Below are 453,009 nucleotides of genomic sequence, written 5' to 3'. Positions count from 1 at the left end.
ATAGCTTTTGTAGATGATTTGATAAATGTGCGTCTTTCCATAATACTTATGATAAAATATCCTTTACAACATGACCATGTACATCGGTTAAACGGAATCGTCTTCCTTGATGTTTAAAGGTTAATCTTTCATGATCTATACCTAATAAATGTAATAGTGTAGCTTGAAAATCGTGAATATGAACTGGATTCTCCACAACATTATAACTGAACTCGTCTGTTTTTCCATATACCATTCCTGCTTTTACACCAGCGCCTGCCATCCACATACTAAAACATCCTGGATGATGGTCTCTACCATAACTTTTGGCTGTTAACCTTCCTTGGGAAAAACTGGTTCTACCAAATTCACCTCCCCAAACTACAAGGGTATCTTCTAACAATCCGCGTTGCTTTAAATCTTGAATTAATCCTGCTGTGGCCTGATCTGTATCTCTAGCTTGTCTTTTTATACCTCCAGGTAAATTTCCATGCTGATCCCATCCTGTATGGTACAACTGTATAAACTTAACACCACGTTCTGCTAGCCTTCTTGCTTGTAAACAATTTGCGGCATATGTTCCTGGTTTACGAGCATCTTCTCCATATAACTTATAAATATGATCTGGTTCTTCCTTGGTATCTACAGCTTCAGGTACAGAACTTTGCATTTTATAGGCCATTTCATATTGATTGATTTTGGACTGTATTTCTGGATCGTTCCATAAACTATATTGCTGATCATTCAAAGCTTTTATATAATCTAGAGCACGCCTACGGTCGTTGTCTTGAACGCCATGAGGATTATTCAAATACAATACAGGATCTTTACCAGATCTAAATTGAACACCTTGATGGTGCGAAGGTAAAAAGCCATTACCCCATGCTGCCGAGCTTAATGGCTGCGAACCACCGCCTTTAGAAACCAGCACTACAAAGTTTGGCAAATCTTTATTATCACTACCTAAACCATAGCTTAGCCATGATCCAATTGAGGGGCGACCGCTTAATTGGGAACCTGTTTGTAAAAACATAACTGCAGGTTCATGATTTATAGCCTCAGTATACATGGAGTTAATAATGCACAAATCGTCAACTACCTGTGCCGTGTATGGAAAGAGCTCGCTCATCCAAGCGCCTGATTGCCCATACTGTTTAAAGTTAAAAATTGATTGTACCAAAGGAAAGGTAGATTGATCTGTAACCATGCCAGAGTTACGCTGAGTACCTTTTACGGATGGTGGTATTTCTTTACCATGCCATTTGGCCAATGCTGGTTTATAGTCTAGTGTTTCTATTTGCGATGGCGCACCACTTTGAAATAGATAAATAACCCGTTTTGCTTTTGGCATAAAATGAGGTGCCAATTTACCATCATTAAATAGCACATTATTGGCAAAAGCCGAAGACGGCGCCAACATTGAGCTTAATGCTATGGAACCAAAGCCCAAAGAAGCCTTTTTTAGGAATCCGCGTCTGGTTTCTGCAAATTGTAGTTGTCTTTTTATGTCGTCCATAGTTTGGTTTTATCTAAGTGTATAAGCATCCGTTGTATTTAAAATTCCATTGATTACAGTTGCCAAAGCCGCTGTTTCAGTATAATTTTTGGTATGTCTTATTGGAGACTCCCCTATATTCAAATACGCTATAGCATTGGCTTCGTTGGTTTCAAACCGTTCGTATTCATCCTTGTAAAATTTCGTTAGGACTTGCAGCTCTCCATCTAGAGGGGTTCTTCCTGTGCCCAGTTTAAATGCAGTATTGAGCTGTTTTGTTATGTTTTTTGGAAATTGCTCAATTAAGTTTTCTGCCAATACGCGTCCAGCTTCAATATATTGTGGATCGTTTAGTAATACTAATGCTTGTAAAGGAGTACTTGTTTGTCTTCTCTTAACTGCACAAACCCCGCGGTCTGCCACATCAAAAATGCTCATTGTTGGTGGTGGCGAAGTGCGTTTCCAAATGGTATATAGACTTCTTCTGTATAAACCTTCTCCTGGTTTTTGCAAATACTTATAACGCCACTTTTTATTACTTAATTCGTCCCAAAGACCTTCTGGCTGATAAGGATATACACTTGGCCCTCCTATTTTATTGGAAAGTAATCCACTAATTGAAAGCGCGTTGTCTCTAATCATTTCAGCTGGTAATCTAAAACTTGGCCCTCGTGCCAACAATACATTATCAGAATCTATTTCTAATAGCTTTTCAGTTGTTTTTGAGCTTTGCTTGTAGGTTTCAGACATTACAATTTGTTTGTGCAATGCTTTTATATCCCATCCAGATTCCATAAAACTAACGGCTAGATAATCTAAAAGTTCTGGGTTGGACGGTAGACTTCCCTGGCTTCCAAAATCATCGGCAGTTTCAACGATACCTCTACCAAAGTGCATTTGCCAAATTCGGTTAACAAAAACTCTAGCAGTTAAAGGATTGTCTTTATCAAATAACCATTGTGTTAACCCTAGTCTATTTTGAGGTAAGTCTTTATTAAATGGTAAAACAGCTGTTGGCACCCCAGGAAATACCTCATCGGTTGGTGCATCGTATTGCCCTCTATCTAAAACAAAAGTTGGTCTTGGTTCGGGGATATCTCCTAAGACCATAATTTCTGGAATACTATCTAAATGTTGCGTTAGCGCTTTTTTAAGGCTTTGCAACTTTAGCTTTTCGGTATTACTTGGTTTGTGCAAATTAGCAAAGTAAAACTCTGACAAGACCGATTTGCTTTCTTCTGATGTTTTATTCGCTAATAGCGAATAAAATCTTTTTCTGTCTTCAAGATATGTGACTTCAATGGCTGATAATGCCTTATCAAAAATCTTTAGATTATCAATGCCGCCATCTACAAAAGATTTCATACCATCTCGTCTTCCAATTCTAAACCCTCGAAAACCATAGGTATGTATATTGGGTTTAAAAAGTATGGATTTATATAAGTTATTAATATCAACCTCAACTGGAATTTCTTCTCCGTTTTTATACAAATGCACACCTTCCGCTTTCCCAGAACCATCATAGGACACCGTTACATTGGCCCATTCCTTTCCGGTTATTGGTTCTTTTGAAGTTACCTGAATTGCATTAGATGGCCACGAAAAGGCAATAATAAATTTTAAGTGATTCTCCTCTAAATGAAGAGAATACCCTTTATATCCATTTCGAATATCTTCACAATGGTTAAACACCATAGCATCTTCATATACTTTATCTGGAAAGATGGAAAGACGTACTGAAAAAGGATCTGTATGATCAAACCATCCTATTTTTTTTGGCAGTTTAAATGCTGTAAAATCATTTAAAAATAGTGCTTTCCCAGAGACACCTTCTTTTATAACAGGGTCATTAGCAGTTGCTATTCCACCATTATTTAAACCGGGTATATTATAACTGTTTTTTTCCTTTTTTAGGAATGTTTCAAAAGACCAATCTGCAACTACATGTGTTTTAATCGTTTTTGTTATGGTATTTTGAATCTCCACTTTATCAGTTTGCAGCCAGTTCTTAAAGTCGGAATTTCCTTGACCAAGTATCGTCTTTAATTTGTGGGTTGATTCTCCAATTTGCTGCTCCAAAAATTTAATAACATCTTCCTGTTCTTTATTCGTAAGGAGTAAAGATGGTCCTGGTGTTTGATCTGGTCCGTAAACAGCGGTGCCAATTTCATTGGTGCTATTAAAAAATGCCGCTAATTTGTAATGGTCTTTTTGACTAATAGGATCGTATTTATGGTCGTGACAACGGGCACATTCTACAGTAAGTCCTAAGAATGCTTTAGACATCGTTGCAGTTCTGTCTGCTACATATTCAGCCCTAAACTCTTCATAAACAATACCCGCTTCAGAGTTTTTCTTATGCAACCTATTAAAGGCTGTTGGCAATACGGTTTCAACATTGGCATTTGGTAATAAATCACCCGCCAATTGTTTGGTTACAAATTCTTCATAAGATTGGTTTTGATTAAAGGCATTAATAACCCAATCTCTATACGGACTAAAATCTCGGTGCTTATCATCAAGATAACCATCACTATCGGCATATCTTGCCACATCCATCCAATTGGCTGCCATGCGCTCCCCATATGCAGAAGACATTAATAATTCATCAACTAAGTTTTCATAAGCATCTTCCGAATTACTATTCACGAATGCTTGAATAGCGTCTACAGTTGGAGGCAATCCTGTTAAGGTAAAATATAAACGTCTTATTAGTGTTTCCTTCTTTGCGCGTGCAGATGGTTTCAGGTTATGGTCTTCTAAGTTATTCAGAACATGATAATCGATAGGATTAGTGGGCCATTCCTTAAGTTTAATTTTAGGTTGTTTCGTTTTCCTTGGTTTTATAAAAGACCAGTGTGGTTTGTATTCGGCACCTTGTTCTATCCATTTTATTAATAACGCTTTTTCTTCATCACTAAGCGCCACGTTAAAATCAGGAGGCGGCATGACTTCGGAAGCATCTTCAGTTAAAATTCTATCTACAAGGTTACTTTTTTCAGGATGTTTTGGTACAACAGCATGAAGTTCTCCTCCTTCCAAAGCAGCATAAGCGTGCTCTGGCGTATCCAATCTTAAGTCAGATTTCTGATTGTTGGCATCTGGTCCATGGCATGCAAAGCACTTATCGGACAGTATAGGTTTTATATGATAGTTAAAATCCACCACCTTTGGGGTGCTTTCAAACGATGGAATTAAATGGTCTGGAGCTTTATATCCACAACCGTAAACCACCATTAACATCACTAAGCTTAATGCGCTGTTTCTCATACCTGTAAATTACCTGATGTTTCAAATATATGTATCGTTTTTAACAGTTAATAAGTGAATAAACTGTTTTATTAACTGTTAATAAATTATTTATTACCTTTAAAATCTGTGGTAAATTTTAAGTGGAAAAAGACGTTTACATAGAGATTGTTGAGCAAATTACTTCCAGTAAGTCTTTTGGGAGATCGCGCACCTATGCTAATTTATTGGCTTATTTGGTGGATTGCACTTTAAACAAAAACGTACCCAAAGAAACCACTATAGCCTCTGATATTTTTGGAAAAACAGATTTTGACCCTGCTCAAAGTACTTTGGTACGGGTTTATGTTTACAACCTTAGAAAGAAGCTAGAAAATTATTATAGGAACGAAGGAAAAGAGGATAAAAAACTTTTAAAAATACCAAAGGGGAGCTATGAGGTATTGTTGATTGACCGAAAATCTGAAAGCCCAAAAAAAGAAAAAGTATTTCCGTTTAAAACGGTTATGGCTTCTATTCTTTTATTGCTGATAATTTCATTATTCTTCAATATAAGAGCCTTTAAGAATTCTGATGACACATCAAAAATAGCTACATCTAAATTATGGAAAGACCTCTTATCTCAAGACCAATCTTTAACCGTTGTGATTGGCGATTTATTCCTTTACGAAGAACTAGATTCTTTATCTGAAGCCTATAAAACCACGCGAAATTCTAGAGTAAATTCTTTAGAGGAGTTTGAGGAATTTAAATTGTTAAATGAAACCTCTGAGGTAAGTTTTCAGCCTGCAGATTATACCTTCTTAATTTATAATAGTGCCCTTTGGATAAAAGATTTGAGTCATATTTTTGCAAAAAGTAACAAGGATTTTGCCGTTAGGAATATGGCTCGCTTTAATCCTAAGGCGCTTCAAGATGGTGATTTTATAGTCTTAGGAATGATTAAAACTTTTGGTTTGTTTAGAGACTACACAGAAACAACTGCCTTTCCGTACGACCCAAAACGTGATGGCATTGTTTATACCGATAGTAGCCATACCCAAAAACTTTTAAAACCCTTTGGCGACCCTAATGCATACCATACAGATTATGGTATTATTATGAAAATACCGGGGTCTAACAGTAATAACATTTACCTTTTTGGCGGCATTTGGGATACAGGTGCTTCTCAAAGCCTAAAATATTTTACGGACGAAAACCTCCTTGCCAAACTAGAAGCTGACATGCTAACTAAATTTGGAAGCATTCCCGAATATTACGAGGTACTTTTTGAAGTAAAAGGCATTGACCGCATGGAACTTACGCCAACGATTTTAGACATTAATCAAAAAACACCCTCTAGCTTATTTAAAAATTAGCTTTTGGAAACTCTGTAATTCTCAAAATGGTTGTTGCTTCGGGCGACAGCTCAACCGTAACAGCTTCTCCTGTTTCAACAGCATCTGGGTAAGAGGTAGATTCTACCCAATTTTTCAGGTGCCAATTGGTAACTTTCTTCGCCATTACTTTTAATGTTATTGGCGAATTTCCAATATCCCAAGGATAGCCATCTGTTTTGGTTTTCACTACTTCAATATCCTTTTCGGTTAAACTTGCCGATAAAGCCAATGCCCAACCAGAATCTCTTATGGCTTTTGGAAAATGCTCATAGGCCGGGAATTCCACACTACTTTTTTCTCCTGAATCAAATGTACTTTTTCTAACGATACTTTCTATAGGATAGGAAAACACTAAAGGGCCGTAGTTAATTGCCAACCCACCTTGTCTATCATCAATTTTCGGCGTTGTTTTAAATGCTAGTTCTACAACATCGCCTTTTTTAAATTTGCGTTTTAGCGTTTTAAATACAGTATGTTCTAAGCCTGAAGCATAGTTTTTCCCATTTAACCTAATACTATAATAGTCCGCCCATTTTGGTATTCTTAAGCCAAATTCGATTTTACTTTTTGGTGCTTCATTGATGGTAATTTTTATTTGATGTTCAAATGGATAATTGGTCTCTTGTGTAAAGCTAAAATTGCCCTTTTCTAGGGGCGTATTGATGGTTCCTGGCATATACAAGACCAACTTTACGGCGTTTTTATCAATTGTACAAGAACGATTAATAAAGGTTGGCAACATTCTATGGATATTTCCGGCACAACATTCGGTATCATGCCCTGGACGATAACAAAGGCGCCCTTTGGCCACAGCGCCCCATTTTACATCATCATTATAAGAACTTGAGGCATTTGTACTAGTAATTAAATTAGGCTTTTGATAATATTGATAAGCCTTAAAATCTTTTGAAAGGAGGCTTAAGCTGGCATTATAAAGTACCTTTTCCATTTTATCTGCAAACATAGGATCTCCTGTAGCCAAGAGCGACCATCCTGTGCTCCATGTAAAGTCGATTAAGCTACAGGCCTCTGTGGCTTCGTTTGACCCTTTTCCAGCCAACCCTTCATGATTTGCATATCCGCCATCAGCCAATTCGTGGTCTTCTTCTAACATTTTATAGGCCTTGTAAAAAGCGGTTTTATAAGTGTCTTTGCCTGTGTATTTGTAAAGCACTGCTGGAAGTTTTAGAAACTCGTGATAAGTTACCGCATGTCCACCAGGACGCAACCCTTCATTCATTCCATTTGCAGAAATACTATACACGCCTTTATTCTTTTTTCCTTTTACACTTTCCGAAGCTTTTTGCTGAAAAGCAGCATACAGCTTCTCAGCAGCTTCAATGTACCATACATCATTAGTAAGTCCGTACATTGCACCTAGTAGCTCAACATGTAACACGGAACGCACTTCGAATCCGCTCATATCTGCCACATCAAATTTTTCTTCAGAATTATAAACTGCTTTGTAATGCCTATCGATTGCGTTTAGTAATTCTGGATTCTCGGTAGCTTTATACTTTTCAATAAACATACGCATGATAACCACCATAGGCCATTCTTCGCGTACTTCGCCTAAGTTTCCAGCATGTAACATACCGTTTTCATCAACGTTAGCTAGAATGTGGTTTAAGTTTATATCAGCTTTGTTTAACAATTTAGAGGAGCCAGACATATATCCTGCTCGTAAAATTCCATCTAAATAATAGCCCGTTTGTTCGTACGGCCACCAATCACTTCCACCTGAAAACTCACGATCTCTATAATCCATATTTTCAGTCCACATTCCGGTATTAAAAGGAAACCCGCTTTCTTCTGGGTGACTTCCCAATCCTTGAACTTGGCGGTTTAAAAACTCCTTTACCCAACCTTCAGGCACAAATTCGTTTGAAGCTAAATCTCTGGTACTTTCGGTCTGTGCGTAACTAAAAAAGACACTAAGAACCGTTACGAAACATAAAATATGTCTTAAACTCATTTTAGAACGATTTAATAATTGTTTTCTCCTCCGCTCGTTTTTTTCATAATTAGCTCGCGGGCATTTTTCATTTTATGAATGTTTGGCAGATGCGGATCTGGCCACAAATTGCCTACATTATCTTTATTCCAATTTTCGTAATCTGATTGTAATTCTGCAACTTTTTCAGGCATGGTTTTAAGCAAGTTTTTTTGTTCGTAGGGGTCGTTTTTCAAATCAAATAAAAAGCGTTCGCCTCTAACTTCCTCTTTTACCAATTTATAATTGCCTTTGCGCACACAATATCCAGCGCCATCAGAATAACGCCAGAACAATTTATTATGTGGTGTTGTAGTTTTTTCACCTTTTACAAAAGGCAATAGGTTAGCACCGTCTAACTGATCTGCTTTTTTATAATCTATGTTTGCTGCGTTTATAACCGTTGCAAAAACATCATAACCTATTATTGGTGCTTCGTAGCGCGTTCCGCCTTTAAATCCTGCTGGCCACGACATTAAAAATGGCACACGGATACCGCCTTCAAATAGCAGTCCTTTTTGTCCGCGGTACGGACTTTGACTAGACCCTTTACCATGTCCGCCGTTATCACTATAGAAGAAGATAAGTGTGTTTTCGTATTCGCCAGTTTCCTTTAGCTTTTCAATAACCCGACCGATACCAACATCCATTCCTGATACCATTGCTGCATAAGCAGCTCTTTCGCCTTGTTCAATATGGTCTACATTATTAATATATGCCTTTGTGGCTTGTATAGGCGCATGAGGTGCATTGTAGGCCAAATACATAAAAAATGGCTTCTTAGACTTGCTATACGTATCAATGTACTCTACCGCTGCTTTTGAAAAATCGTCTGTTAAATAGCTTAGGTTTTCTAGCGGTTCTGGTTGTCCATTACGCATAATTTGATGCCAAGTAGTAAAACTCTTTTCCCAAGATTTTCCCCAATAATTTCTGGAACCTCCTGAAAATCCAAACCAATCATCAAAACCTCTGTTGTTTGGCCAATATTCTGGGGTATGTCCTAAATGCCACTTACCAATAGCACAGGTTTGGTAACCATTATCTTGTAATACCTCAGACAGTATGGTTTGTTCCAATGGTAAGCCCATAACAGGGCCTTCAAAGCCCTTACCTATATTATTTTCGCACCCAAAACGCTGCTGGTATCTCCCCGCTAATAAACCAGCTCTACTTGGACCGCAGTACGAATGTGTGGCATAACCTGCTGTAAAGCTTACACCATCTCTGGCCAACATATCTAAATTTGGGGTTGGAATATCGGTACTACCATTAAATCCTACATCTGCCCAGCCTAAATCATCTGCAAGAATTACAATTACATTTGGTTGCTCATGTTTAGATGTTTTCCTTTGTGCATTTAGCTGCAATGTTACCGCCACTAAAAGGTTCAACATTAGTAATTTCCTCATGTCTTTTATTTGTTTAATTTGAGTAGAACAAATTACTATATTTACAACCAAAGCAGATAAGAGATAAATACATTATAACTACATATGGTTTTTTAATCACTGCATTTAAAGTGCATTTTACCAAAAGACCAAACCGCATTTAATGAACAAAACAACATGAAAACCAACGCTTTAAACTATTTAAGTTTTACATTATTACTTGTTTTTCAAGTTGCACTTCTTAATAATCTATATGCACAAACTATAGATACTACTGGTATTTCTATTAAAAATTTTCCTGAGGAAGGGTTTACTTTATCCATGAGAGATCAGGGAAAAGCGGTTCGATATTTCAAAGATAAAGCGGCAAGATATTTAAAAGAAAAAGACACCGCTAATTACATTCATTGCATGGTAGGTTTGGCACATATTGAGCAAAACTCTGGCAACTACAACAAGGCTTTTGACATTGCTTGGAACACCTTATCAAAATATAAAGCCGTAAAAGATAAACGTCCGCTTTTAAAACTTTATAGAAAATTAGGACTGCTTTACGGTAACTACGGAAAAGATAGTTTGGCGCTGCATTATTTAAATGAAGGGTTAAAAACTGGAAAGTCATTTCATAACTCGGCAAAAAATCCGTTAGGCAAGTTATCTGCGGCCTATTTTAGTATTGCCAACCAGTACATTAAAATGAAGGATTACAATACGGCATTAATCTACTTAGATTCTTGCTATATTGATACGTCTTCTAACCAAAGACACCATTATGCCGATGCCCTTTATGGCTATGTTTACACGCAAAAAGGGAATTATTTAAAAGCCGAATCGTATTTAAACAATATTATTTCTTTTTTTGAAGACCGCACCTTCGGCTATCAAGCTAAAGCCAACAGTTATATAGCCGATTTAAAACTGGCCACAGGCGAACAAGATAGTGCCATGTATTATTACGAGCGCTCTTTAAAGGCTATTGATTCGTTAATGGTACATCATGAAATTAAACCTGATGTTTTAGAAAAATTAGCACTGTTATATTTTACTAAAAAAGATTACTCCAAGGCATTTAAATTTATGCAGGGCGCCAAATTTATGTCCGATAGTTTATTTAATACCCAAAGCCGACACAACAAGGAGTTATTTGAAATTAAGAACCAGTACCAGGAAGATTTATCTAAGCAACAGGAGTTAATCACCGCTCAAAACAACTTGCTTGAAACTAAAGACAAGGCTAGTTTTAGACTTAAATTACTCATTGGCGCTTTATTGGTTTTAGCTGTTATTATTTTAATTACTTATAGGCTAAAATCTAGAATGAAAAAGATGGCCTATGAGCAGTCTGTTATTCACGAAAAGAACGATGCTATTTTAGAAGTGAAGAACAAAGAATTAACAGCTAATGCGCTTCAGATTATAGAGAAGGAACATTCGGTAAAAGAATTATTGGCTGCTTTAAAGGGTAGCGACCCTAAAAAACATCAGGAGCTTAGTAGTAAATACAAAAAGAGCAACAAGAAATTGTGGGACGATTTTAACCTTCGCTTTGCACAAATTAACAATAAGTTTTATGAAAGTTTATTGAAGCTTCATCCTGATTTAACGTCGACCGATTTAAAACTCTGCGCGCTTATTAAACTTAATTTTGATAGTAAAGAAATGGCGGAAATTTTAGCTATTTCAACGCATGGTGTGCATACAGCACGCTCTAGGGTAAGAAAGAAACTGAATCTTGAACGACAGGATAGCTTATCTAATTATATTGCCAAGGTAGTTCCGGAAAAAAATTAGTTTCTTTACAGGCGTTAAAGTCATTTGGTTGTGGATCGTATTAGCCCAAAGTTTATAGAAAAATCTGGTGTGTATTCTGAAGAAGAGATCGTGCTTCTAAAGGATGAAATTAGTTTTAAACAGCTTAAAAAACATGACTTTATTCTAAAACCTGGTGATGTCTGTTCTTCGCTCATTTATATTGTTGAAGGCGCCATTTACCAGTATAAAATTGATACGGATTTAGAAAAAAACGTCCTAGATTTAAATATTGCTCATGATTGGGTTATAGACAAAGACAGCTTTACGTCTCGCGGAGCTTCTAACCTGTATATTGAAGCTTTTGATGATTGCCTCATTTATGAACTTAGTATTGAATCTATTCATGCGTTGATAGCTAAATCGCAATCCTTTCTTCAATTAGGAAAAGCTTTTGGAGAAGTAAGTTCTAGACTTAATTTCTTTGACAACAACCTGTCTCCTGATGAAAAATACGTGTATTTACAGGAACATAAACCGGAATTACTTCAGAAATTCCCTTTAAAGCTCATTGCGTCGTATTTAAAGATTACACCAGAAACGCTTAGCCGTGTTAGACATCGTTTTTTTAAAAGTTAAGTCCGTTCTTGATTTCAATCAAGTGACTGAAGCTTTGATATCCAAGATCTTTGATTTTCAATTTAAAAATCAAAGATTATATGGAACATCAATTTTACAAAACCGCAGGTATTTCCCTTATTTTGGGCTCATTACTTATTATTGCCACAATGGTTATGCATCCGCATGGTGGCAGTTTAGAATACCTCATTAAAATCTCTAACCAGATTACAATTACACATGCCTTGGCTATTTTTTCTATTCCTATTATCACCTTTGGATTTTATGGCTTAACGCTTAAACTTCTAACGCCTAATAAAATAGCGGTTTTAGCTTTTATTATTCTATGTTTTGGTTTTGTGGCCGTTATGTTTGCTGCCTTAATTAACGGCCTTACCTTACCTTATTTCTTAAATGAGTTTGCCGATAGTTTAGACGCTAATAGAGCTGTTGTTGATCCTATTGTGTACTATGGTTTTGCTATTAATAAACCTCTGGATTATATTTTTATGACAGGATGCTGTTTGGCTATTCTTTTGTATTCTATCATTATTGTGCGTTCAAACCTTTTACATAAATGGATTGGCTATTTTGGCATTCTCCTCATTGCTTTTGCCGTGTTTGGGGTTCTTACTGGTTTTATTTTTACCAACCTTACTGGGTTTAGAGTGTTTACTTTTAGTCTTGCCGCTTGGATTTTAAGTAGTGCTGTATTGTTAATTAGGAGTAAGTAGTTAGGAAATTAAAAAAGCCCCGTCTTTGATGGGGTTTTTAATGTTGGTAACACCTGCCATTGCTGTTTTAGTTTGCTGTTTAGAGAAGTTCTTTCAGCTTTATAGATTGATTTGAGGCAAAGTTTATCGCCTATTTAATTATTGTTCGAAGTTACAAACTTCGAATAGCAAGGAGTTTCTATGTTAAAAAGGATTGCAAGTGCTTTTGGAATTTCGACTTCAAAACTCTTATCCTTTGACAATCAAACTAGTTAATTAGTAAAAAAAATCCTATCTTCGATTCCTAATATTCCGCCCTTAGAATAATTAATAGCTTTTAAGATATCAAACCTTATTAGCCATGTGGTTATGCAATAAAGGGAGACCTATGATTTCAATAAAATTTCTAAAAGCAGTCAATGGAGATTGCATCCTTATTTCTTTTAAGGACTCACAAAATAAAGCGAAAAACATACTTATTGATGGCGGTCGAGATGCAACCTATTTCGATAGGGTTAGAAGAAAAGGCCCACTAAAAAGCATCATTGATGATATTAAGCATCGTGAAGAAAAAGTAGATTTACTTATTTTATCCCACATCGACAACGACCATATTGAAGGACTTCTCAAATGGTTCGAGCAGGATAAAAAAGCGCCTAAGTTTATTAATGAAGTATGGTTCAATTCTGGTGAAGCAATTGCTAAGTATTTAAATAAACCAAAAAATGATGATTTAGACCTATTCATTGCAGATGGGTCTAATGTTTTTACTGGTGTAGATGAGGGGATAGAATTTCAAGAATATCTAAAAAAGCATAATCTTGATAGGGACGACATCATTAAGAAAGGACTTGAACGTGATTTTTTCAATTTAAAAGTTAATGTTCTTACACCTTCACACAAACAGTTAGAAGATTTGCTTGAACATTATCAAGAAAAAACAGGTGATGTAAAGTATACAGGAGCAAGAAACGACTGGTCTAAAAATCTTAGCGATATAATTTCTGAGGAAGAAAAGCCATCCTTCCGATTTAGGCAGGATAGGAGTGAGAAAAATGGAAGTAGTATTACTATGTTAATTACTCATGAGGGTAAAAAGTTTCTGTTACTTGCAGATTCACATCCAAAGGAAGTATGTGAAGCCTTAAAAGACCTAGGTTATAAAAAAGAAAACCCAGTAAAGGTTGAGTTTATGCAAGTGTCCCATCATGGTAGTAAGGCCAATAACAACAAGGAGCTATTCGACTTGGTGGATACTCAAAATTACATTATTAGTACCAATAGTTCAGGACACGGACATCCACATAAAAGTGTTATTGCAAGGATTACTGCAAAGAATCCGAAGGCTACTATTTACTCTAATTACGAGGTGGTCGTAGATAATCTCTTAACAGAACAGGACAAAACGGATTTCCCAGAATTGCAAGTCAAACTAATCTCAGAGTTCCATATTAAATAATGAGCGCAAATACTTTAAAAAAGCATACGGCAAAAGTAGGTTCTGGTAGTGGATGTGTGTTTCAGCCTATGGACGATAAAAGCACTTACATTTTGACTGCCAAACACCTTTTTCAAAGTAGAAATGAGGAAACTGATGAACTGGAATATATTAATGATGGCACCGAAGTTCCAATAACTTTATTGGAATTTGATGGCAATAGTTGGAATGCTAATACTCAAAACCTAACTATCATGTTTGAAGAAAATTTCTTCCCACATCCTACAGCAGATGCTGCAATTCTTAAAATCGATTATCTCGAAGGTTTTGATAATATCCATATTAGAAATAAACGTATAAAAAACGAATACTATTTATGTGGATTTCCCAGTAGACTTAGTAACCAAGATACAATTGGCAATAGAGTTGCAACGTTTGTTGTGGCAAGAATCAAACAATCCGGTGATTTCTTTGATGTTGCAGAATTAAGCAATAATATTATATCAATTGATGAGATTGAAGGTTGTTCAGGTGGCGGTATCATGGCATTTGATGATAAATCTAATGTCTTCGTAACAGGCATACAAAGTAGAATGGCTACAAATGTAGATATTGCATTAGGCGAAATAGGATTTGTTCCTGTCAAATACTTTGAAGAAATCATTGAAGTTTATAAAGATGAAGGAAAACTTGTAGAATTACTGCCTGTATTTCTCAAATCTTTTGTTTCCCTCATTGGCGATACATTTCAATTTGCATCTGCGGGAATAAGCAGGGAAGAAGCTGCACTTTCAGAACTATTAACGGCGAAGGCACAATTTATACAGCAAAGTGATTTAACTCCTTTGGCATTCAGGTCATTTTTAGGCGAACAACGCCTATTGATAAAAGACCAAGACAATGTAGAGTTAAAACGGAAAAAGGTTTGGACATTTTGGTTAGAATTGCTAGTGATTCTAAATATTGTAAAAGATAAAGTTCATAATGTTGAAGATTTAGAGGATATATTGAATAGAATCCGTTTTTTTTATTCAAACACTGACAAGGATTTTCTCACCACTCATTTACAAGATTTATGGAAGTTGGATTATAAGGATTTGGAAGACGAGGGTCTTGTCATATTTGCATCTAATCAAATCTACCAAAGGCCGGGCACTGAAGGTGTGCTGGATTTGAGTGAAATCATCTCAGATATATCTACTGCTCGGAGAGCCTTTACAAAAGTGCAAAATCAAGCTATTGCTTCGGGTACAATTGATATAGCCGAAGCGAGGGATTTTCCATTTGACTGCTTTAAATATGCAAGTTTAACAACATTCAAAGAATATGCCGCTCAGGAACTTGATAAGGGTTTTGTGGACATGAAACCAACCGATTGCTATCCTTTGTTAAAAGAATTATATGAAAAACTCTTACCGTGACATAGTTGAAATATTCAAAAGCGATTTTCCTGAGATTACAATTGAAAACATTATTGTTGAAATGGAAAAAGGCAAGGCTCATTGTATTTTCCTTAAGATCCCTGATACGAAATTCCTGTCAGATAACTGGAAGCTGGTCACAAACAGTATTGCTTTAAATTATCAAAACTATCTAGAAACAAGTTTTGAAAAATGGAATATTTATTTATTCTTTCTGATGACGGAACCAATAGAAGATATGAATCTAAAATATGCTATAGAAAACAACACCTTTTCCAGTCGTAAAATTGTAGAAAATGACTCATTATCTCTAGAAGCCCTAATTAAAAAGCACATCAATAATGAACTGAGCTTAGAAAAAGATACCTTTAGAACAGAGTCTGTTGACTTCTTTCACCACCCTATTATTTATGATGTACTTAAGGACAAAACCATAAAGAAAAAGAACATTTTGCCGGAACAGCTAAATCTGGCTTACGTTGAGTTAATAAATAAATTTAGAGATGAAGAAGAATGAAATTCAATTCAGTAGAAATATCAGGTTTTAGAATTTATGACCATCCCGAAGATGCAAACTTCAGTTTTATTACTGAAAATGGAGAGACAGCAGACTTTGTATCACTCTTTGCCCCTAATGGTTTTGGTAAGACATCCTTCTATGACGCTGTTGAGTGGGCTGTGACAGATTATGTAGGGCGATTTTGGGTAACAAAGAATACAGAGAAATCGCTCAAGACTATGCGACGTCTTACATCTGGACAAGTATCTCTTTTTAAAAACCGAAATTCCAAGAATGAAACTTGGGTGAAAATCCTTGATTCTGAAAATAAGATTTATAAAGAAAATCATCTTGAAGTAGCCAAGCAACGTGCGAACGACGCCAATTCAAAGAGTAATGACAATAATAAGGACTTTGCAAGAGTTATTCTTTCACAGGAATGGATATCAAGGTTTTTAAAAGAGGCCGACGGACAGATTCGTTACAAAAAGTTTATGGAAAGTAATTCTGGACTTGGCGAAATAGATGTCTATTACCAAAATGTAATTGCGCTTTCGGCGGCAAATGATAAAAAGATAGCCGCTCTTGAAAGTAATATTCAAGATTTTCAAGACAAGATTACAAAAACTTCAAATAATGATTTGTTGTCGACCGTAAATGACCAAATATCTGTCGTCAATAAATTTAAAATTAATAAAGCCCTGAATGAAATTGAAATTGCGACAACTCAAAAGGAAATAAAAGATTTTCAGGATGCTTTGACAGATGCCATTGCAGGTAATTCTGAAGCTATAAGATTAGAGAGGTTGATATCTCATATACAGTTAGCACTGAATGGCAGTACTGATTTTCTCTCGATAAAGCAATATTTTGAAGCCTTAGAGAACTTGATAAAAGCTATTGAGCAGCTTAAAGCAATAAAAGAAAATCTTCTCAATTTCAAAAAACTTGAAGCTACTACAAATGAAATAGCCCAAAAGGAAAAGTCAAAGTCTGAAATTTCAGTACAACTGAAAAAGCTGGAAACGATTGGAAAATTGATTTTTGCCTATAACGATACGCTTTCAAAAATCACATCAAAAAACGAAATCAAAAAGCAGTATCAACAAAAATTAGAAAAACTTCAGTCTGATATTGAAGAGAGCAGCCGCAAGCTCATAGAAGTGGAAGGTGCCAATAAGAAGTCCGAAAGGAAACGATTGGAAATCAATGAACGATTGATAAAGATTCCCGAACTTAAAAAGAATCTTGAGGCGTTATCAAAGTCTATAAAGTCTCTACAGGAAAAGCTCGAATCCCAACGCAGAAGAACATCCAAGGCACAAACCAACCATTCTAAACTTAAAGATGAAGTCGATGAACTCGTAAAGGTTATGCGGGAATTTGATTTAGGTCAATATGCAGAAACCAGTCTTGATAAAAATCAAGAGCAAATAAAAAACCTTAAGCAACTTGAAACGCTTGAAATACAAAAGTTGCAATTAAATAAAGAGTTGCAGTCCTTACAGGAGCGTATCAGCTCACAGGAATCACTCAACAAAACTCTTAGCGAATTCATCACGTCTGGTCTGGCCATCGTAAACGACCAGAAAACCGATACCTGTCCGCTCTGTGAAAAGACATACAATGATCACAAAACTTTAGCAGATAGAATACTTAATAATGATGCACTTTCAAAATCTATCAAATCGCTGTTGGAAGAACGTTCAAAAAAGCAATCGGATATTGATGATAATGCAACTGCCGCAAACAAGTTGTCTGAGGAAGTTAAGCAATTTTATGTCAATAAGTTGGATGGTTTACAAAACCAACTAAAACTTGCTGAAGATCTGAAAGAAAGCGAGCAGGATGTACTCATTCAATTAACCAAACAGTTTAATGCAGAAAACGAGAGACTTCTCGATTTAAAGTCAACTTTTCAAGAGGATTCTATCGATGCTTATGAAAAGAAACTTAGAGCAGATTTAGAGGCTGTTAAAGCGTCCAAAAAATCTGTCAAAGAGGAATTTGAGAATATGAAAGAGGCTCATCAAAAGTTAGAGTCCGATAAAAATGAACTCTCAGAAAAAATTAAACTTTTGAATAATGAAATTCGCGATTTGGTAAACAATAAAGATTATGATAGTGTTGTCCAATGGCTAGATGTCAATGACCAAGGCGAAGAAAAGGCAGCTGACTTTGTTAATGCAAAAATCCAAAACAAAAAAGATGAATCAAATGCTTTAGATAAAGCCCTAAAAAATCTCAACCGTGATTTAAAAACACTTAAAGGACAACTAAAAAAATTCAATGAAGAACAACTAAAAAAGGACTTAGAGGAAATTGAGAAAAAGATACAAGATTTGGAATCTAGTATCGCGGCATATCAATCCCATCTTGAGGATAACCTTCAAATCATTGCCAATGACCTTACTAGTGAAACGCTAAACGGTTCTCTAAGAACAAAAGAATCCGAAACTAAAGAAAAATTAAAACAACATGAAATTTACAAAATTGAGGTCAACAAACTCAAAGGCTACTCTGAGAATATTTTTCCCTACTTGCAATCTGAACAAGCCAAAATAGATTTGGCTAATACAGAAAAAGAACTGAAATTTTTGAAGGAAAAAGTAAGTTATTCTCTTAAAACAGAAATTGAAAAGACCAAAAACTATCTTGACCAAAGTATTAAAGATTTCTTTTACGAGGATTTAATCAACGAGATTTACGGAAAAATAGACCCTCATCCCCGTTTTAAGAATGTAAAGTTTATCGCGACTTTTACTAGTGAAAACCCAAGCCTTGATGTATATGTAAAAGGCGGAAGAGATGATGATGATAAGGATAGCCTTATCCCAAATTTGTATTTCAGCACTGCACAAATAAATATTTTGAGTCTGAGCATCTTTCTTGCTTCAGCACTCAATTCAAAAACGTATGATTGCATTTTTATAGATGACCCAATCCAGTCTATGGATAGTATCAATGTGCTTTCTACTATAGATTTGCTTAGAAGCATCGTGGTCAATAATAAGAAGCAAATTATCCTATCAACACATGATGAGAATTTTCACAATCTTCTAAAAATGAAAATACCCACAGAGTTATTCAAATCAAAGTTTCTAGAACTAGAAACCTTTGGTAAATTAAAGAAAAAAACTAATTATTAGTGATTTGGCAAAGGGGTTTTTGGACTCAATGAAAAATAAAATGGGAGGTAATGATGAGACATTAATGACATAAAAGATTATTATGAAAGAAAAATATAAAATATTATCGTTAGATGGTGGAGGAGGTTGGGCAATTCTTCAAGTACTAACTTTAAAGGATATATTTCAAAAAAAATATCCTAATAAAGAAATTAAGGGACATGAAGTATTAAGTCATTTTGATTTAGTTATCGCAAATTCTGGAGGCAGTATGGTTTTAGCCGCATTAGCATGTAACTGGACTTTTGATGAAATTATAAAGTTGTTTGATGATAAAGCAATAAGGGAGAGGATTTTTAAAAAATTAAATTTCAGACAGAGGTATTTTCCAGCTAACGTAATGCGATTATTTGGCGTTAAATCAGTTGGTACTCGATATTCCACAACAGCTAAGAAGAATGCTTTAGAAGATATTTTAAGAATAGATAATAAGAAAAAACTAAATGATGTTACACTTCCTAAGCTTCCAAAAATAATTGGAAAAGAATCACTTGAGATTGTTGTGACAACATTTAATATTATTAACAAAAGAGCAAAATTATTTCGATCAAATAAGCATAGTAAGGCAAGAGCTGAAGTAGTTGCAGGGGTAGATCATTTTGATGAAGTTAGTCTAGTTGAAGCTATACATGGCTCTTCGAATGCACCAGTAAATTATTTCGATTTTCCAGCTATTTTTAGCCCAGAAGGGTCAAGGCGAAGATTTTATCTATGGGATGTTGCGTTAGCAGGGTTTAACACCCCTATTATGGCTGGTCTTACTGAAGCTTATATCAATAATGTAAGTAGAGAAAATATTCCCATACTCTCTTTGGGAACAGGAGGAAAACTTATATTTGAAGAAGATTCGGATAATTTTAGAAATCAATACCATACTTCTTTATTAGGAAAAAAGGTAGTAAGAACTAAGAATAGTAAAAAAATAGACTTTAAAAAGACTACGAAAAAACTTGGCTTGTTTTTCAGAATATTCAAAGGGACAAGTTTTTATAGTTCAATATTATCTAACATGACACAATCTATTCTTTTTGAACCACAAAAAGCAACCTCGTTCACAGCGTATACTCATCTTTTTAATGGATTTACTTATAATTCTAGTAATAATAAAAGATTCATAAGGTTATATCCCCTCAGATTATGAAAGATAATAATTCAGACAAACTAATCCGCCAGTTGTATAATTTGGATATGGATATGACTTAAATTTATTTAACTCAAAGCTCGTATTAACTTGCATAATAAAATCAACGAAAATGAATAACAATTCCGAAAAAAAAAACCCAGATTGGTTGAGATTTGAAAAGGAGATCGCTGGATTATTCGAACTGTTTGGGTATGATGACGTAGTCCATAACGCAAAACTTGATGGTGGACAGTGTGATGTGGTGGCCAAATCAACTAATCGTACTAAGTCAAATATAATAGTGGAATGCAAATTTAGTTCATCCTCCACTTCTAAAGTTGGAATTGTTGATGTTCAGAACTTTATTAATAAAGCAAGTAATTATAGAAATGAAGGAAAAATAGACTTAGGTTATTTAATTACTAATACAGAATTTACGGCAGATGCAAAAGCGGCGTTAAATGATAGAATAAAAAACTACATATTTTTATTAACGTATGATGAATTCATACAAGGATTGTTGGACATAAAACAATATTTAGAGGATTACATCAAAGAATATGATGACTTAGGAGAAGGGGAAAAATTCATTGATTTAAAACTTCTTAATACCACTGGGCTTGACAGAACCATTATGGACAGTATTCCAGGTGATCTTTTAGAGCCAATAGGTTCTAAAACTAATTTTCTAGTTATACCCAACAACCAAATTGAAGGCCATATTGACAAAATGCCTTTCTTGTCCTTCAATAATAATTCGCACTCCCCAACTGTAAAGCCTATCGAATTCTTTAATCAGCTTCAAGAATATTACGAAAACAACACTAAAGAAAAGAAAAGTCATGAAAAACAACTAATAAAAATTTTAAAAGTTGTTGTTAAAAAAATTGCCGATCAACATAAGGATGAAATACTTTATAATCTTTTTGAAAAAATCCCAAAGGATAAAATAAAGATGATACGAAGGAGTCCAGAATTAACAGTTAAAACATTAATGGATATTTGGAGTGAATATGGAGGTGACTCTGGAATAAAGTTGTTTAGAAAATCAAAAATTAGGACAACCATATATAAAGAAATCATAAAGGAATACAAAACTGAAATAAAGTCGATTAAAGTAAAAAAACAAACAATTCCTCCTTTAATTAACTCTTTTGGCCCTCATATAGTTGAAGCGTTACAGATTGAACCAGGGTTAATGTTTTCTAAGCTAAATGATATAAAGAACTGGAATGATAAATATGAACTTCAAAATATTATTGCCCACTTAAATGACCAAACTGAAAGTGATAGAATTATTCTTAAATTGTTGATAGAAGAGCCTGCTCTCAACTCCCTACAAAGTTACATTGTAAATAAAACCACAGATGTTCTTGTTCTCATTGGGGACTATGGGGCTGGAAAAACTACGATAATTAGAAAGTTAATGAGAAAACTATCAGAGGAAAAGCTATTAAATCAATATGATTCCAATTATAGAATTCCACTATATATTACTTTAAAAGATTATAATAAGATTCCAGATATTAAAAACCTTATAAAATCCTTCTTAAGAAATAAAGTTGAAGTAAGTAACATGTCCATAAGGGCTTTTAAAAAACTAAATGAAGAGGGGCGATTCATCTTATTATTGGATGCTTTTGATGAAATGCTAAACCGTGTAACAAAAGCCGACAGAAGAAGGTGTTTCAAAGAAATTGCCGAGTTGGTAACTGAAAATTCAAAAATAATACTCACAGGAAGACCATCCTATTTTAATGATTATGAAGAGTTTAAGGAAAATGTAAACCTACTAAATCTTAAAAAAAAGGATTCCTTTGAAAAAAGCAACATAAACTATGAAATTAAATGTTTACAACTACTTGACGAGGAACAAGTTGAAACCTTAATAAAAAAGTCCTCTCCAAAAGACTCTGAAGGAGTGATTGATATTTTATTGAATAATCCTAGCCTAATGGATTTAGCTCGAAGACCTGTTCTTGCCTCAATGATAAGTAAAACAGGTGATGAACTAAAGAAATTGGAAAACAAGGAAGTATCCGTTCGCAACGTTTATGAACTTTATACAGATAAATGGGTGAAAAGAGAAGAAGACAAGGGCTCTTTTAGATTATTAGTACAACCAAATCAAAAATCAATTTTCCTAAGATATCTTGCTATGCAAATGTTTATTGAGGGATCACTATCTATTCATTATACGGAATTAGACAAAAGCCTTCAAAAGCACTTCGATTTAGACCGAACAATTAATTTAGATTATTTTAGTCATGATATTCGAACTTGTTCATTTCTTTCAAGAACAGATGACGGTTTTTACTTTTTTATGCACAAATCTTTCATGGAGTATTTTGTTGCATGTGAGTTTGAAGAAATGGAAAATTCCCCTTTCGCAAATTCTTTTTCAAATAATTTGACCAACGAGATTATAGATTTATTAGACTTCGACAAATTACCACCAAAAATAATTGAACTATGGAAAAGAAGGAATAGTATTCAAAACTTCAATGACGAAATTTATAATGTTAAAAATCACTTAGCAAAAAAGCAAATGTACGAATATGCGGCAGCAATAAGAGATATTGAAAAAGATTTAGAGTACATTTTAGACAATTACAATTCTGTTTTTGTCATGAATCTCAAAAAGTCTTCTGAACTTTATAAAAAATTCAAAGAGGTTTTACCTAAAATTAACACATACAAGAATTATTTATCTGATGATTTGGTAAAATTCTTTAACACAAACTTCTATTCCTTAGACAGCTAATTTAAAAAAATTAAGAGGGAGCTATCTATATTATTTTTCCATCAACAAACAAAAAAGCCTCACTCATAAGAGTAAGGCCTTTGTACTGAAGACGGGAATTGCCTGCGGCGAGTCCCGATACGTCATCTTGAAAAAAGCCTCCCTATCGGGGGCTACTTTTTTGTTTTCTTCCACTCACTCAAACACGTTTGGTTCGTTCCAAAAAACAAAAAAGCCGAAACATTTGTTTCGGCTTTTTATCTGTACTGAAGGCGGGACTTGAACCCGCACGGACTAATGTCCATTGGATTTTAAGTCCAACGTGTCTACCAATTCCACCACTTCAGCATCTTGGTATATTTTGAGTAAGTCTCAGAGCGAAAGACGGGATTTGAACCCGCGACCCTCACCTTGGCAAGGTGATGCTCTACCCCTGAGCTACTTTCGCAGTTTTTAATGAACTTACCTGCGGCAAGCAGGCTCACAACCTCTCGATTGCGGATGCAAATTTAAACTATTTCTATTAATTGCAAAGCCTTTTTTAAAAAATAAATAAAAATTTATTGAAACTAATTGTTACTCAGCCAAATCAATTGATTCGCAATTTGTACATTTTCAATTTTCACTTTAAAAACTACGGTATTCTTTTATCCGAAGTACTGTTTTTAGTATGACCTATACTACTTTCTTAAAAAGTCATCAATCTAAACATATACCAAAGAGGTATCGCTTCAAAATGAGATCTCTCGTCGCTCATCCTTCGCTCTGTCGATATGACAAAGTCCTGTTTTTTAAATATATATCAAGTACAGGTTGGACTAGGTTATTTACAGAAGCCACTAGATTACTTCGTCGCTGCTCTCCTCGTAATGACGACAAATCATTATTTTTTAGAGCAGCTCCTTTTTCAATAAAAAAGTTTAGGCCTGTTTTTTCTTTACCAGCATGCGTTTTATCTCATTTAATTTCATGAGTGCTTCTACTGGTGTAAGCGTATCAATATCAGTATGTAGAATTTCGTCTTTTATATTTTCTAACAACGGATCGTCTAAATTGAAAAAACTTAACTGCATATCATTTTCAATAGATTTTACCGTATCTGTTAGCTCTTCACTAGAATGTGATTGTTCTAATTTTTTTAGAATCTTATTAGCTCTGTGTAATACTTGTTGAGGCATACCCGCCATTTTAGCCACATGAATACCAAAACTATGAGCACTACCGCCTTGAACCAGTTTTCTTAAAAACAGCACATTATCTTTTAATTCTTTTACAGATACATTGTAGTTCTTAATACGTTCAAAGGTATCAGTCATTTCGTTTAACTCATGGTAATGTGTGGCAAAAAGTGTTTTTGCTTTTGCAGGATGTTCATGTAAATATTCGCTAATAGCCCATGCAATAGAAATACCGTCATAGGTGCTCGTACCACGCCCAATTTCGTCTAGTAAAACCAAACTTCTTTCAGACATGTTATTAAGAATAGAAGCGGTTTCATTCATTTCTACCATAAATGTAGATTCACCCATCGAAATATTATCACTTGCACCAACACGTGTAAATATTTTATCTACAACACCAATTCTAGCGGCATCCGCTGGCACAAAACTCCCTATTTGGGCTAACAATACGATTAAAGCTGTTTGACGTAATATGGCTGACTTACCAGACATATTTGGCCCTGTAATCATGATAATTTGTTGTGATGTTCGGTCTAAAAACACATCGTTAGCAATATAGGTTTCACCTAGTGGCAATTGTTTTTCAATAACAGGATGGCGTCCGTTTTTAATTTCTAAATCGAAAGATTCATCAATTGTAGGATATACATAGTTGTTTTCTTTGGCCAATTGTGCAAACCCGCATAAACAATCCAGTTGCCCTATTAAATGTGCATTTTGCTGTACCGATTTTATATACAAGCCCATCCACACCACTAATTCAGCAAACAGTTCCTGTTCTATAGCTTGTATTTTATCTTCGGCACCAAGAATTTTGGCTTCGTATTCTTTGAGTTCTTCGGTAATATAGCGTTCGGCACTTACTAAGGTTTGTTTTCTTATCCATTCCTCCGGCACCTTATCTTTATGGGTATTACGTACTTCTATATAATAGCCAAATACATTATTGGAAGCTATTTTAAGCGAAGGAATACCTGTACGTTCACTTTCACGCTGTAGCATGCCATCTAGATAGTCTTTTCCCGATTTAGACAAACCTCGTAGCTCATCTAGTTCTTTAGAAAAACCATCAGCAATGGTATTACCCTTAAGTACATTAACAGGCGCTTCTTCATTAAGGGTTTCTTTTATTTTCTCTCTTAAAATTTCACAACCTTGAAGATTTTCACCTATAATCTTAAGCGATTCGTTATCACAATTTGATGCCAATGCTTTTATTGGTACAATGGCTTCTAATGAGTTTTTAAGCTGAATGACCTCACGCGGATTCACCTTTCCTGTTGCTATTTTTGAAATGAGGCGTTCTAAATCGCCTATATGCTTTATATGATGTTGCACCTTTTGAAGCACCTCATCATTTTTGGTAAAAAAGTCTACGACCTCATGACGCTGCTTTATTTGATCCTCCTTCTTTAAGGGTAATGCCAACCAACGCTTTAGCATACGCCCGCCCATTGCAGAAATGGTTTTATCTACTACCTGAAGTAAGGTTACTGCATTGTTGTTGGTAGAATGGTATAACTCTAAATTTCTAATGGTGAATTTATCCATCCATACATAATCGTCTTCGGCTATTCTAGAAATAGAGGTAATGTGCTTTAACTTATGGTGCTGTGTTTCGCCTAAATAATGTAGAATAGATCCTGATGCAATAATGCCTTCATAAAGGTCTTCAATACCGTAACCTTTTAAGGTCTTAGTATCAAAATGCTTGGTTAAGGTTTCATATGCATAATCTGATTGATATACCCAATCTTCGAGGTAAAAAGTATGAAAATCATCACCAAAAGTTTCATTAAATAAACTGCGCTTTTGTTTAGATACAAGTACTTCACTTGGACTAAAATTTTGCAGTAGCTTATCTACATATTCGGCATTACCTTGAGAGGTTAAAAACTCGCCTGTTGAAATATCTAAAAACGATACGCCAATGTACTTTTTATCAAAATATACCGAGCATAAGAAGTTATTAGATTTAGACACTAAAACCTCATCGTTTAAAGCTACCCCTGGCGTTACTAGTTCTGTAACACCTCGCTTTACAATTTTCTTAGTCTGCTTAGGATCTTCTAACTGATCGCAAATGGCTACACGTTCTCCTGCTTTTACAAGCTTTGGTAAATAGGTGTTTAACGAATGGTGCGGAAAACCAGCTAATTCAGTTTCACTTTCGCTCCCAGCACCTCTTTTGGTTAAGATGATACCCAAAATACCAGCAGTTTTTACAGCATCTTCTCCAAATGTTTCATAAAAATCGCCCACACGAAACAGTAATAAAGCATCTGGATACTTAGCTTTAATGCTATTGTATTGCTTCATTAATGGGGTTTCTTTCTTTTCTTTCTTCGCCATGCTTTTGTAAAAATTGTAGCATGCAATGTACTACTAATTTCATGCTTTTTGAAGTCGATTTTATAGAAGTTATCTACAAATGGAAAGAGATTTTAACAAAAAAGCCTCTAACAAAATATTAGAGGCTCTATATAATTTACTTAGGGTTAAAAGGTTTCGTTTTTAACTTTATCATTGTTAATATGACCTGGGTTGTCTTCGTACCAATTATCAAAACTAGCACCGCCTGAGGTAGCCCAATTTGAAAAGAAATTATAAGCTTCAATAATTTTAACGCGTTCATTTGGCACCTTAAAATCATAGGCCACATTTATAGCCCAAGGCAAGCCTGTTTCGGTTACATAATTACCATCTTGATCTCTATTAACACCAGAAACGTTAATAATATTCTCCCCAAGGGTCGTTGGATTTTTAAATGGCAAATGCACTTCTTTAGCTCTTTCTTTGTTAACAATTATAAAAGGGTTAAATGGTGCAGGCTCTATACTATTTGGATGTACTGGTTGCGCAAATATAATAGATACTGTGGTTGTTTTATTCAACATAGACCTTGCATCGTCAAACATTACGAATACGGCATTTTCTTGACCAGCCTCAGTTCCGTTACTATTTAGATTTATAAAAGCATGTTTTAAGTCTAAACCAGTTACACTTTCTATTTGGTTTGGTACTAAAGATTCTATTTCTAGTCCAAATCCGTTTACTGAACTTGCGCCATTAGCCTTAACTCTATAGGTAAAATCTAACTGAACAATTTGGTTTTGCGCATTTAAAACTGCTTTAAATCTGTATTTAAGTGCTACATCATTAAAGTCATAATCGCCTGTATGCGGCCATAAGTCTTCAAAGGCAAAAGTGCCCCAACCAAATTCACTAGGCGTAAAGGCTTCAAAAGCTAAATCTGCGTCATTAGGATAAGCGTCATTACTATCAATTACGCCATCGCCGTCTGAATCGGGTTCGCTTTCAACTGTATTTTCAACTTTAAATGTTGCTAAGTCATTTATGGTTCTATCAAAATTTGTATTGTTATTGGCATTTACGCCATAAACATATTGCCAATCTCCTGTTTCGGTATCCATTGTTATGAGATCCGAATTATTGCCTTTATTAGCAAGCCATAGTTGACCATTACTATCAAAGGTCATAGAGGTTGGCTTAAAAGGCAAATTAGCAGCACTTATTCTAGTACTTTGGTATACGTTATTTTGATCTAACTCTAGTCTGTACAATCCTGAAAAAGAGCATAAAAACAAAGTACCGTCTTCAGCAAACACTATATCTCCTCCTCCAGTGGTATGCAAGCCATTTATAGTCCAAGTATTTAGGATACTTCCGTTGGAAGGGTTAACCGTATACAGGTTTCTACCTTTAGAAAAGTATAATAAACCATCATTAGCATTAAAATCTAATCGGGGTCCACTCATCCCAAAATTTGTAATGGTTTCCCACGTATTATGTACTATGGAATATTTCATTAATGGGTGAGGGTTACATCTACCTATGGAATATAACACTTTATGTTCTTGATCAATGGCACAGGTATAGCTACCTACAGGCATATCTGAAAGGTACGTAAATGCACCACTTAAAGGATCTATTTGAAACAATTCTCCACTGCCATTTACACAGTATAAAAAGTCTTGGGTATTTCCATTCTTTCCAAATACTTTATTGGTACTGGCATCGTAATAATTAACCTGATTACTATTAACGTCTACAACTTTAGAGGTGTACTTAAGTTTACTTTTTCTACGAATATAGAGTTGGGTAAAATGGTTTGGTAAAATTACTGAGTGGGTAAGCTTACCATTTTTTGTAACACCATTAAATAATTGGCTACCTAAAACACCTGAATTAAAGACGGAGTCTGTTAAAATTTCACCTTCTTCATTTTCATAAGTTTCAATTCTAGCAAATTGTTTTTCAGAGGAATAGGCAAACACATCGTACTTCACATTATCTTCTGAATCGTTAATAGTAACTTGAATTTCTTTTTGAGTACTAAACTTAAATCCGTTTGGGATATCAATAGCATCAATTTCATTACCAGAATCTGGGTTATCTGGATTGAGATCTTTGTAATTTTCTAGTTCTTGAGATACATCGCAAGAAACTAGTAGCAATAGCATACTTGCCATTACCAATTCGGGGCGTATTAATTTCATTCTTGAGAGTATTTATGCAAATTAACGTTGTTTTTTGCATTTCATCGGATTTTTTAATATAAAATTCTCTCAACAATCTTTTAATTTTTCGATTAACGGTAAGCTCTTATTTTGTTTTGAATGATTTTAAATACAAAAAGCCCACTCTCGTGGGCTTTTATTTACTAGTAAAAAACTATTAATTAATTCTGAATTTTATCTACGTTTCTGTAACCTGAGTTATCTTTATACCAATCTGTATATACACCTCCTCCAGAAGTAGCCCACTGTGCAAAGAAGTTATAGGCATTCTTAACACTCACTTTTTCCTTTGGCACTTTAAAATCGTGAACAACGTTAATTGCCCAAGGTAAACCGGTATTTGTTACATAATCTCCATTGGTATCTTTATTAGCAGGACCCGTAACTTCCTCAGCTATATTATCACCCAAGGTTGTCGGACTTCTAAACGGTAAATGCACTTCTTTTTCTCTATTACCATTTATTATTAAAAATGGGTTAAATGGTGCTACACCTAAAGTACCTGTATCTATTGGTTGTGTAAACTCTATAGACACTGTGGTTTCTGTTCCTAACATTGCTCTAGCATTGTCAAATAAAATAACCACTGCATTGTCTTGACCAGACTCCGTTCCGTTAGCACTTACATTTACATAACCCTCTTGTAAGGCAGTTCCTGAAACGCTCTCCACCAAAGATGGTGATACATTTTCTAATTCAATACCAAATCCGTTATTAAATCCTGCTCCATTAGCTTTAACTGTATAAATAAAATCTACTTGAACTGCTAAGTTTTGAGAATTTAAAATGGCAATACACTTGTATTTAAGCGCCACATCATTGAAGTCGTAATCTCCTGTAGATGGCCATAAATCTTCAAAAGCTAATGTACCCCATCCATATTTACTTGGTGTAAATACTTCAAATGCTTTTTCTGCATCTTCTGGATATTCATCTTCACTATCTATAATACCATCGTTATCTGTATCTGTTTGATCTATTACTTCCGAAAACACTCTAAACGTTGTTAAATCGTTAATGGTTCTACCAAAGTCTGTATTATTGTTAGCATTAATTCCAAAGCGGTATTCCCAACCACCAGTTTCAGTATCCATTACTATTAAATCGGAGCTGCTGCCGTTACTGGCTAACCATAATTCTTGATTAGAATCTATAGTCATTGATGTTGGATTAAAAGGTAAGTTATCTGCACTTAATCTTGTAGCCTCGTAAATATTACTGCTATTATTCAATACTATTCTATAAAGTCCTCCAAAAGAAGCCAAATACATAGTACCATCTTCAGCTATAGACAAATCTCCTCCACCTGTATTGTTTAGACCCTCATCTATCTGCCATGTATTAAGTGTGTTCCCATTAGCAGGATCATAAGTGTAAAGTGTTCTTCCTGAAGAGAAATATAACAATCCATCCGTATCATTATATTCTAATCTTGGACCTCCTTTTTCTACATTACCTACTATTTCCCATGTATTATTATCAATGGAATATTTCATTAAAGGAAAAGGGTTACTTCTACCTATAGAATACAGCACTCTGTTTTCTTGATCTATGGCACAAGTGTAACTTCCCATAGGCATGTCTGATAAATAAACCAAATCTCCGTTTAAAGGGTCTACTTGAAACAATTCAGCAGATCCATTAACACAATACAGGTAGTCTGTAACTCCAGCTGGCTTTTTTGCCAGAGAACGCTTGCTTGTTAGGGATTCTCCATTAAAGTTAACTTCATTACCCACAACATCTTGAATAGATGCAGAGTATTTATAACCTTCTTTTCGTCTTATGTATAACTTATCATAATAAGTAGGTAAAGTTATGGTTTGATTTAGTCTACCATTGTAGGTGGCTCCGGAAAAAATTAGATTTTCTAAAACATCCGATTTAAAAACTGAATCTGTTACTGTTACGCCTTCCTCATTTTCATAGGTTTCTATTCCTACAAATTGTTTTTTATCTGAGTAGGCATAAACATCATACTTAATGTTGTCTTTACTATCTGTAATCGTAACATTTACTTGTTTTTGAGTGCTAAAATCGAACCCATCGGGGATATTTAATTGTTCGATATCTAACGCATCTACTTCAACTTCAAAGTCTTCTATTTCTTTTGTGACATCACAAGAGAAAATAAAAACAAGTAAAGCGAAGCAAATAAGTTGCTGCAAAATTCTTGTTGGTTTCATGGGGTGTAAATATTTATTGTTAATAAAATTTCTAATACAAAGTAACAAAAAAGAACCTCTTGTCGAAATCATTTACCTACAAAACCCTTAACAAGTGTCGACGAATGGTAAAAAAGTGTAGTTCATCGGATATTTTAATGCTTTAACTAGAAAAAACTCATTAAAAAGATTAAAACTTTGATTTTCTTTGCACTTATATTTGACAATGAGAAAACTAAAAAACAGCGAGTTAGACAGATTAAGTATAGACGATTTTAAAAGTGCTCAAAAAACACCTTTAATTATTGTTTTAGATAACATTAGAAGTTTAAATAATATCGGTTCTGTATTTAGAACTAGCGATGCTTTTTTAATTGAAAAAATTTATCTCTGCGGTATCACTGCAACACCTCCGCATAAAGACATTCATAAAACAGCACTTGGCAGTACAGAAACTGTTGCGTGGGAATACACAAAAGACGCTTTTGAGCTTATACAAAAACTAAAGGCAGATGGTGTAAAAATTTGCGCCATTGAACAAGCTGAAAACGCCACAATGCTTAACAACTTTAATCCAGAAGCTAATACTACTTATGCCCTAGTATTTGGCAACGAAGTAAAAGGGGTACAACAGGATATAGTATCAGCTAGTGATACTGTTATTGAAATTCCACAATACGGCACCAAACATTCTTTAAATATTTCGGTAAGTGCAGGTGTAGTAATTTGGGATGTATTTAGCAAACTAAGTGCTTTAGAACACTAATGTCTAAAAAAATTAAGACACCATGGCCTACTAAGGCAGCCATGACTCAAATTTATGATAAACACCTTTGGGGTGGTAATGATTTTGACTTTTATTCTGGTGAAGGGTCTCATAAACCTGAAATTATAAAACCTTATTTGAAACATGTCATTTCCTTTTTAAATGCCTATGAAACACCGCTTACCGTTTGCGATTTAGGTTGTGGAGATTTCAACATTGGAAAACATATTGTAAAGCATACCAAAACCTACACTGCAATAGATATTGTAGCACCTCTTATTTCTCGAAATACAACTATTTTTAAAGCGGACAACTTAGAATTTCTGTGTTTAGACATAGCTAAAGACGTTCTCCCCAAAGCAGACTGTGTTATTATTAGACAAGTATTGCAGCATTTATCTAACAACGATATCTTAAATATCTCCAAAAAGTTAATAGGATATAAATACATTGTACTAACTGAACATATTCCTACGGGAGATTTTACTCCAAATAAAGATATACTATCTGGACAAGGCATAAGACTGAAACAAAATAGTGGGGTGGACTTACTTGCTCCTCCTTTCAATCTCAAAATCAAGAAGACAACCATTTTAACCGAATACAAATTACCAAACAATAAAGGCAGAATAGTTACACTTCTTTATGAGACCTAATCGTTAATTACATTTAAAACATCTAACTTAGCATAAAGAACTTATACATTAATGTCTCATCCTTTACGCCAGCATATTGAAGAACTAGTTAAACTTACCGATGAAGAGTTTGCGTTTATTCTAGGTCATTTTGAACAGATTAAAAAACGGAAACACCAGTATTTAGTTCAGGAAGGCGATGTTGTAAAAAAGGAATTTTGGATTATTAAAGGCTGTTTAAAAAGTTCATTTATTGATAATGATGGTAAGGAACATATTCTTCAATTCGGAATGGAAAATTGGTGGATAACAGATTATGAGTCTTTTGTAAAACAAACCAAGTCTAAAATCTCTATAGATTGTATTGAAGATAGTGAACTATTATATATTACTTTAGAAAACAGAGACAAGTTAACTTCTGAGATGCACAAAATGGAACGTTTTTGGGCCAGAAAAAGTAAATTTGGTAGAATAGCCCTTCAGAATAGAGTACTTTCTCTTCTTCAAAACTCGGCTAAAGAACGTTATGATCTATTACTTCAGCAGTACCCACAGCTTTTTCAACGGGTTCCAAAAAAAATGATTGCGTCTTATTTAGGTGTCTCAAGAGAAACTTTGAGCAGACTGAACTCCTAGCCAATTAAACATATGTGACATACATCACATTAAAACAGTGATATACCTCCTTTTACTCCCTTTAAAATGATGGCACCTTTGCAGTGTAATTATTTTAAATAAAAATATCATGCCTTATGTAAACATTAAAGTTACCGACGAACAGGTAACTAAAACGCAAAAACAAAAATTGGTTGAGGGCGTAACTCAATTATTGGTTAATGTGCTTAACAAAGATCCTAAAACCACTCATATAGTTATAGACGAAGTGCCTATAGACAACTGGGGGTTTAACAGCCAAATTTATTCATCAACTTTAAAAACAAACAAAAATGAGAACTAAAACTGCCATTATTACCGGTGCATCTTCTGGTATAGGAAAAGCCATTGCAAAACATTTTATTGAAAGAGACATTAATGTGGTAATGAATAGCGCTTCCTTAAGCAATCTTGAAGCTGCCTATAAAGCCTTAGGACAACCATCAAATGCTATTTATTTGGCTGGAGATATCGCAGAAAAAGAAACCTCCCAAAAGTTAGCTCAATTAGCATTAGACACTTTTGGCTGTATTGATATCTTAATTAATAATGCTGGTGTTTTTTCGCCAAAGCCTTTTTTAGAGGTTAATGAAAATGATTTAGACTTGTATTGGAATGTAAACCTTAAAGGTACTTTTTATGCATCTCAAGCTGTTATTCCGCAAATGCTTAAACAAGGAAAAGGTGCTATTACAAATATAGGTACTGTACTAGTAGATCATGCTATTGCTGGATTTCCTGCCACCGCGCCAATAACAAGCAAAGGTGCCATACATGCCTTTACACGACAGTTAGCTGCAGAATATGGTAAAAGCAACATTAGAGTAAATACCATCTCACCAGGAATTATTAGAAGTCCATTACAGGGGAAAATTGGTGTTGAAGATGCCGATAGTTTAGCTGGACTGCACCTTTTAGACCGAATTGGAGAAGCTAATGAGGTGGCTGAAGCTGCTTATTACTTAGCTTCTGCAGATTTTATTACAGGTGAAACCATAAACGTTGCTGGAGGACACACCGTAGGTCACGCTATTTAATTTTAAACACAAAGAACATGTATCAAGAACATATAAAAGACATAGAAACAACTATTTCTAATTACTTTGAAGGTATTTTTAATGGTGACGTACACAAACTTAATGATTGCTTTCACTCTAGCGTTGTTTTGTTTGGTGATATTAACGGAGCGACCTACTTAAAAAGTAAAACTGATTATTTAGAAGGGGTTAAAAGCAGGCAAAGTCCAAAAGACCTAAATGAAACCTTTAAAATGAAAATAATAGGCTTAGATATTATGGGCGACATAGCCATGGCTAAACTCCATGTTCCTATGCTAGGTTACAATTACTACGATTACTTATCTCTAAATAAAATAGATGATAAATGGGTAATTGTTGGAAAGATTTTTACGCATGTTGCGTAAAAGACCTCAGAGGAATTAATACCTAAAACAGATTAATTCCTCTGGTTTTATAACCTAAACATATCTATTACTCTTGGATTTTTCTCTACAGTTTTATTTTTAAAAAAATCGAAATACGCCTTTTGCGAATTAATTAAATGGCCTTCAGTTTTGCTGTAGGTATTTGTCTGTTGGGCATCAAGCAATCTAGCTTTAACATTATCTTCCCACTGCAAATCAATACACTTTTTTAAAATTGCTTTTAACCTAGGTTCTAGCACTGGAACACAAACCTCAACTCGTTTATCTAAATTTCTAGTCATGCAGTCAGCAGATGCTATATAAACTTCCTCCTGTCCACCATTTCCGAAACAATAAATTCGAGAATGTTCTAAATACCTTCCAACAATACTTACTGCAGTTATGTTTTCACTTAACCCCTTTATACCAGGTAATAATCTAAAGATTCCTCGGACTATTAATCTTATTTTTACACCAGCTTGTGATGCCTCATATAATTTATCAATAACCCCCTCATCCTCAAGGCTGTTCATTTTTAATATAATGGACGCTGGCTTATTAGCTTTTGCGAACTTTATCTCCCTATTTATTTTACTATATAAGGACGTTCTTGTTGTAAAAGGAGACATCCATACCGTATGTATTCTTGGTTTAAATCCTTCTGGCTGATGTAAAAACTGAAAAACCTGTTTTAAATCTGAGGCAATTGGCCTACTTGTAGTTAATAATACAAAATCTGTATATAGTCTTGCTGTTTTTTCGTTAAAGTTACCAGTTCCAACATAAGCCAAATCAAAATCATTTCCTTCTAATAACAATATTTTAGAATGCACCTTTAGTTTCGGCATACTGTATAGCACGGTAGCACCCTTGCTTTTTAGCTTTTCGCCCCAATAAATATTATTCTTTTCATCGAATCTAGCTTTCGCCTCAATAAATACGGTTACCTTTTTTCCCTGTTCCAAACACTTTAATAGAGCATTAGCCACAACAGAATCTTTGGATACCCTATAAAGCGTAATATTTATAGCGTGAATTTCTGAGGATTCTGCAGCTTCAATTATTAATCGTGGTATATAATCAAACTTCTGATATGGAAAACTTAAAAGTGCGTCATTTTCTTTTAGGTATTTAATCAAAGAGGATTGATATTCCAAATCTGGGTGCGCGTAAGATTCTTGTTTAGGATAACATAAGGTACTACTATTTAGAGGTTTTGGAAAACCAAAAAAGTCACTAAAATTATGATACCTCCCACCTGGCATTAAATCTGTTTTGTTAAGCGCTAATTGCTTGTGTAAACGACGCACCAGTTCTTTAGGCATTTTTTTATCATATAACATTCGTGTTGGTATACCAGTATCTCTTTGATCTAGACTTTGCTTTATAGTTTCAACCAACTCTCCTTCAAACTCATCAAAGTATAATTCGGCATCTCTAGTTATTTTAACACAGTAGGAGGCAACGTCTTCAAAAATTTTATTCAAAAATTTCAGGTTAGCTCTAACCACTTCATCTAAATACGTAACATAAAAAGAACTGTCATTTGAAGGTAAAACCAAAAACCTAGGAAGTTTATCTGCTGGTATAGTTATAAGCACATCTTTATCTATATCTAGAAACAAAAACAATCCTTTATCTTTTAGTAAAACCTGTTCAAAGTCTGTGTTTAAATCATAAATACTAATATGCGATTTAACTTCGTTTTCAAAATATTTAAAAACAAATTCCCGTTGAATTTCAGAATACTCCTCATGCTCAATTAAATAAATATCCTCTTTTTTTAAATTAGGAATTATATCTTTTTCGAATGCCGTTCCAAAACGTTCTTGAAGCCCCATTACCTTTTCCTGAACATCTCTAACCAATTGCTTAGGTTTTTCCGTAAGTTTTTTTGCGGCGTCTTTCTGCAATCTTTTAAAGTGTCTTAGTTCTGAAACTCTAACCCTATAAAACTCATCTAAATTAGAAGAAAAAATGGCTAAAAAATTGAGTCGCTCATAAAGTGGTAATGATTTATTCTCTGCTTCTTGTAAAACACGCTCATTAAATGACAACCAACTTAAATCCCTATCTATATACTTATTCTGCATAAAGCCAAGATATGGTTGATTTGTTTACTAAAAGTTAAGCGTTTATTATTTTTAATTAATTGATTCGTATTCATTTAATTTTATAAATCAAAAAACCCTAAAGCTATACTTTAGGGTTTTTAAGGCTTTAAAAAAAACAAAAACTTAATCCCAATATTCCTTTACAACTTCAGCTATTTGAGGGTATTTTGTGTCATCCTCCTTAACCTCAGCTCTAAGGTTTTCAAGTCTGTTCTTTAAGTCTTTTATCACATCGGCATACTTTGCATCACCATATTTGTTATCCATTTCTTTGGGGTCATTTCTTAAGTCATAAAACTCCCAAGCTGGCGGTGTATCAAAAAATGACATTGATGCTGGATTATGAGCCCATTCTTGAGCTTCGGTATTTCTTTCGGAATTATAATCTCTTCCGTAGAAAAATATAAGTTTATAATCTTTAGTTCTTATACCAAAATGTGCCGGATTGTTGTGTTTGTGAGCCATATGCATCCAGTAACGATAATAGGTCTCTTTTTTCCAATCTTCAGGTTCATTTCCTGTTTCTATAATATCTTTAAAACTACTACCCTGCATATAATCTGGTGTTTCACCTCCACCCATATTAATAATCGTTGGTGCAAAATCTGTGTTATTAACTATAGCGTCAACTTTACTTCCTGCTTTTATAGTTTTAGGATATCTTACCAAAAATGGCATACGCATAGACTCCTCATACATCCAACGTTTATCAATATAATCATGTTCGCCTAACATAAACCCTTGATCTCCCGTGTAAATAATAATAGTATTATCCATTAACCCCTCAGCTTCTAAATAATCGAATAGGCGCTTTACGTTATCATCTACTCCTTTAACACAACGTAAATAACGCCTTAAATATTCCTGGTAAGCCAATCTCTTATATTCTGGATCTGGTATGCTTGGGTCTATTTCCATATGCATTCCCATATTTCTAATAACATTTCTATGACCAATTGACGATCCAATAGTATCGGTAAGCGTATTATTTACTCCTCTTGTTCCAATAGACCCATTGTTTTTATTGTCCCATAAACTTTCTGGCTCTGGAATATTAGTCTCTTCTAAATAATCTTTGTACCTCGGTGCAAACTCAAAAAAGTCGTGTGGCGCCTTAAAGTGTTGCATTAAGAAAAACGGCTTATTTTTATCCCTTTTATTCTTTAACCAATCTAAAGCAATATCTGCAATAACATCTGTAGAATGTCCTTCGTATTTCGTAGCATTTACGGTTCTAACTAAATCCTCCTCAAAACGGATTTCTTTTGGCTCGCCGCCGTCTTTAGCATATAATGTTGGATTAAAATAATCGCCTTGCCCAGGTAGGACATTATAATAATCAAAAGCATCAGGTGCATGTTTTAAATGCCATTTACCAATCATAGCAGTTTCATAACCTAATTTCCCCATTTCGATTGGTAAGTATTGATTTTCTTTAGCTAATCTTCCACTTAAATCTACCACACCATTAACCTGACCGTACTGCCCTGTTAAAATACTTGCTCTAGATGGCGTACATATTGAATTTGTACAGAACACATTTTCCATTAAAACACCTTCTTGAGCTAATCTATCGATGTTAGGCGTTGGATTTAAACTGGCCAATCTACTACCATATGCCCCGATACCTTGGGTAGTATGGTCATCGGACATTATATAAATTATGTTGGGTTGTTCTGGTTGTGGTGGTGTCTTTTCTTCTTCTTTACAAGACACAAAAAACAACAGTGTAGTACTTAAAAGTAATAGTGCTTTTAGTTTCATGAATATAGTTTAGTTGTTAGTACCGTTAAATGTAAGCATTAATTGTTTTGAAAACACTTAAAATTTAACAACTATAACCTTTATATAGTTATTTAGTAGTTAATTTCATGAAGATTGTAATCCAGCTTATTCTCCGCAAATTTCGTTAAGCACCCATAAATAATCCGTTCTTTGGTTCACAAAGTCCTTATCTGAAATATCTATTATTTTAATATTGAAGTCGGGTTGGGTTTTTAAAAACTCCAGGTACCCTTCGTTTATTTTTTCTAAATACTCGTTTTCAATATTCTGCTCGTAGTCGCGTCCGCGCTTTTTAATATTTTGCTGGAGGCGCTCCGTATTTTGATATAAGTAGACGTACAATTCTGGTTTTGCAATATCTTTATACATGAGATAAAATAGCTTTCTGTAAAGCTTAAATTCATCTTCTTGTAACGTGATTTTCGAAAAAATAAGCGACTTAAACACATCATAATCACTTACAATAAAATCTTTAAACAAGTCTAATTGCGATAAGTCGTCACTAATTTGCTGGTATCTATCTGCCAAAAAGGACATTTCTAAAGGAAAAGCATATCTATTCGCATCCTCGTAGAACTTCGGTAAAAAGGCATTATCGGCAAAACGTTCTAAGATTAATTTGGCATTAAAATCTTGTGACATCATAGTTGCCAAACTTGTTTTCCCCGCTCCTATATTACCTTCAATAGCTATATAATTGTATTTTGAAAAATCATAGGATTTCCTAGGGTTTTTCAACCATATTTTAATAGGTTCTAAAACAGATTCATCTTCACACGCTTCTAATAAAGTGGCAATATTTTCATTCAATTCCGGATGTTCAATTTTAGACGCAACATCGTTAAGAGGTTGTAAAACAAAGCGTCTCTTTGCCATTTCTGGATGCGGAACTTGCAAGGTATCAGTATCAATAATTTGGTCTTCAGCTAAAATAATATCCAAATCAATTTCCCGAGCCTGATAACCTTCACCTTCAGATCGCTTACGCCCCATTTTGGTTTCAATAGACAATAATTTAGACAACACTTCCTGTGGCTCCATATAACTTTCCAAAACCAAACAAGCATTTAAGAAATCATCACTTTCAAAACCAAAGGCAGGCGACTTGTAAACTTTAGAAATTAATTTAATATTACCTATTTCAAGATGCATGGTATCCACCGCTTCCTGAAGATGTTTTAACTTATCTCCTTTATTACTTCCTAATGCAATATGAAATGTAGTTGGTTGCGTCATAGAAAAGGCAAATTAAGAAAAAGTAAATGGTTTCTTTTATATTTACAAAAGGTATTTATTCACAATGAGCATAAAAATTTCACGCCTTAAACCCAACAGCTAATAGCGCTAATAAAAATGCCTAGCAACACAAAAAATATAGTCCTGGAACACATTAAACGTATAAATAATGTTCTTGATTTTATAGAAAAAAACCTTGATTCTCATTTATCTTTAGAGATACTTGCTCAGAAGGCCCATTATTCTCCTTTCCACTTTCACCGTCTATTCTCGACTATTACCAACGAAAACTTAACCGAATATATAAACCGCAAGCGTTTAGAGCGTGTAGCAGCTATTTTACTCGTTGACTCTAAAATAACAATGAAAACCCTAAGCTACACCTATGGTTTTAATAGCGAAAACACCTTTTCTCGAGCATTTAAAAAATACTATGGCATAACACCTACAAATTTCAAATCTGAAGGAAAATCTAAACTTAGCAAGATTGGTATAGCCCCTTTTAATACCGAAAAATACATTTGTGACATTAATAATTTAAGACATTGGACTAAAATGAATGCACAAATAGCTGTTACACAAATTGAAGACTTAAAACTTGCAGCAATTACAGGAATTGGCAACTTCAATGAAATAACCTCTAAGTTTCAAAAACTATTTGAATGGGGGCATAGAAACAAAATACTGGCACACGAAGATTTTAAAACTATTACTATTTATCATGATAATCCTCATGTTACAGACCTATCAAAAGTAAGGTATAGTGCCTGTGTTACCATTCGTGAAAATTTTAAAGCAGAAGGGGATATTAGACCTCTTACAATAAGCGAAGGGGATTATGCTATTGGGCATTTTGAAATTGATAGCAAAGAATTCTCCAAAGCATGGAAAAGTATGTCTAATTGGGTAATGGAAAATGGATATCAATTTAGAGATGCGGACTATTTTGAAACCTACCTTAACGATTATAAAGACCACCCTGAGCAAAAGCACATAATTAATATCTTTATTCCTATAGAAAAAGACCATAAATCAAAACAAAAAAGCGAAAATTCGTATTGCACAAAATTAACACCTCAAAAACAGACCCAATATGATTACTTTGAACTAATAAGTTTTATGAAAGAGATTAGATACTTCTTTGAAAAAAATCATGGTTTAGACTTTAAATTGGGAAACATTTATAAAGGCAATAGGGATTTCTCATACTTTTCATTAACTACAAGTTATTTTAAAAAACAAAAATTAAAATTTGTGCTTATTTTTAATCATAAAAACTTAAACTTTAGAATTTGTTTATCGGGTCAAAACAAAGGGGTTCGTAAAAAGTATTGGAATCTTTTTAACGGAAGTGACTGGAATAAATACGCGTTGGCCTCTTCAATAGATGATAGTTTATCAATTATTGACTACACCATTGTTAAAACCCCAAACTTTAATCAAATGGACATACTTAAAAGTAAAATAGAAACTGAAACTTTCAAGTTTATTAATGAGTTTAGAGACATTCTTGAAAAATAATTTAATATATGACATTAAAAGACAAACTTGCTGCCCAACGTATTTACATGCTTTTAGCAGCGCTTTTTATAACCTCACTGGTTGTATCTAATCTTATTTTTCAAAAGTTTTTTTATTGGTACCCTGTAGATATTGAAATCTTTGGAAGTAAGCTTTTTGAAATTTCGGTTGGTATCTTGCCCTATCCCATAACCTTTTTAATCACCGATCTTATAAGCGAAATTTATGGTAAAAAGAAGGCCAACCAAGTAGTTGTTACTGGTATTTTTGCATCACTGTTTTCGCTTTTAATTGTTTACACTTCTAGCCTTGTACCAGCCACTTCTTGGTCTAAAGTTGATAATGAGTTATTCGATACTGTTTTCGGAAACTCTATTCTAGCGGTACTAGCCAGTATGATGGCGTATTTAAGTGCCCAATTTGTTGATATTCAAATTTATCATTTCTGGAAACAACTTACCAAGGGCAAACACTTGTGGTTAAGAAATAACTTCTCTACATGGTTATCGCAATTTGTCGATACGTTTTCAGTAATTCTACTTTTATGTCTGTTTTCAATTATTGAATGGGACAAATTTTGGGGCCTTGTCATCAGCGGATTTCTTTTTAAAGTTCTTGTAGCAGCTTGTGATACGCCTTTTTTATATATAGGCGTTCACCTCTTTAGAAAACGCTTTAATTTAAAGGTAAATGAAGAGATAGATTTGATGTAAACCAGATTAAATTTTAATTAAATCTTTAGTAAAACGCAACCAAAACATTCTGTCTTCCGTATATTTATTCAAAACCATCACTTATGAAAAAAGTTTTAAGGGTTACAGGAATTATAATAGTAATTCTGTTATTACTACTCGTAGTATTACCATTTGCTTTCCAAGGAAAAATTGCCGACATCGTTAAAAACTATATAAATCAAAACCTTAATGCTAAAGTAGAATTTAGCAATGTTAGTCTAAGTTTTGTTAAAGATTTCCCTCAAGCTCATGTTTCGGTTAATGATTTAGTAATCACCAATTTTGAACCATTTAAGGACGAAACGCTAGCAACGGTTAAAAGCATAGACTTCTCAATGCCATTAAAAGAGCTATTCAAAAAAGCCGAAGAGGACCCCATAGTAATAAACATGTTTAAAATAGACGAAGCACTTTTAACACTTAAAACAGATAAGTTTGGCAACACCAATTACGATATTGTAAAAGAGAGCGAAACTATTCCAGCACAAGATGAAGAAGCTAACAGCTTTTCGTTTAGTATTGAAGACTACAGCATTAATAATAGTGCCTTAACTTATTTAGATGATGCCACGAATATGGCCATTCATATATCGGAGCTAAACCATGAAGGTCATGGCGTTTTTTCTGCTCAATCTTCGGAGTTAAACACAAAGAGTGAAGCCAATATTAGTTTTGCCATGGATAGTACAAGCTATTTAGAAAACAACACATTAAAACTAGATGCCAATATTGGTCTAGATTTAAATAACAGCATTTATACATTTAAAGAAAATAAGGGCTTTATAAATAAATTACCGCTTGAGTTTCATGGTTCTGTACAACAGAAAGACAGCGGACAGCTAATTGATATTACTTTTGAAAACCCAGAGTCATCTTTTAAAAACTTCTTAGCTGTTATGCCAAAGGCTTATACAGAAAACTTGGATGATATTGTGACTACTGGCGATTTCAAAATAAATGGAAAAATTAAGGGACTTAGTTCAGACGAAACTATTCCTAATTTAGATATTAATATATCATCAAATAACGCCTCATTTAAATACCCTAATTTACCAAAGCGTGTTGAGCAAATTGCAATAAACACCTCCATTAAAAATACAACGGGAAATGCAGATGACACATATATAGATATTGAAAAGTTGAACTTTAAAATTGATGAAGATATTTTTAGGTCTTCGGCTACTTTAAAGAATCTTACTGAAAACATGTTGGTAAATGCCAATATTGATGGTAAGCTTAATCTAGGCAATATTACCAAAGTATATCCGGTTGACTTGGATAAAACGCTTAGCGGATTATTAGAGGCAAAAGTCTCTACCAATTTTGACATGAATGCTATTGAAACCAATGCTTATGAACGCATTAAAAATAGTGGTTCGGCAAGTATTTCTGACTTCGTTTTTTCATCAGAAGACATTGTAAATCCTATTCATATTTCTGAGGCCAATATGGTATTTAACCCTAATGTTGTTTTACTCAATTCTTTTAAAGCTAAAACAGGTGAAAGTGATTTAGATGCCACTGGAAAAATTGAAAACTTATTAGGCTTTTTATTAAGTGACAATACTTTAAAAGGTAACTTTAATGTAAACTCAAACCTTTTTAAAGTGAGTGATTTTATGACTGAGGATCAAGAAGTATCTGAAGACAACAAAACCACACCTGATGAGGAATCACTAAAAATTCCCGCCTTTTTAGACTGTACAATTAACGCCGATGCCAAAACCGTGGTATATGATAATCTGGATCTTAAAAACCTTAAAGGCACTCTTGTTATTCAAGATCAAAAAGCAACGTTTAAAGATGTCACATCGAACCTCTTTAATGGTTCTATTGCTGTAATTGGTAATGTTTCTACTAAAGAAAAAACACCAACATTCGATTTAAACTTAGGCATAGACAGTTTTGACATAGCGCAATCCTTTACGAATATGGAGCTACTTCAAAAATTAGCCCCAATAGCGAAATTGTTTCAAGGAAAATTAAACTCAACTCTACATTTTGCGGGAAATTTAGATGAGGAATTCACTCCCGATTTATCTAGTATCTCTGGTATGGCATTAGCAGAATTGTTCACTACAAAAATAAATGCAAATAAAGGAGAATTGTTTAACGCTCTAGAAAATCAGCTTAATTTTATTGATTTGGATAAAATTGATTTAAAAGATGTAAAGACTAAATTGGAATTTGCAAACGGAGGCGTAAGTGTTAAGCCCTTTGACCTTAAATATGAGGATATAGGAATAACAGTTTCTGGGAATCATAAATTTGACAAGACTATAGATTACAAAGCCGTATTCAATGTTCCTGCTAAGTACTTAGGCAGCGAGGTAAACCAGTTAATAGGGAAGATAAACACTAATGATGTTAAAGAATTATCCATACCCGTTACCGCCAATATTGGAGGAAGCTACACCTCTCCAGCGGTAAAAACAGATTTAAAAGCCGCAGTTTCAAACCTTACGCAACAACTTATTGAAATAGAAAAGCAAAAACTACTGAACAAAGGGAAGGACAAAGTTACCGATCTTCTGGGAGGACTACTGGGTAATAAAAACACCAAGACTACAGATAGCACGGTCACTCAAGATACAGAGCGTAAAAAAGATTCAATCACCACTCCTACCATAGAGGAAGGTGTAAAAAACATTTTAGGAGGGCTGTTAAAAAAGAAGAAAAAAGAAACAGAATAGATTCGAAACTTAAACGTTTTCTGTTTTTGCTGAAAAAAATCCTTAATATTATTAGGTTATCTTAATAAAAAGCTTAAGTTTTGCAAACGCTTTTTAGGAGAAACCTAAAAACACGAATTCACTCAAAACAAGCAAATGATAAAAATTATTATCAAAGATGGTGAAAACATTGAACGTGCCTTAAAACGTTACAAAAGAAAACACCGTAATGTACAGGTAATGCAGAATTTAAGAGAGGGACAGTTTTTCACAAAGCCATCTGTTAGAAGACGTCGTGAAATTCAAAAAGCAGCTTATATTCAAAAATTAAGAGATCAAGAAGAATTTTAATTGATCTAAATACCTAAAATAAAAAAGCCGCATTTTAATAAATGCGGCTTTTTTATTGAATTATTTCTTTCTTTTTAAGTATTTTTTCTTCTCTCTTTTTGTCATTTCAGCTTGTATAAGACCTTCATTATAAAAGCTTGTGTAAGCTTGGTTCTTTTCTAAATTCTGAAAACCCGAACCATCCGAATTAATAACAAACATTGGGTTTACATAAGCATACAGATTAGTTCTTGTTGCATAGGTTTCCTTAACTCTATTATCAAAATTATAGTCTTTCACTACTTTGTCCAGATAAAAAATAGATAGCCTTAATTGGCTATTTTCTGCTTTATCATAAGTTCCTGCAATTGCCAAAGGTGTTGATGGGTAAACCATATCTCCAACTTCTACCATAAAGCTGTTCTTTTTTAACACTCCATAACTAGCAATAGTTCCATCATCATGCTCAACTAACATAGAGTTAGATTTGTTTTTATAACCATATTCTGCCTTATTACTAGCAGCATTGCCATCAATAATATTAACAACAACTCCCTTTCTTATTGCACATACCGTATCATTTGGTTTTACCAAAAATTGGAAAGACGCCCAATTCTTGGGCTTTTTACCTCCCATTCTTTCGCCTAAAAAGCTAAGATGTCTCACCATAACTTCTTTTCCATTCTTAAAAGGCAACACATATTTAAAGTTATGATTGGGCTTAGCGTTAATGTCTCCCATTATTGGTCTATAAGAATATGAAAACGAAATATGCTCCTTGCTATTGGTAGGGTACAGCGTTGTTAATATCCCACTAAACCCATTTACATTAGTTCTTATCTCATTTGGAGCTGTTGAATTTGTAAGTTGTTTAAATTTTAAAACAACGTAGGTTGTTCCAGAGGTTTCTCCATTATAGGTAAAGGTAACCGACTTATCATCATTTCTTTCATAAGAAACGCCGTGGGCACGATTAGATTGAGAAAACGAAAAATGAAAAGTTGCTGTAAGTAGAGCAATAAAGATTAAACGCATACATTGATTTTTTGTACAATTACATTTACAATGATACTAAAATAATTTACACATTAATAAATACACTTTTAGTTTATGGTAATCTTTACAACAAGGCCTTCATTTGCCCTAACATTAAAAACGGTTTGATCTTCAAAGATGAGATACTGTCCTTTTACACCAACTAATTTACCCGAATAAGACACTTGCTTTACTATATTTAAACTTTTAGGCTTTTCAGGATATTGACTCACTGGAAAATCTAAATTGGTTTCGGTATTGTGTTCTATAAAATAATCCATGACTTCGGCAGGAATAAAATCTTTAATTCTATCTCGCCATTCAACCAAATTTTCATCTTCAATTTCATTTTTCAACATTTTACGCCAATTGGTCTTATCTGCAACATGCTCTTTTAACGCCACCTCGGTAATACCAGCTAAATAGCGGTTCGGGACCTCAACAATTTCTATCGCCTCATGAGCGCCTTGATCTATCCACCTTGTAGGCACCTGACTTTTTCTGGTTACCCCTACTTTTACATTACTAGAGTTAGCCAAATACACAATATGAGGCTGCAACTGCGCCTTCTTTTCAAATTCTAAATCGCGGTCTTCTATTCCCAGGTGTGCTTTGCTTAATTCGGGTCTCATTACCCAATCTGCAGCTTGTGGCACCTCATAGAAACATTGCTTATCAAAACCTTGCCTGTAAATTGGCTTATCTAAACCACAGTTTAAACACTGATATTTAACAAATTGCATTGTTATGTTTTTATTAAGCAACTGGTTAATGTTAATGAAATCATTTTCAAACACTAAATAATACTGAATAGGGTTTGAATACTCAGTTTCCATTTTCGTTAAAACACCTTGGTAGAACATGAAAAAAAATATTATTTTTAGAAAATAAAGATAGAATAAATATGCCAATTCCTTTAGTAAATTCTATTGCTTCTTGGTTTCTAAAAAAGCGTTTTCATCAAATTGAATTGTTTTTAAAATATCCAAACGAAGTTCAAAATGAATTACTTCTTAATCTAATAGATTTTGCTAAAAACACTGAATTTGGCAAGCAATACGACTTTGCTTCCATTAAAAACTATGAAACTTTTGCCGAACGTGTGCCTATAAAAAACTACGATGGTTGGCAAGATCTTATTGAACGTTCAAGACATGGTGAATCTAATATTTTTTGGCCAACACAAATTAAATGGTTTGCTAAATCTAGCGGTACTACCAGGGCCAAAAGTAAATTCATCCCTGTTAGCGAAGAGTCTTTAGAAGATTGTCATTATGCCGCAGGCAAAGATTTGCTTTGTATGTATTTAAATAACAATGAAGACTCCCAATTATTTAATGGCAAAAGTCTTCGCTTAGGCGGAAGTAAAGAACTTTATAAAGAAAACGGAACTATTTTTGGAGATTTATCTGCTATACTTATAGATAATATGCCTTTTTGGGCAGAATTTAGCAGCACTCCAAGTAATAAGGTTTCTCTAATGAGTGATTGGGAATACAAAATGCAAGCTATTGTTGATGAAACTATAAATGAAAACGTAACAAGCTTAGCAGGTGTTCCCTCTTGGATGCTCGTTTTACTTAATAATGTTTTAGAAACTACTGGTAAACAAGATTTATTTGATGTTTGGCCTAATCTTGAGGTTTACTTCCATGGAGGTGTATCTTTTATGCCCTATAAAGATCAGTATAAAAAAATACTAAGACAGAGGAATTTTAAATATTATGAGATTTATAATGCCTCTGAAGGTTTCTTTGCTATTCAAGATCAAAACAACTCAAACGAATTACTGTTAATGTTAGATTATGGTATTTTTTATGAGTTTATTCCAATGGATATTTATGCTTCTTCAGAAGAAAAAGCAATCCCTTTAAGTCAAGTTAAACTAGGCATTAATTACGCTGTTATAATAACCACTAATGCAGGATTATGGCGCTATAAGATTGGGGATACAGTTAGATTTACTTCTCTAAATCCGTATAGAATAAAAATAAGTGGAAGAACTAAACATCATATAAATGTGTTTGGAGAAGAACTTATTATAGAAAATGCAGAGCAAGCTTTAAAAAAGGTTTGTAAACGTACAAAAGCGGAAATCGTAGATTTTACGGCAGCACCTATCTTCATGGAGGGCAAAGAAAAAGGTGCTCATGAATGGCTTATAGAATTCAAAACACCTCCAAAAGACATTCATTACTTCAATGAATTATTTGATAATGCTTTAAAAGCTCTTAACTCCGATTATGAAGCTAAGCGCTATAACAACATTACACTTAATAAGCCTAAAATTAATGTTGCTCGCAATCAGTTATTTCATGATTGGTTAAAAGTAAATAACAAACTTGGCGGCCAACATAAAGTACCCAGACTCTCTAACACTAGAGACTATATGGACGAACTACTGAAGCTAAACTCTTAGACCTTCTTAAAAAACTACCAACCAATCACTTAACGAAATTAATAGTTTTTGGTCTAATAAATTATGCCTCCTTTTTCGATTGCTTATATATTTATGGTCCTAATTAATCTAATACTCTTAAAAAATGAAAGCTAAGTTACTGTTAATAGGACTCTTAATTTCAAGTTTTGCTATTGCTCAAACCTCAATAGCTGTAAATACATCGAAAAAATATATTTCATCTAATACGTATACTGAGACCCCTGTAGAAATTAAATCTAATGGGTTTAATTTTGAAGTAATAGATGCAGGAGCCAATACTAAATACTCTGAGTTTGCATCTGGATTTTTTAAGGGTAAACTCATTTCAGTTTCTTCAAAAAAAATTGGAGGATTAGCCAAATTAGACCCAAATACTAAAGAAGGTTACAAAAATTTATTTTGTTTAGATGTTGATGAAAAAGGCCAATTAAGTGCCCCTTTATTATTCTCAAGAATTTTAAACACAAATGGTAGTGAAGGGCAATTAACATTTTCTCCAGATCAAACTGTAGTATACTACACAAGAAGCGCTAAATCTAACTCTTTAAAATATAATCTTTATAAAGCTACTTTAAAAGAGAACTCACATGGTAGTTGGATTCAAAATGAACTTGTAAATATTAACACTCCTAATGCGTCAATAGAAACGCCTTACTTAAGTAAAGATGGTACAAAATTATATTTTGCCTCTGATATGGAAGGTTCAATTGGAGGTTTTGACATATTTGTTGCAGACATAAATGAAGATGGCACTTTAAGTAAACCAAAAAACTTAGGCCATGGTGTGAATTCTACATCAGATGAAAAATACCCTTCGCTTTCGGTTGATGGCAAAGCACTTTACTTTTCATCTAAAGGACATCAAAACCTAGGAGGATATGATGTTTTTATGAGTAAAATTAAAGATAACGACACGTATAAAGCACCAAGGAATTTAGGTAACACATTAAACACGAGTTATGATGAGGTGGCATTTTTCTTTACCACAAAAAATGAAGGTTATATATCATCAAATAAACCTCAAGGAAAAGGTGGTTATGATATTTATAGAGCCATTAATAGCGAAGTAACTCAATCTATAAAAGGCTCCATAAGAGATTTAACAACGAAAATAAAATTACCAAATACCCAAGTAGTTTTAATTGATGAAGACAATAATGAAGTTGCTAAAATGAAGACTGATGAAAACGGAATGTTTACCTTTAATAAGATAATTCCTTTTGAAGAATATACAATTAAAACCCAAAAAGATGGTTTTGAAGATGGCAATTTCGAATTTATAGCCGATAAAGGGTATGAGACAGAATACAATAAAAGTTTTGACTTAAAAACTAAGGCTGCTGTAATAGAAAAAGTTAATGATAAGCTACAAATTGTACTTGAAAACATATACTTTGACTATGCTAAATACAGTATTAAAGAAGAATCTACAATTTCATTAAATAAGGTTATTAAAGTATTAAATGAAAACCCAAATATGAAATTAGCCATTAATGCGCATACAGATATTAGAGGTAATGATTCTTATAACTTTAGACTATCGAATAAGCGTGCTGAATCTGCCTTAAAGTATATTATCAAATCAGGAATTGATAAGAATAGAATAGTATCTGAAGGATTTGGTGAAACGCAACCACTTGTTGATTGCAAATCTAAAACTTGTTCTGATAAAGATCACGAAACTAACAGACGAATAGAATTTGTTATTCTAGATTAATAGTGGTAATTCGATTAAAAACACTCTAAAAAGTTGGTTAAACGAGAGTATGTGATGTTTTATCTAAAAGCAATAAAAACCCTTTGCTACAGTTATAAATAAGTCTACTTTTACTGCAGTATTAAACAAAATATGAGAAATAAATCGTAATGTTTATTATTAATTAAGACAATCCATATAAATAAAAAACCACGCTTTAACAGCGTGGTTTTTTTTAGTCTGTAAATTTATTTTTTAAGAAACAGCTTTTAGTTTCTTCAATGTTGTTTTAGTCAACTTATCTTCTGCGTACGTTTTGGTTACATTAAGTTTCTTTTCATCAGAACTTGGTAACTCAAACATGGCATCGGTTAAAATTTCTTCACATAGCGAACGTAGTCCTCTCGCTCCAAGCTTGTACTCAATAGCTTTGTTAACTACAAATTCTAAGGCACCATCAGTAATGGTAAAATCAATATCATCCATAGCAAACAACTTCTTGTATTGCTTTATGATAGCATTTTTAGGCTCCGTTAAAATTGCTCTTAACGTATTAGCATCTAAAGGATCCATATGCGTAAGAACTGGTAAACGTCCTATAATCTCAGGAATTAATCCGAAGTCCTTCAAATCCTTTGGAATAATATACTGTAACAGGTTATCAGGGTCAATTTTATCATCAGACTTAGAAGCACTATATCCAACAGCTTGCATATTTAAACGCTTAGTAATAACACGTTCAATACCATCAAACGCACCACCTGCTATAAACAAGATATTCTCTGTATTTACTTCAATAAACTTTTGGTCTGGGTGTTTTCTACCTCCTTTTGGTGGAACGTTAACAACAGTACCTTCTAAAAGTTTTAATAACGCCTGTTGTACACCTTCACCCGAAACGTCTCTAGTTATAGAAGGATTATCACTCTTACGAGCAATTTTATCTATTTCATCAATAAAAACGATACCCTTTTCCGCTTTTTCTAAATTATAATCAGCTGCTTGTAATAAACGTGTTAAGATACTTTCAACATCTTCACCTACATACCCCGCCTCTGTTAACACTGTTGCATCAACAATAGCTAAAGGCACATTTAACATTCTTGCAATGGTTTTAGCCATTAAAGTTTTACCTGTACCTGTTTGCCCTACCATAACGATATTACTCTTCTGAATTTCAATATCGTCTTGAGACGGTGGTTGTAACAAGCGCTTGTAATGATTATAAACAGCCACGGACATTACTTTTTTAGTAAAGTCCTGTCCTATAATATATTCATCAAGGAATTCTTTTATCTGCTGTGGTTTGCGTAGTTTAAGCTCTGCGGATAAGTCACTGCTTTCGTTCTGCTTAGATTCCTCCAACACAATACCGTAAGCCTGCTCAATACACCTGTCACATATATGAGCATCTAAACCTGCTATTAACAAGTTCGTTTCAGATTTTTTTCTACCACAAAACGAACATTCTAACTCTTCTTTTGCCATTAATCAGTTTCTGTTTTGAGAAAATTAATTGTTTATCTCTGGTTAACAATTAATTAAAATTACAAATTTTTATTTAATCTCTAGATAAAATTTCGTCTATCATGCCATATTCTTTGGCTTTATCGGCTTTCATCCAGTAGTCTCTATCACTATCTTCATAGATTTTGTCGTAATCTTGCCCTGAGTGCTTACTAATGATTTTATAAAGCTCTTCTTTTAAAGTTAAAATCTCTCTAGCCGTAATTTCTATATCACTTGCTTGCCCTTGCGCACCACCCAAAGGTTGGTGAATCATAACTCTGGAATGAGGTAATCCACTACGTTTTCCTTTTTCTCCTGCACAAAGAAGAACTGCCCCCATTGAAGCTGCCATACCCGTACAAATAGTTGCCACATCTGGCTTAATGAATTGCATGGTATCATAGATACCCAAACCAGCATAAACGCTTCCTCCCGGTGAATTTATGTAAATTTGAATGTCTTTACTTGGGTCTGTACTTTCTAAAAACAATAACTGCGCTTGAATAATATTAGCTACTTGATCGTTAATAGCAGTACCCATAAAGATGATTCTATCCATCATTAAACGTGAAAACACATCAAAAATGGCAATATTCATCTGGCGCTCTTCAATAATGTTTGGTGTTAGATTAGTTGGATACATACTACTCATTATTTTATTGTAGTACGTGCTACTAATACCTTGATCTTTTATGGCGAATTTTTCAAACTCTTTTGCGTAATCCATAGTAATTTATTTTTTAAAACCCTGACTTGCATCAAGATAGTATTTATTTCTGCGATTGCAGAGTGATTCATTTTAATAAAAAACGCTTAAATCTATTTGATTTAAGCGTTTAAATATAATGAATTATTCCATTAGTTATTTGTCTCCGTACACTTCTTTAACAAAGTTTTCGTAACTTAATTCTTTTACCTTAAGGTTTGCTTTTTCTTTGTAAACCTCTAATAATTTCTGACTAACTAATTGTTCTGAAATTCTTCTTGTTTCATCTTGGTTTGATAATACACGTGCGGCAATACCATCTAACTCCTCATCTGAAGGATTCATTTGACCAAATTGAGCCATTTGTCCTTTAATCATTTCTTTAGCATGACCTTTAATATCATCTAAAGTTACCTTGATATCATTCTCCTCAATTAATTTACCTTCAATTAGTTGGTAACGTAAGCTTTTTTCGGACTTCTCATATTCTTCTTTAGCCTCTGCATCGTCTAATTGTTTTTCACCAGCTGTTTGTAACCATTTAGTTAAAAACTCCGATGGTAAATCGAACTTAGTGCTTTCAACCAAATACTCCGTTACATCATTTAAAAGCTTTTGATCTGCTTGCTGAACAAATTGTTTTTCAGCATCTTCCTTAATCTTATCCTTTAATTCTGTTACTGTTTTAACAGTTCCTTCTCCAAATAATTTATCAAACAACTCTTGATCTAAATCTGCTAGTTCACGTTTGTTAATTTCTGAAACTGTAAATGTAACTTCAATATCCAATCCATCAACTTCCTCTTTTCCTAATTTTAAGGCATGCATTAAATCATACGCTTCAGAATAAAGTCCCTTGGTTTTTAAAGTGATAACATCTCCTGCCTTAGCTCCAATAAATTTCTTTTGATTCGTTTTAGTCTTAAACTTATCTAAAGTTAGAGTTACAGTATTATCAATCTCTTTTTCTTCATTTTTAAAAGCTCCAGTAACTTCACTATCTTCTTCTACAGCTTCTTGAGAGACTAATTTTCCGTATTGTTTTTGAATACGCTCAATTTGCTCATCAATCATTTTATCATCTGCAACAATATTATATTGCGTAATAGCTTTTTTACCTTTTAATTTTACGTCAAAATCTGGAGCTAAACCTAATTCAAACTCAAAAGAGAATGTGTCAGCATCCCAATCTATGTCATCTTGAGGTTTTGGTAAAGGCTGCCCTAAAACGTCCAGCTTCTCTTCTGTTAAGTACTTGTTTAATGCATCCTGAAGTAATTTATTAACTTCATCTACTAATACAGCTTTTCCGTATTGCTTTTTAACCATTCCCATTGGCACATGACCTTTTCTAAAACCAGGAATGTTAGCTGTTTTACGGTAATCTGATAATATTTTTTCTACTTTATCGCTATAATCTTCTTTAGCAATATCAACTTTCACTACCGCATTTAATGCATCAACGTTTTCTCTTGTAATATTCATTTTTTAAATGATATGAAACCTTTAAAGGCAATTAACAATTAAATAGGCTCTAGAACCTAAAATATTTTAGCTTCCCATTTACATGGGAATGACAATTTTAATCGAAACTTCGATGATTTCCATCAACGTGTTTTTTGCGACTAAAATCGGGATGCAAAAGTATAACATTTTTTGCACCCCAACAAAGTTTTAATTGCTTGATTTTGAAGCTATTTTTTCTTTTCTTTTAATAGAGAATGCAATATAGATTGCAGGATAGAAAGCAGTATGCTAAAAAGAATTGCAGTCCATATGCCATTTACATAAAATCCATCAATCAATTTATCCGCTAACAAAATTATTATTGCGTTTATAACTAAGAGAAACAATCCAAGAGTTACAATGGTTATAGGTAAGGTTAAAACTACCAAAACAGGTTTAACCAACAAGTTCAAAACCGAAAGCACTACAGCCACAATAATAGCAGTAACATATGTTTCTACTTTAGCGCCATCCAAAAAATGAGCAATGGTAAAAACAGCTAATGCGTTTATTAAAAGTTTTAATAAAAGTTTCATTTGACTAAAGTTTGATAGTGTAATTTACAAAATATCAACTTACAAAATCCACAACTGCCTTATAAAAATCCTTAGGGTTTTCTGCATGTAACCAATGACCCGAATTAGCAATAGTGGCTATTTCCGCCTGGGTAAACTGGTTCAATATAAGTCTTTCATCCTCATAGCCAATATACTCAGACCTATCACCTTTTAGAAATAGCGCTTTCTTTTCAAAATTTAAGTGTACTGGAAGAGATTCGCCAATCTCTGACACTTCGTTTTTTAAAACTTCAAGGTTAACTCTTAATCCGAGTTGCCCCTTCTCTACCCAATATAAGTTTTTAAGCAAAAACTGACGTGTACCAAAATCGGTCACATAATTACCCAAAACTTTATCTGCTTCTCCTCTACTTTTAATTTCAGAAAAATCTAAAGCACTCAAACCTTCTAATATTGACTGGTGGTGAACTGGATAAAACCTTGGAGAAATATCTGCAACTAATAATTTTGACACAAATTCGGGATACAAACAAGAGAACAACATGGCTGTTTTACCTCCCATTGAATGTCCTAAAAGCACGATATCTTCTAAACCATGAGTTTCACAATAGACTTTTAAATCTTCAGCAAGGACTTCATAACTAAAGTCGTCGTTCCAAAAGCTACGACCATGATTACGCTGATCTACTAAATGCACTTGAAACCCTAGTTCACTAAATTGCCTTCCTAAAGTTTTCCAATTATCACTCATACCTAAAAAACCATGAAGAATTACAAATGGTTTTCCTTCGCCTAATATGTTAGAATGTAATGTCATAAACCTCCCTTAATCCCTCCAAAGGAGGGCTACTATAATTTATTTTAAAATTAAACTGTATCTACGAATACTTTTAACAGACACTATTAACTAATTGCCGAATACTGTAACTGCGTACTAACTAAGTTTTCTCAAATACATTTGAATAACATTTTCTACTCCCAAATACAAACTTTCTGCTATTAATGCATGCCCAATGGATACTTCTAAAAGCCCAGGGATATTTTCTTTAAAAAACTGAATATTATCCAATGACAAATCATGTCCGGCATTAATTCCTAAACCGAGTTTGTTTGCTAAGTCGGCACATTCGGCATACGGTTTTATTCCATCTTTATTCCCTAGGGCATAATCATGGGCAAATGCCTCGGTATATAATTCAATTCTATCTGTACCTGTCTCTTTAGCACCTTCTATTTGACTCTTAATTGGATCTACGAAAATAGACGTTCTTATATTGTTTTGTTTAAACTCTTTAATTACATCAATTAAAAAATCCTTGTGCTTTATAGTATCCCAACCAGCATTACTTGTTATAGCATCTTCGGCATCTGGAACCAAAGTAACTTGAGTAGGTTTAACTTTTAAGACAAGATCAATAAACTTAGGTATAGGATTACCTTCAATATTATACTCCGTGTAAACTTCTGGCTTTAAATCAAAAGCATCCTGGTAACGAATATGTCGCTCATCTGGTCTTGGGTGAATGGTAACGCCTTCACCACCAAATCTCTGCACATCCTTTGCAAATTGTACTACATTGGGCACATCACCACCTCTAGAATTTCTTAAAGTAGCTATTTTATTAATGTTTACACTTAACTTTGTCATAAATAAAAATTTAAGCCACAAAAGTAGATGATTTTTTCATTAAAAATTCATTACCGTAAAGGAAAAGCTTTGTAATTTAATTAGTGCTTATAGAGCTCGTCTTAAATTTGCATCATAAACCCAAAATTTAATTCAGTATAGAAGAAAAATATAAAGTAGAAAAGCTTAAGTACTATTTTTTTAATTACTTTGCATAGGCATTTACAAGCAGTATGAAGTTACGAGAATACATTATAAACGATATTAAACCTGTTGATAGTTCTAGTAAGGTTTCAGACCTTCAGTCTTTGTTTAATCAACTTACCTATTCCCACATTCCAGTAAATGATTCTAATGGGGTATTTATGGGGGTACTTTTTGAAACAGACGTGCATTGTTTTGATGCCAACAAACCTGTTAGCGAATACCTTTATGCCGCCGAAGTTTTCTATGTTAGGGACAATACCCTTTGGTTAGATGTTTTAGAGGCCTTTGCGCAAAACTCTTCTAACATTATGCCGGTTTTAGACGAAAAGAACAATTATTTAGGTTACTATGAATTAAACGATATTATTGGGCTTTTTAATGAGTCTCCATTTTTTAATTATGCTGGAGCTGTTCTAATAGTTGAAAAAGGAATTAACGATTATTCATTTAGCGAAATAAGCCAAATAGTTGAATCTAACAACGGCAAATTACTGGGAGCTTTTGTTTCTAAAATGACTAATGATTTAGCTCAGGTAACTTTAAAAATTGGTAACACTGGTCTAAATGATATTATTCAAACCTTTAGACGCTATAGCTACAATATTGTAGCTGGTCATGAAGAAGACAGCTACATTAAAAACTTAAAAGAACGTTCTGATTATTTAAACAAGTACCTAAACATTTAAGTGTTTAATTGATTAAACCATTACTCTTAAAACTATTAAACCAATGAAAGTTGCCATTTTTGGACGTTTCTATAATAAAACAACAACAGAATCTGTTGAAACCCTTTTGGAATACCTTTTAAAAAAAGATATTGATGCCTATATAGAAACAGGTTTTTATAATATCATTAAAGAGGAATCTCCAACTTTTAAAGAATACAAAACCTTTGAGACTTTAGATACGTCTTTTGATTTTTTAGTAAGTGTTGGTGGTGATGGTACTATTTTAAGGTCAATAATTTATGTAAAAGACATAGACATTCCCATTATTGGTCTAAATACGGGTAGATTGGGCTTTTTAGCGACCATACAGGTTGATGCTATTGAACAAGCCATTCAAAACATTATAGATGGTAAGTATAAAATTTCTGAAAGAAGCTTGCTTTCTGTAGAAACAAGCCCTGAAAACAGTGATATTTCTTCAATAAACTTCGCTTTAAACGAGGTTGGTATTAGCAGAAAAAACACCACTTCAATGATTACCATTGAAACACATTTAAATGACGAGTATTTAACGTCTTATTGGAGTGATGGACTTATTGTCTCTACACCCACAGGATCTACAGGATATTCGCTTAGTTGTGGTGGCCCTGTAATAACTCCAGACACCAATAGTTTTGTACTCACTCCAATTGCGCCTCATAATTTAAGCGCAAGACCTTTGGTGATTCCAGATACTACAGAAATTCAACTTAAAGTTTACGGTAGAGAAGAACAACATCTCGTTTCACTAGATTCTAGAATAGCTACATTAGATAATGGCACCCTAATTAAAATAAAGAAAGCCGACTTTAAAATAAAGATGATAGATTTATTAGATGAGAGCTTTTTAATAACCTTGCGCAAAAAGTTACTTTGGGGAGAAGATAAACGTAATTAGACCCTTATTTCACAATAATTTACAAGAATTTTTGTTTAACACTAATACAATTTAGCTCAAATTACATTTGGCTAATCTTATTTATTATATTTGCAAACTTTTGAACCTCTATGAAGTATTTAACAGTATTAATAATTAGTGTTTTAAGCCTACATTTAAGCCATTCTCAAATTAATGAAATTGGAGTTTATGTTGGCGGAAGTAATTTTATTGGAGATGTTGGTGCTACAAATTACATTTCTCCTAATCAATTAGCTATTGGAGGCATTTATAAATGGAATAGGAGCAGAAGACATTCTTATAGAGCTTCCATAATATTTAGCAAATTAGAAGGCATTGATGTTAACTCAGATGACCCAAGAAGAATTCAAAGAGGATATGAATTCTCAACTAATATATTAGAAGCTTCTTTGGGTATGGAACTTACTTTCAGAGAGTTTAATTTACACTCAGAAAGAAAAATAGGAACACCATACTTGCATTCTGGTTTAACTTTTACTAGGCATGACAACCACTTCTTTCAGAGTGGTAGACAAACACAAGAAAATACTTCAAGTTGGGCTTTAGGTATCCCAATGACATTAGGTTACAAAGCTTCTTTCATTGATAAAATTGTTGTTGGAATAGAAATAGGTGCTCGATATACCTTTTCTGATGAATTAGATGGCAGTATACCTAGCGATCCTAACAGGCAAGCACTTAGATTTGGAAATATAAATAATAACGATTGGTACGTTTTCTCTGGAATTACTTTAACCTACACCTTTGGAGAAAACCCGTGCTATTGTGTAAATTAACATGAATTTAAAAGAACACGTATTAAGTAAATCACTACCACAACATATTGCCATAATAATGGATGGTAACGGGCGTTGGGCAAAACAAAAGGGAATGATACGTGCTATAGGGCATGAAAATGGTGCTAAATCTGTGAGAACTACCGTTGAAACATGTGCCGAATTAGGTGTTAAAAATTTAACACTTTATGCCTTTTCTACAGAAAATTGGAATAGACCTAAATTAGAAGTTCAGGCCTTAATGAAACTATTAATTTCTTCATTAAAGAAAGAAATTAGTACTCTTCAGGATAACAATATAAAACTTTCTGCAATTGGCAACCTAAACCTTTTACCTTCAAAGGTTTACAACGAATTAACCGAGGTAATTGAAAAAACTAAATCTAATAACAGAATGACCTTAACCTTAGCTTTAAGCTATGGCTCTAGGGAAGAATTACTAAATACTGTTAAAGAGATTAGTATTAAAGTTAAAAATAATATAATTTCGCCGGCGTCTATTGACGAATCAATTATAAATGAGCATCTTTACACGCATAATTTACCTGATGTAGACTTACTAATTAGAACTAGTGGTGAGCAACGCATTAGTAATTTTTTGTTGTGGCAAATTGCATATGCAGAATTGTATTTTACAGATGTGCTTTGGCCAGATTTTACTAAAGAGCATTTGTATGAAGCTATTATTGAATATCAAAAAAGAGAAAGAAGATTTGGGAAAACAAGTGAACAACTTAATTAACATATTACCTAATACAACTTACGTTAAGCAATTTTTAATCGTATTACTTTTTTCAGTTAGCTGCTTAAACCTTAAAGCTCAAAGTTTAGATACCAACAAAAAATATACCGTTGGAGGTATTACTGTAAAAGGTAACACTAGTTTTGGAGAGCAAACTATTATTAACTTTTCTGGATTAAGAAAAGGGCAAGAAATTAATATTCCTGGAGAAGAAATTGGATCGGCAATTAAAAAACTTTGGGGAACTAAATTGTTCAATAACATAGAAGTATATGTTACCAACATTGAAAAAAATGTTGCGTATCTACAAATTCAGTTAGCCGATTTACCTCAACTTAATGAGTTAAAGATAAATGGTGTAAAGAAAAGTAAACAGCAAACCATTATTGATGAAAATAAATTAAAGAAAGGAACCAAAGTAACCGAAAACCTTATTACGAATACTAAAAACTTCTTAACTAGAAAATACAAGAAAGATGGATTCCTAAACACTAAGGTGCATATTAACACCATTGACGTTAAAGATTCCATTGAAACGGCTCGCGTTAATATGGTACTTAATATTGATAGAGGTGATAAGGTAAAAATTAAAAAAATCGTATTTGATGGCAATAATGCTATTTCTGATAAGAAATTAAGAAAAGCCATGAAGAGTACGAAACAAATTAATCGCTTAAGGTTTTTAAAGCGTTCTAAGTTTATTGATTCTGCTTATCAGGCAGATTTAGGTCATGTTGTTAATAAATTAAAAGAGAATGGTTATAGAGATGCTAGAATTGTTTCAGACAGCATTATCTATAATGAAGATGGTACTATTTCTCTAGATATAGATGTAACTGAAGGTACACTTTACAAATTTGGAGATATTAATTTCATTGGAAATACAGTTTACACCGATAAACAATTACATAACCTTTTAAGAATTAAAAAAGGAGACACTTATAACGGTGTTTTACTTCAAGAAAGGATAGCAGATAATTCTAAACCTGATGCCAACGACCTTACCAACCTATATCAAAACAACGGTTATTTATTCTCAAACATTCGCCAGGTAGAAGTTAGTGCAGATAGCAGTGTAATAGATATGGAGATTAGGATTACCGAAGGGAAACCTGCATATTTTAACAGTGTTTCGGTTGTGGGTAATGACAAAACTAATGACCATGTTATATACAGAGCTTTAAGAACACGTCCTGGGATGCTGTATAGTAAAGAGCGTGTTGTACGAACAGTTAGAGAGTTAGGACAATTAGGATTCTTTGATGCTCAAGAAATTGCGCCTAATTTTAATAACCCTAACCCAGTTGCTGGTACTATTGATATGGAATACTCTGTAAAGGAAACTGGTTCCAGTCAAATTGAACTACAAGGTGGTTATGGTGGCGGTGGCTTTATTGGTACTCTTGGATTATCTTTCAACAACTTCTCTATGAAAGATATCTTTAAAAAGGATGCTTATAAGCCTATACCTATGGGAGACGGACAACGTTTAGCATTACGTTTACAAGCCAGTAGATTTTATCAAACCTATAGTTTTCAATTCTCTGAACCATGGTTAGGAGGTAAAAAACCTGTTTCTTTTTCAACGTCTATTTCGCATACCAAGCAGTTTTTATTTGATTTTCAAAATAGAAGAGCTGATAAAAGTAGAAGTTTTAATATCACAGGTATTACTTTTGGTTTAGCCAAACGTTTAACAGTCCCAGACGAGTACTTTACATTTTCTAATGCGTTAAGCTACCAACGTTATGATTTAAATAACTATAACACAGGTTTATTTACGTTTGGAGATGGTTACTCTAACAACTTATCTTTTACCACAGGTTTAAGTAGAGACAATACTAGCTTTGACCCTATCTTCCCTACTGCTGGTTCTAAATTTTCTGTTACTGCTAAGTTTTCATTCCCATACTCTTTAATTAATGGGGTAGATTATGAAGCCTTAAGTGATGAGCGCAAGCTAAATGAAAATATTAGAGATAATGTGGCCAGTTCTGCCTCAGATCAAGCAGACGCAAGAGCACGAATTTCAGAAATAGATCAAGAAAGATATAAATGGTTAGAGTTTTATAAAATAAACTTTAAAGGAGAGTGGTACAATCAGATTGCTAAAAACCTTGTACTAAGACCTCTTGTAGAATTTGGATTCCTTGGTGCCTATGATAACAATAGAGGTATCATTCCTTTTGAAAGATTCTTTGTTGGTGGTGATGGTTTAGGACAATACAGTTTAGATGGTAGACAAGCTGTTCAGCTTCGTGGTTATCCAAATCAATCTTTATCATCTCAAGATGGTGGTACAATTTATAATAAATACTCGTTAGAACTTCGCTATCCAATAACTTTAAAAGCTTCTGCAAAGATTTACGGTCTGGCATTTTTAGAGGCTGGAGGTTCTTATAATAGCTTCAGAGATTTCAATCCGTTTAACGTAAAACGTTCTGCAGGTTTGGGTGTTAGAATTTTTATGCCAGCATTTGGTTTATTAGGTATAGATTTTGGTCATGGATTTGATCCTATTGGTACTACTGGACCTAAAAACGGTTGGGAAACACACTTCATTATAGGACAGCAATTTTAAGACTTAAATTATTTTGGCACGATATTTTCTAATAACAGTTTGATGTTTTGCATGAGATTTAAAATTTTTAAGATGAAAATTCGTTAATTTTGAAGATATCATTCAATTAATCTGGAAAGTGTACAAACCAAAACATATAAACAGAATGCAAAACAAAGTTCTTTTTTTACTGATAATAGTTTTACTAAGTCTGTCTTTAAATGCGCAAAGAGGTGTTAGAGTTGCATATATTGATACAGAATACATTTTAGAAAATGTACCTGAGTATCAAGAAGCCTTAACTCAATTAAACCAGAAAGCAGATAAATGGAAAAATGAGATTCAAGTTAAGCTAAGTGCTGTTGAACAAAAAAGAAAAGACCTGAGTAATGAAAAGGCACTTTTAACTAAAGAACTTATTGAAGAACGCGAAGAAGATATTTACTTTGAGGAGAAAGAAATATTAGACTATCAGCAAAAACGATTTGGTCCTAATGGCGATTTGTTTATTCAACAAAAACAATTAATGCAGCCAGTACAAGATCAAATTTTTGCAGCCGTACAAGATATTGCTACAAATAGAAAATACGACTTTATTTTTGACAAGTCTGCTAACGGAACTATGTTGTTTTCTAACAAAGCCCTAGATGTAAGTGAAACTGTAATAAGAAGTATTACAAGAACAGCTAAAAGAAAGCAAGCGCAATCTAAAGCCGAAAAAAAAGCTGCTAAAGATGAAGATTTAGTGCCTGAAGTTAATTTAGAGCAAGAAGCAAGAGCAAAGGCATTAGAAGAAAAGAAAAAAGAAAGAGAAAGTGCAATTGAAAAAGCTAGACAAGAAAGATTGGCTATAAGAGAGGCTAAGGTTAAAGCTGCTGAAGAAAAGAGACAAAAAGTACTAGAAGAGCGTGAAAAAGCTAAACAAGCAAAATTAAACGCAAGAAATAAGTCTGCTGAAGGAACAGCTAATAAAGAGGCAGATACCAAAAAAGAAACTGAAGGAAAAACTGAAACCAAGACCAGGGAACAGTTACTTGAAGAGAATAGACAAAAAAAATTAGCTGAAAGAGAGGCAAGAAAAAAAGCTTTAGAGGAAAAGAAAAAGAAAATTTTAGAAGAAAGACAAAAAGCTCTGGAAGACAAGAAAAAAGCTAGAGACAGTATAAACAACAAAAATTAAATTTATAACACACTTAATACTATTTTAAAAATGAAACATTTAAAAACTATTTTATTAGCAACGGCATTATGTATAGGATGTATTAGTTTTTCACAAGCACAAAGTAAAGTTGCCCATATAAATACTCAAGAGTTAATTGCTGCTATGCCTGCAATGAAAAATGCTCAAAAAGAATTACAAGCATTACAAAAAACCTACGAAACAGATTATCAAGCTTCGTTAACAGAGTTTCAAAACAAAATGAAACAATACGATGCAGAAGCACCAAACAAAACACAAGAAGAGAACGAGAAGAGAATGAAAGAGGTGCAACAAATGCAACAAAACTTACAACAATTCCAAGCAGATGCTGCTAAAGACATAAGACAAAAAGAGGTTGATTTATTACAACCAATAACTGAAGAAGCAAAAACTGCTATTTTAAAAGTAGCTAGAGCTCAAGGTTTTGATTATGTTCTAGATTCTGGAGTAGGTGTTACTATTTTAGCAGATGGTAAAAACTTATTAGACGATGTAAAAAAAGAATTAGGTATTTAATTTGCCTGAATTTAATAACTTACTTTAAAGCTGCTTTGCCCAAAAGCAGCTTTTTTTTGTCATTCTGAGCACAGCGAATAATCTCAATCTGCAACTTTTAGTACTACTGAATAAATTGGAACTATTATCAAAAATGTTTAAGCTATATTTGAGATATCAATTCATTAAGAACCAATTGAATTTAATAGTGTTATTTTAAGATTATCTCTAGATGAACAAGCAACCTATTGGCGTTTTTGATTCCGGTGTTGGAGGCACCTCTATTTGGAAAGAAATTCACAAGCTCCTACCAAATGAAAACTTCGTTTATCTGGCCGATAGTATGAATGCTCCTTACGGACCAAAAGGAAAAGAAGCTATCACGCAATTATCTATAAAAAACACCGAACTTCTATTAAACAAAGGTTGCAAACTTATTGTTGTGGCATGCAACACTGCCACCACAAATGCTATAGACCACCTTAGAACTTCTTATAATATTCCTTTTATAGGCATAGAACCTGCCATAAAACCTGCCGCTTTACAAACTAAAACTAATGCTGTTGGTATTTTAGCCACCCGAGGCACCCTGAGTAGTTCTTTATTCTCCCAAACTTCCGAAAAATTTGCTAATCACATTAATGTCATAGAGCAGATTGGAGAAGGCCTTGTGCCTCTTATTGAAAGTGGAAAGTTATATTCCAAGGAAATGACAGGACTTCTTAGACAATACCTGCAACCTATGGTAGATAATAATATTGACTATTTAGTATTAGGTTGTTCTCATTACCCTTATTTAATTCCGCAGTTAAAAGAATTGTTACCTGAACAAGTCACTATAATAGATTCTGGTGAAGCTGTTGCCAGACAAACTAAAGCTGTTTTAGAGCAACGAGACCTATTAAACCTAGCGAGTGAAACCCCTAGTATTCAGTTTTATACCAATGGAGATATTGAGGTCTTAAAGCTACTTTTAAAAAAAGACTTCAACGTAGATTATCTAAATTTTTAACCTTAGTAAAAACAAGTGTTTACTCCTTAAACCAACTAGAATATTTGATATAGGCATCTGCAATACGATTGATTTCTCCAGAAACTAATTCTTCACTTATATCTTTTATTTTTTTTGCGGGTACACCGGCATAAACACTTCCAGCTTCAACTCTTGTATTTTTAGAGAGCACTGCACCCGCGGCAATTATAGAATTGCTTTCTACCACACAACCATCCATAAGAATAGCACCCATACCTACTAATACATTATCTTGAATTGTACACCCATGCACTAAGGCGTTGTGTCCTATTGAAACATTATTACCTATAATAGTAGCAGCCTTTTTATATGTACCATGAATTACTACTCCGTCTTGAACATTTACCTTGTTCCCCATTTTAATATAGTTAACATCGCCTCTAACTACTGCGCTAAACCAAATACTACATTCGGTTCCCATGGTTACTTCTCCAACAATAGTTGCATTTGGAGCTACGAAACAATCTTCTGGAATCTGGGGTGATTTTCCTCTAACTGGTAATATTACAGGCATACTTTACTCTATTTTTTAATTTCCGTAAAAACGGAAATCTCATTATTTTCTATCATTTAGGTATATAATCTAGGTTACACCCTGAATTTGCTTTTAAAAGATTCTTCGCTACGCTCTGAATGACATTCCGCCTTTCTAATAAAAAACGACTGTCATTCAGAAGGAGGAATCACTGAAGAATCTATACAATGTTTAACATTATAATCTTAACTTGTATACGATTGCACTCAAAGAGTTTTTAAAACAATCTCACTTAAAGTAAGCTAACAAAGCTGCTTTTTTCGAAGCTGAAACCATAATCTCTTTTCCGTTGCTGAGCACTACGCTTCCTCCTTTTCCTTTTACATATTTCACTACCTCATTAACATTAACCAAATAGCTCTTATGTACTCGTGCAAAACTAGAACCATTTAAAGCATCTTCAAAATATTTAAGTGTTTTACTTACTATTTTCTTTTTCTCGTTATTCAAATAAATTTCAGTATAGTTATCATCTGCTTTGCAATACAGAATATCACCAGTATTTAGAACTTCAAAACCATCCAATTGCGGAATTGTTATTTTACCATTAACACCATTAGTATTGGGTACAAGTATCTGATCCTGAAGAGCATTTTCTTTAGCTTTAATTTCGGTAACATAATCTACAGCCTTAATGAGTTCATCTATTGATATTGGTTTCATTAAATAGTATGATGCATGGGCATTTAAAGCGTCTATGGCATAATGATTATACGCAGTTACAAAAACAGTCTCAAAATCAATATCTCCTACCTTATCAAGTAAATCAAATGCATTTCCATATGGCATTTCTACATCCAAAAACACCAAATCTAAATCGTTATTACGAATTAAGACCAAGCCCTCTTCTACATTAGCCGCTTCACCCAGAATAATAATATTAGGACAATACTTTTTTAAGTAGTTCTTTAGAATGTCTCTACTAGTTTGCTCATCTTCTACAATTATGGCGTTTAGTTTCATTTAGTCCTTTTTTAATGTTACAACAACTTTTGTACCTGTATCTTCCAATTCTTGAAAATCTGTAACCAAAACGTCTACTTTATCCTTATACATTTCGTTTAAAATAGATACACGTTTCTTAATATTCCCCATTCCCTTGGAGTTTTGCTTTTTCTGATGTTGCGTTTTTAAGGCTTTAGATTGCTTTCTTCCAATACCATCATCAATAATAGTAATGCATATTTCATCTAATTGATTTTGTGTTATATCAATTTCTAATTTCCCTTTGCTTTTCTTATAACGCAACCCATGCCAAACGGCATTTTCAATGTATGGTTGTAGCAACATAGGCGGAATTACAAAGTCTTTTACATTAATGTTTTCATCAACGGAAATCTTATAATCAAACTTATCTTTAAATCTAAAATGCTCTAATTTGGTGTATAACTGAAGTAATTCAATTTCCTTTTCTAAAGGAATAAAATCTTCTTCGCTATTCTCTAGAACCGCTCTCATTAATAATGAAAAATCGGAGAGGTATTTGTTTGCAGTACGTTCATCACTTAAAGCAATAAAGCTATTCACTGAATTTAGGGCATTAAAGATAAAGTGCGGATTCATTTGACTTCTTAAAGATTTTAAAGCCAATAAATTGTTAGCATAGCGTTGTTGCCTAATGTTTTTAAACATTAAAGAAGCCACAACTAATAATAAAACCAATCCGCCAATTAAGGAATAAATGAGTAATCTTTGTCGCTTAGACTGTTCCGTATTTAACTCTGATTCCGTTTCTGTTAGTGCCTTTTGACTTTCTAAACTTGTAATTCTATTTTGTTTGGTTACTAAATCTTTTCCCAATTTTGAAGCCCTAGATATCTCTTGTTCTTTCTTTATATATAGCTTATCAACTAATTCTACGTAGCTTCTGTAATTAACATAAGCTTTGTCAAACTCTCCTTCATTCTCATATATCTCCGACAGCCTCCGCGTAGCATCTTTTTGAACAATTAAATCTTCGTTATCATCTGCCTCTTCAATACTCTTTTCTAAGTATTTTATGGCGTTAGGAATGTCATTTTGAAGCGCATAAGCATTTCCTATCTTATAGTTTTGCTTTTGGGTAGTTAAAGGGCTGTCTATATCTAAAATAGTATCTTTCTGTATATCTTGAATATCTTCCAACACCTGTTTTCTCAATTCTATTTCTGTGGAATAATTACTATTGAAACTTTCAAAATCTGCTACTTTTAATTTTTCTTGTACTGCCCTTTTTTTGTTTTCACCTTCAGCCAATTCTAAGGAGTTTCTAAAATAGCCTTGAGCAACATCAAGTTCTCCCTTTTCATTATAAACTTCGGCTATTTTAGAATTAAGATCTGTTATTTTTGGAGAAATTAAGTGCTTTTTGGCCACCTTTAACCCTTCCTGATAACACTTAATAGATAAATCATATTGTTTTATGGCTTTATAAACATCGCCCAAGCCTTCATTAAGTGTTACCATTTGATAATTAGAAAGTCCTCTTCTGCTTACACCATTATAAACTTGTATACTTTCTTGATAGTTTTTATTAGCCTTATATGCCGCTGCCAGTTTTAACTTCACTTCATTACTACTAGAATTTTTTAAACTTGTACTGTAATTTGAAGCGGCAAGATCTGGTTGGTTCCAGAACATATTAATATCTCCTAAAACCTCATATGCTTCTGCATTTTCTTTTTTAGAATTACTTAATTCTAAGGCATCAGTAATAAATTGAATGCTTTTTTTGGCATCTTTTTTCAAATATGTTTCAGCGGAGTCTATGTACCAATTAAATTGAGGTCTTCGCTTCTTAAAAAGTTTACTTTTTGATAGTTCTCTTTTAGATTCTCCAGTCTCCTCAGGCTCTACTTCAACTAGAATGCGCTCATTACTTTGAATTATATAATAAACAGTTTCAAAATCTTTATGTCTAATGGTTAGTTCATCTCCTCGTTTTGCTTGTATTCTAAACTCGCCAAAAATATCAGTAGTAGTGTAAGAGCCTCCATTAATTTCAATATTCACGTTAGTAATTGGGTCTCTTGTGTCCCTTTCAACCACCTTACCTCTAACTGTAAACTTTGAAGCATTGGACTCTAAATTATTTTGTGCTAATGAACCTAATGTTATAAACATTATACATAAAACACCAATATATTTTAAGGTTTTGCGCATGAGCCACTTTATAATAGATAAACTTACGCACTTAAATTGGTTTAATAAAATGACGTTTTTAAGATTTTGGGGATTCTCTTCAACAAATGATGCGGTTTACAAATTGATATAAACTGTTTACTCATTTAAAACAAGGTTTTACTCATTCTAGGTTTTAATACAAAAAACTTGGATTTAGATTTACTTTGAAATTAAAATCAAAAAACAATATCACATGAAAATAATTAAGAGCTTTATTGTAATTGCTTTATTCTCTAACCTTATGATAGGACAGAACGGTGCAAAAAACTTTATTGATCAGCCCTATATTGAAGTAATAGGTAAAGTTGAAACAGAAATCATCCCCAATGAAATCTACCTGAAAATCAATATAAATGAAAACGATAAAAAAGGAAAATTAAGCGTTGAAGTACAAGAAAATCAACTAATAAATGCCCTGACTTCGCTTGGCATTGACATTGACAAAAACTTTTCAATACTAAATTTTGATGGCTACTACCAAAGAAAATTTTTAGCTAGTAATGAAGTTTCAAAAATTAAAAACTACCAACTTATAATTAATGACGGTAAAACTTTAGGCAAAGTCTATCAAGCCTTAGATCGTATAGATATTTCAAATGTATCCATTATTAAAACAAGCCATTCGAACATAGAAAACATAAGACGAGACACAAAATTAAAAGCACTTAAAGTCGCTAGAGATAAGGCCAACCAATATGCCGAAGTAATCAATCAAACTATTGGAAAAGCATTGTACATACAAGAAATAACTGAAAACAGAAATACTTATGGTGCCAATAGTATTAACATAAGAGGGGCAAATACAGCTTACGGCTACAGTAGTCCTTCTTTAGCAAAAATTCAAGACTTGAATGTTAAATCTATTATCATTAGCGAAAGTGTTCATGCCAAATTCTCATTAAATTAAAAAACGATAAACATCATGAAAACATCAATTAAAACACTCATTTTAGGGCTAACTCTTGTAGCCTTTACAGCCTGTAATGCCAACAATAAAAAAACGCCTCAGAAAGCATTGGCCGAGGTTGTAAAACCAGAAAAACACCCAGAAAAAAACAAGCAATACATAAAAGTGGCCTTACTACTTGATACAAGCAATAGTATGGACGGCTTAATAGACCAAGCTAAAGCGCAACTTTGGGATTTGGTTAACGAACTATCTTATGCAAAGTGTGGTGATGAGAAACCAAACTTAAAAATTGCTTTGTACGAATACGGCAATGACAGATTAAATAGTACAGAAGGCTATATAAGACAGGTATTAGCCTTTAGTGATGACTTAGACGAAATCTCAAAAGAATTATTCTCCTTAACTACTAATGGTGGAAATGAATACTGCGGACACGTTATTCAAACCTCATTAAATCAGTTAAACTGGGGTAACAATCCAGATGATCTAAAACTCATTTTTATTGCGGGTAACGAACCTTTTACACAGGGAAAAGTAAACTACAAAGACGCCACAACCAACGCGAATGAGAAAGATGTTACTGTAAACACCATTTTCTGCGGCAATTACAACCAAGGTGTTTCTACCCATTGGAAAGATGGCGCATCATTAACAAATGGTGACTATATGGCTATAGACCATAATAAGGCAACTGTGCATATTGCATCGCCTTATGATGATCAAATACTTATTTTAAACCAAAAACTTAATAAAACCTACGTTGCTTATGGTAAAATAGGTATGCAAAAAAGAGCGTTACAAGCCGAACAAGATTCTAATGCAGAAGTTTATAGTAAAGCTAATGCGGTAAAAAGAAGTGTTAGTAAAAGCTCTAGATTCTACAAAAACAAATCGTGGGATTTAGTAGATGCTGTTGAGGATAATGAAGTTGTTATTAAAGATATTAAAGAAGAGGCTTTACCAAATGAGTTAAAAGGAAAAACGGAAAAAGAAATTAAAGCTTATGTTGCTAAGAAGAAACAGGAAAGAGCAACAATTAAAAAGGAAATACAAGAATTAAATGAAAAGCGAAAGACTTATGTAGCAGAACAAACAAAAACAAAGACCAGTAATGGTTTGGAAAATGCCATGACAAAAGCTATTAAAGAACAAGCAAAAAAGAAAAAGTATACTTGGGATTAATACCTTGAGACTTTCGCAAGTTCTGACTTGGTAACCTGAACTTGTTTCAACTTCTTAAAAAGTCTAATAGACAAGAGATTCTGAAACAAGTTCAGAATGACAAAAAAGTTATTTGTTATCCAATTAGTAATTTACAGCAGGGCAATTACAATCATAACGCTCTTTTCTACAGTTAAAGTTAATTCCTAAAGTAATTTGATGGAATCCTCCATTTGTATATACCACAGAATTAGTTTGGTGCGTATAATTGTAGGCAAACATAAAGTTCTTATAATTAACCCCTATAAGCGGCGTAATTTGCTGTAACCTTTGACTGTCTATTCTATTGGCGTTAATATATTCAGCTCCGTCAAAACTATTTCTATAAGATAAACCTGCCCAAATTGTACCAAAGTCCATTTTCTTATACACCTTTGCATTCACATCAACAGAAGCTTCTTTTGTAGCTTCTCTAACCTGAAACATTATTGAAGGTTCATAGCTCCACTCACTCCCGTACTTCCCAAAAATTCCACCAACAGATACTAGATAACGTCTTAAATTATCCGTGTTACTCCCACCATTATTAGTAACAATATCTGTATTTAAGCCTTTATTATTAAGTACATTTTTTACTGTGGCATGTGCGTAATAATCTAAATATTGATAAGAAAATCCGAAATCCACATTAAAATTAGTGGCACTTTCAACAGTTCCGCTTATGGCATCATCAGGTAAAGGAGAATCTAGCAAAAAGGTAGTTTCATCCAATTTGTATTGAATAACTCCTGCACTAAGCCCAAAAGAAAGCATATTTAAATCTACTTCACTCCTTGAAAATAAAATATGGTGGGCATAGGTTGCGTATACTCCTGTTTGTGAATGGAACCCATTTCTATCTGTATATAAAATACCTCCTATACCAGAAGGGCCATCTCCTACTCTTCCATTATAACTTAAAGTTCCAAGTCTTGGTGCATCTTCATGTCCAAACCATTGCTGACGCGCCGTTAATCTTAATTTAGAACAATTAGCAGCACCAGCCATTGATGGATGGATTAAATAATAATTATCTGTTAAGTAATCCGTATATATTGGTAGTCCTTCTTGAGAAGAAGCAATATGTGTTAAAACTATTGCTATTACAAACGTAAAAATATTTTTTAATCTCATAAACTTTAAACCAAGTAGGCTAGATGTTGCAACGCTATTAAAACGTATTGATTATTAAAAAATTACACAAAAAAGAGTGAAGATAAAATCTGCTCTTTTTGGATTGCAAATTTGGAACTCAAAACTCAAATATATGGATATCTATAGTTTTCTTTTAGTATTTTTGTAAAAAATTAGCTAAAATGAATACTTTCAAGGTTTCCGTGCAAGAAACGTCAAATAATGCCATAATTAAATTTGAGGTAAATCAATTCATTACTAAACATCAAAGTTTTGAATTTAAAAATATAGATGAGGCTAAACCATCACCATTAGCTCAACAATTGTTCTATCTTCCTTTTGTAAAAAAGGTATATATCTCTGGAAATTTTGTAGCCGTAGAACGTTATGATATTGTAGACTGGAAAGATGTGCAAGATGAAGTTAAAGAACAAATAGAAGCTTATTTAAACGATGGTGGTGTTGTAATAGTAGAAGCTGAGGCTCCTAAAAAAGTACCAGTAACGGTTTATGCAGAAGCTACGCCCAATCCTTCGGTTATGAAATTCGTGGCCAATAAAAAGTTGGTAACAGCCCTTTTTGAATTCACCTCTATAGATGAAGCCAAATTATCTCCTTTAGCAACAAAATTATTCCATTTCCCATTTGTAAAGAGCGTTTTCATAGAACAGAATTATGTATCTATAACAAAATACGACATGGCTGAATGGCAAGACATTACAGTTGAGTTAAGAGAGTTTGTAAAGAATTTTGTTGAAAGTGGAAAAGAAGTTGTACTGCCCGAAGCTGCCGAAAAGTTGGAGCAAACTACGCAACAAAGAGATTCCAATTTTGACGCTCTGGATGACACTTCTAAAGAAATTGTGAATATTCTAGAAGAATATGTAAAACCTGCAGTAGCAAGTGATGGTGGAAACATCCAGTTTTTATCTTATGACGAAAACACTAAAAACGTAAGTGTATTACTTCAAGGTGCTTGCAGCGGTTGTCCTTCTTCTACTTTCACGTTAAAAAACGGTATAGAAAATATGCTCAAGCAAATGCTACCGGGAAAAGTGGATATGGTTGAGGCAATTAATGGATAAAAATTTCTCTTTGTGACTTTTTGATTTTTTATGTTTCTAAATTAAACAAGATTAGTTGTTTAGTTAATAATTTAAATCAAAGTCCTATGGCTGTATTAAAAGTAATTGAAGTATTATCCAATTCAGAAAAAAGTTGGGAAGACGCCACAAAAAAAGCTGTTAAGCAGGCTTCAAAAAGTCTTAGCAATATCCGTTCTGTTTATGTTCAAGATCAAAGCGCCAGTGTAAAAAATGGTGAAGTAACAGAATTTAGAGTAAATCTTAAGATTACTTTTGAAATAGAATAGTCTTAAAATTAGAATTATTATAGTTTAGTTAAAGCACTCTTAAGAGTGCTTTTTTTGTTTATTAATTGTTTACATTTGAAATTATGCGACAACTAAACTATTTATTCTTTATACTTCCTTTTCTATTTTTTAACTGTGGAAGTAAAACATCAAACTCCTCTGAGCACAAACACACTAATGATTTAATTAACGAAACAAGTCCCTACTTGCTGCAGCATGCTCATAACCCAGTGAATTGGAAAGCTTGGAATGATGAAACTTTAGAAGAAGCAAAATCAGAAAAAAAACTAATGCTTATTAGCGTTGGGTATTCTGCTTGCCATTGGTGCCATGTTATGGAACATGAAAGTTTTGAAGACAGCTTGGTTGCTGATGTTATGAATAAAAACTTTGTAAATATTAAGATTGATAGAGAGGAAAGACCAGATGTAGATCAAGCCTACATGAATGCCGTACAACTAATGACAGGTGGCGGAGGTTGGCCATTAAACGTGGTTGCTTTACCTGATGGCAGACCAGTTTGGGGAGGTACATATTTTCCAAAAAACCAATGGATAACTGTTCTTGAACAACTCACAAAATTGTACGCAGAAGAACCAAACAAATTATATGAGCAAGCAGATAAAGTGGCAAAAGGATTGAAAACTCTAGATATGGTTGAGTTAAATACTAATGAGCCAACATTTGAAAATGAGTTTATTGAAACTTCTGTTGATAATTGGTCAAAACTGTTTGATCATAAAATGGGCGGACTTGATAAAGCGCCAAAGTTTATGATGCCTAACAACTATCATTTTTTATTAAGGTATGCGCATCAAACTAATAATAAAGCACTTTTAGATTATGTAAATCTTACCCTAACTAAAATGGCTCATGGCGGGGTTTTTGATCAAGTTGGAGGCGGGTTTTCAAGATATTCTACAGACGCTAAATGGCATGTACCTCATTTTGAGAAAATGTTATATGACAACGGACAATTAGTGAGCCTTTATGCCGATGCGTATCTCGTTTCTAAACATGAATTATACAAACAAACTATTGAAGAGACTCTAAAATTTGTAGAAAGAGAATTAACCACATCAGAAGGTGCTTTTTATTCGTCATTAGACGCTGATAGTAATAATACCGAAGGAGAACTGGAAGAAGGTGCCTTTTATGTTTGGAATAAAGATTCATTAAAAACCACTTTACAAAACGATTTTGATTTATTTTCAGATTACTACAACATAGATAATTATGGTCTCTGGGAACATGGCAACTATGTATTGATTAGAAAGGATAATGAAAATGAAATTCTTGAAAAACACAATATCTCAAAAGAAAAGCTTAATGAAAAGGTTACAACTTGGAAAACCCTTCTTTTAGAAACTAGAAATAAACGCCCAAAACCAAGGTTAGATGATAAAACTCTGGCATCATGGAATGGCTTAATGCTAAAAGGTTATGTTGATGCTTATCGTGTTCTTAAAAAAGAAGCGTATTTAGAAACTGCCTTAAAAAATGCCAATTTTATAATGAACAAAATGGTAAAAAAAGATGGCGGTTTATATCATACTTATAAAGAAGGTGAGAGTAAAATTAATGGGTATATGGAAGACTATGTAACAGTCATTGATGCCTTTATAGCTCTATATGAAAACACATTGGACTCCAAATGGTTAAACAACGCTGAAGATTTAGCTAATTATACGTTTAAACATTTCTTTGATGAGCGTAGTAATATGTTCTTTTTTACTTCAGATGAAGACTCTTCTCTGGTTTCAAGAAGTATAGAATACAGAGATAATGTAATTCCTGGAAGTAATTCAATAATGGCTAAGAACTTATTTAAACTTGGACATTATTTTGATAATGAAAAATTTAACAAAACAGCTGTTACAATGCTTAATAATGTTAAACCAGAAATACAAGACTATGCTTCTGGATATTCCAACTGGTTAGATTTAATGCTTAACTATACCAATCCATATTACGAAGTAGCAATTGTTGGTACCGATGCTAAACAAAAAATCAATGAACTTAATACTACCTATTTACCAAATAAGCTAATTGCTGGAAGTACTGAAGAGAGTTCAATGCCCCTACTTTTAAACAGGTACAATCCAGATGCAACATTAATATACGTTTGTGTAAATAAAGCCTGTAAACTTCCTGTAAAAGAAGTAGATCGTGCCATTCAATTTTTGAAAGAATGAAAACCGTAGTTTCTATATTAATTCTTTTTGTTGCTTTAGAACATGTATACTTTCTGGTTCTTGAAATGTTTCTATGGACAAAACCTAAAGGCATTAAAACTTTTGGTTTAAAATCGAAAGAATTTGCAGAAGAAACTAAAGTATTAGCCGCCAACCAAGGACTTTATAACGGCTTTTTAGCTGCTGGTTTAATTTATTCGTTAATACAAAACAATATAGAAGTTTCTATTTTATTTCTTTTTTTCGTGACCATTGCAGGTATTTATGGGTCTTACTCTACAAAGAAAATTAAACTGTTTTATGTGCAAGCAGTTCCTGCAATAATTGCTCTAGTGTTTTGTTTTCTATAATGTTCTTAACATTTTTTTCATCTGAAAAAGATGTTAATTCTCACAAAAAAATTAACTTTATAACACTAATAAACACACGTTAAAACTATGGAAAATTTAAAAGCAGAAGACATTGAAAAATGGACTGGTATTGCTATTGATTATGGTCTAAAAATTTTAGGAGCAATTATAATCTGGATTATAGGATCATGGATTATAAAGAAAATAAACAAAGGCATAGCCAAAGTAATGGCTAAACAAGATTACGACCAAAGTCTTCAAAAGTTTTTACTTAACTTAATAGGTTGGGGACTTAAAATACTTCTAATCTTAGCCATTCTCTCTCAATTAGGGATTGAAACAACATCTTTTGCTGCAATTTTAGCCGCTGCTGGTTTAGCTGTTGGTATGGCTTTACAAGGATCACTTTCTAACTTTGCAGGTGGCGTTTTAATAATGATTTTTAAACCTTTTAAAATTGGAGATTTAATTGAAGCTCAAGGTGAATTAGGAGTTGTAAAAGAGATTGAGATTTTCACTACTAAAGTTGTATCTCCTACTAATAAAGAAATTATAATTCCGAATGCCGCTTTATCTAACGGTAATATTACTAACTATTCTACAGAAGGTAAACTGCGTGTAGACTTAACAATTGGTGTTAGTTATGATGCCGATATAAAGCAGACTAAAGAGGTTTTACTGAATGTATTAACCTCAAACCCTAAAGTATTGAAAGATCCTGCGCCAAGCGTAAATGTTTCTGAGTTAGCTGATAGTTCCGTAAACTTTGCTGTTAGACCTTACTCTACCGTAGACGATTATTGGGATGTATACTTCGGAATAACAGAAGAATGTAAAATAGCTCTAGACAATGCTGGTATTGAAATTCCTTACCCACACAGCGTTGAAATACATAAAGAAGCTTAAGATTTTGGTTTTATAGCCACAAAATCTTTCAAATAATATGGTTCAAAATAAGCGACATCTTCGATGTCGCTTATTTTATATTTATCATATGCTAATGCACCCATTTCATTTGCAGATGGCAACTTACCTTCAATAAAAATAGCATTTGAGTGATTTATAAGTTCCTTAGTTTTAGCTACCCCATCACCAATAAAGTGTACCTTTCCTTTATTTAAGAATGTCTCAAAAGAAGACGCCTCTAAAACCTGAGCTTGTGTATCTCTTATTTGAGTATGACCAGCATTATATATAGCAGAATACACTTCCATTCTGCGGGCATCTAACATAGAAACAACAACACCTTCTTTAATATCTACCTGATTAGCCAATGCATCTAAAGTAGGTACCGAAATTAAAGGCTTGTCAAGTGCAAATGAAAGGCCTTTTGCAGCAGAAACACCAATTCTTAAACCCGTATAAGACCCAGGGCCTTTGCTTACTGCTATGGCCTCTAAATCTGATTTTTCTATGTTAGCTTCGTTCAAGACTTCGTCAATAAACACATGCAATTTTTCAGCATGTGAATATCCGTTTCTACTATCCTCTTTTAAAGCTATAGTTTGTCCTTCTTTTGAAACTGCAACAGAACAGTTAGTTGTTGCTGTTTCTATACTTAAAATATACACGCTTTAACTATTGATAATTAATCGAGGTAAAAGTCTTAAATATTTACTTTATATACAAAGCTAAGTTTAATTATCAATTGGAATCCCAAAATAGAACTGAATTACCTTTAATCTAAAAATATAATCATACTTGGTTCTAATAACTTCATTCTGCGATTGCTCATACCTTGATTGTGATTGACTAAAATCAAAAGAATTAGAAACTCCTAAATTGTAACGTTCTTTTGCATAATTAAAAGCTTCCATTCTAGCTTCTTCCGTTTTTAAAGCAGCTTCATAAGCTTTTAATGCACCTTTGGCATCATTAATAGCCTGATAAACCTCGGTTTCTAAATCTAATTCTGCTTGAGCGTACTCATTCTTAATCCTTTCTAAATTAATCGTATTTCGAGCAACATTGTTTCTAGCAGAGAACCCATTAAATATTGGCACATTTAAACTTACACCAAAACTATGTCCATCATTGCGACTAAATTGATTAAATATCCCATCTGGACCTTCAATAATTCTATTTGTTGTAAAGTTTGGGCTTAAGACCGTTTCTCCCGTTCCTTCTACAAAACCAATTGGAGAATTCGTTCCATCTGGAACTGTTTCCACTCCTACCACTCTATCGTTATTAGTAGCACGGCTATCATACTGATAGAATCCGGTTAAAGATGGCTGTAAATTTCCCTTAGCCAACTTTAAATCATACTCAGCCAACTGAACATTAGCATCGGCTATTTTTAAATCATAGCGTCTTTCTTTAGCCTTATCAACTATTGTTTTAGGCGATTCCTTCAAAATAGAACTAAGCGGTACATCATATGAAATATCTTCTGTATCAAAATTTTGATAATCATCAATACGCAATGTCTGTGCTAAATTAATCTTAGATAATAAAAGCGTATTCTCTGTATTAACTATTTGTTGTTCCTGAGATGCTAATGTAGCTTTAATCTCTAGGGCATCTCCTTTTGGAAGAACCCCTGCCTCTACAAGTTCCTCTGTTCTTTTAAGGTTCTTATTAGTAACCTCATATTGCGCCTTCTGTATCTTAAGCTGTTCTTTATTAAACAAGATTTGTAAAAATGAATTCGCAACCATTAAGGAAATATCATCTTTCATATCAGATAACTGATATTGATTTGCCAACACCGCTAAATTAGCTCTATGAAGTTGGTTAATATTTCTCAAACCATTATAAATGGTAACATTTGAGGTTAAGCGAAATGAGGTAAATTGAGTCGTTAAATTTTCTAAAAGTCCTGTTGTAATATTTTGGTTTAACCCGATATTCCATGAGTGACTTCCAGAAGCATTAAACGAAGGTAAAAAGTTCCCCACGGCATCCTTTTTATTTATTTCTCCTTGTTGAACATTTAACTCACTTTGTTTTATGCTTATATTATTCTCCTGCGCATAATTAACACATTCCTGGAGTGTCCACTTTTTTTGTTGTGCAAAAGTTTGAGTTCCTGTAATAACAAGAAGGGCCACAAACAATAATGTTCTCATTTTAGTACTATTATTAATCTTCATCTTCCTCCTCCTCTTCATTATCCTTTTTCTCTTCTTCAGAAACTTTATTCCAAACTTTGATTTTATCTCCTTCTTTAATTCCTTCTGTGATTTCAATGTTTATACCATCAGAAATTCCAGTTTCAACATTTTTCTTTTTAAATTTCCCATCTTCATTCTGAATTTCAACAAAAGGTTTATCCGTAATTCTGTTGTACTGAAGTAAAGCTTCCTTAATAGCCAAAATGCTATCTTTTCCTTCTAAATCTATTTCAGCATTAGCACTATAACCAGCTCTAATATTAGTTTCAGAATCTACTTTTACGTTTGCTTTAATAGTAAACTGAACAGCTCCGTTTTCTTCCTTTCCTTTTGGAGCAACAAAGGTTAATGTAGCTGGGAACTCCTTTTCATTAATTGCACCTAAGATGACCTTTATGTCTTTTCCTTCCTCTAACTTTCCAACTTCAGACTCATCAACCTTTCCTTCAAAAATCATATGACTCATATCGGCTATTGTTGCTATAGTTGTACCAGCGTTAAAGTTGTTACTTTGAATAACTTGATCTCCTTCTCTTACTGGAATCTCTAAAATTGTACCAGAGATTTGCGCTATAATATTTGTATTAGCAGCATTTCCACCAGAAATGGAACCTCTTTTTATTATTTGATAATCATTTTGCGCTTGTCTTAAAGTCTCCTTTGCTTGATTAAAGCTTAACTCTGTATTCTCAAAAGTTTGAATAGAAATCACACCTTTTTCATATAGCTTTTTATCCCTACTATACTGTATAGCGGCATTTTCAGATGATAATTTTGCAGTAGCAATTCTACTCTTAGCATTGGCTAAACTTTGTTCATTCGGCACAACTCTAATCTTAGCAATTAAATCGCCTTTCTTTACAACATCTCCTTCTTCAACAATAATTTCATCTACAATTCCTGAAATTTGAGGTTTTAATTCAATTTCTTCTTCTGGATTTAGCTTTCCAGTGGCTACCGCTTTAGTAGCTATTGAAGTGTAGAATGGCTCCTCTACTTTAAATTCTTCTACCTCTGCAGAGTTTGCATCTTTAAAATACTTTAATACTACCACTAATAGTATTACCGCTATTAGAACTAAAATAATTTTTACTGTTTTGTTCATTTTATTGATTGTTTATTCTTCTCTTAATGCTTCTATTGGTTTTACGCTTGTTGCTTTAAATGCAGGTATTAGACCTATTAATGTTCCAAGGGCTACTAGAATTAATAATGCTATAAACACTATTAACAGAGATACCGACGCATTTACTAATGCGGCATCATCTCCTTGTCCGAAGGAAGAATCTAAAAAGATTAAAATCCAACCACCACTAATAATCCCCATAAGTCCAGCTACAAGGGTTAACGTAACTGCTTCAACAACAATTTGTCTTTTTATTTCAAAAGGTGTTGCCCCTAATGCTCTTCTTACACCTATTTCTTTGGTACGTTCTTTAACCGTAATAAGCAATATATTCCCAATGGCGAATACTCCAGCTATAAGTGTGGCAATACCAACAAACCATGTTAAAAATTGCATCCCTATTAAAAATCCTGTTACCTTTTTAAAATCGGCTCCAAGGTTATAACTACCAAGCGCTCTTTTGTCTTTAGGGTGAATTTTATTCAAATTCTTTAACAACAACTGTGCGTCTTTTTCTATTTGCTTTATACTATATTCAGGCTTACCAGTTATCATCATCCATCCTATTCGATCTCCCTGACTATAGATGTGTTGAAATGTATCAAATGGAATATGAATATCGGATTGTGGCCCACCAAAATTACTAACCTCAAAAACCCCTATAACCTGAAAATTAAGACTATTTATCTTTATCATTTTCCCTATAGGTTCAACATCTTTTTCAAAAACCTGTTTGTAAATATCTTCAGAAATCACCGCTACCTTTCGTCTTAAATCAATATCATTTTGATTGATAAAACGCCCCTTAATCAAATTCTTCTTTTGAACCACATCTAGCAATGGTAAATCTCCCGCAACATTAAATGTCCCAGATAATTCCCCATTAACCACAAATCCTTGACTTTGATTTCTGGGAACAACAAACTCTATACCTTCTACCGAAGATTGGATTTTCCTGGCATCTGATAGTTTAAGTCTCACTCGTCTTCCTTCCTGAAACCCTTTAAAAGGCTTACTTGTTCTTTGCCCCCAAATAAACACGCTATTCGTTGCAAAATCACCAAATACCCTATTGAACTTATTTTCCATACCTCTAGCCGCACCTAGCAAACCAACAAGAAGTAAAATTCCCCACCAAACACCAACCATTGTAATAATGGTACGTAACTTATTCTTGGTTATACTTTCGTAAACCTCCTGCCATGTATCTCGATCAAATAAAAACCTAAACATAATTCTAGTCGTTTCTTAAAGCTACTATTGGTTTAATCTTGGATGCTCTTTTGGCTGGTAAATATCCCGCTAGAGCACCTGCCATTATAAGTATAATAGTTGCCACAACAACTATTGAGGTTTTTACACCCGGATCTTTAATAAAATATTCTTTTAGGTAAGGACCAACCCATTCTAGAACGCCAACTCCAATTAAAAGACCTATATAACCAGCAATTGCTGTAATAACAATAGATTCTATTAAAATGATTGAAACAATAGATTTGGGTGCTGCTCCAAGAGCTTTTCGAATACCTATTTCTTTGGTACGCTCTTTCACAATAAATATCATGATATTACTAATACCAACAATTCCCGCAATTAAAGTACCTAAACCGATAATAAAAATAATGACACTTAAAACAAATGTAAACTGATTAATCCCCTTAGATTGTTGTGCCATGTTAAAGACTCTAATGGCTCTTTGATCGTTGGGTGCAACACTAAATTTTTTCTTTAAGTTTTTCTCAAGGTCTAAACCAAAATCAATAGCTTGATTTAGTTCCATATTGGGGTTATAAGTAAGACTTATTTGGTCTATGTAATCGTTATTACCATAAATCTGTTGTGCTGTAGTAATTGGCATGTATATTTTACGTTCTTCATTATCTCCTCCATCATCTGTAAAAACACCAACTACTTTATATTGAATACCACTTAAGTTAACATACTTCCCTAAAGCACTTTCTTTATTAAATAAATCTTCTTCAACCAATCTACCAATAACCGCAATTTTTGTTCTTTTCTTGAGATCGTTAACATTAATGTATCTACCATCTCTAATCTTAGTCTTTTCTAGATATTGATGATCTGGATGAACAGCTCTTAAATCATAACTGTTTTTTTCACCTTTATAAGAAGCATTTACGTTTCTGTATAATCGAGCAGTTATATATTGAACCTTGTCTTTAAACTCTTTTTTAACATGATCAATATCTTCATTTTTAAGTTGAATTCGTCTACCTGCTTGAAGCCCTTTGTGTGCTTTAGTAGTTCTTCCTGTCCATACAAACACGCCATTATTAGCATCATCTACGAAAGCTTCTGCAAACGTATTTTCAAGACCATTTGCTATACCAATAAGTATTGTAAATAACATTATAGCAAAGGCTACCGTAAAACCAGACAGCACCGATCTGGTTCGGTTTTTATTCATACTTTGAAGAATCTCTCGCCAAGTATCTAAATCAAACATACTGAGCAGCTCTTACCTGGGTTACCTCTTTATCTTCCATAATAACTCCATCACGCAATCTCACTATACGCTTACACATGTTAGCAATATCTTCTTCATGCGTTACCATTAAAATGGTCTTTCCTTCATCATTTAATTGTTGAATGAATTCCATGATTTCATAAGACGTCTTAGTATCTAATGCTCCCGTAGGCTCATCTGCCAACAATAATTTAGGATTTGCAGCTAAAGCTCTTGCTATTGCTACACGTTGTTTCTGTCCTCCAGACAACTCTTTAGGCAAGTGATGTGACCAATCTGCCAGTCCAACTTTTTCTAAATGAAACAATGCCTTTTCTTGACGCTGCTTTCGTTTCATACCTTGATAGTACAATGGTAGCGCTACATTTTCAAGAGCATTTTTGTAACTAATTAGATTAAATGACTGAAAAATGAAACCTAAAAATTTGTTTCTATAAACAGCTGCTTTTTTTTCTGTTAGATCTTTAATTTGAAGTCCATCTAGAATGTACTCACCAGAATCGGCTTCATCTAACATACCTATAATGTTTAGCAACGTAGATTTTCCTGAACCGGAAGACCCCATAATTGCCACCATTTCGCCTTCTTTTACTGAAAGGTTAATACCTTTTAAAACATGTAAACTGGAATCTCCTATTGGATAGGATTTGTGCAGATTTTTAATTTCTAGCATGTTGGGTGGTTATTTAAGTAATATTACTTTTTTAGTATGACTACTAATGCAAAGAAATGTTACAAAAACTATGCTAAAAATTTTTTATTATTTTTTTAACGTTCTGTATTTACGATAAATAAAGAAAATAATACCCCCAACTAGTATATAGGGTATGGCCATTAGATATACAATACCATCATTGATGCCTTCTGCTACGCCCTTGGTTTCCTCACTTTCAAGAACCGCTCTACACATTGCACATTGCGCATTACTTTTAAGGAAAAAGAAAAAAGTGAAAAGAAAAAGAACAAATTTATTTTTCATATTAATAGAAAGGTGATATCATAAAATATACTATTACACCAGTAACCGCAACATACAACCATAGCGGAAATGTTACTTTGGCTATTTTTTTATGTTTTTCAATATTGTTAGTTATTCCTCTAACATAGGTAATTAAGACAAAAGGAATTACACCAATTGATAAAACAATATGACTTATTAAAATAAATAAATATAGCACTCTATAATCACCTTCATAAGAGGTAGAATCACTTGTCATATGGTATAAAACATACATCACTAAAAATAAAACCGATAAAATAATTGCGAACTTTATTAGCTTTTCGTGTGCGGTTCTATTACCCTTTTTTATTTGTAATACAGCAAGAACCAAAACTATAGCTGTAATTGCGTTAATACATGCATATATTGGCGGTAAAAACACGGGTAATTCTAAATCAATTCTTACTTTAAAAAGTGCTGCTACAGCCACAGGAATAACCACAGATAGAATTACTATCCACTTATTGTATTTTTTATCGTCTATTATTTCTTGATTGCTCATGCTTTAGATTCTTAGCTGCATTATAATTGCAACATGTTACTCATTTAATAATTTTCTAATATCTTCTTTTAAAAGGCTTATTTGTTCTTTTTGCCCTTCATCATTTACCTGTTCTTCTTCCGAAGTAATACCTTCATAATAGATTAAAGGGTTACCAGATGCATCTTTTCTTGAACGTATAAATCCGTTTTTATCTACTAAAGCAAAATTTCCAGAATGCTCAAACCCACCTTCAACATCTTTATTCTCCGCTGCATAAATGTAAAACCCTTTATTTGCCAAATCATATATAGCATCTCTATCTCCCGTCATTAAATGCCAGTTTGGATTAGTAATTCCATAGTTAGTAGCGTATTGCTTTAATACCTCTGGTGTATCATTTTCAGGATTTATGGTGAATGAAGCCACACCAAAATTTTCAAACGCTTTGAATTCATCTTGAATCTTGACCAAGTTTTGGTTCATTCTAGGGCAAATTGTTGGGCATGTGGTAAAGAAAAATTCAATAACGTAGACCTTACCTAAATAGTCATTATTTGTAATTGTTTTTCCATCTTGATTTGTAAAGCTAAATTCTGGAACCTTTTTGTTACCATTAGGGCCTTGAATGAAAACTAAATCTGCGGCTTTTCTTTTGTTGCTTTCTTCTTCAGCATAATCGCTTCTACTTTCTTGTCTAGAAATATCGCCTTCCTTAACTCTATCTACAATTCTGGGAACGAAAATGATTCCGAATACTAGTATTATAAATGCAATACCTATGTACGAGTAATTATTCTTTTTGCTCATTTTATTTAGTTATTCTCGATACAATTACACCTTAGTATAATTAATCGAACCGCCCTTTATTTGTTTTGTGCTTTTAAATCGTTTGCCCTTCTTACCGTAGAGTTAAAGTCTCCTTTTCTTTTCTGTCTGTACTCCGTAAATAAAATGCGCATATCTTCACTCATCTTATTCTTTATAGTGGCAACTTCAATACAGTTATAACTATTTAAACCATAAACAGGTTTCTTTTTTTCTTTTTCATTATCCTCTCTATCATCAATTCTACCTCTTTGGTTTAGCTCTTTATCAATTATAAAAACTTCATCAGACCCCAAGTAATTATCTAGAATACCATCTGTTCTTACAGTGTTATGCAATTTTTTAATGGCTTTTGTTTCCCCGAAAACATAGTGCCAAAACTTTAAGTTTTCATACTGGCTTATTTCTTGCTCCAACTGTTTTGCCGCTTCCTCAGTTCCTTTTGGCGCAACGATAACAATTTGAAACTTCTTAAACCCCTTAAATTTATCATAGACTAACTCCTTTAGATTTGAAGCCATAGTAGTTTTACTCATGGGGTCCTTACCTAAGAAGCCAAGGACTGTGATATGATCTTTTAGAACAACATTATCGGCTTTTAAAGATGAAAAGTCCTTAAGCTCAATAACATCTTCATTAACTATATCTAAAGGGTTATAATTATGTGTTGCAGGATATAAGAACAATAAAAAAGTTACTGGAAGAAAGAATAACACCACCAAAATGGTATATCTACCCACTTTTTTTAAATCCATTTTTAACTTTCTTTTTATGATTAGAAATAAATTATGCAAAAATAAAAAAGGTGGTTCTTATAACCACCTTTTAAACTATATTTTAACATTTCGACAGGGCTCAATTTAAGCTCCCTTTCTACTTAAAAATCTCTTTTAATAAATCCGTTTTCATAAACTCTAAAAACGTACCCGCCTTCTTGTAGTAAGATGAATACTAAATAAAGAATTAAGAAAATTGTTGTCCAAACAACAGCACGTCTTAAACCTTTAGTTTCATCACGCATATGCATGAAATCCCAAGTAATATAATACGCTTTTACAATGGTAAGGATAATGAAAATCCAGTTTAAAAGCTTCATACCTAAAACCTGCCCCATTGACCAACTTGGTTTATAGATACCTAATACAACTTCTATAGCTGTAACAATACTTAAAAATATTAAAACACCCCAAATCTTTTGTGTATTGGACTTGAATTTTAATAACCCTCTAAATATTTCTAATTTATGCTCGTGTGCCATCTTTAAACTATATATCTTACTTAAATTATTAAACTAGGTAGAAGAATGTAAATACAAATACCCAAACTAAATCTACAAAGTGCCAGTAAAGACCAACTTTTTCTACCATTTCGTAGCTCTTACGTCTTTCATAAGTTCCTAACACTACATTAAAGAAAATAATGATGTTAATCACTACCCCTGAAAATACGTGGAAACCGTGGAAACCTGTGATAAAGAAAAAGAAATCTGCAAATAATGGAGACCCGTATTCATTTACATGAAGATTAGCCCCTTCTACAGCAACTTTACCATTTTCTTTTATTTGTCTTAAAGACTCTTCTCTTGATAATATTGTTTTGTGTCCTTCTTCATTGATAAATTGAGTTCTCACCAATACGTTCTCATTAGCCTCTAATCCGTGTATTACTTCTTCCATAGTATATGGAGGCAAAGATCCTTCTGAAACGAACCAAAGACCATTATCTCTACCGTGTTGTGTTCTATCTGCATGCTCATCTGCAACAACAAAATCTCTCAATGCGACTCTATGTCCTTCTGTATCTACAAACTGTAAAATATTACCTCCTTTAGTTTGTACTGCACCAAAATCACCTTTTATAAATGTACCCCATTCCCAAGCCTGAGATCCAACGAAAATTAAACCACCAATAATTGTTAAGAACATGTAAAATGTAACTTTAGCTTTATTCATGTGGTGACCCGCATCAACAGCTAATACCATTGTTACAGAAGACATGATAAGTATGAACGTCATAAACGCTACATAAATCATAGGTAACTCTTGACCATGTAAAAATGGTACGTGAGTAAACACCTCATCGGCAATTGGCCACTCCTTTATAAATTTAAATCTTGAAAATCCGTAGGCTGCTAAAAACCCAGAAAAAGTTAATGCATCTGAAACGATGAAAAACCACATCATCATTTTACCATAACTTGCTTTTAACGGCTGGTTTCCACCTGCCCAAGTTTTTCCTTCAGCTTCAGCATTTACAACTGTAGTACTCATATGTAATGGTTGTTATTTAAAAGTTGCACAAAAATAATCATTTATTTCATCTAACGAAACAGAACCCGCAAATTTTAAACTATGATAAATATCAGTTTCGCTAAAATTAAAAACCATCCTTTTTTTTGACAAAAATATATTGGGAATTTATTTCACAAAGTACAAGAATAGAAAGAGATAAACCCATAGTATATCAACGAAATGCCAAAAAGTGGCAGACAGTTCTAACCCTAATAAATTATCTGAATTATACTTTTGTTTAAAATGATTATAAATTACAACTAACAATGAAACAATACCCGCAGCAACATGCAAAATATGAACCATTGCTATTAAATAAATGTAAGACATTGTTACGTTACTACTAGCTCCAGTAAAATAGTAACCCAAATCTATAATTTCTTGAAACCCTCTTACCTGAAAAAAGATAAAAGCAACTCCTAAAAATAACGTTACCCAAAGCATCATAGTAGTTTGTTGTCTGTTATTACTTTTAATAGCCTTTTTAGCTAACAAATACGTAAAACTGCTTATAATTATAACAACTGTACTAATTACAAATGAATTTGGTAATTGAAAATCTTTTAACCAATCTGGTCTAGAGCTACTTACTATAAAAGCACTAGTCCATCCCATAAAAGACATGATTAATGAAATAATTCCAAACCAAAGCATCATTTTTTTTGCTCTAGCTTGCTTTTCTTGTTGTGTTCCTTGAGTTAAATCCATAGTTAGTTTATAAATTTATCAACTACGTATACTATTTGAATAAGTGTTATATATAATACACTGGCTAGCATTAATTGTCTTGCCGCCTTTGCTGTCATTTCCTTAAAGAGTCTAATTGCAAAATTCAACATTCCCAAACCAAGAATGAAAACAATAATAGCAGCCACTATTGATAATTGCAACTTCCCTGTAAAACCAAAGACAGGAATAATAGATACAATAATAGTCCAAATTGTATACATTATAGTTTGTACAGCGGTACCTTTATCCTTCTTTCCTGTAGGAAGCATTTTAAATCCAGCTTTTTCATAGTCATCATATAAAAACCAACCTATAGCCCAAAAGTGAGGAAATTGCCAAAAGAATTGTAAAGCAAATAAAGTTCCTGGTTCAATACCAAAATCATTAGTAGCAGCTACCCAACCCAACATAAACGGAATAGCTCCAGGTATAGCACCTACAAAAACTGCTATTGGTGTCATGGTTTTTAACGGCGTATATGCACAGGCGTATAAAAATATAGATATGGCACCAAACATTGCTGTTTGCTTATTTATGGTATACAGAATAATTATACCTAAAAGCGTAAAAATAGAAGAAATTATAAATGCAGATCTAACTGACATTCTTCCTGAAGGAACTGGTCTGTTTTGAGTTCGTTTCATAAGGGCATCTAGATCCTTTTCTATGATTTGGTTAAATCCATTTGACGCGCCTACCATAAAATAACCTCCCAAAGCTAATAATATTAGGGTTTGTATGTTGATAGTTTCAACACCTAATAAGTAACCTGCAAGTGAAGAAAACACCACGCTTAATGACAAACGCATTTTTGTAATTTCTTTAAAATCTGAAATCACTGTATGTTTTACTGTAGAAGATTTTGCCCTTGCCAATGCTTTATTCTTTTAGCGAGTGCAAAGATACTCGATTAAAGCGTTTTGGCAATGAGATTATTACAAAATAAGTAACAAGTTCTGCAAGACTCATTTTAAACCTAGATATTCATCAGGTTATTCAAAAAAAGTTTGTTAAAAAACAGATTCCCACCTTCGTGGGAATGACAAATATGTTAATTATCAAAATACCAATTAAACAAATCTGTTCTTAGTCCAAAATTAAACCATACCGTGTTATTGCTAAAAGTAGACGTGGTGGTAGCATTAGGATCAAAATTTCGTACTGTAATATCTGTAAACAATTTTAAATTCGAAGCAGGATTTACCAAGTAACCAGCCTGTAAATTACCATAGAAGATTTTAGTCTTAATGCCTTGGCCAATTTCTACACCATTATCAAAAGGTCTGTCGTTATAGTCTCTATATAAATCTGCCCCATAGCTAAAACTATCTGTACCATTATTGTAATCTAAACCTCTATTCCCAAAAATCAATTTAGCATCGGCAAACCATCTGTTTAAGCGATAACGTCCTATTAAAATTAACTCTGAAAAGTTTGCTCCCCATAAATGAGCTATTGGCTGATTGCTATGCGCATAATTTAAAACAATTGTGTTATGTGAATAGGTATACGGACGAATTCTATTGTATTCTAATTGAAGGTATAAATTGTCTACATTAAACGCATTGTAATATTTAAGTCCAATTTGGTAACCGTACTTGTTTTTCCAGCTCTTTTCTCCTGCTTTAATATCGCTCAGAGAGAATTCATCTAAAATAAACTGGCCATAAGCATTAATATTATCAGTGAATTTATACTTGGCAGTTGCTCCTAATAAAGCATTTCCAGCGCCTTGACCAGATTCAAACTCAATTGCTCTATAGAAAATAATGGGGTTAAGATAGTTTATATCAAAACCTCTATCGTTACTGTTAGTCCAAAGTACAGATTCAAACAGTCCTAAATTGAAACGTTTAGAAACATTCCAGCTCAAATAATGGTTAGCTACATATTTGGTTAAAAATGCTTTATCTTCAACCACTTCGTCCCTTACATCTTTCATCCACATAAATGTGTTGGTATATTTAATCTTCCAGAACTTTGTGTTTAGCTTTAAAAAAGTGTGTGGGCTAGACACATCACTTTGTAGTAATGAACGATAACCATCACCTATAAAGTTTTTACCATGACCAAATTGAATATTTAAAAATTCGGCAGGTGAATACGACAAATAGGCTTCAGCAACAGGATAATCATAAGAATCTGATTTAAAACGTTTAGCAATACCTCTACCTGGAACAATTGCAGGGTCTGGTCCAAAGGCTTTTAAACTTTCAGAATACCTGTTAACATAATCTGCGAAACGCCCCTGACTTTCAAAAACAGAAGAATAAAAACCAAATTTCTTACCTAAACCACCTTGAACAACAAATCCGCGGGTATTGTTATAGGTTGAATTAAATTCGGCGTCGGTGTCTTTACCAACTTGTAAATCTAAAACAGGATCTATTGTAAACCAATAATTTTCTCCTTGAAGCTGTATTAAATGTTCATTCCAAAGCTTTTTGCCTGCCTTCGTTTTTTTATCCTTTAAAAGTTTATTTTGTTCGCCCTCAAAATCATAATATTTAGAAACTTCGGAATACACAAAAGGTTTAGCAGCAGTATGACTGTTTGATCCTATAACATTAATAGCTCTATCAAATCTAGCATAATCACTGTGAATAAAATTTACATTTAACTCACTAGAAAAACGATTGTTAGAATACTGCTTTATACTTTTATTTAGCCTTTCATATTCCTTTTTTGCTGCTTGTTCGAGTTCTGAAACTTTGTTTTCCTCTGCTTCTCTTCTTAAATCTTGTATTACAGGCTCTTGCTTTACCAATGGAATTTGAATTGGAATAGCGTATTGCTTAAATGTATTTCTACCATTGTACGTCCCTGGTGTTATTTTAGGAAGTGTTTTAAACACACGTTTTGCTTCATCCTTTAGCTCTTTATATATGGCATCCGTATAAATTACTCTAAAATGTCCTGTCGTATCAACTTCGAAAAGCACTACCAGTTTCCCTTTATAATTGTCTTCTAAGACGTTTTGCGGCACTTTAAAATTAGCAAACATGTAATCTGCAATGTTTTTATCAAAACACTGTTGCAAAGAATCTAAAGAAACGGCTTTGCAATTAGGAAAAATAGGTGGTTTTTCGTTTGAAGAAATATTTTGTGAATACCCGTTTAACTGAATGAGAAATAGGAATAATACAATGTACCTTATCATGAAAATAACTTTCAATTTTTTAAAGCTGAAAGATAGGGATTTTTAAAAATACCAAATTAGAATTGGATTATTAATTCAATTAAGTTCAAAAGAAAAACCGCTATCAACTAAATTGATAACGGTTTGCATTCTTAATTATTTGAACGCTTAATCCTGAACCATAAAATTAATAGGCAGATTAAATTTTACAGAAACAGCTTTGTCTCTTTGCTTACCAGGTTTCATACTTGGAATTAAGCCTACAACGCGCTCTGCTTCTTTTTCTAACATAGGATGCGGTGCTCGTGTTCTCATTACTGAGACCTCTCCTGTTTCACTAATTTTAAATTGCACCTGAATTCTTTGCTTGCCAGACAATCCTAATCTATCGGCCAGCCCAACATCGAACTTTCGTTGAATAAGTTTATTAATTTTGTCGGACATACATTTACTTTGAGCTGCCCTGCCTTTCTTTTTTTCGCAACCAGGATATACTGGCACTTCTTCAATTAGAATAAAATCAACTATTGGTTCGTCTATTGGTTCATCTGGCAAGCCTTCTAAGTCAATTTCCGGATTTAAGTTTTCCACTGGAGTATCAGGTGTATCAATTACCGTTTCAATAACATCCTTGTCATTATCAATAATTTCAAAGTCCTTTGGTTTTGTAACTTTCTCTTGTTTCACTGGTTCATCGATTTCCGGTTTTGCTTGAGGAATATTTGGTATTTCAATGACATAACCATCATCGGGTGGAATCATTAATCCCACTTTGGGGATTTTAGACTCAAACTTCATTTCAAATAGTCCATAGCATGCCAAAAGGCATAGAATAAGTCCTACTTGGAAATAGAGGGTGGAGTTTTTTTGTAAATTTGCTTCATGCTTTTGAGATTTTTTCACAGAATGGTCATTTTGCCGAATGCCACTGTGAGATTCTTTACGATTTCTCATAATTAATTAAAGTTTAAATGTTAATATTATGATAAAATCACAATAAGCATACCAAAAAAGAAAACCCGTTACAAAATTTGTAACGGGTTTTTATATAATTGAAACTTAATGTTTACTAGTCTTGAACTTGGAAGATTATAGGTAACGAATATGGAACGTTTACTGGTTTACCTCTTTGCTTACCTGGTTTCATTTTTGGTAATAAACCAATTACTCTCTTCGCTTCTTTTTCTAATCCTGGGTGTGGAGCTCTTGCTCTAATACCAGTTACTTTACCAGTTTTATCAATTTTAAAGATAACGTTTATACGTTGTCTTCCTGATAAACCTAAGTCACTTGCTAACTCAGTATTAAACTTTTTATTTACGAATTGAGATATCTTTTTAGACATACACTCTCTTTTCTTGGTGTTGCTTCCTTTTTCGCAACCAGGGAAAACAGGTACGTTTTCAATTACTGCAAAAGGAACGTCAATATCTTCTTCTACTTCTTCTACCTCTACTTCTTCAACCTCTACAATTTCAGTTTCTTGATCAACCTCTGTAGACTCAATAACTGTTTCTTCTACTTCCTCTTCATCTTCTACAATTTCAATAACTTCTGGAGCTGCAGGTGGTGGAGGAGGAGGTGGAGGTGTTTGAATCTGTTCTGTTAATGGAATTTCTTCTTCATCCTCGGCATCCATATTTACCATACCTATATCAATATCTTCTTTGTCATAGGTTTTGTAATTAATTGCATAATTCGTTAAGAATAGCATTAATGCTAAACCAACTGCAAAATAAAGCGAACTGTTACGACCAACGTTTGCTTTAGGGTTTTTCTTTAGTTCCATAATGTATCGTTTATCAAGGTTGCTAAAATAACTATTTATTTATCAAAAAAGCAAGTGTTTATAAGTTTTTAACGTGTAAACTTTTTGTAAACCATATTGCTGCCGAAGCTAATAAGGCTCCTAATGTATTTGACAGAGCATCATAAACATCTAAAGCTCTGTAAGCTGTCATTCTATCTTGTAATACCTCAAGAATTATACCAAAGACTACAGAAAAAACAACGGCATAGAGAATTGATGTTTTAAATTCTTTTTTAAACTTTAAAAAGAATGAATAAAACCACAAAATTGTTAAACCGCCATAAACCACAAAGTGAAAAATTTTATCTCCAAATGAAATTTTTACATCTGGTAGATTATTTAGTTTTATTAAACTTACAACGGCTATAAATACGGTATAGCAAATAGTTACTGGGAAAACTATTTTTTTAAGCACCAATTAGAGCTTTATAATCCTCTGCAGACATTAAGTTATCTACTTCCGAAAGATCTGAACACTTAACTTTAATCATCCAACCATCTCCATACGGATCTGTATTTACCTTTTCTGGTTCATCTTCTAAAGACTCATTAAATTCAGTAATTTCTCCTGAAAGTGGTAAAAATAAATCGGACACTGTTTTAACGGCTTCAACGGTACCAAAAACCTCATCGGCAGCTAACGTTTCATCAACAGTTTCTACTTCAACATAAACAATATCACCTAACTCACTTTGAGCAAAATCCGTAATACCTATGGTTGCTACATCTCCTTCTAACACCACCCACTCATGGTCTTTTGTATATTTTAATTCTGATGGAATATTCATGTGCTTATTTAATTATTTTGTTTACACAAAAGTATTTAAAATAAGCATATAAAATCAAGTGCCTTAACACTAATTTCCAAAATTATATCTTAGGGTTATACCAGACCTAATTGTTGTTTGTGGAAAGGCTGTAGATATTGCATATTCTGAGAACGCATAATCAAAATAGAAGATTCCTGTTAGGTTTTTACTAAAGGCGTAGTCTGCACTATACTTAAGCCCCCAAATTGTTTGACCTGATGTAACTTGATTATTATCTAAGTCCAGATACCTTATAATGGTTTTGTTATCTCTTACAGATATATCTGCCTTCATATTAAGATCACTAACAATACGTTTTTTAGGACCTGCAAGATTTGATCTAATACGTAAGTCTTTAATTCTATATCCTAATCCTAAAGTATATTCATTACCTTGTACTTCGGTTAGTAGGTTATTGTCAAAACTTAAGGACAGTAATCTATCTTTTGCTACTTCAGCCAATATTTTAACCGAATTCTTCATTTCAAAATCTATACGCACCAACGGGCTAAAAGACTCTGTTAAGTTAACACCTCCGTAAAGCTGTTCGTTTTTATAGTTCCCCGATTGGTCTAAAGCCTCAAAAGGTTGGCTGCCATAATCTAAACCAGGAACCGGCGCTTCATTATCACTTGGGTTGGTGTTAAGATTTAAATTCGTATTAAATTGATTAATTGTGTATGAAGAACGATACCCGTGTGTTAATGAGAAACGCTTAAAGTGCTTTTTAAACCACTTAAATTTCATAAAACCAGAGTATTTTAAATCCCAATTAGGTATTGGAATATCTCTAAAAGCACTTGTCTTTACTTTACCTGCATCTTGCCCTGTATATGCTGCTAAAAACGCTGGTAATAATACTTTTTGGTTCGTCTTACCAAAACCTAATGGATATCCATCGGCATCTCTACTAAATGCCACACCTGGACCATAAAACTCTTCCGCCAGTCTATTGGCAATTTCCAATCTATTATCTCTAAACTTACTAAAGGTCTCCGAATTTAATTCATCACTTTTACTAAACGATGTTTTAATTAGTACTGTTGAGATGTTAAAATTACCAAATGTATTAGGTGTTAGTGAGGTGTAAACACCATTATTTACAATATAGTTTTCAGAATAGTTTTCATAGTACGTTCTATTTCCAATAATGTCGATTTTTAAATCTTTAACGGGTTCTAAACTTGCTGAAATGTCTAATTGCTTTGTATGCGTGGTTGTATACTGCTGATTAAATTCATCGAAAACAGTAAGCCATCCTTTTCTAGCGGCCAAATCTCTAATGTCACTTTGGCTACCAAAGGTAAATCCTAAGGTTGGCTTAAGCGTACCAATGAAACCTGGTGTCTGCGTGTAACCTGGTAAAAAAGTACCATTATTTTCTGAGTATCTAAACTGCATTCTCTTAATACTCGTTAAAAGACCAATACCTGCATTTAATACTTTGGTTAATGATTTGTTTTTAGCCCCAGATTTAGATTTCTTCTTTCCTTTTTCTCCTCCTGGAGGAACACCTCCTGGTCCTGGTGCAGCTGTTCTTGTTCTTACTCTTCTAATAGGTTTTTTAACCAAGCCAATATACCTGTACAACCTATTCATATCTAGCGAAGCATTAATGTCGTGCACATTAGAATTTTGAATGGTATGAACATCTTCACCTATGACATCTCCATATAAATCGGATCCCTTTTGCCAATTAAATGTCCCAGTGTATTGATATGTAGCATCTAAGAAACTAAAGGTTGGTATTTTCTTTAATGGTAGCTGATACGTAATCCCCAATGTTTGAGTTTGCCTGTTAGGATCTCCAACGTCAAGTAGACCATCCCAAACATCTAGAGTTTCATCTTGTTCTCCTCTAATTAAATCATTATCCTTAAAGTAATTTCTAACAATATTATTGTTGGCAGCGTTAAAGTTTAATTGTAACGCATCGGTTAGATTATAGTTTATGGTGTACTGAAAATCGAAGGTATAATTTCTTCTGAATAGTTCTTCTACATCAATATTACCTTCATCTAATATAGATCTGAACTTTTGTCTATTAAACTGCCTATTAATATCGGTATTAACTGTAAAACTAGAAGGTAAAAGATTAAGATTGAAATCTTTTAAGAACTTCCAGTACCTTCCGGTAAATAAAGAGTCGTTCTTTTTAAATGGCTCTATTTTTACAGGGTTGAAGTTAAATGCGTAGTTAGCACCTACTCTTACTGTTTTATTTACAGAGTTTTCAATTTCAAAATCTCTATGCTCTACTTTATTATAGGAATAATTAAGTGTTAGGTTTTCAACATCATAAAAGCGTGGCGTTTTATCTGTAGTTCTTGTTTTTCTAACACCAATAAAATTGATACTTTGTCGCTTTGTATAATCTTCAGATTGCTTTCTAACTTTGTCTTTATCTGCCTGGGTATCTGCGGCATCAATACGATCTTGAAGTTTTAAATCTTTATAAACCTGATCGTATTTAGGTGTAATTAGTTCTTCGCTTTGCGCATAATTAAACGGGATTTGAATACCCCATTTTTTTGGTAACAACTGTCCTACCTGTACATTGGTAACAACATCATATTGCTTAACATCCTCAAGACTACGTTCACTTGGACCTTGCTCTATACCTCCAAAACCTGATGTACTTTGTCTTCCGGTTGCACTTATGTTTGCGAAATCTGCAATATTGGTATCCATACTTACCACAGCAGCCCAACCTCCTTCGTTATCCATATCGGATAAACGGAGCTCATTAAACCAAACTTGGGCACAAACATTTTCAAATTCATTTGCATTTTTAACACCAACCATTAATGTTCTTACATCTCCAAAGTTAGGGTTACCCTTAATCCCCACTCTATGCTGCCCAATCACATAACCTCCATAAGGATCGGTTGCTAATTGTATTTCTCCATTAATTACATCATAAAACGTTGGATCTTCATTACCCAAAGTCATGTCTGATATTCCCTGTGCTTTAACCTTACCTAGAATGTCTAAAGGAATGTTTATTTCATTTTCTTCTGGCCATACCACATCTTCAACAAGAGAACCTGGGTCAGACTTCACTAAAGGAATCTCAATTTGGTAGTAGTTATCGTTAAGGTCGTTACCTATCCTAACAAAACCAATTAAATTTCCATTATCCGTAAAACCTTTTGAACCATCTTCGGCGTGTATAAACATTCTTAAGCGTTTAAACTGACGCATGTCTACACTAATATTTTTAAAAGCCCCTCTTGAATCTTCAGCTTCTAAATCACAAACATTCATTACAAGAGATTGTTCGTTTTGTGGTACTACTGTATTGTTATTAAAAAGCTGTTCTGGTTCAATACCCGGAGGTGACACATAACTACCTTCATTTTCTATGGTACCAATAACACCAACAGAAAACTCTGTGTTATCCCCATTATGTTCATCTATTGTTTCATCATCTAAAGGCAAGGTATAACGTCTCCAATCACTTCTTACTAATTCTAAAGTACCAAAACGGAATATAGTAGTATCTGTAAAATCTTTTAAAAACATTCTAACAAAACGAACTGATCTTAAATCTGGTGAGTTGTACTCTCTAAACTGTAAGTGATCGTCATTAGGGTCAAAACTACTTTCTACAGGAATTCTTACCTGATACCATCTTACATTTTCAGTACTTCCATCTGGTAATGAACGTGGTTCTACCTTTACATCTACTAAGTATTTTTTGAAATCATTAGAATCTGGAATCTCAGATACGCTAGATACAGCAGGTAAACTGCTCCTTGTTATATTAAGTTCATATTCAAAATAACTGTCAATGGTATTCATTGTGTTATCTCTGTTAATATCTTCTACATCAGGTTGTGTATTGGCGGCTCTTTGCGTATCTGTAAATGTATCTGGCGTATTACCTTCTACACCATTGAACTTTTTATAACGCTCAAAAATCCCACCATCTGTATCTAAGAAATAACTATAGTTATCATTAGAAGGATCTTCTAAAGAGGCATATGCTGCCGGAACATTGGAGTCTGTTTGAGCAAACAGTATTTCATCCGTATCACTATATCCATCATAACCAACATCCTGATTAGCTCTTTTATCTCCAGTGGTATCAAAAGCATAAATTAAAGATTGATTCTGTGGTGTTACAGTACCCCAACTCGTAGGCGTTAGCATACTAATGTCTCCGTTATCTGGCAGACCATTCTCATAAAGCTTTTTACCATCCTTAACAATATCCTCTGAAATATTACCAAGGTTAAACACCAACTTACCTCCTGAATGTGTAGGGTTTTCTTGGAATGGATCCTGTAACCAGAATTCTATATATTCTACGTTTTGTTGTTCAAAATCGGTAGAAGTTAGTTGTCTTGTAATACCAGCCCATGAATTTTCAGGACTTGTTAATTCTCCAGTAGAAATATTCACCTCACTATTTTGGAAATTATAAGGCCCTCTCTCTTGTGGGTAATATGCTAAATCTAAAGTAAATAATACAGAATTTTGTCCTTGTACCAATTGTCTCTCAGGAAATAATTCATTTATAAAAACTCTACTGGTATAAAGTGAAGATAAATCGGTATCCGTTATACCAGTCGGTCTTCTGGTACTATAAAAAATTGGATCAATGCTATACCAGTTTAACATGGCTCTATCGTAACCATTTACTATACCAACCGAAATATCACTTTCGGGATCTGTATTTCCATCGCCATCTAAATCTACAGGTCTAGATGATAAAAACCATGATTGTTGGGATCTTAGGTCAATGGCGTTTTGAGTACCCTCAAAATCATCGATGTAAGAGGTTGCTTCACCATTTAGATTTGTGCCTTTTGGAGCACCTGGAGCCAAGTAAGCAAACTCACCACGAATAGAGAAATTTGATTCTGCATCCGTATCTATATTTGGTAACTTATTGGCTAATCTTGTTAAAAATGGCACTTTAGAGGCAAAGTTCCCATTAATACCAAAAATAGTATTGTTTATAGGTTCTGTGCCATAATTGGCCTTTTGAGTTATAGGTCTTTCATTTAAATTTAAAAGGGTAGCACCTAAGACAAAATCGTCGTTAAATTTATGTTCAATATTTAAACCTGTAAAACGTCTAGTTTGTTGCCCAAATACCGCATTGTTTTCTGTAGACACTTCAATAGGTGTATTTGATGCTTTTAAAGCTTCATCTAAAATTTGAACACGTCCTAACTGGTAATTTACCGTATAATCTATGCCCTCAACCAAAACACGCCCCCCAGCTGTAACTCTAACAGATCCTCTAGGAACATTAAAGGCACCTAATGGGATACCATCATTACCAGATGATTTATAGCGCCCTTTAAGTTTAAATTTGTTTTTCTCTACTTCTTCTAAAGCAGCTGTTTTAGTTTCTTTATAAAGAATATCATAAACATATTTGTTTTGATTATCGTTATACGTTGCGTCATTATTATAATCTCCTCCTCCTAAAACATTAAATAAATATTCACCAAAGGGTTCGGCACTTGTAAAGATAATTTTACCATTTTCTGGTATTACAGTAATCCCAGGATAAAAATCGAAGAAACCATCACCACGAGTCTGCGGATCGTTATTAAAATTCAATTTATCTAAATTGAAAACACGAAGTAATGGTACATTTTCAATTAAATCATCTTCTGGTGTAGATCCTGTAACAGGAATTCCATTAATATCTAAATCAAAACTTCCTCCAACGGGTTCTATGTAGTTTAAGGGCGAAGCTTCATTATAGAAAATATTTAATTTAAAATCGTCTGCACTTAAATTATAGGCTCCTGTGTCATAAATGTTTTTCATCATTAAATCCCATACAGGTTGCTCAACGTTAGTTATACTACTTTTTAAAAGCTTAAGTACTAAACTCTGATTTGTAACTTCACCAGTATTGGAATCCACATCGGTAGCGGCAACACCATCATTAGCAAATTCACCAACTTGGTAGATTTCATTACCCACTCTGTATTGAAAAGCCACCGCCAATACTTCATCATTATTTAGGCGCTGATTTAAAGAAATATATCCTAAATCGACATTTAGTGTATATTCTTGTTCCGTTAGTTTTCTAGCATTTTCTAGTTTAGCATAATCAAACCCTTCATTAACCCCTGTTACTAGGAAACCAGATTGTGCTGTAGCAATATCTCTAACCGCATCAGTAAGTTGAGAACCTCCTCCTCCAATATTTTCTGGATTAAATGCATTATTGGCATTATCTGGAAATGCACCAGGAGCACCAAATACATTTACCAAGGATCCCAAATTTTCGGTCTCTCCTAAATCCTGAACTGCTACAATATTCCTTACGTTGTCAGTTCTATTACTTCGGTTAGTAATCCAAACTTCTATCCTTGTAATTTGCAGTCCTTTATTATCTATAAAAGGGTAATTTTTTAAAGAGGTATCATAGGTGTCTTTGAAATACTGAGATAAAAAGAAGTGCCTATTTTCATCGTAATCTCTTATGAATAATTCAAATTCCTCAACAGTACCTCCGCCTTGGGCAACAACTGTATTACCTTGTGATTTTTGTTCAGAAAACACACCAGTAACCGTTGTCCTTCCAAATTGTAATTGCGTCTTAACACCAAATAAACTTTGTGCACCAGTAATTAACGAGCTATTAAGCGGCATACTAACGTTACCAACTTCAATTTTTTGAATGATATCGTCTTCTGTCGGTGTGTAATCTAATTTAATAAGGTTTTGAAAATCGAAAGAAGCTTGCGTATCGTAATTCGCATTTACCTGTAATCTTGTACCGACTTTACCTTGCAGACTCAGGTTGATACGCTGATCAAAATCAAAGGTAAAATTACTTCTATTTCTTGGTGAAAACGATGGATTGTCTTGTCTTGAAAACAAAACACCCAAATCCATTTCTACAGAACCTTGGGGTATCACATCTATGGTATTACCTCCAAAAATAGTTTCAAATAAACTAGAGTTTACATAAAACTGAGGTAACAGGTTTTTTTGAGCATCTTCATCACCTTTTTTTCCATCAAACGCGTCAATTTTTTCTTTGTAATACGCCTTAATATTTTCTTTGGCCACTAATTCGTAATACTCCTGAGGCGTTAATATAACAGGATACTTAATGTTAAAACTTCCTACTTTTTCGGTGTAAATGTATCTATCGGTTATTGCATCATAGGTATATTTAGATTCTATACTATTGGGATTAGGCGCTTTTAAGTTGCTTTTACTATAACCTTTTTTTATAGAATCCTGCGGCGTTTGCTGAGACCAAACAACTACGGAACATAGTAGTAGTAAAACTAAAAGTGTAGATTGTTTAACCGATTTATAAGATTTGAGGTTGGTTCTGTTCAAAATACGTTATAAATTTTTTAAGGCCTGTTTTATTATGGTTTCTACGTTTGCTTCAGGCTCGGAAGCTACGATTTTATCCACCACGCGTTCTGCCTGCTTTTTAGCAAAACCAAGCACTTCTAAAGCAGATAACGCTTCTTCTTTATTGGTATTGTCTTGAGATACTGAAACTTCATCAATATCATAAATCTTTAAGATTTTATCTTTTAGATCTAAGATAACACGTTGCGCTGTTTTTGCTCCAATACCTTTTATAGACTGAATTAATGCAACATCATTACCTGCTATACCTTCTCTTATTTGTTTAGGTGTTAAAGAGGATAACATAGTGCGGGCTGTACTTGCACCTATGCCACTAACTGAAATCAACAATCTAAAAATCTCCCTTTCGGCCACCGAAGAGAAGCCATACAATGTGTGCGCATCCTCTCTAACTTGAAGATGTGTGTACAGTTTTAAATTCTCATTATCAGGTATTTGAGAAAAGGTATGCAGAGAAATATTAATCATGTAGCCAACTCCGTTACAATCAATAACTACATGTGTTGGATTTTTCTCGGTAAGTTTACCTTGTATATGCGTTATCATCTATAGTTCCTTAACCCACCAAATGTACTAAAATTATTGCCATTAAATTACTTCTAATTAGCATTTTCCTTTTGTTGCTTTTCTTTCTGCTGCGCATCAATTACGGCTATAGCAGTAATATTTACGATTTCATCTACACTCGCTCCCAATTGTAAAATATGCACTGGTTTACGCATTCCCATCATTATTGGTCCGATAGAATCGGCCTCATTCAACTCCTTAAGTAGCTTATACGTAATATTTGCAGCATCTAAACTTGGGAAAATTAATGTATTTACCTTTTTATCAACGAGTTTAGAAAATGGGAATTTCTCTTTTAACATAGCTCCGTTTAAGGCAAAATCTGTTTGTAACTCCCCATCAACAATCATATCAGGATAATGACGATGCAAATAAGAAACCGCTTCTCTAACTTTAGATGCCTTTTCATTTCCTGAGGATCCAAAGTTTGAATAACTCATCATTGCTATTACTGGTTCCAAACCAAATAACTTTACAACAGTAGAGGTCATTTGGGCAATTTTTGCTAAATCTTTTGATGAAGGATCTATGTTTATAGATGTATCACTCAAAAATAGTGGGCCTCGTTTGGTCATCATTAAGTTTGTTGTTGCTACCTTAGTAACACCTGGCGCCATACCAATGAGTTCTAACATTGGCTTAACAACAGAAGGATAGTTTCTAGAATAGCCCGAAACAAGAGCATCTGCTTCACCTTGGTCTACCATCATCGCAGCAAAGTAATTACGCTCTCTCATTAATCTTTGGGCAGAATAGTAAGTTACACCTCTACGTTTACGCTGTTCCCAGTATACTTTTGCAAATCTATTTTTTCTTGGATTTTCTTCTTCTGTTTTTGGATCTATGATAGGAATATCAGCATCAAATTCAATAGACTCCATTAATTCTTTAATCGTCTCAGTTCTTCCTAATAAAATAGGTTTGGCAATGCCTTCTTCATAAACTATTTGGGCAGCTTTCAAAACGTCTAATTGATCGGCCTCAGCAAATACAACTCGCTTTGGATTGAGTTTGGCTCTATTAAGCAGTAATCTTACTAATTTATTATCTGAACCTAAGCGTTGTAATAGTGTGTCTTTATATTTTTCCCAATCCTTTATAGTTTTTTTAGCAACACCTGTTTCTATAGCTGCTTTTGCCACTGCTGGCGGCACTTCGGCAATTAAACGAGGATCAAATGGTTTTGGTATTATATAATCTCTACCAAAGGTAAGTTTGGTTTCTCCGTAGGCAATGTTTACTTGTTCTGGCACTGGTTCCTTGGCCAATTTTGCTAAAGCTTTAACAGCTGCCATTTTCATTTCTTCATTAATGGCAGTAGCTCTAACATCTAAAGCGCCTCTAAAAATAAAAGGGAATCCTAAAACATTATTAACCTGATTAGGATGATCACTTCTTCCTGTTGCCATGATAATGTCTTTCCTTGTAGAAATAGCTAAATCATATTTAATCTCTGGATCTGGATTAGCCATGGCGAAAACAATAGGATCTTTTGCCATAGACAGCAGCATTTCTGGTGTAACTATATTAGCCATTGAAAGTCCAATAAAAACATCGGCATCTTTCATGGCTTCATCTAAAGTATCAATCTTTCTATCTGTTGCAAATTCAGATTTTTCTGGAGTTAAACTTTCTCTATCTTTTCTAATAACGCCTTTACTATCTAGCATTACCATGTTTTCCTTCCGTGCTCCACATGCTTGGTATAATCTACTACAAGAGATTGCCGCGGCTCCTGCTCCACTTATAACAATTTTTGCATCCTCAATATTTCTCTTAGTTATTTCTATTGCATTGATTAAAGCTGCCGCAGAAATAATTGCTGTTCCATGCTGATCATCATGCATTACAGGGATATCTAGCTCTTCTTTTAGACGTCTTTCTATTTCAAATGCCTCTGGTGCTTTAATATCCTCTAGATTAATACCTCCAAAAGTTGGAGAAATATTTTTAACGGTTTCTATAAATTCATCTACGTTTTCGGTATTAACTTCAATATCAAAAACATCTATGTCGGCGAAGATTTTGAATAAAAGCCCTTTTCCTTCCATTACTGGCTTAGAGGCCTCAGGTCCAATATTCCCTAATCCTAAAACTGCCGTTCCATTAGAAATTACAGCTACCAAATTACCTTTGGACGTATAGCGATAAACGTTATCTACGTCTTTTTCTATCTCTAAACAAGGTTCTGCTACTCCTGGTGAATACGCTAAGGATAAATCTCTTTGGCTTGCATATTTTTTTGTAGGTACTACTTTTATTTTTCCAGGTTGCGGTTTGGCATGATATATAAGTGCTTCTCTTCTTTTACTTTCCTCGCTCATAATGAATTGTTTTAGTTCCCACTTTTGTGAGAATGACATGTTAAATTGAAACTTTTAAGTTAAACTTAAAAGTGAAATTTCAAGGTTCAAATATAACAATCCTTAAAAACGCTACCTCTTAATCTTTTATAAAATTGGTTATTTTAATGTTAATAGGGCAAAGTTTGAATTAACAGTAAATCATTTCCTTAAGGTAAAGTTGAAGATAGCTCCCTTACCAATATTAGAATTCACAGAAATTTTGCCGCCTAATTTATCTATCAGCTTTTTTACTATTGCCAATCCTATTCCATTTCCTGATTTTCCGTACTTATCGCTTTTAGATAGTTTTCTGAAAATTAAGAAAATCTTGTCATGAAACTCTGGAGCTATTCCAGGACCATTATCCTTTATATCAAAAGTATAATGTGTATCGGTTTCACTTGCTATAATTTCGATCTGTACAATTTTCTTATCGTTATATTTTATTGCATTTGTTAGCAAGTTCTGGAGTATTTGATCTAAAGCCACTTTATTAATATAAATGGTTTCTAAACTAGTATTTAGGTTTATAATGGCATTATGTTCTTTACTATAAAGTTTAATTAAATTGTTAACTAAATCCTCTAAAACAACATCTTCTTTCCTCTTTTCTAGAATACCATCACTTTTACTATACTCTAGTAACCCATCTACCAAAACAGAAAGTTGTTCAACAGAGTCCATAAGTAGATTTAAAAGCTGTAAACCGTTGTAATCGAGTTTATCTTTATTATCTAGAACAAACATTTCAGCTAAACTAGAGATATTGTGTAAAGGTGATTTTAAATCATGGGCTGCAACATAAGCAAATCGCTCTAACTCAATATTTTTTTCTTCTAGGTTTTTATAATTCTCAATTAACAAATGGGTATTCTTTCTAAGATCAAGTAAATTCATTACGTGCTTAGAGAGAATCCTTAATGTTTCAATCTGTTGTTTGGAAAGCTTATTTGGTTTATTATCTATTACGCAAAGTGTTCCCAAAGGAAAGCCATTTTTACTTTTTAAAGGCACGCCAACATAAAAAATCACTTTTGGCTGTCCTACCACTAAAGGATTATCGTGGAATCTTTCATCTTTTCTGGCATCGTTTATTATAAATACATTATCAGCATCATTAATGGCATGGGCACAAAAGGCATGTTCTTTTGGTGTTTCAGTTGCATCTAGACCATAACGGGATTTAAACCATTGTCTTTTATCATCAACAATACTTACTAAAGAAATTGGCACATTGCATATCTGTGCAGCTAAACGGGTAATATCGTCATAATCGGTTTCAGGAATAGTATCAAGGATTTTATAAGAATATAAATTCTTTAGTCTTTCCTGTTCATTTGAAGGGGTTAGGGGCGCAATCATAAACAGTTATTTCTCTCACCTACTAAATTACAACTTTTTTTTGAAAGTTCTTTCTTAAAGAAGAATTAATCTAAATCTTCTAAAAACTTAATTATTTGAAAAACAAAGCTTTAAGTGTTTTTCAGAAATTTAATGTTGCGATTTAGCCCTGAAAACTTTGTACGCTTTACTGCTGATTTTTTAAACACTTTTCTAAATGTTTCCTCGGTAATTTCTTCCCAATCTTTTTTTGACATAGTTAGTAATTCTGGATGTGGGTTAAATAAGGGTTCTTTATGTGCTTTTGAAAATCGATTCCACGGACATACATCTTGACAAACATCACAGCCGAACATCCAATCGTCAAATTTCCCTTGAAATTCAGTTGGTATGTTGTCTTTTAACTCTATTGTAAAATAGGAAATACATTTACTCCCATCAACTACATAAGGCTCAACAATAGCCTGGGTTGGACAAGCATCAATGCAAGCAGTGCAAGTGCCACAGTGATCGGTCGTGGGACCGTCATATTCTAATTCTAAATCTATTATCAATTCAGCTATGAAATAAAACGACCCCACTTGCTGCGTTAATAAGTTACTATGCTTGCCAATCCAACCTAAACCACTTTTAGCGGCCCAGGCTTTATCTAAAACTGGGGCAGAATCAACAAATGCTCTTCCATTAACTTCACCTATTTCATCCTGTATAAAATGCAATAGTGATTTTAACTTATCTTTTATTACAAAATGGTAATCCGTACCATAGGCATATTTAGATAACTTAAACGAGTCTTCAATTTGATGCTTTTCAGGGTAATAATTCAATAAAAGAGAAACGACACTTTTAGAACCTTCAACCAATTGAGTTGGGTCTAAACGCTTATCAAAATGGTTTTCCATATAACGCATCTCTCCATGCATATTTTTATTTAACCATCTTTCAAGTCTGGGAGCTTCTTCTTCTAAAAACTCTGCTTTACTTATACCACATGATAAAAAACCAAGGCGTTTTGCTTCGGCCTTTATAAGTTGCGAGTATTTATTTCGAGCATTCAAGTTATAAGCGTTATCCTCTTTTGGTAAATTTTAATTTAATATCTACTGGTTTTAAAGTAATTAAGGGATTTACTTCTATTTCCTCATTATTAGATTCAACATTGTAGTTCTTTAGTATAGTACTAACTGTTAAGATCATTTCATATATGGCAAAGTTATTACCAATACATAATCTTGGCCCTGCTCCAAAGGGCATGTAATAAGGAGTAATATCTTTTCTATTTTCTTCTAAAAACCGCTCAGGGATAAATGAGTTCGGATTATCCCAATACTTCTCATTTCTATGCAATTCATAAATAGAGGCACCAACTATTGTTCCTTTTTTTAAAACATAGTCTTTAAACGTATCTTGTTCAATATTTACTCTATCAGTAATCCAAGCGGGAGGATACAACCTAAGACTTTCTTCTATTGCACATTTTGTGTAGTTTAGGTGTCCAATTTCTTTTAAAGGTTCTAAATCTTTTTTATGGACCACTGCTACTTCATTTTGCACTTTCTTTAAAACCTGATTGTCTTGAGCAAGTAATTTTAGAATAAAAGTTAAAGCATTAGCGGTTGTCTCGTGCCCAGCCACAAATAAGATAAGGATTTCATCTATTAATTGTTCATCTGTCATTGATGTTCCGTCTTCATACTCCGCTTTAAGAAGCATATCCAAAAGATCATCATGTTCATTTTTAGAACTTCGTCTCTGCTTAACAATGGTATGAATAATACTTCTACTTTCCTTAACCAATTGCATATGGTAGCGTATTTCACCTTTTAAGATATACCATAACTTCTTATAGGGCATTCTCAGTTCCTTAACAATAAATAACTGTAGCTTTTCAATTATAAATTGTAACCTTTTAAGCGTTTCTTTTTCAGCCGAAAAATTGAATAGTGATTTGGCCACTACCTCAAAGGCCAACTCATTCATTATTGGGTATGCCTCAATGCTTTTTCCTGTTTCAATTTTAGCTACCTGTTCATTAATAGCAGCATTGATGATTTCTACAAGATTATTTATTTTCTCCTTATGGAAAGCAGGCTGAATTAAACGTCTTTGTTGCAGCCAGTAGTCTCCGCTGGATGTTAACAAACCATACCCTACATACTTAGACAGATATCGCGTTTGGATTTTAGATTTATGGTATACTTTGTGGTTCTTCTGGAGTATGTGTTTTGTAAAGTCTACATCTCGTGTTAAGATAATGTGCCCGTAAAAAGGCGATTTCATTGAAAAGGTATCTCCTGCCTCATCAAACCACTTTTTATGATACAAAAGCGGATTTTTGGCAATTGTAGAAGATTTAAGCAAGAATTTTAGAAAAGGAATCTTATTTGGATAATTGTACTTCATTATTTATTTGATGAGATTCTGAAATACATTCAGAAAGACACAAGCGTTAAAACAAACCTCCTTGAATATTTCCTTTTATTTTCCCTAAGTGCTTATAGGCTAACTCGGTTACTTCTCTTCCTCTTGGCGTTCTAACAATGAATCCTTGTTGGATTAAAAAAGGCTCATAAACCTCTTCTATAGTTTCTGGGCTCTCACTAACGGCTGTTGCAATTGTGGTGATACCAACTGGGCCTCCTTTAAACTTATCAATTATGGTTGTTAGAATCTTATTATCCATTTCATCTAAACCATGAGCATCTACATTTAAAGCTTCTAAGGCATATTTAGCAATCTGAATATCTATTTTACCATTGCCCTTTATTTGAGCAAAATCTCGCACCCTACGGAGTAATGCGTTTGCAATTCGAGGTGTTCCTCTACTTCGTCCTGCTATTTCTATAGCGGCCTCCATTGAAATTGGCACATTTAAAATAGATGCGCTTCTTTGTAGAATAGTGGTTAGTAGATCTGTTTTATAATATTGCAATCTACTTTGAATTCCAAAACGTGCACGCATTGGTGAAGTTAATAAACCAGAACGTGTTGTTGCCCCTACCAATGTAAACGGATTTAAATTAATTTGAACGGTACGCGCATTTGGTCCCGATTCAATCATAATATCAATTTTATAATCCTCCATGGCAGAATATAAATACTCTTCAACAATGGGACTTAAACGATGAATCTCATCTATAAATAAAACATCACGATCATCCAGGTTCGTTAATAAACCTGCCAAATCTCCTGGTTTATCCAAAACAGGACCAGAGGTTACTTTAATTCCCACATTTAATTCATTGGCTAATATATGAGCTAAAGTGGTTTTTCCTAATCCCGGAGGTCCATGAAACAGCGTATGGTCTAAAGCTTCACTACGCAAGTTTGCTGCCTGAACAAAGATCTGTAAGTTCTCTAATACTTGATCCTGGCCTGTAAAATCATCAAACGCTAAAGGTCTTAATTTCTTTTCAACATCTAATTCTTCAGGAGAATAGTTTTCATTGGATGGATTTAGGTTTTCGTTCATAAAAACAAAGATAAAGAAAAAGCCTTTCCGAATTGGAAAGGCTCTTAAATGTATATTGATTTCAATATTTTAATGTTGAAGTTCCTCTTCACCATCTTTTAATGGCACATTTTGAGGTACAAAGTCTACATCATGACCTGGCTTACTATAATCATAAGACCAACGGTACACATGAGGAATTTCACCTGGCCAGTTACCGTGCATATGTTCAACAGGAGTTGTCCATTCTAAAGTTGTAGATTTCCATGGGTTTTGCGTAGCTTTCTTACCATAGAATATACTGCTAAAGAAGTTGTATAAATATACCAATTGAACAACACCTCCAATTAAAGCGAATATTGTGATAATAACATTCACATTTGATACATCATCAAATAAAGGGAAGTTACTATTTGTATAATATCTACGTGGTAATCCAGCCATTCCAATAAAGTGCATTGGGAAGAATACACCATAAGCACAAACTGCTGTTACCCAAAAGTGAATGTATCCTAAATTCTTATTAAGCATTTTTCCATACATCTTAGGATACCAGTGGTAAATACCTGCGAACATACCATATAGAGCAGAAATACCCATTACTAAGTGGAAATGCGCTACTACGAAATACGTATCGTGAACATTAATATCTAAAGCACTATCTCCTAATATAATTCCTGTTAAACCTCCTGTGATGAATGTTGAAACAAAACCAATAGAGAATAACATTGCTGGGTTCATTTGAAGATTTCCTTTCCAAATAGTGGTTATCCAGTTAAATGCTTTAACGGCAGATGGTATTGCAATTAATAATGTTGTAAATGTAAATACAGAACCTAAGAAAGGATTCATCCCAGAAACGAACATATGGTGTCCCCATACAATTGTAGAAAGGAATGCAATTGCTAAAATTGAAGCAATCATAGCACGATATCCAAAAATTGGTTTACGTGAGTTTGTTGCCATAATCTCAGATACTAATCCCATTGCAGGTAAAATTACAATGTACACTTCAGGGTGTCCTAAGAACCAAAATAAGTGTTCAAATAACACAGGTGAACCACCTTGATAATGTAACACTTCACCTTGAATGAATATATCCGATAAGAAGAATGATGTTCCAAAACTTCTATCCATTATTAATAATAATGCAGCTGATAATAATACTGGGAATGAAATCACACCAATTACAGCAGTAATAAAGAACGCCCATATTGTTAAAGGTAATCTTGTCATAGACATACCTTTAGTTCTTAAGTTTAATACTGTTACGATATAATTCAAAGAACCTAGTAAAGAGGAAGCAATGAATATTGCCATAGATACTAACCATAATGTCATACCTGCTCCAGATCCACCTTGCGCCATTGGTAAGGCAGAAAGTGGTGGATAGATTGTCCAACCAGCTGCTGCAGGTCCTGCTTCAACGAATAGTGAAATAACCATTATTACACTAGATAAGAAGAATAACCAATACGACACCATGTTAAGGAATCCTGAGGCCATATCTCTAGCCCCAATTTGTAAAGGAATTAAAAGGTTACTAAATGTACCACTTAAACCAGCAGTTAATACAAAGAATACCATTATAGTACCATGTATTGTAACCAACGCCAAATAAATATCGGCATCCATTACACCATCTGGTGCCCATTTTCCTAATAATGCCTCAAATAACACATTTGGTTCTTCTGGCCATGCAATTTGCATACGGAATAATAATGACATCATTACTCCAATAACTCCCATAATCGTACCCGTAACAAGATATTGTTTAGCGATCATTTTATGATCTTGACTAAAAATATATTTTGTTACAAATGTTTCTTTATGATGATGTCCGTGATCGTCGTGTGCGTGAGTATCTGCGTGTGCTGACATAATCTTATATCGTTTTTTCTTTTATTATTAGTTAATTAGAGAGTTTTTAAATTGCTTTTGCTCTTTAATCCAAGCATTATAATCTTCTTCAGATTCTACAATTATTTTCATTTGCATGTTGTAGTGTGATTTTCCACAAATCTTGTTACAAATCAATAAATAATCAAACTCGTAGCGTTCTAAAGCCTCTTCTCCTTTTGCTATTAGCTTCTTACTTTTTTCTACTCTAATTTCGTTAATATTTTTAACCTTCTCTTGCATTTCAAGAGTGGCACGCATTTCTTCTGTAGTTTTTGTAGGTGTAAACCCAAACTGCGTAATCATTCCAGGAACACAGTTCATTTGTGCTCTAAAATGTGGCATATATGCCGAGTGTAATACATCTTGCGAACGCATTTTAAACAACACAGGCTTACCTACTGGTAAATGTAATTCTGTTGTAATGACATCATCTTGAGCATTAGGGTCCGCTTCATCTAAACCTAATATATTGGCTCTGTCAATATCAATTAATCTTACATTAGCTTTACCTAAGGTATTATCCGCTCCTGCGTATCTAGCCTTCCAGTTAAACTGTTGTGCGTACAATTCCACAACTAAAGGGTCGTCACTTTCATCAACACCCATAATGTTAATCCAAGTGTTTAATCCATATATAATTAAACCAGCCAAAACAATTACAGGAATAATTGTCCAAATAGCCTCTAACTTGTTGTTATCTGCAAAGAACAGCGCTTGCTTTCCTTTTTCACCTTTATATTTAAAGGCAAAATAGTGTAATAAAAACTGTGTAATAGTTTGAACAAAAAAGATGATTACTAAAGAGATAATCATTAAATTATCAATTGTTGGTCCATGTTCTGAAGCAGCATTAGATAACAATGGTAAATCTCCCCATTTAACACAACTTATAATGGTAATGATGTATATAAAAGCTAAAAAGCCCATCATTAAATATCCGTTTAAGGTATTATCCTTATCTGTAGCAACACCAGGGTTATCATCTTCTCCACCGTTCTTAGCCTGAGCTAAATCGAATATCTTAACCATTTGCCAAATGGCAATTAAAATAAATACTAAAACTATAATTGTTAATAAAGCAGTCATTTGTATGTTCGTCTTTATTTATTCTTTAATTAATAATGAAAATCTTCGCTTTCCTTTCTTAGAGGATATCTCTTAACTAGTAATGGCGCTTTTGTTAACGCTGTAAACACTACAAAGATGAATAGACCCGCGAATAATAATATTGAACTTATTTCTGGTAATCCTAAAGACCATCTATCACCTACAGTAGCAGGCATAATCATATTGAATACGTCTATATAATGACCAAATAGAATTACTAAACCTGTCATAACTACAAACCATGGAACACGTTTGTAATCTGCACTCATAAGCATTAATATAGGGAACACAAAGTTTAACACTACCATACCTAAGAATGGTAATTGGTAATCGTTAAATCTAGCTATAAAGTATGTTACCTCTTCTGGAATGTTTGAATACCAAATTAACATAAACTGCGAGAACCATAAGTACGTCCAGAAAATACTAATAGCAAACATGAATTTTGCAACGTCATGTAAGTGATTTTCATTAACAAACTCTAAATGCCCTTTAGATTTTAAGTATAATGTGATTAAAGCAATTGTTGTAATACCACTTACAAACATACTTGCAAATACATACCATCCAAACAAAGTAGAGAACCAGTGAGGATCTACACTCATGATCCAGTCCCAAGACATCATTGATTCTGTATAGATAAAGAATACTAAAAATCCAGCAGCAATTCTAAAAGACTTTTTGTAGTTACTGTTGTCTTCTGCTGTATCTTGTGCAACAGAGAATTTACGAGCAAAATGACGGTATAATACCCATCCTCCAATAAAAATAACTGCTCTTAATGTGAATCCTCCAATGTTTAGCCAGCCAGATTTTCCTTGTATTAAAGCATCTTCAGCAACCACTTCAGGGTTCATCCATATAAATATACTATCGTGTCCTAAGTAGTGAGAAGCCAAAGCTATAATAACAACTATTACCGCTCCAGGTAACAAATAGGCTGTTATACCTTCCATTACTCTAAATAGTACTGGAGACCAACCCGCTTGCGAAGCAATTTGAATAGCATAAAATGCTAAAGTTCCTAAAGCAATCATCATAAAGAAGAATGCCGCAACATACAAAGCTGCCCAAGGTCTATTATGAATTTGATGCTGAACATGCTCTACATGCTTTTTGTGAGCATCACCATCATGCACTTCCGCATCATGTCCTTTTCCATGAGCATCATGTGATTCTGCATGAGTATCATGAGCAGGAGCAGCGTGTGAAGCCTCGTCCCCATGACCGCCATGGTGCGCTTCAGCTTCTAATAAATGCTCAACGTCTTCAAAAGATTTATGAGATGACATAAAACCAATTCCTACTCCAACGGCACCTAAAACCATTAGTATGATAGAAAATGTCTTTAATTTATTTGAAAATGTGTACATATCTATATAATCTTATCTTCTTACTTTTCTAAATCTGCTTTTAACTTTAAAACGTATGCTACTACTTGCCAACGTTCGTTTTCACTTAATTGGTTTGCGTAAGATCCCATACTGTTCTTTCCGTAATAAATAGTGTGGTAAATACTTCCTTCATTAATTGCTCTTCCTGCATCATCATAACTTGGAATACCTAATATTTTTTCACGTTTTACTAAGTTACCTTGACCATTACCTTTATTACCGTGGCAGATTCCACAATAAATATCGTATAACTCTTTACCTTTAGCTAAATCTACTTGAGTAGAATCTAAAGGGCTCGTAATTGTAGCTTTGGCTAATTCATAACCTTCAGTTCCAGGGTCTGTAATATCAAAAGGAATATATCCTCTTGCTACAGTTCCCTCTACAGGTAATTGCGCTTCAACCCCATTTCTAAATGGCGCTTTACTGTAAGTTTCATAACCAACAGACTCATACATGTTAGGCATGAATTGGTAGTTAGGAGCACTATCCTTTTTACAAGATACCGCTACAAAAACGATTGCTACTGCTAATATTTTAATTAAGCCTTTCATATTACTATATTAATGCGCTTCTTTATCTACTAAATTAATTTCTACTGCTCCAGTTTCTTTTAGTAAGTTTTCTAACTCACCTTCATTACCATGAACAGCAATTTCCATTAAGAAATGATCATCTGTAGTTCTTGGATCTGGATTTTCAGCTTTTTTAAATGGCCACATTCTACTGCGTAAATAAAATGTAATTACCATAAGGTGAGCCGCGAAAAACACTGTTAGCTCAAACATAATAGGAACGAAAGCAGGCATATTTTCTATGTAGCTAAAACTTGGCTTACCACCAATATTTTGAGGCCAATCTTCAATCATAATGAAATTCATCATTGTAATTGCCACAGTTAAACCTACTAGACCATATAAGAATGCACAAATTGCTATTCTTGTTCCTTCAAGTCCCATAGCTTTGTCTAGCCCATGAACTGGAAATGGTGTATATATCTCTTCTATATGATGTTTTTCTGCTCTTACTTTTTTAACAGCAGACATTAATACATCATCATCATTATAAATAGCGTGAATTACTTTTGAAGCTTCCATATGCTACTTTTAGTTTATTAAATTTTTAGCTTGACCAGACCAATCATCACGTTCAGCTCTTCCGGGGAAAGAACCTGTAATAGAATCTAGTAAGTCATATTCTTTTTTGGTCATTTTACTAACTTGTAAGAATGTATAAATACCAATGCTATTTAATACTTCTTCCATCTTAGGTCCAATACCACTAATTTTCTTTAAATCATCAGCTGTTTGTGTCTCAGCATCAAAAGAACCTATGGTACCAAGTAAGTCATTTACCCTTTCTTCTTTTTCTTCTTCCGAAACCTCTTCTACAACGACATTTTTAGTATCATCTGCTACATTAGAAACAACGTTATTAGAAGACGATGTTCTTTCATCAGCACCTGTTCCAGTTAAACTTTCACCAGCTTCTCTTAGATTTTTATACTTATCTCCCGAAGATTTTAAAATGGTCTTAACCTCTGCCTGTGCAATTACTGGGAATGTTCTTGAGTATAAAAGGAATAATACAAAGAAGAATCCAATTGTACCGATAAAGATACCTATATCAACAAAGGTTGGAGAGAACATTGTCCAAGATGATGGCAAGTAATCTCTGTGTAATGATGTTACAATAATTACGAAACGCTCAAACCACATACCAATGTTTACAACAATAGAAATGATGAAAGAGAACATGATACTTGTTCTAAGTTTCTTGAACCACATGAACTGAGGAGAGAATACGTTACACGTCATCATAGCCCAGTATGCCCACCAGTAAGGTCCTGTTGCTCTGTTTAAGAACGCGTACTGTTCGTATTCTACACCAGAATACCATGCAATGAATAACTCAGTTATATATGCCACACCAACAATAGAACCAGTAATCATGATAATGATATTCATTAATTCTATATGTTGTACTGTAATATAATCTTCTAAGTTACACACCTTACGCATGATGATAAGTAATGTGTTTACCATTGCGAAACCAGAGAATACAGCTCCAGCAACGAAATAAGGAGGAAATATTGTTGTATGCCAACCCGGTATAACCGATGTTGCGAAGTCAAACGATACAATAGTATGTACAGAAAGTACTAATGGTGTTGCCAAACCAGCAAGTACCAAAGATACTTCTTCAAAACGTTGCCAATCTTTAGCTCTACCAGACCATCCAAAACTTAATAAAGCGTATATTTTCTTTTGGAAAGGTTTTATAGCTCTATCACGCAACATAGCGAAATCCGGTAATAAACCTGTCCACCAGAATACTAATGATACTGATAAATATGTTGAGATTGCGAATACGTCCCAAAGTAATGGCGAATTAAAGTTTACCCATAATGACCCAAATTGGTTTGGAATTGGTAACACCCAGTAACCTAACCACGGACGACCCATGTGAATAATTGGGAATAGACCTGCCTGAACAACCGAGAAAATTGTCATTGCCTCAGCAGAACGGTTAATTGCCATTCTCCATTTTTGACGGAATAATAAAAGTACAGCAGAAATAAGTGTTCCTGCGTGACCAATACCTACCCACCAAACAAAGTTTGTAATATCCCAGGCCCAACCTACGGTTTTATTTAAACCCCAAGTTCCAATACCTGTTGAAATGGTATATAATATACATCCAATACCCCAAAGAAAAGCGGCAAGTGAAATTCCAAAAACAATCCACCATTGTTTATTTGCTTTTCCTTCTACAGGTTTAGCCACATCCACAGTAACATCGTGGTATGATTTATCTCCTGTAACTAAAGGTCTTCTAATAGGTGCTTCGTAATGAGACGCCATAATTATATAATTGATTCTTTAATTAGATTTATGCTTCAGTTGTATTTCTCACTTTTGTTTGATACTGTACATTAGGCTTAGTCCCAACATGCTCTAACAAGTGATACATACGGTTATCTTCTTTAAGTTTTGCAACTTTGCTTTCCTTATCATTGATGTCTCCAAAAATCATTGCACCACTACTACATGCTGCAGAACAAGCTGTTTTGAATTCACCATCTTTAATTTCACGTCCGTCACGTTTAGCGTCAAGAATAGTTTTTTGTGTCATTTGAATACACATAGAACATTTTTCCATAACACCACGAGAACGTACTACAACATCTGGGTTTAATACCATACGTCCTAAATCATCATTCATATGATAATCAAACTCATCGTTTTCTGCATATAAGAACCAGTTAAAACGACGTACTTTATAAGGACAGTTATTTGCACAATATCTTGTACCCACACAACGGTTATAAGCCATATGGTTTTGACCTTGACGACCATGAGATGTTGCCGCAACAGGACAAACAGTCTCACATGGTGCGTGGTTACAGTGCTGACACATTACAGGTTGGAAAGCCACCTGAGGATTATCAGCTGGAGATTCCATTTCACCAAATTGACTTAATGATTCACCTAATCCTGAAATATTTTCTTTCTTCTCAACATCACCTTTAAATGATGCTTCTGAAGAATAGTATCTATCAATACGTAACCAGTGCATATCACGTGATCTACGCACTTCTTCTTTACCAACAACAGGCACGTTGTTTTCAGCATGACAAGCTATAACACAAGCTCCACAACCTGTACAAGCATTTAAGTCTATAGATAAGTTAAAGTGATGTCCTATTGAACGATCAAATTCGTCCCATAAATCAACTTCTTGAGACGTTACTTCAACAGGCTCGTGGTTTAACGATACTGTTGGAATAGCATTCCAGTATTTTTTATCTTTAGTGTTAAATACCTCTAAAGTTGTTTCTTTAAGAATGTCTCCACGCCCCATTAAAGTATTGTGTAACTGAACACAAGCAAACTCGTGCATTCCACCAGCAGCTTCAACTTTTACGTTTTGAACATTATTAAAGTTAGTATATAAAGCAAAGGCATTAACACCTGTTTGCATTTCATCTTTTAAACCAGCAGTTCTACCATAACCAAATGATAAACCAACAGAACCTTTAGCTTGACCAGGTTGAATAATAACCGGGACTTTTACTGTTGTACCATTTACAGTTACATTAGCATAACTACCATCTAATGCTCCTGTAGCAACATGCTCATTTACTAAACCTAAGGTTTCTGCATCTGCTCTAGAAACAGTTAAGTAGTTATCCCAAGATGTTCTTGTAATAGGATCTGGGAACTCTTGCAACCATGGGTTATTAGCTTGTTGACCATCACCCATACCCGTTTTAGAGTACAGCGTTAACTCTAAACCTTCAGACTTAGCAGATCTTGCTAGGGCATTAGCTGCATTACTTGAAGGTGCTTCATTTTCTTCTTCAGAAACTTCAGCAGTTTCTTCTGTTTCAGTTACAATAGCTCCAACAAAAACACCATCATGTAGTGCTTTATTGAACGAACTCTCGCCTAAAATACTTGCTCCCCAAGTTTCTTTTATATAATCTAAATACGATGTATCATTTTCAGTCCATTTTAATAAAGACTCTTGAAATTGTCTAGTATCAAATAACGGACGAATAGTTGGTTGTGTTAAAGCGTAGTTTCCTTTCTTTAACTCAACATCTCCCCAAGACTCTAAATAGTGAGGCGCAGCAGCAATATAATTTGCTAGGGTAGAAGTCTCATCTGCTTTCATTGAAAAAGCAACTGAGAATGTATTCTTTAATCCTTCAGCAAAATCTGCAGCATTAGGCAATGTATACATTGGATTTACACCACTCATGATTAACACACCTACTTTACCTGCTTTTAAATCAGATACTAAAGCAGCAACTTCTTTATCACTACCTTGTCTTGTTTTTATTGGCGTTTTAGGATCAAAAGCTTTACTTCCTAAAGCTTCGTTTATTTCAAATACAACTGTTTGTGCATTTACATCTTGAATACCAGTTACAACAACACCGTTACTACCAGCTTTCTTCAATTGAGAAGCGGCTTTTTGAACAGCTTCTTCAACATTAGCAGGTAATGCTCCTGAGAATCCTCCACCTACTACTAAGCTATGTAATTTGGCTAAAGCTAATTTTTGCTCACTTGGAGTTAATGGTACACGCTTATCTGCATTTGCACCAGATAAAGACATATTAGATTCAAATTGAATATGTCTAGACATTTTACCATGATCTGGAACTCTGTTTTTAGCATACCCAGAATCAAATCCACCACCTTGCCAATCTCCTAAGAAATCAGCACCAACAGATACAATTGTCATGGCTTTAGAGAAGTCGTAATCAGCTAAACCACGCTCTCCGTATTTTGCTTGGAATGCATCTAGTGCAGCCGACTCTGAAACAGAATCATATGCCACATGACGCACATTTCCGTACTTTTCTTTAAATTCTGAAATTAACTTATTTGTTGATGGACTAGCAAAAGTTTGCGTTAACAATACAACGTCTTTACCAGCTCCAGCAGCTTTAGTTAATTGCGAAATAACTTCAGCATCTAAATCATCCCAAGAAACAGATGCTCCATCTTTCTTTGGTCCTTGAACTCTTAAACTGTCATATAATCCTAAAACCGATGCATTAACTCTGGCATTAGCGTTACCAGAAGCACCAGCTAAAGCGTTGTTTTCTATTTTTATAGGACGACCTTCACGAGTTTTCACTAAAACACTTGCAAAATCAAAACCATTAGCAATTGTAGTTGCATAATAATTTGCTACACCAGGAATAATTTCCTGAGGTTGTACAACGTATGGAATTGATTTTTTTACAGGCCCCTCACAAGCAGCTAAAGATGCAGCCGCAGTACTAAACCCTACATATTTTAAGAAATCGCGACGAGTTGTAGAACTTCCTTCTAAAGTTTCTTTATCTCCTAAAAATTCATCTACAGGAATTTCTTGAACAAACTCGTTTTGTTTTAGCGTCTCAACAACAGAGCTATTTTCGTTTAGCTCTTCAACACTTTTCCAGTATTTCTTGTTTGATGACATATGATATAATTGAATTACTTCTTACTTAATTAATAATGACACTTACCACATTCCAGTCCACCCATTTCGGCAACTGTTAACTTCTCTACACCGTACTTCTTAGATAATTCAGCATGAATTTTCTCGTAGTATTCATTGTCTTCAACTTTCACATTTGTTTCTCTGTGACAGTTAATACACCACCCCATTGTTAAAGATGAATGTTGATATAATACTTCCATTTCTTCAACTGGACCGTGACAAGTTTGACATTCTTGACCACCAACAGTAACGTGTTGTGAGTGATTGAAATAAACGAAGTCTGGAAGATTGTGAATTCTAACCCATTTTACAGGCTTAGACTCCCCAGTATATTTTTGATCTGCATCACTCCATCCAACAGCACTATAAAGTTTTTGGATTTCTCCATCATAGAACTCCTTAGAATGCTCAGGCGTAACTTCTCCGTTGTATTCTGAAATTGTTTTATGACAGTTCATACAAACGTTCAACGAAGGAATACCAGATGTTTTACTAACTCTAGCTGAAGAGTGACAATATTTACAATCTATTCCATTATCACCAGCATGAATCTTATGCGAAAAGTGAATTGGCTGTACTGGTTGGTAACCTTGATTTACGTCTATTTGCATTAAATAACCATAAACAAAATAAGCACTTGCTAATAAGAAGAATATTGCAGTAACCAACATTAAGAATTGATTCTCTACAAAAGCTTTCCATAACGGCTTTCTTTTTGTTGCCTCTGGTAAATCTATATTTTGCGCTTCCGCAAATCTGCGTAGTGTTTTATTCACTAAATAAAGACCAGCTGCTAACAACACGAATAAAATAGCTAAAGCACCTAAGATGATTTCGTTTGAAATTCCTCCAGAACTTCCTGAAGCTTGCGTTCCTCCATCAGGGGTTGGACCAGGCTTTGGTGGTTCAACTTTCTCCTGAGCGGTATATGCTAAGATATTATTTAAATCCTCATCTGTTAATTGAGGAAAAGCTGTCATTGCAGCACCACCAAACTCGTTATAAACTTTGTTTGCATAAGCATCGCCAGACTTAATAAGTCCAGAGCTATTGCGCACCCATGAATAAATCCAATCTCTATCTAGACCTTCATTGTCTGATAGACGTTGCTCTACATTTCGTAAAGCAGGACCTGTCATCTTTTTATCTAAGTGGTGACAAGCGGCACAGTTTGTATTAAATAATGATTTTCCTTTTGCTGGATCTCCGTCTTGAGCAGAGAGCGAGGTTGTAAACGCTAATAAAAAAATTAAGCTAAAACGAAGAAGGTTTTTACTTAATCTACGGTGAATCACCTGTTTCATATTATTGGTCAAATTAACTTCTAATCTTTGGTATGATTTTTTCATAAAACATGATAAATATCATACTTCTAAAATCTCTCGCAAAAGTAATACTTAAAGTCGATTTTAGAAATGTTAGAGAGTTGTTAATTATTAATTTAGAGGGATTCTAAATAATAAAATAATCTATATTTAAGTTAATATCGTATACATTTGTACAAATTATTAAAATTGAAAAAATTGAGTCACCATTTTAGAGTTATTGTAACTACCTGTTTTATAGTATTTACCGCTTCGGTTTTTGCTCAAGAAGGACAGGTTACCGTTAATCAGGATCGTAATATTGACGTTTTATTGAACATAAAAAAACAGCTCAATAAAACAGAAAATAGCGCTGATAGGTATAAGATTCAAATCTATAATGGAAGTAGATCTGGGGCTTATGCTGCTCAAAAAGAATTTCACGAATCTTTTTCTGATTGGCGCTCGCGAATTGAATATGAATCGCCTAATTTTAAAATTTGGGCTGGTAATTTTAGAACACGTTTAGAAGCAGATAGAGCTCTAAAACGCATAAAAAAGAAGTTTCCAAGTGCTTTTATTTTTAAACCGAAAAAAGAGAAAAACGGTTAAAACAAATTCATAATTTTAAGTTAGAGAATTTATAGATTCTTCACTTAGTTTTGAATGACATATAATAAAAAAAGCGAACCGATTGGTTCGCTTTTTTAGTATACAAAAATTGAACATTATTTCAATGTTTTCTTAACTGCTACTTCTTGGAAGGCTTCAATTATATCACCTTCTTTAATGTCGTTGTAATTCTTAACCTGCATACCACAATCGTATCCTTTAGACACTTCTTTAACATCGTCTTTAAATCGTTTTAACGTTGCTAATTCACCAGTAAATATTACAACACCTTCTCTAATTAATCTTACACCTGAACTTCTAAATATTTTACCGTTGGTTACCATACAACCAGCAATTGTTCCAACTTTAGAAATTTTGAATGTTTGTCTAATTTCAGCAGTACCAGTAATCTCTTCTTTAAACTCTGGAGACAACATACCTTCCATTGCATCTTTAAGATCATTAATAGCATCATAAATAATTGAATACGTTCTGATATCAATTTCTTCTTTATCAGCTATTGAACGCGCATTACCCATTGGTCTTACATTAAACCCAATAATAATGGCATCTGATGCTGATGCTAACAACACATCACTTTCGGTAATGGCTCCAACACCTTTATGTAAGATATTCACTTGAATCTCCTCAGTGGATAACTTTTGGAACGAATCTGTTAAGGCTTCAACAGATCCATCCACATCACCTTTAAGGATAATATTAAGCTCTTTAAAGTCTCCTAAAGCAATACGTCTACCAATCTCATCAAGCGTAATATGACGTTGCGTTCTTACAGATTGCTCACGTTGTAATTGTGAACGTTTTGTAGCAATTGCCTTAGCTTCACGCTCATCTTCAAATACGTTAAACTTATCACCCGCTTGTGGTGCACCATCAAGACCTAAAATAGATACAGGAGTAGATGGTCCAGCTTCTTTTATATTATTACCACGCTCATCATGCATAGCTTTTACTTTACCGCTATGCTGACCAGCCAATACATAATCTCCAACTCTTAAGGTTCCTGCTTGTACTAAGATAGTAGATACATAACCACGACCTTTATCTAAGAACGCCTCAACAACAGTTCCTAATGCAGGTTTGTTAGGATTAGCTTTTAGCTCTAATAATTCTGCCTCTAACAGTACCTTTTCTAAGAGTTCATTAACTCCTGTACCAACTTTGGCAGAAATATCATGTGATTGCACTTTACCACCCCAATCTTCAACTAATAAATTCATATTAGCTAAACCTTCTTTAATTTTATCAGGATTTGCGGCTGGTAAATCTATTTTATTAATTGCAAAAACAATAGGTACGCCTGCTGCTTGAGCATGCGAAATTGCTTCTTTTGTTTGCGGCATGATATCATCATCTGCGGCTGCAACAATAATTGCAATATCTGTAACCTGTGCTCCACGTGCACGCATTGCCGTAAAGGCCTCGTGACCTGGTGTATCTAAGAAGGCAATTTTTTGACCACCCTCTAACTCTACACCATAGGCTCCAATATGCTGGGTAATTCCTCCGGACTCACCTGCAATTACATTTTCTTTACGAATATAATCTAGTAACGATGTTTTACCGTGATCTACGTGACCCATTACCGTTACAATTGGTGCTCTTGGTTTTAAATCTTCTTCTTTGTCTTCAACAACTTCAATTGCCTCTTCAATATCTGCTGTTACAAACTCCACTTGGTAACCAAACTCTTCTGCTACGATAGTTAAGGTTTCAGCATCTAAACGCTGATTCATGGTAACCATCATACCTAAAGACATACACGCTGAGATAATTTGAGTTACACTTACATCCATCATAGTTGCAACTTCACTTGCAGTTACAAACTCCGTAACTTTAAGTATTTTACTCTCAGCCGCTTCTGCTTGTAATTCTTTTTCTGTTTGATCTCTATGTTGCTCTCTTTTCTCTCTACGATATTTAGCACCTTTTCCTTTAGAGCTCTTACCTTGAAGTTTTTCAAGTGTTTCTCTTACTTGACGTTTTACATCTTCTTCACTTGGCTCTTCTTTAACAATATTACGTCTTCCTCCACCTTGGTTTTTACCTTTAAAACGATCGTTTCTATTTTGTCCGCCTCTATTGTTATTATTTCCTCCTCCTTGTTGATTATTGCCACCAACCTTACTAATACGTCTTCTTTTCTTCTTAGCGGCATCGCCAGTTCCGGCCTTGGCATCTGGCTTTTTATCTTCTTTCTTTTTCTTAGGCTTATTGAATTGCGATAAATCTATTTTATCACCAGCAATTTTAGGGCCTGTAAGTTTTTGATATTTGGTTTCAACCTTACCTTCACTTATTAATGGCTCATCTTGAGAAGGCTTCTCCTTTTTAGGTGTTTCTTTTTTGAGTATTGGCTTTTCTTCTACCTTAGGTTTTTCTTCTACAACCTCTTTTGGTTGTTCTTCAACCTTTGGTGCTTCAACAATTTTAGGCGCTTCTTTTACAGGTTCTTCCTTAGCAACAACAGGTTCTTCTTTCTTAACCGGTTCCTGCTTTTCTTCAACCTTAGGCGCTACAGGCTCTTCTTTTTTAACTTCTGGCTTTTTAGGTGATAAATCTATTTTACCAACCGTTTTTGGCCCGGTTAAATTTCCTGATGCTTTAACAACTTCTTCTTTCTTGGCTGCCTCTTTTTGCTTTTCTTCAAGTTCACGCTCACGTTGCTCACGCAATTGATCTTTCTCCTTCTGCTTAGCCTCACTAACTTCTTTAGACGCCACTTTCTTATTAGCATCTGTTTGAAATTCATCTGAAAGAATTGCATAAACATCTTCAGATATTTTAGTAGTTGGACGCTTTTCAATCTCAATGCCTTTAGAATCCAAAAATTCTACGGCACGATCTAATGAGATATTAAGCTCGCGTAATACTTTATTTAATCTAATTGTTTCAGCCATAAATCGCCTTTAAAATACTCAAATATATGTGTTATTCTTCAAATTCCTCTCTTAGAATTCTAATAACCTCTGTAATTGTTTCTTCTTCTAAATCGGTTCTCTTAACTAAATCGCGCACATCTAACTCTAGTACACTCTTAGCCGTATCTAAACCTGCTTTGTTGAATTCTTTAATGATCCACTCATCAATTTCATCAGAGAACTCACTTAATTCTACATCTTCTTCAGCTCCTTCTCTAAACACATCAATCTCGTAACCAGTTAATTGACCAGCCAAACGAATGTTATGACCTCCTCTACCAATTGCCTTACTTACTTCTTCTGGCTTTAAGATTACTTCTGCTCTTTTACTTTCCTCATCAATTTTAATTGATGTTACTCTTGCTGGACTTAATGCTCTTGTAATGAATAGTTGTAAGTTATTTGTATAATTAATTACATCTATGTTTTCATTACCTAATTCACGTACAATTCCATGAATTCTTGAACCTTTCATACCTACACAAGCACCCACCGGATCTATTCTGTCATCATAAGAATCTACCGCTACTTTTGCCTTTTCTCCTGGGATTCTCACTACGTTTTTAATCGTAATTAATCCATCAAACACTTCCGGTATCTCTTGTTCAAATAATTTCTCTAAAAACTTAGGGGAGCTTCTAGACATTATAATTGATGGTTTAGCTCCTTTAAGCTCTACACTATCAATAACCCCTCTTACATTATCTCCTTTTCTAAAGAAATCTGAAGGTATTTGTCTATCTTTTGGCAACACAATTTCATTACCTTCATCATCTAACAAAATGACTGCTCTATGACGAATATGATGAACTTCTGCTGTATATATTTCTCCTACTAAATCCTTAAATTGTTTATAAATTATAGTATTGTCATGCTCGTGGATCTTAGAAATTAAGTTTTGGCGTAATGCTAAAATAGCTCTTCTTCCTAAGTCTACTAATTTTACCTCTTCAGACACATCTTCACCTACTTCAAAATCTGGCTCAATCTTTCTTGCATCTGTTAATGAAATCTCTTGATTTTCATCTTCAACCTCTCCATCTGCTACAACTATTCTATTTCTCCAAATTTCTAAATCTCCTTTATCTGGATTTACAATGATATCGAAATTGTCATCATCACCATATTTCTTCTTTAAGGCACTTCTAAACACCTCTTCTAAGATGGCCATTAACGTTACTCTGTCAATTAGCTTATCGTCTTTGAACTCTGAAAAAGATTCAATTAACGCGACATTTTCCATAATGAATTAAAATTTAATCATAACTTTTGCTTCTACAATATCTTTATAAGCGATATTCGCTTCTTTGGTTACAGTTACTTTACCTTTACCTATCGGTTTGGGTTCTCTAACTTTCCACTGTAAAGTAATTTCTTCATCTGAAGTATTTAAAAGTGTACCTTCAAATTTTTCTGAATCTGTTTTTACTTTTAGTGTTCTATTAAGGTGTTTTTTATACTGGCGTTGTTTAACTAAAGGCGCTGTAGCACCCGCAGACATTACATCTAAAGAGAAATCTTGTTCTTCTCTATCAAGGTTATGTTCTATTGCTCTACTGATGAAAATACAATCTTCAACTAACACACCATTATCTCCGTCTATCACAACTTTAATTTGGTTATCGCCTTGAATTGATAAGTCTATAAGAAATAAATCCTCCCTCTCTTGTAAAGCTGCCTCTAGTAAATTCTCTACTGTAGTCTTAAACATTTTTTAGTATAAAAAGAGGGGACTTTCCGTCCCCTCATTACCTTTATTTCGTCTTTCAACGCTGCAAATATATACATTTTTAATTAATTAACATCAAAAAAGCCTCTACTTAATAAAGTAAAGGCTTTTTATATCTCTTAAAAATTTGAATTAGAACTTTACAAAACGTTTTGCTCCTTCAACATTTTGTTCATCTTTTGCTTTTACAATGTATATTCCTGAAGTTAATTCCGAAACATCTAAAACTGATTTGTTTTCAAATTTCATTACTTCTTGCCCATTAATATTGTAAATAGCTCCTGATAAAACTTTACTAAATTTTAAGTTTGTGTCTACTACTGGATTAGGATACATTTTAAAACTGTTTTTAGATACATTATCTAAACTTAGAGACCCTTGACTTCTTCTAGTTGCCATAGCATATAACATTTCTGCATCTAATTGAATAACACCTAATGACCCACTAACTTCATAACCTACTAATAATAAGTTTTTAGCGTTTGGACTATCTGTAGCAGGAATAAACTTTATGATTTCAGGAGAAATATCGCCTGATGTTCTATTATCCTTGTAATATGTTACAAACTCAGCATTTTTAGGATCAGTAATATCATAAACAAGAATTGCACTTTGTCTTTCTAATCCAACAAACGCATAAGTAATTCCATCTATAGTTCCAATCGCAACTGCTTCTGGCTCTCCTCCTTTATCATCAGATCTATCGTCAAAATCTCCATCATCTTCATTGAATAATTCTGGCTCCTCAGATTTTATATTTTGACCAAAGCTATCTGCACTATCAAACACTAAGTTACCATATTCATCAAAGATTGAAAACGATCTTGCTCCATAGGAATATATTTGCTCTATTACACCATCTTTATTGTAATCTCCAGTAGCTGTTGTTGTTTTTAACCTTCCTAAATCTTCATTTTCTTGAAGTGCATCAGCATTAGGATAATACGATTCGTTTAATGTTAAATCTTTTACACGTTCTTCTTCAGAATATCCATTATAATCTCTAGCATCCCCTTCATTGGCTGTAACAATATAGTCTACACCATTTAAACTATAAGATGCAATAGCATCTGGCATAAACATTCCTAATGTTGGATGTTGTGCAATATTGATTTTATCATCTTTATTTGAAGCATCAAAACCATAATCATTAGCAAATGAAATGATTCCTAATACACTGTTATCTGTAATACCAGCCCCAGCTAAACCAAAATCATTATCATTTATTACTGCTATTTCATTATTTGGTAATAAAGCAATCCCTTCTGATTTATCAGACCCTTGATAACCAACTGATGGTAGGTTAACTACTTTCGTTTTATGAACCACATGAACTCCTGCTGATGCAATTTCATCTGCCGTCATTTCTTCTAGCTCTTTCCCTATTGGTAATCCGCAATTTGTATCTAAAATGTTTGTTGCATAATTGATATCTATCTCAAAGACATATTTTTTACCAGTCTCTACAGTTGGCCCTTCTGAGTCTCTTTCAATAACTAAGAACTTACCATCTCCTGTATAAACAGCATCTCCAATTTTGTCAACTCTAGATGATGAATATCCTGCATCTTTATTTCTCTCTAAAAGATACACATACTCTTCAACTGGAGCTCCGTTGGCACAACTAATTCCTAATATTCTAATAACATCTGAATTGTTTTTAGTTACACTTGAAGGGTTGTATAATGGTGATTGTATGAAAGCATAAATAACATCTTTGGTTTCATCATAAGCAATAGCTTCAAAACCTCTGTTAGCTCTTCTTTTAGAGTATACTGCAGGTAATGTTTCTGCTCCGTAAGTCCCTTTTGGCTGTGGTACAGTTCCCAACATAGATGTTCCTTGAGGCACATATCTTTCAATTAACTTACCATTGCTATCAAAATTATAAATTGCTGGTCTGTATTCGTCACACATCCAGAAATTACGATTCTTATCAATTAAAACACCTTCAAAATCACCTCCAAATTCATCATAAGGTAAGGCATGAAATTCTTCAGAATCTGCTCCAACATAATCTGTATTCCCGTAGGTTGTGCTTGCATCTGTATATGTTACAGGAACCTCATCAAAACCTGGGATATTTCCTTTTCCAGTAATTGGCGTAACACCATCTTTTCTTGTTAAAAGAATTTGATCGTCTAAAGTTACAGCTCCAGTAGTTCTATTTATAGTAAACTTGGCTATTCTACCTTGGTAGTTTGGTAACTTAAATGGTCTTAAGTTTTGGGAAGTACTTGGTGTAACGCTAGATTTACCCACCGGACCATCATTAGGACCTCTATCTGGAACAGCATAAAAAACAGCTGTTTCATCTGTACAACTTGGTGCGTCATAATATAAACCTGAAAAACCACCCAACATAACAGGTGCTTGTCCACCATCATAAACTGGTGTTCCTAATTCCGGCCAACTAGCAACAAGATCATTAACTATAAAACTTTCAACAGTTGGTGTACCAAGTAAATGGTTCTTGTACCCAAGAGGTAAGATATCTAAAATAGAATTGTTTGTTAAATCTAAAACAATAAAAGCATTATTCTCTTGACAATTCACATAAGCTTTTGTTCCATCTTCAACTACTGTAATAAACTCAGGTTCTAAATCTTGAGCTACACAAGAAGCTCCGTTATTTCCAAAAATACGGATACCTTTGTTTTCTAAAGAAGCTCTTTTATCATTATAGCTTCCTAAAGTTATATGACTTACTGAAGCATTCATAACACCAGAAGTTAAATCTACAACAGTAATGCTTCCTTCTGGGTCGTTTGTGTAATCATCAGAAGGTTCACCTTCATTTGCTACTAGTAGCTTTTTACCATCTGGTGTAAAAGTTATCATATCCGGCAGGGCACCAGCCGTAACTTCTTTTAAAAAATTACCATCTAAATCAAAAAACACCACTTTTCCTGGGTCTTGTTTAGAATCAGCTTCTACAGCCACAGCTGCAACATTTCCAGCAATTGCAATAGAGTTAGGACCTGCTCCATAAGCTGATAAATCAACATTTTTAACTAAAGTAGGATTAGCTGGTGTACTAATATCTACAATAGTAAAACTATTAGTAGCAGAGTTTGTGAAGAAAGCTTGCTGATTTGCCACATCATGCGCAACGGTTTCCGCAGAACCTTCTTCATTTGTGTAATACGAGGCTAAGTGTTTGAGAGGGGTTTGACTTTTAGCTGTAAAAGTTACAGCTAAGGCTAGTAAACTAGCGATTAACGTAATTTTTTTCATTTCTTATGCAAATTGGATTAATTAGGACAATAAAGGAATGAATTACAACAGTTTTAAATATTATGTAGATGTAAACTATTGGTTCCTAATTTTAAATTAATGCAACCTTAACCTTAAGAATATGAGTTAATTATTAAGAACTAAAAAACTAAACCCTAATAGAGCATAATTTATTTAAATAAGACAAATCATAACGTATCTATTAGTCACCTCCAGTTTTTTGTTAAGTTAAACTTATGTTTAAAACAAGAAAAGAAACTGGCGCTTGTATTAAATTTACGAGATTAAAAACAAAGATTTTGATTCATACTATCTTAATTTTAGATTTTGAAAACTTATCAAATAATTCAGAGGTTGATTACATAAAAAAAGCCGTACCTCTAGAGATTACACATCTATTATCTCAATTCAAAGAGATTAGGATAATTTCTAATATTACACAAAACCTTCTAAACACGGAACTAGGAAAAAACACAAAAATAGATTTTTTCCTCAAAGGAACTTTTATAAAAATAAAGAGTAGTTATAGATTTCAATTTCAACTAATAAATAACAAAAACAATGAGTGTTTATTATCAATTAAACTAGAAGAAGATGAAAAAAACATGTTTCAACTTATTGATTCTGTTTCATATAAGATAGCAAAGCATTTAGAACTAGAATTTTTATCAAAAAAGAACCGACCAAACATTAATCATACAGCTTACCAATATTATTTAAAAGGTTTACAAAATTGGAACTTATGGAATAAAGAGGATATTGAACAAGCTATTGAATATTTTAAAGAAGTTATTGAATTAGAGCCGGAATTTGCTATGACTTATGTTAGACTAGCTCAATGCTATTCTTTTTTAGCAGCTGTAATTACTAAAGACAGTATTAGAAATTATAATTACGCAAAAGAAGCCGCCAATAAAGCTATAACTTTAGACAAAGACTCCATTGATGCGTATTTGAATTTGGCTTTAATTAAACTGATTAATGATGTAGATATTTTGGGAGCTTACTATGCTTTTAAAAATGCTTTCTCTATTAACAACTCTTATATTAAGTGTCATCATTATTACGCCTATTACTTAATAACTATAGGCAAATACCAAAATGCTATAGACACACTAGACTTTTCCTTAAAATTGGACCCTTTAAATTTACAACTAAATACGACTTATGGATTTACGTTGCTACTTCATAAAAAATACAATAAAGCTGAAAAACATTTAAAAAAAACCTTAGCAACCTATCCGGAATCTGAAGTTACTTATGATGCTCTTATTTGGACTTATATATTAAGTGAACAATATTTCAAAGCTAAAATGTTGATTGAAAACAGCAAAATAAACTTACTTCTTTCACCTACAATGCAAATTATAGTTTACAAAGCTCTTGAGGACACTAAAAAATTAACATTTTGGAGAAAGAAGTTTGAAAATTTACTTAAGCAAGATAAAAATGGAAGCTATAGTAGAGAAATTTCAGCCGTATATCTTGCACTAGGGGATTTAAAAAATGGAGCTAAATATTTTGAATCATTCTACAAAAACAAAATGGGTTTTATTAGAGCTTTATCTCATCCTGCATGGAAAACATTCAGAGAAAGCGATAAATTCTATTTGTATAAAAAAAGATTAAAATTGCTAAACCCTCCCACTTTACCCCCCGATCTTACTAAGGGAACAAATGATATCATTTTAATACGTTCTTCTACATCCGATTTTTTCACTATTCCTGCAGATAGCCTGCTTTATATTGAATCTAAGGGAGTATATTGCGACATTAATTTTGTAAATAATCATAAAATTCATAAAAAAGTGCTACGTGTTTCTCTTAATAAAATAATGAAGGACACACTTTATTTACATTTTTTCAGATGCCATAACTCATTTATTATAAACAAAAAAGCACCTTTTTTTATCTCTGGTAATCGTAAACTAGCTAAATTAAAATTAAAAAGGCATAATATTAAAATTCCTGTTTCCAGATCTAAATTCATAGAAGCATTTAAACTTTTCCCGAACGTTTAAGAAGTGGCTTAGAGCCCATACACAACATTTTTTTCCATAATAGAACACAAATTTCGTAGTCTTTTGGTGCAACAATACTTTTGGTATAATAACTTGTAAAACAATAAAAATGCATCAATTAAAATCAATAACATTATCATTATTCATTTTTTTCGCTCTAAGTATGAAAGGGCAAAATGCAATGGTTAAAAGTCATCAAATGAATACTATGGAAAAAACAAAACCTACAAAACAACATCAAATTTCCCTTAAAAAAGGAGATTTATTTTTAGTTATTTCGTCAATTACAAAACCAGACGCTCAAAAAGCTATGAATGCTTATTTTCAAAAAGTATTCCCAATAGCTTCAAAATACGGGTTTAAACCTTTAGCTAATTTACCAATAGATAATATAGTTGCCGGCAGTTATAAACCAAATAACTTTTTTGGGCTTTACACTTGGCCAAATAAAGAAGCCGCAGCTTCTTTTTTAAAAGAATTACCAAACTCCGAGCTTAAACCCATGCGGCTAAAAATATGGGACGAATTGAAACAATCAGCTATTATTATTGACCAAGAAACTACTTTAACTTTTAGTAATGAAAAGGTTTATGAAATAACTATGCTGTATAACAAAAAGAAGCTTAAAGAAAAAAAAATAAACAAACATCATGGTAAGGTTTTATTTAGCAAACCGGTGAGTGGTTATGAGGATTTAACATCGGGAAGCGCTCCTGATTATCTAGCCATTATCGAATGGAATTCTGAAGAAGAAGCTAGAGCTTACAAATATCATGCACATGGGGCTTTAGATAATGAAGAAACATTTTATACTCACATTCAAATTTCTGAGGATAAATAAGCTTTTGATAATTATTTTAGAACATCAACAAACGAAACGTAAGTTATAGAAGCTTACGTTTTTTTTATTTTTGTTATGCTTCAATTAAGATGAAATCTTCAATAATACCAATTACAACTTATTAAGTTAAGCATAGATGTTTAATTACTCCACTTAAAATATAACTCTTTAAAAACAATTAAAACAAAAAAGCCTTCATTCGAAAATGAAAGCTTTAATTGAAGTTGGCCTACTAGGGCTCGAACCTAGACTCTTCTGGACCAAAACCAGACGTGTTGCCAGTTACACCATAGGCCACTGTGTAATTGAGCGTGCAAATTTAAAACAAAGTTTTGTTTGAACAAATATTTTTTTAAAAAAATAATACTTATTCCTTAACGTTTACTTAAAAAAATTTGAAGTACGGTATTTATTACTAAATTCGCCAAAGCAATCAAACATTAGATTTTATGAGCATTCAGAACTTTAAAAAATGGAATACTATTTTAGGCTGGTTCTCTTTTTTAATAGCCCTAATCACCTATAGTTTAACTGTTGAACCAACAGTAAGTTTTTGGGATGCTGGAGAGTATATTTTAACCTCTTCTAAGTTACAAGTCGGTCATCCTCCGGGAGCGCCTTTATTTCAAATGTTGGGTGCTTTTTTCTCCATATTTGCTCTAGAACCTTCACAAATTGGTTGGATGATGAATATGATGAGTGCCGTTGCGAGTGCATTTACCATCCTTTTTATGTTTTGGACAATCTCCTTATTACTTAAAAAAATTGTTGGTAACACCGAAGATAACCAAGCAAAAGGACAGACGATTTTAGGCAGTGCACTTGTTGGAAGTTTAGCTTTCACTTTTACTGATTCGTTTTGGTTTAATGCGGTTGAAACTGAAGTTTATGCCATGGCAACTTTAATTATGTCGGTTTTATTCTGGTTAGGATTGCGCTGGGAACAAGACATGGATAATCCCCGTGGTAACCGATGGTTAATTTTAATTGCTTTTGTTATCGGTCTATCTTTTGGTGTTCACTTTATGGGACTTTTAACTATTCCTGCAATCGGGCTTATCTATTACTTTAAAAACTATAAAACCGTAACAGTTAAGAACTTTATTATTGCCAATGTTGTTTCGGTTGCTATACTTCTGTTCATTTTTAAATTTTTAGCACCTAACATTTTAAAAGTGTTTAGTGTTTCTGAAATATTCTTTGTAAACACAGTAGGTTTACCATTTAACTCAGGATCAATAATCGCTGCTATTGCATTGGTAGCTATTATTTTTTACGCTTTAAAATATACCAGACAAAAAAACTATACACATATAAATACAGGGATTCTTTGTTTAACCTTCGTTATAATTGGGTTTTCTTCTTGGTTAATGCTTCCTATTAGAGCTAATGCTAATGTGGTTATTAATGAAAATAATCCTTCTAGTGCTAGAGAGTTATTAGCGTATTACAATTTGGAACAGTATCCTGAGACACATCTTTTTTATGGGCCACAGTTTACAGATATTTATGCTTCATTAGATGAGAACAATCCATACAAAGATGATAAACCTAAGTATGAAAAAGACGAGAAGAAAGGTGAATACATCATTGTAAATGATTACAAAAACGCAAAACAAAACTATAATTCTAAGCACGCTTCTTTTTTACCTAGAATGTGGAGTAGTGAACATGCCGAAAATTATATGATGTTTTCTGGTTTTTTAAACTTTAAGATAAAACCAGAACATCAAATGGATAATGATGTTAGAGGCTTAATCAATGGTTTTAGAAAAGAGGTTATGCAAGGTAACGTTGATTACGAGGACTACAATAACTTCTTAAAACGATACGGAAGGGATTACCTAGAGATAGAAAAACCGTCTTTAGGCGATAATCTTAAGTACCTATTTGAATATCAACTTGGCTATATGTATTGGCGCTACTTTATGTGGAATTTTGCCGGAAGACAAGATGATATCCAAGGGCGTTATGATAACCATGGTGATTGGATTAGCGGAATTAAGCCTTTAGACAGTGCCATTTTAGGGTATTCTCAAGACGACTTACCTAGCGACATAGAAAACAACAAAGGACGAAACACCTATTACTTACTTCCTTTAATACTTGGTATTTTCGGATTCTTCTTTTTATTTAATAAAGACAAAAAATTGTTCTGGGTAATGCTTGTGTTTTTCTTATTTACAGGAATAGCCATTCAGGTATACACAAACGTACGTCCGTTTGAACCCAGAGAAAGAGACTATTCTGTAGTTGGTTCGTTTTACGTATTTGCTATTTGGATAGGTTTTGGTGTTTATGCCATTTATGACACGATTAAGAAGTATGTGCCTCAAAAATTGGCTGCTCCAATAATTACAGTAATTTGTCTTGTTCTGGTTCCTGGAATTTTGGCTGCTAACAACTGGGATGATCATGACCGTTCAGATAAATACACAGCTCAAGCCATGGCCAGGAAGTATTTAGACTCTTGTGCTGAAAATGCCATTCTATTTACTATTGGAGATAATGATACGTTTGCGCTTTGGTATGCTCAGGAAATTGAAGGTTACAGAACAGACGTTCGTATAGTTAACACTAGCTTATTTCAAACAGATTGGTATATAGACCAAATGAAACGCAAGGCTTATGAAAGTGACCCTATACCATCTCAATTAACACACAAAGACTATAGACATGGGACTAACGACTATATTAACCTTGTGCCATTTTCTAATGATACCATCCCAATAAAAGATGCTTTAAAGTTTATAACAGATAACCCTAAGTCTAAGCTTAAATACTTCTTAGAAAACATTAGAAAGGAAGACACTAGAGGATATCCATCACAACATTTAAATCTAAGATATTTACCAACAAAGTTTCTGGAACTTCCGGTGAATAAGGAAAATGCAATAAAGTATGGTATAGTAAAGCCAAAAGATGCCGATAAAATTGTTTCTAAAATAGATTTAGAAATTACTGATGGTGCTATTTACAAAAACAGATTACTAATGCTAGATATTGTTGCTAATAACGACTGGAAACGCCCAATTTATTTTACTGGTGGAAGTTTTGGTGATGATGATTATATCTGGATGAAAGATTATCTTCAACTAGATGGTATGTGCTACAAACTAGTGCCAATTAGAACACCCGTTGACCGAGCGAATCCTTTTGATATGGGACGTGTTGATGCTGATTTAATGTATGAAAAAGTAAAAAAATGGGATTGGGGTAATAGCGGCAGCAAAGATATATATCACGATGTTGAAACTAGAAAAAACTCAATTACCTACAGAGGAAATCTAGCCAGATTAATTGAGCAACTAATTAATGAAGATAAGTTAGATAAAGCTGAAGAAATAGCCGATATAGCTATGCATAATATGCCTGTTGATTATTACGGTTATTACACGCTTCTTGAACCTTATATTGGAGCTTACTATGAAGTAGGTAATAAGGAAAAAGCGCAACAACTTTTTAAAGACGTAGCTGTAAAATATCAAGAAAATTTAAAGTATTATAGTGGTTTAAAACAGAAGAATCAGGAGCGTATGTTTGAAGAAATTTATACCGATATTCAACGCTATAAATCATTAATTGATGTTTTAATTAGACATGATATTGAGTTTGCAAACGAAGAAGGCGATGTATTCAATGATTACTTAAGGCTATTTAAGTATTTCATTGATGAAGGTGAAGAAGCTACTCAGCAACCTCTAGATGAAGATATTAAACCTAGTGTATCAACTGATACTATTGAAGCTATTAGCAATTAGTTTATGGGGCTAGTACCTGTTAAGACACCTAAATTCTTAAAACGTTTATTCCCTAATTACATTTGGGACTTACCTAATGAGGATAAGGTGTTGTATCTCACTTTTGATGATGGGCCTACTCCAGAAATAACGCATTGGGTTTTAAACATTCTAAATTCTTATAATGCAAAAGCTACGTTCTTTTGTATTGGCGCTAACATTGATAAACATCCAGATATCTTTCAAAGCATTCTTAAAGAAGGCCATAGTATCGGGAATCACACCTACAACCATTTAAAAGGTTGGAAAACCGAAAAGGAGGCCTACTTAAAAAATGTTAGTGCTTGTGACGAGGTTTTTAAATCACAAATTGCAACTACCGAATCATCAAGCATAAACCTTTTTAGACCACCTTATGGTAAGATAACCAACAAACAAGGTAAAGCTCTTATAAAACAAGGCTATAAAATAATTATGTGGGATATATTATCGTTTGATTGGGATACCAACCTAAGCGAAGCTGCTTGTTTGAAAAATGTAATAAACAAATCTAAATCTGGAAGTATAATCGTATTTCACGATAGCAAAAAATCATCAAAAAACATGATGTATGCACTACCAAAAGTTTTAGAACACTTTAGTGGGCAAGGTTATACGTTTAAAGCCATTTACTAAACGTACTCTTGAATAATACCTATTAATGCATTGGCATCTAATTCCCCGCTTTGGCGCCACTTCATTTCGCCATCTTTGTAGATAATAAGCGTTGGTAATGTTTTTACCCTTAAAGCTTCAGCTAACTCTTCGTTCTTTTCAACATCAATCTTAATTACTTTAGCTTTATCACCAAGGGCCGCAGCAACATCTCTTAGTACAAGGTGCATTGCTGTTGATTGGTCATTCCAGTCTGTATAAAATTCTAATAATACTGGAATTTCTACATCTATAAGTTCCCCAAATTTTGACATACTATTTAGTATTAATTGGTAAAATGCTGTTTATCAATAAGCCTAATTTATTAAAAAAGTGCGAGATAGCACAATTTTAGCCTTTTTTAGGCTGGTTTAGTTCCTTTTTTAAGCTCTATAACTGTTATTTCTGGCCATATACCAACACGACCAGGAAATGCTAAATACCCAAACCCTCTATTAACGTTTATAAATTGCCCAAGCTCTTCATAGATTCCAGCCCAATATTTATAACGCCATTTTACAGGACTCCATTTAAACCATCCCGGAATTTCTATACCAAACTGCATACCGTGTGTATGACCGCTAAGTGTTAAATGGTAATGGTAGTCATCTTTTACAACTTCTTTTTCCCAATGAGACGGGTCATGACTTAAAAGTATTTTAAAGTCGTTCTTATCTATTCCTGTAGCTGCCTTTTTAAGATCTCCCGCTTTTTTAAATCCACCTGCTCCCCAATTCTCTACACCTACAATTGCCAAACGTTCTCCGTTTCTTTCAATGAACTTATGCTCGTTTAGCAATAAATTAAACCCTATTTCTTTCTGTATACCTTTTAAATCTTCTAAATTTTGTTGCTTTTCTTCACTAGATTTCCAATGCACGTAATCACCATAATCATGATTGCCTAGCACCGAATACAGTCCGTCTTTTGCTTTTAGTTTACTAAACACGTTTATATAGGGCTTCATTTCTTCTGCCTTATTATTTACCATATCTCCTGTAAACAGAATGACATCACTTTTTTGTTCATTTATCAAATCAACCGCATAACTCACCTTATCCTTATTATCAAAACTCCCCGAATGAATATCGCTTATTTGTGTGATTTTGTAACCGTTAAACGCTTCTGGCAGATCTTCAAAATGCAGTGTATATTTTAGTACTTTAAAATTATACTTACCTTTAAAAATACCATATAAGATTGAAGCAAAAGGAACAGCGGCTACTCCAAGGGCTATTTGAGATATAAACTTACGCCTTCCACTTATATAGTTTGAGGTTTTTAATACCTCAGCGTTACCACTAAACAACCTTGAAAACAATCTATATACATCTTCACCAAATAAAGTAACAGCCACAAATAGTTTGGGCACATAAAAAAGAACTAGTAAGCTAAACGCTATAGAGAACCTTAAAGGAATTCCATTAGAACGATCAAACGTAAATATTTGATAGATAAAATTTCCTAAGATTAAAATAGAAACAAAAATATAGGAATATGCAATAATATTGCTTTTAAAGAGAACTTTGAATGTTTGAAAAGTATAAAAGTCTAGAACAATAAAAACAAGTAAAATGAGAATTAACCTTAGCATTCTTTTTTCATCAAAGATAACAGTTCTCTAAGGTAATACTTATTAAGGCTTTTTAATTTAACTTATCGTTAAGAGTTTAATTAAGTTTAACCACTCTGAGCTTACCATTATTCGCCATAACTAATAGCGTCTTTTCAGCTTCTGAAGCTCCGAGAGATATTAGTTCAATATCTTTAACATCTCCTCCCAGATACAAACCACTTTTGTTGGCATCTAAAGGCTGAAATTCCCCCTTACCATTACCGAGTAAAAGCAAACCTAAACTAGCATCATTTCTTGGAGTTTCTACTTCAGAGCTATATAAATTTCCCGCAAGTGTAATATCAAGATGGCCATCTTTGTTATAATCCTCTACAACCATAGCGTTCACTGAAGAAATTTGAGCAAAACTATTTAAAGGCCTCGTGAACCACGGCTCATTTTGTTTGTTTTCTATATAAATACTGGAAAAATTTGTGGCACTTAAATGGAGGGCATTCTTTAAATCTTGTTCTCCATATATATCGGATAAACTAGCATTTGCAAAAGACTTATAATCCTTATACTTTAATTTTATAATAGGAATTTGCTCAGAAGAACATTGCCGCCCTCTAAGAGGATATTGCTCTCCATCTTGATGGTAACCAAATACAATATCCAAGCTTTTATTTTTATCAAAATCTGCTGAATACAGTTCAAATGGTCTATCCTTAGAGGCTTTGTACTTATAATTTGTACCAAGATTACCTGCAACATAATCTAAATCACCATCACCATCAAAATCACCTTCTGCTAAACTGTACCACCAACCAATGTCTTCATTCAGGTTAAAATGTTTAGTTTGTTCTTCAAAGACATCTCCTAAATTCTCAAAAAATCGCACTGGCATCCACTCTCCGGTAACTACAATATCTACAAGTCCATCATTATTAAAATCAGACCACAACATATCGGTAACCATTCCTGGGTACTCTAATGCTGGAGCTACCTTGGTTGTAACATCAACGAACTTTGGTTCCCCATTTTCAACACCTTCGTTTCTTAAAATATAGCTTCTTGGTGCTAGTGGGTATTTTCCTGGAATAAGGCGTCCTCCAATGAATAAATCTTTGTCTCCATCGTTATCAAAATCATAGGCTTTTACACAACCTCCACTTGTAATCATCTCGGGTAAACTTCTTGTTGACTTCTCAAAATTCCCCTTTCCATCGTTTAGATATAATCTGTCTTGTAAAAACTCTGGCTGTCTCAAAAATTCATTGCCTCCGCTTACCACAAACAAATCTTCATCTCCATCATTATCTGCATCAAAAAATAATGACGCCATATCTTCAGAAAGGCTATCTTTTTCCCAAGGCCCTTCTTTTTCAATAAAGGTTTTTTCTTTTGTTTGAAGAAATAAAGCTCCATTCCGCTTATGTGCATTACCTACAAAAAAGTCCTGTAACCCATCATTATTGCAATCTGCCACAGTTATACCAGACCCGAGTTTAGATGTTTGATGTGGTAATAATGGTTCTATATAAAAATCGTTATAATTGTTTTCCTGATGATAGAATGAAACGCCAACTTGTTCTGTAACTTCTTTAAAAAATCTACTATGCCCTTTTTCTTTTGAGTAGTTTTTAGCCGCATTTGAATATGAGCAAGTTATTATCTGATTGGTTGGAATAGCCTTAAGAATTTCTTGTTTTCCGTCTGGCCATTTCACCATTACACTATCCACCAGTTTTGTTTTATTTAATCCAAAATGAACAGTTCCTTCTACTGAAGATTGAAAGCCCCGAGTAAGCGTGATATTTTGTTTTTGAAGTTGTTTATTATAATAAATGGTAACTTCAGTTCCAATTCCAAAAGTATTCTTCTCAGGCCCTTCTAACTTAATTCTCAAATAATGATTTTCATTAGTATTGGTGTTATTTCTATAAATAGCGGCCACATTATCTGTATTGTTAACTACCAAATCTAAGTCACCATCATTGTCTAAATCTGCGTAAGATGCACCATGAGAAAACCCATTAAGATTTAATCCCCACTCTTTACTTGCATCTTTAAAAGTTAAATCGGCATTGTTTTTAAACACCTTATTTTCAACAGGCTCCGATGGCATGCCTGCATAAATATTACCATTAATATCTTTAACAGATTTAATTTCTTTTTTCAGCTTATTGTAGAAGTCTCTATTATTTACCTCCTTTTTAATTCCGTTGGTAATAAAAATATCTTTCCACCCGTCATTATCTAAATCCATCATTAATGGCGACCAACTCCAATCTGTAGTTGCTATTCCAGCAATTCTTGACACATTACTAAATTTAATTTGATGGCTATCGTCAAAGCCCCTATTTAACTGGAGTGCATTATACATGTATTGGTAGTGAAAACCACTATTTACCGTACTCCAAAACCCTTCAGCATTCATACTTGCCATATTTTCTTTAGCTCTTCGGTTATTTTCTGGGGTCATATCTACTTGTACCAAATCAAATAAACCGTCGTTGTTATAATCTGCCACATCGCAACCCATTCCAAATAATGCTGTTTGGTATGTAGTTTCTTTTATAGACTCTTTAAAACTTCCATCGCCTTGATTTAAGAAAAATCTATCTGGGGTATTAAAGTCGTTAGACACATAAATATCTTCATAACCATTAGCATCATAATCTGCAACACTTATTCCAAGACTTAAACCATAGTTTGCAATTCCAGATGCGCTAGAAACATCAATAAACTTTCCATTGCCATCGTTTCTATACAAATGATCACTTTCTTCATCCTCTAAGTTTTTCATTTTACTCAGGTAGTAGTCGTTTCCAATAGAAAGTGGTGCCTTGGGATAATTGGCAACAAAAAGATCTAAATCTCCATCAAGGTCATAATCAAAAAAAACAGATTGTATTGAGCACCCGTTATCATCTAAACCATATTGCTTAGCACTTTCTGTAAAAGTTAAGTCTTGATTGTTTATATATAAAAGATTCCTTTTTTCTATTCCGTTTCCGGATACACTTATATAAATATCTAACCAACCATCTTCGTTTACATCATTAATTGCTACTCCCGTATGCCAGTTTACACTATTAATGCCCGAACTTTTTGTAATATCTTCAAAAACCATATCACCCTTATTGATATAGAGTCTATTAGAAACCATATTACCTGTAAAAAGAATATCTGTTAGGCCATCATTATTAAAATCTGCAGTTGCTGCACCTCCTCCCATATACATGTAAGGGTAGGTGTAGTAGTTTAAACTGTCTGTTTCTGTAATTATATTATTAAAGGTAATTTGGGTATAAGAAGAAGGCATCAAAGAGAATAATTTCTCTGGCTTCTTAGAACTATTACAAGAAACAAAAAGACTAATAAGTAAACTAAAAACTGCTATTCTTTTCATGAACACTAATTGCAAAACTTTTTAAAATAGTTAAAAAGGCTAGATAAATATCTAGCCTTTTATTAACTAAAACTAACTAACTCGAATTACTCAAAAAAATAATGAATATTTCAAAATCTTAATTTTCCATTAAGTTAGGATTAATATTCCCCTCGTTAGATGGAATTGGATAATATTCTTGACCTCCATAAGATAGACCAGCATCAGAAATTTTAGAAAGATCTCCCCAACGCTTAAGGTCTGTCCATCTGTGACCTTCAAACATAAGTTCAATACGTCTATCATCTTTTATTTGCTGACGTAAAGCAGATTGACTTAACCCACTCACGGCTGGTAATTCAGCTCTTACTCTTATTAAATTAAGAGCTGCTTCAGCTTCAGGTAGTTTATTTTGCTCTACTAATGCCTCTGCTTTATTAAGTATAACTTCAGCATATCTTACAACTGGGATATTAATGGCTACACCTTCTCTAAATCCAGCACCGCCACCCCAAAGATTATCATCATTGGAAATGAATTTTCTCATTTGGTATACCTCATCATTTACAATATTAGGTCTAAAATCGCCATGAGTTTCTACATCTGGAAAGGTTCTCATTTCTCCCAATGTTGGAGAAAATAACTGATCTACGTAAGGCACAAGGATTGAAGCTTCTCTTCTAATATCTCCATCCTCAAAAATATCGAGAATATCATAACTTCCTTTGCGTCTTGGGTGCATGTAATTACCCCATGTTAACCTTGGAAAAAGGTGCATTAACGCCGATCTTTCTGTGTTATGTGCATTCCATACATTACCAAATTCTGTTACCAGATTTACTTCAAAAATAGACTCAGAACCAAACTCTAATCTACCATCAAACATCTTTACATAATCTTCGGCAGAAACTAAGCTATAGCCTAAACCATCAACAGAATTCGCTGCACTTTCTGCACCTGCGTAATCTCCCGTAAACAAGCGTACTCTAGATAGCATACCATAGGCAGCTCCTCTGGTTGCTCTTCCTTGTTCATCTGTTCCATAGGACGAAGGTAGCAATGAAGCAGCCTCTACTAAATCAGCTTCTATTTGATTCCATACTTCAATTTCAGATGACTTGCTAACGTTATTTGATTCCGCCGGAGAAAGTATTGAGGTTACAATAGGCACATCTCCAAATGCTGTTACCAAATTATAATAATAAAGCGCTCTTAAAAATAACACTTCACCTCTGAATTGTTCTGGAGAGAATTCATCAAAATCTTCAACTTTACCAAGGTTTTCTAACACAAAGTTTGCGCGTGCAATACCTTTATAACAGCTATTCCATCTGCGTACAACAAACGTATTACTTCCTTGCCAATTGAAGTTATGTATGTTAACAATTGAAGGCCCCCAGTTTCCGTCTCCCCAATCATTCTCAATATTATCTGTTGGCGCATCTCCAAATATCATGAACCCCCAGCTGTAAAGACCATAATGAACTAATGGGTCGTAAACAGATGTTACTGCCTCTCTTGCTTGTAATTCAAACCTCATAAAGCTATCTGAATTCAAACCATTTTTATCTACCTTTTCAACAAAATCTTCTTGACAAGATGTTATTATAAAAGGAACTACTAGTAATATGAATAGAACTTTTTTCATAATTATATATTTTTTTATTTAGAATAGACTATAAGGATATGTTAACTCCAAACGTGAATATACGCGCAATTGGATATACAAAATGATCAAGTCCGGATGACAGGTTATTGTTATTTCCTGCAACACCAACTTCGGGATCTACACCAGAATAACTAGTAAAAGTAAATGGGTTCTGTACACTTGTGTAAAGTCTAAGATTACTTACTCCTACCTTTTCTGAAACATTAGATGGTAATGTATAACCTAATTGAATAAGTCTAATACGCATGTATGAACCATCTTCTACATAATAGCTTGACGATCTTCTATTTTCATTAGGATCTGTCTGAATTGCTCTAGGGTAATTTGTTGGATTTGAAGCTGTCCAAGGCACAAAATTCCCTTTGTTCTCAGGACTTGTATTATCCAACATTGTAGATTTTGTTAAGTTGTAAACGTCATTACCTTGTACACCATTAGCCTGTACTGAAAAATCAAAATCTTTGTATTCAAGATTAATGTTAAATCCATATGTGAAATCTGGAACAGGACTACCAATAGAAGTTCTATCGGCATCATCAATAACACCATCGTTGTTTAAATCTTTAAACCTAATATCTCCAGGTGCCGTTCCTGCATTCTGCGTAGCATGGGCATCAACCTCTCCTTGGTTTTGGAAAATACCATCTTCTTCCCAACCATAGAACTCTCCAAGTTCGCCTCCTTCGTAAGTTCTTACTCTTGTAAAATTGCTAAAGAAGAAGCTAAACAACTCGCCATTTGGTCCTAACTCTGTAACTTTATTATTAATTGTTGTTATGTTAGCCCCAACACTATAAGTAAGGTCTCCAATTTGATTTCTATAACTTGCGCTAAATTCCAAACCGCTATTAGTAAGCTCTCCTATATTTTGTCTTAGAACACCTTGAGCTCCATTAGACCCAGACAATCCTGTTACCGCAGATTGTGGGACATTAACTAACATATCTGTTTGTTTCTTATTGTAATACTCTGCTGTAAGTGTTAATCTGTTACTAAACAACTCTGCATCTATACCAACACCATACTGAGTTACCGTTTCCCATTTTAAATCTGGGTTAGGCACGCCATCTATAGCCGTTCCAACAAATCTAGTTCCGTTTGGACTAAAAGAATATGGGAAATTAGAAAGTGCATTTGTTGAGAATTCGTAGTTACCAATATTATCGTTACCTACTTGTCCCCATCCTCCTCTTAATTTTAATGAGTTAACAACACCTTCCTCTGGAAAGAAATCTTCTTTGTGAATATTCCATCCTGCAGAAACAGACGGGAATGTTCCCCACTTATTGTTAGCTCCGAAACGAGACGAAGCATCAAACCTCAGATTTGCTGTAATTAGGTATTTCCCTTTGTAACCATAGTTCAATCTACCGAAGTAAGACATTAGAGAATTATCATCGAACCTATTTGCTAAATCTAAGAATTGTGCATCGGTAGTTATTAATTCATTGCCTTCTAAAGAGTAACTCCCCGAAGCTCTTAAGTTTTCAAATTCTGACTCTTGGGCACTTTGCCCTACAATAGCATCAAAATTATGATCTTCGTTATTCCACTTATAGTTAAGCGTATTCTCTATTAACCAAGTAGAGCCGGTTCTTTGCTCTTTAAGTAGCGTTTGCATATCTGAAATAGCTAGACCTAATTCATAAATCCTACCCACTTCTGTACGCAATGTGTTTCCATAGGTATAAGACCCACTTGTTTTAAATGTAAGGCTAGGTAAAATATCGTATTCCAAATAAACCGTTCCCCTTAGGTTTCGAACCTCAGGTGCTTGAGGCGTAAGTTGTTCTACATCAAACAGAGGATTAACCCTTGCTTTATAAGGCGCTTCATTTGGTGTTGGCGCATAATCGCCATTACCATCATATACAGGAAGTGTTGGATAATGTTGTGCTGCATCAAAAATGGTATTCCCATTTTGTGCTCTTGGATTACCCGTTGCTATTTGCTTGGATCTTGAAACCGAAATACTAGATCCTACTCTAAATTTGTCTGATAATCTTAAATCGCCATTAGCAACTAAAGACAGCCTTTTAAAAGAACTTCCTATTACGATACCTTCTTGATCAAAATATCCAAGAGATAAGAAATAATTCCCATTATCATTACTACCAGAAAACGAAGCGTTTAAATCTGATACTGATGCTGTTTGCGTAACTACTTCCATCCATTCTGTTCCTTTTCCAAAACTTGAAGGATTTGTAAATGGTGCAGTATTACCAGCATTTACCGCTGCATCATTTATAAACTGTGCATAGGTACTAGCATCCATTAAATCATAAGAATTAGCTAAACTTTGAAATCCTTGAGATGCATTAATGTTAATGGTTGATCTTCCGCCTTTACCTCTTTTGGTGTTTATTAATACAACACCGTTTGCAGCTCTGGCTCCATAAATTGCTGCAGAGGCAGCATCTTTTAAAACACTTATAGATTCAATATCTTTTGGGTTTATTGAAGATAATGGACTACTGTTTTCGTTTGGTCCTACACTAATAGGAATACCATCAACAACATATAAAGGCTCACTGTTATTAACACCGCCAACACCTCTAATTCTTACTGACATTCCTCCACCAGGACCAGCGCTATTAGTAGACACCTGTACCCCGGCAACTTTTCCAACAAGTGCATTATCTACAGTAGCGGATGTTGCTTTTGTTAATTCTTCGGTATTTACGGATGACACAGCTCCAGTTAATTCAGACTTTAGCTGAGAACCGTAACCAACTAAAATGACCTCATCTAAGCTCGCGGCATCTTCTTGTAGGACAACAGATAACGTAGATTGCCCATTAACTACAACCTCAGAAGTGGTATATCCTAAATAAGACACAACCAGTGTTGCATTTTCATTTTCTACAGATAAGGAAAAGTTCCCATCAAAATCTGTTTGGGTTCCGTTTGAAGTTCCTTTTTCAAGGATATTGGCTCCAGGTAAAGGTTGCCCGTTAGCATCGGTAACTGTTCCTTTTACTTCAAATTTTTGAATTTCAATTATAGGTGCTTCAGAAATAATAGATGCTTTCTTTCCTTCCTTTAATATTACCTGCCTATCATTTACTTTATATGTGGTATTCGTATTATTGAATAGGCTATGTAACACATCTTCAATTGAGGTTCTTTCTGCTTTTAAGGTTGTTTTGCGTTTTAGGTCTACAAACCTTGTGTTATATACAAATCTATACTCTGTAGTGGCTTCAATTTTATCTATAATTTTTGCTACTGTTTCGTTCTTAACGTCTAGGGTTATGGATTGAGAGTACCCAGATTTGGCAAGCATGCTAAAAATAGACGCAAAAACAAAGAGGGTAGTTAGTTTCATTTTTAAATCAAATTTGACAAAAGGGGTATAACCTCTTTTGCTAAAGTGGTTTTTTTTCATATTTTTAAATGATTTATTAGTGAATGACTTGTTTAGTTAATCACTCTAACGCCGGATAATGTTGGTAGCATTTTCCGGTTTTTTTTATCCCGGAATTGAGAGTTTTAGAAAAGTGATTAGTTTAATTTTTTAGTTTAGTTTGTTTGGTTTTAATTCATATAGTTTTCTGTTTTAGTTTAGTTAATTATTTAATGTAAATGGTGTTATCTTTTATGGTATAATTTATATTATAACTATCCTTAAAATAGCTCAATATTTTAGTTATTGGTTCGTCATTAAAATTGGCACTAAACATCTCTTTTTTCAGAATATCGTTTTCTACGATTATTTTCATGTTATAGTGGCGTTCCATTCTTTTGGCAATATTCTCAAAGGGTATGTTTCTAAAAAACAACCCGCCATTTCTCCAGGATGTATAAACAGCAACATTAACTTCTTCTGTAGTGATTTCATTGTTAGCTTTACTAAGCGATCCTTTTACACCTGGCTTTATTACAGTAGCATTATTAATAGAACTTTCTTCTTCGTAAAGCCCAACACTTCCTTCCACTAAAACAACGTCTGTTACAATATCTTCTGGGTACGCAGTAACATTAAATTCTGTACCTAAAACTTCAACATTTAGGGCATCTGAATTTACAATAAAAGGATGCGTTTTATCTTCATGAACATCAAAGTATGCTTCTCCACTTAAGAAAACCTTACGTTTTTTACCATCAATAAAATCAACTGGATATTTAAGGGAGGAACCCGAATTTAAATGCACTTTAGTGCCGTCTGATAGCGTTATTTTGAAATGTTTTCCATAAGGAATGGTAAGTGTATTATACACAAGCTTTTTAGTTGTTGAACTATTTACATAAGACAACTCCGTTCCGCTTTGAGTCCCTACCACATTACCATTTTTATCTACCACACTTCTTGAACCATCTTCGCTTAAAACTTCTATGTTTCCATTTTCGAGTTGAAGCGTAATTTTATCTTTAGGAATTACCAATTCAGGTTTAGCATCAAAATAACCTTGTTGTAAAAAATACCCAAGCCCAAGTAAGACCACAATGGCTGCAGCGTATTTTACAAATCCAGTAATTTGTTGCATTTTATGAACCTTCTTTTCTTTACTAATTAGATTAAGTAACTCTTTTTTAGAAGCATCAATATTATAAGACTTTAAATTATAGTCTACAGCATAATTAACCTTTATATACTCAATAAAAGTCTCTTCATTGTCTTCTTCCTCTAACCACAACTGCAACTCATCTAACTCATCAGCGCTAGCTTGATTGGTTAAATATTTAGCAATAATCTTCTCTACTTTGGGGTTTGTCATTTTTTAAACGTAATTACATAAACCTATTACGAGGCAATTTTAAACAACCCTAACTTTTCAGAGTACTTTTTTTATATTTTAGCAAAAAAATGCTCTTTTTTATATATTTTTAGCATATGTCAGGTGCTTTTTTTAACGATTTAGATCTTATTAATTCCTTAAAGCAAGGAGAATCTAAAGCTTACGCTTATTTGGTAGATACTTACCATCATAAACTATGTACTTACGCCTACAGTCTTACTAATGACGAGGCTTTAGCCGAAGATGTAGTACAAAACGTTTTTGTAAAAGTTTGGAGAAAACGTCAGAATTTAAAATCTAATTTTTCACTTAAAAACTACCTCTATAGGTCTGTTTACAATGAATTTATTGATCAGTACAGAAAACGTAAACCCGTAATTTCTTTAGAGAAAAAACATATAGATGGGTTAAGTTATATTGTAGAAAAAGAAGACGATAAATCCTTAGAGAGAATAATTGCCGTTGTAAAACAAGAAATTGAAAAACTACCCCCAAAATGCAAACAAACATTTTTACTCAGCAAACAAGAAGGTCTTACTAATATTGAAATTGCGGAATACTTAAACATCTCCATTAAATCTGTGGAAGCCCATATAACCAAGGCTTTTTCTATTCTTAAGGAACGGGTTGGAGAAAAAATTAATCTTGTTTTAAATTTATTGTTTATAGCTAAACCTATTTAGTTTTTGTAGATTTGATTTTCTATCAAAACTAAATCCATGTCTGATCAAAAACGTCTTTTTTTAGTAGATGCTTACGCATTAATTTTTAGAGGTTATTATGCTTTTATTAAAAACCCTAGAATAAATTCTAAAGGTACAGATACATCTGCCATTTTAGGTTTTATGAATTCCCTTTTGGATGTTATTAAACGTGAAAGACCAGATCATTTAGCTGTATGTTTTGACAAAGGAGGTAGTGCAGATAGAGTTGAAATGTACGAAGCTTACAAAGCCAACAGAGACGAAACACCAGAAGCCATAAAGATTGCTGTTCCTTACATTCAGGACATATTAAAAGCAATGCACATTCCTATTATGGTTAAAGAAGGATATGAAGCAGACGATGTTATAGGAACACTTTCTAAACAAGCCGAAAAAGAAGGTTTTAAGACCTTCATGGTAACTCCTGATAAGGATTTTGCGCAGTTGGTATCTGAAAATATTTTTATGTATCGCCCAGTATTTGGCGGTGGTTACGAAACTTGGGGTATTCCAGAAGTGCAGAAAAAATTTGAAGTTGAAGACCCTTTACAAGTCATTGACTTTTTAGGTATGATGGGAGACTCTAGTGATAATATTCCCGGGTTGCCTGGTGTTGGAGAAAAAACAGCAAAGAAATTTTTAGCCGCTTATGGCAGTATGGAAAACCTTTTAGCCAACACGCATGAGTTAAAAGGCAAAATGAAAGAGAAAATTGAAGCAAATGGTGAACTAGGTTTACTGTCAAAAAAATTAGCAACCATTATGTTAGACGTTCCAGTAACATTCGATGCTAAAGATTTTGAATTGGAACAACCAGATATTGAAAAAGTAAAAGAAATTTTTCAAGAACTTGAGTTTAGACGCCTAATAGACAATTTCTTAAAAACATTTGCTGTTGAAACTCCTTCTCCTGAAAACGTTCAGAGTACTGGAGAAACTAAAACCGCATCTAAACCAACAATTAAAAGCTCTCCAGCCGGAGCAGGTCAATTTTCATTATTTGGTGGCGATGATACCGAATCTCAAACAATAGAATCGGCCTATACTCGTAAGACGTCTAATACGCAATCCCATTTTTATCAGCATATTAATTCCCCAGTTGCAAAACGTTTATTCATTCAAAAACTCATGCAGCAAACAAGTGTTTGCTTTGACACTGAAACGACTGGCATTAATCCAATAACTGCTGAATTGGTTGGTATTGCTTTCTCTTGGGAAGCTGGCAAAGGCTTTTATTTACCGTTTCCAGAAGACAAAAGCGAAGCTCAAGAGCTTATTGAGGAACTTCGACCATTTTTTGAAAGTGAAACCATTGAAAAAATTGGTCAGAATCTAAAATACGACATCAAGGTCTTAGCAAAATACAATGTTGTAGTTAAAGGTAAATTGTTTGATACCATGCTGGCACATTATCTCATAAATCCAGATATGCGTCATAATATGGATGTACTTGCAGAAACCTACCTCAACTACACACCAATTTCTATTGAAAGTCTTATTGGTAAAAAAGGGAAAAACCAATTATCAATGCGCGATGTCGCTTTAGAAAAACAAACGGAATATGCCGTAGAAGATGCAGATATTACACTTCAGCTCAAAGAACATTTTCAAAATGAATTAGGCGAGGCCAACACTCAAAAATTATTTGATGACATTGAAGTGCCGCTACTTCGTGTTTTGGCAGATATGGAACTTGAAGGGATTAATCTGGATAAAACCTTTTTGAATTCTTTATCTGAAGATCTTAATAATGATATTTCTAAGCTAGAGAAAAGCATATATGAGGCCGCTGGTGAAGAATTCAATATTGCATCACCAAAACAACTTGGTGTTATTCTATTTGAAAAAATGAAACTGGTTGATAAACCCAAAAAGACTAAAACAGGGCAATATTCAACTTCCGAAGACATTTTAAGCTATTTAGCCAAAGACCATGACATCATTCAAAATGTATTGGATTTCAGAGGGCTTTCAAAACTAAAAAGCACTTATGTTGATGCATTGCCTGCTCAGGTGGAGGAGGTTTCAGGGCGCGTTCATACAGACTACATGCAAACAGTAGCTGCTACCGGACGTTTGAGTAGCAACAATCCTAACCTTCAAAATATACCAATTAGGACGGAAAGAGGAAGACAGGTGAGAAAAGCATTTGTTCCACGCAACAATGATTATACCCTTCTTGCTGCAGATTATAGTCAAATAGAACTGCGAATTATTGCTGCTCTTAGCAAAGAAGAAACAATGATTTCGGCATTCCAAAACGGAGAAGATATTCATGCTTCTACCGCTTCAAAAGTATTTAATGTACCAATTGAAGAAGTAACTAGAGAACAACGTAGCAATGCCAAAACCGTGAATTTTGGTATCATCTATGGTGTTTCTGCCTTTGGTTTAAGTAATCAGACTAACCTAACTAGAAGTGAATCTAAAGAATTGATTGACACCTATTACGAAACCTACCCTAAACTTAGAAGCTATGTTAGTGAACAAGTAGATTTTGCAAGAGATAATGGGTATGTACAAACTGTTCTTGGACGACGCAGGTACTTAAAGGATATTAATTCAAGAAATGCTGTTGTTCGCGGTGCGGCAGAACGTAATGCGGTAAACGCACCAATACAAGGTAGTGCAGCAGACATTATTAAAATTGCCATGATAAACATTCATCAAAAATTGAATGAAGGTGATTTTAAAACAAAAATGCTATTGCAAGTGCACGATGAATTGGTATTTGATGTTTATAAACCTGAATTGGAAACCATTAAATCTTTGGTAAAAACCGAAATGGAAAATGCTTATAAACTGGAAGTCCCTCTTGATGTTGATTTGGATACTGGTGATAATTGGTTGGAGGCGCATTAGATTAGATAATTTCTTTTATGACATCTCTTATCAATACTAAGGAACACTCTGAAAAGCTATCTATAGAACGAAACATTGTAATATTATCAACTAAATACTTTACAAATCTGTAATCTAAAGAACTATTTCCTACTCGAATATTATAAAACTCATCTAACTTAAAAATTCCTGAACTATTTACTTCAGCATCCAACGGCAAAAAAGTATATATCATCCTTCTGTGCTGGTTACTTGAATCAAATACTTTTAAAGATTCGTTTATAAAATTGTAATTCCTGAATCTTTCTAAGCTTTGTCGATTACTAGTCAAACTGTTATGACCTACATTATTCTTTACAGCATCGTAAAAATTCGAATGTTTTTTATTTAAATCTTCAATAGGTGAATTATTTAGTATTTTAGACGTGTGTTTTATTTTTCATTAAAAGTAAGAAAAATCTAAATCATATTTATTTATAAACACCCCTATAATCCCCTTAAGGGGATATTGAGTTGGATTGTCCCCTTGAGGGGACCACAGGGGTGTCAAATAAAGAAATGCGAAACAAAATAATCCCATATAATCCAGAACTTAAAGAGCTTGCAAGGCAACTCAGAAAAAATAGCACTTTGCCAGAAGTTCTATTATGGCAGAATATAAAAAGAAAAGCCTTGGGTGTACAATTTCATAGACAGGTTCCTATGTTAAATTATATTGTAGATTTTTATTGCCATGAAATAGGCTTAGCGATAGAAATTGACGGTAAAAGTCATGACCACAGTTTTTTATATGACGCCAAGAGACAGGGAGAATTAGAAGCTTATGGAGTTAAGTTTCTAAGATTTTCAAACGAAGAAGTAAAAAAACATATGTTTAGCGTTTTATTAGTTATTGAAGAATCCATTAAAGAGTTAACCCAGTAAAACCATGAAGTACCTTGCTATTCTCTTATTTATTCTAATTCCTAACCTATCTACAAATGCTCAAAAAGAATTAATCCCTCTAAAAGTTAACAATAAATGGACTTATCTTCAAACTGAATGGCATAACGGTAAAATTGTAAAAAAAGACACATCTTATAGTATCATAAAAAGGTCGAAATCTATTAATGGCAAAACTTGGTATGTAAGCAATGAAGATGGTGAAAACTATATTGTAAGAGATGTAAATGGTGAGCAATTTGAGTTTGATGAAGAAGACCATAAAGAATTTCTTGTTTTCGGTTTGCCAAAAAACGAAAAACAACGGAGCTATATGGTGTACCAAGAACAGGTCACTGTGTTAAAAAAACAAGTAAAAATTAAGACTAAACTGGGCACCTTTAAATGCTATAAATATGAGTTTAGAGCACCAGATGACTCAAATCACTTTATTGATACATATATTTGCCCTGGAGTTGGGATAGTTAAAGTTGAAATGGGATCAGACAATGAAAAAACTGTACTTCTTTTAATTAATTTAAAATTATACTAGCCTTTGTCAAAACTTCCCAAACGTTAAAATTAGTAAGACTTATGACTAAATAACGACCTCATTAGCAACGTTTTTTAAAGAGTTGCTATGATTTTAAAAAAGGTATTATCTTCAATTTGTCTGCTTTATTTTGTATCAAATAATGCGCAAACCTGTTGCTCGGGAGGTATACCACTTTCCAATAATCTTGGGCTTCCAATTTCAGAAAAGGGCACACTACAAATAGGATTTAATTACGATTATAACAATCTAAATACATTAAATAATGGCACAGAAACCTTAGATGATAACTCTAGACTGCGAATCACACATTCTATATTATTAAATACTAGTTATGCCATAACAGACAATTTATCTGCTGAGTGCTTATTCACATGGGTAAACCAAAGACGTAAAATAACGCAGTTTGGAAATGAGAATTTAGATCAAACTTCTGGGGTTGGAGATGCCGTCCTGTTATTAAAATACAACTTTGCAGAACTTATAGGAAGAAATACAGACTTCACTGTTGGTCTAGGCACAAAGATTCCCTTGGGTTCATCAACCGAAACCAATAGCCAAGGCATAACTCTAAATGCCGACTTGCAGCCTGGTAGTAATGCTTGGGATCTCATTTATTGGGCATCAGTCTCTAAAAGTTTTGATTTTAGACCTTCATTTAACCTTTCATCAAGAATTGTTTACAGAAGCACGGGTACTAATGACACTTACTTTAATGATTCTACTTATAAATTTGGAAATGAGCTTCAATTATTTTTTAATGTTTCAGATCAGTTACTAATAGCTAAATCTTTAATTGATACCAGTATTTCTTTTAAATATAGAAATGCGCAACTAGATAAGATCAACGGCTTTGATTTAGATAATACAGGAGGCGATTGGATTTCCTTAATCCCTACTATATCCGTTAACCTATCTCCAAACTTGGCATTTCTTACAAGGGCTGAAATTCCAATATATAATAATGTAGACGGTACTCAATTAACACCTACATACAGAATTACTAGCGGCATCCTTTTTACCCTTAGGCCAAAACCAAAACTATTAACTACAAACTAAAATAGCTATGAAAACGTATTATTGTATTATTACCATATTCCTATTGTTCTTATCTTGTTCTACAACAAATAATACAAACGATTTTGATTTACCTCAATCAAGTTCGGAGTGGCTTATCCCATTTAACGAAATAAAAGATGGCGGGCCAGGTAAAGACGGAATTCCTTCTATTGATAACCCTCAATTTTCTAACGTTAACGACATTAACAACTTAAGTGATAACGATTTGGTAGTTGGCATTATAAACAATGGCGAAATAAAAGCTTATCCTCATATTATTTTGGATTGGCATGAAGTTGTAAACGATAACATTGGTGGAGAAGCTATTACAATAAACTACTGCCCTTTAACTGGCACTGCCTTTGGATGGAAAAGCTTAGTAAATGGCTCTTCATCAACATTTGGAGTTTCGGGATTACTATATAACGCAAATCTTATTTTATACGATAGAAAAACAGATAGTAACTGGTCTCAAATGGCCTTACAATGCGTTAATGGTGAATCTATAAACCAAATTCCTAATACTGTTCAAGTAATTGAAACAAATTGGTTAACATGGAAAACCATATACCCTAACTCTAAAGTACTAAATACCAATACTGGATTTTCTAGAAACTACGGAACCTCACCTTATGGTGATTACGCAAGTAATAATGCTCGCTTTATTTTTACCCCTGGATTAATTAATAATGATTTGCCTAACAAAGAAAGGGTTTATGCTATTATTAATAATGAAAAATCAAGAGCATATCAATTTTCAAAATTCGTTAATGGTAAGACAGTTAAAGAATCTTTTGAAGGAAAAGAGTATCTGGTTGTAGGCAATGAAAACCTGATTCATGCCTTTGAATTAAACACAAATCAAACAAATCTTGAATTTGAATTTAGTTTTAATGGCACCTCCTTTTTTACGGACAACGAAGGCAATGAATGGAGTATTTTTGGAGAAGCACTTTCTGGCCCTAGAATTGGCGAAACTCTAAAGCCAGCAACCTCAGTTGTAAGCTATTGGTTTGCTATTTCCAATTTTTATATCAATCCTTCAATCTATGCAACGCCGTAACTTTTTGTTATCAATGAAAGAACTGATATTAAAATTCCTAACAGTAACATTGCTACTTACAAGTTGCACAACAGATGAATTAGATTTATTTGACCCAGATGCTACAAGAGTTCCTCAAACACTTATTCCAGATGTAACCTTTGCAGATCCTAACATAGTTCAAGAAGCAAAAGATTTACATTTAAGACTTCAGCTAATTACTCAAAAGGGTATAGCTTTTGGGCAACAGGGAGCAATAGGTGGTGGCGTAAACTTCTTTGACTTTGAATCTCTTGAAAGTGACTTTAGCAGGGTTGCCGGAGATTGGCCAGCGATAATAGGCTTTGATCTGGAAGAACTAGAGCTCTGGGATCCTTTAATTCCAAACCCTAATGTTCAAGATTTTCGGCAGACACTCCTAACCAAAGCGCATAACAATGGTAGCATTATAACTTTAAGTTGGCACGCTTCCAACCCTTTAACAAGACGAAATTCTTTTGACAGAACAAAAGCTGTTACTCAAATGCTAGAAGGAGGCTTTTTAAGAGACACATTTCTTCTTTACCTAGAAAGAATTGCATATTTCTTAAATAATCTAAAAGATGAAAATGGCAATCCTATCCCTGTGTTGTTTAGACCTTGGCATGAAATGAATGGTGATTTCTTTTTTTGGGGCGAAGGCTTAAGATCTACTGAAGAGTTTAAACAATTATTTAGAGATACGGTTACCATTTTAACAGAAACCTACAATGTTCATAACGTACTTTACGTGTATGCCCCAAATACGGTAAAAAATGCTTCAGAATATTTAAAAAATTACCCTGGTGATGCATATGTAGACATTCTTGGAATTGATGTTTACGATCACAAAAGCAACAATTTTGTAAACGATGCTATTAGGAATCTCGAAATTGTTGAAACCATCGCTAAAGAAAAAAATATGCTATTTGCATTTACGGAAACAGGATTAGAAAATGTTACTGAGTCTAATTGGTGGACTGAACAACTTTATAAAGCCATAAGAAGCAGCAGTATTTCGTACACCATGGTTTGGAGAAATGCAACGCCCAATCATTTTTATGCGCCATATTTAGGTCACCCTGCAGAAGATGATTTTAGAACCTTCGTGTCTAAAGATTTAATTCTATTGCACAAAGACATTCAGCAAGAGTAAACGTTATTTTCGTCTCTTTTTAGGCTTAAACTTAGCTTTCTTTTTTCTTTGATTAAAGGGTACGGCATCATCAAAAGTATGCTTAGGTTTTCCAGGTTTGTTCTTTCTCCATTTATCATTTTCAGGTAATAATACTTTAAGTAAATCCTGTCTTCCAAGTTTATTTAAAGTATTTTTAATCCAAGCCTTATTTTCATTTTTATACCAAAAGAAAAAACGATGTTGTTCATCTTTCTCTTTTTGAGTTTTTGGCGTTTTAACTTTTTGAAGTGTGTATGGGTGATAGCCACTATAATAAATAACAGTAGCCACAGTCATAGGTGTTGGAGTGAATCCTTGAACTTGTTCTAATTGAAAGCCCATATCTTTAGTTTCAGCTGCTAAATTAGCCATATCTTCGGCTTCACAAGCAGGATGATTTGATATAAAATATGGAATTAATTGAAGTTTTAATTTATGCTTTGTATTAATCTTATCGAACCTATCTTTAAACTTATGAAAATATTTAAATGATGGTTTACGCATTAATTTTAAAACAGGATCACTTGTATGCTCAGGAGCCACCTTTAATCTACCCGAAACGTGCTTAGTCATTACTTCCTCTGTGTAATCATCTAATTCTTTAGCATCAGCATTTTTGTTAAATTCTGGAACTAACATATCATGACGAATTCCACTTCCTATAAATGATTTTTTTACCTTCGGATGACTATCAACAGCCTGATACAATTGGGTTAGAGGCTTATGAGATGTATCCAGGTTGCTACAAATTACTGGCGAAATACATGAAGGCGCCACACATTTATCACATATGGATTGCACCTTTCCTTGCATTTTATACATATTAGCACTTGGTCCTCCTATATCCGATAAATAGCCCTTAAAATCTGGCATGTTAGCAACCTTATCCACTTCTTTTAAAACAGATTCTTGACTTCTAGACGCAATAAATTTTCCCTGATGCGCGGAAATGGTACAGAAACTACAACCTCCAAAACAACCTCTATGCACATTAATGGAAAATTTAATCATTTCGAACGCAGGTATAGGTCCTCGTTTGTTGTATTTAGGGTGCGGTAACCTTGTATATGGCAGATCAAAGGATGCATCAATTTCATCCTCGGTCATAGTTGGATACGGCGGATTAATCATAAGTGTCTTTTGTCCTACATGCTGAAAAATACGTCTTGCATACAACTTATTAGATTCCTGCTCTATAATTTTAAAATTAGAAGCAAACGTCTTTTTATCCTTTAAACATTGTTCATGAGAAGCTATTTCAATATCCTCCCAATTGCTGTTTTTAGGAATTTTATCTTCTTTATTTACTAAAACTGCAGTTTGCTTCACCGTATTAATACTGCTAAAAGGCACTCCCTTTTGCAATAAACGTACTACCTCTCTAAGAGGTTGTTCTCCCATACCATAAACCAACATATCTGCCTTGGAACTCTCTAAAATTGTTGGTAGAAGTTTATCGCTCCAATAATCATAATGCGTAACACGTCTAAGCGATGCTTCAATACCTCCGATTAAAACAGGAACATCAGGCCATTTTTCTTTTAAAATTTTCGTGTAGACGGTAGTTGCATAATCTGGCCTAAAACCAACGTCTCCATTAGGTGTGTAAGCATCTTTTTTTCTACGCTTCTTATTAGCGTTATAATTGCTAATCATAGGATCCATACATCCTCCAGTAACACCAAAAAACAATTTTGGAGCGCCCAGTTTTACAAAATCCTGAAGATTGTCGTTTACATTAGGTTGAGGCACTATGGCTACACGCAGACCATAACTCTCTAAGATACGTCCAATAACAGCTGGACCGAAAGAAGGGTGATCTACATAGGCGTCGCCACTAAACAATATAACGTCTAGTGCCTCCCAACCACGAATCTTTACCTCTTTGTTTGTGGTAGGTAACCAGCTTGATAACCTTAACTCCTCCATAGAACTGCAAAAATAACTAAAAAAACACGGTTTTCTAATTTACAGAAACCTTCCCTGATAAATATCTGTTATTTTGAAAAAGAAGAGATTATAAAAAAACAATGTATTTTTGCACTTCTTAAATAAGGATATGAGTATTATTTCAAAAGATATTGAAAAGGCTGTTGCCATTTTAAGTGCGGATAAACTGGTTGCTATTCCAACCGAAACAGTTTATGGACTAGCAGGAAATATCTTTAGTGAAAACGCCATAAAGAGTATTTTTAAAACCAAAAAAAGGCCACTTTTTAATCCGTTGATAGTGCACATTCCTTCAATAGAAAGATTAACCACCGTTGCATCTCATATACCTACAAAAGCGCAACGTCTTGCGGAAGTTTTTTGGCCTGGTTCTATGACTTTAGTCCTCAAAAAACAAGAGATAATTCCAGATTTGGTTACAGCAGGAAAAGACACTGTGGCAGTAAGAGTGCCCAATCACCCCTTAACTATTGCACTTTTAAGAAAACTAAATTTCCCCTTAGCTGCACCAAGTGCTAATCCTTTTGGAAGTATTAGTCCAACAAGACCAGAACATGTAGCTGGTTATTTTGAAGATGATATTGAACAGATACTAGATGGCGGCCCTTGTAATAACGGTATAGAATCTACCATTATTGGTTTTGAAGACGATGAGCCCGTTATATATAGATTAGGCTCTTTGTCTTTAGAAGATATTGAAAAAGTTGTTGGACCTGTAAACGTTAAAAACAAAAAAGAGGAAAGTCCAGATGCACCAGGAATGCTAAAACGTCATTATGCTCCAAATACTAAGACTATTTTATCTGAATCGATATCTCAGGACATAAGAAAACATCACGATAAGCACATAGGCGTTTTGTCCTTCAGTTCTGATTTTAAGGAGTATGATAATGTTGTGTATCAAATTATACTTTCTGAAAAAGGAGACATGGCAGAAGCTATGTCTAATTTGTATGATGCCATGCACAGACTTGATGAACAAAATTTAGATCTCATAATCGCTGAGCGCTTTCCTGATTTTGGACTTGGCAAGTCTATAAATGACAGATTGCAACGTGCTACATTTTAATTTTTACAGATACTTAGGTTAACCTGTCTCATTTAATGGTGTCCTATAGAACAAAGCGATAGGTTGCTTTTATAAGAAATATATTTTCTGGTCTTTTATTAAAAATCCCATTTTCTAATCCGGTTAATAAATTATCTGAAGAATCAACATTCCCTGTTATACCTTGAGACCAAACTAAGAAAATTTCCGATCCTGGAATATATTCCCAACGTGCAACTAAGTTAGACCTGAACTGTACGAAAGAGAAATCGGGATTAGAAAAGGAATAATCCGTTGTTCCATTTCTAGTTTCATCTACTTGATAATCATCGCCATCAAAACTTATTTGAGCATCGTCATACTGATGAAACCTGTCATACAAATCATCGGCAGTCGGATTAGTCACATATTTAAAATCTTTATACTTTGCTTTGAAAATAAAAGGTTCCCCATAATACTGAAGTGTTAAATTCGGATTAATAGTATAATTCAATCTTATAGAAGCACTCAGTCTTTTATTATCTATCTCACCTAAAATATAGCGTTTCCCATCATTATAATCCAACTGACTCACATATTGTGTTTTATTGGGACTATCCCTAAATTCTGGATTAATAGACACTTTTAAATTATTTGTGGGCTGATAAGTTAAAGTACCTGTTAACCTAAAAAACGAGAACTGATTTTGTTTTGAATCTGAATAAACCGACCCTATTCTTCCTCGTAGTTTTTTTCTATTATCCGTTCCGAAAAAAGCGAAAACAAAGTTTTCATCAGAAAAACGCCAACGTGGACCACCTTGTAAAAAGGTATTTGTAAAAATTCTTGGTTTATGTCCTACTCCAACATCGAACCACCAGTTATTTTTAAAATTGGCATCAACATTAAACTCGTATTGAATTCTATTATAGTTCCCATCAAAATCATATGTTGAAAACTGAGATAATCTTGCAGATATTCTTCTAAACTTCCCAGTAGCTTTAGTGGTTCTCCACCTTAAATTAGCAAACTGTCTAATTAAATCTGCCTGCCTTAAAAATCCAATATCGTTTAGCTCCAATTCTGGAGATTTCCATGAAAAGCCAGCATTATATCTCCAATTACCTCCACCTTGCTTACCTCCTTCGAACTTACCTCCAGTTCCGGATAATGACGTTTTATTTGGATCTACACTTACGTGACCTGCATCTTCTCGGTGAAATAAATGCGTTAAAGAGCGTTGCGTTTGCTCAATAGATTCTTTACTTCCTTTAACATGACTCATCACCACATTACCCTCTACGTAAAAATCTCTGTTTTTCCATTGATGTTTAGCATCTACCCCAGCTGTATAGGCATTACTTCTTAAAAAATTAAGCTGTTCTGGTAACTTTTCCCTATTGGTTGCTGTAAATACGGCTCCTATGAACGTATTTCGCTCATTTAAATCTTTTTGAACGCGTCCAACAAAATAGTTGGTTAATGGCTCTACTAACTCATCTCTTTTGCTTCCGTTCGTGTCAATTTCTGCATATTCTCTTGCGGTCATACTCTCTAAAATCCCAATAGACCAGCCATTCTTTGTTTTTCCCGAAAATTTAGCAGCTCCTAAAATAGTAGTGTTTACCGGTGTATCTGCATATTCCCCATCTTGCGTATCCGCACTTCCTTGTGGACTTCGCCCAATACGTCTAGAGAAAAATAAGTTATCCTGATTGTTGGAAAACTGATAATCAAATATATTTTTATTCTCAACAAAAAACGGTCGTTGCTCTCTAAAGAAAATCTCAAAACCGTCTAGGGCTATTGCAGCAGGATCTGCTTCAACTTGACCGAAATCGGGATTAATAGTTAAATCTAAAGTCAAGTCATTGGTAATTCCAATTTTCGCATCAATACCTGCATTTATGTCACCATCTGTTCCATCTCTAAAAGGATTTCCAGATTCGGCCTCATAAGTTTCATATTTGGCTACTGTAAAAGGTTGTATCTCTAATTGTTTTTGAGGTTTAAGCCCCTTTAACCCATGTAATTCACCAAATTCACTAATCCAACCAGGAGCATCCAGAGGAATGCGTTGCCAAAGCGAACGCTGTTCTTCCCTAAAAAAGCGTCTATGCACTTGTAATCCCCAAACCTGTTCATCGGCCGCCGAAAATCTTAACTGCGTTAAAGGTATTTTCATTTCGGCTGTCCAGCCCTTGTCATCTATATTGGTTTTAGTGTACCAAATAGGATTCCAACTACCATCCCAATTGTTACCATTATTAGATATAAACTCATCTCCCTTAACACCAGCAGCACTAATAGTGAAAGAAAATCCAGTGCGCAAATCGTGATAACTATCTATATTAATTTCAACCCAATCACCTTCAAAGCCATCCCTTCTAGATAATCGTTTTACAATTTTTTCGGGTTCATCATCTATTGCTCTTATACCTACATATAAATATTTGGCATCGTAAACAATTTTAAATTTTGTTTGGTATGTTGGAGAAGCTCCTTCATCCGGGCGCCATTCCGTAAAATCTGAATCCCAAGACACTATATCCCAAACGCCATCATTTAGTAATCCATCAATATTTGGAGGTTCATAATTACCAACAGCTTTGGTGGTATAAATACGCTTTGGAATTGATGCATGTTTTTCCTGGCTATTAATTGTCTGAATAAAACAAAAGACAATAAATAGAGTGATTGATGAAATAGCTTTCAAGATAGTTTGATTGATTGATAAAAGTTGATTTAAAGATGTAAAAATATTATTGCTGTTACAGAAAATCTTGAACTTTAATAAAAGATTAACGAATAGTATTGAATTTTAACATTTTAAGGCTCTAATTAACCCTGAAAAATAATAGCTATTACGGTTTGTTAATCAAATATTTAATCGTAAATTTGCAAACTCTTTTTTAGAGAGGAATGTTTAATAAATAAAATTAATTAGTTTGGACACATTAAGCTACAAAACTATTTCAGCCAATAAAGCTACTGTAGATAAGCAGTGGGTTTTAGTAGATGCTGAAGGTCAAACGCTTGGTCGTTTAGCTTCTAAAGTTGCAAAACTTTTAAGAGGAAAACACAAGCCAAACTTCACGCCACATGTTGATTGCGGAGATAACGTAATTGTTATTAATGCAGAAAAGATCAACTTAACTGGAAACAAATGGACTGATAAATCTTATATCCGTCACACAGGTTACCCAGGTGGTCAAAGAAGTTTAACTGCTACTGAATTGTTTGGGAAAAACCCAACAAGATTAGTAGAGAAATCAGTAAAAGGAATGCTTCCTAAGAATAAATTAGGTGCAGCAATTTTCCGTAACCTAACAGTTGTTGTAGGTGCAGAGCACAAACATGAGGCTCAAAAACCTAAAGCAATTAACTTAAACGAATTTAAATAATGGACGTAATTCACAAAATCGGCCGTAGAAAGACGGCTGTTGCTCGTGTGTATGTTGCTCAAGGAAAGGGAGACATCACGGTAAACAAAAAAGACTTAGCGGATTACTTTACTACTGCAACATTACAGTACAAAGTAAAGCAACCATTAGCTTTGACTAACAATGATAGCAACTTTGATATTACAGTTAATGTATATGGAGGTGGTATCACTGGTCAAGCTGAAGCTGTTCGTTTAGCAATTTCTCGTGCTTTATGCGAGGTAGATGCTGAAAACAGAGCTATTTTAAAACCAGAAGGTTTATTAACAAGAGATCCAAGAATGGTAGAGCGTAAGAAATTCGGTCAGAAGAAAGCGCGTAAGAAATTCCAGTTCTCTAAACGTTAAGACTACCTCGGCAGGATTGAGTTTCTGTATCACAGTTTTCTCAATCTTGTTGAAATTAAAAACACAATTATTAAGACCCTGAAACGAGTTCAGGGTGTAAACAGTTTAGCATCTAAATGATTAAGGCGACTTTTAAAAATGACCACTTAATCATTGCTAATTCAACAGAACGTAAACTATTACAAAATGGCAGTAGAAGTAAAAGAATTACTTGAAGCAGGTGTACACTTTGGACACCTTACACGTAAGTGGGACCCAAACATGGCTCCTTACGTTTATATGGAGCGTAACGGTATCCATATTATTAACCTTTACAAAACAGCAGCTAAAATTGATGAAGCTGGTGCAGCATTAGCTAAAATTGCTGCTTCTGGAAGAAAAATTTTATTTGTTGCTACAAAAAAACAAGCAAAAGATATTGTTGCTGAAAAAGCTGGCTCTATTAACATGCCTTACATCACAGAAAGATGGCCAGGTGGTATGTTAACTAACTTTGTTACTATTAGAAAAGCTGTTAAAAAAATGGCTTCTATTGATAGAATGAAGAAAGACGGTACTTTTAACACACTTTCTAAGAAAGAGCGTTTACAAGTAGACCGTTTAAGAGCTAAGTTAGAAAAAAACTTAGGATCTATTAGTGACATGACACGTTTACCAGGTGCGTTATTTGTAGTTGATATTAAGCGTGAGCATATTGCTATTAAAGAAGCTCAAAAATTAAACATTCCAATCTTTGCAATGGTAGATACCAACTCAGACCCACGTCAAGTTGATTACGTAATTCCTGCAAATGATGATGCTTCTAAATCAATAGACAAGATTTTATCTTATGTAACAAATTCTATTGCTGGCGGACTAGCCGATCGTAAAGCTGAAAAAGAAGCTGCTGCTTCTGCCGATGCTAAAGCGAAAGCTGAACCTGCTAAAAAAGAAGTAGCAGCTGCTGAAGAAGAAGAATAAATAACATTTACACAACACAAATAAGTCGTTTAGTTCTTTTCTTTGCCGAAAATATATTGAACGACTTTTTTAAATTATAATTATTACTATGAGTACTACAGTAAAAATTACAGCCGCTGAAGTTAACAAACTAAGAAAGGCTACTGGTGCAGGTATGATGGACTGCAAAAAAGCTTTAGTTGAAGCAGAAGGTGATTTTGACAAAGCTATTGAAGTATTACGTAAAAAAGGACAAAAAGTTGCTGCTAAAAGAGCAGACCGTGAGTCTAGTGAAGGTGCTGCTGTAGCAAAAGTTAATGCAGATAACACTGTTGGTGTTGCTATTGTATTAGGTTGTGAAACAGACTTTGTTGGTAAAAACGAAAACTTTTTAGCTTTAGCTAGCCAATTAGGTGATATCGCATTAAATACTGCTTCTAAAGAAGAGTTTTTAGCTGCAGATTTTGATGGAATGAGTGTTGCCGATAAATTAGTTGAGCAAACTGGAGTAATTGGTGAAAAATTAGACATCAAAGCTTTTGAAAAAGTTGAAGCTGCTTACGTTGGTTCTTATGTACATATTAATAAAATTGCTGCTGTAGTTGGATTTTCTAGCGTTGTTGACAATGTAGAAACTTTAGCTAAAGATGTAGCAATGCAAATTGCTTCTATGGGAGCAACAACTTTATCTTATAAAGATTTTGATCCTGCATATGTAGCTTCTGAAACTGAAGCTAGAATTGCAGCTATTGAAAAAGATAATGAAGAATTAGAGCGTTTAGGTAAAACACTTAAAAATGTACCTAAATACATTTCTCAGTTACAATTAACTCCTGAAGCATTAGCGCAAGCTGAAGAAGATGCTAAAGCTGAATTAAAAGCTGAAGGTAAACCAGAGCAAATTTGGGACAAAATTTTACCTGGTAAAATGCAACGTTTTATCTCAGATAACACTACTCTAGACCAAGAACAATGTTTATTAAACCAAAACTTTATTAAAGATGAAAAGTCTTCGGTTGAAAAATATGTTGCTTCTTACGGAGAAATTGAAATTACAGGTTTCAAAAGAGTTACTTTAGGATAATTACTAAAGTTCAATTATAAAAAAAGCGGAATCAAATTGATTCCGCTTTTTTGTTTACTAAAATATTTTTTCAATATTTAAGTGTTAAATCAATTTGTATATTTGCACAACTTCATAAATCATTCAATGAAATACAAAAGAATACTCCTCAAATTATCAGGCGAAGCCTTAATGGGAACCCGTCAATACGGTATAGATCCAGATCGTTTAGCCGAATATGCAAAAGACATTAAAGAAATAACAGACAAAGGTGTAGAAGTAGCCATCGTAATTGGTGGGGGAAACATTTTTAGAGGTCTTGCAGGTGCAAGTAAAGGAATGGATAGAGTTCAAGGCGATCATATGGGTATGTTAGCTACTGTAATTAATGGCCTAGCTTTACAAGGTGCAATGGAAGATGCTGGTATTGAAACAAGATTACAAACAGCTATAAAGATAAATGAAGTTGCAGAGCCTTTTATTAGAAGAAGAGCTATGAGACACCTTGAAAAAGGACGTGTAGTTATTTTTGGTGGTGGTACAGGAAATCCTTATTTCACAACAGATTCTGCAGCTGTTTTAAGAGCTATTGAAATTGAAGCAGATGTAATCTTAAAAGGAACCAGAGTAGATGGTATTTATACCGCTGATCCTGAAAAAGATGCAAACGCAATAAAATTCAGTAATATTTCTTTTGACGAAGTATTAAGTAAAGGACTAAAAGTAATGGATACAACAGCCTTTACTTTAAGTCAGGAAAATGAACTACCTATTATTGTTTTTGATATGAACACAAAAGGTAATTTATTAAAAGTAGTTTCGGGCGAAGAAATTGGAACTGTAGTTAATGTATAAATTTGGCGTAATTTTTGAATAATTACTGCTGAAATAAAAGGTAAAATTATGAACGAAGACATACAATTTATATTAGATACTGCCAAAGAATCAATGGACAATGCTTTAAAGCATTTAGAGAAACAACTGGCTAACATTAGAGCGGGTAAAGCAAGTCCTGCTATGCTAGGCAGTGTAATGGTAGATTATTATGGTTCTCAAACGCCTTTAGCTCAGGTAGCTAATGTTAATACTCCAGATGGTAGAACAATAACTGTTCAACCTTGGGAAAAATCTATGTTACAAGAAATTGAAAGAGGTATCATGATTGCCAACTTAGGTTTTAACCCAATGAATAATGGTGAAAGCATAATTATAAATGTACCGCCATTAACAGAAGAAAGAAGACGAGATTTGGCTAAACAAGCAAAGTCAGAAGCTGAAGACGCAAAGATTGGTATTAGAAATGCTAGAAAAGATGCCAATAACGATATTAAAAAAACTGATGATGCGTCTGAAGACGTTCAGAAAAATGCTGAGATAGATGTACAAGAAATGACAGATTCTTACGTTAAGAAAGTAGATGATATTTACAGCAAAAAAGAAACCGAAATAATGACCGTATAAAAAGTCACAAAAAAAGCGACAAAAACGTCGCTTTTTTTTATTAATTACCTCCTCGTTCTTCCATATGTTCAAACCTATATATTTATTAGCCTTTCTAATTTGTTTTAACATATGCAATGGTCAAAATCCGAAACAAGAAGAAAAAGTAAAAGATTCTATTAAAAAGAAAACCTTTGTGAAAAGTTTGGGTAATGGATTCTTCCCAACCCAATATTTTAATTTTGATTTAAGATACCTTATTAAATTCAACCAGTATGAAGGTGTTAGAACTGGAATCGGAGTGGTTACGAATGAAACTTTTTCGAAACAATATAGAATAAACGGATATACTGTTTACGGCTTTAGAGATCATAGGTTTAAATATAGTATTGCCGCAGGCATAAGATTAGCACCTAAAACCGATACTTGGTTAAACTTCACATATACGGATGACTTACAAGAAACAGGAAGCACAAAGTTTTTAACAGACGGCAGGTCTTTTCAGTTTTTTGAACCTAGACTTTTAAATATAGACTTATTTCACAAGCATGTTACTAAATCTATTAGTCTAGAGCATCAGCTATTTAACAAAATTGCTACAAAAACAGAGTTTTCTATAAGTAAAATAGACCCCACTTACCGGTATACTTTTACTACTCTAAATACGGCTTTGAGCAATTTTAGAATCACCATGGCTAAAACATCTTTTAACTGGAGCCCTTTTAGTCAATTTAACGATTCAAAAAGTGGTTCTAAAGAAACTAAAATCGGCTATCCTAAATTCACATTGCAATACTCAAAAAGTATAAAAAACGCTTTTAAAAGTGATTTTAATTTTTCCAAAATTGACTTTAGAGCCATTCACAAAATTGTCTTTGAAAAAGACAACTATTCAGAAATCACTTTAGTTTCTGGATTAGCCAATGGAGATACTCCAATAACGCACATGTATCATGCTTACCCAAATAATATTAATAAAGAAACCATTTTACATAGGTTTTCTGTGGCAGGCTTAAATAGTTTCGAAACCATGTATTTTAATGAATTCTTTTCGGATAAATTCACCACTATACAGCTAAGACATTTCTTAAAACCATTTAATATATCTAGAAACTACAAACCGCAATTAGTTCTAACTACGCGTTATGCCATTGGAGATATGGAACAACCAGAAAAACATCAAAACATTACCTTTGGCTCATTGAAAAAAGGTTATACCGAATCTGGTTTTGAGATAAACAAATTACTTTTTGGTTTTGGTTTAAGCTTTACTTATAGATACGGTGCTTATCATTTACCTAAATTAACGGACAACGTTGCATTTAAGTTCACCTTTAATTTATCATTATAAGAGCTTTTTAGTTAAACTCCTCAAAATGATGAATAGATTTCATAACATCTTCATAAAACAAGACAGCCGATACTAACTTATTGGTATCCGAATAAGGCAAAATAGCTTTTTGAAACTTAAAAGTTTCTTCAATATACTCTTCCGTATTCTCATGCTGATTTTCTAACCTTTTTCTATTTTCGTTACTATTAGGGATCCCGTAATTATCCATTGTAACTCCGGGCTTAGTAGCAAAAGCTATGTAAGGAATAATTTTAGTTAATGCATTTATGCGTTCCATATATAATCCCAATAATTCACCTTTGGGCATCTCCTTAAGTTCATTAATATTATGATACTTTTTTATAATGGCGCTGCTTTCAATAAAGCTTTTGGCATCATTCTTTTTTTGTGCAAAGCACAGATATCCTAAAAATAAAAAGCTAATACTTAATAATGTAATTTTAGTTTTCATAGAGATTGGGGTTTAAATTTAAAGTATTCAAAGTTTTTTAATTACAATAAACATAGAATTTCAAATTACGTGCCAACTTTTAACTTGAGTAAATTGAAGGTTTCAAAAACAAATGCAACTACATCTTAAAATTAACCTAACATTATAAGTATTTCATTTAGCTTAATGCATTGTTTTTTCTACCTTTGCGCAGCTTTCATAAAAAGGTATGTTTAAACTGTTTAGTAAAGACTTTTGGGATGTTACCGCTAGGTTGATTTTACGTAATAAAATCATCATTCTAGTGGCTATTATTATATCCACATATTTACTTAGTACGCAATGGGACAACATGCGTTTTAGCAACACTGAAGCTAACCTTTTGCCAGATGATCATTTTGTTAATGTTATCTATAAAAACTTTTTAGATAAGTTTGGTGAAGAAGGCAACTTAATTGTTCTGGGCGTTAAAGACAGTAGTTTGTTTACAGTAGATAAGTTAAATGCCTGGAATAAACTCTCTGATGAATTCAAAAATTTTGATGAAGTTGAAACGGTCGTATCTATAAAAGATCTACAAAAACTTGTAAAAGATTCTAAAAATGAAAAATTCAATTTAGAGCCTTTTATTAAAGATTCAATTACTTCCGTACCGCAAATAGAAAAACTTCAAGAAGAACTATTTCATAAATATCCATTTTATGACAATTTCTTATTTAACAAGGAAACAAAGACCGTTAGAAGCGCGCTTTACTTAAAAAAAGAAATTGTTAATACGCCTGCAAGAAAGAATTTTGTACTTAATATTCTAGAAAAAAGAGTAGAAGAATTTGAACGTGAGAATAACTTAGAAGTTAGAGTTTCGGGTATGCCATACATACGCACGCTTAATTCTCAGGTTATAATTAATGAAATTAATTGGTTTGTCATTGCTGCTTTGTTAGTTACTTCAATTATTTTCTTTTTCTTCTTTAGGTCTTTTAGAGCTACTTTTATTTCTCTTGTGGTAGTTTGTATAGGTGTCATGTGGACGCTGGGAATAATTGGTTTGTTCGAATATGAAATTACAGTTTTAACGGCTTTAATTCCGCCATTAATTATTGTTATTGGCATACCAAATTGTATCTTTTTAATTAACAAATACCAACACGAAGTAAAGCTACACGGAAATAAAGTAAAGTCTTTACAACGTGTTATTACCAAAATTGGTAATGCCACATTAATGACCAATGTGACCACAGCCTCGGGTTTTGCCACATTTATATTAACAGAAAGCACACTCTTAAAGGAATTTGGAATAGTAGCCTCATTGAGCATTCTGGCAATATTTATTCTCTGCCTGTTAATTATTCCTATCATTTATACCTTTTTGCCTCATCCAAAAGATCGTCATTTAGAACACCTTAATAAACGATGGATTGGTGGTTTTGTAAACTGGATGGAATGGATGGTAAAGCAAAGACGTATTGCTATTTATGCTACTTCTGTGCTTTTACTTACAATAAGTTTTATTGGTATTTATCAAATTAGAATTTCTGGAAGTCTCATTGAAGACATGCCTAAAGAAGCAAGCTTTTTCAAAGATATTCGCTTTTTTGAAGAAGAATTTAATGGTATCATGCCTTTAGAATTTATGGTAGATACTAAGCGTAAAAAAGGGGTTATGAAACTCTCTACACTCAAACGGATGAATGAGCTAGAAGAGTTGATTAATGAAACACCTGAGCTTTCCAAACCTATTTCTGTAGTAAGTCTAGTCAAATATTCTAAACAAGCTTATTACAATGGGAACCCTAAATACTATCAATTACCAACTTCTCAAGAAAACAGTTTTATTCTGTCTTATGCCAAAAACTCGTCTTCGAATGTAGACCTTTTAAACAATTTTGTTGATAGCACAGGGCAATATGCAAGAATTACAACGTTTATGAAAGATGTTGGCACGGATAAAATGGAACGTATTGAAGAAAATCTTCAAAACAAAATAAATAAAGTATTCCCAAAAGAACGTTACGATGTTACTATGACGGGTAAAGCTTTAGTGTTTCAAAAAGGGACGAAATACTTGGTTAAAAATTTGGCAATATCCCTATCGCTTGCCATATTTTTAATTTCATTGTTCATGGCTTATATGTTTAGATCAGGTAGAATGATTATTGTTTCCTTAATTCCAAACCTGCTACCCTTGTTAGTTACAGCAGGACTCATGGGCTATTTAGGAGTACCTATTAAGCCTTCAACTATATTAGTTTTTAGTATTGCCTTTGGTATATCTGTAGATGATACTATTCACTTTTTAGCAAAATACAGACAAGAATTACAGGCTAACCAATGGAAAATTAAAGTATCTGTTTATGGTGCTTTAAGAGAGACTGGAGTAAGTATGTTCTATACTTCAATTGTTTTATTCTTTGGTTTTTCAGTATTTACGATATCAAGTTTTGGAGGTACCGTAGCATTAGGTGCATTGGTTTCGGCCACATTGCTTTTTGCTATGCTATCTAATTTATTATTACTTCCTTCGCTATTACTTTCTCTCGAACGCAGCATAGCTAATAAAGAGGTTTTAAGAAAACCCGCTATTAACATTATTCCTGAGGAGGACGAAAAGGAAGATGATTTCAAAAAATAACAATTCTTTAATATTTAGTTATAGAATTTTGTTTTTTAATTAATTTAGACTTGGAAGCCGAAAGGCTTTTTTTATATTTACATTCTAAATTTAGATATTAATGCAGCAGTTTACCGTTTTAGAATTATTATCGCAGGAGATTAATCATACAGAAGTTGAAGTAAAAGGTTGGGTAAGGACGTTTAGAGCTAATAGATTTATAGCTTTAAACGATGGTTCTACACTCAAAAATATTCAATGTGTTGTTGATTTTGAAAACTTCGATGAGGCGCTTTTAAAACGAATTACTACTGGTGCAGCTATCCATATAACTGGAGAACTAGTTGAAAGCCAAGGTAAAGGTCAAACGGTTGAAGTTCAAGTAAAAACCTTGAACATATTGGGAGATTCAGACCCCGAAACATACCCAATTCAACCTAAGAAGCATTCATTTGAATTTTTAAGAGAACATGCGCATTTAAGAACAAGGACAAATACATTTAGTGCTGTTATGCGTTTGCGCTCCGCATTATCCTTTGCAATTCATAAGTATTTTAATGAACATGGGTTCTACTACATGCACGCTCCTATTATTACAGGAAGTGACGCTGAAGGTGCGGGTGAAATGTTTAAGGTAACTAGCTTAGACCATAATAATTTACCGAAAACCGAAGAAGGAAAAACAGATTATTCAAAAGATTTCTTTGGTAAAGAAACAAATCTAACAGTTTCCGGGCAGTTAGAAGCAGAAACATATGCTATGTCTCTTGGTAAGGTTTATACATTTGGACCTACATTTAGAGCCGAAAATTCTAATACTTCCAGACATTTAGCAGAATTCTGGATGATAGAGCCTGAAGTGGCTTTTATGGATTTAGCGGGTAACATGGATTTAGCTGAGGATTTTCTAAAGTATGTTCTTAAATATGTTTTAGATAACAATGCCGAGGATTTAGAATTTTTAGATAAGCGCTTGCAGGATGAGGATAAAAGAAAACCTCAGGCAGAACGAAATGACATGACGCTTATTGAAAAACTAAAGTTCGTTACAGATAATAATTTCAAACGTGTTAGCTATACAGAAGCTATAGATATTTTACGTAATAGTAAGCCAAATAAGAAAAAGAAGTTTCAATATATAATTGATGAGTGGGGAGCAGACCTACAAAGTGAACATGAGCGGTTTTTAGTTGAAAAACACTTTAAATGCCCTGTAATTCTGTTTGATTACCCAGCAAACATTAAAGCCTTCTACATGCGCTTAAATGATGATGGAAAAACCGTGCGTGCCATGGATATTCTTTTCCCTGGTATAGGTGAAATTGTTGGAGGTGCGCAAAGAGAAGAGAGACTAGAAGTACTAAAAGAAAAAATGGCTGCTATAGATATTCCCGAAGAAGAACTTTGGTGGTATTTAGATTTAAGAAAGTTTGGTACTGCAGTTCACTCTGGTTTTGGCTTGGGCTTTGAGCGCTTGGTAATGTTTGCAACTGGCATGGGCAATATCAGAGATGTAATCCCCTATCCAAGGACACCGCAAAACGCAGAATTTTAACATTCATTTTGATTTTGGTATGAGTATTGTAGTTAAAAGAATTTTTATACATTTAACTACTCTAAATTAAGTTTTAAATTACTATTTATTAATTTAGAAGAATAACCAAATCAAAATATGCTCAAGCAACATTTACAATTTAAATTATCCCAAAAGCTCTCGCCTCAGCAGATTCAATTGATGAAATTGATACAACTGCCTACGCAAGCTTTTGAACAACGCTTAAAGCAAGAATTAGAAGAGAATCCAGCCTTAGAAGGAGGTAAAGAAAACAAAGACGAATTTGATTCTGATTTTGATAATTCCGATGATTTCAACGATAACGAAACCATAAATGCCGAAGATATAAATGTTGATGAGTATTTGAGCGATGACGAAATACCTGATTACAGAACTCAATCTAATAATTACAGTGTTGATGATGATGAAAAGAGCATGCCTTATGCAGCGGGAACGTCGTTCACTCAACATTTAATTAATCAGTTAAATACATATAGGTTAAGCGATGATGAAAGAGATATCGCTATTTTTCTTGTTGGTAGTGTTGATGAGAGTGGATATATAAGGCGCTCTCTATCTGACATTATGGATGATTTAGCTTTCACTCAAAATGTATATACCGAAGAAAATAAAATTGAAGACGTCCTTAAGATAGTTCATCAATTAGATCCGGCAGGTGTTGGCGCGAGAAACTTGCAAGAGTGTTTAAGCATACAACTAAACAGAAAAGAAAGAACTCCTGATGTTGAATTAGCCATTAGTATAATTGACAAAGCTTTTGAGCAATTCACAAAAAAGCACTACAAGAAGTTACTTCAAAAATTCGATATTTCGGAAATACAACTAAAGGATGCCATTTCGGAAATTGAAAGTTTAAACCCTAAACCAGGAGGATCTTACGCTGGGAATAATAGAATAGTAGAGCACATCGTTCCTGATTTTGCCATAAAAATTGTTGATGGCGAATTAGAACTTACCTTAAACGGACGAAATGCTCCAGAGCTTCATGTATCTAGAGAGTATAATAATATGCTTAAGGGATATAAGGATTCTAAAGACAAATCTAAGTCGCAGAAGGATGCAGTTATCTTCATTAAGCAAAAATTAGACGCAGCCAAGTGGTTTATTGAGGCTATTAAACAGCGTCAACAAACCTTATTTGTTACAATGAGTGCAATTATGCACTATCAGAAAGAATATTTTTTAACTGGTGATGAGCGCACTTTACGCCCAATGATATTAAAAGATATTGCCGATGAAATTTCAATGGATGTTTCAACAGTTTCTAGGGTTGCAAATAGTAAATATGTTGATACCCCTTATGGTACCAAATTGATTAAAGAATTCTTTTCCGAATCAATGAAGAACAATCAGGGAGAAGATGTGTCTACGAGAGAAATTAAAAAAAAATTAGAAACGGTTATAGAGGAAGAAGACAAGAAGAAACCTTTAACAGATGAAACTTTGGCTGGGATTCTTAAAGAAAAAGGCTATCCTATTGCAAGAAGAACTGTTGCGAAATATAGAGAGCAATTAGATATTCCTGTTGCTAGACTTCGTAAAAAAATATAATGAATTACATTTTAAAGAGTATATCCTATATTTTTCACCCCCTTTTAATGCCTCTATTAGGCGTTATCTTCTATTTTCAAATAACAAGAAGAGATTATCCTCAAGAAATAATATGGGCTAAGTTATTTTCATTGTTTATACTCACGGTAATTTTACCAATACTACTTTATTTCCTTTTAAAAACTTTGGGTAGGGTAGAGTCTATATATCTTAAAAGCACTAAAGAACGGATAATTCCCCTATTACTTAATGCTGCGGTCATATTGATTGTAATCCAACGTATTGTAACACCTACACAGGTTCTAGAACTATATTACTTTTTCATTGGAATTTTAATTTCAACGCTGTCCTGCTTAATATTAGCTATATTCAGATTTAAAGCTAGCATACATATGATTGCTGTTTCTGGTGTATTTATGTTTTTTGTTGCATTAAGTATTCATTTTAGCTTAAACATAAACGTTACACTTGCATTTATGTGTCTCGTAATTGGCGCTGTTGCATCCTCTAGGCTGCACCTTAATGCACATACCGTTAACGAGCTCTTAATTGGCTTTTTTATTGGACTTTTTCCTCAACTTATACTTACACCTTACTGGTTATAATAAGTAAAACATCAGCCCTATTTTAACTGTATTAAAGTCTATTGCTTCACCATTTAAGGCCGTAGCTCCATCAAATACGGGATTCAGGCCATAATACACATGCAAATTCCATGTGTTATAGCCAAAACTTAGTGTTATACCATATTGAAGTTTATTAAAATCATCAACATTGTTTAACTTGTAATCACCTAAATCTCCTCTGTACTTAATTCTATGAGCAAAAACATATCCGAACTTAATACCTGTGTAAATTCGCCAAAAGCTGTACTCTGTTGGAGTAGAAGTTCGCCATCTAAACTCAAGAGGCATTTCAATTAAATGTGTAGAAAACTTATTTTTTCTAAAAGAACTACTGGCATCTATAGAGTAATTAACAATTTCATTGGTTCTGCTTATTAATACGTTTTGATTATATGAGTTAGCTGAATACCCTAATCCCATACCCAGAGCTATATTCCTGTTCCTGTTTATTGGCATATCCTTTATAAAACCAAAGTGAAATCCTAAAGAGAAACCATTTTGCTCCACATTTTCAGGCTTTTTTGCCAGTAAGTTATAAGTCACTCCTGCGTAAATCTGATCCTCTTTATAAAGTGAATCTATTTCCTTTGATACTTGATCTTGAGCAACACAGCAATACGTACTTAACAATACATAACAAAATAGTAAAAGGCGTTCCATAATGTCTTATTAGAAATTGAAAATAAAAAAAGCGTTTTGAAAAATCAAAACGCTTTTTTTATAAAATTAAGAGTGAATACTAATCTCTTCCAAGTACACTACCCTTTTTAGTAGTATAATTTATTTTAAGCGCATTTACTTTACGTAATTCCTGCTTAATATCTCCAATTAATCCCATATTTGCCTCACTATCAACTTTTAAAGCTGTAGTTAAGAATGGTATTAATTCTTCTCTTTTTGAAGCTCTTTCAGCTGCAATAAACGCTGCAATATCCTTTACATCAGCAAAGTCATCGTTTAATTGAATTCTTGTTTCTGTACCATATTGCTTATAGTTCTGACTTGGTTTACCTGCATATATATACATTACCAAATCTTTTTTATCAAGTTTCTCAACCTGATCTGCAAAAGGTAAGTTATTCTCAATTTTTAAAGTGTTCTGTCTCATTACAGTAGCCACCATAAAAAAGAATAATAACATGAATACAATATCTGGTAAAGATGCTGTTGAAATTGCAGGTAAAGCGCCGCTTTTCTTCTTTTTAAATTTAGACATAATATTAAATTTAAATTATTGTACTTCTGAAAGCTTTTGAGGATACTCAGCTTTAATCTGATCTATCTTCTCTTTTAGCTTCTCTTTATTCCCTGGCCAATTAACATCTTTATGATTAGCTTGCATTTCAGCGAAAGACTGACCGAATTGAGCTTGCGCTCTCTCATTTCTTAACTCATTATATGCAGCTACTAATTCATTTTGCACTGCTATATACTGTTTATAAGTAGTCTCTCTTTCGTTCTTTAAAGAAATAATTGCTTTATCTGGATTATCAGATGAAGAAGGATCTTTTTTACCTTTACAGTAATTACATGATCCATCACCTCCATTATCTAAGAATTCTTTAGCTGCTGCTCTTAAATCCTTAAGCTCCATTAATTCATCTTCTACAAGTAATTGATCTTTACCATTTAATAATACAGTAAAAATATTTTTTTGTTTAATTACAACATCTTGATCAGACTCTTCCATTGGAGGTAACTTACGGTTAATTCCAGAATCTACTTCAATTGTTGTTGTAACTAAGAAGAATATTAATAATAAGAACGCGATGTCGGCCATGGAGCCCGCATTTACTTCTGGTGCTGCTCTTTTTGCCATAATTATTATTTATTAAATATTTTTTTAACTCCTGAGTACGCCATAGATGCAATTGCTAATATTGCAAGGATGTAAAATATAATTAATCCTGCACCTACATTTTTTGATGTTGACTCAGTAACATCTAGTCCTTTTTCTAAGAACGGCGTTAAACTTAAATCCGTTCCAGAAGAAGCAGCATATCCTATAATTACAACTGCTAAAAAGGCACCGACAGACATTAAAGTCTTTTTAACATTGCCAGCAAATAAACCTTTTACAACAAATACTAGAACCATTGCAATAACTAATCCTAACACTGCATATGCAACATATAGCATATTACCTGCCATTCCCACATCGCTATCGTCATCACCTGCTATTAACATCAGTGCAAAAATCGCACCAATAATAGCCAGGGCGAAAGCTACTATTTTTAATATTTTGTGTAAACCCATCTTTTTATAATTTAAATATTACTTTTTATTTCTGATTAATAGATCCATTAATGTAATAGAGGCATCCTCCATATCATTAACTATACTATCAATCTTAGCAATAATGTAATTATAAAAAATCTGAAGTATAATTGCTACTACAAGACCAAATACCGTTGTTAAAAGTGCTACTTTAATACCACCTGCAACTAATGACGGTTGCATATCTCCTGCAGCTTCAATTTTATCGAATGCTTGAATCATACCAATTACCGTTCCCATGAATCCTAACATAGGTGCTAATGCGATAAATAATGAAATCCAAGAAACATTTTTCTCCAATTGTCCCATTTGAACACCACCGTAAGCAACAACAGCTTTTTCAGCAGCCTCAATACCTTCATCTGTTCTATCTAAACCTTGATAGAAAATAGAAGCAATAGGTCCTTTAGTATTTCTACAAACTTCTTTTGCAGCTTCTACGCCTCCAGATGCTAAAGCATCTTCTACGTTTTGAGTAAGCTTCTTAGTATTAGTTGTAGAAAGATTTAAAAAGATAATTCTCTCAATAGCAATTGCTAAACCTAGAATTAAACATAACAATACAATCCCCATAAACTCAGGGCCTCCTTCAATAAATCTTTTCTTTAATTCTTGGTGAAATCCTAAGCTCTCCTCAGCAGCAGGCTCCTCTTCAGCTTGAATTGTAGTAGCAACTGTAGTTGCTGTAGTTGTAGTTGCAATTGTACTTGCATTAGCAGTTCCAAATACCATCATTCCTGTAATGGCAAGGATAGAAAATAATCTTTTCATGTCTAGATCTTAATTTTATTAGTTAAAGTGTTAAAGATATAAAAAAAAAGCAATTAACGTAACAAAAATAACAGCAGAGAGGAAGGGATTCGAACCCTCGATACCCTTTTGAGGTATACACACTTTCCAGGCGTGCGCCTTCGACCACTCGGCCACCTCTCTATAAATATTTTAATCGTATTAATTACGGGGGATGAAATAACAAAAAATTCTTTAAACCTTAAAATTTTACAACGTTAATTTTAGGTCATTTCTCCTCTTAAAGACATTTCATACGTGGTTTTAAACATTTCATTGGAAATATTCTTACCTAAAAGATACATTAATTTACTAATAGCTGCTTCTGTGGTAATATCTCTTCCAGAAATAACACCTATTTTCTTTAAGGCATTACTCGTTTCATAATGCCCCATTAAGACACTTCCTCCAGAACATTGTGTAATGTTAATAATATGAATTCCTTTAGAAATTGTTTCTTTTAACAATTCTATAAACCAAGAAGCAGTAGTACAATTTCCAGCTCCATAAGTTTCTAAAATAATTGCTTTCAAATTTGGAGTAGATAAAACACTTTTAATTACGGTTTCTGTTATTCCCGGAAAAAGTTTAATTAAAGCAATATTATTATCCAAATTTTTATGAACTTTTAAAACTTCATTCTTATCCGATCTAAACAAGTACTTTTTGTTGACCTTTAAATGGACCCCAGACACAGCCAATTCGTTATAGTTAGGTGATGCAAATGCCTCAAAGTGTTCTGCATTCATTTTGGTGGTTCTATTGCCCCTATATAACTTATATTCAAAATACAGGCAGACCTCTTGAATTACTGGCTTATTGTCTTTTTGTAATGAAGCTACCTGAATAGAGGTAATAAGATTTTCTTTAGCATCTGTTCTTAAATCTCCTATTGGTAATTGTGAACCTGTAAACACAACAGGCTTAGCTAGATTCTCTAACATAAAACTTAAAGCCGAAGCAGTGTAACTCATGGTATCACTTCCATGAAGAATTACAAAACCATCAAAGGCATTATAGTTACTTTCAATTAATTCGGCAATCTGAACCCAATACTCCGGATTCATATTACTAGAATCAATAGGTTCATTAGATACTGTCTTAATGTTGCAATCCAAAAGTTGCAGCTCTGGTATCTTTTCTAAAAGCGAATTGAAATCGAAAGCTTTTAAGGTTCCCGTCTTAAAATCTTTCATCATACCAATGGTGCCACCAGTATATATTAGTAATATGTTAGGTTTAGATAGGCTCATATTTTTAGATACCAAAAACTTCTTTAGAATTCTGCGTTGTAATATCCGCTATTATTTCCTGAGACATGCCATAGATCTCGGATAATTTTTCCAATACCTTTAATATATATAAAGATTCGTTTCTTTTTCCTCTATAAGGTACGGGTGATAAGTAAGGTGCATCTGTTTCTAAAACAATATGCTTTAAATCAATCTCATTAAGAAATTTATCAATTTTCCCATTCTTAAATGTAGACACACCTCCAATACCTAATTTCATATTATACGAAACAGCTTTATGAGCTTGCTCTAAATTCCCCGTAAAACAATGAAAAATTCCAAACAAATTATCATCCTTAACGTCTTCTAAAACTTCAAATATTTCATTAAAAGCTTCACGACAATGAATAACAATAGGCAACTTATATTGTTTTGCTAAAGCTATCTGCTGTTTAAATGCTTCTATTTGAATTTCTAGAGTAGATGTATCCCAATATAAATCAATCCCAATTTCACCAACAGCATAAAAAGGTCTTTTAGCTAACATTTCCTCTACATGTTTTAACTCTTCCTTAAAGTTCTCTTTAACATGAGTTGGGTGTAAACCCATCATTAAAAATATATGTTCAGGAAAATCTTTTTCAAGCTGCAACATTGCATCTGTGTATGTTGAATCTATTGCTGGAATGAAAAACCTAGAAATATTTTTATTAATAGCACGCTCTATCATTTCGTGCCTATCTTCATCAAATGCTTCGCTATATAAATGGGTATGCGTATCTGTTATTATCAACTATTAGTCCTTTATAATTTTTTGTAAAAATAAAAAAGTCATCACTTTAATTGATGACTTTATGAGATAATCGCGATTTAAATATGCTAACACTTAGAAAAAAGAAAAATCTATTTTAGACACAATGTCCTGTGGCATATCTAAAAGATTTTTTTTAATCTAATTTTTTAATGAGTTTTTGAGCTTTATCATAATCATCGGCATCTTCTGGAAGCAATTTTAAAACATCGATACATTCATTATAATTTTCCTGTTTCAACTTACTTAATCCTAAATACCAAATAGCTTTATTTTTATAAACAGATGGAGATTCGGCTACTACTTTCAATAAGTTATCCGCCTTAGTAAACTGATTTAATTCTACTAAAGTTATACCTTGGTATAATTTATACTCCATATTTTGGCTATCCCCATTAATCAACTCACCAAAAGTTCTATTAGCTTCTGTAAAATTTCTTTTATTAAAAGCATCCTCAGCCGTTTTTAACAACTCCTCTTGTTCTCCCCTTACTACCAAACTTATGGTTTCGTAATCGTTATAATCATTAAAACTGGGAGAAGACAGCTCATTAAAGGTAAATAACCCAAGTAAAACGGCAACACAGGCTGCAATGGCATACTTATATAACTTAAATACTTTAGATGTAGTAGTCTTTGTTGAAGCTGTATCTTCCTTATCAAAATATTGATTTGATATCTTTTTTAAATTGGATTCAAATGCTTTAGATTCCTCTTCATTTTCAAACTTGTGTTCTAAAAAAGAGGATAGTTCTTTGTAAGTATTAAGTGCCTGTTTTAATTCCGACTCATTTTTTAATCTTAATTCAAAGGCTTTAATTTCGTCTGTAGACAATTCGCCTGACAAATAAGACTCAAATAATATGTAATTTTTATCGTCCATAACTATTAACTCATAATTTGGTTAAACTTTGGCGACCCTTGAACCAACTCCGTTAATTTCCCTATACAAAGAGACTTCTTTTTTCTTGCATAAGCATAAGTTACACCTAAACTATTTGCAACCTCTTCCATAGACTTAATTTTAAACGTTGCGGTTAGCAAATCTTTACAAGCTTTTCCCAGGTTATTAAACATTTCTGCAAAAAGCGCCTGTTTTTCATCAAAAACTGAAGTTTCAAAAGCGAGTTCTTGGGCTCCATCATCTTTAGATAAAACTTCTTCGTTAATTGTTACCTCTTTATTAGAAGTTTTTTTTAATTCATTTAACCATTTACGCTTACAGAGTAAAAAGAAATAAGCATCAAAGGGACAGGTCAGTTTTAGTTTCTTTTGTTTTGCCTGATTATAAATTGTTATAAGCGTTTCCTGAATTACATCTTGAGCTTCATCAGAGCTCCCACTATTCTGCTTAATATAATTCACCACTTTTGGCACAAATTTATCATATATAGCCTGTATAATAAACGCATTATTCTGTAGCAAACCATCAATATATTTCTGGTCCTGGTGAATTTTTTTTTCGCTCATAAACCCTTGTATTTTCTACTAAAGTAAAAAAAGTTTAAAAAAAAGGGTAACAAATTTTCTATGGTTTTGATATAAGGGTGTAACAGTCACAAAAAGACAAACACAAAATTTAATTAATCTATAAAAATTTAGAAATCATGAGAAAATCAATTTTAATCATTGCAACTATAGCCTTTTCAATATTAAATGTAAACGCTATTAACGAAAACAAGACCTCAAATACTTTTAATGAAGTATTAGAAATCACAAAAAACAACATTGCTCAAGTTTTTGAGTGGAAAGTTGAAACTACAAAAAGAACTTACTCTGGCACATCTTTATCTTTAGAACAAGCAAAAAATATGATTGCACTTGTAAGTTCTGGAGAATTAATTACAAGCAAAGAAATCACTAGTTATTTTGTTCTAAGATCTGAAGTAAATAGCACAGAAAAAAGAAATTACTTCTGGGAAGTTAATACTGCAACAGGTTCTGCGAAAGGATATTCTTCAACCTTAGAATATGCCAATAAAATGATAGAATTAGTAGCTTCTGGTGACGCCATAGTTTCTAAAAAAATCATTAGTCAACCCCAACTTTAAAAAAAATCAAAAAAAACAGGGTAACAAAAACATTACCCTGTTTATATAAACATGTAATACAATTTAAAAACCCATATTATTATGAATACTTTAAAAAACATTTTAGGAACATTAGTAATCACGGCACTAACCTTTACAAGTTGTGAGACCTCAGACGACAATGATAACTTTCCATTAGATATTGCTACGGCGGAAGAATTTAGAGGCCTACAAGATGAGGCTTTAGAGGCTTTAACACAAACATTTCAATTTGACGCTGCAGATGGTTGGGTATCTCTAACTTCTGAAAACGGAGTTAGTATTGGTCTTAATACAACGTGTTTAACTCTAAATGGCAATTCTATTACTGGAGCAATAGATTTAGAATATATTGAATTGTTTGATAAAGGCAATATGCTTTTAACCAACAAACCTACAATGGGAATTTTACCAAACGGAGACAAGGCACTTTTAATCTCTGGAGGCGAATTTTTTATTGAGGCTACTCAAAACGGTGAAGCTTTAAATATTTCTTGCGACATCCAATTAGGAATACCTTCAAATTTAACCGGAGGTACAGATAACGATATGATTATGTGGAACGGAATAATTGACGAAGAAGGTAACCTTGCTTGGGATGAAGTTGACCGTGATGGAACAGGTGGCCCTCAAGACGGTGGTGGTGTATTTGCCGAAGGCAATCAATACTACGCTTTTATTCATGACTTTGGATGGAGTAACGTAGACAGGTTTTATAATGACCCAAGACCAAAAACAACACTTTTAGTTGATGCACCTGATGGTTACAACAATACCAACTGTGCACTATATTTATCATACGACGGAGAAGATACTGGTTTAGCAAACTTAGACACCTATAATACGGACACAGGACTATTCTCAGAACACTACGGTCAAATTCCTGTTGGTTTAGAATGCCATGTAATTTTTGTAACCGAAGAAAATGATAACTGGAAGTATGCTATAAAAGCTGTAACGATTGTAGAAGATGGCATTATTACAATTACAGAAGCTGACACCAATGTTGTTACAGAATCTCAATTAATGAATATCATTAACAATTTACCATAAACATAGCTTTTTTTAGACCTGCTTAAATGGGTTCCCAAATTATTAACCTATTTAGTTTTAAAAGCCAGAACTATTAAGGTTCTGGCTTTTCCTTATACCAATTTCATTTCTGCATAAAAAATAAGTCTTTGTATATTTAAAACATCTAAACCGTTTCGTTATGTTGAAAAAGTTACTTTTTCCATTTTTTCTCCTAATTACCTTTTTTGGTTTTTCGCAACAAAGTAAAGACACAGATAGTATTACAAGAACCGCTGTTATAAATCATAACACTAAAGGCAATTTTGTTGAATTTACTCCAGAAACCCCAGAGCTCATCCAAATAGCTGGTGCTCCTAAAGCCTTTTACACCTATCATTGGGAGTTTGGAGATGGCAACTATAGTAAAGAGAAAAACCCGAAGCACACTTACAAAAAGAAAGGTGAATATGACGTAAAGTTATGGGCAACCAATAACTACGATAATGGAAAACCACCTAGCACACGCCCTAAAAAAATAGCAATTAATACAATCACAGAAGACTACCAAAATATCGCTTCTATGACCGAAGATTTTACTTTAAAACGAAATAGAGAACCTGCCCCAGAACAAGAGATGGTTGCTATATTAAGTTATAAAAACACAAAGGAGTATACCACTAAAGGGAAACTCTATTTATTCTATAACGAGTTAAAATACAAAAATGATAATTTTGAGTTAATTGAAACCCGAACACATCACAACGAAAAAGACATTTCTGAAAACGGATTCGCTTACACGCACAACATTGATGATGACAGAACCTACACAGCTTCTTTAAACAATGACTTCGTAGAAAGCTCTGTTACCCTTCAAGATTCAACTGAAAAAATGAATCTTCCCTTAACTATTCAAGATTCTAAATCTATTTACAAAAACTGGAGCTTGTTAGAATTTGATGATATGCAACCTAACGAGGAACGCAATATCTTTTTCAGTTTAAAAACAACTCCAGAAATGGTAAAAGATACAAGTGCCATAATTTCCGTTCGTGGTATTTACGTTCCAGATGCTAACTATGACAATCACAAAGTGAAAGATATGGAAATGGAGATTGTAACTTCGCATGATCCCAATAAAATGTCTTCTAATGGTACCTTAATGAATTACAGATTTGTTCGTTATAAAACCTTGAAATACAAAATCAAATTTCAGAATAATGGCGAAGGACCTGCCAGAACCATTAGGTTAGAAACCGATATTCCGGAAATGCTAGATAAATCTACCCTAGAGGTCATAGACATGTATCCTAAATGCGATATTTGCCCAAAACGAGATGTACTTTATAGCTGCTTAGATACTACGTTTACAGAAAAACAAGCAATATTTACCTTTAAAAATATTTACCTACCAGGAAGTGAGCAAAAAAATGTAAAAGAATACGATTCTACCAAAGGCTTTGTAAAGTATAAAATAAAGTTTGCCATAGACTTCCATAAGAAAAAAACAAAGTCTAGAACCGCTATCATTTTTGACAAAAACGAACCAATTATCACCAATTATTCAACTACTAGATTTTTACCTGGCATTTCCATTGGTGCTAAAATTGGATATAATTCTTTTTCAAACTTAAATAATTCTGAAAGCTACTTTATTGGCGCTACGCTTTCACCCTACAAATCATATCGTTGGTACTGGCAAATAGAACTCTTGAATAACTTGCATAAGTATGATTCCAATACCAATGTTCTAGAAGAACTAATTGACGACCCAACAGGTTTTAGGTTTAGACAATTAACCACTACAAATTCATCTTTTGAAAATATTGATTGGGATGTACCCATATTACTTAAATACAATGTTAATAATTACATTGGCTTAGGCGCTGGAATTCAAAACACAATTTCTTTAAGTGAGAAACAAACACAAAATGTTTTAATTGAACAGTTTGAAGGCATTCAACCTGGAGCACCAATAACGAACACATTGTTGGAGACTAATGAACAATCTAACAGTTTTACCAATTTAAGAACAGGCTTTTTATTTGAAGCTACTGCAGGTTTTGCACGTATTGGCCCAAGTGTAGGAGCTAGATACATATTAAACTTAGAAGAGGATTTTAATTACTGGCAATTTTTCGCTATCTGGAAATTTTGAGCCTAAGACATATTTTAAAGCTCATTATCACGAAAGAAACTTTAATGAAAAAACTACTTTTCTTTTTTATTCTCATTCACGGCTTATGTTTTTCGCAAGATCTTGAAGAATCGATTTATGTTGCTGCAGAAACTTTTATTGCCAATCCCAATAGTGCTAATTTTATCCTACTATCTCAACAAGAATGGAAGTTTAAAACATTAGCTAAAACCAAAAGTGATCAACTAGCTTTGGTCTTTCTGCAAAGTCATAAAGGGCACTACTTATTAAATAATTCAAAACTTAAAGAAGCTATTTCCACTTTTGAAGACGCCATAACACGGTTTGATAAACATAAGCTCAGCAAAATTTCGGACTTTGACATTATTGAAACTTGTCTTATCCCTCTTGGTAATTTGTACACAAAGACAAACGATTACACCAATGCAGAAAACACGATAAAACGCTATTCCTATTTGGCAAAAACTCAAGGTAAAACACAACACGAAATAAGCGGTGCTATTAACCTAGCCAAATTATATTATGCCATAGACCGACATGAAACCGCTATTAAATTAGCCTCCGAGTTCATTAACCATCCAAAGCTAAGCACCAGTCAAAAGCAAAAACTTACAGGTATAAAAACCGAAAGCCAAATTGCTTTAGCAAATACCCTGCCCTCAAATAACACATTGGTTTCAGCTCCTTTAGAACAAACCTATAAGGCAGCACTAAAAATTAGAGATTTTCCTAAAGCTTTGGATTTATTTCAGCAATACAAAGATGAGCAACTAACAACCAAAGAACTTTATCAAAGAGATTTAGCTCAGCTATATATAGAAGAAGCTCAAGTATACTATTTAAATACCAATAACAACAAAGCTCTAGAAGCACTTCAAAACGCGCTTAAAATTTTAATACCAAATGGAAAATTTAAGAACTTACCTTCTGAATCGTTATTGTATCCTGAAAACAAATTCATTGACATATTTGACTTGTATAGTGAAATAGAGACTAATCCTGAAACTGCATTAAAAAGTTATGATTTAAGCTTTTACGTTTCCGATTTACTAAAGAAAAACTGGACTACCCAAGAAACCAAAATACTAAATCAATACAAGTATAGAACTAGAAGTGAAAAATGTATAGATCTACTTTCTTTAGAGTATAAAAAAACTAAAGACCAAACGTTATTGGTAAAAGCGTTGGAGTATTCAGAAAGCACAAAAGTATTTACTTTAAAAGAGATGTTTCAAAAGAAACAACGTTTAGAAAAACACCCTAAAGACAGCTTGCTTATTAAGGAGTTTAATCTTTTAAAAAAGCAAGAGCAAGTAACTAACAAACTAGTTATTGAACATTTGGAACAAAACAGAGCTTCGGAAATCACTAAACTAAGTAAAGAATTAAGCAATATAAGTCTTGAACTAAAATCACTTGAAACTTTGATCTCAGACAAATATTCAAGTTTAAATAATCTTATTTCTTTAGAAGCTATTCAACAAAAACTAAAACAAAACAATGCTACTCTCATAGAATACTTTTATGGTAAGCATACCATTTACCAGTTCATAATTTCTAATTCTCGTATTGAATTAAAGGAAATTGAAACTAAAAAAGCTGAAAATCAAATTACAGAATACATTAGTCTTTTTAATTCGCCTTCGGGTATAAACAATAATATTATTAGTTACGCTACCAAAGCTCATAAACTATACAAACTATTAAACATTGATGCCGTTTCCAGCACCCCCAATGTGATAATTATACCAGATGGTTGGCTTAACTTTGTTCCTTTTGAAACACTTTTAAGTGCTGAGACTAAAACTACTTCATTTGCTAAAATGCCTTTTGTAATTAATACTCAAAACATCTGCTATAACTCAAGCACTTATTTTTATACACTAAAAAACACTCCTAAAAACAACAATGAGGTTCTAGGTTTCTTTCCTGTTTTTAACAACTCCGATAAAACGCTCACCTACTCTGTTAATGAATCAGAATCAATTAAGGATGAAATGGATTCTGAATTGTTTTTGAACAATCATGCAACTAAAACCAACTTTTTAAAGAAGGTCTCTGATTATGGTATTCTTCATTTGTCCACACATGCCAGCAGCGGAAACTTTATTAAGCCATCTAATATCGATTTCTATGATGAAACCCTTTATTTAAATGAATTATATAGTCTTAAGCTTAACACAAACTTGGTTGTTTTAAGCGCATGCGAAACTGGCATTGGAGAACTTAAAAAAGCGGAAGGGGCAATGAGTATCTCAAGAGGGTTCCAGTATGCAGGCGTTAAGAATTTATTGTTTTCGTTATGGCAAATAAATGATTTATCCACATCTCAAATCATGCAATCTTTTTATAAGAATTACAGCAAATCAAAGTCTGCATTTTTTGCAAATCATCAATCAAAAGTAGATTATCTTGAAAATAAAAACATAAGTAATACTAAGAAATCACCTTACTATTGGGGTGCTTTTGTTTATTACGGAGACATCTCAGAACCTAGCTCCAACCTTGTTTTTTTGTATACGATAATTATAACATTTATCGTTTTTATTATATTATTTTTGCGTAATAAAGTTAACAGCCCTAAATGGATAAAACACTTCAAGAGTTTCTTCTAGAAAGAGGATACACTAAAATAAAATTACATTTAACAAAGACCAACCATTTTGAAATTAAGGCTTCAATTAATGGCAAAAAAGGGCTTTTTATATTAGATACTGGCGCTTCAAGTTCTTGTGTAGGTTTTGACTCTATAGAAACATTTAAATTGCAAGCTGAGGACTCTGACATCAAAGCAGCCGGTGCCGGGGCGGTTGATATGGACACCAAAATGTCTAAAAGAAACAAAGTAAAAATTGGTAAATGGAGTCACACTAGAGTAACCCTGGTTCTGTTCGATTTAACCCATGTAAACACTGCCTTAACAAATCACAACTCTAAACCTGTTCATGGCATAATTGGTGCAGATATATTAAAAAAAGGAAAAGCTATTATTGATTATCAAAGGAAATACTTATATTTAAAAGTATAATCCCAACGAATTTAAAGCCAAATTAGATTATTCTCTCCTAGCCAATGAACACCTCTATTGTAATTGCTGATGACCATCCTTTATTATTAAGAGGGCTTACAGACTTTCTTGCTTCAAAAGGATACAATATTGTAGGTAGTGCTGCCGATGGTAAATCTGCTTATAACCTAATTGTAAAATTGAAACCCGAAATTGCAATTCTTGATATTAGAATGCCCTACAAAACCGGACTAGAAATAGCAGAGGAATGTAAAAAGAACAATATTAACACTAAAGTTATCCTAATAACCTTTGACAAAGAGGAAGAGCTTTATGACAAGGCTAAAGCATTTGGTGTTTATGGCTATCTGCTAAAAGAGTTTGCTATTGAAGAAATTGAGACCTGCATAAAGAGTGTTATTAACAACACCCCGTATTTTAGTGAAGAAATAGCTTCTTACTTAAATTCAAGCCCAATAAATAGTCATTTGGAAGAAATAAGCTCATTAACAAAGTCGGAGCTTAGAATCGTTAAACTTATATCTCAAAACAAGACTAGCAGTGATATTGCTGATGAATTATCTATATCGGTAAGAACCGTTGATAAGCATAGAAGTAATATTGTAGCAAAATTAGGATTAGACAATAAGCCTACTTCCCTTTCCATATGGGCAAACCTTAACAAAGACCATCTTTAAAAATACGTATAACTGCGTATTTTTTAAATCGTATATATAATCTACTTTTACAGTGCTATTAATTAGTTCTTAGGGAGAATTAAGAAAGCTCTAGTATTGTAATAATCTAGAGCTTTCGCTTTTTTACACATCTAGCAAACCACTGTTTTTAAAATACGTAGAAGTGCTTATTTTTTTTAAGTAAATCTTGCTATAATTTTACAAAAGCTATTAGGCTATAATTCTTTTTTGAGAGATAGAATTATCTAAAACTCTGCATTGAATCAATGCAGAGTTTTCCTCAAATCTTTTAGTGCTTTAAAACTAGAAAATGGAAGAAAACAATAAAATCTTTGATAAGTTTTTAATGATAGGGTTAACTATTCTAATCCTCATAATACTATCCATGAATCTTTTGTTAGTTTTAGTCAGTTAGAAATAAAAAAGGACGCTAAAATAGCGTCCTTTTTTATTGCATGTATTTTATATTGTTAAAGCTCTAATGCCTTTTTAACATCGTTATTCATTAGAATCTCAATTGGATTTTCTAAAGCTTCTTTCACAGCAACTAAGAAACCAACACTTTCCTTACCATCAATAATTCTATGATCATAAGATAAAGCCACGTACATAATTGGTCTGATTTCAACTTTACCGTCTACTGCAACAGGTCGTTCTACAATATTGTGCATTCCTAAGATACCACTTTGAGGAGGGTTAATGATTGGTGTTGATAACATACTACCAAATACACCACCATTAGTAATTGTAAATGTACCTCCTGTCATTTCATCAACAGTAATTTGTCCATCTCTAGCTCTTAGTGCTAAACGTTTAACTTCAGACTCAACTCCTCTAAAGCTTAAGTTTTCTGCATTTCTAATTACAGGTACCATTAATCCTTTTGGTCCTGATACCGCAATACTAATATCACAGAAATCATATGATAACATTTCTTTACCGTCTATCATAGAATTAACCGCAGGATACATTTTTAAAGCACGAACAACAGCCAAAGTAAAGAAGCTCATAAACCCTAAACTAACACCATGTTTAGCTTTAAAGGTTTCTTTATATTCTTTTCTTAAAGCAAAGATTGGCGACATATCAACTTCATTAAATGTAGTTAACATAGCCGTTGTATTTTTAGCCTCCACTAAACGTTCTGCTACTTTACGACGTAACATAGACATTTTACTTCTTGAAGTACCTCTGTTTCCTCCTGTTGGTGTTCCCATAGATGGTACTGCTTTAATAGCATCGTCTTTTGTAACTCTACCATCTTTACCTGTACCTTTTACAGAACCAGCATCCATTCCTTTTTCAGCTAAAATCTTCTTAGCAGCAGGGCTTGCTGTTCCTGTAGCATAAGTATCTGCCTTAGCTGGCTCACTTTTTACCTCGGCAGCTTTAGGCGCTTCTTCTTTAGCTTCAGCCTTTGGCGCTTCGCCTCCTTCTAGCTTTTCAGCACTTGTATCAATTAAACAAACAACTGCTCCAACTTCAACAGCATCTCCTTCTTCAGCTTTCAGTGTTATGGTACCGCTAACTTCTGCAGGAAGTTCAAGTGTTGCTTTATCACTATCTACTTCAGCAATAGCTTGGTCTTTTTCAACATAATCTCCATCTTCTACTAACCATGTAGCTATTTCTACTTCTGTAATAGACTCTCCTGGTGATGGCACTTTCATTTCTAAAATCATCTCTGTAATAATTTTAATTGTAAATTTTTTTCTTTTTTATTTTATATACTGAAAACGTCTTCTATAACTTTACGTTGTCTTGCTTTATCTCTAGTACTAGACCCTGGTGCAGGCACAGAATTATATGGTCTTGCACAAACTTCTAGTTTAACCAAATCTAAACGTTGTGCCATATGACCCCAAGCCCCCATGTTTTTAGGCTCTTCTTGTGCCCAAACGTATTTTTCTACATTAGGGTAACGGTCTATAATACTTTGAAGTTTTTCTGTATGTAATGGGAATAATTGTTCTATTCTTACCAAGGCAACATCTTCTCTATCCAATTCTTCTCTTTCCGCCAATAACTCATAATAGAATTTACCTGTACAGAACACTAATTTCTTAACCGCATTTGGGTTAATAGTATCATCTATTATCTCTTGGAATTCACCTTTTGCTAAATCTTTTAAAGGCGATACTGCTTTAGGGTGTCTTAATAAACTCTTTGGAGTAAATACAATTAAAGGCTTTCTAAAATCGCGCTTCATTTGTCTTCTTAACAAGTGAAAGAAGTTAGCTGGCGTTGTACAATCTGCAACAATCATATTATCATTAGCGCATAATTGTAAATAACGTTCCATTCTAGCAGAAGAGTGCTCAGACCCTTGTCCTTCATAACCATGAGGCAGCAATACTACAACTCCGTTTTGAGCTTTCCATTTATCTTCGGCTGCAGACAGGTATTGGTCAAAAATAATTTGAGCTCCATTACTAAAGTCCCCAAACTGTGCCTCCCAAATGGTTAATGTATTAGGATTAGCCATGGCATAACCATAGTCAAAACCTAGAACCCCATATTCTGATAAAAATGAATTGTAAATAAACATTTCACCTTTATTATTGGGGTTTGTATTTAATAAGTTAATGCGTTCTTCTGAAATCTCATCACGTAAAATGGCGTGACGGTGACTAAACGTTCCTCGCTCAACATCTTGACCAGAAATTCTAACGTTAAACCCTTCTTCTAGCAAACTTCCGTAAGCTAAAGTTTCTGCCATTCCCCAATCTAAAGTATCGGTTTCAAAAACCATTTTTTCTCTTCCTTGTAAAATACGCTCAGCTTTACGTAAAAACTTAACTCCTTCGGGGGAAGTAGAAACAACTTTTGATATATTTTTAAGGTTATCCTCTGAATAAGACGTATCTACAGTTTTAAGCATAGCATCTAAACCTTGACGCTCAAAGTTAGTCCAACGCTCTTCCATAAACTCTCTTACTTTAGAAGAGTCCGATTCCTTAGCTTTAGTATATTCACTTTCTAATCTATCCTTAAACTCAGCAACAATACCGTTAGAATATCCAGCATCAATAGTACCTTCAGCAATTAATTTATCGGCATATATCTTAAAAGGATTCGGATGTTTTGAAATGTTCTTATAAAGTTTTGGTTGCGTAAATCTAGGTTCATCACCTTCATTATGTCCGTACTTTCTATAGCCTAGTAAGTCTATATAAACATCTTTTTTAAAGCGCATTCTATAATCTAGAGCCATTTCTATAGCATGTACTACTGCTTCTGCATCATCTGCATTAACATGTAATACTGGTGACAAAGTAACTTTAGCTACATCTGTACAATAGGTACTTGAACGTGCATCTAAATAGTTAGTTGTAAAACCTATTTGGTTATTAACTACAATATGAATTGTTCCTCCTGTTTTGTAACCATTTAACTGGCTCATTTGGGCAACTTCGTAGGCTATTCCTTGTCCCGCTATAGCCGCATCTCCATGAACTATAATTGGAAGGATTTTAGAATTATCTCCATCATAATCATCATCAATCTTAGCTCTTGTTATCCCTTCAGCAACAGGCCCTACCGTTTCAAGGTGAGAAGGATTAGGCACCAAGTTCATTTTAATGTTCTTTCCGTTCTGGTAAGTTTTATCTAATGTTAATCCTAAATGATATTTAACATCTCCATCAATATTTGCATCTTCAAAATCTTTTCCTTCAAACTCACTAAACAACTCATGCAAAGGCTTTCTAAAGATATTTACCAAAGTACTTAATCGACCACGGTGAGCCATTCCTAAAACACACTCTTTTACGCCATAGTTTTCAACAGAATAATACAACGCATTACTAATAGCAGGAATTAAAGATTCTCCTCCTTCTAAAGAGAAACGTTTTTGTCCAACATATTTAGTTTGTAAAAAGTTTTCGAAAGTTACTGCTTGATTTAACTTTGAAAGAATGTATTTCTTTGTTTCTGCAGAATATGTAGGATGGTTATCGTTAACATTTAACTTATCCTGCCACCACTTAATCACTTCTGGATTACGTAAGTACATGTATTCTACACCAATAGCATCACAATAAATTCTATCTAGATGTTTTACAATTTCACGTAAAGGCTGTGCCTTTAATCCTAAAATTTCACCAGCATTAAAAACGGTATCTAAATCGTTTTCGTTTAGACCAAAATTTTCTAATTCTAAAGTTGGTTTGTAAGTACGTCTTTCTCTAACAGGGTTTGTTCTTGTAAACAAATGCCCTCTCATTCTATAACCGTCTATTAACTTAACAACCTGAAATTCTTTTTGAAGATGTTCTGGCATTTGAGTTGAAACACCTTCAACAATTTCGCCATCTAAACCATAGTTTTCACTACCAAAATCATACCCTTGAAAAAAAGCTCTCCAACTAGGCTCTACACTATCTGGGTTTTGTAAATACTGCTCGTACAAGTCTGCAAAATAGGCTGTATGAGCGGCGTTTAAAAAAGAATATTTATCCATTATTTCTTATCCTAAACAAGTCTTAAAAATACATTTTCCAAAAATACAACTTTTATAAAGATTAGATATTAGTTTCTATAGAATTAAAACGTTTAATAACACTTTTAAGAAATACGCTTATTTAAATGTTAATTTTTTAATGATTCCTAATTTTACGTTTGGTTTTTTTAAAATCATTAAAAACGACACCAAATAACCTTATCAATATTTTTAAATTTTAACAATTTAGATTAAGGCAAGTGATTCCAAATAAAAACTTACGTTATATTGATTATTATCATGTTTTATCATTCTAAAGCAACATAATTTTGCTACGAATCAAACCTTAACTATTATGAAAGCATATTATAGAATAACACTATTATTAAGTTTTATAATCTTTTTGGGATGTGGAGGTAAGGAAGAAAAAAAGAAAAAAGGATTCACCTATGAAGAAACCAAAACTGAATCTAAAGCACCTCTAAAAGAAACTGAATCTAATAAAGCTTCAAAACAAATAGATTTAAGTAATAAAGGGATTGGACCGATTAAGACGGTGGCTCTGAACACGAAAATTGACGAAAAAATGGTAGCTCATGGTAAAGCTACATTTACCAAACTATGTGCTGCTTGCCATAGACCTGACAAGAAATTTATAGGACCTTCTCCTAAAGATATTTTGGAGCGCAGATCTCCAGAATGGGTTATGAATATAATGCTGAACCCAATAGAGATGATTGAAAAAGACCCAATTACAAAAGCTTTACAGGAAGAATTTAATGGCGCCATAATGCCAAAACAAAATATTACCGAAGCCGATGCTAGAGCACTTTTAGAGTACTTTAGAACATTATAATTAGAACTGGTTCTACGGAGGTGTTATACGAATGGATTAATAGCTCTAGCGAAACTTCTTCGCACATATCAAAAATAACGCCTCCTTTATCCAGTCTATTCTATTACTTTACAATGGCAAAAATGCTTTACCTTGTTTAACTTCTTGAGCCAATTCTCGTATCGTTCTCTTCCTAAAATTTAATAGTATATCATTTTTTGAGTCGCTTAAGATATTATGCAAAGGACATGGTTTATCTTCATTACATTTTTCAAGACTCAACATACAAGAATTAAGTTTTATCTCTCCTTCAATTGCATAAAGAATATCCATTATTGATTTCTCTAAATTTACCTCTGTTAAATAAAACCCTCCATTTACTCCCCTAACTGAGGACACTATATTTCCCTTTACTAAAAGCTGAAGTAACTTTGCTAAATACGCTTGTGGTACATTGATTGGCTTAGCTATATCTTTAACCATTATTTTATTTCTGAATGTAGAATGCAAAGCCAGAAACAAAACTGCCTTAAGAGCGTATTTTGTAGAATTTGAGAGCATTGTTATTGTATTTACTAACAAACGTAAGAAACAACAACACAACATCTTATGATTTAAATCATATTCCAGTGGTATTTCAATATATATTTTTGCTTTAGAAAAAAAGACAAAAACATCCTATTTATGAATTCAATTGAAAATAAAACAGTTGCAGAAGTAGTAGCCGAAAATATTAAAACAGCTCATATATTTAAAAAATATGGAATAGACTTCTGCTGCGGAGGCGGAATAAGTATTGAAAAAGCATGCGAAAAAAAGGAACTCGATTACGAAACGTTAAAAAACGACCTACTTAGTGTTGAAAACACTCCAAAAGCATATAATTACAACTCCTGGAGTCTTGATTTTTTAATAGATCACATTATTAACGTACACCATATTTATGTAGAAGAGTCTATCCCTCTAATCCTTCAATATTCTAACAAAGTAGCAAAAGTGCATGGTCATCATTATACAGAGGTGGTTAAAATTAATGAATTATTCACTGAAGTAGCCAACGAACTTGCAACGCACTTAAAAAAAGAGGAACTTATACTATTCCCATACATAAAGAAATTATTAAAATTAAAAGCTGAAAATGCAAAGTTAGAAACTCCGCCATTTGAAACTGTAAACAACCCTATAAGAATGATGGAGGAAGAGCATGAAACCGCTGGCGATATCTTTAAAACAATTGCACAACTAACAAATAATTACACACCTCCAGAAGGTGCTTGTAATACCTTTAGAGCACTATACGCTAAACTTGAAGAGTTTGAGCAAGACCTCCATTTACACATTCATCTTGAGAATAATATTCTGCACACTAAAGCAAAAGAATTAGAACTGAGTTTTTCATAATCAATAAAGAAAATTGATTATTTACTTAAGAAGATTAGTAGTTTCTTTACTACTAATCTTTTTCTTTAAGCAGAATAGCTATGTCTTCTTTTAGAAAATCCACCTCCTGACTATTTAATAGATCATACAATCCTCTAATATTTAAATCGGTATCTATTAAAACAGCATTGCTTGTATGGTAAAACTGATTTTGGCTTGTATCAATAGTTGCCAGATACATCTTTGCTACAGTCAACAAATCCTCTGGTTCAGTTCTTAGAAAAAACCAGTTTTCAGGTTTATTTAAAAATTGCGAGGCATGATCCCATAAGACTGGAATTGTATCTTGTTCTGGATTAATTGTTACGGATAAGAAAACAACATCTTCACTTCTATTAGTAGTAGCTATTCCTTCTATTTCATTTTCCATAGCAGGACAAATTGAAGGACAGGTGCTAAAGAAAAAATTCACAACCTGAAGTTGCCCTTTATAACTATTCAAAGCAACCTTTTCTCCCAAATGATTGTATATTTCAAAAGCCTCTAACTTTTTTACACTCTCTGGTTTATTTAAATTAGAACTTACTATAGGAATCTTTTTTTCAACCCTTTTACATCCAAATGTTACAACAGCCAGACAAAGAAACAATTTAAATGTATTCATTATAAAATACTTCTAAGTTTTTTATCTAACTTATGATCATAAAAATATAAAAACATACTTCCCATCATTTCTATTTCACCTTCTGAAGTATTGTTAACCTCCTGAACTATTTCGTATTTATGATCTGGATAAAGTTTAACACCTTTTACAGAAGAGAAAGAAGTTATTTCTCTTAGCCCTATCTTATCCTGTTTGTTAGTCACTAAAGATTTAAAAACTGTAGAATCTGCGGTAATATCTCTCAATTCAATTGATTCGGAATATGGGTGTACATGAGAATTAATTTTATGAAGTGTCATTATGGTATCTAATTTAATGTATTCTTCGAAGGCACTTCTATACGTATGCTTACCCTTTGGTACTTTCCAGAACGATGTAATAGGTTCTCCTTTTGCATTAACACCATTAAACCCAAGATTATTCCCTCTGGTAATAACGCAACGTACTTTAGAATCGGAATACATACTTTCTCTATCTTGGTGTTCAAGATCATTTTCGTCATAGGGTAGAGACAATATTACATATCTCATATACAAAGGTTTTAATCTTTTTTCTTTATCCTTTTGAAAGGATAAAACAAAATCATAGTCAATCTTAAAAAAAGCACTTTTATCATTTAAATTTAAGGCTTGAGTTCCTAAAACGATTTTTTCATTAGAAAAAATAGGATATCCAAATCCTTCGGGAAAATCAAAATCCAACCCCCCTTTGGTAAGTGTTATTAATTGTGGAATTTGCAAATTTATTCGTTCCTCCAAGTCAAACCTAGAAAAGTGCTCAATCTGACTATGATCAAAATTCACATGACAAACAAAATCATTAGCATCCTCTTGATTTTTATCTTCAACGTTTGCACTTACGTTAAGCCCCGTTATCCAATACAACTCCTCCTCTTTTTCATTTAACAAAAAAGTATTAGAAGTTGCTGGCCCCTTCATAGAACCAAAAATATCATCAACTAATAATGTCGGAGAATTAAATTTTGCCTGATAACCATCATTAGCCTTACTTATGCTTTTAGACCATTTAGAGTTTAGAATATGAGCGGAATGTAAAAGCTCTTTTTTTAAGGTATTTCTTGTTAAAGGAGTGGCCCACCTATAACCTGCAAAACATAGCCCAATTACAATACCAAAGAAAACTAAAAGCCTTTTTATCTTTACTTTTTTCATTAAACACTTTTTATCTGAATAAAGATACGTAATAATAAACTGTCCTTATTTAAACTTATGCCTATACCAAACCTTTTGCCATTCACGCTTTAATATAAGAAACGAGACTTGTTCGGCCAACTTAATAGTATCATCTCCATTTAAGGATTTCACTTCTTTTTCGGAAACATCAACTATATAAAGAAGATTTAGATATTCTGCAAACTTCTCTTGAATAAGATTATATACTGTTTCATGAAGCATTAATTTTAGACTAGAGGGAAGAATATCTTCATGAAAATCTAAATCTATATTAGCATATAAAAAGTCCTTATTAAGTTGAAGAATTAACTTTTGGTATAGGCCCAATTGATCTGCTTCCGTAACCAAATCATTAAAAGTAGAAGGAAGTTGCATTATACGTTTCTACGCATTAAACTATTACCAAAATCTCTTAATAACTGTTTTCTATTTTCAGAAACTTTTAAGGGTTCTAAAACCTCAAAGGCCCTATTAGTATATACTTCAACGGCTTGTTTTGTTGCCGTTTCTGAACCTGTTGATATAAACAATTGCTTTACTTCAGTAACTTTATCATCCGTGGCACTCGGATTAGTATTAAACAAATGAACTAATCGCTCTTGATCTGTTTTAGAAGCAAACTCCAGAGCTTTTAAATACAAATAGGTTTTCTTATTCTCAATAATATCGCCACCAACCTGTTTACCAAAGGTTTTTGGATCTCCAAAAGCATCTAAATAATCATCTTGCAGTTGAAATGCGATTCCTAAATTTCTACCAAACTCATATATATGCTCTTGATCTTCTTTATTTGCTCCTGCAATTACTGCTCCCATTTTCATTGCTGCAGCTACCAAAACTGAGGTTTTATACTCAATCATTTTCAAATACTCTGGTATAGTAACATCATTTCTGGTCTCAAAATCAACATCATACTGTTGTCCTTCACAAACCTCTAAAGCAGTCTTACTAAATAACTGGTTTAAAGTTTTAAATACCTCTGGAGTATAGCCCTCAAATAATTGATAAGCCATAATTAACATGGCATCACCAGACAAAATACCCGTATTAACATCCCATTTTTCATGAACTGTACTTTTTCCTCTTCTTAAAGGCGCATCATCCATAATATCATCATGAACCAGAGTAAAATTATGAAACACCTCAATGGCTAAAGCTGCGTTTAAAGCTTTTTTATACGCACCTCCAAAAACATCGGTAGTCATTAAAGCTAAAACTGGTCTTAACCGTTTACCTCCTAATTGGAGAATATAATTAATTGGAGCGTACAACCCCTTAGGCTCCTTTTCTACTGAGTAATTCTGTAGAAAATCTAAAAACTCCTGTTGGTATTTTTCAATAGATAACATGAGACAAAAATAAATTAATTACACATATTAAAAAGTTAGAAAATAAACTTAGTGTTAAAAAAACGTAAAACTTTGGAAACTTTTTTTGTTTATTTAGTTTCCTGAGCTAAATTTGCACCCGAATTATGAAAGAAAAAATTATAAATATAGCCACAGAATTGTTTTTAAACTTTGGATTTAAAAGCGTAACAATGGATGATATAGCCAATGAAATGGGTATTTCAAAAAAAACTATATATGTTCATTTTGCTAATAAAACCAAACTTGTAGAAGCTGTAACTTTTACAATGCTAGAAAACGTTTGTGAGGGTATTGATGGTATTTGCAATACCTCAGCAAACCCAATAGAAGAACTGTACGATATTAAAATGTTTGTACTCCATCATTTAAAAAATGAAAAAACATCTCCGCAGTATCAATTGAAAAAGTACTATCCACAGATATTTAGTCAATTAACCTTAAAACAATTTGATAAAATGCACGAATCTGTAAAAGCTAGTCTTCAGAAAGGTGTAGATACAGAAGTGTTTAGGGCTGCTATTGATGTAGACTTTATATCTAGATTGTACTTCACTGGTATGACTGGAATTAAGGATCAAACAATTTTCCCTCTTGATAAATATGATGTTGAATATTTAATTGAGAGCTATTTAGAATATCACTTAAGAGCCATTGTTACAGACAAAGGACTTGAAATATTAAACAAATTCATAAAATCAAATCAATCATAAAAAATATGAAAAACAGATTAATTTTAATACTAAGTTTTCTATGTAGTTTTATGGTCTTTTCACAAGAAAATAAACGTAAATTTTCTTTACAAGAAGCCATAGCCTATGCTCTAGAAAATAATAGAACCATTAAGAATGCAGACTTAAGTGTTCTTGCTGCTAAGCAGCAGGTTTGGGAGACAAAAGCTATTGGTTTGCCTCAAATTAGTGGTGCAGTAGATTATTCTATTAATATTAAAACGCCTTTTGATATTAATAGTCTTGCCGAAGATGACCCATTTAGATTTTTATTCCCAAAGCATAATCTTACACCAAGCGTAACTTTAAACCAGTTATTATTTGATGGTGGGTATCTTGTAGGCCTTCAGTCTAACAAAGTGTTTTTAGAAATTTCTCAAAATGCCAAAGACAAAACCATCAATACCATTGAAACTAATGTTGTTAGTGCTTATAACAATGCATTGTTAACAAAGGAAAGTATTGAAATCACTAAGAACAATATTAGGGTTTTGTCTGATAACTTGAAAGAAACTCAAAAAATATTCGAAAACGGATTAACTGAGGAAGAAGATGTTGAGCAGCTTCAATTAACCCTTTCTAACTTAGAAAATAATTTAAGAAGCTTAGAAACTTTGTTAGATATCTCTAAAGGCTATGTGAAAATTCTTTTGGGTATTGATCCTAGCGAATCTATAGAGTTAACAGATACTTTAGAATCTTTAATTGTTGAAAACATATCATTAAACTTAATTAATGACACTCATGATGTTTCCAACAACATAGACTTTAAAATTGCAGCTAACGATGCAGAGAGCAAAAGATTAGAATACAAATTAGAGAAATCTGATCAATTACCTAAACTCAATGCATTTATTACCTCTAATTACTTAGGGTATAGCAACTCTGTTTCTACCTATTTTAACAGTGAACAAGATTGGTTATTTACTACTGTTGGCGGATTCAAATTAACCGTACCAATCTTCAGTTCTTTTGGAGGTAAAGCAAAAAGAAAAAGAGCTAAAATTGAGTGGGAAAAAGCCAAAAACAGTTTAGTGGAAACTGAAAACCAGTTATCTATGGAATTTAAAAATGCCAAAAACGAATATCAATTGGCTATAGACACCTATGATAATAAACAGAAGAATTTAGCTTTAGCAGAAAAAATTGAAAAGAAAAACACCATCAAATACAAAGAAGGTATAGCTAGCAGCTTTGATTTAAGACAAGCGCAAACACAATTATATAGTAGCCAGCAAGAATATTTACAGTCTATAATAGATGTAATAAATAAAAAAGCAGCACTTAAAAACTTATTAAACATAAAACAATAACCCATCATGAAATATATTTATTTAACCGTACTAAGCGCCATAATACTAACATCATGTGGTGGAGATAAAAATAAATCTGTAGAAGATATTATTGCTTCAAAAGATTTAGAACTTATTAGACAGAAGAAAACTGAGCTTGATGCACAAGCTCAAGAAATTTCTAATCAGTTAAAACAGTTGGAAAAAGAAATTAAAGAGCTAGACCCTCAAGAAAAAGTACCTTTAATTACAACTTTTGCAGCTAAAGAAACTGTCTTTAATCACTTTGTAGAATTACAAGGAAGCGTAAGCACAAAGCAAAATGTAGTTATCTACCCAGAATATTCAGGTACTTTAACAAAAGTGTATGTAAAAGAGGGACAAAAAGTAAGTAAAGGACAAACCCTTGCTAAAATTGATGATGGCGGTTTAAGTCAACAATTAACACAATTGCAAATTCAAACCGATTTAGCTAAAACTACTTTTGAGCGCCAAGAAAGACTTTGGAATCAAAAAATAGGAAGCGAAATTCAATATTTACAAGCTAAATCTGCGTATGAAGCCCAGGAGCAAGCTGTTAAGCAATTAAAAGAACAAGTTGGTAAAACCGTTGTAAGAGCACCTTTTTCTGGAACAATTGACGATGTTATCACTGAGCAAGGTACTGTAGTAGCTCCAGGCCAATCTATGCTTTTTAGAATTGTAAACCTAAGAGATATGTACATTGAAACTGATGTGCCAGAACGTTTCATTTCTAGCATTGTACCTGGAAAAGAAGTAGAAGTAGAATTCCCAATTCTAGGAGAGAAATTAGACGCTAAAGTTCGTCAGGCAGGTAACTTTATTAATCCAGCTAACAGAACCTTTAAGGCCGAAGTTGCTATAAACAACAAAGACAATAAAATTAAGCCAAACCTTACTGCTAAGCTTAAAATAAATGATTATACAAGTGAAAAAGCCATTTTAATAAAGCAAAGTATTATTTCTGAAAATGCCGAAGGAGACCAATACATTTATATCATAGCCGATAAAAATGACACCATGGCAAAGGCAAAGCGCGTGTTTGTTAAAACAGGAAAGACGCAAGGTGATAATATAGAAATCTTATCTGGTTTAAAGAATGGCGACGAAATTATTGATGAAGGTGCCAGAACTGTAAAAGATGGACAAGATGTAAAAATCTTGAAAATTGAGGCTTAAATTAACTAACGTTTAAATACAAACGGTAATGACAAAACAAAAGAAAAAAGTAGATAAAGAATTTAAGTTATCATCTTGGGCCATTAATAACAAAACAACCATGTATGTGTTGATTGCTGTTATTTTATTCCTGGGTGCTGGGGCTTATTTCAGTATGGCCAGGGAAAACTTCCCCGAGATAAAAGAGACCAAAATTTACATAAGCTCTGTATATCCCGGAAATACAGCTGAGGATATAGAAAAGCTTATCACAGACCCTATTGAAGATAAACTTAAAACGGTTAGTAATGTTGTTGAAATAACCTCAACATCTCAAGAAGATTATTCTATTGTTGTGGTAGAGTTTGACGAAGACATAACTGTTGAAGCTGCTAAACAAAAAGTAAAAGACGAAGTAGATTCTGAAACTGCTAGTGAGGACTGGCCAACCTTTAATGGTGCCAAGGTAGAACCTAATGTGTTTGATCTTAGTATGTCTGAAGAAATGCCAATTCTTAATATCAATATCTCTGGAGACTACCCAGTAGATAAACTAAAAGAATTTGGAGAACATCTTGAAGATGAAATTGAAAGTCTTTTAGAGATTAAGCAAGTTGATATTCGTGGTGCGCAAGACCGAGAAGTTGAAGTAGCTGTAGACATCTACAAAATGATGGCTGCTAAAGTAAGCTTTGACGACATCATTAATACCATAAGTAGAGAGAATGTAACCATGTCTGCCGGTAATTTAATTTCGAGCGGTCAAAGAAGAACAATAAGAATAATTGGAGAAATTGAAGATCCAAAAGAGCTAGAAGATTTTGTAGTTAAATCTGAAAATAACAACTCCATTTATTTAAAAGACGTTGCAAAAGTTACCTTTAAAGATGAAGACAAAACCACCTATGCAAGAGAGTTTGGACACGCCGTTGTAATGCTCGATGTAAAAAAACGTGCAGGACAAAACATGGTAGATGCCGCCGAGAAAATTAAGGTCATGGTAAAAGATGCCGAAGAGAATGTTTTTCCTCCAGACTTAGAAGTTACCATTTCTAACGATCAGTCCTCTAAGACTATTGGTCAGGTTGACGACCTCGTAAACAATATCATCTTTGGTATTATTCTAGTAGTAACGGTACTTATGTTCTTTTTAGGATTTAAAAATGCATTATTTGTAGGTTTTGCTATACCAATGTCTATGTTCATGTCTTTAATGATCTTAAATCTTCTAGGCTATACAATGAACACTATGATCCTTTTCGGACTAATTATGGGGCTGGGAATGTTGGTAGATAATGGTATTGTGGTTGTAGAAAACGCCTATAGATTAATGAGTGAAGAAGGTATGAGCAGAATAGAAGCTGCAAAAAAGGGTATTGGAGAAATTGCATTTCCTATTATAATTTCTACGCTTACTACCGTAGCAGCGTTCGTTCCGCTAGGCCTTTGGCCAGGGGTTATGGGACAGTTCATGAAATACTTCCCGATAACACTATCTGTAGTATTAGGCTCGTCTCTATTTGTTGCGATATTTTTTAACTCGGTGTTAGTGTCACGCTACATGTCGATTGAAGATAAAGAAATGCCTCTAAAAAACATTATAAGAATATCTGCTATCGTTGGTGGTTTAGGCTTACTAATATTAATAGCTGGTGGAAGCGCAAGAGGCTTAGGGTCATTAATGATATTTACGGTAATTCTATTGTGGATATATCGCTTATTTCTTAGAGGTTGGGCAAACGGATTCCAAAACAAAATTTTACCAGTTTGGGAGCGCTTTTATGAAAAAACGCTTCGATATGCTTTAAGTGGAAGAATGCCCGCTATTATAGCAATTGGGACTGTTGTTCTATTATTTATTGCCTTTATGGGCTTTGGAGCTTCTGTTGGAAGTCAGCGTACCAAAGTAGAGTTCTTCCCAGACAACACACCGAATCAAATCATTGTTTATATAGAATATCCTGAAGGTACCGATATTAAGAAAACCAATACCATCACTAAAGATATTGAACAACGTGTTTATAAAATCATTAATGAAGACGCTTATATGCATGGTGATTTTAATTTCTTAACAGAAAGTGCAGTATCTCAAGTTGGTGAAGGTGCAGGAAATCCCCAGACCGATGGTGGGTCTCAAGCTGAAATGCCACATAGAGGTAAAATTACAGCCACAATGCGAGAGTATAAGTTTAGAGATGGCGCAGACAGTAATGTTCTACTAAAAAAGGTGCAAGAAGACCTAAAAGGTATTTACCCTGGAGTAGCTATTTCTGTTGAGAAAGATGCCGTTGGACCACCGGCTGGATACCCTATTAACATTGAACTTGAAGGCGATGACTATAGCGAACTTATTGCCACAGCTGAAAAAATGCGCGACTTTCTTAACCTAAAAAACATTCAAGGTATTGATGAGCTGAAAATAGATGTTAATAAATCTAAGCCTTCAATGAAAGTTACAGTTGATAGAAAAAAGGCTGGCGAACTTGGTATTAATGCTGGTCAGGTAGGTCAGCAGTTACGTAACTCTATCTTTGGTGCTAAAGCAGGTATCTACAAAAATGATGGCGAAGATTATGATATCTATGTAAGATTTAATGAAGAAAACAGATATAATACGAGCGCTCTTTTTAACCAGAAAATAACGTTTAGAGACATGGCTTCTGGTCAAATAAAAGAAATTCCCGTATCAACTGTTGCTAAGCAAACCAATAGCTCCGGATTTAGTGCTATAAAACATAAAGATGTAAGACGTGTAGTTACACTATACTCTGCTCTGGCTCCTGGTTTTACTGATGCTGGAGCAATTGTATCTAAGATTCAAAATGAGATGCAAAGTTTTACTGAAAAACCAGATGGTGTAAAAATCGATTATACTGGGCAAATCGAAGAGCAAAATAAGCAAATGGCATTTTTAATGAGTGCGTTTGGTTTCGGACTATTGTTAATTTTCTTTATTCTGATATTCCAATTTAATGCCATCTCAAAACCAGCAATTATAATGTTGGCAATATTCTTAAGTTTAATCGGGGTGTTTGGAGGTATCGTAATAACCGGAAGTCCATTTGTAATTATGATGACTATGATGGGAATCATCTCTCTCGCAGGTATTGTTGTTAATAACGGTGTGGTACTCTTAGATTATACACAGCTTTTAATTGACCGTAAAAAAGTACAGCATAATTTAGAAGATAACCAATATTTAGAAACTCCTGATTTGTTAGAAGCTATCATTAAAGGAGGTAAAGCACGTTTGCGACCAGTATTGTTAACAGCAATTACCACAATTTTAGGGTTAATTCCGTTAGCAACCGGTTTAAATATTAACTTCTTTACATTATTTAGTGAGTTTAATCCTCATATCTATATGGGTGGTGACAACGTAATTTTCTGGGGTCCACTAGCATGGACAGTAATTTACGGTCTATTTGTGGCAACATTCTTAACATTAATTGTTGTTCCAATTTTATTCTACTTAGTTACCAGATTTAAAATGTGGTTATTTAAAGATAGAGTATCCCATTATTCTCAAGTATCCGAAATAGGAGAGACTGTTTAGAATGTCATATTTTGAACTTAAAATAAATTAATTTCTAAAAGAGCCGCATTTATAGCGGCTCTTTCTATTTTTATAATTTAACTTCATTAAATTTGCACTTCAATTTTAATTAAGATATGTACAGAAGTCATAACTGCGGAGAATTAAGGTCTGCAGATATAAATAAAGAGGTTACCCTAGCAGGTTGGGTTCAAAAATCTAGAGATAAAGGTTTTATAGTTTGGGTAGATTTAAGAGATCGATACGGAATAACCCAATTGGTTTTTGATGAAGAACGTACTTCTAAAGAATTAATTGAACAGGCTCAAAATTTAGGTAGAGAGTTTGTTATTCAAGCTAAAGGTAAAGTAGTTGAGCGAGCTTCTAAAAATGGAAATATTCCAACTGGAGATATTGAAATTTTAGTTTCTGAATTAAACATTCTTAATGAGGCTGTCTTACCTCCATTTACTATTGAAGATGATACCGATGGTGGAGAAGAATTACGCATGAAGTATCGTTATTTAGATATTCGTCGTAATCCGGTTAGAGAGAGCCTAATATTTAGACATAAGGTTACTCAAGAAGTAAGAAACTATTTGTCTAACGAAGGGTTTATTGAAGTAGAAACGCCTTATTTAATTAAATCTACACCAGAAGGCGCTCGTGATTTTGTTGTGCCTTCAAGAATGAATGAGGGTGAGTTTTACGCACTCCCACAATCACCTCAAACTTTTAAGCAATTGCTTATGGTTGGTGGCATGGATAAATATTTTCAAATAGTAAAATGCTTTAGAGATGAAGACTTAAGAGCCGATAGACAACCCGAGTTTACACAGATAGACTGTGAAATGGCGTTTATTGAGCAAGAAGACATCCTTAATGCTTTTGAAGGGTTAACTCGCCATTTACTTAAAGAAATTAATGGTGTGGACATTGAAAAGTTTCCTAGAATACAATATGATGACGCCATGCGTTTATATGGAAATGACAAACCAGACATTAGATTTGGAATGGAGTTTGGTGAACTAAACGAAGTTGCACAACATAAAGACTTTAAAGTTTTTAATTCTGCTGAATTAGTAGTTGGTATTGCGGTACCAGGAGGGAACAGCTATACGCGTAAGGAAATTGACAAATTAATTGATTGGGTTAAGCGTCCGCAAATTGGCGCTTTAGGAATGGTATATTGTAGATGTAATGATGATGGTTCATTTAAATCTTCAGTAGATAAGTTTTACGACCAAGAAGATTTAGCAAAATGGGCTGAAGCAACAGGAGCTAAAGCAGGGGATTTAATTTGTGTGCTTTCTGGAGACACTAACAAAGTTAGAGCACAACTGAGTGCTTTGCGTATGGAATTAGCAGAACGCCTAGGTTTGCGTAAACCAGATGAATTTGCACCACTTTGGGTAATGGACTTTCCGCTATTAGAATGGGATGAAGAGACAGAACGCTACCATGCTATGCACCATCCATTTACATCACCTAAACCTGGACAACTAGAATTATTAAAAACAGACCCCGGAGCTGTTAAAGCTAATGCTTACGATTTAGTTCTAAATGGAAACGAAATAGGTGGTGGATCTATAAGAATTCATGATAAAGAAACCCAAGCCTTAATGTTTGATTATTTAGGGTTTACTGAAGAAGAAGCTAAAGCGCAATTTGGATTTTTAATGGACGCCTTCCAATACGGAGCACCACCACATGGTGGACTAGCGTTCGGATTAGATAGATTGGTAGCCATTTTGGGTGGACAAGAAACTATACGTGATTTTATTGCATTCCCTAAAAATAACTCAGGACGTGATGTAATGATCGATGCACCTGCGCCAATTGATGATGAACAACTAGAAGAATTAAGTTTAAAACTAAACTTGAAATCATAAAACATTAAAATCCTGCGTAACGCGGGATTTTTTATTAATTTTAAAAATGCCTATTAAAGTTAGAAGCCTTTTACGAAAATTTCTAATCTGGAAGTACAAACACATTTCTGAACGTCAGTTTGTTTATATTCTAAGTATTTTAGTAGGGTTTTTAGCGGGAATAGGTACCGTAGTTCTTAAAAACCTCACCTATTACATAGGGCACTTATTTAATCTTTATATTTTTAAAAATTACCAGAGCACGTTGTATTTCGTACTCCCGATAATTGGCCTTTTATTAGTTTACATCATTAAACAAACTTGGTTAAAAAAGCATATTGGTCATGGTATTTCAACGACGTTACATGCTATTTCTAAGCTTAATGGAATAATTCCTAGATACAATATTTATGCAGGTTTAATTACTGCTCCTTTAACTGCTGGTTTTGGTGGATCTGTAGGTTTGCAAGGACCTGCTGTTAGTATTGGTTCCGCTTTAGGTTCCAATACTGCAAGGTTATTTCATATGAATACTAAAACTAGAATGCTACTTATTGGCTGTGCTTCGGCTGGTGCCATGGCTTCTATGTTCAAAGCGCCCATTGCCGCAATTATCTTCGCTATAGAAATTTTTAGTTTAGATATTGCCTTCACATCATTAGTTCCATTATTACTGGCTTCAGTATCCGCCGTAGTAACGTCTTACTTCTTCTTGGGAACAGACGTTTTACTCCGTTTTGAATTAATTGATAAGTTTGAAATAAATGATATTCTATTTTATGTATTACTAGGGCTAGTAACTGGGCATATGTCTGTCTATTTTTCTAAGGTATTTTTCAGTATTACAAACTTTTTTAAATCTTTTGAAAGCAGAGCTAAAAGACTATTAATAGGAGGTATTGCTATTGGAACTATGCTGTTTTTAATTCCGCCATTATATGGTGAAGGTTACGGTATTATGAACAACCTCTTAAAAGGTGATCATTTAGCAGCAATTGGAAACACCCCTTTTAATCTTGACTTAGATAACATTTGGATAGTCATAGGCCTATTATTTGGCATTACTTTGTTTAAAGCCATTGCAATGACTACTACATTCGGTGCAGGTGGCGTTGGTGGTGTATTTATTCCAACACTAGTTATGGGAAGCGCATTAGGAAATGCTTTTGCCAAGGTAATTAACAACATTGGTTTTGGATTTGACGTTTCGGAATCTAATTTTACCTTAATAGGAATGACAGGGCTAATGGCAGGAGTACTACATGCTCCACTTACTGCTATTTTCTTAATAGCAGAAATTACAGGTGGTTATGAATTATTTGTACCGCTAATATTGGTATCCGCCATTTCTTTTGCTATTACGAAATACTATGTTTCTCATTCTGTATATACTTTAAAACTTGCCAAACGTGGTGAACTCATTACACACAACAAAGACCAAAATGTGTTAATGATGTTAGAAATAGATAAGGTTATAGAAACTAATTTTGTGATTCTAAAACCAGAAATGACGCTTGGTGATATCTTAAAAAATGCTGTAGCCAAATCTTCAAGAAATCATTTTCCTGTAGTTAGTAAAAAACATGAATTCTTAGGTGTAATAAGACTTGATGATATAAGGCATATGATGTTTAATACTGAACTCTATGACAAAGTAACTGCCGAAGGTTTAATGCATGCTGATGCGGGCATTATAAACTATGATGAGGACTCTATGAATGATATTATGATGAAATTTAAAACCTCTGGCGCTTGGAATTTACCCGTGATTAAAAATGGAAAGTATTATGGGTACATTTCTAAATCAAAACTATTAACTGCTTACCGAAGACAACTAATTAATGTAACACATTAGTAAAAAATGATAAAAAAGATAACTTTTATTCTATTTTTGGCCTCTGTCGGATCAATTTTAACTGGTTTCCTTACCAATTTAGAATATTCTCAAAAACTCATTGGCTTTGGTGTTGTAGGTTTGTTTTTATTAGTTTTTCCTTTGTTTTCATATTACCGTTGGAAAGACAAAGACATTAAAGACTACATGCTTACTAAAGAGAATCTGGATAAAATGAAGGAGTCTCAGGAGGAGGATAAACATTAACCTTTGTCATGCAGAGCGTAGCGAAGCGTCTGTTTCTACTTGCAGATTCTTCTGTCGTACCTCCCACAGAACAATGTCAATTCAAATTACGTTTAGTTACAAAGAAACGTTTCAGCAATTCGCCAGCTTCTTCTGCCAAAACGCCACCTTCCACCTTAGTCTTAGGGTGTAATTGTGTCTTCATTGTTATGAATCCACGCTCTAAGTCTCTTGCCCCATAAACAACTTTTGAAATCTGACTCCAATACAAAGCCCCAGCACACATCTGGCATGGTTCTAAGGTAACATACATGGTGCAATTTTTAAGATATTTACCCCCTAAAAAGTTAGCGGCAGCTGTAATAGCTTGCATTTCGGCATGAGCGGTAACATCATTCAACATCTCCGTTAAATTATGGCCTCTTGCAATTACTCGGTCATCAACAACTATAACCGCTCCAACAGGAATTTCGCCTTTTTCAAAAGCTATTTCTGCCTCCTGTAACGCTTTGCGCATAAAGTAAGTATCGTCGAAAGGTTTTATCATAATAGCAAAAATAACAATTCATTCTCGTACTTTTGCCATGTGCAAAAACCATTTTTACAACATATTAATTACCCTAAAGACTTGCGTAAGTTATCTATAGAAGACTTACCAAACCTTGCAAAAGAATTACGCGAATTCATTATTAATGTAGTGGCTACCAAAGAGGGGCATTTAGGAGCTAGTCTTGGTGTTGTAGAATTAACAATTGCATTACACTACGTTTTTAATACACCAGAAGATCTATTAATCTGGGATGTGGGTCATCAAGCATACGGACATAAAATCCTAACCGGCAGAAAAGCCATTTTTGAAACCAATAGACAGTTAGGGGGTATAAGCGGTTTTCCCAAACGTGATGAAAGTGCATATGATGCTTTTGGAGTTGGACATTCATCTACTTCAATCTCGGCAGCCTTAGGAATGGCCATTGCATCACAACTAAATGGTGAGGATAAACATCATATCGCTGTTATTGGAGATGCCTCTATTGCTAGTGGAATGGCTTTTGAAGGACTAAATCATGCAGGAGTTACAGACGCCAATTTATTAGTGATTTTAAATGATAATGCCATTGGTATTGACCCTAGCGTTGGTGCATTAAAGCAATATTTAACCAATGTTAAAAAGGGAACAAACAGACGTAATAATATCATTGAAGCATTGAATATAGATTACTCGGGACCTATTAATGGACACGATATTAGCAAAATTGTTTCAGAATTAGAGCGACTTAAAAAAATAAAAGGCCCCAAATTACTGCATGTAATCACTACCAAAGGTAAAGGACTAAAACAAGCAGAAAGAGATCAAGTAAAATACCATGCCCCAGGAAAGTTTAATGCTGAAACTGGAGACCTAATCCCTAAACCAGATGTTAAACAAGCACCTAAATATCAAGATGTATTTGGACATACTATTGTAGAACTCGCAAAGCAAAATCACAAGATTATTGGTATAACACCAGCAATGCCAACAGGAAGTTCCCTAAAGTATATGATGGAACAAATTCCAGACAGAGCCTTTGATGTTGGTATTGCAGAACAACATGCCGTTACCTTAGCTGCCGGTATGGCAACCCAAGGATTAGTTCCTTTTTGTAACATCTACTCTACCTTTTTACAACGGGCTTATGATCAAGTAATTCACGATGTTGCTTTACAAAAGTTACCCGTTATTTTTTGTTTAGATAGAGCTGGTTTGGTTGGTGAAGATGGCGCTACACATCATGGTGTTTTTGATTTAGCATATTTAAGATGCATACCTAATCTTATCATTTTTGCTCCCAGAAATGAAGTTGAATTACGCAACATAATGTACACAGCCCAATTAGGTTTAGAAATGCCTATTGCAATTAGATATCCTCGTGGCCGCGGTATTACTTTAGATTGGAAACAACCATTTTCGAAAGTAGAACTTGGAAAAGCTATTCAACTAAAAAAGGGTAAAAACTTGGCTATCTTGAGCATTGGAAGCATTGCTAAAAATGTTTCTGAAGCTATAGAGGGATTAAACGTCTCTCACTATGATCTGCGCTTTGTAAAACCTTTAGATGAAGCTCTACTGCACCGTGTTTTTAAAGAATACCGTACAATTATAACTGTTGAAGATGGCACTATTAAAGGAGGGGTTGGATCTGCTATTTTAGAATTTGCTTCAGAACACAATTACAAAAACACCATTAAAACTTTAGGCATTCCTGATGGTTTTATTGAACACGGTAATGTCAATGAATTACAGAGATTAGTTGGTTTAGATGTTGAAGGCTTAAGAAATGTCTTTACCAAACATATTTAATCTTTTAAACATTATTAAACCATTGCTTTTGATTTTAAAAAGTCACCCCCTCAATGGTTTTAAAATTTAATATAGCCTTACTATCTGACAGCAGAGATACATAATGACAAACCGCCAACAACCTTTGGTATAAATCTTCACTCGAGAAATCTATGGTTTTAGGCAATCCTTTTAAAATAAGTTTGTCGTAGTTAGAAGCATTACCATCAAAATTATTGTTCACCGCTTTAGTATAAACACCTAATAACTTATTTATAATTTGGTATCCCGCAATTTCTTTATTAATTACCTCCTCAGATTGGTAAATTTTTTCAACACTTATTTTAATGATATCATTTATTTGGGCTTCGTATTTACTTTTATCAAGCAAAGCACAATCAAATGAACCATTTAAAATAGCTTCTTCGTTAGTCATGAAAATGTGGACTGCTTCATCTATAAGAGTTCCAATAGCTAAAGCCCTTAGATAACCTATGCGTTCTTGCTTACTAGAAAGGTTATAATAATTCTCAGGAATTATGGTATTTCTTATAATTTTGGACATATATTCTAAAGCAAATTCTTCTTCAATTAACCCTAAGTTTATACCGTCTTCAAAATCTATAATAGTATAACAAATATCATCAGCCGCCTCAACCAAATATGCTAAAGGATGTCGTGAAAAACTTAAATCAGAATTACTTCGTTTTAAAAGACCTAAATCGGTAGCAACACTTTCAAACAACTGTTTTTCAGACTGAAAAAAACCATATTTCTTATCAACTATATGGCTTGTTGGCTTTTTAGGTAAAGACTCTTTAGGATATTTCATAAAAGCTCCTAATGTAGCATAGCTTAACCTAAGATTCTTCTGAGTAATAATTTTAAACCCATTAGCATTTCCTTCAAAATCGCAAAGATCTTGATATGCTTTATCTGTTAATTGCTCTTTGTATTTTAAGCCTTCTCCCGTTTTAAAAAACTCACCAATAGCTTTTTCTCCAGAATGTCCAAACGGAGGGTTTCCAATATCATGAGCCAAAGCTGCAGCCGCTACAATAGCACCAAAATCGTTTATTTGATAGCCATGCACCTCTTTTAAATGCGGGTACTTTTCAAGAAGCTTTTGCCCCACTTTACGTCCTAAAGATCGCCCAACAACACTAACTTCTAAACTATGCGTAAGTCTAGTATGCACAAAATCTGTTTGCGACAAAGGAATTACCTGAGTCTTATCCTGTAAACTTCTAAATTCTTGTGAAAAGATAATTCTATCATAATCTACTTCAAACCCAACACGGGTTTCATCTTGTTCTTTTCGTAATCTTTTATTGGTGTCGCCAAAGCGCTTTAAAGAGAGTAATTGTTCCCAGTTCATAATTTTTGGTTAAAGCAATGGCAAGATAAATAAATTCAGGTTAATTAAATTCTAAAATCTCTTAACATTAAAGTAACCTAAAGTTGAAAAACGATTAACAATTTAGTAACACAAAAAGTACATTTATGTCGGTTATTTGCAGTGCGCAATTTTAAGCACATAAAATGAAATATTTAGCAACCTTAGTATTTATTCTTATAACTTCAATTTCTTTTGCTCAAGACTCTGGTCTTATTGTTGGCAAAGTGTTAGATAAAGAGTTAGATAATACACCTTTAGCTTTTGCTAATATTTCTATCAAAGGAACTGAAATTAGTTCAACTTCGGACTTATCTGGAACGTTCTTATTTGAAAACTTAAAAGATGGTAAATACACACTTGTTTGCAATTTTCCTGGATATGAATCTAAAGAAATCGAAATTCAAGTATCTTCATTTGAACCTGCCGAAATTAAGTTAGCGCTTAACACGTTTAAATTACCAGAAATAGAGACTGCATCTAAATAAAGGCAGAACATTCCTTACTTATTATTCAGGCGTTTGCAATTAAAAGTGCAATGTCCTTTTCGCAAGGTTATTTTCAATTCTAAAATTAGAATATGAAAATTTTCATGTTTATAAAAGACTAATAAAAATTCTTAATAAGAGAGGAATTTTCAATGTTAACAAATTGTTTCTTCAACTATCAAAAAAGAGCGTTTCTCATAACATTAGGATAACTCTTTTATTACTGTTCTTTAATCCACACATAACATCACATTTACATAACAGACGTTTCTTTGCAGCGTAAATTGAAACTAAAAAATTATCTAAAATTTAAACACAATGAAAAAAATATTTTTACCAGTTTTACTTGCTTCTACTTTATTACTTAGTGGTTGTTTTAAAGATGACGACACTCCTATAATTATAGAAGAAGTTACAATAATAAATGGTGGAGATTCTACTCCTAGTGGAACTGAAATTGTTGCCGTAACTGGTATTATTTCTGCTAACACAACTTGGACAAACGACAAAATATATGAGTTAAATCAAAAAGTTGTTGTTGATAATGGAGTAACATTAACTATAAACCCTGGTACTATTATTAAAGGGAAGCCTGGTACTGGTTCTTTAGCATCTGCTTTAATCGTTGCTAGAGGTGGTAAGATAAATGCTGTTGGTACTGCAGATAGTCCAATCATTTTCACGTCTTCAAGTGATAACATCGATGCTGGTCAGACTACAGGTACTAACCTTGACGAATCTAACAGAGGTCTTTGGGGTGGTCTAATAATCTTAGGTCATGCTCCTTGTTCTTTAAAAGGTGATTTAACTGAAGTACAAATTGAAGGAATTCCTGCTGATGATACATTTGGTCTTTATGGTGGAAATGTTGCAGATGATGATTCTGGTATCTTAAGATATGTATCTATCCGTCACGGTGGTGCTTTAATTGGTGAAGGAAACGAAATTAACGGATTAACTCTAGGTGGTGTTGGTACTGGAACTACTATAGATCACGTAGAAGTTGTTGCTAACGTTGATGACGGTATTGAGTTCTTTGGTGGAACTGTTAACGCTACTAACTTATTAGTTTGGGCTCAAGGTGATGATGGTTTAGATATTGACCAAGCTTACTCTGGAACTATTTCAAATGCAGTAGTTGTATTAGGAGACGTTTCTGACCACGCTTTAGAAATTGATGGTAGAGAAGGAACTGCTACAGGTTCTTTTACATTAGAAAATGTAACTTTAATTGGTAACGAAAACACAACTAAAGGTGAGTACGCAGACTACAGAAGTAAAGCTACTGGAGCAACTAACAATGTATATGCAAAAGGATTTAAAGCTAGTTCTGACGTTGAGTTAGATAACAATGCCGTTTCTCAAAATTTCCTAGATGGTAACTTAACTTTCTCTAACTGGGAAGTTGTTGGTTTTGATAATAGCATCTTTGTTGAAAAAGTTGGTTGTGCTCAAAACTGTGATGACACAGATGAAAGTAATGACATTGATGAAGACAAAATCATCTTAAACGATGACTTTACTACAAGAGCTGCTGCTTGGACTTCTCAAGTTACAGAAGGAGCTCAAACTGTAGGAGCAGATACTTCTGTTTTAAGTTGGACTTACGCTGCTTCAAAATCAGCAATCTAAAAAATACTTTATAATAAAGATAAAACAACTACTGTTCGCTTATGGCGAGCAGTAGTTTTCAAATTATATTATGAAAAATATTTATATAGTTTTTATACTATTTCTTATAGGTTCTTTTAATACTGCATTTGCCCAGTCTGGTATTTTAGCTGGAAATGTATTAGATGGAGAATACAACAACGAACCAATGGCGTTCGCTAATATTCTTGTTAAAGGAACCACAACTGGTACTACTTCAGATTTTGATGGTAAATATCAGTTAGAGTTAGACTCTGGTACTTATACTATTATATTCTCATTTGTTGGTTACGAAACTAAAGAAATTAGTAACGTTGTTATTAAATCTGGACAGGTTACAGATTTAGATGTAACACTATCTTCTAATTCTTTAGAAACAGTTGTAATTACTCAAACTGTTAAAAGAAATACTGAAAATGCAGCTTTAGCTCTTCAGAAAAAGTCTGCGACACTTTTAGACGCAATGTCTGCACAGACTATTAAAGCAAGTGGCGCTGGTAACTTAGCAAGCGCAGTAAAAAGTGTTCCTGGTGTTTCAGTTGAAGGAGGTAAATATGTATATGTAAGAGGTTTAGGAGACCGTTATACTAAATCAACTTTAAATGGTGTAGATATTCCTGGTTTAGATCCAGATAGAAACACTATTCAAATGGATATCTTTCCAACAAACATATTAGATAATATTGTTGTTGTAAAATCGGCTGCAGCAGAATACCCTGCAGATTTTACAGGAGGTGTGGTTGATATTATTACCAAAGATTTTCCAACTAAATTTGAAGCTTCTGTTTCTATAGGTGCTGGCTTTAATCCTGATATGCACGGTAAAGACAATTTCTTAATTGGGTCTGGAAGTGACACAGATTTTTGGGGATATGACGACGGAACAAGAAATGTGCCTATAAACAGGTACCAACGTATTCCTGGGACATTCGATAACAGAAACTTATTAAACTCATTAACTGGTCGTTTTGATAGTGAACTTAGAGCACAAGAAGAAACTAGTAAACCTAACTTCGATTTTGGTTTCACATTAGGAGATCAGTTTGAAGTAGGTGAAAATAACAAACTTGGTTACATGGCGTTGTTTTCATACAAAAACAGCACAACGTTTTACGAAAACCGTGTAGACGGTGCATTCTCAATTGATGCCTTAGACAAATCAAACAACAACTTACTTGCTGATAGAATTTCTGAAGGTAGAGAAGGTATAAACAATGTTTTAGTAAACGGTTTAGCAGGATTAACTTTTAAAACGCAGAGATCTAAATACAAAGTAAACATTCTTCATATACAAAATGGAGAGTCTGCTGGTGGTATCTTCAATCAATTAGTTGCTGGTGGTGGTTCCGGTTCTGGTTCTGGTTTAGAGCCTATTAGTAAAGATGCAATTACCTATACAGAAAGGTCTATTACAAATTTATTAATAAATGGTAATCATAGGTTTGGTGCTGAAAATGATTGGACTTTTGACTGGAAATTATCTCCCACGTTTTCTAAAGTACATGATAAAGACCACAAAGTTACTCCATTACAAGAAACTGATGAAGGTGAGTTTGATATTAGCCCATCGTTCGCAACATTTCCTATAAGAATATGGCGTTTCTTACAAGAGGAAAACTGGGCTTCTAAGTTTGACTTCACAAAGAAATATGAAATAGGAGGAAGACCTGCTAAATTAAAATTTGGTGGTGGTTACACTTACAAATTCAGAGACTTTAGTATTGATGACTGGACATTCCAAAACAATGAGCCCGTTGCAGATGGTAATCCTAACAATTTCTTAGCTCCTGAAAATCTTTGGAGTAGAGATAATCCTAATGGAACTAACTTAGTATCAACAGATCAATTTAACCCTGGTGATGCTTACGAAGGAGAACAAAATATAGGTGCTACTTACATTTCAAATGAATTTAACATTACTGAAAAACTTAAAACTATCTTAGGTTTAAGAGCAGAAATTTTCACATCTTACTATACTGGAAGAAATAACAGTACTAGTGAAGACTTCCTAAGAAGAAAAGTTTTAGATGAGCATGATTTTTTCCCTTCGGCGAATTTAATTTATGCATTAACTGAAGAATCAAACTTAAGAGGATCTTATTACAGAACTACAGCAAGACCTTCATTTAAAGAAGCTTCTTTCTCTAGAATCTATGATCCTATTACAGATAGACTATTTATTGGTAACATTAATTTAGTACCTACTTATGTAAACAACTTTGATTTAAGGTATGAACGTTTTGGAGAAGGAGGAGAAATGTTTGCTATTAGTGGTTTCTTTAAAAAGTTTAAAGATCCAATAGAACAGTCTTTCTTTGCTCAAGCATCTACCCAGTTAACCTATGGAAACCTTGGTAATGCAGATGTTTATGGTGCTGAAATTGAGTTTAGAAGAAACTTAGGGTTTATTTCTGAAGAATTAAGCAATTTAAAATTTACTTTAAACGCTTCTTATACCAAATCTGAGTTAACAATGTCTGACGGTGAGTTTGACTCAAGAGTTGCTAACGCTAGAGATGGGCAAACTATTGAAAGAAAAAGGGATATGCAAGGGCAAGCACCTTTCTTAATCAATTCAAGTTTAAATTATACAAATTCAGACTTAGGCTTACAAACTGGATTATTCTTTAATATTCAAGGTAAGACTCTACAAGTAGTAGGTCTTGGAGGTATTCCTGATGTATATACTAAGCCTTTTGAAAGTTTAAACTTTACTTTTAATAAGACTTTTGGAGAAAACAAAAGATCTGCAATAGACTTTAAGATTAATAATATCTTAGGTGCAGAAAAAGAAAGTGTTTTTGAATCTTTCAAAGCTGAAGACAGAGTATACTCTTTAAGACAACCTGGAACTGAATTTTCTCTAGGTTATACACTTAAATTTTAATAGCATTTAGATTTTAGATAAAGAAAAAGCTCCCAAATTGGGAGCTTTTTCTTTTAAAAATGTACTTCTTTTCTATAGGCCATCTGATTTACTTGTATGCGTTACGCTGGCAATTTTTGAATCCACAAAGTTTACCTCTTTTACTTCGCCATTATTCCAGAAAGTCCATTTACCAACTTTCTTTCCGTTTTCATAATTACCTAAAGCAATCTTGTTTCCCTTAGCATCAAAACTAGTCCACGTTCCGTGTAACTTTCCGTCTTGATTGAACGTTCCTTTTTGTTGAACAGTTCCATCTGCATAAAAGTAAGTTGCTTCAACTAAATCTCCTTTTTGTTCATGCTTAACCTTAACATTAGTGTTTTGTGCATAAACTGATGTTCCTATAAATAAAATTGCTAATATTAATATATATTTTCTCATAACATGTGGGGGTTTTAATTAATGATTACTTTACAAATATATAAAATAATTCACTTTAAATAAACATTTACATAACATTAAATTAACATTAAACCCACAATAAGTTGATATACAACGTATTAAGTTATTAAAAAATATTGATTTTTCGATTAAAAGCTTTATTAGCTAGTTAAACTATTACTTACAAACAAATATGGAATAGAACATAACATTAGTTTAACATTAGGTTTAATAAAAAACAAGACATTTGTTCCCAATATATTTTACCCTAGTTTAGATGGATAATCTTTATACTTTTATGATCATTGCTCTTGCTATTTTGGCAATTGCAGACCTAGTAGTTGGTGTAAGTAACGATGCTGTAAACTTCTTAAACTCAGCAATTGGCTCTAAAGCTGTTTCATTTAAAACATTGATGATTGTTGCCAGTATTGGGGTAGCATTTGGTGCACTATCCTCTAGCGGTATGATGGAAATAGCCAGAAAGGGTATTTTTGTTCCGGGAGAATTCGTCTTTGACGAAATCATGATCATATTTATGGCAGTAATGATTACAGATATTCTCCTGCTGGACTTCTTTAATACCTTAGGGTTACCTACTTCAACTACGGTATCTATTGTTTTTGAGCTTTTAGGAGCATCGGTTTGTGTTGCCATTATTAAGATATCGGCCGATAATTCACAAAGTCTTCTGGATCTTGGGAATTATATAAATAACGAAAAAGCTATAGAAATTATTCTGGGAATTCTCCTGTCTGTAGTCGTCGCCTTTTCTGTTGGTGCTATAGTGCAGTATGTATCCCGTCTTCTACTTTCTTTCAATTTTAATCAGAAACCTAAATATTACGGTGCTATTTTTAGTGGATTTGCCGTTACTTCTATCATGTACTTCATTCTTATAAAAGGCATTAAGAATGCTAGTTTTATGAATGATAATTTAAAAAGTTTAATATCCAGCAATACGGAAATGACATTAATTGCTGGTTTCGTATTGTTCACCATAATTTCATTTTTACTCATACAATTCCTAAAAACTAACATTTATAGAATCATTATTATAGTTGGAACTTTTGCTTTAGCTGTAGCTTTCTCCGGTAATGATTTAGTAAACTTTATTGGCCCTACAACTGGAGCATACCAAGCTTACGTTGATTTTGGAAATCCGGCAATAAACACTGCTGGCCTATCGGCTACGGAATTCACAATGGAAAGCTTGAGTAAAAAGATACATACACCTACTATTATACTGCTAATTGCAGGTTTGGTTATGGTATTAACACTATGGTTTTCTAGTAAAGCAAAAGCTGTTGTTAAGACTTCTGTTGATTTGGCACGTCAAGACAATGTTAAAGAACGTTTTGAGCCTAATTTCTTATCTAGAAGTATAGTAAGAATGACTATAGCTACCTCTGAAGCTGTGAATAATTTGATTCCAGACTCTGCTAAACGTATTATAGACAGGCAGTTTAAAGAACCCGTTTTAACAGCTGCTGTTAAAAAAGAAGACATGCCAGCTTTTGATATGGTTAGGGCAGCAGTTAATTTAATGGTTGCCAGTGTACTTATTTCTATAGCTACTTCAATGAAACTTCCTTTATCTACAACCTATGTTACGTTTATGGTTACCATGGGAACTTCTTTAGCAGATAGAGCTTGGGGTAGTGAAAGTGCTGTATATAGGGTTGCAGGTGTACTAAATGTAATTGGAGGCTGGTTCCTAACCGCGCTAAGTGCTTTTGTAGCTGCCTCAATAATGGCAGTAATACTATACTATGGAAGAGGTTATGCGTTAGTTGCACTTTTAGCCTTTGCTGTTTTTGTACTTTTTAGAAACTATTTAAGTCACAGAAAAAAATCTAGAATTCTTAAGGAGGAAGATTCACTTAAAAAGGCAGAAAGCAGTTCTATTCAAGGTGTTATACTAGAGAGTGCCAACAATATTGCCAATGTTGTAAAAAGAGGAAATCGCATTTATACCAATGCCGTTAACGGGCTTGCTACCCATAACCTTAAAATGCTCAAGAAGAATAAAGCACAAGTAGAGAGTTTAAACGATGAAATAGATGACCTAAAAGATAACATCTTCTATTTCATTAAGAATTTAGATGAACCTAGTGTAAGTGCCAGTAATTTTTATTTAAGCATTTTAAATAACTTACAAGACATGGCGCAGTCTTTAAGGTATATTTCAAATTCAAGTTATAAACACGTAAATAACAACCATAAAAAATTAAAATTTAGCCAAATAAAGGAGCTTAAAGAAATTGATGATGTGTTTGAAAAATTACTTTTAGATACAAATGAAGCCTTTAGTTCTGGCTCTTTTGACAAAATCGGAGCGGTACTTGGTACAAAACCTGAAGTGTTCAATATGTTAACTGAAAAAATTCAAAAACAAGTTGAACGTACCAGAACAGAAGAATCAAGCCCTAAAAACACCACCTTATATTTTGGCATTTTGTTAGAAACCAAAGATTTACTAACTGCTACTATGAGTCTTTTAGAAGAATATTACAATTCTCATGATGACTCTGTAGAACCCGCCACTGTATCTACTGAAGAAGAATAACCAAATCCTCCTCAATATATATTAAAAAGCTCCTTAAACAAGGCGCTTTTTGTTTTTGTATATTTAACAAAAAAGAAATTATGCTCAAGAACGTCTTACTTATAGCCCTAATGCTTTCAACTTTGGCAACACACGCCCAGAGCCTTTCTGGTGAAGAGCTTCTTGAAAAAGCAATACAATATCATGACCCAAATAATAACTGGAGCTCCTTTATGGCTGATTTTAATATTACCATGGAAGTCCCAAACAAATCCTCACGGTTAAGTGCTATTACAATAGATTTACCCAACGAGTATTTTAAGGTTTCTGCTAAAAGAGACACTATTACTACAACATATACAGTAAATAAAGGCAACTGCTCTTTTGCCTTGAATGATTCCGAAAATGTATCTACAGAAGACAAAGAAAAGTATAAACTAAACTGTAAACGCGCTAAACTCTTCAAAAATTACTACACCTATCTTTATGGTCTACCAATGAAGTTAAAAGACCAAGGCACTAACATTGCTCCTAAAGTTGAAAAAAAGACATTTAGGGGAAAGACCTATTTAGTTCTAAAGGCCACCTACAATGCAGAAGTTGGAAGCGATATTTGGTATTTCTATTTTAATCCGGAAAACTACGCAATGGAAATCTATCAGTTCTACAAAACTGACGCAAACGGCAGCATTAAAAAAGATTCTGGAGAATATATCTTATTAACGGAAGAAAAGACCGTAAATGGTATTAAAATGCCAAAAAATAGAGCTTGGTATTACAATAAGAATGATAAACTTTTAGGTACCGACATCTTAAATTAATTAGCTTTAAGTTCGCTCTCACCCTCAGGTTTTATGAGGTCTAAAACGAAAATACTAATATTATTTCACCTCCTGTTTTTTTATAATTAATGTATTTAAACGTCTGAATACGCACTTTAATCGTACATAAGACAAACATATATTAATTATGAAAAAACTATCCATTTTACTATTACTAACCATCCTGAGCTTTTCATGTGTTTCTAAGAAAAAGTACATAGCTCTGCAACAAGAAAACGGCGAGATTAAAAGTGAACTTTTAAAAACTAAAGTTGCTAAAGAAGATTTAGAAACTAAATTCGATAAAATCCAAGAAAGAGTTGATGCTTATAACTCTAAAATAGCTTCGCTGAAACAAGAAAACAATACAAAATTAGATGCAGTTGGCAACATTGCTGTAATTTCTAATGACACCAAAATTAAAATGCGTGAGACTTTAAAACATGTTGACGCTAACAAATTAGCGCAAGCTAAAACGCTTAAAGATTCTATGAATCTTGCCGTAGCTTATAATTTAGAAAAAACAATAGGTGAAAGCAATATGAGCGAAGATGAAGATTTTGCAGTAAACATCAACGAAACTGTTGTGATGATTTCTATTGCAAATGATATGTTATTTAACACCGGAAGTTATAGATTAAGCTCTAAAGCTGATACGGTTCTTAAAAAGTTAGCTGATGTTATTAATTCTGAACAAAGCTTAGATGTAATGGTTGAAGGTCATACCGATGCTAGAACCATAAGTACAGAATTTCTAGCTGATAACTGGGATTTAAGTGTTATGAGAGCTACCTCTGTAGTACGTAAACTTCAAGAAAAGTATGGTGTAGCACCAGAAAAATTAATTGCGGCTGGAAGAAGTAGCTACCAACCTATTGCCGAAAATAATTCAAAAGAAAATAGAGCTAAGAACAGACGTACAAAAATCATTATTCTACCAAATATTGATAAGTTTTTTGCCCTAATGTCTGAGAACGATACTGCCGTTGTAGAACATATAACGCAGTAATTAATTAATCCATTTATTTTATAGCAAAAAGCCACTTTTAAAGTGGCTTTTTTTATATCACATTCACAAAAAAAGCACCTCAAATGAGATGCTCTTTTTAAATTTGGGGTTCCCCCTTTCGAGGGAACTAATCCCAGTCCTTAAGATCCGCACATTAAGCAATCATCTCCTTCTCCTGCCTTTGCCTGCGCAATAAGCGCTTTCATTTCCTCTGGAGACATTGGCTCTACGTCTACCTCTTTTGCTGGCGTACTTTGCTTAGCAAATTTAGCTGCGTTTTGTGCTGCCAATTTTTCTTTTTTAGCCTTATGTTGTTCTGTTTCTACAGAATTATCTACTTCTACCGCCGAAGCTACTGGCTCTTCTTTCTTACTCGTTTGAAGCGTAAACTTAATAGCATCTACCGCACTCTTAGTACGTAAGTAATACATTCCAGTTTTTAAGCCGCTTTTCCAAGCATAGAAATGCATTGAAGTTAATTTAGCCATTGTAGCACCTTCCATAAATAAGTTAAGCGATTGAGACTGATCTATAAAGTAGCCTCTTTGGCGAGACATATCTATAATATCTTTCATACTTAACTCCCAAACGGTTTTATAAAGATCCTTAATATCTTGAGGAATGATATCTATATTTTGAATAGACCCGTTAGCTCTCATGATATCTTGTTTAAGTGCCTCATTCCACAGTCCTAATTCTACTAAATCTTCTAATAAATGTTTGTTAACAACAATAAACTCACCAGATAATACACGACGTGTGTAAATGTTAGATGTGTAAGGTTCAAAACACTCATTATTTCCTAAAATCTGAGATGTAGATGCTGTAGGCATTGGCGCCACCAATAATGAATTACGCACACCGTTTTTCTTAACATCTTTGCGCAATTTAGCCCAATCCCAACGTCCACTTAATTCTTCGTCTTTTAACCCCCATAGATTATGTTGGAATTCGCCTTTACTAATTGGAGAACCTTCATATGTTTGGTAAGGCCCATCAGCCTTAGCTTCTTCTACACTAGCTGTAACAGCAGCAAAATAAAGCGTTTCAAAAATCTCTTGATTCAATTTTTTAGCTTCATCACTTGTAAAAGGCATACGTAACTTAATAAACGTATCGGCTAATCCCTGCACTCCTAAACCAATAGGACGGTGACGCATATTTGAGTTTTCCGCCTCTTTTACAGGATAATAATTTCTATCAATTACCTTGTTTAAGTTTTTCGTAACACGCTTTGTAATACGGAATAACTCCTTATGATCAAACTCACCATTTTTAATGAACATTGGTAATGCAATAGAAGCCAAATTACAAACCGCAACCTCATCTGGAGACGTGTATTCTAAAATCTCAGTACATAAGTTTGAAGAACGAATAGTTCCTAAATTTTGCTGATTAGATTTACGATTAGCAGAATCTTTATATAGCATGTAAGGCGTTCCCGTTTCAATTTGAGATTCTAAGATTTTCTCCCAAAGCTCACGCGCCTTAATTTTCTTTCTTCCTTTTCCTTCTGCTTCATACTTAGCATATAATGTCTCAAATTCTTCACTATGTGTGTCTGGTAATCCAGGACATTCATTAGGGCACATTAGAGTCCACTCTCCATCTTCCTCAACACGTTTCATGAATAAATCTGGAATCCACATAGCGTAGAATAAATCACGTGCACGCATTTCTTCTTTACCATGATTTTTCTTTAAATCTAAAAAGTCAAAAATATCCGCATGCCAAGGCTCCAAGTATACAGCAAAGCTTCCTTTACGTTTTCCACCTCCTTGATCCACATAACGTGCGGTATCGTTAAACACGCGTAACATTGGTACTATACCGTTACTTGTTCCGTTTGTTCCAGCTATATAACTTCCTGTAGCCCTAATGTTATGCATAGCTAAACCAATACCACCGGCAGATTGCGATATTTTAGCTGTTTGCTTTAAAGTATCATAAATACCATCAATACTATCTTCCTTCATTGTTAAAAGGAAGCAAGACGACATTTGAGGTTTTGGAGTTCCTGAGTTAAACAATGTTGGTGTAGCATGAGTAAAGTACTTCTTAGACATTAACTCATATGTTTCTATGGCTGCATCAATATCGTTTAAATGAATCCCTACTGAAACACGCATTAACATGTGTTGCGGACGCTCAGCAATTTTACCATTTAATTTTAAAAGGTAAGATCGCTCTAAAGTTTTAAATCCGAAATAATCATACCCAAAATCACGGTTGTATATAATAGTGGAATCGAGACGTTCTTTATTTTCCATTATTACATTGTACACCTCATCAGACAGCAGTGGTGCTTCTTTATTTGTTCTTGGATTTACATATACATATAAATCTTCCATTACCTCACTAAACGTTTTCTTAGTGTTTTTGTGTAAGTTAGACACCGAAATTCTTGCTGCTAAACGCGCATAATCTGGATGCGCCGTAGTCATAGTTGCTGCAATTTCTGCCGCTAAATTATCAAGTTCACTTGTGGTAACACCATCATACAAGCCTTCAATTACGCGCATGGTTACTTTTAATGGATCTACTAGCTCATTTAGTCCATAACATAATTTTCTCACCCTAGCGGTGATCTTGTCGAACATTACTTGTTCTTTTCTGCCGTCTCTTTTAATTACATACATGTTGCTTCAATACTTTTTAAGGTTCTTCTGAATCTCTCAGAAAAATGGATTAGTTAGTTATACTAAAAATTTGCTCTAGTGGTTAGTTAGAGAACGTTTAGTTGGGTATAGTTATAAAATTGTTTGCTTATTTTCCTAAGGAAAATAATAGGGTTCAAAAGAAAAAAACGGTTTAGTTTACAGATTAAAAATCTGCATCAAAACTAAACTTGTCTTTCTCTTCCTCTTTATTTAAAACACCTGCTTTTTGATATTCAGACACACGTTTTTCAAAGAAATTGGTCTTTCCTTGTAGGGAGATCATGTCCATAAAATCAAAAGGATTTGAGGTATTGTATACTTTTTCACATCCTAGTTCACTTAATAGTCTGTCTGTTACAAACTCTAAGTATTGCGTCATTAAGTTAGCATTCATTCCAATTAAACTAACTGGTAATGATTCTGTTATAAATTCACGCTCAATGTCTAGTGCATCCACTAAAATTTCAGTAATTCTAGATTTTGGCACTTTGTTTACTAAATGATTTTGGTGTAAATGAACTGCAAAATCACAGTGTACACCTTCATCTCTAGAAATTAGCTCATTAGAAAAGGTTAACCCTGGCATTAAACCACGTTTCTTTAACCAGAAAATAGAACAGAAAGCTCCAGAAAAGAATATCCCTTCAACTGCAGCAAATGCAATTAAGCGTTCCGCAAAACTTGGTGATTCAATCCATTTTAAAGCCCAATCTGCTTTCTTTTTAATAGCAGGAAAATTTTCTAAAGCTTTGAATAAAATATCTTTTTCTTTTTCATCTTTAACATAAGTATCAATTAATAATGAATACGTTTCACTATGAATGTTTTCCATCATAATTTGGAAGCCATAAAAGAATTTTGCTTCACTATATTGAACTTCGTTAACAAAGTTTTCTGCTAAATTTTCATTTACAATACCATCACTTGCAGCAAAAAATGCTAAAATGTGTTTTATAAAATAGCGCTCGTCGTCAGTTAATTTAGTTGCCCAATCTGTTAAATCTTGGTGCAAATCAATTTCTTCTGCTGTCCAAAAACTTGCCTCAGATTTTTTATACCATTCCCAAATATCGTGATGTTGAATTGGAAAAATAACAAAGCGATCTTTGTTTTCTTGAAGAATGGGTTCTACTGCCTGAGACATAATTTTTTAGTTTTTTATATAAAGTTTGACGATTTTTTTCTCGTTAGTTGAGGATAACAAAGATTGCAAAATGATTAATATGTTTTTAAAAAAACACCGAAAGCTTTTCAACAAGTTTTTAACAAAAACTAAAGCCTTAAAAACCAGAAAGTTTACAAGAAAAAACACTTAAATAACTTATAATCAGAGTTTTAAGTTTTTTTAAAAATCAAAAAGTTTACAAAAAAATAATATGTTCTTAACTTAAAAACCCCTTTAAACAAAGGGGTTTTTAAGGTTTTTTTACACGAAATATTACAGTTGTTAAAAAGTCTTAGCAACTTTATCTAACTCCATATACCAGTCTTCTCCAAATTTTCTAATTAAGGCCTCTTTTACAAATTTATAAACAGGAACTCCCAGTTCTTCACCTAACTCACAGGCATCATCACAAATTTGCCATTTGTGATAATTTACAGCTGAAAATTCGGTATAATCTGAAACTCTAATTGGATACAAATGACAAGATACTGGTTTTTTCCAATCTACCTCACCTTGATTATAAGCCTCCTCAATACCACACATAGCCGTTTCGTTGTCATCAAAAATTACATATGCACAATCGGCATTATTAATTAAAGGAGTTTCCAACTCGCCTTCTTCTGTTGTAATGTGGGTTCCTTGAGACGCTATTGCTTCAATACCTTCTTTTCTAAGAAATGGTTTCACCTTAGGATAGATCTCATCTAAAATTTTTATTTCCTCTTTATCTAAAGGCGCTCCAGCATCACCGTCTATACAACAGGCCCCTTTGCATGCAGATAAATTGCATACAAAATCTTTCTTCACCACATCTTCGGACACTATTGTTTTACCTAACTGAAACATATCTTCAAATATATTAGGCTGCAAAAATAGAGAAACTTTAGATTTTAATTAAGATTAAAATACCGACCTTTGCATTTTAATTGTAATTAACAAAGGCATGCAATTAGTTTTTAAGGAAATCTTTACTGCTTTCATGGTATTATTTGCTGTAATTGATATTATTGGCAACATCCCTATTATTATAGATTTACGTAAAAAAGTTGGTCATATACAAAGCGAAAAAGCTTCGTTAATTGCAGGTGGTATTATGATTATTTTCTTATTCTTAGGAAAAAGCATTTTAAACCTAATTGGCATTGACGTGAACTCATTTGCTATTGCAGGCGCTTTTATTTTATTTTTTATTGCTCTTGAAATGATACTTGGCATTACGCTTTACAAGGAAGAGGAAAATAATGTTATGACTGCCTCTATTTTCCCTTTAGCATTTCCTCTAATTGCTGGTCCTGGTAGTTTAACCACTTTACTTTCTCTTAGAGCGGAATTTAGAGTTGAAAACATTATTATAGCCATAATACTCAATGTACTCGTTATATTCATTGTTTTAAAAACTTCTAAAAAGATAGAGCGCTTTTTAGGATCTAATGGTATTAGTATAATTAGAAAAGTATTTGGCGTTATTCTATTAGCAATAGCTGTAAAACTATTTGCAGTAAATATTAAAATATTATTTAATTAACATATGAAAGTAGCTTCTACAATTGTTATCATATTAGCCTCTGTTATGGCTATCTTTAATCTTACTAAAATAGATTACGCTGCACCTTTTGAAAAACATAGCATTACTGCAGTTATTACTGTTTTGGCATCTTTATGCGCCATTCTCTTAATGCTTATTTTAAAAGTTTCGAGGAGAATAGACCAAAAAGTAAAAAACCGTAAATAAATATGTTCGATGTTTTAATAGTTGGTGGAGGTGCTGCAGGCTTATCTTGTGCTTTAGTGCTTGGTTCTGCAAAGGATAAGGCTTTTGCAAAAGACAAACACATAGGCATTATAGCGCATCAGAAAACTTCTCATTTACAAACGGCTTTATTTAATAATGTTTTAGGATTACCTCCTGGTACAACAGGAGCATCAATATTAGATAGTGGAAAACAACAGCTTAAAGATTTATATCCACATGTTGAGCAAATTGAAAACGAAAAGGTTTTGGACATCCTTAAAACTGACAATGGTTTCAAACTAACGACTAACAAAAACAACTACCTAGCAAAAATTATTGTGGTTGCTGTTGGATATACTAGTTTAATGAGAATAAAAGGTCTAGAACATTATGTAGAACCTCATCCTAAATCTCCAATAGAAAAAGATCGTATTTGGTTAAAAAATAGTGATCACTTAATTGAAGAGAACTTATATGTTGCAGGAACCCTCGCTGGTTGGCGAAGTCAATTTGCCATTGCTTCGGGTAGCGGTGCTCATGTTGCCACCGATATTTTAACCCTTTGGAACAATGGAAAGCACACCAAAGTTCATGATAAGATAGAGTCATAGAAAGAAAAAACAAGTCTAACACTTGTTCTTCCTTCCTTTATATAGAGTTAGATTTGGTTTACCAAAATTTCCACCAAGGCTTATCGCTAGATGCTTCTCCAGCTACTTTTAACTCAACCTCGGCAGCAGCATCTTTCATAGTTGTGGCTAAAACAGTATACACTTCAACCCAAGCGCCTTCTACCTCTGGAGTAAAGTCATCGCCCAAACCAGCTCCTAATGTATAAATTAGAGCTTCTCCCACTGTATCATAGTGACTATCTTCAACACCATAACCAACGTGATTTCTGCCTAAATTCTGTACAGCAGGAACTATAGCTTCAAGATTATTTAATCCGTTTACAGCTGTTCCAATCATTGTCATTAACTTTTTTCCCTGCTCCTTCATATCTCCTTTAAATAAAGGTTTTAATTTCGGATCTAATTCAAAAAGTTTGGCGTAAAAGATTTCTGCAGCTTTGTCTGCAATTGGAACAACCTTTTCAAATGTTCCTTGCACTAGTTCAATAGTTTTAGCTTCCATAGTTAGGCTTTCATTTTAATTTAATAAAAGCAAAACTAAAAGGTAAAGGGTAAAGTAAATATGAATTGAAACAGGTAAAAATATGTTTTTTAACAGCAAAAAAACATGACGCATGCCTCTAACTACAATTCTTTGCTTAGCTTAATAACTTCCTCAATCATAACATCTTTTTGGTTTACAACCTCTTCAAAAGCGCCATTACCAAATAATTGACCTGCTAAAGTGGCTTTTAAATAATGTTTCACCTCATCATGATAAGCAACAAAAGTAACTTTGGTTCTTGTTTGTGTATTTACGTAATCTTGAAATTTAATAACTAAACTATCATCTAATTCGAAATTCCTTATAAAGTAATCTCTTGATAAGCCATCATAAGCATGACGGTCTAAATCTAATTGGCGGAATATAAAATTATCAAAAAATTGATATTGCAAAATGTACTTTAAAGTTTCATTTTGCATACTGTTATCTATAGGAACAAAAATATCTGGAATTATACCACCACCTCCATAAACCACTTTACCGTTAGGTGTGGTAAATTTTAAAGAATCGGCTACTTCTATTTTTCTAGGATCTAACAGCTCTCCTCTTTCCAGTCTATCTGAATATTCATCATAATAATCTTTATGACCATTCTTTTTATAAGGTCTTTGAATGGAACGCCCTGTAGGCGTATAATATCTAGACACCGTTAGACGCACCGCACTACCATCTCCCAAATCCATTTCACGCTGAACCAAACCTTTCCCATAACTTCTTCTGCCAACAATAGTTCCTTTATCATTATCTTGTAGAGCGCCTGCAACAATCTCACTAGCCGATGCCGAATTCTCATCTATTAAAACATAAATCTTACCATTTTCAAAATCGCCTCTTTTGGTAGCGTAACTCTCTTCAATATGGCCATGTTTATTTTTGGTAAATAATATGAGTTTATTCTTTCCCAAAAATTCATCGACTATTTGTTCTGCCTGACTTAAAAAGCCTCCGGGATTATCTCTTAAATCTAAGGCTATTTCGGTAGCTCCTAAGTCAATTAACTTATCTAGACCTTTTTTAAACTCTTTATAGGTACTCTCAGCAAATCTGTTAACTTTTATATATCCCAATTTATCTGTTAACATATAGGCTGCATCTACACTCTTTATAGGAATGATGCCTCTTTTAACTTTAAAACTCAAGAATTCAGGTTCACCTTTTCGGTAAATCGTTAAGTTTACATCAGATCCCTCAGGACCTTTCAGCCTACTTACAATATCCCCATCTTTAATGTGTGCGCCATACAATGAATCTCCATCGGCCAATAAAATTCTATCTCCGCCTTTAATTCCAGCCTTTTCACTTGGACCTCCTTCAATAGTTCTTATTACTGTAATTGTATCTCTATAGGTATAGAAACTCACACCAATACCTACAAAATCACCTTTCATATTCTCAGTAACACTTGCAAGCTCCTCTCTTGGAATGTATACCGAATGCGGATCTAAGTTATCTAAGATACCATTAACCGTAACATCAACAATACTATCTGTGTTGATATCTTCAACATAATCGTATTCAATAAAATCTATAAGTCTGTTAAGCTTATCTTTATTACTATTTTTAGTAAACAGCTTTTCTGGAGAATCACTAAAATTTAGTTTTCCGCCTACTAAAACACCTACAGCTACCGCCGCACCAATTATTAAGGGTAAATATTTTTTTTGATAATGCATTAAACTGATAAATCTTCTATTAGCTGCAATTTCACTCCGGCTTTTTCCAAGAATTTTAACCCAGAATCATCTTTATAAGCCGTATGATAAACTACTCTTACGATTCCAGACTGATGTATCAACTTACTACATTCTCTACATGGAGATAGCGTTACATACAATGTAGCGCCTTTACATGATTGGGTAGACGCAGCCACTTTTAAAATAGCGTTAGCCTCTGCATGCAATACATACCATTTTGTATAGTTTTCTTCATCTTCACAACAATTTTCAAAACCGGTAGGTGTTCCATTGTATCCATCAGAAATTATCATTCTATCTTTTACAATTATGGCGCCTACTTGTTTACGCTTACAATAAGACAATTTTCCCCACTCCTTTGCTATTCTTAAATACGCCTTATCGTATTTTAACTGTTTATCTTCTATCATCAATTCTTTTTAAATTCCAATTTACGAAAGCGTCCTATAATCAAGACATTTAACTTGGAGCCTTTTACATGAAACATGTTTAAAAAACGTCAACATTCATCTCTTTCGCAAAAATGTAATAACGAATATAACCTGTTCGTGTTTTAATTACAACGCTAGTTCGTTAAAGTTTTTTAAAAGTTTAGTGATTTTAAACGATTTAGGAAGAAGAATACCCTAAATACAACACTTCTAAACGAACCGTTGGTTAACTATGGCATTAAAAGACAGTAAATTTACTTTGCTAACAAATCGCTTTCCAAAATCATTGGAAGCACCAATCCAACAACAATAGCAGAAACTACCATTACCCAGTCTCTTTTAGAGAATCTAAAAATTGTTTGCCCTAAGAAGCCCAAAAACAAGACTACAAATACAATAATAACTTGCGCCAGTTCAATACCTAATGCAAATTCTAGTAGAAGTAATAATTTGTTATCAGAATCCCCGAACATCATATGAAACTCCCTTGCAAACCCCAATCCATGTACTAAACCAAAAAAGAGGGTAGATAAAAACAAAACACTTACCTTCCCGTTTTTAACATTTTTACCCGCAGTAAACACGTTAAATAACGCCACAATTAAAATAGTAACTGGTATTAAAAACTCTACTAATTTTGGGTTTACTTTTACTACACCGTAAGCAGCCAAAACTAAAGATAATGTATGCCCTAAAGTAAAAGTAGACACCAAAAGGAGAACACGTTTCCAATCTTTAAATAGATAAGGAGCAGTTAGAACTATAAGAAATAAAACATGATCATACCCGTTAATATCTAAAACATGATTCATCCCATATTTTACATTATCCCAAAAGCTTTCTAACATATTAATTATAGTTTAAAGAGTGGCTCCCAAAAGTACGTGAATTTTTTCTTAAAAAATTCATAAAAGAAACTATTACTATATATTTGCGTTATACATAAAAAACATATGATTATGTACAGACTGTCTTTAACCATGCTTTGCCTGTTTCTAGTTATTTTCTCTTGTAAAAAGCAGAGTGATACTACTGATACTGTTCAGGAAAAAACGTCTCATGAGTTAACCGAAAAAGAAGTGTCTAAAATTGATTATGACGATTTTTTACTTGATGAAAAAACCATAGAATATACAGAGTATTGGGATCAATACAACGAACTTCAAACAGTTTTAGATAACTTTAAAAAAGCTGATATTAGTTTCCTAATAGAAAATAACGAAGTAGTTACAACCACATTAAAAGACCTAAAGCAAAACATACCAGAACCTTTAAACACGTCCTCAATAATTGCTAGAATCAATGCTTTTGAAACCAAATTTTTAAAACTAGAAAGTTTAGCTAATTTAAGCTCCACTTCTAAAGAAGAGTTAATCGCTTCTATTAAAGATGTTTTGGTAGCCTTTTCAAATTTTAACTTACAAATGAATAAAAAAGTTGAGTTTGATCATCTAAATATAGAAAAGCCTTAAAAAATATACAGTTGAGTTTTAAAAGCGGGTAACTTGCAAGTTATCCGCTTTTTTTGTGTTAAATTTTATTAAAAATATGTTAATAAATTTACTGTTTACATTAAAACAGAAAGTATTAGTACTAAATTGTAACACTTAAACTTTTTTAACCTAAAAAATGAAACATTTCATAGCTTAATGCGTCTCATTTTTAAATTAAAACATAATTATTTCAAACAAATGAAAACCAATTCAAAAATGTTATCCCTATGGAGCCTTATGCTTCTATTGGGTTTGAGCTCTTGTAAGCAAGAAGCAAAAAAAGAAATTGTTAAGGTAGAACCTATACCTGGAATTAATATTGAGTATATGGATACCAATGTTAGACCAAATGATGATTTCTTTAGATACGTTAACGGTAAATGGCTGGATAGTACAAAAATACCTGATGATAGAACCAGCTGGGGAAGTTTTCACGAACTCATGAAAAATACAGACAATGATGCGTTGTCCATCTTAAAATCTGCAATGGCAGATGACAAAGACATAAGTAAAATAAAAGTTATTCCCGGATCTGACCAAGATAAAGCGGTTAAGCTATTTCAAAGTATTATGGATACTATAAATAGAAACGAGCAAGGCATTAATCCAATTAAACCTTATTTATCAAAAATTGAATCTATAAGTAATATTTCAGACCTACAGAACTATTTAATTGAAATGGAACCGAACGGTGGAGGTGGTTTCTTTGGTTTTGGCGTTAGTGCCCATACTAAAAACAGTGATATTAACGCTGCATATTTGGGTGTTGGTAGACTAGGGCTACCCGATAGAGATTACTATGTTAAAGATGATGAAGATTCTAAAGAAAAAAGAGCGCAGTATGTTGCTTATATTTCTAAGATGCTTAAGTTTTTAGGAGAAGAAGAGGTTGCAGCCAAAGAGGAAGCTGACCGAATTCTTGCTTTCGAAACGCGTTTGGCAGAACCAAGAATGGATAAGGTAGATAGACGAGATGCTCGCAAACGCTACAACCCAAGATCAATTTCAGATTTGCAAGGTATGGTCCCTGCCATTAACTGGGAAAATTACTTTAAAGGTATTGGTGTAAAATCTATAGACACAGTAATTGTAAGCGAAGTAAAGTACATGGATGCGCTACAGACTATTTTAACCGAAAATAATGTTGAAGATTGGAAGTCTTACTTACGTTGGAGCTTATTCAATGGAGCTTCAAGATCTTTAAGTACGGATTTAGAAACAGCAAGATGGGAGTTCTATAGTAAAACACTTAGAGGGGCAAAAAAGCAAAGACAAAGAGACGAAAATGCTTTGCAAACACTAAACGGAACTATTGGAGAAGCTTTAGGAAAACTATATGTTGATGAAAAGTTCCCACCAGAAGCAAAGGCGAAAGCAGAGAAAATGATTGCTAATGTTATAAAAGCTTTTGAAAATAGAATTAGCAAGTTAGATTGGATGAGTGAAGACACAAAAGCCAAAGCAATTGAAAAGCTCTTAGCTCTAAAGGTGAAAATTGCTTATCCTGATAAGTGGCGCGATTATTCAGACCTTGAGATTAGTGGTGTTGAGGAAGGTGGTTCGTACTATCAAAATATGCTTAATGCTAGAAAATGGAGTCATAAAAGAAATCTAGAAGACTTAGGTAATCCTGTTGACAAAAGCAGATGGTTTATGGCACCGCAAGTAGTAAATGCTTATTTTAATCCTCGTTACAATGAAATCGTATTTCCAGCTGCGATTTTACAACCGCCTTTCTACAATTGGCAAGCAGACGACGCTGTTAACTACGGAGGAATTGGAGCTGTAATAGGACATGAAATCTCTCATTGTTTTGACGATTCTGGAGCGCGATATGACAAAAATGGAAACCTTAATAATTGGTGGACAGATGAAGACTTAGAGCAATTTGAAGGTCTAGGCAATCAATTAGCTGAGCAATATAGCGCTATAGAAATTTTACCAGATACTTTCATTAATGGTAAATTTACTTTAGGTGAAAACATTGGAGACTTAGGTGGTGTTTTAGCCGGATATGATGCTTTACAATTGAGCTTTGAAGAAAACGGAAGACCAGAAAACATTGATGGTTTTACACCAGAACAACGCTTCTTCTTATCTTGGGGAACTATTTGGAGAACTAAAGCCAGAGAAGATGCTCTTAAAAATCAAATTAAAGTAGACCCACATTCACCGGGTATTACCAGAGCGGTTCAACCCCTTTTAAATGTGGATGCTTTTTATGAAGCTTTTGACATTAAAGAAAATGACAAACTCTATATAAAACCAGAAGACCGTGTGAGAATTTGGTAATCATAGAACAATAAACGAAAAAAGGGCAGCATTAAAATGCTGCCCTTTTTTCTTAAAATCTATGTTCTAAAATTTATTTCTTTTCCTTTTCCGCTTGCGCTTGTAACACTTGCTTCTGCCTTAGTAACTCATTTTTTGTAATTTGAATCATATTAAAGTTAGGCGCCTCTTTTAAGGCTGCATCTAAAATATCAACTGCAGCGTCTATATTAGTTTTCGGATCTTTTGTAAATGTATTAATGGCATTTAAATACATAAACCCTGCTTTTAAAGGTACTTCGTAAGGTTGCTGACTTTCAAAATACGCCTTCTTCATATCTTCTTTAGAATTAGCCAAACCGTAGTTAATATGCTTTTCTGCCTCGGCTGTCTCTCTTATCTGAATGTTTAGTTCTGCTAACTCATAAGCAACTACCGCATTTGGGTTTCTTTTAAACATTTCTTCAAAAAATGTAATTGCCCTTTTAGGTTCTTTTAACGCTTTTAACGCTAAGGCTTTTACCTGTATTGCAATATCAGAATCATTAGCATTTTGCTCATAACCTATAGTGTTAATTGCCTGTGTGTTCATACCCTGATCCATATAAATGTAAGCCAAAGTATCCTTTCTAGCTTGAGATGGCGCCAATACATTTAAATGTGTCATGGCATTAATTACACCTCTAATATCTCCTTGCTTTTTCATTTGCGCGTAAAACGCTTCATAGTGTTTTACTAAATCTGCATTACTCTGAGCTGCCATTGTAAAACCACTTACAAGTAACACTACAACTAATAATCTTTTCATCTGTCTTAAAATTTATGGCGCTAAAGCTATAAAAAATAAACACTTTATATCTTAAAAGAATGCTAATTCTTTTTCATTGAACTGTTTGCACTCCTTTTTTAAGCTAATTTTTAACCACTTAGACATAAAACACATTAGGAATCCTCAAAAAAAATTTTTACATTAGGTTATACTAAACTTAGAAAATATGGGAATAAAAAGTTTTCAAGGAGCCAGAAGGCAACAAGCAAATGCTGTAGACAATACACCTTTAAAGGTTAGTGACTATATGACTAGAAATTTGATTACGTTTACCCCAGATCAAACCATTGAAAGTGTTATGCAGGCTTTAATTAAGCACCGTATTTCTGGTGGACCTGTGGTGAATGAAAAACATGAGCTTATTGGTATAATTTCTGAAGGCGATTGTATTAAACAAATAAGTGAAAGCCGTTATTATAACTTACCAATGCAAGACAAAACTATTGAAAAACACATGGCTACCAATATTGAAACTATTGATGGTAATATGAATATTTTTGACGCTGCGAATAAATTCTTAAATGCAAAACGCAGACGTTTTCCAATCGTTGAAAATGGTAAGCTTGTTGGTCAAATTAGTCAGAAAGACGTTTTAAAAGCTGCTATGACCTTAAAAGGACAAAATTGGTGGAAATAAACATCATTTAAAGATTAAAAATTAAGCCGATACATCTGTATCGGTTTTTTTTATTGAAATTTATTTGCGTAACCGAATAGTTACATATATATTTGTAACCGAAAGGTTACGTATTATGAGAAGAGATGTATTTCAAGCTATAGCAGACCCAGTAAGACGAGACATTATAGACATTCTTGCTAACAATGAATTAACCGTAAATGAAGTTGCTGAAAAATTTGACATTAGTAGACCTGCTGTTTCCAAACATCTAAAAATACTAGATGAATGTGGTATTCTTTCCTTTGAAAAAAAAGGAAGAGAACGTATCTGTAAAGTCAATACCGAAACACTAGTTCCTGCCTTTCTCTGGATAGAAAAGTATAATAAAGCATGGCAAAGTAGAATTGACTCTTTCGAAAATTATATTAATAAATTAAAATCAAAAAACGAATAAAATGGAAGATTTAACCAACAGAACTTTAACTATTGAAAAAACTTTTGAAGCGCCTCTGGAACTTGTTTGGAAAGCATGGACAACTTCAGAACATATTGCCAAATGGTGGGTACCCCAAGGTGCAGAGTTAACTGTTCTAGAACATAATTTTGAAGTAGGCGGCCAATGGAAATACGCTATGCCAATGCCTGATGGTTCTCAATTTATTTCTGAAGGTACCTACAAAGAAATAGTTGAGTTTAAAAAAATAGTTACAACTGCCGACTTTAAACCTATGACTGCAAACGTTGAACTCATTGCTGAATTTGAGGGGGACGTTGAAACCACTAAATTTAAGTTCAGTGTAATTCACGAGACACCAGAATACTGCAAACAACAAGAAGAAATGGGATTCTATAATGGTTGGGGGTCTGCTTTTGATAGACTAAACACCCACCTAGAAAGTCTTGTTTAAAAGGCCAAATAGACTTTTTTTGTCAAACTGAACTGGTTTGAGGTTCTTAAAATACTGGAACTTTTAAAACGTATTAGATTCTGAAACGAGTTCAGAATGACAACTCTAGATAAGCATGGTTAATCATGCTTATCTTCTTTCTTTTCTAGCTTCAGGTAAATCTGTAATAAATAATTTTTGCTCAGAGGTACTTTCTAAAGCAGCTATTTTGGAATAACTATAACCTTCTAAAGGCTGGTTTAAAGATTTCCATTTGGCTACACCTGCAACAATAACAGTTTCTCCAACTTCTAAAATTCTTTCAGAATAACGAAGCGTTTTATTAAGCCCAAAGAGTCCTTCTGCCTTAATATTAAAATCTTCAAGCAGTTTTCTAAATTCAGGTGTTGGACTATTAAACGTCCCAGAAGAAACACTTTTATCCTTTACCAAATAACTATGATAGTTTTTAGGTGATACAGTTGGCTTTACCATTACCACTTCGCCTCTTTCTTCAATAAAGAAATCTTGAATGTCTTCTTTTACAACCAAAGTTTTCCATTTGGAGCTTTTGCCTGTACTCACTTTTTGTTCAATTTTTATTTCATACGCCACACATTTCCTTTTACTAAAAGGCACCACAAAAGGTTCATGAGTTTGCAATACTTTACCCATGATTTTGGTTGGTTCATTTGTTCTAAACTGTGATATACTTCTAAATTGAAACTTATCTAGCCTCCTTAAAATCACTTTCTTTTTACTAAAAAAATATGCTGAAAAGGCAATTATTATAAAAGCTCCAATAAACAGAAAAGGCATAATTTGCTTAAAGCTAAGTGCTAGAATCATAGTGTGTTTATTTATATGTACAACCGTTATACTTATTGTTACACATTAACCATCTCTTTTTACCAGAGCATAGTAATCTCCTTCTAAAGGCAAATACCCTTGGTCATAAACAAAATAGTATACTGTACCCACTTTAGTGGTATAAATACTGGTAAAATAATTAAAATCAAATCCTTTTTCTATAAGCTTTGCTCGAGATACTTTTGTTTTATCTTTTGGATTTAAACCTTCTAAAATTCTATAGTTTTTTCTGAGTCGGTTATTCGTATTCCTTATAAGATTCTTACTATCCTTATTAATTCTATTGTTATACGAATTACGGCAAGCATCACTGCAGAATTTTTTATCGATTCTACCTACAATTTTTGCGCCACATTCCAAACATTCCCTTTCCATAAATTTCTAATTTTTAATGACATACCATCTCAAATTCATTTGCTCCTTTTCAAAATAAAAGTCTTCAACATAAGTCAAACCTATTTTTAATAACGCCTTATGTGAGGCTTCATTTCCCTGCTCGGTAATACCATATAATTCTGGTAATTTTAAGGTATTAAACGCATAATTAACAGCTGCTTTCCCGGATTCCGTAGCATATCCTTTTCCCCAATATCTTGGAATTAACCTGTAACCTACATCATAAAATTTATCATAACCATTCATTACAAATTCAGTATTTAGCCTTAATCCAGACCAACCAATAAAATCGCCAGTAGATTTCTCAATTGCTGCCCAACGCCCTATACCACGTTCTTCATATTGATTGATTATTGACCTTAACATTTTTTCAGATGCTTCTATTGTCTTAACAGGTTTATTACCCAAATATCGATGTACTTTAGGATTAGAATCCAGTTCAAACAAACCATCTAAATCTGTTAGTCTCAATTCTCTTAGAATTAATCGTTCTGTTTCTAAATGAAAGTTCATTTTAGGTATTTAAAATTGGAATAAAAGCTTTCCACGGACCAACTTCAGAAGTATATTGTTTTGCCATAACCCGAGATATTTGTGCAATATGACTAAGATCATGAGATACCCAACATGCCAATAGTTCTTTTAGAGTCACCTCTCCTAATTCTTTATGCATCCCTTTTAGATTCAACTCCGACTCTTTGAGGTTTAACTTTTTAAGTTTTTTAATATTCTTTTTTCTTAATTCTGAAAACTGTTTAAGCAATTGTTCAATTGTTTTTCCTTTAGAAATTTCAAATTGAGCAAATCTATCAAAAGGCGCAAAAGTTTTATTTTTTGAATCACTTAAGATAACATGAGTTCTGACCAACCAATCTGTTTGTTCTCCATGAATTAAATGGCCTACAACATCAAAAGGACTCCAGGTGTTTTCACCTTCATTATTATGAACCCATTCGTAGGACAACCCCAAAAGCAATGTATTCAAAACTTCTGGTGTTCTTTCTAAAACCTCTAAAGCTTGTTTGATGTTGTATTCCATAATGCTATTCCTAAAAACCTAAGCCCAAATACTTTCTAAGGTATAAGGACTTCCTTCATACACCCAATGTTCCCCAGTTAAGAATCTGTAATTTTTATCTAGCGCTTCTATTTTCGCCATATCATCTTCTGAAAGTTCTACAGCTTGCGCTTCAAAGTTCTGAACTATTCGCCCTGGATTGACGGACTTAGGAATTACTGAAGTTCCTCTATGCAAAGCCCAACTTATTAGCACTTGTCCTGCACCAACATTTTTAGATTTAGCAATTTCTAAAATAACTGGATCTTGTAAAAGCACTGGTTCGTCATCTTTCTTAAATTTAGCAGCTCTATCTCCAGAACCTAACGGGGCATATGCTGTAACATGTATACCATACTCGTTACACAAGGCAATCATATCATTTTGTTGGAAATAGGGGTGCGCTTCTATTTGATTCATTTCAGGCTTTATTTTGGCGCTTGCTATAAGTTGTTTTAAAGCTTTAGGTCCAAAGTTTGATACACCTATATGTTTTGTTAAACCAAGTTCAACAGCCTCCTCCATGGCCTCCCAAGTTACTTCATTTGGTAATTCATCTAATGCAATAAAATCCTCTACTTTGCTAACAAATGGTACCTCTTTCTTCTGAGCTATTGGCCAGTGTATTAAGTATAAATCTAAATACTCTAATTGTAAATCGCTTAAGGTTTTATTTAACGCTTCAATTACATCTGCTTTAGCATGCATATTGCACCACACTTTAGAGGTTATCCAAAGCTCTTCTCTTGTTACAATACCTTCATTAATAACTTCTTTAAGTGCTTTACCAACCTCGCTTTCATTACCATAAGCCGCCGCACAATCTATATGCCTATAACCTGCTTTGATCGCTGTTTTTACAGCATTATATACTTCGCCCTCGGCAGACTTCCAAGTTCCCAAGCCAAAAGCAGGCATTTCATTAGTATTTCTAAACTTTAATGTTTTCATATTTTAAGGTAATTTGTTCCGTTAGATTAACCCTTTAAATGTACTATCTTTTTTACCAATTACCAGCATAATCTATGCTTGTATCTGAATTGGCTTTAAAATAAAGATAATGATATCTATTAATTTGACGCAAGTGCAAATAATCATGAGCCAGCCAGTTATTTAAAAATTCCTTTGCTGTTATTGGCCCTAGTTGTGGATGCTGGTATACATTTTCCCAATTAGCATGTTCCAAAGTTCTTAACCATGCAATAGAGGTTGTTCTTTCTTCTAAAAAACGCTCTAAAGTAGTATTGTAATCTTTTGAAGCATAGTCATGTTTTAAAACCCAACCTTCTGGATCTATTCCAGGTGCTTGTGTGTTTGGATGTTCTAAAGTATGCTTTGTTCTGTATTTAAAATCTAGAATTTCTTCGTCTAATAAATGACAAACTATTTCCAGTAAATTCCACTTATCTGGTTGTGGCCTCCAAAGATATTGTTGCTCCGTTACTCCTTCTAAAATTGCTTTGAAAACGGATTGGTTTTGTTGCAGTTTGACTATTATTTGTTTCATTTTCATCTTTAATATAATTACTCTCCTTTATAAATCTTATCAAAATAAGGTCTACAAAATTTAACAAAGCAATAAGTTAAAATTACACTTAAAAAAAACACAAAAACATCAATAATTTCAGAATTTAGATGTTCTCTTAAACTTATTAACTCTATTAATCCGATAATTATATACCCAATAAGTGAAAATATTAATACAACAAGAAAACATCTAAAAATAATAGAGAAAGCATTATCAAAAGATTCCATCATGATTTGTTGTTATGGTTTCTGCATTAAATCTAATTAAAATCTATAATTCCAACAAGGGCATCTATATACAATAAGGGACAAACCAATTTTTTAAAAAAATAACTTTTAATTATTCTTTATCCTTTTCTATTTTTTGGAAAGTATACTGTTTTCCTGTTATCGGATTTTGATGATAAAAAAAATCGTGCTTTTTAAAGTGGTTATCGAAATACGTCTTGGATTTAATAGAACTGTCTATGGTTTTCATTTGTTCAACAAAATCCTTCAATCCAGTCGAAATAGCTATTGCCATACCGTCAGATATTGCCACATATAAACGTATTATATTGGTGTTCTTAATCTTCATTAAAAATGTCATATATATTATATATGACTAAAAAGTTGATTTTACTCCGTAAATATATACAATTATTTGCTATATTTGTAAAACAAAAAACGCCAGTACTGGAGATACTGACGTTTTTGTTTGTAATCTTTTTGGTTTGTTTAGGTTAGTCGTTGATGAAACGAATCCTAATTTAACTTTCTGCTCTACATGAAATGATAAAGCCTTTCAGATTACTTTAAAACGCTAAAGAAATACTATTATTCAATCAATTAGCGTTGCTGTAAAAGATACTACCTAGAGGTAGTTACTCGAGTTGTAACCTTCATTGGTACGTATTTGTAACCATAGTGAGTTTTAACTCGAACACTTACAGTTTTAGTGGTTGTGCGAGTGACACTCATGACTAAAATTGTATTTGATAGAGATATAATACTAAAACACGTATCTCTGTCGTGTCAATCAAGGGCACTAGTGCAAATAGCGCCCTATCTTTGATTTAATGGCGTTAGTTCGGTGTTGACCTGTAATGAGGTTTTACCTTTTTACCATTTCGTTTGTGTGGGGCTACATAGACTTTTTTCTTCCCCTTGCCTGTTTTGGCCATAATGAAATATTTTTAAGTTAATACTACACTTAACACCATGCTGTAAGAACTCAGCCGAACCCCTGTTACCGCAGGGGTTTTATTTTTAATTTTATTTTTAAGGACACTATTACTAGCGCCCTTAGTTTTTCACCTACATCCTGATAATATCGAAACAAATAGAAACTAATTGGTGTTATTAAAAGTTGCTAACAATCAATCAGTTGGCAAAGTTTACCTAATATTCTCGAACTAATTTAAGAGGGCTAGGATTTAGATAATGTTTAATTACATCTGTTGGCAAACTAAATGCTTTCCCTAATTCATCGTCGGTATATCCTAGTTGCTTCTTATGTATGTCGTAAGCTTCTTTAAAAAGATTAGGTTCATCAACATAAACATCAAAACCTTCATCCTTTCTCCTACCGCCTCTACTTAACTCTATATTAAAATACTTATACCTCTCAGGTGAAATACAACCTAAGTCTTTAGCCCTTCTTATAATCGATGCCATGGAGGTTAGCCAATAATTTTTCAACTGACTAAGATCATTTAATCTCAAACCTCTCAAAGAGTTCTTGATTTCATTTTCAGGCATTAAAAACTCGTTAGCAAATTCATCCGCTTCTTTTTCCCTTGCTTTTTCATCTCTATAACTTGGTATAGGGAAATAGCAGTGTTGAAGAATATGACCATATTCATGAGCCGCAGTTCTTCTTTTTCTATCATTACTGAAATTTTTATTCAGGATAATCACAGGGGTTCCTTTGTCAGTTATAAATGAAACCCCGTCAAATTTTTCGTGTTCATTTATTTCTATTATAACGATTCCCTTACTCTCCAATAAACCAAAAATATCAGCCACTGGCTCATCATTACCGAGACTTAATACCTTGCGTGCATTTTTCGCTATATCTTTAGGGGTAAATCCCTTTTCGATATCTAAAGGAATATGTTTAAATTCAGGCCAATCTACTGAATCCGAGAATTGGTCTACAATATACCCTAAAATACGATTGCCAAACTCTATTTTAGTTTTATCTTTTTTGGATAAAGTAGCTCTTTTTCTGTAATGAGCATTTTCTGCAATATTGGATATTCTTTTGTTTAACCAACTTACAGGAAAATCCAAATATTCCACTATTCGAATGACCAAGTCATCAGACAAAGATGAAAAGCCTTTCTCATACTTTGAAAGGTTAGGTTGGGATAGGCCCGAAACTCTTTTAGCTAGCTCAGATTGGGATAAACCTCTGTATTCACGAGCAAAAGTAATTTGTTTGTGATTGAAGTCCATTAGTATTTAGTTGTTTTTATTATTTTGTTTTTCTCTTATTTTGTTCAATGTTTTGTTTTAGTTTAGGCAATGCTTTTATGACGGGCTTTCTTGTCATAGTAATAACTTTTCTTTCCACTATCATATCCTCTGTTAATGTCCATTTTACCTGATCTTCGTCAACATAAACAAGTTTAGGGTCAAGTATATCTCCGAACTTACCTTTTTTATATCCAAAAAATACTATTGGGTCAATCGACAATGTTTGATTGTCAAATAAAGAAGTTTGTAATTGATTATAAATTGCCATTGAATGAGAAGTCCTTATATTCATTGGCATATCTTTACTATTCAATTTCTTAAACAAAACCGTATAGCCAGACAGGTTTAATATAAATCTCTTATATTTTCCGAATTTCCAATTTCTGGGAAAAGTTTCTTGAATAGACTGTATCATTTTGGAGTTTAACAAATTTGCTTCAAAAGCCCTAGCTCTAGATTGAGGGGGTGTCTGAACAATCTCCTTTTGAAACATTGTAACTGCATTCTTAAAGGCGGTAAATAGTTTTGGTAGCTCATTGGCTAAATCAATTCTACACTCTTTGTCTGTTACTATTTTTCTTTTCATTTTTATATGCTTTAATGAATTGCTCTCTGCAAATATATAATATTTAATTAATATTGTATATAATTTTTACAAAATATTGTATTTTATTCTAAAAAACATTATATTTGTCCCAACAAACACCTAATATTATGGATTTCAAATCACTACCACAGCTTTTAGATTACTTCAAGGAAGAGTCAACTTGTATAGAGTACTACGAGCAAATCCGTTGGAACGGAAAGCCCGTTTGTCCTCATTGTGGTTGTGAGAGAACATATAAAACCAATAGAGGTTATAAGTGTGCGAATAATGAATGCCATAAAAAGTTCACCGTTAAAGTAGGTACAATATTCCACAATTCGAAAATACCTTTAAGGATATGGTTCGCAGCTATCTTTTTGGCTACTACACATAAAAAAGGAATTAGTTCGGTTCAACTAGCTTTAGATTTAGGTATTACACAGAAAACCGCTTGGTTCGTTTTACACCGTATCAGAGAAATGCTAAAAGACAAAGCGCCGCAAATGTTAGGAGAAAAGAATATGGTAGAAGTAGACGAAGCTTATATTGGAGGAAAGGAAAGAAATAAACACATAAGTAAAAGACGTTCTATAAACGATAAAAACCTTACTAATGAGGGTAAACCATTTACCCCAAAGAAAACTGTTGTAGGGATTATTGAGCGTAATGGTAATGTTGTTTTAAAGCATGTTCCTAATGCAGAATTACGCTATATGGGAGCATTTATAGCTAAACACGTTCCACATGGTTCTACTATCTATTCAGATGAAGCACCTGTATATAACCACTTAAAGAGATATTATACTCATGATAGCGTTAAACATGCTCTTAATATCTATGTTGAGGGGTCAGTTCACACAAATACTATTGAGAACTTTTGGAGTGTTCTAAAGCGTGGGTTATATGGTATTTACCACCAAGTAAGTGAAAAGCATTTAGAGCGTTATTTAGATGAATATAGCGCACGTTTTAATACGCGTTCTTTGACAAGTCAACAACGTTTTGAAAAGTTTTTGGTGGATAGTGAAAGTGTGTTGAGTTATAAAAAGTTAACTTTGAATTAAAAAAGGTGATTTAATAATCACCTTTTCCAGTTTAAATCAATTCGTGAGACTGCTAATCACGTTGATGAAACAAGAAACAATTATTGAAATCCATTCCTTTACAAAATGTCTTTTACGACGTCCAATATTTGTTTCTTTTACAGCCCACACAAACAGTCTTTTTTTCTCTTTTTTTGAGAAATTTGGGCTTCCCAGCACCTTTAGTATTTCATCTAAAGGCTCGTGACTACTCTTAGCCACGATTCTTGTTTAAATTAAACATATTGCAAAATTAAAAAACTTTATCTTTACAGCATGAGTGAAGAAAAAAAGAAACCCAAAGAAAGGGCAAAACAATACGAAGAAAAGCTAAAGATAAACACGTCTTTGGATGACGTTTTGAAGGCTTCTGTTCCTGAGCCTAAAGAAAAGGAATAGCATCGTTTTTGGACGTATTCCAAGAGTAAGCCCTAAGTGGTAACTATTGGATGGTGCGACATGTTATTTGACAGGATTACCTTTGATTTGATTTATTCGGCAAGAGTTAAACTAGAATTGCTGGATTAGTGGCAATTCAACGTTTGGTCAAAGGTCTGAACACTTCTCAAAAAAAGCGAAATCAACGCTTTATTAAATTATCATTGTTTCTTGTCCCATTTTGTATATAGATGCCCCAACAAGAAAACAATAGTCATTTACAAACGACTACAAACATTTACAAACGAATTTAAACAAGTAATAACCGATTAAAATTTGATATCTGTTTCATCTTTGCAGTGTCGATATGCTGAATCTATTTCAGTATTCAAGATATCGATAGTATCAATTGTTTAACGAGATCCTGAATTTAACTCAGGATAAAAATTTAAAATTATTATGAACGCACTTAGAAACAAAGTACAGTTGATTGGAAGATTAGGTCAAGATCCAGAAATCATTAATTTCTCCGATGGTAACAAAATGGCAAAATTCACAATTGCTACAGATGATAGTTACAAAGACAAAAATGGTAACAAAGTAGAGCGTGCTTATTGGCACAACGTTGTTGTAAAAGGAGGCTTGGTAAATGTGGTTGAAAACTATGTAAGCAAGGGAAAAGAAATTGCTATTGAAGGTAAACTAACCAACAGAACTTATGAAACTAAAGAAGGAGAAAAACGCTATATCACCGAAATACTTTGTAACGAATTATTAATGTTAAGTAAATAACCCTTTTTTGCCCCAAAACATATAAAGAGGTTTCCTTAAAAAATGGTTATTGTGTCCATCTGAATTTATTCAAAAGTCTTGAAAACATTTAGAATGACTACTCTAACTTATAGGAGCCTCTTTATTTTTTCGCATTATCTTTATTAAAATAACCGCCTTTATTTTCCTTTCTTTCTAAAGACTGGCCTATGATAAGGTGAGCAACATTTATCATATTTCGAAGCTCACAAAGTGAAGCCGTAATTTTAGATTCTCTATAAAGGTCTTCAACCTCTTTATAAATTAAATCTAAATGTTGTATTGCTCGTTTTAAACGCTTATTACTGCGCACTATACCAACATAATTACGCATTAAAGCCTGTAGACTTTTCAAACTATGTCTTATAAGAATGTGCTCTTCAGGTATGGTTGTACCGTCATCATTCCATTCTGGGATGTCAACATCTAATTCCTTATAATCGTTTTCAACGTGGTATTTGTAAATGTTATGAGCATATACCAATGCTTCTAACAACGAATTTGATGCCAGTCGGTTGGCTCCATGTAAACCTGTTTTAGAACATTCGCCGCAAGCAAATAGGTTTTCTAGGGTAGTTTTTCCATGTTTATCTACCTCGATACCGCCGCATAAATAATGTGATGCTGGAACTACAGGAATCCAATCTTTTTCTACATCTATATGAAGTGATAAGCATTTATTATAAATAGTTGGGAAATGTGCTTTGAACCCATCTATATCCAAATGCGTACAATCTAAAAACACATGGCTATCTCCTGCTTTTTTCATTTCTGCATCAATACTTTGAGATACAATATCTCTAGATGCTAGTTCTGCTCTATCATCATAATCTAGCATAAAGCGTTTACCTTTTCTATTTCTAAGGTAAGCCCCAAAGCCTCTAACCGCTTCGGAAATTAAAAATGCAGATTCTCCTTTTCTTTGGTAAAGAGCGGTTGGATGGAATTGTACAAACTCCATGTCCTTAATTCTTGCTTTTGCTCTATAGGCCATTGCAATGCCATCTCCTGTAGCAATAATAGGATTAGTAGTATGACCGTAAACTACTCCAATACCTCCAGAAGCTAACAACGTAGCATTTGCCTTTATGGTAAAAATGTCTCCTGTTCTTTCGTTAAGAACATAAGCACCATAACATAGCAAATTATCTTTATTACCACTTTTAACGTGGTGATTGGTTACTAAATCTATAGCAAAATGATGCGCTAATAGGGTAATATTTGGAAGCTGATGAACACGTTTTATGAGTGTACGTTCAATTTCAGCCCCAGTTAAATCTTTATGGTGAACAATTCTGTATTCCGAATGCCCTCCTTCTTTACCCAAGTCTAGGTTTCCATCTCCATCTTCATCAAAATTAGCACCCCATTCAATGAGCTCTTGCAAACGCTGAGGCCCTTCCTTAACTACCATTTTAACAACGGCTTCGTCACAAAGTCCGTCTCCCGCAATTAAGGTATCTTCAATATGTTTTTTAAACGAGTCCTCTTCTTTGTTTAAAACTACAGCCATACCTCCTTGGGCATACTTGGTATTGGACTCGTCTTCGCTATCTTTAGTAATTATTACTACTTTACGGTCTGGAAAGGTTTCGGCTATTTTAACTGCAAAAGTTAATCCCGCAACTCCAGATCCTATAACTAAATAATTGGTTTCTAACATATGCTTATTTAGACAGTTCTAGCATACGCTCTATAGGTAATAATGCACGAGATCTTAAAGGTTCTGGAACATCTATAGCTGGAGATTCATTAAGTAAACAGTCATACAGTTTTTGCATGGTATTCATTTTCATAAAATGACACTCACTACACGCACAGGTATTATCTTCTACTGCTGGAGCAGGAATTAATTCTGTATTAGGCATCTCAAGTTGCATTTTGTGCAAAATACCTGCTTCTGTGGCAACAATAAACTTTTCTTCTTGATGTTCTTTTACATAATTAATCATCCCTGAAGTGGAGCCAATATAAGTTGCGGTATTCAAAATATGCTCTTCTGATTCTGGATGTGCAATGATTTTATATTCTGGGTGTTTCTTATGTAATTCTATAAGCTTGTCCATAGAAAATGCCTCATGAACCACACAACTACCATCCCAAAGTAGCATATCTCTACCTGTTTCCTTAATGATATATCGTCCTAAATTCTTATCTGGCGCAAAAATTATTGGTGTATCTTTAGGTATAGAATTAACAATTTTTAAAGCGTTTGAAGAGGTACAAACAATATCACTTAAAGCTTTAATTTCTGCAGAACAATTCACATAAGTAATAACAACATGATCAGGATGCCTTTCTGTGAATTCTTTAAAAGCTTCGGGCGGACAAGAATCTGCTAGTGAACAACCCGCATTCAAGTCTGGCAACACTACAGTCTTAGTTGGATTTAAGATTTTTGCGGTTTCCGCCATAAAGTGCACACCAGCAAATACAATGATATCTGCATCAGTTTCTGCAGCTTTTTGAGACAAGCCCAAACTATCACCAACATAATCTGCAATATCTTGTATAGCACCTTCCTGATAGTAATGCGCTAAAATTACCGCGTTCTTTTCCTCCCTTAATCGGTTTATCTCTTTTACTAAATCCATTTCTTTGAATAAATAGGTATTGTTAAAATCTAAATTCGCTCGAAGTTAACCTGAAATTGAGCTACAAATATCCTAATTAAAATGTTTACTGAATTATGTTTCAGTTAAAAAATAACATTCAATTAAATACGTACAATCTTTTTAAGAAATCTTTAAATATTTGTTAAGCAAACACTTAAATAATTATTAAAATCTAAACGTTAAATTATGTAAACCACCTCTTTTTTTGAGTAACCCTAGGGTTTAATTTTACTTTGTAACTGTTTAAGCAAAGATTCACTTTTCTCTAATTCACTAATTGCAGTGTGTTTTACATCTTCAAACACATGTTTTACTTTATCAAACATGTTCTTGTAATAGCTTACCCCAGACTTTAAATTATTGGTAAAGGTTAGCATATAGGCTTCCTCTTTTTTGGTCATGGTTTCTTTTACGTCTTCCAATTTCTTCATGATAAAGTCCATGTAAATATTTAATTCTTTAATGAACATGTTTGGTCTATCTGACCTTGTTACCATATTGTCACGTCCGTAAATATGGTCCGTCATATTCTTTAAACTCATTATTTTAGAATAATAAGCCATATTAGGCCCAGGACAAATAGAAACACCTTTACCTTCTACCTTTGTATCTAAGTTATTTATTAATAAAGCCGAAGTTCCCAAGCCTACACAAGTGCAGGATTTCGTAGTAATTTTATCGAACGCTTCTTGATATTCTTTTTCTGGTAGGTTTTTGGCATCAAGTGCTTTTATCTTTAAATATTGATATTCTCTTGATGCTGTGCACATACCCTTATCACTGAACTCCTTATTGAGCGCCACGAACTTTTTAGGACATGAGCTACCCGGTCTTCCTTTTAAAATATAGCGCTCTTTTTCAATATCTTTCGTGTTATCTTTTAAGTTATTGAAAGGAACGCCAAGGGGAGAGATATCACTTAAATACAAATCATTTTCCTTAGCTTCAGCAAGTTTTTGTAAAGTGTTATCGTCTACAGATGTTACCTCTGGAACCAATAAAAACGGGCTTCCCCAACCAACTGAATCTAAATTATACTCACTCATTAAAAACTCATGCTCTTCGTTAGTTCCTACGCCTCCTTGCGCAGAAATTAACGTTTTCAACTTACAGTCTGGAATTGTTTTACCCGCACTTTCTAGAGCTTTATTTAATAATTCTTGAATAGCATCTGTCAGCTCTTCTCTTTTCTCCTTGAATTCTTCTAACACGGGGCCAATTAAGTAACCATCCGTAGCAAAAGCATGCCCGCCACAATTAAGACCAGACTCAATTCTGTATTCTGAAACCCACAAACCTTTTTTAGCTAAAAATTTACCTTGAATTAATGCTGATCTATAATCACTTACTTTTAGTATAATTTTCTTTTTTATCTCACCTTTTCGGTTGGGAAAGAAATCGTCAAACTGGGAAATATAGGCATACAGCCTAGGGTTTAATCCAGCCGAAAGAATTACAGAAGAACTTAATTTACTATTTGCAAAACCTCTTAAAGCTGCATGAGCATCATTATATTCCGAAGGCAATTTTTCTTTTTTATAATAATTCTCCTTGTCTACCTTGGTCATAATGTTAACGTCAATACTTCCCTTATTGAAATTTCCGGTTATCCATTGCTTGATTTCATTAACATCAACCCCATTTTCAACTAATTTTGAAAACTCCTTTTTTAGCGTAGCTCCACTAGGCAGCATATCTAAACTAGTCTTTATGTCTTCAATTTTATCTATTGAAAAATTTTTGATAGACTCGAATTTTTCGTCAACCAAATCACTCATTAAGTTTAAGTAAGACGTTATTCGTTTGGCTCTAAAGTCTTTTACTTTATCCGTTATTTCGTCATATTGAATTTCAAACTTTTCGCAATACACTTTTCTTAACTTTTCTAATAAAATATCATCTACTAGAGATATTACAGAATCTATACCCAAATGAGCCACTTTTAACGGTGTATCTAAGGTAAACCCAATACCCATTACAGGGATATGAAAAGAATGTGATTGTCTCATACACAAGAATTTTTTACAGATTTTAATTATAAAAAAAGCGAAGATAAATTTAGTGCCTCTTAGAGAATATGACATTTATCATAACCCTTAGATCGCCGATTTTACGAACACCACCTAAAACACTTGTAAAAATTAAAAAGATATTTGGTGTTTCTTTAATTTTTCTCAATTACATTAAGGTAATGTATAGAAATCGATAAAACTTTAAAAGGCATACTAGGCTTTAGTATTCCTTTATTATTTTTACCACTAATTTATACAAGAGCGAAGAATGTCTATTGAACCGAAATTAACTAGATTTAACCAGAGCGTAATGTCCAAATATCAAATATACAATAGTATATTTATGACATTACCCTTTGATGCTGTTACCAAAACAGGAGTTTTACTACCTCTTTTTCATGAGACTTGTGAAAAAGGGTTTGCAAATGGAGATGACCCAACAACTATTGTTAATACATTCTTTGAAAAATACCAAGCAAGGAGAAACAAAGAAAGTCAAATAAATCTGCTTTTTAGATTTATTCAATATATAGAAAGACAAGTTGTATTATTTGATGCTATTGAAGATGCTGCATTCCCTATTGTTAATAACATGGATGGTGTAGGTACTTTAAGAAACCTAAAAGGTAATGCTAGATCTGAAGGAAAACTTGAAGAACTAAAGCAATTTTTAGAAGAATTTAAAGTTCGTATAGTGTTAACAGCTCATCCTACGCAGTTTTACCCTGGTTCGGTTTTAGGAATTATAACTAACCTTACAAAGGCCATTAAGAAAAATGACCTTAATGAGATTAACAATCTATTTGGCCAGTTAGGTAAAACACCTTTCTTTAAACATAAGAAACCAACGCCTTACCAAGAGGCTAAGAGTTTAATTTGGTATCTTGAAAACGTATTCTACAAAACGTTTGGAGATATCTATAATTACATCCAAACAAATATTTATGATGACGGTAAGAAGCATAACGATATTATAAATATTGGATTCTGGCCAGGTGGAGACCGTGATGGAAATCCGTTTGTAAAACCAGAAACAACCCTTAAAGTTGCTAAAAAACTTAAAAAGGCAATTCTTAAAAAGTACTATCAAGATTTAAGAGACTTAAGAAAGAAATTAACGTTTAGAGGTGTTGAAGAGCGTATTATTCGTCTTGAAACTATCATGTACGATTACAGCATTAATCTTAAATCTAAAAAAGCCATTAGTTCTAAAGAACTTAGGCAAGAGCTTTTAGACATAAGAGATGTTGTTGTTAACGAACACCAATCTTTGTATGTTACAGAGATTAATAACCTTATTAACAGAGTACATTTATTTGATTACAGGTTTGCCTCTTTAGATATAAGACAAGATAGTAGAATACACCATAGTGTGTTTACAACTGTAATAGATAGTTTAATTGCTAAAGGAAATTCATCTTTCCCAGATAATTATCATGATTTGTCTGAAGCTGAGCAAATAGACATTCTTTCTAAAGCAACAGATGATGTTGGAGATCTAGATGCTTTTGAAGATGAAATGGTTAGAAACACACTTAAAACAATTGCCATTATAAAAGATATACAAAAAGCAAACGGAGAGCGTGGTGCTAATAGATACATTATTAGTAACAACCAGACAGCGCTTAACGTAATGCAATTGTTTGGTATGTTAAAAATGGTTGCTTTTAAAGATAATTTAACGGTTGACGTTGCTCCTTTATTTGAGACTATTCCAGATTTAGAAAATGCTCCCGGAGTAATGGAACAATTATACCTAAACCCAGAGTATAGAGCACACTTAAAAGCTAGAGGTAACAAACAACATATCATGTTAGGTTTCTCAGATGGAACTAAAGATGGTGGTTACCTTATGGCAAACTGGGGTATTTACAAAGCAAAAGAATTGTTAACCGCCATGTCCAGAAAATACGATATTACAGTAATATTCTTTGACGGACGTGGAGGACCACCAGCACGTGGAGGTGGAAAAACACACAACTTCTATTCCTCATTAGGTCCTACTATTGAGGATAAAGAAGTACAAATTACTATTCAAGGACAAACCGTTAGTTCTAACTTCGGAACAAACCATTCTTCTCAATACAACCTAGAACAATTAATTAGTTCTGGTATTAAGAACAGAATTGATGGTGACAAAAACCGATTGTCTGATGAGGATAGAGCTGTAATGAATGATCTAGCTGAAACTAGCTATCAAACATATAAAGACTTTAAAAGCCACAGATCCTTCATACCTTATTTAGAACGCATGAGTACCTTAAAATACTATGCTAAAACAAATATTGGTAGTAGACCATCAAAACGTGGTAAATCTGATAAATTAGTATTCTCAGACTTAAGAGCCATTCCTTTTGTTGGTTCTTGGAGTCAGTTAAAACAAAATGTACCAGGATTTTACGGTGTAGGAACAGCTCTTAAAATGTACGAGGACAGAGGAGAATGGGATAAAGTTGTTAATCTTTATAACAACTCTAAGTTCTTTAAAACCCTGTTAGAGAACAGTATGATGTCTTTAACAAAGTCGTTCTTCGATCTTACCAAATACATGGCAAAAGATGAAGAGTTTGGCGAATTCTGGCAGATTATTTTCGACGAGTATAAAGTTACACAAAGACTACTTCTTAAATTAACAGGTTATGAAGAGTTAATGGAAAATGAGCCTGCGGGCAAAGCTTCTATTCAGGTAAGAGAATCTATTGTATTACCATTATTGACTATTCAGCAATATGCCCTTAAAAAGGTACAAGATTTTGATAAAGCTGGTGTAGCCAAAGACGACCCTGAAAGACTAATCTTTGAAAAAATTGTAACACGTTCTTTATTTGGTAATATTAACGCTAGTAGAAACTCGGCGTAAATTACTGATATAACGATTCAATTCATACAAATTAAAGCCTTCCATACGGAAGGCTTTTTTGTTTATTTTACACATCGAAATAGCTAAAATTTCCCTAAACAAATCAAATATTGTAGCCCTTTACAAAGCACCTGTAGAACATAAATAAGATAGATAGTATATGAATAAGCATAAGTTAACCAAAGTTCGATGTATCAAAATATGATCATCAAAACTTTACTTGGAATAATCAAATTAAGATTGTCATTCCAAACGCTTCTGAAATCAGAATGTATTTTGATTGAAAGTACATTACATATCAATTGAAGAGGAACCTCATTCTAATTAGATATCTCGTCGCTCATGCTTCGCTCTGTCGATATGACCAAGCATCGTTTTTCATTAGTATTGCGATGGTTTGTTAGCTAGAATTTAAATCAAGTTACTTCCATATAGTTTAAACCACTTTTATAAGTTTACAACATCGATATTTAACCAAACTTATTTCCATAACTTCTTTCTTGACAGGGAAATATATATAAAAAAAGGAGCGTCTTAATTAAAAGACGCTCCTTTTCCTTAAAAATATAGTATACTCTAAATAAAAATCTTATTTAGTGTTCATTCATTCTAAAATCTGCATAAGCACTCATTCCATGCTCATGACCATCTAAACCTTCTAACTCTTCTTTTTCAGAAACTCTAATTCCAACTGTTTTCTTCAATATAAAGAATATTAAGAAAGATGACGGGATACAAATAGCAGCATAACAACCAACACCTATTAATTGTGTTAAAAACGAGTGCTCTTCATTTGTTGAAAATATACCCACAGCTAAAGTTCCCCAAATACCACAAATTAAGTGTACCGCAATTGCCCCAACAGGATCATCAAGTTTTAGAGCATCGATAAACCCTACTGCAAAAACAATTAAGCCCCCTGCAATTGCTCCTATTATAATAGCGCTTTCTGGAGTTACAACATCTGCACTAGCAGTAATACCCACTAAACCTCCTAAAATACCATTTAAGAACATGGTTAAGTCTAAGTTCTTATAGCTTAAGAACGATACAAAAGCAGAAACAACACCACCTGCAGCAGCAGCTAAACATGTAGTTACAAGAACTAAAGATGTTAATTCAGGATCAGCTGATAAAACAGACCCACCATTGAATCCAAACCAACCTAACCATAAGATTAATACACCAGCAGTAGCTAAAGGTATATTGTGCCCTGGTATTGCTTGAGGTCTTCCATCTTTAAATTTACCAATTCTAGGTCCTAGTAACCAAACAGCAACTAAAGCAGCCCAACCACCTACAGAATGTACAAGGGTAGAACCAGCAAAATCATAAAAGCCCATTTGATCTAAGAAACCTTCTCCCCATTTCCAAGAACCTGCAATAGGATAAATAAGTCCAACGTAAATTACAGTAAAAATCATAAATGGACCAATTTTAATACGTTCAGCAACAGCTCCAGATACGATAGTAGCAGCAGTAGCAGCAAACATACCTTGGAATAAGAAATCCGTCCACCAAGTATAACCTCCATCAGCATATTCTGGCGTCATTCCATTTTCAGGCGGCGCTATACCGAAACCAGCAAAATCAAAAATTCCAGCAGAACCTTCTTCAAAACCTGGATACATTAAGTTAAACCCGGCTATGTAATACAATAATAGACCTACTGTTATTATAAAGATGTTTTTAAATAAAATATTAATAGTATTCTTTTGTCTTGTTAATCCAATTTCTAAAAATGCAAATCCTGTATGCATAAAGAAAACAAGCGCTGTACAGATCATCATCCATACATTATTTGCAGTAAAAATTCCTTCCATAATTCTTCTTTAAAAGTTTTTAATATTTATATTTTATTTTAAGGTATCACCACCTTTTTCACCTGTTCTAATTCTGTAAACCTCAGATACGTCTGATACAAAGATTTTACCATCTCCGACCTCTCCAGTAGCTGCAGAATCTAAAATGGCCTTAATTGTAACTTCTTCAAAATCGTCATTGACAACAATTGATAGGTATCTTCTTTGGATATCACTAGTACTATAGGATACTCCTCTGTAAACATGCCCTGTTTTCTCATTCCCTAATCCGGTAACATCCCAATAAGAAAAGAAATTTACACCAACAGCATGCAGCGCTTCCTTAACGGCACTGTATTTAGACTTTCTGATAATTGCTTCAATTTTTTTCATAGTCTATTAGTATTTAATATGGTTAAGCTCCAAAAATAAAAAATTCTATAAGTCACTAAGAATTACACAGGATTAATAAAATAATATTATTGATTTAACAATAAAACAAATAAAAAGAGCGCTTTTTTATTAAAAAAGCGCTCTTTTTTATTAAACTAAATAATATATAAATTCCTATTTATTCTATTATTCTTCAATTTCTCTTTGTCTCTTACCTGGGTAAGCTAAAGCACCATGCTCAGATAAATCAAGACCTTCAATCTCAACCTTTTCAGAAACTCTTAATCCAACAGTTTTCTTTAAGATAGTTAAGAAAATGAAAGATGTAACAACAGCCCAAATAGCGTAAGCTAAAGTACCTATTAATTGAGCTAAGAACTGATTAGCTCCACCACCGTTTAATAGACCAATACCAGTATCTCCATCAATACCCCAAAGACCAATAACTAAAGTACCCCAAGCACCAGCTACAGCGTGTACAGAGAAAGCACCAACAGCATCATCAATTTTAAGCTTTTGCTCTACAAATTCCATAGAGAATACTACAATTAAACCTCCTATAAATCCGGCAATAATAGCACCACCTTCACTCATGTTACCACAACCAGCAGTAATACTTACTAAACCAGCTAAAGCACCATTAAGTGTCATATCTAAGTTAGGCTTTTTGTATTTAATCCAAGAAAGGAATAATGCACCAACAGCACCTGCAGCAGCAGCTAAGTTAGTTACTAAAACTACCATAGAAGCACCTGTAGCATCATCACCACCCCAAGCTAATTGAGAACCACCGTTAAAACCAAACCATCCGAACCATAAGATGAAAACACCTAATGCAGCTAATAATTTGTTATGACCTGGAATACTTACAGCTTTTCCTTCAGCAGTATATTTCCCTAATCTAGGACCTACTAATGCAGCAGCAACAATTGCAGCCCATCCACCAACAGCGTGTACAACAGAAGAACCAGCAAAATCGATGAACTCAGCAGGCATGATACCTTCAGTATCATTTAACCATCCTCCGTTCCATTCCCATCCACCAGCAATTGGGTAGATAATAGCAGTTAAAACTACTGAAAATATGATGTAAGTAGAATATTTTGTTCTACCAGCAATAGCACCTGATACGATTGTAGCAGCAGTAGCACAGAAAACAGTTTGGAAGAATAAATCTGCTGGACCTTGGTTAAACATAAAACCACTCCATCCAATCCATCCACTAGCAGACTCTCCATACATTAAAGAATAACCAATGAACCAGAATACTAAAGATCCTACTGCAATATCTAAAACGTTTTTCATTGCTATGTTAACAACGTTCTTAGAACGTGTCATTCCAGATTCCACTAATGTGAATCCTGCTTGCATTAAGAATACTAAGATACCTGAAATAAGCATCCAAAGCATTCCCATGTCGCCTTCAACTGCGGCGGTATCTTGAACAAAAAGGGGCAAACTAAATAAAGACATAATTATAGTTTTTTATGGTTAGTAATTTGTTTTAAAAAACTTAGGCATTCTTAACTAAGAATGCCTAAGCAAATATTTTATATTAGAAAGAGTAGATTGCGGCTAAAGTGAATGCAGCTAAACTGTCAGTTGGCAGACCATCGCTATCAATTACAGTTGCACCACCAGGAGTTCCATCCCAGAACATACCTCCATCAGCATTAGATAAAGCATCTAACCTAACCTCTGGCTTAATAATTAAGTTTCCAGTAGTATAGCTTCCTGTTAATGTAGTAGCAAATACAGATGGTAAATCATCTCCATCTCCGTGTAAAGCGTAGTACTCACCTCTTAATCCGATAGAGAAGCTATCTGAAGTTGCAATTTGTGGGTATAATGCAGCTCCGTAGAAACCTGCACCATCATTATCGTTATATGCAGCATTGATACCTAAGTAAAAAGAATCAGATAAATCAAAACCACCAGTATAATCAACTTCAAAACCTAAACCACCGTTGTTTCCACTATCATAGTAAAGGTTTAAGTATTGTCCGTATACTCCTAATTGAGCACCTAAAGCATACTCACCGCTCATAGACACATCGTTAGTATCCCATGGGTTAGTAACTGCTAACATTAAGCTTACATCATCAGATAAAGCAAAATCAGCTTTTAAACCCATATGAGAGAAAGGACCACTAGAGAATAAATAAGAACAGCTATAGTTAAAGTTTCCTGCTGGAGCAATAACTTCATATCCTAAGAATGTGTTCCATCTACCAAAAGTTAATGTAGTACTTTCAGATACATTCCAGTAAACATATGCTTGATTTACGATACCATCTACTATATCTGTATTAAAAGTTGCACCAGCACCTCTTGGTCCAGTTACTAAATCTAATACAACTCCAGCTTTTTCTCCTTCGTAACTAGCTATTATGTTAGCCATACCTAAAGCAAAACCAGACTTACCAGCAAATGCAGTACCAAAAGTAGCGCCTTGATTGTCAGGTGCAGTTAAATATGTTTGGTAATAAGCATCAACACTACCAGAAATAGTAAGTGGCGATTTTTTTTCCTCTTCCTGAGCAAATAATACTGTTGCTACAAATAGAAATGTAAGAGTAAATAATTTTTTCATAATTGTTTTCTTTTAAGATTAATTTATTAGTTAATTTTCCTTAAGAATGGCTCAAAACTATGTCAAAAAGATTTAACCCCCATAAAAAAAGGGGGTAAATCATTAATTTTTACATATAATTTAATTTTACCCCTATTTTTTTAGAGGTATTAGCAAAATAAATTGATTTTTTAAAAAATTTACAACTCCAGAAATTGAATTATCATCAGTATTTAACATTAATTAGTATTGTTATTTTTAAGAATATCATCTTTTATTAGCATTAATTCACATATCCTCATTTATCCTTAAATTTTAGCAATTGAATATTTATTAAAAATCAAAAGGAATATTGATATATAATTATTTTTATCTCCACTTATCTCTTAAAATCGAAATAATGAATTACACCTTATTATATATTTAAATTGTATAACTATCTTCGCTTACTTAGTCACGTTTTAAACCATATAATTAGTTGATTATGCTGAAGAAACAAGGATTGTACTCACCTGAATTTGAGCACGAAAACTGTGGTGCCGGATTTATTTGTAATCTTAAAGGAGAGAAGACAAATCAAATCATTCACGACGCTCTAGAAATATTAGTAAAGTTAGAACACCGTGGTGGTGTAAGTGCCGATGGAAAAACTGGAGATGGTGCTGGTCTATTAATTGATATCCCTCACGATTATTTTAAACGCGTTTGCGATTTTAATTTACCGGCTCAAAGAGAATATGCTGTAGGTATGGTTTTCTTACCAAAAGTGTATAACCAATACGAATATTGTAAAAACACTCTTGAAAAAGAAATAGCAAACCAGGGTTTAAGTATATTAGGTTGGAGAAAAGTCCCAGTAGACTCTACACAGCTTGGTCAAATAGCAAAAGCTTCTGAACCAGAAATTGAGCAAATTTTTATTGGTAAAACAGATGCTATTGATGAAGCTACTTTTAAAGCTAAATTATATGCTGCCAGAAAAATAGCTGAGCATGAAATTAGATTATCTAAGATTTCTCAGAGTGACTATTTTTATATTCCTAGTTTATCAACAACTACCTTAATATATAAAGGTATTATAATGCCTGAAGATATTGGGCCTTATTATACAGATTTACAACAAGAAGATCTTGTTACAAGATTAGCTCTAGTACATCAACGTTTCTCTACAAACACAATGCCTGCTTGGGAATTAGCACAACCGTTCCGTTTTATGTGTCAGAATGGTGAAATTAATACCTTAAGAGGTAACGTTTCAAGAATGCGTGTTCGTGAAGAGATTATGAAAAGTGATGTGTTTGGACCTCAAATAGACAAACTTTTCCCAATTGTACTTCCAGGTAAATCAGATTCTGCATCTATGGATATGGTTGTAGAATTATTAACGCATACAGACCGCTCTTTACCGGAAATCATGATGATGATGATTCCTGAAGCATGGGAGAAACACAAAACCATGAGCGAAGAGAAAAAGGCCTTCTATGAATACAACTGTTGTATCATGGAGCCATGGGATGGTCCTGCTTCTATACCATTTACTGATGGTGATTATATTGGTGCGCTTTTAGATAGAAATGGTTTAAGACCTTCTAGATATACCTTAACTAAGAGTGGCAAATTAATCATGTCTTCTGAAGTTGGTGTGGTTGATGTTGATCCTGCTGATGTTGAGTTACATGGTAGGTTAGAACCAGGAAAAATGTTCTTGGTAGACATGAATGAAGGACGCATCATTGACGATGAAGAAATCAAGAATAAAATTGTTTCAGAAAGACCATACAAAGAATGGTTAGATAAAACTAGGTTACACCTTAGAGACGTAGCTTACACAAATGAAACTTGCCCAATAGAGACTATTGATATTAAGACACGCCAACGTTTATTCAATTATACTATTGAAGATATTCAAGAGGTAATTACTCCAATGGCTCAAAAAGGTAAAGAAGCTCTTGGTTCTATGGGTATTGATACGCCTTTAGCTGTACTATCAGATAGACCCCAATTAATTTCAAATTACTTTAAACAATTATTCGCACAGGTAACAAACCCACCATTAGATGGTATTCGCGAAGAAATTGTAACAGATATTAGTTTAAATCTTGGTAAAGACCGTAATATTTTCAGTATTACTGAAAGACAATGTAGAAAACTAAGAATTCAAAATCCTGTTATTTCTAATGCAGATTTAGAAAAAATAAGAACAATTTCAATAGAGAGTTTCAAGGCTGAAACCATCCAAATGCTTTATCCTAAAGCTCAAGGTTTAAATGGATTAGAAGATGCTTTAGAAGATCTTGTTAAACAAGTAGAAAAAGCTTTAGATAGAAAGACAAACATTATCATTCTTTCGGATAGAGGGGTAAATAAGGACTTTGCTCCTATACCAGCTTTATTAGCTTGTTCTTATGTAAATCACCAACTAAACAGATTACGCAAGCGTTCTTACTTCGATATTATAATTGAATCTGCTGAACCTCGTGAACCTCACCATTTTGCAACATTATTTGGTTATGGCGCATCTGCAATTAACCCGTACATGGTTAATGAAATAATTAGAATGCAGGTTAAAGAAGGTTACATAACAGATTACAACGAAGATGAAGCAGTTGAAAACTTTAACAAAGCCATAGGTAAAGGTTTATTAAAGATTATGAACAAGATTGGAATCTCAACATTACACTCGTATAGAGGTTCTCAAATCTTTGAGATTGTTGGTTTCAACTCTGCTTTTGTTGAAAAATATTTCCCTTACACAGCTTCTAGGGTTGAAGGTATTGGGTTATACGAAATTGAAAAGGAAATTACCGAGCGTTATAAATACGCTTATCCAGATACTCAGATTAAGAACCGTTTAGGTTTAAATATTGGTGGAGATTACAGATGGAGACGTAATGGAGAACGTCATATGTTTAATCCTACTACTGTTGCTAAACTACAACAGGCTGTTAGGTTAAGTGATCAAAAAAGTTACGATGTTTACTCTAAAGCCATTAATGAGCAGTCTGAACGTTTAATGACTATTCGTGGGTTATTTGAGTTTGATCAATTAGATCCAATTCCATTAGAAGAAGTAGAACCATGGACAGATATTGTTAAACGTTTTAAAACTGGTGCAATGTCTTATGGATCTATTTCTAGAGAAGCTCATGAGAATTTGGCCATCGCCATGAACCGTATTGGAGGAAAGTCTAATTCTGGTGAAGGTGGTGAAGACAGAAGACGTTTCCAAAAAGATGTAAATGGAGATAGTAGAAACTCGGCTATTAAGCAGGTTGCCTCAGGACGTTTTGGTGTTACTTCGCATTACTTAACTAATGCAAGAGAGATTCAAATTAAAATGGCTCAGGGTGCTAAACCAGGTGAAGGTGGACAGCTTCCAGGTGAAAAAGTATTACCATGGATTGCGGATGCAAGAAACTCAACACCGTTTGTAGGTTTAATTTCTCCGCCTCCTCATCATGATATTTATTCAATTGAAGATTTAGCACAATTAATATACGATCTTAAAAACGCAAATAGAGAAGCTAGAATTAATGTAAAATTAGTTTCTGAAGTTGGTGTAGGTACTATTGCTGCTGGTGTTGCTAAGGCAAAAGCAGATGTAGTTTTAATTTCTGGTTTTGATGGTGGTACAGGAGCTTCTCCTTTAACATCTTTAAAACACGCAGGTTTACCTTGGGAACTTGGTTTATCTGAAGCACAACAAACATTAGTTCTTAATGATTTAAGAAGTAGAATTGTTGTTGAGTGTGACGGACAGTTAAAAACTGGTCGTGATGTAGCTATAGCAGCATTACTAGGTGCCGAAGAATTCGGATTTGCAACCGCTCCATTAGTTGCCTCAGGATGTATTATGATGCGTAAGTGTCACTTAAATACTTGTCCTGTAGGGGTAGCAACTCAAGATAAAGAGTTACGTAAAAACTTTAAAGGTACTCCAGAACACGTTATTAACTTCTTCTATTATGTAGCTGAGGAGTTAAGAGGTATTATGGCGCAATTAGGGTTTAGAACTGTTGAAGAAATGGTTGGTCAAACTCAAAAAATTAATGCTAATAAAGCTATTAAGCATTATAAAGCAAAAGGATTAGATTTATCTAGTATTTTACATAGACCAGCTGAATATCATGAGTTAACTATTAGAAATACAGAACAACAAGATCATAACTTAGAGGAAGTTTTAGACTTTACTATTCTTAAAGATTCTCATAGAGCACTTTATAGAAAAGAAAAAATGACTCTTGAATACCCTATAACAAACGTAGATAGAACCGTAGGTGCTATTGTTAGTAACGAAATTTCTAAAATTTACGGTCATTTAGGATTGCCTGAAGACACCTTAAATATCAATTTTACAGGTTCTGCAGGGCAAAGTTTTGGTGCCTTTGGCGCGCACGGTTTAACCTTTAATCTAGAAGGAAATACAAACGACTATCTTGGAAAAGGTTTATCTGGAGCTAAGCTAATTGTTAAGAAGCCAGCTACAGCAGACTTTGTTGCCGATGAAAATATTATTGTTGGAAATGTTTGTTTATTTGGTGCTGTTCATGGCGAAGCTTACATTAACGGTATAGCCGGAGAGCGTTTTGCAGTAAGAAACTCTGGAGCCACAACAGTTGTTGAAGGTGTTGGAGATCATTGTTGTGAATATATGACAGGAGGTAAAGTTGTGGTACTTGGTAAAACGGGTAGAAACTTTGCCGCTGGTATGAGTGGTGGTTATGCCTTTGTTCTAGACGAATCAGGACAATTCACTAATGGTTTATGTAATGAAGAAACTATTGATTTTGATCCTATTTCTAGTGAAGACGAAGCAGAATTAAAACAATTAATTGCAAATCACGTAGCTTATACTAATAGTAAAAAAGGTAAAAAAGTTTTAGCTGATTGGGATACATACATTAACAAGTTTGTTAAGGTAATGCCTAAAGAATATAAAGTAGCGTTAGAAAGAATTGCTAACGAAGAGCCAATGGTTGAAGAATTAGAAATAGCATAAGGTCATGGGAAAAGTAACAGGTTTTAAAGAATTTGACAGACAAGACGAAGCTTACAAGCCAGTAGATGAGCGTGTAAAGCACTATAAAGAATTTACTGTTCCTTTATCTGAGGAAGAAATCACAAAACAGGGATCTCGTTGTATGGACTGCGGTATTCCATTTTGTCACAGTGGTTGCCCACTTGGAAATTTAATTCCAGATTTCAACCATATGGTACACCAAGGTGAATGGCAGAAAGCATCATGGATTTTACATTCTACTAATAATTTCCCAGAATTTACTGGTAGATTATGTCCTGCACCATGTGAAAAAGCATGTGTTTTAGGTATTATTGAAGATCCTATTTCTATTGAAAATATTGAAAAGAATATTGTAGAACGCGCCTTTAAAGAAGGGTGGATTAAACCTCAGCCTCCAAAAGTTCGTACAGGCAAAACTATTGCTGTTGTAGGTTCAGGACCTGCTGGTTTAGCTACAGCTCAACAATTAAATAGAGCCGGCCATACCGTTACCGTTTTTGAAAGAGATGATGAAATAGGTGGTTTATTACGTTATGGTATTCCAAACTTTAAAATGGAAAAAGGCATTATAGATCGTCGTGTTGCAATTTTAGAAGCTGAAGGTATCACCTTCAAAGTGAATGTAAACGTAGGCGTTAATTATGATGTTGAAGAATTGAAAGCTTTTGATGCTGTTGTTTTATGTGGTGGTGCTACAGAAAGACGTAGCTTACCAACACCTGGCATTGATGCCGATGGCGTTGTACAAGCAATGCACTTCTTAACGCAACAAACAAAAGTTGTTTTTGGAAAAGAAGTAAAAGACCAAGTTTTAGCTACTGATAAGGATGTAATTGTAATTGGTGGTGGAGATACTGGTTCCGATTGTATTGGTACCTCGAACCGTCAAGGAGCAAAATCGGTTACCAACTTTGAAATTATGCCAAAGCCTCCGGGACACCGTTCTCCTACTACGCCTTGGCCTTTTTGGCCATTACAGTTAAAAACGTCATCATCTCACCAAGAGGGTGTTGAGCGTAACTGGTTAATTAATACAAAAGAATTTGTAACAGATAAAAACGGAAAATTAACAGCATTAAAAACTGTTAATGTTGAGTGGGAAATGGTTCCAGGACAACGTCCTAAATTAGTAGAAATTGAAGGCACTGAAAAAACATGGCCTTGTGATTTAGCGTTATTAGCTTTAGGATTTACTGGTCCAGAAAGTACTTTAGCAGATAAGTTAGGCATTGAAAGAGATGCTCGTTCTAACTACAAAGCTGAATACGGAAAGTACCAAACCAATATCCCAAATATCTTTACAGCAGGAGATATGCGTCGTGGACAATCTCTAATTGTTTGGGCAATTTCCGAAGGTAGAGAAGCTGCAAGACAAGTAGACATATACTTAATGGGTAAATCTGACCTACCAACTAAGAATGAGGCAGGTGATTTAGTTGCTCTTTAATAAATAAAAGGCTTAGTTATATAATGAAAAGCGAACTTAAAAAGTTCGCTTTTTGTATACTTAATTATTTAAACAAGGGACCTTCAAGTATTATTGGTGCAGCAAAACAACACCCGCTTTCAAGTTGGGATTGATCTTTGGTATTTAAATTTTCTTCTTCTAAGTCAATGTCCTCAGCTGTGCAACTGGAAATAACCAATATTAAAATTATGAACGGTAATGTTTTTAAATAATTGAATGCTTTCATGAATTGATGTTCTAAATTAGAACTGAAAATAAAACTAACCTTTTACCTTAAATAAGTTATATTTTTATTAAAAAAAAGAATTTTCTTTATTTAGCTCTAGGTTTATTAAACAGATTTTTCTGGACTGCCTAATATTTTTACATATAGGTGATATGCGCCGTGGACAACCTCTAATTGTTTGGGCTATTTCTGAAGGCAGAGAGGCTGCAAAACAAGAAGATATTTATTTGATAGGTAAATCTGATATGCCGTCTAAGAATAAAACTGATGATTTGGTAGCTCTTTAGAACATAATACTTTAAAATAAAAAAAACCGAACTCGTTTGAGTTCGGTTTTTATTTACTTTGGATTTACCATATATAGATATGTGGGTTAAAGAATTAACTCGAAAAAACGCTTTTTTTCTATTCCTTTATTTAACTGCACAACAAACTTTTCCTTTATTACATCATCAACTTTTCCTTTCTTAAACTTCTTTTTGTTTTTATTAAAGGTCTTATAAAAAGCTTCTAGTACAATTTCATTTAATTCATTTTTACAATTCATTAATAGTACTTCGTCAATTTTATCTTCCTGAAGTCTATCTGCACTTCGATACAAAATGTTATTTAATTCTTCTCCTGTTATTAGATTTTTTTCTGCATATATCTCTATTTCCTTTTTATTATGATCCTTGAAAAAATCGAAAACATTACTTTTCATAGATTTACTTCCTCCATTGAGGAATATATAATACTGAGATAAAACATTTAAAGTTTTCCTACTTGGCCTATTATAATCTGTGAAAACAACCTTTTTTGCGAGTAGGTTTTCATATAATTTCAGTGCCCTTCGAATAGTCCTAACGGATACCTTATGGTAATCTTCATAAGATCCGTTGTTAGCTATTTCCATAGGTTCATTTTTAATTTTCATATTACTTAATTCTTTTTTGTACTTAATTCTATCTATTAAATACATAAATGCCGGAACTTCTTGTGGGGAAAGTGTATCCATAACCTGTAATTTAAATTTAGCCTATTCAAAATTATAAAAAATACAATTCCCTCCATTTATTATTTCAACTTATTTGAAAATGAGAGACATATGTCACTAGATAAAAACATCAAAGAGACATTTTAAAAGAAGTCACTAGTTATTTCAGCTCTTTGTGATAGTTAAATCAAAATTATCATAAAATGAAAAATTCAATTAAACCATTAGCACTAGCAGTAGCCGTAAGTTTAATAACTATGGCATGCACACCAGAAAACATTAATTCAACAACTTCTACAGATCCAGGAAAGGAGGATCCAAAACCTCCAACAAATCCTAATGGTTAAAATCCAGTAAAAATATCTAAGTATTACTATTGCCCTCCCTATTTCCATTTATATATTTCGTATAAATGGAAATTAGGTGAGCGGTATTTTTTGCTTCCATTTTTTTTGCTAAGTTCTTAATATGGGTCTCAACCGTTCTATTACTTATAAACAGCTTTACAGCAACCTCCTTTTGAGTTAGACCGCTGGAAATCAAGTCTATAATTTCTCTTTGCCTTTTCGAAACATCAAACCACATCCCAATTTCTAACATGGCATTTATATTGCTATCAATATAGGTTCCTCCCTTATAAATGGTTTCTAAAGCCTCAAGGGTTTCTTCTACTCCCAACTGCTTGTCTAAATACCCATCAACTTTTATATCTTTAAATAAGACATTATAATTCTCTATTTTGGCTTGTTGAGTTAAAATAATAACCTTTTTAGATGGATAAAAAGACTTCACTTTTCTTGCAATATCAAAACCATTATAATCCTCAGATTCAAAATTAAGATCTAAAATCACAAAATCAATATCTTCTTTTTCCAATTTATCAAGGGCTTTTTCATAGTTATGCGCTAAGCAAATTTTGGAAACATAATCTGGATATTGCTTTAGCAATGATTTTAAACCTTGAGCAAATATTTTTGAATCATCCACTATGAGAACTTTAATAGGCTTCATTTTTAAATATATTTTTTGCGGAAAAAACCAATTGCACCTCTGTTCCAGATTCCACTTTCTTTATTTGACATAAACCACTGAGTATTTCACACCTTTGTTTAATATTTAATAATCCAACCCCATCTTTAGATTTTTTATTTATGCCTATACCGTTATCTCTAAAAACAATATTTATTTGCTTTTCTTCATCAACAAAATAGTCTATTGTCAATTTATTTGCCTTAGAATGCTTTTCAATATTATTTAATATCTCCAGTAAAATACCATAAAAATTATCTTGAAATATAGCAGTCGTATCATTTAGACTTTCGGGTATTTCATTTTCTAACTCTACAAAGACTTTGCTATATAGCTGAAATTCCGACAACCTAGATTTGATTATATCCGTAAACTTTCTGTTACCAATAATATGATCTAAAGGAGACAATCTATGAGAAACTATTCTAATCTGTTGGTTAATATCCTTAAGTTCTTTTGTTATTTTATCTATCTCATCCTTAGGTCTTTCTACTTTTTTAAGCGCTAATATCCTTAGCCTAAGACCATCATAATTCGTTGTAATGATATCATGTAAATCCCTAGCTATTAACTTTTTTATCTCTTCTTGCCCAGAGTAAACAGCAGTTAATTTATCTATCTTAAGACCTTGTTTAATATTTTCTTGTCTTATTCTGTAGAAATAATAACTAACTCCAAGAATTATACATATTAAAATAATACTAATAAGAAGTAAATTTTTGCTTTTTATATTCTTGCTCTGCTCTAAAAGCACTAATTCTTTATCTCTATTGGCTAGCTTGAGCTTCAATATCTCATTATTTTTATTTGAATGGTCAAACCTAGCATGTAAACTTTGAATAGTTTCATTCTGTTGAGAATCAAAAATTATTTTATAAATTTCTTTAAATTGGATTAGGCTTGTATACGCTTCTTGGTAGTTTTTCGTTTTTTGAAAATATTCGGCTCTATTTTCTAAGTAGTTTAATGTTATAATTTTATCGGAAACCTTAACAGCATGAACACTTAAACTATCAATATACTTCTTTGCTTCATTTAGTTTATTTTCCGTTAAATATAAACTTACAATACCATTATAATCGTACAACAAAGACAATGTGTCTTTTAAACTCCTATTGATTTGAATGGATTCCTTAAAATGAATTTCAGCTGCATCTGTTTTTCCTATCCTCACATATGTGTCAGCAAGATTATATTTAGCCGAAGCTAAGTTTAAACTTTGTGGCTTTAACAACTTAATACCTTTATTATAATAAAACACAGCCGAGTCGTATTCCTTTAAGCTATGAAATGTATTCGCTATGTTAATATAAGTTCTACCTTTTCCCGTGAGACTTTTAGATTCTCCTTGGAGCTTTAAGGCTTGATTATAATAGTACCTTGCCTGATTATAGTTATGTATATGATTATGAATATTACCTAAAACTGAACAAACATCTGCTAGTTTCTTATCATTTTTTAATGAGGTATAACCGTTATAAGCTTTTATTAAATAATTAAGTGAAATCTCGTATAGCTGTAAATCTTTATACACTCTTCCTGCATATAAAAATATATTACTTTTTGCCGAATTGTCTGCTACAGTATTGTCTAATATATTAAGGCTTCCTTCTAAATAATTTAGAACACTATCTTGTTCTCCAATAGTCTCTTTGACCAAAGATATATTAAAATATAAATCGGCCGCATTATTGGTTAAACTGTCTAGTACAAGACCTTTCTTGTATAAACTTTCTGCTAACTCATACGTTCCTTTTGTATGATGGTAAACTCCTATTTTTTTGTAAAATTTCGCTGCTAAAAGATTCTCGTTATTATCTAAAGATTTTGCTAAACCTAATTCATACAACTTTAAAGCACCGTTATAGTCTTTTCGCTTATTTAAACTATCTCCTGCAATAATATATGCACTAGCATCTAAATTTTGCTCTTTAGAAATGTCTGTTTGAGCCGAAGTAAAACTCAAAAAAAAGAAAAAAAGTAGAAGTAATTTCAAGTTCATTTAAACGAAAATCACCTTACCAAGTTAAAAAAAATTGAACTTTTAAACGTTTTTTCTTTCAAATTACGGGAATTTACGGATTGAAATCTAAGGTATCTTGTAGTAATCTTGGTACTGAAAATGAATCTTATAAGAGTATTCATTCCCTAAAACCTATCATTTCTCCTGCCTCCTCATTGTTATCGCAACATTAGCTATTAATCAACAATAAATAAAACCATTATGAAAAAATTTACTTTAGGCCTTCTTTTTGTGTTTTTAACATACCTCTCAGCAAATGCACAAGAATTTGAAGCAAACACTAATATTATTAATGTTGGAATTGGTTTTGCGGGAGACTACGGTTTTTATTCTTCGGCAAATGCGAGTCCAGTATTTAGTGCAAGTTATGATAGAGGCGTTTGGGATGTTCCTGGCCCAGGAGTTGTAGGGCTTGGTGGCTATATAGGTCATAGAACATTTAAGTATTCTAGTACTTCGGAATATAAATGGTCACAAACGGTTGTTGGGGTTCGTGGTACCTACCATTATAACGGCTTCAACATAGACAAGCTAGATATATATGCCGGCTTCCTAGTAGGCTACTATTTCTACTCCAATAAAAATACAGATAGCGCATTTAGAACTTACAGTAACAGCTTAGATCATTCTGGATTCATTGGCGGACGTTGGTTTTTTACCGAGCATATTGCTGGATATGTAGAAGCTGGATATGGTATAAGTAATATCTCTCTAGGAGCTGCCTTCAAATTTTAAACTAACCATTTAAATCAAAATATAAAATGAAAAAATTTTTACTAAGCTTAAGTCTCGTTACACTATTTCTAATTTCTGGGTGCTCTCAAGCAGAAGCTCTAAAAGATACTCTAGATGCTACCGAATGTTTAGCCAAATTAACAAGACTATCAAACAATGATGATGATTACACTTGTAAAGAGCAAGTAGCCGAATTAAAAAGCCTTAGAAAATCATGTCGCTCTTTGGATGATGATGGACAAATCCAGGCATTAATTGATCTACTTGAGGCCTCAGAAGACTGTTTGAACGATAACTAAGTTAAATTAGTTGAAACACAAAAAATGCTATTAATCCATATTTAAAACTACAAAACAATGAAAACCAAATTACTCTTTTTAACAGCTTTGCTATTTGCATGTATAGTAACAGCCCAAAGTACAATAACCGTTGATAATTCTGTTGGAGCTAATGCCCAATATAATGATTTACAAAGCGCCATTTCTGCCGCCAGTAATGGAGATATCATCTACGTACACGCCTCTGAAATTAATTACGGAGATATCGATATTACTAAACCAATAACACTAATAGGTTTTTCTCATGGAGATACCGATAAAAAAACAATGATTGATGAAATAGACTTGTTGGATAATGCATCGAATGTTACCATATCTGGTTTCAATATTACAGATGACATTAATGCCTTAAATCCCAGTACTGAAATCAATAACTTAATTATTGAAAACAATGATATAGAAGGCACGTTTTGGTCAAACAACAGCAATGCTGGAGTAAACAACATGATAATTAGAGGTAATGTTCTTTATAGAATAAGCAGTAATTCAAGCACCTGGACTAATTACAGAAACACTATAATTAGTAACAACGTAATTAGAGATTGGATTTACATTAATTTTCATGAGTCGGTAACCATTAAAAACAACATTTTTATTGATGGTTCTTACCCAGTAAACGTTGGAAATTCAAGCGGCGATTTAGAAGTACAAAACTGCATTTTCTATGAATCATCAAGTGCAACGATTAATGCTAACTCCACAGGGGTTGTTTATGAAAATTGCTTGTCATATAACCTTGGTTCTGGTAGTTATAGTAGCCTAAGCGGATCCAATAACCTTAACAACCAAAACCCAAATTTTGTTAGTGCAACTGGTGGTGTTTTCGATGCTGAAAATGACGATTACAATTTGCAAGCAGGTTCTCCTGCTATAGGCTCTGGTGTTGGTGGAGTAGATATGGGAATCTATGATGGGGGCTCTTTTACTTTTAACAACCAAGGCTACACCAATGGTATACCAACAGTAAAAATTACAAATATTACCGATAGAATAGCCGTTGGAGCTAATCTTAGTGTAACAATTTCTACTAATGCCAATTAATATGAAAAGGCTTGTTTTATTTTATATTTTAACGTTTACCATTTATTCAGGATTTAGTCAAAGTATCACTAGTGCTGAGTATTTTTTTAACACAGATCCTGGTGTTGGAAATGGCACGTCTTTAAACGTAAGTGCTAATTCTGGTAATTTAACACAAACATTTAGCATTCCGACTAACACACTTTCTGATGGCTTTAATTCATTTTACATTAGAACTTTAAATAGTGATGGTAACTGGAGTTTATACGAAAGGCAGACCTTCTACACCAAAAATTTTGTTAGCAACAATATAACAGCTGCTGAGTATTTTTTTAATACAGACCCAGGGGTTGGTAACGGTAATGCTTTAAGTGTAGATAGTAATACTGGGCAATTAGCACAAACATATACAATTGCAACAACTAGTCTTTCAGAAGGGTTTCATTCTTTTTATTTACGTACCAGAGACAATGGTAACACTTGGAGTTTATATGATAGACAAATTATATATATTAAAGATTTTGATTTAACCCCAGATGAAGTATCTTCAGCAGAATACTTCATAGATACAGACCCAGGTGTAGGCAACGGAACTTCAGTTTCGTTTGGAAACTCTCAATCTTCTCAAGTTTTAAATATTGATACCACAGGTTTATCTGAAGGGGATCACTTGTTTTATATAAGAGTTCAAGATGCTAATGGCGATTGGTCTATTTACGATACTGCTTTGTTTACAATAGATAGTAGTTTGAGCACAGAAAACAGTTTATATTCTAGTATTAAGTTAACTCAAAACCCATTTGTTGATAAGCTTAAAATAGATATTCCTGATCATATGGAAATCAAAGAAGTGAAAATTTACGATGCTCTAGGACAGAAAGCTTTTTATAGTTCAGAAAACAATGCTGAACTTAACCTATCCCACTTAAAAAGTGGCCTATATATTTTAAATTTAAATACCAATGTTGGTTCTACCTCATTTAAAATACTTAAAAAATAAATTTTAAGTATTTTAATTTTTAAAACCGAACTCTTGGAGTTCGGTTTTTTGTTTTTCAACTATAAATTATTTAGTATTTAAACTTCTTATTACCTTGCGACCTTAAAACTTCAGATAGATGTTAGCTATCCTTTTAAAAAAAGACTATTTGGTGCTTTATGCACTTCTATTCTTAGTTTATTCTTTTGGTTTATGCATTCCTTTAATGGAAAACGATTCGGCGCAACATGCTACTATGGCAATGCGTATGTATTTAGAAAATGACTTTTTTAATATTTATAAAGGTGACGCAGATTATCTAGATAAACCTCATTTACACTTTTGGTTAGCAGCCCTCTCTTTTAAACTTTTCGGAATATCACATTGGGCCTATAGGATACCAGCACTTATGTTTACGTTTTTAGGCGCTTTTTCAGCATTTAAATTGGCTAAGACATTATACAACGAAAAAGCAGCTCATATAGCATCATTAGCATTTCTATCTACGCAAGCTATTTTTTTAGCAAATCATGATGTGAGGACAGATGCCGTTCTTACTGGATCGGTAATCTGTAGTTTATGGCAGTTGGTTAGCTATTCCAAAAACCTAAAACTTAAACATTTAGTCATAGGTGCTTTATTTGCTGGTTTAGCTTTTTCCTCAAAAGGGATGCTTGGTGTTTTTATAATTGGCATTTGTCTGCTCAGTTATCTTTTGTACGAAAGAAAGTTAATGCTCGTATTTCGCCTCAAATCTCTAATTGGTCTATTAGCCTTTGCTGCAAGTATAACCCCCGTTTTATATGCCTACTATAACCAATTTGATTTACATCCGGAAAAGGTTATTGAAGGACATACAAACATTTCTGGTGTTAGATTTATTCTGTGGGATCAAAGTTTTAATAGACTAACCTCACAAGGATTTAAATCAAAAAATCAAGATCATTTTTTCTTTTTCCACACCCTTTTATGGGCTTTCATTCCTTGGAGTGTTATTTTTTACAGAGCACTTTTTAGCAGAGTTTTTGAGTTCTTTAAAACTAAATTTTCGTTTAATAAAAATAGAGAAACCTTAACTTCAATTGGTTTGTTACTTGCTCTTATTATTATGAGCTTTTCAAAATCTAAATTACCTCATTACCTTAACGGTCTATTACCTGTGGCTTCTGTTTTGGTTGCGGGTTACATTGCATATCTTATTGAGAACAACAAGCATAAAGAACTTTCAATATTACTTAAAATACAGTATGCTGTATTGGGTTTAGGATCTGTATTGGTAATTTTCCTGAGTTTTTGGGCTTTTCCTTCAATAAACTACATACTAGTTTTTGGGCTTATAATACTTCTCGTCGGCTTAGTTTTATTACTTAAGAAAAAGATGGAAATCTCTAAAAAGCTGATAGTTGTTTCAGTATTCTTCATGATTGTAATTAACTATTGTTTAAACCTTCAATTTTACCCCAACCTCTTAGAGTTTCAAGGTGGAAGTAATGCAGCTAAGGTTGTTTTAGAGGAAGGTATAAACCCTAATGACATTTATAAAATTGATGGCAAATACAGCTGGTCTCTAGATTTTTATACCAAACGCTTAACACCTTCATTAGATCCTTCAGAAGTAAAAACCCTTAAAAAAGGGCAGTGGGTATTGGTACATGAAAAGCAAATGGAAACTTTGAAAAAGGACAATATAAATTGGGGCAAAACATACGAATTGGATAGCTACCGTATTACAAGATTGAAGCTCTCATTTTTGAATCCAAAAACAAGAGCTTCCAAATTATCTAAAGTCTACTTAATGCAAATTGAGTAAACTATTTAATCCTTAGAGTTTGTCATAAACTCCTCGGCTTTATCCACCATATTTTTGCTTCCACAAATAAAAGGCACACGTTGGTGTAATTCTGTTGGCACAACATCCATTATTCTTGTATACCCATCGCTAGCCTTACCATTGGCTTGTTCAGCTAAAAATGCCATTGGATTACATTCATAAAGCAAACGTAATTTACCGTTAGGATTTTTAGAACTTTGTGGATACAAATATATCCCTCCCTTTATCATATTTCTATGAAAATCGGACACCAATGATCCAATATATCTTGAGGTGTACGGCCTGTCATCTACTTCCTCTTGACAGTATTTTATATAGTTTTTAATTCCCTGAGGGAAATGCACATAATTCCCCTCATTCACCGAGTAAATATTTCCGTCTTCAGGAAATTCCATTTTTGGATGAGATAAATAGAAAGACCCAATTGCCGGATTTAAAGTAAAGCCGTTTACGCCATCTCCAGTGGTATAAACCAACATAGTAGAGGTTCCGTAAACCACATAACCGGCTGCAACCTGTTCACTTCCTTTTTGAAGAAAATCTTCTAATTGAACAGGGGTTCCAACAGGAGTTATTCTTCTGTAAATTGAAAAAATTGTACCCACTGAAACATTAACATCAATATTTGATGAGCCATCTAAAGGATCTATTAAAACCACATATTTATTTCTGTGGTTTTCATCTTGACTGTTAATTGTTATGAAGCTATCTTCTTCCTCACTTGCAATACCGCAGACTATGTTTCTTTTGGTTAGGGTTTGAATAAACTTTTCATTAGCATACACATCTAGCTTTTGCTGATCTTCGCCTTGAACATTGGTATCTCCTGCGGCTCCAATAATATCAACCAAACCAGCTTTGTTTACCTCATGGTTAACAACTTTGGCAGCTAATCTAATAGAATTAAGAAGACTTGATAATTCACCCGAAGAATACTTAAATGAAGCTTGATTTTGGATAATAAACTCACCTAAGGTTTGTTTTTGGTGGGACATAAATAATTGGTGTTTAATTCACTACAAATATCAATTAAATTTTAATTAACTACAACGTTTTCGTTCTAGAATAATGAAATGTTTATTTTTCTTTACCTTATATTTGATTTTACAAAAAATACCATGGATTTTACAATAAGAAAAGCAACAAAAGAAGATATGCCGGCTGTATTAGCTTTAATAAAGCAATTGGCAGAGTTTGAAAAAGAACCAGATGCAGTTTTAGTTACTGTTGAAGATCTTGTAAGCGACGGATTTGGAGAGCAACCTGCCTTTTTTTGCTATGTGGCAGAAGTTGCCAATAAGGTTGAAGGTATTGCCCTAGGCTACAATCGATATTCCACTTGGAAAGGAAAAATTATCCATTTAGAAGATTTAATTGTTAATACTGAATTAAGAGGGTCTGGCATTGGTTCTGCCCTTTTAGATGCCATTGTAAAGCACGGATATGAAATGGGAGTAAAACGCATTAATTGGGAAGTCTTAGATTGGAATGAACCCGCAATTAAATTTTATGAAAGTAAGGGCGCCAATGTTATGAGAGATTGGGATGTGGTTCAAATGAACGAAGAGAGTATTAAAAACTACGTAGCAAAACTTTAAAATGCAAATATTTAAGTTTGGTGGCGCTTCTGTTAAAGATGCTAAAGGTGTAAAAAATTTAGCAACAGTTTTAAAAACAGTCGGTTTTAAAAACACTTTGGTTGTTGTTTCCGCTATGGGCAAAGTTACCAATGCTTTAGAGGTTGTTGTTTCTAACTACTTTGAAAAAAAAGGTGAATTACAAAGCTCAATTCAAGATGTTATAAAATTCCATAATGATATTTTATTCGATTTATTTGAAAATGAAAGTCACCCTATATTTAAAAAAGTAAAACTGCTTTTTGATGAGTTAAACAGCTTTTTAAAGAGTAGTAAGTCACCCAATTATAGCTTCGTATATGATCAAGTTGTTGGTTATGGAGAATTAGTATCAACAACGATTATCAGTGATTATTTAAACACAATTGGAATTAAAAATAACTGGTTAGATGCTAGAGATGTCATTAAAACGGATGACTATTACAGGAGGGCCAATGTTAATTGGGAAATCACTCAAAATGCCATTTCTAAAAAGGTCGATACTTCGGTTCTAAATATTACTCAAGGTTTCTTAGGTAGTGATGCTAATAATTTTTCAACTACGTTAGGTAGAGAGGGGAGTGATTACACCGCAGCTATTTTTGCCTATTGTCTAAATGCTCAAAGTGTAACTATTTGGAAGGATGTTCCAGGGGTTTTAAATGCTGATCCTCGTCATTTTGAAAATGCCCAATTACTTCATAATATTTCTTATAGAGAAGCAATAGAATTGGCTTTTTACGGTGCTTCTGTAATTCACCCTAAAACATTACAACCTTTACAGCAAAAGGAAATTCCTTTGCTTGTAAAATCATTCTTAAATCCAGAAAACTCTGGAACCACAGTTGGCAAAGGTGTTACCTTAAACCCTAAAATCCCTTGCTTTATTGTAAAAAAAGAGCAAGTTTTAATTTCTTTATCATCTTTAGACTTTTCGTATATAGTTGAAGAAAACATTAGTGAAATTTTTAGTCTACTGCATCAACACAAAATGAAGGTTGATGTTATTCAGAATTCAGCGATTAGTTTTTCGGTTTGTGTTGATAATATTTATAACAATTTAGAAAAGCTTTTACAGCAGTTAAAAGCTAAATTTAGTGTAACTTGTCATAACAATGTATCGTTATATACTATTAGACACTACAACCAATCATCAATTAAAGAATTAGAGCAAGACAAAACCGTTTTATTAAAACAATTAACACAAGAAACCGTTCAGATTGTAACCAAATAAAACAAATTTGTACATTTACATTTATGACCAAACCTCAAGATCAAGGATTAGTATCTGCAAAGGAAGTTGCAAAAGCCATTCAATTAGACAAATATGGGTTTTTAGGAACCTTTATAGGGTGGCTTTTAATGAAGGTTTTAAAAATTTCTACGCTCAATAGAATATACAAACGCAATAAACATTTAAGTGAACTAGATTTTTTAAATGGTATTTTAGATGATTTTCAAATTAAATTTGAAATTCCAGAAGCCGATTTAAGTCGCTTACCAAAAGATGGTGCTTATATTACTATTTCAAATCATCCGTTAGGCGGAATTGATGGTATTTTATTATTGAAATTGATGTTAGAACAGCGCAAAGATTTTAAGATTATTGCAAATTTTCTGTTGCATCGCATTCTACCACTAAAGCCATATATAATGCCTGTAAATCCTTTTGAAGATAGAAAGGATGTGGCATCGAGTATTGCTGGCTTTAAAAACGCTATTCTGCATATTCGTGAAGGACATCCGCTAGGTATTTTTCCGGCTGGTGAAGTATCTACATATAGAGATGGTAAATTAGTAGTTGATAAACCTTGGGAAGAAGCCGCAATGAAGTTGGTAAAAAAGGCCGAAGTGCCGGTTGTACCTATTTATTTCCATGCTAAAAACAGTAAGCTGTTTTATAAATTATCTAAAATAAGTGATACGTTTAGAACGGCTAAATTACCTTCAGAATTGCTAACCCAAAAAAGACGAACTATAAAGGTTAGAATAGGAAAGCCAATATCTGTAAAAGATCAAAAAGAACATAAATCGCTCACGGAGTTTTCGGAATTTATTAGAAAGAAAACCTACATGCTTTCTAACTCTTTTGAAGATAAATCTAAAATATTAGATAAAATTCCAACTACTTTAAAAACTGCAAAACCACCAAAACGCATTGTTACTCCTATTGAAACTAGCGTTATGGAAGCAGAAATTAAAACACTAAAGTCAGACAAATGCCGATTACTTGAAAGTAAAAATTACGAAGTTTACTTAGCTCCCGCTGATAAAATCCCCAATATACTTAGAGAAATTGGTAGGTTAAGAGAAATTACGTTTAGGGAAGTGGGCGAAGGCACAAACGAGGCTATTGATTTAGATACGTTTGATACGTATTACCATCATATGTTTTTATGGGACAATGATAAGAAGCTTATAGCCGGTGCTTACCGAATGGGATTAGGGTCTCAAATATTTGCCCGATATGGTATAGATGGTTTTTATCTTCAAGATTTATTTAGATTTGAGCCAGAGTTATATAAAATGATGAGCGAATCTATAGAAATGGGACGCGCATTTATTATAAAAGCCTATCAGCAAAAACCAATGCCTTTATTTTTACTCTGGAAAGGTATTGTGCATACCACATTAAGATATCCGGAGCATAATTATTTAATTGGTGGTGTAAGTATTAGTAACCAGTTTTCTAAGTTCTCTAAATCTCTAATGATTGAGTTTATGAAATCGCATTACTATGACCCTTATATTGCTCAATATGTTCGCCCTAAAAAAGAGTTTAAGGTAAAACTAAAGGACGCTGATAAGGATTTTGTTTTTGACGAAACCGAAGCCGACCTTAATAAGTTCGATAAAATTATTGATGAGATAGAACCAGGAGCACTAAGACTTCCTGTTTTGCTAAAAAAATACATTAAACAGAATGCCCGTTTAGTTGCCTTTAATGTGGATCCATTATTTAATAACGCTGTTGATGGCTTAATGTACATTAAAATTGCCGATTTACCAGAAAGCACCGTTCGTCCTGTAATGGAGGAATTCCAAGCGGAATTGGAAAGTAAATACTCTTCTAAAAGCTAACCAGCTTAATTTAGCGTCAGGTTTTTATGGTTTACCAAACATGTAGAAATTATATTAAGAACCTGAAATTAGATTTACCAACATTTATATTTCTAACAACACAGGTTTTATGTTGAACTCCCGCTAATTAATGTTAATCTGTTTCTGGGTTAGCTAAATAAAATTGAAGGATAATACGTTAAAAATATAATGTAAAAACCTACATTCATATAAGCGCTTCTTTTAATCTTTGTCCCGTCATAAATTTTACATCCGTATAATTTATTTTGAATTAGTCTATAACACAGGTGCAATTTTTTTTGTGCCTGTGTTGAATTATTTAATAGCAAACAACCAGAAAAGGTTTTACATATTCCCTATTTCTGTAAACCAAAAAATTAAGAAAATTCAAAAATTTAGACTTTAAAAAATAAAAGTTGTAGTAAAAGTGTTAAAATACAATTTATGGTAATTTTCATCAAAAATTGGTACGAAAATTGCAGCTATTATTTCTCTAAAATAATTACAAGATAAGCGCGTTTTTTGTTTAAAAACTGGCTTTTCTGATAAGAAAATATTTAACTCCCAAAACTATGAAACTATTTAAAATTTATAACGCAGAAATTATCTTCTACTTCATTGTGCTTATTGTATGCGTTTCCTACTTTCTACTAAATGGTATTGAGTCCGACGGGCCAGCCGATTTCATAATCTCAATACTTATGCTCATTATTCTTTGTACTGTTATGGTTAGTAAAATAAATGATAATAAGAGGGCTTTAGAAAAATAAAGCTTAACTGTTCTACTATAAAAATGTGGAAAAACCACAAAATTAACATAAGTAGGTTTTTTTTACTTTTATTGTAGTCTTTGTATTATATTTTTAATTAAATTTGAAACGTTACAAACCCAATTTTGGTTTCAGTCTAAACAAAATAGGTTTGTAAACAACCGTTGCAACAAAATCTGCGCAGATTTATTTTTAAGGTGTTAGACTGCCTAAGTTTTTTTATAGACTGAATTTTAGACTGGTTAATATTTTGTTTAACCTGGCTAGTTCTAAATACTGGCACAAATTAAAATTAATGAAAACTTTACTTAGTGCATTTATTGCATTCTTTTTAATTTCAGGCAATATAAATGCCAATCAGAACCAAGAAGACACTTATTCCATAATTGAATCAACTACTACAGTAGACTGTCTTGAAAGAGCCTATATGACTGCTGTAATGGCGGATAATGCTGGATATTCTCGAGAAGAAGTAGAATGGTATTCCCAAGCTTCTCTTGCTCTTTGTTATGGATACAGTTTGAGTGATCTTCGTTGATAAGACGAATTTATTAATACCCGTCTTTATTGACGGGTTAATTTATTTAATTATGAAATATCTTTTTTTACTCGTTGTTGTTATTTTAACTAGTCATCCCAAACAAACTTTAGTTTGTGGGCGAATTCGGTATGGTTTCATACCAAATGACGTTAATATTGAGGAAAAACAAAACAAAAAAGAACTTTATATGTTAATTGAAAAGATGAATGAAATGTCTTCCGATTTAGAATTTATATTGGACTTTAATTCTAACGAATCTTTATTCTATTTTGATGAACAAATGAATTCTGACTTAAACCCAATGGCAACCTCATTCGTCAAAAATATAGTTAGTAAAGGAAGATACTATTATAATTTAGGAAATAACGAGCTGCTTAGGGAAGCTTCTAGATACGAAAAATATACTTTGGTAAAATCAACTTCCTCAAATGTAGACTGGACATTAACGAACGAATCAAAAAAAATTGGCAATTATACATGTTATAAGGCCATAACAAAAAAAATTAATGTGAATGACAGTGGAATCTATGAATTTTTAATTGAAGCCTGGTATACACCTCAGATTCCCGTTAAATTTGGACCAAAAGAGTTTAACCATTTACCTGGATTGATTTTAGAATTAAAAGACACACATTATACATTATATGCTAAAAACATATCATTGTCTACAAACAATTCTTGTAAAATTGAACCTCTAATCTCTAAAAATATAATAACAAAAATTCAACATCAAGAAGACTTAAAAAACAGTTATAAAAATTTAAAACAATAGTAACAATTAAATTTCTAAATTTTTTAATAACACCTGAAAGCAAGAAATACAATTTAATTATATTTCTTCTCCTTCCCCATTTTTTTTATTGTCAAAATTCTCAATTAATAAAAGGTAAGATTACGGATTCCTTAAAATCTCCTCTAGAGTTTGCCAACATTTTAGCTATACCTGAAATTGATAATCAAGATATAAAATTTGCAATAACTAATAATGAGGGAGAATACAAATTACAATTGCTGAAAAACTATACTTATAGAATTACAGTAAGTTACTTAGGCTACAAGTCGCAAACATTAACCCTAACAACTGACAGTTCTAATATTATTAAGAACTTTATACTTTTAGAAAATCCTAACCAACTACAAGAGATAACTCTTAACTACACACCCCCAGTTTCCGTTAAAAAAGATACTATTATTTATAAAGTAGATGCTTTTGCAACGGGTAAAGAACGTAAACTAAGAGAGGTTTTAAAAAAACTACCTGGGCTTGAAGTAGATAGAGAAGGTAATGTAAGAGTACAAGGCAAAAAGGTGACCAAAGTATTAGTAGAAAACAAAAGCTTTTTTACTGGCAACAGTAAATTGGCTGTAAATAATATTCCAGCAGATGCCGTAGATAAAGTAGAGATTTTAGATAATTACAATGAGGTAGCCATGTTAAAAGGTCTTCAGGATAGTGAAGACATGGCAATGAACATTAAACTTAAAGAAGACAAAAAGAAATTTATCTTTGGAGATTTAGAAGTTGGTTCTGGTTATAAAAAACGTTACCTCATACACCCTAATTTGTTTTATTATAGCCCTAAAACTAATGTAAACCTTATTGGAGACTTTAATAACCAAGGTATAAAAAGTTTCACCCTTAGAGACTATTTAGAGTTTGAAGGCGGATTTGGCAAACTCATAAATAATACTAAAAGCTATTTTGGTCTATTTAAGAGCGATTTTGCCCAGTATTTAAATAATCAAGATTTTGTTAGGAATACCAATAAATTTGGTGCTTTAAGTATTAGGCAATCTTTAAACACTTCTACAGATATTAATGGTTATATAATAAGTTCTTATGCTAAAACAGAAACTAGAGAGAATACCCTTAATACCTACCAAACTACAATAACACCATTTACAGAAGACCGCACAGTTACTAATAACCTAAACAACAACTTTACCATTGGTAAAATAACTTTAGATTACAATCCTAGTTACAAGGAAGATTTTGCCTATAACGTATTTGTAAAAGCAACAACTAATAGTAATGATGGTATTATACATACTATAAATCCAAGCCAGACCAACCGAATTAACATAGTTACAGACGCCACTTCCTTAAATATTAAACAAAATATTAGCTATAGCAGAAAATTATCAAAAAAGCATACGGCAACCTTAGAAGCTACGTATAACTTTTATAACGACAAACCTCTAACAGAATGGATAACTAACCAACAAATTTTGCAGGGTTTAATTCCATTAGAAGATGACACCATTTACGCCATTACCCAAAACAAGACCTCTAAAGCCCATAATTTTAGTGCTATTGCAAAAGACTATTGGGTGCTAAGCAACTTTAACCATATTTATACCAGTATTGGTCTAAATACAGCTTTTAGTAATTTTTACAGTAAAGATGCACAGTTACTAAGTAATGGTAATGTAAATAACTTTAACACCAACGGATTTGGCAATGATTTTAACTATAACCTAGTAAATACATTTATTGGATTAGAATATAAGTTTCAAATAGGTATTACCACGTTTAAACCAATGCTGTATTACCATTTTTATAACTGGACCACTAAAAATTTTGAAGATAAAACAAATAACAACAAAGCGCTTTTGTTACCGCAATTCACCACTAAAATAGAGTTTAGTAATAGCGGAAAAATTAATTTTAGGTATGCACTAAATACGCGATTTCCTTATATAAACCAATTAGCATCTAACTACGTTTTAAACAGTTTTAATACCGTCTTTAGAGGTGATAACACTTTAGAAAACCAGCGTTACCATACTGTATCTTTAAGCTATTATAAGTTCAGTTTATTTAAAAATATTAATATAAATGCTTCGATGAGGTATAACAAGAAAATAGAGCATTTAAAACCTGTAACAGAACTAGATGGTATTAATCAATATACAACCAACATTCTTTTTAATAGACCCGAAGAAAATTGGGCATTAACTGGACATTTTTCAAAAAAAATTAAACGTATTAAATACAGTTTTAAAAGTAGTTTTAATTACAATGACTTTTACCAAATAGTTAATAACAATAGAACTTTAAACATTGCGAAAAACATTTCGAATACGTTAAGTGCAGAGACTTTTTTTAAAAAATTCCCTAATATAGAAATTGGATATACCAAAGATTTTAGCGACTATCGCTCTCAAAGTAGGATCTCAAAATTTGAAAACGATAGTTTTTTCACATTTTTAGAATATAGCTTTTTAAACGATTTTAATTTAAAAGCAGATTATAGATTTGACACTTATAAAAATAAATCCGCCCAAACTAAAAGTGTTTTTGATATTGCCAATGTTTCGTTATTTTATCAAAAAGAGGATAGTCCCTGGGGATTTGAAGTAAATGCTACCAATATTTTCGACATAAAGTTTAAACAACAAAACACTTTCAACAACTTCATTATTTCAGATAGTAAAACATTTATTTTACCAAGAATAATAATGTTTAAAATTGCTTATAAACTTTAGATTTAACTAACTAAACTCCCAAACACAAACTTCATTTCTGTAGCAATCTCTAAACTTCTATTAAAGTAAGTTTCGGTTTGTTGTGGTGTGCCATCAGATTTCTTTGGGTCTTCATACGTAACCGCTACACGTTTATCACAACCTAAAACCATAGGACAACCTTGGTCCGCCGATGAACAGGTCATTATAGCTGCGAATTCAGATGATGGATTAAACGCATCTTCATACGTTTTAGAAAATGCAATAACAGAAGGTTCATTTTCTGAAAATTTTACGCTATAAACTGGATTGGAACCTTCAGAAAGTTGAGCAATTTTAAACCCTTGATTCGTTAAGGTTTCACCAACTTTAGGAAACATTGCAGTTGCTTCTGTGCCTCCAGAATAACAAGACACATTTTTCACATTGAAATGCGCCGCCATAGTTTGTGCCCATATTTGAGATAGATGGCTTCTTCTGGAATTATGGGTACAAATAAAATTTAATCTAATTGGTGCATTTTCTGTTAGTTTTTCTTTTAAATAAGCTACTAACGGATTCAGTATTGCTTTTCTTTCTTCACTAACAGTGTTTACATCTAAAGACGCGATGGTTTTAGAAATGTTTTCTAATAAGGTGTTGTTCATTTTTCTTTATTCCCGCTTTCAAAGGAATCTTTTTTTAGTTATTAATCAATCTTTTATGCCAATTTCTGCCTTCTCAGGAATGACAAATTTATAGTATTTAGCAACAATTTCCATCTGGTGAACAACAAGGTTCATCACTTGTTAAAACGCGTTCATTTTTAACTGGGACTCCGCAGGTTTCTTTTGCTTTACAATCTGTTTTTTGAACTGCTAACTTAAAAATTAAGTTGTTATTCTGTATTTCAAAATCGTTAACAAATAATTGAGCGGTATGAAAGGTAGCATTACTATATTCAAATTTAACTTCAGATTCAAAGTCGTAAGGTTTCATTGATCCTACTTTCTTAAGGATACTTAAAGCTTTTTCAACAGACATAAATTCAGTCTTACCTAACTCCTTTGGGCTTTCCCATAACTGAATAATGGTTTCATTCCAACTCTCTTTGTTTGATCCGCAATCTACCGAATCTATTGCCATATGTTTTACCTCTGTAATATGATAATTAGCTCCAACCAACAAGTTTGTGGCATACTCAAAAAGCAATGATTTATCGGTATACTGCTCCAATACTTTAAATAAATCTTGTGTTTTCATAATATTTATTTGTTTATTGCAATATTACGATTAAATAAAAACATAAAAAAGCCAAAAGTCTCTTTTTTGGCTTTTTTATATGTTTAAAACCAAGATTTCTTTCCTGCTTGGTACGTATTATAAAATTCTTCATCAGATTTGGTAAGGTAAATAATTCCTTCTACGAACCCTATTACACAAGGTATCCATACAAACAATAAACCTATTCCAACGCAAGACAATACCATACCCAATAAAGTTGCTCCCAATAAAATTCCTCCTTCCTTATTATAGCCAAGAATAAACTTATGAATCCCCAGACCATTAAAAACTATCCCTAGGACTCCTGCTAGTACCTTTTTGTTATCTCCACCAAAAGCTTCTTTTGCATCTTCTGCAAATTCACTTGCTGCTTCCTTAGCTTCTTCCGCAAATTCTTTTGCTTTTTCTTTAGCCTCTCCAGCTATTTCTTTGGCATCATCTGCTAACTCACTTGCCTTTTCACTTACTTTGTCTGCCGCTTTTTTTGCCCCCTCTTTAGCGTCTCCTAACATTTCATTAAGATCATCGCTTAAATTTTTTTCGTCTGACATTTTATAAAAATTAAATTATGGTTAGACATTAAATTTATAAATTAAAATTGACTTTATCCTATGAGTATCAAAAAATTAGATAACGTTACAATTTAATAACATACCATTAGCGAAAAAGCATAATGAGCCCACCAATAGCAGTTACTATAATAATAAAGCGTCTGTAATTAGAATTCGAAATTAACTTAACAAGTTTGGCTCCAACAAAAAAACCGATAGCTACGGCAGGAAATAAGACCAAATTTAGTACCAGTGTTTCTTTAGAAACTGTTTTCCAAACAAAAAAATGAAAAGGCAACTTAAACACATTAATTATAAAAAACAACCAAGCCGCAGTACCAATAAATTCATTTTTTGGTAAGCGCATTGCCAAAAAATAAATATTAGCTATAGGGCCTGCTAAATTACCTATCATTGTTGTAAAACCAGCAGAAAACCCCATAGAATAAGAGAAGGCTTTGTTTTGAGGAATAGATTTAGATTTTCTACGTTCTAAAAACAACATTATCAAAATTGAGCCAATTATAATAAGTGCCATAACACGTTTAAAAACCACCTCTGAAATAGCATCACCTACCCAAACGCCGACTAAAACACCTAATACCATTGATGGCAATAGCATCTTTATAAACTTCCATTGCGTATGTCTATTATAATAACTAACCGCTAACATATCGGCGCTAATTAACATTGGCAAAAGAACTCCTGTTGAGGCTTTTTCGCCAAAAACAAATGCTAGGATTAGTATTATAATTATACCAATACCTTTTATGCCCGATTTAGATAGGCCCAGTACAAAAGCCGCTAAACCAATAGCTACCCATTTAAAACCCGATAAATTAAAGGACTGAAGTGTATCTATTATGCCCACAGTAGATTATTTAAACGCTGCATCAATAGGTTCCCAAAGTTCAATTTTGTTACCATCGTTATCAAGAATCCATCCAAATTTTCCATATTCATATGATTCAATATCTCCTACAACAGTAACGCCTTCTTCTTTTAAGGTGGCAATTAATTCTTGTAAATTCTCTACCCTGTAATTAAACATAAAGTCTTTTTTTGAAGGCTCATAATATTTCGTATCCTCTTTAAAAGGACTCCACTGCGTAGAACATTCCTTACCTTCACTATCTTTCCACCAGAAGGTACAACCATAGTCATCTGTATTAAAACCAAGGTGTTTTTTATACCAGTCTTTAGTAGCTTGTGGGTCTTTTGTTTTAAAAAACAAACCTCCTATTCCTGTAACTCTATTTTTCATTCCTCTGCCTTGCCCTCTCTAAAGGAAAGGGTCTTTTTTCTTATTTTTTCTTTTTAACGGCAGATTCATAAATATCAATCCACTCTTCACAAGTCATTTTTTTAACTAATTCGGTAATTAAATCAAATGGAATATCATCCATATTTTTAAAACGGATACAACTTTTACCCATATCTAATTTCCGCTTACTGTGCTTAGGATACTCAGCAACAAACCAATCATACAATTCCTTTTTAGCATAAATGCCGCTATGGTATAAGTTTACAGAATTTTTCTGCGAAGCAAAACTCATAAAAGGTAATGGTTCTTTTGGATTACAATGATAGCCATCTGGGTATACCGAATGTGGCACAAAATAGCCTATCATTTTATATTGCATTCCCTCTTTAAAGCCTTTTGGCAAATTATCATTTATAACTTGTCTTAACTTTTTTAAGGTGTCCTGACGATCTTGGGGCACCTGACTTATGTAATCTTCTGGAGAATTAGCTTCGTACTGCATAACTTAATTTTAAACATGCTGATCTAGTAAAATGGCATTCCCATCTGGGTCTAAAAGTACCGCACTGGCAGGACCTGAAGTTCCTTCATCGGCTTCATTTTGCAATTGCACCCCTTTACTTTTCAAATGTTTCTGGATGTCCCTTACATCTGTAAAACCTTCAACTTTATTTGCATTTTCGTCCCATCCAGGATTAAAAGTCATAATGTTATTTTCAAACATTCCTTGAAAAAGCCCAACTAGAGCATTCCCGTTTTTCATAATGAGATATCTTTTTTCAATATCTCCTGCAAAAACAGTAAAACCTAAATGTTCATAAAATTCTTTTGATTTATGAATGTCTTTTACACTTAAACTAATAGAAAACGCGCCTAATGTCATAATTTAAAGTTTATAGAAGTAGAGAATAAAGTAGATATCGGGTCGATGTTAAAGTTAACAAACTTTTCGATATTTACGATAGGGAGTAATCTAAGTACTATTCTAATTATAAACTAAAATCAACCTATGAGCCAAACTTATCTCGTATTTTATCTACAATAGTTTGGGCTAGCTTTTCTTTACTTTCAACAGTCCAACCTGCTACATGTGGAGATAAAATGACATTTTCTGCTTTAATTAAATAGGTAAACGCTTCTGGCATCTCTGAAGAAAATAAACTTTCAAAAGAAGCTTTTTCATATTCCAAAACATCTAATCCCGCTCCTAAAATTTTACCAGATTTTAACGCGGAAACTAAATCTTGAGTAACTACACTCTTCCCTCTTGCGGTATTAATCAACCAAAATGATTTTCTGAAACCGCTTATAAAATCCTTATTAATCATATTAAGCGTTAATGGTGTTTGTGGTGTGTGTAGACTCAACACATCTACCCTTTCTTGAAGTTCTTCTAAAGTTACTTGTTTAGCATTTGCATTGCCAACCCCATCTTTAATATCATAGCACAAAACCTCAACATCAAATCCTCTTAGTTTTTTAGCAAAGGCTTTCCCCATGTTACCGTAACCAATTAATCCTACTGTTTTCCCATCTAGTTCTACACCCCTATTTTCCTCTCGTAACCACTTACCAGAACGCACTTCTAAATCAGCCTTATTCAACTTATTGAATAGAGAAAGAAGCATACCCAAAGCATGTTCTCCCACAGCATTTCTATTGCCTTCTGGAGCCGATATTAGATAAATACCTTTAGATTCGGCATAATCACAATCTATATTTTCTAGTCCTGCCCCAACTCTACCAATGAACTTTAAACTAGTGGCTGCATCCAAAAACTGTTTATCTATGCTAAATCTACTTCGAATAACAATGCCATCATATTCTGAGATTTTAGCTTCAATAGCTTCCTTGGAAGATGAATAATCTTCATGGTTATCGAAACCTAAGTCTTTTAACTGATTAATAAGTAACTCGTGATTGGTATCTAAATGAAGAACTTTCATAGGTTTAAAATAAATCTTTTTAGTGGAAAGAGCATCCGGTTTTTGACTGTTCAAAAATAGATATAATGAGATGCTGAAACAAGTTCAGCAGGACAATGTTAAATGCCAAGAATAAGTTTAGCTATCCAGAAATAAAGTAGAATTCCCAAAATGTCATTACTTGTAGTAATGAAAGGTCCTGTAGCAATAGCAGGATCAATTCCTCTTTTATCTAAAAATAAAGGCACAAAAGTACCAATTAAACCTGCTACAATAATAACGGCAACAAGAGATACAGATATAGCAAAAGCCGTATTTACCTCCCCTTTAGTTACCCAAACAAAAAGGAACAAAAAGAAGGCCAGTATTAGTCCGTTTAAGGCTGCTAAAAGCATTTCTTTAAACAATCTACTATTAATACTTCCTTTTACATCATCATTAGCTAAACCTTGGACTATTATGGCACTGGATTGTACTCCCACATTACCCGCCATAGCCGCAATTAAAGGAGTAAAGAAAAATAATACTTTATAGTGATTAAAAGATTCTTGAAAGCCTTCCATAATAATAAAAGCCCCAATACCACCAATTAATCCCAAAAACAACCAAGGTAAACGTGCTCTGGTAAGTTCTAGAATACTATCATCGGAATCTACATCTTGTGTAATACCAGCCGCTAATTGATAATCTTTTTCAGCTTCTTCTTTAAGTAAATCTACAATATCGTCAATGGTTATTCTTCCAAGCAATTTCTTGTTTTCATCTACCACGGGAATAGCTTCCAAATCATATTTAGCCATAACCTTGGCAACCTCTTCATCCTCTTCATCTACAGTTACATAATCCACATTTGAGATATAGATGTCTGCTATTTTCTGTTCGTTTTTTGCGGTAATAAGATTCTTAAGAGATAATCTACCAATCAGTTTTTCTTCTTTAGTAACTACATAAATAGAGTGCACTCTTGTTACTTCTTCGGCTTGCGCTCTAATTTTTCGAAGGCACCCAGCAACAGTCCATGTTTCATAAACTTTAACCAACTCTTTTGCCATAAGCGCACCTGCAGTTCCATCTTCATAAGTAAGAAGTTCTTTAATTTCTTCTTTATGCTCCTCATCTTCAATTTGCTCAATAACTTCCTGCTGACGCTCTTCGGGTAATTCCTGAATAATATCTACTGCATCATCGGTGTCTAACTCCTCTACCTCCTCGGCAATTTCCTTATCTGAGAGATTTTTTAAAACCTTTTCCCGAATATCTTCATCTAACTCAGTTAGAATATCTGAAGTTGTTTCAGAATCTAATAACTTAATAACATAGATAGCCTGTTCTAGATTTAATTCGTCTAGAATCTCGGCAATATCAGCATAATGAAATTCATCTAGAAGCTCTTTTAAGTCCTTGTTTTTTTGTCCCTCAACAAGCAACTTAACCTGCCCTAAAAGTTCATCTGTTAGCTCAAATTGTATGTTTTCAGTTTCTTCAGACATTAGATTTCTCGTCGCTACGCTCTGTCGAAATGACAAAACACATTTTATTCGTCGTTTTCAATAAGTTGTGTGAGTTCTATAAACTCTTGTACAGATAATTGTTCTGGCCGCTGGCCAAAGATACTATTTGCTTTTAAATTATCTGATAGGTTGAATGTTTTTAAACTGTTACGAAGTGTTTTTCTGCGTTGTTGAAACCCTTGCTTTACCACTTTAAAAAATAGTTTTTCATCGCAGGGCAATGTATAGTCTTCTTTTCTTATTAGTCTTAGTACTCCCGAATCTACTTTTGGTGGTGGATTAAACACCGAAGGCGGCACCGTAAATAAATACTCCGCATCATAAAAAGCCTGAGTTAATACTGAAAGTATACCATAAACTTTATTGCCTTCTTTTGAACAGATACGTTGCGCAACTTCTTTTTGAAACATTCCAGTAAACTCAGGAATTTGCGCTCTCATTTCTAAGGTTTTAAACACGATTTGAGATGAAATATTATACGGAAAGTTTCCCGTAATAGCATAAGGTTCATCATTAAACACTTCGGTTAAGTCGTATTTAAGAAAGTCTTTTTCTAAAATTCTTGGAGCAAGATTTAAATAGTTTGCTTGCAGATATTCAACCGATTCTGTATCTATTTCTATAACATATGTCTCAACATCTTTTTCTAAGAGATATTTAGTAAGCACACCCATTCCTGGACCAATTTCCAAGACTTTTTTATAGCCATTTAACGTAAGTGTATCACCAATTTTTTTGGCAATATTCTCATCCTTTAAAAAATGTTGTCCTAAATGTTTTTTTGCTTTTACTGACACTTAAATGGCTTTTAGTTATTAAAAATGCATTTTCATTCCTTCGTGAGAGGCCACAAAGCCTAAATCCTCGTAAAACTTAATTGCTCTTGGTCTTTGTTTATCACTTGTAAGCTGTAATATTTTAACTTGCTTTTCCTTTGCTCTTTCTATTGCCCATTCAAACATCTTCTTCCCCAAACCAAGGCCTCTTTGGTCATTTCTAACTCTTACAGATTCTACTTGAGCCCTAAGAGCGCCTTTGCGGTTTAAATACTGAATAAATGTAAGTTGTAAAGTTCCAATAATTTCAGCATCTTCATTTTCAACAACAATAAGTTCTTGGTTTTCATCTGCATCAATCTTTTTAAAGGCATTTATATATTCTGATGGTAATGGGTTTTGAAAATTTTCTCTTTGTTTACCCAATTCGTCATCTACAAGCATTTTCACAATGGCGTAAATATCTGACGCTTTAGCCTTTCTAAAAATCATTTGTTAATTAGGGTTCACATTTACAAAATACTCGTCTATCAATTCTAACTCAGTTCTAAAAGCTAGCATTTTATCTGCAAAACGTTTTTGTCCATCTTGCCTTAACCTATCGGCATCCTCACTGTAATAGGCATCCAATGCTTCCCGAGAATAAGCCCTGTATTGGATAGAATACGTAACCCCGCCCATATCTTCTTCAACCAAAACTCTGGTTAAGGTAGCCTTATCAAATTTACCTGTACCCAAAACCTGAGGTATGTGTTCTTTAATCCATATTAACCATTCTTCATGTATGGACTCGTCTATATTTGCTGTTACGTTATATATTATCATAATTATAAATTCCTGAAGTTACATTTGAAACCCCAAAAGTACTACAAATTAGAATTTGTTTTAGAATTTTGGAACTTAGTTTATAGCATCTCCACGTAATGCTCTATATCGCTTTCTAGCCTCAACAAAATAAATACTATCGGCATGATTAAAAATAATTTTCTCGTATAGTTCTTTTGCCTTTTCTGGTTGGCTTAAGTGCTTTTCAAAAATATCGGCTAAATGAAAATAACCGTCATCTACCAAAATACCTTCTCTAAAGTTTTCTATTAGTTGTTCAAAATTGGCTACAGCCTTGTTGTATTCACCTTTTTCTTTAAATAACTGTCCTTGCTTAAATAAGGTTTGTGCAATTATAGGCTCGGTTTTATGATTACTTAAAATATCATTCAGCAGGCCTATAGCCTCTTCTTGTTTATTTTGAAATACTAATAAATCTGCTTTAGCATATAATTTCAAGGCCGTTTGAAGGGAATCTTCATATTTATTATCAGTAATAAGAAGTTTAAGATCTAAAGCATCATTGGCTATTAGTTGAGATGTTGATGATTTTAAAATTTTAAGCTGAGATTCAGCCCATTTAAAATCGCCTTTAAAATAACTGGCTTTTGCTACTTTAAAGCGTGCTTCCTGCGAAATGGTACTATTTTTTAAATTACGTTGAATTTGTGTGTAATAAATTAAAGCTTGATTAAACTTTTCTTGAAGTACTAAAATATCGCCAAGCTCTAATTTAACCTGAGCTTTTTGCGTTCTGGACAGCGGTAATTCTAAAGTTTTTTGTAAAAACTTGGTAGCCTCTTTTGTTTTATCAAAGTAGAATGCTAAAAAATGTCCATAAGCAATCTGCAAATTTAGAGTTTGGGTTACATTCCCATATGTTTCAAATAAGCTTAAATATTTATCATTAATGACACTATAATCTTCTTTGGGAGTTTCTTGAGTTTCAATCTGAATTAAATAGTAATGCGCATCAAGTTTGGTATCCATATCTTGAGCCGTGGTTACTATATAATTAAATATCTCTTTAGAAACATTGTTCTTTTTTTCGTCTAGCGCTATTAACGCCAACTCCTTTATTCGGTCTAAACTTTCTGGTTTTCTATTGAATATGGCTTTTTCCTGAATAAATGCTTTTTTAAAATCTTTCTGTTGAATAAACAACCAACTTAACAATTGATTCCATAATAAATTAGGTTCTTGTTGAAGCTTTTTTAATAGAATTTTTCTAAAAAGACTATTGTTTTCATGATCTCCAGAGTCTCCTAAAAATTCGTTTATTCGTCTTTTTATATCTGGTAAGGCTTGTGGATTATATAAGGTAAAATCCAGATAGCTGCTAAACATTTTTTCAATATGTCCTTGCTCTCCATACAACTGCGCCAATTGAATACTAAAATTATAACTTGGATTTAAAGTCATAGCTGTTTCATAAGCCGTTATTGCTTCATCTAAAAGCGCATGACCTTGAAAACCTCTTGCCACTGCATATACATGACTTGGTCTAGTATTAATAAACCCTAAGGCTTCATTGTAATTGGCTTTTGCTTTTTCTAAGTTTCCTTTTAGTTGATGGTTATAACCAAGTTCAACTAAAAACGCAGGATATGGCTTTCTTGCAATTAACTTTTCTAAAAACTCCTGAGATTCATTGTACCTTTCTAATTGCTGATATGAAGCAACTATTTGATTTATGTACGTGATATTAGTGGAGTTTTTAGCATATAGCTTTTTGTACTCATGAAGTGCTTTTTCATAATCGCCCTTCTTAAAGTAGTCCATTGCCAAACTTGCATCTTGCGCAAATAGGTTAAGAGAAAAGAAAAGGCATATACTAAAAAAGGCTCTCATGTTGTAAATATAACAAATGTACAAGGTTGAATTTGCAAATATTATTATAAAAAATGCCCGAAAAACTTCGGGCACTTTAACCAACCAAAATTAAATGTTTCATTAATAACTACCGCATTTTAAAATACAATAGAATTATAACGATTCAGGAAATTTTATTTTAAATATTTTGACTAAGAATTTTGCGTGTCTACTGATTAGTAACTATTGCAGTATTATTTTCAGTTTTAACAATTTTAAAATCTGAAAACAAAACTTTTCCTGCAAAAAATACCAGTGCAATTAAAATGACAAGTCGCTTAACATTTTTCATGGTTAGTAGGTTAAAAAGATTTGGTGACACTAACTTCTAAAATAAATGACGAACTGCAAAAAAATCGGATGAAAAATCGTTAAAAAACAAAAATAAGTTGCACTTAATCGATATTAAATAACAAAACCCTACATTTCTGTAGGGTTTTACATTTATAAGTCTTCGTTTTATTAATCTATTATTTTAAACCCTGTATATGGCTGTAATACTTCTGGAATAACAATACCGTCTTTAGTCTGGTAATTTTCTAAAATTCCTGCCAATACTCTTGGTAGCGCTAAAGAGCTACCATTTAAGGTATGCGCCAATTGGTTCTTACCATCGCTGTTTTTAAAGCGTAACTTTAAGCGATTAGCCTGAAAGGTTTCAAAATTAGACACTGAAGAAATTTCTAACCATCTGTCTTGAGCTGTTGAAAACAATTCAAAATCATAGGTTAGTGCAGATGTAAATCCTAAATCGCCACCACATAATCTTAAAATTCTATAAGGTAATTTTAACTCTTGCAGTATGGTTTTAACATGAGCCACCATTCCGTCTAGAGCTTCATAAGATTTTGATGGATGTTCAACACGAATAATTTCTACTTTATCAAATTGATGCAATCTATTTAACCCTCTAACATGGGCTCCATAACTACCAGCTTCTCTCCTAAAGCAAGGCGTATAACCTGTAATGGTTACTGGTAATTCAGCTTCATTTAAAACCACATCTCTAAAAATGTTAGTTCCAGGAACCTCTGCTGTTGGTATTAAATATAGGTTGTCTCCTGTTACATGATACATTTGCCCTTCTTTATCAGGCAATTGTCCTGTTCCTAAACCTGACGCTTCATTCACTAAATGTGGTAACTGATATTCTTTATAACCAGCCTCTGTATTTTTGTCTAAAAAGTAGCTTATTAAAGCACGTTGTAACCTTGCGCCTTTACCTTTATAAACAGGAAATCCAGCGCCCGTAATTTTATTACCAAGCTCAAAATCTATAATATCATACTTTTTTGCCAGTTCCCAATGAGGTAATGCGCCATCTTCTAATACAGGAATATCTCCTTCTCTAAAAACTTCTTCGTTATCTTCATCTGTATTTCCTGTTGGCACTATTTCGTTTGGCACATTAGGAATTTTATACAGCAACTCACTTAAAGCATTGGTCTTAGCATTTAAATCTTCTGTAAGTTGTTTTGAAGTTTCTTTTAACTGACCAGTTTTTTCTTTAGTCTTGTTGGCTTTTTCAACTTCCCCGGACTTGAACAACATACCTATCTCTTTTGACAATGCATTAGACTCTGCTAAGGTATTATCTAGTTGCGCTTGAAGGGCTCTGCGCTCTTCATCTAAAACAATGACTTTACTTATATCATCAGTAGCATCAATATTTCTTTTTGCTAATCTTTCGATAATCAAGTCTTTGTTTTCTCTAATAAAAGGTACTTGTAACATGTCTTAAAAATTTGAATGGCAAATTTAGGGAATTACAAACAGAATTATTCTTGTTTTGAAGGTAAAATCCACTCACTATGTTTAAACGTTTCCCAGTCTAAACTAGCAATATCAACTTCGGAATTTATTAAAGGCTGAAATGGCTTTCCGTTAATACTAACCTTACTACTAACATAAACCGACACATCTTGTCCATTGTCTTTAAACTTCTGTTTTAAATGCTGCGCAAACTGCCAAATAAAATCTGGTTTAGAGCTGGCATTACGCTTCTGTTTTCGGGTTAGGTAATCATTTAAGTTTACTATAAAGGATTTACCTGTCTCCTTACTTTTTACCGTGTACGTTGCATGACCTCTGCGAGTTCTTAGCATCATACGCCAGGACAAACGGTGCCCTTCCTCAGTCCAAAGCACATCGCCTTTTATAATATGATGGCGTAATGGTAATAAGACTTGAACTATGAAATACACTCCAAATGCAGAAATCAAAATAGGTTTGTAATTAGGCACTATAACTTCTTCCAAATCATAAAAGGACTTCTTTTTCAAAAATATATTCTGAATAGTCTTAGGCTCAAAAAAGAACAATGAAAATGCCAGTGACATATATGGAAATATCCCTATTTGAAAAATAAAAGAATTAAACAGGTGAAAGAATATAGAAATGAAAAACGCATATTTCCGAGTAGGTTTGTATAGTAATAAAGGTATTATTAGGCCGTCAAATAATATACCGCCATAGGTTAACACTTTATGTAACCACTTATGCTGTAATAAGTCTCCAACCAAAATATAATCTGCTTTAGACTTCATTAAAATCTCAAGTACCGTAAAATCTAACCAATCTGGATACAATTTGGCCACCGAAGCATAGGTGTAAACAATAAAAAGCTGTATTACAAATACCCATTTGCACCATAAAGGCATTGAGTTTCGTTTTATATTAGGGTTTAGTTTTGCATCTATTGATGCATAGGTATTTGCAGGCATAAAAACCATAATACTACTCAATAACATTAGCAAATAGTAATGGTTGTTATAGGATGATTTTTGCATTAAATAGGTGCCAGACCACATAATTGCAAAGGCAAACATACTGAACCTATATTTATAACCTAACATTACAAACAGACCAAAAACACCCATAATAGCATAGTAAAAATACATGCCATTTCCGGGAAGTGGTTGCAACCACTCAAAACCAATAAACGTAAATGTAAACTTTGGATCTATTAATGTTGACTTTACCCAACCTGTTACAATAGCTCCAATTGATTCTAAAAAACATAACAAACCAAAGATGATTCTAAAAACCACTAAGGCAGAGTTATCAATATGTTTAAACAACCATTTGTTAAGCATTGTTATTGGCTATATATGAAAGTGCCGTTTCTTTGTCTTTTTGAAGTTGATCTTTTAAAGCTTCTATAGAATCAAACTTTTGCTCATCTCTTAAGCGCTTTAAAAGCTCTATGGTTACGTCTTCATTGTATATATCTCTCCCAAAATCGAAAAAATGAACTTCAATGGTCTCTTTTATACCTTCAACCGTAGGATTAACACCTATATTCATCATTCCGTAAACGGTTTCTTCATTTATTATTGCTTTTACAATGTAAGAACCTCGTTTAGGAATAAGTTTATAATCTTCTCCAATTTCAATATTAGCTGTTGGATAATTTAATTGTCTGCCTAACCCTCTTCCTTTGGTAACTGTACCATTAAGCATAAAATTATAACCCAAATAAGCATTTGCCTTAAGCACATCTCCTTCCTCTAAAGCCCTTCTTATTTTGGTTGAACTAACCGCAACATCATCAATATCTTGAACAGATATTTCTTCTACATCAAAATTATAAATTTTACCAAAACGTTTAAGGTCTTCTATATCGGCATTTCTGTTTCTTCCAAACCTATGATCATATCCAATAATCACTTTTTTTGCATTAAGTCTATCTACCAATAAGTCTTTAACAAAATCCTCGGCAGATAATCTTGAAAACTCTTTGGTAAACTCCTTTATCAATAAAAAATCTAAACCTACAGACTCTAGAATTTCTCGTCTCTCACTAATCGTATTAATAAGTTTAATATTGGAGTCTTTCTGAAGCACCATTCTTGGATGCGGAAAAAACGTTAGAATAACAGATTTTAAGCCCTCTAACTTCCCTGTATTTACAAGCCTATTTATAATTTTCTTATGCCCGATGTGAACGCCATCAAATGTACCAATAGTGACCACAGTTGGAGCTACAGATTTGTAAGCTTTTATATTCTTTACCCTACTCATTAAATGGGTTAAATTGTTATTTTAATTTAAAAAGGCTAAGTTTGTTATATAAAAATTGCCCCGAAATATTATGAAAGCAAAACTACGTTATGTTTTTTCAATAGCAATGTTTTTAACAGCATTTTCAGCTATTGCTCAGAATTCTTCATGGGAAAAATTAAGGTCTGTTACAAATACCGAAAGCTTATCGAAGCTAGAAATACCAGAATCTAAAGTTCATTTTTTTTCTCTAGATAAAGTAACTTTCAATAAAAATACATCAAAAGCAACATTAAGAACTTCAAAGAATGGGACTAATACTATTATAACCATTCCGGGTATTAACGGTGAATTGGAGCGTTTTAAACTTTACGAAGCTCCTGTTTTTGCTCCCGAACTAGCAGCCAAGTATCCACAGATAAAGTCTTACATTGGTTTAAGTCTTGATAATCCTGGAGCTAGGCTAAGAATGAGTTCGTCTCCTCACGGTATTCAAACCATGATTTCGTATATAGATAAACCAAACGTATTTATGCAACCCGTTGAAAGAGGGTCTAATCAGTATGTTTTATATAATAAGTCGGATAGAAAAAGAATTGCCAAGAGTTTTGGATGTAAAACCTTTGAGCATTTAAATAAAACCTCAAAACAAAGTAGTCACACTCAAAAAGTAAATGAAGGTGGTGCGAACAACCAGACTTTGCAGAAATTCCGAATTGCCATTTCTACAACAGGTGAATATACGGCTTATCATGGCGGTTCTGTTACAGATGCTTTATCCGCTATAAATGCAACACTTACGCGCGTTAATGAAGTATTTGAAACTGATATGGCCGTGACCTTTGAGCTTATTGCTAACAACAATACTATAGTTTACACAGATGCTGGAACAGATCCGTATTCTGATTCTGGAACAGGTGTAAATGGTGCCTGGAGCACCGAACTTCAAAACAACTTAACAAGTACTATTGGTGAAAGCAATTATGACATTGGACACCTTTTAGGGGCTACTGGTGGCGGAGGAAATGCCGGATGTATTGGCTGCGTGTGTACAGATAACCAGAAAGGAAGCGCGTATACCTCACCATCAAATGGAGTTCCTCAAGGAGATTTGTTTGATATTGATTTTGTGGCGCATGAAATCGGTCATCAAATGGGGGCCAATCATACTTGGGCATTTGAAAGTGAAGGAACAGGTGTAAATGCAGAACCAGGCAGTGGAACTACAATTATGGCTTATGCTGGTATAACAGGTGCTAATAATGTAGCTTCTAGTGGAAACGACTATTTTCATTATTTCAGTATAAAACAAATACTTGAAAATCTGGCTACAAAAAGCTGCCAAACTACAGAAGTTATAACAAATAATCCGCCAAGTGCAGACGCTGGAAACAACTATAACATACCTAAAGGGACTCCTTATGTCCTAAAAGGGGCTGCTACAGATCCTGATGGAGGAGACAACTTAACGTATTGTTGGGAACAAATAGATAATGGTATCACTAACTTTTTAAACTTTGGACCAGATTTAACTTCTGGCCCTATGAATAGATCTTTACCTCCTTCTACGTCTCCCGATAGGTATATCCCGAAACTAAGCAGTGTATTAGCTGGTAATGTAGAGCAGACGGACCCAACATTAGGTAGTGATTGGGAAACCGTAGCTAATGTTGGAAGGACGTTAAATTGGGCGCTTACAGTAAGAGATAGATCTCCAAGCAGTCCAACTGGAGGACAATCTAGTTACGATACCATGCAAATTATTGTAGAAGACGTTACTCCTTTTAGTGTTGTAAACCCAGTTACTTGGGCACAGGGAAGCATACAAGACATTCAATGGGTAGTAGGAGAAACAACAAATGGCACTATTAATTGTCAAAATGTAAACATCCTTTTATCTACGGATGGTGGTGCCAATTTTTCAACAGTTATTGCTTCTAATACACCAAACGATGGGTCTTTTAGTTATACCGTTCCAGCCATTGCAGATACGGACCAAGCACGAATTTTAATTGAAGCTGCAGACAATATTTTTTATGATGTATCCGATTTCAATTTCTCTATTGACACGGACCCAGATTTCTTTATTGTAAATGAAAGTCTCGCTCCAATAGAATGTAATGCCACAACCGTAACTTATACTTTTGATTATGTAGTAGCAAATGGTTTTTCTGAAACAACTACTTTTAGTGCTTTAGGACTTCCGGCCGGAGCCACGGCTAGCTTTTCTCCCGAAAACAGTAATGTTACCAGTAATGTTACACTAACCATTAGCAATTTAGGAAGTACACCTCAAGGTGATTATAACTTTACCATTAGAGGAACAGCAGCTTCTATTACAAAAAACAGCACTATTGATTTTCCTTTCTATAATGGCCTATGTTCCTCTGTTGCCAATACTACGTATAATACAAGTACAACGCGTGTTCAGCTTAACACCATTGATAGGTCTTCAGGAAAGCCTTCTGGTTATAGTGACTATACCAATCTTTCTACGGATTTGAATAGGAATGATTCGTATAATTTAACTGTAAATGTAAACACAGACGGTAACTGGACTACGGCTACAAGAGTATGGATAGACTGGAATCAAAACTGTAGTTTTGATGATCCCGGCGAGGAATATAACTTAGGAGATGCTACAAATACAGCGAATGGCTTAACAGGAAATTCCCCAATTTCTATTGTTGTTCCAGGAAATGCTGTTCTTGGCAATACCGTTATGAGAGTTTCAACCAAGTATAAAGACGATGGTATTCCATTTTCTTGTGAAAACGGATTTGATGGTGAGGTAGAAGATTATACAATTAATGTACTAGGAGCTAATACAACATTTGAAACTGAAATAAATCTGGTTGCTTTTAACACAATTAATCAATCATCTGGTAAAACTTCAGAATATACGGATTACACATCAACCCAATCTACCGATGTTAATAGAGATTCAACTTATGAATTAAATGTTAATGTTACCACCGAAAGGGATTTTACAACATCTACAAAAGCATGGATAGATTGGAATCAGAATGGTGTTTTCACGGACCTAGGTGAAGAATATGATTTAGGTGAAGCTACAAATGTTACGAATATCGCAACAGGGAACGCTCCTCTTTCTATTCAAATTCCGTTAGATGCAATTCTTGGAAATACCATAATGAGGGTAGCAACAAATTATGTTGGGAATTTAGGTAATGAAGGCCCTTCTGCTACTAATAATGGTCCGGATGGTGAAACAGAAGACTATATTATTAATGTACTACCAACTATTGAAATTGAACAATCTGGTTTTCAAAATTTAAAGGTATACCCTAACCCCAATAATGGTGAGTTTACAGTTAAGCTAAATGGTTCTCTAACTAGAAATGTAATAGTAGAGGTTTTTGATATTCGAAACAAACTAATCTATAGTAAAACATTTAATGCTACCGGAGATTTTGAAGAAACAACAAGAATTTATTATGCTCAGTCTGGAATGTATTTCGTAAATATATCAGATGGCCTGAAAAAAACAACGCATAAGATTATTATTAGATAATAAAAAAGGAAGCTAAACGCTTCCTTTTTTATTTTCCATTAAAGGTATTCATTGTATTACTAACACCGGCGAGAACAAAAGACTTTATGAGTTCTATAGATTTGTCTAATCGCTCATCAAGCTTACTCATTTCTTCGTCGTTCCATTCACCCAAAACATAGTCTACTTGTCTCCCCTTGCTAAAAGTGTCGCTAATACCAAATCTAAATCGATTATACTTTGATGTATTTAATTTAGCTTGTATATCTTTTAAGCCGTTGTGTCCTCCATCACTCCCTTTAGTTTTTAATCTAATACTTCCAAAAGGTAAGTTTAAATCATCTGTAATAATTAATACATTTTCTAAAGGAATCTTTTCTTTTGTTAACCAATACAAAACAGCTTTCCCACTTAAATTCATATAGGTATTAGGCTTTAGGAAAATAAAAGTTCTCCCTTTTAGCTTATAGGTTGCTAAATCACCTAATTTTTGAGTTTCAAAACTAAAAGCTTCCTTTTTTGCAAAATAGTCTAAGACCTTAAAACCAATATTATGCCGGGTATTTTCATATTTCTCCCCAATATTACCTAAACCAACGATTAGAAATTTCTTCATAGGATTCTCTTCTTCAACATTAAAAGAATTTGCGCTTGTATTAAATAAGTTCCATATAAACTTAAACATGGCTATCTACAATTTTAGTAAAAATAAAAAAGCATTCTAAATAAATCAGAATGCCTTTTCTATTAATTGTAAAAGTCTTTTTTACTCTTGAGCTGCTTCTGCTGCTGGAGCTTCTTCTCCTTCTTCCTCTTCATCAGCATCTGCAACTGCATTTCTAGAAGTTCTTACTTGACAAACAACAGTGTTATCTGGGTGCATGAACTTGTAGTTATCGCTTGGTAAATCTCCAACATACACTTTACCTCCAATTTTTAATGGCGTAATATCCACTTCAATAAAGTCTGGTAAGTTAGCTGGAAGTGCTTTAACACGTAACTTTCTGTTGTTTCTTCTTAAAACACCACCATTTTTAACACCAGCAGAGTTACCTACTAAGTTAACAGGGATAGTTAAAGTAATTTCTTTATCCTCAAATAACTGATAGAAGTCTACATGTAAAATTCTATCTGTTACAGGATGAAATTGAATATCTTGTAATACTGCATTAAAAGTATCACCATTATCTAAAGTAATTACAACTGTATGCGCATTTGGTGTGTACACCAATTTTGAGAATGCTAATTCAGCTGCCGAAAAATGCACTGGATTGTCTCCTCCGTATAATACGCAAGGAACCTGACCAGCATTACGTAAAGCCTTTGTTGCTTTTTTGCCCACGCTTTCTCTTTGAGATCCGTTGATTGTAATCGATTTCATTTTCTATTTAAATTTAATTATTAATTTACATTACAAATGTTGAACTAATAGAATGGTTGTTATGTACTTTCTTCATAACATCTGCGAATAATTCTGCACAACCTAAAACTCTAATTTTATCACTTTCTTGTGTTAAAGGAATAGAGTCTGTTACTATGAGCTCTTCTAATTTAGAATTTTTTAAATTCTCATAAGCCTTACCAGATAAAATTGGATGCGTACAAATTGCTCTTACACTCAATGCACCGCGTTCCATCATTAAATCTGCTGCTTTTGTTAGTGTACCAGCAGTATCTACCATATCATCTACCAATACTACATTCTTACCAGTAACATCACCAATTAATTCCATATGAGAAATCACATTGGCTTTAGCACGTTGCTTATAACAAATAACAACATCACTTTTTAAAGCTTTAGAATAAGAGTATGCCCTTTTAGAACCACCCATATCTGGAGAAGCAATAGTTAAATTATCTAAGTTTAACTTCTGTAAATACGGTAAGAAAATAGTAGATGCAAATAGGTGATCAACTGGTTTTTCAAAAAATCCTTGAATTTGATCTGCGTGCAAATCCATTGTAATAATTCTAGTTGCACCCGCAGTTTCTAACATCTTTGCTACCAATTTAGCCGCAATTGGCACTCTTGGCTTATCTTTTCTATCTTGTCTTGCCCAACCAAAATATGGCATAACCGCTGTTATGTGTCTTGCTGATGCACGTTTAGCAGCATCAATCATTAACAACATTTCCATTAAATTTTGTGGACTTGGATTTGTAGATCCAATTATAAAAATTCTAGCACCACGTATAGACTCTTCGTAAGAAGGTTGAAATTCCCCATCACTATAGGTAGAGGTAATAACGTTACCAAGCTTCTCACCAAAAGCCTTAGCTATTTTTTCACCAAGAACTTTGCTTTGAGTACAAGCAAATATTTTAGCTTCGGTATTTACAATAGGCATAGTTAATGTGTTGTTTTATAGCGCTTAAGCACTAGCTATTTTTAACGAGCTGCAAATTTATACATTTATTTTAACCTATAAAGTATATTGCCTACTATTTTTGGGCTTAATCTAGAAAAAAAAACTATTTTTGCTGTCCACTTGCCAAAGTGGTGGAATTGGTAGACACGTCGGATTCAAAATCCGATGCTTTCGGGCGTGTGGGTTCGAGTCCCACCTTTGGTACTTCATAAGGCTTTACAGGGGTTGTAAAGCCTTTTTTTATTTTAACAAATTTTTTAAAGCGAATTTTTTAACACAATAAAAGGATTAGCTTAACAACTCAATTCTTTGATGAAAATATTGAGGTAATCGATATTAATGAAGAAATTGAATAACCCACCATTAAAGACGTCTATTTCCTACGTGAATAATATTATAATTAGAAGCTCCGGATTTCGACTTGATTTTTGGAGTATTCCGAAGAGTCCTTTTATAATTTTTACCTTTATTTTTAAAATATTTCCTGATATAAAAAGACTCTATTCTGTCGACAGCATTATTATAGTCCAACATCATATCAAAATAAAGGAAATACTCTAATTGCAAAATTAAAGGTAATGTTTCGACTTCGAAATCTCTTCCTAATTCCAATAATATACTTGCAATTAAACCCACATAACATATATCATTATAAGTTAGACATGATATAGGTTGATTATTTCTTTTTACAAAAAAACTAGGAGAGTCTCCTTCAAATTTTTCAAAAGTTTCATCTGGTTCAATCTCTTCTAAAAAAGCTATTAATCCTATTTTATTTAATATTTGAATATAACTTCTACCGTTTTTTTCTAGTACAGGAGTTTTAAAACCATAATTGGCTCCAGACAAATCTAAATATCCCGAAAAAGTGTAGCTCATAATAACTTATTCTCACTTAATAACTCTTCTGTTAAACTATAAAAATTTTCTAAATTACCTATCGAATAATGACCTTGATCCGAATATAAAATTGGTTCAATATTAAGCTCATTAATAAAACTTTCAACTTTAGGATTAACTAAAAGGGTATCAGGAATAATTATGCTTAAAACATTATCAGCAGTCAAACTAACAGAAGAATTATTCTGAATTTCAATAATGGATTTCCTATCATCTACTTTTTGAATTTGCTTGGAATTTATAAGCTCCAAATAAGATTCGACTTCAAAATCTAGAGGGTCTACTTTCGTATCTTTCTTTGGATTCGACAGAAAATAATTTTTATTAGTATCAAAAAAGTAATGTACAATTTTTCTAGTATTATCCATTGAACCGTTTAGTTCAAAATCACTTAAAGTCATCTTAGGATGTAAATAATCCTTAAATAACCCAAAATGGAATGCTCCAGAGTCAAAAGGCATTATTCTTTTAACATCTTCTAAGGCATTTTCTTTTAAAATAAGGCTTATTGGATAAAATGATTTTAATCTAGTATTATATTCATCATTTACTCTGTAAGCGGGTTTTCCGTAAAAAAAATAGACTAAATTCTCTCCCTTATAAACATTACATAATTGAGTATTTATTTCTCTGTCCTTTAAAATACTCCGAAAACTGAATGCATCACAAGAATGAAAAACGGGTAATCTCTTTAGTTTAGAAGGAGTATTGATTCTATTTAAAAATTCTTCCAAAGATTACGAATTAAACTATTTTCGACTAAATATAAAGAAAAAACTTTAAAAATAGCTCTATACTAATTTACAGAAATATCTACACATAGTTTTCATATTAAGTTTACAGTAAATTAAAAAAAAGAAAAAATGGTGTTTTTTTAATTTAATGATTCAATTAATTATCAAATAACTATATATCAAACACTTAAAGGATATTAACACTATTCAAATTCCGATGCTTTCGGGCGTGTGGGTTCGAGTCCCACCTTTGGTACTAAACCCATTAAAGACTTTGTTTTTAATGGGTTTTTTCTTCTTTAAAAGCCTTTAAAAGTAATACCTCAACATCAGTAAAATAGGGAATTGCAACAAAAATATTAGGGTTTGCTTCATTACTTTCAAACCTTAGAGCTAATAATATTTATTTTTATCTTTAATGTTAATTCTAAGTAACCCTGTTCTTTTTCATGACTAAACTTCTAAGATATTGTCTTTTATTTTTTGCTGTTTCTTTAAACATTTTGGCGCAAAACACTACACAAGATTATAATTTTGTAAGTATAAAAGAGGGCATACCCAAGGTGGGAGTTTCCGATATCATTCAAGATCATAAAGGGTTCATCTGGATTGCAACTAACTCAACAGGCATCTACAAGTTTAATGGTATTGACTATACACCTTATAAACATATATTAAACGACTCTACCTCTTTAAGTAGCAATCGTGTTGAATGTGCATTTATAGATAATAGGAATAGACTTTGGGTTGGCACCGAAAATGGATTAAACCTTTACAACAATGAGTTAGACCAGTTCAAAAGAATAATTCTTGATAAAAAGACGCCACACAATGATAATGTCACTGCAATAACAGAAGACAGCTCCAACAATCTTTATATCGGAACTAATGGGTTTGGAGTTTATAGGCTAAATCTTGACTCATTATCAGTAGATAGACTTAAAAGCTCAACATTTAATGCAAACCATGAACGGATTAAGGTAAATGATATTTCACATGTTGGAGGCGACAAAATATACGTTGCCACCAATTTCGGTTTAAAAGAAATTAATCCGAAAAAAAATGAATTAATCCACGCCCAGTTTTACACTAAAAACAAAAGCTCTTTTGATACAGAAATCTCCAAACTTTTTAAGGACAGAAACAACAACCTTTGGGTAGGGCCACAAAGAAATGAGGGGATCTATAAATGCACACTAAATCAAAATCAAAACAATAGTATAATTCATGTAAAACAAATAGCACTCACTAAAAAAAAGATTCTTTCTATTGTTCAGTTATCAGATGACACGATAATGATTGGTTCAGAAAACGAAGGCCTTTTTCATATTGATACCAATGAACAGCTAATAGCACATCGCATTTACGATAAAAAGGAAAAAAACAGTCTTCTTCATAATTCTATTTGGGAATTATTTGTGGATAAAGATGATAGAATCTGGATGGGCTATTATAATAGCGGTATTGCTGTTAGCGATAAGCTTTTTGATAAGTTTAAAGACATTAATAGTGCTCCAAACAAAGAAAACTCACTAAAAATAGCCTCTGTAATGGGTATTATTAGCGATAATTCTAGCAACATTTGGGTTGCCACAGATGGCGGTGGTATTGATATTTTCAATCCTAACACTCAAAATATAACCCATATTAATGTAGAAGACAGATATCCTTATTCTGGTTTAAACTCAAACCACATTATCTCACTTCTTAAAGACTCTAAACAGAATATTTGGGCGGGTAGCTGGGATAACGGACTGTTTTATCTTAAAAAAGGTACTAAGACTTTTGTAAATTATAATGTTAAAAACATTTCTAATGGTCTAAGTTCTAACACCATTGTTAGTCTTGCAGAAGATAGTGATGGAATCATTTGGATCGGTTCTTTCTTCAAAGGTCTTCATGCTTTAAACCCAGTAACAAAAGAATTTACCTATTATAATTCCGACACATTTGTTGAAAACGGCATTACCACAACAGACATCCTAAAGATTTTAGTAGATACAAATGACAACCTTTGGCTAGCAACTGTAAATGGGTTATTTAAAATAGAAAAAGAAGGGCTTGTCATTAAAAAAATACATCCGTTATCTAACAGAATAAATGAGGCCTTCGGAAGTGCTATAAATGCAAACTATATACTTACTGTTTATGAAGATTCAAAGAAAAACATTTGGATTGGGACTCGCGGATCTGGACTTTGTAAATACAATACAAAAAAAGATGAATTTAAATGGTACAATAAGTCCAATGGTTTAATCGAAGAAAACGTAGCAGCCATTATAGAAGACGATGATAACAACATTTGGGTAAGTGGTAATTCTGGATTAACTAAAATTGACGACGAGCTTTTAGAATTTACCAATTACACCTTCAATGACGGACTGCTTTCCAACGACTTTAATTTTGGTTCTGTTTTTAAAGACGCCAACGGCATGCTTTACTTTGGAAATTTTAAAGGACTAGATTATTTCAACCCCAATGAACTTAATACGAATACCAAAGTACCAATACTTCATTTAACAGATTTTAAACTATTTAACGAGAAAGTCATTCCTAATTCTGAGGAATCTCCTTTAACAAAAGTGATTTCGGAAACCGATAGCTTAACACTTACTAACAGTCAATCCGTTTTTACCATAGAATATACAGGACTTAATTTTACAAGACCCGAGAAAAACAATTACGCCTACTACCTTGAAGGGTATGAAGATTCTTGGAACTACGTGGGTCAAAAAAGAAGTGCCACCTACACTAACTTAGACCAAGGTGATTATATCTTTAAACTAAAAGCTTCTAATAATGATGGAATTTGGAACGAAAACCCTCTAGAACTTAAAATCAAAATCTTGCCACCTTGGTGGAAAACCAATTGGGCTATAACTACATACATCCTTCTTTTCTTATTTAGTATTTACTTACTAAACTACTTAACACAAAGCAGGATTAAAGAAAAAGAACAGATTAGAAATGAGCGCTTGCAAAGACATCAAAAAGACGAACTAAATAAAAAGAAAATACAATTCTTTACGAATATTTCTCATGAGTTTAGAACACCATTAACCCTAATCATGAACCCTCTCAAGGATATAATTCATGATACTGAACTAAACCTACCTCAGCATATTAAAAACAAACACGCCATAATAAATAAAAATACAGATCGCTTGTATAGACTCATTAATGAGTTAATGGATTTTAGAAAATTAGAACTAAATAAAATAGATGTTAAAGCAAGGAAAATAAACCTCATAGACTATTCAAAAAACATACTTAGTTACTTTCAGGAAGAAGCCAATAATAAAAATATACTATTAAGTGTAGATGCAGACACCCCAGATTTAACACTTTGGGCAGACGTAAAAATGTTAGAAAAAATAATTTTCAATTTACTTTCTAATGCTATTAAGGTAACTCCAGAAGGAGGCGCTATTAATATTGATTTATTATCCACAGACCAACTTTACAACTTACCATTAGTTAATAAAAATGAACCTGTAAAAGCCATAGAAATTATTATTTCCGATACAGGTCCTGGTTTGGAAAAAGATCAGATTGATAAAATATTTGAGCGTTTCTATCAAGTTGAAAAACAGAGCAAATCCTATTTTGGAGGTACAGGCATTGGGTTAGAAGTTGTACAAAGCTTTGTAAAACTTCATAAAGGAAAAGTTGAAGTTAGTAGTGAAGTTGGTATGGGAACAACATTTAAGATTTTGTTCCCCGAAGGAAATAATCATTTTACTGAAGATCAAATCATTTTAAATGAGGAAGCCGAATTTATTAAAAAAGATAATTTATCATTTGCCCCTTCGGTGATTATAGATGAAGAACCTGCTCAAGACACCGAAATAACAAAACAACACACTGTACTTATTGTTGAAGACAATGTAGAACTTAGAGACTACCTTAAACTAGAATTGAATAACCAGTACAAAGTCTTAATTGCTAACAATGGTAATGAGGGTATTAAAATTGCAAAGGAAACGTTCCCTGATGTGGTAATCACTGATGTGGTAATGCCCGAAATGGACGGTATGGAATTCTGCAAAAAAATAAAAAGTGATATCAGCACAAGCCACATTCCTGTTTTAATGCTTACTGCAAAAGCAAAAATTGACGATAGAATTGAAGGTATAGAAACTGGAGCAGATGCCTACATGGTAAAACCTTTCAATATAAGGCTTCTTAAACTTAGGCTGGGTCAATTAATTACAAGTAGACAACTTATTTTCAATAAATACTTCAGTGTAATTAGTGAAATCCCTGAAGATATAAATACAACACCATTAGATAAAGAATTCATTGAAAATGTTTTAAATCATATTAATGAGAATATAGGAGACCCTAACCTTAATGTTGAAACGCTTGCTTTTCAATTAAATTTAAGTAGAAGTCAATTCTACCGAAAAATTAAAGCACTAACTAATCAAACAGCAAGTGAATTCTTAAGAAATATTAGACTTCAAAAAGCAAAGCAAATATTAGAAATGGGTGAAACCAATATCAGTAAAGTTTGTTACTCCATTGGGTTCTCATCTCACTCGTATTTCACTAAGTGTTTTAAAAACTATTTTGGCATTCTACCTACAGAAGTTAAGTCTACCGAAACCGAATAGTTATTGACACATAATTTACACCTGCTTCCCTAAAGCACTATATATCAATTATTAAACTTGTTGCATCATTTGTTTCATATGTAGCAAATAGCTCAAATAAACCCTATTTGCGACAAAATTTCTAACACATGCTTTGTGAGTAACAGTCAAAATTTAATTTTTTTTTAACATTTGGAAAACCATGTTTAAAACAAGTAGATATAGAAGAATTGGAGAGGTGCTATTAATCATATGCATAATAGCCCTATTGCTATTTCTTATTATTTATGTGTTTTAATAATTGGTAAATAAGACATAATATAACTCAAACTGACTAAACTTTATGAAAAACAGATTACTTAAAAAGTTGATGTTTCCAATGTTTCTATTACTAGGAAGCGTCATTTATGCGCAATCAGTATCAGGAACTGTTTCAGACAAGGAGGGCTTACCAATTCCAGGTGTTAACGTTCTGGTAAAAGGCACTACCACTGGTACAGTTACTGATTTTGATGGTAAGTTTGAAATTAACGCCAATAATGGAGACGTATTAGTCTTCTCTTTTGTTGGCTATCAAACTCAAGAAATTAGTTATACAGGGCAAGCCTCTGTAAACGTTTCTTTAGAAGACGACACTGCCGTTTTAGACGAGGTAGTGGTGGTAGGTTACGGTACTAAGAAAAAGAGCTTAGTAACTGGTGCTATTTCTAGTATTGACAGTAAACGCATTGGGACTTCTTCTAACCAAAGAATAGAGCAGGTACTGCAAGGTAGAACATCTGGTGTTACCGTATCTTCTTCTTCTGGTTCACCGGGTTCAGGAGCACAAATTAGAATTCGTGGTGCTGGTTCTAGTGGAAATTCAGAACCGCTTTACATTGTAGACGGTATGAAAACCTCTTCTATTGCAGATATTGCACCTTCAGACATTGCTAATATTGAAATCTTAAAAGATGCTGCGTCTGCCGCAATCTACGGTACCGAAGGGGCTAATGGTGTTGTAATTATTACAACTAAAAGTGGTAGATCTGGAGACTTAAGAGTGTCATTCAACACACAATTAGGTACTCAATTTGTAAACACTGGTATGGAATTAATGAATGCTTCCCAGTTCGTTCAATACATGAATGAGGCAGGTATTGGTACCGTAACAGATAATGGATACAATACAAATTGGATTGATGAGACTTTTACTTCTGCACCGCTTCAGAGATATGATGTTAACGTTTCAGGAGGAAGTGATAAATTAACGTATTACGTTTCTGCATCTCACTTAAACCAAGATGGTATAGTGGGTAAAAAGAATTCTAATTTTAAAAGAACAACGGTTCGTGCTAACCTAAAAGGAAAAATTAATGACTTTATTGAGGTTGGCGGTAATGCTACCTATTCTTTTTCAGATAGAAATGGTATTCAGGAAAATAGTGATACCAGAGGTGTAATTCAAAATGCATTAATTATTGATCCTTTAACACCTGTAACCTATCCTGATGGTCAAGTTCCTCAAGATGTAATTGATAGGGCAAACGATAATAATGTGCCGCTATTAACTGATAGCAGTGGTCGTGTTTATGGTTACCCTAGTTTCTCAACTGGTGAGGTTATTAACCCAGTAGCTTATGCCAATGACATTAATAGAACTAATTTTGATACAGATCAGTTCTTAGCTTCGGTGTATTTAAAACTAAAACTTTCTGAAGGTCTTAATTTTACGTCTAGATTCGGATTTGATAAAGGCGAAACGGATACAAGAACAACAATAAACCCATATTTTGTATCCTCTGAAGCTGCTAATACAGCATATACTGGCTCTCAAAGTGTGGTAGAAACAAGAAGATGGTTATGGGAAAATTTCATGACTTATGAAAAAACTTTTGGAGAACACAACCTAAAAGTATTAGCAGGTTATTCTTCTGAAGATCGCGATGTTTATACAAACATTTCTAGAAGTGGATCTGTAGCCATTGATGATTTTACAGGATGGGACTTTAACTTACCAGGGTTTAACGCTCAAGTAAACAACATTGATCCTTTCTTTGACAACCTTGTTTCGCTTTATGGAAGAATATCGTATGACTTTGCTGGTAAATACCTTTTTGAAGCATCATTAAGATCTGATACCTCAGACAAATTCCCATCAGCAAATAAAACTGGTGTATTTCCAGCATTCTCTGGAGGTTGGGTTATATCGAACGAAGATTTCTGGAATTCAGACTCAAAAATCAATTACTTAAAACTAAGAGGTAGTTGGGGACAAAATGGTAGTAAAGCTAACTTAGCTGGTAATTCAGATAAAACATTTATCACTACTATAATTAATGGATTAAACATTGATTATCTTGGTAATACTGGTGCTCAAATTACAGGTTACGCCAATACTAATTTAGTTTGGGAAACTTCCGAACAATTAGACTTAGCTATTGATTTAAGAGCATTTAATAATAGGCTTTCATTTACGGCAGACTACTACAAAAAAACCACTAGAGATGCCATTGTAAACAACGGATCTTTAATTACACCTGGTTCTGCCGGTTTTGTATCTAACGAGTTTAACGCAGGTACTATTGAGAATAAAGGTTTTGAATTTGAATTAGGATATGGAGATACCACAGAAGGTGGTTTACGATATAACATTAGTGCCAACCTATCTACGCTTAAAAATAAAGTAACAGAGATTTTATTCGTACCAGAAGGCGCTTCATTAATTGGTGCTGGTGCTCCACAAAATGCAGATGGTGTTACTAGATTTACAGAAGGATTACCTTCATGGTATTTCTACGGATTTAAAACTGATGGTATTGATCCTGCAACAGGTGAAATCATAAAGGTAGATACCAACGAGGATGGAACAATTACAGATGCAGATAAAACCATGATTGGCTCTCCGCATCCAGATGTTTTATTTGGTGGAAATATTAATCTTGGCTATAAAGCTTGGGATTTCAACCTACAGTTTCAAGGGTCTATTGGTAACGATATTTACTCTACGTATCATCAACCTTCAAGACCAATTACAAACAAACCAATTCAGTTTTACGAAAACAGATGGCAACAACCAGGTGATAATGCTAGTTTCCCTGGAGCAGCCAATGTAATTGACTCTTACGACACAGATTTAGTTGTAGAAGATGGTTCTTATATGAGAATTAAACAAATTCAATTTGGTTATACTTTTCCAAATGAATTGCTAGATAAGGCTAAAATTAGAAACCTTAGAGTTTACGTATCTTTAGATGACTATTTCACTTTTACTAAATACAATGGTTTAGATCCTGAAATTGGAAACTTTAATTTCAATTCACAAGGTGTTGACAGAGGTTTTTATCCAACTGCCGCCAAAGCTCTTTTTGGATTATCGTTAGACTTTTAAAACAAAAAAACAATTATGAAAAAAGTAATTTTAACATTTATAGCCGTTGCCTTTATTGGGATATTTTCGTGTGATGACGATTTTACAACCAATCCTAGGTTAAACGTAGAAGATCTAGGCACATACTTTCTTGATGAAGCCAATGTAGAAACTGCCATTATTGGTATCTATGACTTAATGCAACATAATTATAGTAGAGATTGGCATAGTGCTTATTTCGTAAAGCTATTACCTGGTGATGATGCTAATGCCGCTGGAGGAAACTCTGGTGACCAACAGCAATTACAGGATATTGACGATTATGCAGATGTATCTTCATCAAACGCTTCAATTGCTAGTATTTGGGATTTATACTATAGAACCATAGCCTTATCTAATCTAGTAATAGAAAACATTAAAGACAGTAGTTTAGGTAATAAAGACACAGCCCTTGCCGAGGCTAAATTTATGAGAGCTTGGTGCTATTTTGAGCTAACAACTATGTTCGGAGATGTGCCTTTAAGGTTAACAGTACCTCAAGGTGCAGAAGATTTTGGAATTGCAAAATCTACCAGAGCCGAAATTTATAACCAAGTAGAAAGTGATTTGGTAGACGCTATAGCGCACTTAGCAGATAAATCTGCATTAGCAGACAACTTTAGAGTTTCTAAAGGTACAGCAGAAGCTTTAATGGGTAAAGTTCTTGTTTTCCAAGAAAAATACTCAGATGCTATTCCATTTTTTCAAAGTGTAATTTCAAATGCTGCTCATGATTTAGAACCTAATCCATCAGACGTTTGGAGTATTAACAATGAGTTTGGTATAGAATCTTTATTTGAATTAGGTTTTGTTTCAACAACAGCAAGAGACTGGGGTAACATTGCTTGGGGAGGACGTAACGAAAGTAACCTTCACATTCAATTAATGGGGCCTCGTGGTGATGGTATTTTTGATCTTACAGGTACTGGTCTAATAAACGGATGGGGCTTTAACTTACCAACTGCAAAATTAGCTACAGCTTTTGATGATGCTGGAGATACCGTTAGAAAACGTGCAACATTAATGACCGAAGCCGAACTTATTGCTGCTGGAGGTGCCGTAGATCCTTCTGCTGCAACTGGTGGTTCTATTTGGGATTATGAGGGTGCTATTAGAATTAAGTATGCAACAAAAGCCGAAGACACTAGCGAAGGTGGTGTAAGAGAGCTTAACTATAGTACAAACTTTAGATTATTCCGTTATGCCGAGGTATTATTATTGGCTGCCGAAGCTTATAATAAAGCAGGGCAAGATTCTAATGCCAGAACAGAATTAAACAAGGTTAGAAATAGAGCAGGATTAGCAGATGTTAGTGCAACATTAGCTGGTAACGATTTGTTTGAAGCCATAGTAGATGAAAAATATTTGGAATTATCATTTGAAGGACAACGTTTTTGGGATTTAGTTCGTTGGGGTAAAACGTCCACAGAATTGGCAGGTACTGGATATACCACTACCAATGATGTTTTCCCAATTCCAATAACAGAAATTGATAAAAACTCAGAGTTAACAGTTGCTGACCAAAACCCTGGGTACTAATTTCGAGTAGTTTTGTTTAGTTTTTTTACTTAGAAAAAAGCGGCATGGGTTTTTTAATTCATGCTGCTTTATTTTTTATATTTAATTCAATGAATAAGGTCATTTTTATATTAAGTCTTGCACTAATAGTTAGTTGTTCTTCTAAAACAGAAGAAAGTACCAATGACACCCTTTTTAAAACGCTTTCTTCTAGTAACTCGAACATTCACTTTAGCAATAATTTAAAAGAAACGGATTCTCTAAATTACTTCCTGTATACTTCAATATACATGGGTGGAGGCGTAGCTGTTGGTGATATAAATAATGATGGTTTAGATGATATTTTCTTTACAGGGAATCAAGTTCCTAATAAACTGTACCTCAATAAAGGGAACTTACAATTCCAAGACATTTCTAATAGTGCCAACGTTGCAGGAGATAGTAGATGGTATACAGGCGTAACAATGGCAGATGTAAATCATGATGGTTACTTAGACATATATTGTTCTGTTGCTGGTAAAGATGGTATTAAAAACAATCAACTCTTCATTAATAACAGAGATCTTACGTTTTCCGAAAAAGGTAAAGCTTATAATATTGACGATACTGCCAACTCCGTACAAGCAACATTTTTTGATTATGATAACGATGGTGATTTGGATCTTTATATTGCCAATTACCCAATAGCGCACCCTTCAACATCTAACATGGTTTATAAAAATAGAATGGATAATGTATCTATTCACGAATCTGATAAGCTATTTAGAAATGATGGCGACACTTTTACCAATGTAACGGAAGAAGCAGGCGTACAAAACTATAGTTTTTCTCTTGGAATTACAGCTGCAGATATAAATAACGATGGTTGGCAAGATTTATATGTCTCTAACGATTATAGTATTCCAGATTTCTTTTACATAAACAACAAAGACGGTACTTTTAAAGAAGTCATAAAAGAAGCCACCTCCCAAACTGCCTTCTATGGTATGGGTATTGACATAGCCGATATTAATAATGATGGTTTACTAGATATTTTTCAAGTGGATATGGATTCTAATAACAACCGTCGTCAAAAAGCAAATATGGCAAGCATGAATCCGCGGTTATTTTATGAAACCGTGCTTTATGGATTTCACTACCAATACATGCAAAACAACCTTCAGTTGAACACTGGATATTCGGAAAATGGCACTCCCAAGTTTTCAAATATTTCAAGACTGTCTGGCACCTCATCAACAGATTGGAGTTGGGGACCATTATTAGCAGATTTTGATAATGACGGACTTAAAGATCTTTTTGTAACTAACGGAACCAGAAGAGAAGTAAACAATAAAGACTTCTTCAAAAAAATTGGAAAAGAAGCCTATGACAAGTATACGCTTTTAGAAAAAACAAACATGATTCCTTCAGAAAAAATAGACAACTTCATGTTTAAAAACAATGGAGATTTGGGCTTTAAACGTGTTAATAAAGCTTGGGGAATTGAACATAAAGGCTTTTCAAATGGTGCTGCATATGCCGATTTAGATAATGACGGAGATTTAGAAATTATTGTAAATAATATTGATGAGGAAGCTTCTATTTTTGAAAATACCAGCTCTAAAAATAATTATCTACAAATTACCTTTAATGGTGGCACTTCGAACAAATTTGGTTTGGGAAATCGTGTTTATGTATACACTAAAAACCAGACTCAAATACAAGAATTAACACTTTCAAGAGGTTTTCAATCTTCGGTAGCACCAAAACTGCATTTTGGTTTAGGAACTGCTAAAGCAATAGACAGCTTAAAAATTATATGGCAAAATGGAAGCGAGCAAGTTCTTAATAACATATCGGTAAATCAAGAATTAGTAATTCAGAAACAGGATGCTATTAATGCTAAAAATACCCGAATCACAGATGATAAACAGGTATTCTCAACCTCTCTTAACACTATAAATCATAAACATTTTGAAAACGATGTTAATGATTTTGACACGCAAGTATTGCTACCACATAAAATGTCAACTTTAGGACCAGCACTTGCCATTGCAGATATTAACGGTGATGGTTTAGACGATTATTTTATAGGTGGTTCATTTGGTTTATCTGCAAGTCTTTATTTGCAGAATACTTCCGGATTCGTAAAACAGGCTATTCCTGATATTGAAAAAGACAAACTATCGGAAGATATAGGAGCACTATTCTTTGATGTCGAAAATGATGGCGATGTAGACCTTTATGTTGTTAGTGGTGGTTATGAATATGCCGAAAAATCAGAAATGCTTCAGGATAGATTGTATATTAATGATGGTAAAGGTAATTTTAGTAAATCAACAAATGCCTTACCAAAATTCAACTCGAGTGGTTCAAAGGTTCTAGAACTAGATTACAATAAAGACGGAAAAAAGGATCTGCTTGTTTTAGGTAGACAAGTGCCAGGAAAATATCCGGCTCCAACTTCGAGCTATTTACTTAAAAATGTTTCAAACGATAACATTATAAAATTTGAAAATGAGACCGATGCAAATGCTCCTTTATTTAAAAATTTAGGTATGGCAACAAGTGCTGTTATTACCGATTTTAATAACGATTCTTGGCAGGATATCATTATTGTTGGGGAATGGATGCCAATTAAAGTTTTTTTGAATTCTAAAGGTGTCTTTAAAGATGTTTCTGAAGCTTATGGATTAACAAAAGATACCACAGGCTGGTGGTGGAGCATCAACCAAGGAGATTTTGATGGTGACGGTGATACAGATTATATTATTGGTAACAATGGCTTAAATTATAAGTACAAAGCCACGAAAGATGAAACTTTTGATATTTATGTAAACGACTTTGACAATAACAAGAAACAAGACATTGTTTTGAGCTATTACAATGAAGGCGAACAATACCCTCTAAGAGGTCGCCAATGTTCTTCGGAACAAATACCTGGTATTAAAAGAAAATTTAAAAATTACGATCAGTTTTCTCAGGCAACACTTGTTGATGTTTATGGTAAAGAGCATCTTGAAAATGCATTGCATTATCAAGTAAAATCATTTGCCAGTATCTATTTAGAAAACGATAATGGAACGTTTAGTATTCATGAACTACCAATAGAAAGTCAGTTTTCAAGTATTAATGGCATCCTAGTTAATGATTATGATAAAGACGGATATTTAGATGCTTTAATTGCCGGAAATTTATATAATTCTGAAGTAGAAACACCAAGAAACGATGCCAGTTATGGTTTATTTTTAAAAGGTGATGGCAAAGGGAGTTTTAAAGCTATCTCTACATCAGAAAGTGGTTTTTACGTTCCTGGAGATGTCAAAGACCTCAAAGAAATTATGATAAATCACAAAAAGTATGTTATTGCAGCCAAAAACAATGATAATTTACAATGCATTGAGATTCTAGACAATTAACGAGCATATCATAACGGTTGAAAAGCCAACTAGAGCAATAATTGTAGTTGTTACGGTCCAACTTTTAAAAGTTTGTTTTTCTGTAATTCCTAAATACTTACTAACTAACCAGAATCCGCTATCATTAACATGTGACAGTATTGAGGCACCAGAGGCAATTGCAATAACCAATAACGCTTTATCGATATCTGAGATTGTAGCAGTTAACAATGGTGCAGTTAATCCAGCAGCAGTAATCATGGCAACTGTAGCAGACCCTTGTAATATTCTAACAACTGCTGCTGCTAAAAATGCAAATACTAACACACTAATGCCTTTATCTGCAAAATAATTGGCCAACATTTCTCCGGTTCCGGTATTCACCAACATTTGCTTAAAAACACCTCCAGCTCCAGTTAGTAAGATGATAATACCAGCAGCTTCCATAGATTTCGTAGTAATCTTTAGCAACTTTTCTTTTTTAGTACCTCGTCTTAAACCCAGGAAATACCACGCTAATAAATTAGCTATTATTAAAGCGGTAAACGGATGGCCTATCATTTTAAGCCATAGTTTAACATCACTAGGAATAACATCTTCCGAAAACAACGGACTGTTTAATACTGTATTTCCAACTATTAACACAATTGGAATTCCAATAATAGACACTATTAAACCTACTGCGGGATACTTGGTATTTTCAGTCTTTTCAATATTAATTTCTGGAGCTTCTACATAAATTTTATTAGAAATGTACTTGCCAAACATAGGACCACTTATTATTGCTGCTGGTATTCCAGTAATAAACCCGAATAAAATAACCCAACCTAAATCTGCTTTTAAAATATCAGCTACGGCTACTGGTCCCGGAGTTGGCGGTATAAAAGAATGAGTTACTGCCATACCAGCCAATAAGGGTATAGCATATAGCAGAATAGACTTACTTGTTTTTCGTTGTAAAGAGTATACTAAAGGCACTAAAATAACAAATGCCACATCTAAAAAAACTGGTATAGCAATTAAGAACCCTGTAATTACCAAAGCCCAAGAAGCTTTCTTCTCTCCAAAAATTTTCAAAAGGTAATTTGATAAAGCTTCGGCTCCACCAGAATACTCAAGAATAGCACCAAACATGGCACCTAAACCAACTACCATAGCCACAAAACCTAATGTGCCTCCCATACCTTCTTGCATGGTTTTAATAATTTCATTAGGATCCATCCCAGCCAGTACTCCAACTACTATACTCGCAATAAGCAACGCAATAAATGCTTGTATTTTTAATCTTAGAATTAAAAACAAAAGAATAGCTATACCTACAAAAACGGCTAAAACAAGATTAAAATCTATCATAATTTTTGCCAATTAGTATGAAAAAATTCGGAAGTATCTGCATCTACCCTCTGATATGTATGAGCACCAAAAAAATCTCTTTGCGCTTGAATTATATTTGCAGGTAATTTTTTGGTAGTTATACTTACCCAATAACCATACGCGCTTGTAAATGTGTTTAAAACAACCCTCATAGAAAGTCCAGATTGTAGAACTTCAACTAATGCAGTTTCACTAGTTTTTAAAACGTAAAAAGTACTCGCATCATCTAGGTAATCTTTATAGTTTTTGAATAAAGCAATAGAATCTTCCATTAAACGAGATCTAATAATACATCCGTTGGTCCATATTCTAGCAATCTCAGAAAAATTTAAATTCCAATCATACTTATCTGAAGCTTCTTGCATCAAAGAAAACCCCTGATGATGATTTACAATTCTTGCAAACTGATATGCTGTTTTTAACTGTTCTATATTCAAATTAAACTCAACTTTAGAAGCTTCTACTTTTTTTGAAAGCGCTTCTCTTTTCTCTTTAAATGAAGACACATATCTATCAAAAACAGATGCTGCCATCATAGTATTTGGCAAGCCTAATTCTAAAGCGGCTATTGTAGACCAAGAGCCTGTACCTTTGTTTCCTGCTTTATCTAGAATACGATCTATTAGAAATCCATTATCTTCTTTAACAGAAAGAATTTTTGCAGTTATCTCCAGCAAATAGCTCGCTTCGGCACCTGAATTCCACTCGTAAAATAAATTTGAAATTTCTTCATTAGAATACCTAATTGCCAGCAAAGCATAAATTTCGGCAAGCAATTGCATTTCAACATACTCAATACCATTATGCACCATTTTTATAAAGTGACCTGCAGCATCATTACCAATAAATGTACAACAAGCGCCTCCTTGCTTATCTTTTGCCGCAATTTTTTCTAATATAGGTGCAATTTTTTCATAGGAAGCCGCACTTCCTCCTGGCATAATTGAAGGCCCTTTTCTAGCACCTTCCTCACCACCAGAAATTCCACAACCTACAAATTGAATACCCTTGGTTGCCAAATAGCCCGCTCTTTTTTGTGTATTCATATAATGAGAGTTACCTCCGTCTATGATAATATCTTCCTCATCCAAAAGAGGTATTAACTTCTGAATAACGATATCTACAGCAGCTCCCGATTTTATCATTATTAAAAGCTTTCTAGGCCGCTCTAAGGATTCAATAAAAAGTTCTAAATCTGTAAACCCCTGTATGTTATTGTAATCTGAATTTTTAGCAAGAAAGTTCGAAACGATATCTTCCTCTCCTTCTGTATTTCGATTAAAAACGGAGAGCATGAAACCCTTATCAGCTATATTCAAACTGATACTGGAACCCATTACCCCCAAACCTATGACACCGAACTCTGATTTACTCATGTATCTGTATTTCTTCAATTATACTATTTGATATTTCTTCAATGCTCTTTTCAATACTCACATGAAAACCATAGTTTGGTATTTCAAGCACATCAAACTGCGATTGTAACATTTCAGATTTCATATAGTGGTTAGACCTAGATAGCATTCTTTTTATAATAACATCAAAATCCCCTTGCAAAACAATCCAAAAAACGTTTCTAAGATCAGTATTTAGCACCTGTCTATAAGATTCTTTTAATGCAGAACAGGCTAAAATAGCTCCAGTAGAGTTTTGCCATTCCTTAAGGTTTTTAGACAGTTTTAATAGCCAGGGTTGTCTATCATTATCGTTAAGAGGCACGCTATTTGTCATTTTATCTAAATTTTCTTGAGGATGAAAATCGTCACCGTCAAAAAATGGTAGCCCTAATCGTTCGGACAATGCTTTTCCAATAGCTGTTTTGCCACTGCCACAAACTCCCATCACAATAATTATTTGTTTCATTATTCTTTAAGGTAAAAAGACATTTTTAATCCCTCTAAAGCATGTGACCCAATCCATAAGTTAAAATCTCCCTCTTCGGCACTATGCACTAATTTACTATTTACAAATTGCAAATCTTTAGAAGAAATGGTAAAACTCACATCTTTAGATTGTCCTGATTCCAAAACCACATGTTTAAAACGTTTTAATTCTTTAACGGGTCTGGTAATGCTTCCAACAACATCTTGAGTATACAATTGAACAATTTCTTTACTTTTTCTTTCTCCAATATTGGTAATAGTTACTTTTACCTCTAGGTCTTCATTAAATCCGATAGTGTCTTTAGCAATAGTTAGGTTATCATACCTAAATTTAGAATAGCTTAACCCATAACCAAACGGAAACTGAGGTGTAAAACCGGCATCAAGGTAATGCGAATCATTCCCTAAAGAGCTTTGCCACGCATGAATAGGAATATCATTGATACCAACAAATTCTTCTTTACTGGCAGGTCTTCCTGTGTTTTTGTGATTATAAAAATAGGGCAATTGTCCGGCAGTTTTAGGCCATGAAACGGGTAACCTACCTCCTGGTTCTTCAATACCATAAATGATATCGTACAATGCTTCACCACCCATAGTTCCAGGGTGCCATGCCATTAAAACAGCACTTGTTTTATCTAAAATATTAGACATTGAAATTGGTCTACCCGCCATTATTATTAAGACTATTGGCTTATCTAGCTTAGAAAGCGCTTCTATTAATTCTTCTTGTGCACCAGGCAAGTCTATATTTGCACGACTATGAGCTTCTCCTGAAAGAATGGCTTCCTCACCACCAAAAAATAAAATGATATCAGATTGTTTTGCAACATTGATTGCATTTGCAAATCCTTTTTTAGAAGTATCTCTACTATGCGTTAAACCGTTTGCAAATTTGAATGATGCCTTCTGAGATTCAAAAACATCAAGAGGTGTTACTGTATGTTCTTTTTCTCCATCAAAAGTCCAAGTTCCCAACTGTTCATGGGGTGCATTTGCAAGAGGACCAATTACAGCTATTTTAGTCTCCTTTTTTAAAGGTAATATATTGTCATTTTTTAATAAAACAGCACTTTTTAAAGCCGCATTTTTAGCTTCTTTCAAGTGGCTTTCAGCATAAAAATCGCCTGTATGCTCTTTACTCCTATATGGATTATTAAACAACCCTAATCTATATTTTATTCGAAGAATATTTAAAACAAAGTCGTCTAACTCCAAAATTGAAATTTTACCCTCATCAATTAATGTTTTTAAATGATGCTCATAAGATTTACTCGTCATTTCCATATCCATACCAGCTTTTGCAGATAATTCGGCAGCGTGTTTTTCATCTTTTGCAAAACCATGTGCTATCATTTCAATAGAGGCATCCCAATCGCTCACTACAAAACCATCAAACTTCAGCTCGTCTCTTAAAACTTGTTTAAGCAAAAACTCATTACCTGTTGCTGGTATGCCATTTACCTCATTAAAAGAAGTCATTACTGTGGCAGATCCAGCATTTAATGCAGCTTCAAAAGGAGGTAAATACACATTTCTAAGTAGCGGTTCGTTAATATTGGCAGTATTATAATCTCTACCTCCAATAGCTGCCCCATACCCAATAAAGTGTTTAGCGCAGGCTGCTATACGTGTTGGGTCGCTTAAATCATTTCCCTGAAAACCTTCAACGTAAGCAGCTCCTAAAAGGCTTGCTAAATACGGATCTTCTCCAGGAGATTCTGCTATTCTACCCCAGCGGCTATCTCTTGAAATATCTAGCATTGGCGCAAAAGTCCATCTAATACCTGCTCCCGATGCTTCAAAAGCAGCTATTTTAGATGATACTTTAGCTACTTCAGTATCCCATGTCGCAGCTATTCCTAGTGGAATTGGAAAAATAGTTTTGAAGCCGTGAATTACATCTCTACTAAATATTAAAGGTATGCCATTAGGGCTTTCCTCTACTGCAATTCTTTGCAATTCATCTACATAATCCAAATTCATAACATTTAGAAAAGCTCCTATTTCACCTTTTCTAACAGCTTCCTTTAATTCTTCTGGTAAAACTTTAGTTCTACTAGAAGTTCCTCTTAAATTGGTTTGACCAATTTTTTCTTCTATCGTCATTTTAGAAAGGAGTTCATTGATGAACTGTTCTTCTTCATTATTTTGAACAGCATCTTTTCTACTTTCAGAACATGCCAAAACACATATTACACTAAATAATAATGCTAACTTTTTCATAATATCTTAGTTTATTATTCCTTAAAAAAAGTACTCTTTACACCTTTAACTCCTGGATGTACTTTAAATACAGAACCCGCCAATGGATATTGTTGTTTTTCCTCTTGGGTCATATCTAAAGAGGCCGTGGTAATGTAAAGCACATCTAAATGATCACCTCCAAACGCACACGATGTAACATTATGTGCTGGTACTTCAATTTTCTTGAGTAGTTCTCCTGTTTCTGGATTGAATCTTATTACCGCGTTTCCATTCCACATACCAACCCAAAGTTTATCTTCTTCATCTATTGCCATACCGTCTGGATAACCTAACTCTAAAGGTATTTTAACTGCAACTCTTTCATTCGAAATGGCTCCTGTTTCATCATTATAATCGTACGCTTTAATTTCCGAAGTAGGTGTATCAATATAATACATGGTTTTTCTATTTGAAGTCCACACGATACCATTGGAAATTGTAATACGATCTAACTTCTTGCTTAGCTCTCCTGTAGAACTAATGGCATACAAATTTGCCTTTTCCTTTTCTTGTTGCATATGCATGGAACCAACCCAAAATCTTCCTGAAGGATCACATTTTCCATCATTTAACCTACATCCCTCTAGCTCAGTTTTCATATCGGTAAAGAGTGCTATTTCTCTAGTATTTACGTTTAGTTTATAAACACCATCTTCTAAAGCAACTAAAACATCATTTTCATTAACTGGTACAACTGTACCAACCCTTGATGGTGTATTAAAAACTTTATTTGTTTTAGTTTCTGGATTGTAAATGTTTAAGGTTTTAGATTCGATATCAATCCAGTAAAACTCATTTGTTTTATGGTTCCAAAAAGCACCTTCTCCTAATTGCGCATGTATCTCAAACTCCAATTCTGCTTTTAGACTTGATGCTTTTTTTTCTTCTTTACCAATACCTTTTTCTGTTGTTTTTTCAGATTTACAACCCATTGAAATTAACAGGCATATTAGAAAAATGAATCTGTATGTCATTTTATTGGTTTATTATTCAATCGTTATTTCTAGTTCTTTTGAAATGTTGTTTGAGGCATTACCAACATAAACAATATAATCTCCCGATTCAATTTCCCAATCGGAAATAGCCGTATTGTAAAAAGCTAATTTGGATACATCTATACTTACAGACACCTTTTTTTGCTCTCCTTTTTCAAGATAAACCTTAGTAAATCCTTTTAACTCTTTAAGGGCTCTATCTACTTTTGAGTTTGGTTTGCCTATATAAACTTGCACAACTTCGGCACCTGCAATTGTTCCAGTATTTGCAACTTCACAGCTTACCTTAATTGTATTATTCTTTACGTAACTTTTATTATCAACCGAAATGTTATCTATTTTAAAAGAGGTATACGACATACCATAACCGAAAGCGTAAAGCGGTTTAATTTTCTTTGTATCATGCCATCTGTAACCAACTAAAATATCCTCTTTATAGTGTTGGGTCATATTTACTCCTGGGTATGAAGTCTCTCCAAAAGAGTGCGCTCCATTGTCTTCTAGCTTTTTAGGAAATGAAAATGGTAATTTACCCGATGGATTTACATCTCCACTTATTACATCTGCTATAGCATGTCCTGCCATGCTGCCCAAATACCAAGATTCCAATAAACCTTTTACCTTCTTTAACCAAGGCATTTCAACGGCATTACCAGTTAATAAAATGAAACCTAGGTTTTTGTTCACTTTAGAAATTTCATCAATTAGTACTTCTTGTCCAAAAGGTAAACCATATTGCTGTCTATCATCACCTTCACAGTCTTGTAAATGACTTTTATTTAAGCCTCCTACAAATAACACTATATCTGCTTTTTTTGCCAGTTTAATTGCTTCAATCTTTAGTGAATCCTGATCAAGGGTTGGTGGGTTTACCCTTGCATATTCCGAGGCCCCTGTTTCGTACCCCATTGTGTGCAGGACAGTGGCATTTTTGTAACGTGCTTTAATGCCTTCTAATGGTGATATTTCAAACTTAGGTTTTAACTCCGAAGACCCTCCTCCAGCAGTCATAGATCTAGTTGCATTTTCCCCTATAACTGCAATGGTTAACCCTTGTTTATCCTCAATAGGAAAGAAGTTATCTTCGTTCTTTAAAAGCACAATTCCCTCTGTTGCTACTTTTCGAGCTACTTCATGATGCTCTACATTATTTGCTCTACCCCTTGGTCTGTTTTCACTTAGATTCGTTCTATATCTTAGTCTTAAAACCCGTCTTACTTTATCATCTAATACAGCTTCCGAAACTTCCCCACTTTTCAACTTTTCAAGAAACGGATTAGCCAAAAAGTAATGTTGGTAATGATTTAATGTTGTAGTTCCTAAACCATCAGTACCCGTTCCCATTTCAATATCTAGACCGTTGTTGGCAGCTTCGAGAGTGTTGTGTGCCGAACTCCAATCACTTACCACAACACCATCATAACCCCAATCGCCTTTCAAAATTTTATTAGTCAATAATTCGTGGTGCGTTGTGTATTGCCCTCTAAATTTATTATACGCTCCCATTATAGCCCAAACTTTAGCATCTTGAACAGCAGCTTTAAATGCTGGTAAGTAAATTTCATGTAACGCTCTATCGCTTACCTCTACATTTATTAAATCTCTATTACGTTCTTGATTATTTAAAGCGTAGTGCTTAACACATGCCGCAACACCATTTTTTTGAACACCCTGAACATAAGGCACCACCATAGTAGATGCCAAAAAAGGATCCTCTCCCATATATTCAAAGTTTCTACCATTAAATGGTGTTCTATAAATATTTACTCCGGGACCTAGAAGAATATCCTTTTGTCTATACCTAGCTTCTTCTCCTAAATTAAAGCCATATTCACCTGCCAGAACAGGATTAAAAGTTGCGGCCAAACATGTTAATGCTGGAAAAGCTGTAATTGAATCATTTGTCCAACCTGCATAATCCCAAGAATCCCAACTAATTTCTGCTCTAACACCATGAGGACCGTCGGCCATCCATATTTCTGGAATCCCTAACCTATCAACACCTTTAGTACTAAACTTAGATTGTGCATGACACAGATCTACTTTTTCCTCTAGAGTTAGTAATGGAATAATGCTATCAATTTTAGCTTCTATAGTTTTATCTGAGGTTTTAGACATTTTATTCTGACCTTTTAAGTTCCATGACACAAGCATTACAGCACTTGCCATTATAACACTGCATTTAGATATAATTCTCATAAAATTTTGATGCGATTAAGCATTAGTTTTAGTTTACAATTTTCCGTTTGTCTTTATGCAGGTAAAACTATTTAGTATGGAAAAACATCTTTAATACAAATACAGCGCTTAATGATACATTTGTTGCAAAACCAATTTATATGCTATTATGTCTGGTAAATACAACAAATCAATAACAAATATGTGCTGTTACAAGTGTTGCATGCCTTTTAAAATATGAGAGAAATCTTAGCACCCTACGAAAAAGTACTTAAAGGTTTAAGTAAGTATGTTTAATACAAATTTTGGTTAGAACAAACATCCATAACATATCGTATTTACAAGTATTTATAAGGGCTCAACATCATTTTTTTCTCTAGAATTAACCTTATATGTATCTGTGTGCATACGCCTTAAAATGAAATAGAAATATTAGTAATTCCACAATATTTAAATACTTTTAATGGCAAATAACCAATTTTTGAATTCTTTTTTAACAGATTCAAAACTCTCTATCTAAAATTTAAGATTTGTATTATATAGGACTGGACATTGGTAGCTCTTCGGTAAAAGTAGCCCTTGTAAATGCAGCTACTGGCGAGAACATTTTAAGCTTAAACGAGCCTCAAAACGAAATGGAAATTTTTGCAGCTCAAAGTGGTTGGGCAGAACAAAATCCTAATATGTGGTGGGAATATGTTTGTAAGGCTATAAAACGGGTAATAATAGAAACCAATGTTGATGCTTCTAAAATCTCCGGAATTGGCATTTCATACCAAATGCATGGTTTAGTAATAGTTGATAAAGATGGAAGTCCTTTGCGAAAATCCATTATTTGGTGTGATAGTCGCGCCGTAAAAATTGGAGAAAACGCTCATAAAGGGTTAGGTGAGGACTTTTGTTCTGAACATCTTTTAAACTCTCCCGGAAACTTTACGGCTTCTAAATTAAAATGGGTAAAAGATAATGAGCCCGAAATCTATAATAAGATTCATAAATATATGTTGCCCGGAGATTATATAGCTTATAAACTTACTGGTGCTATTACTACCACAAAAAATGGTCTATCGGAAGGTATTTTATGGGATTACAAAAATGATGCACTTGCCGAATCTCTGTTATTCTTTTACGGCATTGATAAAGACTTAACACCAACTATTGTTGAAAACTTCACAAACCAAGGTGTTACAACAGAAAAGGCATTCCAAGAAACAGGCATTCCTGCTGGGGTTCCTATTACCTACAGAGCAGGTGATCAACCTAATAACGCACTTTCTCTTAATATTTTTAACCATGGGGAAGTAGCTGCTACTGGAGGAACTTCTGGGGTTGTGTATGCCGTAACTAATAAACTTAAATCTAAAGAAGCATCTAGAATCAACCATTTTACGCATGTAAACTACACAAAAGACAACACAACTGTTGGAAAGCTACTTTGTATTAATGGTTGCGGTATTATGTATAGATGGTTAAAAGATAATATCGGAATAGATTCTTATGAAGCAATGAATACGAAAGCGGCCGAAGCACCTATTGGTTCAGATGGTGTAACCATTATTCCGTTTGGAAATGGCGCTGAGCGAATGCTTGATAATAAGAATGTTGGAGCGCATTTTTTAAACTTTAACTTAAACCTTCATAGCAATGCGCATTTATGCAGAGCCACTCTGGAAGGCATTGCATTTGCCTTTGTTTATGGCATGGAAATTTTAAAAAATGATAATGCTGAAATAAATGTGATTAGAGCGGGTAATGATAATTTATTTAGAGCTGAAATCTTCTCAAATACAGTGGCTACTTTAATTGGCCATGAAATTGAAATATACAACACAACAGGTGCTGTTGGTGCAGCAAGAGCTGCTGGTTTAACTGATGGCGATTTTGAAAAATTTGGAGCTAATATTACAAAAAATGATCATGTAATGACATTTATGCCTTTAGAGAATAAAACACCATATCTAGAGGCTTACGAAAACTGGAAAAAAGAATTAGAAATTATATTAAAGCATAAATAACAATGGAATATTTTAAAGGTATTGATGCCATTAAATACGAAGGAAAAGAATCTGATAATCCTTTAGCGTTTAAATATTACAACCCAGAACAAGTAGTAGCTGGAAAAACAATGCGCGAGCATTTTAAATTTGCCATTGCTTACTGGCATACATTCTGCGGACAGGGATCGGATCCATTTGGTCCTGGTACTCAGAGTTTTGCTTGGGACAAAGCTTCAGACCCTATTCAGGCTGCCAAAGATAAAGCAGATGCCGCTTTTGAATTTATTTCAAAAATGGGATTTGACTACTATTGCTTTCATGATTATGATTTAGTGCAAGAAGGAGCTACTCTTGCTGAGTCTGAACAAAGACTTGCAACAATTGTTGACTATTTAAAAGGTAAACAAGCCGAAACTGGTAAAAAATTACTTTGGGGAACGGCTAACTGTTTTTCTAACCCAAGATATATGAATGGTGCTGCTACCAACCCAGAGTTTAATGTGGTTGCCAGAGCAGGTGCACAAATAAAATTAGCTTTAGATGCTACTATTGCTTTAGGAGGTGAAAACTATGTATTCTGGGGAGGTCGTGAAGGTTATATGTCTTTATTAAATACAGATATGAAACGTGAGTTAGACCATATGGCGCAGCTTCTTACAATGGCTAGAGATTATGCTAGAGGTCAAGGGTTTAACGGTACCTTCTTTATAGAACCAAAACCAATGGAACCAATGAAACACCAGTATGATTTTGATGCTGCTACGGCTATCGGGTTCTTAAAAGAATATGGTTTAGATAAAGATTTCAAAATGAATATTGAAGTTAACCACGCTACATTGGCACAACATACCTTTCAACATGAATTAGAAGTTTCTGCAGCTGCTGGAATGTTAGGAAGTATTGATGCTAACCGAGGCGATTACCAAAACGGTTGGGATACAGACCAGTTCCCAAATAATATTCAAGAAACTACCGAGGCAATGTTAGTATTCCTAAAAGCAGGTGGCTTACAAGGTGGAGGTGTTAATTTCGATGCCAAAATTAGAAGAAACTCAACAGATTTAGAAGATGTATTTTTAGCTCATATTGGTGGTGCAGACACCTTTGCTCGTGCTTTAATTACTGCCGATAAAATCATTTCTTCTTCGCAATATGACAACTTAAGAACCGAACGCTATAGTTCTTTTGACTCTGGTAAAGGAAAAGATTTTGAAAGTGGAAAGTTAGATATGAAAGCGCTTTATGACATAGCTAATGAAAATGGAGAATTAGATCTAAAAAGTGGTAAACAAGAGTTATTCGAAAATATTATTAACCAATATATTTAATTATGAGTTCAGTATTAGAAGGTTTAGATTGGGTTGTTTTAGGAATATACTTTTTAGCCCTAGTAGCAGTAGCAGTTTGGGTTGTACTTCAAAAGAACAAAAACACCGAAGATTATTTTTTAGCGGGTAGAAACGTTGGATGGTTTGTAATTGGTGCCTCTATTTTTGCCTCTAATATTGGTTCTGAACATGTTGTTGGTCTAGCGGGTACAGGATTTGAGTCTGGAACTCCAATGGCTCACTACGAGTTACATGCATGGATAGTATTGCTTTTGGGTTGGTTATTCTTGCCATTTTATATACGAAGTGGGGCTTTTACCATGCCCGAATTTTTAGAAAAACGTTTTGATTCTCGCTCGCGTTGGTTCTTATCCGTTTTCTCTCTAGTTGCTTATGTACTTACCAAAGTATCGGTAACGATTTATGCTGGAGGTATTGTGGTCTCTGAGTTATTAGGAATTCCGTTCTGGTATGGCGCCATAGGTATTGTAGTTTTTACAGGTATTTATACCGTGATTGGCGGTATGAAAGCTGTAATTTATACTGAAACACTACAAACTGTTATTTTAATTTTGGGCTCCATAATTATTACTTATTTAGGGCTTCAAGAAGTTGGAGGATGGGGTCAGTTAAGAGAAACTGTAACGGCTGTAAGTCCAGATCATTTTAATATGTGGCGACCAATGAACGACCCACAATTCCCTTGGACTGGTTTATTAATTGGTGGTACTATTGTTGGTATTTGGTATTGGTGTACAGATCAATATATCGTACAACGTACCTTGGCAGCTAATAATATTAAAATTGGTAGACGTGGTGCTATTTTTGGTGCATATTTAAAGCTATTGCCTATTTTAATATTCTTAATACCTGGTATTATTGCATTTGCCTTATCCATTCAAAATCCGGAGTTGTTTTCTGTTGAAAAGGCAGATAGAGCTTTTCCTATGCTTGTAAAAACACTTTTACCTGTTGGATTAAAAGGTTTAGTAGCCGGTGGTTTAATGGCTGCATTAATGAGTTCTTTAGCATCGGTATTTAACTCTTGCTCTACCATATTTACCATAGATATTTATAAGAAGCTAAAACCTAATATGACCGAAGCAAAACTGGTTAAAATTGGACAAATAGCAACGGGATTCATTGTTATTTTAGGAATTATTTGGATACCTATTATGGAGAAAATTGGTGGTGGTGTTATGTACCAATACCTTCAAAATGTACAATCGTATATTGCGCCTCCGGTAACAGCTGTTTTCCTTTTAGGTATTATATGGAAACGAGTAAATGCCAAAGCTGCAATTACAACACTTTTAGCTGGCTTGCTATTACTAATTCTTAGATTAGGTTCCGAAATTTATTTCCAACCGCAAATTGCTGCTGGTGAAGAATTAAGCAACATTATGTATGGTTTTGCCACTATTAATTTTGCTCATATGGCCATATTTATGTTCATATTTTCTGTGATACTTTGTATCTCGGTAAGTTTAGCTACTAATGCTCCAGATTACAGAACTATTGTAGGTCTGTCTTTTGGAACTTTAACTGAAGAACAGAAAGAAGAAAACAAAGGTAGTTATGATACTATTGATATTGTTTTATCTATAATATTAGTTATTCTCGTAATTGGTGTTTTAAGCTACTTTACAGGATAATTATGATTAATTATGTTTTTATGAAACCCCTAATAATAACTACTTGTTTTATTGGGGGTTTTTATTTTATTACGCTATTTTAAGCGAAGTCATTGATAGAGACCCTCCTACAAACTTATCATTGAATACCTCTATTTTTTCATTTTTATCTTGCAGTGCAATAGTATAAAGCAATGGTAAAAAGTGTTCTGCAGTGGGAATGGAAAGGTTAAGTTCTCTTCCTTGGTTCTTAAAATTAATTAAAGCATCATGATTACCATCAAGTAAAAAGGTCTTCATTTTTTCGTTTGCAACTTGAGCCCAATCATAACCGTAATTTTCATCTAGTTTCGTCCAATCTGCCTTTCTAAGGTTGTGTACCATATTTCCACTACCAACTATTAAAACGCCTTTGTCTCTAAGTTTACTAAGTTCTTTTGCTATCTGGTAATGTGCTTTAGGATTTTTATAAATATCTAGACTTAATTGTATTACGGGTACATCTGCATTGGGGTACATATGTTTTAAAACAGACCACGCGCCATGGTCTAAACCCCAATGATTATCTAAATCAACCGAAGTTGAAGTAATAATCTCTTTAGTTTCAAGAGCTAATTCAGGACTTCCGGAAACTGGATATTGCACTTTAAAAAGTTCTTGTGGAAAACCACCAAAATCATGAATGGTACGGGGATTTTTCATGGCCGTTACTTTTGTGCCTCTAGTTTCCCAATGTGCAGAAACACAAAGTATAGTATTAGGTTTAAATATTTCTGATGATACCTTTCTAAATCCTTGTACAAATTCATTTTCTTCTATGGCATTCATAGGACTACCATGACCCAAAAAAAGAACAGGCATTCTTGGTGTAGTCTTAAAAGTATCTGCTATTTTACTTAATTCGTTTAATTTCATTGCCCTAGCTGTAAGAGGTAAAAGCCCTATTGTCTTTAAAAAAGATTTTCTATTCATAATTTGAAAAAGAAAATGTTAGTAAACGCCAGTAAATTTCAGAATAAATACAGAGAAAAAAGTTAATATAGTTTATTAAATACTTCTTATACGCCCTCTTCAATTATACTTATTTTATGAGTAAAAACAGCTACTTTAAGCCTTTCCCTAACTCTTCTACTTTATGTAGCCACTTTTGTCTTTGTGCATCATTAGAAGCTTTTATTGGAGCTAAAAATGTTGTCTTAACAGGGTTTACACCGCAAAATTGTAAAGTCCCTTTCTTAAATTGGTTAATTAATGGGCTTTTCATAAAAATGCTATCATACCATTTTGGGGTATCTGCAGTTATGATTAATCTTGCACTTTTACCTTTTAGCAGTTTCTTTGGAAAAGCTTTGCCTTGTACAGTTTCAAAAGTAATTCCTGGAAGAAAGGTTCTATCAATAAATCCTTTAGTAAGCGCCGGTAATCCATACCACCACATTGGAAAAACCCATACTAAATGATCTGCCCTTTTTATTTTCTCAATAGCCAATAAAAGGTCCGTCTCTAGTTCGGTTCTTTTTCTATATCCAAATTCTAAATTTGGATTAAAATCTAAGTCGGCAATATTTACTTCCTCAATATTAGCGCTAGTGGCTAAGGCTCCTTTCTTATAGGCATTAGCTAATGCATAATTATAGCTTTCCTTATCTGGGTGTCCATTAATTATCAATATGTTATTCATCTTTACTTTTTTTTATGCAAAGGAAGATGCTATCGACGTGTTGTAAAAGGACATTTGTCTAATTCGTAATAGACTTTCTAATTCTACTTAAGTGCCTTTGAGTAATTCCAAGGTAAGAAGACAAATAACCTAAGGGAATTAGCTGTAAATATTCTGGATGGTTTTTGAGTAAGTCGGTATAACGTGTTTCGGCATTTTCTAGTTGTAGCATAAAAATGCGTTTTTCCATTTTTACGTACTCTCTTTCGGCCATTAGCTTAAATAATTTCAACCAATTGGAACTTGAAGCCTCAAGATGCAACATATCGTCTCTGGAGATAGCATACATTTCTATATCCGTTAAAGCCTGAATGTTTTCTGAAGTAGATTCTTGAGTTAAAAACGAAGAATAAGCAGTTATAAAAGAATTGGAAAAGGTAAAACAATAGGTAACTTCTTCCTCTTTCGAAGAATAATAATAAGATCTAAAAAAACCAGAAGTTATAAACGCAACCTCTTTACAAACCTGACCTGCCTCAATAAAATAATCATCTTTTTTCAGCTGTTTATAGGTCAACAGATTTTCAAATGATGTAATCTCATCATCTGTTAAAAGTTGAAAGGATTGTAAATAGGCTCTAAGCATTTTATTAGTGAAGCGGTTTTGTACTCTCCCTTTCTATTAAACTCGTTTTTATCACCTTGGTCTCAAATGGTGTATCACCCTCACCTTCTAATCTATTTATAAGCATCTCAGCAGCAGTTTCTCCGATATACTTACCATGTTGGCTAACCGTTGTAATTTTGGGAGAGACATATTGTGGTAATTTGCCATTTGTAAAACAAATTATAGATAGTTCATTAGGAATTTTATACCCCATTCGCTTTACTAACTCCAAAGATTGTACAGCAGAGCTTTCCTCTAAACAAAGCAAGCCATCAATAGATTTATCTGCCAGTACAATTTTCATAGCGGTTTCAAAATCTTCATTTTTGGCAATTTTAACAATGAGTTTTGAATCTATTTCTATATTGTTTTCATTAAGTGCTTGTTCATAACCTTTTGCCCTAAGCTTACCTACACTTAGGTTATCTATAACCGAAATCAATGCAATTCGTTTGCATCCTGTATGTATTAAATGGTTGGTAGCATTACGAGCCCCTTCAAAATCATCAACAATAACTTTATCACATTCAATGGCATCTGTAACTCTATCAAACATTACCATAGGCACACCTTCATTTATAGTATTCTTTATATGCTGGTAATCTGCTTTTGCCTGTGTTTCTTCCGCTAAAGACAATATAAATCCATCCAAAGTGCCATTTTTTAAAAGTTCCATGGTCTTTAATTCCTTTTCATGAGACTCATTAGAAATACAGGAGATTAGTGTGTACCCCTTATCGGCTGCCTTTTGCTCAATACCCATAAAAACTTTAGCAAAAAAGTTATTCATAATGTTGGGTATAATTACACCTATAGTTTTTGTCTTCTTGTTTAACAAACTTAAAGCAACACTATTAGGCGTATAGTTATGCTTCTTGGCGTACTGTTGGATCTTTTCTTTAGTCTTTACACTAATTTCATAACTGTCATTCAGAGCTTTAGATACGGTAGCAATAGATACATCAAACTCGCTAGCTATATGTTTAAGTGTTATTCTCTTTTTCATCATTATAAAACTAAGAAAGTAAGCTAATTTAGCTAAATAATGCAATTCTTTAATACTAAAACCTTGTATTTTCTATACTTTTGCGTTTTATTTTAAAATAACTTCTCGGTGCTTTCATTGAGGTTTAAAATAAAAATGTAGTTCTGGTAAAAATTGGGAATCTAAATAATAGATTTCTATTATTTACCTTTGTAAACCTTAATACTCACGTATATGATTTATTCAATGACAGGTTACGGTAAATCTGTATTACAATTACCTACTAAAAAAATAACAATTGAGTTAAAATCTTTAAATAGTAAAAACCTAGATATTAATGCTAGAATGCCAACTATTTACAGGGAAAAAGAACTTATTATAAGAAAGTTATTAGCTGATAAATTAGTACGTGGCAAAGTAGATTTTTCTATTTACGTTGAGGCAACTGCAGATGACACATCTTCGCAAATTAACAAACCAGTTGTTAAGCAATACATGAGTCAGCTTAAAGATGTCGTAGATGGCAACGAAATAGAACTTCTAAAAATGGCCGTTAGGTTTCCAGATTCATTAAACACGGTAAGAGAAGAAATTAATGATGATGAGTGGACTGCTATTAATACTGAAATTAACAACGCAGTTAGCACATTAAACACCTATAGACTAGACGAAGGTAAAGTGCTTGAATCTGATTTCGTTAAACGCATTAGTACCATTGAAAGTATTCTTAAAAAGGTCATTGAAATGGATCCGGAACGCGTAGAAGCTGTGCGTGAACGCCTGTTAAAAGGAGTTGAAGAACTTAAAGAAAAATACGATGAAAATCGTTTTGAACAAGAGTTAGTCTACTACATTGAAAAATTTGACATTACTGAAGAAAAAGTACGTTTAAAGAATCATTTAAACTATTTCATAGAAACCCTAAATACCAAAGATTCTAATGGTAAAAAACTAGGTTTTATAGGTCAGGAAATAGGTAGAGAAATCAACACTATTGGTTCTAAAAGTAATTATGCACCAATGCAACAATTGGTTGTACAAATGAAAGACGAACTAGAAAAAATTAAGGAACAGTTATTGAATGTACTCTAACCAAAAACTTAATGACTAGTACTATTGATAGATTACATAAACTGCTCAATTTAGGTTCAAAACTATTCTCAGAGCTATCATTGAACGAGGTGACCTTTAAAGCTACTCCTAAAAAGTGGTCTAAAAAGGAGATTCTTGGGCATTTAATTGATTCTGCTATTAATAATCTTCAACGCTTTACTGAAATTCAATTTGAACCTAAACCCTATACTATAAAACCATATAATCAAAATGGTTTGGTCATTGCCAATGATTACCAAAACTCAGAACTTTCGGAACTGGTTAATATATGGCTAGCACTAAATCATAGAATTTCGAAACTAATGGCTTTACAAACTAAAGCTACGTTAAACTATGAAATTACCTTAGGCGATGGTACCATTTCTGATTTAAAATTTTTAATGGACGATTATGTGGACCACATGGAACACCATATTAAACAAATTCAAACTATTAATTCCTAAGCTATTGTTAGATAAAAAAACTAAACAAGGTAAATTAATTGTGTTTTCGGCACCTTCTGGTTCTGGAAAGACTACTATTGTGCGTCATTTATTAGGCAAAGAACAATTAAACCTAGAATTTTCAATATCCGCTACGTCTCGAGAAAAAAGAGGTACCGAAGAAGACGGTAAAGATTATTACTTTTTATCTGCCGAAGAATTTAAATCTAAAATTAAGAATGAGGAATTCTTAGAATGGGAAGAGGTTTATAGAGATAACTTTTATGGCACTCTAAAAACTGAAGTGGAACGTATTTGGGCATTAGGTAAACATGTTATTTTTGATATTGATGTTTCTGGCGGACTAAGAATAAAACGCAAATTCCCTGAGGAAACCTTAGCCATTTTTGTAAAACCACCAAGTATTGATGAACTTAAGATAAGGCTTAAAAAGCGTAAAACCGAAAGTGCTGAAAAAATAAGTATGCGTGTTGCAAAAGCCTCTGCAGAATTAGCAACGGCTCCATTATTTGATGAAATTGTGGTGAACGATAACTTGGAAAGTGCTTTTAAAGACGCCGAAGCTTTAGTAAGTAAATTTATAAACTCTTAGTCATGAAAGTTGGGTTATACTTTGGATCCTTTAATCCTATACATATTGGGCACCTGGTCATTGCCAACCATTTAGCTGAACATAGTGATTTAGATCAAGTTTGGTTTGTTGTAACCCCTCATAATCCGTTTAAAAAGAAAAACTCTTTATTAGATAATTACCAGCGCTTTGAGATGGTATATCGTGCTACAAAAGATTATGTTAAACTAAAACCAAGTGATATTGAGTTTAACTTACCTCAGCCAAATTATACCATTAATACATTGGTACATTTAGAAGAAAAACATCCAGACTTTGAGTTTTGTCTAATTATGGGAGAAGATAATTTGAAGCATTTTCATAAATGGAAAAATGCCGATGTTATCTTAGAAAACTACCACATTTATGTGTACCCAAGAATTTCTGAGGACGCCATTGAATCTCAATTTGAGGATCATCCTAAGGTACATAAGGTAGATGCTCCTATTATGGAGATTTCTTCAACATTTATTAGAAATGCTATTAAAGCAGGTAAAAATGTACAGCCCTTATTATCTAAACCAGTCTGGGACTATTTAGATGAAATGAATTTTTATAGGTAATGGTTATTTTCTTTTAATATAGAAACAGATACAAATGAGCACCCAATCTAAAATAATTATTGGTTGCATGTCTTGGGGAAACTGGGGCAAGCAATTCTCTACAAAAGAGCAAGCTGATATGATTAATTTTTGTGTTGCCAATGGTAATATAACTTTTGATCATGCCGATATTTATGGACACTATACTACCGAAAAAGAATTTGGAAAGGCCTTTGCTCAAACAGGAATAAAAAGAGAGAATATTCAACTAATTTCAAAATGTGGTATTCAGCTAGTTTCAGAAAACCGAAACAACAGTATAAAGCATTACAACACTTCTAAAGATTATATTATTTCTAGTGCCGAAGCTTCACTTAAGAACCTGAAAACAGAATATTTAGATACATTTTTACTGCATAGACCTAGCCCATTAATGCATCCAGATGAAATTGCCGAAGCTATAAATACCTTGAAAGAAGATGGTAAAATTAAATCCTTTGGTGTATCAAACTTTACAACTTCTCAGTTAGAACTTATTTCCAGTACCACCAACGTTGCTGTAAATCAAATCGAATTTTCATTAACACAACATAAAGCTATGCATGATGGCACATTAGATTACATGCTGCAACACCATATACAACCCATGATTTGGAGTCCTTTAGGCAATGTTTATAGGGAAGATACAGAGCAAACATTTAGAACTAAAAAACTATTATCGTCTTTAGCTAAGAAATATAATGTTTCTGATGCTACTGTGCTTTTAGCTTGGATTTTAAAACATCCTGCAAAACCATCTCCTATAATAGGCACTACCAATAAAGGTAGAATTGAAGCTTCAAACCAAGCGTTAGATATAGATTTGGAGTTAGAAGATTGGTTTGCTTTGCTAGCCGAAAGTCAAGGCCATGAAGTAGCTTAGCGTTATTCAAATAATAGTTGTTTATCCATTTCTTTACTTTGCTTAAACCTTTAATTTAACTAACTTAGTTCTAAGTTTTTAATCAGACATAAAATCTACGGTTAGATGGAAATAGCCATAATAGCACACGATGGTAAAAAAGCTGAAATGGTTCAGTTTTTAAATCAGCATAAAGCAAAACTTCAAGAAAAAAATATAGCCATAATTTCTACCGGAACTACAGGTGGTAAGGTTGAAAAAGCGGGTATAAGCGTTACTAAAATGCTTTCTGGTCCTTTGGGTGGCGATGCTCAGATTGCGGCAAGAGTTGCCGAAGGTATTTGTAAAATGGTTATCTTTTTTAGAGACCCATTGGAAAAGCATCCACACGAGCCCGATGTTAATATGCTTATGCGGTTATGCGATGTTCATGATGTACCGCTTGCCACAAATCCTGCTACAGCAGAATTATTGATTAGGGCTATTTAAAGTTTTCCTTAAAATTTCAACTAATTTCACCCAATGGAAAAAATAATTCTATTTCTATTCGCACTTATTTGTTTTAAAAGCTATTCTCAAAATTGTAAAGAGGTAAGAACTGGAAAATTTATTATTGAAAATAAAGATTATGGTGGCTCCATTATAATTAGAACCGAAAATAGCCAAGAGGAAATAGTAGAACAACTAAATATACATTCAAAATTTGATGTAACCTGGATAGATGATTGTAATTATGCCCTATCGAATAAAGTTAAAATAAAAGGCTCAGAATATGCCTTTTTAAAAGGCAAAAAGACAGATACAATATTTATTCAAATTATGAAAACAACTGCCAACAGTTATACTTTTAAAGCTACTTCTAATTTTTCAGAATTTGAAACCGTAGGCATTGCAAAAAAGAAATTATAAAAAAACCGCCTAAAGTGACACAGACTTTAAACGGTTTTTTAACTAAATAACCAACCAAAAAATTATTATACTCTTTTATTCTCTCTAGGGTTGTCTACCCTTTGTTTTTTAAACTTTCTTCTTTTTTCAACCTTAGTTTTACCTTTTTCATCAGCAGTTTTTAAGAACTGAATGTATCCTCTTCCTTTAAACTCATATACCGTTTCAGAAGATGGGTGGTACAACTCTATGGTTCCGTCATTAATAACGGTTAATTCGAAGTATTCATTGTTGAAGAAATCATAATCTAATGTTAAAGTTTTTAAGTACATATTATTTGTTACATCTCCAACACCGTAAACACCTGTATAATCCCATTGTAAATTATTAACATTTGTTCCAGCTACATCTTGAGAACTCCAGAATTCAGAATCGTTACCTCCTGGTAAAAACGCTAGGAAGTTTTCGTTATCAAATTCGTTTATAGCTCCAAACTCACTAGTGTATGTTTTCTCCCAAGCTTCATACTCTTGTAAGAAGTAATGAATGTTATCGTAGAATACAAAGTCGTAATCAAAATTGTTTCGATTATATCCATTTAAAAAGTACGATGTATCATTATCTGGGTTGTACAATTCAATTGTATTATTGTTTACTTGAAAAACATCAAATGTTGAAAACCCATCAATATCATGCTCTACATCTAATATCATATTATAAGCATCATATTCGCCTATATCAATTCCAAATCCGTTACCATTATCTCCTAATCCAACTATATTGTTATTAGCATACACCACGCCACCTCTAAACGAAATTGTAAAAGCCTTTTGTAAAAAAGGAGTTTCTCCAAAACCTTTAGTAGCATTAATGTCTACGTACCACAACTCATATGAGTTTAATAACTGGTGAATAGAAATTGTAGGCTCATCTACATAATCATCTACATGCACCTCTGTATAACAAGATGTAAACAATGTGGTTGCCAACACAAAACTCAAAAGTATTTTTATAGTTCTCATATTATCTTCATTTTAGGGTTTATACTTTTAAGGTTTTCAAAACGCGTGCCAAAAAATTATTATTAATAAATTTTGAACCTATAGCTTTAATATTTTTGTGTACTTTTGAACCACTAAAAAAGACAAACTTTTTATGGACAAGCCTTTAAAATATGCGGTTTTTGGTGGTGGAAGTTGGGCTACAGCCATTGTGAAAATGCTGTGTGAAAATATTAATGAAGTAGGTTGGTATATGCGTAGTGTGTATACCAAAGAACATATCTTAAAAGAACAACATAACCCTAATTATTTAAGTTCTGTTGAGTTTCATTTAGAACAATTAAAGCTTAGTAATGATATAAACGAAATTGCAGAATGGGCAGATGTATTGTTTTTTGTGATTCCTTCGGCTTTTATACATGCCGAATTGCAAAAGCTTCACATAGACATTTCTAATAAAATTGTGGTTTCTGCTGTAAAAGGTATTATGCCAGAATCTGGTTTACTTGTTGGTGAACATATTCATGAATATTACAACGTACCTTACGAAAATATTGCTGTAATTGCGGGACCTTGCCATGCTGAGGAAGTTGCTTTAGAGCGTTTATCTTACCTTACCATCTCTTGTTCGGATACGGCTAAAGCAACGGCTATTGCAAATAGTTTATCATCAGATTATATTAAAACAAAAATTAGTGATGATATTATTGGTGTAGAATACGCCGTAATGCTTAAAAACATCTACGCTATTGCTGCTGGTATTGCGCATGGTTTGGGCTATGGTGATAACTTTCAAAGTGTACTTATGAGTAATGCCATAAGAGAAATGCGTCGTTTTATTAAGAAGATGCATAAAATGAAACGTAACATTAACAACTCTGCGTACTTGGGTGATTTATTAGTTACAGGCTATTCAACATTTTCTAGAAACAGAATGTTTGGTAACATGATTGGTAAAGGGTATACCGTTAAATCTGCGCAAATGGAAATGAATATGGTCGCAGAGGGCTATTACGCTGCCAAAAGTGCACATTTACTAAACGAAAAAAACGTTAAGAAAACACGTTTACCAATTATAAATGCGGTTTACGAGATTCTCTACGAAAACAAAAACCCTAAAAAGGTATTTAAAAAACTAACTGAGAAGTTAGATTAGGTGGTTACTTGTTTTTCCAAACGTTAAGATTATCGACAGTTACTTTTCTTGGCACTAAGATGCGTAACAAGTCTTTAGCATGATGGTTTATACCATCTGAAGAAAAACGGCCTATTTCAATAGCATCAATATACACCCATAAAGTATCGCCTTCAATTTTTACAAAGGCGGTATGCCAATCATTAAGTTTAAGTGTATTAGGTATTCGTTTTACCTTAGTTTTAAGTAAGGCTTTTTGCGATTCGGTTAAACTTTTTTCTTTTCGGGCTCTTTTTATGTCCAAATTAAAAATGCCCGTTTTTAAGTCATAAATCTCTACAGTATTAGCCTTTATTTTTACATTAATAATATGGCCAGCATGAACAGATTTACAGGATGGATCTGCAATATTTAAAACCAAAACATCGTCTTTATGATCTAATTTAAAGTCAATACCAATAGCCCCATCTTTAAAGCCCATTTCATGTCTAACGGAAACGGCATGATTAGCTTCTTCGTGAATATAAATATGCACATGACCATTTCTAATATCTACTTGTTTATGGCCTTTTGCTGTTTTATCACTACTCGTGGTCCAATTATTCCCTAGTTCATCTTTGAGTTCTTGAGATTCGCTTCTTTCAAAAGCATCCGAAAAAATTAACGTTCCGTAACCCTTGGTCGTCTTTTTACTTCCACTTTGTGCAGAAGAACTTAGCCACCCAAAAAACAGAACAAAAACAAGCAAAAATGGCATCAACCTAGTCGTCATAATAGTCAAGATTATTTAACCAACACACCTTTAACCGCCATTAACGGAATAGGTTGTAAAGCCTTTAGGTTAATTGTGTTTTTTCTAAATAGGTAGGTCTTATCAAACATTTTGTTGCCTTCAAAAAAAGACACTTTAAAGGTATTATTAAGCTCAAACAAATCTTCTTGCATCAGCTCAATTTTAGCATAACTTTTTTTAGGTAGTCGGTCTAATTTTTTTCTAAACACCGAGGTTTTTTTCTTTTCAGAATACCCGCTGGTAACTATCATAACCATATCTAAATCTACATCCTTATCATTTATGATATAGGCATTCCAATCTTGAGTCTTGTATATATCATTATACTCATTAACTACGGCTACATAAACACCTTCTACCACAGGAATTTCTATGTCCTTTTTCATTTTACGCACTTGGTTTAGGTTTGTAAAAATAGTGGTTTTTAAGCATTTGATTTCGAAAGAAAACAGTTAAATTCGTGGTAACCAGCTATTACTTAAATTATGTCTATTAAAACCGTTTTCAGTTTCCTTTGCGTCTCTACCATTTTATTAAGCGCTTGTAATCAAAAAACAGCACAACCAGAACAACAACCCAATGTCCTTTTTATTCTGGTAGACGATTTAGGCCTAAATGATCTTGGATATACAGGTAGCACATTTTACGAAACACCTAACATTGATAAACTCGCAGAACAGAGTACCGTATTTACGCAGGGCTATGCTAATTGCCGTGTTTGTAGTCCTTCGAGAGCGAGTATTTTCACAGGAAAATTTACCGCAAGACATGGTATAACCGATTGGATTGGCGCCAAATCTGGCGAAGCTTGGAGAGAACGCAAACGTTATGACAAACTACTACCTGCGGCATACAATCGTAATTTACCACATGATGATATCTCTTTAGCTGAAGCTATGAAAAATGCTGGTTACAACACCTTTTTTGCAGGAAAATGGCATTTAGGAGATAAAGGGTCTCACCCAGAAGACCATGGTTTTAACATTAACATTGGGGGTTACGAATCTGGCGGACCAAGAGGTGGGTATTATTCCCCTTGGAACAACCCTAAACTACCAAATTTACATGATGGTGAAAACCTAAGTATGCGCTTAGCAAAAGAAACTTCTAATTTTATAAAATCTAACAGCGCAAAGCCATTCTTTGCCTTCTTATCGTTTTATGCCGTTCATGGTCCTATTGAAACCACACAAGAAAAATGGCAAAAATATAGAGATAAAGCTGCAAGCAAAGGTATTGATAGTACAGGCTATAAAATGGAACGCGTGTTACCTATAAGAACAGTACAAGACAATCCTATTTATGCTGGTTTGGTTGAAACTACCGATGATGCTGTTGGCCTTATTTTAAACACCTTAAAAGAACTGGGAATAGATGATAATACCATAGTTGTATTTACCTCGGATAATGGTGGTGTAGCCTCCGGGGATGCCTACTCTACTTCTAATTTACCATTACGAGGCGGTAAAGGTTACCAATGGGAAGGCGGTATAAGAGAACCTTATCTTATTAAAGCGCCAGGTATAGCTTCGGGAGAAGTGAATTACCCTGTTATGGGCTCCGATTTTTACCCAACACTTTTAGATTTAACCGGCATAAATTTATTGCCGGAGCAGCATGTAGATGGTGTAAGTTTAAAGCCTGTCTTAGAGGATAAGAGCTTTAAAATGGCTGACCGACCGTTATATTGGCACTATCCGCATTACGGTAACCAAGGTGGTGAACCGTCTTCCATCATTAGAGAAAATCATTGGAAACTTATTCATTATTGGGAAGATGGCAGAAACGAATTGTACAATTTAGAAACTGATCCTTCCGAACAAACCAATCTAGCCAATACAAATACAGAGTTAGTAAATACTCTAGAAACCAAACTTACAAATTGGCTGGAGAGTGTAGGTGCTAAATTCCCAGAACAAGACCCGGAGTACGATGCTGCAAAGGATAAAGCCCGTGATGAACAAATAGCGAATAAACTTTGGCCTAATAAAGAAAAGGAGCGTTTAAAGTTCTTAGCTGAAGATTTTGAACCTAACGCCAGTTGGTGGCAAAGTAAAGTAACCAAAGACTAAGGCATGCAACTTACAGAAGACATTAAAAAATACATAGACCAAAGTGTACTATGTTGGCTGGCAACAGCCTCTCCTGACAATATCCCCAATGTATCACCCAAAGAGATTTTTATGGTGTATGATGAGGAAACCATTATTATTGCCAATGTGGCCTCTCCACAAACGGCTAAAAACATTAAGCAAAACCCTAATATTTGTTTAAGTTTTGTTGATGTACTCGTGCAAAAAGGTTATCAATTAAAGGGTAAAGCCGCTGTGGTTTATAAAAGAGATGAAGAATTCTCAGCTTTAGAAACGCCAATACTGAAGATTACACAAGGTAAATTTCCTTTTACTTCTATTTTTAAAATTACCGTTGAAAGTGCAAAACCTATTCTGGCACCGAGGTATGTGTTATATCCAGATGAAACTTCTGAAGCTTCTCAAATTGAGAGTGCGAAAAAGAGTTATGGGTTTTAATTAAATTCTAATTATGCTTTATGGGCTTTTATTTACATTTACTTGATATAAATATTATTTGGGTGACCGCGATTGCGTTTAAGTAGATTGTTGGGTATAATTAAGACTAAAATTCAAGTGAAAGAAATTAAACAGATAAACCTATTCATATCTTGTCCAGGAGATATTGTTGATGAAATAAACTCTATTGAAGTAATCGTAAAAGAAATTAGCAGAAAAAGAATTTCGAACTTACTTTATCCCTCCAATGAAATTAGTACCAAGTTAATTGAACTTTTAAGAAGTAAAGTATCCTGAAACATACCATACACATAAAATGAAAGTTTATTTCGTATATTTTGTTTTATTGATATCATTGATTTCCCAAAGTCAAAACAATAGTAGCTTTGTGTATTTCGAAGAAATTGTGCCATATATTGAATCCCATAAAAAAGGAAAAGAGGAAATAGCTAAACTAGTTGTTAAATGCGAGGATTCGTTAAAACATTTAACTAATGAAATAAAACATTTATCTAAAAAAATTATGGTTAAAACTAGTGCTAACTCTAATCAAGAAGATGTTGACTTTATAAATTTAAAGATTAAAAAAGCAGAAGAATTTCACTTTAAATCTTTAAATAGAATTAAACTATTAGAAAAACGGTTAGACAGTTTAACCTTAATAGAAATCACAAAAATTCATAAAGATTTTTTAAAAGAAAATAACTTAGTTAATGTTGGTATTAGCTTAGACGAAAACAGCAATCAAGATTGTATAAATTATTCGAATCTATTTATTAAATACCTAGAATCAAAATGATCTCTATGAAAAGGGCAAGATTAGAAAACAGAATAATATACATGCTATTGACTTTCACAATTTGTTTTTCATGCAACTTAAAAACAGCAGAAGATTATTATGATATTGCCTTTGATTTAGAAGAAAAAGGAGAATACGAAAAAGCTATTCCTTTTTTAGATAAGGCAATAGAAAAAAAACCAAGATTTAGGCCTGCGCTGATAAATCGGGGAGCTGATAAATCTGAAATTGGAGATTACAAAGGAGCCATTAAAGATTATCAAAAAATTATAGCGTTTGACCCAAAAAACACTTTAGTTTTAATGAATATTGGTAATAATTATAAAAGGTTAAAACAATATAACAAATCAATTTATTTTTATACAAAAGCATTGCAAACTAAAGGTGCAATTAAATCCGACAGTACTTATTTAGTTATTAATTCGCCTAATGAATGGGACAAAGACTCAGATTATTTTGTTAGAAAGTACAAGATAGAATTTGAACGAGGCATCTCATATGTTTATTCTAAAAAATACGAATTGGCGATTAAAGATTTAGAACAGCCTATTAAATATAATTATGAAACACCTGATGCTTTAAGTTGGATTGGAGAATCTTACTATCACTTAAAGGATACTCTAAACGCTAGAAAATTTTTGACACAAGCATCTAAATATGGACTCATAGATGCTAAAGAACTATTAGAAAAAATGCTGAATGAATAAAGCATATTATGCTAAGAAAGGTTTGTTTGTTGGAATTACTTCAATTATTTGTTCCTTCTATTTCTTTGCACCTACTTTTTTCACTTTCAAAAGTTCATTAATAAAACAAAGTGGAGCAATAGAGTTTGTAAAAATATTTTATAGCAGCGTAGAAAGTTCTAGGGGTTCTAAAAGTATTAAATCTGAACTTAAATTTACGCTTAACTCAACGCGGAATATGTATGTCTTAATGAAAAACATAGGACAAAGTAGATATAATGAAAGATTTGAAAAGTTAAAAAAGCAATTAGAAAAACCCGGAAGAGTTTCAGTTTGGATAAAGAAAAATCAACAAACAGAATATAAACCAACCGTTTTTCAAATAACAAAAGGAAATAACACAGTGCTTTATGACTTCGATGAAGCTAAGTCGCAATCAAGGTTAGGTTTTTTAATCTCTTTTGGCTTTGGTATTTTTGGAGTAGGATTATTTATAAAACATAAATATTCCACTCAGATAAAGAAATTGTTTAAAGTCTAAGAGCTACCTATAAGACACCCTTAAACTGCTCCAAGAAACGCATATCGTTTTCAAAAAACAAACATCCAAAAACCCACAGACTTATCATTTTCGGAAAATGAAGAAAGTAAGGTTATTGCCCTCAAAAACGCTATTGAAAAAGAAATTAATCATGATTTTGACCCAAAAAACTAACTTTAAGGGTTAAAGTCCAAAAAAAGAAAAATGGCTAACTAATGTGTGTTCCACAGTGTTTGTCATTCAGACGAAGAATGAGGAAGAATCTTCAAATTACGAGATTTCTCGTCACTCGTGCCTCGCTCTGTCGAAATGACAACAAAATAGTTTCTAATACGATAATGCTACTTTTAGTACTTAGAGCTAAAGATAACAATCTCCTTGCTGCGCGAAGTTTGCAACTTCGCAATACAATATTCGCCTAACTACAAAGCACTCTTAAACTGCTCCAAGAAACGCACATCGTTTTCACTTAATAAACGGATATCTCCTATTTGGTGCAATAACATTGCAATACGGTCTATACCCATACCAAATGCAAAACCAGAGTATTCTTTAGAATCTATACCACAGTTTTCTAAAACATTAGGATCTACCATACCACAACCCATAATCTCTAACCAACCTGTACCTTTGGTAATACGGTAATCTGTTTCAGTTTTTAAGCCCCAGTATACATCTACCTCAGCACTTGGTTCAGTAAATGGGAAGTACGACGGACGTAACCTGATTTCAGACTTTCCGAACATCTCAGTAGTAAAGTATTGTAATGTTTGCTTTAAGTCTGCAAAACTCACATCTTTATCAATATACAAACCTTCTACTTGGTGGAAAAAACAGTGTGAACGTGCAGAAATAGCCTCGTTTCTATACACACGCCCTGGAGAAATAGTTCTTATTGGTGGCTGATTATTTTCCATGTAACGCACCTGTACAGAACTTGTATGTGTACGTAATAAAATATCTGGATCTGTTTGAATAAAAAAGGTATCCTGCATATCACGTGCAGGGTGGTATTCTGGTAAGTTTAAAGCTGTGAAGTTATGCCAGTCATCTTCAATTTCTGGTCCTTCACTTACGTTAAACCCAATACGCGAAAAAATATCAATAATTTGATTTTTAACGATTGAAATAGGATGACGTGCCCCAATTTCAATAGGCTCACCTGGTCTAGATAAATCACCGTAAATGCCTTTTACCTCTTCTTTACTTTCTAACTCGTCTCTTAAGGCTTGTACTTTTTCTTCAGCTGTTTTTTTCAACTGATTTATAGTCTGACCAAACTCACGCTTTTGCTCATTAGCAACGTTTTTAAACTCCGCAAAGTAATCGTTTAACAATCCTTTCTTACCAAGGTATTTTATACGGAATGTTTCTACTTCCTCTTTTGTTTGCGCTGAAAACGCTTCGGCTTCTGCTATGAGTTCTTTTAACTTATCAATCATGACGTTTTATGCTGAATTTACTTGTGCTGAATTTACTTGTGCTGAATTTACTTGTGCTGAATTTATTTCAGTATCTCAGTATCTCAGTACCTAAAAATAGATGGCAAATTTAATTAAAAATTCCTCATTACGAGTCGGAAACGACGAAGTAATCTTTAAAAATGGAAAACTTGGGTTTATATTTAAAGATAGGATGAAGATAACAACCAACTTCTCGATACAATTCCGATTACAATCGGAATCACCCGAAGTAACAGCCTAATTAATGTACTCTGTTTCTACAAAATAATTCACTATGGCTTCTTTCATTAAAACACTTTGCTCACCTGCTTTTAAATGAGGTAGCTGTTCTAACATTCTGTAATGTGGCCAACCATCTGCATCTACATAGTCTAATTCATAATAACCATAGGGTGTAAGAAGTTTGCAAATGGCTATATGCATAAGGTCTAACTTTTGGTCTTTTTTAAAGGTCCTCTCTAGTTGTCCCAGCTCTTGAACACCTATTAAATAAATAATTGCATCTAAATCTAGGGTATCGCCATCTGCAAATTGGGTAGACAATTTTTCTACCACCAGTTCCCATCTATCTTTTAATTGTTGATCTCTAGACATACTAATTTTTAAGTTGCAAAGTTAATAAACTAAATACTTGTTATTTATATTTGCTTAAATTGAATTATTATGGGTGTAATAGACATTGTTTTAGGGGCTTTAATACTGTTTGGTTTAATACGCGGCTTAATGAAGGGGCTTTTTGTAGAGGTGGCGTCTTTAGTTGCTTTAGTTGCCGGAGTTTATGGCGCTATACACTTTAGTAATTTTGCAGCAGAGTTCTTAACCGAAAAGGTAGAATGGAACGAAAAAACCATAAACATAGTAGCCTTTGCCATTACATTTGTGGTTATTGTTTTGGCCATTGCTCTTGCAGGTAAAGCACTCACAAAATTAGCCGATTTTGCTGCCCTTGGTATTATTAACAAGCTTTTAGGTGCTGCGTTTGGTGCACTTAAAATTGCTGCCATTCTCAGTGTTGTTCTTATAATTTTTGATCGGTTTAACAAGACCATTCCGTTTGCTGATAAGGAAGATTTAGAATCGTCTATTTTATACCAACCTGTAAAGAATTTAGTGCCAACAATTTTCCCAAGCATTTTAGGAGATACAAATGATGATGCTGAGGAAGAACAGCAATCTGCTTAGTAACAATCACTTTTTATTTGTCCGTTGTTTAGATAATACTGTGTCGACTCGGGTAATACCTTTTCTAAAGCTTTTAAAATAGCTTTATACATAGCTAAAGAACCACAAATCATAATAACGGCGTTGGCTTCCATAGACTCAGTAATAAATGCTCTATCTCGCATAATATAATCTTGCACATACCGCTTTTCACCTTCTCTTGAGGTAGCCAATTCCAACCTACTTAATTGTCCAGTTGAACGTAATTGTGCTATTTGAGATCTATACAGTTCAAAAGAGTCTTGAGTTCTTAATCCGAAGTACAAATGTGTTTCTACACTCTTATTTTGAGAGAGCATCCCTAAAAAAGGGGCGATACCTGTTCCATTGCAAATCATGATGACTTTAGATGCATTTTTAGGAAAATGAAATGCTGTGTTTTTCACTAATCTTGCTTTTAGTACTTCATCTTGTTCTAAAGCATTTATGAAACCTGAACCTAAGCCGTTGTTATGAAGTTTAACACTTAACTGCACATTGCCAGTTACTTTTCCGATGGAATACAATCGTTCGCGATAATCGCCTTTAGGATAAATGGCCAATAAATCTCCCGAAGTAAATTGCTGAAAGCTTTTTGACTGAAGTGTTATTAAAAACGTATCATCGGGATTGTCTTTTGTAACCGTTCTGTCTATTACCTTAAACTTTTTGAGCCTTTTAGGCGCCAACATTAAGTCCTTTTCTGGAATAGAGATAGAATTCCCTGTAACGTTATTCCAGGCATTAAGCCATTGGTTAAATGCTTCAATAGATTTATCATTAACGGTATGAACTGGTAAAAGCTGTTGGTGTTTTTGTTGAAGTGCCTTATCTACATCAAATGCAAATTTGCAAAAATCTGGATATGCTAAAGAACCAAAACCTACCACCGAAAATTCCAAATCCGAAGTATTACTTAGTACATTTAAACGATCTAAGAACTTATCGGCATTGGTTGGATCATCACCTTCGCCATAGGTTGCTGTAATTACCACTAATTTTTTGGCCTTTTTATAGTTTTCAAAAGCGTTCATTTCGGTAATAAACACCTTTTCTCCTTGGGCTATTAATTGTCTGTAAAAAGCATTGGCGTATGTAATGGTACTTCCGTTTTCAGACCCAACAAGCACAATTGTTGTTGCTTCATTAGCCTTGAATTTATTTTTCAGTTTAGCTTGTCTCCGCTTTAGCGTCATTGCAAAACCAGAGTATACAAAGAAGAGTATATTAGCGGTTGCGATAGCCAAAATTATAGACCATAACATACTACCTTTTCCTGTATGTAGATTTAAACTTAAGACTGAAAATTGTTCGACTTTTGCAAGCTCAATGTTACTAATTACATCACCCGTAAGCTGATTTACTAGCAATTCTTTATCATGGAGTTTTAGAGTGAAATAATCTTCGACCTCTGGTGAAAAGGGAAACTCAATTCGTTTTACCTCCGATAGTTTGATACTTTTAAATACTTCAAATTCTGAAGGCAGCACTTTTGGAGATACTTTAAGTGATTCAAAGTTTACTGTATGTGTTATTTTATGTTCTGGAAGTGCGTTAAACTTTTCTAAAGACAAGTAAACACCAGTAATGGTAATAATAAGTATTGGAATTAATGATAAACGCCCCAATACCACATGCCAATATTGGTTAAAATCCTCATTAACAATTTTTGAAAAAAATCGTCTTAAACCTCTTTGGCGTTTTATAATTAAAATACTTCCTGTTAACGCTATTAAGAAGAGTAAAAAAGAACATAAACCCACAAAAAAGCGACCAACACTTTTTAAAAATAGTGACCTGTGAAAATTTGTAATCCACTGAAAAAAAGGTGATGCTTTTAGTTCCTCCCCTAAATACTCGGCTGTTTTCGGATTAAAATAGCCGCTTAAATCACTCCCATCATTGGTAAAAACTGAAGCAATAACAAAGTCATTTTCATTAACTTTTATATCAATAATCTCTGGATATTTCTTTTGAAATACGCCCAGCATTTCAGCTAAAGATAGATGATTTATATCTTCAACATTATAGGGCTTTAACTGTTCTGAAATAGGCTGAAATGCTAGAATTATTCCTGTTACAGACGCTAATACAATAAAAACGAAAGAAGATATAGCCAGTACTAAATGGCTATATCTCCAAATTGAAATGGTCATACGTATTGTTTAATTAGGCATCATTCTTATATATCGGATAAAGCCTTTGCCCTCATGCTTAAGTTTAATATTATCTGAAGTTAATGGGAATTGTACATCACTAGTGTAATATTCTGAGTCTTCTACAGCAGTTTCAAACCTTATGCTATAACCAGTGTCAATTTTAGAATCTTCAATATGAATTACTTCTATAGAACGCTCACCACCAGCCACAGTAGCACCTGTAATAGCGTCAATATTATGGCGCTTTTTACCATAAAATTGCCACCATGATTCAACAGTGTTATACCATTCTGGGTCATCTCCCTTTACATATAGGGTTTTTTCATATTCACCCTCTGGATTTATTAATGAAATAACCACATAAGCACCTTCACCATTGTAGTTCGTCATTTGAATCATACACTTATATTTTGTGGATGTTATGACTCTACTAACGGATAAAAGCCCCAAAGTTAAACAGCCGAATAGTACTAAATATTTAAATTTCATATGGTCTATTTTAAAAATTCCAAACTCACTTTATGCTTCTTTAAAAGCTCATTTTCTTTGGCTAAATCAAATGCCGATTCCTCAAAGTCTGTTGTTATGGTTTTGTCTGCACCTTGCTTTAAAAGAAACTTTAAGATTTCATCATCTTTTGCCTTCATTGCGGCCAATAGCAATGCTGTGTTACCCTCGTTGTCTTTAGCATTAATATCTTGATTCATTTTAGACGCCAGCCTCATTAAATCAATGTTATTTTTTTCAACAGCATAATGATACCATGTTTTTCCATTTTTTTGAGGTAATTTAATATCAACTCCTGCGGTTTTTAAAAGGGTCATTTTTTGAGGAAAATCTTTTGCGTTTTTTTGGGAGTATCCTTCTAAGAGGTAATGGCTTATATTATGTCCTTTTTTATCCAATTGCTTCGCATTACCACCATTGTCTAATAAAAACTTAATCATTTCGGGTGTATTACTTTTTACAGCCAACATTAGTGCTGTTTGCCCTTTTTTATTGGTTTGATTAATATCTTTAACGTGTTTGAACAGGAGCTTTAAGATATTAAGATTATTACTCTGAGAGGCGTTCATAAAGGCGGTAACTCCAACTTTATTCTTGGCATTTACATCTACACCTTTGCTAATAAAATAATTAATGACTTCTTCATCTTTACCCCATGCAACTTGATGTAATGGTGTTGAACCATCTACCTCATTTATTACATTTGGATTTAAGCCTTTACTTTCCAGATATTGATATACCTTTAATCTGTTCTTCTTTCCTCTGGTGCCATAAGCAGCAAATAAAAAGGCGTTGTCGTTACCTGCTAATCCTTTGTTTAACAGTTGATTTAGTAATTCAATATTTCCAGATTTTGCCGCGTAGTTAAAAGCGTCATTACCATATTTATCAGTGCTAGCAATATCTAGGCCTTTTGATACAAAATACTTGGTTATTGATAAATCATCATCTTTAACAATTGCCATTAAAAGAGCATTAGCATCAAAGTATCCCAAATCCTTTTTTAAATCGGCACCGTGAGCTAAACAAAGGTCATACACTTTGGTATTCTTTACACTTGCATTTGCCGCGAAGTTTAATATGGTAAAGCCATGATCATCAATGATATCTGTCTTGGCACCATTTTTCAATAAATAGCTCATTAACTGATCATTACCTTTGTAAGCAGCCCAAAAGATATAGGTTCTACCATCATGTGTTAATTTGTTTACGTCATTACCTTCTTTAGACATTAGGTGTTTTATTGACTCGTTTGACGCATTTTCTAAAATAGCATAAACCACAGCATCAAAATTAAAAGGGTTTGCCTGTGACGGACTGTTGCCTTCTTTAATTTTTGCATCTATAATAGTTGGTGTGGGATTAGTTTTCCAGAAATCTCTTTTCCAGAAAATATTTTCAGATTGCCCATATAAACTGGTTACAACCACAAAATAGATTAGTATAACTTGAAGTATTTTCATCTGTTTCTTTTTTAAAATTTATAACGAAGTGTTGTTCCAAAAGTGGCTGGGTCTATCCTATTTATATAGGTAGTTCTATAAGCATTATACCCCAATTCATTAAACACATTATTTACAAAGACATCTAAACTTAGTTTTGAATTAAACTGGTAAGACGACTGTAAGTTTACGGTTGTATATGCTTTTAAATCAAATGGCTTAACTCCCGGTTCTACACCAGTGTGCGTATAGTTTCTAGACCATACATTATGCGGTCGTTCTCCTAAGTAATAAACTCCTGCTCCTAAAGACAGTCCTTCTAAAGTGTTTTTAAAACTATATCTAGTCCATAAATTTGCTGTATGTTTAGGCGTATTTAGTGGGCTGGAATTATAATAATAACTAACATGATCTTTGTACTTAGCATCTAAGTAAGAATAGCCAGCAATTACTTCTAAATTTGGTAGCACTCTACCAATTAATTCTACCTCAACACCATTTCGAGTGTCTTCACCACCTTTCATGTAATACCCTAAAAATGTTCCATTGGTATCTAAAACCTGAAGGTTTAGGTTTTTGCTAAAGGTGGAGAAGTAGGTAACATTAAAACGTAGCGCATTATCTAACCAAGTTGATTTTATACCTGTTTCAAACTGATCCCAACGTTCTGTGCCCAATTCATTTCCGTCTATATCGGTGTAAAATGAAGTCCAAGGATTAGAACTACTTGCATAAGATCCAAATACAATAATGTTTTTGAATGGTTTAATATTAAATCCTACCAAAGGGTTAAATGCGTCATCTCGTTTAGCCCCAGCTAAAGTTCTTCCAATAAAATCACCCTTAGTTCTTTCTAACGATGTGTAGCGTAATCCTAGAAACACATCTGCCCATGTAGTTAAGGTAATTTTATCTTGAATTGTAAATCCATAAGATTTTGTTCTTGAACCACTAGTTCTATCTGGATTCTCAGAAACGCTTACACCACTTGGCAATGTATTATCAATAGATTGTAATACATCAATAATATCCACATAAGGATTAGTAGTCGGGTATTCTGTAGTATACGCCGTATTATCAAACTGTGTATTTCTATAATCTACACCTACTTGAAAGGTATGTTTTATTTTACCTGTTTGAAGGTCTTTCCCTAGTAAATCTATTTGTAAAACACTGTTTTTATCTAATCTTCCATCACCATAATACTCACGATATCTTTGTCCGTCGGGGAGCACATCTAAACCTGTTCTTCCGCCACCTTGGTAAACATAGGCAGCCTCTGTATAAGTTTCTAAATTAGATGAAAATAACCCTGCTTTTATACTTAGCTTATCACTAATTTCTCTTTCAAACCTAATAGCATAAGTAGTATTTACAGAATTGTATCGGTCTGAATCAAAACCAAGGAAGTTGTTATCTGGTAATTTATAGATGCTGTTTGTGGCATAATCACCCAAATTAATGGTGCCTTGATCTGGAGTAACACTATCATCTGTATAGTCCATTTCTAAGTAAATGGAAGTCTTATCGTTTGGTTTCCAAGCTAAAGACGGATTAATATATAAACGCTCAGAATTTACATGACTCCTGTAGCTATCAGCTCTTTCATAAGATCCCGCAACTCTAAATGCAAGGGTTTGCTTTTCGTTTAAAGGACCATAAAAATCGAATGTTGGTCTTACTTGTCCAAAACTTCCAACCCTTAAACTTACTTCTCCGCCATCATAGAATTTAGGCGTTTTGGTGACAATGTTTATAACACCTCCGGCAGACCCCAAATCTCCACCAAGACCTTGACTTATAGCTGAAACACCCTTTAAAACTTGAATATTATCTACACCGGCCATATCGGTAACCACACCAATACCTCTAAAATCTGAATTAATTCTAACTCCGTTCTTTAAAATGGGAATTCCTCGGTAACCTCGTAGAGACATACTTTCTCTAATATTTCCGTAGGTAGCAAAGGTGTAAACTCCGGCTACGTTTTTGGTAACATCACTAAGGCTTAATGCATTTTGTTTATCAATTAATGTATGTGATAGTACCGAAATACTCTGTAGTTGCTCATTAGGAGCTAGAGGCAATCTTGTTAATGTTTCTAATTTCTCTGCCCTTTTGTTTCTTGAGCCAAAAAGCTCAATTTCCTCTAATTGCGTATTGGGCTTTAACTTAAATACAATGGTCCCTATATCTCCTGTTACATTAATAGTTTGCGAACTCTTATAATAGCCAACGGTACTTGCTGTTATGGTGTATTTGCCTAGAGGTACATCTTTAAGAATAAAAGTTCCGTCTTCATTAGAAGAGGCACCTATACTTGTTCCTTGTAGATAAACGTTCGCAAACGGAATAGCTTCATTGGCTTCGTTTTTTATTATTCCCTTTAAGGCAGCTTGTCCAAGAGCGGTATATGCACAACTCATTACTAGTAATAGTGCTAGTATTTTTCTCATTTTAAAGTGGTTTTGGAAAGTATTTAGATTGTGAATTAATTGATCACGAAAGACTCTATGACGCTATTTATAGCTTCAGTTTTGCTGTTGTCTTCCGAAAATAAGTGCTTGTAAAGCGGTTTGTTTTCAACTTTGCTTTTTAAAGCTAAATTTTTATGCCTATTGTAAACACTAGACCATTTGGAGCGCACTAAACGCCATTTTTGTTCGTGTTCTTGCCACCATTTAGCTGCTGCATTACACTTGCTATCATCTACTTTCACATAAGTATTATATCCTTTTTCTTTAGCTAAAACCACATCATCTGTTCCTGATGTTCTAATAATTTTGGCATTGTCTTGGTCATGCAACCATCCGTAATTGGTAATCTCGTGTCTGTTCCCTCTTTTGGTAATGTTATAATCACTTCGTTTGGTGTATTCTCTTCGAGGTAGTGGTGCATTAGTTGTATTTTCCCAGAAACTTTTGCCATCAACATGTACCCAAGTAGCGGAACCTTCATATCTAGGGCTATCATCTACTTGATATACCTTCTGTGTCCATTGCCCCTTAACATCAGATTTTGACAGGGATTCGTAATTCCAAGTATTATCTCCATTAAACATGTAAAAGTTGGTGTTCTCAAAAATCCAATCTTGGCGCCAGTGTTTAACTATATGAGGTTTAGAAGGATCTCCTACCTGTAGCAAATGTTGAATAGAAATTTTGTTTTTTTCATCTTCAATTAGTTGTGCCCACTCCAAACCTTTAGCAATTTTAGTTTCTGATGGTTTATATAAAGAATCTTTACTATAGTTAAAGGTTTCGGTGAAATTAAAAGTAACCTCAAAACAACCACACATTTTCTTTATGGCCTCTTGGTCTTGCTTCTTTTTGTTTTGAGCATTTGCATTTAAAACAAAAGCTAAAATCATAACGGATAAAACTGTTAGTCTTTTCATTTTACAATTAATGGTTTTAAAAAATAGATTTAAATTTGTTATTCTTATTTAGACTTATTTAAAATAAGATTATATATTTGCGGCAAATATAATATGGAATGAGTCTAAATAAAAATAATTTTCTCTTTTATTTTTTTCTTTTAAACACTGTTTTTCTTTCTGCCCAAGAGTTAAATACTGGTATAAAGGATTCTACGTCGGTACAAGATTTAGATGAAGTAATTATAAGTGCAACCAGAACAGAAAGACAATTATCGTCTCTTCCTCTGCCCGCACAAATTGTTAGCAAAAAAGATATCCAAGCTTCAAACTCTGTAAGGTTAAACGATATACTGAATGAGCAAACGGGTTTAATTACCATACCCGATTTTGGAGGAGGAGAAGGTATACAGCTTCAAGGATTAGATTCGCAATACACGCTAATGCTAATTGATGGTGTTCCTATGATAGGACGTTCGGCTGGTACTTTTGATCTTAATCGTTTAACTGTTGGTAATATTAAGCAGATAGAAATAGTTAAGGGTGCGTCATCAAGTCTTTACGGCAGTGAGGCTCTGGGAGGGGTTATAAATATCATTACTGAACGTCCTAAAAACGGTTTTAACGGTAGCTTAGATTATAGAATAGGAACCTTCAATACCGGTGATTTAAATAATTCCTTAAGCTATAAAAAGGGCAAATTTGGTATTAGTACATTTATTAACCGATATTGTAGTGATGGTTATGATCTAGACAAAAGTGATGCTTTAAAAACGGTAGACCCCTTTTATAATTACACATTTAATTCTAAGATTTCTTATTACCTTAACGCTAAAACCGACATCTATCTTTCAGGTAGGTTTTATACACAAAATCAAGATTATATTCCTTCTGAGACCTTATCGGGCGAAGCGGATGTTAACGAATGGAATGCCCATTTGAAAACTTCTCATAAGTACAATTCTAAATGGCACAGCTACTTTGAGTTTTATGCTACGCGTTACAAAGCAGACGAATTTTTAGATGAGAATAACGGCAATCGTTTTAGCGAAAGTAGTTTTAATCAGTTTTTAGTTAGACCCGAATTTAGAACAACGTTTAAACTAAATGATATCACCAGCTTTATTACCGGTTTTGGACTAACTCATGAAACCTTAAATCGTACTGATTTTATTGAAAAACCAGTATTCAATTCTCCCTATTTATATGCCCAATACGACGGAAACTTAAATGAAAATATAAATCTAATTGTAGGACTCCGTTATGATGATCATAATAAGTATGCATCTCAACTAAGTCCAAAAGCAGCTATTAGATACGAATTGACTAAAAAACTAGCCATTAAAGGATCTGTTGGGTATGGGTTTAAAGCTCCAGATTTTAGACAGCTATATTTTGATTTTACCAATTCTTCTGTGGGTTACACGGTTTTAGGATACAATGCCTTAACGACTGCAATACCTCGATTAGATACTCAGGGTGAAATTAGAACCCTAGTTATTCCCGTTTCAGAATTTGAAAATGATCTGAAACCCGAAAGTTCTGTAGCTTATAACTTTGGTATTGACTATAATGCTTCTTCAAAATTTAAACTTAGCTTAAATCTATTTCGGAATGATGTTGAAAACCTTATAGACACTCGCGTTATTGCTAACAAAACCAACGGGCAAAACGTATTTAGCTACTACAATGTTCATAAAGTTTACACACAAGGTTTAGAGTTTAACAGCTCTTGGAAACCCAATAATCAGTTAAAAATTTCTGGGGGCTACCAATTACTTTATGCTAAAGACAAAGAGGCCAATGAAGCTTTTAATAACGGGAATGTTTTTGCACGGTTAGCACCAAATACACCTTCGGTTCAACTTAGTAAAGGCGATTATTTTGGATTATATAATAGGTCTAGGCACATGGCCAACCTGAAGGTGTTTTACACTTTTGAAGAGCTTGGTTTAACCTCTAATGTAAGAGCCACGTACCGTAGTAAATATGGCCTATTTGATAGTAATAACAACAGTTATCTAGATGTTCATGACACTTTTGTTAAAGGCTACGCCATAATTGATTTAGCTTTAAATAAGACCTTCTTTACAAACTACCAAATAGGATTTGGTGTTGATAACCTTTTCCACTTTAGAGACACACAAAATATAAGCAACATTGCTGGCCGTATTATTTACGGAAAACTTAACATTCAATTTTAATATATAACTATGAAAACTTTGAAACTATTAACTTTATTAGCACTATTTATTGGGTTATCATCTTGTAGTAACGATGATGACAGTCCAACGCTATTGGAAACTGAATCCAAGACCATTACAAATTTAGCAGCAGTGCAAACATCAGATTACACTACAAACCCTCCTACCATTTCTGGAGAATTTACAAGATTTTCTTTTGCATCAGGTGCAACCACAACTGGTAACGATTGGGATATAGCATTTAGAGGAACCACCGTTTTAATTAATGGAGGCGTATCACAAGGTGCTACTAATGAGCCTAATCGTTCTGGAAACGGCGCGGCTTATATTGCAAGCGGAACTTTGGCAGGAGTTGTTAACGTAGACGCTTCTTTGCTGTTACAAGACAGTGCTTCGGGATTAGCGATACCAACAGGTAGTGATAATGGATGGTACAATTATTCGGGACATCCTACTCATTTAATCACGCCTTTAGCCGGAAAAGTCTTAGTGATTAAAACAAACGATGGAAAATATGCTAAAGTGGAAATATTAAGTTATTACAAAGATGGGGACACTTCTAGTGATTCGCAACATTATACATTTAGTTATGTTTATCAACCTAATGAAGGGGTTACTACATTTTAAATGCCTGAAGCAAACTCTAACAATTAAAACATGAGGAAACGTGCAAACTATTTCCTTATTGTAAATCTTAATCTACACATAATTTTTATTTCAATTAGCATCCCGAAACTATCATGCAAAAAGCCACCTTTTTTTGAGGTGGCTTTTCTATTCTGTTTATTACGTTGATTCTTAAATCATCTCCACTTTTCCAGAAGATAACATATACACGCCTCCAAGAATCTGAATTTCTCCATTAGCTTCCATTTCTTTTAAGATTGGGCTACGCTCTCTAATTCTTTCTATAGTTAACTTTACGTTATTTTCAACTGTTTTAGCAACAAATTCTGCATTCGAAGAATTTGCTTCTCCTTCAACCTCTTCCGAAGACTGTTTTACCGCTGGTAAAATGTTAGATAATAAATGCGTAATATTACCCAATTCTACACCATCACACGCTGCTTTTACAGCTCCGCAGTGCTCATGTCCTAATACTAACACCAATTTACTTCCTGCCACTTTGCAAGAATACTCTAAGCTGCCCAAAATATCTTCGTTTTCAAAGTTTCCTGCTACACGAGCAACAAAAATATCGCCAATAGCTTGGTCTAAAACTGTTTCTACTGGCACTCTAGAGTCTATACAAGATAATACCACAGCCTTTGGAAACTGTCCACCAACAGTCTGCTCTACTAAAGCACCGTTATCAACTGCTTGACCTTTTCCTTCAATAAATCTTTTGTTTCCGTCTAATAAATCTTGTAGAACACTTTGAGGTGTTAATGTATCTTGAACTGCTTTTGTAATGGCTACGTTTTTCATAATGTCTTATTTTAAGTTGTTAATACTTATCTTTTATATTTTCTTTAATCCATTGTAAACATTCGTCAAATGTTTTAAAAATATGCTCGTTTGGAACTAAATCTGGAATAATATCAATACGTTCCATTAAATAACGAGGCTGGGGCAATAGATCTACAATTAAAAATTGCACCCCATTTTTTCTTAAATCGAGAAGTATATCTTCTAAAACATACAGGCCCGATTGGTCCATATACTGCATTCTTCCAAATCTAAGAATAACAGTTTTTGCTGTGGAAGGAATTTGAGCTGCCAGTTGTTGAAAATCGTTTGTAGAACCAAAGAATAAAGGACCTTTTATATGTTTAATAAACACTTCTTCCTTTAGATTTTCAGGGAACCCAATCTCGTCTTCCCAGGCTTCTTCTTTTAAAGGTTTAACATCGGATAATTGCGCGGTAACATGTCCAATTTTTTTCATGAACATTAAAGACGAAATAACCAAACCAATACCAACAGCAAAAATTAAATCCCAAAACGTTGAAAGTAGTAATACAATAAACATGATTAACACTTCCGAACTCAAACGTATTGGACCAATCTTTATGTCTCTTGGCATACTTGGGATAGCTTTTAAGCCTTTATAATCCATAACGCCTATACCAACTGTTAGTAAAATACCAGCTAGTACCGCAGTAGGAATTTTAGAGGCTATACCACTAAATCCTAAAAGGATAATAAGCAATAATACCCCAGCTATCATTCCAGATAATTTTGTCTTACCTCCAGATTGAATATTTACAACCGTTCTAATGGTGGCTCCTGCACCAGGGATACCTCCAAAAATAGATCCAATTGTATTTCCAATACCTTGACCAACTAATTCTCTATTGGGTTTATGTTTGGTTTTGGTCATATTATCGGCTACAACACTTGTAAGCAATGAATCTATAGCTCCTAATAAAGCTAGCGTTAATGCTGTAAAGAAATAGGGCATAACACTACCCAAACTAAACTCCGCAAACATTTCTAATTTGGGTACGGGAAATCCGCTTGGAATTTCTTCTATTGGTCTATAATCTAGACCAAAACCTAGGGCAATCCCAGTCATAACTACCAAGGCAACTAAGGTACTAGGTACAGCTTTGGTAATACGCTTAAATCCGTATATTATAACTATTGTTCCTAAGGCTAAAGCTAACTCTAACCAATTAATATTGGAAAGCGCTCTTGGTAATAATGTTATAACACTTTGAGGTTTTTTGGCTTTACTTTTAGCAATATTCTTAGATTCCTTTACTATATCTGCATCTGTAATATGTTTTGCATCATCTATAGTTTCGTTTAAAGCGTCTAAAACCAAAGTCTTATCACCTATGTTTTCTTCTAAAACATTGCTTAACAAATTAGTTTTTGCCTCGGCTTCAAAAGTTTGTACAAATTCTGCATCCTCATTAGGATAGTACCCAATAGCTGGTAGAATTTGCGTTAGTAAAATAATAACTCCTATAGCTGTCATGAACCCAGAAACTACAGGGTAAGGAATATATCTTATATACTTACCTAATCCTAAAACTCCCAAACCTATTTGCATTAAACCAGCTAAAAGGAATACCATTAATATGGCTGGTAATGCCTTTTCAACATCGCCATCATTAGCAGCAATAATACTTGCAATGACCACCATACTTACCGCAGTCATTGGGGCTGTTGGTCCAGATATTTGTGTATTAGTACCTCCAAAAAGTGCCGCAAAAAAGCTTATAAAAATAGCGCCATACAATCCTGCACTGGGACCTAAACCAGAAGATACTCCAAAAGCTAATGCTAGAGGTAATGCTACAATTCCGGCAGTAATACCGCCAAATGCATCTCCTTTTATGTTTGAAAATAGGTTTTTCATTTAAGGTTAACTCGTTATATATTAACAAATGCTATTATATTGACTTGATCTCTTCCAGAGTTTTCAAAAAACTGGTTCATATAGCCCAGTTCCAATCGCAACCCTTTTGAGACTGTATATCCTAAACCACCATACACCCTGTTTCTATCAAAAACTGAGGATTCGGTGTTTAAAAATATTTCATTGTAAGCCGATAAATAGAATTTACTATCTTGTTTTTCTTTTGTTTTAAAAGGCACTTTAAAAGCCAGGAAGTATCTAAATCTCATTTTAAAATCGTCTTCTACAAAACGTTGTTCAAAACGATAGCGGTGACTTAAACCTACGCTTCCTATTTTTTGTTTAGAGATAAACTGCTGAAAAATTCTATGTTCATTTACAGATACTTTATCATCTGTATCACCAACATAATTTTCGGATAAGATATACCCATAACCCAATAAAACATTGTTTTTACCTTCGTTAAACGTATAACCTAATCCAGTTCTTAAAAGCAACTGCTCCAAATCTCCAACAGCATCATAATTTCTGTACTGCACCTCATGATGCAAATTCCATTTGTTATTTAACTTCTTGCTTCCTATGTAAATAAGCCAGTTTCCTAAATTACTTTCCTGACCAAAACTTAACAAGGGAAAACATACGATAGCAACTAAAAGTACGATTTTAGTCTTTGAAAATTGTTTAATCATTTTCACAATAAAATTTACCTGTAGTGTACTATTAAGCTGGATATTTTCTCTTTATTTCTCTTTTAAAGAACTCAATATAACTCTTAGGATTTTCCTCAATACCCCTTTCTGAAATTAATTTAACGGTTACATTTCTTTCTCTTGCTTTTAATCCGAAGTCTTCAAGAATTTCTATGATGTCGTTATCTAAATATCTCGTTTTAGTTACGTCTAATTCTAAAAACGAATCTGCAGGAATATTATCAAGTTCTTTTAAGATAGCTCCTTTGTTAAAGAATGTTACCTCCTCAGCTAAAGTCATTTTAATTCTACCATCATCAACATCTTCTCCTTCTTTATGTAAGAAGTGAGAGTTTTGGTAACTCTTAATCATAATGATTAAGATTCCTACTACTAAACCTAAGAAGATACCCCAAAGTAGATCTACAAATACAATTCCTAAAATGGTTACCATAAAAGGCACCCATTGTTTCCAACCAAGACTAAACATACTTTTAAATGTAGATGGTTTTGCAAGCTTAAATCCTACAATGAATAATACGGCCGCTAAAACAGATAACGGAATCATATTTAATAATTTAGGAATAACTATTACAGAAATTAATAAAAAGAAACCATGAATAATGGCAGACATTTTTGAAACACCACCAGATTGAATATTCGCAGAACTTCTTACAATTACCTGTGTAATAGGTAAACCTCCAATCATACCAGAAACAATGTTTCCTGTTCCTTGTGCAAATAGCTCTCTATTAGTTGGTGTTACATTTTTATGTGGATCTAACTTATCTGTTGCTTCAACACAAAGTAATGTTTCTAAAGACGCAACCAAAGCAATAGTGAAACCAGTAATCCAAACTTCCATATTACCTAAGGCTCCGAAATTTGGAAAGTTAAACTGACTTTTAAAGCTATCAAAACTATCTGGTACTGGTACTGATACTAAGTGACTAGACTCTAAATTCATAGAACCGCCTTGCGTAACGACATAAAAAATAATACCTACAACAACAGCTACTAATGGTCCTTGAACTAACTGAAATATTTTCCCTTTTTTTGAAAGTACATTAGACCATAAAATTAAAATAGCCATAGCAATCAGTGCAATTACGGTTGCACCAACGCTAATGTTACCACTAATTAGTGCGTTAATTGCATTTAAAAGTTCTGTAATTGTATTTTTTCCATCAACTTGAAGAAAGGCAAAATCACCTTGAGGATTTTTATCCATTCCGAAGAAATATGGAATTTGTTTTAAGATGATAATGATTCCGATACCAGTTAACATCCCTTTAATTACAGAGGAAGGGAAGAAATACCCAATAATACCTAAGCGTAAAGCCCCAAATACTAATTGAATAATTCCTCCTAAAACAACGGCCACTAAGAAGTTTTGATAGCCTAAAGAATTAATGGCTACTAAAACTATTGCAGCTAAACCTGCCGCCGGACCACTTACACCAATGTTAGAACCACTCATGGCACCAACAACAATACCTCCTACAATACCAGCTATTAGACCAGAAAAAAGAGGTGCTCCACTTGCTAATGCAATACCTAAACATAAAGGTAATGCTACGAAGAAAACGACAATACTTGCCGGTAAATCATTTTTAATTGTTTTAAACATAAAATAAATAATGGTAACCCTATTTTTAATTTAAGGGTTGGTTAAAAAATAATCTAAGGCCTTTTTAAGGAAAGCCACTAAATCGGAATTTATTTATGTTAAATCGGGAGGGGGAGCAATAAAATTTAAATGCGGTTTAGGGTAGTTTTTATAAACATACTCTAAATGGTCTTCAGTTTCTTTTTGTGCAAATGTTGATTCTGTAAGAGGTGTTTCAAAAAACAATTTTTCGTAGTCTTTGTTTTTTTCATTACCCTTTTCTTCTTCTTCTGGAGAAGCATAAAATACTGAAACGTCTATGTCATTATCTATTATGGTTAGAATTGTTGGCGCTGTTAAAAACGCAACAAAAACAACCGTAAAGAAAATACATATTAAACGTCTTGTCATTCTAAATCACTTTGCTAGAATAACAAATATATGTTTTTAATTGTTAAATAAATATTAAAAAGCCTTCAACAGTTTGATATCGTCAGAAATGACCCAACCTGTTTTACCATCGGCAAGTTCAATTTTCTTCCAATCGTTGTAATCATCAATAACTTGCACCTTAGTACCTTCATGTAACCTAAAGGCTTCCTCGCTTCTTAGATTAGGATCGCTTTTCACTTTTGTTTCCTGAACAAAAACAATTGCAGGATTATCTTTTTTATCTAAATTAAACCTGTGAAAAGCAAAGATTAAAGTCACACAAACTAAAAATAGGGCAGCAAAACTGCCAACAAATGTAAGTCGTTTAGTTAACGTGGAATAGGCAAAATAGTAAACTAGAAATAAAATAACAAAACAGAAAACTAAGGCCACAGATACTTTGGCCCAAGTATCAAATGTTAGCGCATTGGTTGTATTTTTTACAATTTTAGAAAACCCAGCATCTGGAATAACATCAATAGCGTCAATAGTCATGTTACGAGCAAATGCAATATTATTTTTTATTTCTGTGTCATCCGGATTTAACATTAGCGCCTTTTCGTAGTAATAGATGCTCGGAGCAATATTATTAAGCTTATAATGAGCATTAGCCAGATTATAATAAAGATTAGCTGAATGCTTTTTAGATTTTAAAATGGCGCTATACTTATCAACCGCTTCGGCATATTTACCTTCATTATAAAGTGCATTACCCTGTTCGAATAATGTTTGATTTTGGGCAGAAATGCCAAAGCTCGAAAAAGTAATTAATATGTAAATTATATATTTCATTAGACTCTTCACTTTGTTCTGAATGACACTATCGTGCTTGTTTATCGATTAAAGAAATGGTTTTGGCCGCCTTATCATAATCTTCTTGCATGGTAACATTGTCTATTGGGGTATATCTTGCCAATTCACAATTCTCAATAATACCAATGAAATCGGTTATAACATTATCTTCAACTTGCTTTCCTTTTAAGAGACTTATAAATTTATCTTTGCTAAAATCACTCGTCTCTATATGTAATTTTGCCTTTAGGTAATTATGAAGCGCCTTTTCTAAAGCTATATAAAAAGCTTCCTTTTGTCCCAAAGACTTTTTAGCGTTACTCAAATACTTTTTAGCCAATCTATCGGCTTTTCTAATTCTGTTTCCATGAACATCTGCATCTCTGCTGGCCTTTTTCTTTCTAATAATTATTGCTAAAGGAATAGCCAAAAATGGCAACAGCAATAAGCTCCAAAAGGTTCCGGTTTTAAAGAAATGACTGGTTGTCATACTTTGAAATCCTGACTTGGTTTTTATGAAAGAAAATTGATCGGAATTAGCCACAACAGCCTGTTTATTTACATTGGCCACGGCACTATTATCTGTAGAGGCGGTTGTTGAAGCTGGTCCATTTAAAACGTTAATAACGATTTCCTCTGAAGATAAACGTTTATATGATTTTGTCTTTAAATCGAAATAAGAAAACGAAATACTAGGTATTGGGTATTTCCCTTTAAACTGAGGCACTACCGTATAACTATCCGAAATGCTACCACTCATACCCGACAGATTAGTTCGGACTTTTTCGCTGTGTTCTGGCTCATAAACTTCTAAAGAGCTTGGTAATGAAATCTTAGGAAGCTTGAATAATTTTAAGTTACCTTTTCCTTTTACATTTACTTTTACTTGTAATGATTCGGTAGCATCTAACTCGGTTTTAGAAGCAGATACGTCTAAATTAAAATCACCCACTGCTCCAGTAAAATCAACAGGTTTACCTTCTTCGGGTAATGGTTTTACAGTAATTACTCTTTTACCTGCAGAAACTGTTCTGTTAACCCTTGCCATAAGCCTACTTCCAAAAATATCGCGTCTATTAGTTGGCACTCTTAACGATACATTTAAGCTTAAAGGTTCAATTTCTAACTTGCCCGTTTTTTGAGGATAGAGTACTACTTTTTTATAAAGTAATGTTCTATAATCCTCTCCTTTATATTGTGTATTAGTAACTTTTTCATTTTGAGCATCTAAGTTGTTACTCCAAAAGTCATTATATCTAGGTGTATCAATTTCATTTAAATTATCTGCAGCTATCTCTGGTGAGATATAAATTCTATATAACACCGTTATAGCTTCGTTTAAATACGGATTAGCATTAGAAACTTCAGCGACTAGGTGGATGTTTTTAGAGGCTATATAGTTTGGATCATTTGGATCTTTTGGAATATCCACAGCAGCAGTAACCTCTATTTTTTTAGGTGTAGTTTTATAGGTTTCGCCTTTTATTTCTATGGTTGCCTGCCCAATAGTAAAAGTTCCTCTTTTTTTAGGAGCTAAGAAGTAGCTGTACGTTTTATTATAGGTTCTAACACCATTAACCCAAGAATTGCTTACCGATTGATTAGGGCCACCAATTACCGTAAAGTTGGAAAAACTAGGCGGATTAAAATTATCGCCGTCTTCATTCATTGTAAAATCCACACGTAAACGCTCATTAACCCCAAGTTTGCTTTTACTTACTTTAGAGTCGAACTTTACTTGTGCCAACGCTACACTTGAAATGAGTAGAAACAGGAGAACCGCTATGTTTTTAGTGAACTTCATTCGCTATAATTTCGGTTTACCAATCTTTATCTGTTTTAACTTTTGCGCCTTTTCCTTTCTGAACATTCATTTTCTTTTGAACTTTCTGTTCTTGATTATTCATGGCATCTAATAAGTTTTTTATTTGCTGAGGAGACATTCTACCTTGACGAGGCTTAGGCTTTTGTTTCTTTTCATCCTCTTCTTTATCCCCATTTTTCCCCTTGTCGTTTTTCTCATCTTTAGGGTCTTTATCATCATTATCCTTGTCGTCTTTATTATCTCCCTCATTATCTTTAGGATCTTTGTTTTCATCTTCTTTGTTATCGCCTTCCTTTTCTTTTTGATCCCCTTTATCGTCGTTTTCTTTTTCGTTTTTATTGTCTCCTTTGTCGTCTTTATTTTCTTTGTTCTCGTCTTCCTTATTCTCTTTATCCTTATCGTCCTTGTTTTCCTGATTATTTTTATCGTCTTCGTTTTGGTCTTTGTTCTCTTTTTCTTTCTGAGCACACTCTTTTGCCAAAGCCAAATTATACCGCGTTTCGTTATCTGAAGGATTATTTCTTAAAGCACTTTTATAAGCTTCTACAGCCTCAGTACATTTTTCTCTTTGCATTAAGATATTACCAATATTATGAAATGCCTTATGCTTATCCGACTTAGATGTAGCATTATTAGCTGCCTGTTGATGACGATATAACGCTTCTTCTAAGTTGCCATTATTATAATATGCGTTTCCTAAATTGTAGTTACCCTCAACAGATTTTGAATGCTCAGAAATAGCTTTTCTGTATTCTACTTCACCTGAAGTAAAATCTTCTGAGACTACTTTATTTCCTTCATACACATAATTATTTGCTTTTTTTAAAGCCAATAATTGCGCCTTGTCTTTGTCTTGCGCAAAAGATAAAGACACAAACAGTGTTAATATGATTAGTAGTAAACGATTCATTTCTATTATTCTAAAATATAAAACCTTATTTTTTTTCTTCGTTAAAGAATTTATAAATTCTCATTAAATAAATTCAGCTTCTTTAACCATGCTGTTTTACGTTCTAACAAGAAAATATCTAACAACAAAAAGAAGATCCCGAAACCAATAAACCATTGAAACTGGTCTTTAAAATCTGAAATTTGTTTAGCTTCAAATTCGGTTCTATCCATGTTAGTTAATATTTCCTTTATACTTTCTACAACCTTTTTCGTATTATTCCCATTAATGTAAACACCATTAGCTTCATCTGCAATGTCTTTTAGTGTGTCTTCATTTAAACGCGTTATAACCGTTTCTCCTTCTCCATCTTTCTTGTAATTTAGAACTACCCCATTTCTTTTAATAGGTATAGGTCCTCCTTTAACATCACCAACACCAATAGTAAAAATTTTAACCCCTTTTGCTTCATGTACTTCTTCTGCGGATCTTAGTCCAGCATCTCCAAAATGATCTTCACCATCTGATATAATAATTAAAACTCTGTTGGTTTGCCCTTCATCATCAAAATAGGTTTCTGCTAATTGAATAGCGCCGCCTATTGCTGTTCCTTGAGATGAGAGCATATCTGTATTCATGCCTTGCAAGAACATTTTAGCCGAGGCATAATCTGTTGTTATTGGTAACTGGGGAAAAGCTCTACCAGCATATGCAATAATACCAACGCGGTCACTGGCCAAATTATTGATAATCTGCGTTACCAACTGTTTTGATTTTTCTAAACGATTAGGGGCTACATCTTCGGCTAACATACTTTTAGAAACATCTACCGCAAAAACGATATCTACACCTTCACGCTTAATAGTCTCTAACTTAGTACCTATTTTAGGATTAACTAAAGCTAATACAAAACATAAAAAAGCTAAGCTTAAAACTATTATTTTTAAAACCGACTTAAATAGTGATGTATTCGGACTTAATTTTTTTAATAAGGTTTTATCAGAAAACTTACGTTGTGTTTTATGTTTCCAAATTTGGAGCACCAAAAAGAGTACAATTATTACTGGAATAACCAATAATGCCCAAAACCATATTTTCTCTTCTAATTGATACACTTAATTAATGTTTATCTTTTTCAATTACACAAAACTTCTAAAAATTGAAAATCTAAGCAGTAACTCTAATAATAAAAATACACCTGCTAATAACACAAGAAACCTGTACTTCTCTTCATAGTTATAAAACTTAAACTCTTCTATTTCAGTTTTTTCAAGCTTGTTTATTTCGTTATATATTTCTTCTAGTTTTTTATTGTTCGTTGCTCTAAAGTATTTCCCTCCTGTAGCAGTTGCTATATCCTTTAAAAGCTCTTCGTCTATTTTCACTTGCATTCTACTATATTGAAAACTACCATTAGCCAACAGTCCACTTGGAGATAATGCCATACCATTAGTTCCTAAACCAATTGTATACACCTTAATTCCGTATTCTACAGCTAACTCACTTGCTGTAAGCGGATCTATAAAACCTGCATTGTTTTCACCATCTGTAAGTAGCACTATAACTTTACTAGACGCCTTACTGTCTTTTAATCTATTTACCGAAGTTGCTAACCCCATTCCTATGGCTGTACCACCTTGAATGATGTTATTATACCTCATACTTTTTAAAGACTTTAAAACGATAGTTTTGTCACTTGTAATTGGTGTTTTGGTATAACTTTCTCCAGCGTATTCTACAATTCCTATTCTGTCGTTTGGTCTGCCTTTTATAAATTCTGCAGCAACTTTTTTTAAGGCTTCTAATCTATTTGGTCTTAAATCTTTGGCCAGCATACTAGCGGAAACATCTACAGCCATAACAATATCAATACCCTTAGTCGTTTTTGTTTTAGTAGAAACATCTACGGTTTGAGGTCTTGCAATTGCTGTTATTAAAAGTGCTAAGGCAATAAGCCTTAAAGCAAACAATACATGCCTTAATTTAGGCAACCATGAATTGGTTACTTTAAATCCTTTTAAACTGGATATTTTAAGTTCAGCAGTTTGTTTGTTATGTTTAAAAACATACCACAGTATTGCTAAAGGAAGAAGCAAGAACAACCAAAACCACTGTTTATTTAAAAACTCAATTCCTTCTATCATTTGCGCTCTTCTTTTTTAAGTTCAATAGAATCTAAAATTCGCTCTATAATTTGGTCTGCGTATATGTCATTTTCTCTCCAAGTAATTAAGACCTGTTGCATAACATTTTCTGAAACAAAGCCCAAGATGGCATATTCCCCTTTTTCGAATTTACCTGTATTAGGAATCGGCATATCTAAAGTTCCAAAAACCTTTAATCCTTCGGCTCCATTTGGGGTAACATACTTTTCGCTCTTGGTAAACATGTTTTTAGCTCCAGCATTTTCTATTGTTTTTAAATTACCCTCTATTGCCTTTTTTATATCCAGCTTATTTTCGCCTAAATTTTTATATCTAGATGTAGCAACAACAACATTAAATTTATCTATTAAACTACCGTAACCAAATGTTGTTAACTCTACTTGCTGAGCTAGTTCTTCTGGTATTTGTGCTTCTATTCGTTTTAAAACTTTGGGTGTTGTAATTGTAATTGGAGGAAATCCATATTCGCTTGTTACCCAATCTCCTTCTAATAATTCCTTACTATCATGCCCAATTATAGTATCTTTTACATAATCAAAGCCATATTTAAAAGAGAAACCAGCAATTGTAGCTAATAATAGGAATGCACTAATAGCAACCGTTATTATAACTTTTTTACGTTGTTTTTTTCGCTCTTGTTCTTTTCGGTACTCTTCATCTAGTAACTTTTCTTCTTCAGACGGTTCTGGTAATACTTCTCGAACATGGTCTATTTCTGCATCAATAGTGTTTCTATCTAGCTCTGCTAAAGCCACATCTGGAGCAGACTTTGCAAACTTTACTAAATCCGCACGTTTCAAGATGCTTTCTATATTTTTAATGGTCTCACTGCTCAAATCAATCTGATTACCATCTTTTAACAATTTAAGTTTTGAGATAAGCTCGTCTGTTGTACTTTCTAGAGAATGATCATAAACCTTTTCGTCTAGGTACTTTCTAATGATTAGTGTTAACTCCGAATAGTAAGGTTTTAATTCTTCATGCTTTAAATAATGACTATCATCTAATTTCTTTAAAGCTAATTTTGCTCTATCATAAGGAGGTAATAGCGCTATTTGCTCTTCTTCAGTTAATGGCTTTTTACGCCAAATGAACCACCATAGCACAGCGCCCACTATGCCAATAATTAAAAGCGTCACTAAAAGGTACTTCCACCAATTACCGCCTTTTTTCTTAACCTCAATAAGTGGCTTTATATCGTAAAGTCCCTGTTTAGTTGTATCTACGAGAATATTGTTAACCTCAACTTTTAAAGAATCTGTGAAGAATGTTTTATCTCCAACAACAATCTTCTGTCTCGGAATTGTATAAGAACCAGAATCAAATTGGGTTAATCCGTATCTTTTAATTAGGTTGTATTTATCCTGATTCTTAAGCGTATCAATAGCATAAGAATCTATCATTTCTAAAGGTGAAAATGTTTGTCCTTCCGGAAACACAACCAAGTTGGTTGTATCTGTTTCAACTTCTACCCTAAATGTGATTTGTTCACCAATTTTTATGGATGTTGAATCTATTGATGATGTAACTTGACCGAATGAAACAAAAGAACATAGAAAAAAGAGTAAAGAAAAGTAGCTCGAAGCTCTAAGCCCAAAGCAAGAAGCTTCCTTTCTTCTACTTTTCAGTTTTAAATTCACTTTATTTTTCATTTTTAAATTCTTCATACTTCTAACTTAGCACTTGGTGCTTGTTACCCTCTTCTTTTAAAATACCCCAGTAGCTTTTTCACATAGCTTTCATCCACTCTACAATCTATTGTTCCTGCACCAGATCTGGTAAAACTTTCTTTATAGTAGTTTACTTTATCATTGTAAAACTTACTATAATTAAGCCTCACTTTTTTTGAGGAAGTGTTTACCAACATCAGTTCTCCAGTTTCTTCATCTTGCATTTGCACCATACCCAAATTTGGAATTTCCTCTTCGCGTTTGTCATATACTCTAATTCCTGTAACATCATGCTTACCCGATACAATTTTCATGGTATGTTGGTAATCATCTGCTATAAAATCGGACATCACAAAAACGATTGCCTTTTTCTTCATCACGTTAGATAAGAACTTCAATGCTTCTGCAACGTTGGTTTGTTTGCTTTCGGGTTCAAACTCTATAAGTTCTCTAATAATTCGGAGTACATGAGATCGCCCCTTTTTAGGTGGTATGTATAACTCTATTTTATCGGAAAACAGAATTAGTCCGATTTTATCGTTATTTTGAGTAGCCGAAAACGCTAGGGTAGCAGCTATTTCGGTAATGACTTCATTTTTAAACTGCTGTTCTGTACCAAATAATTCAGAGCCAGAAACGTCTACCATAAGCATCATGGTAAGTTCACGCTCTTCTTCAAACACCTTAACATAAGGCTCATTATATCTGGCAGTTACATTCCAATCTATATTCCTAACATCATCTCCAAACTGATACTGACGCACCTCACTAAAAGTCATACCACGCCCTTTAAAGGTAGAATGGTATTCTCCTCCAAAAATATGATCAGACAACCTACGTGTCTTAATCTCAATCTTCCGTACTTTTTTTAGTAATTCTTTAGTATCCATCGTTTAATTGTCTATTGAATATTTATTATTGATTATTAACTCTCAATAATCAATTGGCAATTATCAATTGGGCAATTTTAAGGTACTTCAATCTCGTTTACTATTTTGTTTATGATGTCTACAGAAGTTACGTTTTCTGCTTCAGCTTCATAGGTAATTCCTATTCTGTGACGCAACACATCATACACCACTGCTCTAACATCTTCCGGAATTACATACCCTCTTCGTTTAATAAAAGCATAACATTTAGCAGCTGTTGCTAAATTGATACTTCCACGAGGTGATGCTCCAAAAGAAATAAGTGGTTTTAAATCGGCTAGTTTATATTTTTCTGGATATCTGGTAGCAAAAATGATATCTAGAATGTATTTTTCAATTTTTTCATCCATGTAAACCTCTCTAACCGCTTGTTGCGCCGTTAGTATTTGCTGAATAGACACCACAGGGTTTACTTTATCAAAAGACCCTTTTAAGTTAGCTCTAATTATAAGTTGCTCCTCTTCAAGTTTAGGATAATCTATAACTGTTTTCAGCATAAAACGGTCTACCTGCGCTTCTGGTAATGGATACGTTCCTTCTTGTTCTACAGGATTTTGTGTTGCCATTACTAAGAATGGTTTATCTAGTTTAAAGGTCTCATCTCCAATAGTAACCTGCTTCTCTTGCATAGCTTCTAATAATGCAGATTGCACTTTTGCTGGTGCTCTGTTAATCTCATCTGCTAAAACAAAATTCGCAAAAATTGGTCCTTTTTTTATAGAGAAGTCATTCTCTTTTATGTTATAAATTAAAGTACCGACAACATCTGCAGGTAATAAATCTGGTGTAAATTGTATTCTGCTAAAGCTACCATCTACCGCTTGAGATAAGGTATTAATTGCTAATGTTTTTGCAAGTCCAGGAACACCTTCTAATAAAATATGCCCTTGTCCTAGTAGGCCAATTAGCAAACGTTCTACCATATGCTTTTGCCCTACAATTACTTTGTTCATTTCTAGCATGAGTAAATCTACAAAAGCACTTTCCTTTTCAATCTTCTCGTTAATAGACTTAATATCAACTGTACTAGTTTCTGCCATCACTTTTTATTTTTTTAACGCCCGAATATAATAAGGTTCATTGAGTGTTGCAAATTGTTAAAATTTTTACGGATATGATGTTAAAGATTGGTTAAAAAAATTTAAGGAAAACCTAAGGATTTCAACGGTTAACAAATGTTTATAGATTAGGTAAAAACTATTGGGCTTACTTTCTAAAATTAAAGCGGTTTTAAGTATTTTTATACAAAATCAAAAAAAACTAAATGAGAAAAACAGCCTTAATTACAGGTGCTACGAGCGGAATTGGTTATGCAACAGCCTATGAATTTGCTAAACACAACATAGATTTAATTCTTTGCGGAAGACGATTGGAACGTTTACAAACCCTTAAAAAAGACCTAAGTAAACTTACTAATGTTCATATTTTAAACTTTGATGTTAGAGATAAAGACGCAACTTTTAAGGCAATTTCTTCTCTACCCGAACAATTTAAAACTATAGATATACTAATTAACAATGCTGGTAATGCTCATGGTTTAGATCCAATTAACGAAGGAAGTATAGATGATTGGGATGCGATGATGGATATTAATGTAAAGGGATTACTTTATGTAAGCAAGGCTGTAATTCCGCAGATGACGGCACGCAAATCTGGACACATAATTAATATTGGCTCTTCTGCTGGTAAAGAAGTGTACCCTAAAGGCAATGTATATTGTGGAAGCAAACATGCGGTTTTAGCTATTACCGAAGGTATGCGTATCGATTTAAACCCTTATGGTATAAAAGTTGGCGCGGTAAATCCTGGGTTGGTGGAAACCGAATTTTCTAAAGTTAGATTTAAAGGCGATAAAATTGCTGATACCGTGTATCAAGGTTTCACAGCTTTACAAGCGGAAGACGTTGCCGAAGTTATTTATTTTGCTGTTTCTAGACCACCTCATGTAAATATTGCTGATGTTTTAATGTTTTGTACTGCTCAAGCTAGTAGTACTATTGTGAAAAAAGATGTATGATACAAGATTTGAGATTAAACTGGCTTTCTTTAGCTTGTAAATATGGTGCCTCTGAAAAAAATGCCAATGCCCTATGGAAAGAAATTGAAAATCAATATTCTCAAAAACACAGATATTACCACAATCTTTCTCATATTGAAAATCTCCTAATTCTAGCTGAAAGTTGTAAAGAGCGCATTAAAAACTTTGATGCTGTTCTGTTTGCAGTTTGGTACCATGATATTATTTACAGTGCAACAAAAAAAGATAACGAGGTGCAAAGTGCCAATTATGCACAAGAGCGATTAACTAGTTTAAATCTGGAAAAAGGTTTGATTGAGACTATCAAAACACTTATTATTTCAACCCAAAAACATGAAATCATTCTAACCGAAAATAATGATAATGCCCTTCTTTTAGATATGGACTTATCTATTCTTGGTTCTAGTTGGGAAGATTATCATAAGTATCTGAAAAACATAAGAAAAGAATACGCAATATTTCCTAATTTTATGTACCGAAAAGGAAGAAAGAAGGTCCTTCAACATTTTTTAGAACGTGACACCTTGTATTTTACAGCATATTTCCAATCTAAATTTGAAGCCCAAGCCAGAAAAAATTTAAATAAAGAAATTGAATTACTATAACTTAATATAGCTATTACCCCAATTAGCAATGATTAATAAACGCCTGCTTATAAAACACCTTTTGGCTCATAATGATGAGAACAGTTTTTATGATAAAAAACGTAAGATTGACATTAGCCATAAGGAAGGTAAGGCTAAGTTTTTAAAACACATTTGCGCACTATCTAACAGCAACCCAAAAAACAACTCTTATATTGTAATTGGGGTTGATGATGAAGACAACAATATAAAAGGGGTTGATTTCTTTGACGATAGCAAAATTCAAAATCTTATTAATGCCTATTTAACCAGTCCGCCAATAGTGCAATATGAGAACATTCCATTTCCGCACTTACCAGATGATAAGGTTGTTGGTTTGGTAACCATTAGACCAACTGGGAAACTAACATCGCTCAGAAAAAATATTTGGAAATATTACGGTGGTTCTGTCTTTTTTAGAGATGGCAGCATGAGTATGCCTAAAGTCTTTGATATTGAAATAAAAGATGTAAACTCTAAAATAGTTGAAGCTATTGAAAACAATGCGCAAAACAATATTGAACACACACTTAATGGCGTTTTTGACTTTATGAACAAACGCCAAGACTTTAATGCGACTTACAAAGTTTTTAAGGAGTATTTTGTACTGTGTTGGTCTGGGCAAAAAAAGCAGGTAAAAGATGAAGTATTTTACTCTAGAGTAGACATAGAACTAATTAACGAACAAGTACGGTTGTTCTTTTCTGCACTAGATGAAGTGTCTATTGTTTTTGATGAAAACAGCTTTATAATTGTAGAATATGTTAATCTTGGGCTTCAAAACACAAGTAAATATTACAAACTTGAAGAAACCATTATTAAGTTCGATAATAACGCCAGTTACAACATTGACACAAAGCTCTTATTTGAGCCTCCACAGTTTGATAAAAAAGTATTGCATCACATTTACAATACCAATAATTCCATTTTAGACAAACTAAAAAAAGGACTTACCTTAACCAAAGGTGAGGAGATAGATTTAAGAAATTTATCGGCTACGTACTTAATTTGTTATTTAAACCTTTTTCATGAGGCTATAGATAAATTAAAAGAGGCCAAACCTTATTTAAAAAAGCATAGTAAAGAAGTCTACCAACTGTATAAAGAGTCTATGCGTATCCTTAGAAAAGTGAAATACAGCTAATTTCTTACGAAACTTAACGTTTACTTAACTTTAAAATTTTGAAATAAGGAAAAATAACACGACTTTTGCAGCGCTATTAATCTTTTTAAGATATAAACCTTGTTTCTCCCATATAGTTTGGCATTGGAACAAGGTTTTTTTATTTTACCTACTTTTCTTGTACGAATATTTTTTAAATTTGCAATGTTAGATATAACATCGATGAATTCGCTTGCGTTTATTTGATTCTTGACAAACATTTGAAAAATGAAATACTTGAAATTAACAACTTCCTTTTTAATACTATTGACTATTCAAACGTTCTCTCAGGAAAGTAGCAACAGAAGGTTCAAAATTGGACTTAATTTAGGTATAAATCAATCCGATTTAAAAGAAAGCGCTCTAGAAGACTATGATAAAGTAATCAGCTATTCATTTGGTATTTCTTCCGAATATAAAATAAATGAAAAGCTATCATTATTTTTCAATTTAAACTATGATAATAAAATGATGAAGTTGGAAAACTTTAGAGTTATAAACTTCAATAATAATGAGACCTATTTCGTAGATAATAAAATCATTTTTAACTATCTCAACGCTCCTTTAAATGTTAGATACTATTTTGGAAAGAGGAACAAACTTTTTGCCGATGCCGGAGTATTTTACAATCATTTTCTCAATGTTAAAAACAAGACTACAAGAAAGGATACAGAAGAAGAAATTACTGCTTTTCTGAGTCCTAATGTAAAAAAATATGATTATGGCATTCTAATAGGACTTGGCTATATGTTTTATTTAAACGAAAAAAATTGTTTATCAATTTTCTTAAGAGATGAATTTGGAATACCAAATATTATGGATTATCCAAACAATCCAAATGTGAATATTAAAACAAACACAATTAAACTTATACTAAATTGGCAGATAATAATATAACACCCCTACTTATATAAAATCCAACTGCTTAAACGATTTGTTAAGAACCTTTTCATCGTTTACATCTAGCCACTTGTTTAAAACGGTTGCATAAATGGTCCTAAAGTCTATTTCAAATTTTAAATCGCCATTACCATCAAGATTATCCAAATTGGCCATATTGTTATAGAGTCCAGGTTTTCTTAATTGATTACCAATAACAAATAAATTATTAGCTGTACCATGGTCTGTACCAACGCTAGCATTTTGTTTTACACGCCTACCAAATTCAGAGAAGGTTAAAATTAAGGTATCATCAAAGGTTCCACCTGCTTTTAAATCTTGTACAAAGGTTTCAATACCTTCGGCATACTGCGTTAACAGCCTTTTTTGTGTTGGCAACTGATTTACATGGGTATCAAAACCATTTAAAGAGGCGTAATACACCTTAGTTGCTAAATGTGAATTTATAAACTGTGCTGTTGTTTTTAATTGCTTACCAAATTTATTCTTTGGATATTCCTTTTTAGATGTCACCGTTTTACTGGTCTCATAAATATACTTTGCAGACGAATGGGCTTCAATCATAGATTTATATAAATACCCCAAATTGTGCTCACTTAAATGCGCATCATTACCGTGGTTTTGCAAGTTTTTAAAATACGGATCTCTAGATAAATTAAATAAAGCCTTGGCATCTTGAGTTGCAATGGCATTTGTAGTTTCACCCTTCATGGCTAAAGATAAGCTTTCGTTAATTTCAATGGCCGAATGCGGATTTTTACCATATGTATCTAAATAACGCCCTATCCATCCGCTTTGGGAATACTCATTAGAATCTACTGCAGTTTGCCAAATATCCATAGACCTAAAGTGCGATCTGTTTGGATTAGGGTATCCCACATTGTTTATTATGGTTAAAAGTCCTTCGTCATACAATCTATTTAAAGGTGCTAAACTAGGATGTAAACCAACCTCATCGGTTAACTTCAACACCGTGTTTTTTGCTATGCTTAATGACGGACGTTCCTTGTAATATAAGTCATTTTCAAAAGGTACAACAGTGTTTAAACCATCATTACCGCCAGACAATTGAATAATTACCAAACGTTTGTATCCCAAACTACTAATAGCCACATCCTCAAAAGCTTTTACAAAGCTTGGAACAAAAAATAAACTACTAGCTAAAGACGATTGTTTTAAAAATTTCCTTCTATCCATAAAATAATTTTTCTAATGTAAAATTCTTTTTAAAATTCCCACTTTCGCGAGAATGACAATTTCAACGGATACCTCAATAAAATCATTGAGGAATTCTTTTTAATTAACACATTTGATATTCTGGTAAAGACATTAATTGCACACAGTATTCCTGTTTTGAGACCTTCTCTAAGGTATTTAAATAGTTTTTGGCTGCTGGTGAAGCTTTACAAGCCAAAACATAGTTTTCAAGCTCGTTTATAGATACACTTTTAAACTGTTTATTAAAGTAATCCCAATTACTTTCAACATTAAATCGCTTACCAAAATTCTTTTTAAACATCTTTTTTCTTTGCTCCATTTGGGCATCATTCTGGCCTTTTCTGGCTTTAGAAATATAGGCACTATTTAAAAGTAAAGACGGTAATTTTAACCTTAGGGTTATGGTATTACTATCAATCCAGTTTTGGCCACCTTTCCAGCCTGCCACATTAGGCGGATCTAAAAGGACCTGTCCTAAAGAACGCTGTAAATAAAGAAACTGTCTTTGATTATTAAAGGTAGTAGGCACTAAAGTATTCATACCAACCAATAGTTCTATAGGAGATTTAATCTTATTACCAATATTTTCATCTTCGTAAAACCAAGATGCATTACACACAAATTTCATTAGCTTGTTTATGTTGTAATCTTTATAAAACACGTTGGTCATGGCTTCAACATGAGCCTTGTTTAAAGTATCATTAACAAAATAACGGTAAACTTTCTCGCAGATGTATTCTGCACAACGTTTTTCTTCTAAAATAATATCGACTATATCTTCGCCTTTATAATTACCTGTTTTACCAAAAAAGGTTTTCTCTCCATAATCATGCAAACGTCTTCTAAATAAAAAATTACCATGAATATCATGAGAATACCCTGTAAAAGCTTTAGCCGCCTCCTTAATATCTTGTTCTGTATAATTACCAACACCCAAGGTGAAAAGCTCCATTAATTCTCTAGCGAAGTTCTCGTTTGGTTTTTGTTTTTTATTCTGTTTGGTATTAAGGTATTTGGTCATTGCAGCCTCTTTAGAAACAGCATTTACAAAAGCCCTAAAATCTCCCAATGCATGAGCTCTTAATGTATTATGATAGTTCTCTCTATAAATGTAATTATTGTCTTCGCACACAAAATGATTGCTCCAAAAGAGTGTCATTTTTTCTCTAACAATTTCTGAAGTGTTAGATAGCCTTTTAACCCAGGCCATGTTAAGTTTGGGTGCAAGTTCTCTACTTAATTTTTGAATCTCCCTAATGTTTTCCTTGGCGGTCATATAAGAATCTCCTATTAAATTCTTTATCTCAGAAACATCTTGTTTTATGGGAGACACCGTTTTTGAAGCACTAAACAAACTGTTTACAACCTCTTTTCTACTCTTTTTAGATAGCTTTTCTAAATCATTTGGTAAAATACCAAAGCCCAATCTATTATATAAATGCTGAATATGCTTTTGCTTCATGGTAAAACTATTTTAAGATGAACAACCAAATGCTAATACAACCCTTTAGACTCTAACACATTAAAAAGGTTTAACCCTCTAATATAATAAAAAAGCTGCTTCAGTTTTGAAGCAGCTTTTTATAAAGTTTTATAATGGCTTATTTACCACCATCTAATTCATCTTGCCAATCTAAAAGTTCCTGCCATTTGCCTTCATAAGCTAATAATGCTTGCTTTGGCCATGTACCAGGTTTATGCATTTTAAACCTATCACCTCCTGAGTTTAAAACTTCTTGACATTTATCTACAGAACACTCAGATAAAGCTTTCCAAGTTTTAACATCGTGGTTGTGGAATAGTCCTTGAATTTTTGGTCCGATACCCTCTACAATCGTTAAGTCATTTTCCTTTATCTTTTTGCCAAAAACAGCTTTTGCAGCCGCGGCATCAAAGGCAATTAACGGCGCAGCACTTGCTAAAGCATTAGCTAAAGATGTTTTTGTTGTATTTAATTCTCTTTGAAAAGAGGCCTTACTAGTTAAGCAAGCATCTAAATCATTTTTAAGTGTAGTTTTGCTTTTTAAACAAGCTTCTAAGTCTGCTTCTAATTGGGCAATTCTATCACTATCGTCATTACTTCCTCCGCCCACAAGTCTACCTAATAAGTAACCTAAAATTGCCGAAATTAAACCTACTAAAATGGGAATTAACCAGCATGGTATTGATATTGCTAATAAAGTCATGATTTTTATATTTTGAATTTTAATTAATGGTTATTACTGTTCTTCTGTTTTGCGCTTTACCTTCATCAGTTGTATTATCTGCTATAGGTTCAGATTGTCCTTTTGAAGACACTTCGATATTATCTTTTAAAATACCATTAGCAATAAGGTATTTACTAGCAAAATCTGCTCTATTTAATCCTAGTTGAATATTTTGGGTTGCATCACCCGTTTTATCGGTATGCCCCACAACTTGAACTTTTACCCCAAGTTTATCTACACAATGTGATATAGCTGCTATTTTTTGTCTTTGTTCCGAGGTTAAACTTATAGCTGCTTGTCCTGTTTTAAAATGAAGTACTATTGGATTTTTTCTAACAGAATCACATTCTTTTTCTAAAGCTTCAAGTACCGAAGTATCAGATGCATCAAGAGTTATCATGTTAAATTGTAAAGGTCCAAAAAGCATATTGGCCTTATCTGGATTAATGTCGTCGTTTAGTTTTCCAAAGGTGTCAATCTGTTTAGCAGGTACGCCATGGGTCACCAAATAATTCTTAACCGCATTAGCTCTGGCTAAACCTAAATTAGGGTAGGCAGAATTATTTACCTCATCACTCTTATAGAACCCAGTAATTTCTAAGTCTTTAAGAGGATTGCTAATTAAATAGTCCTTTAGCTTAAGAACTTCTGAATCAATATTTGCAGAAACAGGTTCTAAAATTGAAAAGTCTGATGTTTTAAAATTAAAATTGTCGGGGATTTCAATTTTAAAATCGCCTTTAGCATCACTAATTAAAAATGCATTTTTTGTAGCCGTCTTAATGTCTACCTGCTCCTCTTTTGGTAAGTTATCTCCAGATTCCTTTTTGCCGCAACATTCGCTGCAACATAAGTAAATATATAGAAGTGTACCAATAAGAATAGTGAGCAGAATCCCTAAGATATAGGATGTTTTTTTTCTCATTTTGACTGTTTTTGGTTAATGTTTAAGTGATTGTAAAATAATACTTTACCTTACAAATGAGAAACAAAAAACCACAAAAAGTCACATAAATATTCTAATAGATTTACAAATCAAATTTAATGCCTTGCGCCAATGGTAATTCAGTAGTATAATTGATAGTATTTGTTTGTCTACGCATGTAAACCTTCCAAGCATCAGAACCAGATTCTCTTCCGCCTCCAGTCTCTTTTTCACCACCAAAAGCACCTCCAATTTCAGCACCAGAAGTTCCAATGTTTACATTAGCAATACCACAATCACTTCCTGCATGAGATAAAAAACGTTCTGCTTCTCGTAAGTTATTCGTCATAATTGCTGAAGACAATCCTTGAGCAACACCATTTTGAAGCGCTATAGCATTTTCAACATCACCAGAATATTTTAATACATATAAAATAGGTGCAAAGGTTTCATGTTGTACAATTTCAAAATCGTTAGAGGCTTCTGCAATAGCAGGTTTTACGTAGCATCCGCTTTCATAACCTTCACCCGAAAGTACTTCGCCTTCAACCAAAACAGTACCACCTTCAGCTACTACTTTTTTAAGAGCTCCTTGATACATTGCCACTGCATCTTTATCAATTAACGGCCCTACATGATTGTTTTCATCTAAAGGATTACCAATACGTAACTGTTTGTAAGCATCAACAACTGCTTGTTTTACTTTATCATAAATACTATCGTGAATAATTAATCTACGTGTACTTGTACAGCGCTGACCTGCAGTACCAACTGCACCAAATACTGCACCAATAACAGTCATTTTTATATCGGCATCAGGAGTTACAATAATAGCATTATTACCACCTAATTCTAAAAGTGTTTTACCTAACCTACCTGCTACTTCTTTAGCTACAATTTTACCCATTCTTGTAGAGCCTGTTGCAGAAACTAATGGAATTCTAGAATCCTTACTCATAAATTCACCAACTTTATAATCGCCATTAATTAAACACGAAATTCCTTCTGGTAAATCATTCTCCTTAAGAACTTCTGCAATTATGTTTTGGCATGCCACACCACATAAAGGCGTTTTCTCACTTGGTTTCCAAACACAAACATCGCCACATACCCATGCTAAAGCTGTATTCCAAGACCAAACTGCTACAGGAAAGTTAAATGCCGAAATAATTCCAACAATCCCAAGTGGATGATACTGCTCATACATTCTGTGCCCAGGACGCTCACTATGCATAGTTAAACCGTGCAACTGACGCGATAGACCAACAGCAAAATCACAGATATCTATCATTTCTTGAACTTCTCCTAATCCTTCTTGGTAACTTTTGCCCATTTCATAAGACACCAATTTACCTAATGCCTCTTTTTTAGCTCTTAATTTTTCACCAAATTGCCTTACAATTTCACCGCGTTGTGGGGCAGGCATTACGCGCCATGATTTAAAAGCTTTTGTTGCAGATTCCATTACTTTTTGATAATCACTTTCGGTAGTAGTCTTCACACTCGCAATTAGTTTTCCATCAACTGGAGAAAAACTATCTATTACATCTCCACTAGAAAAGTTATTTATACCTGTAGAAGTCCCTTCATTTACAGATAATATGCCCAAAGTTTTTAATGCTTCATCTATTCCAAATGCTTTCATAACGCCTTTATAAATTAGTGAATTTTTAAATATTTAATTATTTGTTGCGAATTTAATAATAAAATATTGTTTTTTACGAATGTTTTTCAATTCTAAATTAATTAAATTTATGGTCTCATAATTTCTTTACCAATGAAAAAAGTCATCTACCTTATCGTTTTTTCTTTAACATTCCTTTCTTGTAAAAAGGAAACTTCAAATTCAAACAGCAACATAAAAGACGATGTAAAAACAAATGAATTCTCTATTGTTATTCATGGCGGTGCTGGATTTATGAAAGAAGATAATTTTTCACCCGAAAAACAAAAAGCTTATAAAAAGAAATTAGAAGAAGCTATTAGAGTAGGTTACACTATTCTAAAAGATGGTGGCTCCAGTTTAGATGCTGTGGAAAAAACCATAAATATTTTAGAAGACTCTCCTTTATTTAACGCTGGTAAAGGTGCAGTGTTTACAAATGAAGGCACTAATGAACATGATGCTTCTATTATGGATGGCAAAACTTTAAATGCAGGTGCTTCCGCTGGGACTAAAACGGTAAAAAACCCCATTAATTTAGCACGTGCCATTATGGAAAAATCACCACATGTCATGTTAGCAAGAGAAGGTGCCGAAACCTTTGCTGAGGACCAAGGATTAACTATTGTTGATCCCGAATATTTCTTTACCGAAAAGCGCATGAAAGCTCTAGAACGTACAAAAGCTTCCGAAAACAAAAAGGTAACTGCTTTATATGATGCCACACTTAAAGCCTCAAAATTTGGAACTGTGGGTTGCGCAGCACTTGATAAGCATGGTAATCTTGCTGCAGGAACTTCTACAGGTGGTATGACTAATAAACGCTGGGGGCGCATTGGCGATTCTCCAATTATTGGTGCTGGTACATATGCCAATAACAACACTTGCGCTGTGTCTAGTACAGGCTGGGGCGAATATTTTATTCGTGGTATGGTAGCCTACGATATTTCTGCGCTCATGGCCTACAAAAATTTAAGTCTTAAGGAGGCTGCACATGAAGTTATTCAAAATAAATTACCTAGCATTGATGAAGGCCAAGGCAACGGCGGTATAATAGCGGTAGATAAAAATGGAAACATCGCTATGGAATTTAATACTTCAGGGATGTTTAGGGCTACAATGAATGATAAAGGAGAGCTTTATATTGGCATTTTTAAATAAATTCCCGATTTCACGGGAATGACAATTCTAACCGAAACTCCAACACAAGCGTTGGCGCCTTCTTTTTAAATTAAACACCAGACTCTACGGGCTTCTTTAAAAAGAGTTGTGTAAAGTAGTAAACACCATTTGCATTTCTAATAACGGCAATACCAATATGGGTAAAATCACCTTCTATATTTCTCCTATGCCCCGGGCTATTTAACCAAGCGGTCATTACAGCTTGAGCAGATTGTTGCCCATAAGCCACATTTTCGCCAACACCTCTAGCGTTTTCATCATCAAACAAGCGATCGGCTCTATCATCAAAATCATCATGACTAATATCATTTTGGCTTATCATATACGTTGTGTGCTCATAAGCTAAAGTATTTGCCAAGTCATTAAAGCGTAATGGATTATATCCTAGACTTTCTCTATGCGAATTAACCAATTGAAGAATTTCTTCTTCCATTGATTGTATTTGCAGTTGTTCAACATCATCTTCTACAGAACTATCTTTTGAACACGAAACGGCAGCTATAACAATAAAAGCGCAAAGTATAAGTCTGCTAATTTTAGTAAAATAAGTTTTCATAGCAATAATTTGGGATTAGAAAAATACAATTCCTAAATATTTAATTGCCTGTATTTTATAATAATTCGACCATCTCCAACTTAAACGTGTATTTTATCGATATTTGCCCTTACTCAAATCCATCATATAAATCTTAAGAATTATTTAACGTTTAAAAAAAAACTAAATTCCAAATCTTAAACGTAACTTTATTAACAAGAAACATCGCACGCTTTCTTTTTGCCAAAGTTCATTTAAAAAACCATCACACCCTATGTCAGTTAAAAACATCCTTTTTACCATTCTAGCTCTTGCTATTGTTGTATCCTGTAAAGAAAAAACCGTTGAAACGGACAACATTTTTAAATACAGAGATTACATAAGTTACACAACTTCAGGGATGACATCGGTAGCTAAACCAATTCACATTAATTTGGCAAAACCAGTTGATGGCTGGGAAATGCATCAAGAAATAACAGATAACATTATTAGTATAAAACCATATGTTGAAGGGAAACTAGAAGCTGGCAACAACCATACCTTGGTTTTTACTCCAGATGAGTATTTAGAACCTTCAACAGAGTATACTGTTACAGTTAAACTTTCTGAAATTTATAATGATGTGCCTTCAGATTTTAAAAATTATACGTTTCAATTTAAAACAATTACCCCTAATTTTAATGTTGTTACAAATAGCCTACAATCGTACAACAAAAACTGGCAATATTTAGAAGGAGTAATAAAATCTGCCGACCTAATTTCTCTGGAAAAGGCCAAACAATTAATTACTGCCCAACAAAACGGAAAAGATTTAAACATAGTATTTAACGAAGCTGACGCCAGTAGTAATGCATTTGAATTTAAAATTGATAGTATTAACCGTTTAATAGAAGACAGCGCTATTGAGGTGTCTTGGAATGGAAAACCTATTGGTGCTGATAATAAGGGAGAAAACACTGTAGCAATTCCCGGAATAAATAATTTCACTATTACGAAAACGGAAGTTTACCAATCGCCTGAACAATACTTACTAATCAACTTTTCCGACCCTTTAAAAAAGCAGCAAAATTTTGACGGTTTGGTGTCCATTCAAAAAGCCAAGAACCCAAAATATGTGGTAGATGGTAATACTTTAAAAGTTTACCCAAGTAGTAAACTAGTTGGCAACATTCAGGTAGATGTTTTTCAAGGTATTAAAAACACAGACGGATTTAAACTAAAGAAGCCCTATTCTGAAAGAATTGCTTTTGAGTCCTTAAAACCAGGCGTAAGGTTAGTAAATAATGGCTCTATTTTACCAAATTCTCAGGAGTTAAAATTCAATTTTGAGGCGGTAAACCTTAGTGCTGTAGATGTTAGAATTATTAAGATTTTTGAAGATAATGTCCTCCAGTTTTTACAGGATAATAACCTAAATAGTAACAGTCAATACGAGATAAAAAAAGTAGGTCGAAGAATTGCTAAACAAACCATTCAACTACAGACAGCTGCCGAAAACACTGGAAAATGGAAAGCTTATAGCATTGATTTATCAAAGTATTTTAATACCGATATTGGTTCTATTTACCGTGTTGAAGTAAGCTATAACAAATCCTATTCGTTATATGATTGCGAAGCCAATACTAGCACTTCAAATTCTAATGAGGAGGACTATTACGAAGAAGATTTTTACGAAAGAGGAGCCGATGATAGTTCTGAAGAAGACGAAGACCTTCGTGAAGAAAAATACTGGGACAACTTATTATACAGATATAAAAATTACACCTACAATTGGCGTGAGGAGCAAAACCCATGTCATGATGCTTACTACGGACAAAGTAAAATAGTATCTCAAAATTTAATAGCTTCAAACTTGGGCGTAATTGCTAAACAAGGCACAAACAAATCGTATGTCTTTGCAGTTACTAATATTTTGAATACCGAACCAGAAGCCAATGCTAACGTAAGCTTATACAATTTCCAACAGCAACAAATGGAAACTGCAGCTACCGATAAAGATGGGTTAGCAATTATTGATGCAGAAAAACATGCAAGTTTTGCCATAGTTTCAAAAGGTAATAATGTGTCCTATGTTAGACTGTATGATGGAAATGCGCTTTCCTTGAGTAAGTTTGATGTTTCTGGTACCCGATTGCAACGGGGTCTAAAAGGTTACATTTATGGAGAACGTGGTGTATGGCGTCCTGGAGATACACTTCATTTAGCATTTATGTTGAACGACAATGCTAATAAATTACCTAAAGGACATCCTGTAAAAATGGAAATTACAGACCCTAATGGCAAATTGGTTTATAAAAACATTTCGAGAAGCCACCTCAACAATGTCTATAAATTTACAGTACCAACAGCTTCAGAAGATAAAACAGGAAACTACAACGCAAAAGTATCTGTTGGCGGGGCTACGTTCCACAAAGGTTTAAAAATTGAAACGGTAAAACCTAATCGCTTAAAAATTAAAATTGATTTTGATGACGAAGTGCTTTCGGCAACAAAGCCTTTAACTGGAGATTTAGATGTAAAATGGCTCCATGGTGCACCTGGAAAGAACTTAAAAGCTGAAGTAAAAGCTAAATTCACAACGTCTTATTCTGGCTTTGAAAAGTATAAAGGTTATATTTTTAATGACCCAACTCGTAAATTCTATCCGGAGGAGTTTAATGTGTTTGAAGGTAAAGTGAATGAAGAAGGTTTAGCAGATATTAGTAAACAAATAAGCATTAAAAAGAAAGCTCCTGGCATGCTTAATGTTCAATTCTTGGTAAGAGCTTTTGAAAACGGAGGCGATTTCTCTATTGATGCCTTTACAAAAAAATATGCACCTTATAAGTCTTTTGTTGGATTACACTCTCCTAAAGGTAATGCTTATGGTTCGTATTACACCGATGAAAACCAAACCTTTGATGTGGTGGTGGTTGATGCTGAAGGACAACCCGTAAAACGTAACAATCTTCAAGTAAAAGTATATAAAGTACAATGGCGTTGGTGGTGGAATTCATCATATGACAATCTATCGAGTTATGTGTCTAGCAGCTATCACAGACCTTATTCTACATCTAAGATAAATACAGACGCTAATGGTAAGGCCTCATTTAAAATTAAAGTACCGGACCATGATAGAGGACGCTACTTAATTAGAGTTTATGATCCTGTAAGCGGGCATGCCACAGGTAGAACGGCTTACTTCTATAAAAACTGGTGGCAAAATTCTAGTTCTGGCGATAAAGAAGCTGCCAAAATGCTAATTTTCTCAAGTGATAAAGAAACTTATAATGTTGGTGAAACGGCTAAAATCACCTTCCAATCCGGAAACGAAGGGCGCGCTTTGGTAAGTGTTGAAAACGGCACGGAAGTAGTAGATTACCAATGGGTAAAAACGCAAAAAGGAGAAACAACGGTAGACATTCCTGTAACACCAGAAATGGCTCCTAATGTATTTATTAATATTTCATTACTGCAACCACATGCCATTACAGCTAACGATTTACCAATAAGGCTTTATGGTGTCATTCCTATGATGGTTGAAGACCCTGAAACCAAATTAGAGCCAGAAATTAAAATGCCAGATGTATTGAGACCAGAACAAGAGTTTAAAGTAACGGTTTCAGAAAAAAGTAAAAAACCAATGACCTATACCATAGCTATGGTAGAAGAAGGCCTACTAGACCTTACGCGATTTAAAACTCCAAACGCCTGGAATAGCTTCTATGCTCGTGAGGCATTAGGTGTAAAAACTTGGGATATTTTTGATGATGTTGTTGGTGCCTATTCTGGGAGTATAGATCAAGTATTTGCTATTGGAGGTGATGGAAGTGGTGCAGATGGTAAGAAGAAAAAAGCCAATAGGTTTAAACCGGTGGTGAAGTACTTTGGCCCTTTTAGTTTAAAGAAAGGCGAAAAGCAATCACACACTATTAAAATGCCTAATTACATAGGTTCGGTAAGAACTATGGTAGTTGCTGGAGACCATACCAAAGAAGCTTACGGAAGTACGGATAAAACAGTACAGGTTAAAAAGCCTTTAATGGTGTTAGCCACACTTCCTAGAAAATTAAGTCCTGGGGAGAAAGTAACTTTACCAGTTACGGTTTTTGCAATGGAGCCTAAAGTGAAAAAGGTAAACATAAGTCTAAAACTAAGTGATGGTATTACTGTGGAAGGTGAAACCACTCAAAGTTTAAGCTTCCCAAAACCTGATGAAAAGATGGCGTATTTTACTTTAGATGTTAGTAAAGCAAAAGGTATAAATACCGTTGAAGTAATTGCGAGTGGCAATGGAGAAAAATCAACTTATAAAGTAGAACTTGATGTAAAAAACCCTAATCCATTTACATCTAAAGCTTTAGATAAAACCTTAACAGCAAATGTTTCTGAATCTGTAGCCTTTAACACCTTTGGAGTACCAGGAACAAATTCAGCTACGGTTGAGTTTTCTACTTTGCCTCCAATGGATTTCTCACGTAGAATGCAATACCTAATTCAGTACCCTCATGGTTGTGTAGAACAAACAACATCCAGTGTATTTCCACAGTTATTCTTGAGCGATATTTTCGATTTAACGGCCGATAAAAAACACGATATTCAAGAAAACATTAAAAACGGAATAAAACGACTTGGACATTTCCAAAGACCAAATGGCGGACTCAGTTATTGGATTGGTGAAAATAGTGCTAATGATTGGGGTACAAGTTACGCAGGACATTTTATGATAGAAGCTGAGAAGAAGGGTTATGTATTACCACTAACATTCAAGAGCAATTGGATAAAATACCAAAAGCAAGCTGCTAGAGATTGGAGGCCAAGCTACAGACGATACAACTCAGATTTAGCTCAGGCTTATAGATTATATACGTTAGCCTTGGCAGGAAGCCCAGATTTGGCGTCAATGAACCGTCTTCGTGAGTTTTCCGAATTATCAAATAATGCAAAATGGCGTTTAGCAGCTGCATATGCCCTTGCTGGACAAAAAGAGGCTAGTGATAATATTTCAAAATTAGCTAACATCAACTTTGTGTCAAACAAATATGATTATTACTCCTATGGTTCCGCAGACAGAAATAGAGCCATGGCCTTAGAAACTATGGTACTAACAAAAGATAGCCAACAAAGAGAGATTGCCGAGTATATAGCTAAAGACCTATCTGGAGACCACTGGATGAGTACCCAAACTACAGCCTACAGTTTGTTAGCCATGGCAAAAATGGTAAATGCAAACGGTGGTAAAGCCATGAAATTGAGCTATTCTATTAACGGTAAGAATCATACTATTGATACTAAAAATGCGATTGCCCAGCGTAAATTACAAGTTATAGATGGCGCTAATAATATAACCGTTACAAATAGCAATAACAACGTAGTTTATTTGCGTGTTTTAAACACAGGAAAACTACCTTTAGGACAAGAAATAGCAGAACAACGTGGTTTAAGCATAAGCTACTCATATAAAGATTTACAAGGTAACAGATTAGATGTTACCAACTTAAAACAAGGTCAGGATTTTATTGCCACAGTTAAGGTAAGTAACCTTAAAAGTGCACAAGTTAAAGATGTGGCATTAACCCAAATTTTCCCTTCGGGATGGGAAATTGTAAATACCCGATTTACAGACTTTGGAACTACAACCTCTAGTCAAGCGCGCTACACAGACATTAGAGACGACCGAGTGAATTTCTATTTTGACTTAAGCAGAAATGGAAACACTAATAGCAGCAAAACTTTCTCGGTAATGTTAAATGCCTCCTATTTAGGAAGCTACTATTTACCAGGAATTCAAGCAGAAGCTATGTATGACAATGACTTTTTAGTGAGAACTAAAGGGAAATGGATTAATATAATTAAATAACGTGAACAACTTCTAAGAAGCTTCGTCACATCGAGTGTCACGCCTAAGCGTGATGTATCGAGATGCTACATAAGTTCTCGATATTTCAATTACCTGCGCTTATGCTTCAGTAATTGAAACTCGAACTGACGCTAGTCTCCTATTGGGTAATTTCACATTCAAAAAACTTCAAAAAAATGACAAGATATATTTATATACTGGTTGCATTGATGGTATTCAATGTTGCCAAAGCACAAGAAATTAGATACGTAAATGCCGATAACGGTTTATTTTTAAGAGACACGCCTAGTCAGGATTCTAAGCGTATTGATAAATTAGTTTACGGAACAGAACTAGAAATTACGGAGCGGACAAACCTAAAGCTAGATGTAAAAGATGATAATGATATTATCTCAGGAGAATGGGTTAAAGTAACTTGTAATGAAGATCTTCATAATAAAAGAACAGGTTACGTATTCAACGGTTTTTTATCAGAACATAAAATTGAAAAACGATTTAGTGTAGATTTTGAAGATTTCACCATGGAATTTGATGGTGTCCAAGCCCAAATTATAGGAAATGAACAAATATCAACACATGCAGATAATGCTATTGATGCCATTCTCGAAATAGGAGAAACAGTTCAAGGTAAAACAATACGCATAAGGCATCATTCAAAATACAAACGCATAAAAGTATACCAAAAACATGAGAATAGCATTTCTATTCAGGCTGAGGGGCCTCATTGTGACTTATTAGATTGGAAACATTTTTATTCAGCTTGGGAACCTTTAAAAACCTCTAAAAAGAAAGGTGTTTTTGAAACCATAACATACAATGATAAGGCTAAAAGTAAATTCATAAAAGTTGATGGTTCTGAATTTAAAAATGCCGTTAAGGAACATTGTGGAGACGTTTGGTACGACATGATTAAAGATGAGAAAAAGATAAATAAAGGTGCATCGGCCATAGGAATTAGTAAAATTTACTTTAAAGTAATTTTCACGACTATGTATGATGAAGACATAGAAAAGATTATTGCTTTTGATGTGCCTATGGGTTGCTAAAAAATCAAAAAAGACCTGTTAGGTTTACAACTTAACAGGTCTTGTAATAACTTTTACGTATTAGCTCTCTTGAAAACTAAAACTTAATATTGGGTGTAACTTCTTGTAACGGCATTATATCCATATTTAGCCTTTGTGTAAACCGTTTCATGAACAACCGTATATCCTTTGGGGTGTCCTTTTCTTATGACTTCTTCACCTGTTTGAACAAACCGTCCCACTCCGCCATCAAACCAAACTTTATCAAATATAATTTTGGCATCTTGTTTTACAATGATAACCCGTTTGTGAGTTTTTGGTAACCTTTGCCTATTAACATATATAGGGGGCACTCTTACTTCTTGTTTTTCTAGAGATAAATTTACACCATCACAACCATTTGTTGCTATGTTTGGTATGCCTTTAACTTCTGGCCTTTTAATTACTATAGGTTTTGCTTTAGAAATACTTACCTCGTAAAAATCTGAATACGAATAACACAATGCATTTTTTAAATTTCTGGCATTTTCAGCAACTTTGGTTCTATAAAAGACTCTGGAACTGGTAGGTGGTATTTTATATGTTTCTTCTTGAGCATTAGGAATATCTTGCCAATTAACACCATCTTTGCTCTCCTGCCATTGGTAAAAATGACTAGAAAACACCGCAAAATCTGGTTGAGCTTTTAATGTTGTTGAAAATGGTAAATAACTTTTATTAACAGATACTTGTTTTTTGTTGTTTTTATCTAGAATAACAACCCTATCTCCACAAGGTTTAAACGCAATATCGTCAAGAGCCAGATCATTTCCACAACCACCAGTTCCATTATTACGAATTTTTAAAATAACCGACGTTTCATTGGGTCTTGTTTGAAACACTAATGCGAATTGCCTCCAAGTTGGTGTTTTACCGCCTGGTATAGGGCCAGTACTTCCACTTGCCAATAATGTTTTGTTAGATTTATTCCATATTTCAAAGGTTACATCTATTGGTATTCCACTTCCACATGCACGAGTGTTATCTCGCATAAGATTTACCATCCAAGACGAAAACTCATAGGAGGTATTTTCACAAAGTCCAGAAAATGGTATTCTAATAAACTCCCCTGGTTTATAACTGGCATTTACAATGAGCATTCTTCCATTAGTATCACCTGGGGTATGATCTTGAATATGATACCAATTAAAATGTCTTGTATGATTAGAAACAACATAAAAACCATCTCCAGGTGTTTTTTTGGTGAATTTATAGGTAGTAGTTCCAAAACTAAGCTTTGAATTACCAATACCTGTACCAAAATCTTCAGTAAAAATAGGATCTCCTAAGTTCCCATTACAAAAGCCCAATTGCCCTTGTGCATGCAGAACACAAAAAAAACAAAATAGTAATGTTAATGTTTTAATAGCTTTTGAAAAAGTTGATTGCATGAATTTTATGTTGATTGATGACAGAGTATTTATATGTAACACCTATTCCAGTTTTGTTACAAATATTGAGCCATTAATTTTGAAGTAGTTTGTACAAATACATTGTTAAGCAGTAGATTAAACTTTGTAAGCCATTTATCTTTTAAGGGTAAAATGTCCCGTAATTTTTTTTCCTTCTAGAACAATAATATACCAGTAATCATTAGGTGGTACCATCTTATTTTCATGTGTTCCATCCCATTCAAACAAACTATTTTTTGAGCTTTTTAATAACTTTCCATATCGATCAAAAATTTCAACACTTGATGATGAGTATAGCTCAATACCTTTTAAAATAAAGGTGTCATTCTCATTATCTCCATTGGGTGTAAAATATTTTGGAATATAAAAATGAATATAATCCCTACGTACAACCTCATTACAATATCGCTCTTTTACATAAACAGTATATGCGCCGCCCTCTTTATTATGAAAAGTATTATCCATTTGAAAGTTAAACCCATCTAAAGAATATAAAAAATCGCCTCGATTCCAGGTTGATACTACAATGCTTTTCCCCTTAGATGTTACCTCTCTAATAACTGGGTTATACCTTTGGTTTACAGTTATACTTTTTGTTACATAACAGTCCTCATGAAATATGGTAACTGAATAGATTCCTCGTTTATTAACAGTAATGCTCTCTGTTACTTCTCCTGTATCCCATAAATACCTGGCATCAATAGCGTTTGCGTTAATTACGTTAGCGCTTAGTGTAAGGCTTGTATCTTCACAAAATTCTAAGGTTTCGTCTTCTACTATTGGAATCTCTGTTTCTTTTTGAACCACTGTTACTGGAGTTCTTGAAATAGACTCACAACCTCCCAATAACGATACAGCCTCAGCGTAATAGGTATGAGTTCCTGATTCAGTTACAATGAACTCTGAATTATTCCTGTAAAAAGATTCACCTCCAGATGGGGTCAAATACCAATTTACAGCAATACCATTAGGAACCTCTACTTCAAGTATTGGAGGCGTTTCATTTAGGCAGTATGACTTGTCTCCTAAACTAATTGGGGCATCGGGGATTGGAGCAACCTTTAGATTAAAATACTCTGTTTCTACAGGGCATTTTTTTGATAAAATATCGCATTGTTCGAATACTGAATTCTCTCGTAAAATAACCCTATAAAATTTATCGAAACTACCATTAACTAATGGTGCATTAAAGATAATATCATTTTCTCCCGGAATATCAAACCAATTGTTTTCATCTGAGCTTTCTTGCCATTGAAAAGTTACATCACCAAAAAATCTTCCAGATGGGTCCGAAGGTGTAGCTTCTAATAGAACGGACGTTGGATTATCTCCTTCACAAATACCAACATCGGTATAGCTTGTGTATATTTCCTCCTCACATGGTAATTCCTCTTCACAAATTTCCGAACTTGGTAAACCACCACAGGATTTAACCACAATGTCATCAATAGCTAAATAATTGCCACAAATTTTATCAATACTAGGTGCCCTTAAACTACAGTCTGTGTAAAAATCAGGATAAAATTCTAAAGCCTCTCGTAATGTGTTTTTTATTCTAAGCCTTACTTGTGTTTCTCCAGGTCTCGTAAAAAAAACTAAAAAGAAACGCTCCCATTTATTTTCTTCCAATAATTTAGATGTAGCAAACGCAAATGATGTTGAAGCTTCAAAGGTTATGGCATAGGGAATTGGTTTCTCGCAATCCTCAGCATTCTTTGGTGTTAAATTCGTTACCCAAGCCGAAAACTCATAATAAGTTTCTTCTTCGAGGCCAGAAATATTAACACTAAAAAACTCCCCGTCATTAAAATCGCCATTAATAACCATCATATTACCAGAACCATGCTCGGGTGTATGATTAGATATTGGAATCCAGTCTGGTTGATAATCTAAAAAATCAGTAATACTATATTTCCCTTCCTCAAATAACTCGCCATCATCTAACAACGAATAGGAAGGTGACCACCACTTTTTAGACATGTGATCATACGGACCATGACCAAAATTTTCGCTATATATGGTGTCGCCTTTCTTAAATGAACAACATCCCCATTGCCCTTCAACCTTAAAGACAATGAACAACAGAAGTAAAAAAGTTAAATATGTTTTGATAGTTACTTTCACAATGGCCTGACCTTAAAGGTAATAATATAATTCTGACAGTATATAACTTTAACTTTTTTAAGAAAAATAGTCGGCCAATTTCTTGCCCAAAATAGTTCTACTTGATAATTTTCAAATTAATTAACATGACAATCATAAACTTATCTTAAAATAAATCTAAAACCCTTTTTTTAGTAGTAGATACTTTTAAATGAACAAACTCATAGATTACATAAAAAAGAGAAAAATTAGGTTTTCTGTTCTAGCTATACTATTAATAGCCTATTATTTTTGCTTACCCAAACAACTCTTCAAAGATCCAACCTCAACAGTTATTACAAGTTCAAACAACGCTTTGATTGGTGCAAAAATTGCTGAAGATGGCCAGTGGCGATTTCCTCATAATGATAGTATTCCTAAGAAATTCAGAACCTGTATCATTCAGTTTGAAGATGAATATTTTTATAAACATCCAGGGTTTAATCCTATTTCCATTTTTAAAGCATTAAGAGATAATGTAAAATCTGGAGATATTAAGCGTGGCGGTAGTACAATTACCCAACAAGTTATCCGTCTATCAAGAAAAGGTAAACAACGTACATATTTTGAAAAGCTTAAAGAACTTGTGTTAGCTACGCGATTAGAATTAAGAACATCTAAAGAAAAAATATTAGGTTATTATACCAGTAATGCTCCATTTGGTGGAAATGTTGTGGGCTTAGACGCTGCCTCTTGGCGTTACTTTAACAGAAGCCCTTATAACTTATCATGGGCAGAAAGTGCTACTTTGGCCGTTTTACCAAATGCGCCTAGTTTAATTTATCCAGGAAAAAACGAAATCCATTTGCGTAATAAGCGTAATAGGCTTCTAGAAAAATTGCTTCAAAATAGCATTATAGATTCTTTAACTTATCGTTTATCCATTGCCGAAGAATTACCGCAAAAACCTTATCCGCTTCCTCAAGTTTCTCCTCATTTATTACAAAAGCTTTCAAAATCGCATAAAGGACAATCCTTACAAACTACAATTGATGTTACTTTGCAACACCAAGTGAATACTATTGTAAAGCATCACCATGCGCTTTTAAGTCAGAATGAAATTCATAACGCTGCTGTTTTGGTATTAGATGTAAAAACGAGACAAGTATTGGCTTATGTTGGTAACACTCCAACTAACAGAACACATCAAAAGGATGTTGATGTTATAGACAAACCCAGAAGTACAGGTAGTATATTAAAACCTTTTTTATATGCTGCTATGTTAGATGCTGGAGACATGCTTCCGAACACGCTGGTTGCCGATGTTCCAAGCCAGTTTGGAAGTTATAACCCCGAAAATTTCAATAAGACCTATGATGGTGCTGTACCCGCAAGTAAAGCCCTATCCAGATCATTAAATGTTCCATCTGTTAGGATGCTACAAGAGTTTGGCTTAAACAGATTTCATCATTACTTAAAAGCGCTAAAACTTAAGGATTTAAAATACAATGCCAATCATTACGGATTATCGTTAATTCTTGGAGGCGCTGAAAGTAATTTATGGGATTTATGTAAAAGTTACGCCGCTTTGTCTTCAACCTTAAATCATTTTACAGAAACCTCTAGCGAATATTATAGCAACGAATTTTGTGAACCTACTTTGTTACCCTCGGAAACAATTGACTTCGGAAAATTACAATCTGAAAAGACACTATATGATGCTGGCTCTATTTATCTCACCTTTGAAAGTTTAAAAAAGGTAAACAGACCTGAAGGTGATGAAAACTGGGAGTTTTTTGACGATTCTAAACAAATAGCATGGAAGACAGGCACTAGTTTCGGATTTAGAGATGCCTGGGCCATTGGCACAACAAAAGATTATGTAGTTGGTGTATGGGTTGGTAATGCCGATGGTGAAGGACGCCCAGGGTTAGTTGGTGTACAAACAGCTGCGCCTATACTCTTTGAAGTTTTTGACTTGTTACCCAAAAGTGAATGGTTTGCTAAGCCCTTTGATGAAATGCAAAAAGTGACTATATGTAAACATAGCGGACATAGAGCTTCTCCTAATTGTATGGATACCGAAGAAGCATACATACAAATAAGTGGCTTAAAGACAAAACCTTGTCCGTACCACCAACTTATACACTTAGATAATACAGAGACTTATCAGGTAAATTCTTCTTGTGAGGACGTGGGCTCTATAAAGCATAGGTCCTGGTTTGTGCTACCACCTCTTATGGCCTATTATTACAAAGCCAAAAACCCGTTTTATAAATCTTTACCTCCTTTTAGAAGTGATTGCTTAGGTGAAACATTGGTCTCAATGGAATTTATTTATCCAAAAGAGAATAACAGTATTTTTTTACCGAAAGATTTTGAAGGAAATACTAATGAAATGATTTTAAAAGTAGCACATACTAAACCAGAGAGCACCATCTTTTGGTATATAGACAATCTGTTTATTGGCACTACTAAGGACATTCATGAATTATCGGTTCTACCAAAACAAGGTGAACATACCCTCACGGTAGTTGACGAATTTGGAAATGAGGCGAAACGAAATTTTGAAGTGAGTAAATAACTATTCTCTTACAATAGTTTTCACTAAAACATGGTCAGATTTCCAAGTACAAATTTTCATAGTGTTAAGAATATTTAATTCCTTCGAGATCCATATATGATCTAATGAAAGTAAAGGTATATTCCAAAACCATGTTTCTCTAAAACCATTACCTTTTTCACTAAAAGCATTTTTAAATTTTTCTTTAAAAAAATGGAAATGTACAGATTCTGTTGGTGTATTAAAATCTCCCAATACTATTGTCTTCTTATCCACATTAATTTTAGACTCCACATATAAAAGCGCCTCTTTTCTAGAGTTTAAAATATTAGCAGAAACATCAACAGCATAAAAATTATATTCATTTGTCTTAAAATTTAATACAGTTGAATTAGAATTTGATGTGCTTTCCTTAACAATTTTAATGGGTGTTTTAGAAAAAACACCTATTCCTTCTTTAGATAAATAAAAATAATAGTTCGGGTATGAAGTTTCTATGTTCAGCCTGTTTTCTTTATCGTACTCAATCAAAACAATAACATCCGAATCATTTCCATTCTCAGAAATTGCTTCATCTAAACCATTAATTCTAGCAGCATTCCAAAGAAGTACCTCAAAGCCTTTTTCCTCTTTATAGTCATTTTTATAATAACTACTTTTTAACCAAAAGTTAAACAAACAAAAAAACCACTAAAGTTGAAACCAATCTAACTTTTTTATTTCTTGAAAGGAAAATTGAAATTATACCAATTACAATTATAAATGGAAGGGGAAAAGCGTAAAAAATAAAGGATGACCAATAATAGGTGTCTTTAATAGTAAAATGAACTATAAAGGAAAGAATTAAAAAAATTCTAACAATTAAAACTACTATATGCCTTTTCAAAAAATAAATTTACCTCAAAGGGAACCCTTTCGCAGCCCACCATGGGTGAATTTCAATTTCTAACCTACCGGCTTTAACTGCAGGATCTGAATTGGCTAAACTGTCTGCCATTTTTAAAGTTGGCACGTTATAAATGGTAATGCCCTTAATCTCCCCTTCATCCCCAAAAGGACCAGAAATATCTGCATATCCTAAGTCATACATTTTACCTAAATGTGCTCTATGTCCTTTTTGAATAAGTTCAGCTTCTTCTTCATTTTGAGTTCTTATAGGGCCTTTTTTTAGAAACGCCATAAAATATTGCTGCATGATAACCGTATCTTGAAGGTCTTCGTCATAATAACTTTCTACTTGAAAACCTCTGGCTTTTAATTCTGCTTTTATCTGTTTGGCAGTCTTTATAGGTTCTTTAACAACCTCAACAATTGTATCCTGTATTTTATCCTTTTCATCAGAAATAACCTCATTAATTTCAGGCAAACTTGCTTTGGTGTCATTTTTACATCCAATAACCATAATTATTAAGCAAAACGCTAGTACGATGTTTTTCATTGTTTTTAATTTTTACCAATTGCAAAACGGATGTTTGCTTAATTGGGAGTTATAGTATTTTACATCTCCAGTAACTTCTTCGCCCAACCAACCTGGTTTTACGAATGTTTCATGTTCTGAGTTTAATTCTACTTCGGCTATAATCAACCCTTTATTATCTCCAAAGAACTCATCTATCTCAAAAATATGGTTTTTTACCTGTACCTCATAACGAATTTTATCAATAACCCCTGATTCACAAATATTTAACAGACTTTTAGCCTCTTCATCGGTTATTTCTTTCTCCCATTCAAATCTAGACAGTCCATCATTAGACGATTTTCCTTTTACAGTTAAAAACCCTTTATCTCCTTTTAGCCTTACTCTAACCGTTCGCTCTTTATCTGTGTTTAAAAACCCTTGAATAATTCTAGTGCTTCTAATGGCTTCCTGTTTAAAATCGTTAGATGCTACTAAAAATTTACGTTCTATTTCAATCATAACCTATGGAAATATCTCTTTAATGAATTCCAAAATCCAAAATTAATATAATTTTGCTTCCATGCTGGCTAATTTACCAATACGAAAGATTATTCATGTAGATATGGATGCGTTTTACGCCTCTGTAGAACAAATGGATAACCCAAAATTGAAAGGCCTACCTATTGCTGTGGGTGGCGGTGGTAAACGCGGTGTAATAAGCGCTGCTAGTTACGAAGCCAGAAAATTTGGGGTTAAAAGTGCTATGTCCGGAACGCTAGCTGTTAAACTATGCCCAGAACTTATTTTTGTTAGGCCTAATTACGAACGTTATTCTGAGATTTCTAAAAGAATTAGAGACATCTTTTTTGATTATACCGATCTGGTAGAGCCATTGTCTTTAGACGAAGCTTATCTGGATGTTACCCACAACAAGAAAGGCAACCCTAGTGCCTCATTAATTGCTCAAGAAATTAGAGATCGAATTTTTAATGATATTGGATTAACAGCATCTGCGGGCATTTCAATTAATAAGTTTATTGCCAAGGTAGCCAGTGATTACAATAAACCAAACGGACAAAAAACTGTAAATCCGGAAGAGGTCTTGGAATTTTTAGAACAGTTAGACATTAGGAAATTTTATGGTGTTGGCAAGGTAACTGCCGAAAAAATGTATCAAAAAGGTATTTTTACAGGCGCCGATTTAAAACAAAAGTCTTTAGAATACCTAGACAATAATTTTGGGAAATCTGGCAGGTATTACTACTATATTGTTAGAGGTATTCACAATAGTGAGGTAAAGCCAGACCGCATAAGAAAATCTTTGGCTGCCGAACGTACCTTCAGTGAGAACCTCTCTAGTGAAGTGTTTATGCTAGAAAAACTAGACCATATTGCTCAAGAAGTTTCTAAACGTTTACACAAAAGCAATGTTGCGGGTAAAACAATTACTTTAAAAATAAAATACAGCGACTTCACTTTACAAACTCGAAGTAAAACCTTGCCTTATTTTATTAGTGACAAAAGCGTTATTCTTGAAACTGCGAAAGACTTGTTGTACCAAGAAAAACTGAATAATTCCGTTAGATTATTAGGCATCTCATTGTCTAATTTAAACACCGAAGATCAGAAGAAAAGTCCTGAAAAAAAGAGTGTAAGTGTACAGTTGAAGTTTGGGTTTTAAGAACTTTATCCATGAATTGTGTAAAACTTGCTCATTTTAAGATCATCTAGTGTAACATATTAATTATTTCTTTGTCCTTAAAGAAAAAAACATGAAACTATATTACCTAATCTTCTTATTCGTTTTTTTAAATTTTAAATGCTTTTCCCAAGTAAAGGAAGAATTTAAAGTTTTAAAACTAGTAAAAACTTCAGCTTTAAAAGATCAACAATCATCAGGAACTTGCTGGAGTTTTGCCACTACTTCTTTTATAGAAACTGAAGCTATACGTTTAGGAAAAGACGAAATTTCGCTTTCGCCAATATTTTATGTAGCACCAGCATATATGGGGAAAGCAGAAAAATTTATCGAAACAAAAGGAAAAAGTTGGTTTGATGCCGGCGACTTAACATTTAGTGTTTTAGATGGCTACAAAAAATTTGGAGCAGTACCGGAAGAGGTATACAATGGTATTATTGAAAAAGATTGGCAACACGACCATAATGAAATGGACAATCTACTTCGTGAAATGGTAGAATCGGTTGGTACTTCTGGTTATGATCGTATAAAACCCTATAGCTGGAGAAAATCAATTAAAGCAGTTTTAGACGCTTATTTAGGAACAGTTCCTATTACTTTTGTTTATAAAGGAAAACTCCATTCTCCTTTTTCATTTGCAAGAGAATTTATTGGTATAAACCCTAGTGATTATGTAGAAATTACTAGTTATTCTCACATCGATTTTTATAAAATGTCAGTATTAGATATCCCCGCAAACTGGAACTCAAATAAGTATCTAAACCTACCTATTGAAGATTTTGAAAACGTAATTGATACAGCGTTAGCATCTGGTTACAGTCTAGCTTGGGACGGTGATGCATCAGAACCAAACTTTGATTTTGATAAGGGTTTATTAAAATTGACTGCAAGTGAAGAAAAAAATCCTATTACCCAAGAATTAAGGCAAACTACATTCGAAAACAAAACAACTACAGACGATCATAATATGCATATTATAGGTATTGCTCAAGATACGAAAGGTCACCCATATTATTTTCTGAAAAATTCTGAAGGAAATAATGAAAATGGAGGTTATATCTACATTTCAAAAAAAGCATTATTGCTGAAAACAATTTCAGTTTTAGTACATAAAGATGCAATTCCTAAAGACATTCTAAAAAAATCTATCCTGAATGAATAAAACTTCAAAACACGGTTTAAACGTAATAACAGCCAAATTTCCTATTCGAAAATTCAAGTCTTTTTATTAATCTGATTCCATCAATAATACTTACACAAAAAATGTTAAACGCAACTTTCAAAAAAAGAACACTTCTCTCTATACACACGTTTAATCCCAAGCCGAAAGCCCGATAATCTCTCCATTAGGTCCGGTAAAAAAGGTGTATTTATCTTTAGCATAATTATCATTCTCCAATTCATAACCTTCTGCTTTTAGTTTATCACCTATGGTTTTAATATCGTTAACCTTTAACATAAAATGGTTGTGATTGGTATTACCAATAGGACCTACCTGCTCCCAGTTCTCAGGAGCCGTTAAAGAAAGATGAATCTTCACGTCATTGGCCTTTAATTTCATCACTAACATACCCTCAAGTCCTGGTCCATGAAAAACAACTGCATCTTCTAATTTAAAACCTAGAATTTCTCTATATAATTTTAGTGTTTTCTCTAGCTTCAAAACATGTACACATATGTTCCTTAAACCAGTTACTTTTGCTTCTGTATTGGTCTTTTCTTTTTGTTTATTTGTACCATTCTCTTGTGCTGTTAATGAGGCTGTTCCAATAGTTAGTAACATTACCAAAGAAAGAATTACCGTCTTCAATTTCTGGTCAATTTCTAAAATGTTCCTTGTCTTAATCATACTGATATTTAGTTATTCATTATTACCTACTAAGATATACTTTATAGTAAACGCAACTTATAAAAAAGAACATACACTAGGGTGGTTTTCACCTCAACAAAAACTGAACAAGGGTCTCAACACATCAATATTAAATGTTAATGGCTAAAGAATTTTGTATCATTACCTAACTAAACTATTTACAACACTTATGAAATTTTACTTTGGCATTATTACTAGTCTATTTTTTATTATCTCATGTTCTGATTCTAAAAAAGGGACTCAACAAGAAAGCTACAATTGGGAGTATCTCATAGACAAAGAATTATCAAATTGGGACACTTATTTAAGTTACCAGCATCAGGTAGGTTACAACGGTACACCACCAAAAGACGAAAATGGTAATGAGATAGCTCCTATTGGATTGAATCATCCAGATTACAATGTCTTTTCAACCTTTAAAGAAGGGGAAGATCTAATCATTAAAAATACCGGGGAATACTACGGTTGTTTAATAACCAAAAAAGACTATAAAAATTATCATTTTCAACTTAAGTATAAATGGGGAAATAAAACTTGGGCGTATAGAAAAGATTTACTAAAAGATTCAGGTATATTATATCATTCTATAGGTCCAATGGCAGCAGAATATTGGCGCTCATGGATGTTGTCTCAAGAGTTTCAGATTATGGAAGGACATACCGGCGATTTTTGGAGTCAAGCTAACTCTGCTATAGACATTAGAGCTTATAAACCAGAATCTAATTTAGATCCTCTTGCGCACGCCTCTCAAGACTACATTACTTTAAATAGACATAGTAAATATAGAAACTATTGTAGAAGAAGTAATAATTTTGAAAAACCTCACGATGAATGGAACACCTTAGACTTATTTTGCTTTGAAGGTAAAAGTCTGCATGTGGTAAATGGAGAAGTAGTAATGATACTTAAAAATTCCAGATACATACAAGAAGATGGTTCCGAAATACCCTTAATCGAGGGAAAAATTCAGTTACAAAGTGAAGCTGCCGAAGTGTTTTTTAAAGACATTAGAATACGAGAAATAGATTCCCTTACCACGGAACAACAAAACTTGTTTTAAACTAAAAAGCCGCTTTAAAAAAGCGGCTTTTTAGTTATAAGACTCTAAATCTTAGTATTCTTTAATTTCTGAAACTCTTAAGGTGTTTACCATACCTTTATCTTGTATAGGCATTGCCGCTAAGCTCACTAACATATCTCCTGGTTCTAAATAACCTTCTTCACATGCTATTCTATTTACATCTTCAATAGTTTCATCTGTGCTCACATATTTGTCATAGTAGAAAGCCTTTACACCCCAAAGTAAACTTAAACGTGTTAAGATACGTTTGTTAGAAGTAAACACTAAAATATGACATGATGGTCTCCAAGCTGAAATTTGGAAAGCTGTATATCCACTATTGGTTAATGTAGAAATGGCTTTGGCATCAATTTCATTAGCCATATTAGCAGCATGATAACAAATAGATTTTGTTATATATCTGTTAGTACGAATATGAGGAGGTAATTGTGGTACCTGAATTAATGGTGAATTCTCAACACTCTTTAAAATGCTAGCCATTTGCCTAATAACCTGAACCGGATAATTTCCAACAGATGTCTCTCCAGAAAGCATTACGGCATCTGCTCCATCCATTACAGAATTTGCAACATCATTTACCTCTGCTCTTGTTGGCGTTAAACTAGTTATCATTGTTTCCATCATTTGTGTTGCAATGATTACTGGAATTCTAGCTTTTTTAGCTCTTAACACTAATTGTTTTTGAGCTAACGGCACATCTGCTGCAGGAATTTCAACACCTAAATCACCACGAGCTACCATGATACCGTCGCAGTGTGTTACAATTTTATCTATATTTTCTAAAGCCTCTGGCTTTTCTATTTTAGCAACGATTGGAATTTTATGCTCACTATGCTCATTAATTAAATCTCTTAACTGCATTAAATCCTCAGCATGACGAACAAAGGATAAAGCGATCCAATCCACGTCTTGACCAACAGCAAAAATTGCATCTTGAACATCCTTTTCAGTTAATGCTGGTTGCGAAATATTAGTGTTTGGTAAGTTTACACCTTTTTTAGACTTTAAAGGGCCACCTTGAATTACTTTAGCTACAACCTCTTTTTCTTGATCTGAAGAAACAACCTCAAAAATTAACTTTCCGTCATCTAAAAGAATACGTTCACCTGGTTTAGCATCTTGAGGGAACCTATCATAGGTCATATAAACACGTTCTTTTGTCCCTTCAAAGCGCTCTCCTGTTGCAAATATTATTTCATCCCCTGGATTTACAACCACTTCTTCTTTCATGACACCAACTCTAAGCTTTGGCCCTTGTAAATCTGCTAAAATAGATGCTGTAAAACCGTATTCTTCGTTAAGTTCACGAATCATTTGTATACGCTCTTTTACATCATCATAATCTGCATGCGAGAAATTAATTCTAAAAACATTAGCTCCTTCTTCAAGCATACCTTTTAATACTTCTTTGCTGCTTGTAGCTGGTCCTAATGTGGCTACTATTTTGGTTTTCTTTGTTATTGACATTAGCTAAAAATTAAGTGGTCCTTAGATTTTAATTGATTAGGTTGTATACTATAGGCTGTGGCAACTTGTGGTATTTTTAAAATACTATTTAAAATATACTTTTCTTTACTAAAACTATAATCGTTATCTATTTTCAAAAAATAATTAACGCTCTTGTATTCTGGTATCAAATGATTTACTTGCGTAATTTTTTCCTGAATACTAAAAAGAGAACCTGTATTGGCCTCTCTAAAACTTTCAGTTTTACACACATTTGACACTAAGTTCCAAAGGGTTTGTTGCTTGCAGTCTTCCCATTCAAAAATGGCATATGTTAGTGCTCCATTTTTAAAATCTAAGTCATCTGCCTTTCTACTAAGCGTAATACCCAAAAACTTGTTTAACAGATATGCTATCCTATAATCTTCAAGAGTGCAATGAATTGCAATTAAAGTAAATAGGTCTGAATCAACATCATCTAGAACAAGCTTGTGTATTGCCATACCCAAATATAAACGGCGTAAATATAATATTTAATATGTTGAATTATAATAGGATTTACCTATTCTTAAAGCTAAAGTTAACTAAAACGTTATAGTTAATTTCTTTTTTGATCCAAAAAGATTATATCAGCTTGGATATCTTATTTTGAAACGCAAAATAAGCGCGTTTTGAGGCCTTTTCTTCAGCCTTTTTCTTTGAAGTAGCTCTTGCCTTCGCTACAATTTTACCATCAATAGATAGTTTAACCGAAAAATGCCTAACATCATCATTACCAGTATCTTCATATACATTATACCCAAAAGTTTTCTTCTCTTTTTGGCACCATTCAATGAGAAGGCTTTTATAACTTATAACCTTTCCTTCGAGTTTTTCAATGTCCACATAAGGAATAATAACTCTTTTAAAAATGAATTTTTCGCAGTACTTATAATCTCTATCAAGAAAAATGGCGCCGACTAAAGCCTCAAATAGGTTTCCGTGAATATTATCTCCAAACTGTCCTGCAGGAATTTTACTTTGTACTAGGTCTATTAAGTTAAGTTCTTTTCCTAACTCGTTTAAATGTTCTCTACTAACAACTTTAGAGCGCATTTTTGTTAAATACCCTTCATCTCCACTAGGAACTTCTTGGTATAAATGACAGGCAATTACAGCACTTAACATGGCATCTCCTAAAAACTCTAGGCGCTCATAATTAATAGCATTTCCCTCATCATCTCGTAAGTTCATTGAGCGATGTGTAAATGCCGTCTTAAAATAATCTATGTTTTTTGGCTTAAACCCGAGAATCTTGGTTAATTCCATAAAAAAATTCCCGTTGCGTTTAAAACGGGAATTTAGTATGTTACGAATGTTTTTCACTCGGGATTCTATCTATATTTTCTTGAATAATACACAAGCGTTATGTCCGCCAAATCCAAATGTATTACTCATTGCTACATTCACTTCGCGTTTTTGAGCTTTGTTTAAAGTTAAATTTAATTCTGGATCAATATTCTCATCAACCGTTGCGTGGTTAATGGTTGGAGGTACAATACCATTTTCAATTGCAAGGATACTTGCAATTGCCTCAATAGCTCCTGCTGCACCTAACAGGTGACCTGTCATTGATTTTGTAGAATTAATATTTATGTTTTTTGCATGACCACCAAACACTTTAGATATAGCCTTAAGTTCAGCCACATCTCCAAGTGGTGTAGAAGTACCATGTGTATTTATATGGTCTACATCTTCTGGTTTAAGTCCTGCATTCTCTAAACAGTTTTTCATTACTTCAACAACTCCAGCGCCTTCAGGATGTGGTGCAGTCATGTGATGTGCATCAGAAGACAAGCCTCCTCCTGCAACTTCAGCATAAATTTTAGCACCTCTAGCTTTTGCATGCTCATATTCTTCTAAAATCAAAGCACCTGCTCCTTCACCTAAAACAAAACCATCTCTGGTTCCATCAAAAGGTCTAGAAGCCGATTCTGGACTTTCATTTCTAGTAGATAATGCATGCATAGCATTAAAACCACCCATTCCTGCAATGGTAACTGCTGCTTCACTTCCTCCAGTAACAACTACGTCTGTATACCCTAATCTAATAGAGTTTAAAGCATCAAATAATGCATTTGCTGAAGAAGCACAAGCAGAAACTGTTGTGTAATTTGGTCCCATAAAACCATGTTTTATGGAAATGTTTGCCGGCGCAATGTCGGCAATCATTTTAGGAATAAAGAATGGGTTAAACCTTGGTGTTCCGTTTCCACCAGCATAGTTTAAAACTTCCTGCTGGAATGTTTCTAATCCACCAATACCTGCTCCCCAAATAACACCAACACGTAATTTATTTACTTCGTCTAGATTTAAACCAGAGTCTTCAATAGCTTCATCTGCGGCAACCATAGCGTATTGCGCAAATTTATCCATCTTTCTAGATTCCTTGCGGTCTATAAAATCTGTTACTTTGAAGTCTTTAACTTCACAAGCAAACTTAGTTTTAAAATTTTCGGTGTCAAAATATGTTATAGGCGCAGCACCGCTTTTACCATTTATAAGCGCTTCCCAATATTCATCTTTGGTATTGCCTATAGGTGTTAAAGCCCCTAAACCTGTGACTACAACTCTCTTTAATTCCATGAATGTATTTTACTTATTTTGCAGCTTCTATATAAGAAATAGCTTGACCAACTGTTGCAATGTTCTCAGCTTGATCGTCTGGTATTTGAATATCGAATTCTTTTTCGAATTCCATAATTAGTTCTACAGTATCTAATGAGTCTGCTCCTAAATCGTTTGTGAAGCTTGCTTCTGCAACTACTTCGTTCTCATCAACTCCTAATTTGTCTACGATAATCGCTTTTACTCTTGATGCAATGTCTGACATAATCTTTTAATTTTAAGTTTTAATTCAGTTGGCAAAAATAAAAAACTTTATATTTAAAACACATCATTACCATAAAAATGTGTTTGTAATTTAATAAAATAACTTTTAAGTATTTTAATTTTGACAACTAATTGTTAATAATTATTCTTTTTTTTGTTCGAAGAATCTTAACATTATAGTCTGTAATATGAAACGTGTAGTAATTTTTGCGTCCGGAAGCGGATCTAATGCTGAAAATTTAATAAAGTTTTTTCAAAACAGTGATAATGTATCTGTTGTTCAAGTACTTACTAACAATCCTCATGCCAAAGTTTTAGACAGAGCTAAAAGACTTAAGGTTAGCGCACTGTCTTTTAATAGAGTAGCTTTTACTAAAAGCGAGGACGTGCTTAACATTATGAAAGTTACAAATCCAGACCTTATTATATTGGCTGGTTTTTTATGGAAATTTCCAGAAAATATTTTAGAAGAATTCCCAAATAAAGTTATAAACGTGCACCCTGCACTACTTCCAAAATTTGGAGGTAAAGGCATGTATGGTATGAATGTACACAAGGCTGTTGTTGAAAACAAAGAAACCGAAACTGGTATTACCATTCATTATGTGAATGAGAATTATGATGAGGGCGCCACTATTTTCCAAGCCAAATGTGAAGTACTGGCTTCAGATACACCAGAAGATGTCGCTGCAAAAATTCACGAATTGGAAATGGAGTATTTTCCAAAAGTGGTTGAGAAGTTGTTGATTTCATAAAAATAGAATTTTTTCATGGCAGAAATAATTGACTTAAGTCAAGAAATTTTTGAAGGCATGCCTGTTTTTAAAGATTTACCTCAAGTTAAAATGAGTGTTCATAATACACACGAAGCCTGGGAAGGAGATGTTAATGCAAGTACTAAAACACCTGCAGTACACAAGCTGGAACTTGGAGAGCACACTGGAACACATGTTGATGCTATAAATCATATGAAAAAAGATTATGTGGGGCAGTCTATCGATACAATGCCACTAAATATGTTTTATACAGAGGGCATCTGTTTAGATTTATCGCATAAAAATCTTAATGATTTAATTGAAATTGAAGACCTTAGGTCTGCATGCCATAAAGACAACCTTAGTATAAAGGCTCATGATACAGTTTTAATATATACCGATCACTACAGAAAGGCGTTTAATACCAAAAACTGGAGCCAAGGCCCTGGTTTATCTGCAGAAGGGGCACGTTGGTTGGGAAATAAAAACATTTCGGCCTTTGGAGTAGAAACCATGTCTCCTGGAGTTTCTGGTATATCTAATAAAGAAGTTCACTATATCTGTGGCGAATTAGGTTTTACACATTATGAAAATATGATAAACTTATACCAATTGATTGGAAAAGGACGTTTTCGTTTTATAGGTTTACCATTAAAGATAAGAGGAGGAACAGGATCACCTGTTAGAGCTGTTGCTATTTTTGAATAAATTATAATGTCAAAAAAGAAAAAGAAATACTATACTGTTTGGAAAGGCCATAAAACTGGTGTTTTTGAATCTTGGGATGATTGCAAAGCCATGATAAAGGACTTTCAAGGCGCACAATACAAATCATTCTCTACCTTTCAAGCTGCCAAAGAAGCCTTAAAGGGTAATTATAAAGACTATATTGGCAAATCTTCTAAGTTTAAAAGCGAACTTTCAGAAGACCAACTCAAAAAAATAGGACAACCTAACTATAAATCTATAGCTGTAGATGCTGCCGTTAGTGGTAACCCAGGTAAGATGGAATACCGCGGTGTAGACACCAAAACAAAAAAACAACTTTTCATTCAAGGACCTTTTGAAGAAGGCACCAATAACATAGGTGAATTTTTAGCTATTGTTCATGGGCTAGCGTTTTTAAAAAAACACAATAGTAATCTTATAATGTATACAGACTCTAGAACTGCTATTAGTTGGGTGAAAAAGAAAAAATGCAATACCAAACTAGAACGAACAGAAAAAAACAAACCACTTTTTGAATTAGTAGACAGAGCCGAAAACTGGTTAAAAACAAATACTTACACCACGGTTATTGTAAAATGGGAGACCAAAGCTTGGGGTGAAATTCCAGCAGATTTTGGAAGAAAATGAGTTACAAAAAAATTAGGGAATATGACACGAGTTCACACCCCCCAATTATAAAAAATTGATTAATAGCTGGAAGTAAGACACATCTTTTTCTATTTGGTCACATTTTTTTAATTTTTTTTTAAATCGAAATTTTCACCTCCATATTTATTACCCTTAAAGCATTTAAAAGACTTATATTTGCAAAAAATTATCACACCTATACATGGGCAAATTAGTTATAGTTGGCTCCATAGCTTTTGATGCTATTGAAACGCCATTTGGTAAGACCGATAAAATTTTAGGTGGCGCTGCTACCTTTATAGGATTAGCTGCCTCACATTTTAAAGTAGATTCAGCTGCAGTTTCCATAGTTGGAGGCGATTTCCCTCAAGAATATCTAGACCTTTTATCTGAGAGAAATATTGACCTTTCAGGTGTTGAAATCATAAAAGATGGCAAGACGTTTTTCTGGAGTGGTCGTTACCATAACGACATGAACTCTAGAGACACCTTGGTTACAGAACTTAACACTTTAGGTGACTTTAATCCTGTAATTCCAGAAAACTATAGAGACGCCAGTGTGGTAATGTTAGGAAATTTACATCCTATCGTCCAATCTAGCGTAATTGATCAGATGACTAAAAAACCAGATCTAATAGTTTTAGATACTATGAACTTCTGGATGGATTCTGCTTTAGAAGATTTACATAACGTCATTAAACGCGTAGATGTAATTACAATAAATGATGAGGAAGCTAGACAACTAACAGGAGAATACTCTTTAGTTGTTGCAGCCAGAAAGATTCATGAGATGGGACCTAAATATGTTGTTATTAAAAAAGGAGAACATGGTGCTTTATTGTTTCATAATGATAATGCTTTTTATGCTCCAGCATTGCCTCTAGAAGAAGTTTTTGATCCAACTGGTGCAGGAGATACTTTTGCAGGAGGATTTTCTGGTTATTTGGCAAAAACTGGAGATTTTTCTTTTGAAAACCTTAAGAAGGCTGTGATATATGGTTCAACCTTAGCATCTTTCTGTGTAGAGAAGTTTGGAACTGAGCGAATGATTACACTGACTGATGAAGAAGTACAAAAGCGATTAGCAAAGTTTAAACAGTTAACGCAATTTGAAATAGAATTAAATTAACCCTTCGCGCTCAATTTGAGCGCGTTTTTTAATTATAATTAATTTATTATTTACGTACGTCTAACTAAGACTGTTAGAGGCGAAAAAAAATTAAATATGAGTGATATCTTAAAACACGAATGTGGTATAGCCATGATAAGGCTTTTAAAACCATTAGAGTATTACAAAGAAAAATACGGAAGTGCATTTTACGGTGTAAATAAAATGTACTTAATGATGGAAAAACAACATAACCGCGGACAAGACGGTGCTGGATTTGCCAGTATTAAGCTTGATACTAAACCCGGTGAACGTTATATAAGCAGAATCAGATCTGTAAAATCCCAACCTATTCAAGATATATTTGCTCAGATTAATGAGAGAATTAATAATGAGTTTAAAGCGCATCCTGAATACCTTGAAGATGTAGCTGCTCAAAAAAAGAATATCCCATATATCGGTGAAGTTTTACTTGGTCATGTGCGTTATGGTACTTTCGGTAAAAACAGCGTAGAAAGTGTTCATCCTTTTTTAAGACAAAATAACTGGATGCATCGTAACTTAATAATGGCAGGGAACTTTAACATGACTAATGTTAAGGAACTATTTAATAACCTTATTGAATTAGGTCAGCATCCAAAAGAATATACAGATACCATTACGGTAATGGAAAAAATCGGTCATTTCTTAGACGATGCCGTAAGTAAAATATATAAGGATCTAAAAAGAGAAGGTTATAACAAACGTAATGCTTCTCCACAAATTGCGGAACGATTAAAGGTTTCTAAAATTTTAAAACGTGCTGCCAAAAACTGGGATGGTGGTTATGCTATGGCTGGTTTAATTGGTCATGGAGATGCTTTTGTATTAAGAGATCCAGCTGGAATAAGACCAGCATATTATTACCAAGACGATGAAGTAGTTGTGGTAGCATCAGAAAGACCAGTTATTCAAACTGTTTTTGATGTAAAATTTGAAGATGTTAAGGAATTAGAACCTGGACAAGCCATAATTACTAAGAAATCAGGAGAGGTAAGATTTAAGCAAATTCTAGAACCTTTAGAAAGAAAAGCTTGTTCTTTTGAACGTATTTATTTTTCTAGAGGAAGTGATGCGGAGATTTATCAAGAAAGAAAAATGTTAGGTAAGTTGTTAATGCCAAAAGTTATGGAAGCCATTAACAATGACACTAAAAACACAGTCTTCTCGTTTATTCCAAATACTGCCGAAACATCTTTTTTCGGATTAGTTGAAACTGCCGAAAATGAGCTTAACAAAGCAAAAATCAAAACGATTTTAAACGGACAACGCAGTATCTCTGCCGAAGAGGTTACAGATATGCTTTCTGAAAAAATTAGAGTTGAAAAGATTGCAATTAAAGACGCTAAACTAAGAACCTTTATTACCGAAGATAGTAGTAGAGATGATTTAGTAGCCCATGTTTACGATGTTACCTATGGTGTTGTAAAACCTGAAGACAACTTGGTAATCATTGATGACAGTATTGTAAGAGGTACTACTTTGAAGAAAAGTATCTTAAAAATGCTAGATAGACTAGGCCCAAAGAAAATTATTGTGGTGTCTTCTGCTCCTCAAATTCGCTACCCCGATTGCTATGGTATAGATATGGCCAATTTAGAAAGTCTAGTTGCTTTTCAGGCAGCATTGGAGCTACTAAAGGACAATAACCAATATCATATTGTTGAAGAAGTTTACAAAAAATGTAAGGCCCAAGAAGATTTAGCAGATAGAGACGTTAAAAACTTTGTAAAAGAAATATATAACTCATTTACAGACGAACAAATCTCCGATAAAATAGCAGAATTATTAAGTGATGACAGTATAAAGGCAGAAGTAAAAATAATCTTCCAGCCTGTTGAGAATTTACATAAATCTTGTCCTAAGAATCTGGGAGACTGGTACTTCACTGGAAATTATCCAACTGTTGGAGGAAACAGAGTAGTGAATAGGGCTTTCATTAATTTTTACGAAGGAAATAATGAACGTGCATACTAATTGTGGATTTAACAAATAAATTACGGGTAAACCGTAGATCCTGCATTTCACCCAATAAATAAACCATTCATCTAATAAATAATTTCATTTTCTAAAATAGATATACCTTGGTACCACCATAACATAAGTAGGTTAAGTTCATGGTAGATTTGGGGCAAAAAAAGGTGAACGCTTGTTCGCCTTTTTTTATGCAATAAATTTAGGAAATAGCTTACTATTCTGTCAAAAAAATACTTTTTTATCCTTTAAGCCCCATTTTTAAGCCTTAACCCTATTAAGCCAATTTATAAGTATTTCAGCCAAAATATTTTACCCTTCTTTTTAACAACTTTACATTTGAATAACCATAACATAAGTAGGTTAAGTTTATGGTAGATTTGGGGCAAAAAGGTGAACTTCTTCGTTCACCTTTTTCATTTTAAAAAAGTTTCTTTTCCTTCCTTGTATTTACATAACTTTTTGAGGCTTGTACATAACAGAAATTTAAAACAACACCTTTCCCAAATGCATCTTATTAATACGCATTAACTACTCGCGTGTTGCATTGAGTGTTAAAGTTAGGCACTAAAAAAATCGCCTGAGAAATTAATCTCAGACGATTTCTATTTATAACACTTAAAAACTTCTTTACTTAGCCTCTGCGTAACGTCTTTCCACTTCATTCCAGTTAATAACATTAAAGAATGCATTAATGTAATCAGGACGTCTGTTTTGATAGTTTAAATAATAAGCATGTTCCCATACATCTAACCCTAAAATTGGAGTACCTCCACAACCAACTTCTGGCATTAAAGGATTATCTTGGTTTGCTGTTGAGCAAATTTCCAATTTACCACCTTTATGAACACATAACCAAGCCCAACCAGACCCAAAACGTGTTGCTGCAGCACTACTAAATGCTTCTATAAATGCATCTTTTGAACCAAACTCTGCCTCAATTGCATCTTTTAATTCTCCTGATAAATAACCTCTATCTTCTGGGTTCATAACAGTCCAGAATAAAGAGTGATTATAAAAACCACCACCATTATTTCTTACTGCCCCATTACTCATATCTAAATTAGTTAAGATATCTTCAATAGATTTTCCTTCTAAATCCGTTCCTTCAATAGCTCCATTTAATTTAGTAGTATATCCGTTATGATGTTTTGTGTGATGTATTTCCATTGTGCGTGCATCCATATGTGGTTCTAACGCATCGTAAGCATACCCTAATTCTGGTAATTCAAAAGCCATAATTTCTTGTTTTATGTATTAGTTATTAATTTCTATCCAAATTTACATATAAAAGGGTTCAATTAAAAATAATAAATTGTTATGAAACCATTGATTGTTTTTATCTTGTAACAAATTACTTTTAATGCATCAAAACCCCTCTTTTACCATTTATAACGCTTCCGCTGGTAGCGGAAAAACATTTACACTAGTAAAAGAGTATTTAAAGATTTTATTAGGAGCTAATCATCCAGAAAAATTTAAGCATATTCTCGCCATTACTTTTACTAATAAAGCCGTGGCCGAAATGAAAGAACGCATTGTCGATATGCTTAAGGCTTTTTCTGAAACAGCTATTCTTACGAACCCAAATAGCATGTTTACTGCTATTTGCGAAGAACTAAAATTAGAACCTGCTACCATTCATAACAAATCTAAAAAAGTATTGAATAGTATTTTATTCAATTATGCTGCATTTGACATTTCAACTATTGATGGTTTTACACATAAACTTATTAGAACTTTTGCTCATGATTTAAAACTACCTTTAAATTTTGAAGTTGAACTAGATCAAGATAGTCTTTTAAATGAGGCTGTAGATAGTTTAATTTACAAAGCAGGCACAAACGATGCATTAACTAAAATACTCGTTGAGTTTGCACTTGAAAAAGTAGACGAAGATAAAAGTTGGGATGTGTCTTTTGATTTTAACAAGATTGCGAAACTCCTTATTAGTGAAAACGACATACCCTATATAGAGGCATTAAAACACAAAACTTTTGAGGATTTTAACAAACTTAAAAAACATATAAGAGAGGAGATCTCTAGTAGTGAAAATGTCATTGTAGAAAATGCTAAAGCTGTACTTAAACTAATTGATGACTCCGGATTAGAACATAAAGATTTCTCCAGAAGTACACTGCCAAAGCATTTTGAAAAAGCAGCTCAGTTAAAATTAGACGGTCTCTACAACAATAAGCTCGAAGAAAATATTACAGAACGAAAGGGCATTTACCCTAAAAGCTTAAACCCAAATTTAGCAGACACAATTGATACTATTCTACCTGAAATAGAACTAGTATTTAAAACCATAAAAGCCAGAGTCTATCATTATAAGTTTTTAAAAGTCTTTTACAAAAACATTACACCTCTATCGGTTTTAAATGCCATTAACAATGAATTACAACTATTAAAAAATGAGCAGAACAAAATGCTCATTTCAGAATTTAACACACTTATTAGCAATAAAATTAAAGGGCAACCTACTCCGTTTATCTACGAACGTTTAGGAGAAAAATTCAAACATTATTTTATAGATGAGTTTCAAGACACTTCGGTAAAACAATGGGAAAACCTAATTCCTTTATTAGGTAATTCACTATCTTCAGAAAACGGAACAGCTATGTTGGTAGGTGATGCAAAACAGGCTATTTATCGCTGGCGTGGAGGAAAAGCAGAACAATTTATTGGTTTATTCAATGAAGATAATCCATTCTTTATTGAAAAAAAGATTGAAAACTTACCAACCAATTATCGAAGCTTTAAAGAAATTGTAACTTTTAATAATAACTTTTTTAATTTTCTTTCTAAAGAAGCTTTTACCAACAAAGATTATCAGGAACTTTACCAGTTGGGACAGCAAAATACTTTTTTAGAAGACTCCGGTTATGTAGAACTTTCTTTTTTAGATTTTAAAGATCCTAGTGAAAGAGATTCAGAATTCTGTGAAGCCACACTTAAAAAAATTAACACCTGTTTAGAAAAGGGTTATGCCTTAAAAGACATATGCGTCTTAGTAAGAAAGAAAAAAGAAGGAGTTGCTATAGCCAATTTTTTAAGTGATCACAATATACCTATTGTTTCATCAGAAACCTTATTAATACATAATTCTTTGGAGGTAACTTTTGTTGTTGACCTGCTTTCGCTTTTAATTCAACCAAAAAATTATGAAATAAAGATTTCTGTATTAAATTATTTAACCCACCTTTTCAATATTGAAGAAAAGCATAGCTTTTTCCAAAGTCACTTGGAGCTACCAATACATGAGCTATTTGAAAGTTTTGAAAATTATAACGTATTTATTAAGTCAGATGTATTGCAGCTTCCTCTATACGATTTGACCGAGACTATAATCAGAAACTTTGGTTTAGTAAAAACATCTAACGCTTACATTCAATTTTTTTTAGATGTAGTATTAGAATTTTCACAAAACAAAGGTTCTAATGTTCCCAACTTTTTAGAGTATTACGAAAAGAAGAAAGATGCTTTAAGCATCATATCCCCTAAAGGACAAAATGCTGTTCAAATTATGACAATTCATAAGTCTAAAGGGTTAGAATTTCCTGTGGTCATTTTTCCTTATGCCGATTTAGATATTTATAAAGAGTTAGAACCCAAAGAGTGGTTTAACCTAAATAAAGAAACCTACTTTGGGTTTTCGCACACCTTATTAAATTACAATAAAGATTTTGAAAACTTTGGAGAAGAAGGTCTTAGAATTTTTAATAAGCACCAATCTGAATTAGAATTAGACAATATCAATCTCTTGTATGTAGCCCTAACAAGAGCTTCAGAACAACTTTTTATTATTTCTAAAAAGGATATTTCTACTAAAGGTGTAGTAAATTCAAAAAGATATTCAGGACTATTTATTAATTATCTTCAGCATAAAAACCTTTGGAATGACAACCAATTAGTTTACGATTTCGGAATTTCTGAAAAAACGTCAACAAGCTTAATGATTAGGGACACCATGTTGTTTCAAAATGAGTTCATTTCAACCTCAAAAGAAAGTCATAACATAAAAGTTATTACAAAATCTGGACTTTTATGGAATACCCAGCAGCAAGAAGCCATTGAAAAAGGAAATCTTATGCATAATCTTATGGCACAAATAAAAACTAAAAATGATGTAGACTTTGCCTTAAGCAATTTTTTAAATGCAGCTATAATTGATTTAGAACAATCACATAAACTAAAACAAATTATACTAAAATTAATGGAGCATGCATCTCTTTCTACCTTCTTTAATTCGGAAGACACAATTTATGCGGAAAAAGACATTATTACTAAGGATGGGCACATCTTAAGACCAGATAGGATAAACATTAATCATAAAAATGAAGCAACCATAATAGATTATAAAACTGGTAAAGAAGACAAATCCCACATTCAGCAATTACAGACCTATAGTGATATACTTACAAACATGGGGTTTACGGTTAAAAACCAAATACTTATTTATTTTAATAATGATGTTATAATAAAACACATAAAAAAAGGTTTTTAATGTGACCCAATTTGACATAATGGGTCTACAATAACTATAAGACAAAATATATTATCTAAAATTAGTCTGAACTATCGATAAACGGTGCTTTTGTACGTTTTTTTTATATATTTGTCTTTGTTAATAACATTTAACAACTTACTTTTGTTTACAATTAACACTTAAAAATTAAACTTTTGAATATGAAAAATCTTAGCAGATTATTGTTAGCATTTGTCTTAGTTCTTGGTTACAACTATGCAGATGCACAAGACAAAAACAACCCTTGGCAAATTACCATTGGTGTAAATGCGGTTGACGCTTTCCCTACGGGTCAAGGTGAATTATTTACCGGTTCTGGTGAATCATCTGAATCTATCTTTAGCAAATTCGCTGATACTGATAACTATAGTATTTTACCATCGTTATCTACAATAGCTGTTTCTAAATATTTAGGAGACGGTTTCTCTTTTGGAGCAACTGGTTCTTTAAATAAAATTGACAGCTGGGGTGAAGTTCCTGGAACTTCTGACGGTGCTTCAGTTGACGATTTATCTTACTACGGTATTGACGGTACTATTAAGTACAACTTCTTACAAGGTACAGCTATCGATCCTTTCTTAGGTGTTGGTGGTGGTTACACTTGGGTTGACGAAATTGGTGCTGGTACTTTAAACGGAACTGCTGGTTTAAATATTTGGTTTAACGAAAATATTGGTTTTACTCTTCAAACTTCTTATAAGCATGCTTTTGAAGATTACTTAGATACTCACTTCCAACACTCTGCTGGTCTTTCTATTAAATTTGGTGGAACTGATACTGACGGTGATGGTATATATGACAAAGATGATGCTTGTCCAGAAGTTGCTGGTTTAGAAGCTTTCAATGGTTGTCCTGATACTGATGGTGATGGTATCCAAGACAGTAAAGACGATTGTCCTAACGAAGCTGGTTTAGCTGAGTTAAACGGTTGTCCTGATGCTGACGGTGATGGTATTGCTGATAACAAAGATAAATGTCCTTCTGTTGCTGGTTTAAAAGCTTTAGGTGGATGTCCAGATGCTGATGGTGACGGTGTTACTGATGGTGACGATAAATGTCCTAACACTGCTGGTCCAGCTGCTAACAACGGATGCCCATGGCCAGATACTGATGGTGACGGTGTATTAGATAAAGACGATAAATGTCCTAAAGTAAAAGGAACTGTTGCTAACGCAGGATGTCCTGAAGTTACTGAAGAAGTTCAAAAAACTTTAAATGAGTACGCTAAAACGATCTTATTCGATACTGGTAAATCTTCAATCAAAACTGAGTCTGAAGCAGTATTAGCTGATATCGTAAAAATTATCAATGAGTACCCAACAGCTAAATTTACTGTTGAAGGTCACACTGATAGTGTAGGTAGCAAGAAATTAAACCAAACGCTTTCTGAATCTAGAGCAGCTTCAGTTAAAGATTATTTAACTTCTCACGGTGTTGATAGATTTAGATTATCATCTAAAGGATACGGTGAAGATAGCCCTATAGCTACTAACAAAACTAGAGCTGGTAGAGCTCAAAACAGAAGAGTTGAAATTAACTTAGTAAAGTAAGAAGTTAATTCTCTAAATAACTTTTAAAAAACGCTTCGGGATTCCCGAGGCGTTTTTTATTTTTATACAATGACTACTTTCATTTTTGATGTTTTAGAAGATTTACATTCTAAAAGCATAGACCTATCACATCTTACTTTTATTCTTCCCAGTAAACGTGCTGGAATATTTTTAAAACATCAGATTCCTCAGGTAACGCAACAAACTGCTTTTGCTCCAGATATTATAAGTATTGAAGAGTTTGTAGAAGAGCTCTCGGGCCTAAAAAGTACCAGTAACACAGAACTCCTTTTTGAGTTCTATGACACGTACACAAAACTTACCCCTGTATCGGAAGCTGATACTTTTGAATCCTTTTCTAAATGGGCGCAAATACTTTTACAAGATTTTAATGAGATAGATAGATACTTAATTCCTCAAGAAAAAATCTTTAGCTATTTAAAAGCTATTAAAGAAATTGAAAGTGATCACTGGTCTTTAGAAAAAAATCAAACGGAGTTTATTAAAAACTATTTGGCTTTTTGGAATAAGCTACATGTTTATTACACACATTTTAGCAAATCTCTAATCTCAAAAAACATTGGCTATCAAGGTTTAATATATAGAGAAGCCGTTGAAAATTTAGAGTCTTACATCCAAAATAACGCCTCCAAACAACATATATTTTTAGGTTTTAATGCCTTAAATACTGCCGAAGAAACCATAATCCAAGAGCTCTTACAAAATGACCAAGCAAAAATCTATTGGGACATTGATGCCGCTTTTATTGCTAATCCAAAGCATGATGCAGCTCTTTTTACCAGACAGCATAAAAAAAACTGGTTGTTTTTTGAAAAAAATCCCTTTAACTGGATTACTAAGAATTATACAAAAGATAAAAACATTCAGGTTTTTGGAATACCCAAAAATATTGGACAAGCAAAACACATAGGTACACTCTTAAAAAAAATCATAAAAGAAAAAAGCTCCCTTTCTAATACCGCAGTTGTTTTAGGAGATGAAAACCTTTTGATCCCCACTCTAAATGCCTTACCGGAAAATATTAATGCTCTTAATATTACAATGGGGTTTCCGTTAAAATCCATTCCGCTAGCATCATTATTTGAGAAACTATTTTATGTACATAAAAGCAGCTCTAAAACATTTTATTATAAAGATGTAATTCAAGTGTTGTCTCATCAGTTTATTAAACCACTATTCCAAAAAGACTCAAAGAACTACGCCTCTAGTACCATAGAAACCATTGAAATTAATAACCTTACTCACGTTTCTATAGAAAAACTAAAAACACTATCAGAAGGATTTTCAGATTATATAGACCTCTTATTTAATTGGAATATCTCAACAGAAAGTATACTTAAAAAATGCTCAGAGCTCATATTCATAATTAAAGCCTATTTAGACCAAGATAAAGACACCAATCTTCTATCATTAGAATATCTTTTCCGTTTCAACGAATTGTTTAATGAACTTACAAGGTTAAATTCAGCATATAACCATATTAAAGATGTTTCTGCCTTATTTAGTATTTATAAAGAATTACTTGCATCTGAAACCTTAGACTTTCAAGGAGAACCCCTTCAAGGCTTGCAAATAATGGGAATGCTTGAATCTAGGGTGCTAGATTTTGAAACTGTAATTATTAGTGGCGTAAATGAAGGCATACTTCCATCAGGAAAAAGTAATAATTCTTTTATTCCGTTTGATGTTAAAATTGAAAACAAACTCCCCACCTACAAAGAGAAAGATGCGGTTTACACCTATCACTTTTATAGACTTTTACAACGTGCTAAAAACGTCTTCATACTATATAATACCGAAGCAGATGTATTAACTGGAGGAGAAAAAAGTAGATTTATAACACAAATAGAATTAGAAGGCATTCATGATATTAAACACCAAATAATTGCGCCGCAAGTACCAGCAATTAATAGAGAACTAATAGTTGTAGAGAAAGATAATGATATCTTTGAAAAGCTTAAAAACGTTGCAAATAAAGGGTTCTCTCCTTCTTCACTTACAAATTATATAAGAAACCCTATAAATTTTTACTATCAAAAAGTACTTAAAATTAAAGAATTTGATGATGTTGAAGAAACAGTTGCTTTTAATACCCTAGGTACAGTAGTTCATAATACCCTTGAAGATTTTTACAAACCATTAGTAGGTTCCTTTTTAAGCATTGAGACCATAAAAGAATTAAAAAAAGATGTTGGAAAAACTGTATCCTATCATTTCTCTAAAACTTATAAAGAAGGGGATATTCAAAAAGGCAAAAACCTCATCATATTTGAAATAGCAAAACGTTATGTTTCCAATTTTTTGGATTTAGAAATTGAAAGTTTAAAGGAAGGCAATCAAATTAAAATTATAGCAATTGAAGCCAGTAATAAGGTAGAAATAAATATTCCCGAATTAGACTTTTCAGTAAAACTAACCGGAATGGTAGATCGTGTTGATGAAGTTAATGGCATAACCCGAATTGTAGATTACAAAACAGGTAAGGTAGACCAATCTGATGTTGAAATTGTAGATTGGGAAGCTATAACATCAGATTACAAAAAGTATAGCAAAAGCTTCCAAATACTTACATATGCCCTTATGATGCAAAAATCTGAAGCTCTTAAATTTCCTATTGAAGCCGGCATAATTTCATTTAAAAATTTAGGCAAAGGCTTTTTAAAGTTTTCCAAAAAAGATAAAGAAGGAGCCTGGGCCAAAAAAGATACCCTAATAACCGAAGAAACTTTAAGTAATTTCAAGGAACAGTTACACCAATTAATTGTTGAAATTTGCAATCCTAAGATTCCGTTTACCGAAAAAGAGCTATAAAAATGAAAAAACAAGATTTTGTAATTAATGGCAAACACAATAAACCCATTGTTATTGATGTAACTTATTTAGAGACAAATACAAATCAGCCCGTCATAATTTTTTGTCACGGCTACAAAGGTTTTAAAGATTGGGGTGCATGGAATCTTATGGCAGAGGCTTTTGCCCAGGCTGGTTTTTTCTTTGTAAAATTCAATTTCTCTCATAACGGTGGCACAGTAGAACAACCTATTGATTTTCCGGATTTAGAAGCATTTGGAAATAACAACTACACAAAAGAGCTAGATGATTTACAATCAGTTCTAAACTGGTGTATAAAAAATGAAACCATAACAACTTATGGAGACGTAAATAATATCTCTTTACTTGGCCATAGTCGTGGTGGAGGTATTGTAACGGTAACAGCATTTGAAGACAATAGAGTACAACAAGTCATAAGTCTTGCAGGTATTTCAGACTTCATAAAAAGATCGGTTACAAATACAGATTTAGAAGACTGGAAAAAAACGGGTGTAAAATATGTTGTAAACGGACGCACAAAACAACAAATGCCACACTTCTATCAATTTTATTTAGATACTATAAAAAACAAAGAACGCTTAAATATTAAAAAGGCTGTTTCTAATTTAAAAATACCTTACCTCATTATTCATGGTAATAAGGACACCAGTATATTCATGGATGAAGCTGAGAACTTGAATAAATGGAGTACAAATAGTTCATTTGCCATTATCAATGACGCAGACCACGTCTTTAATGCACGTCATCCTTGGGAGAAAAACCACCTTCCCAAAGAGCTAGGGGAAGCTATTGAAAAAATAATCCTATTTTTGAGAAAATAACTTCACTCTCTTCTAATATGTCTGTAGTTTTTGAAAATGTTGAAAAACTCAAAGGTGTTAAACCTTTAACCAAACACGAACAATTGGTTAAAGCCATATTAGATGCCATTGAATCAAAAGACTTAAGTAAAGGAGACCGATTACCATCTATAAACAAAATGGTAGCCGAAGTTGGATTTGCACGAAAGACAATCGTAAAAGCCTATGAAGATTTAAAAGGCAAAGGTATTGTAGAATCTAAAAACAATAAGGGTTATTATATTGCAGACATAAACACAAAAACTAAGCTTAGAGTTGCTCTTGTTCTCTATGCGCTTCATACGTTTCAAGAAGATTTTTATAATGCATTTAGAGAAGAATTAGGCAAAGACTACATTATTAATGTATTCTTTCATCATAATAATACAGATACTTTTAAAAATATATTTACCCGTATAACTGGCCGATATGGTATGTACGTAGTAGCGCCTATTCAAACCCCAGAAATAAAACCTATTTTAGAACAGTTTCCAGAAGACAAACTTCTAATAGTAGATAGACATATTAATCTAGATACAAGTTATTCTTTTATAGCACAAGAGTTTGAGAATTCAACCTATAATCAGTTACTTAAGCTTTTAGAAGACATAAAAAAATACGAAGAATTTGTTCTATTTTATAGAGGTGATACAGATTATCCCGAAGGCATTTTTAACGCCTTTAAACGATTTGTTAAGGAACACAATATAAAATCCAGTATAAAAAAACAATATACTAAAGGCAGTATTTCTAAAAACAAATTATACTTCTTTATTAGTGACAGTTTTCTTTGGGAACTTCTAAAAGATAGTAAAACAAAAAACTATGCTATTGGTAAAGATTTTGGAGTTTTAGCACATAACGATAATGTTATAAAAGAGATAATATTTGGAGGCATCACCACAATTTCTACAGATTTTAAAAAAATGGCTTTGGAATCCGCAAATTTTGTAAAAACTCGCGAAAACACCAATAAAATAATGCCTTCTGAGCTCATACGAAGGAATTCATTATAAACACTTTTTACTTAATTTATAGGTTAAATCTGTAAATTTTCGTATCTTTTTTTAAGATTTTTACAGAATTTAAGATTTTTTTATATACTTTTGTAAAGTAGCATACTGTAGCACAGTATTTTTTTTAGCCAAAAACTAAAGTAGCACACAGTAGCACAAAAACTAAATTAAATAAGAACTTATGGAAGTAAACAGACTAAAATTAACTCTAGGCATGCTCCTTCTCCTTTTTGGAATGAGTAGTTATGCCCAAACCAAAACGGTATCAGGAACCGTTACTGATGGCGAATTTCCATTGCCCGGTGTAAACATTATAGTAAAGGGCACCACCAATGGAACAACATCAGACTTTGATGGAAACTTTAGCTTAAACGATTTAGGTGCCTCAGACATCATCGTTTTTAGCTACGTTGGTTATAAAACTCAGGAAATTACAGTTGGAGACCAAACAACCTTAAATGTAGTTCTAGTAGAGGACGCTGCCTCTTTAGACGAAGTAGTTATTGTTGGTTATGGTACCTCTAACAAAAGAGAATTAACAGGATCAGTAGGAGTAGTTAAAGGAGAAGCTCTTGCAACCACTGTTGCTGGTAATCCAACCTCAGCCTTACAAGGTAAGCTTACTGGTATTCAAGTAGAAAATCCCGGAGGTAAACCTGGTGCCCCTGGTAACGTTTTTATTCGTGGTGTGAATTCATTAAGTAACGCAGCTCCTCTTTACATTGTAGACGGATTATTTGTTGACGATATGCGTTACGTTAACCCTTCTGATGTTGAAAATATTTCAGTTTTAAAAGACGCTGCTGCAGCGGCCATTTATGGTTCTCGTGCAGCTAACGGGGTGGTATTAATAAAAACTAAGCACGGTAGAAAAGCTCAGGATTTAGAAATTAACTTAAACACTAGAATAGGTTTTGACACACCTAGTAAAAAGTTAGACTTTATAAACGGTGAGCAGTATGCAAGTTACCTTAATCAAAGATTTGCTAATGACGGCAGCTCCACATCAGTTGCATGGAATGGTGTTGATACGGATTGGCAAGACGAAAATCTTCAAAGTGGTATCATAGAGGAATATGGTGTATCTCTATCTGCTGGTGGAGAGAAATCTACTTATTTCGCTTCGCTAAACTACTTTAACCAAGATGGTATTCTTGTTGGTTCTGGTTTTAAAAGATTAAATGCTAGATTTAACAGTACGCACGAATTTGGTAAATTCAAATTATCTCAGTCTCTAGGTTTAGCTGAAGGCAAATTACAGGATAACAACTGGTACGGATTCGATGGAACTACAGCGCCAACAGTAGCACTTAGAAATGCAGCTAATGAAGGTGGATTTGAAGCACCATCTGAAGATATTCATGGTCCTGGAGGTGTAAACCAATATGCACTTGCAACTCTAGAAGACAACCTAGAAACTACAAGAACATTATTTGCAAGTTTAAAACTAGATTATAATATCACAGAAGAGTTAACAGCATCGGTAAATTTAGGTGTTGATTACACAACTCAAAAGAATTTTCAATTTACTCCAACTTACTTTATGAGTTTGGTAGACCCTGTTAGAAATGTTAACGATCTAAATGATTTAACAGATTTTAGAAGAGAGGATGTTAACTTACTTTTTGAACCTACGCTGTCGTATAAGAAAACGTTTAATGATATTCATAAAGTTTCTGCAGTTGTTGGTTATACGCGTTTCCAAGAATCACAAAATAGTAGTGGTATTTATGGTCAAGGCACACCAGCAAACAGTATTCGCGTTGTTGCTGCCTTACCATCAAGTGATCAAAATATTCTTTTAGGTGAAGATAATGAAGCTGGGTTAATCTCTTATTTTGGTAGGCTTAACTACAACTACAATGACAAATACATCTTCTCGGGAACAATAAGAAGAGATGCCTCTTCAAGATTTGCTAAAGATAATCAAGAAGGTTACTTTCCTTCTGTTTCTGCAGCTTGGAATATTAGCAATGAAGATTTCTGGAAATCGGAAACTATTAACTTCTTTAAGTTAAGAGTATCTTATGGTGAGTTAGGTTCTTACCCAGATGTATTCTATCCAACTCAGGCTGTTTTCTTAGCCAATCAATCAAACACAAGTTTCGGTGGTGCACCTGCAAACGGTTTAGCACAAACAACTTTGGCTGATGAGAGTTTGGTATGGGAAACTACCAAAACCTTCGACATTGGTGTAGATATGTCTTTCTTAAATAGTGCAGTTACATTCTCCGCAGATTACTATGCTAAAGATGTTGAAGATGCTCTGGTACCTATTAGTATTCCATCTACAGCAGGTGTAAGTTTACCTGTAACAAGAAATGCTGGTACCTTAGTAAATAATGGATTTGAATTCGATTTAAGTTATAAAAAATCTGAAGGTGATTTCACTTATAGAGTTGGAACAAACTTCTCATTCAATCTTAAAAACGAAGCAAAAGATATCCCTGCCACAATTTTAGGACCTGGTATTGACGAAGATTTACGTGTAGTTAACAGAACAGAAGCAAATGGACCTGTAGGTGCATTTTACGGTTGGGTTGTAGAAGATAAAGTAGACCCGGCAACTGGAGATTTTATTAGAGTTGACACTAATAATGACGGTTCTATTACCGCAGAAGATCAAACCATAATTGGTAACCCTACTCCAGACTTTACCTATGGTTTAAACTTTAACGCTAACTACAAGAATTTTGACTTTGCGCTTAATTTTAATGGTGTTTCGGGTAATGAAGTTTACAACTTAAGTAGATACTATAATATCTTATGGCAAGATGGTGGTAAATTAACAGAAGTTCTTAATTCTTGGACACCATCTAATACAGATACAAATATCCCTAGAGCTACAGTTAACGACCCAGCAGGAAATAAAGCACCATCATCTTTCTTCGTAGAAAATGGTTCTTATTTCAGACTTAAAAACTTTGAGGTTGGATATAATTTTGGCGAAGGTTTCTTTGGAATAGAATGGGTTAAAAAAGCAAGACTTTCTATTAACGCGCAAAACCTATTTGTAATCACAGATTACTCGGGTTACGACCCTGATGTAGCATCTACTAACAGTGGTAGAGCAAACTTAAACTCTGGAGTTCCTGGTTTAAGAACAAATGTAAATCCTTTATTAGGTAGAGGATTAGATCAAAGAGCATATCCAAATGCTAGAACTTTTATGCTAGGGTTTAACGTAACTTTTTAAAAAATTGAATATGAAAAATACAATCAAAATAAAATCTTTAGTACTCGCTGCTTTTATTGTATTTGCTTGTTCAGATGATATTTTAGATCAACAAAATAACAATGCAACATCAACAGCAAACTTTGGTACTTCGGTAGAGCAGGTTAAGTCTGCAATAAACGGCGCTTTTCACCCCGTTACAGGAACATTTTTCTGGGGAAGAATAGTACATACTGGTGCATTACTGCGTTCAGATGAATTTAACGTATTTCCATTTGGTTCAAACACAGCAATGTCTACCTTTTTAGGAAACCCTGGAGACAGATGGGCTACAGAACCATGGCAGGAACTTTACAAATCTATTGCCAGATGTAATAACATAATAACTAATGTTACAGAAGAAGGGATTCCAGATACCAATACAAGAGAAAGTTTAGTAGGTCAGGCTTACTTTTTAAGAGCATTTGACTATTGGTACCTAGTTAATTTATATGGCAATGTGCCTTTAATTACTGGACTTCCAGACTTAGACAACTTATTGGTTCAGCAGGCAAACGCAGATGCTGTTTGGGCGCAAATTATAGCCGATTTAGAAATGGCCGAAAATATGTTGCCAGATAGTTGGAGTGGTGAAGACTTGGGAAGACCAACATCTGGAGCCGCCACAGCCTTAAAAGGTAAAAGCTACCTTTACATGAAACAGTACAGTAATGCTATTACGGCATTAAATAGTTTAGTTGGTAGATATAGTTTATTACCAGCAGCTCAATACGGAGAAAACTTCTCTACAACCAATGAGAATAATAGCGAATCTGTTTTTGAATTACAGTTTTTAGGTCAAGAGTCTTTTGTTTGGGGTACAGATATTCCAGGATCAGGGACTATGGGTAATTTCCATATTGATTATGCACCTCCAACAAAATCTCCAGATAAAAGTCATGTTGTAAACCCTTGGTTAAAAGACCTTTTTGAAGCTAATGGAGATGTTATAAGAAGAAATGAAACTTTAGCATACGACTATGTAGGAGCAACAGGTTACGGAGGAATAGATTTTAGTACTGATATGGCTGGTGATATTGACGTAGCAAATGATGCAGGAGTAGAGCCTATTTTCTCTAAAAAATACTCCGGAATGGACTTAGGTACAAGAGCAGAAGTAGATTTCTTGGGTACTAATGTAGGTAACAACTGGAGAGTAATTAGATATTCAGATGTATTATTAATGTTGGCAGAAGCTCTAAATGAAGATAATAGAACTTCAGAAGCTATTCAATTTATTGACATGGTTAGAGACAGAGCGGCATTAAGCTTAATTGCAAATACAAACCCTTCAATATCTCAAGCAGATATGCGTCAAGCTATTATTGAAGAGCGTGCTATGGAATTAGCCGGTGAAGGGCATAGATTTTTTGATTTAGTAAGATGGGATTTAGCAGATGACTATATGGGAGCAACTTCTTTACATGGAGATCATCCTAAATCTTTAAGTGGTGGCGTTTATCAGGCTGGAAAACATGAATTGGTATGGATTCCTAATTCTGAAATTGATGCTAACCCTAACCTAAATCAAAATCCTGGGTATAATCAATAGCGGATTTTCACAAATATTTTGAGGTTTAGTTTATAGTTGGTGAAAAAGAAGTCGGGTTAATATTCATTTTACACCTGGCTTCTTCTTCGAGATTTCGCGCAACTATATGTGTAATGAATATATAGAACAAACAATGATAAAAGGTACTTTCATGGGTTTAGAAAAGGAGATTTTAGTTAACGGAAAAAGTGACAACCCATTGGTGGAGATACATCAGATATTTCATGAAAATGAAGTCTCGGTTTATGATGTTAAAATAAACAATGAGAAGGGTGCTTCCCCAATCACATTATCTTGGAAAATTCCAGCTCATAACATTATGGGTGTTTGGAAACCTACCACAGATTTTGCTAAAAGAATTCAGGCAGATTGGGAATTAGATCATATGGAATCACGTATTTCTATTGATGCTCCGGTTATTGGATTATTTGGACATAACGATACCAATATACACACCTTTGCATGTTCTGATGTCATAAACAAACTAGACCTTAATGCAAGAATAAGAGAAGAAGATGATTGTTTCTACTGTCACCTAACCTTGTGTCAAGAAAACCAAGGACAAAATGGAGCTTACAATATTCAAATTAGAATAGATGAAGAAGACAAGCATTTTTCTAAAGCACTAATGGCAACTTCTAAATGGTGGGAATCATTTCAAAATCTAAAACCTGCACCTGTTCCAGAAATTGCATTAGAGCCTTTGTATTCTACATGGTATAATTTTCATCAAGTTTTAGATGAAGATGTTTTAATTGAAGAGTGCAAAACAGCCTATAAACTTGGATACAGATCCATTATAATAGATGATGGTTGGCAAACGAATGATGCCAACCGCGGTTACGATTTCACAGGCGATTGGAAACCCGAAAGAATCACAAAAACAAAAGCTTTTGTTGAAAGGGTACATAGTACAGGGATGAAAATTGGGTTTTGGTATTCTGTACCATTCTGCGGAAATAAATCTGAAGCCTATAAACGCTTTAAAGGGAAGTTTTTAACCGAAGACCATCGTTGGGCACCTGTATTTGACCCTCGGTATCCAGAGGTTAGATCCTACCTAATTGACATTTACAAAAATGCCTTATTAGATTGGAATCTTGATGGTTTTAAACTAGACTTCATTGATGATTTTAAACTATACAAAGACACACCAAGTAAGAATGACAACATGGATTTTCATTCGGTTAATGAAGCCGTAGATAGATTGCTAACCGATGTTATGGAAACCCTAAGAGCAATAAAGCCAGATATCTTTATTGAATTTAGACAAAAATACACAGGACCTGCAATGCGTAAATATGGTAATATGTTCAGGGCATTTGATTGTCCGGGAGATGCCACTATGAACCGTATTAGAATAGCAGATATTAACATGTTAGCTGGCAACACAGCGGTTCACTCAGATATGATAACATGGCACAATGAAGAAAAATTAGAAGTAGCGGCATTACAAATGGTGAATACCTTATTTGGTGTTCCTCAGGTTTCTGTAAAACTTAATGAGATTCCAAAAGATCATTTAGAAATGCTTAAGTTTTATACAAACTACTGGGTAGCCAATAAATCACTTATTACAACTGGAGATTTTACACCTTTTAAGCCATTAGCTAATTACCCTCTTCAGCATGTTAAAAACAACAACAAGCTAATCATCGGATTGCATGATGATTATGTGGTTAATTTAGATGTTTCTTACAAAAATATTGATATCTTAAATGCTAAATTATCTACGGAAACTATTCTAAAAGTTGGTGCAGATCTAGGTAACTACAACTACAGCATTTTTAATTGCAAAGGAGAACTTGTAGATAACGGTTCTGTAGAATTCAAAATTGGGCTTGTAGAGTTTAATATTCCTGCTTGTGGCCTTATTCAGTTAAACAAGAAATAAAAAAATATGAGTACGCTTTCAATTATATCATTTTTCGGATTTACCATTTTGGTAGCTTTTATAGCATGGTATGCCACAAGAAAAACAGACGAGCGTACTGCCGATGGGTATTACCTAGGAGGAAGAAGTTTAGGCGCTATTACCATTGCTGGTTCTTTACTACTTACTAACCTTTCTGCCGAACAAATTGTAGGTTTAAATGGGCAGTCTTTTGCACAGGGAATTCTGGTAATGGCTTGGGAAACTTTGGCCGCTATTTCAATGATTGCAACAGCTATCTATTTATTACCAAAATACATGAGATCTGGAATAACAACTATACCAGAGTTTATTCAAGAACGTTTTGATGCGCAAACAAAATCGATACTTTCAATATTATTTCTTGTTGCCTTTGGTATTGTATTGCTACCTACTATTTTGTATTCTGGTTCCTTAGCATTTAGCACCATGTTCGATTTACCAGAATTGTTTGGTGTATCGCAATCTACCGTAATATGGATTTGCGTATGGTCAATTGGTATTATTGGTTCTATTTATGCCATTTTTGGAGGATTAAAAGCAGTAGCAGTTTCAGATTTAGTAAATGCCATCGGACTATTAATTGGAGGACTACTAATTCCTGTTTTTGGCCTAATGTTAATTGGAGATGGAAGTGTAAGTGACGGTTTAAATGAGTTGTGGAACGACAATCCTGAAAAGTTTAATGCTAAAGGAGAGATTGACTCCTTTATTCCCTTCGGAACAATTTTTACAGGTATGATGATTGCTCAAATGTATTATTGGGGAACAAATCAGTCTATTTTACAAAGGGTGTTCGGCGCTAAAAGTCTGGCCGATGGTCAAAAAGGAATGATTCTGGCTGGATTTGTAAAATTCCTAATTCCTATTATTGTTGTGCTACCTGGTGTTATAGCTTGGCACCTTTTTGAAGGTAATTTAGAAAATGCAGACCAAGCATACCCTGCATTAGTTAGAAAGGTATTACCAGGAGCTTTTTTAGGTTTCTTTGCAGCAGTACTTTTTGGAGCCGTACTAAGCTCTTTCAATAGTTTACTAAACAGTAGTTCTACCCTATTTGGAGTAGATCTTTATAGACAATATTTCAGCAAGGAAGCCTCAGAACTAAAAACCGTAAAAGCTGGAAAAATATTTGGTCTATTTTTGGCTATAATCTCAATGACTATTTCGCCTTTTATTGCCAATGCACCAGATGGATTATTTTCATACATACAAGAATCTTTAGGAAGTTTAAGCGTTCCTATTTTAGCTGTTGTAACAGTTGGAATCATAACAAAAAAAGTGCCTGCATTAGCTGCAAAAATTGTACTCACTGTTGGTGTTTTATTGTATTTAATAAGCCAGTTTGTTTTAGCGCCTTATTTTGTTGAAGGTGCACTAGCTGAAGCGGCTGCAAATGGAATTACTAATGCCAAGGAATTAGGGATTATTAAAGCAAAAGCTTATCCTCATTTTTTACACATTATGGGCATTCTATTTGTTCTTAACGTAGGTTTTATGTTGCTAATGGGCAACTTGTATCCAAGTAAAAAAGTATACGCACCAAAAATTACAGAACAAATTGATATTACCCCTTGGAAATATGCCAAAATAGTTGGACTTCTAATCACAATTCTGGTATTAAGTACCTACTTAATTTTTTAATAAATTATGGAAAAGAAGTATGTTATAGCGTTCGATCAAGGTACAACCAGTACAAGATCTATAATATTTGACCTTCAAGGCAAAGTTGTAGCTATTTCGCAAAAAGAACTTAAGCAATACTATCCGCAATCTGGTTGGGTAGAACACAATCCTGAAGAAATTTACAACGATCAATTAGACACATTTTACAACGTGCTTTTGGAATCTGGAATTACTCCGGAAGAAGTTGCAGGTGTTGGTATTACTAACCAAAGAGAAACTACCGTTGTTTGGCATAAAGAAACAGGGAAACCTATTCATAATGCTATTGTTTGGTTAGATAAAAGAACTTCAGAAATTTGTAAAGACTTAAAAGAAAAAGGACTTGCAAGCTATGTAAAGAAAAATACAGGATTAGTTATAGATTCCTATTTCTCGGGTACTAAGTTAAAATGGATTTTAGATAATGTTGAAGGTGCTCGAGAATTAGCGAATCAAAACAAATTATGCTTTGGAACCATTGATAGCTGGTTGGTCTATAAGTTTACAAATGGAGAAAAACATGTTACAGATCATACCAATGCATCAAGAACACTAATATACAATATCAAGTCTCTTGAATGGGATAATACCATGCTTAAAGCATTAGATATCCCAAAGTCTATGTTGCCTAAAGTACAAAGCTCTTCTTCAGATTTTGGATCTATACAATACAATAATGTTAGCATTCCAATTTACGGTGTTGCGGGAGATCAGCAGGCCTCATTATTTGGTCAAGGAGGATTTGAGCCTGGGGTTGCAAAAAACACATACGGTACAGGTTGTTTTATTCTGCTTAATACTGGAAGAAAACGTGTAAAATCTAAAAAAGGTTTACTAACCACCTTAATCTGTAGCGTTGAAAATGAGCCGGTAAACTATGCCTTAGAAGGCAGTGTGTTTGCTGGAGGTGCTTCTATTCAGTGGTTAAGAGATAAAATGAAACTGATTGAAAAAGCTTCAGAAACAGAGCATATTTGCCAAAGCATACCTCCGTTAAAAAACGTATATGTGGTACCTGCTTTTGCTGGATTAGGCGCTCCTCATTGGGACGGAAAAGCAAGAGGTAGTGTATACGGAATGACGCTTGATACTGGACGTGAAGAACTCATTAAAGCAACAGTAAATGCACTAGCATACCAAACAAAAGATGTTATGAATGCCATGGAAAAGGATAGTGGTAAAAACATATTCACCTTAAAAGTAGATGGTGGTGCAAGTGCAAACAACTATTTAATGCAATTTCAATCGGATCTTCTAAATATTGAAGTAGACAGACCAAAAATGATTGAAGTCACTGCTTTTGGAGCCGCTTTATTGGCAGGAATAAAGGCTGGGGTATGGTCGCAATATGATATAAATGATATTCGGAAAGTAGACACCATCTTTTTTCCAAAAATGGATGAGGATGCGAGGAAAAAGAATTACAAAGGCTGGAAAAAAGCTATAAAAAGAACAAAAAGAAATTAAGATGATACTGATGGATAAAGCAGTAGGATTTTCAATATTAGATAGAGCAAATCAGTTAGAAAAATTAGCGAATACTAAATTCGATTTGGCTATAATTGGCGGTGGAGTTACTGGTGCAGGAATTGCATTAGATGCAGCTTCTAGAGGCCTTAAAGTTTGTTTAGTTGAGAAAAATGATTTTGCCTCTGGTACCAGTAATAAATCTACCAAACTTATTCATGGCGGATTGCGTTACTTAAAACAGTTTGAAATTGGCCTAGTGCGTGAATCTGGCTCAGAAAGAGCCATAGTTCATAAACTAGCTCCTCACCTGGTAATTCCAGAAAAAATGTTATTACCACTAGTTGAAGGTGGTACCTATGGAAAAATGATGACTGCTATAGGTTTAAAAGTATACGATTTACTAGCAGACGTGAAAGGTGATGACAGAAGGCGAATGCTCGATAAAGATGAAACACTTACAAAAGAGCCATTACTAAATGAAGACGTCGTTTTAGGTAGTGGACTGTATGCAGAATACAGAACTGATGATGCGCGTTTAACAGTAGAAATACTAAAAAAAGCAGCTGAATATGGCGCAACCATCGTGAACTACTGTAAAATGGAATCATTCACCAATACTGATGAAGGAAAGATTAAAAACCTAAACTGCTTAGATTACAATACAGGGCAGACTATAAAAGTTAAGGCACGTAACTATGTATCGGCTGCTGGACCTTGGGTAGATTTGTTAAGAACAAAAGACAAATCATTAAATAATAAACACCTGCACCTTACAAAAGGGGTACATATTGTTTTTCCTCATGAAAAATTACCCGTAAAACAATCCTTGTATTTTGATGTGCCAGACGGACGCATGATTTTTGCAATTCCCAGAGGACGGGTAACCTATGTGGGAACCACAGATACTAATTATTCTGGTAACCTGGAACGTGTGGTGGCTACAAAAGACGATGCCCACTATATTCTTACTGCTATTAACAGTACGTTTCCAAGTGTAAATTTAACCATTAATGATATTGAATCTAACTGGGCAGGCTTAAGACCACTAATTCATGAAGATGGCAAAGACCCTTCAGAACTATCTCGAAAAGACGAAATTTTCACTTCAGACAGTGGTTTAATCTCAATAGCTGGCGGTAAGTTAACAGGATATCGAAGAATGGCGCACCGCTTAATTGATGCCGTGTTAAAGACCATGAGTAAAAAGCGACGAGAGAAATTTAGTGAATCCATTACTAAAACAATTGATTTGGTAACACCTAAACTTAGCTCTGCACAAGAGGTAGAGGTTTATCAAAAAGATTTAGAAAACAAGTTAATGGCATTAGGAGTAAAAGACGCTCACCAAGCTTGGTACTTAACTACAACTTATGGTAAACAGGCTGATACTATAATAGAGAAATCTAAAGAGTTTAATAATACGAATGTATTGGAAAGACTTATTAGGGCAGAACTCTGGTTTACCATTCATAACGAAATGATTAATAGTCTATCTGATTTCTTCGTTAGAAGAACAGGCCGTTTATACTTTAACATTCCAAGTGTTAAGAAATACGCCAATATTGTTTTAGAAGACTGCATTAAATACTTAACTTGGAATGAAGAAAGAATACGTTCAGAAAAAGAACAGTTAAACATTCTAATTCAAGACGCCACAACTTATTACGATAAAGAGTTTAACTAAAATATTGATTAATAGCATGAAAAATAGAGCATTTTTACTAATACATTGTATATTATTATCAATGCTCTTTTTTACATGTTCTAAAGAAGAACAAACAGCTTCTAAAACAACCATCTTTGAGGTTTTAGAATCAGCTCAATCTGGAGTATCATTTTCTAATAACCTTACTGAAAATGACAGTCTAAACTATTTTACCTATTCTTATTTGTACATGGGCGGCGGCGTTGCTGTTGGTGATATTAATAATGATGGGTTAAAGGATATTTACTTTACAGGTAATCAAGTAGAAAATAAACTCTACATCAATAAGGGTAACCTTCAATTTGAAGATATTAGTGAAAAAGCTGGTGTATCAGGCGATGAACGTTGGTATACAGGAGTTACTATGGCAGACGTTAATGCCGATGGTTATCTAGACATTTACTGTTCTGTGGCTGGCAAATTTCAACCTAAGACAAATCAGTTATTTATTAATAATCAAGATGGTACTTTTACAGAAAAAGCCGCCGAATATGGTTTAGCTGATGTTGGTCAAAGTGTACAAGCCACATTTTTTGATTACGATAAAGACGGTGATTTAGATGTTTACGTTGCTAATTACCCCATTACAAAATTTAACGCCTCTGTTTACGTATATGAGCAGAGAATGGCTAACGTTACCGACATTGAAAGTGATCACTTATATAAAAATGAAGGGGGAACATTTATTGATGTTACCAAGGAGGCTGGAGTTAAAAGCTTTGGACTTACATTAAGTGCAACTGTTGGAGACCTTAATAATGATTCATGGCCAGACCTATACATTTCTAACGACTTTGCCTCTCCAGATTACCTATACATGAATAATGGCGATGGTACTTTTAGGGAAGTCGTTAAACAAACCATGTCTCATACAGCATTCTACGGTATGGGCGTTGATATTGCAGATTTTAATAACGATGGCAATTTAGACATTTACCAAGTAGACATGGACGCTAAAACCAACAAACGCAAAAAAGCGAATATGGCTGGTATGAATCCCGATTTATTTTGGGGCGTTGTAGATGCTGGTTTTCATTACCAATACATGCAAAATTGTTTACAGTTAAATACCGGAGTTTTTAATGATGATAATCCATTTTTTTCAAACGTATCACGTATTACTGGAGTCTCTTCTACAGATTGGAGCTGGGGACCATTATTTGCAGATTTTGATAATGATGGTCTAAAAGATTTATTCATTTCTAACGGTACCAGAAGAGAAGTAAATAACCGCGATTTTTTTAACGCTATAGATGATGCCTTTTCAATTGATAGCGATAAGACTCTTGAAATGAGTTTAAAAATTCCTTCGGAAAGGATTGATAATTTTATGTACCAAAACCTTGGAAACCTAAAATTTAAACAAACAAATAAAGATTGGGGTATTGAGTTTAAAGGATTTTCTAATGGTGTGGCTTATGCAGATTTGGATAATGATGGCGATTTGGAAGTCATAACTAATAATATTGATGATAAAGCCTCGGTGTTTAAAAACACGAGTTCTGAAATCAATAATTACATATCAATTAAATTTGAAGGAACAGCTAAAAACAAATTTGGTTTAGGGAGCAGAGCATATGTAACTATTGGTGAAAAAACGCAAATGCAAGAACTTACCCTTAGTAGAGGCTTTCAATCATCTGTAGCGCCAGAGCTGCATTTCGGTTTAGGAACATCTCAATTAATTGATGAGCTCAAAGTAGTTTGGTCCGACGGAAAAACTCAAGTTTTGAAAGACCTTAAAGTTAATCAACTATTAACCCTTAATTATAAGAATGCCGAAGGGTTAGACATGCCTTCTTCCAAAACCAATGCACTCTTCAATTCTAATAGCAACACTAATTTTCCAAATTATAAACATAACGAAAACACTTTTGACGATTTTAAATATCAAGTCCTTCTGCCACATAAAATGTCATCTTTTGGGCCTTCAATTGCCGTGGGAGATTTAAATAACGATGGTTTAGAAGATTACTTTATTGGAGGTTCTTTTAACCGTTTAGGAGATTTATTCTTTCAAACGGCAACAGGTTTCGAAAAGCAAAAGAATACGTTCTTAACTGAAGACAAACTGAGTGAAGACTTAGGAGCACTTATTTTTGACGCTGATAATGACGGCGATAATGATTTGTATGTTGTAAGTGGAGGTTACGAGTTTTCTTCAAAATCTGAGAAACTCAAAGACCGTCTTTACATAAATGACGGTAAAGGTGATTTTACAAAATCGCAAACAGCCTTACCAAACTTTATTGTAAGTGGCTCTAAAGCGTATAATCTAGATTTTAATAGAGATGGCAAGCAAGATGTTTTGGTTTTGGGTAGGCAAATGCCTGGAAATTATCCAGCGGCTGTGAATAGTTATTTATTGCAAAACATAACGGATAATGCTGAAGCTAAATTTGAAGATGTCACCAATTCCAAGGGAAGTGCCTTACAAAATTTAGGAATGGCAACCTCAGCTATTGTAACAGACTTTAATAATGACGGTTGGCAAGATTTTATAATAGTTGGTGAGTGGATGTCTATTAAATTTTTTAAAAATGACAAAGGGACATTTACAGAAGTTTCGGAATCACTTGGGCTTACAAAAGATACTACAGGATGGTGGTGGAGCATTAATCAAGGGGATTTTGATAACGATGGTGATATGGATTATATCGTTGGAAATAATGGACTAAATTATAAGTATAAAGCTACTGAAGATGCAACTTTTGACATTTATGTAAACGATTTTGATAAAGACAACAAAACAGATATTGTATTAAGTTATTATAACGAAGGTGTACAATATCCTGTAAGAGGACGCGAGTGTTCTTCACAGCAAATTCCTCAGATAAAAAATAAATTTAAAAACTACGAAAGCTTTTCTAATGCTACTTTGGTAGATATTTACGAAGAAAAATCATTAGAATCTGCATTGCATTATCAGGTAAAATCTTTTGCCAGCATATACTTAGAAAACAAGGGCGGAAAATTTGTAGTACACGAACTTCCAAGAGAAGCACAGTTATCTAGCATTAACAGCATCTTGGTAAAAGACTATAACAACGATGGTGCCTTAGATGTTTTAGTTGCAGGGAATTTATATGCTTCTGAAGTTGAAACTCCCAGAAATGATGGCGGTTTCGGATTATTTTTAAAAGGTAATGGTAAAGGTGAATTCATACCAACTCCTTCTTCAGAAAGTGGTTTCTTCCTTAATGGAGATGTTAAAGACATGGCGCCTATAAAAGTTAAGGACCTTCAATTCATTTTAGCGGCTAAAAATAATGACGACCTTCAATTTATTCAAATAAATTAGAAATTTCTAATAAGGAATTATTCCTTTTTTCTAACCCAAGTCTCACTTACAAATACGGTCTTAATCTCTCCTTCTTTCTCAGAAGGCAAATGAAGATCTCCACCAAACTTTAGAGTGTCATTCTTTATTCTAAATTCATATATGGCATATACACCATTACCTAATTCTTCTTTATAATGGCTTTTATCTATAATTTTATATTTTCCTTGTATTGTTACCTGTTTTCCAACAGCATCTTCATTAGACACATAAAAACTCATGTCTTTTGTAAAAACTTTTTCTCTGTTTTTTTCAAAGACAAAAGTTGACTTTTTATTAGAATTTCCTTTAACAAAAACCCAAGTTCCATGTAAAGGGTTTTCAGTACTTACACAAGAAGTAACAAGGTATACTAAAATAGATAAGATGGATATAAGTTTTATATGTTTCATAACTTCCTTAAAATTCGTTTTCATTAATCCACTTCTCTATATTATTTTTAAAGTCTTTATGTTTTTTTCGATAATTCATATAGTACATGTATTGAGCAGTTATTGTAAAAACGAACATTATCAAAATGACTATTGTATAGATTTGATTAGATTTCGCCCAACTCATGAAAACAAAAAATAACAAAGTAAAACCAATCTGTTTTAGCAATAAATAGCCCAATGTTTTTTCAAAAGGTAGACTCATAAAGTCAGTAACAAAATTCCATCCTTTTATTCTGCTTTGTACATCAACCTTACCATTTTGAACGTTTACATCGAACTCAAAAGGAAAACTATTTATCATAACCTTACTATTAGTAGTATGATCTACTTTAAAATCTATATTGGATGTCTTTAATTTATTGACTAAAAGATTAGTTTTATTCATATTAAAAAGTGAATTTATAGCATTTGAGATATAATTTAGTTTTTAACATAAGCTACAAATTAAAGCGTATTTCTTACTACAAAGTAACGTATTTTCAATCAATTTGTCAAAATATAATTGCGTAAGCCATAAAAGAGACCATAGCTACTATTACCCCCTAATAATACATCTTTTTCGTTACTAAAACATGCCTTACTTCCAAGTCTACAGCACAAAAAAGTCTAAAAATGAAGTTTTAATGCAATGATTTTATATATTTGCGTGTGCGCACACGATAAATTAATTAAACCACAAATTAATGTCGATTTTTAACATAAAGGATAAAGTAATAATTATTACCGGAGGATCTGGTGCTTTAGGAGGAAGCATGGCAACCTACCTACTTTCCCAAGGAGCAAAAATTGCTATTCTTGGTCAAACACCAGAGAAAGTAAACTCTAAAATTGCTGAATTAAAAACCATAAACAACAATGCCCTAGGCTTTACAGGAAGTGTACTAGACAAAGACTTTCTGAAAGGCGTAAAGAAGGAGATTAATAACACTTGGGGGAGTATTGATGTACTTATAAATGCAGCAGGTGGTAACATGCCAGGAGCCACAATAAGTGAAGACCAAACTATTTTCGATCTCAAGATGGAAGACTTCAGAAGAGTATCTGAACTTAATTTAGACGGTACCGTTCTGCCCTCTATCATCTTTGGAGAAGTAATGGCTAAGAAAGGACATGGAAGCATTATAAATATATCCTCTATGGCAGCTCAAAGTGTTATTACCAGAGTTGCTGGTTATTCGGCATCTAAAGCGGCAATAGACAACTTTACAAAATGGATGTCCGTTGAGTTAGCCCTTAAATTTGGCGAAGGTTTACGCGTTAATGCCATTGCTCCTGGTTTTTTTATAGGTGCTCAGAATAAAAGATTATTAACCAATGAAGATGGTAGTTATACCAATAGAGGTGAAACTATTATAAAGAACACCCCAATGAAACGTTTTGGTGAAGCCGAAGAACTAAACGGAGCAATTCATTATTTATGTGCTGAAGCTTCAAAATTTGTTACTGGAACAGTTTTACCTATTGATGGCGGATTTAGTGCTTTTAGCGGCGTTTAAAACTCAACGAAATGAAACACACATTTAGATGGTTTGGATATACAGACCCAGTTAAATTATCATATATAAAACAAGCCGGAGCAACAGGAATTGTTACTGCATTACACCAAACACCTAATGGTGATGTTTGGACAATAGAGGATATTAATAATGTTAAAGGTACTATTGAAAAAGCTGGTTTAGAGTGGTCCTTTATTGAAAGTATTCCAATTCATGAGAATATAAAGTTGCGAACTGGTGATTATTTGCAGCGTATAGAAAACTATAAGCAAAGTTTAATTAACGTGGCAAAATGTGGTATAAAGAACGTATGTTATAACTTTATGCCAGTACTAGATTGGACGAGAACACACTTACATTGGCAGCTTGAGAATGGTGCTACTGCTTTACGATTTGATAAAATTGATATGGCTGTTTTTGAATCCCATATCATAAAATTAAATGACACCGAAAATCGCTACTCTAAAGATATTTTGGAAAAAGCCAATGAACGCTTTTCTTTAATGACATCTTTTGAGAAGCAACGTTTAGAAGATAGTGTTTTAAAAGGATTACCAGGAACTGTAGATGACCTAACTATTCCTGTTTTTAAAAACATGATTGCACAATATAACAACATGTCGCATCAAGATGTTAAATCTAACTTATCCTATTTTTTAAATGAAATCATTCCTTTAGCCGAAGCCTTAGGTATTAAAATGGCAATTCACCCAGATGATCCTCCAATAGACATTATGGGATTACCTAGAATTATAAAATCAGAAAGTGATTTAGACGATTTGGTTGGGTTTATTGATTCGCCTTCAAACGGAATCACCTTTTGTACAGGGTCGTTAGGTGCAAATCCCGATAATGATTTGCCAAAAATGATAAGAAAGTTTAAAGACAAAATCCATTTTCTTCACCTTAGAAATGTAAAACGAGAGGCAAATGGTAGCTTTTATGAAGACAATCATTTAGATGGTTCGTCTAATATGTATGAGATTGTGAAAGCTGTTAAAGACATTGAAAAAGAACGAAATATTGAATTACCAATGAGACCAGATCATGGGCATCAAATGCTTAATGATTTAGAAACACAAAGTACCTATTCTGGCTATACTGCTATAGGCAGATTAAAGGGATTGGCTGAGTTAAGAGGTTTGGAACTTGGTATTAGCAAAAGTTTAAACTTATGAGTAGTATTGAATCAAAAAACTTTATAACCGATAATTTTTTACTTCAGTCTAAAGAAGCAGAAATACTGTATCACGACTATGCTAAATCTATGCCTATTATAGATTATCATAATCATCTTTCTGCTAAAGAAATCGCTGAAAATAAACCTATAAATAATATTACTAAAGCTTGGTTAAGCGAAGACCACTACAAATGGCGTGGTATGAGAGCTTATGGCATTGAAGAAAAGTATATATCGGGAAATGCGACTTTAGAAGAAAAATTTCAAAAATGGGCAGAAACTGTTCCTCATACACTTAGAAATCCCTTATTTCACTGGACACAACTTGAACTTAAACGTTATTTCGATGTAGATGATATTCTACAGCCAAAGAATGCCTCAGATATTTATAATAAGGCCAATATCATTTTAGAACACAAAACACCAGCACAACTTCTAAAAGATATGAATGTTGAAGTGGTGTGCACAACAGATGATCCAACAGACGACTTAAAATACCATAAGGAGATTGCTAAAGGCAACTTTTTTACAAAAGTTTACCCAACTTTTAGACCAGACGCCCTATTTTTTATAGACGAAGACAACTTCCAAAACTATCTTGAAAAACTAGGGACCTGCGTTGGTTTTAAAATTGAAACTTATAATGATCTCCTAAAAGCAATTGATAATAGAATAGATTTTTTTCATGAAAATGGATGTCAACTTTCCGACTATGGTATCAGTGGTGCTTTTTCTTTTTTAGAATTTACAAAAGAAGAGGTCTTTGTAATATTTGATCAATCATTACAAGGTGATACGCTTTCTGAAATGGAAGTTCAAAAATACAGATCAAGCCTTCTGCTCTACTTGGGACAAAAGTATCATGAAAAAGGTTGGACTCAGCAGTATCACCTCGGTGTTATAAGAAATAATAATTCGAGATTAAGTGATCTCGTTGGAACCGATGCTGGATGCGACTCCATAGCCGATTATCCGATTATTGAAGGCCTATCTAAATTTCTAAATGCTTTAGATCGTACAAATCAATTGGCAAAAACAATTACCTATAACTTAAACCCAGCCCAAAATGAGACTTTTGCAACCATGATGGGGAACTTTAATACCAATGGAATTCCAGGAAAAATGCAGTGGGGAACAGCATGGTGGTTTTTAGATCAAAAAGATGGTATGGAAAAGCAGATAAATGTACTTTCTAACATGGGGCTATTAAGTCAATTTATAGGTATGCTAACGGATAGTAGAAGCTTTTTATCTTTCCCTAGACACGAGTATTTTCGCAGAATTTTATGTAATATTATAGCAGAAGATGTTATTAATGGATTACTTCCTAGAGATTTAGATTTTCTTGGAAACATGATTAAAGATATCTGTTATAACAATGCGAAAAAGTATTTTAATTTTAAGTAAAAACGATAAAATACAATCGATTGTATTTTTTTATATTTGTAGAAACCACATAAACTAAATAAATAAAACATGAACTATAAATTCCTTTTAGTGCTGCTTTTGTCCTTGGGTCTCTTTTCATGTAATAAGACCTCAGATAAAAAGGTACTTTACTTAGCGCACTCTTTACCTCAAACACACCCAGTGCATAAAGGTATCGTAGAGTTTCAAAAGGCCCTAGCGAAAAAATCTGGAGGTGCTTTAACCATTAAAATTTTTCCCGACGGACAATTAGGTTCAGAACGTGAAGTAGTTGAATTACTTCAAATAGGCAGCGTAGCTATTACCAAAGTAAGTGCTGCAACCATGTCTAACTTTGTGCCAGATTACCATGTTTTTGGTATTCCCTATTTGTTTAGAGATAAGGCACACCAATTTGAGATTTTAGAAGGTCCTGTTGGTAAATCTATTCTTGAAAAAGGAGAAAAATTCTGGTTACGCGGATTATGTTACTATGATGCTGGAAGCAGAAGCTTCTACACATCGAACAAGGCGGTTAGAACTCCCGAAGATTTAAAAGGCCTAAAAATAAGGGTTATGAATAACCAAATGGCCATTAATATGGTAAACTCCTTAGGAGGAGCAGCCACTCCAATGGCCTATGGCGAATTATATACAGCAATACAACAAGGTGTTGTTGATGGTGCCGAAAACAACCCACCTTCATTTGTATCATCAAATCATTACGAAATAAGTAAGTATTACACTTTGGATGAACATTCTGCCGTGCCAGATGTTTTGCTCATTGGAACTAAGCAATGGGAAAAACTCTCGGATCAAGAGAAAAGTTGGGTCCAAGAAGCAGCAGATGAATCGGCTCAAGCTCAAAAGCAATTTTGGAAAGAATCTGTTGAAGAGTGTATGAAAATTGCCACGGATGCAGGTGTCGAAGTCATAATTCCTGAAAAATCGTTGTTCGCAGAAAAATCTAAGTCTGTGCTTGAAGATTTCCAAAAGGAATATCCAGAATTAGCAGATATTGTTAACAAAATAAAATCTAATTAAACTCATGAAAACATCTAAAACCTTATTTGATCGCGTTGTTAGATTTATGGAAGTTTTCCTGATTATCATTTTTGCACTTTTAGTATTTGATGTATTGTTTCAGGTATTTTCGAGATATGTTCTACAAGGTTCCTTTACTTGGACCGAAGAGCTCGCTAGATTCTCATTAATCTGGATGTCTATTTTAGGTGCCGCATATTTAAATGCAAAAAGAGAACATCTTTCTATGGATTTTCTCTATCAAAAATTCTCAGAAAAGACTAAAAAGAAAGTTTCAATAGTTATAGAAATCCTAGTTTTTCTATTTGCCCTAATTGTTATGGTAATTGGTGGTTCAAACCTAGTTTATACTACACTACACTTAGGACAATTATCTGGAACTCTTCGTATTCCTCTAGGCTACATTTACGCTATTTTACCTTTTAGCGGCCTATTAATTATGTGGTTTTCGGTATACCACATTTTAAAAATTTCTAAAAACCAAATAAACGTATAACCATGAGCATAGAAATAATAAGTATCATTGTATTATTTGCTAGTTTCTTTTTTCTACTAATGCTTAAAGTGCCTGTAGCTTATAGTATTGGTATTGCCACAACACTAAGTCTCTTATTAAATATAGATAAGATGCCTGGATTAACAACAATAGCACAACGCATGACCACAGGTATTGATAGTTTTGCGCTTTTAGCCATTCCGTTTTTTGTCTTGGCTGGAGAAATTATGAAACAGGGTGGTATAGCCAATAGGCTCATTAACTTTGCAAAATCTTTGGTAGCTAGTCTACCAGGTGGATTAGCTTATGTTAATGTTTTGGCTTCCATGTTATTTGGAGCTATCTCGGGATCTGCCGTAGCAGCTACTTCTGCAATTGGAAGTATTATGACAGATAGAATGGAAGAAGAAGGTTATCCAAGAGAATTTAGTGCTTCGGTGAATATAACCTCATCTACAACAGGGCTTTTAATTCCCCCTAGTAATATTCTAATCGTATACGCATTGGCAAGTGGCGGTGCAGCTTCTGTTGCCGCACTATTTATTGCTGGATATTTACCAGGTGTTTTACTTGGTTTGGCTTTAATAGGTTACATTGTTTTTGTTGCAGTAAAAAGAAAATTTATTAGAGGACAAAGAGCCACGCTAAAAGAAATCTGGTTACATTTTAGAAAAGCATTCTTTAGTCTATTAATGCTCGTCATAGTTGTTGGTGGTATTGTAGCGGGAGTCTTTACAGCGACCGAGGCTTCTGTAATCGCAGTATTGTATGCAGCAATTTTGGCCTTGGTTTATAAAAATATAACCTTTAAAAGCTTTCCAAATATTTTACTGAATAGTGCCAAAACTACCGCTGTTGTTATGTTCTTAATTTGTACATCAATGGCTATGAGTTGGTTGTTTTCTTTTGAAAGTATTCCGGAGTTAATGAGCGGCTTCTTATTAGAACAATTCAGTAGTAAGTTTGCCATATTTTTAGTCATTAATTTAACACTACTTATTGTGGGTACCTTTATGGATATGACTCCTGCTGTATTGATATTTACACCAATATTCCTACCTGTAGTAATGGCTTTAGGTATGGATCCTGTACACTTTGGAATAGTCTTAGTACTTAACTTATGTATTGGTTTATGTACCCCTCCTGTAGGTACCATTTTGTTTGTGGGTAGCGGTATTGCCAAAGTTTCAGTCTCTCAGGTTGTAAAACCTTTATTACCATTCCTGTTTATAATGATATTAGTCCTTATGCTAATTACATATATTCCAGAAATATCAATGTGGTTACCAAGATTGTTTGGATTATAATACTTAAAAAATCATCATATTGATAGAATCCCTAAAACAGCCATTTTATAAATGGCTGTTTTACTTTATAAGCCCCTACCTATATTACATGTATGGACAACGTGTTACTCGTATATTCCTAACCTCTTATTTCAGAAGGCCTCTAAGCATTCTATTTGTATTACTTCACTATTTTAGACCATAAATAAATGGTTTAAATAGTATCACTTATGAATTTAGTAAACCTCTAAACTTCCAACTAAACTGGATACTACTATCTAAATAAAACCTTACCACTAGCTACAACAAAATTACCCCAAGCTACAGAAGAATTCCATATTTAAAATACTTTGGATGAGCCAAAACAAAGCACGTTTTTAACTCCATTGTATATGTTTTTTTCTAGGAAATATAATTTTTTAGCACTAGCCCTCTTTATAGGTCTTTATACCTATTCCCAAACTATTAAGAAAGCATCTGCGAATGCTTCACTACTTCAAAGTGTCTTTAAAATGCACCCTGAATATGATAAGAACAAAGACGGCGTATTAACTGAGAGCGAATACAGGAATCACCAACACAATAGAGATTATAGAAAACACAAACAACCTTTTAAAGGTTACTATAACTATGTAGAACGTCAATTCTATGCTAATAACAAGAACGAGGCACAATCTTTAGACATTATAATTCCCATAAATAGAAAAAGCAATAAACTTCCAGCTCTCGTTTTTATTCATGGTGGAGGATGGAAAAAAGGTGATAAATCTATTGGTTTAGGCGTATTAGACCCCTTCATTTCAACTGGAGAATATATAGGAGTAACCATAAACTATAGATTATCTAAAGAAGCCAAATGGCCTGCTCAAATTCATGATTGCAAAGCCGCAATTAGATGGCTTAGGGGTAATGCCGAAAAGTTTGGAATAGATAAAAACAAAATTGGTGTATGGGGCTTTTCTGCTGGCGGACATTTAACCACAATGATGGCGGTCTCATCCAATCATAAAGAATTTGAAGGTACAATTGGTAACTTTTTAAACCAGTCAAGTACGGTTACCTGTGCCATTTCAGGTGCTGGACCTACAGATTTCTTAATGAAAAAATCTGTATCTATTATCCCAGAATTAGTAGATAACAAATATAAAAGTCAGGCCTACAATGTATTTAATTTATTAGATGATGGTTCTGCTATAAAAGAAAAAGCCAAAGGTGCTTCTCCAATTTATCTAATTGATGAAAATCTAAGGCCCATTTTACTCTATCATGGTACGGAGGATCCGCTTGTAAACATGGAACATTCTGAAAGCTTTGTAAAAACCTGTAAAGAAAAAGGTGCTAGTAACTATTACTTAACCAAAGTTGAAGGGCTAAAACATGAATCTAAAATGCCTTCAGCTTTAAAAAAACGCATTCAAAGCTTCTTTCAAAAATACCTTAACGATAAAAATATAACAATTGGAACGCAAAGCGTATCTATTGATAAATAATTAAAAATGACATTAAAAAAGTTTAAACCTCTAGTTCTATGCCTTTTTTCAGCTGTTACTCTCAGCTACTCTCAAACGAATTACAAGGAGCTCGAACACTTAATGAACACAGCAAATTTAGTGTTTGAAGATAATTTTAATCGAGAAGAAAAAGACGACTCCATAGAACAACTTGGAAATGGCTGGCAAACAAATAGTAAAAACAGAGCTCAAGGCCACAAGCAAGCAGATTTAAGAAATAATGAATTGTATATCGAAATGTGGAAAGATGCCACTCATGGCACCTCCATTTTACATAAAGCACCATTTGATGATGGCATTGTTAGTGTTAAATTTAAAATGTGCTCCCTTAATAATAAAGGTAAAGCCATACAATTCAACTTCAACGATCCTCATGCAAAAGATAAAACGGTTAACGGACATGTATGTCAAATCGCAGTAGACCCTAAAATTTTAAAAATTGAAGATCAATATACTGGACGGTTTAACCCAATTCTAAGAAAAAAATTAAAAAACGGTACTGACAAAAAAGAAGTACGGAAGGTATTAGCAGAAAAAATAAAAAACATTAAAGTGAATCTTGAATTAAATAAGTGGTATAAAATCACCATGTATTTTAAGAAAGATACATTAACAGTATTTATTGACAGCACCTATATAGGTGAACATAAATCTGAAGGTTTTGATATGCAAAAAGACAACATTGCCTTTTCTTTATGGTCTACTTCTGGTGTGTTTGATGATTTGCAAATTTGGGCATTAGATTAATCAACCCATATCTAATGCTATCTAAATCATACCAATACACATTAATTAAATTAATTGACAAAATTTGACTAATTCAAATACCAAAAGAATTAGATGAATGCTATTAAACCAAATAAAAATACAAATGTTAAGTTGTCTAATTGGCTTCTAATCGTTTTAGGCTTAGCTACACTTATGGCATTAACTCTTGTGTTTTCTGCCTTTAAACCCAAAACACCTGAAGTAAATTATAAAGTCCATGCCCCTTTTAATAGAACCTATCCTAAAGAAGCTCTAGGCAAAGTTTTGTATTGGGAAGACACAGAAAAAGCTGTTGGTGCTGTTTCCATTCATAAAGGATTGCTAATTGCACCAATGAGTTTCGATTTTGGCGGTGGTTTAGGCGCAGGTTGCTTAGCAGCATATAATGTGGACGACCCTTATAAACCTAAAAAGGTATTTGATTCAAGAGATTACAAAGAACGATATCATACAAAAGGAGGTGAACACTATTTAGGTGATTTGGGCGAAATTCATGGCCTTTACTTTCATAAAGACATGATAATGCTCTCTGATAGAGGCGATAACTGGAACGGTTTTGTAATTGTAGACCTTGCCCCTTTATACGATAACAATGAAGACACACTGCCTTATGTAGTGAGCAGATACCGTTTTCCTGATATTGAAAAATCTACCATTTACGATGGTTTTACATTTGCCCCTGTTTGGGCAGGAGGAAAGTATGTTTACGCTCCAACAGGTTCTTGGGGTTTCTTCATAATAAGCACAGAGGACCTTAAAAATCCAAAACTATTAGCACACCTAACCAGAGAAGAGTTATACAATCAAACCTTACGTTCTGTACATGCCATAGGAGATCTGTTAGTACTATCACCAGCCGCAGTACACAGCAGAGATGGAAATCTTGTGTTTATGGATGTTACAGATCCCTCAAAGCCTAATTTATTATCCAAACACCCTTTTAAAACAGGGTACCAAGGTATTTTATATGGCGACAGGTTTTACAATGCTGGTTTTAGAAGAAAACAAGGATACGGTAAAGACTCTCTTGTAGACATTATGGCTTATGATTTTGCCGATATAAACAATGTAAAAGAAGTGCTTTTGGGGACTACTACAGATGATATAATGCACAACAGTGAATACATGTTTTTAAAAGATGACAACATGTTTATTGGTGATTATTCGGGTCTTACACGTTGGAATGTGACAAAAGATAAAGCTACATTTGGCTTAAAAATTCACCCACAGCATCCTCCAGGAAATGATTATGGTTTCGTTTCTCCCTTGGGTAATTTGGTTGTTATTGGTTCAGATCATAATGTAGAAAGTAAATTTAATATTGGCTGCCACCAAATAGAACCAGACAGAACACCACCTGAGGTTAAAAGTGTTTATCCAAAAAACGGAACAAAAAATGTATCCCCAAACGTTAAAATAGGAATCTCGTTTTCAGATTGGATAGATAACGCATGCTTGGAACATGGTGCCATATATCTAAAAGATGAAATTAGTGGCAATCATATAACCTCAAGTTACAGCCATGGTTTAGGAGTGGTTCATGTAATTCCAGATGAACCATTAAAAAAGAATAGAAAATATGGCATCTACGTAACACCCATGCTTATGGATTTAGTTGGTAATCCATTTAAAGGAAGCTCTCGTATTGCTGAGTTTTCAACAGGAGAATTTTTAGCCAATTACACTAGTGAAATTAAATCTACTAAACCTATGGCAGTAGGAGAAACGGTCAGCTTAGAGGCAGTTACAATTTCAAAGGAAAACCAAAATATGTATTACGCATGGAACTTTGGTGATGGCACAAAAGACACCCCTTTTACAAAAGAATCTTCTATTCAAAAAACCTTTGAGAAGCCAGGCAATTATAGCATTACTTTAATTTCAAAACCCGAAAAATCTAATAGCGTTTCTAGATCTACAACAGTTCAAGTTATTCATAGAAAACTTCCTGAGTCTCAACCAATATCCAGCAATACCCTATGCTTAAACGAAAATGAAAACCGACTTTATGTTGTGAACCCCGATAATAATACCTTAGCATGTATTCATATAGCAACTCATAAAACACTATTTGAAGTTACAACGCCAAAAAATCCAGTTGCCGTAGTTAACATTAAAAATCAATTATGGGTAAGCTGTTCAAAAAGTGATAAAATTTCGATCTACAATAGTACATCGGGCGAAAAACTCCATGTTTTAGATGTTCCTTACGGAAGCGCTCCTTATGGCATTACCTATAACAAAAAGACGCATAACATCTATATTGCTTATAGTGCTACCGGTAAAGTTCAGGAAATAGATGCAGAAACTTATCAGTTAAAACGAAGTATTCAACTTAAGGCACCATTAAGACATATAGCATTTTTACCTAAAAAGAATGTCCTTATAGCTCCTCAATTTACAGTAAATCATCAAGGGGGCACCACAGTTCAATGGGTAGATACTAAAAAATGGGCTGTCATTTACCAAAAAGAACTTCAACCAACAATGGATGCCGATGGTATTTCAAATGGAAGAGGTTTTCCTAATTATATGGGTGCTATAGCTGTGAGTCCAAATCAAAACCAAGTATGGATTCCTGCCAAAAAAGACAATGTCTTTAGAGGTTTACAACGTGATGGAAAACCTTTGGTTTTTGACCAGACGGTAAGAAGTATTGCTGTTCAAATGGATATTGATGGCAAAAAGGAAATTGAAGAAAACCGTGTTGATTTTGATAATCATGACTTTGCAACTTCAGCAACCTATAACCCTTTTGGTAACCTGGTTTATGTTACTACAAATGGTAGTCAAGCTTTATTTGTTATAGATGCCTATAACCCAAAAAATATTGCAACTTATAATGTTCATGGTGAAGGCGCCAGAGGTATACTATCAAATAATACGGGTTCACAACTATATGTACATAATCAATTAAGTCGTTCTATTTCGGTTTTTAAAACTTCACCAGATGGTAATGTAACTTTTGAAGCTAAAATAAAATCCGTTCAAAATGAACTACTTCCTCCTAATGTATTGGATGGAAAACGAACTTTCAACAATACCTTTAAAAGCAATTTATCTAGAGAAGGGTATATGAGTTGCGCCAGTTGCCATATTGATGGCAGCCATGATGGTCGGGTATGGGACTTAACAAATCTAGGTGAAGGCTTAAGAAACACTATAGACCTACGTGGTAAAGAAGGCATGAAACATGGTACCTTACATTGGACTGCTAACTTTGATGAAATACAAGATTTTGATAAGCAAATAGTAGCATTAAATGAAGGTACGGGCTTCCTTTATGAAGCACTCCTTAAAAAACATGAAAAGTTCTATCCAAGCACTTCTGGTTTACACAAAGGTCTAGATAATCTAGCCGAGTACATTTCTTC

Annotated in this window: 362 protein-coding genes, 5 tRNA genes and 1 pseudogene (1 of these 368 only partly in view); 174 read left to right on the top strand and 194 right to left on the bottom strand. The window is 33.6% G+C overall.

Annotation, left to right across the window (positions count from 1 at the left end; all coding sequences use genetic code 11):
- Positions 1–46 precede the first annotated feature (46 nt).
- The gene (locus FUA24_RS15045) at positions 47–1,495 is read right to left on the bottom strand and encodes a DUF1501 domain-containing protein (RefSeq protein ID WP_148543756.1); all 1,449 of its coding nucleotides are present in this window, start codon (positions 1,493–1,495) and stop codon (positions 47–49) included.
- Positions 1,496–1,504: 9 nt separating this feature from the next.
- Positions 1,505–4,744 carry a DUF1553 domain-containing protein gene (locus FUA24_RS15040; protein WP_148543754.1) on the bottom strand — a complete coding sequence of 1,080 codons (3,240 nt, stop codon included), beginning with the start codon at positions 4,742–4,744 and terminating at the stop codon, positions 1,505–1,507.
- A 122-nt stretch (positions 4,745–4,866) separates the two neighbouring features.
- Between FUA24_RS15040 and FUA24_RS15035 the strand changes: the two genes are divergently transcribed.
- Positions 4,867–6,081: a helix-turn-helix domain-containing protein gene (locus tag FUA24_RS15035; protein ID WP_148543753.1), complete on the top strand. Its 1,215-nt coding sequence runs from the start codon at positions 4,867–4,869 to the stop codon at positions 6,079–6,081.
- On the opposite strand, the gene FUA24_RS15030 is transcribed toward FUA24_RS15035, so the two are convergent.
- On the bottom strand, positions 6,071–8,077 hold the full coding sequence (locus tag FUA24_RS15030; protein ID WP_148543751.1) for a beta-L-arabinofuranosidase domain-containing protein: 2,007 nt from the start codon (positions 8,075–8,077) through the stop codon (positions 6,071–6,073). The genes FUA24_RS15035 and FUA24_RS15030 overlap by 11 nt on opposite strands.
- Positions 8,078–8,088: 11 nt before the next feature.
- On the bottom strand, positions 8,089–9,507 hold the full coding sequence (locus FUA24_RS15025; RefSeq protein ID WP_148543749.1) for a sulfatase-like hydrolase/transferase: 1,419 nt from the start codon (positions 9,505–9,507) through the stop codon (positions 8,089–8,091).
- A gap of 156 nt (positions 9,508–9,663) precedes the next feature.
- On the opposite strand from FUA24_RS15025, the gene FUA24_RS15020 reads away from it, so the two are divergent.
- The 9 genes from FUA24_RS15020 (at position 9,664) to FUA24_RS14980 (ending at position 22,999) form a co-directional block, all read left to right on the top strand.
- Entirely contained in the window at positions 9,664–11,277 is a 1,614-nt protein-coding gene (locus FUA24_RS15020) for a tetratricopeptide repeat protein (protein ID WP_148543747.1), read from the top strand.
- Positions 11,278–11,307: 30 nt separating this feature from the next.
- Positions 11,308–11,874, top strand: a complete 567-nt coding sequence (locus FUA24_RS15015) for a Crp/Fnr family transcriptional regulator (RefSeq protein ID WP_148543745.1) — start codon at positions 11,308–11,310, stop codon at positions 11,872–11,874.
- 80 nt (positions 11,875–11,954) lie between these two features.
- Positions 11,955–12,587, top strand: coding sequence for a hypothetical protein (locus tag FUA24_RS15010; protein WP_148543743.1), 633 nt, complete (start codon positions 11,955–11,957; stop codon positions 12,585–12,587).
- Between the two features lie 367 nt (positions 12,588–12,954).
- Positions 12,955–14,025 carry a ComEC/Rec2 family competence protein gene (locus tag FUA24_RS15005; protein WP_187388294.1) on the top strand — a complete coding sequence of 357 codons (1,071 nt, stop codon included), beginning with the start codon at positions 12,955–12,957 and terminating at the stop codon, positions 14,023–14,025.
- Entirely contained in the window at positions 14,025–15,425 is a 1,401-nt protein-coding gene (locus FUA24_RS15000) for an ABC-three component system protein (protein ID WP_148543739.1), read from the top strand. Before FUA24_RS15005 ends, FUA24_RS15000 begins: the two co-directional genes overlap by 1 nt.
- Positions 15,406–15,942 (top strand): ABC-three component system middle component 1, encoded by a 537-nt coding sequence (locus FUA24_RS14995; RefSeq protein ID WP_148543737.1) that lies wholly within the window; start codon positions 15,406–15,408, stop codon positions 15,940–15,942. Before FUA24_RS15000 ends, FUA24_RS14995 begins: the two co-directional genes overlap by 20 nt.
- A complete protein-coding gene (locus FUA24_RS14990; RefSeq protein ID WP_148543735.1) occupies positions 15,939–19,073 on the top strand; it encodes a hypothetical protein in 3,135 nt (1,044 codons plus the stop codon). The genes FUA24_RS14995 and FUA24_RS14990 overlap by 4 nt, the downstream gene beginning before the upstream one ends.
- A gap of 82 nt (positions 19,074–19,155) precedes the next feature.
- A complete protein-coding gene (locus FUA24_RS14985) occupies positions 19,156–20,253 on the top strand; it encodes a patatin-like phospholipase family protein (protein WP_148543733.1) in 1,098 nt (365 codons plus the stop codon).
- Positions 20,254–20,365: 112 nt separating this feature from the next.
- The gene (locus FUA24_RS14980; protein ID WP_148543732.1) at positions 20,366–22,999 is read left to right on the top strand and encodes a restriction endonuclease; all 2,634 of its coding nucleotides are present in this window, start codon (positions 20,366–20,368) and stop codon (positions 22,997–22,999) included.
- Between the two features lie 243 nt (positions 23,000–23,242).
- Here FUA24_RS14980 and FUA24_RS14975 read toward each other — a convergent pair.
- The 5 genes from FUA24_RS14975 to FUA24_RS14955 all read right to left on the bottom strand — a co-directional run bounded on the left by FUA24_RS14975 (position 23,243) and on the right by FUA24_RS14955 (position 30,886).
- Positions 23,243–23,326: transfer RNA gene (locus tag FUA24_RS14975), tRNA-Leu, on the bottom strand.
- Positions 23,327–23,354: 28 nt separating this feature from the next.
- Positions 23,355–23,426, bottom strand: a tRNA-Gly gene (locus FUA24_RS14970).
- Positions 23,427–23,898: 472 nt separating this feature from the next.
- The gene (gene mutS, locus FUA24_RS14965) at positions 23,899–26,511 is read right to left on the bottom strand and encodes a DNA mismatch repair protein MutS (protein ID WP_148543730.1); all 2,613 of its coding nucleotides are present in this window, start codon (positions 26,509–26,511) and stop codon (positions 23,899–23,901) included.
- Between the two features lie 146 nt (positions 26,512–26,657).
- The gene (locus FUA24_RS14960; protein ID WP_148543728.1) at positions 26,658–28,679 is read right to left on the bottom strand and encodes an LruC domain-containing protein; all 2,022 of its coding nucleotides are present in this window, start codon (positions 28,677–28,679) and stop codon (positions 26,658–26,660) included.
- Positions 28,680–28,861: 182 nt separating this feature from the next.
- Positions 28,862–30,886 (bottom strand): LruC domain-containing protein, encoded by a 2,025-nt coding sequence (locus FUA24_RS14955; protein ID WP_187388293.1) that lies wholly within the window; start codon positions 30,884–30,886, stop codon positions 28,862–28,864.
- Between the two features lie 205 nt (positions 30,887–31,091).
- On the opposite strand from FUA24_RS14955, the gene FUA24_RS14950 reads away from it, so the two are divergent.
- The 6 genes from FUA24_RS14950 to FUA24_RS14925 all read left to right on the top strand — a co-directional run bounded on the left by FUA24_RS14950 (position 31,092) and on the right by FUA24_RS14925 (position 34,343).
- The gene (locus FUA24_RS14950; RefSeq protein ID WP_148543723.1) at positions 31,092–31,631 is read left to right on the top strand and encodes an RNA methyltransferase; all 540 of its coding nucleotides are present in this window, start codon (positions 31,092–31,094) and stop codon (positions 31,629–31,631) included.
- Complete coding sequence (locus tag FUA24_RS14945; protein WP_148543721.1) at positions 31,631–32,287, top strand: class I SAM-dependent methyltransferase; 657 nt, start codon at positions 31,631–31,633, stop codon at positions 32,285–32,287. Before FUA24_RS14950 ends, FUA24_RS14945 begins: the two co-directional genes overlap by 1 nt.
- Before the next feature lie 51 nt (positions 32,288–32,338).
- Entirely contained in the window at positions 32,339–32,902 is a 564-nt protein-coding gene (locus tag FUA24_RS14940) for a Crp/Fnr family transcriptional regulator (protein WP_148543719.1), read from the top strand.
- A gap of 109 nt (positions 32,903–33,011) precedes the next feature.
- A complete protein-coding gene (locus tag FUA24_RS14935; protein WP_148543717.1) occupies positions 33,012–33,224 on the top strand; it encodes a tautomerase family protein in 213 nt (70 codons plus the stop codon).
- Positions 33,214–33,957, top strand: coding sequence for an SDR family NAD(P)-dependent oxidoreductase (locus tag FUA24_RS14930; protein ID WP_148543715.1), 744 nt, complete (start codon positions 33,214–33,216; stop codon positions 33,955–33,957). Before FUA24_RS14935 ends, FUA24_RS14930 begins: the two co-directional genes overlap by 11 nt.
- 17 nt (positions 33,958–33,974) lie before the next feature.
- Positions 33,975–34,343 (top strand): nuclear transport factor 2 family protein, encoded by a 369-nt coding sequence (locus tag FUA24_RS14925; protein ID WP_148543713.1) that lies wholly within the window; start codon positions 33,975–33,977, stop codon positions 34,341–34,343.
- Positions 34,344–34,390: 47 nt separating this feature from the next.
- On the opposite strand, the gene ppk1 is transcribed toward FUA24_RS14925, so the two are convergent.
- The 3 genes from ppk1 to folK form a co-directional block, all read right to left on the bottom strand.
- Positions 34,391–36,436, bottom strand: coding sequence for a polyphosphate kinase 1 (gene ppk1 / locus FUA24_RS14920; RefSeq protein WP_148543711.1), 2,046 nt, complete (start codon positions 36,434–36,436; stop codon positions 34,391–34,393).
- Between the two features lie 144 nt (positions 36,437–36,580).
- A complete protein-coding gene (locus FUA24_RS14915) occupies positions 36,581–38,221 on the bottom strand; it encodes a sulfatase family protein (RefSeq protein WP_148543709.1) in 1,641 nt (546 codons plus the stop codon).
- 126 nt (positions 38,222–38,347) lie between these two features.
- A complete protein-coding gene (folK, locus tag FUA24_RS14910) occupies positions 38,348–39,478 on the bottom strand; it encodes a 2-amino-4-hydroxy-6-hydroxymethyldihydropteridine diphosphokinase (RefSeq protein ID WP_148543707.1) in 1,131 nt (376 codons plus the stop codon).
- Positions 39,479–39,595: 117 nt separating this feature from the next.
- Between folK and FUA24_RS14905 the strand changes: the two genes are divergently transcribed.
- The 4 genes from FUA24_RS14905 to rpsU all read left to right on the top strand — a co-directional run bounded on the left by FUA24_RS14905 (position 39,596) and on the right by rpsU (position 44,756).
- Positions 39,596–40,999 carry an AraC family transcriptional regulator gene (locus FUA24_RS14905; protein WP_148543705.1) on the top strand — a complete coding sequence of 468 codons (1,404 nt, stop codon included), beginning with the start codon at positions 39,596–39,598 and terminating at the stop codon, positions 40,997–40,999.
- A gap of 8 nt (positions 41,000–41,007) precedes the next feature.
- Positions 41,008–41,712, top strand: a complete 705-nt coding sequence (locus FUA24_RS14900) for a queuosine precursor transporter (protein WP_148543703.1) — start codon at positions 41,008–41,010, stop codon at positions 41,710–41,712.
- Between the two features lie 83 nt (positions 41,713–41,795).
- Positions 41,796–44,426, top strand: coding sequence for an AsmA family protein (locus FUA24_RS14895; RefSeq protein WP_148543701.1), 2,631 nt, complete (start codon positions 41,796–41,798; stop codon positions 44,424–44,426).
- 135 nt (positions 44,427–44,561) lie between these two features.
- On the top strand, positions 44,562–44,756 hold the full coding sequence (rpsU, locus tag FUA24_RS14890) for a 30S ribosomal protein S21 (protein ID WP_148543699.1): 195 nt from the start codon (positions 44,562–44,564) through the stop codon (positions 44,754–44,756).
- Positions 44,757–44,816: 60 nt separating this feature from the next.
- Here rpsU and FUA24_RS14885 read toward each other — a convergent pair whose 3' ends face one another.
- Positions 44,817–45,770: a peptidoglycan DD-metalloendopeptidase family protein gene (locus FUA24_RS14885; RefSeq protein ID WP_148543697.1), complete on the bottom strand. Its 954-nt coding sequence runs from the start codon at positions 45,768–45,770 to the stop codon at positions 44,817–44,819.
- A 68-nt stretch (positions 45,771–45,838) separates the two neighbouring features.
- On the bottom strand, positions 45,839–46,633 hold the full coding sequence (locus FUA24_RS14880) for a DUF2797 domain-containing protein (protein ID WP_148543695.1): 795 nt from the start codon (positions 46,631–46,633) through the stop codon (positions 45,839–45,841).
- 41 nt (positions 46,634–46,674) lie between these two features.
- On the opposite strand from FUA24_RS14880, the gene FUA24_RS14875 reads away from it, so the two are divergent.
- Together FUA24_RS14875 and FUA24_RS14870 are read left to right on the top strand one after the other, a co-directional pair.
- Positions 46,675–48,189, top strand: coding sequence for a GH3 auxin-responsive promoter family protein (locus tag FUA24_RS14875; protein ID WP_148543693.1), 1,515 nt, complete (start codon positions 46,675–46,677; stop codon positions 48,187–48,189).
- Between the two features lie 124 nt (positions 48,190–48,313).
- The gene (locus FUA24_RS14870; RefSeq protein ID WP_148543691.1) at positions 48,314–49,927 is read left to right on the top strand and encodes an OmpA family protein; all 1,614 of its coding nucleotides are present in this window, start codon (positions 48,314–48,316) and stop codon (positions 49,925–49,927) included.
- Positions 49,928–50,161: 234 nt separating this feature from the next.
- Here the strand turns inward: FUA24_RS14870 and clpX are convergent, their stop codons facing one another.
- From clpX to FUA24_RS14840, 6 genes are all read right to left on the bottom strand, one after another.
- Positions 50,162–51,394 carry an ATP-dependent Clp protease ATP-binding subunit ClpX gene (gene clpX, locus FUA24_RS14865; RefSeq protein ID WP_148543689.1) on the bottom strand — a complete coding sequence of 411 codons (1,233 nt, stop codon included), beginning with the start codon at positions 51,392–51,394 and terminating at the stop codon, positions 50,162–50,164.
- A gap of 73 nt (positions 51,395–51,467) precedes the next feature.
- Positions 51,468–52,142, bottom strand: coding sequence for an ATP-dependent Clp endopeptidase proteolytic subunit ClpP (gene clpP, locus FUA24_RS14860; RefSeq protein WP_148543687.1), 675 nt, complete (start codon positions 52,140–52,142; stop codon positions 51,468–51,470).
- 135 nt (positions 52,143–52,277) lie between these two features.
- Positions 52,278–53,606, bottom strand: coding sequence for a trigger factor (tig, locus tag FUA24_RS14855; RefSeq protein WP_148543685.1), 1,329 nt, complete (start codon positions 53,604–53,606; stop codon positions 52,278–52,280).
- Between the two features lie 209 nt (positions 53,607–53,815).
- On the bottom strand, positions 53,816–54,163 hold the full coding sequence (locus tag FUA24_RS14850) for a phage holin family protein (protein WP_148543683.1): 348 nt from the start codon (positions 54,161–54,163) through the stop codon (positions 53,816–53,818).
- A 34-nt stretch (positions 54,164–54,197) separates the two neighbouring features.
- The gene (locus FUA24_RS14845) at positions 54,198–54,962 is read right to left on the bottom strand and encodes an alpha/beta fold hydrolase (RefSeq protein WP_148543681.1); all 765 of its coding nucleotides are present in this window, start codon (positions 54,960–54,962) and stop codon (positions 54,198–54,200) included.
- A 117-nt stretch (positions 54,963–55,079) separates the two neighbouring features.
- The gene (locus tag FUA24_RS14840) at positions 55,080–55,793 is read right to left on the bottom strand and encodes a pyridoxine 5'-phosphate synthase (RefSeq protein WP_148543679.1); all 714 of its coding nucleotides are present in this window, start codon (positions 55,791–55,793) and stop codon (positions 55,080–55,082) included.
- 212 nt (positions 55,794–56,005) lie between these two features.
- On the opposite strand from FUA24_RS14840, the gene FUA24_RS14835 reads away from it, so the two are divergent.
- The 8 genes from FUA24_RS14835 to murI all read left to right on the top strand — a co-directional run bounded on the left by FUA24_RS14835 (position 56,006) and on the right by murI (position 64,391).
- Positions 56,006–56,665 (top strand): CBS domain-containing protein, encoded by a 660-nt coding sequence (locus FUA24_RS14835; protein ID WP_148543677.1) that lies wholly within the window; start codon positions 56,006–56,008, stop codon positions 56,663–56,665.
- Positions 56,666–56,708: 43 nt separating this feature from the next.
- Positions 56,709–57,584 carry an NAD kinase gene (locus FUA24_RS14830; protein ID WP_148543675.1) on the top strand — a complete coding sequence of 292 codons (876 nt, stop codon included), beginning with the start codon at positions 56,709–56,711 and terminating at the stop codon, positions 57,582–57,584.
- Positions 57,585–57,694: 110 nt separating this feature from the next.
- Positions 57,695–58,381 carry a type IX secretion system protein PorG gene (gene porG / locus FUA24_RS14825; protein WP_148543673.1) on the top strand — a complete coding sequence of 229 codons (687 nt, stop codon included), beginning with the start codon at positions 57,695–57,697 and terminating at the stop codon, positions 58,379–58,381.
- Between the two features lies 1 nt (position 58,382).
- Positions 58,383–59,123, top strand: coding sequence for an isoprenyl transferase (locus tag FUA24_RS14820; RefSeq protein WP_148543671.1), 741 nt, complete (start codon positions 58,383–58,385; stop codon positions 59,121–59,123).
- Positions 59,056–61,704 (top strand): BamA/OMP85 family outer membrane protein, encoded by a 2,649-nt coding sequence (locus FUA24_RS14815; protein ID WP_148543669.1) that lies wholly within the window; start codon positions 59,056–59,058, stop codon positions 61,702–61,704. The genes FUA24_RS14820 and FUA24_RS14815 overlap by 68 nt, the downstream gene beginning before the upstream one ends.
- 145 nt (positions 61,705–61,849) lie before the next feature.
- The gene (locus FUA24_RS14810; protein WP_148543667.1) at positions 61,850–62,863 is read left to right on the top strand and encodes an OmpH family outer membrane protein; all 1,014 of its coding nucleotides are present in this window, start codon (positions 61,850–61,852) and stop codon (positions 62,861–62,863) included.
- Between the two features lie 30 nt (positions 62,864–62,893).
- Positions 62,894–63,400, top strand: coding sequence for an OmpH family outer membrane protein (locus FUA24_RS14805; protein ID WP_148543665.1), 507 nt, complete (start codon positions 62,894–62,896; stop codon positions 63,398–63,400).
- A gap of 211 nt (positions 63,401–63,611) precedes the next feature.
- Positions 63,612–64,391, top strand: a complete 780-nt coding sequence (gene murI, locus FUA24_RS14800) for a glutamate racemase (RefSeq protein WP_148543662.1) — start codon at positions 63,612–63,614, stop codon at positions 64,389–64,391.
- A 19-nt stretch (positions 64,392–64,410) separates the two neighbouring features.
- Here murI and FUA24_RS14795 read toward each other — a convergent pair whose 3' ends face one another.
- From FUA24_RS14795 to FUA24_RS14785, 3 genes are all read right to left on the bottom strand, one after another.
- Positions 64,411–64,926, bottom strand: coding sequence for a gamma carbonic anhydrase family protein (locus FUA24_RS14795; RefSeq protein WP_148543660.1), 516 nt, complete (start codon positions 64,924–64,926; stop codon positions 64,411–64,413).
- 249 nt (positions 64,927–65,175) lie between these two features.
- Complete coding sequence (locus FUA24_RS14790) at positions 65,176–65,910, bottom strand: LytR/AlgR family response regulator transcription factor (RefSeq protein ID WP_148543658.1); 735 nt, start codon at positions 65,908–65,910, stop codon at positions 65,176–65,178.
- Entirely contained in the window at positions 65,911–68,088 is a 2,178-nt protein-coding gene (locus tag FUA24_RS14785) for a tetratricopeptide repeat-containing sensor histidine kinase (protein ID WP_148543656.1), read from the bottom strand. It lies immediately after the preceding gene.
- A gap of 214 nt (positions 68,089–68,302) precedes the next feature.
- On the opposite strand from FUA24_RS14785, the gene FUA24_RS14780 reads away from it, so the two are divergent.
- Positions 68,303–69,016: an SIMPL domain-containing protein gene (locus FUA24_RS14780; protein ID WP_148543654.1), complete on the top strand. Its 714-nt coding sequence runs from the start codon at positions 68,303–68,305 to the stop codon at positions 69,014–69,016.
- 15 nt (positions 69,017–69,031) lie between these two features.
- Positions 69,032–70,201: a vWA domain-containing protein gene (locus FUA24_RS14775; protein ID WP_148543652.1), complete on the top strand. Its 1,170-nt coding sequence runs from the start codon at positions 69,032–69,034 to the stop codon at positions 70,199–70,201.
- A gap of 123 nt (positions 70,202–70,324) precedes the next feature.
- Here FUA24_RS14775 and FUA24_RS14770 read toward each other — a convergent pair whose 3' ends face one another.
- On the bottom strand, positions 70,325–71,353 hold the full coding sequence (locus FUA24_RS14770) for a PorP/SprF family type IX secretion system membrane protein (protein WP_148543650.1): 1,029 nt from the start codon (positions 71,351–71,353) through the stop codon (positions 70,325–70,327).
- Between the two features lie 182 nt (positions 71,354–71,535).
- On the opposite strand from FUA24_RS14770, the gene FUA24_RS14765 reads away from it, so the two are divergent.
- The 5 genes from FUA24_RS14765 to FUA24_RS14745 all read left to right on the top strand — a co-directional run bounded on the left by FUA24_RS14765 (position 71,536) and on the right by FUA24_RS14745 (position 76,176).
- Positions 71,536–72,438: a NifU family protein gene (locus FUA24_RS14765; RefSeq protein WP_148543648.1), complete on the top strand. Its 903-nt coding sequence runs from the start codon at positions 71,536–71,538 to the stop codon at positions 72,436–72,438.
- Between the two features lie 86 nt (positions 72,439–72,524).
- Complete coding sequence (locus FUA24_RS14760; protein ID WP_148543646.1) at positions 72,525–72,725, top strand: dodecin family protein; 201 nt, start codon at positions 72,525–72,527, stop codon at positions 72,723–72,725.
- A gap of 83 nt (positions 72,726–72,808) precedes the next feature.
- Positions 72,809–74,920, top strand: a complete 2,112-nt coding sequence (locus FUA24_RS14755) for a thioredoxin domain-containing protein (RefSeq protein ID WP_148543643.1) — start codon at positions 72,809–72,811, stop codon at positions 74,918–74,920.
- Positions 74,917–75,270, top strand: coding sequence for a DUF1304 domain-containing protein (locus tag FUA24_RS14750; RefSeq protein WP_148543641.1), 354 nt, complete (start codon positions 74,917–74,919; stop codon positions 75,268–75,270). Before FUA24_RS14755 ends, FUA24_RS14750 begins: the two co-directional genes overlap by 4 nt.
- Before the next feature lie 87 nt (positions 75,271–75,357).
- Positions 75,358–76,176, top strand: a complete 819-nt coding sequence (locus FUA24_RS14745) for a mechanosensitive ion channel family protein (protein WP_148543639.1) — start codon at positions 75,358–75,360, stop codon at positions 76,174–76,176.
- Here the strand turns inward: FUA24_RS14745 and tsaB are convergent.
- From tsaB to FUA24_RS14575, 34 genes are all read right to left on the bottom strand, one after another.
- The gene (gene tsaB, locus FUA24_RS14740; RefSeq protein ID WP_246147057.1) at positions 76,173–76,841 is read right to left on the bottom strand and encodes a tRNA (adenosine(37)-N6)-threonylcarbamoyltransferase complex dimerization subunit type 1 TsaB; all 669 of its coding nucleotides are present in this window, start codon (positions 76,839–76,841) and stop codon (positions 76,173–76,175) included. The two genes, FUA24_RS14745 and tsaB, sit on opposite strands and share 4 nt — an antisense overlap.
- A gap of 66 nt (positions 76,842–76,907) precedes the next feature.
- The gene (locus FUA24_RS14735; RefSeq protein WP_148543637.1) at positions 76,908–78,341 is read right to left on the bottom strand and encodes a TolC family protein; all 1,434 of its coding nucleotides are present in this window, start codon (positions 78,339–78,341) and stop codon (positions 76,908–76,910) included.
- Between the two features lie 13 nt (positions 78,342–78,354).
- Positions 78,355–79,491 carry an efflux RND transporter periplasmic adaptor subunit gene (locus FUA24_RS14730; protein ID WP_148543635.1) on the bottom strand — a complete coding sequence of 379 codons (1,137 nt, stop codon included), beginning with the start codon at positions 79,489–79,491 and terminating at the stop codon, positions 78,355–78,357.
- Positions 79,492–79,503: 12 nt separating this feature from the next.
- The gene (locus FUA24_RS14725; RefSeq protein ID WP_148543633.1) at positions 79,504–80,745 is read right to left on the bottom strand and encodes an ABC transporter permease; all 1,242 of its coding nucleotides are present in this window, start codon (positions 80,743–80,745) and stop codon (positions 79,504–79,506) included.
- Positions 80,746–80,749: 4 nt separating this feature from the next.
- Positions 80,750–81,979: an ABC transporter permease gene (locus FUA24_RS14720; protein ID WP_148543631.1), complete on the bottom strand. Its 1,230-nt coding sequence runs from the start codon at positions 81,977–81,979 to the stop codon at positions 80,750–80,752.
- Positions 81,972–82,673 (bottom strand): ABC transporter ATP-binding protein, encoded by a 702-nt coding sequence (locus FUA24_RS14715; protein ID WP_148543629.1) that lies wholly within the window; start codon positions 82,671–82,673, stop codon positions 81,972–81,974. The genes FUA24_RS14720 and FUA24_RS14715 overlap by 8 nt, the downstream gene beginning before the upstream one ends.
- Before the next feature lie 87 nt (positions 82,674–82,760).
- On the bottom strand, positions 82,761–82,979 hold the full coding sequence (locus FUA24_RS14710) for a hypothetical protein (protein WP_148543627.1): 219 nt from the start codon (positions 82,977–82,979) through the stop codon (positions 82,761–82,763).
- 1 nt (position 82,980) lies between these two features.
- The gene (locus FUA24_RS14705) at positions 82,981–83,502 is read right to left on the bottom strand and encodes a DUF420 domain-containing protein (RefSeq protein WP_148543625.1); all 522 of its coding nucleotides are present in this window, start codon (positions 83,500–83,502) and stop codon (positions 82,981–82,983) included.
- Positions 83,503–83,538: 36 nt separating this feature from the next.
- On the bottom strand, positions 83,539–84,291 hold the full coding sequence (locus FUA24_RS14700) for an SCO family protein (RefSeq protein WP_148543623.1): 753 nt from the start codon (positions 84,289–84,291) through the stop codon (positions 83,539–83,541).
- Between the two features lie 56 nt (positions 84,292–84,347).
- A complete protein-coding gene (locus tag FUA24_RS14695) occupies positions 84,348–85,064 on the bottom strand; it encodes a hypothetical protein (protein ID WP_148543621.1) in 717 nt (238 codons plus the stop codon).
- A 122-nt stretch (positions 85,065–85,186) separates the two neighbouring features.
- Positions 85,187–85,567, bottom strand: a complete 381-nt coding sequence (locus FUA24_RS14690) for a cytochrome C oxidase subunit IV family protein (protein ID WP_148543618.1) — start codon at positions 85,565–85,567, stop codon at positions 85,187–85,189.
- 28 nt (positions 85,568–85,595) lie between these two features.
- Positions 85,596–86,579, bottom strand: coding sequence for a cytochrome c oxidase subunit 3 (locus FUA24_RS14685; protein ID WP_148543616.1), 984 nt, complete (start codon positions 86,577–86,579; stop codon positions 85,596–85,598).
- Positions 86,580–86,726: 147 nt separating this feature from the next.
- A complete protein-coding gene (locus FUA24_RS14680) occupies positions 86,727–87,308 on the bottom strand; it encodes a cytochrome c oxidase subunit 3 (protein WP_148543614.1) in 582 nt (193 codons plus the stop codon).
- Positions 87,309–87,310: 2 nt separating this feature from the next.
- Positions 87,311–88,204, bottom strand: a complete 894-nt coding sequence (gene cyoE, locus FUA24_RS14675; protein ID WP_148543612.1) for a heme o synthase — start codon at positions 88,202–88,204, stop codon at positions 87,311–87,313.
- A gap of 176 nt (positions 88,205–88,380) precedes the next feature.
- A complete protein-coding gene (locus tag FUA24_RS14670; RefSeq protein ID WP_148543610.1) occupies positions 88,381–90,489 on the bottom strand; it encodes a gliding motility protein RemB in 2,109 nt (702 codons plus the stop codon).
- 147 nt (positions 90,490–90,636) lie between these two features.
- Positions 90,637–91,230: an energy transducer TonB gene (locus FUA24_RS14665; RefSeq protein ID WP_187388292.1), complete on the bottom strand. Its 594-nt coding sequence runs from the start codon at positions 91,228–91,230 to the stop codon at positions 90,637–90,639.
- A 307-nt stretch (positions 91,231–91,537) separates the two neighbouring features.
- Positions 91,538–92,257, bottom strand: coding sequence for an energy transducer TonB (locus FUA24_RS14660; protein ID WP_148543606.1), 720 nt, complete (start codon positions 92,255–92,257; stop codon positions 91,538–91,540).
- A 58-nt stretch (positions 92,258–92,315) separates the two neighbouring features.
- Complete coding sequence (locus FUA24_RS14655) at positions 92,316–92,693, bottom strand: VanZ family protein (protein ID WP_187388291.1); 378 nt, start codon at positions 92,691–92,693, stop codon at positions 92,316–92,318.
- A complete protein-coding gene (gene gcvH / locus FUA24_RS14650; protein WP_148543602.1) occupies positions 92,686–93,066 on the bottom strand; it encodes a glycine cleavage system protein GcvH in 381 nt (126 codons plus the stop codon). The genes FUA24_RS14655 and gcvH overlap by 8 nt, the downstream gene beginning before the upstream one ends.
- Before the next feature lie 69 nt (positions 93,067–93,135).
- The gene (gene sov, locus FUA24_RS14645; protein ID WP_148543600.1) at positions 93,136–100,416 is read right to left on the bottom strand and encodes a T9SS outer membrane translocon Sov/SprA; all 7,281 of its coding nucleotides are present in this window, start codon (positions 100,414–100,416) and stop codon (positions 93,136–93,138) included.
- 6 nt (positions 100,417–100,422) lie between these two features.
- Positions 100,423–101,004, bottom strand: coding sequence for a Holliday junction branch migration protein RuvA (ruvA, locus tag FUA24_RS14640; protein ID WP_148543598.1), 582 nt, complete (start codon positions 101,002–101,004; stop codon positions 100,423–100,425).
- A gap of 53 nt (positions 101,005–101,057) precedes the next feature.
- Complete coding sequence (locus FUA24_RS14635; RefSeq protein WP_148543596.1) at positions 101,058–103,349, bottom strand: NADP-dependent malic enzyme; 2,292 nt, start codon at positions 103,347–103,349, stop codon at positions 101,058–101,060.
- A gap of 180 nt (positions 103,350–103,529) precedes the next feature.
- Positions 103,530–104,732 (bottom strand): sensor histidine kinase, encoded by a 1,203-nt coding sequence (locus FUA24_RS14630; RefSeq protein ID WP_148543594.1) that lies wholly within the window; start codon positions 104,730–104,732, stop codon positions 103,530–103,532.
- A 110-nt stretch (positions 104,733–104,842) separates the two neighbouring features.
- A complete protein-coding gene (queG, locus tag FUA24_RS14625; RefSeq protein ID WP_148543592.1) occupies positions 104,843–105,769 on the bottom strand; it encodes a tRNA epoxyqueuosine(34) reductase QueG in 927 nt (308 codons plus the stop codon).
- 10 nt (positions 105,770–105,779) lie between these two features.
- Positions 105,780–107,114: a cytochrome P450 gene (locus tag FUA24_RS14620; RefSeq protein ID WP_148543590.1), complete on the bottom strand. Its 1,335-nt coding sequence runs from the start codon at positions 107,112–107,114 to the stop codon at positions 105,780–105,782.
- 46 nt (positions 107,115–107,160) lie between these two features.
- The gene (ruvB, locus tag FUA24_RS14615) at positions 107,161–108,183 is read right to left on the bottom strand and encodes a Holliday junction branch migration DNA helicase RuvB (RefSeq protein ID WP_148543588.1); all 1,023 of its coding nucleotides are present in this window, start codon (positions 108,181–108,183) and stop codon (positions 107,161–107,163) included.
- Between the two features lie 69 nt (positions 108,184–108,252).
- On the bottom strand, positions 108,253–110,043 hold the full coding sequence (locus FUA24_RS14610; protein ID WP_148543586.1) for a cytochrome c oxidase subunit I: 1,791 nt from the start codon (positions 110,041–110,043) through the stop codon (positions 108,253–108,255).
- Positions 110,044–110,070: 27 nt separating this feature from the next.
- The gene (locus tag FUA24_RS14605) at positions 110,071–111,150 is read right to left on the bottom strand and encodes a cytochrome c oxidase subunit II (RefSeq protein WP_148543584.1); all 1,080 of its coding nucleotides are present in this window, start codon (positions 111,148–111,150) and stop codon (positions 110,071–110,073) included.
- Between the two features lie 29 nt (positions 111,151–111,179).
- Complete coding sequence (locus FUA24_RS14600) at positions 111,180–112,544, bottom strand: quinol:cytochrome C oxidoreductase (protein ID WP_148543582.1); 1,365 nt, start codon at positions 112,542–112,544, stop codon at positions 111,180–111,182.
- A 20-nt stretch (positions 112,545–112,564) separates the two neighbouring features.
- Positions 112,565–113,119: a c-type cytochrome gene (locus FUA24_RS14595; protein ID WP_187388290.1), complete on the bottom strand. Its 555-nt coding sequence runs from the start codon at positions 113,117–113,119 to the stop codon at positions 112,565–112,567.
- Between the two features lie 9 nt (positions 113,120–113,128).
- Positions 113,129–113,662, bottom strand: a complete 534-nt coding sequence (locus tag FUA24_RS14590; RefSeq protein WP_148543580.1) for a DUF3341 domain-containing protein — start codon at positions 113,660–113,662, stop codon at positions 113,129–113,131.
- 9 nt (positions 113,663–113,671) lie between these two features.
- The gene (gene nrfD, locus FUA24_RS14585) at positions 113,672–115,429 is read right to left on the bottom strand and encodes an NrfD/PsrC family molybdoenzyme membrane anchor subunit (protein ID WP_148543578.1); all 1,758 of its coding nucleotides are present in this window, start codon (positions 115,427–115,429) and stop codon (positions 113,672–113,674) included.
- Positions 115,430–115,457: 28 nt separating this feature from the next.
- A complete protein-coding gene (locus FUA24_RS14580) occupies positions 115,458–118,550 on the bottom strand; it encodes a TAT-variant-translocated molybdopterin oxidoreductase (protein ID WP_148543576.1) in 3,093 nt (1,030 codons plus the stop codon).
- A gap of 29 nt (positions 118,551–118,579) precedes the next feature.
- A complete protein-coding gene (locus FUA24_RS14575) occupies positions 118,580–119,875 on the bottom strand; it encodes a c-type cytochrome (protein WP_148544293.1) in 1,296 nt (431 codons plus the stop codon).
- 219 nt (positions 119,876–120,094) lie between these two features.
- On the opposite strand from FUA24_RS14575, the gene FUA24_RS14570 reads away from it, so the two are divergent.
- Positions 120,095–120,487, top strand: coding sequence for an SPOR domain-containing protein (locus tag FUA24_RS14570; RefSeq protein ID WP_148543574.1), 393 nt, complete (start codon positions 120,095–120,097; stop codon positions 120,485–120,487).
- Positions 120,488–120,603: 116 nt separating this feature from the next.
- On the opposite strand, the gene infB is transcribed toward FUA24_RS14570, so the two are convergent.
- The 4 genes from infB to FUA24_RS14550 form a co-directional block, all read right to left on the bottom strand.
- Complete coding sequence (infB, locus tag FUA24_RS14565; RefSeq protein ID WP_148543572.1) at positions 120,604–123,408, bottom strand: translation initiation factor IF-2; 2,805 nt, start codon at positions 123,406–123,408, stop codon at positions 120,604–120,606.
- Positions 123,409–123,439: 31 nt separating this feature from the next.
- On the bottom strand, positions 123,440–124,672 hold the full coding sequence (gene nusA, locus FUA24_RS14560) for a transcription termination factor NusA (protein WP_148543570.1): 1,233 nt from the start codon (positions 124,670–124,672) through the stop codon (positions 123,440–123,442).
- A gap of 6 nt (positions 124,673–124,678) precedes the next feature.
- Positions 124,679–125,140 (bottom strand): ribosome assembly cofactor RimP, encoded by a 462-nt coding sequence (rimP, locus tag FUA24_RS14555; RefSeq protein ID WP_148543569.1) that lies wholly within the window; start codon positions 125,138–125,140, stop codon positions 124,679–124,681.
- A 150-nt stretch (positions 125,141–125,290) separates the two neighbouring features.
- Positions 125,291–128,395 (bottom strand): choice-of-anchor I domain-containing protein, encoded by a 3,105-nt coding sequence (locus FUA24_RS14550; RefSeq protein WP_148543567.1) that lies wholly within the window; start codon positions 128,393–128,395, stop codon positions 125,291–125,293.
- A 299-nt stretch (positions 128,396–128,694) separates the two neighbouring features.
- On the opposite strand from FUA24_RS14550, the gene FUA24_RS14545 reads away from it, so the two are divergent.
- Both FUA24_RS14545 and FUA24_RS14540 read left to right on the top strand, forming a co-directional pair.
- Entirely contained in the window at positions 128,695–130,416 is a 1,722-nt protein-coding gene (locus FUA24_RS14545) for a LytTR family transcriptional regulator DNA-binding domain-containing protein (protein WP_187388289.1), read from the top strand.
- Between the two features lie 109 nt (positions 130,417–130,525).
- Positions 130,526–131,257, top strand: coding sequence for a hypothetical protein (locus FUA24_RS14540; protein WP_148543563.1), 732 nt, complete (start codon positions 130,526–130,528; stop codon positions 131,255–131,257).
- Between the two features lie 224 nt (positions 131,258–131,481).
- Here FUA24_RS14540 and FUA24_RS14535 read toward each other — a convergent pair.
- Positions 131,482–131,554: transfer RNA gene (locus FUA24_RS14535), tRNA-Gln, on the bottom strand.
- 152 nt (positions 131,555–131,706) lie between these two features.
- Between FUA24_RS14535 and FUA24_RS14530 the strand changes: the two genes are divergently transcribed.
- Positions 131,707–135,018 carry a glycosyltransferase family 117 protein gene (locus FUA24_RS14530; protein ID WP_148543561.1) on the top strand — a complete coding sequence of 1,104 codons (3,312 nt, stop codon included), beginning with the start codon at positions 131,707–131,709 and terminating at the stop codon, positions 135,016–135,018.
- A 3-nt stretch (positions 135,019–135,021) separates the two neighbouring features.
- Positions 135,022–135,672, top strand: a complete 651-nt coding sequence (locus FUA24_RS14525) for a polysaccharide deacetylase family protein (protein WP_148543559.1) — start codon at positions 135,022–135,024, stop codon at positions 135,670–135,672.
- Here the strand turns inward: FUA24_RS14525 and FUA24_RS14520 are convergent.
- The 6 genes from FUA24_RS14520 to FUA24_RS14495 form a co-directional block, all read right to left on the bottom strand.
- Complete coding sequence (locus FUA24_RS14520; RefSeq protein ID WP_148543557.1) at positions 135,669–135,965, bottom strand: thioredoxin family protein; 297 nt, start codon at positions 135,963–135,965, stop codon at positions 135,669–135,671. The two genes, FUA24_RS14525 and FUA24_RS14520, sit on opposite strands and share 4 nt — an antisense overlap.
- Before the next feature lie 86 nt (positions 135,966–136,051).
- Positions 136,052–137,284 carry a metallophosphoesterase gene (locus FUA24_RS14515; RefSeq protein ID WP_148543556.1) on the bottom strand — a complete coding sequence of 411 codons (1,233 nt, stop codon included), beginning with the start codon at positions 137,282–137,284 and terminating at the stop codon, positions 136,052–136,054.
- Between the two features lie 76 nt (positions 137,285–137,360).
- Positions 137,361–140,660 carry a VCBS repeat-containing protein gene (locus tag FUA24_RS14510; RefSeq protein ID WP_148543554.1) on the bottom strand — a complete coding sequence of 1,100 codons (3,300 nt, stop codon included), beginning with the start codon at positions 140,658–140,660 and terminating at the stop codon, positions 137,361–137,363.
- Positions 140,661–140,778: 118 nt separating this feature from the next.
- Positions 140,779–142,287 (bottom strand): RagB/SusD family nutrient uptake outer membrane protein, encoded by a 1,509-nt coding sequence (locus tag FUA24_RS14505; protein WP_148543552.1) that lies wholly within the window; start codon positions 142,285–142,287, stop codon positions 140,779–140,781.
- Positions 142,288–142,315: 28 nt separating this feature from the next.
- Positions 142,316–145,636 (bottom strand): TonB-dependent receptor, encoded by a 3,321-nt coding sequence (locus FUA24_RS14500; RefSeq protein ID WP_187388288.1) that lies wholly within the window; start codon positions 145,634–145,636, stop codon positions 142,316–142,318.
- Between the two features lie 244 nt (positions 145,637–145,880).
- The gene (locus FUA24_RS14495; protein WP_148543548.1) at positions 145,881–147,026 is read right to left on the bottom strand and encodes a FecR family protein; all 1,146 of its coding nucleotides are present in this window, start codon (positions 147,024–147,026) and stop codon (positions 145,881–145,883) included.
- Between the two features lie 116 nt (positions 147,027–147,142).
- On the opposite strand from FUA24_RS14495, the gene FUA24_RS14490 reads away from it, so the two are divergent.
- The 7 genes from FUA24_RS14490 to FUA24_RS14460 all read left to right on the top strand — a co-directional run bounded on the left by FUA24_RS14490 (position 147,143) and on the right by FUA24_RS14460 (position 155,341).
- A complete protein-coding gene (locus FUA24_RS14490; RefSeq protein WP_148543546.1) occupies positions 147,143–147,730 on the top strand; it encodes an RNA polymerase sigma factor in 588 nt (195 codons plus the stop codon).
- 36 nt (positions 147,731–147,766) lie between these two features.
- Positions 147,767–150,613, top strand: coding sequence for a DNA polymerase I (gene polA, locus FUA24_RS14485; RefSeq protein WP_148543544.1), 2,847 nt, complete (start codon positions 147,767–147,769; stop codon positions 150,611–150,613).
- Positions 150,614–151,150: 537 nt separating this feature from the next.
- On the top strand, positions 151,151–151,516 hold the full coding sequence (locus FUA24_RS14480) for an endonuclease domain-containing protein (protein WP_148544292.1): 366 nt from the start codon (positions 151,151–151,153) through the stop codon (positions 151,514–151,516).
- 4 nt (positions 151,517–151,520) lie between these two features.
- Positions 151,521–152,066, top strand: coding sequence for a hypothetical protein (locus FUA24_RS14475; protein WP_148543542.1), 546 nt, complete (start codon positions 151,521–151,523; stop codon positions 152,064–152,066).
- 87 nt (positions 152,067–152,153) lie between these two features.
- Positions 152,154–153,125, top strand: a complete 972-nt coding sequence (locus tag FUA24_RS14470; RefSeq protein ID WP_148543540.1) for a transporter — start codon at positions 152,154–152,156, stop codon at positions 153,123–153,125.
- A gap of 7 nt (positions 153,126–153,132) precedes the next feature.
- Positions 153,133–154,188, top strand: coding sequence for a DUF3179 domain-containing protein (locus FUA24_RS14465; protein WP_148543538.1), 1,056 nt, complete (start codon positions 153,133–153,135; stop codon positions 154,186–154,188).
- A 13-nt stretch (positions 154,189–154,201) separates the two neighbouring features.
- Positions 154,202–155,341 (top strand): glycoside hydrolase family 26 protein, encoded by a 1,140-nt coding sequence (locus tag FUA24_RS14460; protein WP_187388287.1) that lies wholly within the window; start codon positions 154,202–154,204, stop codon positions 155,339–155,341.
- 3 nt (positions 155,342–155,344) lie between these two features.
- Here FUA24_RS14460 and FUA24_RS14455 read toward each other — a convergent pair whose 3' ends face one another.
- Complete coding sequence (locus FUA24_RS14455) at positions 155,345–157,291, bottom strand: YgiQ family radical SAM protein (RefSeq protein WP_148543533.1); 1,947 nt, start codon at positions 157,289–157,291, stop codon at positions 155,345–155,347.
- 130 nt (positions 157,292–157,421) lie between these two features.
- Between FUA24_RS14455 and FUA24_RS14450 the strand changes: the two genes are divergently transcribed.
- On the top strand, positions 157,422–158,381 hold the full coding sequence (locus FUA24_RS14450) for an L-threonylcarbamoyladenylate synthase (RefSeq protein WP_148543532.1): 960 nt from the start codon (positions 157,422–157,424) through the stop codon (positions 158,379–158,381).
- A 43-nt stretch (positions 158,382–158,424) separates the two neighbouring features.
- On the opposite strand, the gene FUA24_RS14445 is transcribed toward FUA24_RS14450, so the two are convergent.
- The gene (locus FUA24_RS14445; protein ID WP_148543530.1) at positions 158,425–161,055 is read right to left on the bottom strand and encodes a DUF5916 domain-containing protein; all 2,631 of its coding nucleotides are present in this window, start codon (positions 161,053–161,055) and stop codon (positions 158,425–158,427) included.
- Positions 161,056–161,287: 232 nt separating this feature from the next.
- Between FUA24_RS14445 and rplM the strand changes: the two genes are divergently transcribed.
- The 7 genes from rplM (at position 161,288) to FUA24_RS14410 (ending at position 166,922) form a co-directional block, all read left to right on the top strand.
- Positions 161,288–161,743 (top strand): 50S ribosomal protein L13, encoded by a 456-nt coding sequence (gene rplM, locus FUA24_RS14440; protein WP_148543527.1) that lies wholly within the window; start codon positions 161,288–161,290, stop codon positions 161,741–161,743.
- Entirely contained in the window at positions 161,743–162,129 is a 387-nt protein-coding gene (rpsI, locus tag FUA24_RS14435) for a 30S ribosomal protein S9 (protein WP_148543525.1), read from the top strand. The genes rplM and rpsI overlap by 1 nt, the downstream gene beginning before the upstream one ends.
- 186 nt (positions 162,130–162,315) lie before the next feature.
- Complete coding sequence (rpsB, locus tag FUA24_RS14430) at positions 162,316–163,089, top strand: 30S ribosomal protein S2 (protein ID WP_148543523.1); 774 nt, start codon at positions 162,316–162,318, stop codon at positions 163,087–163,089.
- An 88-nt stretch (positions 163,090–163,177) separates the two neighbouring features.
- Positions 163,178–164,152, top strand: a complete 975-nt coding sequence (gene tsf / locus FUA24_RS14425) for a translation elongation factor Ts (protein WP_148543521.1) — start codon at positions 163,178–163,180, stop codon at positions 164,150–164,152.
- A gap of 126 nt (positions 164,153–164,278) precedes the next feature.
- Positions 164,279–164,986 (top strand): UMP kinase, encoded by a 708-nt coding sequence (gene pyrH / locus FUA24_RS14420; protein ID WP_148543520.1) that lies wholly within the window; start codon positions 164,279–164,281, stop codon positions 164,984–164,986.
- Positions 164,987–165,034: 48 nt separating this feature from the next.
- Positions 165,035–165,592 carry a ribosome recycling factor gene (gene frr / locus FUA24_RS14415; protein WP_148543518.1) on the top strand — a complete coding sequence of 186 codons (558 nt, stop codon included), beginning with the start codon at positions 165,035–165,037 and terminating at the stop codon, positions 165,590–165,592.
- A 64-nt stretch (positions 165,593–165,656) separates the two neighbouring features.
- Positions 165,657–166,922 (top strand): DUF5686 family protein, encoded by a 1,266-nt coding sequence (locus tag FUA24_RS14410; protein WP_222861361.1) that lies wholly within the window; start codon positions 165,657–165,659, stop codon positions 166,920–166,922.
- Between the two features lie 7 nt (positions 166,923–166,929).
- Here the strand turns inward: FUA24_RS14410 and FUA24_RS14405 are convergent, their stop codons facing one another.
- Positions 166,930–167,376, bottom strand: a complete 447-nt coding sequence (locus tag FUA24_RS14405) for a hypothetical protein (protein ID WP_148543515.1) — start codon at positions 167,374–167,376, stop codon at positions 166,930–166,932.
- Positions 167,377–167,584: 208 nt separating this feature from the next.
- Here FUA24_RS14405 and FUA24_RS14400 point away from each other — a divergent pair, with 208 nt between their 5' ends.
- The 4 genes from FUA24_RS14400 (at position 167,585) to FUA24_RS14385 (ending at position 173,698) form a co-directional block, all read left to right on the top strand.
- The gene (locus tag FUA24_RS14400) at positions 167,585–169,987 is read left to right on the top strand and encodes an efflux RND transporter permease subunit (protein ID WP_148543513.1); all 2,403 of its coding nucleotides are present in this window, start codon (positions 167,585–167,587) and stop codon (positions 169,985–169,987) included.
- 100 nt (positions 169,988–170,087) lie between these two features.
- Entirely contained in the window at positions 170,088–171,521 is a 1,434-nt protein-coding gene (gene asnS, locus FUA24_RS14395; RefSeq protein WP_148543512.1) for an asparagine--tRNA ligase, read from the top strand.
- Positions 171,522–171,638: 117 nt separating this feature from the next.
- Positions 171,639–173,093 carry an RNA polymerase factor sigma-54 gene (gene rpoN / locus FUA24_RS14390; protein WP_148543510.1) on the top strand — a complete coding sequence of 485 codons (1,455 nt, stop codon included), beginning with the start codon at positions 171,639–171,641 and terminating at the stop codon, positions 173,091–173,093.
- The gene (locus FUA24_RS14385; RefSeq protein ID WP_187388286.1) at positions 173,093–173,698 is read left to right on the top strand and encodes a hypothetical protein; all 606 of its coding nucleotides are present in this window, start codon (positions 173,093–173,095) and stop codon (positions 173,696–173,698) included. The genes rpoN and FUA24_RS14385 overlap by 1 nt, the downstream gene beginning before the upstream one ends.
- On the opposite strand, the gene FUA24_RS14380 is transcribed toward FUA24_RS14385, so the two are convergent.
- The 10 genes from FUA24_RS14380 to FUA24_RS14335 form a co-directional block, all read right to left on the bottom strand.
- Positions 173,693–174,379, bottom strand: coding sequence for a porin family protein (locus FUA24_RS14380; protein WP_148543508.1), 687 nt, complete (start codon positions 174,377–174,379; stop codon positions 173,693–173,695). The genes FUA24_RS14385 and FUA24_RS14380 overlap by 6 nt on opposite strands.
- Before the next feature lie 79 nt (positions 174,380–174,458).
- On the bottom strand, positions 174,459–174,935 hold the full coding sequence (locus tag FUA24_RS14375; protein ID WP_148543506.1) for an ExbD/TolR family protein: 477 nt from the start codon (positions 174,933–174,935) through the stop codon (positions 174,459–174,461).
- A 15-nt stretch (positions 174,936–174,950) separates the two neighbouring features.
- Positions 174,951–175,538, bottom strand: coding sequence for an ExbD/TolR family protein (locus FUA24_RS14370; protein WP_148543503.1), 588 nt, complete (start codon positions 175,536–175,538; stop codon positions 174,951–174,953).
- Positions 175,539–175,543: 5 nt separating this feature from the next.
- Complete coding sequence (locus tag FUA24_RS14365; RefSeq protein WP_148543502.1) at positions 175,544–175,975, bottom strand: hypothetical protein; 432 nt, start codon at positions 175,973–175,975, stop codon at positions 175,544–175,546.
- A gap of 18 nt (positions 175,976–175,993) precedes the next feature.
- Entirely contained in the window at positions 175,994–176,767 is a 774-nt protein-coding gene (locus FUA24_RS14360; protein ID WP_148543500.1) for a MotA/TolQ/ExbB proton channel family protein, read from the bottom strand.
- A gap of 74 nt (positions 176,768–176,841) precedes the next feature.
- Positions 176,842–176,929 (bottom strand) — tRNA-Ser (locus tag FUA24_RS14355).
- Positions 176,930–177,009: 80 nt separating this feature from the next.
- Positions 177,010–178,038: an asparaginase gene (locus FUA24_RS14350; protein WP_148543498.1), complete on the bottom strand. Its 1,029-nt coding sequence runs from the start codon at positions 178,036–178,038 to the stop codon at positions 177,010–177,012.
- Positions 178,039–178,042: 4 nt separating this feature from the next.
- A complete protein-coding gene (locus tag FUA24_RS14345; RefSeq protein WP_148543496.1) occupies positions 178,043–178,810 on the bottom strand; it encodes a TatD family hydrolase in 768 nt (255 codons plus the stop codon).
- Between the two features lie 154 nt (positions 178,811–178,964).
- Positions 178,965–179,711 (bottom strand): tetratricopeptide repeat protein, encoded by a 747-nt coding sequence (locus FUA24_RS14340; RefSeq protein ID WP_148543494.1) that lies wholly within the window; start codon positions 179,709–179,711, stop codon positions 178,965–178,967.
- A gap of 5 nt (positions 179,712–179,716) precedes the next feature.
- The gene (locus tag FUA24_RS14335; RefSeq protein ID WP_148543493.1) at positions 179,717–180,298 is read right to left on the bottom strand and encodes an RNA polymerase sigma factor; all 582 of its coding nucleotides are present in this window, start codon (positions 180,296–180,298) and stop codon (positions 179,717–179,719) included.
- A 137-nt stretch (positions 180,299–180,435) separates the two neighbouring features.
- Between FUA24_RS14335 and FUA24_RS14330 the strand changes: the two genes are divergently transcribed.
- From FUA24_RS14330 to FUA24_RS14305, 6 genes are all read left to right on the top strand, one after another.
- Complete coding sequence (locus FUA24_RS14330) at positions 180,436–180,879, top strand: hypothetical protein (RefSeq protein ID WP_148543491.1); 444 nt, start codon at positions 180,436–180,438, stop codon at positions 180,877–180,879.
- A gap of 81 nt (positions 180,880–180,960) precedes the next feature.
- Positions 180,961–181,950: a hypothetical protein gene (locus tag FUA24_RS14325; protein ID WP_148543489.1), complete on the top strand. Its 990-nt coding sequence runs from the start codon at positions 180,961–180,963 to the stop codon at positions 181,948–181,950.
- A 160-nt stretch (positions 181,951–182,110) separates the two neighbouring features.
- Complete coding sequence (locus FUA24_RS14320) at positions 182,111–184,066, top strand: PKD domain-containing protein (protein ID WP_148543486.1); 1,956 nt, start codon at positions 182,111–182,113, stop codon at positions 184,064–184,066.
- Positions 184,067–184,110: 44 nt separating this feature from the next.
- Complete coding sequence (locus FUA24_RS14315; RefSeq protein ID WP_148543484.1) at positions 184,111–186,681, top strand: CHAT domain-containing protein; 2,571 nt, start codon at positions 184,111–184,113, stop codon at positions 186,679–186,681.
- Positions 186,651–187,094: a retropepsin-like aspartic protease gene (locus FUA24_RS14310; RefSeq protein ID WP_148543477.1), complete on the top strand. Its 444-nt coding sequence runs from the start codon at positions 186,651–186,653 to the stop codon at positions 187,092–187,094. The genes FUA24_RS14315 and FUA24_RS14310 overlap by 31 nt, the downstream gene beginning before the upstream one ends.
- Before the next feature lie 44 nt (positions 187,095–187,138).
- Complete coding sequence (locus tag FUA24_RS14305) at positions 187,139–187,771, top strand: response regulator (protein ID WP_148543475.1); 633 nt, start codon at positions 187,139–187,141, stop codon at positions 187,769–187,771.
- 470 nt (positions 187,772–188,241) lie between these two features.
- On the opposite strand, the gene odhB is transcribed toward FUA24_RS14305, so the two are convergent.
- Positions 188,242–189,453: a 2-oxoglutarate dehydrogenase complex dihydrolipoyllysine-residue succinyltransferase gene (gene odhB, locus FUA24_RS14300; protein WP_148543473.1), complete on the bottom strand. Its 1,212-nt coding sequence runs from the start codon at positions 189,451–189,453 to the stop codon at positions 188,242–188,244.
- A gap of 41 nt (positions 189,454–189,494) precedes the next feature.
- Positions 189,495–192,233, bottom strand: a complete 2,739-nt coding sequence (locus FUA24_RS14295) for a 2-oxoglutarate dehydrogenase E1 component (protein WP_148543471.1) — start codon at positions 192,231–192,233, stop codon at positions 189,495–189,497.
- 334 nt (positions 192,234–192,567) lie between these two features.
- Here FUA24_RS14295 and FUA24_RS14290 point away from each other — a divergent pair, with 334 nt between their 5' ends.
- Entirely contained in the window at positions 192,568–193,068 is a 501-nt protein-coding gene (locus tag FUA24_RS14290; RefSeq protein WP_148543469.1) for a c-type cytochrome, read from the top strand.
- 108 nt (positions 193,069–193,176) lie between these two features.
- On the opposite strand, the gene FUA24_RS14285 is transcribed toward FUA24_RS14290, so the two are convergent.
- Positions 193,177–193,608 (bottom strand): RrF2 family transcriptional regulator, encoded by a 432-nt coding sequence (locus FUA24_RS14285; protein WP_148543468.1) that lies wholly within the window; start codon positions 193,606–193,608, stop codon positions 193,177–193,179.
- Positions 193,609–193,731: 123 nt separating this feature from the next.
- Here FUA24_RS14285 and ric point away from each other — a divergent pair, with 123 nt between their 5' ends.
- On the top strand, positions 193,732–194,448 hold the full coding sequence (gene ric, locus FUA24_RS14280) for an iron-sulfur cluster repair di-iron protein (protein WP_148543466.1): 717 nt from the start codon (positions 193,732–193,734) through the stop codon (positions 194,446–194,448).
- A 52-nt stretch (positions 194,449–194,500) separates the two neighbouring features.
- Here the strand turns inward: ric and FUA24_RS14275 are convergent, their stop codons facing one another.
- From FUA24_RS14275 to FUA24_RS14260, 4 genes are read right to left on the bottom strand one after another with little or no spacing between them, the layout of a single operon-like run.
- Complete coding sequence (locus FUA24_RS14275; RefSeq protein WP_148543464.1) at positions 194,501–195,091, bottom strand: SCO family protein; 591 nt, start codon at positions 195,089–195,091, stop codon at positions 194,501–194,503.
- Complete coding sequence (locus tag FUA24_RS14270; RefSeq protein ID WP_148543462.1) at positions 195,091–196,263, bottom strand: hypothetical protein; 1,173 nt, start codon at positions 196,261–196,263, stop codon at positions 195,091–195,093. The genes FUA24_RS14275 and FUA24_RS14270 overlap by 1 nt, the downstream gene beginning before the upstream one ends.
- A gap of 45 nt (positions 196,264–196,308) precedes the next feature.
- Positions 196,309–196,659 carry a hypothetical protein gene (locus tag FUA24_RS14265; protein WP_148543460.1) on the bottom strand — a complete coding sequence of 117 codons (351 nt, stop codon included), beginning with the start codon at positions 196,657–196,659 and terminating at the stop codon, positions 196,309–196,311.
- Positions 196,659–197,633, bottom strand: a complete 975-nt coding sequence (locus tag FUA24_RS14260; RefSeq protein ID WP_148543458.1) for a polyprenyl synthetase family protein — start codon at positions 197,631–197,633, stop codon at positions 196,659–196,661. Before FUA24_RS14260 ends, FUA24_RS14265 begins: the two co-directional genes overlap by 1 nt.
- Before the next feature lie 125 nt (positions 197,634–197,758).
- On the opposite strand from FUA24_RS14260, the gene FUA24_RS14255 reads away from it, so the two are divergent.
- The 7 genes from FUA24_RS14255 to FUA24_RS14225 all read left to right on the top strand — a co-directional run bounded on the left by FUA24_RS14255 (position 197,759) and on the right by FUA24_RS14225 (position 208,360).
- On the top strand, positions 197,759–198,364 hold the full coding sequence (locus FUA24_RS14255; RefSeq protein ID WP_148543456.1) for a TetR/AcrR family transcriptional regulator: 606 nt from the start codon (positions 197,759–197,761) through the stop codon (positions 198,362–198,364).
- Between the two features lie 5 nt (positions 198,365–198,369).
- Positions 198,370–199,695 carry a TolC family protein gene (locus FUA24_RS14250; RefSeq protein ID WP_148543454.1) on the top strand — a complete coding sequence of 442 codons (1,326 nt, stop codon included), beginning with the start codon at positions 198,370–198,372 and terminating at the stop codon, positions 199,693–199,695.
- 6 nt (positions 199,696–199,701) lie between these two features.
- Positions 199,702–200,874: an efflux RND transporter periplasmic adaptor subunit gene (locus tag FUA24_RS14245; RefSeq protein WP_148543452.1), complete on the top strand. Its 1,173-nt coding sequence runs from the start codon at positions 199,702–199,704 to the stop codon at positions 200,872–200,874.
- Between the two features lie 28 nt (positions 200,875–200,902).
- Positions 200,903–204,409 (top strand): efflux RND transporter permease subunit, encoded by a 3,507-nt coding sequence (locus FUA24_RS14240; protein ID WP_148543450.1) that lies wholly within the window; start codon positions 200,903–200,905, stop codon positions 204,407–204,409.
- A 116-nt stretch (positions 204,410–204,525) separates the two neighbouring features.
- Positions 204,526–206,280 (top strand): aspartate--tRNA ligase, encoded by a 1,755-nt coding sequence (gene aspS / locus FUA24_RS14235; RefSeq protein ID WP_148543448.1) that lies wholly within the window; start codon positions 204,526–204,528, stop codon positions 206,278–206,280.
- A gap of 46 nt (positions 206,281–206,326) precedes the next feature.
- Complete coding sequence (locus tag FUA24_RS14230) at positions 206,327–208,114, top strand: chloride channel protein (protein ID WP_148543446.1); 1,788 nt, start codon at positions 206,327–206,329, stop codon at positions 208,112–208,114.
- Between the two features lie 6 nt (positions 208,115–208,120).
- Entirely contained in the window at positions 208,121–208,360 is a 240-nt protein-coding gene (locus FUA24_RS14225; RefSeq protein ID WP_148543444.1) for a hypothetical protein, read from the top strand.
- A gap of 76 nt (positions 208,361–208,436) precedes the next feature.
- On the opposite strand, the gene FUA24_RS14220 is transcribed toward FUA24_RS14225, so the two are convergent.
- Positions 208,437–208,886: a nucleoside deaminase gene (locus FUA24_RS14220; RefSeq protein ID WP_148543442.1), complete on the bottom strand. Its 450-nt coding sequence runs from the start codon at positions 208,884–208,886 to the stop codon at positions 208,437–208,439.
- Positions 208,887–208,925: 39 nt separating this feature from the next.
- Here FUA24_RS14220 and dxs point away from each other — a divergent pair, with 39 nt between their 5' ends.
- Positions 208,926–210,680, top strand: coding sequence for a 1-deoxy-D-xylulose-5-phosphate synthase (dxs, locus tag FUA24_RS14215; RefSeq protein ID WP_148543441.1), 1,755 nt, complete (start codon positions 208,926–208,928; stop codon positions 210,678–210,680).
- 34 nt (positions 210,681–210,714) lie between these two features.
- Here dxs and dgt read toward each other — a convergent pair whose 3' ends face one another.
- On the bottom strand, positions 210,715–212,037 hold the full coding sequence (dgt, locus tag FUA24_RS14210) for a dGTP triphosphohydrolase (protein WP_148543440.1): 1,323 nt from the start codon (positions 212,035–212,037) through the stop codon (positions 210,715–210,717).
- Between the two features lie 164 nt (positions 212,038–212,201).
- Between dgt and FUA24_RS14205 the strand changes: the two genes are divergently transcribed.
- The 3 genes from FUA24_RS14205 (at position 212,202) to FUA24_RS14195 (ending at position 217,080) form a co-directional block, all read left to right on the top strand.
- The gene (locus FUA24_RS14205; protein ID WP_148543439.1) at positions 212,202–212,543 is read left to right on the top strand and encodes a carboxypeptidase-like regulatory domain-containing protein; all 342 of its coding nucleotides are present in this window, start codon (positions 212,202–212,204) and stop codon (positions 212,541–212,543) included.
- A gap of 318 nt (positions 212,544–212,861) precedes the next feature.
- Complete coding sequence (locus FUA24_RS14200; protein ID WP_148543438.1) at positions 212,862–214,175, top strand: hypothetical protein; 1,314 nt, start codon at positions 212,862–212,864, stop codon at positions 214,173–214,175.
- A 70-nt stretch (positions 214,176–214,245) separates the two neighbouring features.
- A complete protein-coding gene (locus FUA24_RS14195) occupies positions 214,246–217,080 on the top strand; it encodes a TonB-dependent receptor (RefSeq protein ID WP_148543437.1) in 2,835 nt (944 codons plus the stop codon).
- Between the two features lie 72 nt (positions 217,081–217,152).
- Here FUA24_RS14195 and FUA24_RS14190 read toward each other — a convergent pair whose 3' ends face one another.
- Positions 217,153–217,503, bottom strand: a complete 351-nt coding sequence (locus FUA24_RS14190) for a toxin-antitoxin system YwqK family antitoxin (RefSeq protein ID WP_148543436.1) — start codon at positions 217,501–217,503, stop codon at positions 217,153–217,155.
- Between the two features lie 277 nt (positions 217,504–217,780).
- On the opposite strand from FUA24_RS14190, the gene FUA24_RS14185 reads away from it, so the two are divergent.
- The 3 genes from FUA24_RS14185 to FUA24_RS14175 all read left to right on the top strand — a co-directional run bounded on the left by FUA24_RS14185 (position 217,781) and on the right by FUA24_RS14175 (position 221,881).
- On the top strand, positions 217,781–220,072 hold the full coding sequence (locus FUA24_RS14185) for an inorganic phosphate transporter (RefSeq protein ID WP_148543435.1): 2,292 nt from the start codon (positions 217,781–217,783) through the stop codon (positions 220,070–220,072).
- A gap of 80 nt (positions 220,073–220,152) precedes the next feature.
- Positions 220,153–220,872 carry a DUF6503 family protein gene (locus FUA24_RS14180; protein ID WP_148543434.1) on the top strand — a complete coding sequence of 240 codons (720 nt, stop codon included), beginning with the start codon at positions 220,153–220,155 and terminating at the stop codon, positions 220,870–220,872.
- A 148-nt stretch (positions 220,873–221,020) separates the two neighbouring features.
- Positions 221,021–221,881, top strand: coding sequence for an OmpA/MotB family protein (locus tag FUA24_RS14175; protein WP_148543433.1), 861 nt, complete (start codon positions 221,021–221,023; stop codon positions 221,879–221,881).
- Positions 221,882–222,021: 140 nt separating this feature from the next.
- Here FUA24_RS14175 and FUA24_RS14170 read toward each other — a convergent pair whose 3' ends face one another.
- From FUA24_RS14170 to FUA24_RS14160, 3 genes are all read right to left on the bottom strand, one after another.
- The gene (locus tag FUA24_RS14170; RefSeq protein ID WP_148543431.1) at positions 222,022–224,520 is read right to left on the bottom strand and encodes a ribonucleoside-diphosphate reductase subunit alpha; all 2,499 of its coding nucleotides are present in this window, start codon (positions 224,518–224,520) and stop codon (positions 222,022–222,024) included.
- Positions 224,521–224,704: 184 nt separating this feature from the next.
- Positions 224,705–225,685: a ribonucleotide-diphosphate reductase subunit beta gene (locus tag FUA24_RS14165; RefSeq protein WP_148543429.1), complete on the bottom strand. Its 981-nt coding sequence runs from the start codon at positions 225,683–225,685 to the stop codon at positions 224,705–224,707.
- A gap of 303 nt (positions 225,686–225,988) precedes the next feature.
- Positions 225,989–226,552, bottom strand: a complete 564-nt coding sequence (locus FUA24_RS14160) for a DUF3109 family protein (protein WP_148544289.1) — start codon at positions 226,550–226,552, stop codon at positions 225,989–225,991.
- Between the two features lie 97 nt (positions 226,553–226,649).
- Here FUA24_RS14160 and FUA24_RS14155 point away from each other — a divergent pair, with 97 nt between their 5' ends.
- The 3 genes from FUA24_RS14155 to FUA24_RS14145 are packed head-to-tail and all read left to right on the top strand — an operon-like array spanning position 226,650 to position 228,049.
- Entirely contained in the window at positions 226,650–227,231 is a 582-nt protein-coding gene (locus tag FUA24_RS14155; protein ID WP_148543427.1) for a MarC family protein, read from the top strand.
- Positions 227,232–227,234: 3 nt separating this feature from the next.
- Positions 227,235–227,438, top strand: a complete 204-nt coding sequence (locus tag FUA24_RS14150; RefSeq protein ID WP_148543425.1) for a hypothetical protein — start codon at positions 227,235–227,237, stop codon at positions 227,436–227,438.
- Between the two features lie 2 nt (positions 227,439–227,440).
- A complete protein-coding gene (locus FUA24_RS14145) occupies positions 227,441–228,049 on the top strand; it encodes an FAD-dependent oxidoreductase (RefSeq protein WP_148543423.1) in 609 nt (202 codons plus the stop codon).
- 58 nt (positions 228,050–228,107) lie between these two features.
- Here FUA24_RS14145 and FUA24_RS14140 read toward each other — a convergent pair whose 3' ends face one another.
- From FUA24_RS14140 to FUA24_RS14125, 4 genes are all read right to left on the bottom strand, one after another.
- The gene (locus tag FUA24_RS14140) at positions 228,108–228,572 is read right to left on the bottom strand and encodes a globin family protein (protein ID WP_148543421.1); all 465 of its coding nucleotides are present in this window, start codon (positions 228,570–228,572) and stop codon (positions 228,108–228,110) included.
- 122 nt (positions 228,573–228,694) lie between these two features.
- Positions 228,695–230,287: a S41 family peptidase gene (locus tag FUA24_RS14135; protein ID WP_148543418.1), complete on the bottom strand. Its 1,593-nt coding sequence runs from the start codon at positions 230,285–230,287 to the stop codon at positions 228,695–228,697.
- Positions 230,287–230,718 (bottom strand): deoxycytidylate deaminase, encoded by a 432-nt coding sequence (locus FUA24_RS14130; protein WP_148543416.1) that lies wholly within the window; start codon positions 230,716–230,718, stop codon positions 230,287–230,289. The genes FUA24_RS14135 and FUA24_RS14130 overlap by 1 nt, the downstream gene beginning before the upstream one ends.
- 275 nt (positions 230,719–230,993) lie before the next feature.
- Positions 230,994–231,587, bottom strand: a complete 594-nt coding sequence (locus tag FUA24_RS14125) for a HupE/UreJ family protein (protein ID WP_148543414.1) — start codon at positions 231,585–231,587, stop codon at positions 230,994–230,996.
- Positions 231,588–231,698: 111 nt separating this feature from the next.
- Between FUA24_RS14125 and FUA24_RS14120 the strand changes: the two genes are divergently transcribed.
- Both FUA24_RS14120 and FUA24_RS14115 read left to right on the top strand, forming a co-directional pair.
- Positions 231,699–232,211, top strand: a complete 513-nt coding sequence (locus FUA24_RS14120) for a hypothetical protein (protein WP_148543412.1) — start codon at positions 231,699–231,701, stop codon at positions 232,209–232,211.
- Between the two features lie 219 nt (positions 232,212–232,430).
- Positions 232,431–234,524, top strand: a complete 2,094-nt coding sequence (locus tag FUA24_RS14115) for a M13 family metallopeptidase (RefSeq protein ID WP_148543410.1) — start codon at positions 232,431–232,433, stop codon at positions 234,522–234,524.
- A gap of 73 nt (positions 234,525–234,597) precedes the next feature.
- Here the strand turns inward: FUA24_RS14115 and FUA24_RS14110 are convergent, their stop codons facing one another.
- The gene (locus FUA24_RS14110) at positions 234,598–235,311 is read right to left on the bottom strand and encodes a tetratricopeptide repeat protein (protein ID WP_148543408.1); all 714 of its coding nucleotides are present in this window, start codon (positions 235,309–235,311) and stop codon (positions 234,598–234,600) included.
- 187 nt (positions 235,312–235,498) lie between these two features.
- On the opposite strand from FUA24_RS14110, the gene FUA24_RS14105 reads away from it, so the two are divergent.
- From FUA24_RS14105 to FUA24_RS14095, 3 genes are all read left to right on the top strand, one after another.
- Positions 235,499–235,969 (top strand): CBS domain-containing protein, encoded by a 471-nt coding sequence (locus FUA24_RS14105; protein ID WP_148543406.1) that lies wholly within the window; start codon positions 235,499–235,501, stop codon positions 235,967–235,969.
- 115 nt (positions 235,970–236,084) lie between these two features.
- On the top strand, positions 236,085–236,405 hold the full coding sequence (locus tag FUA24_RS14100) for an ArsR/SmtB family transcription factor (protein WP_148543405.1): 321 nt from the start codon (positions 236,085–236,087) through the stop codon (positions 236,403–236,405).
- A gap of 1 nt (position 236,406) precedes the next feature.
- Positions 236,407–236,859, top strand: coding sequence for an SRPBCC family protein (locus tag FUA24_RS14095; RefSeq protein WP_148543402.1), 453 nt, complete (start codon positions 236,407–236,409; stop codon positions 236,857–236,859).
- Positions 236,860–236,988: 129 nt separating this feature from the next.
- On the opposite strand, the gene FUA24_RS14090 is transcribed toward FUA24_RS14095, so the two are convergent.
- The 9 genes from FUA24_RS14090 to FUA24_RS14050 form a co-directional block, all read right to left on the bottom strand.
- A complete protein-coding gene (locus tag FUA24_RS14090; protein ID WP_148543400.1) occupies positions 236,989–237,687 on the bottom strand; it encodes a hypothetical protein in 699 nt (232 codons plus the stop codon).
- Between the two features lie 45 nt (positions 237,688–237,732).
- On the bottom strand, positions 237,733–238,083 hold the full coding sequence (locus FUA24_RS14085) for a hypothetical protein (RefSeq protein WP_148543398.1): 351 nt from the start codon (positions 238,081–238,083) through the stop codon (positions 237,733–237,735).
- A 6-nt stretch (positions 238,084–238,089) separates the two neighbouring features.
- Positions 238,090–238,617, bottom strand: a complete 528-nt coding sequence (locus FUA24_RS14080; protein ID WP_148543396.1) for a GNAT family N-acetyltransferase — start codon at positions 238,615–238,617, stop codon at positions 238,090–238,092.
- A 1-nt stretch (position 238,618) separates the two neighbouring features.
- Complete coding sequence (locus tag FUA24_RS14075; protein WP_148543394.1) at positions 238,619–239,143, bottom strand: DinB family protein; 525 nt, start codon at positions 239,141–239,143, stop codon at positions 238,619–238,621.
- An 18-nt stretch (positions 239,144–239,161) separates the two neighbouring features.
- Positions 239,162–240,112, bottom strand: a complete 951-nt coding sequence (locus tag FUA24_RS14070) for an aldo/keto reductase (RefSeq protein ID WP_148543392.1) — start codon at positions 240,110–240,112, stop codon at positions 239,162–239,164.
- A 52-nt stretch (positions 240,113–240,164) separates the two neighbouring features.
- Positions 240,165–240,668 carry a DinB family protein gene (locus FUA24_RS14065; RefSeq protein WP_187388285.1) on the bottom strand — a complete coding sequence of 168 codons (504 nt, stop codon included), beginning with the start codon at positions 240,666–240,668 and terminating at the stop codon, positions 240,165–240,167.
- 360 nt (positions 240,669–241,028) lie between these two features.
- On the bottom strand, positions 241,029–241,265 hold the full coding sequence (locus FUA24_RS14060) for a hypothetical protein (RefSeq protein ID WP_148543388.1): 237 nt from the start codon (positions 241,263–241,265) through the stop codon (positions 241,029–241,031).
- 803 nt (positions 241,266–242,068) lie between these two features.
- On the bottom strand, positions 242,069–243,127 hold the full coding sequence (locus FUA24_RS14055) for an ImmA/IrrE family metallo-endopeptidase (protein ID WP_148543386.1): 1,059 nt from the start codon (positions 243,125–243,127) through the stop codon (positions 242,069–242,071).
- A 19-nt stretch (positions 243,128–243,146) separates the two neighbouring features.
- On the bottom strand, positions 243,147–243,734 hold the full coding sequence (locus FUA24_RS14050) for a hypothetical protein (protein ID WP_148543384.1): 588 nt from the start codon (positions 243,732–243,734) through the stop codon (positions 243,147–243,149).
- A 128-nt stretch (positions 243,735–243,862) separates the two neighbouring features.
- Here FUA24_RS14050 and FUA24_RS14045 point away from each other — a divergent pair, with 128 nt between their 5' ends.
- The 3 genes from FUA24_RS14045 to FUA24_RS14040 all read left to right on the top strand — a co-directional run bounded on the left by FUA24_RS14045 (position 243,863) and on the right by FUA24_RS14040 (position 245,986).
- Positions 243,863–244,798: an IS1595 family transposase gene (locus tag FUA24_RS14045; protein ID WP_148543382.1), complete on the top strand. Its 936-nt coding sequence runs from the start codon at positions 243,863–243,865 to the stop codon at positions 244,796–244,798.
- Between the two features lie 294 nt (positions 244,799–245,092).
- The gene (locus FUA24_RS26040; RefSeq protein WP_262713609.1) at positions 245,093–245,215 is read left to right on the top strand and encodes a hypothetical protein; all 123 of its coding nucleotides are present in this window, start codon (positions 245,093–245,095) and stop codon (positions 245,213–245,215) included.
- A gap of 438 nt (positions 245,216–245,653) precedes the next feature.
- Positions 245,654–245,986, top strand: coding sequence for a single-stranded DNA-binding protein (locus FUA24_RS14040; RefSeq protein WP_148543380.1), 333 nt, complete (start codon positions 245,654–245,656; stop codon positions 245,984–245,986).
- Positions 245,987–246,107: 121 nt separating this feature from the next.
- On the opposite strand, the gene nadB is transcribed toward FUA24_RS14040, so the two are convergent.
- From nadB to FUA24_RS14025, 3 genes are all read right to left on the bottom strand, one after another.
- Entirely contained in the window at positions 246,108–247,667 is a 1,560-nt protein-coding gene (nadB, locus tag FUA24_RS14035; protein ID WP_148543378.1) for an L-aspartate oxidase, read from the bottom strand.
- Positions 247,668–247,671: 4 nt separating this feature from the next.
- Positions 247,672–248,598, bottom strand: coding sequence for a quinolinate synthase NadA (gene nadA, locus FUA24_RS14030; RefSeq protein WP_148543375.1), 927 nt, complete (start codon positions 248,596–248,598; stop codon positions 247,672–247,674).
- 236 nt (positions 248,599–248,834) lie between these two features.
- Complete coding sequence (locus FUA24_RS14025) at positions 248,835–250,628, bottom strand: hypothetical protein (protein ID WP_148543373.1); 1,794 nt, start codon at positions 250,626–250,628, stop codon at positions 248,835–248,837.
- Positions 250,629–250,899: 271 nt separating this feature from the next.
- On the opposite strand from FUA24_RS14025, the gene FUA24_RS14020 reads away from it, so the two are divergent.
- The gene (locus FUA24_RS14020) at positions 250,900–253,491 is read left to right on the top strand and encodes a phosphoenolpyruvate carboxylase (protein WP_148543372.1); all 2,592 of its coding nucleotides are present in this window, start codon (positions 250,900–250,902) and stop codon (positions 253,489–253,491) included.
- Positions 253,492–254,084: 593 nt separating this feature from the next.
- Here the strand turns inward: FUA24_RS14020 and FUA24_RS14015 are convergent.
- From FUA24_RS14015 to FUA24_RS14000, 4 genes are all read right to left on the bottom strand, one after another.
- Positions 254,085–255,314 (bottom strand): ammonium transporter, encoded by a 1,230-nt coding sequence (locus tag FUA24_RS14015; protein WP_148543370.1) that lies wholly within the window; start codon positions 255,312–255,314, stop codon positions 254,085–254,087.
- A gap of 33 nt (positions 255,315–255,347) precedes the next feature.
- Entirely contained in the window at positions 255,348–255,686 is a 339-nt protein-coding gene (locus FUA24_RS14010; RefSeq protein WP_148543368.1) for a P-II family nitrogen regulator, read from the bottom strand.
- Between the two features lie 186 nt (positions 255,687–255,872).
- Entirely contained in the window at positions 255,873–257,159 is a 1,287-nt protein-coding gene (locus tag FUA24_RS14005) for an ammonium transporter (RefSeq protein ID WP_148543366.1), read from the bottom strand.
- A gap of 82 nt (positions 257,160–257,241) precedes the next feature.
- Positions 257,242–258,279 carry an outer membrane beta-barrel protein gene (locus tag FUA24_RS14000; protein ID WP_148543364.1) on the bottom strand — a complete coding sequence of 346 codons (1,038 nt, stop codon included), beginning with the start codon at positions 258,277–258,279 and terminating at the stop codon, positions 257,242–257,244.
- Between the two features lie 463 nt (positions 258,280–258,742).
- Between FUA24_RS14000 and gltB the strand changes: the two genes are divergently transcribed.
- From gltB to gltD, 3 genes and pseudogenes are all read left to right on the top strand, one after another.
- Positions 258,743–263,257, top strand: coding sequence for a glutamate synthase large subunit (gltB, locus tag FUA24_RS13995; RefSeq protein WP_246147055.1), 4,515 nt, complete (start codon positions 258,743–258,745; stop codon positions 263,255–263,257).
- Positions 263,258–263,261: 4 nt separating this feature from the next.
- Positions 263,262–264,725, top strand: a complete 1,464-nt coding sequence (locus FUA24_RS13990; protein WP_148543362.1) for a glutamate synthase subunit beta — start codon at positions 263,262–263,264, stop codon at positions 264,723–264,725.
- A 365-nt stretch (positions 264,726–265,090) separates the two neighbouring features.
- Positions 265,091–265,259 (top strand): annotated as a pseudogene (gltD, locus tag FUA24_RS26035) (glutamate synthase); the annotation flags it as partial.
- Between the two features lie 86 nt (positions 265,260–265,345).
- Here the strand turns inward: gltD and FUA24_RS13980 are convergent.
- A complete protein-coding gene (locus FUA24_RS13980) occupies positions 265,346–265,969 on the bottom strand; it encodes a hypothetical protein (RefSeq protein WP_148543358.1) in 624 nt (207 codons plus the stop codon).
- 182 nt (positions 265,970–266,151) lie between these two features.
- Between FUA24_RS13980 and FUA24_RS25230 the strand changes: the two genes are divergently transcribed.
- Entirely contained in the window at positions 266,152–266,295 is a 144-nt protein-coding gene (locus FUA24_RS25230) for a hypothetical protein (protein WP_187388284.1), read from the top strand.
- 16 nt (positions 266,296–266,311) lie between these two features.
- Here FUA24_RS25230 and FUA24_RS13975 read toward each other — a convergent pair whose 3' ends face one another.
- Entirely contained in the window at positions 266,312–266,959 is a 648-nt protein-coding gene (locus FUA24_RS13975) for a response regulator transcription factor (protein ID WP_148543356.1), read from the bottom strand.
- Positions 266,946–268,973, bottom strand: coding sequence for a tetratricopeptide repeat-containing sensor histidine kinase (locus FUA24_RS13970; RefSeq protein ID WP_187388283.1), 2,028 nt, complete (start codon positions 268,971–268,973; stop codon positions 266,946–266,948). The genes FUA24_RS13975 and FUA24_RS13970 overlap by 14 nt, the downstream gene beginning before the upstream one ends.
- Before the next feature lie 228 nt (positions 268,974–269,201).
- Between FUA24_RS13970 and FUA24_RS13965 the strand changes: the two genes are divergently transcribed.
- From FUA24_RS13965 to FUA24_RS13945, 5 genes are all read left to right on the top strand, one after another.
- A complete protein-coding gene (locus FUA24_RS13965) occupies positions 269,202–269,735 on the top strand; it encodes a hypothetical protein (protein WP_148543352.1) in 534 nt (177 codons plus the stop codon).
- A 26-nt stretch (positions 269,736–269,761) separates the two neighbouring features.
- Positions 269,762–270,034: a hypothetical protein gene (locus FUA24_RS13960; protein WP_148543350.1), complete on the top strand. Its 273-nt coding sequence runs from the start codon at positions 269,762–269,764 to the stop codon at positions 270,032–270,034.
- Positions 270,035–270,091: 57 nt separating this feature from the next.
- A complete protein-coding gene (locus FUA24_RS13955) occupies positions 270,092–271,114 on the top strand; it encodes a right-handed parallel beta-helix repeat-containing protein (RefSeq protein ID WP_148543348.1) in 1,023 nt (340 codons plus the stop codon).
- A 1-nt stretch (position 271,115) separates the two neighbouring features.
- Positions 271,116–272,093 (top strand): T9SS type A sorting domain-containing protein, encoded by a 978-nt coding sequence (locus FUA24_RS13950; RefSeq protein ID WP_187388282.1) that lies wholly within the window; start codon positions 271,116–271,118, stop codon positions 272,091–272,093.
- 118 nt (positions 272,094–272,211) lie between these two features.
- Positions 272,212–273,882, top strand: coding sequence for an ArnT family glycosyltransferase (locus tag FUA24_RS13945; protein WP_148543344.1), 1,671 nt, complete (start codon positions 272,212–272,214; stop codon positions 273,880–273,882).
- Between the two features lie 5 nt (positions 273,883–273,887).
- Here the strand turns inward: FUA24_RS13945 and fbp are convergent, their stop codons facing one another.
- Positions 273,888–274,898, bottom strand: a complete 1,011-nt coding sequence (fbp, locus tag FUA24_RS13940; RefSeq protein WP_148543342.1) for a class 1 fructose-bisphosphatase — start codon at positions 274,896–274,898, stop codon at positions 273,888–273,890.
- Between the two features lie 123 nt (positions 274,899–275,021).
- Here fbp and FUA24_RS13935 point away from each other — a divergent pair, with 123 nt between their 5' ends.
- The 7 genes from FUA24_RS13935 (at position 275,022) to FUA24_RS13905 (ending at position 283,400) form a co-directional block, all read left to right on the top strand.
- Positions 275,022–275,501, top strand: a complete 480-nt coding sequence (locus FUA24_RS13935) for a GNAT family N-acetyltransferase (RefSeq protein ID WP_148543340.1) — start codon at positions 275,022–275,024, stop codon at positions 275,499–275,501.
- A 1-nt stretch (position 275,502) separates the two neighbouring features.
- Positions 275,503–276,753: an aspartate kinase gene (locus tag FUA24_RS13930; protein WP_148543338.1), complete on the top strand. Its 1,251-nt coding sequence runs from the start codon at positions 275,503–275,505 to the stop codon at positions 276,751–276,753.
- Between the two features lie 23 nt (positions 276,754–276,776).
- Positions 276,777–278,600 carry a GNAT family N-acyltransferase gene (locus tag FUA24_RS13925; RefSeq protein WP_148543336.1) on the top strand — a complete coding sequence of 608 codons (1,824 nt, stop codon included), beginning with the start codon at positions 276,777–276,779 and terminating at the stop codon, positions 278,598–278,600.
- Positions 278,601–279,172: 572 nt separating this feature from the next.
- Positions 279,173–279,370 (top strand): hypothetical protein, encoded by a 198-nt coding sequence (locus FUA24_RS13920; protein WP_148543334.1) that lies wholly within the window; start codon positions 279,173–279,175, stop codon positions 279,368–279,370.
- Positions 279,371–279,620: 250 nt separating this feature from the next.
- Positions 279,621–279,908 carry a hypothetical protein gene (locus FUA24_RS13915; RefSeq protein ID WP_148543332.1) on the top strand — a complete coding sequence of 96 codons (288 nt, stop codon included), beginning with the start codon at positions 279,621–279,623 and terminating at the stop codon, positions 279,906–279,908.
- Positions 279,909–279,960: 52 nt separating this feature from the next.
- Entirely contained in the window at positions 279,961–280,683 is a 723-nt protein-coding gene (locus tag FUA24_RS13910; protein WP_148543331.1) for a GLPGLI family protein, read from the top strand.
- Complete coding sequence (locus FUA24_RS13905) at positions 280,680–283,400, top strand: carboxypeptidase-like regulatory domain-containing protein (protein ID WP_394344211.1); 2,721 nt, start codon at positions 280,680–280,682, stop codon at positions 283,398–283,400. The genes FUA24_RS13910 and FUA24_RS13905 overlap by 4 nt, the downstream gene beginning before the upstream one ends.
- A 2-nt stretch (positions 283,401–283,402) precedes the next feature.
- On the opposite strand, the gene FUA24_RS13900 is transcribed toward FUA24_RS13905, so the two are convergent.
- From FUA24_RS13900 to FUA24_RS13825, 16 genes are all read right to left on the bottom strand, one after another.
- Entirely contained in the window at positions 283,403–284,026 is a 624-nt protein-coding gene (locus tag FUA24_RS13900) for an arsenate-mycothiol transferase ArsC (RefSeq protein WP_148543326.1), read from the bottom strand.
- A gap of 97 nt (positions 284,027–284,123) precedes the next feature.
- Entirely contained in the window at positions 284,124–284,621 is a 498-nt protein-coding gene (locus FUA24_RS13895) for a DUF6428 family protein (protein ID WP_148543324.1), read from the bottom strand.
- An 83-nt stretch (positions 284,622–284,704) separates the two neighbouring features.
- A complete protein-coding gene (locus tag FUA24_RS13890; RefSeq protein ID WP_148543322.1) occupies positions 284,705–285,193 on the bottom strand; it encodes a TM2 domain-containing protein in 489 nt (162 codons plus the stop codon).
- Positions 285,194–285,299: 106 nt separating this feature from the next.
- A complete protein-coding gene (locus tag FUA24_RS13885) occupies positions 285,300–286,064 on the bottom strand; it encodes a sulfite exporter TauE/SafE family protein (RefSeq protein WP_148543319.1) in 765 nt (254 codons plus the stop codon).
- A 6-nt stretch (positions 286,065–286,070) separates the two neighbouring features.
- Positions 286,071–286,457: a VOC family protein gene (locus tag FUA24_RS13880; RefSeq protein ID WP_148543317.1), complete on the bottom strand. Its 387-nt coding sequence runs from the start codon at positions 286,455–286,457 to the stop codon at positions 286,071–286,073.
- 40 nt (positions 286,458–286,497) lie between these two features.
- On the bottom strand, positions 286,498–286,959 hold the full coding sequence (locus FUA24_RS13875) for a DUF1801 domain-containing protein (RefSeq protein ID WP_148543316.1): 462 nt from the start codon (positions 286,957–286,959) through the stop codon (positions 286,498–286,500).
- Between the two features lie 9 nt (positions 286,960–286,968).
- Positions 286,969–287,340, bottom strand: coding sequence for a VOC family protein (locus FUA24_RS13870; RefSeq protein ID WP_148543314.1), 372 nt, complete (start codon positions 287,338–287,340; stop codon positions 286,969–286,971).
- A 124-nt stretch (positions 287,341–287,464) separates the two neighbouring features.
- A complete protein-coding gene (locus FUA24_RS13865) occupies positions 287,465–288,403 on the bottom strand; it encodes a 2-hydroxyacid dehydrogenase (RefSeq protein WP_148543312.1) in 939 nt (312 codons plus the stop codon).
- A 98-nt stretch (positions 288,404–288,501) separates the two neighbouring features.
- Positions 288,502–289,872 carry a magnesium transporter gene (gene mgtE, locus FUA24_RS13860; RefSeq protein ID WP_148543309.1) on the bottom strand — a complete coding sequence of 457 codons (1,371 nt, stop codon included), beginning with the start codon at positions 289,870–289,872 and terminating at the stop codon, positions 288,502–288,504.
- A gap of 44 nt (positions 289,873–289,916) precedes the next feature.
- Positions 289,917–290,690, bottom strand: coding sequence for a 16S rRNA (adenine(1518)-N(6)/adenine(1519)-N(6))-dimethyltransferase RsmA (rsmA, locus tag FUA24_RS13855; RefSeq protein WP_148543307.1), 774 nt, complete (start codon positions 290,688–290,690; stop codon positions 289,917–289,919).
- A gap of 18 nt (positions 290,691–290,708) precedes the next feature.
- Positions 290,709–291,161, bottom strand: coding sequence for a GNAT family N-acetyltransferase (locus FUA24_RS13850; protein WP_148543305.1), 453 nt, complete (start codon positions 291,159–291,161; stop codon positions 290,709–290,711).
- 3 nt (positions 291,162–291,164) lie between these two features.
- Positions 291,165–291,494 carry a DUF4286 family protein gene (locus FUA24_RS13845; protein WP_148543302.1) on the bottom strand — a complete coding sequence of 110 codons (330 nt, stop codon included), beginning with the start codon at positions 291,492–291,494 and terminating at the stop codon, positions 291,165–291,167.
- Between the two features lie 75 nt (positions 291,495–291,569).
- Positions 291,570–293,345, bottom strand: a complete 1,776-nt coding sequence (locus FUA24_RS13840; RefSeq protein WP_148543300.1) for a tetratricopeptide repeat protein — start codon at positions 293,343–293,345, stop codon at positions 291,570–291,572.
- Positions 293,346–293,828: 483 nt separating this feature from the next.
- Complete coding sequence (gene serS, locus FUA24_RS13835) at positions 293,829–295,100, bottom strand: serine--tRNA ligase (RefSeq protein WP_148543298.1); 1,272 nt, start codon at positions 295,098–295,100, stop codon at positions 293,829–293,831.
- Positions 295,101–295,144: 44 nt separating this feature from the next.
- Positions 295,145–296,461, bottom strand: coding sequence for an HTTM domain-containing protein (locus tag FUA24_RS13830; protein WP_148543296.1), 1,317 nt, complete (start codon positions 296,459–296,461; stop codon positions 295,145–295,147).
- Positions 296,454–297,389: a bifunctional riboflavin kinase/FAD synthetase gene (locus tag FUA24_RS13825; protein ID WP_148543294.1), complete on the bottom strand. Its 936-nt coding sequence runs from the start codon at positions 297,387–297,389 to the stop codon at positions 296,454–296,456. Before FUA24_RS13825 ends, FUA24_RS13830 begins: the two co-directional genes overlap by 8 nt.
- A 70-nt stretch (positions 297,390–297,459) precedes the next feature.
- On the opposite strand from FUA24_RS13825, the gene FUA24_RS13820 reads away from it, so the two are divergent.
- Entirely contained in the window at positions 297,460–300,903 is a 3,444-nt protein-coding gene (locus tag FUA24_RS13820) for a reprolysin-like metallopeptidase (RefSeq protein ID WP_148543293.1), read from the top strand.
- A 28-nt stretch (positions 300,904–300,931) separates the two neighbouring features.
- Here FUA24_RS13820 and pth read toward each other — a convergent pair whose 3' ends face one another.
- The 3 genes from pth to FUA24_RS13805 all read right to left on the bottom strand — a co-directional run bounded on the left by pth (position 300,932) and on the right by FUA24_RS13805 (position 303,230).
- Positions 300,932–301,567 carry an aminoacyl-tRNA hydrolase gene (gene pth, locus FUA24_RS13815; RefSeq protein WP_148543291.1) on the bottom strand — a complete coding sequence of 212 codons (636 nt, stop codon included), beginning with the start codon at positions 301,565–301,567 and terminating at the stop codon, positions 300,932–300,934.
- Between the two features lie 81 nt (positions 301,568–301,648).
- Positions 301,649–302,263 carry a 50S ribosomal protein L25/general stress protein Ctc gene (locus tag FUA24_RS13810; RefSeq protein WP_148543289.1) on the bottom strand — a complete coding sequence of 205 codons (615 nt, stop codon included), beginning with the start codon at positions 302,261–302,263 and terminating at the stop codon, positions 301,649–301,651.
- Positions 302,264–302,288: 25 nt separating this feature from the next.
- Positions 302,289–303,230, bottom strand: coding sequence for a ribose-phosphate pyrophosphokinase (locus FUA24_RS13805; RefSeq protein ID WP_148543287.1), 942 nt, complete (start codon positions 303,228–303,230; stop codon positions 302,289–302,291).
- A gap of 143 nt (positions 303,231–303,373) precedes the next feature.
- Here FUA24_RS13805 and FUA24_RS13800 point away from each other — a divergent pair.
- Positions 303,374–303,455 (top strand) — tRNA-Leu (locus FUA24_RS13800).
- Positions 303,456–303,614: 159 nt separating this feature from the next.
- Here the strand turns inward: FUA24_RS13800 and FUA24_RS13795 are convergent.
- Positions 303,615–304,130 carry a hypothetical protein gene (locus FUA24_RS13795; protein ID WP_148543285.1) on the bottom strand — a complete coding sequence of 172 codons (516 nt, stop codon included), beginning with the start codon at positions 304,128–304,130 and terminating at the stop codon, positions 303,615–303,617.
- Complete coding sequence (locus FUA24_RS13790) at positions 304,127–304,885, bottom strand: hypothetical protein (RefSeq protein WP_148543283.1); 759 nt, start codon at positions 304,883–304,885, stop codon at positions 304,127–304,129. The genes FUA24_RS13795 and FUA24_RS13790 overlap by 4 nt, the downstream gene beginning before the upstream one ends.
- A 449-nt stretch (positions 304,886–305,334) precedes the next feature.
- On the opposite strand from FUA24_RS13790, the gene FUA24_RS13785 reads away from it, so the two are divergent.
- The 4 genes from FUA24_RS13785 to FUA24_RS13770 all read left to right on the top strand — a co-directional run bounded on the left by FUA24_RS13785 (position 305,335) and on the right by FUA24_RS13770 (position 317,784).
- Complete coding sequence (locus FUA24_RS13785) at positions 305,335–309,501, top strand: hybrid sensor histidine kinase/response regulator transcription factor (RefSeq protein ID WP_148543281.1); 4,167 nt, start codon at positions 305,335–305,337, stop codon at positions 309,499–309,501.
- Positions 309,502–309,823: 322 nt separating this feature from the next.
- Positions 309,824–312,850 (top strand): SusC/RagA family TonB-linked outer membrane protein, encoded by a 3,027-nt coding sequence (locus FUA24_RS13780; protein ID WP_148543279.1) that lies wholly within the window; start codon positions 309,824–309,826, stop codon positions 312,848–312,850.
- 15 nt (positions 312,851–312,865) lie between these two features.
- Positions 312,866–314,407: a RagB/SusD family nutrient uptake outer membrane protein gene (locus FUA24_RS13775; RefSeq protein ID WP_148543277.1), complete on the top strand. Its 1,542-nt coding sequence runs from the start codon at positions 312,866–312,868 to the stop codon at positions 314,405–314,407.
- Between the two features lie 89 nt (positions 314,408–314,496).
- Positions 314,497–317,784 carry a VCBS repeat-containing protein gene (locus FUA24_RS13770; RefSeq protein ID WP_148543275.1) on the top strand — a complete coding sequence of 1,096 codons (3,288 nt, stop codon included), beginning with the start codon at positions 314,497–314,499 and terminating at the stop codon, positions 317,782–317,784.
- On the opposite strand, the gene FUA24_RS13765 is transcribed toward FUA24_RS13770, so the two are convergent.
- The 6 genes from FUA24_RS13765 to FUA24_RS13740 are packed head-to-tail and all read right to left on the bottom strand — an operon-like array spanning position 317,773 to position 326,461.
- Complete coding sequence (locus FUA24_RS13765) at positions 317,773–319,116, bottom strand: GntP family permease (protein ID WP_148543273.1); 1,344 nt, start codon at positions 319,114–319,116, stop codon at positions 317,773–317,775. The genes FUA24_RS13770 and FUA24_RS13765 overlap by 12 nt on opposite strands.
- Complete coding sequence (gene gndA, locus FUA24_RS13760) at positions 319,113–320,513, bottom strand: NADP-dependent phosphogluconate dehydrogenase (RefSeq protein ID WP_148543271.1); 1,401 nt, start codon at positions 320,511–320,513, stop codon at positions 319,113–319,115. Before gndA ends, FUA24_RS13765 begins: the two co-directional genes overlap by 4 nt.
- Positions 320,506–321,000 carry a gluconokinase gene (locus tag FUA24_RS13755; protein WP_148543269.1) on the bottom strand — a complete coding sequence of 165 codons (495 nt, stop codon included), beginning with the start codon at positions 320,998–321,000 and terminating at the stop codon, positions 320,506–320,508. Before FUA24_RS13755 ends, gndA begins: the two co-directional genes overlap by 8 nt.
- A complete protein-coding gene (locus tag FUA24_RS13750) occupies positions 321,000–323,246 on the bottom strand; it encodes a glycoside hydrolase family 3 N-terminal domain-containing protein (RefSeq protein WP_148543267.1) in 2,247 nt (748 codons plus the stop codon). Before FUA24_RS13750 ends, FUA24_RS13755 begins: the two co-directional genes overlap by 1 nt.
- A 14-nt stretch (positions 323,247–323,260) precedes the next feature.
- On the bottom strand, positions 323,261–324,241 hold the full coding sequence (locus FUA24_RS13745; RefSeq protein ID WP_148543265.1) for an SMP-30/gluconolactonase/LRE family protein: 981 nt from the start codon (positions 324,239–324,241) through the stop codon (positions 323,261–323,263).
- Between the two features lie 12 nt (positions 324,242–324,253).
- Positions 324,254–326,461: a beta-glucosidase family protein gene (locus FUA24_RS13740; RefSeq protein ID WP_148543263.1), complete on the bottom strand. Its 2,208-nt coding sequence runs from the start codon at positions 326,459–326,461 to the stop codon at positions 324,254–324,256.
- Positions 326,462–326,970: 509 nt separating this feature from the next.
- Between FUA24_RS13740 and FUA24_RS13735 the strand changes: the two genes are divergently transcribed.
- The 3 genes from FUA24_RS13735 to FUA24_RS13725 are packed head-to-tail and all read left to right on the top strand — an operon-like array spanning position 326,971 to position 331,420.
- Positions 326,971–328,455: a xylulokinase gene (locus tag FUA24_RS13735; protein WP_148543261.1), complete on the top strand. Its 1,485-nt coding sequence runs from the start codon at positions 326,971–326,973 to the stop codon at positions 328,453–328,455.
- A 2-nt stretch (positions 328,456–328,457) separates the two neighbouring features.
- The gene (xylA, locus tag FUA24_RS13730) at positions 328,458–329,765 is read left to right on the top strand and encodes a xylose isomerase (RefSeq protein ID WP_148543259.1); all 1,308 of its coding nucleotides are present in this window, start codon (positions 328,458–328,460) and stop codon (positions 329,763–329,765) included.
- Between the two features lie 2 nt (positions 329,766–329,767).
- Positions 329,768–331,420 (top strand): sodium:solute symporter, encoded by a 1,653-nt coding sequence (locus FUA24_RS13725; RefSeq protein ID WP_148543256.1) that lies wholly within the window; start codon positions 329,768–329,770, stop codon positions 331,418–331,420.
- A gap of 69 nt (positions 331,421–331,489) precedes the next feature.
- Here FUA24_RS13725 and ygiD read toward each other — a convergent pair whose 3' ends face one another.
- The 4 genes from ygiD to FUA24_RS13705 all read right to left on the bottom strand — a co-directional run bounded on the left by ygiD (position 331,490) and on the right by FUA24_RS13705 (position 334,732).
- On the bottom strand, positions 331,490–332,314 hold the full coding sequence (gene ygiD / locus FUA24_RS13720) for a 4,5-DOPA-extradiol-dioxygenase (protein WP_449441433.1): 825 nt from the start codon (positions 332,312–332,314) through the stop codon (positions 331,490–331,492).
- A 187-nt stretch (positions 332,315–332,501) separates the two neighbouring features.
- Positions 332,502–333,080 carry an NAD(P)H-dependent oxidoreductase gene (locus FUA24_RS13715; RefSeq protein ID WP_148543252.1) on the bottom strand — a complete coding sequence of 193 codons (579 nt, stop codon included), beginning with the start codon at positions 333,078–333,080 and terminating at the stop codon, positions 332,502–332,504.
- A 58-nt stretch (positions 333,081–333,138) separates the two neighbouring features.
- Positions 333,139–333,705 (bottom strand): Crp/Fnr family transcriptional regulator, encoded by a 567-nt coding sequence (locus tag FUA24_RS13710; RefSeq protein ID WP_148543250.1) that lies wholly within the window; start codon positions 333,703–333,705, stop codon positions 333,139–333,141.
- Between the two features lie 4 nt (positions 333,706–333,709).
- Positions 333,710–334,732, bottom strand: a complete 1,023-nt coding sequence (locus tag FUA24_RS13705; RefSeq protein ID WP_148543248.1) for a LacI family DNA-binding transcriptional regulator — start codon at positions 334,730–334,732, stop codon at positions 333,710–333,712.
- A gap of 213 nt (positions 334,733–334,945) precedes the next feature.
- Here FUA24_RS13705 and FUA24_RS13700 point away from each other — a divergent pair, with 213 nt between their 5' ends.
- The 7 genes from FUA24_RS13700 to FUA24_RS13670 all read left to right on the top strand — a co-directional run bounded on the left by FUA24_RS13700 (position 334,946) and on the right by FUA24_RS13670 (position 339,229).
- Positions 334,946–335,803, top strand: a complete 858-nt coding sequence (locus tag FUA24_RS13700; protein WP_148543246.1) for a YicC/YloC family endoribonuclease — start codon at positions 334,946–334,948, stop codon at positions 335,801–335,803.
- 11 nt (positions 335,804–335,814) lie between these two features.
- On the top strand, positions 335,815–336,267 hold the full coding sequence (locus tag FUA24_RS13695) for a DinB family protein (protein ID WP_148543244.1): 453 nt from the start codon (positions 335,815–335,817) through the stop codon (positions 336,265–336,267).
- A gap of 4 nt (positions 336,268–336,271) precedes the next feature.
- The gene (gene gmk, locus FUA24_RS13690; protein WP_246147054.1) at positions 336,272–336,859 is read left to right on the top strand and encodes a guanylate kinase; all 588 of its coding nucleotides are present in this window, start codon (positions 336,272–336,274) and stop codon (positions 336,857–336,859) included.
- 2 nt (positions 336,860–336,861) lie between these two features.
- Positions 336,862–337,440 carry a nicotinate (nicotinamide) nucleotide adenylyltransferase gene (gene nadD / locus FUA24_RS13685; protein ID WP_148543240.1) on the top strand — a complete coding sequence of 193 codons (579 nt, stop codon included), beginning with the start codon at positions 336,862–336,864 and terminating at the stop codon, positions 337,438–337,440.
- Between the two features lie 34 nt (positions 337,441–337,474).
- The gene (locus FUA24_RS13680; protein WP_187388281.1) at positions 337,475–338,341 is read left to right on the top strand and encodes an aldo/keto reductase; all 867 of its coding nucleotides are present in this window, start codon (positions 337,475–337,477) and stop codon (positions 338,339–338,341) included.
- A 105-nt stretch (positions 338,342–338,446) separates the two neighbouring features.
- Positions 338,447–338,809, top strand: coding sequence for a methylglyoxal synthase (locus FUA24_RS13675; RefSeq protein WP_148543237.1), 363 nt, complete (start codon positions 338,447–338,449; stop codon positions 338,807–338,809).
- Between the two features lie 33 nt (positions 338,810–338,842).
- Positions 338,843–339,229, top strand: a complete 387-nt coding sequence (locus FUA24_RS13670) for a hypothetical protein (protein ID WP_148543234.1) — start codon at positions 338,843–338,845, stop codon at positions 339,227–339,229.
- 65 nt (positions 339,230–339,294) lie between these two features.
- On the opposite strand, the gene FUA24_RS13665 is transcribed toward FUA24_RS13670, so the two are convergent.
- Positions 339,295–340,230, bottom strand: coding sequence for a nicotinic acid mononucleotide adenyltransferase (locus FUA24_RS13665; protein ID WP_148543232.1), 936 nt, complete (start codon positions 340,228–340,230; stop codon positions 339,295–339,297).
- 133 nt (positions 340,231–340,363) lie between these two features.
- On the opposite strand from FUA24_RS13665, the gene FUA24_RS13660 reads away from it, so the two are divergent.
- Positions 340,364–341,365 (top strand): NAD(P)H-dependent glycerol-3-phosphate dehydrogenase, encoded by a 1,002-nt coding sequence (locus FUA24_RS13660; protein ID WP_148543230.1) that lies wholly within the window; start codon positions 340,364–340,366, stop codon positions 341,363–341,365.
- Positions 341,366–341,369: 4 nt separating this feature from the next.
- Here the strand turns inward: FUA24_RS13660 and FUA24_RS13655 are convergent, their stop codons facing one another.
- Together FUA24_RS13655 and FUA24_RS13650 are read right to left on the bottom strand one after the other, a co-directional pair.
- Positions 341,370–342,116 carry a hypothetical protein gene (locus FUA24_RS13655; RefSeq protein ID WP_148543228.1) on the bottom strand — a complete coding sequence of 249 codons (747 nt, stop codon included), beginning with the start codon at positions 342,114–342,116 and terminating at the stop codon, positions 341,370–341,372.
- A gap of 11 nt (positions 342,117–342,127) precedes the next feature.
- Positions 342,128–342,523: a hypothetical protein gene (locus FUA24_RS13650; RefSeq protein ID WP_148543226.1), complete on the bottom strand. Its 396-nt coding sequence runs from the start codon at positions 342,521–342,523 to the stop codon at positions 342,128–342,130.
- 99 nt (positions 342,524–342,622) lie between these two features.
- Here FUA24_RS13650 and FUA24_RS13645 point away from each other — a divergent pair, with 99 nt between their 5' ends.
- The 6 genes from FUA24_RS13645 to FUA24_RS13620 all read left to right on the top strand — a co-directional run bounded on the left by FUA24_RS13645 (position 342,623) and on the right by FUA24_RS13620 (position 346,694).
- A complete protein-coding gene (locus FUA24_RS13645) occupies positions 342,623–344,209 on the top strand; it encodes a sulfatase (RefSeq protein WP_148543224.1) in 1,587 nt (528 codons plus the stop codon).
- Positions 344,210–344,212: 3 nt separating this feature from the next.
- Entirely contained in the window at positions 344,213–344,668 is a 456-nt protein-coding gene (locus FUA24_RS13640) for a pyridoxamine 5'-phosphate oxidase family protein (RefSeq protein ID WP_148543222.1), read from the top strand.
- A 117-nt stretch (positions 344,669–344,785) separates the two neighbouring features.
- Positions 344,786–344,965 carry a hypothetical protein gene (locus tag FUA24_RS13635; protein WP_148543220.1) on the top strand — a complete coding sequence of 60 codons (180 nt, stop codon included), beginning with the start codon at positions 344,786–344,788 and terminating at the stop codon, positions 344,963–344,965.
- 19 nt (positions 344,966–344,984) lie between these two features.
- Positions 344,985–345,467 carry a hypothetical protein gene (locus FUA24_RS13630; RefSeq protein WP_148543218.1) on the top strand — a complete coding sequence of 161 codons (483 nt, stop codon included), beginning with the start codon at positions 344,985–344,987 and terminating at the stop codon, positions 345,465–345,467.
- A 5-nt stretch (positions 345,468–345,472) separates the two neighbouring features.
- The gene (locus tag FUA24_RS13625; RefSeq protein ID WP_187388280.1) at positions 345,473–346,174 is read left to right on the top strand and encodes a tetratricopeptide repeat protein; all 702 of its coding nucleotides are present in this window, start codon (positions 345,473–345,475) and stop codon (positions 346,172–346,174) included.
- Positions 346,167–346,694, top strand: a complete 528-nt coding sequence (locus FUA24_RS13620; RefSeq protein ID WP_148543213.1) for a hypothetical protein — start codon at positions 346,167–346,169, stop codon at positions 346,692–346,694. The genes FUA24_RS13625 and FUA24_RS13620 overlap by 8 nt, the downstream gene beginning before the upstream one ends.
- A 422-nt stretch (positions 346,695–347,116) precedes the next feature.
- Here FUA24_RS13620 and pheS read toward each other — a convergent pair whose 3' ends face one another.
- Together pheS and FUA24_RS13605 are read right to left on the bottom strand one after the other, a co-directional pair.
- The gene (gene pheS, locus FUA24_RS13610; protein WP_148543211.1) at positions 347,117–348,136 is read right to left on the bottom strand and encodes a phenylalanine--tRNA ligase subunit alpha; all 1,020 of its coding nucleotides are present in this window, start codon (positions 348,134–348,136) and stop codon (positions 347,117–347,119) included.
- Positions 348,137–348,394: 258 nt separating this feature from the next.
- A complete protein-coding gene (locus FUA24_RS13605; protein ID WP_148543210.1) occupies positions 348,395–348,751 on the bottom strand; it encodes a hypothetical protein in 357 nt (118 codons plus the stop codon).
- Between the two features lie 69 nt (positions 348,752–348,820).
- On the opposite strand from FUA24_RS13605, the gene FUA24_RS13600 reads away from it, so the two are divergent.
- The gene (locus tag FUA24_RS13600; protein WP_148543208.1) at positions 348,821–349,339 is read left to right on the top strand and encodes a CvpA family protein; all 519 of its coding nucleotides are present in this window, start codon (positions 348,821–348,823) and stop codon (positions 349,337–349,339) included.
- On the opposite strand, the gene FUA24_RS13595 is transcribed toward FUA24_RS13600, so the two are convergent.
- Genes FUA24_RS13595 through FUA24_RS13575 form a run of 5 tightly spaced genes read right to left on the bottom strand, consistent with a single transcriptional unit; the run spans position 349,336 to position 356,862 of the window.
- Positions 349,336–351,513, bottom strand: coding sequence for a PepSY domain-containing protein (locus FUA24_RS13595; protein ID WP_148543206.1), 2,178 nt, complete (start codon positions 351,511–351,513; stop codon positions 349,336–349,338). The genes FUA24_RS13600 and FUA24_RS13595 overlap by 4 nt on opposite strands.
- Before the next feature lie 9 nt (positions 351,514–351,522).
- On the bottom strand, positions 351,523–352,005 hold the full coding sequence (locus tag FUA24_RS13590) for a DUF2271 domain-containing protein (RefSeq protein WP_246147053.1): 483 nt from the start codon (positions 352,003–352,005) through the stop codon (positions 351,523–351,525).
- A gap of 5 nt (positions 352,006–352,010) precedes the next feature.
- Positions 352,011–353,486, bottom strand: a complete 1,476-nt coding sequence (locus FUA24_RS13585; protein WP_148543204.1) for an ankyrin repeat domain-containing protein — start codon at positions 353,484–353,486, stop codon at positions 352,011–352,013.
- Between the two features lie 11 nt (positions 353,487–353,497).
- Positions 353,498–355,921, bottom strand: a complete 2,424-nt coding sequence (locus FUA24_RS13580; protein ID WP_148543202.1) for a TonB-dependent receptor — start codon at positions 355,919–355,921, stop codon at positions 353,498–353,500.
- A 35-nt stretch (positions 355,922–355,956) separates the two neighbouring features.
- A complete protein-coding gene (locus tag FUA24_RS13575; protein ID WP_148543200.1) occupies positions 355,957–356,862 on the bottom strand; it encodes a DUF6607 family protein in 906 nt (301 codons plus the stop codon).
- A gap of 98 nt (positions 356,863–356,960) precedes the next feature.
- Here FUA24_RS13575 and FUA24_RS13570 point away from each other — a divergent pair, with 98 nt between their 5' ends.
- Together FUA24_RS13570 and FUA24_RS13565 are read left to right on the top strand one after the other, a co-directional pair.
- A complete protein-coding gene (locus tag FUA24_RS13570; protein ID WP_148543198.1) occupies positions 356,961–359,045 on the top strand; it encodes a TonB-dependent receptor plug domain-containing protein in 2,085 nt (694 codons plus the stop codon).
- 9 nt (positions 359,046–359,054) lie between these two features.
- A complete protein-coding gene (locus FUA24_RS13565; protein ID WP_148543197.1) occupies positions 359,055–359,672 on the top strand; it encodes an HmuY family protein in 618 nt (205 codons plus the stop codon).
- Between the two features lie 171 nt (positions 359,673–359,843).
- On the opposite strand, the gene FUA24_RS13560 is transcribed toward FUA24_RS13565, so the two are convergent.
- From FUA24_RS13560 to FUA24_RS13500, 13 genes are all read right to left on the bottom strand, one after another.
- Complete coding sequence (locus FUA24_RS13560; protein WP_148543195.1) at positions 359,844–360,473, bottom strand: carbonic anhydrase family protein; 630 nt, start codon at positions 360,471–360,473, stop codon at positions 359,844–359,846.
- Positions 360,474–360,492: 19 nt separating this feature from the next.
- Positions 360,493–362,355, bottom strand: a complete 1,863-nt coding sequence (locus FUA24_RS13555) for a SulP family inorganic anion transporter (RefSeq protein ID WP_148543193.1) — start codon at positions 362,353–362,355, stop codon at positions 360,493–360,495.
- 14 nt (positions 362,356–362,369) lie between these two features.
- Positions 362,370–363,047: a DUF2490 domain-containing protein gene (locus FUA24_RS13550; RefSeq protein WP_148543191.1), complete on the bottom strand. Its 678-nt coding sequence runs from the start codon at positions 363,045–363,047 to the stop codon at positions 362,370–362,372.
- Between the two features lie 31 nt (positions 363,048–363,078).
- Entirely contained in the window at positions 363,079–364,677 is a 1,599-nt protein-coding gene (locus FUA24_RS13545) for a SulP family inorganic anion transporter (RefSeq protein ID WP_148543189.1), read from the bottom strand.
- Between the two features lie 93 nt (positions 364,678–364,770).
- Positions 364,771–365,067, bottom strand: coding sequence for a hypothetical protein (locus FUA24_RS13540; RefSeq protein WP_148543187.1), 297 nt, complete (start codon positions 365,065–365,067; stop codon positions 364,771–364,773).
- 54 nt (positions 365,068–365,121) lie between these two features.
- Positions 365,122–365,880, bottom strand: coding sequence for a tetratricopeptide repeat protein (locus tag FUA24_RS13535; protein WP_148543185.1), 759 nt, complete (start codon positions 365,878–365,880; stop codon positions 365,122–365,124).
- Positions 365,881–365,908: 28 nt separating this feature from the next.
- Positions 365,909–367,684 carry a BatD family protein gene (locus FUA24_RS13530; protein ID WP_148543183.1) on the bottom strand — a complete coding sequence of 592 codons (1,776 nt, stop codon included), beginning with the start codon at positions 367,682–367,684 and terminating at the stop codon, positions 365,909–365,911.
- A gap of 16 nt (positions 367,685–367,700) precedes the next feature.
- Positions 367,701–368,615 (bottom strand): tetratricopeptide repeat protein, encoded by a 915-nt coding sequence (locus FUA24_RS13525; RefSeq protein WP_148543181.1) that lies wholly within the window; start codon positions 368,613–368,615, stop codon positions 367,701–367,703.
- Between the two features lie 50 nt (positions 368,616–368,665).
- Positions 368,666–369,709, bottom strand: coding sequence for a vWA domain-containing protein (locus FUA24_RS13520; RefSeq protein WP_148543179.1), 1,044 nt, complete (start codon positions 369,707–369,709; stop codon positions 368,666–368,668).
- A gap of 24 nt (positions 369,710–369,733) precedes the next feature.
- Entirely contained in the window at positions 369,734–370,738 is a 1,005-nt protein-coding gene (locus tag FUA24_RS13515) for a vWA domain-containing protein (protein ID WP_148543177.1), read from the bottom strand.
- Positions 370,735–372,426, bottom strand: coding sequence for a BatD family protein (locus tag FUA24_RS13510; RefSeq protein ID WP_246147052.1), 1,692 nt, complete (start codon positions 372,424–372,426; stop codon positions 370,735–370,737). Before FUA24_RS13510 ends, FUA24_RS13515 begins: the two co-directional genes overlap by 4 nt.
- Before the next feature lie 26 nt (positions 372,427–372,452).
- The gene (locus FUA24_RS13505; RefSeq protein WP_148543175.1) at positions 372,453–373,319 is read right to left on the bottom strand and encodes a DUF58 domain-containing protein; all 867 of its coding nucleotides are present in this window, start codon (positions 373,317–373,319) and stop codon (positions 372,453–372,455) included.
- Between the two features lie 77 nt (positions 373,320–373,396).
- Positions 373,397–374,398: an AAA family ATPase gene (locus FUA24_RS13500; RefSeq protein WP_148543173.1), complete on the bottom strand. Its 1,002-nt coding sequence runs from the start codon at positions 374,396–374,398 to the stop codon at positions 373,397–373,399.
- A gap of 224 nt (positions 374,399–374,622) precedes the next feature.
- Between FUA24_RS13500 and FUA24_RS13495 the strand changes: the two genes are divergently transcribed.
- From FUA24_RS13495 to FUA24_RS13480, 4 genes are all read left to right on the top strand, one after another.
- Complete coding sequence (locus tag FUA24_RS13495) at positions 374,623–375,375, top strand: SDR family NAD(P)-dependent oxidoreductase (RefSeq protein WP_148543171.1); 753 nt, start codon at positions 374,623–374,625, stop codon at positions 375,373–375,375.
- On the top strand, positions 375,372–376,001 hold the full coding sequence (locus FUA24_RS13490) for an HD domain-containing protein (RefSeq protein ID WP_246147051.1): 630 nt from the start codon (positions 375,372–375,374) through the stop codon (positions 375,999–376,001). Before FUA24_RS13495 ends, FUA24_RS13490 begins: the two co-directional genes overlap by 4 nt.
- A 28-nt stretch (positions 376,002–376,029) precedes the next feature.
- The gene (locus FUA24_RS13485; RefSeq protein ID WP_148543169.1) at positions 376,030–377,163 is read left to right on the top strand and encodes an ATP-binding protein; all 1,134 of its coding nucleotides are present in this window, start codon (positions 376,030–376,032) and stop codon (positions 377,161–377,163) included.
- Positions 377,164–377,409: 246 nt separating this feature from the next.
- On the top strand, positions 377,410–378,078 hold the full coding sequence (locus tag FUA24_RS13480) for a porin family protein (protein WP_148543167.1): 669 nt from the start codon (positions 377,410–377,412) through the stop codon (positions 378,076–378,078).
- Positions 378,079–378,087: 9 nt separating this feature from the next.
- Here FUA24_RS13480 and FUA24_RS13475 read toward each other — a convergent pair whose 3' ends face one another.
- The 5 genes from FUA24_RS13475 to amaB all read right to left on the bottom strand — a co-directional run bounded on the left by FUA24_RS13475 (position 378,088) and on the right by amaB (position 384,076).
- Positions 378,088–379,278: a DUF1501 domain-containing protein gene (locus FUA24_RS13475; RefSeq protein ID WP_148543165.1), complete on the bottom strand. Its 1,191-nt coding sequence runs from the start codon at positions 379,276–379,278 to the stop codon at positions 378,088–378,090.
- A 103-nt stretch (positions 379,279–379,381) separates the two neighbouring features.
- Positions 379,382–380,761 (bottom strand): DUF1800 domain-containing protein, encoded by a 1,380-nt coding sequence (locus FUA24_RS13470; protein WP_148543163.1) that lies wholly within the window; start codon positions 380,759–380,761, stop codon positions 379,382–379,384.
- Positions 380,762–380,900: 139 nt separating this feature from the next.
- The gene (locus FUA24_RS13465) at positions 380,901–381,485 is read right to left on the bottom strand and encodes a hypothetical protein (RefSeq protein ID WP_148543161.1); all 585 of its coding nucleotides are present in this window, start codon (positions 381,483–381,485) and stop codon (positions 380,901–380,903) included.
- 19 nt (positions 381,486–381,504) lie between these two features.
- The gene (locus FUA24_RS13460) at positions 381,505–382,431 is read right to left on the bottom strand and encodes an OmpA family protein (RefSeq protein ID WP_148543159.1); all 927 of its coding nucleotides are present in this window, start codon (positions 382,429–382,431) and stop codon (positions 381,505–381,507) included.
- A 103-nt stretch (positions 382,432–382,534) separates the two neighbouring features.
- The gene (gene amaB, locus FUA24_RS13455; protein WP_148543157.1) at positions 382,535–384,076 is read right to left on the bottom strand and encodes an L-piperidine-6-carboxylate dehydrogenase; all 1,542 of its coding nucleotides are present in this window, start codon (positions 384,074–384,076) and stop codon (positions 382,535–382,537) included.
- A gap of 132 nt (positions 384,077–384,208) precedes the next feature.
- On the opposite strand from amaB, the gene FUA24_RS13450 reads away from it, so the two are divergent.
- Complete coding sequence (locus FUA24_RS13450) at positions 384,209–385,255, top strand: isoaspartyl peptidase/L-asparaginase family protein (protein ID WP_148543155.1); 1,047 nt, start codon at positions 384,209–384,211, stop codon at positions 385,253–385,255.
- A gap of 70 nt (positions 385,256–385,325) precedes the next feature.
- Here the strand turns inward: FUA24_RS13450 and FUA24_RS13445 are convergent, their stop codons facing one another.
- A complete protein-coding gene (locus FUA24_RS13445) occupies positions 385,326–385,832 on the bottom strand; it encodes a CAP domain-containing protein (RefSeq protein WP_148543153.1) in 507 nt (168 codons plus the stop codon).
- A gap of 253 nt (positions 385,833–386,085) precedes the next feature.
- Here FUA24_RS13445 and FUA24_RS13440 point away from each other — a divergent pair, with 253 nt between their 5' ends.
- The gene (locus FUA24_RS13440; RefSeq protein WP_148543151.1) at positions 386,086–391,650 is read left to right on the top strand and encodes an alpha-2-macroglobulin family protein; all 5,565 of its coding nucleotides are present in this window, start codon (positions 386,086–386,088) and stop codon (positions 391,648–391,650) included.
- A gap of 176 nt (positions 391,651–391,826) precedes the next feature.
- On the top strand, positions 391,827–392,696 hold the full coding sequence (locus FUA24_RS13435) for an SH3 domain-containing protein (RefSeq protein WP_148543149.1): 870 nt from the start codon (positions 391,827–391,829) through the stop codon (positions 392,694–392,696).
- Between the two features lie 83 nt (positions 392,697–392,779).
- Here the strand turns inward: FUA24_RS13435 and FUA24_RS13430 are convergent, their stop codons facing one another.
- Together FUA24_RS13430 and FUA24_RS13425 are read right to left on the bottom strand one after the other, a co-directional pair.
- On the bottom strand, positions 392,780–394,105 hold the full coding sequence (locus FUA24_RS13430) for a hypothetical protein (RefSeq protein WP_148543147.1): 1,326 nt from the start codon (positions 394,103–394,105) through the stop codon (positions 392,780–392,782).
- 135 nt (positions 394,106–394,240) lie between these two features.
- Complete coding sequence (locus FUA24_RS13425) at positions 394,241–396,250, bottom strand: T9SS type B sorting domain-containing protein (RefSeq protein ID WP_148543145.1); 2,010 nt, start codon at positions 396,248–396,250, stop codon at positions 394,241–394,243.
- A gap of 190 nt (positions 396,251–396,440) precedes the next feature.
- Here FUA24_RS13425 and pbpC point away from each other — a divergent pair, with 190 nt between their 5' ends.
- On the top strand, positions 396,441–398,792 hold the full coding sequence (gene pbpC / locus FUA24_RS13420; protein ID WP_148543143.1) for a penicillin-binding protein 1C: 2,352 nt from the start codon (positions 396,441–396,443) through the stop codon (positions 398,790–398,792).
- Here the strand turns inward: pbpC and FUA24_RS13415 are convergent, their stop codons facing one another.
- The 3 genes from FUA24_RS13415 to FUA24_RS13405 all read right to left on the bottom strand — a co-directional run bounded on the left by FUA24_RS13415 (position 398,793) and on the right by FUA24_RS13405 (position 400,689).
- Positions 398,793–399,449 (bottom strand): endonuclease/exonuclease/phosphatase family protein, encoded by a 657-nt coding sequence (locus FUA24_RS13415; protein WP_148543141.1) that lies wholly within the window; start codon positions 399,447–399,449, stop codon positions 398,793–398,795.
- Positions 399,450–399,666: 217 nt separating this feature from the next.
- Positions 399,667–400,209 carry a YciI family protein gene (locus FUA24_RS13410; protein ID WP_148543139.1) on the bottom strand — a complete coding sequence of 181 codons (543 nt, stop codon included), beginning with the start codon at positions 400,207–400,209 and terminating at the stop codon, positions 399,667–399,669.
- A gap of 12 nt (positions 400,210–400,221) precedes the next feature.
- Positions 400,222–400,689: a CYTH domain-containing protein gene (locus FUA24_RS13405; RefSeq protein ID WP_148543137.1), complete on the bottom strand. Its 468-nt coding sequence runs from the start codon at positions 400,687–400,689 to the stop codon at positions 400,222–400,224.
- Positions 400,690–400,750: 61 nt separating this feature from the next.
- On the opposite strand from FUA24_RS13405, the gene dinB reads away from it, so the two are divergent.
- Together dinB and FUA24_RS13395 are read left to right on the top strand one after the other, a co-directional pair.
- Positions 400,751–401,851 (top strand): DNA polymerase IV, encoded by a 1,101-nt coding sequence (gene dinB, locus FUA24_RS13400; protein WP_148543135.1) that lies wholly within the window; start codon positions 400,751–400,753, stop codon positions 401,849–401,851.
- A gap of 91 nt (positions 401,852–401,942) precedes the next feature.
- Entirely contained in the window at positions 401,943–403,031 is a 1,089-nt protein-coding gene (locus FUA24_RS13395; protein ID WP_148543133.1) for a C1 family peptidase, read from the top strand.
- A 150-nt stretch (positions 403,032–403,181) separates the two neighbouring features.
- On the opposite strand, the gene FUA24_RS13390 is transcribed toward FUA24_RS13395, so the two are convergent.
- On the bottom strand, positions 403,182–403,718 hold the full coding sequence (locus FUA24_RS13390) for a VOC family protein (protein ID WP_148543132.1): 537 nt from the start codon (positions 403,716–403,718) through the stop codon (positions 403,182–403,184).
- 190 nt (positions 403,719–403,908) lie between these two features.
- Between FUA24_RS13390 and FUA24_RS13385 the strand changes: the two genes are divergently transcribed.
- Positions 403,909–404,799, top strand: a complete 891-nt coding sequence (locus tag FUA24_RS13385; RefSeq protein WP_148543130.1) for a 3-keto-disaccharide hydrolase — start codon at positions 403,909–403,911, stop codon at positions 404,797–404,799.
- Positions 404,800–404,850: 51 nt separating this feature from the next.
- On the opposite strand, the gene pyk is transcribed toward FUA24_RS13385, so the two are convergent.
- From pyk to FUA24_RS13360, 5 genes are all read right to left on the bottom strand, one after another.
- Complete coding sequence (gene pyk, locus FUA24_RS13380) at positions 404,851–406,287, bottom strand: pyruvate kinase (protein WP_148543128.1); 1,437 nt, start codon at positions 406,285–406,287, stop codon at positions 404,851–404,853.
- Entirely contained in the window at positions 406,287–406,769 is a 483-nt protein-coding gene (locus tag FUA24_RS13375; RefSeq protein WP_148543126.1) for an IPExxxVDY family protein, read from the bottom strand. The genes pyk and FUA24_RS13375 overlap by 1 nt, the downstream gene beginning before the upstream one ends.
- Before the next feature lie 121 nt (positions 406,770–406,890).
- On the bottom strand, positions 406,891–407,631 hold the full coding sequence (gene rnc / locus FUA24_RS13370) for a ribonuclease III (RefSeq protein WP_148543124.1): 741 nt from the start codon (positions 407,629–407,631) through the stop codon (positions 406,891–406,893).
- 12 nt (positions 407,632–407,643) lie between these two features.
- Positions 407,644–408,891 carry a beta-ketoacyl-ACP synthase II gene (gene fabF, locus FUA24_RS13365; protein WP_148543122.1) on the bottom strand — a complete coding sequence of 416 codons (1,248 nt, stop codon included), beginning with the start codon at positions 408,889–408,891 and terminating at the stop codon, positions 407,644–407,646.
- A 13-nt stretch (positions 408,892–408,904) separates the two neighbouring features.
- Entirely contained in the window at positions 408,905–409,138 is a 234-nt protein-coding gene (locus tag FUA24_RS13360; protein WP_076698750.1) for an acyl carrier protein, read from the bottom strand.
- Positions 409,139–409,325: 187 nt separating this feature from the next.
- Here FUA24_RS13360 and purN point away from each other — a divergent pair, with 187 nt between their 5' ends.
- From purN to FUA24_RS13335, 5 genes are all read left to right on the top strand, one after another.
- Positions 409,326–409,892, top strand: a complete 567-nt coding sequence (gene purN, locus FUA24_RS13355) for a phosphoribosylglycinamide formyltransferase (protein WP_148543120.1) — start codon at positions 409,326–409,328, stop codon at positions 409,890–409,892.
- Positions 409,893–409,907: 15 nt separating this feature from the next.
- The gene (locus tag FUA24_RS13350; RefSeq protein WP_148543118.1) at positions 409,908–410,600 is read left to right on the top strand and encodes a cyclase family protein; all 693 of its coding nucleotides are present in this window, start codon (positions 409,908–409,910) and stop codon (positions 410,598–410,600) included.
- 6 nt (positions 410,601–410,606) lie between these two features.
- Positions 410,607–411,248 carry a ribonuclease H1 domain-containing protein gene (locus FUA24_RS13345; protein ID WP_148543116.1) on the top strand — a complete coding sequence of 214 codons (642 nt, stop codon included), beginning with the start codon at positions 410,607–410,609 and terminating at the stop codon, positions 411,246–411,248.
- Between the two features lie 202 nt (positions 411,249–411,450).
- Positions 411,451–412,377: a PfkB family carbohydrate kinase gene (locus tag FUA24_RS13340; RefSeq protein WP_148543114.1), complete on the top strand. Its 927-nt coding sequence runs from the start codon at positions 411,451–411,453 to the stop codon at positions 412,375–412,377.
- A gap of 96 nt (positions 412,378–412,473) precedes the next feature.
- A complete protein-coding gene (locus FUA24_RS13335) occupies positions 412,474–414,372 on the top strand; it encodes an amidophosphoribosyltransferase (RefSeq protein WP_148543112.1) in 1,899 nt (632 codons plus the stop codon).
- Between the two features lie 627 nt (positions 414,373–414,999).
- Here the strand turns inward: FUA24_RS13335 and FUA24_RS13330 are convergent.
- Positions 415,000–415,608 carry a superoxide dismutase gene (locus FUA24_RS13330; protein ID WP_148543110.1) on the bottom strand — a complete coding sequence of 203 codons (609 nt, stop codon included), beginning with the start codon at positions 415,606–415,608 and terminating at the stop codon, positions 415,000–415,002.
- 124 nt (positions 415,609–415,732) lie between these two features.
- Between FUA24_RS13330 and FUA24_RS13325 the strand changes: the two genes are divergently transcribed.
- From FUA24_RS13325 to FUA24_RS13275, 12 genes are all read left to right on the top strand, one after another.
- Positions 415,733–418,876 (top strand): UvrD-helicase domain-containing protein, encoded by a 3,144-nt coding sequence (locus FUA24_RS13325; protein WP_148543108.1) that lies wholly within the window; start codon positions 415,733–415,735, stop codon positions 418,874–418,876.
- Between the two features lie 182 nt (positions 418,877–419,058).
- Complete coding sequence (locus FUA24_RS13320) at positions 419,059–420,447, top strand: OmpA family protein (protein ID WP_148543106.1); 1,389 nt, start codon at positions 419,059–419,061, stop codon at positions 420,445–420,447.
- Between the two features lie 69 nt (positions 420,448–420,516).
- Positions 420,517–423,279, top strand: a complete 2,763-nt coding sequence (locus FUA24_RS13315; protein WP_148543104.1) for a PD-(D/E)XK nuclease family protein — start codon at positions 420,517–420,519, stop codon at positions 423,277–423,279.
- A gap of 2 nt (positions 423,280–423,281) precedes the next feature.
- Positions 423,282–424,121, top strand: coding sequence for an alpha/beta hydrolase family protein (locus FUA24_RS13310; RefSeq protein WP_148543102.1), 840 nt, complete (start codon positions 423,282–423,284; stop codon positions 424,119–424,121).
- Positions 424,122–424,138: 17 nt separating this feature from the next.
- A complete protein-coding gene (locus FUA24_RS13305) occupies positions 424,139–425,155 on the top strand; it encodes a GntR family transcriptional regulator (RefSeq protein WP_148543100.1) in 1,017 nt (338 codons plus the stop codon).
- 181 nt (positions 425,156–425,336) lie between these two features.
- Positions 425,337–428,351, top strand: coding sequence for a SusC/RagA family TonB-linked outer membrane protein (locus tag FUA24_RS13300; RefSeq protein WP_148543099.1), 3,015 nt, complete (start codon positions 425,337–425,339; stop codon positions 428,349–428,351).
- A gap of 10 nt (positions 428,352–428,361) precedes the next feature.
- Entirely contained in the window at positions 428,362–429,921 is a 1,560-nt protein-coding gene (locus FUA24_RS13295) for a RagB/SusD family nutrient uptake outer membrane protein (RefSeq protein ID WP_148543096.1), read from the top strand.
- 133 nt (positions 429,922–430,054) lie between these two features.
- The gene (locus FUA24_RS13290) at positions 430,055–431,815 is read left to right on the top strand and encodes a glycoside hydrolase family 36 protein (protein WP_246147050.1); all 1,761 of its coding nucleotides are present in this window, start codon (positions 430,055–430,057) and stop codon (positions 431,813–431,815) included.
- A gap of 6 nt (positions 431,816–431,821) precedes the next feature.
- Positions 431,822–433,477 (top strand): solute:sodium symporter family transporter, encoded by a 1,656-nt coding sequence (locus FUA24_RS13285; protein WP_148543094.1) that lies wholly within the window; start codon positions 431,822–431,824, stop codon positions 433,475–433,477.
- A gap of 6 nt (positions 433,478–433,483) precedes the next feature.
- Positions 433,484–434,965 (top strand): glycerol kinase GlpK, encoded by a 1,482-nt coding sequence (gene glpK / locus FUA24_RS25865; RefSeq protein ID WP_246147049.1) that lies wholly within the window; start codon positions 433,484–433,486, stop codon positions 434,963–434,965.
- A gap of 10 nt (positions 434,966–434,975) precedes the next feature.
- A complete protein-coding gene (locus tag FUA24_RS25860) occupies positions 434,976–436,652 on the top strand; it encodes a glycerol-3-phosphate dehydrogenase/oxidase (RefSeq protein ID WP_246147048.1) in 1,677 nt (558 codons plus the stop codon).
- A gap of 16 nt (positions 436,653–436,668) precedes the next feature.
- On the top strand, positions 436,669–439,974 hold the full coding sequence (locus tag FUA24_RS13275; RefSeq protein WP_148543093.1) for a VCBS repeat-containing protein: 3,306 nt from the start codon (positions 436,669–436,671) through the stop codon (positions 439,972–439,974).
- 17 nt (positions 439,975–439,991) lie between these two features.
- Here the strand turns inward: FUA24_RS13275 and FUA24_RS13270 are convergent, their stop codons facing one another.
- Both FUA24_RS13270 and FUA24_RS13265 read right to left on the bottom strand, forming a co-directional pair.
- Complete coding sequence (locus FUA24_RS13270) at positions 439,992–440,429, bottom strand: hypothetical protein (protein ID WP_148543091.1); 438 nt, start codon at positions 440,427–440,429, stop codon at positions 439,992–439,994.
- Entirely contained in the window at positions 440,413–440,832 is a 420-nt protein-coding gene (locus FUA24_RS13265) for a hypothetical protein (RefSeq protein WP_148543089.1), read from the bottom strand. The genes FUA24_RS13270 and FUA24_RS13265 overlap by 17 nt, the downstream gene beginning before the upstream one ends.
- Before the next feature lie 298 nt (positions 440,833–441,130).
- On the opposite strand from FUA24_RS13265, the gene FUA24_RS13260 reads away from it, so the two are divergent.
- The 9 genes from FUA24_RS13260 to FUA24_RS13220 form a co-directional block, all read left to right on the top strand.
- Complete coding sequence (locus FUA24_RS13260) at positions 441,131–441,943, top strand: SDR family oxidoreductase (protein ID WP_148543087.1); 813 nt, start codon at positions 441,131–441,133, stop codon at positions 441,941–441,943.
- 11 nt (positions 441,944–441,954) lie between these two features.
- Positions 441,955–443,121, top strand: a complete 1,167-nt coding sequence (uxuA, locus tag FUA24_RS13255; protein WP_148543085.1) for a mannonate dehydratase — start codon at positions 441,955–441,957, stop codon at positions 443,119–443,121.
- Positions 443,118–444,530, top strand: a complete 1,413-nt coding sequence (gene uxaC / locus FUA24_RS13250) for a glucuronate isomerase (protein WP_148543083.1) — start codon at positions 443,118–443,120, stop codon at positions 444,528–444,530. Before uxuA ends, uxaC begins: the two co-directional genes overlap by 4 nt.
- A 69-nt stretch (positions 444,531–444,599) precedes the next feature.
- Complete coding sequence (locus FUA24_RS13245) at positions 444,600–445,574, top strand: TRAP transporter substrate-binding protein (protein ID WP_148543081.1); 975 nt, start codon at positions 444,600–444,602, stop codon at positions 445,572–445,574.
- Between the two features lie 4 nt (positions 445,575–445,578).
- Complete coding sequence (locus tag FUA24_RS13240) at positions 445,579–446,070, top strand: TRAP transporter small permease (RefSeq protein ID WP_148543079.1); 492 nt, start codon at positions 445,579–445,581, stop codon at positions 446,068–446,070.
- A 2-nt stretch (positions 446,071–446,072) separates the two neighbouring features.
- Positions 446,073–447,377, top strand: coding sequence for a TRAP transporter large permease (locus tag FUA24_RS13235; RefSeq protein ID WP_187388279.1), 1,305 nt, complete (start codon positions 446,073–446,075; stop codon positions 447,375–447,377).
- A gap of 371 nt (positions 447,378–447,748) precedes the next feature.
- The gene (locus tag FUA24_RS13230; protein ID WP_148543077.1) at positions 447,749–448,846 is read left to right on the top strand and encodes an alpha/beta hydrolase; all 1,098 of its coding nucleotides are present in this window, start codon (positions 447,749–447,751) and stop codon (positions 448,844–448,846) included.
- A 102-nt stretch (positions 448,847–448,948) separates the two neighbouring features.
- Positions 448,949–449,614 carry a family 16 glycoside hydrolase gene (locus tag FUA24_RS13225; RefSeq protein ID WP_148543075.1) on the top strand — a complete coding sequence of 222 codons (666 nt, stop codon included), beginning with the start codon at positions 448,949–448,951 and terminating at the stop codon, positions 449,612–449,614.
- A gap of 93 nt (positions 449,615–449,707) precedes the next feature.
- Positions 449,708–453,009: the 5' portion of an Ig-like domain-containing protein gene (locus tag FUA24_RS13220; RefSeq protein ID WP_148543073.1), read on the top strand. It continues 928 nt past the right edge of the window; 3,302 of the gene's 4,230 nt are visible here — the first part of the coding sequence; its start codon is at positions 449,708–449,710; the stop codon falls past the right edge of the window.

This window comes from Seonamhaeicola marinus, from assembly GCF_008085455.1.
Note: the sequence above shows the minus strand (reverse complement) of the source record. Positions and strands in the feature narration are given on the sequence as shown.

What these genes read in the sequence shown, in the direction of transcription:
- FUA24_RS15045 (WP_148543756.1), bottom strand. Translation starts at nt 1,495, where the DNA reads ATGGACGACATAAAAAGACAACTACAATTTGCAGAAACCAGACGCGGA.
- FUA24_RS15040 (WP_148543754.1), bottom strand. Translation starts at nt 4,744, where the DNA reads ATGAGAAACAGCGCATTAAGCTTAGTGATGTTAATGGTGGTTTACGGT.
- FUA24_RS15030 (WP_148543751.1), bottom strand. Translation starts at nt 8,077, where the DNA reads ATGAGTTTAAGACATATTTTATGTTTCGTAACGGTTCTTAGTGTCTTT.
- FUA24_RS15025 (WP_148543749.1), bottom strand. Translation starts at nt 9,507, where the DNA reads ATGAGGAAATTACTAATGTTGAACCTTTTAGTGGCGGTAACATTGCAG.
- FUA24_RS15020 (WP_148543747.1), top strand. Translation starts at nt 9,664, where the DNA reads ATGAAAACCAACGCTTTAAACTATTTAAGTTTTACATTATTACTTGTT.
- FUA24_RS15010 (WP_148543743.1), top strand. Translation starts at nt 11,955, where the DNA reads ATGGAACATCAATTTTACAAAACCGCAGGTATTTCCCTTATTTTGGGC.
- FUA24_RS15005 (WP_187388294.1), top strand. Translation starts at nt 12,955, where the DNA reads ATGATTTCAATAAAATTTCTAAAAGCAGTCAATGGAGATTGCATCCTT.
- FUA24_RS15000 (WP_148543739.1), top strand. Translation starts at nt 14,025, where the DNA reads ATGAGCGCAAATACTTTAAAAAAGCATACGGCAAAAGTAGGTTCTGGT.
- FUA24_RS14995 (WP_148543737.1), top strand. Translation starts at nt 15,406, where the DNA reads ATGAAAAACTCTTACCGTGACATAGTTGAAATATTCAAAAGCGATTTT.
- FUA24_RS14990 (WP_148543735.1), top strand. Translation starts at nt 15,939, where the DNA reads ATGAAATTCAATTCAGTAGAAATATCAGGTTTTAGAATTTATGACCAT.
- FUA24_RS14985 (WP_148543733.1), top strand. Translation starts at nt 19,156, where the DNA reads ATGAAAGAAAAATATAAAATATTATCGTTAGATGGTGGAGGAGGTTGG.
- FUA24_RS14980 (WP_148543732.1), top strand. Translation starts at nt 20,366, where the DNA reads ATGAATAACAATTCCGAAAAAAAAAACCCAGATTGGTTGAGATTTGAA.
- mutS (WP_148543730.1), bottom strand. Translation starts at nt 26,511, where the DNA reads ATGGCGAAGAAAGAAAAGAAAGAAACCCCATTAATGAAGCAATACAAT.
- FUA24_RS14960 (WP_148543728.1), bottom strand. Translation starts at nt 28,679, where the DNA reads ATGAAATTAATACGCCCCGAATTGGTAATGGCAAGTATGCTATTGCTA.
- FUA24_RS14955 (WP_187388293.1), bottom strand. Translation starts at nt 30,886, where the DNA reads ATGAAACCAACAAGAATTTTGCAGCAACTTATTTGCTTCGCTTTACTT.
- FUA24_RS14950 (WP_148543723.1), top strand. Translation starts at nt 31,092, where the DNA reads ATGAGAAAACTAAAAAACAGCGAGTTAGACAGATTAAGTATAGACGAT.
- FUA24_RS14945 (WP_148543721.1), top strand. Translation starts at nt 31,631, where the DNA reads ATGTCTAAAAAAATTAAGACACCATGGCCTACTAAGGCAGCCATGACT.
- FUA24_RS14940 (WP_148543719.1), top strand. Translation starts at nt 32,339, where the DNA reads ATGTCTCATCCTTTACGCCAGCATATTGAAGAACTAGTTAAACTTACC.
- FUA24_RS14935 (WP_148543717.1), top strand. Translation starts at nt 33,012, where the DNA reads ATGCCTTATGTAAACATTAAAGTTACCGACGAACAGGTAACTAAAACG.
- FUA24_RS14930 (WP_148543715.1), top strand. Translation starts at nt 33,214, where the DNA reads ATGAGAACTAAAACTGCCATTATTACCGGTGCATCTTCTGGTATAGGA.
- FUA24_RS14925 (WP_148543713.1), top strand. Translation starts at nt 33,975, where the DNA reads ATGTATCAAGAACATATAAAAGACATAGAAACAACTATTTCTAATTAC.
- ppk1 (WP_148543711.1), bottom strand. Translation starts at nt 36,436, where the DNA reads ATGCAGAATAAGTATATAGATAGGGATTTAAGTTGGTTGTCATTTAAT.
- FUA24_RS14915 (WP_148543709.1), bottom strand. Translation starts at nt 38,221, where the DNA reads ATGAAACTAAAAGCACTATTACTTTTAAGTACTACACTGTTGTTTTTT.
- folK (WP_148543707.1), bottom strand. Translation starts at nt 39,478, where the DNA reads ATGACGCAACCAACTACATTTCATATTGCATTAGGAAGTAATAAAGGA.
- FUA24_RS14905 (WP_148543705.1), top strand. Translation starts at nt 39,596, where the DNA reads ATGCCTAGCAACACAAAAAATATAGTCCTGGAACACATTAAACGTATA.
- FUA24_RS14900 (WP_148543703.1), top strand. Translation starts at nt 41,008, where the DNA reads ATGACATTAAAAGACAAACTTGCTGCCCAACGTATTTACATGCTTTTA.
- FUA24_RS14895 (WP_148543701.1), top strand. Translation starts at nt 41,796, where the DNA reads ATGAAAAAAGTTTTAAGGGTTACAGGAATTATAATAGTAATTCTGTTA.
- rpsU (WP_148543699.1), top strand. Translation starts at nt 44,562, where the DNA reads ATGATAAAAATTATTATCAAAGATGGTGAAAACATTGAACGTGCCTTA.
- FUA24_RS14885 (WP_148543697.1), bottom strand. Translation starts at nt 45,770, where the DNA reads ATGCGTTTAATCTTTATTGCTCTACTTACAGCAACTTTTCATTTTTCG.
- FUA24_RS14880 (WP_148543695.1), bottom strand. Translation starts at nt 46,633, where the DNA reads ATGTTCTACCAAGGTGTTTTAACGAAAATGGAAACTGAGTATTCAAAC.
- FUA24_RS14875 (WP_148543693.1), top strand. Translation starts at nt 46,675, where the DNA reads ATGCCAATTCCTTTAGTAAATTCTATTGCTTCTTGGTTTCTAAAAAAG.
- FUA24_RS14870 (WP_148543691.1), top strand. Translation starts at nt 48,314, where the DNA reads ATGAAAGCTAAGTTACTGTTAATAGGACTCTTAATTTCAAGTTTTGCT.
- clpX (WP_148543689.1), bottom strand. Translation starts at nt 51,394, where the DNA reads ATGGCAAAAGAAGAGTTAGAATGTTCGTTTTGTGGTAGAAAAAAATCT.
- clpP (WP_148543687.1), bottom strand. Translation starts at nt 52,142, where the DNA reads ATGGATTACGCAAAAGAGTTTGAAAAATTCGCCATAAAAGATCAAGGT.
- tig (WP_148543685.1), bottom strand. Translation starts at nt 53,606, where the DNA reads ATGAATATTACAAGAGAAAACGTTGATGCATTAAATGCGGTAGTGAAA.
- FUA24_RS14850 (WP_148543683.1), bottom strand. Translation starts at nt 54,163, where the DNA reads ATGAAACTTTTATTAAAACTTTTAATAAACGCATTAGCTGTTTTTACC.
- FUA24_RS14845 (WP_148543681.1), bottom strand. Translation starts at nt 54,962, where the DNA reads ATGACATTACATTCTAACATATTAGGCGAAGGAAAACCATTTGTAATT.
- FUA24_RS14840 (WP_148543679.1), bottom strand. Translation starts at nt 55,793, where the DNA reads ATGACAAAGTTAAGTGTAAACATTAATAAAATAGCTACTTTAAGAAAT.
- FUA24_RS14835 (WP_148543677.1), top strand. Translation starts at nt 56,006, where the DNA reads ATGAAGTTACGAGAATACATTATAAACGATATTAAACCTGTTGATAGT.
- FUA24_RS14830 (WP_148543675.1), top strand. Translation starts at nt 56,709, where the DNA reads ATGAAAGTTGCCATTTTTGGACGTTTCTATAATAAAACAACAACAGAA.
- porG (WP_148543673.1), top strand. Translation starts at nt 57,695, where the DNA reads ATGAAGTATTTAACAGTATTAATAATTAGTGTTTTAAGCCTACATTTA.
- FUA24_RS14820 (WP_148543671.1), top strand. Translation starts at nt 58,383, where the DNA reads ATGAATTTAAAAGAACACGTATTAAGTAAATCACTACCACAACATATT.
- FUA24_RS14815 (WP_148543669.1), top strand. Translation starts at nt 59,056, where the DNA reads ATGAAGCTATTATTGAATATCAAAAAAGAGAAAGAAGATTTGGGAAAA.
- FUA24_RS14810 (WP_148543667.1), top strand. Translation starts at nt 61,850, where the DNA reads ATGCAAAACAAAGTTCTTTTTTTACTGATAATAGTTTTACTAAGTCTG.
- FUA24_RS14805 (WP_148543665.1), top strand. Translation starts at nt 62,894, where the DNA reads ATGAAACATTTAAAAACTATTTTATTAGCAACGGCATTATGTATAGGA.
- murI (WP_148543662.1), top strand. Translation starts at nt 63,612, where the DNA reads ATGAACAAGCAACCTATTGGCGTTTTTGATTCCGGTGTTGGAGGCACC.
- FUA24_RS14795 (WP_148543660.1), bottom strand. Translation starts at nt 64,926, where the DNA reads ATGCCTGTAATATTACCAGTTAGAGGAAAATCACCCCAGATTCCAGAA.
- FUA24_RS14790 (WP_148543658.1), bottom strand. Translation starts at nt 65,910, where the DNA reads ATGAAACTAAACGCCATAATTGTAGAAGATGAGCAAACTAGTAGAGAC.
- FUA24_RS14785 (WP_148543656.1), bottom strand. Translation starts at nt 68,088, where the DNA reads ATGCGCAAAACCTTAAAATATATTGGTGTTTTATGTATAATGTTTATA.
- FUA24_RS14780 (WP_148543654.1), top strand. Translation starts at nt 68,303, where the DNA reads ATGAAAATAATTAAGAGCTTTATTGTAATTGCTTTATTCTCTAACCTT.
- FUA24_RS14775 (WP_148543652.1), top strand. Translation starts at nt 69,032, where the DNA reads ATGAAAACATCAATTAAAACACTCATTTTAGGGCTAACTCTTGTAGCC.
- FUA24_RS14770 (WP_148543650.1), bottom strand. Translation starts at nt 71,353, where the DNA reads ATGAGATTAAAAAATATTTTTACGTTTGTAATAGCAATAGTTTTAACA.
- FUA24_RS14765 (WP_148543648.1), top strand. Translation starts at nt 71,536, where the DNA reads ATGAATACTTTCAAGGTTTCCGTGCAAGAAACGTCAAATAATGCCATA.
- FUA24_RS14760 (WP_148543646.1), top strand. Translation starts at nt 72,525, where the DNA reads ATGGCTGTATTAAAAGTAATTGAAGTATTATCCAATTCAGAAAAAAGT.
- FUA24_RS14755 (WP_148543643.1), top strand. Translation starts at nt 72,809, where the DNA reads ATGCGACAACTAAACTATTTATTCTTTATACTTCCTTTTCTATTTTTT.
- FUA24_RS14750 (WP_148543641.1), top strand. Translation starts at nt 74,917, where the DNA reads ATGAAAACCGTAGTTTCTATATTAATTCTTTTTGTTGCTTTAGAACAT.
- FUA24_RS14745 (WP_148543639.1), top strand. Translation starts at nt 75,358, where the DNA reads ATGGAAAATTTAAAAGCAGAAGACATTGAAAAATGGACTGGTATTGCT.
- FUA24_RS14735 (WP_148543637.1), bottom strand. Translation starts at nt 78,341, where the DNA reads ATGAGAACATTATTGTTTGTGGCCCTTCTTGTTATTACAGGAACTCAA.
- FUA24_RS14730 (WP_148543635.1), bottom strand. Translation starts at nt 79,491, where the DNA reads ATGAACAAAACAGTAAAAATTATTTTAGTTCTAATAGCGGTAATACTA.
- FUA24_RS14725 (WP_148543633.1), bottom strand. Translation starts at nt 80,745, where the DNA reads ATGTTTAGGTTTTTATTTGATCGAGATACATGGCAGGAGGTTTACGAA.
- FUA24_RS14720 (WP_148543631.1), bottom strand. Translation starts at nt 81,979, where the DNA reads ATGTTTGATTTAGATACTTGGCGAGAGATTCTTCAAAGTATGAATAAA.
- FUA24_RS14715 (WP_148543629.1), bottom strand. Translation starts at nt 82,673, where the DNA reads ATGCTAGAAATTAAAAATCTGCACAAATCCTATCCAATAGGAGATTCC.
- FUA24_RS14710 (WP_148543627.1), bottom strand. Translation starts at nt 82,979, where the DNA reads ATGAAAAATAAATTTGTTCTTTTTCTTTTCACTTTTTTCTTTTTCCTT.
- FUA24_RS14705 (WP_148543625.1), bottom strand. Translation starts at nt 83,502, where the DNA reads ATGAGCAATCAAGAAATAATAGACGATAAAAAATACAATAAGTGGATA.
- FUA24_RS14700 (WP_148543623.1), bottom strand. Translation starts at nt 84,291, where the DNA reads ATGAGCAAAAAGAATAATTACTCGTACATAGGTATTGCATTTATAATA.
- FUA24_RS14695 (WP_148543621.1), bottom strand. Translation starts at nt 85,064, where the DNA reads ATGGATTTAAAAAAAGTGGGTAGATATACCATTTTGGTGGTGTTATTC.
- FUA24_RS14690 (WP_148543618.1), bottom strand. Translation starts at nt 85,567, where the DNA reads ATGGCACACGAGCATAAATTAGAAATATTTAGAGGGTTATTAAAATTC.
- FUA24_RS14685 (WP_148543616.1), bottom strand. Translation starts at nt 86,579, where the DNA reads ATGAGTACTACAGTTGTAAATGCTGAAGCTGAAGGAAAAACTTGGGCA.
- FUA24_RS14680 (WP_148543614.1), bottom strand. Translation starts at nt 87,308, where the DNA reads ATGGATTTAACTCAAGGAACACAACAAGAAAAGCAAGCTAGAGCAAAA.
- FUA24_RS14670 (WP_148543610.1), bottom strand. Translation starts at nt 90,489, where the DNA reads ATGATAAGGTACATTGTATTATTCCTATTTCTCATTCAGTTAAACGGG.
- FUA24_RS14665 (WP_187388292.1), bottom strand. Translation starts at nt 91,230, where the DNA reads ATGATTCCACCCGATGATGGTTATGTCATTGAAATACCAAATATTCCT.
- FUA24_RS14660 (WP_148543606.1), bottom strand. Translation starts at nt 92,257, where the DNA reads ATGGAACTAAAGAAAAACCCTAAAGCAAACGTTGGTCGTAACAGTTCG.
- gcvH (WP_148543602.1), bottom strand. Translation starts at nt 93,066, where the DNA reads ATGAATATTCCATCAGAATTAAAATATACAAAAGACCATGAGTGGGTG.
- ruvA (WP_148543598.1), bottom strand. Translation starts at nt 101,004, where the DNA reads ATGATAACGCATATACAAGGTAAACTTACCGAGAAAAATCCAACACAT.
- FUA24_RS14635 (WP_148543596.1), bottom strand. Translation starts at nt 103,349, where the DNA reads ATGAGCGAGGAAAGTAAAAGAAGAGAAGCACTTATATATCATGCCAAA.
- FUA24_RS14630 (WP_148543594.1), bottom strand. Translation starts at nt 104,732, where the DNA reads ATGATTGCGCCCCTAACCCCTTCAAATGAACAGGAAAGACTAAAGAAT.
- FUA24_RS14620 (WP_148543590.1), bottom strand. Translation starts at nt 107,114, where the DNA reads ATGAAGTACAATTATCCAAATAAGATTCCTTTTCTAAAATTCTTGCTT.
- ruvB (WP_148543588.1), bottom strand. Translation starts at nt 108,183, where the DNA reads ATGAACGAAAACCTAAATCCATCCAATGAAAACTATTCTCCTGAAGAA.
- FUA24_RS14610 (WP_148543586.1), bottom strand. Translation starts at nt 110,043, where the DNA reads ATGTCAGCACACGCAGATACTCACGCACACGACGATCACGGACATCAT.
- FUA24_RS14605 (WP_148543584.1), bottom strand. Translation starts at nt 111,150, where the DNA reads ATGACTGCTTTATTAACAATTATAGTTTTAGTATTTATTTTAATTGCC.
- FUA24_RS14600 (WP_148543582.1), bottom strand. Translation starts at nt 112,544, where the DNA reads ATGTACACATTTTCAAATAAATTAAAGACATTTTCTATCATACTAATG.
- FUA24_RS14595 (WP_187388290.1), bottom strand. Translation starts at nt 113,119, where the DNA reads ATGAAAGGCTTAATTAAAATATTAGCAGTAGCAATCGTTTTTGTAGCG.
- FUA24_RS14590 (WP_148543580.1), bottom strand. Translation starts at nt 113,662, where the DNA reads ATGGAAGCTTCAAAAGTAATTCACGCTATTTATAATGATGATGATGTA.
- nrfD (WP_148543578.1), bottom strand. Translation starts at nt 115,429, where the DNA reads ATGGCGTCTCATTACGAAGCACCTATTAGAAGACCTTTAGTTACAGGA.
- FUA24_RS14580 (WP_148543576.1), bottom strand. Translation starts at nt 118,550, where the DNA reads ATGTCATCAAACAAGAAATACTGGAAAAGTGTTGAAGAGCTAAACGAA.
- FUA24_RS14575 (WP_148544293.1), bottom strand. Translation starts at nt 119,875, where the DNA reads ATGAAACAGGTGATTCACCGTAGATTAAGTAAAAACCTTCTTCGTTTT.
- infB (WP_148543572.1), bottom strand. Translation starts at nt 123,408, where the DNA reads ATGGCTGAAACAATTAGATTAAATAAAGTATTACGCGAGCTTAATATC.
- nusA (WP_148543570.1), bottom strand. Translation starts at nt 124,672, where the DNA reads ATGGAAAATGTCGCGTTAATTGAATCTTTTTCAGAGTTCAAAGACGAT.
- rimP (WP_148543569.1), bottom strand. Translation starts at nt 125,140, where the DNA reads ATGTTTAAGACTACAGTAGAGAATTTACTAGAGGCAGCTTTACAAGAG.
- FUA24_RS14550 (WP_148543567.1), bottom strand. Translation starts at nt 128,395, where the DNA reads ATGAAAAAAATTACGTTAATCGCTAGTTTACTAGCCTTAGCTGTAACT.
- FUA24_RS14540 (WP_148543563.1), top strand. Translation starts at nt 130,526, where the DNA reads ATGCATCAATTAAAATCAATAACATTATCATTATTCATTTTTTTCGCT.
- FUA24_RS14530 (WP_148543561.1), top strand. Translation starts at nt 131,707, where the DNA reads ATGAGCATTCAGAACTTTAAAAAATGGAATACTATTTTAGGCTGGTTC.
- FUA24_RS14525 (WP_148543559.1), top strand. Translation starts at nt 135,022, where the DNA reads ATGGGGCTAGTACCTGTTAAGACACCTAAATTCTTAAAACGTTTATTC.
- FUA24_RS14520 (WP_148543557.1), bottom strand. Translation starts at nt 135,965, where the DNA reads ATGTCAAAATTTGGGGAACTTATAGATGTAGAAATTCCAGTATTATTA.
- FUA24_RS14515 (WP_148543556.1), bottom strand. Translation starts at nt 137,284, where the DNA reads ATGCTAAGGTTAATTCTCATTTTACTTGTTTTTATTGTTCTAGACTTT.
- FUA24_RS14510 (WP_148543554.1), bottom strand. Translation starts at nt 140,660, where the DNA reads ATGAAAAGAATAGCAGTTTTTAGTTTACTTATTAGTCTTTTTGTTTCT.
- FUA24_RS14505 (WP_148543552.1), bottom strand. Translation starts at nt 142,287, where the DNA reads ATGAAAAAAGTTCTATTCATATTACTAGTAGTTCCTTTTATAATAACA.
- FUA24_RS14500 (WP_187388288.1), bottom strand. Translation starts at nt 145,636, where the DNA reads ATGAAACTAACTACCCTCTTTGTTTTTGCGTCTATTTTTAGCATGCTT.
- FUA24_RS14495 (WP_148543548.1), bottom strand. Translation starts at nt 147,026, where the DNA reads ATGACAAACCCCAAAGTAGAGAAGATTATTGCTAAATATTTAACCAAT.
- FUA24_RS14490 (WP_148543546.1), top strand. Translation starts at nt 147,143, where the DNA reads ATGTCAGGTGCTTTTTTTAACGATTTAGATCTTATTAATTCCTTAAAG.
- polA (WP_148543544.1), top strand. Translation starts at nt 147,767, where the DNA reads ATGTCTGATCAAAAACGTCTTTTTTTAGTAGATGCTTACGCATTAATT.
- FUA24_RS14480 (WP_148544292.1), top strand. Translation starts at nt 151,151, where the DNA reads ATGCGAAACAAAATAATCCCATATAATCCAGAACTTAAAGAGCTTGCA.
- FUA24_RS14475 (WP_148543542.1), top strand. Translation starts at nt 151,521, where the DNA reads ATGAAGTACCTTGCTATTCTCTTATTTATTCTAATTCCTAACCTATCT.
- FUA24_RS14470 (WP_148543540.1), top strand. Translation starts at nt 152,154, where the DNA reads ATGATTTTAAAAAAGGTATTATCTTCAATTTGTCTGCTTTATTTTGTA.
- FUA24_RS14465 (WP_148543538.1), top strand. Translation starts at nt 153,133, where the DNA reads ATGAAAACGTATTATTGTATTATTACCATATTCCTATTGTTCTTATCT.
- FUA24_RS14460 (WP_187388287.1), top strand. Translation starts at nt 154,202, where the DNA reads ATGAAAGAACTGATATTAAAATTCCTAACAGTAACATTGCTACTTACA.
- FUA24_RS14455 (WP_148543533.1), bottom strand. Translation starts at nt 157,291, where the DNA reads ATGGAGGAGTTAAGGTTATCAAGCTGGTTACCTACCACAAACAAAGAG.
- FUA24_RS14450 (WP_148543532.1), top strand. Translation starts at nt 157,422, where the DNA reads ATGAGTATTATTTCAAAAGATATTGAAAAGGCTGTTGCCATTTTAAGT.
- rpsI (WP_148543525.1), top strand. Translation starts at nt 161,743, where the DNA reads ATGGACGTAATTCACAAAATCGGCCGTAGAAAGACGGCTGTTGCTCGT.
- rpsB (WP_148543523.1), top strand. Translation starts at nt 162,316, where the DNA reads ATGGCAGTAGAAGTAAAAGAATTACTTGAAGCAGGTGTACACTTTGGA.
- tsf (WP_148543521.1), top strand. Translation starts at nt 163,178, where the DNA reads ATGAGTACTACAGTAAAAATTACAGCCGCTGAAGTTAACAAACTAAGA.
- pyrH (WP_148543520.1), top strand. Translation starts at nt 164,279, where the DNA reads ATGAAATACAAAAGAATACTCCTCAAATTATCAGGCGAAGCCTTAATG.
- frr (WP_148543518.1), top strand. Translation starts at nt 165,035, where the DNA reads ATGAACGAAGACATACAATTTATATTAGATACTGCCAAAGAATCAATG.
- FUA24_RS14410 (WP_222861361.1), top strand. Translation starts at nt 165,657, where the DNA reads ATGTTCAAACCTATATATTTATTAGCCTTTCTAATTTGTTTTAACATA.
- FUA24_RS14405 (WP_148543515.1), bottom strand. Translation starts at nt 167,376, where the DNA reads ATGAAAACTAAAATTACATTATTAAGTATTAGCTTTTTATTTTTAGGA.
- FUA24_RS14400 (WP_148543513.1), top strand. Translation starts at nt 167,585, where the DNA reads ATGTTTAAACTGTTTAGTAAAGACTTTTGGGATGTTACCGCTAGGTTG.
- asnS (WP_148543512.1), top strand. Translation starts at nt 170,088, where the DNA reads ATGCAGCAGTTTACCGTTTTAGAATTATTATCGCAGGAGATTAATCAT.
- rpoN (WP_148543510.1), top strand. Translation starts at nt 171,639, where the DNA reads ATGCTCAAGCAACATTTACAATTTAAATTATCCCAAAAGCTCTCGCCT.
- FUA24_RS14385 (WP_187388286.1), top strand. Translation starts at nt 173,093, where the DNA reads ATGAATTACATTTTAAAGAGTATATCCTATATTTTTCACCCCCTTTTA.
- FUA24_RS14380 (WP_148543508.1), bottom strand. Translation starts at nt 174,379, where the DNA reads ATGGAACGCCTTTTACTATTTTGTTATGTATTGTTAAGTACGTATTGC.
- FUA24_RS14375 (WP_148543506.1), bottom strand. Translation starts at nt 174,935, where the DNA reads ATGTCTAAATTTAAAAAGAAGAAAAGCGGCGCTTTACCTGCAATTTCA.
- FUA24_RS14370 (WP_148543503.1), bottom strand. Translation starts at nt 175,538, where the DNA reads ATGGCAAAAAGAGCAGCACCAGAAGTAAATGCGGGCTCCATGGCCGAC.
- FUA24_RS14365 (WP_148543502.1), bottom strand. Translation starts at nt 175,975, where the DNA reads ATGGGTTTACACAAAATATTAAAAATAGTAGCTTTCGCCCTGGCTATT.
- FUA24_RS14360 (WP_148543500.1), bottom strand. Translation starts at nt 176,767, where the DNA reads ATGAAAAGATTATTTTCTATCCTTGCCATTACAGGAATGATGGTATTT.
- FUA24_RS14350 (WP_148543498.1), bottom strand. Translation starts at nt 178,038, where the DNA reads ATGAGCCTATCTAAACCTAACATATTACTAATATATACTGGTGGCACC.
- FUA24_RS14340 (WP_148543494.1), bottom strand. Translation starts at nt 179,711, where the DNA reads ATGGACGATAAAAATTACATATTATTTGAGTCTTATTTGTCAGGCGAA.
- FUA24_RS14335 (WP_148543493.1), bottom strand. Translation starts at nt 180,298, where the DNA reads ATGAGCGAAAAAAAAATTCACCAGGACCAGAAATATATTGATGGTTTG.
- FUA24_RS14330 (WP_148543491.1), top strand. Translation starts at nt 180,436, where the DNA reads ATGAGAAAATCAATTTTAATCATTGCAACTATAGCCTTTTCAATATTA.
- FUA24_RS14325 (WP_148543489.1), top strand. Translation starts at nt 180,961, where the DNA reads ATGAATACTTTAAAAAACATTTTAGGAACATTAGTAATCACGGCACTA.
- FUA24_RS14320 (WP_148543486.1), top strand. Translation starts at nt 182,111, where the DNA reads ATGTTGAAAAAGTTACTTTTTCCATTTTTTCTCCTAATTACCTTTTTT.
- FUA24_RS14315 (WP_148543484.1), top strand. Translation starts at nt 184,111, where the DNA reads ATGAAAAAACTACTTTTCTTTTTTATTCTCATTCACGGCTTATGTTTT.
- FUA24_RS14310 (WP_148543477.1), top strand. Translation starts at nt 186,651, where the DNA reads ATGGATAAAACACTTCAAGAGTTTCTTCTAGAAAGAGGATACACTAAA.
- FUA24_RS14305 (WP_148543475.1), top strand. Translation starts at nt 187,139, where the DNA reads ATGAACACCTCTATTGTAATTGCTGATGACCATCCTTTATTATTAAGA.
- odhB (WP_148543473.1), bottom strand. Translation starts at nt 189,453, where the DNA reads ATGATTTTAGAAATGAAAGTGCCATCACCAGGAGAGTCTATTACAGAA.
- FUA24_RS14295 (WP_148543471.1), bottom strand. Translation starts at nt 192,233, where the DNA reads ATGGATAAATATTCTTTTTTAAACGCCGCTCATACAGCCTATTTTGCA.
- FUA24_RS14290 (WP_148543469.1), top strand. Translation starts at nt 192,568, where the DNA reads ATGAAAGCATATTATAGAATAACACTATTATTAAGTTTTATAATCTTT.
- FUA24_RS14285 (WP_148543468.1), bottom strand. Translation starts at nt 193,608, where the DNA reads ATGCTCTCAAATTCTACAAAATACGCTCTTAAGGCAGTTTTGTTTCTG.
- ric (WP_148543466.1), top strand. Translation starts at nt 193,732, where the DNA reads ATGAATTCAATTGAAAATAAAACAGTTGCAGAAGTAGTAGCCGAAAAT.
- FUA24_RS14275 (WP_148543464.1), bottom strand. Translation starts at nt 195,091, where the DNA reads ATGAATACATTTAAATTGTTTCTTTGTCTGGCTGTTGTAACATTTGGA.
- FUA24_RS14270 (WP_148543462.1), bottom strand. Translation starts at nt 196,263, where the DNA reads ATGAAAAAAGTAAAGATAAAAAGGCTTTTAGTTTTCTTTGGTATTGTA.
- FUA24_RS14265 (WP_148543460.1), bottom strand. Translation starts at nt 196,659, where the DNA reads ATGCAACTTCCTTCTACTTTTAATGATTTGGTTACGGAAGCAGATCAA.
- FUA24_RS14260 (WP_148543458.1), bottom strand. Translation starts at nt 197,633, where the DNA reads ATGTTATCTATTGAAAAATACCAACAGGAGTTTTTAGATTTTCTACAG.
- FUA24_RS14255 (WP_148543456.1), top strand. Translation starts at nt 197,759, where the DNA reads ATGAAAGAAAAAATTATAAATATAGCCACAGAATTGTTTTTAAACTTT.
- FUA24_RS14250 (WP_148543454.1), top strand. Translation starts at nt 198,370, where the DNA reads ATGAAAAACAGATTAATTTTAATACTAAGTTTTCTATGTAGTTTTATG.
- FUA24_RS14245 (WP_148543452.1), top strand. Translation starts at nt 199,702, where the DNA reads ATGAAATATATTTATTTAACCGTACTAAGCGCCATAATACTAACATCA.
- FUA24_RS14240 (WP_148543450.1), top strand. Translation starts at nt 200,903, where the DNA reads ATGACAAAACAAAAGAAAAAAGTAGATAAAGAATTTAAGTTATCATCT.
- aspS (WP_148543448.1), top strand. Translation starts at nt 204,526, where the DNA reads ATGTACAGAAGTCATAACTGCGGAGAATTAAGGTCTGCAGATATAAAT.
- FUA24_RS14230 (WP_148543446.1), top strand. Translation starts at nt 206,327, where the DNA reads ATGCCTATTAAAGTTAGAAGCCTTTTACGAAAATTTCTAATCTGGAAG.
- FUA24_RS14225 (WP_148543444.1), top strand. Translation starts at nt 208,121, where the DNA reads ATGATAAAAAAGATAACTTTTATTCTATTTTTGGCCTCTGTCGGATCA.
- FUA24_RS14220 (WP_148543442.1), bottom strand. Translation starts at nt 208,886, where the DNA reads ATGATAAAACCTTTCGACGATACTTACTTTATGCGCAAAGCGTTACAG.
- dgt (WP_148543440.1), bottom strand. Translation starts at nt 212,037, where the DNA reads ATGAACTGGGAACAATTACTCTCTTTAAAGCGCTTTGGCGACACCAAT.
- FUA24_RS14205 (WP_148543439.1), top strand. Translation starts at nt 212,202, where the DNA reads ATGAAATATTTAGCAACCTTAGTATTTATTCTTATAACTTCAATTTCT.
- FUA24_RS14200 (WP_148543438.1), top strand. Translation starts at nt 212,862, where the DNA reads ATGAAAAAAATATTTTTACCAGTTTTACTTGCTTCTACTTTATTACTT.
- FUA24_RS14195 (WP_148543437.1), top strand. Translation starts at nt 214,246, where the DNA reads ATGAAAAATATTTATATAGTTTTTATACTATTTCTTATAGGTTCTTTT.
- FUA24_RS14190 (WP_148543436.1), bottom strand. Translation starts at nt 217,503, where the DNA reads ATGAGAAAATATATATTAATATTAGCAATTTTATTTATAGGAACATCA.
- FUA24_RS14185 (WP_148543435.1), top strand. Translation starts at nt 217,781, where the DNA reads ATGGATAATCTTTATACTTTTATGATCATTGCTCTTGCTATTTTGGCA.
- FUA24_RS14180 (WP_148543434.1), top strand. Translation starts at nt 220,153, where the DNA reads ATGCTCAAGAACGTCTTACTTATAGCCCTAATGCTTTCAACTTTGGCA.
- FUA24_RS14175 (WP_148543433.1), top strand. Translation starts at nt 221,021, where the DNA reads ATGAAAAAACTATCCATTTTACTATTACTAACCATCCTGAGCTTTTCA.
- FUA24_RS14170 (WP_148543431.1), bottom strand. Translation starts at nt 224,520, where the DNA reads ATGTATGTAATTAAAAGAGACGGCAGAAAAGAACAAGTAATGTTCGAC.
- FUA24_RS14165 (WP_148543429.1), bottom strand. Translation starts at nt 225,685, where the DNA reads ATGTCTCAGGCAGTAGAACCCATTCTTCAAGAAAACAAAGATCGCTTT.
- FUA24_RS14160 (WP_148544289.1), bottom strand. Translation starts at nt 226,552, where the DNA reads ATGTTTCAGTTAGGTAAAACAATAGTGTCCGAAGATGTGGTGAAGAAA.
- FUA24_RS14155 (WP_148543427.1), top strand. Translation starts at nt 226,650, where the DNA reads ATGCAATTAGTTTTTAAGGAAATCTTTACTGCTTTCATGGTATTATTT.
- FUA24_RS14150 (WP_148543425.1), top strand. Translation starts at nt 227,235, where the DNA reads ATGAAAGTAGCTTCTACAATTGTTATCATATTAGCCTCTGTTATGGCT.
- FUA24_RS14145 (WP_148543423.1), top strand. Translation starts at nt 227,441, where the DNA reads ATGTTCGATGTTTTAATAGTTGGTGGAGGTGCTGCAGGCTTATCTTGT.
- FUA24_RS14140 (WP_148543421.1), bottom strand. Translation starts at nt 228,572, where the DNA reads ATGGAAGCTAAAACTATTGAACTAGTGCAAGGAACATTTGAAAAGGTT.
- FUA24_RS14135 (WP_148543418.1), bottom strand. Translation starts at nt 230,287, where the DNA reads ATGCATTATCAAAAAAAATATTTACCCTTAATAATTGGTGCGGCGGTA.
- FUA24_RS14130 (WP_148543416.1), bottom strand. Translation starts at nt 230,718, where the DNA reads ATGATAGAAGATAAACAGTTAAAATACGATAAGGCGTATTTAAGAATA.
- FUA24_RS14125 (WP_148543414.1), bottom strand. Translation starts at nt 231,587, where the DNA reads ATGTTAGAAAGCTTTTGGGATAATGTAAAATATGGGATGAATCATGTT.
- FUA24_RS14120 (WP_148543412.1), top strand. Translation starts at nt 231,699, where the DNA reads ATGTACAGACTGTCTTTAACCATGCTTTGCCTGTTTCTAGTTATTTTC.
- FUA24_RS14115 (WP_148543410.1), top strand. Translation starts at nt 232,431, where the DNA reads ATGAAAACCAATTCAAAAATGTTATCCCTATGGAGCCTTATGCTTCTA.
- FUA24_RS14110 (WP_148543408.1), bottom strand. Translation starts at nt 235,311, where the DNA reads ATGAAAAGATTATTAGTTGTAGTGTTACTTGTAAGTGGTTTTACAATG.
- FUA24_RS14105 (WP_148543406.1), top strand. Translation starts at nt 235,499, where the DNA reads ATGGGAATAAAAAGTTTTCAAGGAGCCAGAAGGCAACAAGCAAATGCT.
- FUA24_RS14100 (WP_148543405.1), top strand. Translation starts at nt 236,085, where the DNA reads ATGAGAAGAGATGTATTTCAAGCTATAGCAGACCCAGTAAGACGAGAC.
- FUA24_RS14095 (WP_148543402.1), top strand. Translation starts at nt 236,407, where the DNA reads ATGGAAGATTTAACCAACAGAACTTTAACTATTGAAAAAACTTTTGAA.
- FUA24_RS14090 (WP_148543400.1), bottom strand. Translation starts at nt 237,687, where the DNA reads ATGATTCTAGCACTTAGCTTTAAGCAAATTATGCCTTTTCTGTTTATT.
- FUA24_RS14085 (WP_148543398.1), bottom strand. Translation starts at nt 238,083, where the DNA reads ATGGAAAGGGAATGTTTGGAATGTGGCGCAAAAATTGTAGGTAGAATC.
- FUA24_RS14080 (WP_148543396.1), bottom strand. Translation starts at nt 238,617, where the DNA reads ATGAACTTTCATTTAGAAACAGAACGATTAATTCTAAGAGAATTGAGA.
- FUA24_RS14075 (WP_148543394.1), bottom strand. Translation starts at nt 239,143, where the DNA reads ATGGAATACAACATCAAACAAGCTTTAGAGGTTTTAGAAAGAACACCA.
- FUA24_RS14070 (WP_148543392.1), bottom strand. Translation starts at nt 240,112, where the DNA reads ATGAAAACATTAAAGTTTAGAAATACTAATGAAATGCCTGCTTTTGGC.
- FUA24_RS14065 (WP_187388285.1), bottom strand. Translation starts at nt 240,668, where the DNA reads ATGAAACAAATAATAGTCAAACTGCAACAAAACCAATCCGTTTTCAAA.
- FUA24_RS14060 (WP_148543388.1), bottom strand. Translation starts at nt 241,265, where the DNA reads ATGAAGATTAAGAACACCAATATAATACGTTTATATGTGGCAATATCT.
- FUA24_RS14055 (WP_148543386.1), bottom strand. Translation starts at nt 243,127, where the DNA reads ATGGACTTCAATCACAAACAAATTACTTTTGCTCGTGAATACAGAGGT.
- FUA24_RS14050 (WP_148543384.1), bottom strand. Translation starts at nt 243,734, where the DNA reads ATGAAAAGAAAAATAGTAACAGACAAAGAGTGTAGAATTGATTTAGCC.
- FUA24_RS14045 (WP_148543382.1), top strand. Translation starts at nt 243,863, where the DNA reads ATGGATTTCAAATCACTACCACAGCTTTTAGATTACTTCAAGGAAGAG.
- FUA24_RS26040 (WP_262713609.1), top strand. Translation starts at nt 245,093, where the DNA reads ATGAGTGAAGAAAAAAAGAAACCCAAAGAAAGGGCAAAACAATACGAA.
- FUA24_RS14040 (WP_148543380.1), top strand. Translation starts at nt 245,654, where the DNA reads ATGAACGCACTTAGAAACAAAGTACAGTTGATTGGAAGATTAGGTCAA.
- nadB (WP_148543378.1), bottom strand. Translation starts at nt 247,667, where the DNA reads ATGTTAGAAACCAATTATTTAGTTATAGGATCTGGAGTTGCGGGATTA.
- nadA (WP_148543375.1), bottom strand. Translation starts at nt 248,598, where the DNA reads ATGGATTTAGTAAAAGAGATAAACCGATTAAGGGAGGAAAAGAACGCG.
- FUA24_RS14025 (WP_148543373.1), bottom strand. Translation starts at nt 250,628, where the DNA reads ATGAGACAATCACATTCTTTTCATATCCCTGTAATGGGTATTGGGTTT.
- FUA24_RS14020 (WP_148543372.1), top strand. Translation starts at nt 250,900, where the DNA reads ATGTCTATTGAACCGAAATTAACTAGATTTAACCAGAGCGTAATGTCC.
- FUA24_RS14015 (WP_148543370.1), bottom strand. Translation starts at nt 255,314, where the DNA reads ATGGAAGGAATTTTTACTGCAAATAATGTATGGATGATGATCTGTACA.
- FUA24_RS14010 (WP_148543368.1), bottom strand. Translation starts at nt 255,686, where the DNA reads ATGAAAAAAATTGAAGCAATTATCAGAAAGTCTAAATACAGTGCCGTT.
- FUA24_RS14005 (WP_148543366.1), bottom strand. Translation starts at nt 257,159, where the DNA reads ATGTCTTTATTTAGTTTGCCCCTTTTTGTTCAAGATACCGCCGCAGTT.
- FUA24_RS14000 (WP_148543364.1), bottom strand. Translation starts at nt 258,279, where the DNA reads ATGAAAAAATTATTTACTCTTACATTTCTATTTGTAGCAACAGTATTA.
- gltB (WP_246147055.1), top strand. Translation starts at nt 258,743, where the DNA reads ATGCTGAAGAAACAAGGATTGTACTCACCTGAATTTGAGCACGAAAAC.
- FUA24_RS13990 (WP_148543362.1), top strand. Translation starts at nt 263,262, where the DNA reads ATGGGAAAAGTAACAGGTTTTAAAGAATTTGACAGACAAGACGAAGCT.
- FUA24_RS13980 (WP_148543358.1), bottom strand. Translation starts at nt 265,969, where the DNA reads ATGGATACACTTTCCCCACAAGAAGTTCCGGCATTTATGTATTTAATA.
- FUA24_RS25230 (WP_187388284.1), top strand. Translation starts at nt 266,152, where the DNA reads ATGAAAAATTCAATTAAACCATTAGCACTAGCAGTAGCCGTAAGTTTA.
- FUA24_RS13975 (WP_148543356.1), bottom strand. Translation starts at nt 266,959, where the DNA reads ATGAAGCCTATTAAAGTTCTCATAGTGGATGATTCAAAAATATTTGCT.
- FUA24_RS13965 (WP_148543352.1), top strand. Translation starts at nt 269,202, where the DNA reads ATGAAAAAATTTACTTTAGGCCTTCTTTTTGTGTTTTTAACATACCTC.
- FUA24_RS13960 (WP_148543350.1), top strand. Translation starts at nt 269,762, where the DNA reads ATGAAAAAATTTTTACTAAGCTTAAGTCTCGTTACACTATTTCTAATT.
- FUA24_RS13955 (WP_148543348.1), top strand. Translation starts at nt 270,092, where the DNA reads ATGAAAACCAAATTACTCTTTTTAACAGCTTTGCTATTTGCATGTATA.
- FUA24_RS13950 (WP_187388282.1), top strand. Translation starts at nt 271,116, where the DNA reads ATGAAAAGGCTTGTTTTATTTTATATTTTAACGTTTACCATTTATTCA.
- FUA24_RS13945 (WP_148543344.1), top strand. Translation starts at nt 272,212, where the DNA reads ATGTTAGCTATCCTTTTAAAAAAAGACTATTTGGTGCTTTATGCACTT.
- fbp (WP_148543342.1), bottom strand. Translation starts at nt 274,898, where the DNA reads ATGTCCCACCAAAAACAAACCTTAGGTGAGTTTATTATCCAAAATCAA.
- FUA24_RS13935 (WP_148543340.1), top strand. Translation starts at nt 275,022, where the DNA reads ATGGATTTTACAATAAGAAAAGCAACAAAAGAAGATATGCCGGCTGTA.
- FUA24_RS13930 (WP_148543338.1), top strand. Translation starts at nt 275,503, where the DNA reads ATGCAAATATTTAAGTTTGGTGGCGCTTCTGTTAAAGATGCTAAAGGT.
- FUA24_RS13925 (WP_148543336.1), top strand. Translation starts at nt 276,777, where the DNA reads ATGACCAAACCTCAAGATCAAGGATTAGTATCTGCAAAGGAAGTTGCA.
- FUA24_RS13920 (WP_148543334.1), top strand. Translation starts at nt 279,173, where the DNA reads ATGAAACTATTTAAAATTTATAACGCAGAAATTATCTTCTACTTCATT.
- FUA24_RS13910 (WP_148543331.1), top strand. Translation starts at nt 279,961, where the DNA reads ATGAAATATCTTTTTTTACTCGTTGTTGTTATTTTAACTAGTCATCCC.
- FUA24_RS13900 (WP_148543326.1), bottom strand. Translation starts at nt 284,026, where the DNA reads ATGAACAACACCTTATTAGAAAACATTTCTAAAACCATCGCGTCTTTA.
- FUA24_RS13895 (WP_148543324.1), bottom strand. Translation starts at nt 284,621, where the DNA reads ATGAAAACACAAGATTTATTTAAAGTATTGGAGCAGTATACCGATAAA.
- FUA24_RS13890 (WP_148543322.1), bottom strand. Translation starts at nt 285,193, where the DNA reads ATGTCAGACGAAAAAAATTTAAGCGATGATCTTAATGAAATGTTAGGA.
- FUA24_RS13880 (WP_148543317.1), bottom strand. Translation starts at nt 286,457, where the DNA reads ATGAAAAATAGAGTTACAGGAATAGGAGGTTTGTTTTTTAAAACAAAA.
- FUA24_RS13875 (WP_148543316.1), bottom strand. Translation starts at nt 286,959, where the DNA reads ATGCAGTACGAAGCTAATTCTCCAGAAGATTACATAAGTCAGGTGCCC.
- FUA24_RS13870 (WP_148543314.1), bottom strand. Translation starts at nt 287,340, where the DNA reads ATGACATTAGGCGCGTTTTCTATTAGTTTAAGTGTAAAAGACATTCAT.
- FUA24_RS13865 (WP_148543312.1), bottom strand. Translation starts at nt 288,403, where the DNA reads ATGAAAGTTCTTCATTTAGATACCAATCACGAGTTACTTATTAATCAG.
- mgtE (WP_148543309.1), bottom strand. Translation starts at nt 289,872, where the DNA reads ATGTCTGAAGAAACTGAAAACATACAATTTGAGCTAACAGATGAACTT.
- FUA24_RS13850 (WP_148543305.1), bottom strand. Translation starts at nt 291,161, where the DNA reads ATGATTTTTAGAAAGGCTAAAGCGTCAGATATTTACGCCATTGTGAAA.
- FUA24_RS13845 (WP_148543302.1), bottom strand. Translation starts at nt 291,494, where the DNA reads ATGATAATATATAACGTAACAGCAAATATAGACGAGTCCATACATGAA.
- FUA24_RS13840 (WP_148543300.1), bottom strand. Translation starts at nt 293,345, where the DNA reads ATGAGAGCCTTTTTTAGTATATGCCTTTTCTTTTCTCTTAACCTATTT.
- serS (WP_148543298.1), bottom strand. Translation starts at nt 295,100, where the DNA reads ATGTTACAAGTACCTTTTATTAGAGAAAACAAAGACTTGATTATCGAA.
- FUA24_RS13830 (WP_148543296.1), bottom strand. Translation starts at nt 296,461, where the DNA reads ATGCTTAACAAATGGTTGTTTAAACATATTGATAACTCTGCCTTAGTG.
- FUA24_RS13825 (WP_148543294.1), bottom strand. Translation starts at nt 297,389, where the DNA reads ATGAGTAGGGTAAAGAATATAAAAGCTTACAAATCTGTAGCTCCAACT.
- FUA24_RS13820 (WP_148543293.1), top strand. Translation starts at nt 297,460, where the DNA reads ATGAAAGCAAAACTACGTTATGTTTTTTCAATAGCAATGTTTTTAACA.
- pth (WP_148543291.1), bottom strand. Translation starts at nt 301,567, where the DNA reads ATGTTTAAGTTTATATGGAACTTATTTAATACAAGCGCAAATTCTTTT.
- FUA24_RS13810 (WP_148543289.1), bottom strand. Translation starts at nt 302,263, where the DNA reads ATGAAATCGATTACAATCAACGGATCTCAAAGAGAAAGCGTGGGCAAA.
- FUA24_RS13805 (WP_148543287.1), bottom strand. Translation starts at nt 303,230, where the DNA reads ATGCCTATTGTAAATACCGAAGCTAAAATATTTGCTTGTACTCAAAGC.
- FUA24_RS13795 (WP_148543285.1), bottom strand. Translation starts at nt 304,130, where the DNA reads ATGAGCTACACTTTTTCGGGATATTTAGATTTGTCTGGAGCCAATTAT.
- FUA24_RS13785 (WP_148543281.1), top strand. Translation starts at nt 305,335, where the DNA reads ATGACTAAACTTCTAAGATATTGTCTTTTATTTTTTGCTGTTTCTTTA.
- FUA24_RS13780 (WP_148543279.1), top strand. Translation starts at nt 309,824, where the DNA reads ATGAAAAACAGATTACTTAAAAAGTTGATGTTTCCAATGTTTCTATTA.
- FUA24_RS13775 (WP_148543277.1), top strand. Translation starts at nt 312,866, where the DNA reads ATGAAAAAAGTAATTTTAACATTTATAGCCGTTGCCTTTATTGGGATA.
- FUA24_RS13770 (WP_148543275.1), top strand. Translation starts at nt 314,497, where the DNA reads ATGAATAAGGTCATTTTTATATTAAGTCTTGCACTAATAGTTAGTTGT.
- FUA24_RS13765 (WP_148543273.1), bottom strand. Translation starts at nt 319,116, where the DNA reads ATGATAGATTTTAATCTTGTTTTAGCCGTTTTTGTAGGTATAGCTATT.
- gndA (WP_148543271.1), bottom strand. Translation starts at nt 320,513, where the DNA reads ATGAGTAAATCAGAGTTCGGTGTCATAGGTTTGGGGGTAATGGGTTCC.
- FUA24_RS13755 (WP_148543269.1), bottom strand. Translation starts at nt 321,000, where the DNA reads ATGAAACAAATAATTATTGTGATGGGAGTTTGTGGCAGTGGCAAAACA.
- FUA24_RS13750 (WP_148543267.1), bottom strand. Translation starts at nt 323,246, where the DNA reads ATGAAAAAGTTAGCATTATTATTTAGTGTAATATGTGTTTTGGCATGT.
- FUA24_RS13745 (WP_148543265.1), bottom strand. Translation starts at nt 324,241, where the DNA reads ATGACATACAGATTCATTTTTCTAATATGCCTGTTAATTTCAATGGGT.
- FUA24_RS13740 (WP_148543263.1), bottom strand. Translation starts at nt 326,461, where the DNA reads ATGAGAATTATATCTAAATGCAGTGTTATAATGGCAAGTGCTGTAATG.
- xylA (WP_148543259.1), top strand. Translation starts at nt 328,458, where the DNA reads ATGGAATATTTTAAAGGTATTGATGCCATTAAATACGAAGGAAAAGAA.
- FUA24_RS13725 (WP_148543256.1), top strand. Translation starts at nt 329,768, where the DNA reads ATGAGTTCAGTATTAGAAGGTTTAGATTGGGTTGTTTTAGGAATATAC.
- ygiD (WP_449441433.1), bottom strand. Translation starts at nt 332,314, where the DNA reads ATGAAATTAAACGAATTAAGTAAAATAGCAGATACTTTTAAGACTACA.
- FUA24_RS13715 (WP_148543252.1), bottom strand. Translation starts at nt 333,080, where the DNA reads ATGAATAACATATTGATAATTAATGGACACCCAGATAAGGAAAGCTAT.
- FUA24_RS13710 (WP_148543250.1), bottom strand. Translation starts at nt 333,705, where the DNA reads ATGCTTAGAGCCTATTTACAATCCTTTCAACTTTTAACAGATGATGAG.
- FUA24_RS13705 (WP_148543248.1), bottom strand. Translation starts at nt 334,732, where the DNA reads ATGAAAAAGAGAATAACACTTAAACATATAGCTAGCGAGTTTGATGTA.
- FUA24_RS13700 (WP_148543246.1), top strand. Translation starts at nt 334,946, where the DNA reads ATGATTTATTCAATGACAGGTTACGGTAAATCTGTATTACAATTACCT.
- FUA24_RS13695 (WP_148543244.1), top strand. Translation starts at nt 335,815, where the DNA reads ATGACTAGTACTATTGATAGATTACATAAACTGCTCAATTTAGGTTCA.
- nadD (WP_148543240.1), top strand. Translation starts at nt 336,862, where the DNA reads ATGAAAGTTGGGTTATACTTTGGATCCTTTAATCCTATACATATTGGG.
- FUA24_RS13680 (WP_187388281.1), top strand. Translation starts at nt 337,475, where the DNA reads ATGAGCACCCAATCTAAAATAATTATTGGTTGCATGTCTTGGGGAAAC.
- FUA24_RS13675 (WP_148543237.1), top strand. Translation starts at nt 338,447, where the DNA reads ATGGAAATAGCCATAATAGCACACGATGGTAAAAAAGCTGAAATGGTT.
- FUA24_RS13670 (WP_148543234.1), top strand. Translation starts at nt 338,843, where the DNA reads ATGGAAAAAATAATTCTATTTCTATTCGCACTTATTTGTTTTAAAAGC.
- FUA24_RS13665 (WP_148543232.1), bottom strand. Translation starts at nt 340,230, where the DNA reads ATGAGAACTATAAAAATACTTTTGAGTTTTGTGTTGGCAACCACATTG.
- FUA24_RS13660 (WP_148543230.1), top strand. Translation starts at nt 340,364, where the DNA reads ATGGACAAGCCTTTAAAATATGCGGTTTTTGGTGGTGGAAGTTGGGCT.
- FUA24_RS13655 (WP_148543228.1), bottom strand. Translation starts at nt 342,116, where the DNA reads ATGACGACTAGGTTGATGCCATTTTTGCTTGTTTTTGTTCTGTTTTTT.
- FUA24_RS13650 (WP_148543226.1), bottom strand. Translation starts at nt 342,523, where the DNA reads ATGAAAAAGGACATAGAAATTCCTGTGGTAGAAGGTGTTTATGTAGCC.
- FUA24_RS13645 (WP_148543224.1), top strand. Translation starts at nt 342,623, where the DNA reads ATGTCTATTAAAACCGTTTTCAGTTTCCTTTGCGTCTCTACCATTTTA.
- FUA24_RS13640 (WP_148543222.1), top strand. Translation starts at nt 344,213, where the DNA reads ATGCAACTTACAGAAGACATTAAAAAATACATAGACCAAAGTGTACTA.
- FUA24_RS13630 (WP_148543218.1), top strand. Translation starts at nt 344,985, where the DNA reads ATGAAAGTTTATTTCGTATATTTTGTTTTATTGATATCATTGATTTCC.
- FUA24_RS13625 (WP_187388280.1), top strand. Translation starts at nt 345,473, where the DNA reads ATGAAAAGGGCAAGATTAGAAAACAGAATAATATACATGCTATTGACT.
- FUA24_RS13620 (WP_148543213.1), top strand. Translation starts at nt 346,167, where the DNA reads ATGAATAAAGCATATTATGCTAAGAAAGGTTTGTTTGTTGGAATTACT.
- pheS (WP_148543211.1), bottom strand. Translation starts at nt 348,136, where the DNA reads ATGATTGATAAGTTAAAAGAACTCATAGCAGAAGCCGAAGCGTTTTCA.
- FUA24_RS13605 (WP_148543210.1), bottom strand. Translation starts at nt 348,751, where the DNA reads ATGTCTAGAGATCAACAATTAAAAGATAGATGGGAACTGGTGGTAGAA.
- FUA24_RS13600 (WP_148543208.1), top strand. Translation starts at nt 348,821, where the DNA reads ATGGGTGTAATAGACATTGTTTTAGGGGCTTTAATACTGTTTGGTTTA.
- FUA24_RS13595 (WP_148543206.1), bottom strand. Translation starts at nt 351,513, where the DNA reads ATGACCATTTCAATTTGGAGATATAGCCATTTAGTACTGGCTATATCT.
- FUA24_RS13590 (WP_246147053.1), bottom strand. Translation starts at nt 352,005, where the DNA reads ATGAAATTTAAATATTTAGTACTATTCGGCTGTTTAACTTTGGGGCTT.
- FUA24_RS13585 (WP_148543204.1), bottom strand. Translation starts at nt 353,486, where the DNA reads ATGAAAATACTTCAAGTTATACTAATCTATTTTGTGGTTGTAACCAGT.
- FUA24_RS13580 (WP_148543202.1), bottom strand. Translation starts at nt 355,921, where the DNA reads ATGAGAAAAATACTAGCACTATTACTAGTAATGAGTTGTGCATATACC.
- FUA24_RS13575 (WP_148543200.1), bottom strand. Translation starts at nt 356,862, where the DNA reads ATGAAAAGACTAACAGTTTTATCCGTTATGATTTTAGCTTTTGTTTTA.
- FUA24_RS13570 (WP_148543198.1), top strand. Translation starts at nt 356,961, where the DNA reads ATGAGTCTAAATAAAAATAATTTTCTCTTTTATTTTTTTCTTTTAAAC.
- FUA24_RS13565 (WP_148543197.1), top strand. Translation starts at nt 359,055, where the DNA reads ATGAAAACTTTGAAACTATTAACTTTATTAGCACTATTTATTGGGTTA.
- FUA24_RS13560 (WP_148543195.1), bottom strand. Translation starts at nt 360,473, where the DNA reads ATGAAAAACGTAGCCATTACAAAAGCAGTTCAAGATACATTAACACCT.
- FUA24_RS13555 (WP_148543193.1), bottom strand. Translation starts at nt 362,355, where the DNA reads ATGAAAAACCTATTTTCAAACATAAAAGGAGATGCATTTGGCGGTATT.
- FUA24_RS13550 (WP_148543191.1), bottom strand. Translation starts at nt 363,047, where the DNA reads ATGATTAAACAATTTTCAAAGACTAAAATCGTACTTTTAGTTGCTATC.
- FUA24_RS13545 (WP_148543189.1), bottom strand. Translation starts at nt 364,677, where the DNA reads ATGTTTAAAACAATTAAAAATGATTTACCGGCAAGTATTGTCGTTTTC.
- FUA24_RS13540 (WP_148543187.1), bottom strand. Translation starts at nt 365,067, where the DNA reads ATGACAAGACGTTTAATATGTATTTTCTTTACGGTTGTTTTTGTTGCG.
- FUA24_RS13535 (WP_148543185.1), bottom strand. Translation starts at nt 365,880, where the DNA reads ATGAAATATATAATTTACATATTAATTACTTTTTCGAGCTTTGGCATT.
- FUA24_RS13530 (WP_148543183.1), bottom strand. Translation starts at nt 367,684, where the DNA reads ATGAAGTTCACTAAAAACATAGCGGTTCTCCTGTTTCTACTCATTTCA.
- FUA24_RS13525 (WP_148543181.1), bottom strand. Translation starts at nt 368,615, where the DNA reads ATGAATCGTTTACTACTAATCATATTAACACTGTTTGTGTCTTTATCT.
- FUA24_RS13515 (WP_148543177.1), bottom strand. Translation starts at nt 370,738, where the DNA reads ATGATAGAAGGAATTGAGTTTTTAAATAAACAGTGGTTTTGGTTGTTC.
- FUA24_RS13510 (WP_246147052.1), bottom strand. Translation starts at nt 372,426, where the DNA reads ATGAAGAATTTAAAAATGAAAAATAAAGTGAATTTAAAACTGAAAAGT.
- FUA24_RS13505 (WP_148543175.1), bottom strand. Translation starts at nt 373,319, where the DNA reads ATGGATACTAAAGAATTACTAAAAAAAGTACGGAAGATTGAGATTAAG.
- FUA24_RS13500 (WP_148543173.1), bottom strand. Translation starts at nt 374,398, where the DNA reads ATGGCAGAAACTAGTACAGTTGATATTAAGTCTATTAACGAGAAGATT.
- FUA24_RS13495 (WP_148543171.1), top strand. Translation starts at nt 374,623, where the DNA reads ATGAGAAAAACAGCCTTAATTACAGGTGCTACGAGCGGAATTGGTTAT.
- FUA24_RS13490 (WP_246147051.1), top strand. Translation starts at nt 375,372, where the DNA reads ATGATACAAGATTTGAGATTAAACTGGCTTTCTTTAGCTTGTAAATAT.
- FUA24_RS13485 (WP_148543169.1), top strand. Translation starts at nt 376,030, where the DNA reads ATGATTAATAAACGCCTGCTTATAAAACACCTTTTGGCTCATAATGAT.
- FUA24_RS13480 (WP_148543167.1), top strand. Translation starts at nt 377,410, where the DNA reads ATGAAATACTTGAAATTAACAACTTCCTTTTTAATACTATTGACTATT.
- FUA24_RS13475 (WP_148543165.1), bottom strand. Translation starts at nt 379,278, where the DNA reads ATGGATAGAAGGAAATTTTTAAAACAATCGTCTTTAGCTAGTAGTTTA.
- FUA24_RS13470 (WP_148543163.1), bottom strand. Translation starts at nt 380,761, where the DNA reads ATGAAGCAAAAGCATATTCAGCATTTATATAATAGATTGGGCTTTGGT.
- FUA24_RS13465 (WP_148543161.1), bottom strand. Translation starts at nt 381,485, where the DNA reads ATGACTTTATTAGCAATATCAATACCATGCTGGTTAATTCCCATTTTA.
- FUA24_RS13460 (WP_148543159.1), bottom strand. Translation starts at nt 382,431, where the DNA reads ATGAGAAAAAAAACATCCTATATCTTAGGGATTCTGCTCACTATTCTT.
- amaB (WP_148543157.1), bottom strand. Translation starts at nt 384,076, where the DNA reads ATGAAAGCATTTGGAATAGATGAAGCATTAAAAACTTTGGGCATATTA.
- FUA24_RS13450 (WP_148543155.1), top strand. Translation starts at nt 384,209, where the DNA reads ATGAAAAAAGTCATCTACCTTATCGTTTTTTCTTTAACATTCCTTTCT.
- FUA24_RS13445 (WP_148543153.1), bottom strand. Translation starts at nt 385,832, where the DNA reads ATGAAAACTTATTTTACTAAAATTAGCAGACTTATACTTTGCGCTTTT.
- FUA24_RS13440 (WP_148543151.1), top strand. Translation starts at nt 386,086, where the DNA reads ATGTCAGTTAAAAACATCCTTTTTACCATTCTAGCTCTTGCTATTGTT.
- FUA24_RS13435 (WP_148543149.1), top strand. Translation starts at nt 391,827, where the DNA reads ATGACAAGATATATTTATATACTGGTTGCATTGATGGTATTCAATGTT.
- FUA24_RS13430 (WP_148543147.1), bottom strand. Translation starts at nt 394,105, where the DNA reads ATGCAATCAACTTTTTCAAAAGCTATTAAAACATTAACATTACTATTT.
- pbpC (WP_148543143.1), top strand. Translation starts at nt 396,441, where the DNA reads ATGAACAAACTCATAGATTACATAAAAAAGAGAAAAATTAGGTTTTCT.
- FUA24_RS13410 (WP_148543139.1), bottom strand. Translation starts at nt 400,209, where the DNA reads ATGAAAAACATCGTACTAGCGTTTTGCTTAATAATTATGGTTATTGGA.
- FUA24_RS13405 (WP_148543137.1), bottom strand. Translation starts at nt 400,689, where the DNA reads ATGATTGAAATAGAACGTAAATTTTTAGTAGCATCTAACGATTTTAAA.
- dinB (WP_148543135.1), top strand. Translation starts at nt 400,751, where the DNA reads ATGCTGGCTAATTTACCAATACGAAAGATTATTCATGTAGATATGGAT.
- FUA24_RS13395 (WP_148543133.1), top strand. Translation starts at nt 401,943, where the DNA reads ATGAAACTATATTACCTAATCTTCTTATTCGTTTTTTTAAATTTTAAA.
- FUA24_RS13390 (WP_148543132.1), bottom strand. Translation starts at nt 403,718, where the DNA reads ATGATTAAGACAAGGAACATTTTAGAAATTGACCAGAAATTGAAGACG.
- FUA24_RS13385 (WP_148543130.1), top strand. Translation starts at nt 403,909, where the DNA reads ATGAAATTTTACTTTGGCATTATTACTAGTCTATTTTTTATTATCTCA.
- pyk (WP_148543128.1), bottom strand. Translation starts at nt 406,287, where the DNA reads ATGTCAATAACAAAGAAAACCAAAATAGTAGCCACATTAGGACCAGCT.
- FUA24_RS13375 (WP_148543126.1), bottom strand. Translation starts at nt 406,769, where the DNA reads ATGGCAATACACAAGCTTGTTCTAGATGATGTTGATTCAGACCTATTT.
- fabF (WP_148543122.1), bottom strand. Translation starts at nt 408,891, where the DNA reads ATGGAATTAAAGAGAGTTGTAGTCACAGGTTTAGGGGCTTTAACACCT.
- FUA24_RS13360 (WP_076698750.1), bottom strand. Translation starts at nt 409,138, where the DNA reads ATGTCAGACATTGCATCAAGAGTAAAAGCGATTATCGTAGACAAATTA.
- purN (WP_148543120.1), top strand. Translation starts at nt 409,326, where the DNA reads ATGAAACGTGTAGTAATTTTTGCGTCCGGAAGCGGATCTAATGCTGAA.
- FUA24_RS13350 (WP_148543118.1), top strand. Translation starts at nt 409,908, where the DNA reads ATGGCAGAAATAATTGACTTAAGTCAAGAAATTTTTGAAGGCATGCCT.
- FUA24_RS13345 (WP_148543116.1), top strand. Translation starts at nt 410,607, where the DNA reads ATGTCAAAAAAGAAAAAGAAATACTATACTGTTTGGAAAGGCCATAAA.
- FUA24_RS13340 (WP_148543114.1), top strand. Translation starts at nt 411,451, where the DNA reads ATGGGCAAATTAGTTATAGTTGGCTCCATAGCTTTTGATGCTATTGAA.
- FUA24_RS13335 (WP_148543112.1), top strand. Translation starts at nt 412,474, where the DNA reads ATGAGTGATATCTTAAAACACGAATGTGGTATAGCCATGATAAGGCTT.
- FUA24_RS13330 (WP_148543110.1), bottom strand. Translation starts at nt 415,608, where the DNA reads ATGGCTTTTGAATTACCAGAATTAGGGTATGCTTACGATGCGTTAGAA.
- FUA24_RS13325 (WP_148543108.1), top strand. Translation starts at nt 415,733, where the DNA reads ATGCATCAAAACCCCTCTTTTACCATTTATAACGCTTCCGCTGGTAGC.
- FUA24_RS13320 (WP_148543106.1), top strand. Translation starts at nt 419,059, where the DNA reads ATGAAAAATCTTAGCAGATTATTGTTAGCATTTGTCTTAGTTCTTGGT.
- FUA24_RS13315 (WP_148543104.1), top strand. Translation starts at nt 420,517, where the DNA reads ATGACTACTTTCATTTTTGATGTTTTAGAAGATTTACATTCTAAAAGC.
- FUA24_RS13310 (WP_148543102.1), top strand. Translation starts at nt 423,282, where the DNA reads ATGAAAAAACAAGATTTTGTAATTAATGGCAAACACAATAAACCCATT.
- FUA24_RS13305 (WP_148543100.1), top strand. Translation starts at nt 424,139, where the DNA reads ATGTCTGTAGTTTTTGAAAATGTTGAAAAACTCAAAGGTGTTAAACCT.
- FUA24_RS13300 (WP_148543099.1), top strand. Translation starts at nt 425,337, where the DNA reads ATGGAAGTAAACAGACTAAAATTAACTCTAGGCATGCTCCTTCTCCTT.
- FUA24_RS13295 (WP_148543096.1), top strand. Translation starts at nt 428,362, where the DNA reads ATGAAAAATACAATCAAAATAAAATCTTTAGTACTCGCTGCTTTTATT.
- FUA24_RS13290 (WP_246147050.1), top strand. Translation starts at nt 430,055, where the DNA reads ATGATAAAAGGTACTTTCATGGGTTTAGAAAAGGAGATTTTAGTTAAC.
- FUA24_RS13285 (WP_148543094.1), top strand. Translation starts at nt 431,822, where the DNA reads ATGAGTACGCTTTCAATTATATCATTTTTCGGATTTACCATTTTGGTA.
- glpK (WP_246147049.1), top strand. Translation starts at nt 433,484, where the DNA reads ATGGAAAAGAAGTATGTTATAGCGTTCGATCAAGGTACAACCAGTACA.
- FUA24_RS25860 (WP_246147048.1), top strand. Translation starts at nt 434,976, where the DNA reads ATGGATAAAGCAGTAGGATTTTCAATATTAGATAGAGCAAATCAGTTA.
- FUA24_RS13275 (WP_148543093.1), top strand. Translation starts at nt 436,669, where the DNA reads ATGAAAAATAGAGCATTTTTACTAATACATTGTATATTATTATCAATG.
- FUA24_RS13270 (WP_148543091.1), bottom strand. Translation starts at nt 440,429, where the DNA reads ATGAAAACGAATTTTAAGGAAGTTATGAAACATATAAAACTTATATCC.
- FUA24_RS13265 (WP_148543089.1), bottom strand. Translation starts at nt 440,832, where the DNA reads ATGAATAAAACTAATCTTTTAGTCAATAAATTAAAGACATCCAATATA.
- FUA24_RS13260 (WP_148543087.1), top strand. Translation starts at nt 441,131, where the DNA reads ATGTCGATTTTTAACATAAAGGATAAAGTAATAATTATTACCGGAGGA.
- uxuA (WP_148543085.1), top strand. Translation starts at nt 441,955, where the DNA reads ATGAAACACACATTTAGATGGTTTGGATATACAGACCCAGTTAAATTA.
- uxaC (WP_148543083.1), top strand. Translation starts at nt 443,118, where the DNA reads ATGAGTAGTATTGAATCAAAAAACTTTATAACCGATAATTTTTTACTT.
- FUA24_RS13245 (WP_148543081.1), top strand. Translation starts at nt 444,600, where the DNA reads ATGAACTATAAATTCCTTTTAGTGCTGCTTTTGTCCTTGGGTCTCTTT.
- FUA24_RS13240 (WP_148543079.1), top strand. Translation starts at nt 445,579, where the DNA reads ATGAAAACATCTAAAACCTTATTTGATCGCGTTGTTAGATTTATGGAA.
- FUA24_RS13235 (WP_187388279.1), top strand. Translation starts at nt 446,073, where the DNA reads ATGAGCATAGAAATAATAAGTATCATTGTATTATTTGCTAGTTTCTTT.
- FUA24_RS13230 (WP_148543077.1), top strand. Translation starts at nt 447,749, where the DNA reads ATGTTTTTTTCTAGGAAATATAATTTTTTAGCACTAGCCCTCTTTATA.
- FUA24_RS13225 (WP_148543075.1), top strand. Translation starts at nt 448,949, where the DNA reads ATGAACACAGCAAATTTAGTGTTTGAAGATAATTTTAATCGAGAAGAA.